This window comes from Alterileibacterium massiliense, from assembly GCF_900104645.1.
In the GTDB taxonomy this organism is placed as follows: Bacteria; Bacillota; Clostridia; order Peptostreptococcales; family Anaerovoracaceae; genus Alterileibacterium; species Alterileibacterium massiliense.
Genome location: NZ_FNWE01000002.1, coordinates 57,672 through 519,044 on the forward strand (window position 1 = coordinate 57,672; position 461,373 = coordinate 519,044).

Annotated in this window: 430 protein-coding genes, 6 tRNA genes and 2 pseudogenes (2 of these 438 running past the window's edge); 261 read left to right on the forward strand and 177 right to left on the reverse strand. The window is 38.1% G+C overall.

Features of this window, described 5'->3' with window-relative positions; all coding sequences use genetic code 11:
• The 11 genes and pseudogenes from rlmB to BQ5371_RS02150 all read right to left on the reverse strand — a co-directional run.
• A protein-coding gene (rlmB, locus tag BQ5371_RS02105; protein WP_071132305.1) for a 23S rRNA (guanosine(2251)-2'-O)-methyltransferase RlmB crosses the window boundary here: on the reverse strand, window positions 1-438 show its 5' portion. The gene continues 336 nt to the left of window position 1, outside the view; 438 of the gene's 774 nt are visible here — the first part of the coding sequence; it begins with the start codon at window positions 436-438; the stop codon falls past the left edge of the window.
• 96 nt (window positions 439-534) lie between these two features.
• On the reverse strand, window positions 535-1,044 hold the full coding sequence (locus BQ5371_RS02110; RefSeq protein WP_071132306.1) for a dihydrofolate reductase: 510 nt from the start codon (window positions 1,042-1,044) through the stop codon (window positions 535-537).
• A gap of 6 nt (window positions 1,045-1,050) precedes the next feature.
• Window positions 1,051-1,881 (reverse strand): thymidylate synthase, encoded by an 831-nt coding sequence (gene thyA / locus BQ5371_RS02115; RefSeq protein ID WP_071132307.1) that lies wholly within the window; start codon window positions 1,879-1,881, stop codon window positions 1,051-1,053.
• Window positions 1,882-1,883: 2 nt separating this feature from the next.
• Window positions 1,884-2,300: a Mini-ribonuclease 3 gene (locus BQ5371_RS02120; RefSeq protein WP_235821167.1), complete on the reverse strand. Its 417-nt coding sequence runs from the start codon at window positions 2,298-2,300 to the stop codon at window positions 1,884-1,886.
• Between the two features lie 2 nt (window positions 2,301-2,302).
• Window positions 2,303-3,706 (reverse strand): cysteine--tRNA ligase, encoded by a 1,404-nt coding sequence (gene cysS / locus BQ5371_RS02125; RefSeq protein ID WP_071132308.1) that lies wholly within the window; start codon window positions 3,704-3,706, stop codon window positions 2,303-2,305.
• Between the two features lie 20 nt (window positions 3,707-3,726).
• Window positions 3,727-4,305, reverse strand: a complete 579-nt coding sequence (locus tag BQ5371_RS02130; RefSeq protein ID WP_071132309.1) for a chromate transporter — start codon at window positions 4,303-4,305, stop codon at window positions 3,727-3,729.
• Window positions 4,302-4,847 carry a chromate transporter gene (locus BQ5371_RS02135; RefSeq protein WP_083377384.1) on the reverse strand — a complete coding sequence of 182 codons (546 nt, stop codon included), beginning with the start codon at window positions 4,845-4,847 and terminating at the stop codon, window positions 4,302-4,304. The genes BQ5371_RS02130 and BQ5371_RS02135 overlap by 4 nt, the downstream gene beginning before the upstream one ends.
• Window positions 4,848-6,584, reverse strand: a complete 1,737-nt coding sequence (locus BQ5371_RS02140; protein WP_071132310.1) for a proline--tRNA ligase — start codon at window positions 6,582-6,584, stop codon at window positions 4,848-4,850. It abuts the gene before it with no gap.
• A gap of 4 nt (window positions 6,585-6,588) precedes the next feature.
• A complete protein-coding gene (gene ispF, locus BQ5371_RS07160; RefSeq protein WP_135354804.1) occupies window positions 6,589-7,071 on the reverse strand; it encodes a 2-C-methyl-D-erythritol 2,4-cyclodiphosphate synthase in 483 nt (160 codons plus the stop codon).
• Between the two features lie 9 nt (window positions 7,072-7,080).
• Window positions 7,081-7,788 (reverse strand): annotated as a pseudogene (locus tag BQ5371_RS07165) (IspD/TarI family cytidylyltransferase); the annotation flags it as partial.
• 181 nt (window positions 7,789-7,969) lie between these two features.
• Window positions 7,970-8,470 (reverse strand): CarD family transcriptional regulator, encoded by a 501-nt coding sequence (locus BQ5371_RS02150; protein WP_328586034.1) that lies wholly within the window; start codon window positions 8,468-8,470, stop codon window positions 7,970-7,972.
• A 200-nt stretch (window positions 8,471-8,670) separates the two neighbouring features.
• Between BQ5371_RS02150 and BQ5371_RS02155 the strand changes: the two genes are divergently transcribed.
• The 3 genes from BQ5371_RS02155 to BQ5371_RS02165 all read left to right on the forward strand — a co-directional run bounded on the left by BQ5371_RS02155 (window position 8,671) and on the right by BQ5371_RS02165 (window position 11,484).
• Window positions 8,671-9,357 carry a response regulator transcription factor gene (locus BQ5371_RS02155; RefSeq protein ID WP_071132312.1) on the forward strand — a complete coding sequence of 229 codons (687 nt, stop codon included), beginning with the start codon at window positions 8,671-8,673 and terminating at the stop codon, window positions 9,355-9,357.
• The gene (locus tag BQ5371_RS02160) at window positions 9,338-10,771 is read left to right on the forward strand and encodes a sensor histidine kinase (RefSeq protein WP_083377386.1); all 1,434 of its coding nucleotides are present in this window, start codon (window positions 9,338-9,340) and stop codon (window positions 10,769-10,771) included. The genes BQ5371_RS02155 and BQ5371_RS02160 overlap by 20 nt, the downstream gene beginning before the upstream one ends.
• Window positions 10,772-11,073: 302 nt before the next feature.
• On the forward strand, window positions 11,074-11,484 hold the full coding sequence (locus BQ5371_RS02165) for a TOBE domain-containing protein (RefSeq protein ID WP_071132314.1): 411 nt from the start codon (window positions 11,074-11,076) through the stop codon (window positions 11,482-11,484).
• 151 nt (window positions 11,485-11,635) lie between these two features.
• On the opposite strand, the gene radA is transcribed toward BQ5371_RS02165, so the two are convergent.
• The 24 genes from radA to BQ5371_RS02285 all read right to left on the reverse strand — a co-directional run bounded on the left by radA (window position 11,636) and on the right by BQ5371_RS02285 (window position 39,028).
• The gene (gene radA, locus BQ5371_RS02170) at window positions 11,636-13,018 is read right to left on the reverse strand and encodes a DNA repair protein RadA (protein WP_071132315.1); all 1,383 of its coding nucleotides are present in this window, start codon (window positions 13,016-13,018) and stop codon (window positions 11,636-11,638) included.
• 84 nt (window positions 13,019-13,102) lie between these two features.
• Window positions 13,103-15,049, reverse strand: a complete 1,947-nt coding sequence (locus tag BQ5371_RS02175) for an elongation factor G (RefSeq protein WP_071132316.1) — start codon at window positions 15,047-15,049, stop codon at window positions 13,103-13,105.
• A 23-nt stretch (window positions 15,050-15,072) separates the two neighbouring features.
• Entirely contained in the window at window positions 15,073-16,467 is a 1,395-nt protein-coding gene (gene asnS / locus BQ5371_RS02180) for an asparagine--tRNA ligase (protein WP_071132317.1), read from the reverse strand.
• Between the two features lie 144 nt (window positions 16,468-16,611).
• Window positions 16,612-17,505 (reverse strand): cation diffusion facilitator family transporter, encoded by an 894-nt coding sequence (locus tag BQ5371_RS02185; protein WP_071132318.1) that lies wholly within the window; start codon window positions 17,503-17,505, stop codon window positions 16,612-16,614.
• Window positions 17,506-17,633: 128 nt separating this feature from the next.
• A complete protein-coding gene (locus BQ5371_RS02190; RefSeq protein WP_071132319.1) occupies window positions 17,634-17,843 on the reverse strand; it encodes a hypothetical protein in 210 nt (69 codons plus the stop codon).
• Window positions 17,844-17,909: 66 nt separating this feature from the next.
• On the reverse strand, window positions 17,910-19,181 hold the full coding sequence (locus tag BQ5371_RS02195; protein WP_071132320.1) for a Y-family DNA polymerase: 1,272 nt from the start codon (window positions 19,179-19,181) through the stop codon (window positions 17,910-17,912).
• A gap of 145 nt (window positions 19,182-19,326) precedes the next feature.
• On the reverse strand, window positions 19,327-22,284 hold the full coding sequence (locus BQ5371_RS02200; RefSeq protein WP_071132321.1) for a VaFE repeat-containing surface-anchored protein: 2,958 nt from the start codon (window positions 22,282-22,284) through the stop codon (window positions 19,327-19,329).
• Window positions 22,285-22,490: 206 nt separating this feature from the next.
• Window positions 22,491-23,279: a V-type ATP synthase subunit I domain-containing protein gene (locus tag BQ5371_RS02205; protein WP_135354781.1), complete on the reverse strand. Its 789-nt coding sequence runs from the start codon at window positions 23,277-23,279 to the stop codon at window positions 22,491-22,493.
• A gap of 14 nt (window positions 23,280-23,293) precedes the next feature.
• On the reverse strand, window positions 23,294-24,082 hold the full coding sequence (locus BQ5371_RS02210) for a Fic family protein (RefSeq protein ID WP_071132323.1): 789 nt from the start codon (window positions 24,080-24,082) through the stop codon (window positions 23,294-23,296).
• 520 nt (window positions 24,083-24,602) lie between these two features.
• Window positions 24,603-24,992, reverse strand: a complete 390-nt coding sequence (locus BQ5371_RS02215) for a hypothetical protein (protein WP_135354782.1) — start codon at window positions 24,990-24,992, stop codon at window positions 24,603-24,605.
• A gap of 155 nt (window positions 24,993-25,147) precedes the next feature.
• Entirely contained in the window at window positions 25,148-26,344 is a 1,197-nt protein-coding gene (locus BQ5371_RS02220; protein WP_083377387.1) for a DHHW family protein, read from the reverse strand.
• Window positions 26,345-26,375: 31 nt separating this feature from the next.
• Window positions 26,376-27,776: an MBOAT family O-acyltransferase gene (locus BQ5371_RS02225; protein WP_071132325.1), complete on the reverse strand. Its 1,401-nt coding sequence runs from the start codon at window positions 27,774-27,776 to the stop codon at window positions 26,376-26,378.
• Complete coding sequence (locus BQ5371_RS02230; RefSeq protein ID WP_071132326.1) at window positions 27,766-28,287, reverse strand: DUF4358 domain-containing protein; 522 nt, start codon at window positions 28,285-28,287, stop codon at window positions 27,766-27,768. Before BQ5371_RS02230 ends, BQ5371_RS02225 begins: the two co-directional genes overlap by 11 nt.
• A 9-nt stretch (window positions 28,288-28,296) precedes the next feature.
• Window positions 28,297-29,106 (reverse strand): GDSL-type esterase/lipase family protein, encoded by an 810-nt coding sequence (locus BQ5371_RS02235; RefSeq protein WP_071132327.1) that lies wholly within the window; start codon window positions 29,104-29,106, stop codon window positions 28,297-28,299.
• A gap of 101 nt (window positions 29,107-29,207) precedes the next feature.
• Window positions 29,208-30,428 (reverse strand): isocitrate/isopropylmalate family dehydrogenase, encoded by a 1,221-nt coding sequence (locus BQ5371_RS02240; protein WP_235821169.1) that lies wholly within the window; start codon window positions 30,426-30,428, stop codon window positions 29,208-29,210.
• 78 nt (window positions 30,429-30,506) lie between these two features.
• Window positions 30,507-32,450 carry an aconitate hydratase gene (locus tag BQ5371_RS02245; RefSeq protein WP_071132328.1) on the reverse strand — a complete coding sequence of 648 codons (1,944 nt, stop codon included), beginning with the start codon at window positions 32,448-32,450 and terminating at the stop codon, window positions 30,507-30,509.
• Window positions 32,451-32,574: 124 nt separating this feature from the next.
• Entirely contained in the window at window positions 32,575-33,966 is a 1,392-nt protein-coding gene (locus BQ5371_RS02250; protein WP_071132329.1) for a beta/alpha barrel domain-containing protein, read from the reverse strand.
• Between the two features lie 193 nt (window positions 33,967-34,159).
• Entirely contained in the window at window positions 34,160-34,975 is an 816-nt protein-coding gene (locus tag BQ5371_RS02255) for a 4Fe-4S binding protein (protein ID WP_071132330.1), read from the reverse strand.
• 82 nt (window positions 34,976-35,057) lie between these two features.
• The gene (locus tag BQ5371_RS02260; protein ID WP_083377390.1) at window positions 35,058-35,480 is read right to left on the reverse strand and encodes a DUF2752 domain-containing protein; all 423 of its coding nucleotides are present in this window, start codon (window positions 35,478-35,480) and stop codon (window positions 35,058-35,060) included.
• Between the two features lie 39 nt (window positions 35,481-35,519).
• Window positions 35,520-36,122, reverse strand: a complete 603-nt coding sequence (locus BQ5371_RS02265; protein WP_071132331.1) for a DUF4234 domain-containing protein — start codon at window positions 36,120-36,122, stop codon at window positions 35,520-35,522.
• A 4-nt stretch (window positions 36,123-36,126) separates the two neighbouring features.
• On the reverse strand, window positions 36,127-36,633 hold the full coding sequence (locus tag BQ5371_RS02270; RefSeq protein ID WP_071132332.1) for an Asp23/Gls24 family envelope stress response protein: 507 nt from the start codon (window positions 36,631-36,633) through the stop codon (window positions 36,127-36,129).
• Window positions 36,634-36,739: 106 nt separating this feature from the next.
• Window positions 36,740-37,084: a DUF2273 domain-containing protein gene (locus BQ5371_RS06820; protein WP_083377391.1), complete on the reverse strand. Its 345-nt coding sequence runs from the start codon at window positions 37,082-37,084 to the stop codon at window positions 36,740-36,742.
• Between the two features lie 11 nt (window positions 37,085-37,095).
• On the reverse strand, window positions 37,096-37,686 hold the full coding sequence (gene amaP, locus BQ5371_RS02280) for an alkaline shock response membrane anchor protein AmaP (RefSeq protein ID WP_071132333.1): 591 nt from the start codon (window positions 37,684-37,686) through the stop codon (window positions 37,096-37,098).
• Between the two features lie 229 nt (window positions 37,687-37,915).
• Window positions 37,916-39,028, reverse strand: coding sequence for a S1C family serine protease (locus tag BQ5371_RS02285; RefSeq protein WP_071132334.1), 1,113 nt, complete (start codon window positions 39,026-39,028; stop codon window positions 37,916-37,918).
• A 478-nt stretch (window positions 39,029-39,506) separates the two neighbouring features.
• Between BQ5371_RS02285 and BQ5371_RS02290 the strand changes: the two genes are divergently transcribed.
• Window positions 39,507-39,827 (forward strand): hypothetical protein, encoded by a 321-nt coding sequence (locus BQ5371_RS02290; RefSeq protein ID WP_071132335.1) that lies wholly within the window; start codon window positions 39,507-39,509, stop codon window positions 39,825-39,827.
• 50 nt (window positions 39,828-39,877) lie between these two features.
• On the opposite strand, the gene BQ5371_RS02295 is transcribed toward BQ5371_RS02290, so the two are convergent.
• The 5 genes from BQ5371_RS02295 to BQ5371_RS02315 form a co-directional block, all read right to left on the reverse strand.
• Window positions 39,878-40,495, reverse strand: coding sequence for a hypothetical protein (locus BQ5371_RS02295; protein WP_071132336.1), 618 nt, complete (start codon window positions 40,493-40,495; stop codon window positions 39,878-39,880).
• Between the two features lie 163 nt (window positions 40,496-40,658).
• Window positions 40,659-41,036, reverse strand: a complete 378-nt coding sequence (locus BQ5371_RS07130) for a recombinase family protein (RefSeq protein ID WP_071132337.1) — start codon at window positions 41,034-41,036, stop codon at window positions 40,659-40,661.
• Window positions 41,037-41,318: 282 nt separating this feature from the next.
• Window positions 41,319-42,146, reverse strand: a complete 828-nt coding sequence (locus tag BQ5371_RS02305; protein ID WP_071132338.1) for a MetQ/NlpA family ABC transporter substrate-binding protein — start codon at window positions 42,144-42,146, stop codon at window positions 41,319-41,321.
• 43 nt (window positions 42,147-42,189) lie between these two features.
• Window positions 42,190-42,834, reverse strand: a complete 645-nt coding sequence (locus tag BQ5371_RS02310; RefSeq protein WP_071132339.1) for a methionine ABC transporter permease — start codon at window positions 42,832-42,834, stop codon at window positions 42,190-42,192.
• Window positions 42,834-43,916, reverse strand: a complete 1,083-nt coding sequence (locus tag BQ5371_RS02315; RefSeq protein WP_071132340.1) for a methionine ABC transporter ATP-binding protein — start codon at window positions 43,914-43,916, stop codon at window positions 42,834-42,836. The genes BQ5371_RS02310 and BQ5371_RS02315 overlap by 1 nt, the downstream gene beginning before the upstream one ends.
• A 540-nt stretch (window positions 43,917-44,456) precedes the next feature.
• Between BQ5371_RS02315 and BQ5371_RS02320 the strand changes: the two genes are divergently transcribed.
• Window positions 44,457-44,532 (forward strand) — tRNA-Arg (locus BQ5371_RS02320).
• A gap of 28 nt (window positions 44,533-44,560) precedes the next feature.
• On the forward strand, window positions 44,561-45,475 hold the full coding sequence (locus BQ5371_RS02325) for a DMT family transporter (RefSeq protein WP_071132341.1): 915 nt from the start codon (window positions 44,561-44,563) through the stop codon (window positions 45,473-45,475).
• 183 nt (window positions 45,476-45,658) lie between these two features.
• Here the strand turns inward: BQ5371_RS02325 and BQ5371_RS02330 are convergent, their stop codons facing one another.
• Both BQ5371_RS02330 and BQ5371_RS02335 read right to left on the reverse strand, forming a co-directional pair.
• Window positions 45,659-46,636: a DMT family transporter gene (locus BQ5371_RS02330; RefSeq protein ID WP_071132342.1), complete on the reverse strand. Its 978-nt coding sequence runs from the start codon at window positions 46,634-46,636 to the stop codon at window positions 45,659-45,661.
• A 383-nt stretch (window positions 46,637-47,019) separates the two neighbouring features.
• On the reverse strand, window positions 47,020-48,396 hold the full coding sequence (locus BQ5371_RS02335) for an InlB B-repeat-containing protein (protein WP_071132343.1): 1,377 nt from the start codon (window positions 48,394-48,396) through the stop codon (window positions 47,020-47,022).
• 474 nt (window positions 48,397-48,870) lie between these two features.
• Here BQ5371_RS02335 and rplM point away from each other — a divergent pair, with 474 nt between their 5' ends.
• Window positions 48,871-49,299 carry a 50S ribosomal protein L13 gene (rplM, locus tag BQ5371_RS02340; protein WP_071132344.1) on the forward strand — a complete coding sequence of 143 codons (429 nt, stop codon included), beginning with the start codon at window positions 48,871-48,873 and terminating at the stop codon, window positions 49,297-49,299.
• A gap of 17 nt (window positions 49,300-49,316) precedes the next feature.
• Complete coding sequence (gene rpsI / locus BQ5371_RS02345; protein ID WP_071132345.1) at window positions 49,317-49,718, forward strand: 30S ribosomal protein S9; 402 nt, start codon at window positions 49,317-49,319, stop codon at window positions 49,716-49,718.
• Between the two features lie 73 nt (window positions 49,719-49,791).
• Here rpsI and BQ5371_RS02350 read toward each other — a convergent pair whose 3' ends face one another.
• The 9 genes from BQ5371_RS02350 to BQ5371_RS02385 form a co-directional block, all read right to left on the reverse strand.
• Window positions 49,792-51,372, reverse strand: a complete 1,581-nt coding sequence (locus tag BQ5371_RS02350; protein ID WP_071132346.1) for an immunoglobulin-like domain-containing protein — start codon at window positions 51,370-51,372, stop codon at window positions 49,792-49,794.
• A gap of 225 nt (window positions 51,373-51,597) precedes the next feature.
• Entirely contained in the window at window positions 51,598-51,774 is a 177-nt protein-coding gene (locus BQ5371_RS06825) for a FeoB-associated Cys-rich membrane protein (RefSeq protein WP_083377394.1), read from the reverse strand.
• An 87-nt stretch (window positions 51,775-51,861) separates the two neighbouring features.
• Window positions 51,862-54,375, reverse strand: coding sequence for a ferrous iron transport protein B (gene feoB / locus BQ5371_RS02355; protein WP_071132347.1), 2,514 nt, complete (start codon window positions 54,373-54,375; stop codon window positions 51,862-51,864).
• Between the two features lie 11 nt (window positions 54,376-54,386).
• Window positions 54,387-54,611: a FeoA family protein gene (locus tag BQ5371_RS02360; RefSeq protein ID WP_071132348.1), complete on the reverse strand. Its 225-nt coding sequence runs from the start codon at window positions 54,609-54,611 to the stop codon at window positions 54,387-54,389.
• Window positions 54,612-54,625: 14 nt separating this feature from the next.
• Complete coding sequence (locus BQ5371_RS02365; protein ID WP_328586036.1) at window positions 54,626-54,835, reverse strand: FeoA family protein; 210 nt, start codon at window positions 54,833-54,835, stop codon at window positions 54,626-54,628.
• Between the two features lie 99 nt (window positions 54,836-54,934).
• Complete coding sequence (locus tag BQ5371_RS02370) at window positions 54,935-56,416, reverse strand: TrkH family potassium uptake protein (protein ID WP_071132350.1); 1,482 nt, start codon at window positions 56,414-56,416, stop codon at window positions 54,935-54,937.
• 96 nt (window positions 56,417-56,512) lie between these two features.
• The gene (locus tag BQ5371_RS02375) at window positions 56,513-57,976 is read right to left on the reverse strand and encodes a TrkH family potassium uptake protein (RefSeq protein ID WP_071132351.1); all 1,464 of its coding nucleotides are present in this window, start codon (window positions 57,974-57,976) and stop codon (window positions 56,513-56,515) included.
• Between the two features lie 91 nt (window positions 57,977-58,067).
• Window positions 58,068-59,435, reverse strand: coding sequence for a Trk system potassium transporter TrkA (gene trkA / locus BQ5371_RS02380; RefSeq protein ID WP_071132352.1), 1,368 nt, complete (start codon window positions 59,433-59,435; stop codon window positions 58,068-58,070).
• A 214-nt stretch (window positions 59,436-59,649) separates the two neighbouring features.
• Complete coding sequence (locus BQ5371_RS02385; RefSeq protein WP_071132353.1) at window positions 59,650-61,890, reverse strand: heavy metal translocating P-type ATPase; 2,241 nt, start codon at window positions 61,888-61,890, stop codon at window positions 59,650-59,652.
• 163 nt (window positions 61,891-62,053) lie between these two features.
• On the opposite strand from BQ5371_RS02385, the gene cls reads away from it, so the two are divergent.
• Window positions 62,054-63,613, forward strand: coding sequence for a cardiolipin synthase (gene cls / locus BQ5371_RS02390; protein ID WP_071132354.1), 1,560 nt, complete (start codon window positions 62,054-62,056; stop codon window positions 63,611-63,613).
• A 27-nt stretch (window positions 63,614-63,640) separates the two neighbouring features.
• Complete coding sequence (locus tag BQ5371_RS02395) at window positions 63,641-64,762, forward strand: pyridoxal phosphate-dependent aminotransferase (RefSeq protein WP_071132355.1); 1,122 nt, start codon at window positions 63,641-63,643, stop codon at window positions 64,760-64,762.
• Window positions 64,763-64,787: 25 nt separating this feature from the next.
• On the opposite strand, the gene BQ5371_RS02400 is transcribed toward BQ5371_RS02395, so the two are convergent.
• The 9 genes from BQ5371_RS02400 to BQ5371_RS02440 all read right to left on the reverse strand — a co-directional run bounded on the left by BQ5371_RS02400 (window position 64,788) and on the right by BQ5371_RS02440 (window position 78,787).
• Window positions 64,788-68,009 (reverse strand): hypothetical protein, encoded by a 3,222-nt coding sequence (locus BQ5371_RS02400; protein ID WP_071132356.1) that lies wholly within the window; start codon window positions 68,007-68,009, stop codon window positions 64,788-64,790.
• A gap of 89 nt (window positions 68,010-68,098) precedes the next feature.
• On the reverse strand, window positions 68,099-69,436 hold the full coding sequence (locus BQ5371_RS02405; protein ID WP_071132357.1) for an acetyl-CoA hydrolase/transferase family protein: 1,338 nt from the start codon (window positions 69,434-69,436) through the stop codon (window positions 68,099-68,101).
• Between the two features lie 129 nt (window positions 69,437-69,565).
• Window positions 69,566-70,552, reverse strand: a complete 987-nt coding sequence (gene glsA, locus BQ5371_RS02410) for a glutaminase A (RefSeq protein WP_235821170.1) — start codon at window positions 70,550-70,552, stop codon at window positions 69,566-69,568.
• 188 nt (window positions 70,553-70,740) lie between these two features.
• The gene (gene folK / locus BQ5371_RS02415) at window positions 70,741-71,580 is read right to left on the reverse strand and encodes a 2-amino-4-hydroxy-6-hydroxymethyldihydropteridine diphosphokinase (protein WP_071133096.1); all 840 of its coding nucleotides are present in this window, start codon (window positions 71,578-71,580) and stop codon (window positions 70,741-70,743) included.
• Window positions 71,581-71,590: 10 nt separating this feature from the next.
• Window positions 71,591-72,469: a dihydropteroate synthase gene (folP, locus tag BQ5371_RS02420; RefSeq protein ID WP_071132358.1), complete on the reverse strand. Its 879-nt coding sequence runs from the start codon at window positions 72,467-72,469 to the stop codon at window positions 71,591-71,593.
• Window positions 72,470-72,623: 154 nt separating this feature from the next.
• Window positions 72,624-73,139: an HD domain-containing protein gene (locus BQ5371_RS02425; protein WP_071132359.1), complete on the reverse strand. Its 516-nt coding sequence runs from the start codon at window positions 73,137-73,139 to the stop codon at window positions 72,624-72,626.
• A 284-nt stretch (window positions 73,140-73,423) separates the two neighbouring features.
• Window positions 73,424-76,564, reverse strand: a complete 3,141-nt coding sequence (locus BQ5371_RS02430; RefSeq protein WP_071132360.1) for a leucine-rich repeat domain-containing protein — start codon at window positions 76,562-76,564, stop codon at window positions 73,424-73,426.
• A gap of 215 nt (window positions 76,565-76,779) precedes the next feature.
• Entirely contained in the window at window positions 76,780-77,334 is a 555-nt protein-coding gene (gene folE / locus BQ5371_RS02435) for a GTP cyclohydrolase I FolE (protein WP_071132361.1), read from the reverse strand.
• A gap of 133 nt (window positions 77,335-77,467) precedes the next feature.
• Window positions 77,468-78,787: a bifunctional folylpolyglutamate synthase/dihydrofolate synthase gene (locus BQ5371_RS02440; protein WP_071132362.1), complete on the reverse strand. Its 1,320-nt coding sequence runs from the start codon at window positions 78,785-78,787 to the stop codon at window positions 77,468-77,470.
• Window positions 78,788-78,979: 192 nt separating this feature from the next.
• Here BQ5371_RS02440 and BQ5371_RS02445 point away from each other — a divergent pair, with 192 nt between their 5' ends.
• Window positions 78,980-79,639, forward strand: coding sequence for a histidine phosphatase family protein (locus tag BQ5371_RS02445; protein ID WP_071132363.1), 660 nt, complete (start codon window positions 78,980-78,982; stop codon window positions 79,637-79,639).
• A 33-nt stretch (window positions 79,640-79,672) separates the two neighbouring features.
• Here BQ5371_RS02445 and BQ5371_RS02450 read toward each other — a convergent pair whose 3' ends face one another.
• Both BQ5371_RS02450 and BQ5371_RS02455 read right to left on the reverse strand, forming a co-directional pair.
• Entirely contained in the window at window positions 79,673-80,302 is a 630-nt protein-coding gene (locus tag BQ5371_RS02450; protein WP_071132364.1) for a hypothetical protein, read from the reverse strand.
• Between the two features lie 295 nt (window positions 80,303-80,597).
• Entirely contained in the window at window positions 80,598-80,810 is a 213-nt protein-coding gene (locus BQ5371_RS02455; RefSeq protein ID WP_071132365.1) for a DUF1858 domain-containing protein, read from the reverse strand.
• Window positions 80,811-81,026: 216 nt separating this feature from the next.
• Here BQ5371_RS02455 and BQ5371_RS02460 point away from each other — a divergent pair, with 216 nt between their 5' ends.
• Together BQ5371_RS02460 and BQ5371_RS02465 are read left to right on the forward strand one after the other, a co-directional pair.
• Window positions 81,027-81,911, forward strand: a complete 885-nt coding sequence (locus tag BQ5371_RS02460; protein ID WP_071132366.1) for a DUF2156 domain-containing protein — start codon at window positions 81,027-81,029, stop codon at window positions 81,909-81,911.
• 11 nt (window positions 81,912-81,922) lie between these two features.
• On the forward strand, window positions 81,923-82,942 hold the full coding sequence (locus BQ5371_RS02465; protein ID WP_071132367.1) for a hypothetical protein: 1,020 nt from the start codon (window positions 81,923-81,925) through the stop codon (window positions 82,940-82,942).
• Window positions 82,943-82,993: 51 nt separating this feature from the next.
• On the opposite strand, the gene BQ5371_RS02470 is transcribed toward BQ5371_RS02465, so the two are convergent.
• From BQ5371_RS02470 to dtd, 13 genes are all read right to left on the reverse strand, one after another.
• Window positions 82,994-83,725 (reverse strand): uracil-DNA glycosylase, encoded by a 732-nt coding sequence (locus BQ5371_RS02470; protein ID WP_071132368.1) that lies wholly within the window; start codon window positions 83,723-83,725, stop codon window positions 82,994-82,996.
• A gap of 52 nt (window positions 83,726-83,777) precedes the next feature.
• On the reverse strand, window positions 83,778-84,347 hold the full coding sequence (locus BQ5371_RS02475; RefSeq protein ID WP_071132369.1) for a phosphatase PAP2 family protein: 570 nt from the start codon (window positions 84,345-84,347) through the stop codon (window positions 83,778-83,780).
• 110 nt (window positions 84,348-84,457) lie between these two features.
• A complete protein-coding gene (locus tag BQ5371_RS02480; RefSeq protein WP_135354784.1) occupies window positions 84,458-85,327 on the reverse strand; it encodes a hypothetical protein in 870 nt (289 codons plus the stop codon).
• Window positions 85,328-85,588: 261 nt separating this feature from the next.
• Entirely contained in the window at window positions 85,589-86,959 is a 1,371-nt protein-coding gene (locus tag BQ5371_RS02485; protein ID WP_071132371.1) for a sodium-dependent transporter, read from the reverse strand.
• Window positions 86,960-87,005: 46 nt separating this feature from the next.
• Window positions 87,006-88,373 carry an acetyl-CoA hydrolase/transferase family protein gene (locus BQ5371_RS02490; RefSeq protein ID WP_071132372.1) on the reverse strand — a complete coding sequence of 456 codons (1,368 nt, stop codon included), beginning with the start codon at window positions 88,371-88,373 and terminating at the stop codon, window positions 87,006-87,008.
• A gap of 255 nt (window positions 88,374-88,628) precedes the next feature.
• Window positions 88,629-89,267 carry a C40 family peptidase gene (locus BQ5371_RS02495; RefSeq protein ID WP_071132373.1) on the reverse strand — a complete coding sequence of 213 codons (639 nt, stop codon included), beginning with the start codon at window positions 89,265-89,267 and terminating at the stop codon, window positions 88,629-88,631.
• Window positions 89,268-89,461: 194 nt separating this feature from the next.
• A tRNA-Arg gene (locus tag BQ5371_RS02500) sits at window positions 89,462-89,537 on the reverse strand.
• Window positions 89,538-89,642: 105 nt separating this feature from the next.
• Window positions 89,643-90,272: a cyclodeaminase/cyclohydrolase family protein gene (locus BQ5371_RS02505; protein ID WP_071132374.1), complete on the reverse strand. Its 630-nt coding sequence runs from the start codon at window positions 90,270-90,272 to the stop codon at window positions 89,643-89,645.
• Window positions 90,273-90,384: 112 nt separating this feature from the next.
• Window positions 90,385-90,621 carry a 30S ribosomal protein S18 gene (gene rpsR / locus BQ5371_RS02510; protein WP_071132375.1) on the reverse strand — a complete coding sequence of 79 codons (237 nt, stop codon included), beginning with the start codon at window positions 90,619-90,621 and terminating at the stop codon, window positions 90,385-90,387.
• A gap of 41 nt (window positions 90,622-90,662) precedes the next feature.
• Entirely contained in the window at window positions 90,663-91,106 is a 444-nt protein-coding gene (locus tag BQ5371_RS02515; protein WP_071132376.1) for a single-stranded DNA-binding protein, read from the reverse strand.
• 10 nt (window positions 91,107-91,116) lie between these two features.
• Window positions 91,117-91,404 (reverse strand): 30S ribosomal protein S6, encoded by a 288-nt coding sequence (gene rpsF, locus BQ5371_RS02520; RefSeq protein WP_071132377.1) that lies wholly within the window; start codon window positions 91,402-91,404, stop codon window positions 91,117-91,119.
• Window positions 91,405-91,542: 138 nt separating this feature from the next.
• Window positions 91,543-93,561: a Cna B-type domain-containing protein gene (locus tag BQ5371_RS02525; protein ID WP_071132378.1), complete on the reverse strand. Its 2,019-nt coding sequence runs from the start codon at window positions 93,559-93,561 to the stop codon at window positions 91,543-91,545.
• Window positions 93,562-93,708: 147 nt separating this feature from the next.
• Complete coding sequence (gene dtd, locus BQ5371_RS02530) at window positions 93,709-94,155, reverse strand: D-aminoacyl-tRNA deacylase (RefSeq protein WP_071132379.1); 447 nt, start codon at window positions 94,153-94,155, stop codon at window positions 93,709-93,711.
• Window positions 94,156-94,350: 195 nt separating this feature from the next.
• Here dtd and BQ5371_RS02535 point away from each other — a divergent pair, with 195 nt between their 5' ends.
• Both BQ5371_RS02535 and BQ5371_RS02540 read left to right on the forward strand, forming a co-directional pair.
• A complete protein-coding gene (locus BQ5371_RS02535; RefSeq protein WP_071132380.1) occupies window positions 94,351-95,079 on the forward strand; it encodes a lysophospholipid acyltransferase family protein in 729 nt (242 codons plus the stop codon).
• The gene (locus tag BQ5371_RS02540) at window positions 95,066-96,382 is read left to right on the forward strand and encodes an aminoacetone oxidase family FAD-binding enzyme (protein WP_071132381.1); all 1,317 of its coding nucleotides are present in this window, start codon (window positions 95,066-95,068) and stop codon (window positions 96,380-96,382) included. Before BQ5371_RS02535 ends, BQ5371_RS02540 begins: the two co-directional genes overlap by 14 nt.
• Here BQ5371_RS02540 and BQ5371_RS02545 read toward each other — a convergent pair.
• The 6 genes from BQ5371_RS02545 to dnaA all read right to left on the reverse strand — a co-directional run bounded on the left by BQ5371_RS02545 (window position 96,369) and on the right by dnaA (window position 105,335).
• On the reverse strand, window positions 96,369-96,953 hold the full coding sequence (locus BQ5371_RS02545) for a nitroreductase family protein (protein ID WP_071132382.1): 585 nt from the start codon (window positions 96,951-96,953) through the stop codon (window positions 96,369-96,371). The two genes, BQ5371_RS02540 and BQ5371_RS02545, sit on opposite strands and share 14 nt — an antisense overlap.
• Before the next feature lie 45 nt (window positions 96,954-96,998).
• On the reverse strand, window positions 96,999-99,500 hold the full coding sequence (gene gyrA, locus BQ5371_RS02550; protein ID WP_071132383.1) for a DNA gyrase subunit A: 2,502 nt from the start codon (window positions 99,498-99,500) through the stop codon (window positions 96,999-97,001).
• Between the two features lie 20 nt (window positions 99,501-99,520).
• On the reverse strand, window positions 99,521-101,458 hold the full coding sequence (gene gyrB / locus BQ5371_RS02555) for a DNA topoisomerase (ATP-hydrolyzing) subunit B (RefSeq protein ID WP_071132384.1): 1,938 nt from the start codon (window positions 101,456-101,458) through the stop codon (window positions 99,521-99,523).
• Window positions 101,459-101,654: 196 nt separating this feature from the next.
• Complete coding sequence (gene recF, locus BQ5371_RS02560) at window positions 101,655-102,734, reverse strand: DNA replication/repair protein RecF (RefSeq protein ID WP_071132385.1); 1,080 nt, start codon at window positions 102,732-102,734, stop codon at window positions 101,655-101,657.
• 27 nt (window positions 102,735-102,761) lie between these two features.
• The gene (gene dnaN / locus BQ5371_RS02565; protein ID WP_071132386.1) at window positions 102,762-103,865 is read right to left on the reverse strand and encodes a DNA polymerase III subunit beta; all 1,104 of its coding nucleotides are present in this window, start codon (window positions 103,863-103,865) and stop codon (window positions 102,762-102,764) included.
• Between the two features lie 135 nt (window positions 103,866-104,000).
• The gene (gene dnaA, locus BQ5371_RS02570) at window positions 104,001-105,335 is read right to left on the reverse strand and encodes a chromosomal replication initiator protein DnaA (RefSeq protein WP_083377398.1); all 1,335 of its coding nucleotides are present in this window, start codon (window positions 105,333-105,335) and stop codon (window positions 104,001-104,003) included.
• 414 nt (window positions 105,336-105,749) lie between these two features.
• On the opposite strand from dnaA, the gene rpmH reads away from it, so the two are divergent.
• From rpmH to BQ5371_RS02695, 26 genes are all read left to right on the forward strand, one after another.
• Complete coding sequence (gene rpmH / locus BQ5371_RS02575) at window positions 105,750-105,884, forward strand: 50S ribosomal protein L34 (protein ID WP_071132387.1); 135 nt, start codon at window positions 105,750-105,752, stop codon at window positions 105,882-105,884.
• Between the two features lie 16 nt (window positions 105,885-105,900).
• The gene (rnpA, locus tag BQ5371_RS02580) at window positions 105,901-106,245 is read left to right on the forward strand and encodes a ribonuclease P protein component (RefSeq protein WP_071132388.1); all 345 of its coding nucleotides are present in this window, start codon (window positions 105,901-105,903) and stop codon (window positions 106,243-106,245) included.
• Window positions 106,242-106,472, forward strand: coding sequence for a membrane protein insertion efficiency factor YidD (gene yidD, locus BQ5371_RS06830; protein WP_205408025.1), 231 nt, complete (start codon window positions 106,242-106,244; stop codon window positions 106,470-106,472). The genes rnpA and yidD overlap by 4 nt, the downstream gene beginning before the upstream one ends.
• A 23-nt stretch (window positions 106,473-106,495) precedes the next feature.
• Window positions 106,496-107,245, forward strand: a complete 750-nt coding sequence (locus BQ5371_RS02585; RefSeq protein ID WP_071132389.1) for a YidC/Oxa1 family membrane protein insertase — start codon at window positions 106,496-106,498, stop codon at window positions 107,243-107,245.
• A 4-nt stretch (window positions 107,246-107,249) separates the two neighbouring features.
• Complete coding sequence (gene jag / locus BQ5371_RS02590) at window positions 107,250-108,134, forward strand: RNA-binding cell elongation regulator Jag/EloR (protein ID WP_071132390.1); 885 nt, start codon at window positions 107,250-107,252, stop codon at window positions 108,132-108,134.
• 247 nt (window positions 108,135-108,381) lie between these two features.
• Entirely contained in the window at window positions 108,382-109,854 is a 1,473-nt protein-coding gene (gene mnmE, locus BQ5371_RS02595; RefSeq protein WP_071132391.1) for a tRNA uridine-5-carboxymethylaminomethyl(34) synthesis GTPase MnmE, read from the forward strand.
• The gene (mnmG, locus tag BQ5371_RS02600; RefSeq protein ID WP_071132392.1) at window positions 109,855-111,825 is read left to right on the forward strand and encodes a tRNA uridine-5-carboxymethylaminomethyl(34) synthesis enzyme MnmG; all 1,971 of its coding nucleotides are present in this window, start codon (window positions 109,855-109,857) and stop codon (window positions 111,823-111,825) included.
• Complete coding sequence (gene rsmG / locus BQ5371_RS02605) at window positions 111,812-112,492, forward strand: 16S rRNA (guanine(527)-N(7))-methyltransferase RsmG (RefSeq protein WP_071132393.1); 681 nt, start codon at window positions 111,812-111,814, stop codon at window positions 112,490-112,492. The genes mnmG and rsmG overlap by 14 nt, the downstream gene beginning before the upstream one ends.
• A gap of 184 nt (window positions 112,493-112,676) precedes the next feature.
• On the forward strand, window positions 112,677-113,462 hold the full coding sequence (locus BQ5371_RS02610) for a ParA family protein (protein WP_071132394.1): 786 nt from the start codon (window positions 112,677-112,679) through the stop codon (window positions 113,460-113,462).
• Complete coding sequence (locus BQ5371_RS02615; protein WP_071132395.1) at window positions 113,452-114,369, forward strand: ParB/RepB/Spo0J family partition protein; 918 nt, start codon at window positions 113,452-113,454, stop codon at window positions 114,367-114,369. Before BQ5371_RS02610 ends, BQ5371_RS02615 begins: the two co-directional genes overlap by 11 nt.
• A gap of 92 nt (window positions 114,370-114,461) precedes the next feature.
• The gene (locus BQ5371_RS02620) at window positions 114,462-116,306 is read left to right on the forward strand and encodes a DHH family phosphoesterase (protein ID WP_235821171.1); all 1,845 of its coding nucleotides are present in this window, start codon (window positions 114,462-114,464) and stop codon (window positions 116,304-116,306) included.
• Window positions 116,307-116,311: 5 nt separating this feature from the next.
• Window positions 116,312-116,761, forward strand: coding sequence for a 50S ribosomal protein L9 (gene rplI, locus BQ5371_RS02625; protein ID WP_071132396.1), 450 nt, complete (start codon window positions 116,312-116,314; stop codon window positions 116,759-116,761).
• On the forward strand, window positions 116,761-118,143 hold the full coding sequence (gene dnaB / locus BQ5371_RS02630) for a replicative DNA helicase (RefSeq protein WP_205408026.1): 1,383 nt from the start codon (window positions 116,761-116,763) through the stop codon (window positions 118,141-118,143). Before rplI ends, dnaB begins: the two co-directional genes overlap by 1 nt.
• A gap of 2 nt (window positions 118,144-118,145) precedes the next feature.
• The gene (locus BQ5371_RS02635; protein ID WP_071132397.1) at window positions 118,146-119,540 is read left to right on the forward strand and encodes a DnaD domain protein; all 1,395 of its coding nucleotides are present in this window, start codon (window positions 118,146-118,148) and stop codon (window positions 119,538-119,540) included.
• Window positions 119,513-121,018 carry a peptidoglycan DD-metalloendopeptidase family protein gene (locus tag BQ5371_RS02640; RefSeq protein ID WP_071132398.1) on the forward strand — a complete coding sequence of 502 codons (1,506 nt, stop codon included), beginning with the start codon at window positions 119,513-119,515 and terminating at the stop codon, window positions 121,016-121,018. Before BQ5371_RS02635 ends, BQ5371_RS02640 begins: the two co-directional genes overlap by 28 nt.
• 11 nt (window positions 121,019-121,029) lie before the next feature.
• A complete protein-coding gene (locus BQ5371_RS02645; RefSeq protein ID WP_071132399.1) occupies window positions 121,030-121,368 on the forward strand; it encodes an FtsB family cell division protein in 339 nt (112 codons plus the stop codon).
• Window positions 121,361-121,957, forward strand: a complete 597-nt coding sequence (gene rnmV / locus BQ5371_RS02650) for a ribonuclease M5 (RefSeq protein WP_083377399.1) — start codon at window positions 121,361-121,363, stop codon at window positions 121,955-121,957. The genes BQ5371_RS02645 and rnmV overlap by 8 nt, the downstream gene beginning before the upstream one ends.
• Window positions 121,950-122,831 (forward strand): 16S rRNA (adenine(1518)-N(6)/adenine(1519)-N(6))-dimethyltransferase RsmA, encoded by an 882-nt coding sequence (gene rsmA, locus BQ5371_RS02655; protein ID WP_071132400.1) that lies wholly within the window; start codon window positions 121,950-121,952, stop codon window positions 122,829-122,831. The genes rnmV and rsmA overlap by 8 nt, the downstream gene beginning before the upstream one ends.
• Entirely contained in the window at window positions 122,824-124,998 is a 2,175-nt protein-coding gene (locus BQ5371_RS02660) for an LTA synthase family protein (RefSeq protein WP_071132401.1), read from the forward strand. Before rsmA ends, BQ5371_RS02660 begins: the two co-directional genes overlap by 8 nt.
• Before the next feature lie 17 nt (window positions 124,999-125,015).
• Window positions 125,016-126,278, forward strand: a complete 1,263-nt coding sequence (gene rho, locus BQ5371_RS02665; protein ID WP_071132402.1) for a transcription termination factor Rho — start codon at window positions 125,016-125,018, stop codon at window positions 126,276-126,278.
• Window positions 126,279-126,306: 28 nt separating this feature from the next.
• Window positions 126,307-128,283, forward strand: coding sequence for a peptide chain release factor N(5)-glutamine methyltransferase (gene prmC / locus BQ5371_RS06995; protein WP_071132403.1), 1,977 nt, complete (start codon window positions 126,307-126,309; stop codon window positions 128,281-128,283).
• A gap of 122 nt (window positions 128,284-128,405) precedes the next feature.
• Window positions 128,406-129,485 carry a D-alanine--D-alanine ligase family protein gene (locus tag BQ5371_RS02675; RefSeq protein ID WP_071132404.1) on the forward strand — a complete coding sequence of 360 codons (1,080 nt, stop codon included), beginning with the start codon at window positions 128,406-128,408 and terminating at the stop codon, window positions 129,483-129,485.
• Window positions 129,486-129,488: 3 nt separating this feature from the next.
• Entirely contained in the window at window positions 129,489-130,916 is a 1,428-nt protein-coding gene (locus tag BQ5371_RS02680; protein WP_071132405.1) for a CCA tRNA nucleotidyltransferase, read from the forward strand.
• Window positions 130,917-130,939: 23 nt separating this feature from the next.
• Window positions 130,940-131,788: a sulfide/dihydroorotate dehydrogenase-like FAD/NAD-binding protein gene (locus tag BQ5371_RS02685; RefSeq protein ID WP_071132406.1), complete on the forward strand. Its 849-nt coding sequence runs from the start codon at window positions 130,940-130,942 to the stop codon at window positions 131,786-131,788.
• Window positions 131,781-133,178, forward strand: coding sequence for an NADPH-dependent glutamate synthase (gltA, locus tag BQ5371_RS02690; RefSeq protein ID WP_235821172.1), 1,398 nt, complete (start codon window positions 131,781-131,783; stop codon window positions 133,176-133,178). Before BQ5371_RS02685 ends, gltA begins: the two co-directional genes overlap by 8 nt.
• Window positions 133,175-133,891: an HAD family hydrolase gene (locus tag BQ5371_RS02695; protein ID WP_071132407.1), complete on the forward strand. Its 717-nt coding sequence runs from the start codon at window positions 133,175-133,177 to the stop codon at window positions 133,889-133,891. The genes gltA and BQ5371_RS02695 overlap by 4 nt, the downstream gene beginning before the upstream one ends.
• Window positions 133,892-134,154: 263 nt before the next feature.
• Here BQ5371_RS02695 and coaBC read toward each other — a convergent pair whose 3' ends face one another.
• On the reverse strand, window positions 134,155-135,363 hold the full coding sequence (gene coaBC, locus BQ5371_RS02700) for a bifunctional phosphopantothenoylcysteine decarboxylase/phosphopantothenate--cysteine ligase CoaBC (RefSeq protein WP_071132408.1): 1,209 nt from the start codon (window positions 135,361-135,363) through the stop codon (window positions 134,155-134,157).
• Between the two features lie 486 nt (window positions 135,364-135,849).
• Between coaBC and BQ5371_RS02705 the strand changes: the two genes are divergently transcribed.
• From BQ5371_RS02705 to BQ5371_RS02810, 23 genes are all read left to right on the forward strand, one after another.
• A complete protein-coding gene (locus BQ5371_RS02705; protein ID WP_071132409.1) occupies window positions 135,850-136,851 on the forward strand; it encodes an LPXTG cell wall anchor domain-containing protein in 1,002 nt (333 codons plus the stop codon).
• Window positions 136,852-136,919: 68 nt separating this feature from the next.
• Window positions 136,920-137,969: an LPXTG cell wall anchor domain-containing protein gene (locus BQ5371_RS02710; protein WP_071132410.1), complete on the forward strand. Its 1,050-nt coding sequence runs from the start codon at window positions 136,920-136,922 to the stop codon at window positions 137,967-137,969.
• A 135-nt stretch (window positions 137,970-138,104) separates the two neighbouring features.
• Window positions 138,105-138,302 carry a 50S ribosomal protein L31 gene (rpmE, locus tag BQ5371_RS06840; protein ID WP_083377400.1) on the forward strand — a complete coding sequence of 66 codons (198 nt, stop codon included), beginning with the start codon at window positions 138,105-138,107 and terminating at the stop codon, window positions 138,300-138,302.
• Complete coding sequence (locus tag BQ5371_RS06940; RefSeq protein WP_135354786.1) at window positions 138,271-138,477, forward strand: hypothetical protein; 207 nt, start codon at window positions 138,271-138,273, stop codon at window positions 138,475-138,477. Before rpmE ends, BQ5371_RS06940 begins: the two co-directional genes overlap by 32 nt.
• A 13-nt stretch (window positions 138,478-138,490) precedes the next feature.
• Window positions 138,491-140,014 (forward strand): MBOAT family O-acyltransferase, encoded by a 1,524-nt coding sequence (locus BQ5371_RS02720; RefSeq protein ID WP_071132412.1) that lies wholly within the window; start codon window positions 138,491-138,493, stop codon window positions 140,012-140,014.
• Between the two features lie 9 nt (window positions 140,015-140,023).
• Window positions 140,024-141,067, forward strand: a complete 1,044-nt coding sequence (locus BQ5371_RS02725) for a hypothetical protein (protein WP_071132413.1) — start codon at window positions 140,024-140,026, stop codon at window positions 141,065-141,067.
• Window positions 141,068-141,070: 3 nt separating this feature from the next.
• Window positions 141,071-142,582 carry a D-alanine--poly(phosphoribitol) ligase subunit DltA gene (gene dltA, locus BQ5371_RS02730; RefSeq protein WP_071132414.1) on the forward strand — a complete coding sequence of 504 codons (1,512 nt, stop codon included), beginning with the start codon at window positions 141,071-141,073 and terminating at the stop codon, window positions 142,580-142,582.
• Between the two features lie 11 nt (window positions 142,583-142,593).
• The gene (locus BQ5371_RS02735; RefSeq protein WP_071132415.1) at window positions 142,594-142,833 is read left to right on the forward strand and encodes a phosphopantetheine-binding protein; all 240 of its coding nucleotides are present in this window, start codon (window positions 142,594-142,596) and stop codon (window positions 142,831-142,833) included.
• Between the two features lie 390 nt (window positions 142,834-143,223).
• The gene (locus tag BQ5371_RS07190) at window positions 143,224-143,640 is read left to right on the forward strand and encodes a hypothetical protein (protein WP_456297579.1); all 417 of its coding nucleotides are present in this window, start codon (window positions 143,224-143,226) and stop codon (window positions 143,638-143,640) included.
• Entirely contained in the window at window positions 143,630-144,697 is a 1,068-nt protein-coding gene (locus BQ5371_RS02745) for an N-acetylmuramoyl-L-alanine amidase family protein (protein WP_071132417.1), read from the forward strand. The genes BQ5371_RS07190 and BQ5371_RS02745 overlap by 11 nt, the downstream gene beginning before the upstream one ends.
• A 36-nt stretch (window positions 144,698-144,733) precedes the next feature.
• Complete coding sequence (locus BQ5371_RS02750; protein WP_071132418.1) at window positions 144,734-145,306, forward strand: hypothetical protein; 573 nt, start codon at window positions 144,734-144,736, stop codon at window positions 145,304-145,306.
• Between the two features lie 98 nt (window positions 145,307-145,404).
• The gene (locus BQ5371_RS02755; RefSeq protein ID WP_071132419.1) at window positions 145,405-146,739 is read left to right on the forward strand and encodes a L,D-transpeptidase family protein; all 1,335 of its coding nucleotides are present in this window, start codon (window positions 145,405-145,407) and stop codon (window positions 146,737-146,739) included.
• A 287-nt stretch (window positions 146,740-147,026) separates the two neighbouring features.
• Entirely contained in the window at window positions 147,027-148,535 is a 1,509-nt protein-coding gene (locus BQ5371_RS02760) for an InlB B-repeat-containing protein (protein ID WP_071132420.1), read from the forward strand.
• A gap of 303 nt (window positions 148,536-148,838) precedes the next feature.
• Window positions 148,839-150,254, forward strand: a complete 1,416-nt coding sequence (locus BQ5371_RS02765; protein ID WP_071132421.1) for an InlB B-repeat-containing protein — start codon at window positions 148,839-148,841, stop codon at window positions 150,252-150,254.
• Between the two features lie 380 nt (window positions 150,255-150,634).
• Complete coding sequence (prfA, locus tag BQ5371_RS02770) at window positions 150,635-151,702, forward strand: peptide chain release factor 1 (protein WP_071132422.1); 1,068 nt, start codon at window positions 150,635-150,637, stop codon at window positions 151,700-151,702.
• Window positions 151,703-151,888: 186 nt separating this feature from the next.
• Entirely contained in the window at window positions 151,889-152,926 is a 1,038-nt protein-coding gene (locus BQ5371_RS02775; RefSeq protein WP_071132423.1) for an L-threonylcarbamoyladenylate synthase, read from the forward strand.
• A 53-nt stretch (window positions 152,927-152,979) separates the two neighbouring features.
• Complete coding sequence (gene rpiB, locus BQ5371_RS02780) at window positions 152,980-153,408, forward strand: ribose 5-phosphate isomerase B (RefSeq protein ID WP_071132424.1); 429 nt, start codon at window positions 152,980-152,982, stop codon at window positions 153,406-153,408.
• A 110-nt stretch (window positions 153,409-153,518) separates the two neighbouring features.
• Window positions 153,519-154,148 (forward strand): uracil phosphoribosyltransferase, encoded by a 630-nt coding sequence (gene upp, locus BQ5371_RS02785; protein WP_071132425.1) that lies wholly within the window; start codon window positions 153,519-153,521, stop codon window positions 154,146-154,148.
• Between the two features lie 31 nt (window positions 154,149-154,179).
• Window positions 154,180-155,523: a tyrosine--tRNA ligase gene (gene tyrS, locus BQ5371_RS02790; protein WP_071132426.1), complete on the forward strand. Its 1,344-nt coding sequence runs from the start codon at window positions 154,180-154,182 to the stop codon at window positions 155,521-155,523.
• 188 nt (window positions 155,524-155,711) lie between these two features.
• Window positions 155,712-156,767, forward strand: coding sequence for an NAD(P)H-dependent glycerol-3-phosphate dehydrogenase (locus BQ5371_RS02795; protein ID WP_071132427.1), 1,056 nt, complete (start codon window positions 155,712-155,714; stop codon window positions 156,765-156,767).
• Between the two features lie 16 nt (window positions 156,768-156,783).
• Window positions 156,784-157,881, forward strand: a complete 1,098-nt coding sequence (locus BQ5371_RS02800) for an endonuclease/exonuclease/phosphatase family protein (protein ID WP_071132428.1) — start codon at window positions 156,784-156,786, stop codon at window positions 157,879-157,881.
• A gap of 194 nt (window positions 157,882-158,075) precedes the next feature.
• Window positions 158,076-160,613 carry an FAD-dependent oxidoreductase gene (locus tag BQ5371_RS02805; protein WP_071132429.1) on the forward strand — a complete coding sequence of 846 codons (2,538 nt, stop codon included), beginning with the start codon at window positions 158,076-158,078 and terminating at the stop codon, window positions 160,611-160,613.
• 282 nt (window positions 160,614-160,895) lie between these two features.
• A complete protein-coding gene (locus BQ5371_RS02810) occupies window positions 160,896-162,242 on the forward strand; it encodes a replication-associated recombination protein A (RefSeq protein ID WP_071133102.1) in 1,347 nt (448 codons plus the stop codon).
• 73 nt (window positions 162,243-162,315) lie between these two features.
• Here the strand turns inward: BQ5371_RS02810 and BQ5371_RS02815 are convergent, their stop codons facing one another.
• On the reverse strand, window positions 162,316-163,707 hold the full coding sequence (locus tag BQ5371_RS02815) for a DUF2254 family protein (protein ID WP_071132430.1): 1,392 nt from the start codon (window positions 163,705-163,707) through the stop codon (window positions 162,316-162,318).
• 243 nt (window positions 163,708-163,950) lie between these two features.
• On the opposite strand from BQ5371_RS02815, the gene BQ5371_RS02820 reads away from it, so the two are divergent.
• A complete protein-coding gene (locus BQ5371_RS02820; protein WP_071132431.1) occupies window positions 163,951-164,337 on the forward strand; it encodes a metal-dependent transcriptional regulator in 387 nt (128 codons plus the stop codon).
• Between the two features lie 79 nt (window positions 164,338-164,416).
• Window positions 164,417-165,025, forward strand: coding sequence for a protein adenylyltransferase Fic (gene fic, locus BQ5371_RS02825; protein WP_071132432.1), 609 nt, complete (start codon window positions 164,417-164,419; stop codon window positions 165,023-165,025).
• 39 nt (window positions 165,026-165,064) lie between these two features.
• On the opposite strand, the gene BQ5371_RS02830 is transcribed toward fic, so the two are convergent.
• The 6 genes from BQ5371_RS02830 to BQ5371_RS06845 form a co-directional block, all read right to left on the reverse strand.
• On the reverse strand, window positions 165,065-166,471 hold the full coding sequence (locus BQ5371_RS02830) for an aldehyde dehydrogenase family protein (RefSeq protein ID WP_071132433.1): 1,407 nt from the start codon (window positions 166,469-166,471) through the stop codon (window positions 165,065-165,067).
• A 134-nt stretch (window positions 166,472-166,605) separates the two neighbouring features.
• The gene (locus BQ5371_RS02835) at window positions 166,606-167,247 is read right to left on the reverse strand and encodes a GntR family transcriptional regulator (protein ID WP_071132434.1); all 642 of its coding nucleotides are present in this window, start codon (window positions 167,245-167,247) and stop codon (window positions 166,606-166,608) included.
• An 83-nt stretch (window positions 167,248-167,330) separates the two neighbouring features.
• Entirely contained in the window at window positions 167,331-167,870 is a 540-nt protein-coding gene (locus BQ5371_RS02840) for a 2-oxoacid:acceptor oxidoreductase family protein (RefSeq protein WP_071132435.1), read from the reverse strand.
• Window positions 167,867-168,604 carry a thiamine pyrophosphate-dependent enzyme gene (locus tag BQ5371_RS02845; RefSeq protein ID WP_071132436.1) on the reverse strand — a complete coding sequence of 246 codons (738 nt, stop codon included), beginning with the start codon at window positions 168,602-168,604 and terminating at the stop codon, window positions 167,867-167,869. Before BQ5371_RS02845 ends, BQ5371_RS02840 begins: the two co-directional genes overlap by 4 nt.
• Window positions 168,594-169,697: a 3-methyl-2-oxobutanoate dehydrogenase subunit VorB gene (vorB, locus tag BQ5371_RS02850; RefSeq protein ID WP_071132437.1), complete on the reverse strand. Its 1,104-nt coding sequence runs from the start codon at window positions 169,695-169,697 to the stop codon at window positions 168,594-168,596. The genes BQ5371_RS02845 and vorB overlap by 11 nt, the downstream gene beginning before the upstream one ends.
• Window positions 169,698-169,713: 16 nt before the next feature.
• Window positions 169,714-169,929 carry a 4Fe-4S dicluster domain-containing protein gene (locus BQ5371_RS06845; RefSeq protein ID WP_083377402.1) on the reverse strand — a complete coding sequence of 72 codons (216 nt, stop codon included), beginning with the start codon at window positions 169,927-169,929 and terminating at the stop codon, window positions 169,714-169,716.
• A 230-nt stretch (window positions 169,930-170,159) separates the two neighbouring features.
• Between BQ5371_RS06845 and BQ5371_RS02855 the strand changes: the two genes are divergently transcribed.
• From BQ5371_RS02855 to BQ5371_RS02875, 5 genes are all read left to right on the forward strand, one after another.
• Window positions 170,160-171,308: a Glu/Leu/Phe/Val dehydrogenase dimerization domain-containing protein gene (locus BQ5371_RS02855; RefSeq protein WP_071132438.1), complete on the forward strand. Its 1,149-nt coding sequence runs from the start codon at window positions 170,160-170,162 to the stop codon at window positions 171,306-171,308.
• A 27-nt stretch (window positions 171,309-171,335) separates the two neighbouring features.
• Window positions 171,336-173,453 carry an acetate--CoA ligase family protein gene (locus tag BQ5371_RS02860; protein WP_071132439.1) on the forward strand — a complete coding sequence of 706 codons (2,118 nt, stop codon included), beginning with the start codon at window positions 171,336-171,338 and terminating at the stop codon, window positions 173,451-173,453.
• A gap of 57 nt (window positions 173,454-173,510) precedes the next feature.
• Window positions 173,511-174,767 (forward strand): MFS transporter, encoded by a 1,257-nt coding sequence (locus BQ5371_RS02865; protein WP_071132440.1) that lies wholly within the window; start codon window positions 173,511-173,513, stop codon window positions 174,765-174,767.
• Window positions 174,768-174,845: 78 nt separating this feature from the next.
• Entirely contained in the window at window positions 174,846-176,207 is a 1,362-nt protein-coding gene (locus BQ5371_RS02870) for an amino acid permease (RefSeq protein WP_071132441.1), read from the forward strand.
• A gap of 379 nt (window positions 176,208-176,586) precedes the next feature.
• Window positions 176,587-177,891, forward strand: coding sequence for an ATP-binding protein (locus BQ5371_RS02875; RefSeq protein ID WP_071132442.1), 1,305 nt, complete (start codon window positions 176,587-176,589; stop codon window positions 177,889-177,891).
• A 209-nt stretch (window positions 177,892-178,100) separates the two neighbouring features.
• Here the strand turns inward: BQ5371_RS02875 and BQ5371_RS02880 are convergent, their stop codons facing one another.
• Entirely contained in the window at window positions 178,101-178,682 is a 582-nt protein-coding gene (locus tag BQ5371_RS02880; RefSeq protein WP_071132443.1) for a PduL/EutD family phosphate acyltransferase, read from the reverse strand.
• Window positions 178,683-179,070: 388 nt separating this feature from the next.
• Between BQ5371_RS02880 and buk the strand changes: the two genes are divergently transcribed.
• The 3 genes from buk to BQ5371_RS02895 all read left to right on the forward strand — a co-directional run bounded on the left by buk (window position 179,071) and on the right by BQ5371_RS02895 (window position 182,814).
• Window positions 179,071-180,129, forward strand: coding sequence for a butyrate kinase (gene buk, locus BQ5371_RS02885; RefSeq protein ID WP_071132444.1), 1,059 nt, complete (start codon window positions 179,071-179,073; stop codon window positions 180,127-180,129).
• Window positions 180,130-180,180: 51 nt separating this feature from the next.
• A complete protein-coding gene (locus BQ5371_RS02890; RefSeq protein ID WP_071132445.1) occupies window positions 180,181-181,365 on the forward strand; it encodes an aminotransferase-like domain-containing protein in 1,185 nt (394 codons plus the stop codon).
• 126 nt (window positions 181,366-181,491) lie between these two features.
• On the forward strand, window positions 181,492-182,814 hold the full coding sequence (locus BQ5371_RS02895; RefSeq protein WP_071132446.1) for an MFS transporter: 1,323 nt from the start codon (window positions 181,492-181,494) through the stop codon (window positions 182,812-182,814).
• Between the two features lie 249 nt (window positions 182,815-183,063).
• Here the strand turns inward: BQ5371_RS02895 and nhaC are convergent, their stop codons facing one another.
• Window positions 183,064-184,503 carry a Na+/H+ antiporter NhaC gene (gene nhaC, locus BQ5371_RS02900; protein WP_071132447.1) on the reverse strand — a complete coding sequence of 480 codons (1,440 nt, stop codon included), beginning with the start codon at window positions 184,501-184,503 and terminating at the stop codon, window positions 183,064-183,066.
• A gap of 222 nt (window positions 184,504-184,725) precedes the next feature.
• Here nhaC and BQ5371_RS06850 point away from each other — a divergent pair, with 222 nt between their 5' ends.
• The 6 genes from BQ5371_RS06850 to BQ5371_RS02925 all read left to right on the forward strand — a co-directional run bounded on the left by BQ5371_RS06850 (window position 184,726) and on the right by BQ5371_RS02925 (window position 189,944).
• A complete protein-coding gene (locus BQ5371_RS06850; protein ID WP_083377403.1) occupies window positions 184,726-184,923 on the forward strand; it encodes a 4Fe-4S dicluster domain-containing protein in 198 nt (65 codons plus the stop codon).
• 29 nt (window positions 184,924-184,952) lie between these two features.
• Window positions 184,953-186,032, forward strand: coding sequence for a transketolase C-terminal domain-containing protein (locus BQ5371_RS02905; RefSeq protein ID WP_071132448.1), 1,080 nt, complete (start codon window positions 184,953-184,955; stop codon window positions 186,030-186,032).
• Entirely contained in the window at window positions 186,032-186,757 is a 726-nt protein-coding gene (locus BQ5371_RS02910) for a thiamine pyrophosphate-dependent enzyme (RefSeq protein WP_071132449.1), read from the forward strand. Before BQ5371_RS02905 ends, BQ5371_RS02910 begins: the two co-directional genes overlap by 1 nt.
• Before the next feature lie 22 nt (window positions 186,758-186,779).
• A complete protein-coding gene (locus BQ5371_RS02915; protein ID WP_071132450.1) occupies window positions 186,780-187,316 on the forward strand; it encodes a 2-oxoacid:acceptor oxidoreductase family protein in 537 nt (178 codons plus the stop codon).
• Between the two features lie 188 nt (window positions 187,317-187,504).
• Window positions 187,505-189,097, forward strand: coding sequence for an RNA-binding domain-containing protein (locus tag BQ5371_RS02920; protein WP_071132451.1), 1,593 nt, complete (start codon window positions 187,505-187,507; stop codon window positions 189,095-189,097).
• Window positions 189,098-189,149: 52 nt separating this feature from the next.
• Complete coding sequence (locus tag BQ5371_RS02925; RefSeq protein WP_083377404.1) at window positions 189,150-189,944, forward strand: IclR family transcriptional regulator; 795 nt, start codon at window positions 189,150-189,152, stop codon at window positions 189,942-189,944.
• 105 nt (window positions 189,945-190,049) lie between these two features.
• Here the strand turns inward: BQ5371_RS02925 and BQ5371_RS02930 are convergent, their stop codons facing one another.
• Window positions 190,050-190,775, reverse strand: coding sequence for a CvpA family protein (locus tag BQ5371_RS02930; protein ID WP_071132452.1), 726 nt, complete (start codon window positions 190,773-190,775; stop codon window positions 190,050-190,052).
• Window positions 190,776-190,927: 152 nt separating this feature from the next.
• Here BQ5371_RS02930 and msrA point away from each other — a divergent pair, with 152 nt between their 5' ends.
• From msrA to BQ5371_RS03060, 26 genes are all read left to right on the forward strand, one after another.
• The gene (gene msrA / locus BQ5371_RS02935) at window positions 190,928-191,413 is read left to right on the forward strand and encodes a peptide-methionine (S)-S-oxide reductase MsrA (protein WP_071132453.1); all 486 of its coding nucleotides are present in this window, start codon (window positions 190,928-190,930) and stop codon (window positions 191,411-191,413) included.
• Between the two features lie 246 nt (window positions 191,414-191,659).
• Window positions 191,660-192,202 (forward strand): glutathione peroxidase, encoded by a 543-nt coding sequence (locus BQ5371_RS02940; RefSeq protein ID WP_071132454.1) that lies wholly within the window; start codon window positions 191,660-191,662, stop codon window positions 192,200-192,202.
• A gap of 93 nt (window positions 192,203-192,295) precedes the next feature.
• Complete coding sequence (locus BQ5371_RS02945) at window positions 192,296-192,733, forward strand: MarR family winged helix-turn-helix transcriptional regulator (RefSeq protein WP_071132455.1); 438 nt, start codon at window positions 192,296-192,298, stop codon at window positions 192,731-192,733.
• Between the two features lie 182 nt (window positions 192,734-192,915).
• The gene (locus BQ5371_RS02950; protein WP_071132456.1) at window positions 192,916-193,872 is read left to right on the forward strand and encodes an NTP transferase domain-containing protein; all 957 of its coding nucleotides are present in this window, start codon (window positions 192,916-192,918) and stop codon (window positions 193,870-193,872) included.
• Between the two features lie 68 nt (window positions 193,873-193,940).
• The gene (locus tag BQ5371_RS02955) at window positions 193,941-194,546 is read left to right on the forward strand and encodes a histidine phosphatase family protein (protein ID WP_071132457.1); all 606 of its coding nucleotides are present in this window, start codon (window positions 193,941-193,943) and stop codon (window positions 194,544-194,546) included.
• Between the two features lie 23 nt (window positions 194,547-194,569).
• Window positions 194,570-195,592 carry an XdhC family protein gene (locus BQ5371_RS02960; protein WP_071132458.1) on the forward strand — a complete coding sequence of 341 codons (1,023 nt, stop codon included), beginning with the start codon at window positions 194,570-194,572 and terminating at the stop codon, window positions 195,590-195,592.
• Between the two features lie 131 nt (window positions 195,593-195,723).
• Complete coding sequence (locus BQ5371_RS02965; protein WP_071132459.1) at window positions 195,724-196,770, forward strand: molybdopterin-binding protein; 1,047 nt, start codon at window positions 195,724-195,726, stop codon at window positions 196,768-196,770.
• Between the two features lie 10 nt (window positions 196,771-196,780).
• Window positions 196,781-197,254: a cyclic pyranopterin monophosphate synthase MoaC gene (gene moaC / locus BQ5371_RS02970; protein ID WP_071132460.1), complete on the forward strand. Its 474-nt coding sequence runs from the start codon at window positions 196,781-196,783 to the stop codon at window positions 197,252-197,254.
• A 17-nt stretch (window positions 197,255-197,271) separates the two neighbouring features.
• Entirely contained in the window at window positions 197,272-198,237 is a 966-nt protein-coding gene (moaA, locus tag BQ5371_RS02975; RefSeq protein WP_071132461.1) for a GTP 3',8-cyclase MoaA, read from the forward strand.
• A 155-nt stretch (window positions 198,238-198,392) separates the two neighbouring features.
• Complete coding sequence (locus BQ5371_RS02980; protein WP_071132462.1) at window positions 198,393-199,328, forward strand: MOSC domain-containing protein; 936 nt, start codon at window positions 198,393-198,395, stop codon at window positions 199,326-199,328.
• A 51-nt stretch (window positions 199,329-199,379) separates the two neighbouring features.
• Window positions 199,380-200,258 (forward strand): molybdate ABC transporter substrate-binding protein, encoded by an 879-nt coding sequence (gene modA / locus BQ5371_RS02985; RefSeq protein WP_071132463.1) that lies wholly within the window; start codon window positions 199,380-199,382, stop codon window positions 200,256-200,258.
• Between the two features lie 31 nt (window positions 200,259-200,289).
• Window positions 200,290-200,976, forward strand: coding sequence for a molybdate ABC transporter permease subunit (modB, locus tag BQ5371_RS02990; RefSeq protein WP_071132464.1), 687 nt, complete (start codon window positions 200,290-200,292; stop codon window positions 200,974-200,976).
• A gap of 61 nt (window positions 200,977-201,037) precedes the next feature.
• A complete protein-coding gene (locus tag BQ5371_RS02995) occupies window positions 201,038-202,123 on the forward strand; it encodes a sulfate/molybdate ABC transporter ATP-binding protein (RefSeq protein ID WP_071132465.1) in 1,086 nt (361 codons plus the stop codon).
• A gap of 158 nt (window positions 202,124-202,281) precedes the next feature.
• Entirely contained in the window at window positions 202,282-203,163 is an 882-nt protein-coding gene (locus tag BQ5371_RS03000) for an FAD binding domain-containing protein (protein ID WP_071132466.1), read from the forward strand.
• Window position 203,164: 1 nt separating this feature from the next.
• Window positions 203,165-203,650: a (2Fe-2S)-binding protein gene (locus BQ5371_RS03005; protein WP_071132467.1), complete on the forward strand. Its 486-nt coding sequence runs from the start codon at window positions 203,165-203,167 to the stop codon at window positions 203,648-203,650.
• Between the two features lies 1 nt (window position 203,651).
• Window positions 203,652-205,997: a xanthine dehydrogenase family protein molybdopterin-binding subunit gene (locus tag BQ5371_RS03010; RefSeq protein WP_071132468.1), complete on the forward strand. Its 2,346-nt coding sequence runs from the start codon at window positions 203,652-203,654 to the stop codon at window positions 205,995-205,997.
• Window positions 205,998-206,347: 350 nt separating this feature from the next.
• Complete coding sequence (locus BQ5371_RS03015; protein WP_071132469.1) at window positions 206,348-206,794, forward strand: YopX family protein; 447 nt, start codon at window positions 206,348-206,350, stop codon at window positions 206,792-206,794.
• A 51-nt stretch (window positions 206,795-206,845) separates the two neighbouring features.
• Entirely contained in the window at window positions 206,846-207,391 is a 546-nt protein-coding gene (locus BQ5371_RS03020) for a hypothetical protein (RefSeq protein ID WP_071132470.1), read from the forward strand.
• Complete coding sequence (locus BQ5371_RS03025; protein WP_071132471.1) at window positions 207,384-207,821, forward strand: hypothetical protein; 438 nt, start codon at window positions 207,384-207,386, stop codon at window positions 207,819-207,821. Before BQ5371_RS03020 ends, BQ5371_RS03025 begins: the two co-directional genes overlap by 8 nt.
• Before the next feature lie 133 nt (window positions 207,822-207,954).
• Entirely contained in the window at window positions 207,955-208,533 is a 579-nt protein-coding gene (locus BQ5371_RS03030; RefSeq protein WP_083377405.1) for an HD domain-containing protein, read from the forward strand.
• Window positions 208,534-208,802: 269 nt separating this feature from the next.
• Window positions 208,803-209,060 (forward strand): hypothetical protein, encoded by a 258-nt coding sequence (locus tag BQ5371_RS03035; protein WP_071132472.1) that lies wholly within the window; start codon window positions 208,803-208,805, stop codon window positions 209,058-209,060.
• Window positions 209,053-209,325: a type II toxin-antitoxin system YafQ family toxin gene (locus BQ5371_RS03040; protein ID WP_071132473.1), complete on the forward strand. Its 273-nt coding sequence runs from the start codon at window positions 209,053-209,055 to the stop codon at window positions 209,323-209,325. The genes BQ5371_RS03035 and BQ5371_RS03040 overlap by 8 nt, the downstream gene beginning before the upstream one ends.
• A gap of 153 nt (window positions 209,326-209,478) precedes the next feature.
• A complete protein-coding gene (gene tadA / locus BQ5371_RS03045; RefSeq protein WP_071133105.1) occupies window positions 209,479-209,931 on the forward strand; it encodes a tRNA adenosine(34) deaminase TadA in 453 nt (150 codons plus the stop codon).
• On the forward strand, window positions 209,931-210,734 hold the full coding sequence (locus BQ5371_RS03050) for an Ig-like domain-containing protein (RefSeq protein ID WP_071132474.1): 804 nt from the start codon (window positions 209,931-209,933) through the stop codon (window positions 210,732-210,734). Before tadA ends, BQ5371_RS03050 begins: the two co-directional genes overlap by 1 nt.
• Before the next feature lie 143 nt (window positions 210,735-210,877).
• The gene (gene ispE, locus BQ5371_RS03055; protein ID WP_071132475.1) at window positions 210,878-211,867 is read left to right on the forward strand and encodes a 4-(cytidine 5'-diphospho)-2-C-methyl-D-erythritol kinase; all 990 of its coding nucleotides are present in this window, start codon (window positions 210,878-210,880) and stop codon (window positions 211,865-211,867) included.
• Between the two features lie 2 nt (window positions 211,868-211,869).
• Window positions 211,870-212,571 carry a GntR family transcriptional regulator gene (locus BQ5371_RS03060; RefSeq protein ID WP_159428253.1) on the forward strand — a complete coding sequence of 234 codons (702 nt, stop codon included), beginning with the start codon at window positions 211,870-211,872 and terminating at the stop codon, window positions 212,569-212,571.
• 70 nt (window positions 212,572-212,641) lie between these two features.
• Here the strand turns inward: BQ5371_RS03060 and BQ5371_RS03065 are convergent.
• A tRNA-Lys gene (locus BQ5371_RS03065) sits at window positions 212,642-212,717 on the reverse strand.
• A gap of 459 nt (window positions 212,718-213,176) precedes the next feature.
• Between BQ5371_RS03065 and thiT the strand changes: the two genes are divergently transcribed.
• From thiT to BQ5371_RS03140, 15 genes are all read left to right on the forward strand, one after another.
• Complete coding sequence (thiT, locus tag BQ5371_RS03070; RefSeq protein ID WP_071132477.1) at window positions 213,177-213,815, forward strand: energy-coupled thiamine transporter ThiT; 639 nt, start codon at window positions 213,177-213,179, stop codon at window positions 213,813-213,815.
• A gap of 247 nt (window positions 213,816-214,062) precedes the next feature.
• Window positions 214,063-216,507 carry a zinc ribbon domain-containing protein gene (locus BQ5371_RS03075; protein WP_071132478.1) on the forward strand — a complete coding sequence of 815 codons (2,445 nt, stop codon included), beginning with the start codon at window positions 214,063-214,065 and terminating at the stop codon, window positions 216,505-216,507.
• A gap of 151 nt (window positions 216,508-216,658) precedes the next feature.
• Window positions 216,659-219,562: a UPF0182 family membrane protein gene (locus BQ5371_RS03080; RefSeq protein WP_083377407.1), complete on the forward strand. Its 2,904-nt coding sequence runs from the start codon at window positions 216,659-216,661 to the stop codon at window positions 219,560-219,562.
• 48 nt (window positions 219,563-219,610) lie between these two features.
• On the forward strand, window positions 219,611-221,527 hold the full coding sequence (locus BQ5371_RS03085) for a type I glutamate--ammonia ligase (protein ID WP_071132479.1): 1,917 nt from the start codon (window positions 219,611-219,613) through the stop codon (window positions 221,525-221,527).
• An 81-nt stretch (window positions 221,528-221,608) separates the two neighbouring features.
• Complete coding sequence (serS, locus tag BQ5371_RS03090; protein ID WP_071132480.1) at window positions 221,609-222,880, forward strand: serine--tRNA ligase; 1,272 nt, start codon at window positions 221,609-221,611, stop codon at window positions 222,878-222,880.
• Window positions 222,881-222,890: 10 nt separating this feature from the next.
• Entirely contained in the window at window positions 222,891-224,381 is a 1,491-nt protein-coding gene (locus BQ5371_RS03095) for an aminotransferase class I/II-fold pyridoxal phosphate-dependent enzyme (RefSeq protein ID WP_071132481.1), read from the forward strand.
• A gap of 85 nt (window positions 224,382-224,466) precedes the next feature.
• On the forward strand, window positions 224,467-225,777 hold the full coding sequence (gene rsxC, locus BQ5371_RS03100) for an electron transport complex subunit RsxC (protein WP_071132482.1): 1,311 nt from the start codon (window positions 224,467-224,469) through the stop codon (window positions 225,775-225,777).
• On the forward strand, window positions 225,777-226,763 hold the full coding sequence (locus BQ5371_RS03105; protein WP_071132483.1) for an RnfABCDGE type electron transport complex subunit D: 987 nt from the start codon (window positions 225,777-225,779) through the stop codon (window positions 226,761-226,763). The genes rsxC and BQ5371_RS03105 overlap by 1 nt, the downstream gene beginning before the upstream one ends.
• Window positions 226,763-227,341, forward strand: coding sequence for an FMN-binding protein (locus tag BQ5371_RS03110; RefSeq protein WP_071132484.1), 579 nt, complete (start codon window positions 226,763-226,765; stop codon window positions 227,339-227,341). Before BQ5371_RS03105 ends, BQ5371_RS03110 begins: the two co-directional genes overlap by 1 nt.
• On the forward strand, window positions 227,341-228,063 hold the full coding sequence (gene rsxE, locus BQ5371_RS03115; protein ID WP_071132485.1) for an electron transport complex subunit RsxE: 723 nt from the start codon (window positions 227,341-227,343) through the stop codon (window positions 228,061-228,063). The genes BQ5371_RS03110 and rsxE overlap by 1 nt, the downstream gene beginning before the upstream one ends.
• 2 nt (window positions 228,064-228,065) lie before the next feature.
• Window positions 228,066-228,644: an electron transport complex protein RnfA gene (locus tag BQ5371_RS03120; protein WP_334292579.1), complete on the forward strand. Its 579-nt coding sequence runs from the start codon at window positions 228,066-228,068 to the stop codon at window positions 228,642-228,644.
• Window positions 228,645-228,659: 15 nt separating this feature from the next.
• Window positions 228,660-229,565: an RnfABCDGE type electron transport complex subunit B gene (locus BQ5371_RS03125; protein WP_071132487.1), complete on the forward strand. Its 906-nt coding sequence runs from the start codon at window positions 228,660-228,662 to the stop codon at window positions 229,563-229,565.
• A gap of 205 nt (window positions 229,566-229,770) precedes the next feature.
• A complete protein-coding gene (locus BQ5371_RS03130; protein WP_071132488.1) occupies window positions 229,771-230,571 on the forward strand; it encodes a putative ABC transporter permease in 801 nt (266 codons plus the stop codon).
• 108 nt (window positions 230,572-230,679) lie between these two features.
• A complete protein-coding gene (locus BQ5371_RS03135; RefSeq protein ID WP_071132489.1) occupies window positions 230,680-232,098 on the forward strand; it encodes an LPXTG cell wall anchor domain-containing protein in 1,419 nt (472 codons plus the stop codon).
• 285 nt (window positions 232,099-232,383) lie between these two features.
• Window positions 232,384-234,042, forward strand: a complete 1,659-nt coding sequence (locus BQ5371_RS03140; RefSeq protein WP_071132490.1) for a Cna B-type domain-containing protein — start codon at window positions 232,384-232,386, stop codon at window positions 234,040-234,042.
• Between the two features lie 408 nt (window positions 234,043-234,450).
• Here BQ5371_RS03140 and BQ5371_RS03150 read toward each other — a convergent pair whose 3' ends face one another.
• On the reverse strand, window positions 234,451-235,728 hold the full coding sequence (locus BQ5371_RS03150) for an IS110 family RNA-guided transposase (protein WP_071132107.1): 1,278 nt from the start codon (window positions 235,726-235,728) through the stop codon (window positions 234,451-234,453).
• 303 nt (window positions 235,729-236,031) lie between these two features.
• Here BQ5371_RS03150 and BQ5371_RS03155 point away from each other — a divergent pair, with 303 nt between their 5' ends.
• Window positions 236,032-239,799, forward strand: coding sequence for an SHIRT domain-containing protein (locus tag BQ5371_RS03155; protein ID WP_071132492.1), 3,768 nt, complete (start codon window positions 236,032-236,034; stop codon window positions 239,797-239,799).
• 191 nt (window positions 239,800-239,990) lie between these two features.
• Here BQ5371_RS03155 and BQ5371_RS03160 read toward each other — a convergent pair whose 3' ends face one another.
• The gene (locus BQ5371_RS03160; protein ID WP_071132493.1) at window positions 239,991-240,500 is read right to left on the reverse strand and encodes a Gx transporter family protein; all 510 of its coding nucleotides are present in this window, start codon (window positions 240,498-240,500) and stop codon (window positions 239,991-239,993) included.
• 3 nt (window positions 240,501-240,503) lie between these two features.
• On the reverse strand, window positions 240,504-240,881 hold the full coding sequence (locus tag BQ5371_RS03165; RefSeq protein WP_071132494.1) for a NusG domain II-containing protein: 378 nt from the start codon (window positions 240,879-240,881) through the stop codon (window positions 240,504-240,506).
• A gap of 68 nt (window positions 240,882-240,949) precedes the next feature.
• On the opposite strand from BQ5371_RS03165, the gene BQ5371_RS03170 reads away from it, so the two are divergent.
• The 4 genes from BQ5371_RS03170 (at window position 240,950) to BQ5371_RS03185 (ending at window position 245,941) form a co-directional block, all read left to right on the forward strand.
• The gene (locus BQ5371_RS03170; RefSeq protein WP_071132495.1) at window positions 240,950-241,963 is read left to right on the forward strand and encodes an FAD:protein FMN transferase; all 1,014 of its coding nucleotides are present in this window, start codon (window positions 240,950-240,952) and stop codon (window positions 241,961-241,963) included.
• Between the two features lie 296 nt (window positions 241,964-242,259).
• The gene (gene pdxR / locus BQ5371_RS03175; protein ID WP_071132496.1) at window positions 242,260-243,660 is read left to right on the forward strand and encodes a MocR-like pyridoxine biosynthesis transcription factor PdxR; all 1,401 of its coding nucleotides are present in this window, start codon (window positions 242,260-242,262) and stop codon (window positions 243,658-243,660) included.
• A complete protein-coding gene (thrS, locus tag BQ5371_RS03180; RefSeq protein ID WP_071132497.1) occupies window positions 243,661-245,481 on the forward strand; it encodes a threonine--tRNA ligase in 1,821 nt (606 codons plus the stop codon).
• A gap of 28 nt (window positions 245,482-245,509) precedes the next feature.
• Window positions 245,510-245,941 carry a DUF4854 domain-containing protein gene (locus tag BQ5371_RS03185; protein WP_071132498.1) on the forward strand — a complete coding sequence of 144 codons (432 nt, stop codon included), beginning with the start codon at window positions 245,510-245,512 and terminating at the stop codon, window positions 245,939-245,941.
• A gap of 77 nt (window positions 245,942-246,018) precedes the next feature.
• Here BQ5371_RS03185 and BQ5371_RS03190 read toward each other — a convergent pair whose 3' ends face one another.
• The gene (locus tag BQ5371_RS03190; RefSeq protein ID WP_071132499.1) at window positions 246,019-246,789 is read right to left on the reverse strand and encodes a biotin--[acetyl-CoA-carboxylase] ligase; all 771 of its coding nucleotides are present in this window, start codon (window positions 246,787-246,789) and stop codon (window positions 246,019-246,021) included.
• Between the two features lie 153 nt (window positions 246,790-246,942).
• On the opposite strand from BQ5371_RS03190, the gene surE reads away from it, so the two are divergent.
• The 10 genes from surE (at window position 246,943) to BQ5371_RS03240 (ending at window position 258,738) form a co-directional block, all read left to right on the forward strand.
• Window positions 246,943-248,481: a 5'/3'-nucleotidase SurE gene (surE, locus tag BQ5371_RS03195; protein ID WP_071132500.1), complete on the forward strand. Its 1,539-nt coding sequence runs from the start codon at window positions 246,943-246,945 to the stop codon at window positions 248,479-248,481.
• Window positions 248,482-248,608: 127 nt separating this feature from the next.
• Entirely contained in the window at window positions 248,609-249,847 is a 1,239-nt protein-coding gene (locus BQ5371_RS03200) for an MFS transporter (RefSeq protein WP_071132501.1), read from the forward strand.
• A 71-nt stretch (window positions 249,848-249,918) separates the two neighbouring features.
• Window positions 249,919-249,995, forward strand: a tRNA-Thr gene (locus BQ5371_RS03205).
• A gap of 37 nt (window positions 249,996-250,032) precedes the next feature.
• Window positions 250,033-251,226 carry an elongation factor Tu gene (tuf, locus tag BQ5371_RS03210; protein WP_071132502.1) on the forward strand — a complete coding sequence of 398 codons (1,194 nt, stop codon included), beginning with the start codon at window positions 250,033-250,035 and terminating at the stop codon, window positions 251,224-251,226.
• A 229-nt stretch (window positions 251,227-251,455) separates the two neighbouring features.
• The gene (locus BQ5371_RS03215; protein WP_071132503.1) at window positions 251,456-252,730 is read left to right on the forward strand and encodes an ABC transporter permease; all 1,275 of its coding nucleotides are present in this window, start codon (window positions 251,456-251,458) and stop codon (window positions 252,728-252,730) included.
• An 8-nt stretch (window positions 252,731-252,738) separates the two neighbouring features.
• Window positions 252,739-253,383, forward strand: a complete 645-nt coding sequence (locus BQ5371_RS03220; protein ID WP_071132504.1) for an ABC transporter ATP-binding protein — start codon at window positions 252,739-252,741, stop codon at window positions 253,381-253,383.
• A 10-nt stretch (window positions 253,384-253,393) separates the two neighbouring features.
• Complete coding sequence (locus BQ5371_RS03225; RefSeq protein WP_071132505.1) at window positions 253,394-254,770, forward strand: ABC transporter permease; 1,377 nt, start codon at window positions 253,394-253,396, stop codon at window positions 254,768-254,770.
• Between the two features lie 113 nt (window positions 254,771-254,883).
• Window positions 254,884-255,537 carry a response regulator transcription factor gene (locus BQ5371_RS03230; protein WP_071132506.1) on the forward strand — a complete coding sequence of 218 codons (654 nt, stop codon included), beginning with the start codon at window positions 254,884-254,886 and terminating at the stop codon, window positions 255,535-255,537.
• Complete coding sequence (locus tag BQ5371_RS03235) at window positions 255,534-256,859, forward strand: sensor histidine kinase (protein ID WP_071132507.1); 1,326 nt, start codon at window positions 255,534-255,536, stop codon at window positions 256,857-256,859. Before BQ5371_RS03230 ends, BQ5371_RS03235 begins: the two co-directional genes overlap by 4 nt.
• A 127-nt stretch (window positions 256,860-256,986) precedes the next feature.
• A complete protein-coding gene (locus BQ5371_RS03240; RefSeq protein ID WP_071132508.1) occupies window positions 256,987-258,738 on the forward strand; it encodes a Na/Pi cotransporter family protein in 1,752 nt (583 codons plus the stop codon).
• Window positions 258,739-258,749: 11 nt separating this feature from the next.
• Here BQ5371_RS03240 and BQ5371_RS03245 read toward each other — a convergent pair whose 3' ends face one another.
• The 8 genes from BQ5371_RS03245 to BQ5371_RS03280 all read right to left on the reverse strand — a co-directional run bounded on the left by BQ5371_RS03245 (window position 258,750) and on the right by BQ5371_RS03280 (window position 266,014).
• Window positions 258,750-259,520: an HAD-IIA family hydrolase gene (locus tag BQ5371_RS03245; protein WP_235821174.1), complete on the reverse strand. Its 771-nt coding sequence runs from the start codon at window positions 259,518-259,520 to the stop codon at window positions 258,750-258,752.
• Window positions 259,521-259,590: 70 nt separating this feature from the next.
• Window positions 259,591-261,342: a sensor histidine kinase gene (locus tag BQ5371_RS03250; protein WP_071132509.1), complete on the reverse strand. Its 1,752-nt coding sequence runs from the start codon at window positions 261,340-261,342 to the stop codon at window positions 259,591-259,593.
• Window positions 261,335-262,012 (reverse strand): response regulator, encoded by a 678-nt coding sequence (locus BQ5371_RS03255; RefSeq protein ID WP_071132510.1) that lies wholly within the window; start codon window positions 262,010-262,012, stop codon window positions 261,335-261,337. The genes BQ5371_RS03250 and BQ5371_RS03255 overlap by 8 nt, the downstream gene beginning before the upstream one ends.
• On the reverse strand, window positions 262,009-262,659 hold the full coding sequence (gene phoU, locus BQ5371_RS03260; protein ID WP_071132511.1) for a phosphate signaling complex protein PhoU: 651 nt from the start codon (window positions 262,657-262,659) through the stop codon (window positions 262,009-262,011). The genes BQ5371_RS03255 and phoU overlap by 4 nt, the downstream gene beginning before the upstream one ends.
• Window positions 262,659-263,411, reverse strand: a complete 753-nt coding sequence (pstB, locus tag BQ5371_RS03265) for a phosphate ABC transporter ATP-binding protein PstB (RefSeq protein WP_071132512.1) — start codon at window positions 263,409-263,411, stop codon at window positions 262,659-262,661. Before pstB ends, phoU begins: the two co-directional genes overlap by 1 nt.
• Window positions 263,411-264,274 carry a phosphate ABC transporter permease PstA gene (gene pstA / locus BQ5371_RS03270; RefSeq protein WP_071132513.1) on the reverse strand — a complete coding sequence of 288 codons (864 nt, stop codon included), beginning with the start codon at window positions 264,272-264,274 and terminating at the stop codon, window positions 263,411-263,413. The genes pstB and pstA overlap by 1 nt, the downstream gene beginning before the upstream one ends.
• A complete protein-coding gene (gene pstC, locus BQ5371_RS03275) occupies window positions 264,275-265,144 on the reverse strand; it encodes a phosphate ABC transporter permease subunit PstC (protein WP_071132514.1) in 870 nt (289 codons plus the stop codon).
• Window positions 265,145-265,204: 60 nt separating this feature from the next.
• Complete coding sequence (locus BQ5371_RS03280; protein WP_071132515.1) at window positions 265,205-266,014, reverse strand: phosphate ABC transporter substrate-binding protein; 810 nt, start codon at window positions 266,012-266,014, stop codon at window positions 265,205-265,207.
• A gap of 161 nt (window positions 266,015-266,175) precedes the next feature.
• On the opposite strand from BQ5371_RS03280, the gene BQ5371_RS03285 reads away from it, so the two are divergent.
• The 7 genes from BQ5371_RS03285 (at window position 266,176) to BQ5371_RS03315 (ending at window position 273,975) form a co-directional block, all read left to right on the forward strand.
• On the forward strand, window positions 266,176-266,805 hold the full coding sequence (locus BQ5371_RS03285; protein WP_071132516.1) for a THUMP domain-containing class I SAM-dependent RNA methyltransferase: 630 nt from the start codon (window positions 266,176-266,178) through the stop codon (window positions 266,803-266,805).
• A 247-nt stretch (window positions 266,806-267,052) separates the two neighbouring features.
• Window positions 267,053-267,646: a TetR/AcrR family transcriptional regulator gene (locus BQ5371_RS03290; protein ID WP_083377409.1), complete on the forward strand. Its 594-nt coding sequence runs from the start codon at window positions 267,053-267,055 to the stop codon at window positions 267,644-267,646.
• 73 nt (window positions 267,647-267,719) lie between these two features.
• Window positions 267,720-269,438 carry an ABC transporter ATP-binding protein gene (locus BQ5371_RS03295; RefSeq protein WP_019189329.1) on the forward strand — a complete coding sequence of 573 codons (1,719 nt, stop codon included), beginning with the start codon at window positions 267,720-267,722 and terminating at the stop codon, window positions 269,436-269,438.
• Window positions 269,431-271,167: an ABC transporter ATP-binding protein gene (locus BQ5371_RS03300; RefSeq protein ID WP_071132518.1), complete on the forward strand. Its 1,737-nt coding sequence runs from the start codon at window positions 269,431-269,433 to the stop codon at window positions 271,165-271,167. Before BQ5371_RS03295 ends, BQ5371_RS03300 begins: the two co-directional genes overlap by 8 nt.
• 87 nt (window positions 271,168-271,254) lie before the next feature.
• Window positions 271,255-271,839, forward strand: coding sequence for an MptD family putative ECF transporter S component (locus tag BQ5371_RS03305; RefSeq protein WP_040942885.1), 585 nt, complete (start codon window positions 271,255-271,257; stop codon window positions 271,837-271,839).
• 1 nt (window position 271,840) lies between these two features.
• Entirely contained in the window at window positions 271,841-272,539 is a 699-nt protein-coding gene (locus BQ5371_RS03310) for an energy-coupling factor transporter transmembrane component T family protein (protein ID WP_071132519.1), read from the forward strand.
• Complete coding sequence (locus tag BQ5371_RS03315; protein ID WP_071132520.1) at window positions 272,527-273,975, forward strand: ABC transporter ATP-binding protein; 1,449 nt, start codon at window positions 272,527-272,529, stop codon at window positions 273,973-273,975. The genes BQ5371_RS03310 and BQ5371_RS03315 overlap by 13 nt, the downstream gene beginning before the upstream one ends.
• Before the next feature lie 6 nt (window positions 273,976-273,981).
• Here the strand turns inward: BQ5371_RS03315 and BQ5371_RS03320 are convergent, their stop codons facing one another.
• From BQ5371_RS03320 to BQ5371_RS03565, 52 genes and pseudogenes are all read right to left on the reverse strand, one after another.
• Window positions 273,982-275,358 carry a recombinase family protein gene (locus BQ5371_RS03320; RefSeq protein WP_328586045.1) on the reverse strand — a complete coding sequence of 459 codons (1,377 nt, stop codon included), beginning with the start codon at window positions 275,356-275,358 and terminating at the stop codon, window positions 273,982-273,984.
• A gap of 146 nt (window positions 275,359-275,504) precedes the next feature.
• Window positions 275,505-276,311 carry a class I SAM-dependent methyltransferase gene (locus BQ5371_RS03325; protein ID WP_071132522.1) on the reverse strand — a complete coding sequence of 269 codons (807 nt, stop codon included), beginning with the start codon at window positions 276,309-276,311 and terminating at the stop codon, window positions 275,505-275,507.
• Entirely contained in the window at window positions 276,312-276,956 is a 645-nt protein-coding gene (locus BQ5371_RS03330; RefSeq protein ID WP_071132523.1) for a TetR/AcrR family transcriptional regulator, read from the reverse strand. It lies immediately after the preceding gene.
• Window positions 276,957-276,976: 20 nt separating this feature from the next.
• On the reverse strand, window positions 276,977-277,498 hold the full coding sequence (locus BQ5371_RS03335; protein ID WP_071132524.1) for an SRPBCC family protein: 522 nt from the start codon (window positions 277,496-277,498) through the stop codon (window positions 276,977-276,979).
• A gap of 124 nt (window positions 277,499-277,622) precedes the next feature.
• A complete protein-coding gene (locus BQ5371_RS03340; RefSeq protein WP_071132525.1) occupies window positions 277,623-279,203 on the reverse strand; it encodes a recombinase family protein in 1,581 nt (526 codons plus the stop codon).
• Window positions 279,188-280,954 (reverse strand): recombinase family protein, encoded by a 1,767-nt coding sequence (locus BQ5371_RS03345; RefSeq protein WP_071132526.1) that lies wholly within the window; start codon window positions 280,952-280,954, stop codon window positions 279,188-279,190. The genes BQ5371_RS03340 and BQ5371_RS03345 overlap by 16 nt, the downstream gene beginning before the upstream one ends.
• Before the next feature lie 28 nt (window positions 280,955-280,982).
• The gene (locus tag BQ5371_RS03350) at window positions 280,983-281,165 is read right to left on the reverse strand and encodes an SHOCT domain-containing protein (protein WP_053942760.1); all 183 of its coding nucleotides are present in this window, start codon (window positions 281,163-281,165) and stop codon (window positions 280,983-280,985) included.
• Window positions 281,155-281,562, reverse strand: a complete 408-nt coding sequence (locus tag BQ5371_RS03355; RefSeq protein WP_071132527.1) for a helix-turn-helix domain-containing protein — start codon at window positions 281,560-281,562, stop codon at window positions 281,155-281,157. Before BQ5371_RS03355 ends, BQ5371_RS03350 begins: the two co-directional genes overlap by 11 nt.
• Window positions 281,563-281,761: 199 nt before the next feature.
• The gene (locus tag BQ5371_RS03360) at window positions 281,762-282,682 is read right to left on the reverse strand and encodes a GH25 family lysozyme (protein WP_071132528.1); all 921 of its coding nucleotides are present in this window, start codon (window positions 282,680-282,682) and stop codon (window positions 281,762-281,764) included.
• A 2-nt stretch (window positions 282,683-282,684) separates the two neighbouring features.
• On the reverse strand, window positions 282,685-283,098 hold the full coding sequence (locus BQ5371_RS03365; protein ID WP_071132529.1) for a phage holin family protein: 414 nt from the start codon (window positions 283,096-283,098) through the stop codon (window positions 282,685-282,687).
• A 77-nt stretch (window positions 283,099-283,175) separates the two neighbouring features.
• Entirely contained in the window at window positions 283,176-284,084 is a 909-nt protein-coding gene (locus BQ5371_RS03370; protein WP_071132530.1) for a hypothetical protein, read from the reverse strand.
• Entirely contained in the window at window positions 284,056-284,295 is a 240-nt protein-coding gene (locus tag BQ5371_RS03375; RefSeq protein ID WP_022866282.1) for a hypothetical protein, read from the reverse strand. The genes BQ5371_RS03370 and BQ5371_RS03375 overlap by 29 nt, the downstream gene beginning before the upstream one ends.
• Complete coding sequence (locus BQ5371_RS03380) at window positions 284,292-284,525, reverse strand: hypothetical protein (protein ID WP_071132531.1); 234 nt, start codon at window positions 284,523-284,525, stop codon at window positions 284,292-284,294. Before BQ5371_RS03380 ends, BQ5371_RS03375 begins: the two co-directional genes overlap by 4 nt.
• 17 nt (window positions 284,526-284,542) lie before the next feature.
• A complete protein-coding gene (locus tag BQ5371_RS03385; protein WP_071132532.1) occupies window positions 284,543-286,540 on the reverse strand; it encodes a phage tail spike protein in 1,998 nt (665 codons plus the stop codon).
• Window positions 286,540-287,280 carry a hypothetical protein gene (locus BQ5371_RS03390; protein ID WP_071132533.1) on the reverse strand — a complete coding sequence of 247 codons (741 nt, stop codon included), beginning with the start codon at window positions 287,278-287,280 and terminating at the stop codon, window positions 286,540-286,542. The genes BQ5371_RS03385 and BQ5371_RS03390 overlap by 1 nt, the downstream gene beginning before the upstream one ends.
• Window positions 287,277-290,195 carry a phage tail tape measure protein gene (locus tag BQ5371_RS03395; RefSeq protein ID WP_071132534.1) on the reverse strand — a complete coding sequence of 973 codons (2,919 nt, stop codon included), beginning with the start codon at window positions 290,193-290,195 and terminating at the stop codon, window positions 287,277-287,279. Before BQ5371_RS03395 ends, BQ5371_RS03390 begins: the two co-directional genes overlap by 4 nt.
• A gap of 226 nt (window positions 290,196-290,421) precedes the next feature.
• Complete coding sequence (locus tag BQ5371_RS03405) at window positions 290,422-290,778, reverse strand: hypothetical protein (RefSeq protein ID WP_071132536.1); 357 nt, start codon at window positions 290,776-290,778, stop codon at window positions 290,422-290,424.
• 2 nt (window positions 290,779-290,780) lie between these two features.
• On the reverse strand, window positions 290,781-291,380 hold the full coding sequence (locus tag BQ5371_RS03410) for a major tail protein (RefSeq protein WP_071132537.1): 600 nt from the start codon (window positions 291,378-291,380) through the stop codon (window positions 290,781-290,783).
• A gap of 6 nt (window positions 291,381-291,386) precedes the next feature.
• The gene (locus BQ5371_RS03415) at window positions 291,387-291,704 is read right to left on the reverse strand and encodes a hypothetical protein (protein WP_022866289.1); all 318 of its coding nucleotides are present in this window, start codon (window positions 291,702-291,704) and stop codon (window positions 291,387-291,389) included.
• Window positions 291,697-292,080 carry an HK97 gp10 family phage protein gene (locus tag BQ5371_RS03420; RefSeq protein ID WP_071132538.1) on the reverse strand — a complete coding sequence of 128 codons (384 nt, stop codon included), beginning with the start codon at window positions 292,078-292,080 and terminating at the stop codon, window positions 291,697-291,699. The genes BQ5371_RS03415 and BQ5371_RS03420 overlap by 8 nt, the downstream gene beginning before the upstream one ends.
• On the reverse strand, window positions 292,080-292,412 hold the full coding sequence (locus BQ5371_RS03425) for a phage head closure protein (protein WP_071132539.1): 333 nt from the start codon (window positions 292,410-292,412) through the stop codon (window positions 292,080-292,082). The genes BQ5371_RS03420 and BQ5371_RS03425 overlap by 1 nt, the downstream gene beginning before the upstream one ends.
• Before the next feature lies 1 nt (window position 292,413).
• Window positions 292,414-292,677, reverse strand: a complete 264-nt coding sequence (locus tag BQ5371_RS03430; RefSeq protein ID WP_002563688.1) for a head-tail connector protein — start codon at window positions 292,675-292,677, stop codon at window positions 292,414-292,416.
• Between the two features lie 75 nt (window positions 292,678-292,752).
• Window positions 292,753-293,943, reverse strand: coding sequence for a phage major capsid protein (locus tag BQ5371_RS03435; protein WP_071132540.1), 1,191 nt, complete (start codon window positions 293,941-293,943; stop codon window positions 292,753-292,755).
• 14 nt (window positions 293,944-293,957) lie between these two features.
• Window positions 293,958-294,785 (reverse strand): head maturation protease, ClpP-related, encoded by an 828-nt coding sequence (locus BQ5371_RS03440; RefSeq protein ID WP_083377410.1) that lies wholly within the window; start codon window positions 294,783-294,785, stop codon window positions 293,958-293,960.
• Window positions 294,724-296,031, reverse strand: a complete 1,308-nt coding sequence (locus tag BQ5371_RS03445) for a phage portal protein (RefSeq protein ID WP_071132541.1) — start codon at window positions 296,029-296,031, stop codon at window positions 294,724-294,726. The genes BQ5371_RS03440 and BQ5371_RS03445 overlap by 62 nt, the downstream gene beginning before the upstream one ends.
• A gap of 14 nt (window positions 296,032-296,045) precedes the next feature.
• Window positions 296,046-297,647 carry a terminase large subunit gene (locus BQ5371_RS03450; protein ID WP_071132542.1) on the reverse strand — a complete coding sequence of 534 codons (1,602 nt, stop codon included), beginning with the start codon at window positions 297,645-297,647 and terminating at the stop codon, window positions 296,046-296,048.
• A 113-nt stretch (window positions 297,648-297,760) separates the two neighbouring features.
• Window positions 297,761-297,943 (reverse strand): DUF6900 domain-containing protein, encoded by a 183-nt coding sequence (locus tag BQ5371_RS03455; protein ID WP_071133109.1) that lies wholly within the window; start codon window positions 297,941-297,943, stop codon window positions 297,761-297,763.
• Between the two features lie 94 nt (window positions 297,944-298,037).
• On the reverse strand, window positions 298,038-298,298 hold the full coding sequence (locus tag BQ5371_RS03460) for a hypothetical protein (protein ID WP_071132543.1): 261 nt from the start codon (window positions 298,296-298,298) through the stop codon (window positions 298,038-298,040).
• A gap of 11 nt (window positions 298,299-298,309) precedes the next feature.
• Window positions 298,310-298,513, reverse strand: a complete 204-nt coding sequence (locus BQ5371_RS03465; protein ID WP_019133526.1) for a hypothetical protein — start codon at window positions 298,511-298,513, stop codon at window positions 298,310-298,312.
• Window positions 298,510-298,872, reverse strand: coding sequence for a DUF7698 family protein (locus BQ5371_RS03470; protein WP_071132544.1), 363 nt, complete (start codon window positions 298,870-298,872; stop codon window positions 298,510-298,512). Before BQ5371_RS03470 ends, BQ5371_RS03465 begins: the two co-directional genes overlap by 4 nt.
• A 108-nt stretch (window positions 298,873-298,980) precedes the next feature.
• On the reverse strand, window positions 298,981-299,154 hold the full coding sequence (locus tag BQ5371_RS03475) for a DUF5049 domain-containing protein (RefSeq protein WP_071132545.1): 174 nt from the start codon (window positions 299,152-299,154) through the stop codon (window positions 298,981-298,983).
• Entirely contained in the window at window positions 299,154-299,375 is a 222-nt protein-coding gene (locus BQ5371_RS03480; RefSeq protein WP_071132546.1) for a DUF4314 domain-containing protein, read from the reverse strand. Before BQ5371_RS03480 ends, BQ5371_RS03475 begins: the two co-directional genes overlap by 1 nt.
• Window positions 299,372-300,016, reverse strand: coding sequence for a hypothetical protein (locus tag BQ5371_RS03485; RefSeq protein WP_071132547.1), 645 nt, complete (start codon window positions 300,014-300,016; stop codon window positions 299,372-299,374). Before BQ5371_RS03485 ends, BQ5371_RS03480 begins: the two co-directional genes overlap by 4 nt.
• Window positions 300,017-300,086: 70 nt before the next feature.
• A complete protein-coding gene (locus BQ5371_RS07145; protein WP_331462929.1) occupies window positions 300,087-300,845 on the reverse strand; it encodes a DNA cytosine methyltransferase in 759 nt (252 codons plus the stop codon).
• Window positions 300,846-301,067: 222 nt separating this feature from the next.
• Window positions 301,068-301,585 (reverse strand): annotated as a pseudogene (locus BQ5371_RS07170) (DNA cytosine methyltransferase); the annotation flags it as partial.
• On the reverse strand, window positions 301,578-302,840 hold the full coding sequence (locus BQ5371_RS03495; RefSeq protein ID WP_071132548.1) for a site-specific DNA-methyltransferase: 1,263 nt from the start codon (window positions 302,838-302,840) through the stop codon (window positions 301,578-301,580). The gene BQ5371_RS03495 and the pseudogene BQ5371_RS07170, both read right to left, overlap by 8 nt.
• On the reverse strand, window positions 302,841-303,623 hold the full coding sequence (locus tag BQ5371_RS03500; RefSeq protein ID WP_071132549.1) for an S-adenosylmethionine synthetase N-terminal domain-containing protein: 783 nt from the start codon (window positions 303,621-303,623) through the stop codon (window positions 302,841-302,843).
• Between the two features lie 9 nt (window positions 303,624-303,632).
• A complete protein-coding gene (locus tag BQ5371_RS03505; protein ID WP_071132550.1) occupies window positions 303,633-304,208 on the reverse strand; it encodes a terminase in 576 nt (191 codons plus the stop codon).
• Between the two features lie 144 nt (window positions 304,209-304,352).
• Window positions 304,353-304,751, reverse strand: a complete 399-nt coding sequence (locus tag BQ5371_RS03510) for an HNH endonuclease signature motif containing protein (protein WP_331462931.1) — start codon at window positions 304,749-304,751, stop codon at window positions 304,353-304,355.
• A 116-nt stretch (window positions 304,752-304,867) separates the two neighbouring features.
• Complete coding sequence (locus BQ5371_RS03515) at window positions 304,868-305,302, reverse strand: DUF1492 domain-containing protein (RefSeq protein ID WP_071132552.1); 435 nt, start codon at window positions 305,300-305,302, stop codon at window positions 304,868-304,870.
• A 71-nt stretch (window positions 305,303-305,373) separates the two neighbouring features.
• Complete coding sequence (locus BQ5371_RS03520; protein ID WP_071132553.1) at window positions 305,374-306,744, reverse strand: DEAD/DEAH box helicase; 1,371 nt, start codon at window positions 306,742-306,744, stop codon at window positions 305,374-305,376.
• A complete protein-coding gene (locus tag BQ5371_RS03525; protein ID WP_331462932.1) occupies window positions 306,741-307,169 on the reverse strand; it encodes a PDDEXK family nuclease in 429 nt (142 codons plus the stop codon). Before BQ5371_RS03525 ends, BQ5371_RS03520 begins: the two co-directional genes overlap by 4 nt.
• A 121-nt stretch (window positions 307,170-307,290) precedes the next feature.
• Window positions 307,291-309,495, reverse strand: a complete 2,205-nt coding sequence (locus BQ5371_RS03530) for a phage/plasmid primase, P4 family (protein ID WP_071132554.1) — start codon at window positions 309,493-309,495, stop codon at window positions 307,291-307,293.
• Window positions 309,492-309,893, reverse strand: coding sequence for a DUF7768 domain-containing protein (locus tag BQ5371_RS03535; protein ID WP_019133512.1), 402 nt, complete (start codon window positions 309,891-309,893; stop codon window positions 309,492-309,494). The genes BQ5371_RS03530 and BQ5371_RS03535 overlap by 4 nt, the downstream gene beginning before the upstream one ends.
• On the reverse strand, window positions 309,893-310,681 hold the full coding sequence (locus BQ5371_RS03540; RefSeq protein ID WP_071132555.1) for a phage antirepressor: 789 nt from the start codon (window positions 310,679-310,681) through the stop codon (window positions 309,893-309,895). Before BQ5371_RS03540 ends, BQ5371_RS03535 begins: the two co-directional genes overlap by 1 nt.
• A gap of 270 nt (window positions 310,682-310,951) precedes the next feature.
• Complete coding sequence (locus BQ5371_RS03545) at window positions 310,952-312,925, reverse strand: DNA polymerase (RefSeq protein ID WP_071132556.1); 1,974 nt, start codon at window positions 312,923-312,925, stop codon at window positions 310,952-310,954.
• Window positions 312,926-312,993: 68 nt separating this feature from the next.
• Window positions 312,994-313,134, reverse strand: a complete 141-nt coding sequence (locus tag BQ5371_RS07005; protein WP_157885024.1) for a hypothetical protein — start codon at window positions 313,132-313,134, stop codon at window positions 312,994-312,996.
• 10 nt (window positions 313,135-313,144) lie between these two features.
• On the reverse strand, window positions 313,145-313,708 hold the full coding sequence (locus tag BQ5371_RS03550; RefSeq protein WP_071132557.1) for a DUF2815 family protein: 564 nt from the start codon (window positions 313,706-313,708) through the stop codon (window positions 313,145-313,147).
• A complete protein-coding gene (locus tag BQ5371_RS03555) occupies window positions 313,709-314,836 on the reverse strand; it encodes a DUF2800 domain-containing protein (RefSeq protein WP_071132558.1) in 1,128 nt (375 codons plus the stop codon). It abuts the gene before it with no gap.
• Window positions 314,826-315,140 (reverse strand): DNA ligase, encoded by a 315-nt coding sequence (locus BQ5371_RS03560; protein WP_071132559.1) that lies wholly within the window; start codon window positions 315,138-315,140, stop codon window positions 314,826-314,828. Before BQ5371_RS03560 ends, BQ5371_RS03555 begins: the two co-directional genes overlap by 11 nt.
• Window positions 315,088-315,267: a hypothetical protein gene (locus BQ5371_RS06945; RefSeq protein WP_135354787.1), complete on the reverse strand. Its 180-nt coding sequence runs from the start codon at window positions 315,265-315,267 to the stop codon at window positions 315,088-315,090. Before BQ5371_RS06945 ends, BQ5371_RS03560 begins: the two co-directional genes overlap by 53 nt.
• A gap of 87 nt (window positions 315,268-315,354) precedes the next feature.
• On the reverse strand, window positions 315,355-315,885 hold the full coding sequence (locus BQ5371_RS03565) for a LuxR C-terminal-related transcriptional regulator (RefSeq protein ID WP_071132560.1): 531 nt from the start codon (window positions 315,883-315,885) through the stop codon (window positions 315,355-315,357).
• Window positions 315,886-316,283: 398 nt separating this feature from the next.
• Here BQ5371_RS03565 and BQ5371_RS03570 point away from each other — a divergent pair, with 398 nt between their 5' ends.
• The 11 genes from BQ5371_RS03570 to BQ5371_RS03620 all read left to right on the forward strand — a co-directional run bounded on the left by BQ5371_RS03570 (window position 316,284) and on the right by BQ5371_RS03620 (window position 326,316).
• Window positions 316,284-317,447, forward strand: a complete 1,164-nt coding sequence (locus BQ5371_RS03570) for an ABC-three component system protein (protein WP_040430573.1) — start codon at window positions 316,284-316,286, stop codon at window positions 317,445-317,447.
• A gap of 34 nt (window positions 317,448-317,481) precedes the next feature.
• Window positions 317,482-317,658 carry an ABC-three component system middle component 7 gene (locus BQ5371_RS07175; protein WP_396334976.1) on the forward strand — a complete coding sequence of 59 codons (177 nt, stop codon included), beginning with the start codon at window positions 317,482-317,484 and terminating at the stop codon, window positions 317,656-317,658.
• On the forward strand, window positions 317,643-319,292 hold the full coding sequence (locus BQ5371_RS03580; protein ID WP_019133502.1) for a DUF2326 domain-containing protein: 1,650 nt from the start codon (window positions 317,643-317,645) through the stop codon (window positions 319,290-319,292). The genes BQ5371_RS07175 and BQ5371_RS03580 overlap by 16 nt, the downstream gene beginning before the upstream one ends.
• Window positions 319,268-319,504: a helix-turn-helix domain-containing protein gene (locus tag BQ5371_RS03585; RefSeq protein WP_317642047.1), complete on the forward strand. Its 237-nt coding sequence runs from the start codon at window positions 319,268-319,270 to the stop codon at window positions 319,502-319,504. The genes BQ5371_RS03580 and BQ5371_RS03585 overlap by 25 nt, the downstream gene beginning before the upstream one ends.
• Window positions 319,501-321,018 carry an RNA-binding domain-containing protein gene (locus BQ5371_RS03590; protein ID WP_022866312.1) on the forward strand — a complete coding sequence of 506 codons (1,518 nt, stop codon included), beginning with the start codon at window positions 319,501-319,503 and terminating at the stop codon, window positions 321,016-321,018. Before BQ5371_RS03585 ends, BQ5371_RS03590 begins: the two co-directional genes overlap by 4 nt.
• Window positions 321,019-321,045: 27 nt before the next feature.
• The gene (locus BQ5371_RS03595; protein WP_071132561.1) at window positions 321,046-322,947 is read left to right on the forward strand and encodes an HsdM family class I SAM-dependent methyltransferase; all 1,902 of its coding nucleotides are present in this window, start codon (window positions 321,046-321,048) and stop codon (window positions 322,945-322,947) included.
• Window positions 322,941-323,477 carry a restriction endonuclease subunit S gene (locus tag BQ5371_RS03600; protein WP_071132562.1) on the forward strand — a complete coding sequence of 179 codons (537 nt, stop codon included), beginning with the start codon at window positions 322,941-322,943 and terminating at the stop codon, window positions 323,475-323,477. Before BQ5371_RS03595 ends, BQ5371_RS03600 begins: the two co-directional genes overlap by 7 nt.
• Window positions 323,478-323,482: 5 nt before the next feature.
• Entirely contained in the window at window positions 323,483-324,043 is a 561-nt protein-coding gene (locus BQ5371_RS03605) for a restriction endonuclease subunit S (protein WP_071132563.1), read from the forward strand.
• The gene (locus BQ5371_RS03610) at window positions 324,033-324,524 is read left to right on the forward strand and encodes a restriction endonuclease subunit S (protein WP_083377411.1); all 492 of its coding nucleotides are present in this window, start codon (window positions 324,033-324,035) and stop codon (window positions 324,522-324,524) included. Before BQ5371_RS03605 ends, BQ5371_RS03610 begins: the two co-directional genes overlap by 11 nt.
• Window positions 324,525-324,741: 217 nt before the next feature.
• Entirely contained in the window at window positions 324,742-325,350 is a 609-nt protein-coding gene (locus BQ5371_RS03615; protein WP_071132564.1) for a THUMP domain-containing class I SAM-dependent RNA methyltransferase, read from the forward strand.
• 6 nt (window positions 325,351-325,356) lie between these two features.
• A complete protein-coding gene (locus BQ5371_RS03620) occupies window positions 325,357-326,316 on the forward strand; it encodes an alpha/beta fold hydrolase (protein ID WP_071132565.1) in 960 nt (319 codons plus the stop codon).
• Between the two features lie 184 nt (window positions 326,317-326,500).
• On the opposite strand, the gene BQ5371_RS03625 is transcribed toward BQ5371_RS03620, so the two are convergent.
• Complete coding sequence (locus tag BQ5371_RS03625) at window positions 326,501-327,547, reverse strand: DUF3048 domain-containing protein (protein WP_071132566.1); 1,047 nt, start codon at window positions 327,545-327,547, stop codon at window positions 326,501-326,503.
• A 158-nt stretch (window positions 327,548-327,705) separates the two neighbouring features.
• Between BQ5371_RS03625 and BQ5371_RS03630 the strand changes: the two genes are divergently transcribed.
• From BQ5371_RS03630 to BQ5371_RS03640, 3 genes are read left to right on the forward strand one after another with little or no spacing between them, the layout of a single operon-like run.
• Entirely contained in the window at window positions 327,706-328,086 is a 381-nt protein-coding gene (locus tag BQ5371_RS03630; protein ID WP_071132567.1) for a GntR family transcriptional regulator, read from the forward strand.
• Entirely contained in the window at window positions 328,079-328,921 is an 843-nt protein-coding gene (locus BQ5371_RS03635) for an ABC transporter ATP-binding protein (protein ID WP_071132568.1), read from the forward strand. Before BQ5371_RS03630 ends, BQ5371_RS03635 begins: the two co-directional genes overlap by 8 nt.
• Before the next feature lie 4 nt (window positions 328,922-328,925).
• Window positions 328,926-329,552 carry an ABC-2 transporter permease gene (locus tag BQ5371_RS03640; protein ID WP_071132569.1) on the forward strand — a complete coding sequence of 209 codons (627 nt, stop codon included), beginning with the start codon at window positions 328,926-328,928 and terminating at the stop codon, window positions 329,550-329,552.
• A 137-nt stretch (window positions 329,553-329,689) separates the two neighbouring features.
• Here the strand turns inward: BQ5371_RS03640 and BQ5371_RS03645 are convergent.
• Together BQ5371_RS03645 and BQ5371_RS03650 are read right to left on the reverse strand one after the other, a co-directional pair.
• Window positions 329,690-329,765 (reverse strand) — tRNA-Val (locus BQ5371_RS03645).
• A gap of 28 nt (window positions 329,766-329,793) precedes the next feature.
• Window positions 329,794-330,342, reverse strand: coding sequence for a biotin transporter BioY (locus tag BQ5371_RS03650; protein ID WP_071132570.1), 549 nt, complete (start codon window positions 330,340-330,342; stop codon window positions 329,794-329,796).
• Between the two features lie 180 nt (window positions 330,343-330,522).
• Here BQ5371_RS03650 and BQ5371_RS03655 point away from each other — a divergent pair, with 180 nt between their 5' ends.
• A complete protein-coding gene (locus BQ5371_RS03655) occupies window positions 330,523-331,224 on the forward strand; it encodes an ABC transporter ATP-binding protein (RefSeq protein WP_071132571.1) in 702 nt (233 codons plus the stop codon).
• 9 nt (window positions 331,225-331,233) lie between these two features.
• The gene (locus BQ5371_RS03660) at window positions 331,234-333,648 is read left to right on the forward strand and encodes an ABC transporter permease (RefSeq protein ID WP_071132572.1); all 2,415 of its coding nucleotides are present in this window, start codon (window positions 331,234-331,236) and stop codon (window positions 333,646-333,648) included.
• A gap of 6 nt (window positions 333,649-333,654) precedes the next feature.
• On the opposite strand, the gene BQ5371_RS03665 is transcribed toward BQ5371_RS03660, so the two are convergent.
• Entirely contained in the window at window positions 333,655-334,638 is a 984-nt protein-coding gene (locus BQ5371_RS03665) for a DMT family transporter (protein WP_135354788.1), read from the reverse strand.
• A gap of 147 nt (window positions 334,639-334,785) precedes the next feature.
• Between BQ5371_RS03665 and BQ5371_RS03670 the strand changes: the two genes are divergently transcribed.
• From BQ5371_RS03670 to BQ5371_RS03755, 18 genes are all read left to right on the forward strand, one after another.
• On the forward strand, window positions 334,786-336,045 hold the full coding sequence (locus tag BQ5371_RS03670; RefSeq protein WP_071132573.1) for a hemolysin family protein: 1,260 nt from the start codon (window positions 334,786-334,788) through the stop codon (window positions 336,043-336,045).
• Between the two features lie 2 nt (window positions 336,046-336,047).
• The gene (gene secA, locus BQ5371_RS03675; protein ID WP_328586038.1) at window positions 336,048-338,798 is read left to right on the forward strand and encodes a preprotein translocase subunit SecA; all 2,751 of its coding nucleotides are present in this window, start codon (window positions 336,048-336,050) and stop codon (window positions 338,796-338,798) included.
• Between the two features lie 20 nt (window positions 338,799-338,818).
• A protein-coding gene (prfB, locus tag BQ5371_RS03680; protein WP_235821175.1) for a peptide chain release factor 2 occupies window positions 338,819-339,959 on the forward strand; the annotation gives its coding sequence in 2 pieces (ribosomal slippage) (window positions 338,819-338,887 and window positions 338,889-339,959; 1,140 coding nt in all).
• 4 nt (window positions 339,960-339,963) lie between these two features.
• Complete coding sequence (locus tag BQ5371_RS03685; RefSeq protein WP_071132576.1) at window positions 339,964-340,599, forward strand: HAD family hydrolase; 636 nt, start codon at window positions 339,964-339,966, stop codon at window positions 340,597-340,599.
• 19 nt (window positions 340,600-340,618) lie between these two features.
• Window positions 340,619-343,945, forward strand: a complete 3,327-nt coding sequence (locus BQ5371_RS03690; RefSeq protein ID WP_071132577.1) for a PD-(D/E)XK nuclease family protein — start codon at window positions 340,619-340,621, stop codon at window positions 343,943-343,945.
• Between the two features lie 17 nt (window positions 343,946-343,962).
• A complete protein-coding gene (locus BQ5371_RS03695) occupies window positions 343,963-344,775 on the forward strand; it encodes an MBL fold metallo-hydrolase (protein ID WP_083377415.1) in 813 nt (270 codons plus the stop codon).
• 5 nt (window positions 344,776-344,780) lie between these two features.
• On the forward strand, window positions 344,781-345,260 hold the full coding sequence (gene rlmH, locus BQ5371_RS03700) for a 23S rRNA (pseudouridine(1915)-N(3))-methyltransferase RlmH (protein WP_071132578.1): 480 nt from the start codon (window positions 344,781-344,783) through the stop codon (window positions 345,258-345,260).
• 126 nt (window positions 345,261-345,386) lie between these two features.
• Entirely contained in the window at window positions 345,387-345,584 is a 198-nt protein-coding gene (locus BQ5371_RS03705; protein WP_071132579.1) for a hypothetical protein, read from the forward strand.
• 120 nt (window positions 345,585-345,704) lie between these two features.
• Window positions 345,705-346,031 carry a hypothetical protein gene (locus BQ5371_RS03710; RefSeq protein ID WP_071132580.1) on the forward strand — a complete coding sequence of 109 codons (327 nt, stop codon included), beginning with the start codon at window positions 345,705-345,707 and terminating at the stop codon, window positions 346,029-346,031.
• Window positions 346,018-348,000, forward strand: a complete 1,983-nt coding sequence (locus tag BQ5371_RS03715; protein WP_071132581.1) for a V-type ATP synthase subunit I — start codon at window positions 346,018-346,020, stop codon at window positions 347,998-348,000. The genes BQ5371_RS03710 and BQ5371_RS03715 overlap by 14 nt, the downstream gene beginning before the upstream one ends.
• A 1-nt stretch (window position 348,001) precedes the next feature.
• Window positions 348,002-348,475, forward strand: a complete 474-nt coding sequence (locus tag BQ5371_RS03720) for a V-type ATP synthase subunit K (RefSeq protein ID WP_071132582.1) — start codon at window positions 348,002-348,004, stop codon at window positions 348,473-348,475.
• 25 nt (window positions 348,476-348,500) lie between these two features.
• The gene (locus BQ5371_RS03725) at window positions 348,501-349,067 is read left to right on the forward strand and encodes a V-type ATP synthase subunit E (RefSeq protein ID WP_071132583.1); all 567 of its coding nucleotides are present in this window, start codon (window positions 348,501-348,503) and stop codon (window positions 349,065-349,067) included.
• A gap of 59 nt (window positions 349,068-349,126) precedes the next feature.
• On the forward strand, window positions 349,127-350,116 hold the full coding sequence (locus BQ5371_RS03730) for a V-type ATPase subunit (protein ID WP_071132584.1): 990 nt from the start codon (window positions 349,127-349,129) through the stop codon (window positions 350,114-350,116).
• Entirely contained in the window at window positions 350,109-350,429 is a 321-nt protein-coding gene (locus tag BQ5371_RS03735) for a V-type ATP synthase subunit F (protein WP_071132585.1), read from the forward strand. Before BQ5371_RS03730 ends, BQ5371_RS03735 begins: the two co-directional genes overlap by 8 nt.
• 12 nt (window positions 350,430-350,441) lie before the next feature.
• Entirely contained in the window at window positions 350,442-352,220 is a 1,779-nt protein-coding gene (locus BQ5371_RS03740; RefSeq protein ID WP_071132586.1) for a V-type ATP synthase subunit A, read from the forward strand.
• On the forward strand, window positions 352,213-353,607 hold the full coding sequence (locus BQ5371_RS03745) for a V-type ATP synthase subunit B (RefSeq protein WP_071132587.1): 1,395 nt from the start codon (window positions 352,213-352,215) through the stop codon (window positions 353,605-353,607). Before BQ5371_RS03740 ends, BQ5371_RS03745 begins: the two co-directional genes overlap by 8 nt.
• A 28-nt stretch (window positions 353,608-353,635) precedes the next feature.
• Window positions 353,636-354,337, forward strand: coding sequence for a V-type ATP synthase subunit D (locus BQ5371_RS03750; protein ID WP_071132588.1), 702 nt, complete (start codon window positions 353,636-353,638; stop codon window positions 354,335-354,337).
• Window positions 354,338-354,504: 167 nt separating this feature from the next.
• Window positions 354,505-355,593: an InlB B-repeat-containing protein gene (locus tag BQ5371_RS03755; RefSeq protein WP_071132589.1), complete on the forward strand. Its 1,089-nt coding sequence runs from the start codon at window positions 354,505-354,507 to the stop codon at window positions 355,591-355,593.
• Between the two features lie 197 nt (window positions 355,594-355,790).
• On the opposite strand, the gene BQ5371_RS03760 is transcribed toward BQ5371_RS03755, so the two are convergent.
• Window positions 355,791-356,213 carry a flavodoxin gene (locus BQ5371_RS03760; RefSeq protein ID WP_071132590.1) on the reverse strand — a complete coding sequence of 141 codons (423 nt, stop codon included), beginning with the start codon at window positions 356,211-356,213 and terminating at the stop codon, window positions 355,791-355,793.
• 177 nt (window positions 356,214-356,390) lie between these two features.
• Between BQ5371_RS03760 and BQ5371_RS03765 the strand changes: the two genes are divergently transcribed.
• The 6 genes from BQ5371_RS03765 (at window position 356,391) to BQ5371_RS03790 (ending at window position 361,543) form a co-directional block, all read left to right on the forward strand.
• Window positions 356,391-356,864 carry a DUF1934 domain-containing protein gene (locus BQ5371_RS03765; RefSeq protein WP_071132591.1) on the forward strand — a complete coding sequence of 158 codons (474 nt, stop codon included), beginning with the start codon at window positions 356,391-356,393 and terminating at the stop codon, window positions 356,862-356,864.
• A gap of 93 nt (window positions 356,865-356,957) precedes the next feature.
• The gene (locus BQ5371_RS03770; protein ID WP_331462933.1) at window positions 356,958-358,475 is read left to right on the forward strand and encodes a DUF1846 domain-containing protein; all 1,518 of its coding nucleotides are present in this window, start codon (window positions 356,958-356,960) and stop codon (window positions 358,473-358,475) included.
• Window positions 358,476-358,594: 119 nt separating this feature from the next.
• On the forward strand, window positions 358,595-359,257 hold the full coding sequence (sdaAB, locus tag BQ5371_RS03775) for an L-serine ammonia-lyase, iron-sulfur-dependent subunit beta (RefSeq protein WP_071132592.1): 663 nt from the start codon (window positions 358,595-358,597) through the stop codon (window positions 359,255-359,257).
• Entirely contained in the window at window positions 359,254-360,138 is an 885-nt protein-coding gene (gene sdaAA / locus BQ5371_RS03780) for an L-serine ammonia-lyase, iron-sulfur-dependent, subunit alpha (protein WP_071132593.1), read from the forward strand. Before sdaAB ends, sdaAA begins: the two co-directional genes overlap by 4 nt.
• Before the next feature lies 1 nt (window position 360,139).
• The gene (locus tag BQ5371_RS03785) at window positions 360,140-360,499 is read left to right on the forward strand and encodes a Lin0512 family protein (RefSeq protein ID WP_071132594.1); all 360 of its coding nucleotides are present in this window, start codon (window positions 360,140-360,142) and stop codon (window positions 360,497-360,499) included.
• A gap of 243 nt (window positions 360,500-360,742) precedes the next feature.
• A complete protein-coding gene (locus BQ5371_RS03790) occupies window positions 360,743-361,543 on the forward strand; it encodes an SDR family NAD(P)-dependent oxidoreductase (protein WP_071132595.1) in 801 nt (266 codons plus the stop codon).
• A 97-nt stretch (window positions 361,544-361,640) separates the two neighbouring features.
• Here the strand turns inward: BQ5371_RS03790 and BQ5371_RS03795 are convergent, their stop codons facing one another.
• Window positions 361,641-362,045: a DUF5684 domain-containing protein gene (locus tag BQ5371_RS03795; RefSeq protein ID WP_071132596.1), complete on the reverse strand. Its 405-nt coding sequence runs from the start codon at window positions 362,043-362,045 to the stop codon at window positions 361,641-361,643.
• 283 nt (window positions 362,046-362,328) lie between these two features.
• Here BQ5371_RS03795 and BQ5371_RS03800 point away from each other — a divergent pair, with 283 nt between their 5' ends.
• The 3 genes from BQ5371_RS03800 to BQ5371_RS03810 all read left to right on the forward strand — a co-directional run bounded on the left by BQ5371_RS03800 (window position 362,329) and on the right by BQ5371_RS03810 (window position 367,009).
• On the forward strand, window positions 362,329-363,864 hold the full coding sequence (locus tag BQ5371_RS03800) for a ClC family H(+)/Cl(-) exchange transporter (RefSeq protein WP_083377417.1): 1,536 nt from the start codon (window positions 362,329-362,331) through the stop codon (window positions 363,862-363,864).
• Between the two features lie 208 nt (window positions 363,865-364,072).
• Entirely contained in the window at window positions 364,073-364,531 is a 459-nt protein-coding gene (locus BQ5371_RS03805) for a hypothetical protein (protein WP_071132598.1), read from the forward strand.
• Between the two features lie 369 nt (window positions 364,532-364,900).
• Window positions 364,901-367,009 carry an InlB B-repeat-containing protein gene (locus BQ5371_RS03810; RefSeq protein WP_071132599.1) on the forward strand — a complete coding sequence of 703 codons (2,109 nt, stop codon included), beginning with the start codon at window positions 364,901-364,903 and terminating at the stop codon, window positions 367,007-367,009.
• Window positions 367,010-367,129: 120 nt separating this feature from the next.
• Here BQ5371_RS03810 and BQ5371_RS03815 read toward each other — a convergent pair whose 3' ends face one another.
• The 8 genes from BQ5371_RS03815 to BQ5371_RS03850 form a co-directional block, all read right to left on the reverse strand.
• Window positions 367,130-367,447, reverse strand: coding sequence for a type II toxin-antitoxin system RelE/ParE family toxin (locus tag BQ5371_RS03815; RefSeq protein ID WP_071132600.1), 318 nt, complete (start codon window positions 367,445-367,447; stop codon window positions 367,130-367,132).
• Window positions 367,428-367,700 (reverse strand): type II toxin-antitoxin system Phd/YefM family antitoxin, encoded by a 273-nt coding sequence (locus tag BQ5371_RS03820; RefSeq protein WP_071132601.1) that lies wholly within the window; start codon window positions 367,698-367,700, stop codon window positions 367,428-367,430. The genes BQ5371_RS03815 and BQ5371_RS03820 overlap by 20 nt, the downstream gene beginning before the upstream one ends.
• A 31-nt stretch (window positions 367,701-367,731) precedes the next feature.
• Complete coding sequence (locus BQ5371_RS03825; protein WP_071132602.1) at window positions 367,732-367,950, reverse strand: hypothetical protein; 219 nt, start codon at window positions 367,948-367,950, stop codon at window positions 367,732-367,734.
• Between the two features lie 108 nt (window positions 367,951-368,058).
• A complete protein-coding gene (locus tag BQ5371_RS03830) occupies window positions 368,059-368,676 on the reverse strand; it encodes a TetR/AcrR family transcriptional regulator (RefSeq protein WP_071132603.1) in 618 nt (205 codons plus the stop codon).
• 395 nt (window positions 368,677-369,071) lie between these two features.
• On the reverse strand, window positions 369,072-370,436 hold the full coding sequence (locus BQ5371_RS03835) for a PFL family protein (RefSeq protein WP_071132604.1): 1,365 nt from the start codon (window positions 370,434-370,436) through the stop codon (window positions 369,072-369,074).
• 11 nt (window positions 370,437-370,447) lie between these two features.
• Window positions 370,448-370,729, reverse strand: coding sequence for an ACT domain-containing protein (locus BQ5371_RS03840; RefSeq protein ID WP_071132605.1), 282 nt, complete (start codon window positions 370,727-370,729; stop codon window positions 370,448-370,450).
• Between the two features lie 70 nt (window positions 370,730-370,799).
• Window positions 370,800-371,963: an elongator complex protein 3 gene (locus BQ5371_RS03845; RefSeq protein ID WP_235821176.1), complete on the reverse strand. Its 1,164-nt coding sequence runs from the start codon at window positions 371,961-371,963 to the stop codon at window positions 370,800-370,802.
• Complete coding sequence (locus BQ5371_RS03850) at window positions 371,911-372,504, reverse strand: aggregation-promoting factor C-terminal-like domain-containing protein (RefSeq protein WP_071132606.1); 594 nt, start codon at window positions 372,502-372,504, stop codon at window positions 371,911-371,913. Before BQ5371_RS03850 ends, BQ5371_RS03845 begins: the two co-directional genes overlap by 53 nt.
• Before the next feature lie 150 nt (window positions 372,505-372,654).
• Between BQ5371_RS03850 and BQ5371_RS03855 the strand changes: the two genes are divergently transcribed.
• The 3 genes from BQ5371_RS03855 to BQ5371_RS03865 all read left to right on the forward strand — a co-directional run bounded on the left by BQ5371_RS03855 (window position 372,655) and on the right by BQ5371_RS03865 (window position 374,742).
• Window positions 372,655-372,729: transfer RNA gene (locus tag BQ5371_RS03855), tRNA-Thr, on the forward strand.
• 262 nt (window positions 372,730-372,991) lie between these two features.
• Complete coding sequence (locus tag BQ5371_RS03860; RefSeq protein WP_071132607.1) at window positions 372,992-373,840, forward strand: BRO family protein; 849 nt, start codon at window positions 372,992-372,994, stop codon at window positions 373,838-373,840.
• 311 nt (window positions 373,841-374,151) lie between these two features.
• Window positions 374,152-374,742, forward strand: a complete 591-nt coding sequence (locus BQ5371_RS03865) for a SanA/YdcF family protein (protein ID WP_159428254.1) — start codon at window positions 374,152-374,154, stop codon at window positions 374,740-374,742.
• Between the two features lie 114 nt (window positions 374,743-374,856).
• Here the strand turns inward: BQ5371_RS03865 and BQ5371_RS03870 are convergent, their stop codons facing one another.
• Window positions 374,857-376,305 (reverse strand): alanine/glycine:cation symporter family protein, encoded by a 1,449-nt coding sequence (locus BQ5371_RS03870; protein WP_071132609.1) that lies wholly within the window; start codon window positions 376,303-376,305, stop codon window positions 374,857-374,859.
• Between the two features lie 623 nt (window positions 376,306-376,928).
• Here BQ5371_RS03870 and BQ5371_RS03875 point away from each other — a divergent pair.
• The 16 genes from BQ5371_RS03875 (at window position 376,929) to BQ5371_RS03950 (ending at window position 394,662) form a co-directional block, all read left to right on the forward strand.
• Entirely contained in the window at window positions 376,929-379,706 is a 2,778-nt protein-coding gene (locus BQ5371_RS03875) for a cation-translocating P-type ATPase (protein ID WP_331462934.1), read from the forward strand.
• Window positions 379,707-379,884: 178 nt separating this feature from the next.
• Entirely contained in the window at window positions 379,885-381,264 is a 1,380-nt protein-coding gene (locus BQ5371_RS03880) for an MATE family efflux transporter (RefSeq protein WP_071132610.1), read from the forward strand.
• 6 nt (window positions 381,265-381,270) lie between these two features.
• Window positions 381,271-381,927, forward strand: coding sequence for a 5-formyltetrahydrofolate cyclo-ligase (locus BQ5371_RS03885; RefSeq protein WP_083377418.1), 657 nt, complete (start codon window positions 381,271-381,273; stop codon window positions 381,925-381,927).
• Window positions 381,914-383,056, forward strand: coding sequence for a tryptophan--tRNA ligase (trpS, locus tag BQ5371_RS03890; protein ID WP_083377419.1), 1,143 nt, complete (start codon window positions 381,914-381,916; stop codon window positions 383,054-383,056). Before BQ5371_RS03885 ends, trpS begins: the two co-directional genes overlap by 14 nt.
• Window positions 383,057-383,067: 11 nt before the next feature.
• Window positions 383,068-384,372: an AI-2E family transporter gene (locus BQ5371_RS03895; RefSeq protein WP_071132611.1), complete on the forward strand. Its 1,305-nt coding sequence runs from the start codon at window positions 383,068-383,070 to the stop codon at window positions 384,370-384,372.
• Window positions 384,362-385,288, forward strand: a complete 927-nt coding sequence (gene murB, locus BQ5371_RS03900; protein WP_235821177.1) for a UDP-N-acetylmuramate dehydrogenase — start codon at window positions 384,362-384,364, stop codon at window positions 385,286-385,288. The genes BQ5371_RS03895 and murB overlap by 11 nt, the downstream gene beginning before the upstream one ends.
• A 1-nt stretch (window position 385,289) precedes the next feature.
• Window positions 385,290-386,060, forward strand: a complete 771-nt coding sequence (locus BQ5371_RS03905) for a PHP domain-containing protein (protein ID WP_071132613.1) — start codon at window positions 385,290-385,292, stop codon at window positions 386,058-386,060.
• A gap of 1 nt (window position 386,061) precedes the next feature.
• On the forward strand, window positions 386,062-386,934 hold the full coding sequence (rapZ, locus tag BQ5371_RS03910; protein ID WP_071132614.1) for an RNase adapter RapZ: 873 nt from the start codon (window positions 386,062-386,064) through the stop codon (window positions 386,932-386,934).
• Window positions 386,934-387,905, forward strand: coding sequence for a DNA-binding protein WhiA (whiA, locus tag BQ5371_RS03915; RefSeq protein WP_071132615.1), 972 nt, complete (start codon window positions 386,934-386,936; stop codon window positions 387,903-387,905). The genes rapZ and whiA overlap by 1 nt, the downstream gene beginning before the upstream one ends.
• A 3-nt stretch (window positions 387,906-387,908) precedes the next feature.
• Entirely contained in the window at window positions 387,909-389,309 is a 1,401-nt protein-coding gene (gene rlmD, locus BQ5371_RS03920) for a 23S rRNA (uracil(1939)-C(5))-methyltransferase RlmD (protein WP_071132616.1), read from the forward strand.
• A 75-nt stretch (window positions 389,310-389,384) separates the two neighbouring features.
• On the forward strand, window positions 389,385-389,906 hold the full coding sequence (locus tag BQ5371_RS03925; RefSeq protein ID WP_071132617.1) for a ClbS/DfsB family four-helix bundle protein: 522 nt from the start codon (window positions 389,385-389,387) through the stop codon (window positions 389,904-389,906).
• A 162-nt stretch (window positions 389,907-390,068) separates the two neighbouring features.
• Window positions 390,069-391,994, forward strand: a complete 1,926-nt coding sequence (locus BQ5371_RS03930; RefSeq protein WP_071132618.1) for an OPT family oligopeptide transporter — start codon at window positions 390,069-390,071, stop codon at window positions 391,992-391,994.
• Window positions 391,984-392,334: a PqqD family protein gene (locus BQ5371_RS03935; RefSeq protein ID WP_071132619.1), complete on the forward strand. Its 351-nt coding sequence runs from the start codon at window positions 391,984-391,986 to the stop codon at window positions 392,332-392,334. The genes BQ5371_RS03930 and BQ5371_RS03935 overlap by 11 nt, the downstream gene beginning before the upstream one ends.
• A 12-nt stretch (window positions 392,335-392,346) precedes the next feature.
• Window positions 392,347-392,712: a hypothetical protein gene (locus BQ5371_RS03940; protein WP_071132620.1), complete on the forward strand. Its 366-nt coding sequence runs from the start codon at window positions 392,347-392,349 to the stop codon at window positions 392,710-392,712.
• A 1-nt stretch (window position 392,713) separates the two neighbouring features.
• A complete protein-coding gene (locus BQ5371_RS03945; RefSeq protein ID WP_071132621.1) occupies window positions 392,714-394,183 on the forward strand; it encodes an aminoacyl-histidine dipeptidase in 1,470 nt (489 codons plus the stop codon).
• A gap of 74 nt (window positions 394,184-394,257) precedes the next feature.
• Window positions 394,258-394,662: a thioesterase family protein gene (locus tag BQ5371_RS03950; RefSeq protein ID WP_071132622.1), complete on the forward strand. Its 405-nt coding sequence runs from the start codon at window positions 394,258-394,260 to the stop codon at window positions 394,660-394,662.
• A 49-nt stretch (window positions 394,663-394,711) separates the two neighbouring features.
• Here the strand turns inward: BQ5371_RS03950 and BQ5371_RS03955 are convergent, their stop codons facing one another.
• Entirely contained in the window at window positions 394,712-395,458 is a 747-nt protein-coding gene (locus tag BQ5371_RS03955; RefSeq protein WP_071132623.1) for a 16S rRNA (uracil(1498)-N(3))-methyltransferase, read from the reverse strand.
• 379 nt (window positions 395,459-395,837) lie between these two features.
• On the opposite strand from BQ5371_RS03955, the gene BQ5371_RS03960 reads away from it, so the two are divergent.
• Window positions 395,838-397,169, forward strand: coding sequence for an MATE family efflux transporter (locus BQ5371_RS03960; protein ID WP_071132624.1), 1,332 nt, complete (start codon window positions 395,838-395,840; stop codon window positions 397,167-397,169).
• Window positions 397,170-397,246: 77 nt separating this feature from the next.
• On the opposite strand, the gene BQ5371_RS03965 is transcribed toward BQ5371_RS03960, so the two are convergent.
• On the reverse strand, window positions 397,247-397,897 hold the full coding sequence (locus BQ5371_RS03965) for a hypothetical protein (RefSeq protein ID WP_071132625.1): 651 nt from the start codon (window positions 397,895-397,897) through the stop codon (window positions 397,247-397,249).
• 127 nt (window positions 397,898-398,024) lie between these two features.
• Here BQ5371_RS03965 and BQ5371_RS03970 point away from each other — a divergent pair, with 127 nt between their 5' ends.
• The 7 genes from BQ5371_RS03970 to BQ5371_RS03995 all read left to right on the forward strand — a co-directional run bounded on the left by BQ5371_RS03970 (window position 398,025) and on the right by BQ5371_RS03995 (window position 404,716).
• Window positions 398,025-399,209, forward strand: coding sequence for a CobW family GTP-binding protein (locus BQ5371_RS03970; protein WP_071132626.1), 1,185 nt, complete (start codon window positions 398,025-398,027; stop codon window positions 399,207-399,209).
• Complete coding sequence (locus tag BQ5371_RS03975; RefSeq protein WP_071132627.1) at window positions 399,202-400,158, forward strand: TIGR03943 family putative permease subunit; 957 nt, start codon at window positions 399,202-399,204, stop codon at window positions 400,156-400,158. Before BQ5371_RS03970 ends, BQ5371_RS03975 begins: the two co-directional genes overlap by 8 nt.
• Before the next feature lie 67 nt (window positions 400,159-400,225).
• Window positions 400,226-402,247 (forward strand): Cna B-type domain-containing protein, encoded by a 2,022-nt coding sequence (locus tag BQ5371_RS03980; RefSeq protein ID WP_071132628.1) that lies wholly within the window; start codon window positions 400,226-400,228, stop codon window positions 402,245-402,247.
• 259 nt (window positions 402,248-402,506) lie between these two features.
• Window positions 402,507-403,292, forward strand: coding sequence for a threonine/serine exporter family protein (locus BQ5371_RS06855; RefSeq protein WP_159428255.1), 786 nt, complete (start codon window positions 402,507-402,509; stop codon window positions 403,290-403,292).
• Window position 403,293: 1 nt separating this feature from the next.
• Window positions 403,294-403,773, forward strand: coding sequence for a threonine/serine exporter family protein (locus BQ5371_RS06860; RefSeq protein ID WP_083377421.1), 480 nt, complete (start codon window positions 403,294-403,296; stop codon window positions 403,771-403,773).
• Window positions 403,770-404,330: a manganese efflux pump MntP gene (locus BQ5371_RS03990; protein WP_071132629.1), complete on the forward strand. Its 561-nt coding sequence runs from the start codon at window positions 403,770-403,772 to the stop codon at window positions 404,328-404,330. The genes BQ5371_RS06860 and BQ5371_RS03990 overlap by 4 nt, the downstream gene beginning before the upstream one ends.
• A gap of 77 nt (window positions 404,331-404,407) precedes the next feature.
• Entirely contained in the window at window positions 404,408-404,716 is a 309-nt protein-coding gene (locus tag BQ5371_RS03995) for a YerC/YecD family TrpR-related protein (RefSeq protein ID WP_071132630.1), read from the forward strand.
• An 81-nt stretch (window positions 404,717-404,797) separates the two neighbouring features.
• Here BQ5371_RS03995 and nadE read toward each other — a convergent pair whose 3' ends face one another.
• Window positions 404,798-405,529: an NAD(+) synthase gene (gene nadE / locus BQ5371_RS04000; protein ID WP_071132631.1), complete on the reverse strand. Its 732-nt coding sequence runs from the start codon at window positions 405,527-405,529 to the stop codon at window positions 404,798-404,800.
• A gap of 288 nt (window positions 405,530-405,817) precedes the next feature.
• Between nadE and BQ5371_RS04005 the strand changes: the two genes are divergently transcribed.
• The 9 genes from BQ5371_RS04005 to BQ5371_RS04045 all read left to right on the forward strand — a co-directional run bounded on the left by BQ5371_RS04005 (window position 405,818) and on the right by BQ5371_RS04045 (window position 417,377).
• Entirely contained in the window at window positions 405,818-406,777 is a 960-nt protein-coding gene (locus BQ5371_RS04005; RefSeq protein WP_071132632.1) for a 3'-5' exoribonuclease YhaM family protein, read from the forward strand.
• 9 nt (window positions 406,778-406,786) lie between these two features.
• The gene (gene recD2, locus BQ5371_RS04010; RefSeq protein WP_071132633.1) at window positions 406,787-409,042 is read left to right on the forward strand and encodes an SF1B family DNA helicase RecD2; all 2,256 of its coding nucleotides are present in this window, start codon (window positions 406,787-406,789) and stop codon (window positions 409,040-409,042) included.
• Entirely contained in the window at window positions 409,024-409,833 is an 810-nt protein-coding gene (locus BQ5371_RS04015) for a ComF family protein (protein ID WP_071132634.1), read from the forward strand. The genes recD2 and BQ5371_RS04015 overlap by 19 nt, the downstream gene beginning before the upstream one ends.
• 255 nt (window positions 409,834-410,088) lie before the next feature.
• Window positions 410,089-410,619: a ribosome hibernation-promoting factor, HPF/YfiA family gene (gene hpf, locus BQ5371_RS04020; protein WP_071132635.1), complete on the forward strand. Its 531-nt coding sequence runs from the start codon at window positions 410,089-410,091 to the stop codon at window positions 410,617-410,619.
• Between the two features lie 75 nt (window positions 410,620-410,694).
• Window positions 410,695-411,999, forward strand: a complete 1,305-nt coding sequence (locus BQ5371_RS04025; RefSeq protein WP_071132636.1) for an LCP family protein — start codon at window positions 410,695-410,697, stop codon at window positions 411,997-411,999.
• 88 nt (window positions 412,000-412,087) lie between these two features.
• Window positions 412,088-413,932, forward strand: a complete 1,845-nt coding sequence (locus tag BQ5371_RS04030; RefSeq protein WP_071132637.1) for an SEL1-like repeat protein — start codon at window positions 412,088-412,090, stop codon at window positions 413,930-413,932.
• Window positions 413,925-414,968, forward strand: a complete 1,044-nt coding sequence (gene aroB / locus BQ5371_RS04035) for a 3-dehydroquinate synthase (protein ID WP_159428256.1) — start codon at window positions 413,925-413,927, stop codon at window positions 414,966-414,968. The genes BQ5371_RS04030 and aroB overlap by 8 nt, the downstream gene beginning before the upstream one ends.
• A 1-nt stretch (window position 414,969) precedes the next feature.
• Window positions 414,970-416,367, forward strand: a complete 1,398-nt coding sequence (locus tag BQ5371_RS04040) for a 3-phosphoshikimate 1-carboxyvinyltransferase (protein WP_071132639.1) — start codon at window positions 414,970-414,972, stop codon at window positions 416,365-416,367.
• A gap of 2 nt (window positions 416,368-416,369) precedes the next feature.
• Window positions 416,370-417,377, forward strand: a complete 1,008-nt coding sequence (locus BQ5371_RS04045) for a chorismate synthase (RefSeq protein WP_071132640.1) — start codon at window positions 416,370-416,372, stop codon at window positions 417,375-417,377.
• A gap of 75 nt (window positions 417,378-417,452) precedes the next feature.
• Here the strand turns inward: BQ5371_RS04045 and BQ5371_RS04050 are convergent, their stop codons facing one another.
• Window positions 417,453-418,673 carry an iron-containing alcohol dehydrogenase gene (locus BQ5371_RS04050; protein ID WP_331462935.1) on the reverse strand — a complete coding sequence of 407 codons (1,221 nt, stop codon included), beginning with the start codon at window positions 418,671-418,673 and terminating at the stop codon, window positions 417,453-417,455.
• 267 nt (window positions 418,674-418,940) lie between these two features.
• On the opposite strand from BQ5371_RS04050, the gene nrdD reads away from it, so the two are divergent.
• The 4 genes from nrdD (at window position 418,941) to BQ5371_RS04065 (ending at window position 423,690) form a co-directional block, all read left to right on the forward strand.
• Window positions 418,941-421,157, forward strand: coding sequence for an anaerobic ribonucleoside-triphosphate reductase (gene nrdD, locus BQ5371_RS04055; RefSeq protein WP_071132641.1), 2,217 nt, complete (start codon window positions 418,941-418,943; stop codon window positions 421,155-421,157).
• A gap of 155 nt (window positions 421,158-421,312) precedes the next feature.
• Complete coding sequence (gene nrdG, locus BQ5371_RS04060; RefSeq protein WP_071132642.1) at window positions 421,313-421,852, forward strand: anaerobic ribonucleoside-triphosphate reductase activating protein; 540 nt, start codon at window positions 421,313-421,315, stop codon at window positions 421,850-421,852.
• Between the two features lie 13 nt (window positions 421,853-421,865).
• Window positions 421,866-422,030 carry a hypothetical protein gene (locus BQ5371_RS07010; protein WP_159428257.1) on the forward strand — a complete coding sequence of 55 codons (165 nt, stop codon included), beginning with the start codon at window positions 421,866-421,868 and terminating at the stop codon, window positions 422,028-422,030.
• Entirely contained in the window at window positions 422,020-423,690 is a 1,671-nt protein-coding gene (locus BQ5371_RS04065) for a formate--tetrahydrofolate ligase (RefSeq protein ID WP_071132643.1), read from the forward strand. The genes BQ5371_RS07010 and BQ5371_RS04065 overlap by 11 nt, the downstream gene beginning before the upstream one ends.
• A 220-nt stretch (window positions 423,691-423,910) precedes the next feature.
• On the opposite strand, the gene BQ5371_RS04070 is transcribed toward BQ5371_RS04065, so the two are convergent.
• Window positions 423,911-424,306: a metal-dependent transcriptional regulator gene (locus tag BQ5371_RS04070; protein ID WP_071132644.1), complete on the reverse strand. Its 396-nt coding sequence runs from the start codon at window positions 424,304-424,306 to the stop codon at window positions 423,911-423,913.
• A gap of 326 nt (window positions 424,307-424,632) precedes the next feature.
• Here BQ5371_RS04070 and BQ5371_RS04075 point away from each other — a divergent pair, with 326 nt between their 5' ends.
• The 35 genes from BQ5371_RS04075 to BQ5371_RS04240 all read left to right on the forward strand — a co-directional run.
• Window positions 424,633-426,198: a class I adenylate-forming enzyme family protein gene (locus tag BQ5371_RS04075; RefSeq protein ID WP_071132645.1), complete on the forward strand. Its 1,566-nt coding sequence runs from the start codon at window positions 424,633-424,635 to the stop codon at window positions 426,196-426,198.
• 58 nt (window positions 426,199-426,256) lie between these two features.
• A complete protein-coding gene (locus BQ5371_RS04080) occupies window positions 426,257-427,501 on the forward strand; it encodes a CaiB/BaiF CoA transferase family protein (protein WP_071132646.1) in 1,245 nt (414 codons plus the stop codon).
• Between the two features lie 274 nt (window positions 427,502-427,775).
• Window positions 427,776-428,909, forward strand: a complete 1,134-nt coding sequence (locus tag BQ5371_RS04085) for an acyl-CoA dehydrogenase family protein (protein WP_071132647.1) — start codon at window positions 427,776-427,778, stop codon at window positions 428,907-428,909.
• 23 nt (window positions 428,910-428,932) lie between these two features.
• Complete coding sequence (locus BQ5371_RS04090; protein WP_071132648.1) at window positions 428,933-429,760, forward strand: electron transfer flavoprotein subunit beta/FixA family protein; 828 nt, start codon at window positions 428,933-428,935, stop codon at window positions 429,758-429,760.
• A gap of 2 nt (window positions 429,761-429,762) precedes the next feature.
• Complete coding sequence (locus BQ5371_RS04095) at window positions 429,763-430,770, forward strand: electron transfer flavoprotein subunit alpha/FixB family protein (protein WP_071132649.1); 1,008 nt, start codon at window positions 429,763-429,765, stop codon at window positions 430,768-430,770.
• Window positions 430,771-430,849: 79 nt separating this feature from the next.
• Window positions 430,850-431,845 (forward strand): 2-hydroxyacid dehydrogenase, encoded by a 996-nt coding sequence (locus BQ5371_RS04100; RefSeq protein WP_071132650.1) that lies wholly within the window; start codon window positions 430,850-430,852, stop codon window positions 431,843-431,845.
• Window positions 431,846-432,057: 212 nt separating this feature from the next.
• Window positions 432,058-432,870, forward strand: a complete 813-nt coding sequence (locus tag BQ5371_RS04105; protein WP_071132651.1) for an acyl-CoA dehydratase activase — start codon at window positions 432,058-432,060, stop codon at window positions 432,868-432,870.
• A gap of 84 nt (window positions 432,871-432,954) precedes the next feature.
• Window positions 432,955-434,190 carry a 2-hydroxyacyl-CoA dehydratase subunit D gene (locus BQ5371_RS04110; protein WP_071132652.1) on the forward strand — a complete coding sequence of 412 codons (1,236 nt, stop codon included), beginning with the start codon at window positions 432,955-432,957 and terminating at the stop codon, window positions 434,188-434,190.
• 16 nt (window positions 434,191-434,206) lie between these two features.
• Entirely contained in the window at window positions 434,207-435,322 is a 1,116-nt protein-coding gene (locus tag BQ5371_RS04115; RefSeq protein ID WP_071132653.1) for a 2-hydroxyacyl-CoA dehydratase subunit D, read from the forward strand.
• Window positions 435,323-435,387: 65 nt separating this feature from the next.
• Entirely contained in the window at window positions 435,388-436,530 is a 1,143-nt protein-coding gene (locus BQ5371_RS04120) for an acyl-CoA dehydrogenase family protein (protein ID WP_071132654.1), read from the forward strand.
• Between the two features lie 13 nt (window positions 436,531-436,543).
• Window positions 436,544-437,344 carry an acryloyl-CoA reductase electron transfer subunit gamma gene (acrB, locus tag BQ5371_RS04125; RefSeq protein WP_071132655.1) on the forward strand — a complete coding sequence of 267 codons (801 nt, stop codon included), beginning with the start codon at window positions 436,544-436,546 and terminating at the stop codon, window positions 437,342-437,344.
• Between the two features lie 16 nt (window positions 437,345-437,360).
• Window positions 437,361-438,476: an acryloyl-CoA reductase electron transfer subunit beta gene (gene acrA, locus BQ5371_RS04130; protein ID WP_071132656.1), complete on the forward strand. Its 1,116-nt coding sequence runs from the start codon at window positions 437,361-437,363 to the stop codon at window positions 438,474-438,476.
• A 311-nt stretch (window positions 438,477-438,787) separates the two neighbouring features.
• Window positions 438,788-439,177: an LPXTG cell wall anchor domain-containing protein gene (locus tag BQ5371_RS04135; RefSeq protein ID WP_135354789.1), complete on the forward strand. Its 390-nt coding sequence runs from the start codon at window positions 438,788-438,790 to the stop codon at window positions 439,175-439,177.
• A gap of 17 nt (window positions 439,178-439,194) precedes the next feature.
• Entirely contained in the window at window positions 439,195-440,124 is a 930-nt protein-coding gene (gene cysK, locus BQ5371_RS04140) for a cysteine synthase A (RefSeq protein WP_071132658.1), read from the forward strand.
• A gap of 248 nt (window positions 440,125-440,372) precedes the next feature.
• A complete protein-coding gene (gene purE / locus BQ5371_RS04145) occupies window positions 440,373-440,855 on the forward strand; it encodes a 5-(carboxyamino)imidazole ribonucleotide mutase (RefSeq protein WP_071132659.1) in 483 nt (160 codons plus the stop codon).
• A gap of 134 nt (window positions 440,856-440,989) precedes the next feature.
• On the forward strand, window positions 440,990-441,685 hold the full coding sequence (locus tag BQ5371_RS04150) for a phosphoribosylaminoimidazolesuccinocarboxamide synthase (RefSeq protein WP_071132660.1): 696 nt from the start codon (window positions 440,990-440,992) through the stop codon (window positions 441,683-441,685).
• 126 nt (window positions 441,686-441,811) lie between these two features.
• Window positions 441,812-443,236: an amidophosphoribosyltransferase gene (locus BQ5371_RS04155; protein ID WP_071132661.1), complete on the forward strand. Its 1,425-nt coding sequence runs from the start codon at window positions 441,812-441,814 to the stop codon at window positions 443,234-443,236.
• 52 nt (window positions 443,237-443,288) lie between these two features.
• The gene (purM, locus tag BQ5371_RS04160) at window positions 443,289-444,302 is read left to right on the forward strand and encodes a phosphoribosylformylglycinamidine cyclo-ligase (protein ID WP_071132662.1); all 1,014 of its coding nucleotides are present in this window, start codon (window positions 443,289-443,291) and stop codon (window positions 444,300-444,302) included.
• Window positions 444,296-444,946 (forward strand): phosphoribosylglycinamide formyltransferase, encoded by a 651-nt coding sequence (gene purN / locus BQ5371_RS04165; RefSeq protein ID WP_071132663.1) that lies wholly within the window; start codon window positions 444,296-444,298, stop codon window positions 444,944-444,946. The genes purM and purN overlap by 7 nt, the downstream gene beginning before the upstream one ends.
• Complete coding sequence (locus BQ5371_RS04170; RefSeq protein ID WP_071132664.1) at window positions 444,943-445,665, forward strand: IMP cyclohydrolase; 723 nt, start codon at window positions 444,943-444,945, stop codon at window positions 445,663-445,665. The genes purN and BQ5371_RS04170 overlap by 4 nt, the downstream gene beginning before the upstream one ends.
• 17 nt (window positions 445,666-445,682) lie before the next feature.
• A complete protein-coding gene (locus BQ5371_RS04175; protein ID WP_071132665.1) occupies window positions 445,683-446,867 on the forward strand; it encodes a phosphoribosylaminoimidazolecarboxamide formyltransferase in 1,185 nt (394 codons plus the stop codon).
• Between the two features lie 24 nt (window positions 446,868-446,891).
• A complete protein-coding gene (gene purD, locus BQ5371_RS04180; protein WP_071132666.1) occupies window positions 446,892-448,160 on the forward strand; it encodes a phosphoribosylamine--glycine ligase in 1,269 nt (422 codons plus the stop codon).
• 15 nt (window positions 448,161-448,175) lie between these two features.
• Entirely contained in the window at window positions 448,176-451,943 is a 3,768-nt protein-coding gene (locus BQ5371_RS04185) for a phosphoribosylformylglycinamidine synthase (RefSeq protein WP_071132667.1), read from the forward strand.
• Between the two features lie 176 nt (window positions 451,944-452,119).
• On the forward strand, window positions 452,120-452,821 hold the full coding sequence (locus BQ5371_RS04190) for a prepilin peptidase (RefSeq protein WP_135354790.1): 702 nt from the start codon (window positions 452,120-452,122) through the stop codon (window positions 452,819-452,821).
• 124 nt (window positions 452,822-452,945) lie between these two features.
• Complete coding sequence (truA, locus tag BQ5371_RS04195; RefSeq protein ID WP_071132669.1) at window positions 452,946-453,746, forward strand: tRNA pseudouridine(38-40) synthase TruA; 801 nt, start codon at window positions 452,946-452,948, stop codon at window positions 453,744-453,746.
• Window positions 453,739-454,482, forward strand: a complete 744-nt coding sequence (locus BQ5371_RS04200; RefSeq protein ID WP_071132670.1) for a segregation and condensation protein A — start codon at window positions 453,739-453,741, stop codon at window positions 454,480-454,482. The genes truA and BQ5371_RS04200 overlap by 8 nt, the downstream gene beginning before the upstream one ends.
• A complete protein-coding gene (gene scpB, locus BQ5371_RS04205) occupies window positions 454,482-455,090 on the forward strand; it encodes an SMC-Scp complex subunit ScpB (protein WP_071132671.1) in 609 nt (202 codons plus the stop codon). Before BQ5371_RS04200 ends, scpB begins: the two co-directional genes overlap by 1 nt.
• Window positions 455,077-455,784, forward strand: coding sequence for a pseudouridine synthase (locus BQ5371_RS04210; protein WP_071132672.1), 708 nt, complete (start codon window positions 455,077-455,079; stop codon window positions 455,782-455,784). The genes scpB and BQ5371_RS04210 overlap by 14 nt, the downstream gene beginning before the upstream one ends.
• 412 nt (window positions 455,785-456,196) lie before the next feature.
• On the forward strand, window positions 456,197-457,180 hold the full coding sequence (locus BQ5371_RS04215; protein ID WP_071132673.1) for a hypothetical protein: 984 nt from the start codon (window positions 456,197-456,199) through the stop codon (window positions 457,178-457,180).
• Entirely contained in the window at window positions 457,181-458,395 is a 1,215-nt protein-coding gene (locus tag BQ5371_RS04220) for a CpaF family protein (RefSeq protein ID WP_071132674.1), read from the forward strand.
• Window positions 458,395-459,138 (forward strand): type II secretion system F family protein, encoded by a 744-nt coding sequence (locus BQ5371_RS04225; RefSeq protein WP_071132675.1) that lies wholly within the window; start codon window positions 458,395-458,397, stop codon window positions 459,136-459,138. Before BQ5371_RS04220 ends, BQ5371_RS04225 begins: the two co-directional genes overlap by 1 nt.
• Window positions 459,138-460,142: a type II secretion system F family protein gene (locus BQ5371_RS04230; RefSeq protein ID WP_071132676.1), complete on the forward strand. Its 1,005-nt coding sequence runs from the start codon at window positions 459,138-459,140 to the stop codon at window positions 460,140-460,142. The genes BQ5371_RS04225 and BQ5371_RS04230 overlap by 1 nt, the downstream gene beginning before the upstream one ends.
• A 138-nt stretch (window positions 460,143-460,280) precedes the next feature.
• Window positions 460,281-460,433, forward strand: a complete 153-nt coding sequence (locus tag BQ5371_RS06865; RefSeq protein WP_083377423.1) for a Flp1 family type IVb pilin — start codon at window positions 460,281-460,283, stop codon at window positions 460,431-460,433.
• Window positions 460,434-460,439: 6 nt separating this feature from the next.
• Window positions 460,440-460,790, forward strand: a complete 351-nt coding sequence (locus tag BQ5371_RS04235; RefSeq protein WP_071132677.1) for a hypothetical protein — start codon at window positions 460,440-460,442, stop codon at window positions 460,788-460,790.
• On the forward strand, window positions 460,780-461,373 hold the 5' portion of the coding sequence (locus BQ5371_RS04240; protein WP_071132678.1) for a DUF5702 domain-containing protein. The gene runs 699 nt beyond the window's last position; 594 of the gene's 1,293 nt are visible here — the first part of the coding sequence; the start codon lies at window positions 460,780-460,782; its stop codon lies off the right edge, out of view. Before BQ5371_RS04235 ends, BQ5371_RS04240 begins: the two co-directional genes overlap by 11 nt.

A 461,373-nucleotide genomic window follows, 5' to 3' on the forward strand; every position in this document is an offset into this window, starting at 1 on the left:
AGGAGTAATGCCACAAGACCTATTTTTTGAAATAATAATTCCATCCGCACCGACGCATTCAGAAGTCCTAGCTATCGCACCAAAATTATGAGGGTCCTCAATGCCGTCAAGAATTATAATAAATGGTTCTTCGCCTTTTATTCTAGCTTCTTCTAAGATAGCTTGTACGCTAGAATACTCATACGGCTTCGTTACCGCAAAAACACCTTGGTGATTATCCTTTCCTATTCTTTCATCAATTTCTTCCTTTGAAATTGTATTTACCCTAATTCCTCTCCTGCCTGCCAAAATTCCAATTTCATTAGCTAGGTCACTTCTGCTGCTAGAGATATATACCTCTTTAACCTCTCTGTTGCCCTTTAGTAGCTCAATAACTGGATTTTTGCCAATAACAATTGAGTCATCTTGATATTTTTTTTGCTTATTATTCTTTTTCAAGCCCTGTCTACCTGCTAAGCCATCGCTCTTTCTATGCTCTTTTTATACTCTTTCTTTGTTTTTTATTTATGCCTTTTATATTTTTATTTTATTCTTTTATTTTATCTTTTTATTCTCATAGACAAGGAACTGGTATCTTATCCCATTTTCCTCGTGAATTTCGCTCTTTTCTGTAACTTTAAAGTCCTCATCTTCATCGAGGTTTACCATAAACCTATCAGCATTTAAGTCCTCGTAAATCTTAGTAACATAGCATTTACTGCATTTTTTATAAAATTTCTTGTATATGCTCTCTCCGCCTATAATAAAGATGTCATCTTCCTTAATATTTTTGAGCAAATTATCTAGCTCCTCATCTGTATGAATTATCTCACATCTTTCCGCTGAGAAATTCTCATTTCTGCTCAAAACATAATTTTTCCTATTCGGAAGCCCTCTACCATTAGGCATACTTTCAATAGTCTTTCTTCCCATCACTACCGTCTTACCGGTTGTTTTCTCCTTAAAATATGCTAGGTCGCCGGATATATGGGTGAGCAAATCTCCATCTCTTCCAATTCCCCATTTTTCATCGACTGCAACTATTAAATTCATATTTTCACCCATTCACTCTCATATAGCAATTGGAATATTCTTTATCTGCTTTCCATGCTCATAATTTTCTACAATCAAATCCTCTTTTTTAAAATCGTAAAAATTCTTAATGTCCTTGTTTAGGCTGACCTTTGGTGCCGGATAGCTTGGTCTTCTTATCAGTTCTTTTATAATATCTATATGTCTGTCATAGATGTGTGCATCTGATATAACATGGACAAGCTCGCCCGCCTTAAGTCCGCTAACCTGTGCAAACATCATCAAGAGGAGTGAATATTGAACCACATTCCAGTTGTTTGCCGCAAGAATATCCTGTGAACGCTGGTTTAAAATTCCATTCAGAGTATCCCCTTTTACATTAAATGTCATGCTGTAGGCACAAGGCTCTAAATTCATCTCGCTCAAGTCGTCAAAATTATATATATTTGTCATAATTCTCCTTGAATACCTGTCATTTTCAAGAAGCCATAGCACATTATCTACCTGATCCATCTCGCCTTGCTTGAATTTATATTTTTTCCCAAGCTGGTATCCATACGCCTTTCCTATTGAGCCTGTTTCATCCGCCCAAGAATCCCATATGTGACTTTCTAGGTCTTTTACATTGTTTGATTTTTTCTGCCAAATCCAAAGCAGTTCATCAAAGGCAAGCTTAATTGCCGTAGGTCTTAGCGTAAGTGCAGGAAATTCTTCTTCAAGATTATACCTATTTACGACGCCAAAATTCTTTATCGTATGTGCGGGCGTACCATCTTCCCAGTGCGGTCTAACCTTTTGTCCCTCTGTGCTAAACCCGTTATCTATAATGTCTTGACACATTTTTATAAAAAGTTCATCAGCTTTACTCATATCTACTCTCCATCAATTATATCAACTGCTATCTTAACGATTTCATCTATCCTATCCATCTCACCTTTGAGATAAAGCTCTCCTATGAGTGCTTCAAACCCTGTTGCAAGCTTATATTCCACGGGGTCTGCTCCTCTCGGGTGTGAACTGGTCTTGTGATTTCTCGCTCTTTTAACGAGGCTGAGTTCTTCATCAGATAAAAAATCCTTCATTAGGTTTTTAACCGCCGTCGCCTGTCCTCTCGCAGAAACATACCGCGTTGCCTTGCGGTGAAGATTATTAGCTCTTAGACTTTCTTCTCTATCTATTAGCATCTCCCTTATTTTTAATTCATATACTGCATCTCCGAGATATGCAAGCACGGTCGTATTTGTCGTGTTTGTCGTTTTTATATTATTTGTATCTACTATATCTGCCAATTTTAATCCTCATATATTATCTGCACACCTTGAGGCGTATCCTTGAGTGTTATTCCCATCTCAGCAAGCTCATCTCTTATCTCATCCGCCCTCGCATAATTCTTAGACTTTCTCGCTTCCTGTCTTTCGTCTACAAGCTTCTTAATTTTTTCATCTTCATGAGAACTATCTGACCTATTTTGCATTATTCCTATTATGTCACACAGATTTTGAATTTTCTCCTTTGCCTCTTTAGCATATTCCCTAGAAGCTCCAGCCTTAGAAATTATATTTGCGTGAGAAACCATTTCAAATATAGAAGCTATTGCGTCAGCTGTATTCAAATCATCACTCATCGCATCTTCAAATTTTTGCTCAAGATTTCCGAAGTCTTTTAGGTCATTTTTTTCTGCATCTGTCATCTCATCATCGCCATTTTTAGCAAGAAATTCTAAATTATCTATGGCATTTCTTATCCTGTCATATCCCTGCTTCACGCTATTCATTTCTGTGTCGCTGAAATTGATAGGATTTCTGTAGTGAACAGACAATAAGAAAAATCTTATAAAATCTCCATCAAATTCTTTTCTTATATCCCTTACCGTGAAAAAATTTCCTAATGACTTAGACATTTTTACACCGTCTACGGTAATATATCCGTTGTGCATCCAGTATTTTGCAAAAGGTTCGCCGTTGCAAGCTTCGGATTGAGCAATTTCATTCTCGTGATGCGGGAAAATCAAATCCTGCCCGCCACCATGAATATCTATCGTTGGCCCGAGATGTTTTCTCGACATGGTTGAACATTCTATATGCCAGCCCGGTCTTCCCTTCCCCCAAGGCGAATCCCACGCTATTTCACTCTCTTCCTTTTGTGCTTTCCAAAGTGCGAAATCAAGAGGATCTCTTTTTACTTCACCAATTGCTATACGGCTACCTGATTCCAAATCGTCAACTCTTTGATTAGAAAGCTTTCCATACTCTTTGAATTTTCTCGTAGCGTAGTAAACATCACCATCTGCCTCATAGGCATATCCCTTTGAAATAAGGGTTTTTATAAACTCGATGATGTCCTCGATATGCTCTGACACCTTAGGATGTATGTCCGCAGGAAGAACATTTAATGCCTCGGCATCGTCAAAATATTCTTTTATATATCTGCCAGATAGCTCCGTGGCAGAAACTCCTTCTTCCTTTGCCTTGTTGATTATCTTGTCGTCCACATCTGTAAAATTTTGGACAAATTTAACATCGTAACCAAGGTGGATTAAATATCTTCTAAGCGTGTCAAATACTACAAAGGGTCTCGCGTTACCTATGTGAAAATAATTGTAAACCGTAGGCCCGCAGGCATATATCTTAACTTTTCCATCTTCAAGAGGTGTAAACTCCTCTTTATTCCTAGTAAGCGTGTTGTAAATTTTCATTCTTTTCTCCTATACTTTTGTCAGACTCCTAACAATGCCCCTGCTATGCCCATAACTATCATAACCTTTATCGGGCTGATTTTAAATTTTCCTATCGCTATTATGGTCAGCAAAGCGATTATAATTGCTATCACATCTACCCCGCTTGCCCACGTAGAAATTGAACCTATTATATTTGAGCCGAGTGCCCTTTCCGTCAAAAATGCGGGCTTGCTCATCGTTATCGCAGCGAGAGCGACCATCGCAACCGTTGCAGGCTTTACCTCGTTAATCACACCCATGATATAATCGCTTTTCTTGTGCCTCTCCATTATAATTGCGACAACACATACTATCAAAAATGCCGGAATGGCGACACCTAGCGTCGCAACGATTGAGCCTCCAATCCCCGCTGATAGATAGCCTATATATGTAGCTGCATTTACCGCAACAGGTCCTGGGGTTGTCTGAGAAATTGCAACTATATCTGCGAATTGATATTGATTAATATGCGTAAAAATCTGTATATTCTCATAAATCAAACCTATGATTGCCATTCCTCCGCCAAATCCGAAAGTACCTATTTTGAAAAATGCCCAAAAAAGCTCGAGATATATCATAGGTCATCACCCATCTTCTTAATATTAAGATAAGTCTTTATAACTCCTAATATGATGAGCATCGATATTATAACCATAATGCTGATGTGCATAAATGCCATGAGTATAAATGCCAATACCGCAATATTTGCTGATTCAATATCTTTTATCGCAACCTTTCCTATGGTATAGGTTGCATATGCAACCATGCCTGTTGCAGCAGCTCTAAGCCCGCCCATAGCACCAAGCACATAGGGATTGTCTTTTATAAAATTAAGTCCCATGGCAATAAAAATTATTATAACAAATGATGGCAAAATTACCCCAAAAGTTGCAACAAGGGATCCAAGAAACTTACGCCTCTTAAACCCCACAAAAGTAGCCATATTGATCGCAATGACCCCCGGCAAGCTCTGGCACACCGTTATAATATCGAGCATTTCCTCGTCGTCGAACCATTTCTTGTCTTCTACCATGGCTTGCCTAAGGATAGGAATCATCGCAATTCCGCCTCCTATGGTAAAAAGTCCCATTTTAAAGAATACTAGAAATAGTTCTAACACTTATATACCAAATCTTTCTTTTTCTATCAATTTCTTAGCTGAAGAAATCGCTTCCTCTGCTGTAAGAACAGACATTTCGCTATCTCTCCTCAGCTTATATTCTACTTTTCCCTCACCAGCCATCTTTCCTATCGTTATTCTGATAGGGATTCCAATTAGGTCTGCATCGTTAAATTTAACTCCGGCTCTTTCTTTTCTATCATCTACAAGAACCTCTATATTGTTCTTCATAAGCTCAGACTCTATCCTGTCTGCAAGCTCTTTTTGTGCCTCGTCCTCAGGCTTGATAAGAGTTATGATGACATGATAAGGTGCGACCGAAATTGGCCAGATAATTCCCTTGTCATCGTGACACTGGTCTACTATGGCTTGAAGCGTTCTTGTAATGCCTATTCCATAACATCCCATCCAGTACACATTCTCATTGCCTTTTTCATCTTTATAATATGTCTTTAATGATTCAGAATACTTTGTTCCAAGCTTGAATATCTGTCCTACTTCAATTCCCCTCGTGTGCTTTACAGGCTTGCCACACTTAGGGCATGGTGCTCCTTCTTCTAGAACTTTAACATCGGTCAAAATGTCCGCCTTATAATCTCTGCCATAGCAAACTCCCGTGTAATGATAATCTTCTTCATTAGCACCCGTGCACATATTTACAGTGCCTTCCAGCTCGCTATCAACAACTACCTTGCAATTGTGCAATCCGACCGGACCCGTAAATCCTCCGACGATGCCCGTCGCAGGACCCATGTCATTTTCGTCAGCAAATTCTATAAAATGTTCAGGAATATCTAAGGCGTTTACAAGCTTTACCATGTTAAGTTCTCGATCTCCCCTTATGAATACCGCAACATATTCCGACGGATTGAGTTCTTCATCATAGGTAACAAACATGAGTGCCTTGATAGATTTCTTTTTATCTATACCTAGGTATTCGCACACCTCTTTAATAGTTTTTGTGCTAGGCGTATGAACCTTCTTTAATTCCTGAGGTTCTTCCACTATAGGTTTTTCGTCAACACAAGCCGCTCTTTCGACTGTAGCAGCCATATCGCAGCTCTCACAGTACACGAGCTCGCTTTCACCATTGCTTGATAAGGCAGAGAATTCGTGCGAATTGCTACCTCCTATTGCCCCATTGTCAGCCTCTACAACCCTGAAATTCAGTCCGCATCTTTTAAAAATTCTTTCATATGACTTATATTCTTCTTCATAAGAGGCATCGAGCTCCTCTTTATTTCTATCAAAGGTATAAGCATCTTTCATGAGAAATTCTCTAGACCTCATAAGCCCATATCTTGGGCGAGCTTCATCTCTATATTTGAGCTGAATCTGGTAAAAATTCATCGGAAGCTCTTTATACGACGAAACTTCGTTTTTAACTATATTTGTAATCATCTCTTCGCAGGTCGGTGCTAGGCAAAAATCTCTGTTATTTCTGTCCTGAATTCTCCATAATTCAGGTCCATACGCATACCATCTTCCAGATTCCTGCCATAGCTCTGCCGGCTGAGTTGCAGGCATATGAAGCTCCTCTGCTCCAATCCTGTCCTGCTCATATCTAACAATGTCCTCTATCTTTCTTACGACTTTCCAGCCAAGAGGCATAAAAGTATAGACTCCCGCAGCCTCTTTTCTAATCATATTTGCTCTGATAAGCAATTGGTGACTCTCAAGTTCAGCTTCTTTTGAGGCTTCTCTAAGAGTCCTCAGGTGCATCTTTGATAATTTCATATTGTTAAAATCTCCCCTCTATGGAACATATCGCCATTGCGGCAATTCCCTCTTTTCTTCCTGTAAATCCAAGCCCCTCGGTTGTAGTAGCTTTTACATTCACTGCATTGATGTCAACTTCTAGTGCAGATACAAGGCTTTTTCTCATATCTTCGATATATGGTGCAAGCTTTGGCTTTTCTGCGATTATGGTTAGGTCAACATTTACTATATTTGCTATATCAATTATCTCCATTGTTTCCTTGAGAAGCTCTATGCTTGACGCGTCTTTATATCTTTCATCTGTATCAGGAAAATGCTTGCCAATATCTCCCTTGCTTCCCGCTCCAAGCATTGCATCTATCAAAGCATGGGTTGCTACATCGGCATCAGAGTGTCCATCTAGTCCCATTTCGCTTTGAATCTCTACTCCACATAGTATGAGCCTTCTATCTCTATCAAATTTATGTACATCATATCCTATTCCAACCCTCGTTGTAACAGGTATATCCGTCTCGGTTGTAATTTTAATATTTGAATAACTACCGTCTACTATAGCAATCTCTGTGCCTGAGTATTCAACTATCGAAGCATCATCTGTTCCGCTGTATCCAATCCTTTCTGCAGCCTCATATGCTTGCTTAACAACGCTGAGCTTAAAACTCTGTGGAGTTTGAACATTGAATATCTTCTCTCTATCAATTTGTTCGGTAATTATTATAGGATAATCGATTTCGGAGTTCAAGGATTTAATACGCATAGAATCAATAGCTCTAACGGCTGTGCATACCGCATCTCGCTCTCTTAATCCTGCGATATTCCTCTCTATAATATCATCATTTATATTTGGTCTTGCACCATCGTGAATAAGGATGCGGACATCATCACTTTTTATGCCTTTTTCTGAATACAGGTCTTCTATGAAAATAAGCCCCTTATATACTGAGCTAGACCTCTCATCTCCTCCATGAATTAGAATTATGTCCTTTTCGAACTGCCTCTTAAGTCTTTTTGCAATATCTGTATATGGAGAATCTTCAAGATTAGTCCCCTCAGGCACTGCAACAACAACAATTTCTATTTTGTCGTTGCCGAGAAATGGTATTATAGCTGATTCCAAAACGCTCTTTCCCTTATACATTAGGAGTTGCTTTGGCTTTTTTGTCTTCATTCTCAAGCCTTTTCCTGCGGCAACAACAAGTGCACAATATTTTATTTCTTCCAAGTTTTCCTACCTCCAGAGCACAAATTAGAAATATTAATGGAATAATATTTCTATTTAATATATTGGTTTTTAGAAGGCGAATTCTGTTTAATCTAAATTATCATTTTTAATAAAATCGAGCACAAATTATAAAAAATACTGTTTAGAGCATAAAAATAGCCGAAACTCACATCTGCTTACGCTATATATGGGATTCGACCAATTCATCAGCTTCCGCCATCGTATATCCGCCCGCTAGAACGAGTTCGCTCTCAAGTATCTGCTTTGCAACACCCAAAAGCTTTCTCTCTCCGGTGGAAAGACGCTTTATCCTATCTCGCCGAACAAGATCTCTGACAACTCCTGCAGCGACATGAATATCTCCCGTCTGGAGCTTCTCTTTATTAGCTCGATCTCTCCTATTCCAGTTGGTAGGCATAGGTTCTGATTCAGCTTCAAGCACTTCTAACACCTTGCCAATATCCGCCGATTCGATTATTCGCCTAACGCCTACTATCTCGGAATTTTCTACAGGAACCATGACCTTTAAATCGCTGTGAGAAAGCTCCACATGATAATACTTATGAAGCTCTTCACCTGCTTTTTCTTCGCTAATATCTACAATGACGCCTGCTCCCTGCATAGGATATGCAATTTTATCTCCTATTTTAAACATTACGCATCGACTTTCTTTGCTAAACATGAATTTTCTGCACAATCTTACGGCTTTCATTATACATGAAATATAAAATATTTTCAAATTCAAAATTTTGTATTATATAATTTAATTCTCTATATGTCAATCATTATTTAGGATATACCTATGATTTTGAAATTTTATATGTTTTACAGGTTTTTTTAACTATGATATAATCTGTCTAACAAATTGAAAGGGGATTAGCAATGAAACAACTTCTTGTAGTAGATGACGAAGCGAAGATAAGAGAGGTTATTAAAGAATATGCCGAATTTAGCGGTTACGAGGTGACCGAAGCGGGAGATGGAATGAGTGCAATAGGATTATGTAAATTAAATGATTATGACCTTATAATCATGGATGTCATGATGCCTAAGCTCGACGGTTTTAGCTCTGTAAAAGAAATAAAAAAGATTAAAGACATTCCTGTAATCATGCTATCTGCACGAGGCGAGGAATATGACAAGCTCTTCGGATTTGAGCTTGGAATTGATGATTATGTTGTAAAACCTTTCAGCCCTAAGGAGCTTATGGCTAGGGTAAATGCAGTTCTTAATAGAAAAAATGGTTCTGACCAGATGTCTGCTTCAATTGCATCATTCGACGGACTCGAAGTCAATTTCGCCGCTAGAACTGTCACGGTTGATGGTCAAAAAGTCAACCTTACCCCAAAGGAATATGACCTATTATTCTACCTTATAAAGAATAAAAATATCGCATTATCTCGTGATAAATTACTTTCTGACATCTGGGGATATGATTTCTTTGGTGATGATAGGACGATAGACACTCACATCAAAAATCTTCGTAATAATCTCGGAGCATATAGGAAATTTATTGTCACTTTGAGGGGCGTAGGATATAAATTCGAATATGAAGACAAAGAAAAGTAGATTCGATTTCAGCAGCATACGAACGGTATCGCTGCTTTATTTTGTTATTTTTGCAGTTCTCTTGCTACTCTTGGTGTGGTTTCTTCAAAATTTTTTAATCAATAACTACTACGAGGAGATGAGAATTTCTGAAATCAGAACCTCTGCAAAGATGCTTGAAAATAAGTATCATTTTAACCGCAAGGCTTTTAACGATGCTGCCGTTGATGTGTCAAAAAATAGCGGTGTTTATATACTTGTAAGCTCATCTGACGGTACCATTTCATATAATTATGGTGCGGGTGTTCAGCCCGTATCACTCGGATATGACTACGAAATATCTGAAGCTAATACAAATCTAAGAAATAGCAATCTAAATAGCGTGTCTATAACTACAAAGGAAGATGACTCTGACCTTTATACCTTGGTATATGCTAGTTATCTAAATCCTGATTCAAAGGACGAGATACTGTATCTGGTAGCACCTCTTTATCCCGTCCGTTCAACGGTGCAAATCCTTAGATCGCAATTTCACCTTATAACGCTATTTTCACTTATTGTTGCTGTCGTCCTTGCACTATATCTATCACGCAGGTTATCTGGGCCGATCGACAATATCACAAAGTCTGCCGTTGAGCTTAGCAAAGGGAATTTTAATGTTAAATTTAACGGCGGTATGTTCACAGAGACAAACGAACTTGCAAGAACCTTAAATACGGCTTCTTATGAGATGCAACGCTCTGATTCATACCAAAGGGATTTGATTGCAAATGTAACTCACGATTTAAAAACCCCTCTGACAATGATTAAGTCATATGCCGAGATGATAAATGATATTTCTGGTGATAATCCGAAAAAGCGTAAAGAACACCTCAGGGTAATCATCTCCGAAGCTGATCGCCTCAATAAATTGGTAAGTGATATGCTCGCTATGTCACGACTTCAGTCCGGCAATATTATTCTAGACAAGACAAAGTTCAACATAGTTGAAGCTGCTGAAGAAGTATTTGAAACTTATAAATATTTAAGCGAGCAAGATGGATATACCATTAAATTCAATAAGCCAAAGGCAACATATGTCTACGGCGACCTCGACAAGATAAAACAGGTCATGATTAATTTTATATCAAATGCAATTAAGTATTCGGAGGACAATAAAAATATTGAGATTAATTTGAAAAAGGCTTTTTCCGGAAAAACTATAAGGTTCAGCGTTCTCGACCACGGCGTTGGAATCCCTGCCGACGAATTAAGTCATGTATGGGACAGATATTATAGGACGAGTGCAAATCACAAGCAGTCTGTAGATGGGAACGGTCTCGGTCTTTCAATCGTCAAGGGCATATTATCGCTTCATAATGCGAATTACGGAGTAACTAGTAAAGAGGGCGTTGGCAGTGAGTTTTGGTTTGAGATGGATGTAGTAAAAAAATAGACTGGTAAAATCCAACACAAACTGTTCAAAAATTTATCATATAAATAATTCAATATAAGCTTATTGATTTTGTACAATGTAATTAATATAATTAACGATTAAAAAACTTCTTTCTTTATTTTTATATATACTAAATATTTCATATTATTTATAATTATAAAGTTTAAAGCTTAATAAATATATCTATATGCGGTGCGTTTTAGACTATACCCACTTATATTATTTATTAAGATTTTTAGAAGTTTTATTAGGAATTATATAAATTAAATCATATAAGGAATTAAAAATTAGGAGGAAAAATCATGAAATTATCTGCTAGGAACCAGTTTGAAGGTAAGGTTAAGTCTGTTGAAGAAGGTGCTGTAAACTCAATCGTTAAGATTGATGTTAATGGAGCAATTGTTACTGCAACTATTTCAAAGGCTTCTGCTAATGAGCTAGAGCTAAAAGAGGGAGTTGCTGCTACAGCAGTTATTAAGGCTACAGAGGTAATGGTTGGAAAGGGAACACTTAAGCTATCAGCTAGAAACCAGTTCGAAGGTAAGGTTAAGTCTGTTGAAGAAGGTGCTGTAAATTCAATTGTTAAGATTGACGCACCTATCGGTCAGGTAACAGCTACAATTTCAAATGCTGCTGTAAAAGAACTTGAGCTAAAAGAAGGTGCTCCAGCTACAGCAGTCATCAAGGCTACTTCAGTAATGGTTGGTCGCTAATTTATAGAAATATAAATAGCCATAAGAAAAATTATAGGGAATAAAACCGCACCTATCAATAGGTGCGGTTTTTGAATGCGTTGGATTTAATACATTTGATTTATTGCGTTTGATTTGCCGGATTGGATTGACCATATTTGCTAAGCCTTCCCTAGAAATGCTTTATCGCATCTATAATGTTTTGGACTTTGCAAATTGTTATTTGCTCGTCCTTATAATCGCTCGACTTATTTTTACTTCTGGATTCAGGAAGTATGATAGCCTCATATCCAATTCTTTCAGCTTCTAATATTATCTTATCAGCATTTTTTACGCTTCTTAGATTGCCTGTAAGACCAACTTCTCCAATTGCTACAATCTCTTTTCTTGAACTTTTGTCGCAATATGAGCTATATATTGCTAGGGCAACTGCGAGGTCTGTGCTTGGATTCCCCGGTTTAACTCCTCCGACCACATTTACATATACATCGTGATTTATAAGATTAATACCTGCTTTTTTCTCTAGAACAGCAAGAATCATGTTTAATCTGTTATTATCTATTCCTACCGATGTTCGCCTTGCAAATCCAACATTTGCAGGTGTTACAAGTGCCTGTATTTCAAAGAAAATAGGTCTGCTTCCCTCATAGACTGCGGACGCAACTGATCCAATTTCCCTAATACCGGTATTTTCGAGGAGCTGAGTGCTTAAGTCCGTGACATCTTCCATTCCAATATTGCACATTCTAAAAGCTCCTATCTCATCTGTCGTACCAAACCTATTCTTCTTAGACCTTAATATCCTAAGGTCTTTATCCCTTTCTCCTTCAAAGCCCAAAACGCAGTCTACCATGTGTTCGATGGTCTTTGGTCCGGACAATTCTCCTGTTTTGGTGACATGGGCAACTATAAAAATTGGCACATTATTTGTCTTAGCATATTGCATGAGAGTAGAAGTGCAAGCTCTTATCTGTGATATTGAACCGGCAGCTGAGTCTATCTCTTCTAAAAACATAGTCTGAATGGAATCTATTATTAGTAAACTTGGAGAAATATCCTCGCATATGCCTATTATAGTATTAAGGTTGATTTCCGGCACAACAAGGAGGTCATTTGAAATTTTTTCGCAAACTCTATCTGCTCTAATCTTAACCTGTTCCTCTGACTCTTCTCCTGTAGCATATAAGACTTTGCCATTATTTTTTGCAATATCATTTGCACTCTGGAGTATTAGAGTGGATTTTCCTATCCCCGGTTCACCTGAAATAAGTATGAGCGAACCCAAAACAATTCCGCCTCCAAGCACCCTATCCAGCTCTTTTATGCCCGAACTAATCCTGTCATATTTATCCGTGCCAACCTCGCTCAGCCTAATCGGATTAACAGCCTTTGTATTCAAAATTTTATTTCCCTGCGAAGATGACTTAGGTGCCTCGCTTATCCTATGCTCTACTATTGTATTCCAAGAGCCACAATAATCGCACCTTCCCTGCCAAGCAGGATATTCATTTCCACATTCTTTGCATAGATATACCTTCTTTGCTTTTTTTGCCATAACAACCTGCCAAATCTCAAATTCTTCTTACAAATAAGGAGCCTCTCGTCTAAGCGATAGGCTCCTGCCATAATCTGCTAATTCTTATTTCTTTTCTTTATCATCTTGATATTCAGATATTACCTTCTGTGCTATATTAGATGGCACTTCATCATATCTATCAAATTCAAGTGTAAATTCTCCTCTAGCTTGTGTCATTGCCCTCAAAACTATGGAATAGTCGAAAAGTTCAGCCTGTGGAGCTTCTGCATGGAGCACGGTTGTGCCTCCGTCTTCTGCAGGATCCATTCCAAGTATTCTTCCTCTCCTCTTGTTCATATCGCCCATTACATCACCTGTGTATTTCTCAGGAACGATAATATCCATCTTCATAATCGGCTCAAGTAGGCAAGGCTTAGCTTCTTGAATACCCTTTTTGAATGCCAGAGAAGCTGCAATCTTAAATGCCATTTCGTTGGAATCAACATCGTGATATGAACCGTCATATAATACGGCTTTGATATTTACAACCTTGCATCCTGCAAGCGGTCCCTTTTCCATGCTCTCGATAAGTCCTTTTTCTACAGCTGGAACATAGTTCTTAGGTATCGAGCCACCGAAGAGTTCTTCGCTAAATTCAAATTCCTGTTGTGACGGAGAAAATCTTATATGTACATCTCCATACTGACCTGCTCCTCCCGTCTGCTTCTTATGTTTACCTTGAACATCAGAATTGCCCTTTATAGTTTCTCTATATGCAATCTTCTGAGGCACTGTCTGTATCTCAACTCCATATTTTGATTTTAATTTATCTCTAATTATACTTAGCTGAATGTCTCCCTGTCCGCCTAAGAGGCTCTGATGAGTTTCTGAATTTCTCTCAAGAACAAATGATGGATCTTCTTCCATCAGCTTGAAAAGTCCCTGTGCCATCTTTTCTTCATCATTCTTATCCTTAGCTTCAACAGCAACAAAGTAATTAGGTTTTGGAAATTCTATTCTAGGCATTTCAACTGCCTTATCCTTAAGGCATAGTGTGTCGCCCGTCTTAGTATTCTGCAGTTTAGCAAGTGCAACCATATCTCCCGCATTGACCTCAGTTGCTGCAACCTGCTCTTTTCCTCTTACAAAGAACATAGCTCCGAGCTTTTCAGATTTTTGCGTTCTAGGGTTATACATCTCAGTTCCCGATTTAATCTGTCCAGTCAAAACCTTTGCATAAGAAATCTTACCTAGGAATGGATCTGCTATAGTCTTAAATACGAATAAAATAGGATCTCCATCAACCTTTGTAGCTACCTCAACCTCATTGTCATTAAAGTCTTTTCCAATATATGGTGCGTGCTTTGTAGGCTCCGGAATATATCTATTAATTGAGCGAAGGACTTCATCAATTCCATCTTCAGTCATAGATGATGTCTTTATGACAGGAACGATTTCACCTGTACCAATTCCTCTGCGAAGTCCATTGTTAAATTCTTCTTCGGTAAATGCTTCGCCCTCAAAAAATTTCTCCATCAATTCTTCATCCGTAGCTGCAATTGCCTCATTGAGTGCATCTTCATCTTCATCAGTTACTACAGAATTTCCAAATTTTTCTCTAAGCTCTGCTATTACTGCATCGCAATCTACATTTTCCTTATCTATCTTGGTCATAACCATAAATACAGGTGTCTTTGCCTTTTTGCACTCTTTCCATGCTTTTTCAGTTCCAACCTGTATTCCTGCAGAAGCATCAACCATTATAATCGCAGCCGCAGCTGTGCTGAGTGCAGATCTAACCTCTCCTATGAAGTCAAAGAATCCCGGAGTATCGAGAAAATTATACTTAAATCCCTTATATTCAACCGGTACAAGGGTAGTATTTATAGAGTATCCCTTAGCAATTTCCATCTTGTCATAGTCAGAAACTGTGTTTCCGTCCTCAACTCGACCCATCCTATTAATTGCACCGGTATACTTTAGTGCAGCCTCCAAAAAAGTTGTCTTTCCGCAGTTTCCATGTCCAAGTAAAATGACATTTCTAATCTTCTCTGTCTTGTAACCTTTCATCAAAGTTCCTCCTTGATATTTTATTAAAATTCAGCTGTCTTAGGTGTTCTAGGAAATGGCAGGACATCTCTTATATTGCTCATGCCTGTAACATACATCAACATTCTCTCAAATCCGAGTCCAAAGCCTGAATGTTTTACCCCTCCATACTTTCTTAAATCTAAATACCATGAGTATGGCTCAATTGGCATTTCAAGCTCTTTCATCTTATCTACGAGAACATCATACCTCTCTTCTCTCTGGCTACCACCGATAATCTCGCCTACTCCCGGAACAAGCAGGTCACAAGCGGCAACCGTCTTATTATCTTCATTAACTCTCATATAAAATGCTTTGATGTCCTTAGGATAGTCTGTTACAAATATAGGCTTCTTATAAATTTCTTCTGTCAAATATCTCTCATGCTCTGTCTGAAGGTCAATCCCCCATTCAACAGGATATTCAAATTTCTTGTCCGCCTTGGTTAAAATCTCTATCGCCTTTGTATATGTAACCCTTTCAAAATCAGAGTTTACAACATGGATTAGCCTTTCAATTAATCCCTTGTCAATCCTCTTATTGAAAAATTCCATCTCTTCAGGAGCATTGTCAAGAAGATATTTGATGAGATATTTAATCATCTCCTCTGCAACTTCCATATTCTTATTTAAATCTGCAAAAGCCATCTCTGGCTCTATCATCCAAAACTCAGATGCGTGTCTTGCAGTATTTGAGTTTTCTGCTCTGAATGTAGGTCCAAATGTGTATACATCTCTAAATGCAAGTGCCATAATCTCTGCTTCAAGTTGCCCCGAAACGGTGAGATTTGTTTCCTTGCCGAAAAAATCCTTGCTATAATCTACTTCTCCGTCCTCCGTCCTTGGTATGCTTTCAAAGTCAAGCGTTGTTACCTTGAACATCTCTCCTGCACCCTCTGCATCACTTCCGGTTATTATTGGAGTGTGTGCATATATAAATCCTTTCTCTTGGAAAAATTTATGAACAGCATATGCAAGCATACTTCTTACTCTGAATACCGCTTGAAATGTATTGCTTCTAGGTCTTAGGTGTGCAATTTCTCTAAGAAATTCCATAGAATGTCTTTTATTTTGCAATGGATAATCTGAGTCTGAGTCAGCTTCAAGAACCACTTCTTCTGCTTGAATTTCAAATGGTTGCTGTGAATTAGGCGTCAGTTTTAAAACACCCCTTATCATCACTCCTGACGAGAGCTTAAATTTAGATATTTCTGCAAAATTATCGAGCTTGTCTGCCTCGCATATCACCTGCACCGGCGAAAAAAATGTACCATCATTTACATTAAGAAAACAATATTTGCTAGAGCCTCTATTATTTCTAACCCAGCCTCTAACACATACTTCCTTATCTGCATATGATTCAGCACTACGAAACAAATCCCTAATTCTTACACTTTCCATTCTTGCTCGGTTCCCTTTCTTTATACAAATTTATTCTATCACTCGTAGCGATATACAACAAACAAATTATAACATAGTGATGTTGCCTTTTCCATGCTTTAGATGTTAGTTAGTATAATATTAATATTATCTATTTTGGGATATTTACCTAGGGTTCACATGAATCATTATATGTTTTATATTATCAAAATTGTTTTCAACTTCGTTATGTACTCTCTCTGCTATGCTATGAGCTTCTCTCAACCTTAAATTTCCATCTACAGAGATTTCTGCGTCTACATATATTTTGTTACCAAAGGTTCTCGTCCTTAGCAAATCTACTCCGATGACTCCCTCTTGAGCTGAAATAAAATTGGTCATCTTATCTTCATATTCCTTGCCACATGATGTATCAAGCATTTTAGATATGGCAACCATTATTACATCAAAGGCTATTTTAAATATGAATATACAAATTATGAGCCCTGCAATGGGATCCATTATCTTAAACCCAAGCATGGCAGCTCCTATCCCTATGAGCGAGCCTATTGATGAAAAAGCATCAGAGCGATGATGCCAAGCGTCTGCCATAAAAGCATCTGAATTTAGCTTCTTCGCCACAGCTCTTGTATATCTAAACATTACCTCTTTAGTAACTATTGAAATTATCGCAGCTATAAGTGCGATCTCCTTAGGGCTTTCAATGCCATCTGATTGACCTAGGATGATTTTCTTTACTGAAGCTATTCCAATTCCTATTCCTGTCATAAATAAAATACTTCCGAGAATCAAAGAGGCAACGCATTCAATTCTCTCATGTCCATATGGGTGCTTAGAATCCGCTTCTTTTTTAGATGCTCTGACTCCGATAAATGCAACCAGCGTAGCTACGACATCGGAAGCTGAATGAATAGCATCTGATACCATCGCAGCTGAATTGCCTATTATTCCCGCAAAAAGCTTGAATATAACAAGCAAGACATTTCCGAAAATTCCTACAGCTGACACCTGTTTTATCATTTTTTGTTCATAATTATCGTCTATTTTTTTATTGTTCATCTTCCCTATTTTTCACTATTTTTTATCATTCTTTGCTCATTTTTAGTATTTTTCATTCTTTTTTCATTTTGGCAATAATATATAGGCTGAAACATCAGCTTTTTTAATATTGAAATATTATATATTCTCTAAAAAGGGTAGTCAATTTTATCATCTTCATCTTCCTTATATATGTCTTGTGTTTTTTCATATGTCTTTTCATACGCTTTTTCAATTTCTATTTCTTTTTCTGCCAAGGCTGCACTCAAACCTGAAAGTGCTGAAAAAGGCATGAACTGCTTTGCCCTTTTGGATATTGGCATCTTTGAGTTTGGTTTATTCATACTTTTACCTTTCATTTTTATATAGTTCTCTAAAACTCTATACATTTTATACAATTTTATATACAGTTTTTTATATGCAGTCTAATGCCCGCTCTTATGTCCGCCTATCTGCCCATTCCTTTCAAGTCCTGTTGCCTCTTCTTTGAGATCGATTGCCTTGAATACTGAATTAAGTCCGAATTTATCCTTGATGTCGATTACTATTTTCTGAGAATTTTTCTTTTTTCTCTCGTTTTTTTCATTAAAATTAATCTTAATCTGTCTATCGTCTTCTACGGAAAGAATTGCATTGCAAGAGATACTTATCTTCCTTATCGGTAATCCTGATGAATTTATTCTATTATATACTTTCATCACTTCTCCTATTATCTCCTCATACGAGTTGCTCATCTCTATAAGTCCTGCGGTTCCTCTGGCAGGTATTGCTCCTGAATGTCTTGAATATCCTATGTAAATACTTATGGATCTCGTCTTAATTTTCTCCCTCTCCATATCTAGGCAGATTTGATATATCATCTCTTTGATAATTACCTTTGCCTCTTCAAAGGAGTAGTCGCGGGAAAGAACTTGACCTGAAGAGATGCTCCTAGAACTAGGCTTATATCTTTTAATATCTGCGATTGTAACCGGCTCTCTTCCAAAGGCATGATCTATTAGTAGCTCTGCATCTACTCCAAACTTTTTATATAAAATTTCTTCATCTGTCCTCGCTATATCCCCCATGGTATATATTCCTATTTTGGATAAGGCTTTCTCCGTGGCAGGTCCTATACGCCAAAAATCTCTGAGCGGTCTATGCTCCCATAGAGTCTGTCTATAAATCCACTCATCAAGGCAACCTATGAAATTATCTTCGTGCTTGGCAATTATATCCATGGCTATCTTTGCAAGATAAAGGTTGGTCCCAATTCCCGCTGTTGCCTGAATACCGTATTTCTTTTTTATATCGCCTATTATCATAGAGGCAAATTCCTTTGCCGTCTTGTCGTATAACCTTAGATAATTTGTTACATCTATAAAAACTTCATCTATGGAATAAACATGAATATCATCTTTTGATACATAATTAAGGTATAACCCATATATATTCGCTGAGTATTCTATATACTTCTGCATTCGTGGCTCTGCCATTATATAATCTACGCCCCGTGGTATCTCAAATACCCTGCACCTATTTTTTATTCCGAGCTTTTTCATAGCCGGCGTAATTGCAAGGCAAATAGTCTTATCAGTCCTATCTGGATCTGCAACTACAAGGTTCGTATTCATAGGGTCGAGCCCTCTTTCCACGCACTCAACAGAAGCATAAAAAGATTTAAGATCTATACAAATATATGATTTTGTCGCACTCATATTCCCTTCCTCTTTTAAAAGATAACCGATTAAAAATTTATTGCCATTTATCGGAATTTGCATTTTATTGCGATTTACTGCAAGTCACTGCCGTTCAATGCAAAAATTTAGTTAAATAATTTAAGTGCGATTATTATACTACATTTCATCCCAAAAATCGAACATTAGTTCTATTTTTTATCGTGATAATTAAAATTAATTCTAGGCATCCCATTCCAAAGATTATAAAAAGCAATTTATTAGCTGATGAAATTTCTCCTGTTTTGGGAGGAGTGATAATCTTAACAGTCTGTTCTTCATTATTGATATCACTGTGGTTTACCACTTTTTCATCTCTTTCGTTATACACAGTTTCATAAGCTACAATTTCCTTATTATCAAGCCTAGTGGTATCCAAAGTAAATACAACATTGGCTGTTCCCTTTGTTGATTTCGCTGTAAACTTAGCTAATCCCTCTACATTTTTCCCGTCTTGAACTAAGGGCTTGCCACTTTCTTTTGCGATTAGCTCACCTCTTATTGTGTACTCCTTACCCGGTATAAGATTCTCGTATCTTATTACATCTACGAGCTTGGTGTTCTTCAATGCTATGACCGTCTTAGTGCCATCTTTTCCCGTAAGGGTTGTTCCTATCTTAGGATAAACTATAGTCTGGTCTTTATCATTGATGTCTGCATGGACTGCGACCTTTATCTTGTCATATTCAAGGTCTTCAAATACGACTGTTGCCTTACCCTGTCTTATGCTTGATTCATAGACAAATACCAGTTCAACAGAACCTTTAGACTTTTCAGGTGTAAATGTCTTTTCAGCAGTTATTTCTTTACCGTCCTTATCTTTTAAAGGTTTCTTCGTATCCTTATCCATCAATGTACCTTTAACGGTATATTCTTTACCCGGTATAAGGTTATCGTACTTAACAATATCAATGATGGTTTCCTCTTTTGATGGGCTTCCTATATTCGTTCCGCTTTCCTTTGATTTTGCTACTGTCTTTATGTCAGGAAAATGCACGCTCTGAGCCTCGTCATTTATATCTTCGTGAGTTGCTACTTCCTTATCATTATAGAAAAGCTTTTCAAATACGACTGTTGTCTTACCCTTTAGAAGAGTGCTGTCAACCTCATATGTTAGCTCTACTGTTCCGCTTGCTCCGTTACCGTCAACAGTGGAATTATCTTTTGTTACAGTAAAGGTCTTTTCAGCTGTAATTTCCTTTCCGTCCTTATCCTTTAGTGCCTTTCCTGTTGCCTTATCCATGAGCTTACCTTTAACGGTATATTTTTCACCCTCGCTAAGCTCCTTATATGAAACCTTATCGATTATCTTAATCTTCTTGCCATATTCGCCTACATTGTTCTTTGTGTTCTCGCTCATTGCGGTTGTCTTGATACTAGGTACTAACGGCTTATTTGGCTGCTCAGGGGTGTTACCAAGATTAAAAATGACGCTATTGTCTTCAGAATCAACATCTACCTTAAATTTGTAAATATTATTATCAATTTTAAATCCCTTAGGAGCTTTCGTTTCCTGCATAGTAACAGTTCCACGAGGTATTACAATTATCCCATTTTCATCCTTGTATAATTCATCACTACCTTCAAGGATATTTGCTTTTCTGAGCATCGCAAAATATTTGCCATTTTTAGCTTTGCTTGTTTTCAGCTTCCATACTCTTGTCGGAGTTTTTTCTGTAACATCATCTGTAATTTCATCATAATATGAGATTCTGAACTCTGCACCTGACATATCTGCATCGTTATTAAGATAACTTTTTCCATCTGCAACCTTCCTTAACACTATTGAAATAGGGTCAAATAATGGACTATCCTTAGACTCGATTGTTGCAGTTTCACCGGCAGTTATAGTTACTGTATATACTTTTTGATCAAGTGCAAATCCCTTAGGTGCTTTTGTTTCTTTGACATAATATGTTCCAGGTGTATGCTCAAGTATATTGGTACTTCCATCTTCCTTAGTTATTAGCTTACCTTGCGTTCTTGTTAGTGCAGCATCTTCATATACTGTATACTCTGCTCCTGCTAGTGAGTACATCTTCTTGCACTCTTCCGTTAGTGCTTTATTATCTGCTACACTCTTTAGAATCTTTACTTTACCTTTAGGCTTATCTCTCCAAAAGAGCATTGCCTGCTTGCTCCCTGCTGTACCTACATAGCACTCAAAGCTTGATGGACCTGCTGGAAGTGTTCCTGCTCTTGCTTCTCTTTCAATTCTCTGAGATAGAGGTCCATATTTTGTTCCTTGGTTTGCTCCTCTGATACAAGTTGCTGCTGCTGATGTTGCATATAAACTATCCTGATTTCCACGGTTCAGATAACCATAGTATGCTACTCTTCCTAATGCACTATTGTTATCTACCTTTGTTAGACTCATTACATTACCTTTATTTGGGGTATTTGTATTAGGTCTTTCACAACATACTCCAAACATATCACCGTCAGAAACAGATAAAACAGCTTGTAATACATTGCCATATCCATATCCAGTTACACTTGTTATAGTTCCTGATGTAGCTGCACTTCTTGCCATTCTAAGCATTTGAACGACTTTTGCACCATTAGAATCAAAACGTACTGACATTTTAGCAACTTCTTCAGTTAGTTTTATTTTATATAGGCTTGCTCTTTCAGGCAGTCCTGTCTTTTCTACAGTTTCTACTCCTTTAAGATTAACTTTAGGATTCTTTCCATATACTGCTATTTCAAGTGTATCTCCTACATTAGCTTTAACTGTATCGCTTTCACCTGAAGAAATGATGGTAGCCTTACCATTCTCATCTTTATTTACAATGGCAAGATATCCATATTTTCCAGATTTAAGGGTGAGCTTTGCTCCCTTAGTAACATCTTTTTTAGGTGATTCTGATTTATTGTTAGCCTCTTTATCAGTAGCTTTATCTTCAATCTTTGTTTCAGTTTTTGTTTCTACCTTTTTATCATTTTGCTCTACTGATACATTATTCTTATCTTCTCCGTTAGGATTATCAGTTGTTTCTGCAAATGACATAATAGGCGATAGTGTCATTGACATACTTAACATCATAGTTAAGCAAGCTAATAGCTTTTTATATCTTTTTTGCATTTTTATTTCCTTTCTTTAAATAAAAATAGAGAGGCGTCCCTCTCCTTATCGCATGTTAGGCCTGTGTTAGTCTTGCAAGATTAAATCTTTTCTATTTATGAGCTATCTAAATACTCTAGCATGTATATCACCACCTTTTATTTTTATATATAAAAAAAGGACAGATTTCTCTGTCCTTAGATTTAACTGTTTGTATTTTAAATTAATTATCTATATTCCCAATGCCCTTCCTCAGGATGGTTAATCGTTTCAGTATATGGAACTTGAACAGTTCTTGTTTTCGTTACTGGTCCTATATGACAAGGGATGCCCTCTTCGCTTAATTTTTCAAGATATGCATTTGCTGATGCATAATCATTGAATTCTGTTCCATCGTTTGCTCTATAAACCGTATACTGCTGTGTTTCAGTCCTGTATTTGGTTACTGTTTCAGTCCATGCTTCTTTATCTACAACCCATACTCTCTGTTTAGTATGTCCGCTAGTGCTTCTTCCTGTTGATGCCTGCTTTGTATATGCTTTGGCTGCTGGTGTAGATGTTTCAACCTCAGATGTCGTTACTGAAATAGCTTCCCCTGTCTTTTCCGTTAGCTTTTCATTAATTTCTTTAGTTAACTTGTCAAACTCTTTATTTGACTTAACATCATTAAGCTTCTTCTCATAGTCTTTAAGCACCTTTTCAGCTTCAGCCTTTTTATCCCCTGCCTCTTTTAGAACAAGTTCCTTATACGTCTTAATCTTATCTTTCTTAGTTGCAAAGGTCTTAAGGTCTTCCTTGAACTGTTTTAGAAGCTTCTCAGCCTCCTTATCGTTTTTAGCCTTCTCCATGTCTTTTATATATGCTTCCTTGAACTCTTTAAGGTCATTTTGGTCTTCCTGCATATATGCTTTTAGGTCTATTCCCTTTATCTCTTTTATCGCCTTATCTTTTACTCCGCAAGCAGTTAAGGAAAGAGCGAGGATTAATATGCTTGATATTAATAGGATTTTCTTCATTTTTTCTTCTCCCTTCAAATTTCAATCTCTATATCTTTTGATTTTCCGAGTGAAATTTCTTTATTTTTTGTAATTTGCTCTATCTTTTTTATGGATTTAAACTGCCCTTTATAAATAATATTTTCCATTAGCGATGTATCTTGATTATTGTTATATTCCTTAAATGCACTTCTATATTTTGATTTTGGTTCTATAACTATAGGTAACAGTCCTTCATTTATGAGAGATTGATTTAATATAATCCTGCCTGTCCTTCCATTACCATCTGTAAATGGATGTATTCTTTCAAACTCGATATGTTTTTTTGCAATATATTTTATCTTATCTCCTACGCTCAGTTTACTAAATGCCTTTATATTACTTACATATTCTGCCATTAATTCTTCTACCTTATCAAGGCTTGGCGGATAATATATCGCTTCTAAAAGAGTTCCTATATATACATTTTCTTTTCTATATCCTTTTTCCTTTCCAGTAGCTTCTTTGGCAATATCTTTTATCCAATTTTCTGTAATTTCTTTATATTCAAAACTAAGATATTTTTCAATGGCTGAATACAGCCTCTTTGCCTCATCGTATTCCCTGAAGCTATGTCCTGCTGACACCTCATCATATTCAAGCAAAGATATGGTTTCATCAAGAGATAAGGTGTTTCCTTCAATCGCATTAGAACTCCAACAAAATGAATACTTAAAGTCTTTATAAAATGGTTCTGATATTAAATTATCCTTTAATTTCTCCTTTATACCAGGTAAAACAAACTCAATTCTCTTTTGTTTTTCCTTTAAATCTATGCTTATCATAAATTCTCCTGTTTCTTATCAAAACGCTGTATGCATTGATTTTAATAGCTTATCTACTTTACCTCTTACATTTGTGAAATTTAAGGTACACGTTTCTATAATTTAAGTATAACATATGTAAATTTTCGCAAACTACTATCTTTTAATTTTTTATTTTATTTTTCTTGAATGCACCTGCATTTTCTGCTACCTCAATATATTCTATCTTCTAAAACTGCTATTTCTCTTATGCTTTATAAAAAATCAGCACTATCAACGTAGGCATAATTCCAATTACTAGTCCAACTATTGTGTGACCTATGTATATTAATGCTTGCATTTAAATCCTTCCATATCTTTTGTCAAATAGTTTTAATTACGCCCATACCTCTCATACCTCTTCTTTTATTAAAAAAGAGCGACTACTATCGCCCTTCCTAATATTCTGATTTAAATTCGATAATCTCCCTATGATATAACATTAACACATTAAATCAGTCGCATCTTAGGTTCTTTCTGAAATTAAATCACTAATCGCAAATTATAAATACAGATTTTCTCCCAGCTCGTGGCTCACCCCATACACATATTTTTGATAACATTCCCTAAGATATTCCTCGCTATAATTATATTTATCTGCAAGTTCCTTGAAGCTGATGTCCGCCGTAACGAACTCCCATATTATTTCCCTCTTGTCCTCACCTATCCAGTAAAGCCCATTTTCTATACATTTTACATAAAACTCAGCAGTGCTTTTATTTTCTATGTCTTTCTTCGTAATTATATTTACGCTCTTTTCTTTGATTTTATTTATAATATCCAAATATTCCTCGTAACTGCTTATCCTTGTTATAGTCACCTTGTATGCAGAACTTGGAAGTGCAAAGCTTGTCTTTGGTTGCTTATAACTTTTTCTATAAATGCCTTTCATCGCCATCTCCATTTTTAAGAAATTATTTGCCCAAAGCTTATCAAATATTATTTTTTCTCTCAAACAAAAAAAGCCCTTTATCCAGCAGGTAAAAGACTTTTGATTTCGTGAGCGAAATCCATATTTTTAATTATAAATTTTGTATCTCAATCCACCTATTTTGTAAGAGTGAGCGAAAGCGAATTATCTTCAAAGAATGTATTCGCATTGTATAAAAACATAACCTGAGTAATTCCCTCTGCCGATATTAAATCATCTATATCATCATAATAATACCTAGGGTCAACTACTACAATCTTCCTAAAATTCTGCGAAAGAAATGGTATCATGCTATTTGCATATGAATCCTTTATCAAGAGGAGATTTTCCGCCGGCGTAACAGGTGTTTCAATCTTATATACCGGATGATTGCTTCCTCCGAATACCGTATAAGCATCTTTCTTATTTAAATTATTAAGTCTATAAAAATTTGTCGTCTTTTCCTTGGTTTCCGGATAGTAGATGAGCGACGGTTTATATCCGCTGTTTTTCTCAGGCAAAAATACCTTTATGCTGTCATATTTACCGCCTGTAAAACCGCTTTTTGAGCTCAGCGTACCGATAAAATCATTTTTTACTATCACCGGCTTATACTTTACCTTATTATCCATTCCGAGGTCTGATGCAAGCTTGGAATATGCCACATAGGCACCATCACTTGTCCAGTGGTGATCCGTCCTATAGTAGATTTGCCTTTTTTTAGATGCCTCTATGAGAGGTTTTCTAACATCAACTGTCTTAACTCCGGTAGCACTTAGCTTCGAGAAAAAATCGTCCATGTATTTATTTTGATTGCTCAGTTTTACTGCATTCGGTAGCTTGTCAGAAAGAATATTTGCCGTATTCGGTGCCAGCATAAAGCTCATGCCGATATTATTATATCTCTCCTTAAATTCCTTTATCGCAGAGAGCGAATTATCAACATACTTTCTATTTGGCGAGCTTATATCTTCCATTAAATAATTATCTTTACACCTATAAACTCCATTTGCCTCGAGAACTCCCATGCTCACATCTGCCGATGTCTTTACCCTTACTGCCCCTTTTCTTGCAAAAAATTGGTCATTTGAATAAGCATCGATTTCGCTTTCAAGTCGTCCATCTAGATAATGCGATATTGTAAAATTCGGCTCAGTTTGAAGAACTCTATTTTCTTCAGGCGAAAATTTTCTATCCTTTACAATCAAATTGAGCATCAAAACGACACCTATTGTTATGCAAAATATAACTGCTATTATATTAGAATATTTTTCTCTATCTTTTATCAATATACTCGCTTTAGCCTTTCTATAACCTTTATATCGGTCACTCATTGATTTATCTAAAATATCGGTCGCTCACCGATTAAAATCTAAAATAAAGGAATGGATTGTATGAACTATAGACTAGGTATGCAACTGATAATAAGAAAAGAATCATCAGTATTCCCGCTCCTGCTATATATCTTTCGCGGGAAATTCTGTTGAACTCCTCAATAACCCTAGGCGTACTGCAAACTGCACTTATTATAATTATTATTATGCTTGTTCTTAAAAGGTACAGTGTTGTGCTATCAGCAAACCCATTAGCACCTATTCCAAACATAACCCCTAGATATTTTAGTGCCGATAAGCCCGGTCTCGAGAAGAATACCCAGCTTATAATTACTATCACAAGCGTATATATATGCCTCAGTCCATCGTTCCATTTCTCAATATATTCCCCAATCAAATACTTTTCTACTACTAGTATAATTCCGAAATAAGTACCCCAGAAAACAAAATTCCATGCCGCACCATGCCATAAGCCTGTTAGCGACCAGACTATGAGCAGATTCAAAATATGCCTTTTTTTGCTAACCCTATTACCTCCGAGGGGGATGTATACATATTCCCTAAACCAAGTGCTCAAGGACATATGCCAGCGACGCCAAAATTCCGTAACAGATTTTGATATGTATGGATAGTTAAAGTTTTCGAGAAATTCAAATCCAAACATTCTTCCAAGTCCAATAGCCATGTCTGAATATCCGCTGAAATCAAAATAAATCTGGAAGGTGTAGGCGATAATTCCAATCCAATATGTCATCACGGTAACCTTGCTATGTGGCATGGATGTTACGACATCATAAAGTGCCCCAAGATTATTGGCAAGGATTACCTTCTTAGACAAACCAAATATAAACCTGGAGGCCCCTTCTCCGAATTTCTGCTGGGTGCATTCCCTTGAATCAAGTTGCGTAGCTACATCTCTATATTTAACTATGGGTCCTGCTATAAGCTGTGGAAATAATGAAAGATATAAGCCGAACTTTAATACATTTTTCTGTGCTCCCACCGTTCCCTTGTAAACATCAAATACATATGAAAGTGCTTGGAATGTGTAAAAAGAAATTCCAATCGGAAGTGCAAGTGCCGTGTACTTTATATGCGTTCTAAATACAAAATTGATTGTCTCCATTAGGAAGCCAAAGTATTTGAAAAAGCCCATTATAAAGAGGTTTATGATTATGGTAAAAACGAGCTCCTTCTTTGCACTTAATTCCTTGCTTTTAGTCCTTTCAATCACAAGAGACATATACCAGTTAAACGCGATGCTGAAAATCATAAGAGCTACATAAACAGGCTCACCCCAGCTGTAAAAAATCAAGCTGGCTACGAGAAGAACCCCATTCCTTACCCTCATCTTTTTAGCAGGTATCATGAAATATATTGCGAGTAAAATAGGTAAAAAGGTAAATATAAAGAAGATAGTGCTAAATAGCATCCTTGAACACCTCCTCATACTTATCCTTATAAGCATTGGTGCAGTAGAATATGTACGAACCTTTTTTCATGACTATGGAGTCCTTCAAAAGCTTAACCTGCTTTGGTCCATAGCTATCAAATAAATCTATCTGCGACGACACTCTATTTTCTACCGCCGTCTGGACAGAGGTTAGCTTCCCTCGATTTTTGACCTTTACTATGAGCAATTCCTCAACGCCGAGTGCTTCCTTGCTTTTATAATATATGTACTCATCAACCATAGACTGCTCAATTCCCATGAATTGCTTAAGCTGCCTGGCGGTGCATTTTTCCATCTCCTGAATGTCGGTTTTTTTAATCAACTCTTCTTCTATATCATCAAGCGGAACATCTTTTGCACTAGCTCCTGCATATATAAATGCCATAAATGAGATGAGTAGCATGACAAAAAGCACCTCAATATATCTGGTGCTCTTCTCGCTTTCTATAATTTTTTTGAGTGAATTAATTAATTTATTAAATATTTCCATAAGTTTGAATTATAAACCTGCTGCCTCCGCCATCATATTTAGCCACAATGGATAGTAAGACGCATCTGCATGAATACCATCTGGAGCGTACTTTTCAGGATGCTCTGGCAAAATCTTAGATATGTCTATATATGTGAGCTTTTTATCCTTGCACATCTTGCTAATCGCCTCGTTAAACTCCGCATATTTGGCAATAGATGCGTTGTCCTTTATGGCATCCTCTCTTGGAGTAGAAATACTGCAAATATAAATCTTTGTCTTTGGCGAATCCTTGTGAAGCATATCTATTAGCTCGGAATATCTATTTATAAAAGCCTTTGCATCGCCCCTGTAATTACCCATGTCATTCATTCCAAACGCAAGGAAAACATTCTTAGGCCTTGCCGATGAAGCTTTTTTAAACATATCATCACCATATATGATCGAGGCTCCTATCTTGCTTACTACCTGATCCCCAGACAAATAGCCGTAGAGCGGTAGTCCCTCGGTCAGCGAATCTCCAACTACTATAGAATTTGCAAATTTTCTCTTAAATCTCGCCTTAACCGTTTCAGCGACTTTGGTATTATTTGATTGTTCCATAGCATCAAGCTGTGCCTGAACTGCATCAACTGTAGCTGATGCAACAATTCTATTTAATGATTTCGCATTTTCTTTCATATCAGCCTTGCTAAGGTCATCTGTTGCCTTATTGGTCTTAAAAAGATTAAATATAAAAACAAGTGCAATTAGGAGAATTGCTCCATAAAACCCCTTGCGAATTATCTCTTTCTTATTATCAATAAATGCCTTTTTATATTTTTCAAAAATTTCTGACAAGTCAATCTTCCTCTTCATTTTTGCTTTTTTACAATAAAAAATACACCCAATACTACAAGGGTGCATTTATTTTATATAATTTGAGCTAAAAAGTAAAGTTGTTAAATCCTCATAAGGAGATTATCTGCATATTCCTTGCAAGTCGCCCCATCTCTAAGCCCTGTCATCTTTTCACCCATCGCCTTATCTGTTTCATATATAGCATTTTCAAGCTCTTTTGCCTTTTCTCCATATCCAATATGTTCGAGCATCATGACGCTTGCCCTGAGTAGTGATGACGGATTAGCCTTATCCGAAAGCCCGTCAAGAACCATTCTAGGAGCACTTCCATGTATAGCTTCAAAAATAGCATAGCTAGTTCCTATGTTTGAACTTCCCGCTGTGCCAACGCCTCCCTGTATCTCTGCCGCCTCGTCAGTAATAATATCTCCATATAGATTAGGAAGAATAATAACTTCAAAGTTTTTCCTCATATCCTCATTTATAAGATTTGCTGCCATAATATCTACAAACCAGCTGTCCACCTGAATTTCTGGATATTCTGAAGCCACCTCTTTACAAATCCTAAGAAAATCTCCATCTGTTTTTTTCATTATATTCGCCTTGGTCACCACGGAGACCTTTTCCTTCCCATTTTTTCGTGCATATTCAAAGGCTGATCTTGCTATACGCCTCGTGCCCTCGTAGCTTGTAACTTTAAAATCGAGAGAAAACTTATCTCCTATCCTTATTCCACTGCTCCCTAGAGCATATTCGCCCTCGGTATTTTCTCTAAAAAAAGTCCAATCTATTCCAAGCGACGGAATTTTTACAGGTCTAATGTTAGCAAATAGGTCAAACTCTTTTCTGAGAAAAACATTTGCACTCTCAAGATTTGTCATCCTATTATCGCTAGACGGAGTTGTAGTAGGCCCCTTCAAAAGCACACCGCATTTTCTCATCTCACTTAAAACTTCAGGAGGAACCGTTTTGCCTTTGGACAATCTATTTTCAAGTGTTAGTCCCCGAATATCTTTAAGCTTGATTTTTCCCTCGCTTATTTCACCAGCGAGAAGCTTTCTAAGCACCCTACCTACCTCTGACATTATAACCGGCCCTATTCCGTCTCCAGCTATCAATCCTATCAGAATCTCCTTTCCCCTTTCAGAAATTCTCTCAGGCTTTTCGCTTATAGCTTTCATCTCCTCGCATCTTTCAATCTGTTCTCTTAGTATATCTTCAAACTGCCTAAGTGCTTCTTTTATATCTGTTTCGATATTTATATCTTTATTCATATCTTTTTCTATATCTTTTTCGATATCCTTTTCGATTTTCTCTTTCATATTTTTATCCGTTTTATATCCATATTTAAATTTATGTTTTTTATTAATATTTGCTTTTATTTGCTTTTATTTTTTCCTCTAGGCATCTTTATTAACAGTATACTTGAGCAGTCCTCCAGCGAGCAGTATCTCTTTCTGTCTTTTGCTAATTTCCATCCTAGTCAAAAGTTCCCATTCACTGCCATCATCGCTCACTACCTTTATAAATACTTTGTCATTTTCAAGAGAATTATGTATGCCATAAATTGCTAGGACATCTCCTTGTTTAACTCTATCGTAATCATCAGAATTATTAAAAATTAGCGGAAGTATGCCGGCATTTATGAGGTTTGCCATATGTATCCTCGCAAAGCTCTTTGCTATGACAGCCTTTATTCCAAGATAAAGTGGAACTAAAGCTGCGTGCTCTCTTGATGAGCCCTGCCCATAATTTGAGCCACCGACTATTATCCCTTTCCCTGCTTCTTTAGCTCTATTTGCAAAATTTTCATCTATGACCTCAAAGCAAAACTCAGACATTTTTGGAATGTTTGAGCGATAAGGAAGTACCTTCCCTCCCGCAGGCATTATATGGTCTGTCGTTATATTGTCACCAGTTTTTAAAATGACTTCTGCCTTGATTTCATCAGGAAGCGGATATGTGTTTGGAAATGGCTTTATATTTGGTCCCCTTATAACCTCAGCTTTTTCTGCCTCATCTAAAGATAGCGGTCTTATAATTCCATTATCATTTATTTTGTACTCCTTAGGCAGTTCTATCTTTGAAATATCAACATCAAGGCTTCTTGGATCTGTAATCTCTCCTCTAAGTGCTGACGCCGCTGCTGTTTCAGGGCTTACAAGGTATACCTCGGCATCTTTTGTTCCAGACCTTCCAAGAAAATTTCTATTAAATGTCCTCAAGCTCACACCCTTAGAATTAGGTGAAAATCCCATGCCAATACATGGCCCGCAAGCACATTCTAGAATCCTTGCACCAGCCTCAATTATATCTCCTAGTGCTCCGCTATCAGAAAGCATTGAAAGAACCTGCCTTGACCCCGGTGAAATTCCAAGGCTCACCGAATCTGATATTGTATTTCCTCTCAAGATAGCTGCCGTTTTCATCATGTCAAGTAGAGATGAGTTAGTGCATGAGCCGATTGAAATTTGGTCTACCTTTTTGCCCGCTAGCTCGCTGACTTTTTTTACATTATCTGGGCTGCTTGGACAAGCTAAGAGTGGTTCAAGTGTGCTTAAATTTATCTCATATACCTCATCATAGGTTGCATCATCGTCGCTATCTATATATCTATGAACTTCTTCTCGCTTTTGAGCTCTTAGAAATTCCTTTGTAATATCATCTGACGGAAAAATCGAAGTCGTTGCACCGAGTTCAGCTCCCATATTTGTTATTGTGCACCTTTCAGGGACGCTAAGCGTTTTGACTCCCTCCCCGCTGTATTCGAGTATGGAGCCGACCCCGCCTTTAACTCCTAAAATTCTTAGAACTTCCAATATAATATCCTTTGCTGTAACAAAGGGTCTTAGACTTCCTATCAGATTTATCTTTATAATCTTTGGCATCTTTATATAATATGCTCCTCCGCCCATGGCAACGGCAACATCCATGCCTCCTGCACCCATCGCAAGCATAGAAAGTCCTCCGCCTGTAGGTGTGTGCGAATCTGAGCCGATCAAAGTTTTACCGGGAGCTCCAAATCTCTCATAATGAACCTGATGACATATCCCATTGCCCGGCCTAGAATAATAAATTCCATGTTTTCTTGCGACTGTCTGTATATACCTGTGGTCATCGGAATTTCTAAAACCCGACTGGAGCATATTGTGGTCTATGTATGCAACAGATAATTCTGTCTTTACCCTTTTTATCCCCATGGACTCAAGTTCAAGATATGCCATTGTTCCTGTCGCGTCCTGAGTGAGAGTTTGGTCTATTCTTAGCCCTATCTCCTCTCCCCTTATCATCTCTCCAGATATGAGATGTTCTTTTATTATTTTCTCAGCAATCGTTTTTCCCATCTATTTTCACTCTTTCTATAATCTCTTTTTTACTTATTTACTTTTAGCTTTTGCAAGCTATTTTTAACTATTTTATAAGCTCTCAATAATTCCCATTTATAAGCCATTTTTCAAACTCTGTCGCCTATTCGCCTGTATATGTTTCAAAGAATGAATTGACCAGAAGATTTATCTCTTCACTTCCAATTCCAGATACTCTGCCATCTTCATATTCCTTATCTACCCAATCTTTTATATATTTGACAAGCGGGCTTGTTTTGCTAACCTTTCTTCCGTCTTTTAGCCCATATTTATTATTGATATAGACTGCTATTCCGGCATTGCCTGAATTTTGATTGATTGCGACCAGCGGAGGTCTATTTAGAAATTTATCTGTATCGAAGATATTGTATATCTCCTCATCTTTGAGCAATCCGTCTGCGTGAATACCAGCCCTTGTTACATTGAAATTTTCTCCAACAAAAGGCATATGCTCAGGAAGCTTATATCCAATCTTTTTTTCATAATAATCTTTAAGTTCCGTTATTACGGTAGTGTCCATTCCATCAAGAGTCCCTCTTAGCTGTGCATATTCAAACACCATGGCTTCAAGAGGAACATTCCCTGTCCTCTCTCCAATTCCAAAGACCGTCGTATTCACTGCCGAAGCACCATATAACCAAGCACTAGCAGCATTAGGAACGGCCTTATAAAAATCATTATGTCCATGCCACTCGAGCATCTCACTTGGTACCTCTGCATAATGCTGAAGTCCATATAAAATCCCCGGAACGCTCCTAGGCATCGCAACTCCATTATATGGAACGCCGTATCCGAGGGTATCGCAAGCTCTAAATTTTACAGGCATATTAGCCTCAACTGAGAGCTTACGAATTGCATTAACAAAAGGCACTACAAAACCATAAAAATCTGAGCGAGTTATGTCTTCCAGATGACATCTTGGAACAACTCCCGCTTCAAATGCACTATTTATCACAGATAGATAGTGATTCATAGCCTCTCTTCTGCTCATTCCGAGCTTATTAAAAATATGATAGTCAGAGCAACTTACTAAAATTCCCGTTTCCTTAATTCCTAGGTCAGCTACAAGCTTGAAATCTTCGGCTTTAGCTCTAATCCATGTCGTAATTTCAGGAAATTCATATCCAAGCTCCTTGCACCTTTCGATCGCTTCCCTGTCTCTCTTGCTATATGCAAAAAACTCAGTCTGTCTTATGAGCCCCTTAGGTCCGCCAAGCCTATTTAACATCTTATATATATCTACAATCTGCTCAACTGTATAAGGCTCTCTCGACTGCTGTCCATCTCTGAATGTCGTATCGGTTATCCATATCTCCTCTGGCATATTAATCGGAGTCCTTCTAAAGTTAAAACATACTTTTGGAATTTCGGTGTATTCAAAAAATTCTCTTAGAAGGTTAGGCTGCTTAACATCTTGCAGTTCATAATTATAAGGATCTTTTTCAAGCAGATTAGAATGTCTATTTATGCTAACTTCCGTCGGTGTATTACTCATAGCTCTTCCTCCTATTTTGTATACAAGTATTCTAATGTGCAACATTACTTATGTCAAGTTTTTTTTAGTATAAAAACTGCAAAATCTTAAAAAGCTTAATGAAAAATCACAAAATTAAAAAGAGCACTGGCAGGTATAAATATGCCAATGCTCCTCTTGATGCCAAGGCTCAAGCTATCAAAAAGACAGCTCTTTATATAAACCACTCCGGTTCTCTTTTTTTCTTTGTAAAAATCTCATATGCAAGCTTTGATGCTGAGTACATAGGACCGCTAAAACCTCTTGCGTCTTGTTCGCACGCATTAATGCAAGCCGTGCAAGCTATACATTTTTTTATATCGAGATTTGACGGGTCATTCTTATCTATCGCCTCCATCGGGCAAATCTCTATGCACTTACCGCAGCCAATACAAAGTGAGTTCGTCGATGGGTGAAGTGGAATTTTCACAGGCTTGCGATGAGGCTTTGACCCTTTGATATTAAGGGGTGCAGGCTTTGTCCTCATCTCATCAATAATTGTACCGGACAGTCTTTTTATCTTATTTGCACTAACCCTAGCAAATTCTATGATTTTCTCAATATCTTCTCTATATGGTTTGCCAATCCCAGGGGAACCGAATATGGCATTATCCATAGCAAATGCCGCAGCACTCATAACATTAAATCCGGCTTCCTCTGCAAGATTGTACATCTCAAAGAGCGAGTCTCCATATGTATTATTGCCATAAGTGACAAGTATTACCGCAAAAGCTCCATTTCCGCGAATTTTCTTAAGCGAATTTATGCAGGGAGCGAGAAGTCTGCCTGAAGCCGATGGCACGCCGATGACTACGACTGTTTCAGAATCAAACTCATTAGAATAATCCCCGAGCATATCTTCATAGTCACAATTAATCTCTTCTATTGAAATATCTTCTATATTATCTTTTATAACCTTGGATATTTTTTTTGTTAACTTTGCCGCTTCGCCAGACGGGCTGAAATACATACCGGCAACAGATTTAATCATGTCCTTGCCTCCTAAACATAAGTGCATTTTAGCACAGCCTTGACATGGATTATCGTATAATCTGTGAAGAAACAATGATAAATTAGATATTGATTATATTTCTTACTATTCCAAAAATTAGTAGAAGTGCCAGATAGAGGTAGAGCAATATCGTATTCCACCTTGGTAGATTTTCGCTTTTTTCTTTTTTTACATATGCGTATATTAGCTCAAGAGCAAGGAAGGGTGCTGTTATGAAAAGAAATGGGTTTGCTATAAATGCTCCCCTAAAATTTAACAATGAAAGCCTCATTATCATGGTGGTTATTCCGCAGCCTGGGCATTTTAGACCGGTAATGAGCCTAAATATACATGGTATGCAAAGTCCTGTAGTTCTAATCCAGACATAATAACAGAATCCAAAAAATAGCAACGCAAGAACTTTCCCTGCGTTGCTTGATTTTTCGTTGCTTATTTTTTTGTAAGCTATTTGATTTTCAACTTCATTAAATTTATCTTTTAGCAATTTTAATTATTGTTATTATAAATTTGTATTTTAGTAATTTTAGTTATTATTCCTGTTGCTACTTAATCCATTAAGTGCGTCCTGCATAAAACAGAAATTTACTATGTCCAGCCCAAATATGGATAGTATCAGATATAAAATATTTGAATTTCCATTTGATGTATCGTCGATAATGTCGATCTTTTCGCCCATCTTATATGACCAATACACTTGGTAAATCCCGCATGTAACAAGGCTAAGAAGAAATACTATACCGCCTGAAAATGCTTTATAATCTTCGGATGCCTGATTTACCTCATCATTTAACATTATCATCCAGTAAATGCCGTAGATTCCGCAGGTTACTATAGACAAAATGACACATAATGCGAGATTTCTATTTGGAATACCCTGAATATTTTTCTTACTCGCATTGCTATTTTCAGATTTTTCTGCGAGAAGCTCAAGCTCCCTTTTCGCTGATGCCTCCTTTTGCTCCGCCTCTTTTCTTTCTATTTCTTTTTGTTCAATGCTATCTTCTTTTTCCGCCTTAGCATTTTCTTCTAAGTCTTTTGCCTTGTCTTTATCAAGCAAAGCTCCGCATTTGTGGCAGAATATGGCATCATTTCTACACTCTGCACTGCATTTTGGGCATTTTTTCATATATTTATTCCTTTTCTTCCTTCATCTGTTTGTATTCTTTTTCGGTCATGATGTCGCTTACCTTCATATTGACAGATGTTACATTTAGGCCGGTCATCTCCTTAACCTTTTCTCTAATCGTATCCTTTACCTTTGAGAAAATTCGAGGTGCACTCTGTCCATATTCAAGGATAGCCTTAATGTCTACTATTACATTCTTTTCATCAATTTCTACGCTTACTCCCTGAGTGTTTGTATCAGTGCTTGATGAAAATGCTTCGGTAATTCCTGCAAAAATTCCGCCTTTAAGCTCTAGAACTCCTTTAATATCTCTTGCAGCGATTGCAGCAATCTTTTCAATTACATAGTCGTCAAAAGTGAGAGTATCCCTATGCTTTTCTGCTTCCTTTTCTTCCTTTATCTCCTCTACCTTTTCCTGAATTGAATCGGTCGCTTTTTCAATAATATTCTTTTCTTTTTCTTCAGTCTTCTTCTCTTCTACCTTCTTTTCCTCTGTCTTATTATTAGCCATCATTTTCCTCCTTTATAATCTAATATTATCCTTTTATAATTAATATAATTATAAAATAATTAAAAACATATTTTTATCGCCTGCTCATTTCCATCTTTAAGTTAAATCATTTAAGCGATTTTGAAATCTTCTTTAGCAATTTGTATACCCATAGTTTTTTGTCCTTATACTGCCCATATACAAAACCTATGCCTGTCAGCAGTATTATTAGTACTACAGGCCAAAATCCCAGATTTATAAAACAAATTGACAATACCAATCCTAAGGCTCCAAATTTAACAGTGTTTGGCTCTTTTTCATATATTTCTCTAAGAAAAGATTCCGCTTTTTCTGATTTTGATTCTATTCCATCTGATTTGCTTTCAGCTCTTTCTGATTTTTTTACTGTTTCCTTAGAGTCAATGGAAGCTTTCTTTTGCTTTGTTTTATTTGATGTTTCTTTGCTAGCCATATAAACCTCCCTTACTCAATTGATATTGAATTTGTTTTTGCATCTATGCTATTAGAATCTTTTTTCTTATTATCGATAGTTATATGCACATCTGCAATTTCTCTTCCGACAAAATTATTTATATCTTCTCTTAGCTTATCCTTGACCCTAGCTGAAAACTCAGATAGATCCATTTCTTCGTAAACCTCAGCACTGGCTTTTGCAGTAATTCTCTCATTATTACTTCCCAGAATTTTGCAAACTACATCAATATTTTTTAGCTCTTTAAAATTCATAAGCGATCTTTTCGCATAAGCCTCAATTGCATCATCTGTCAGGACTACCTTTCCGTCCTGATCTGCAATCGTCAGCGTAGCACGCGATGTTTTCCTTGCGAGGGTAGCTACAAATAAAATTATTGCTCCGATTATAAGTATTGCACTTGTTATAGATATTACATAAAAGCCATACTCATGGATAGAAAATTCAAGCAATTTCTCCTGTGCAGGTTTCATATCAAATCCCCAAGGAGCACCTCCCTCAAGAGCGAGGAATGTAAATATTGCCATTATTATTATGAGCAATGAAAAGATAATCCTTATTGTTTTTACGAATCTTGACAAGGCTGACACCTCCTAACAATCTCAAGAATCTTTAATTATTTCCATGAATATTATAGCATTTTTGTGAATTAATATCAATTTACGAGCTGTTTGTGAGCAATTTTCGAGCAGTTTACGAGCAATTACTAGCAGTTTCGAACAGTTTACGAATTTGTACATTTATATATATTCATGGATTTTTCAAGCTAATTTACCACGCTAAAATACCTGCTTCTAATTTGATTCTATTTTAATTATTTATCTCATTTGAATCCTCAAGCTTTACGCTTGCTACAATGTCCTTATTATTTCTCTTAACCTTTATTTTTACCGTGTCTCCGACCTTGTGTTCTTGTATCTTCATTATAAAAGTGTTTGCCGAAGTAATCTCTTCTCCGTCCAGTCCTACTATCTTATCGCCCGATTTAAGCCCTGATTTTTTCGCATTACTACCTATTACATCTTTGATATATACTCCTCCTGAATCGACTCCCGCCTTATCTATCTCTTCATCTGAAATGTCAAAGATGCTTATTCCAACAGCGGGCCTACCTGTCACATGACCGTGCTCAATCAGATCATCAATTATCTTACCCACCTTGTCGATAGGAAGGGCAAAGCCAAGTCCTTCTACACCTATTCCCGAAGCCTTAGAATCAACTATTCCAATTAGCTCACCTTTGCTATTAAAAAGTCCTCCGCCCGAATTGCCCGGATTTATCGCAGCATCTGTTTGAAGAAGCGAGAGCGACATACCCTCAACCTGAATTTTTCTATCTAAAGCACTTATTATACCTTGCGTAGCCGTGCCCCCTAGCTTTCCGAGAGGATTTCCAATCGCAACAGCCAAATCTCCTACCGACAGCTCCTTGCTCTTTCCAATCGTTACCGCTTTCAAATTTTTCGCATCGATTTTTAGAACTGCTATATCATTTCTCTCATCGCTTCCAATTAGCTCTGCCGGATAAGTTGAGCCATCGTGAAGTCTTACATTAATTGAGGTCGCCCCGTCAATTACATGATGATTTGTTGCGATATATCCATCCTTATTAACAATTACGCCACTACCTGCTCCCTCTGAATTGGTCGTCCCAAACAAGGAATGTGATTGCATCGATGTGTTTATCTCAACAACAGAGTTCTTATTCGCTTCAACTATCTTTGAGATGGTCAGCTTGCTTCCTGTCACCTTTTCGAGACTTGCATCGTTTAAATTCTTATAGCCCTTGCTATCATTTATACGGTAGGCAAAAGTCGCGACTACCGCTCCTATAATCGCAGCCAAAATTATCCCGAATATAAGCGTCGTCAAAAAAGCTCTCCTGCTAACGCCATTTGAATTGTTTTCGTTTTCGTAATTCATAAATACCTCTCATGCCTAAAATATTATTGTACCACTATTATTATGCAGAGAATTTAATCATTTTTTTGTATTATTTGTGTTTTTAATATGTTTCTTGGGACTATGAAATGGATACAATTACACGATACAAATAAAAATGCACCCACCTTTACATGTATATATAACTTGTAAAATATTACTCCTCTATTTTAAAGCAAAAAAATCTTAAAGAAAAGTGACTAAAACATTTAATCGTAAAAGCCAATATTATTTAATGGGTCATTAATTTGAGAATTTTGGCTAATGTAATCTATATTGTCTAGAGTGTAGTCTTCTAATTGCTAGTTGAAGGTAGTGAAATCTGGGTCAACTGTTCTCCTCCTGCATCAATAGACGGATTCCCGGTTGTTGGATGTAAACTTCAGTTGTTTTTGGTTCGCACTAGATGACATTTTTGACATTCTAGATAGTGGGGAAATGATTGTAGAAAAGGATTGGATTGGGGGCAGATGAAACGGCGCTGCAAAGATATCAAAAGAAACATCCCTTAAAAGGTACGCAAAATAGCGCCATTGCTAAGATGTCGGGCCTGTCTGATCAGCAAATTGAGGCGAGGATAGCTTTTGCGGAGGCGCTTGCGGAGATTGTGCAGTATCAAGACGAGATTATGACTAGAGAAGCTTTTCCGAAAAAAGAGCAGCGACTACCGGCAGCGCCGCTCTTAGCGGAGCTAGGCTTAAAATTAGAGCAGCGACGTAGTTTCGCTAATATGGCGAGGTGCATGGAGCTACCAGTGAAATATGAATACAGCTTAGCTTAGATTCTAGGTCCATGAAAAAGCCACCATTATATCATAATGGTGGCGAGACTTTAATGAGAAATCAGGTAGTCTATAATTCCCAATACGAATTCTTCATTTGAAGCTTCATATACAGAGAAATCTTCATTAATGCAGCCCGAGCCTGCTTCAGAATAATTATCTTCGGTCCCTAAGCTAATGCCGATATATCTACCGACAACTTTAATGGTTTTTTGGTCACGCGAAATAGCATCGTATGAAGCCTCATCTTTGAATATGTAAATTTGATCATATGAGTTGGCGTCGTCAATTTCGCCTTGTATTGCGCTAATAACGAAATATTTTAGCCCGTTTTCATCTAACTTTTGTGTGATTGTATCGGATAACTGAGGTTTGCTGGCTACGAAAGCTATAATATCGCCATCAGTTGAGGTACCTTGATAGCAGCCATAAATAGTGCCTGGTTCGGCGTCTGGATCGTCCACGGTGCTATTGTAGATAGACTGATAGAAGATGTCGCCATCCTCGTTAGTCTCAGGGAAAGTGAGCTCGCTAGGATTATCTGGGTCGGTGGAGATGCTAGCATGTGAACCGCCACCTGAACTGCCACTGCCGCAAGCAGTCATAACTACAACTAAACTAAAACAAGCAATAACTAACAGTACTTTCTTAAATCTATATTTCTTCATAATATCCCCTCCTTTGAAGCCGATTATGCTCAGAAATCTTGTAAGGTGCGCTATAATTAGTTGCTAATAATTATGTCACAATTATAGACTTATGGCAATCACAACCACCAGCTTAGTTGATGGTTTGTTTTGCCCCTATAAGGGGCTGTTACCTACAAGCATCTCAAGGTGCATGAAACGGTTCGCCTTCCGCTCCACTTATTTCACTTGTGCCGTTTTTCCTTCTTTCAATTTCAGCTTGTATATAATCAAACTGTTCTGGTTGGATAATAGCTTTATGATGCTCCTCAACATAATACTTTGGTATCTCGCCTTTGTTTTCTTTTACAGTCTTCTGCAGAAAATCTGATGTATATTGTTTTTGCCATATGGCATCACCTTTATATTTTTCGTTTGTTAGTATTGATCTAATAGTTGATATATGCCATTTATCCTTACCAAGAAAATGCTTAAATCCTACACTACCCTTTCCTTTAGCAAATTGTTTTCTTCTGCCCCATGTAGTGTTTTCTGATATGCTTCTACTTTCCTCTTTTAGCAAGTGAACTCATTATTGTTATAAGTAAGCTTTCTAACAGTCTGAAGAGAATCCACTGTGTTTCTTGCAAACCTACTGACTGGTTCTGTGATTCATAGCTTATTGCTTGTTCTTCTCTATCAGCAGATACTCTAGCATATCCAGCGGTTTTCCTTTTTTAGTATTTATTATAGGTTCAAGGCTTATTCTATTTATTGTAGCAGGTATTGTCGTCACTTTTCTTGATTTTATTATAAAAAACTGCCCTAATGCTTTTTACAAAAGAGCAGCCTTTTAATTTATATTTTATTTGCTGAACTTAGGTATTACCGTTCCCTGATACTTTTCTTCAATAAAGGTTTTTACCTTGTCACTGTGAAGTGCTTTTACTAGAACCTCTATTTTCTTTGCATCTTTATCGCCCTTGTTTACCGCAATTATATTGGCATATTTAAGAGCTGCTTCCGAATCGCTTGACTCACCTGCAATTCTATCATCTGCCTTGAGATTTGCTCCGAGTGCAAAATTGCCATTTATTACACCTAGTGCAACATCAGGAAGAGTTTTAGGAATTATCGCAGCATCTATCTCTTCTATTTCAATATTCTTTGGATTTGATACTATATCTTTCTTTGTTGCCTCAAGTCCAGCTCCCTCTTTAAGCTTAATTATTCCATTAGACTCAAGAAGAAGTAATGCTCTTGCTTCATTTGTAGTGTCATTAGGAACTGCAATCTTATCTCCGCTAGCGAGTTCATCAAAGGACTTTTTCTTTCCCTTGTATACTCCGAGTGATTCAAAATGTTCTAGCCCTGCAACTTCGATTTCTGTCTTATTCTTTTTATTGTAATCGATGAGATATGGCTCATGCTGGAAGAAATTCGCGTCGAGGTCCCCGTCAGCGAGTGCCTGATTTGGTTTTACATAATCTTCAAATTCCTTAATCTCGAGCATATATCCCTCTTTTTCAATTTCCTCCCTAGCTACTTCAAGGATTTCTGCGTGAGGCGTCGGCGATGCTCCGACTACTATTTTCTTATCATTTTTTTCAGTCTTTCCGCAACCTGTAAGTGCAAGAGCTCCGATTAGCAAAGCTCCTATTACAACAATTCCAGCTAAATTTCTCTTTTTCATTTTCTTTTCCCCCTTAAATGTTTTGTTAATTATCCTTTTGTCCTTAAATTCTATTGTCCAATTTTTTTGAGATATAATTTCCTATCGACTGCAAGAGCTGAACTAGCAAAATCAATATGACTACAGTTATCCACATTGTCTTTGAATCGTACCTATATAAGCCATATTTGATAGCTATATCGCCTAGTCCCCCGCCACCTACGACACCTGCCATCGCCGAATAGCCGAGAATGGTGATTGTAGATACCGCTGTTCCTATTAATAGCGACGGCCTTGCTTCTAGCAACATCACCTTGATTACTATCTGCATATTGCTCGCTCCCATTGACTGTGCAGCCTCGATTACGCCCTTATCCACTTCTCTCAGCTCCGATTCCACAAGCCTTGCGACGAACGGCACTGCTGAGGCAACGAGCACAGCTACAGTCGCCGAAGTTCCTATTCCCGTTCCTATTATTATTCTCACATAAGGCATTAGTGCTATCATGAGAATTAGGAATGGAACCGACCTTACTATATTTACAATAAAGCCCATAACCTTGTTATATGTATGGTGCGGGCTTATGCCGTCTGGTGCGGTTACTACCAGAGAAACGCCTATCGGAAGTCCGAAAAGATATGCTATCGCCGTCGCTCCAACTGTCATATAAAGCGTATCGAGTATCCCTTGAATTAGCATCTGTCCCATTATCTTCCCTCCTTTCCATACATATTTCTATCCTCATCTTCTTCCAAATCATTCGATTCTAAAGAGTTCGCTTCTCCCTCTTCAAGTTCTATAAATGTGACCTTATTTTCCCTGAGATATTCTTTCTGCTTTCTTGCAATCTCTTCATCTTCTGAAAGCCCTATAACCATCTGACCTTTTTGATTTTCTCCAACGCTCTCCATCCTCGCATATAAGATGTTAACAGGGGCCTTTAACTCTATAATCATATTCGCAATTACCGGCTCATAGGCTCTATTGTCATCAAATGCCAACCTAACTCGATTCTTCACCGATGTTCTCATATGTAAATCCGGCTCGTCTTCTTTTTGGAAAAATAGCCTTCTTCCGGCAGCTGACTTTGGCTTTTTAAAAACAGCTTCTACAGTTCCCGTCTCCGCAATTTCTCCTTTTTCTATTATTGCGACCTTATTGCAAATCTGCCTAACAACTTCCATCTCATGCGTTATAACTATTATAGTTATTTTATAATCTCTATTTATCTTTTTTAAAAGCCTTAGAATCGACTTCGTTGTATCTGGGTCAAGTGCCGATGTCGCCTCATCGCAGAGAAGAACTTTTGGATTTGTTGAAAGTGCTCTCGCTATTGCAACTCTTTGTTTCTGCCCGCCGGAGAGCTGTGATGGATAGGAGTAAATTCTGTCCTCAAGGTCTACCAGCTTTAATAATTCTTTTGCTTTTTCCTCTGCATTTTTCTTTGAAATGCCTGCTATTTCAAGCGGAAATGAAACATTCCTTAGAACATTTTTCTGCATAAGCAGGTTAAACTGCTGAAAAATCATGGCTATATTTCTTCTCTTTTTATTAAGCTCTTTCTTGTTCCTATCCGTTAACTCCTCTCCATCAAATACGACCTTTCCCTCAGTCGGTATCTCAAGCAAGTTCATACATCTTACAAGGGTGCTTTTGCCTGCTCCAGACAATCCTATAATTCCATAAATATCTCCCTCTTCAATTTCTAGGTTAATGTCAGTTATTGCGTTGACCTTTCCCGCTCTTGTATTAAATTCCTTGCTAACGCCCTTTAACGAAATAATGCTCAATGTTCTCCTCCTAATTGCAAATTATATGTTATTTATTTTGACTTCCCTTGCTTACTAAATTGTATTAAATATTTTGATTGGATATTTATATTTCGTTTTTGCTTTTATAATCTCTTATAATCTCTCATAATTCTTGTTCATAAGCCATTTTTGAAGTCATGCTCGATATGCCTTTATTAAAATAAAAAAGCGGGTCTCTAACGACCCGCTTCACATTTCTCTTACCATGCTATAAGCATAACACGATAATTTAATAGCTATTATCCACAGATTCTGTTAGATTAATTACCTATTTAAGTTGGCGGCTGCTCATGCACATACCCATCATATTCATTTCCATCATCTCGATGTTGATATTATATTTATTTAGCATGATAGCCTGCCTCCTTTCTTTGTAACTAATCTCTTTGTTTTAATTATCCTGTATGTGAAATATACCAATCTTTTTCATCTATGTCAATATGTTTTTGTAATTTTTTACAATATTTTTATTTATTTCTATTTGCTATAATATATGAGTGTAATTTCAAGCATAGACTTGCACCGGTAGCTCAGGGGATAGAGTAGCACACTCCGAATGTGTTGGTCGTGAGTTCAAATCTCACTCGGTGCACCACTAATTTTAAGCTTCTTGGAGGTAGTTAATGATCAAAGAAATAATAAATGGAGAAAAGACCCTTTCGGTTACAGCATCAGACCTGCTATTTGCACTTGCGATTGTCGTAAGATCCTCAGCTCTATTGTTCAGTTCGATAGCTATGAGAGGCCTTGAACCATTTAATATTCTTGCAGTAAGATTTCTTCTCGCCTTTGCCATACTTCTTATATTGTTTAGAAAACGCTTCCTGAATATAAATAAGAAAACTTTTTACCGCGGGCTTGCAGTCGGTCTTTCATTTTTCTCCTGCATGGCTTTTGAAATGTTTGCTCTTAAATACTCTCCATCATCAAAGGTTGCTTTTCTTGAAAATTTGGCGATGGTTTTTGTTCCTCTTATCGATGCTTTTTTGCTAAGATGTCTGCCAAAGGCTTCTGCCATACTAAGTGCAATCGTCGCTCTCTTTGGCGTTGCTCTTTTAACATTGGGTGAAAGCGGGCAGATGACTTTATCAAAGGGTGAAATACTTGCAATTCTTGCAGCCTTTGGTTTTGCAGTAACAATTATAATCACAGACCGAGTATCAAAGAATGGCGATAGTTTTATGATAGGTGTAATTCAGGTTGGCGTTATAGGTTTTGCAAGCTTAGCCTGCTCGCTAATATTTGAGTCCTCTAAGCTTCCTTCTTCAGGCAGCCAGTGGGGTGCGATTATCTATCTTGCTATAGTTGCGACCTGCGTAGGTTTCGTTATACAGCCCGTTGCTCAGAGTGGCACAACTTCTTCTCATACAGGCTTAATATCTTCATTAAATCCTGTGGTTGCGGCCCTGCTCGGTGCAATCTTCCTTGGGGAAAGATTTGGAACAAAGGGTATAATTGGGGCTTTTCTCATTCTATTTGCAATTTTAATGCAGAATTATCTTGAAAAAATTTCTCTAAAAAAATCATTATCTAAATAAATTAAATAATGATTTTAATTAACTATTTTAAATTGCGATTTTAGATTATAATCGTGGATTATGATTTTGGGTTGCGATTTTAGATTATGCTTTTAAATTGCGATTTATTATAATTTGCTAAATTATAATTACGCAATTTTGCACCCTTAATTTTCATTTTTTTAAATTATAATCTTAAACTTTTTAATCGGCATTAGTTCTTTTTTTCTTTTTAATTGGCACTTGAGCGAAGGCTGTAGCAATGAATATTATCGCACAACCTAGCAATTCTCTATTTGTCATATGCTCGCCTAGGAGCAATACTCCGAAAATCATTGAAAATATAGCCTCGGTACTCATTATGAGTGAAGCGATTGTCGGGTTTGTCCTCTTTTGACCGATTATTTGCAATGTAAAGCAGAGTGCTCCAGGAAATAGTGCTGAATACATCAGCGGTTTTATTCCATTAAAAATCTGAATTAGCGACGGATTTTCTGTAAAAATAGAAACTGCTATATTCGTTACCCCGCAGATAAACATCTGAATCATAGAAAGTAACAAGGGGTTCGTCCTAGGTGAATATATCCCGACCGCATTTATCTGTATTGCGAAAAAGAGTGCACTAAGGACTATGATTAAATCACCCAGCGATACTCCACCCGCGTCCTTGTTTAGACTTAATAGTGCAAATCCTATAAGTGCAACAATTACGCAGACCCAGAGTTTTAAATCGACCTTTCTTCCAAGTACAATTCCAATGACCGGAACTAGAATTACATATAGAGTGGTTAAAAATCCTGCTTTACCAACCGATACCATGTTTATTCCAATTTGCTGAACTCCCGCTCCAACCGCTGTAAAAAGTCCGCAGATAATTCCACCGATTAAAATATCTCTTCTTCTTTTCTTGATAATTCTTCCCGCTTCGTCCTCAATATTCCCATTGAATGAATTATCTATAGCTAAAACCGCCATAGTCCTTTCTCTTGAATAAAATCCCGAGCGAGCTGAGCTGATAAGTGCAGCGGGGAGAAGAACCATTGAAGCTATGAACATTCTGCTTCCATTAAAAAGCAGAGGTCCCATATGCACCATTCCAAGCTTTTGTGCAATCAAACCAGATCCCCATACACAGGCGGTTATTAGAAGGCATATTGTTCCACGCAGATTATTTTCTTTCATTATATTTAAACTCCGTATTTAACCTTTCTCGATAGTGCTAATCATTCTTTTTATGTGAATAAGTTGTTTTAATATTAGATTAATTTTATATTGATAAGTTATGGATAAGTTTATCTTGAAGTTTATTTTGAAATTTATCCAGCCTCTACAGTATACACTTTATTGCCATTTTGTTAAAGGTTCTAAGGAGTAAAGTAGAATAAACAAGTTAAGATTTTTCCTCTTTAATGTATTTTTCTAAATGTTAAGATTAAATTTCACATTTATTAAAAATAATTTAAACATTTTATTTTTCAAATATTAGTTATCACAAAAAATATCAAAGCAAATCCTATTCAGATTTGCTTTGATAAATAGTATTTAAATTTAGAATTTTTGTGATATTATTTATAATTTTTCTTTCTGAGAATGAATAAAATATTCATGCTCATAATAGCAAGTAGCCCGCCATAAAGTAATACATCAGAAGTATCGCCTGTCTTTGGAGCTGTATTTCCTCCATTATTCTTTCCTTTAACAGTAACTTTAATTGCAACTTCTTTAATATCTCCATTAGGATATTTAACAAGTAGCGTTACATCATATATTCCCGATTTACTCGTATCAACAATATCTTTAGTCTCTATTGTTGTGCCCTTAGGTAATTTATCCTTGTTTTTAATTCCATCTTCAGGTCTAAACTTATCACCTAGATTGATTTCTATATCCTTACCCTTAGGCATTGTATAGTTGTTCCACTTAGCTTTTAGAACCATGTTTTTAGTAACAGGTTTAGAAAAATCATAATCCTTTCCATCTTCCGTTGTCCAGCCTAAAAATTCAGCATATTTCTTAACCGGTGCCTCTGGTTCTATAAGTTTCTCGCCTTCCTTCACAACGGCTTTTTCTACTGGACTGCCTCCATTAGAATCAAATTCAACCTCTGCGTTCCAAAGAGCTCTTAAAAGAAAAATGCCGTCATACAAAGGATCATCATTCGGATCATTGAACAACTTCCAATCCCTATTGTAATCAGAAAATCTATCTTCTTCATTCCACAAATACATTTTCCCTGGCTCTGGCAGTGGATTGCCTTGGTAGGCTTCTGGCATTTTTGTGTACCAGCCTCCAAAGTTTAGATCTTTTTTCATCGGTTTGCTAGGAAAATCAACTGTGTTATCTTTTTTAATTTTATTTATTATCGCATCTGTGTTTCCTAAGACATTGCCACCTTGCAAATCAAATTTCACGGACATAGCACCCATAGGAATTCTGATGTGCATTTTATCATTAGAATTGTGTGTATATTTAATCTTAAATTTATAATAGCCACCTTCTATGACATACTTATGTTCTTTTTTATTAAATGGAGAATATGATATATGGTATCCCTCAGGTAAACCACTTGTATCAACAGTAATTGTCAGCTCTTCTCCTTCTTCATATAGTCCACCTAATCTGTTAACGAACATTTTGTTTTTAACGCCTTCATTATTATAAAATTCATTAGGGACATTGTAGACATTACCCTTTGAATCAGTAACTGTTATAGAAAGAGCCTTCCACATTTCATCAAATCCTTCTCCCATTTGTCCTGTTCCTCCTGGATGGGTATGCGCACCACCAGGCTTATCAGCAAAATCTGGATCAATAAGGAGAGGTGTTTCTTGTCCCTCAGCAAAAGCTTCTGTCATATAAGCACACATACTCAAAGATAACATGCATACGCATACGACAAAAGCAAGTACAAAACCTATTGTTCTTTTTACAATTTTATTCATCTTAATTTGCCTCCTTTTTTGCATTTTAGCACAACCCCCCCCTGTGTCTACTCTAAGGTTGTCTTTGCAATCACAAGGATAGACGCTTTACAAAGTAATATCTAGAATCAATAGTATGGGGCAAATATCTCAGAAAAAATTTTACTGTTCATCGCGATTGAATGCCCTTTTTTTGGTTTATTTTGTGGTAAAACAATTCCTATGGGCTCAGTCGCTTTTTGTATCCACAAGGGCTCATATCTATTGTAAAATTAGATAAAATTTGACTTTTTATGTTAACAACAGATTGACTTTTCACTTTATACATAATATAATCTTTTAGCTTGTCGCAGTGTTTTTTGCACAGGTAATCGGGGCAGGGTAATCCGAGCTCCGAAGCTATAGTTATAGTTAGCTGAAAAAGTTGGATTTTACAACCTAGTAAGCGATGCCGAAACAAATCCAAGGGATTTTAGTAGGTAGAAGGGAGTTTAAATGAAATCTTATATCGCAAAGCCTCAAGAAGTCGAGCATAAATGGTATGTTATCGACGCTGAGGGCAAGACACTTGGAAAGCTTGCTTCTGAAGCTGCCTCAATTCTAAGAGGAAAAAAGAAGCCGATTTACACACCTCATGTTGACTGCGGTGACTATGTAATCGTCGTTAATGCAGAAAAAGTTCATGTTACAGGTAAGAAAGAAACTGATAAAATCTATAAGAGCTACAGTGGCTATCCTGGTGGACTAAAGGAAATTACGCTTGGTGAGATGCGTGAGAAAAAGCCTGAGGAAATCATTCGCCATGCAATAAAGGGAATGATGCCTAAGGGAAAGCTCGGCAGACAGATGTATAAGAAGTTAAAGGTTTATGCAGGTTCTGAGCATCCGCACGCAGCACAGAATCCGGAAGAATACACATACTAGAAAGGAGGAGAAGATAGATGGCTAAATTACAATATCAGGCAACAGGAAGAAGAAAATCATCAGTTGCAAGAGTTAGACTCCTCCAAGGTACAGGAGTTGTAACAGTAAATGGCAAGGACCTAGACGAATACTTCGGCAAGGGAAATGAAATCGTTAAGCGTGAAGTTATGAGACCTTTTGCAATTGCATCAGCTGAAGGTAAATACGATGTAATTGCTACAGTTAAAGGCGGCGGCTTTACAGGTCAGGCGGGAGCACTCCGTCATGGCATTTCAAGAGCTCTTGTTGTTGCAAATAAAGAAGATTATCGTCCAGCCCTAAAGGCTGCAGGCTTCCTCACAAGAGACCCTCGTATGAAGGAAAGAAAGAAATACGGTCTCAAGAAAGCTCGTAGAGCAAGCCAGTTCAGCAAGAGATAATTTTCTCTTATTGTTTATGTTGAAATAAAAAAGTCTGCACAATTGTGCAGACTTTTTGTTTTTGATATATATTTTATCTAGCTTCTCTTATCTTTTTTACTATAGCAAGTCCAGCGATAGTAATGATTATAAATAGGCTTCCATAAATATTAGTTCTGTCTGCCGTCTTAATCTTGTTATCTTTCATATCGCCACTCATCGCTTTTTCAGCAACTATTACACTTGCTTTCTTCGTCATTGACGCTCCATCTTTATCGCTAACCTTGAATGTAATTATATATTTACCAACCTTACTTGCATCAAATCCGCCATCATCAAGAATTACGACCTTATCCATCAAATCACCGTCTTCTGCGTCTTTTGCAGATTTAACAAGTGACATTAAGTCTAATTTTTCTCCTTTGGTAATTGTCTTATTCTTTACCTTTAATACAGGTGCAGTATTCATAACTCCGGCTTCCTTTGCAAACTTAACCGTGAACACCTTGTCTTTCATTATCTTTGTATCAGGCTCGTCGAGTGCTGGCATTATTGATGAGAATTTATATCCCTTGTCAGCCTTAACTTCAGGTAAAGGAATTTCCTTAAATTTCGTTCCCTTCTTTACTAAATATGCGAGTGCCTGTTTCCCATCAAGATTTCCATGTCCATTTGTGTTGAATGCTATAATTGCATAATCAGCCCTATCTATAGGGTGATCTTTTTCCACTTCCTTGAAAACCTTATCAATATTAGGGTCCTGAGGATCTTCTGGCTTCTTTGGGTTTGTTGGCTCAAAAGGAATTATCTTAGGCACTGTCCTTATCTGGTATCTTCCTATAGCACTACCTTCCTTATCCTGTGCATTTAGACCTGCTACCATGACATCGTAAGGCTTCTGATTGTCAACCCTCTTATTATCCTTGTCATAAATTCCTGCAAAATCATATCCATCTTTTAAAGTATAGAAATCTTTTCCCATTTTGCCTGTTACAAAATCAATTTCCCTTTGCAAGTGTCCCCAAGTTGTATCCTTTGAAAGCCACCCCATTCTTGAGTAGTGATCTTTCAATCCAACTTCCTTAACTCCTTTGTCTCCTGTGAAAACATAATGCCTTGCAACAAAAGGCTCAGTAACAAACAACATTTCTGAATCACTGAGCACTTGGTGCATTGTGCTAGGTTCTGCAAATTTATCAAAATCAAATATTTCCTCAGGTTCTTGTACAAATAAGCTTAAGGATGCCTCGCCTTTTCTTGGGAATCTATACTTGTCTTTGTACTCATCTTTGATTCTAAGCTTCATATACCTAGTCATGGTCTGACTATCATCATAGTGGTTGCCTTCTTCAAGAGGCCATATGATAGTTGTATCTTTATCAAATTTAAGTTCATTTTTATTCCCTCCATAATAAAAATGAATCCATTCAGCGGTATCTGGAACTACTTCGATAATGTCAGCAATTCCCTCACCTTTTGAGTTTTTATCTGTGTAGATATTGAACTTCTCCCATGATAATGATGAGTCTGTAAGCTTCTTTCCTAGAATAGGATAGTAGTTTGGAATTTCTTCATTTGAGCTTATTACAGCTCTAATTCCGGTGATAACCTTTTGGTCACCAATTGGAGTAGTACCCCCCCCCCATTTCCTGCGAATGCAGGTGCACGGAAGCAAAATAATGCAATCATCGTGACTAAGGCAAGCACTAATCCGATAGATTTTTTCATCGTTTTAGTCATCTTTTCCTCCCAAATATTGTTTATGAATATCTAACAATTATTTTCTATATAGAATGTAACCTATATATAAAGTAAGTTTATTATAACATAAAAAATGTCTACCATGTACATTTTTTGCACATGGTAGACTGGTTAAATCTAGGATGTTTCCCTGTTTAAATCATTTTAAATCATCATTCGCTCTGGCATCTTTGCAGCCCGAGCAACCACTGCACCCACAGCCACAAGAACCGCCACTCTTCTTGTCTTTACGCATCTTCCTTATTATCAATGCTACAATTCCTATTATGACAAGCGATATTACAATTGTTCCTATATTATCTGTTATAAGGTTCATATTTTACCTCTATTTTGTTTTTGCTTTTTGCTTTTGCTTTTCGTTTTTTCGTTTATTTATCTTTCTTTGCCTGCTTCTTTTTTTCGCCTACTTAGCTTCTGCTCTTGCATTTATAGCAAAGTCATCTCCTAGTTCGTTTGCATCACTATACTTTTTGATGAAAAGCATATATATCATGTAAACGAGGGCTATAACAGCAGCTGCAAAACCTATGATATTTCCCTTTCCTGTAAAGAAGTTTCCGAACTGTGTAATCATAAATGCTATAACATATGCGAATCCGCACTGATAACCAATTGCGAACCATGTCCACTTAGCACTGTTCATCTCACGCTTAATTGCACCGATTGCAGCAAAGCAAGGAGCACATAGCAGGTTAAATGCTAGGAAGGAGTATCCGGTAACATGTGTGAATGCCTGTGAAATGCTGTGATATACACCGCCGTCCCCACCTCCATAGAGTATTCCCATCGTACCTACGATATTCTCTTTAGCTACAAGTCCTGTGATTGATGCAACTGTAGCCTGCCAATTCCCCCAGCCAAGTGGTGCAAATATCCATGCAATTAGTCCACCGAGTTTTGCAAGAAGCGACATATTAATCTCATCTTCTGCAAGCATTCTAAAGCTTCCGTCAACAACCCCAAAGAAAGATGTGAACCAAACAAATATAGTTGAAAGGAGAATAATGGTTCCCGCCTTTTTAATAAATGACCAGCCGCGCTCCCACATCGAACGAAGTACATTGCCAACTGTAGGCCAGTGATAAGGAGGAAGTTCCATTACAAAAGGTGCTGGCTTACCGGCAAACATCTTTGTCTTTTTGAGCATAACTCCTGATACAATAATCGCAGCCATTCCTAGGAAATATGCACTTGTTGCAATATGAGGACTTCCTCCAAATATTGCTCCTGCAACCATTGCTATGAACGGAACTTTTGCACCGCAAGGAATAAAGGTGGTTGTCATTATAGTCATTCTACGATCGCGCTCGTTCTCAATTGTTCGACAAGCCATTACTCCAGGGACTCCGCAACCGGTACCTACAAGTACCGGAATAAACGATTTACCTGAAAGTCCGAATTTACGGAATATTCTATCTAGTACAAAGGCTATTCTTGCCATGTAACCACATGCTTCCAAGAACGCAAGAAGCAGGAATAGTACGAGCATCTGAGGAACGAAGCCTAGAACCGCTCCGACTCCGGCAACTATACCATCAAGAATCAATCCTTTTAGCCAATCCGCTGCATGCAGCTTATCAAGTCCTGCCTCGACTATTGGTGGTACTCCAGGTACCCATGTTCCATAGTTTGCAGGATCAGGCTCTTCAAATCCATTTTTCTCAAAGTATTTGACCGCTTCCATATATGTCATTTGGATTGTGTTTTCGTCCTTCTTTGCAGAATCAGGAATTTTATCATAATAAACATTTTTCTTATCGACTGCGAGAGTTTCTTCATCTGTAACTCCTACTGTGGACTTAAGAGGTCCCTGAACTTTCTTCATATCTGAAATCGCAGTCTTGGCATCGAATTTTTCATCTTCAATATCAAAATCATAATATGCCATTGCTGCATTTGTAGCATTTCCATACTCTTCAGAGGCAGCCTCATAAGCCTTGCTTCCCATTCCAAATAAATGGTATCCGTCGCCGAACAAGCCGTCATTAGCCCAGTCCGTCGAAGCGGTTCCAACGCCGACCATCGCAATCCAGTACACTAGGTACATCACGAGTACAAAGATTGGGAGTCCGAGCCAGCGGTTCGTAACGACTTTGTCAATCTTATCTGAAGTCGATAAATTGTTAGTTCTCTTTCTCTTGTAACAACCTTTTATTATCGAAGCTATATAATTATATCTTTCATTTGTGATTATGCTTTCCGAATCGTCATCTAGCTCCTTTTCTGCCGCCTGAATATCCTTTTCGACATGGTTCAATTTTTCTTGTGAGATATTCAGCTGTTTCAAAACCTTTGAATCTCTCTCAAAGACCTTTATAGCATACCATCTCTGCTGTTCTTCAGGCATTTCGTGAACTATCGCTTCTTCAATATGTGCGATAGCGTGCTCAACTGGTCCTGAGAATGTGTGCTGTGGAACGGTTTTCATATTCTTTGCCGCATTGATTGCCTCTTCTGCAGCCTCTTTTATACCTGTTCCCTTTAGAGCTGATATTTCGACAACCTTACAACCCAGTGCACGAGAAAGCTCCTCTGTATTGATCTTATCCCCATTTTTTCTAATAATATCCATCATGTTGACAGCTACTACGACAGGAATACCCAGCTCTACAAGCTGAGTTGTTAAATATAAATTTCTCTCAAGGTTGGTTCCATCAACTATATTAAGAATTGCATCGGGTCTATCTTCGATAAGATAAGTCCTAGCTACCACCTCTTCAAGCGTGTATGGCGATAGCGAATAAATACCAGGCAAATCCTGAATTATTACATCTTTATGCCCCTTTAACTTACCGTCCTTTTTCTCAACGGTAACGCCAGGCCAGTTTCCAACAAATTGATTATTTCCTGTAAGTCCGTTAAAAAGCGTGGTTTTTCCGCTGTTTGGATTACCTGCTAGTGCTAACTTTATTGTCATAAATACCTCCTTTAGATTTCTTCAACTTCAATCATCTCTGCATCAGCTTTTCTTATAGAAAGCTCATACCCTCTGATTGTTAGTTCAATAGGATCGCCAAGAGGTGCAACTTTTCTGACATAGACCTCTGTTCCTTTCGTAATGCCCATGTCCATTATCCTTCTCTTAACCGGTCCCTGACCAGTAATTTTCTTTACAATTACCGTCTGCCCTATCTTTACATCTTTGAGAACCATTCCTTACTCCTTCCTTATATAAGTATTCGTCGTGCCATGCTTTCGCTCAAGGCTACTCTGCTCTCATGAACTTGCAAGATAACACTCTCGCCGAGTTTATTAATTATCGTAACTGTTGAACCAACGACAAAGCCTAAATCTGCAAGGTGAGATTTTGCCTCATCATTTCCGGCGATTCTCTTGATTGTAACTACAGCTCCGACTTCTTCCAAGGTAATTGGCATTATAACCTCCTTAAAATATTATGCACGCAAAACAGTTAGTGGTTTTTAACAACTGCATAGAGCTTAACACCTTTAACTACCTTCGTCAATAGTAATTATTTATATTTTCTTTTCTGTCTTGTGGAATCCTAGTGAGAAAATTATTAGGACGGGATAAATTTCAAGTCTACCCGCTATCATGAGAATTGACATAATGAATTTTGAAAAACCATTATATCCTGAATAGAGGAAGTCGCCTGCGAGCTTTCCGGCAGGTGTTCCAGTGTTTGTAAGCATTGCCACGGAAAAATCCAAGGAGTCTCCAAGGCTAAGTCCCGCTAGAGAAAGCATGAACGAACCAAAGACAAGCGTTATGAAGAATAGATATACATAGATGAGTGCCTTTAAAATGAGATTATTGCTTACAGGGTAGCCGTTGTATTTTTGATTTTTTACGCTATGTGGGTGAATTGACTTATATATTCCATATTTTATGGATTTCATTGCACATATAAATCTCGCAATCTTGATTCCTCCACCTGTCGAAAAAGCTGAAGCACCAACAATCGAAGTGAGCACGAGTATTGTAACAGCAAGTACATTCCAATTTGAGGCATCGGTAATTATATATCCAGATGTGGAAGAAAATGAAACGACTTGCATAAATGAATCTAGAATGAGCTTTTCGATGTTTTTCACCGGTTCAGACGCCATTCTAATAAAACAGATGATTCCGCTAACTACAAATAGAGAAGAAATCAGGTATCTAAACTCTGTAGCCTTAATAAGCCTTTCTCCCTTGCGAGATATGGCGAGAACAAATATTGCAAAGTTAATTGATGCGAAAAATGTAAATATGGTGATTATTATCTTTATAGCAGGCGAAAATGCTAAGACTGTTGCAAGATCAAAATGCTGAAGTCCTGAAGTGCTTGCAACGCTTAATGCTGTTTTTAGGGCGTGAAAAGGTGGAAGCCCGAATAGACAAAGCAGTATAAACTGCAAAATTGTGAGCAATGAATATATCAGTAGAATTCTCCTATATGACGCTCTAAATGTCATGGTCGATTTCATAAATAGAGGGCCTGGAACCTCTGTAAATACCAAGGTCTGAGCTGTAAACTGCCAAGATTTTAAGAAGGTTACAGAAAGGACTATAATTCCAATTCCGCCCATCCAGTTGCAAGTACATTTCCAAAGCTGTAAACATGGAGGAAGTGTGTTCATCTTAATTGCTGAAGCCGCCGTCGTTGACCAGCCTGAGCAAGCCTCGAATATAGAATCTATCAGAGAATATCCATTGCCTGAGAAGTAGAAAGGAAGAACACTCAAAGCAATCATAAGTATCCATGTCAGCGAAGTCGCAATATAGCAGACATCTAGCCTTATGTATGTTATGTCATCTGTTAAATACCTGCTACCTATGAAACCTATTATGATTGATAGTGACGAAATAATAAGCATGGTAAATACCGAGGTCATATCCTTGTATCTGATTGCCATCAAAAGCGATGGAATCATGGATATACCCAGAATCATTATTGCCGTAAAAACAATATTGCCTATGAAGTTGGTGTTTCTTCCAATATTTCTTGCTTTCAATCTATTCCCTCGTTAGCATCAATATATTTTTATGTTCACTCTTTCTATTTATATTTGTTTTTATATATTTATGTTTGTATTTTTTATTTTAATAAATTACGCCCTATCCGGATTCCAGAAATGCCTTGAAAAAATTATAAAGAATGTCGTTAATTCAAGGCGGCCCGCTATCATCGTAAGTGCAAGAACCATGGTGCTGAAATTAGAATATATGCCAAAATTCTGCGTTGGGCCTACATCTGCCAGACCCGGTCCCACATTGCTTAAGCACGACAAGCTGGCTGTGAAATTAGTTACGAAGCTGTGCCCGTCAACGGATATGACAAGTGTAGAAGCCAAGAGTGTGAATATGAAAAATGCCATAAATATTATTATATAAGTTAGTGTTTCTGATGAAACTTTTCTTCCATTATATTTAATATTATAAACCGCTCTATCGTGAGTTTTCAGTCTAACCTCTCTTTTAATTATTTTTAATGTAGTAAGGACTCTGACTAATTTCATTCCGCCGGCAGTCGATGAACTACACGCCCCTGTAAGCATCAAGATTATGATAACCATTTTACAGACTGATGGCCATAGGTCGAAATCCGCTGTGCTAAATCCGGTGGTCGATACTATTGTAACCACTTGAAAAGCTCCCTCTGTTAAAGCCTTGCCAAAGCTTGAGTAATAATTTTTTATCATCAATACTGCTGTTATAATCGCCGTAGCGAGAGCCAAGTATTTGATATAAAATTTTAACTCGTCATCTTTAAACATCTTCCCGATACCTTCCCTTATTCCCACAAAGAACAAATTGAAATTCATTCCTGCAAGAATTGTGAAGAATGTTATTACCCAGTATACATAGTAGCTGTTAAAATGTGCAATGCTATCGCTATAGCAGGAAAAGCCTCCTGTCGCCATAGTGCTAAGCGAGTGAAGGATTGCATCATATAGATTAAGCCCTCCAAAGAGTAAAAAAATCACCTCTAAAAAGGTCAGTATTATGTATGCAAAGTAAAGCTGTTTTGCTGTATCTGAAAATCTTGCTCCGAGCTTACTCACCGTTGGTCCCGGCGTTTCTGCACTAGCTATATTCATTGCCCTTGCTCCAAACCCTGGAATTATAGCCATAACAAGGACGATAACTCCCATTCCTCCGAGCCACTGAGTTATAGAACGCCACATAAGAAGGCTCCTTGGAAGTTTTTCTACATCTGGTATTATGCTCGCTCCTGTTGTCGAAAATCCTGAGCACATTTCAAAGAAGGCATCAATCGGATTAGGTATAGTGGATGTCAAAACAAATGGGATTGCTGCAATTATAGACGCCAAAATCCAGCTTATGGCAACCAATAGGAACCTCTCCCTAGGTTGCATCTTTTCTTCATCATTATTTAGTTTTCCTGCCACCTTTAGACTGATTCCAATCGCTTCTGCAATAAAAATAGCAAGAAGAAAAGCCTTGACACAGGAAAACTCCCTGTAAATCAAAGCCGGAATCATGGGGAAGATCATCATTGCCCCTATAAATATTAAAAAGATACCAAAGAAATTAAGTGCTCTTCTTATCATTTTCTCGTCATTAAGTTATTTATTATTGATTAAAAAATAAGTATTGCTTGCTATTTAGTTGCTTGGCTATCAAAATTCACTTCAATAAAAACTATTTTAAAATGTTAAATAAGACATTCGGCTTAAATAGCTTTTCTACATAACCTATGCCTGATAAACTGCACACAATTATCACCCTGTCGCCAGGCAAAATTCTAGTGTCTCCGTCAGGGATAATGGTGTTCCCCTTTCTTATAATAGTTGCGATTATAATATAATCTGGAAGGTCAAAATCCTTAAGCGGAACATTTATCATACGCATTCCTTCTTGAGCATAGACCTCCATAAGCTCAGCTTGCCCTTGAAGAATAACCGAAGAAAGAACTCTCTTTGTTCCTCTTATTCTTCTTAAGATTGCACTTGCTGTAATATCGAGCGGATTTAGTACAACATCAATTCCAAGTTTTTCAATGAGAACCTTGTAGCTCTCATGGCTAACCTTAGAAATTACATCTTCAATTCCCCTTGTCTTAGCAGAAAGTGCAAGGAGCAGGTTTTCCTCATCATATCCTGTAGCAGTAACAAAGGCATCCATCTCATCTATATTTTCTTCTTCGAGAAGTGATATATCTGCACCATTGCCATTTATCACCATGACATTGTTAAGCTTGTCTGTAAGATAATTGCAACGCTTTTTGTCAATCTCAACTATCTTTACATAAGCACCGAACTCCGAAAGCTTCTTGGCTAGATAAAAGCCCGTCTTTCCGCCACCTATTATCATAACTTTTTTAATGCGATTTTTACGCCTTGTAAGCGGTGTTTTCTTGTTTAAGGCCTTCATTCTAGATGTTTCTCCAACTATGTAGAGCAAATCATCTTGCATGATTTCATCATTACCATGAGGAATAATCATCTTACCATTCCTTGAAATTCCAACCATTATAAGGTCTTCCATGGTCTTTCTGAAATCTATCAAACTCTTTCCTACAAGCTTTGTATGCTTGCTCGCTTCAAGTTCAACAAGCGAAATATTTTTAAAGCTGTAGATGCCGTCGCTGATAGAATATTTTTCGATTAGATACCTGTAGATTTCAGCTGTTATAAGCAAATCCGGATTAACTACCAAATCTATGTCGAAGTGCTCGCGGAGTAGCTCTGTCTGATTCATATGCTCAGGATCTCTAACCCTTGCGGCTACGCTCTTACACCCTAGCTTTTTAGCAAATGATGCTGAAATTATGTTTACCTCGTCAGAAGTAGTGCAGCTGAAAAGGAAATCATAGTTCTCTATTTCCATCTCTTTAAGCGTATCTATGCTCTTTGCATCTCCTGTGATAGGAAGAAAATCATACATCTGCGAGAGTTGATTTAGCTTTTCTTCCTTTGTATCAACAATTGTAATATCATAATCTCCATCAAGGAGAGCCTTTGCAATTCTTATTCCGAGCTTTCCTGCACCTAGTATGGCTATTCTCATTTATATCTTCTCCCAAATAAAAATATACCTTTACCTTTTGAATATCCTATGAATTATAAATCATCAATATGCCTTTTGCAACTTTAGGACAACTCAATACTTCCTTTTGCAACTTTAGGACAACTCAATACTTCCTTTTGCAATTTTTGAGCAATGCAATCTTTCCTCGCTTACCTCGATTACTTTAAAGCATTACATTAGGGCTTAATTCTATTTAAAGCTTAACACGGTTAAGTCTAAGAGCATTCATGCAGACGCAAAAACTTGATAAGCTCATAGCAAGTGCTCCCCACATAGGATTCATCGTCCAGCCAAATAAGTTAATAAATGCCCCTCCTGCAAGTGGAATCATTAGAATATTGTAGAAAAAAGCCCAGAAAAGATTTTCTTTTATATTTTTGAGCGTAGCCCTGCTCAGCTTAATGGCTTTTGTAACATCGGTTAGATTGTTATTTACGAGCACGATGTCAGCGGAATCTATTGCTATATCCGTACCGCTTCCTATTGCAATTCCTATGTCAGCCCTTGTCAATGCCGGTGCATCATTTATTCCGTCGCCTACCATTCCTACCTTTTCATCTTGTGAAATCTCCCTTATAACCTTTTCCTTATCTTCCGGAAGAAGTTCAAAGAATACCTCGTCTACTCCGACCGTTTTTGCAATATATTTTGCAGTCTTTTCATTATCCCCCGTGAGCATTACAGCCTTTATTCCCATATCATGCAATTCTTTAATAGCTTTTATGCTGTCTTCCCTCAAACTGTCTGCCAGTCCGATAACACCTATGACCTTATCATCTCTAGCAAAAAATATCGGCGTCTTACCGTCCTCTGCAAGCTTTTCAGCCTCATTAATTATCTCTTCAGGAATTTTAGCATTTTCTTCAATAAATCCCTTTTTACCTGCGATAATTCTATTTTTACCCGCTTTATCTTTGCAAGCTTTACCTCCTCTATCTTCATTACCTTCTGAATTAATATCGGAAATAATTGCACTTACTCCGCTCCCTGTCAAAGAAATAAATTCCTCTGTATTTACAGGGCTAATTCCCATTTCAGTGCAGTAACTGCATATCGCCTTTGCGAATGGGTGCTCGCTTTTCTCCTCAAGCGATATTGCATACCTTAACAATTCTTGTTTTTCCACTCCATTTGCTAAGATTATATCTGTAACCTCGGGTATTCCCATGGTTATCGTGCCGGTCTTATCTATCGCAATTTTCTCTATTTTTCCAGCTTCTTCAAGCACCTCTGCGGTTTTAAATAAAATTCCATTCTTCGCTCCCCTGCCATTTCCAACCATTATAGCAACAGGTGTCGCAAGACCTAGTGCACATGGACAGCTTATGACGAGAACCGTGATTCCCCTTGCGAGCGAATACGATAGATTTTCTCCAGCGAAAAGCCAAATAATTGTAACAATGATTGAAATAAGTATGACGGCAGGAACAAATATCCCCGAAACCTTGTCTGCAATCTTTCCTGCCCTTGTTTTGCTAGATGACGCGTCACTTACAAGTTGGATTATCTGAGCTAGAGTTGTATCGCTTCCTACCTTTTCTGCCCTAGCTTTTATATATCCTGTTTTATTCGTTGTTCCAGCAGATATATTATCTCCTAAAGCCTTGTCTACTGGAATGCTTTCACCTGTAAGGGCAGATTCATCTATTGTGGAAGCTCCTGAAATTACAATCCCGTCCACAGGCACTCTCGCTCCCGGCTTTAATATGAATTCTTCTCCCGCCTTAATTTCATTTGCTTTGACTTCGACCTCTACGCCATCCCTTATAACTATTGCCATTTCAGGGATAAGATTCATAAGCCCTTTAATAGCATCTGTCGTTTTCCCCTTTGAAATTGATTCAAGCAATTTACCCACGGTTATAAGCGTGACTATCATAGCCGCCGATTCAAAATATAGGGCATCTCCATTATTAGAAAAAAGCAAAATACTGCTCCAGATAAATGAGACTCCAGATCCCATTGCAACTAAGGTATCCATATTTGGAGCTAGGTGAAAAAGCCCCTTAATACCATTTATAAAAAAATCCTTGTTTATTATCATTATCACAAGCGATAAAACCATCTGCACCAAGCCGTTTCCCATGTAATTATTATCAAGGATTTTGGGGAGTGGTAGCCCTAACATTCCATGCCCCATAGTAAAGTACATCAGGAATAGCAAGAGTATCACTGAATATATTAACCTTTTCTTTATCTTTTCCCTATCATCTTCATAAATCTTAATACTATCTTCCGGAGCAAGCGAAGCGTCATAACCAGCATTTCTGACTGCCTCTATTATGTCTTCACTATCTGCCGTTCCCGCTACAAGCATTGAGTTTGTAAGCAGGTTAACCGAACATTCAGAAACACCTTTAACCTCTGAAACAACCTTTTGCACTCTCGCTTGGCAGGCCGCACAGCCCATTCCCTTAACTTCATATTTTTGCATATTTATATTTTTCCTCTCTATTTATTGCCTCTCTTTTTTGCTTCTCTATTTATTAGAAAAGCTTTTTATATATTGCCTTGCTTTTTTAGTAAGATTATACCTCATATGCTTATATGTCAATCTGAATGACTTTGCTTTTTTTGTGTGCTATAATGACAGCGATATGAGTAATTCACATAGGACAATTGAACAAAAAACATATTTTAAAAATAATATTTGGAGACTGATAATAGCTTTCATAGCTTTTTTGCTTGAAATCTTTATCATCGTTTATCTTGCAAATAAAGTGTCCGTGGGTAAATCCATTAAGTTCGTAGAGCATACCGTAGGCATTCTTCTTGCACTCTATATTTTTAACAAGAATAAAACATCTTCAATAAAGGTGCCTTGGATAATACTAATTCTCATATTTCCTATCATCGGCGGTATCCTCTATTTGATAGCAGGAACTTCTGCAACAACAAAGCGTATGAGGAGAAGATATGAAGAAATAGATGAGATGCTCTATCCACTTCTGCCTCCTCAGCTAACCCTTTATGATGAAGATTTGTGCATAAATCGCTCAATAGCAAATCTGTCAAAATATCTATATGATTATTCGCACTATCCAATTTATAATAATAGCGATGTAAAATTTTACGCCTATGCCACCGATGCCTTTGATGAGTTAAAAAAAGAACTTTCCAAGGCGGAGAAATTTATTTTTATGGAATATCACGCAATTGAAGATGCCGAAGCTTTTGCAATGATCGAAGAAATTCTAATCGATAGGGTTAAGCATGGCGTTGAGGTAAGGCTCTTTTACGATGATATGGGAAGCATTGTATTTATGAACAAAGATTTCAACAGGAGAATGGAAGAAAATGGTATCCAGTGCCGTGTGTTCAATCCTGTTACTCCTTTTATAAATTTATTTTTAAATAATAGAGATCACAGAAAAATTACAGTTATAGATGGAAAAATTGCCTTTACCGGTGGTTACAATCTGGCGAATGAATATTTTAATATCACACACCCATATGGCTTTTGGAAAGATTCTGGAATAAAGATTGAAGGCCCTGCTACGAAAAGCTTTACCATAATGTTCCTTGAGATGTGGAATGCTATAAATGCAACAGATGAAGATGATATAGATGTCGAAAAGTATCTTCCTGATTTCCATTATGAGGCAAAAGAAAATTGTTTTATCCAGCCATATGCTGACAATCCAATAGATGATGAGCAGGTTGGCGAAAATGTATATCTCAATCTCGTAGAGCGTGCAGAAAAATACATCTATATCTCAACTCCATATCTAATTCTAACAGAGGAGATGACTCACGCCCTATGTCTTGCTGCAAAGCGTGGGGTTAATGTTGTAATCCTTACCCCGGGAATACCGGACAAGAAAACTGTATATCTGATGACTCGTGCGAACTACCGCGAGCTTGTCCGCTCTGGAGTTAGAATTTTTGAATTTACCCCCGGTTTTTGCCACGCCAAGCAGTGCGTATCTGATGATATTGTCGCAACCTGCGGAACGATTAACCTCGATTTCAGAAGCCTATATCATCACTTTGAAAATGGATGCCTTATCTACGATTCAAAAGCTGTTCTTGATATAAAAGAGGACTTTGAAAATTCCTTTGATATTTCTAAAGAGGTTACAAATGACTATATGCGTCGCTCATTTAAGTTCAGCCTGTGGTATCTTTTCATGAAGATTTTTGCACCTTTATTATAAGTTTGAAATAAGTATAGGGAGGTAAATATGAAAAATCTGAATAAACCGCTCAAGATTAGAGAAGAACTTCAAAATCAGGAGAAAATCAGTTATGCGTCCGATATTATCGCTCTTCCTCGTGGTGGCATAGATTGCAGTGAGGGTTGCAATCCCTATGGATTTCCCCCTAGCCTTGAGATGGCAATGCACAATTTTGATATTCACCGTTTTGGACCATATCCTCACAGTCAGGCAATATACGAAGGTCTTACGGAATACTGGAAAGGTTATTCAAATATAGAAAGGGATAATGTCTTACTTTCAGACGGTAGCATCAACGCACTTTATACTGTTTTTAATGTCTTTAATTCTAAGGGTGCTGTAGTTCTTGGAATTTCTCCTCAGTTCACCGATGCGGAGATGTTCATAAAGATTTCAGGCATGGAATATAGGTCTGTTCCTCTCAGAAAAGAAAGAAATTACAGATTTGACCCAGATGAGTTTATAGAAAATATAGACGAAAGCGTTTCTCTTATTTATATCGACAATCCGAACAACCCAACCGGTCAGGTGATAAGCCTATATGCTATAGAAAAAATCTTAAACAGGGCTATAGAGGTCGGTGCCGCTGTTATTGTCGACGAAGCATATGGCGATTTTATGCCTAATCAAAACTCGTCGATGCAGTTAACTGAGGAATACCCTAATTTGATAATGATAAGAAGCTTGTCCAAGGCCTTTGGTCTTGCAGGGCTTAGAATTGGATATGTTATCGCACCAAAACAGCTCATTTCCTATATGAGAAAGATTACAAATCCTTATCAAGTTAGTGAGTTTGCTCGTGAAATGGGCGGAGAAGCTCTAAAGCACAGCGAAAATATTTGGAAGAATATAGTTGATTTTTCAACAATGAAAAGAGAGATTCGAGATGTCCTAAAGGAATCCGGGAATCTTTTTATGCCGGAAAGCTCAGATACCGTTTCAATTTTTCTCCTAATACATAAAGATGAAACAGTTGATCTATATAAAGAATTTTTGGATAAAAAAATTCTCTCTGTACCTGGAGTTGACTTCAATACACTCGGCAAAAATTCTGTTAGAATAAGGCTTCCTCGCATAGAGGATTTTGATCTTCTTCTAAATGCAATAAAGGCTATCCACCTAGGATAGCCTTTTGCCTTCGTTTTTCGTTCTTCTAATTTTGGCTTTCGCCCTTTCTTTTCCTAAGTGCAGTCGATATTGCAATCGTTCCCATAATCACAAGTAAAATTGCAAATCCATCTATGCCACTATCTCCTGTGCCTATGGACTTATCATTCTTATCAGGCTTAGGTTTTTCAGGTGTATCAGGCGTAACAGGTGCGTCAGGTATCACACTTCCCCTTATACCTAAAAGGTCAATCACTGCTCCATCCTTTGTAATCAGACCCGCATGGCGATTAAAGTAATTGTCCAAAGAAGCCTTGCTTCCTCCATCTTTTATAATAGAAGCGTCAACTCCAATAAAATCTATATCTCCAAATGTAGATGAGTTTAGATATTGGAAATTTTTCTCCTCGCCCGTGGTATTATACCTGCCAACCTTGTCATTCCAGTACTTGTCTTGGAATGAACGCTTTGCAATAAGAGCTTTACCTTTCGAATCTCCAGTCTTTGACACTACCTTAACCTTTTTGCCATTTTCTGTTATTTCATTTTCTCCTGTTGCAAAGACCTCTCGATTTGTCTTTTCATCTGTTTTTCCTACGACTGTTACATAATTATCCTTGCTCTCCTCTGACACATTGCCCGTTCTATATAACCATGTGTCCTCATTCTCCTTTTCTACTAGGAGGGTTGAATTGGTTATTATAGGTTTATTATTGTTTCTATCTGCTCCTAGGATTGCTGACCAGAATTTAGGATTTGGCTTATTTATATAATGTGCAACGCCTGTAATCTTTCCACCATCTGCAAATCCTGTGAATACTGCCCAGTCATTTAATATAAGGCTTCTGGAATTTGATATTGTCGTATTTTTAATCCATCCTGCAAAGCCTGCAAATATACCTTTTCCATTTTGAGCGACTTCACTCTTTCCATTTATCTGATAATCGCAGTTATCAATCGTCATATTGTTTGCATATCCTGCAAATCCACCCGCATATTTAGTTCCTGCCGTATCTAATTTAAAATCCTTGTCGACAAATACTGCGGAACCCTCAATTTTGCTATTTTTTGAGAAAGCAGTTCCAAGCCCCATATATAAAGGCTTTTGTGTTTGATTTTTGATGTCAACATCGCCTACATAAACTCTGCATCCCTTGATAGGTGCTTGTTGAAATGTCGCTATTCCTGCAATTGATGTGCTACCACCTTTTACATTTTCATCTGTAAGGTTTACATTGAGAGCCTTTGCTTTAACCGTGCAATTTTCAATAGGCTGATTTTCGCCTTGAGTTCCTGCCATTAGTGAAATTGTAATTCCTGAATTGCCTTCAAGATTAATCGTGCCGAACTCGAGTATGTTCCCCTTAGTGAGACAAGGATGTGGGGTGTTTATAGGCTCTTTTGCTTCTACATTGCCCATTCCAGTGAAGTTAATTACATCGGTCTTGCAATTTATATCTCCATAGCTTACAGTGTTATCCTTTGAATTTGTAGCTTGCATCATGAAAGGATATATCATGCCATACGCCTTAGGTGTATCTATGTCTACTTTCCCAACTTTAAGGCTGTTATTCTTTAAGCTTGCCTCAGGAAGTTCAGGTCTTCCCTCTTTAGATTGCTTTCCTGCATATACTTTCTGTGACAATCCTACAAATGCAGTCTGCGAGCTTTCAGCATTTTTTATCTCCACTGCACCAACTTGCATCTCGTTATTTTCAAAAGTCTGCAAGAAATCCACACCATATTCGTTAGAACTGTTCCAGCCATTTCCAAATCCTAGACCCATAGTATTTCTAAATGGTGCATTATTGCTCATCTTGCCACGAACATTAAACTTATTATTTGATAGATTTTCAGCCCATCCATGGCTATTCGTCGATGCGACGAGGTACATCTGAGTAAAGGCATTGCTCTTTGCCATTCCATCCTCAGCATCTATGACAATATTATTTACATCTAGGCTAGAATTGATAAATGTTCCAATTTCGTCGCTTATACCATGAGCATATGTGGACTCTCCTCCAGACTGATTGATTCCGCCCTTATGTAACTTCGTTAATATATCTCCCTTGATATTTACATGAAGATTGTCAACCCATGCTTCTCCAAGATCATTTGAAACACCTGCTGAATATCCTTGTGAATAAGCATATGCCTGAACATTTCCACCGATATTTACATTTACATTAACAATCTGTCCCGCTTTCTTTAGCATCGCAGTATTTTGCTTCATATATATTTCATCGCCTGAAGGTGTATTTGGGGCAGGCATCTTTTTATCCCAATGGAAGGTGAGTCCGGTAGCTCCTGATCTGAAATTTTTATCAGCTGGAGCTTTATCAGAACCTATATTACCGGTTACTTCTAGGTCTATATCTTCAAGAGAGGTCTTGCTCAAAAACCATGATAGTCCACTTGCTATCTGTCCCTTTCCAAATTGGTCTGAGAAATGGTTGTCTATTATAACATTTCCCCAAACTTCTTTGGATTCAATATTTCCATTTACCTTTACCTTAATATTTTTAATAATTGAGTTGTTAATATCAAAGCCATTCGCATCAACAGGGGTGCCAAAAGAAATTAGCTCCCCGATAAAACCATATCCGCTTACGCTAACTGGATATTCAACGCTCATATTTGAAATATTTACATTTTTAGCCCTAATTCCAGCGAACAAAGGAGCTACTTTCTTACCCTTAAATGTTATCTTGTGATTTCCACCATCAATACTTAGGATGCCATCTTTGTTGTCATGAGAAATAATACCTCTCTCAATCTCCACCCTCTTATCGTCGAAATATGAATCATTTAGATCGATTTCTATATCTTTGGTAAATACATAATTACCCGACTTTAACAAAAGAGCAGAGTAATCTCTGTTCGTCAAAAATGTGTAATTACCTTTCTCGAGATAAGGTTTTAGATCATCAAATGAACTTATCTCAACTACCCCGCCTGCAGGAGGCACTCTTAGCGGAGATTTTTTTATCTGATTTTTCTTTGCCTCTTTTACTTGATTTCCCGCCTTTTCGGATTTATCAGATTTATCTGATTTTTCTGCTATTTCAGTTTTTTCTGATTTTTCCTCCTTAGGTGAAATTGTATCTTCTATGTTTTTTTCATTCACCTTAGGTTCAGACATCGTCTTGGTTTCTTTTTCACCCAGTGTCTCCGCACTTACACTAAATTTTGAAAAAGAAATAACCAACAAAAGCGAAAATGCAATTGCCAGCATCTGTTTTCCTCTGGTATAAATTTGTTTCTTCACATCTGCCTCCCACCCCCCCCCATGCAAAATATGGGGGTATTTAAAATAAATATTAAAAATAAATTGTTTAAAAAATATAAAATATTATATCACATTTTTTTATTCGTTTTTCTCCATATTTTTTGATTCTCAGCAGCTCTGATGAGTTCATCTCTAAATTCAGGATCTGCAATGCTAATAAGTGCCTCAGCTCTTTCCCAGACGGTTTTTCCCGTCAGATTTATAAGCCCGTGCTCGGTTACGATTGTTCCCGCCTGACTTCTAGGGTCTGTGATAATATCTCCATTAAAATGAGGAACTATCCTAGAATGTTTAATCCCCTTCTTGTCGGTAAATGTCGATGTGAGTGCGATAAAACTCTTTCCTGTAGGATTGTCATATGCACCTGTTATAAAATCAAGCTGTCCACCTGTACCACTGATTTGTCTAAGCCCTGAACTTTCAGATGAGATTTGTCCATATAAATCGACATTAATTGCATTATTAATAGATACGAATTTGTCTATACTCTTAACAACATCGACTCCGTTGATGAAGTCAATCGGACAGATGAACATACTAGGATTATCCGCTGCCCAGTCCATAAGCTCTTTAGTTCCATAAACTGCAGCAAAGGTGCTTTTGCCCGGCATAACAGTTTTATACTTATTTGTTACCTTTCCTGTCTTATACATATCAAGGTATGAATTTACCAATAATTCACTATGTATTCCAAGGTCTTTAAGGTCTGATTCCTCTGCAATAACCTTTCCGATAGCATCTGGAAGCCCGCCGACCCCTAGCTGGATAACTGAACCGTCGCTCATCTGTTCTACAATCCTCTTAGCGATTTCCATTTCAAGTTCGCCAGGGACAGATGGCTGAAATTCGTTAAGCGGTGGGTGCTCCCCCTCGACTACTGCATCAATTTCAGATATGTGAATACATTCTTCCATTCCCCTTATATATGGAAGATGCTCATTAACTTCAAGAATTATGTAGTCGGCTGCGTCCATTGTAGCCCTTGCACAAGCGTTATTAGATGAGAAGCCGAAAAAGCCATGCTCGTCCATTGGTGTAACCTGCATCATTGCTACATTTACTTCAAGATATTCTCTATAGTAAGAAGGAAGATTCCTATATATCATGGGAGAAAAACTGCAGAGTCCTCTGTCAGAGAGCTTTCTTTCATAGGCAATCATGTGCCACGAATTATAAGAAAAATGCTCCCTCGTAGGATCTTGCTCGATGCACTGAATAGGTCCATACATCATGTGTCCCCTTATTTTTACATCTTCTAGCTCGTCCTTCCTTTTGGCAAGTGCAATATCGAGAAGATATGGACAACCCAGATTGGCACTGAAATCAATCCAGTCGCCACTTTTTACAATTTTTACAGCTTCGTCTGGAGTCTTTAACTTTTTTCTATATTCATCGGTAAAATTCATTTCCATCCTCCATATTCTTGATTTTTGATTATTTGCCTTTATGCTTTTGTGCTTTTGCCTCTCCCCTTGTTTACCCTTTTTCTTTTGCGGGTTTGGCTTTTATTTGTTTAGCTTTTCAACCTAACTTTTTTATATTAGCTTTGCCTTCAGCTTTAATGTAATCAATCTGTCAAGCAATGAATCCTTTCTGAAAAGGTGAAGTTGCAATTCTCTAGAAAGATACATAAGTGCCGGCGTGCCTGCTATACAATTACCCTTGTCATCAAGTGCCGGTCCATAGATGCCAATGCCAGCTAAGTTATCAGCAACAGAGATAAGACCTCCGCCGACTCCACTCTTTGTAGGTATTCCAACATCAACAGCGAATCTTCCTGAGCGGTCGTACATTCCGCAGGTCAGCATTATGGTCTTGACTATTTCTGTAGTTCTCTTGCTAAAAATTCTATCATCGCTCTTCCTTGAAATTTTCCCGTCATTAGCAAAAATCATTCCCATATTGGCAAGAGACTCTGCGGTTACTTCAAGTGAACATATTGCGGTATAAAGCTCAAGGGTTTCTTCAACATTGGTTATCAGACCCTTGCTCTCAAGAAGATATGCAATCGATCTATTTCTAGAAAGATGATTCATCTCAGACTCGAAAATCTGTCTATTCATGAATATTTCATCGTCCATACATATTTTTCTTATTACATCGGTAGCTTCTTCGAGTGATACATGACCAAGGAGCATACTTGCAACCGTAATCGCTCCTGAATTTATCATCGGATTCATAGGTTTATTACTCTTTGTATCAAGGTCAACAAAGGAATTAAACGCTTCGCCCGATGGCTCCATGTCAACCCTTTCAAATACCTTGTCAGGACCAAACATATCGAGGGCTATTGCGAGTGAAATTATCTTAGATATACTCTGTATCGTAAATCTCTTGTCAGTAGCACCTATATTAAAGTGGTCAAATTCCCTAGTGCATATGCTAATTCCTAGATCCATTGGATTTGCCTTGCCTAACTCCGGTATGTATGTTGCAACATGACCGCTTGGAATAGCTTCCTTTCCTCTCTTATACGCTTCTTCCAGTAATTCGTTAATTTTTTCTTCCATTCTTGGTGTCATATAAATTCCTGCTTTCTATTTTTAATTCTTAATTTCTCAATTTCTTATTTTCTTTTTTACTTTTTTATTTCTTTTTTAGTTGTTTCGCTTAATATTCCGTAATTCCTTGGCTTCTTTAGTTTATAAATCTTAACTTTTTTATTTCTTGCTTACTTGCTTTTTAGCTTCTAAATTTCATGATTTTTATTTCAACAGGTTCGATAATAGGTTTCTTCAGCTCTCAGCTTTTCTAACAAATCCATAACTCTCATTCTGTATACCGGATGAACGAAGTTCGGATTGAGTTCGCAGATTGGTTCAAGTACAAAATCTCTCCTGTGCATTTCTGGATGCGGAATAACCAATTTTTCAGTGTTTATAATTTCATCATCGAAGAATATTATATCAAGGTCTATTGTCCTTGGTCCCCAGTGGATTTCCCTTGTCCTTTTTAAATCAATCTCTACCCTAGATGTGAGCCTTAGCAATTCTTCTGGTGTTAAAATCGTTTCTAGATAAATTGCTCCATTAACAAAGTCAGGCTGATTTGTAACCCCATAAGCCCTCGTCTTTATGAGCTTTGACTCTTTAATATTTTTTATGTGCTCGCTTTTCCTTAGAACTGTCAGAGCTTCAGCAATATTTGCTTTTGGATTTCCCATATTTGCTCCAAGGGCGATATATGCCTTATGCCATTCCCTTTCGGTCGATACCGCCACGCTCTTAAATGAATAATTTATTGGTGCATTTGGTTTATCTACTCTTATTTCTATTTTTACTATTCTATTATATTTGAGAATAATGGTTTCTGCAATTTTGCTAGCTAAGGTTTCTATTAAATTAAAAGTTTTTCCAGATACAATTTCCTCTATATCTTGGCAAACCAAAGCATAATTGACCGTAAAATCGCAATCATCTTCGTTCTTTGCTTCGCTTGTATCAAGATAGAGTGTCGCTGAAATGATAAACTTTTGCCCTAGCTTTTTTTCTTCTGCAAGTACTCCGTGATACCCAAAACACTCAAGTTCTTCAATGTAGATTTTATCCATAATAGAATTTTCACCTTTCATCGTTTAAAATTACATCGCACATATCAAGTGCTCTTCTATTAGCCTTAACATCATGTACTCTGAAAATATGATGCCCTTTCATTCTACCAATTATATTGAGTGCGATAGTCGCTTCCTCTCTTTCATCTATGGACAAAGCTAGGCTCTTTCCTATTATGGATTTCCTTGATATTCCTAGAAGAACAGGATAACCGAGGCTTGTGAAATGCTCAGCATTATTCATAGCATGGATATTTCCATCAAGGCTTTTTGCAAATCCAATTCCTGGGTCGATTATTATCTTATCATCTTCTACTCCCGCTTCTTTTGCAATATCTATTGAAAATTTTTGCTCATCTATAATCTTTTCAATGTAAGCCGATGGATACTTGCTGAGAGCTCCCTTTTCTGCTTTTTTTTCAATTAGCTCATCGGGGATTATGCTTATTCGATTGTGCATTATTATAATAGGACATCTTTCTTTTGATATTATCCTTGCCATTTCATGATTTTTATCATCTGGATGATTAAGACCCCACACATCATTTATGAGGTCGGCTCCTCTAGCCAAAGCTTGCTCTGCTGTCTTTGCCCTGTATGTGTCAACAGAAATTGGAATATCAAATCTTTTCTTTAATTCTGAAATAGCAGGAAGCACCCTTTCTCTTTCCTCTTCCCCTGAAACAGGTGCTCCTCCAGGTCTTGTAGATTCTCCACCTACATCAAATATATCAACTCCGTCTTTTGCCATCTGCTCCGCCTGCCTCAGCATATCATCGATATTGAAGAATTTCCCTCCGTCAGAAAAAGAATCCGGAGTTACATTTAAAATTCCCATAACTACCGATTTGCCGGAATTAAAATTAAAATTTTTATTACCAATTTGCATTTTTCCCTCTTACTTTTTATAATTTTTAAATTTTTTTATATTATTTTATATTTTGCTAATTTTTTGATATTTTATTTTGCTTTATTATTTTAATTTTTTATTTTTGTTTAATTAATTTGCGTTTTATTTTTGCTTTATTAATTATTATTTAAGCTTAATATTCAAGGCTTTTATTCTTTTTTTCTTTGCTCCATTTGCACATATCGCTTGCACTGCAAGCAAAACATTCTCTCGATAGTTTATCTGCCTTTGAAATTATTTGCCCAAGATAATCAATATCATTATCATCTTTTATTCTGTGAGCACTGATTGCACGGGTTATCATTTCTATTTCTTTATCTTCATAACCTGAGCTCTGAAGAATCTCTCCTGCAATTATTGCTCCAGCTTCTTCGTGGGGCGTTCCTTTCGTATATTCTTCAGCCCTTCCAATATCGTGCAAAAGACCGGCAGCATAGATAATATCTCTCTTTAAACTATTTCTTCCGCCTTCTTCCTGCCAGATTATGGTTGCAATTCTAGCAACATTTATAAAATGCGATAAATTGTGCTTGCAAAAAATCCTGTTTTTCTCTAATTCTTCAATATCAGATAGGCATTTAAGATACCTCTTATCTTCAAGAATCCGTTTATGTCTATTTAAATTTTTTTGAGTATTGACTTTTTTCATAATGCTTGCCAGATATTATTTATTATAGATATTTTAGATATTTCTATAAAATAAAGCTTTTATTTTATTTCAATTATCTGTGTTTGGTTAATTTTATAATAAATATATTGATATTTCAAACAAGAACAAACAAATTGCATTTCTTCCAATTTAATCTATATTTACTTTTACAACTTATTTGCAAAGTAAAACCGTAGCAATTTCCGCTACAATAATTGCAATAATAATGAAGCAATATAATTACTACGGTTTACAAAATTATATTATCTATAAACTTGTAATATCTATTCGTTTTTTATCAATTTTAGCTTTATTATTACTAGTGTAAGACTTGCCATTAAAATTGAATAAATGATTATAATCCTTTTCATATCAATAGAATCTCCTGTTCTAGGGGATGCCAGATTTGATACTGATGTTTGATTTTCTGCATAAGGCTTTTTGCCTTTTTCTGTCAAAATCAAAGTACCAAACTCCTTAAATTCAACTCTAATAAAACGGTCTACTCTATTAGTATCCAGCTTTGTATATTTTCCATTTTTAAATATATACGCATCATATTCTATTTTTTCTTCCGTCGGAAGAAGTTCTATAACTGCTTTTAGATTGCCCTTAAGCCTAATTTCTTCGCTATCTTCCTTGCCTTCAATATTGCAACTAAATATGTCTGTCCCTTTAGATTTATTCTCTTTTACAGTCAAGGTAAATTTAGATTTGTGATTTGTTTCTGACAACATATTTTCCAGTTGCTGAATTTCAATTTTTCTATTATTCTTAGTTCTTTTATCGTAATCAAGCGATATAACCTCTATATTACGCTTCTTAGATAGGTTGCGAATAGATTCACTAATTTTATCCGTAAAAACATAAAGCTTCTTATCTTCACTTCCTTGTGTAATTTTAAAAATATCATCTGAAAACTTTATATTGCTAGGTATAAAAACGGATTTCAATGAGTCTGAAAGTGCAAATCCCTCTCCTCCTACTGATTTTAACCCTCTAGGTAATTCTAAATGACTTATGCTAGACCATCTTGAAAATCCTTGAAATCCTACGCTTTCTAGCTTTTCGGGAAGATATAGTTCCTCTGCTTTCGGAGCCCAAACTGCTCCCGTATTAGCGACTTTTTTGAGATTACGAGATAATATAAAATGTTTTATATTATCAAGTCCTGCTACTGAATATTCATTCAATTCTGTAACTTTATCTGGAATGACTAACTGTTCTATATTTTCTAATTCGTAAAAAGCTAGTTTACCAATATGCCTCAAATTCTCCGGCATTTTGAAATCCTTCAATTCTTCACAGCCAAGGAAGGCCGCCTCGCCAACTTCTTCTACGCTGTCAGGCAAAATTACCGTTTCTAATCCAAAGCAGTTAAGAAATGCACCATTCCCTATTCTCTTTAATCCCTTTTTCGCTATAACTTTTTTTAATCCCATATGTGCATTTGCTACATAATTTTCTATCACTTCAGTGCCCGCCTCAATGTTTGCTTCCTCTATTCCCATTGGAATATAGACTAAAGATTTTTTCTTATAAACGCTACCTTTATAAGAGTGATAAATAGGGTTGCCCTTATCTATGTTTATAGAACGCAGATTGCCTATGTTTTCTGCGTCAGCAATATCGAAGAGAGCAGGGAAATCTTTCCCATTTTTTACTCCTGTAAAACTTGCAGGAAATCTAATTTCCTCTAGTTTTTTCATTGAAACAAAAGCCTTTTCTCCTACAATTTTTAATCCATCAGGTAAATTTAAATTCTTTAAATTGCTTGCTTTTTCAAAAGCACGCTCTCCGATTTCTGTAATCTTATTTCCACTAAAAACAAATTTATTCATTGCAGTAGTGTTAGCAAAGGCACTATTACCAATATATGTACAGTTTTGGGGCACTTCAAATTCTTGCATCGACACACAACCATTAAATGTGTTTTCATTTATTTTATTTAATTTGCTACTTGAGTCTATACTGACCTTTTTTAATTTTTTGCAATTTTGAAAAGCGGAAGACCCAAGCTTTTCAACAGATTTAGGAATTGTAATATATTCTAGATTTTCGCATTTTTTAAACGCATTATCACCAATCAATTGTAAACTTTGCGTATGCTTCATATCTACTTCGCTTAAATTTTTGCAATTACTAAATGCGTCATCGTGAATTTTCTTAACATTTTTACCTATAATTACTTTTGTGATTTTTAAATCTTCCTTAAATGCTTGTGATGAAATTTCCTTGACCTTATCAGGTATATTAATTATCGTATCATGTCCGTAATACCCTATTAATACACCATTCTCATCTATTTTATAAATTTCATCTTCCGATAATTCAACAATTACCTTTAAAGTTGCTTTATGTCCAAATAAATCCATAGCATAAATAAGAGCTTCGCCACTTTTATTAGCTTTGATTTCTCCCTTGCTATTTACTGATACAATATCTTTATTGCTTGATAAATAGTGCACTCTATTATCAATTGCCTCTTTCGGCACAATGTTTAGTTCTAATTTCTTTTCTTCACCTGCCCTAAGTACAATTTCTTTTTCTTTAAACTCAAAAGTGGTAATATTATTAAATTCAACCTTATTTTTAAATATCACTTTAGAGCTCGCAGTTTTATTTTTGTCATAAATTGTTTTTAATGTTGACGGTTCTCCACCGTAGTATGTTATTTGTGCCCATTGCTCCGTAAGTAATTTAGGATAGCTATCCATGCCAGCAATTTCAATATCGTCATTTTCCACTAAAAGCCACTTCCAATCAGAACCCATATCTGTCGTAAGAGGACCCTCTATCTTTTTTACACTGGAAGGAATACGCAAGCCTTGAATTTTATAACAGGTTGTCAAAATTTCTTTTCCTATTCTTTCCAAGCCATCATTAAGTTCTAAAATTTTTAGATTTCCAGAATACTTAAAAGCCCCCTCGCCCAATGTTTTTAAGGTAGACGGCATTTTTACAACTTCTAATCCTGAATCTTCAAAAGCTCCCTTGGATATTTCCTTAAGTCCTACGGGAAGCTCAATATTATTTAAAAGCTTGCATTTACGGAAAGCATTTATGCCAATTTCTTTTGTCTTATTGCTCATTTTGACATATCCAAGTTGCTTGCAATCTTCAAATGCACTTTCCCCAATCTCCTCTACCGTATCAGGAATAACAACTTTTGTAATCCTGCCATTTGATTTAAAGGCACCTGAACCAATTTTTTTAACTGTATTTGGAATAACAACTTCCCTATCTTCTCCTTTATATGCGATAAGAGTTCCGTCTTTAATAATAAACATATCTTCCTTTGTTTCTGTTGGACTAGGTACTGAAGATTCTGCTTCTAAAGCGAAAATCGTTGGTATACTAACGATTTGTAAAGCCATAAGTAAGCAGAAGAATATAGTAATAATTCGTTTAAAAGTTACCCTCATTTTTCTTCCTCTTTTCTCTATATTTTTAGTCTTTAATAACGAAAAATATGTTAGCATAAACTAACTTAATGTGTCAACTTATTAAAATTATTTACCCTTAATTTTTTGTTTATCAACTGCAATAATATATTAAAAATATAAATAGAAAATAGAAAAAAGGACGATATTTTTGCTATCGCCCTTTTATCACCTTATGTATTATTGCTTTTTATTATCTAAATCCCCATCATCCTCATTGCCTGCTCTCTTAGTTTGTCGTCCGTCTTAAATTTTCCTCGAGATGCAAGGCAGATTGTCTTAGATCCTCTTGCTTTTATTCCCCTCATCTCCATGCAAAGGTGCTCTGCTTCAGTTATTACAAGCACACCGTCATTATCAATATTCTCATCTATAGCCTCTGCTATTTGCTCCGTCATATTCTCCTGTATCTGAAGCCTTCTCGCAAAAGTTTGTACGAGCCTAGCAAGCTTAGATAGTCCGAATACTCTCTCGTGCGGAAGATAAGCAATGTAAGCATTCCCAAAGAATGGAAGCATATGGTGTTCGCAGAGGGAATAGAAGTGTATGTCTTTTTCTATTACCATTTCACTTTTCTCTACCTTAAAGGTCTTTGCCAAATGTTCGCTTCCGTCGGAATTCATTTCTCCGAGGATTTCCTCATACATTCTGCTGACCCTTTGTGGTGTTTCCTTTAACCCCTCTCTATCGGGGTCTTCTCCTATTGCTTCAAGTAGCATTTTTACCGCTTTTTCCATTTTATCTTTGTTCATCTTTTCTTATCCACCTTTTTATCGTCTGCCATTGCTCATCAGGCTTTTTCTATATGCTTTTATCAAGCCTTTGCTCATCAATCTTCTCTATCTCTTTTGTCTATCTTTGTTATTTAATATATCTCATATCGCGTTATGCTTTCCCCGATATTATCAATTCCCTAATTCTTCCTGCAAAATATAGCGAGCCAAATATACAGATTGGCTTTCCATTAGCCTTTGAAATCGCACTATCAATTGCTTCTTCATATGATTCGCAAGCCACTGCTTTTATTCCAATTTCTAAAGCTTTTTCTGCAAGTTTTTCTGCCTCAAGTGCCCTTTCCGATTCCGGCTTAACAGCATATAAAAATTGGGCATATGGCAAAATTGTTTTAAGCATCTTCATATATTCCTTGTCTCGAAGTATCCCCGAAATAAATATAAGTTTTTCACCAGAAAAAATCGATCCAAGACTCTTTGTCAGCTCTTTTACCCCGCCTAAATTATGTGCTCCGTCTATTATTATATATGGATTTTTAGAAATAAGCTCGAACCTACAAGGATTTATTGCCTTTGATATTCCGCATTTTATGTCGTCGTCACTAAGTTCAAATCCATTTTTTACGAGCTCTTTTGATGCCCTTATTGCAAGTCCAGCATTTCTTATCTGGTATCCGCCGAGCATCTTAGTATAAATTCTCCCATCTATGTCCTTAACTTCAAAGCTCTGCCCACTCATATTTTTTTCTCTTTTTATACTAGAGCAGTATGAACTTATATCCACAAATTCAAGCTCGGCATCTACCTCTTTAGCTCTTTTTCTTAAAACTTCTTCAACTTCATTTGAACCAGCTATCGCCAAAGCCTTGCCTTTGCTTTTTATTATTCCGGCCTTATGACCTGCTATTTCTCTAAGTGTATTTCCAAGCAGGGCTGTATGGTCAAAATCAATATCCGTTATAAGTGAAAGCATCGGGGTGCCTATAGCATTTGTCGCATCATTTGTCCCGCCAAGTCCGCACTCCAGTATGACAGCTTCGCATTTTTCTTCCTTAAAATATTGAAGTGCTGTAGCAAAGATTATTTCAAACTTTGATAGGCAAGGCAAATTCTCCTTTGCCATTTCTAAAGAAATTTCTTTAATCTGGCTTATTATTCTAGCTGTGTCTCCATTTGGAATAATCTCGCCATTAATTTTTATTTGCTCATCAAAGCTTACCAATTCAGGAGATGAGAAAACTCCTATCCTATATCCTCCCGCTTCAAGAATATTAGAGAGATATATTGCGGTAGAACCTTTGCCATTCGTTCCAGCAATGTGAACTATCTTCATTCCATGACTAGGATTTCCAAGCCTTTTCAGAAGTTCTCTTATCGCAAGGAGATTATAAGAGATTTTGCCGTCCCTAACACCCTTCGCTGTAAACGAAGGTAAGTTATCAAGATATTTAGATGCCTCTAAAAAATTCATCTTGCTTGGCTTACTCCTTTTTATATACCAAAATAATCTTAAATCTTCTTATTAACGCTAGCCTCTTGAAATCTGATTTGGGACTTAATTATATATTTTATATCTATTTTTTTCAATTCTTCTGGCTTTATGTTATAATTACACGATTTGTTAATTTTTGTTAATTTCAGTTAATTTTTGTGAGGTTGGTTTTTGAAAGTATATATACTAAGGCACGCACAGACGGATATGAACAAGGCAAAGCTTATTCAGGGTAGGCTTGATATTCCAATAAATGAAGAGGGGGTAGCTCAGGCTGAGAATAGAAGAGATTCTGTAATTAAAAGCGGTCTCTCTTTTGATGTAATTTTTACAAGCCCTCTAGAGCGTGCAATCCAAACAACAGAGATAGTAAGTGGCGTAAATCGTTCTGAATTTATAATAGACGAAAGGCTTGCCGAACTCTGTTTTGGCGAAATCGAAGGACTTAATTATAGGTCTCTTCCATTTCCTCAGTCGAATTTCTTTGACTCTCCTAAAGACTATATCCCAGCAAAAGGCGGAGAAACTTTTGAAGAACTTGAAAGCAGGCTGACATCTTTTTTTACCGATTTAACTTCCGATGATTTTAATAAATTCAAATATTCCGCTAAAGATGATAATGATTTTTCTATTCTGATTACAAGTCACGGCACCGTTATGCACTCGATTCTTAAAAAACTGCTTGAGCTTGACTATGATGATTTCTGGACTCCTCCAGCTTCAAATTGCAGTCTTTTTGAAGTACAGCTTTCAAATCAAGAATACAAACTGATTGGAGCATATGATTTGGACGGTAACCTCGAGGCTGATATGCACAAATGGACTAAATAACGATTTTTATTAAATCTCTAGATTATGTCTTTCTTATGTCTCTCTTATGTCAACGAGAACAAGTCCGCCTCTCTTTTCATTTCCTGTGTTCCAAAGTTTTTCAAAATCAAGCCATTCATACTCACTATATGTCACTGCCTTTACGAATATCTTTTCATTTCCATTTTTGTCATCTTCTATCTTATACCCATTGATTAGAAACCAGTGCCAATTGTACTCGTCAAATACTTTATCTCTATGTCTTAAGGTTAGATTAGGGATTGGAAAACCTCTATCTATTTGATTCTTTAATACATGACTCGCATCTTTATATGCTTCTTCTCCCGAAAACTCTCTCATCTTTATGGAATTGACGCCTTTATTCTCAAGATAATTAGCATATCCCTCAATCCAAATGCTTGCCTTGTCAATCCCTGTCAGCCTAGGCCATAGATATTTTTTCATCTCATGAGCGAAATCTACATAATCTTGGCGAGTTATATTATCTATGAAAAGCTCGCAGGCTTTCTCTATTCCCTTGTATTTTTTCAGGTAAATACTTAGATCGCAAGCAGTTTCGGCTCCGCAGCCACCTAGTCTCATCATATATGAGCGAAACCAATCTTGATTTCCCCCATACGATTCTCCTATATTAAAATGTTTTAGCTCTTTAATTTTTATCATCTGCAAGTTCGTTATCCATTTATAAAAAATATCTTTAATATATTGCTATTTGTTCGCTTTTGTGTACTTCTGTTTGTTATAGTTCGCTGTTATGTTTTAGAGACTTATAGGTCTTTCAGGTTATATAGCTTTATAGTTTATAGCTTTTTAAAGTATTTCAATAGTACCCAATATCAATAAATATAAAGCGATGCACACGGCATCGCTTTCAAGGCTTATTAAGCTCTCTTTTCCTTTATATTTTAATTTATAAATATTTTTTAGCTTTCGTAACTACAATTTTTAAAACTTGCCACTAAGCCTTTAGTGCTTCATTGAGAGCCTTAATCAAATCGTCCGTATCAATTCCATGAACCGATGAGGCCTGCTCAATTGACTCTCCCTGTGATGCAGGGCAACCGATGCACATCATTCCATGCTCAAAAAATGTCCTTATCAGTTCAGGATTAGCATTGATTACATCGCTTATAATCATATCCTTGGTAATTTCTTTTACTCCTTCTGCCATTTTAATCCTCCTTATCTTATAATGCCCAAAGTCTGAACATTCGTATATCTCTACTCGTTTTTAATTTATCATTAGCATTATATAAAATCAATACCTTTTTACCTATCTTCACCTAATCCCTATCTCTCAACTTTTAATTAACACATTGCTTTGTTTACAAGAACTTATAAGATGTTATAATAAATATAGATTAATTATCTAAGAAAGGAATATTTAATGATAGATTTTAGAGAAGTAAAGCTCGAAGACAAGCCGTTGGTCGATTCTCTCATCTGTGCAAGCGGGTGTCATGGTGCAGACTATTCTTTTGCCAACCTTTATATTTGGCGTCATACATATAAGCCACTGATAAATTTTATAAATAATAGAATTGTAATATATATGCCCCATTCAGGCGGACTATATGCCTTCCCAAAGGGCGATGGACCTTTAAAAGAAACCATTGAGCTTATGAGGGAAGATGCACACGAGAGAGGACACAAATTTGAAATGCGTGGACTTACTCCTATGATTTTGGATGAGCTTAAAGAGATATATGGAGACTCTTTTTCTATAAAGGAAGATAGAGATAATGCCGATTATGTATATAAGACAGAAAAATTATGCGAGCTAAGAGGTAGACATCTCAGCTCGAAAAGAAATCATATAAAGCACTTTGAAAGAAATGGTGATTGGTATTTTAAAAGGATAACTTCTGATAATCTAAAAGAGGCTAGGGATTTTGTAAATACTTTTTATAATGAAAAAGATGACCCTGAACTTGAAGATGAATCCGTTGCAATAAATGAAATGTTTGACAATTTTGACGCTCTTGAGTTTTATGCGGGGATTCTTTATCAATCTGATAAGCCTGTTGCCTTTTCTGCAGGCACTCGCCTTGATGAAATCACCTTTGATACGCATTTTGAAAAAGCCCTTCCAACTGTTGAGGCCGCCTATACTATGATAAATCGTGAATTTGCAAGAATGATAAGAGAGCTTTTGCCTGACATTCAATATTTCAATCGTGAAGAGGACATGGGAATAGAGGGGCTCCGTCGTGCAAAGGAAAGCTACCGCCCGGATATTTTGCTGATGAAATATACAGTAACAGAAAAATAATGGAGATATAGATGATAGATATTCACGAATTAAAGCCTTCCGAAAATAATTCATTTCTAATGCTTTGGAGTAAAACTTTTGGAGATAGCAAAGAGGAAATCTTAGAATTTATGACTGCGTTTTCCGATGATATAAAATGCTTTACTCTTACCGATTCTGATAATAAATCTGATAATAAAAATGATGTTCTTTCAGCCTTAACACTTTTCAAAATGGGTAATTTGCACATACCTTGCAAAAAAAAATCTCCAGAGGTTTTCGTGAGTTATGCAATCTGCACCGATGAAAAATGTCGCGGCAAAGGTTATGGTGCTTCTATAACCAATTTTGCCTCAGATTATGTGACTAATTATAATAATAAAATTAATAAAAACTCCAGTGATAGTTCTGATGATTGTGATGCTATTTCAATTCTTTCTCCCGCGAGCAAAAGCCTCGTGAATTTTTATAAACCACTAGGATATGAGCCATTCTTTTTTTCAAAATATCACTCTCTAGGAGAAATAAGTGACAAAAGCATGGATTTAAGGCTATCGGAAATTTCTCATTCTGAATATGATAAAAAAAGAGAGCATTACTTAGAACCATTCGTTCATGTATCGCTCTCCGCCAAGTCCTTAATTTATTTATCGGGATATAGCAAATTCCTTTATTTTGAAATTGTAGAAAAAAGCATAAAGGGTATCGCTGTATATTCTGAATCTTCTATAGAAGATGAAATCCTTATCTCTGAGCTTTTGGCTGTACGCATATCAAGCTCCAGTGCAAGAGAGATTGATGAAAATTCAGGATTCTTAGAAAATTTTCACCTCATATCAGAAAAAGAAATTGCAGATGTTGCAAATGCAATTACGAAAACCTTAGGGTTTAAACGCTGTGAATATAGAACGCCTGCATATTGTGGAAATAATTTTTCAGATGAAATCGTTCAAGGTATGATCTTTGGCGATTTTGATTTTATTCCTAATGATGGCGATGAGGCTGAAAACAATTTATCATATTTGCCATACCTCGGATTTCCATTTGACTAATTTTAAGTCCGACACTTTAACTCTATCTTCCTACTTTTGACCAATCTTAGGCTAAATTTTCCAGTCTATCTCCTTGAGTGCGTTTTTTGTTAAAAATTCATTCGTTCTCGTGAAATAAGCTCCGTTCCAAAATCCTCTGTATGCAGAAAGTGGGCTTGGGTGTGCTCCCTCAATTATCAAATGATGGCCCGATTTTATAAGAGATTTTTTCTCTCTAGCATTTTTCCCCCAAAGAATAAATACTGTTGGTGTGTCTTTCCTATCTAGGCTTTTGATTATAAAATCCGTAAATTCTTCCCAGCCATGTCCTCTGTGCGAGCCTGCATTCCCATCTCTAACTGTAAGCGTTGTATTTAAAAGCAAGACCCCCTGCTCTGCCCATCTCGTTAGGCATCCAAAGGTTCCTAAATTGTTCTCACCCGTATGAGCCTTTTCTTTACCCGAAAATCTTTTTTTATTCTCGTCTGTAAAAATCGAAATCCCTGTTTCAAGCTCTAGTTCTTTAAATATATTGACAAGCGATGGAGGCCATTTAATGCCCTTTTGAACGGAAAAAGCAAGTCCATGTGCCTGCCCCTCTTCATGATATGGATCTTGACCAAGTATAACAACCTTAGTATCTTTATAGGAAGACGCTTTTAGTGCATTAAATATATCGTGCTTATCAGGATAAATCGTCTTTGTATTATATTCCTCAATTAAAAACTTCCTAAGATTCTTATAATAATCTTTTTTAACTTCTTCCTCTAATATTTCGTCCCAATCATTACCTATCTCTATCATCGATATGCCTCTTTAACGCTTTTCTTATTCTCATCTTATTTGTAAACTTTTCTTATTCTAACCTTATCTTTATGCTTTTCTTATTTTCAAAGTGTTCATAAATTTTGCTAACTAAAAACGCGAGTAGGATCCCGTCAGCTATTCCTACGAAAACATCGAGCGGATAATGCACTCCTACATAGAGCCTAGAAAATGAAATTAATGTCGCAAGAACAATCAGTGCAATACCAATTTTTTTCTTTAAGTCTTTTGTCAATCCTAGATAGATTGCGACTGCTGATGCAAAAGAGCTTGCACTGTGACCCGAAGGAAATGAAAAATCCCTTTGTATTTCTATAAGCCTTTGCACTTCTGTAAATATCTCATATGGTCTTGTCCTCGCAATTAAATTCTTTAAAATTATATTGTTTATTAAAAGACTAGAAAGGAGTGCAAGTGCAGAATATATGCCTGCTCTCCTTGTCTTTTTAAACAAAAGTAGCAATATGGTGATGATTATCCATATTGCCCCATTGTCACCTAGGTGTGTTATAAATTTTATTACCGGCGTTATCAGATCATACACAATTGTCTTTTGAATCCAAATGAGCAATGACCCGTCAACTACTCTTATTTTTTCCAATACTTGCTCCCTGCTACTTCCTATTTATTTCTAATTCTTTTCGATTTTTTATATTGGCTCTATTTATATTTGTATATAAGCTCTATTTTTCTTCATATTTTATATATTGTCTATTTTGTGAGCTTTTTTATCGCTTCTTCATAAGACATTGAAATAGCATCGTCTGGCTTAAACTTTAACCATATTGAGCAGTCTTTATCCTCTCCTTCTCTTCCGCTATATATAAGACTTTTCTCTAGTTCATCAAAGCTATCTTTAAACGCTTTAGCTCCCTCCGATACGGAAACATCTTTACCATCTATCTTATATTCGTCTATGCTTTTGCCATAGTCTCCTATGAAACGGTCTTTAATTACCTTAGAAAGCTTCATTTCACTTCCATTTATATTGAATTTATATATTTTATACTGCCAATTTATGTCTCCTATTGAGTTAAATGCGTACAGCGTGTTTTTCTCTTTTCCCTTATATATTACATAAGAAGTTCCTGCTGCAACTTGAGCATCTTGAAATTTCATTTCGCCAGATTCGTCTGGAATTGAATATTTTATCTCCTTCGCCTTGCCGTCCTCATATGTATAAATTGAAAGCTCTGCAACATATTGATTGTCCGTCTTTTTCATGAACAAAAGTTCAGGGATTTCATCTCCATTAATATCCGAAATAGCTACCTGCCTATCAATGCCTCCATGGCCCTCTCCGTCTGGCAAATAATTTAGTCTTGAGCCATTTATTTCCTGTTGCCAGTCATATCCTTTTATATCTTTTTCATTCTCTTTAAGGACATCAATATATGCCGAGTATGCTTTTTTTAGCTCATTTTTATTTTTTTCATCTGTGCTCTCTTGCTTTTTATCCGCCTTATTTGCACAAGCTGTGAGTGAAATAATCATCGCTGAAATAAGGGTTATTATAAATATTTTTTTGCTAAGCTTGTTCATCATCATTCCTCCTCGTATCTTCTTTATTTTTCTATTCATGTCTATTCTTGTCTGCTCTTATTTGCTCTTGTCTGTTTTTCTCTTTTCTTTTCTATTCTTGCTGACTTTGCATTGCCTTATCTGTCATTTTATCAATGATATGTTAAATGTTATCATATGTCCTTTTTTAATGCCAGCTTGATATTTTTATTTTTAATATGTTATCTTATATGCTCTATATGTGCAAATCAAAAGGACTGAGCCTGGTGCAATGCAGGATTCAGTCCTAAAGATACGCTTAGTTATGCCTTTAATCTGCTCTTAAATCGAAATGATTCCAAAGAATGACAATATCGAGCTAAGCAATATGAGTAGTAAAAAAACTGGTGCAACATAATGTAGAACCGTTTCGTAGACTCCCTTCCACTTGAAATCTGAGCTTAGCGATATTTCTTTTTCGATATTTTCTCTGCCAATTACCCTTAGTACGAGAATACAGGTTGCAAATGCTGCTATAGGCATCATTATCGAATTAGAAATAAAGTCAAAGAAGTCAAGGAATTGCAAGCCCAAAATCGTTACCTTGCCTAGTACATTATATCCTAGCGAAGATAGTGAGCCTAGGACAAGCATTATAACTAGAACAAATCCAACAGACTTTTTTCTATCCCAGCCAAACTCATCTACAAAGGTCGCTGCACTTGTTTCTGCTAAAGAAATCGAGCTTGTAAGTGCTGCAAATAGAACCAGCAAGAAGAAAAGTACTCCTGTTATCTGTCCAAGTCCCATGCTTTCAAAGACCTTTGGTATCATGACAAACATGAGAGAAGGTCCTGCCTGAAGCTGTTCTGGGGCTCCACCGGAAAATGCAAATACTGCCGGAATTATCATCAGTGCGGCTAGAATTGCTATTCCTGAATCAAATATTATTACTCTCTTTGTTGATTTATCTACATCAACATCTTTTTTCATATAAGATCCGTAAGTAATAAGGATACCCATGGCTACAGAAAGTGAATAAAACATCTGTCCCATAGCTGCAACTATCGTCATAATTGAGAAGTTTTTAAAATTAGGTATGAAGAAATACTTAATTCCCTCAGCTGCTCCAGGTCGTGTACATGAATAAATAGCAACAATAATTGCGAGGACAACCAAAGCCGGCATCATTATCTTTGAAACTCTTTCGACCCCGCTCTCAACACCAAAGAGTATTACTATCAATGTAAGTGCTGCAAATACTATGAACCAGCCCTCTGACTGTGTCGCAGTGCCAATGAAAGAACCGAAGAATCCGTCCTTTGCCGGAGCCTTAACATTGCCCGTAACATAGGTTACGAGATATTTTATAACCCAGCCACCTATTACTGAATAATAAGGAAGAATAATCATTGGAACAATAGCATTTATCCAGCCTCCTGCCTTTGACCAGCCTGACTTACTATATGTCTTATATGCACTGACAGGGCTTTTGCCTGTTATTCTACCAAGCACTGTTTCGGATGTCATAAGAGTATATCCGAAGGTAAAGGCAAGTATGATATATACAAGCACAAATGCTCCGCCTCCATATTTTGCAGCTAGATATGGAAATCTCCAAATATTACCAAGACCGACTGCAGAACCTGCTGTGGCTAGGACATATCCTAGCGAGCCGGAAAACTTGCTTCTGTTATCGTTTGTCTTTGTCATTTTGTTCTACCTCATAAATTTTCGTTAATTGATTTCTTAAATGTAATTAATATGTAATTTTACTTGTGTTTCTCCAGATTCCCATCTTTTCCGCTTCTTTTATCAGCTCAGCTCTGAAGTCGGGATGAGCTATACTTATGAGCATTTCCGCTCTTTGCCAAGTTGATTTTCCCTTGAGATTTACCGCACCATATTCTGTGACCACATAATTAACCGCAGCCCTTGGCGTGGTAACAATTGAACCTGGTGGAAGCGTTGGGTGAATTAGGGATACTTTTTGTCCATTTTTTAGCTTCCTCGTTGAGTGACAACAAATGAAGCTCTTTCCTCCTTTAGACCTGAACGCACCTTGAACAAAATCGAGCTGTCCTCCCGTTCCGCTAACATTGCGAAATCCTACGCTTTCTGAACAAACCTGTCCGTATAAGTCTATTCCGATGCAACCGTTAATTGACATGAAATTATCTATTTTCGCTATGTTTGCAGGGTTATTAACATAATCCACCGGTGCAGAGCAACAAATTGGATTGTCATCTATAAAGTCATATAATTCCTTTGACCCTCCTGCGAAGGTATAGACAGAAAGTCCCTTATCTGTTCTTTTATTATTGGTGAGAATTCCGGCATTATATAAATCCATATATGCATCAACAAGCATCTCGCTGTGAGCACCTATTTCCTTTATATCCGAATCGGCAAGCATTCTTCCAACGCAGTTAGGAAGTGCTCCAACTCCCAGCTGAACAGTTGCATTGTTTCCTATCTGCGAAACTATGAACTCCGAAATTCGTTTATCGTCTTCGGTTGCAGATTTATGCTCTATTGTCGCAAGATCAGGATTCTCTCCCTCAATTATGTAATTGATGTCCGAAATATTAATATGCGATTCATATCCGAGTGCGATAGGCATTTTTTCATTAACTTCGACTATAACTATCTTGGAGTTTTTAATTATTCCATGAAGGTCTGCATTTATTGGTCCAAAATTGAAGTTTCCATACTTATCCATTGGTGCTACCTGAAAAGCACAAATATCAAAGGTATTTCCCTCAAGACCCCAGTAAAGATTTTCCTCATTGAATAGGATTGGCACATACCAGCAATTACCATTCTGTTGCATTACCCTGTCTTGATTAAAAAAATGAGATGAGTAAAATCTAACTCTGTCAACAGGGGCATTTATCTTATATGTTTCAAGATAATCATTTCTAATTGCTATCTCTGTCTGGATTTCAAGCCCTCTAAGTAATTCGTCCTGCTGAATCCTCTTAGCAAGAGCTCTATCGAGATAAACAGAGCAACCCGTTCCAAGCCCAAAGTTCATTCTGTAGTTACTCTTGACGAGATTTGCAGCAAAATCCTCCGTAATTAGTTTGTCCTTGTACTCACTATGAATCAAGCTAATATCGTACATCAATACCTCCTTCTTGACCTTCTGATTACTTGCAAGTTTTTCAGAATGTCGACATTCTACAATAAATTTGTTTAATAATCAAGTTTTTTTAATATTTTTTGTGAAAAAAATTAATTTTTGTGTTTTGCACACTAATTCTTTGTTATTTTTTTACAGGCGTTTGTTTTGTATAAATTAATAGCCGGCGGCAAATGATAAACCGCAGGCTAATTATCAACCGTTTTTCTTAATTAACAATCCTCGCTTTTTTATCTATTACTCAAAGATTCTTCTTATCGTATTGATTCCTTTACCCGAATATGTATGAGTGCCTCCTGATGGGAATAGCTTAGTTTCCCTTATTCCATGTTGTTCATCCATAGCATGAACAATCATCCCATTTCCTGAGTAAATTGCGACATGGTCCAGATTTCCGAAAAAGATAATATCTCCCTCTTTAAGCTCTGAAATGCTAACTTCTCTTCCTCCGCAATTTTTTAAAAGAGTAGATACAGATCCAAACTGCCAGTTGTATCCGAAATTCCTATAAATAAGCGTCACATATGAAGCACAATCACAGCCATTTGTCAGACTTCTTCCTCCAAGCACATATGGATTACCTATGAACTGTTTTGCATAGGTTACAAGTTCTTCTCTTTTTAACTGCGTTTCTCTTTCTTTTTTCTCTATAGCTTCCTTAATTTTAATTTCTCGAGCTACTATCTTCTTGTCAAGGCTATCCACTTCTCTTTGCATAAGCGACTGAATTTGAACCGAAGTGCCATTCTTGCTACCCTTAACCTCTTTCGCTGAAGCAATATCTGTGCTGACAAATAATGCACTAAAAAGAATTATTAAAAGCGTTATTTCTAATAAAATTACATTCTTTAAACCTAGTTTTTTCATTGAATCCATATATTAATCTCTGTCTGTCAAAATGACTAGCTATGTCTGTCAAAATAAAAAATATCTTAGTGTGCCTATTTGCCTTTTTTATGTGTTAGATTATCTCAAAAAATAAATATTTCCATGTGAAGATTTTCTAAAAAATAATTAGGCAACAAAAATAATATGGCAACTGATAGATTATATCAATTGCCATATCTTCTTGGTGTCCCAGAGAGGATTCGAACCTCCGGCACCTGCTTTAGGAGAGCAGTGCTCTATCCCCTGAGCTACTGAGACAAATATTTATAAAAAATTCTTTATGATAATACCATGAGTTCGCCTATCTTTCAAGTGTGAAGCTAATTTGCGATACTCATTTGCAATGTTTGAAATTTATTTCTACTATGCCATTATATCTTTAGAGAGCATTTCCGCTTCATCTTTATACTTTTTACACTTTTCTTTTATTTCTTCCGCTTTATTTTCATCATCTATAAATGGAATATTGGCATCGACATTTCGCCCGGCTCCATCAATAGAAGCCTTTAGGTGAATCGCCCCTACATATACATCATCAATAAGATTAGGATTTGAATTTTTAATCAAACCTTTTGCTATCTTTAAGCCATTAACTCCAATTTCCATAATTCGAAGTGGGGCTAGTCCGGCACTTATTGCTTCTTTTGAGATTTCATTTCTTCTTAATTTCTTTTCTTCTTCTGTATTCTTTGGCAATTTAAAAGCCTCAGAAAGTTTGTAATATGCTTCCTTATCTTTATCAATTCCAAGTAAAAACTCTGACAAAATTTCATTCGCCTTTTCTCTCATCATTAAATTATCTTCTTCAAACTCTCTATATCTGTCCCTGCCAATGGTGAAATTTGTGACCATGATGAGAAGTGCTACGCCCTCTGCTCCTGTTAAAGCACTCGCAGCACCTCCACCGGGAGCAGGCGAGCCACTAGCAAGTTTTTTTATAAAATCTTTTATTTTTTCATCTGTTAAAAATTCTTTTTTTTCATCAATTTTCATTTGTTCTATATACCTTTTTAATAACGCTCCATGATAATGCTTAAAAATTCCTATAAAGCACTTAAGTAATGCTTGCTAAATAAAAGCCGGCTCTTTGCCGGCTTCATATCTATTATTCTGCGTCAAATGGCATAAGTGCTACCGTGCGTGCTCTCTTTATAGCCTTTGTAACAGCTCTCTGGTGCATTGCACAAGTTCCAGTAACTCTTCTAGGAAGAATTTTTCCTCTTTCTGTTACATACTTCTGCAAAGTTTCTACATCTTTATAATCTATTTTCTTGTCCTTGTCTGCACAGAATTGGCATACTTTGCGTCTTCTCATGCCTACACGCTTCTTGCTATTGTCCATTTATCTCTCCTCTCTGGCTGATATTCTTCAGTATTTTTTGGTTAAAATGGAATATCGTCTTCAGTTGTTTCAAATTCTTCAGGTAAATCCATGTCATCAGGCATTGAGTAACCAAAACCGTCATTTGAGCCGGCAAAATTTGACTTGTCGCCATCTCTACCTGCTCCATTTTGTCCTCCGCCTAGAAATTCCACGCTGTTAGCTATAACATCTGTCGTGTAAACCGTCTGACCGTCACGATTCTTATAGCTACCGGTCTGAATTCTTCCCTGAACGCCTACCTGTCTTCCCTTTGCAAGGTAACGACCGCAGTTCTCTGCTTGTTTACCAAATACCGTTATTCTTAGGAAGTCTGCTGATTGATCCCTATTTTGGGACCTTGGGCGATCAACTGCAATGGTAAAATGGCACACTGCCATCTGTGACGAAGTATACCTTACCTCTGGATCCCTTGTTAATCTTCCTATTAGTATTACGCTATTCATCACAAATCTCCTATTGTTCGTCCTTGCAAACGATAATATGTCTCATAATGCTGTCAGAAATTCTAAGTCTTCTATCAAGCTCCTTAGGCATATCTGCATTTGCTTTAAACTGAATAAGCACATAGAAACCATCTTTTTTCTTGTTGATTTCATAAGCAAGCTTTCTATTTCCCCAAATATCAACTTCGCCTGCTTCTCCACCATCGTTAATGATTTCCTTAACTCTTTCAATCATGGCATTCTTCTCTGAATCGTCCATAACTGGGTCGAGAATAAATAAGACTTCATAATTTTTCATTTGTTTCACCTCCTATGGCCTTATGACACCTCTCGGTGTAGGATTCCACTCTCATATTAGAATGGCTATTATGTCACGGAATAAAACCGTGCTTTTCTATTATATACAAATGTTTGCCAAAATCAAGCTTTTGATTTTTTAATTCTCTTTCCTTTTTTTAATTATAATTCCTGTCAGTCCTAGAATAGATAAACAGCCTAACCCTATAATTCCAGAAATATCATTGCTATCGCCAGTTTTTGGCTTGTCTGGCTTAGGTGGCTCATCAGGTTTTGGTGGTTCATCAGGCTTTTCCTTGTTTTCAATAACAAATTCTTGCTTAATATCCTCTGATGCCTTGACTTCATTAACCACGCACTGATATCCCTTTGGAACATTTATCTCCTTTACTTCATAAGTAAACTTGAGCTTTACACCCTCTACTATTCCCTCTGAAGGTAAATTCCTGAAAACATAAGTCCAATCATTTGTTGCATTTAGTTTTATATCTTCAAGATTATATTGACCGCCTTTATCATCCTTCCTAATTAATCTTACCGTTACTTCTTTTGGATGCTTTTTCTTCTTTGTTGCTCCTGCTTTGCGTTTCCATACCTTGCTTACTTTCACATTTACATCAAGATTTTCCTGCCCAAAATCTATATCGGTGTTAGTAGCTATTCCGCCACCTCTTTCTTTTGCTATATTTCCAACAATTATTATCTTTGCAGATTTTTCATGAGTTTTATACCAATCTCCATCTGACTTTATCTTTCCAAGTATTCCAAACGAAGTTGTTCTATTAGTATATTTATCAGGAGTTAATACTGGATCACCCTCTTTATAAGGAGCGTCCGGCTCATCAGCATACCAATTTACTCTATTCCCCAAAAATGTTCTATCTTGTATGGTAATTTTATGATAATCAGGTTTATTGCCCTCTAATATGCTCTTATAAATTGTGTCTTTGCCCTCGAACCTCACATCTGTTCCACTAACGAGATATGCCGTTTTTTCTCTATGGTCAAGCTCATTATCTAAAATTGCTGCTCCATATGTCGTATGATTCCTTACCCTTGATGTAGGACAGCACCACACTCCAGCACCTGTAGGAGCCTTATTGCCTGATATAATTACATTGTCCATTACAACAAATGGCTGATTGTGAATAGAAAGGTCAATTCCACCGCCCGAATATTCAGACTCATTATACGATATAACACCTGACTTAATAGTTACCTTATCATTCTTTTTCTCCATCTGGAATGATATTCCGCCACCTAGGAATTGAGCTTTGTTTTTTGATATGATATTTCCTTCCAAAATAACATCTTCGCATCCACCTCTATTTACAGTTCCTCCAAAGGAGATTCCGCCGCCGCAGGAATAGTGTATGCCGTAGTCGTAATATTCATTCTTTGCCCATGCTTCATTTCCTATAATCTGGTTGTTTTTTATTAAAAATTTCCCAGGACCACTTAGTGACATTGCACCGCCAAAAGCACTTCTTATCACTGTTCCTAAGGCTTCTGCTCGATTATTTATAACCTTGTTATTTACAATATTAATATTAGAATTTTTTGCATTCCTTTCAGTAGTTATTCTCAGTGCCCCCCCATTTTCATTCGAAATGTTGTCGTGGAAATTGCAATTTTTTATTTCTATATCCACATCATTTCTTGCGTCGATGCTAATTACTGCTCCCGATAAATATGCCTTAAGATTATAAACTTCTAAATTTTCCATATTGATATTAGAATCTTGAGAATCCATAAACCCAGATGTATATCCATCGCCATCTACATCTTTCGCTGTAACCTTTCCATTTTTAATTGTAAATGACCCCTTGCCTTTTACCGGAAATGTCCTCCTAGTAGACTTTTCTGTAGCAATTACTATAGTATTTCCCTTTAAATCCAAAGTTAAATGCTTGCTTGCCGGCACTTCCGAATAATCTGTAACTTCAATATCTTCTTCAAGCGTTAATATATCGCCGTCCTTTGCTGCCTCAAATGCCGATATAAAATTTGAATATCCTTTATCGCCAATCTTAATTGCACTTTTGTCAGCACTGGATAGGAAGCTATTTACTACAATTCCGTTGATCGATAGAAAATTGTAAATCCCAAAAAATGCACAAAAGATAATTATAATTGATACTATTGATTTCTTTTTCATAATATCTCCCTCTTTGTCATTCTTTAAATAATTAAAAAAGATTCTCTTTACTAGATTATATGCGGATAAATAATTAATGCAATGGAAACCCTAACTTTTTTGGTCAAGTATTTTATGTTTACTTGCTGTATTTACATCTATTGCATTTTAAAGCTCTGCTGAGTCAAGAATTATTGTAAATGGTCCATCATTTAGTAGTTCCACCTTCATGTCTCCACCAAATACCCCTTTTTCGACATGATAACCTTGGCTCTCGCACCTTGCCATTATATATTCGTAGAGCTTTTCCGCTTTTTCAGGCTTTCCTGCTGATGTAAAGGATGGCCTATTTCCCCTTTTGCAGTTTGCATAAAGCGTAAATTGAGAAATCATAAGAAGTTCCCCGCCTACATCATTAAGGGAAAGATTGGTTTTCCCATCTTCATCTTCAAAAATCCTTAGCTTTAGCATCTTATCAGTCATCTTTTCTGCTATTTTTTCATCGTCATCTTCAGAAATTCCTACCAAAACTACGAATCCCTTATCTATTTCTCCCGTAATTTTTCCATTTACTTTAACGCTTGCTCGCGTTGTCCTCTGAATTACAAATTTCAATTTTTCCTCCTATCTCATTATCTTATTTCATTATTAATTAGCTTATATTTTTATTAATTAGTTCGTAAATTATTTCGTATTAATTCTATCCTAAATTCTACTCCAAAAATTTTATTTATAAAGTATTTTAAACTATCTTTGCACTATTTTATTAACAGTGTATAATATTAAAAATTAATTTAACAGGAGAATATTATGAATCCTTTTACAACAATTCCTGCGGCTTTTAAAGCATATGATGAAATTAAAAGATATAACAGGCTTGCTCCCAAGATTGATGAAGCCTTTGCTTCAGGCGATGTCCAAGGTGCAAGAGAGATAATGCGAGTTGGAATGAACGCCTTTGCGGATAATTTAGTTGAGCGACTTGACCTTGATTATACAATTATGGGAAAAGAAAATATTCCGGAAAATGGGCCGGTGCTCATCATGGCAAATCATCAGGGATATTTTGATTTGGTTGGATTATATCATGCAATTCAAAAATTTCATTTTGGAATGGTAGCCAAAGAAGAACTTGCAAAGTTTAAATTTCTAAGAACAGCAATCGAGCACACTGGTTCAGTCTTCATAAATAGAGGTAATTCAAGAGAAGCCTTAAAGACAATGAATGAGGCGACGAAATTGCTAAAAGCAGGAGATTCTCTAGGAATATTTCCTGAAGGCACCAGAAGCAGAAAATTTGAACCAGGAGAGTTTAAATTGGCAAGCTTTAAATTTGCAGAAAAAGCCGGCGTGCCTATTCTTCCTGTATCAATTAGCGGTTCATATCGGCTCTACGAAGAAACTGGCTCATTTAAAAGAAGTCCCCAGCTTATAAAGATTCATCCTCTGGTAGATTATGGCTCGCTCGAAAGAAAGGATAGAACTTCTTGTCAACTTGATATTATTGAAACGATAAAAGGTGGGATTGAAGATATATAATACTAAAAATGTAAGTGAATATGATGTAATTGTTCTCGGCGGAGGTGCTTCGGGTCTTTTTCTCGGTGCATCTCTTAATTTGAATGGTAAAGCCGGTCTTATAATTGAGGCAAGTCCCATCTTAGGTAAAAAAATCCTCGCAAGTGGCGGGGGAAGATGTAATTTTACCCATGCAGGTTCTATCAAGGATTTTATCCACTGCTATCATTCTCTTTCTTCTAAGGCAGAAAGTTTTGTCCGCTCTCCTCTATATAAATTTAACAACCTAAAAACGAGGAATTTCTTTGAAAGCATAGGTGTTCTTTCCTATTCTCAAGATGATGGCAGAATTTTTCCATCTTCAAATAAATCAATCAGCGTAAGAAATGCCTTGATAAAAAAATGTGAGCTGAATTCTTGGACATTTTCTCTTAACACAAGAATCGTAAAAATAGAAAATAATAAAAATAATAATTATAGCTGGCTTCTTAAAAGTGATGATGGTGGTTATTTCGCTACAAAAAACCTTGTGATTTCTGCCGGAAGCCCTGCATGGAAGTATGATGACTATTCAAATCAAATATTTGATGATTTGAAAAATCTCGGTGTTAAGATAGTTAATCCGCTCCCTGCACTAACACCTATAAATATCAAAAGTTTTAATCTCAAAAGTCTTTCAGGAATTTCATTTGAAAATGCCAGCCTCAGCCTCATTAATTCTGATACAAAAAAGTCTATTTATAAAAATAGCGGAGATATTCTAATTACAGAAACCGGCTTCAGCGGTCCTCTTGCCTTGAACTCCTCTTGGTTTATTAATAAATTAAAATCTGAATATTTTTTAAAACAGGAATGTAAGGATTTTGAGCTCATTATAGAGCTAACCGAGGATAGTTTTTTACATGAATTTGATTTTCATGGTGTGAATTTGAGCCTTTCAAATGCGATAAAATTTTATTCCAGTTTACCAGAAAGATATATCAGATTTATCTGTGGAGATTTTTCTGATCAAAAAGCCTCATCTGTTCCTCTCAAAAAAATACATACTATCATAAACAATATGTACAAAGCGTCATATTCTTCATCTTTGATAAATAATTCTTCTTTTGAAAATGCGATGTCTGCCCTTGGCGGTGTATCCCTAGAAGAAATAAATAATAAAACCTTCCAATGTAAATCATTGAAAGGTTTATATGTAATAGGTGAAGCTCTCGATATAAGCGGTGACAGCGGTGGTTACAACTTTCAATTCATGTGGTCATCTGCAATGAGTGCCTCCTTATGCCTCGCTCAAGACTTTGCTCGCATACTTATTCGCGATTAATAATTATATCCTCGAGCTTTCTCTTTGGGACAATCTGAACTCCGTCATTATCTCTGTAGTATTTTACGCCTTCCCCTGATTCAACTTCTTTTATCTCGGCTTTTTCAAGCGATTTTCCAACCGCTATTATGAGCTTTACTTCCATCTCGTCAGGTAAAAACAATTCTTCTTTAACCTTTTTCGGGTCAATTCCTCCCATTATGCAGATTGCAAGTCCCATCTCCGTAGCTTTAAGACCGATAGTCTGTGCTGAAATACCTGCTTCATACATGAATATAGGCTGCTCTTCGACAATTGATTTGTCATGACAGATAACTATATAAGCAGGTGGCTCCTCTCCCTTATAAGGTAGATTTAAGTCCTTGAGAAGTCCGCCAAAGCTGACCAAATCCGTAATCTTATCTGTAATTATATCTTTATTACTTATAAAATATTTTAGTGGCTGTTTATTAATGGCAGATGCTGTAACTCTAGCTAAATCAACCATTTCAAGAAGTTCTTCTCTTTTTATCTTTCTGCTTCGATCGAACCCCCTACAACTTCTGTTAGCTGTCACCAAATCTCTTAACATTGAGGTCTCCTCTCTTGTTAATTTATTTTTATTTATTTTTATTAATTAAATTAGTCTAATCTGCTTATCTTCGCTTTTCTTCGGTGCTTTTTCTCTAACCCTTTTTGCCTGCTCAATATTTTCAAGTACCTTTGCAAAAGCCACTATTTCCTGACCCTTGTTTACTTTCATAATCTTAACTCCTTGGGTCGTTCTTCCGGACCTAGATACATCTTTTGCCCTTATCCTTATTATTACATTGTCAGAGTTTATTAACATTATCTCGTCACTCGTATCCACTAGGACTGCACCTAGAAGTGGACCAGTTTTTTCTATCTTATTCTTGTCAAAGGTGTAGATTCCCTTTCCTCCTCTTGACTGAATCCTATAATCTGAAAGCTTAGTTCTCTTTCCATATCCTCTCGTCGTCATAACAAGTACGGTCTGATCTTCATTTTGCAGCAGCACGAGTGATACAACTTCGTCGTCTTTGTCTAAGTTTATTCCCCTAACTCCGACTGCAGTTCTTCCCATTCCTCTTATATCATCCTCATGGAAAATAATTGCTTTACCGAGTTTTGATATGAGCATTACATAGTCTTCACTGCTAGACTGGGCAACGCCTATAAGCTTATCATCATCTTTGAGCTTTATTGCATTTAATCCTGTTTTTCTCACAGTGCTGAACTGAGATACCGAAGTCTTTTTAATAGTTCCATTCTTCGTTACCATGATGAGATAATCATCTTCAGTATATTCGCTGACAGGTATTACAGCCGCAATTCTTTCCTCTTGGTCTAGATTTAAGAAGTTGATAACCGGAGTTCCCTTTGCCGTCCTTGAAGCCTCAGGAATTTCATAAGCCTTTATCTTGAACATTCTTCCCCTGTCTGTAAAGAAGAGTAGATAGTCGTGAGTTGAAGTTATTATTAGGTCTTTTACAAAATCTGAATCTCTCGTAGTAAGACCAACTATTCCCTTGCCTCCTCGTTTCTGCGTCTTGAATGTGTTCTCTGGTATTCTCTTAATATATCCAAGGTTTGTAAGCGTTATTGCAACATTCTTTTCTTCAATAAGAGCTTCATCTTCAATTTCACCTGTCGCAGATACGATTGTTGTTCTTCTCTCGTCTCCCCACTTATTTTTGATTTCGAGAAGCTCGTCCTTAATAACTCCCATGAGCTTTCTTTCGTCTGCAAGGATTTCTTTGTAATAAGCAATTTTTTTCATAAGTTCTTCAAGCTCATTTTCTATCTTTTCCCTCTCAAGACCTTGAAGCCTTGCAAGCCTCATGTCCAAAATAGCTTGAGCTTGAATCTCTGATAGAGCAAATGTTATCATCAATTTTTCTTTTGCATCATTATAAGATGAGCGAATAACCTTGATAACTTCGTCTATGTTGTCAAGGGCAATTATCAGTCCCTCTAAGATATGTGCCCTGTCCTCAGCTTTTCTTAAATCATATCTCGTTCTTCTAGTTACTACATTTTTCTGGTGCTTAAGATATTCATCTAATATCTCATAGAGGTTGAGAATCTTAGGTTCACCATTTACAAGTGCCAGCATAATCATGCTATAACTTGTCTGAAGCTGTGTGTGCTTATAAAGCCTATTTAGAACTAAATTAGGATTTGCATCTTTCTTAAGCTCTATTACAATCCTCATTCCCTCTCTTGAGCTTTCATCTCTTATCGCTGTTATTCCGTCAATTCTCTTGTCTTTGACTAATTCAGCAATTGATTCTATCAATCTAGCCTTGTTGACCTGATAAGGAATGGAGTGAACTACAATCCTCATCTTTCCACGAGAGCTTTCTTCGATAGTACATTCCGACCTTATGGTTACCTTTCCCTGACCAGTTCTATATGCTTCTTTCGCACCATCTTTACCAAGGAGCAGTGCCCCTGTTGGAAAATCAGGTCCCTTAACTATATCGATAAGGTCTTCGACGGTGCTCTCCTTGTCATCAATCATCTTAACGCAGGCATCGATGACATCGCTTAAATTATGCGGAGGTATTGATGTAGCCATTCCAACTGCTATACCATTTCCACCATTTACAAGAATATTAGGTACTCTTGATGGCAAAATTGTCGGCTCTTTTTCCTCTCCATCAAAATTATCAACAAAGTCAACAGTTTCCTTGTCAATATCTCTTAGCATCTGAAGTGAAAATGGGCTCATTCTCGCTTCTGTATACCTCATGGCAGCAGCTCCGTCACCATCGACCGAACCGAAGTTACCATGCCCATCTACAAGAGGATACCTCGTTGAAAAGTCCTGTGCGAGCTTTACCATGGCATCATATATCGATCTGTCACCATGTGGGTGATATTTACCCATTACCTCTCCGACTATACGAGCACTTTTTTTGTGAGGCTTATCCGGACTTACTCCAAGTGCGTGCATTCCATATAAAATTCTTCTGTGAACCGGCTTTAGTCCATCTCTAACATCGGGAAGTGCCCTAGCAACGATGACGCTCATGGCATATTCAATATATGATTTTTTCATCTCATCATATATTTCATGATTTATTATTCTGCTGTTATCAACTATATCAGACATAACTCTCCTTTACCTCTGTCTTAAATATCTAAGTTCTGAACATACTTAGCGTTCTGCTCTATAAATTTTCTTCTTGGCGGAACTTTGTCACCCATAAGAGTCGTAAAAATTTCATCTGCTGCTGTTGCATCATCAATTGTAATCTTTACCAAAGTTCTGTTGTTATAATCCATTGTCGTTTCCCAAAGCTGATTATAGTCCATCTCTCCAAGACCCTTATATCTTTGAATATCTATCTTGGCCTTTGGATTAGCCTCTTTCATCTCAGCCAGTGCCCTTGCCTGCTCCTCATCTGAATATGTATATCTAATATCTTTTCCGCATTTAATTCTGAAAAGCGGTGGCTGTGCAGCATATACATATCCTCCCTCAATTAGAGGTGTCATATATCTAAATAAGAATGTTAAGAGCAAGGTCCTGATATGAGCACCGTCTACATCGGCATCGGTCATTATTATTATCTTATGGTACCTTAATTTGCTAATATCAAAGTCATCTCTAATTCCGCAGCCGAAGGCAGTAATCATATTCTTTATTTCTTCCGAATTTAGAATTTTGTCATATCTAGCTTTTTCAACATTTAGTATCTTTCCTCTTAGAGGTAGGATCGCCTGCCTTGCTCTATCCCTTCCCGACTTTGCACTGCCTCCTGCTGAATCTCCCTCAACTATGAAGATTTCAGAAAGTGCCGGATCTTTTTCTGAGCAGTCTGCTAGTTTTCCTGGAAGTGATGTAGACTCGAGTACACTGGTTTTTCTTGTAATATCCCTTGCCTTTCTAGCCGCCTCCCTCGCTCTTTGAGCAGCACTTACCTTATCGCATATCTTCTTTGCTTCCTTAGGGTGTTCTTCTAAATATGCACCTAGATTCTCTGTCATATTTGATTCTACAAAGCCTCTTATATCTGAGTTTCCGAGCTTTGCCTTTGTCTGACCTTCGAACTGTGGATTTGTCAGCTTTACGCTCACTATTGCAGTGAGTCCCTCTCTTACATCTTCACCCTGAAATGCACTATCTTTTTCCTTTAAAATATTATTTTTTCTAGCATAGTCATTTATCGTCTTTGTCAAAGACGCCTTTAAACCTGATAGATGATAGCCACCCTCAACTGTATTGATATTATTTGCATAGGAATAAATAAGTTCGCTATATCTATCCGTATATTGCATAGCAACCTCTACTTCCCTACCTTCTTCCTTATATTCAAAATAGAAAATATCAGTTGTTATTGGATCTTTTTGTCTATTTAGATATTTAATAAACTCCTTTATTCCGCCCTCATAATAGAAGCTCTCCTTGCGTTCTTTTTCTTTTCTCTTATCCTCTATAGAAATTCTAAGACCTTTATTGAGAAAAGCCATCTCTCTCATTCTTCTTTGCAAGGTATCATAATCATATTCTGTTTCATCAAAAATTTTAGGGTCAGGCCAAAATCTCGTCTTTGAACCGCTTTCTTTAGAATTGCCCTTTATTACTAAATCAGTAACCTCTTTTCCACTGAAATATTCCTGCTCATATATCTTTCCATTTCTTCTTACTTCAACAATCATATGAGTAGAAAGTGCATTTACAACAGACGCACCTACTCCGTGAAGTCCTCCTGAAACCTTATATCCTCCACCACCAAATTTTCCACCTGCGTGAAGCTGTGTATGAATAACCTGGACAGCAGGAATTTTAAGCTTTGGATGCTCATCTACCGGCATTCCTCTACCATTATCCTTTACAGTTATGGAATTATCTTCTTCAATTATCACTTCTATATGAGAGCAATAACCTGCGAGTGCTTCATCAACACTATTATCAACTATCTCATATACGAGATGATGCAATCCCTGAGGTCCTGTGCTTCCAATGTACATTCCCGGTCTAAGTCTTACCGGTTCAAGACCCTCAAGAACTTGTATTTGCGAAGCATCATATTCTTGATTTTTATTTTGTTTTTTTGATGTAGTCATTGTCTTTCCTTTTCATACAATTTTCTTATAAATATAGAGGAATTTTATCATGTTTTAATAAAAATTACAATAATATCGTTTTTCTTTTCTAAAACGAGCTAAAAACAACATTATCGCATTAAAAAAACACACTATTCCATCCTATGTATACTCGTGTGTTTTTATTTATCCAAATTTTTATTGTTTTTTTGCTATTTTATATCATTTTTATCTCTCCGCTATGAACACAATATATAGTTTTTTCTTTTAATTTTTCTAAAACTTCATCATTTACCTCTGTTGCCGTCATTAAAAGCTGAATATCATTGATTGCTTCCATTAAATAATTCTGTCTATCTAAATCGAGTTCAGATAAAACATCATCTAATATCAGAATAGGATTTTCTCCTATTATTTCTTTTGTAAGTTTAACTTCTGCTAGCTTTAATGAAAGAGCTACAGTCCTTTGCTGTCCCTGAGATGCGTACTTATGAGCGTCTTTACCATTTATATAAAATTCAATATCGTCTCTATGAGGTCCAACGCTCGCATATCCTCTTATCTTATCTTTTTTTCTAGCTTCTTTAATTCTATCTCTAAGATATATTTTTTCTGATGAAGGCTTATATTTTATTTCTAATTTTTCTTTGCCATTAGAAATTTTATTCTGAATTTCCCAGCTTCTATCTGCAAGCATATCTATAAATGCACTTCTATAATCTATAATTTGCGAACCATATTTAACTATCTGCTCATCATACACATCTAAAAGCCCATCAATATCCTTTATTTCTTTGTTTTTTAGCAGTATATTTTTATTTTTTAATGCTTCCTTATAATTTTTAAGACATTCATAATAACCTGTTCTTATCTGACAAAGTTCCTTATCTATAAATATTCTCCTCTTATCAGGACTGTCTTTAATTATTCCAATATCTTCAGGAGAAAAAATAACAACTACTATATTATTAAGTAAATCTGCTGTTTTTTTGATAGGTTTTCCATCTATTTTTACCATCTTCTTACCATTTTTTAAGATAGTAAAATCAATTACTCTTTCTATGTCATCGCTAATTGACTTAATCCTTATTATTGCATAATCTTTTCCAAATTCAACAAATTCTGTTGCATTACTGGTTCTAAAAGAACGAGAAAATGCACAAAGATAGGCAGCCTCAACTAGGTTTGTCTTTCCTTGTGCATTTTCCCCTATGATTAAATTCTTATTTTTATTAAATTTAATATCTGCTTTCTCATAATTTCTAAAATTTATGAGCTCAATTTCTTTTAGATACATGAATTTTTTTCTCCAATATAGAGTAATTTAATTAATCCTTACAGGAAGAATTAAATATAGATACTCTTCACCTTTTAGCGGTGTAATAATACAAGGGTCTGTCGATGAATTCATATGTAGCTTAATTTCCTCTTCATCTATAACCTTTAATATCTCTTTCATATAAGTTGAATTAAATCCAATTTTTAGGTCAGGACCTTCTTTGATTATCTCAATATTTTCTTCCATATTTCCTTCCTCGGAAAGAGAAGTTATTTTTAGATTATCCTCACTTATATTCATTTTTATTAAATTATTGTCTAAGAACGATGATAATATTGAAGCTCTTTCGATACTATTAATTAGATCATCTTTTTTTATCCTTATCTCTATAGAACTCTCTCTATTTATAATTCTCTCATAATCTATAAACTTACCATTTAAAGTGTTTATTACAACTTTATTATTATCAAACTTCATAACAATTTTATTATCGACAACATCTATCTTTATCTCATTATCATCTTCACCATCTCCAATAATTCTAGATGCTTCAATTAATAATTTTGCAGGGACAACTACTTCAAAATCCTTACCAATATCCGTATCACTCTTATTTATTGCCATTCTAAATGTATCTACAGCAACCATTTTTATATTATTTTTATCATTTTTTATCAAAACTCCAGTTATTATTCCATTAATATCATCTGAATTTGCAGAAAAAGCAGTTTTTTGAATCATTTTCTTAAACTTATTTTTTTCAAAGCTTATATAATCACTGCTCTCTTTTATCATAACTCTTGGGTATTCGTCACTTGCCATACATAGAAGCTCTGATGAATATTTACCACTCTTTATTGTTAATTTGCTATTATCATAAATTAGCAATATTTCTTCTTCTGGGAGTTTACTAATCGTTCTCTGAAATATTGAAAAAGGTATTGCAATCTCTAAATCTTCTGTAGTATCAACATCTATTACCGTTTCTATCATAATATTTGTATCAGTAGTAGAAAGATACATTTTCCTATCCTTTATTCTAACGAGAACTGAACCAAGAATTGGAGAAGTTGTTCTCTTTGGAATGGAATGTGATAAATTTGAAAGTGCTATATTTAAATCATTTTTTTTGCAATAAATTTTAGTCATTTTATTCCCCTTTATTTATATATTATTTTAGTAATAGTAATAGAGAAGGTTGATAATGTTGAAAAGATATTAAAAGTCTTTATTTCCAATAATTTCTTAATGAAAAAAGGTGTTTATAAAAATGTTAATTTCATGTTAATTATCATTTATTTTTTCAACAAGAATTTTTAAATCCTCTTTAAATGAATTGTCTTTATATTCTAATTTTTGAATTCTATCGCATGAATGAACAACTGTTGAGTGATCTCTACCACCGAATATCATTCCGATTTTTGATAGTGAAAGACTTGTGTACTGCCTGCATAGATATATAGCAACCTGCCTAGGAAAAGCAATATTTGCATTTCGCTTCTTTGAATCCATATCAGCTACTCGTATTCCATAATAGGATGCAACGATATTCTTTATCCTCTCAGGCTCGAGGCCATTTTCATCTGAATTTACAAGTTCCTGCAAGGCTCTCCTTGCCAAATCAAGGTCTATTTTTTCATGAAGAAGATTAGAAGCACCTATTACCCTATTCAAGGTTCCTTCAAGCTCTCTAATATTATCAGTTATCTTGCTTGCTATAAAAGTGCATACATCTCTAACATCATCAGTATAATCTAATCCCGCATTTTCAGCCTTCTTCTGAAGAATTGCCATTCTGGTCTCAAAATCAGCTGGCTGTAAATCCGCAGACATATTCCAAAGAAATCTAGAAGTAAGCCTGTCATCTAGGGTCTTTAATTTTTTTGCAGGACGATCGCTTGAAATAACAATTTGTTTGTTATTTTCATATAGAGAATTAAATGTATGAAAAAATTCTTCCTGCGTTTCTGTTTTATTTTCAAGAAATTGTATGTCATCAATTAAAAGAATATCAACTTTTCTATACTTATTCTTGAATTTACTCATCTTATTTTCTTTCAAAGCATTGATAAATTCATTGGTAAACATCTCTGAAGAAACATATAAGATGTTAATCTCAGGATGATTAAGAGTCGCGTGAATACCTATTGCCTGCATGAGATGAGTTTTACCAAGACCTGACCCTCCATATAGAAATAGAGGATTATATGCTTCAGATGGAGATTCAGCCACGGCTAAAGAAGCAGCGAAAGCAAGCTTATTATTATTACCAACAACAAAATTGCTAAAATTCATTCTTGGATTGAAAATATTTTCATCACCAAAAGTCTTTCTAACACTTATCTTTCTAGCACTTTCACGATTTTCATATTCATTTTCGAGCTTTGCAATTACCTTATATTTTTTATTTAAAATTTTTTCAAATGTTTCTTCGCACATACTCAAATAACGAGGAATAAAATTGATAACAACAGTATCCTTCGTCGAAAGGTAAATAATACTCGAATCTTCATCAATTTCGTGAATATAGAAAGGAGTAAACCATGTCTGATAAGCTACTTCCGAGACATTATTTTTTATTATTTTTAAAAATTCTGACCAAATCTTATTTTTATCCACTTTAATTAATATCTCCCTCGTGTATTCTACATAAAAGCTAATTTTTTTACAAGGAGAGCAAAAAATATGTAAATTCAAAATGTTGTAAATTTATTTAATAAAAATTTTCTTAAAAAATGAAATATCAAAAGAATTATCTTCATATATAAAAGACTTGTAATATATGAAATATAAATAATATGAGAAATTTTTATAAAGTTATCAACAGTCTGTTAATAACTTTGTTAATAATTATCTACAAACACTAAATATTGTGTTATCAGCAAAAAAATATTTTTTTATTTTTATTGATATATTTATTTAAATTTGACATTAAAAATTATAAAAAGTATAATATCATGTCAATGTGGCTTTGAAATTCAGAAGCTACCAATACCTAATTATTTAGAAAAGGTGAAAGGAGAAATTTTAATAATGAAGAGAACTTATCAACCAAAGAAAAGACAGAGGCTTAAGGAACATGGTTTCAGAAAAAGAATGTCTACTGCAAATGGCAGAAAATTACTTAAGAGAAGAAGAGACAGAGGCAGAAAGAAACTCACAGCATAATCACATCAGAAGATAAATGCTTGATAGAGAAACCTTAAGAAAACAAAGGGATTTTGTATCCGTATATAGCAGAGGAGAATCAACCGGGAGTAAGTATATTGTAATATTATATAAAAATAATAGATTTGATTATTCTCGTACTTCTTTTGTTGCAAGCAAAAAGGTGGGAAACAGCGTTGCAAGAAATCGTGCCAGAAGATTAATGAGAGAGTCATATCGTGCTATTAATTGCGAAAACAATTTAAAAAAAGGCATTGATATAATATTTGTAGCTAGGAATACAATAAAACCGGAAGTAAAGATGGATGATGTAAAAAAATCAATGATTAAAGGATTAAATAATCTAGGATTGATTAAATGAAGTACATATCAAATATTATAAGAAAATTTTTAATATTAATCATAAGATTTTATCAGGTTTGTATTTCTCCGATTTTTCCTCCTCATTGTAGATTTACACCCACCTGCAGTACATATTTTATTCAGGCCCTTCAAAAGTATGGAGTTTTAAAAGGTTCATATCTAGGAGTTAAGAGAATTTTGAGGTGTCACCCCGGAAATCCCGGAGGATATGATCCCTTGAAATAAAGTATATTTCGTAAGGAGTAATAATGGGAATAATAGCTAAACCGCTTGGAGTATTACTAACTTTAATTTACAAGCTTGTAGGAAATTACGGTATTTCATTGATAATACTCACTGCAATAGTTAGATGCGCACTTTATCCGCTTTATGTAAAGCAAATTAAGGCAACATCTGGTATGTCTACTATGCAGCCTCGTGTTCAGGAAATTCAAAGAAAATATGCTAATGACAAGCAAAAGATGAATGAAGAGCTAAATAAGCTCTATAGGGAGAGCAATTTCAACCCACTTGGAGGTTGTTTACCACTTGTTATTCAAATGCCTATCATATTTGGATTGTTTGCACTTTTAAGAAATCCGATGAAGTATTTGGACGATAATATGGTAACGGCAGCACATGAGTCATTTCTTTGGATAAAAGATTTGGCACAGCCAGATCTTTGGATTCTTCCTATCCTCGCAGGAGTTGGAACATTTTTTGCATTTACAATGACACAACAACTTACAATGGCTGGCAACCAGCAAGCAGCTACAATGAATAGAATTATGAAATTTATTTTCCCAATATCTATTTTGTGGCTTGCAAGAGCATATCCGGCAGGACTTGCTATCTACTGGGCTGGCGGTCAATTCTTGCAAATTTTCTTTAACTGGAGAATGAATAAGATTAGAAAAGAAATCAATGACAAGACCGAAAAAGAAAAGCTTGTTATTGAGGCAGAGAAGATTCTCGAAAAAAAGAGGCGTGCAAGATTGTCAAAGGTGAAAGGAAAGTAGTTTAATGAAAACTGTAGAAAAATGGGGTGCTAGCGTTGATGATGCAGTAAAACAGGCACTTAAAGAACTCAAGCTTCCTGAGGAAGATGTTGAGATTGAAATACTTGAAGAGAGTTCAAACGGTTTTCTTGGAATTGGGTCTAAACTCGCTAAGGTGAGAGTAACTCCAAAGTCCGGCATCGATAATAAATCAAATTCTGAGAAAGCTTCATTTGATGATATAGATAAAATTCTTTCAGAACTTCCTGAAAATAGAGTAACAGAGATACCGGAAGAAATTAGGCAAAACTATGATAAATATGCCAAAGAAGAACTGGAAGATATTAAGACAAAGGAAACCGCTAAGGCAAAGGAAAAGGATAAAAAGAGAAAGAGAAATAGAAAAAGTTCAAATCGTTCAGATGACAGCATAATTTTAAGCGATATTAAAAATTTAGAAGTTGTGGTTGATCATCCTATAAAGGATTTTCTAAGCGAACTTTCTGATAAAATGGGTCTAAAGCTCAGTTTCACAGTTAGAGCAAATGATGAACTCATGTATATAGACATTACAGGTGAAGATACAGGAACGATAATAGGTAAAAGAGGAACAACCCTTGATGCTGTTCAATATCTTTCTAGTCTGGTGGTTAACAAGGATAAAGATAGCTACATAAGGGTTGTAATGGACGCTGAAAATTATAGAGCAAAGAGAGAAAATACTCTAAAAAATCTCGCAAATAGACTTGCAGGAAAGGTTGAAAGAACAGGAAGAAGTATTACGCTTGAACCTATGAATCCATATGAAAGAAAGGTCATTCATTCTGAACTTCAATCAAATCCTAAGGTAATGACAAGAAGCGAGGGAAGAGATCCATATAGAAGAGTGGTAATTGATGTAAAAGAGTAATTATAAAAGCTAGCATAGAAAAGTCCAATAGAAAAGTCCATCAGATGATGGGCTTTTATTTAAATAAGAATTGAAAATTGGAAAAGATTTTTAGAATAAATAAAAGATTATATAATAATCAAAAAATGATAATAAAAAATTAAATAAGTAACATTAAATAAGAAGCTAAGAATTATTAATTATTAATAATGAAATATGAGCAATGAATTAAAAAATCAAGGAATTATTAATTTTAAAATAGTGAAATATGAGTAAAGAGCTAAAAAAAAGAGATGATAAAAAAGATAAATATAAGGATACAATAGCTGCTATTTCAACGCCTGCAGGAGAGGGAGGTATTGGAATTGTCAGAATGAGCGGGCCTCTTTCTCTAAGTATTATGAAGAAATTATTTGCCCCTTTTTCAAAAGGTAGAAAAAGCAATATAAAAGAAAGATTAGCAGAAGATTTTATTCCAAAGCCTCGCTATGCTTATTTTGGAACATTTAGTGATAGCAACGGGGATATTATAGATGATGTAATATGTATTTATTTTAAAGAGCCAAGCTCATATACAAGAGAGGATATTGTTGAAATTCAGGCTCACGGAAGTCCGGTATCTCTAAGAAAAATTCTTAATTCGCTAGTTAGCGAGGGAGCTAGAATTGCAGAAGCAGGGGAATTTACAAAGCTTGCTTTTATGAATGGGAGAATTGACCTATCTCAGGCAGAAGCTGTAATGGATCTTATAAGTGCTAAGACAGATGCCCCTCATGGAATTGCCATAAAACAGCTTTCGGGACTTCTTAAACTCGAGATTGAGGAAATTAGAGAAAATCTAAGAGATATTTTAGCGAGAATAACGGTTAATATAGATTTCCCTGATGAGGATATTGAGCAGGAAGAATATAGAGATTTAATTGATGAACTTAAAATAATTAAATTAAAAGTTGATAAGATTGCATCTTCTGCAAACTCGGGAAAGATAGCGAAAGAAGGTATAAAAACTTCGATAATAGGCAGACCTAATGTAGGTAAATCCTCGCTCATGAATTTAATCTTGGGTGAAGACCGTGCTATCGTTACAAATATTCCTGGTACGACAAGGGATTTTATAGAAGAGCAGGTTAATTATAAGGGGATACCGATAGTTCTAACAGATACAGCAGGAATCAGAAATCCGGCAGATGAAGTCGAAAAGATAGGAATTGACAGAGCAAAGAATTATATAGAATCTTCAGATGTTCTAATTCTTCTAGTGGATGGTAGCGAAGAGCTTAGGGAAGAAGATTACAAAATTATAGATATGGTAAAAAAAGCCGAAGAACTATCACAGCAAGACTTGCATATAATTGTATCTATAAATAAGATTGACATAGGAAAAATAATTAAGAAAGAAAAAATAAAACAATTACTTCCAAAAGCAATCGTTTTAGAATCTTCATTAATTGAATACGATGGTGCAGAGAATATACTTGATGAGATAGAAAAAATGGTTTCAGCTGGAACTGTTACTTCCGAAATGGGGAATATTATAACAAACGAAAGGCACAAAACGGCTTTAATTCATTCTTCTTTAGAATTATCCAATGCTATAAATGCGTTAAAAGCAAAAGAGCCACTAGAAATGGTAGAAATAACAACCCATATGGCTTATGATTTTTTAGGAGAAATAATTGGTGAAACAGCCGGAGAAGAAATTCTAGATGCTGTATTTGAAAAATTCTGTTTGGGTAAATAAATGAAGCGAGAAGATATTAATAATAATTCAATAGTAATGGGGAAATACGATGTCATAGTAATTGGAGCAGGTCACGCAGGCTGTGAGGCAGGTCTTGCATCTGCAAGAATGGGAATGAAAACTCTATTGTTAGCTACAGACCTAGGTACAGTGGCTATGATGCCGTGCAATCCGTCAATTGGCGGAACAGGAAAAGGACATCTTGTAAAGGAGATTGATGCCCTTGGAGGAGAAATGGGTATCAATATAGATAAAACTTTTATCCAAAGCAAGACACTTAATACTGCAAAAGGGGTTGCTGTTCACTCCACAAGAGCACAGGCTGATAAGAATAAGTACCACCTTGAAATGAAAAAAACAATTGAAAGACAAGCTAATTTATTTTTAAAACAGGCAGAAGTTATTGATTTAATTTATGACCATGATGCTGGAATAAATGCTGGAAAAGATGAAAATAAAAAAGAAAAGAATAAAAAAATAGCCGGAGTAGTAACAAAAACAAGATCCTGCTATTTTGCAAAGGCTGTAATTATATGTACAGGAACTTTTTTAGGAGGCAAAATTTTTATAGGAGAAGCTTCATATTCATCAGGACCGTCTGGTATGTCACCAGCCATTGAGCTTTCAAAAAACCTTGTAAATGAAGGTATTGAGCTTAGAAGATTTAAAACAGGAACTCCTGCGAGAGTTCTTGGCTCGACACTACACTATGATCTAATGCAGGAACAAAATGGCGATGAAAGAGTCACACCTTTTTCCTTTTTAAACGAGGGAAAGTCACTTATAGATAAACAGGAAAAGTGTTGGCTTACATATACAAATAAGAATACACATAAGATAGTTTTAGATAATATAGAAAAATCAGCTATGTATTCGGGAAATATCGTAGGGGTTGGGCCTAGATACTGTCCATCTATAGAAGATAAGGTAGCTAGATTTAAGGATAGAGAAAGGCATCAGCTTTTCGTTGAACCAGAGGGACTTGATACTGAGGAGATGTATATTCAAGGGATGTCAACGAGCCTTCCCGAGGATATTCAAGAAAAATTCTATAGAAGCATAGAGGGACTTGAGAATGCCGAGATAGTAAGACCAGCTTATGCGATTGAATATGACTGCATCAACCCTTTGCAATTAAAGCCAAGCTTAGAGATTAAAAATATAGAAAACCTATTTTCTGCGGGGCAGTTTAATGGCTCATCAGGATATGAGGAAGCAGCGTCGCAGGGACTTTTAGCAGGAATAAATGCCGTCTTAAAATTAAGAGGAGAAGAACCGCTCATCTTGGGTAGAGATCAGGCGTATATAGGAGTTCTAATTGATGACCTTGTTACAAAGGGAACTAACGAGCCATATAGAATTATGACTTCAAGGGCGGAATATAGGCTTCTTTTAAGGCAAAGCAATGCTGACGCAAGGTTAACTCACATAAGCTATAATATTGGGCTTGCAACAGAGAATAGATATAAAAAGGCAGAAATAAAAAATGCAAATATAAATAATGAGGTTGAAAGATTAAGAAAGGTAAGACTTAAAAGAGAGGCTATTAACAATCTTTTAAATAAGAAAAACTTACAAAATATAGGCGATAATATACCTTCTTTATATGAGCTTATCAAAAGGCCTGAAATTCACTATTCTGATATAACTAAAATTGATAAAAATTCACCGGAGCTCTCATACACAGAAAAGCTTGAGGTAGAGGCTAGAATTAAATATTCAGGATATATAGAAAAACAAATGACTCAGGTAGCAAAGATGAATAAGCTTGAGAATAAAAAGATAAGAAAAAACATTGATTATAATAGTATAAAAGGACTTAGACTTGAAGCCAGACAAAAACTTATGGATATTGAGCCAATGACACTAGGTCAGGCAAGCAGAATATCCGGTGTATCTCCGTCAGATATAAATGTGCTTTTGGTATACCTTGAGAAAGAAAAGAGATTAAATAAAAATGTTGAATCTTAATAAAGAACAGCAAGAGAAGATAAGCATTTACTGCGAAAAAATCCTAGAATGGAATGAGAAAATTAATTTAACAGCGATAAAAGATAAAGAAATGTTTCGCGTGAAACATATAGAGGATTCCCTTTCCTGCATACAGTTGCCAGAATATGCTAATGCAAAGAGGGTAGCCGACTTAGGAACAGGAGGAGGGTTCCCAGGAATTCCGCTGGCGATTGCTTCTCCGGAGAAAGACTTTGTATTAATTGATTCGCTTAGGAAAAGATTAAAAATAATTGATGAGCTTTGTGAAGAACTTGATATTAAAAATGTAATGACAGTTCATGCAAGAGCTGAAGAACTTGGAAATGATAAAGAGCATAGAGAGAAATATGATGCCTGTGTATCAAGAGCAGTCGCAAGGCTTAATATACTTGTGGAGTGGGGGCTTCCATTAGTTAAACTAAATGGTGCAATGATTGCATTTAAGGGATTGAAAGCTGAACAAGAAGCTGATGAAGCAAAAGAAGGTATAAAAATTCTTGGAGGAAGACTAGACAGGATCTATAAGTACAGCCTTGAAAGTGAAGAAATGCACTCACGATCCCTTGTTATAATAAAAAAAGAAAAAAACACGCCAAAAAAATATCCTAGAAAGCCGGGAAAAGCAAAAGAGGCTCCTATCATATAAAAATGTTTCTCGTGAAACATTTTTATAAAACATATATAAAGCACAACATCTTGTGCAATTTCAGACAAAGAAAAAATCAATGTGAAAAATGAGTGATGATTTAATAATAATAGGTCTCAAAAATGGAAATGAAAGAAAAACTATTATATAATATCAAAGTTATATAAATAGGAGGTATTCTATTATGGGCAAGGCAATTGCTATCTTTAATCAAAAGGGCGGAGTAGGAAAAACCACTACAAATATTAATTTAAGTGCCTGCTTAGCGATGAAAGGCAAAAAAGTTCTTGTTGTTGATATTGACCCACAGGGAAATACAACAAGTGGAATTGGTCTAGTTAAAAGAAAATTGCAGTATACGATTTATGATGTAATAGTAAACAAGGACTTTGATATATCTAAAGCCATCTTACATACAAAGACAGAGGGACTTGATATATTGCCTGCGAGCGTTGACCTAGCTGGAGCAGAGATAGAGCTTGTTAACTTAGAGGGCAGGGAAAGACGACTTAAGAAAGCAATTGACAAGGTAAAACCTTTATATGACTTTGTATTTATAGATTGTCCACCATCGCTAGGACTCTTAACAATCAACTCTCTGACCGCTGTTGACAGCGTACTTATACCTATTCAATGCGAGTTTTATGCACTTGAGGGAGTTAGCCAGCTTATGAGCACGGTTGAAATGGTTAGAAAAAATATGAACCCTAATATCGAAATAGAGGGTGTAATACTCAGTATGTTCGACGGAAGAACTAACCTTTCACTGCAAGTAGTGCAGGAGGTAAAAAAATATTTTGGAAGCAAGGTGTTCAGCACTATAATTCCTAGGAATGTAAGACTGGCAGAAGCACCAAGCTATGGACTTCCAATCGTTAAATATGATCCTAAATCAAAGGGAGCGAAGGCATATCAGCAATTTGCTACAGAACTGCTAAGGCGAGAGAGGCAGAAAAAAGATGACAAATAGAAAAAAAGGTGGACTTGGAAGGGGACTAGAGGCTTTATTTGCGGACTCGGCACCTATTTATGAGGAAAGCACAAAATACGAAGATATTAAAAACAATGATAAGGACAGGATTCTTTATATAAATATTGATGATATAAAGCCAAACAAGGCACAACCGAGGCAAACATTTCACAAGGAAAAGCTTGAGGAGCTTGCAAAATCAATAAAAAGCAATGGCATAATTCAGCCAGTGGTAGTTAGAGAATCTAATAAGGAAGGCATTTATGAGCTTGTTGCAGGAGAAAGAAGATGGAGAGCAGCAAGAATTGCTGGATTAACGAAAATACCAGCAGTTGTAAGGGATATTGATGAAAAGCAAAATGTAATTCTTGCAATTCTTGAGAATATGCAAAGAGAAGACCTTAGCCCGATAGAAGAGGCAATGGGGATCAACAAGATGATTTCTGCCTACCAATTTACACAGCAGGAAGCTGCTGATGTGCTTGGAAAGAGCAGGGTCTATATTACCAATTCATTAAGGCTTTTAAAGCTCCCAGATGAAATACAAAATCACCTTTCAAATGGAAAGATTTCATCTGCCCATGCAAGAGCACTTATAAATGTTGAAGGGAAAAATAGGCAGATTGAACTTTGCGAAAAAATTATCAATCAAGGGTTATCTGTTAGAGAAGCAGAGGTTCTTGCAAATAAAAATAAAAAACTTGTTAAAAATTTAAATAAAAAGAAAAGAAAAGTAGCGGAAGTAAATGCGGACATTAAAGCAGTAGAAGACGAGCTGATAGCAAAGATTGGAACAAAGGTGAGTATAAATGGCACCGAAAATCAAGGAAAAATAGAGATTGATTATTATAATACCAGCGAGCTAAATAGAATTATAGATGCTTTAAGGAAAATAAAGGATAAATAAGCAGACAGAGGCAAATAGAAACAGAGGCAAATAGAAATAGAGGACAATGGAGATAGAGGACAACAGATAGTCAAAAGAAAATGGATAATATTATGGATACGATCGAAAGAAAAGAAAATATCTCAAGCACAAATACGAATATTATAGCAAGCAATAACAATAATAAGATGAACAATCTGCCATTCGCAGCGTGCAAGGTAGATGAGGATGGCATTATAGAAAGTGCAAATCCTATGATGACGCAGGTTTTCGCATACGAGGGAATTACAGGTGCAAATTTTTTCGCACTGACCGGAGTAAAATTATCAGAATTGCTAAATCTAAATAAAGAGGAAACTTCAGAAAAAAAAGAGAAGGTCATCCAAAGAAATGAACGGTATTTTTCACTAAATATAGAAATTGTTTCGTGCAAAAAAAATGCTGAAAACTCTAAAACCATAGTTTATTTCATAGATGTAACCGAAAGAGAAGAGCTAAGAAAACTTAATCAGGACAAACAGCTCTGCCTAATGTATGTAAGCATTGATAACTATGATGAATTACTTTCTAGCAATAGCGAAGATGGGCGAATGGCACTTCCTGTAAAGGTAGGGAAGGTCGTAAGAAAGTGGGCAGAAAAATATAGGGCATCTATCGAGAATGTAAATGAATACACATATCAGCTTGCAATATATAGAAAAAATGTAGAAGAGATAATAGAGACTAAGTTTAAAATACTTGATGAAGTCAGAGAGATAGAAACTAATTCAGATTTCCCAATAAGTCTTAGCATAGGAGTTGGCATGGGGGCGGAAAACCCAAATGATATATTGGAACTTGCCTCAGCCGCAAAGGATTTAGCTATGGGCAGAGGAGGAGATCAGGCCGTAGTAAAAAATGGAGATAGGACGGTATACTATGGCGGGACTCTCCAGTCGGTAGAAAAAAATAATAAGGGAAAATCAAGGGTTATAGCTCACGCACTTAAAAATTTGATAAGCGAGGCGGAGTCCGTATTTATTATGGGACATAAGTGGCCTGACATGGATAGCTTTGGCTCGGCAATTGGTGCATATAAGCTCGTGAGATACCTCGGAAAAGATGCAAGACTTGTTGTTGAAGAATATAATGAGGCACTTCAGGTAGTATACGATCAAGCTGTTAATTCCGAAGACTATAAGATAATTGGTAGGGAAAAAGCCAAGGAGCTATGCACGGGAAGCGACCTCGTAATAGTCGTAGATACGAGCAGACCTAGCCTAATTGAATGCCCTGAATTAATTGACATAGCGGGTAAAGTTGTTGTTATCGATCATCACAGGCTTTCTGATGATGCTCTTAGAGACACGACGCTTTCATATATAGAATCATATGCGTCGTCGGCATCAGAGCTTATGACGGAGATAATTCAATATTCCGCACCAAAACGAATTATAAATAAATTTGAAGCTGAAGCCCTGCTCGCAGGAATGACGGTTGACACTAACAGCTTTTCTATAAAAACGGGAGTAAGGACTTTTGAGGCGGCCTCATGGTTAAAAAGAGTTGGAGCAGACACCACCGAGGTAAAAAGATTTTTCCAAACGGATGTAACTGCATTTCAGGTAAAATCAGAAGCCTTGGCGAATGCAGAATATCTTGGAAATGGCATTGCAATATCGATTTCTGAAGGGTTTTCTACAGAAGCACAGATTATCAATGCACAGGTTGCAGATGCACTTCTTTCAGTCAAGGGTGTAAAAGCTGCTTTTGCCCTTGGTAAGAATGACAGACATAAGACGGTCATAAGCGGTAGATCGCTGGGAGAGATTAATGTTCAGGTGATACTCGAAAAATTTGGAGGAGGCGGTCACCTAACATCGGCAGGTGCTCAAGTCGATGACGCACCAGAAGAAGTGGTAAAGCAATTAAAAGAATATTTTGAGAGCGATAGCAAGCTAAAAATTAAGGAGGATTAATTAATATGAAGGTTATATTAAAAGAGGATATAAAAGGAACTGGAAAGGCAGGGGATATTGTCAAGGTCAGCGATGGCTTTGCGAGGAACCAGCTTTTACCAAAGAATTTAGCAGTTGAGGCAACTAAGGCAAATATAAAGGCGATAGAAAGGCAAAAAGCTGCAAATGAAGAAAAGGTTGCTCTAGAAAAAGAAGAAGCAAATAGACAGAAAAAAGAATTAGAGGGCAAGAAATTTGTAATTAAGACAAAGACCGGTGGTGGAGATAAATTGTTTGGCTCGATTACCTCGATGAATGTTGCGGAAGCCATAACAAAAGAAACCGGTAAAGAGATCGACAAGAAAAAAATAGTGCTCGATAAGCCCATTAAAAACACTGGAATAACTGAGGTTCAGATAAAATTATATCCTGAAATTTCAGCGAATGTAAAAATCGAGGTTATAGGGGAAGAATAATGATTCAAGAGGATAGCTACAGCAGAGAAACAGCATATATGGCAGAGCCACCTAAGGACATTGAGGCAGAAAAAGCGGTCTTGGGCTCGATGATTATAAGCGAGGAAGCGGTATCCGATGTAATTGACAAACTTAAATTTGATGATTTCTATATAAAGGAACATCAAGAGATATTTAAGACAATGGTTGATATGTATAGGAGAAGTGTCAAGATAGATACGCTAACCTTGAGGACGGAGCTCGATAAAAATAAGGTTCTTCAACTTGTAGGCGGGCTTGCTTACCTTACAAATTTAAGCGATTTCGCCATAGTGCCATCAAATGCCTACCACTATGCTGAAGCTGTTATTGCAAAATCACATATGAGAAAGCTCATAAAAGAAGCTGAAATGATAAGAAGCAGTGCATATGACGGAAGAAGGGCACCGGAGGAGATTCTGGATCAGGCGGAGCAGAGGATATTTGAGATTGCTCATCGCACTCAAAGCAGAGATTATGAGGATATAAATGATATTTTCATAGAGAATATAAAAGATATTCAGGAGCTGGAGAAGAACAAGGGAGAGCTACCAGGGATTACAACAGGATTTAAAGACCTAGATAAATTGCTCGGCGGATTACATAAAACTGACCTCATTATCTTAGCGGCAAGACCGGGAATGGGAAAGACAGCCTTCGCACTTAATGTTGCTCAAAATGCGGCATTCGCAGGAAATTCTGTAATAATATTCAGCTTGGAAATGGCAAATAAACAGCTCGGGCAGAGGATGCTAGCAATGGCTGCCAGCGTTGACATGGAGAATATAAAAAGAGGAAATCTCACCATGAACGACTGGGAGAGCCTGAGCATGACGCAAGATGAGTTCGAGGGCAAGAAGATAGTGATAGACGAGGCAGTAAACCTATCGATTCTTGAGATGAAAAACAAGTGCCGTAGGCTTAAAGCTGAGCGTGGACTGGACTTAGTAATCATAGACTATCTCCAGCTCATGAGCATGAGCGGTGCAGAAAATAGAGAAAAAGAGGTAAGTGCTCTTAGCAGGAATATAAAGCTTATGGCAAAAGAACTCGACTGTGCAATCATTCTTTTGTCCCAGCTTTCTAGAGCACCTGAGAGCAGAAAAGACCATAGACCACAGCTTTCAGATTTGAGGGAATCCGGAGCTATTGAGCAGGACGCAGACATAGTAATCTTCCTACGAAGAGAGGACTATTATGCAGATGAGGACGAAGAAGGTAATAGCGAGATAAGTAGCAACCGAAGTGTTTGTGAGGTAAATATTGCAAAGCATAGAAATGGACCAACGGGAACAGTTGAACTGGCATGGATTGCAAGGCATACCAAGTTTGGGAATCTTGAAAAGGTGGCAAATAATTATTAGAAATGATTAAATTACAAAAAAAGAAAAAAAACAATATCTACCTTTATCAGACTAGCGTAGACAATATGTTCATAAATGACCTACTCCCAATGGCACCAGGCGATTATGTCAAGGTATATATGTTCGGGCTTATGTATGCAGAGAATGGGATTGAGATAAAACAGAGCAAGCTCGCAGCAATACTTCGTGTTCCTGAAGATGAGATTGATAAGGCATGGCGGTACTGGGAAAAACAGGGCGTTATTGAGATTAGCGAAATTGATGATGAAGAGGGAAAAAACAATTACGGAGTAAAATTTATAAGCCAGATTGAAACTTTCTTTAATGCCGGTGTAAATAATAATTATCAATATAAAAATAGCGGGGAGAAAAGATATTCCGGAGATAATGGAGATAAAGATGATAGCGACGAAAAAATATATGCTGGAAATAAAGAGAGTAAGGCTTGCAATCTAGGAGGCATGGCTCAAGCTGAAAATATCATTAATAAAGATATGGCGAACATCTTGAAAAATATATATGAGGAGCTTGAAGAAAGTTCAGGGCAGCTCCTTTCGCCAAAAGCCATGGATACAGTTGCTGAGGCAATAAGCATATACGAGGTTGATCCTAAGGTCTTTTCTTATGCTATAAAATATTGTGCAGACAGAAGTCAGTATAGCATTTCATACATAACAAAGGTTGCAATTGAGTGGAAGAAAAAAGGATTTGAAAGTCCTAGCGAAGTTAAAGAATATAATGCAAGAAATGACGAGAGATTTTCAAATTATAAGAGAATTTTCAAGGAAATTGGCTTTAATAGGCCCGTATCTAATGCAGATAAGGAGCTTATGGCACCGTGGTTTGACAGATACAATTTTTCATTAAAAGAGATATTAGATGCTTGCAGAAAGGCGGCAGGACTAAGAGAGCCAAACTTAAGATACATCGATAAGGTGCTCATGAATAAGTACGAAAGTCAAGGTGGTAAGATAGAGCATGGAGCTAATGGAGGTGTGAAAATTTCAAGGAAAGTTCTCGAAGAATATCTATCCATGCTTAGAAATAAGGAAATTGATGAATATAACTTGCGTTGCAAGGAAGTCGAAAAAAGAATTCCAATATGGAAGGATGTCGAGAGAATAGAGAGAGATATAAGAGAAAATATAGTGAATTTTGATTTTACTAAAGATGGAAAAATCAAGAGAAAGCAGGCTCTCGCAAGGCAGAAAGAGCTTGATAAGAAAAAGAAGAAGATTTTGACGGAAAGCGGATATGATGAGAACTATCTAGAAATTCAATATAGATGCAAGAAATGTAATGACACAGGAGTTACAAATCAAGGAAAGGTATGCTCCTGCATAGAAGATAGAACAAAAGAGGCTTATGAATGGAATCAAAAAAGGGACAAGAGATAAAAACAATTAATAAGATACAAAATGGATTTGCAAAGGTGGTTGAAGCCCACGACCATGTTCAAGCGATTGTAGATAAAGAAGCCTATAAGTCATTTGTGGAGTTCAGAAGATGGCTACATAGACACAGAATGAAGCCGGGCAGGGCACATAAATTATCGCTAACAATAATGGCACTTTTTCTTGCGAGTTGCATGGTCTTTATTGTAATGAACCATTTTACAATATATGAATACGCATATAATGGCAGGGTGATCGGCTATGTTCACAATCAGGAAACGGTCTATGATGTTTTAGATGTTGCGAGCGAGGGGCTTTCTGATACAAATAAGGATTCACGAATTAAATTTGTAGCAAATGACAACATCACATTTAAAAAGACTACATCAAAGAACAAGGACCTCGATGATAATGACATGGTTCTTAACAAGCTCACATATATGACGAATATAGAAACGGAAGCGATTGGTATTTATCAAGATGGACTTTTGCTTTCAGTTGTGGAAAATGAAACAATAGCAAATAGAGTGACCGAAAGGCTCCTTAAAAAAAATAGAGTACCCGATAAGGGCATGAAGATAAAAAAGATTGGATTTAAAGGAAAGATCGAGTTTAAACCGCTCAAGGTAATGATAAATGGAGTTCAGGGAAGCAAGAAATCTGAAGAAACTCTAAGCCAAGGAGGGACATATACTCTAAGGCATATTGTAGAGAATGAAGAAACGATAAAGGATATAGAGAAAAAATTTGGCGTCAAGGCGGACGATATTGCTGATAAAACAGGCGAAAAAGCAAATAAGGTAAAAAGCGGAGATATTTTAACCATAACAAAGACGGTTACTCCTGCAAAGATAGAACTTGTAGAAACTGGAACGATGTCAGAGATTATCAAATATAAAACAGTTAAAAAGGACAGCAAGGATTATTACAAGGGAGACACCTATGTAGAGCAAGCAGGTGTTGACGGCAAACAGGTTATCACAGGAACTGTCACAAAGATAAATGGAAATATAGTTCATAGAGATATTAAGCACAAGGAAGTTTTAATAGAATCAGTGGACGAGATTATATTGGTCGGAATTACGGATAGACCAAAGACCGCACCAACAGGTGTGTTTATGCTTCCAACGAGAAATTACATTCTATCATCGCCATTTGGACCAAGATGGGGAAGATTCCATACGGGAGTTGACCTTGCAGGTCCTACGGGAACGCCAATATTTGCAGCAGATGGTGGAACGGTCATACGAGCTGGATATTTCGGCGGATATGGTAACTGCATAGACATCGACCATGGCAATGGAGTGGTAACGAGGTATGGTCATAATAGTGCACTTCATGTAGGCGTCGGAGCAAAGGTATATAAGGGGCAGGAAATTGCTAGCATGGGAAGCTCAGGAAATAGCACGGGACCACACCTGCACTTTGAGATTATAGTCAATGGAAGCCCGATTGACCCTGCTAGCAAGCTATCATTTTAATTGGATAAGAGATGACTGATAGAAAAAAAGAAAGAGAGATAATAAGAAAAAAGAAGAAAAGAGCTTCGAGGCGAAAAATCATTATCCTTATGATAATGATTATTTCCCTTGTAATAGGCAATCCTCTCAGAAATTACATTTCTCTAAGAATTGAAAATCACAGGTTAAGGGAAAGAAATGAACAACTTATCCTCCAGCGGTCAAAGCTAAAAGAAGAATATAAAAATATCGACAATAGGGAATATGTTGAAAAATTGGCGAGAGAGCAGTTAAGGCTGGCAAATCCCGAAGAGATAATCTTTATTTTCCCTGAGGGGGAGAACAAGATAAATATTACGACAGATGATTAAAGATAATATCAATGAAAAAATTAAAATAAAAGAAGCGATTATTGTCGAGGGCAGAGATGACGAAGCCAGAGTAAAGCAGTCAATTGATGCTATGATAATAGTTACCCACGGCTTTGGAATAAAAGAGGAAACATGGAAGCTTATAGATAAAGCTTATAGAGAAAAGGGTGTAATAATATTTACTGACCCAGACCATGCAGGCGAAATGATAAGAAGAAAGATTGAGAAAAGATGTCCTAAAGCTTTGCACGCAAATTTATCTAGAGAAAAAGCGAGAAAAAATAAGGATATAGGCGTAGAAAATGCAAGTTCAGAAGACATTTTGACAGCAATTTTGTCTGCAAAAAGCAAGAAGAGCGAGACGCAAGGCAAAAGCCTACTTGCCAATAAATCGCAAAGCGAAAGCCCATTAAGCCCAGAGGATATTTATGCCCTTGGAATTTGCGGAGGAGAAGGAGCAAAGATTAGGAGAGAGAGGCTCTGTGATAAGCTCGGTATAGGCTATACAAATGCAAAAGGTTTTATAAAAAGAGCGAATGATTTTGGGATAAGCAAAAAAGACATAATGGAGGCACTTTTAGTTGAATAATATCTATCCTACGCCTTTAGATGAAATAAAATATATCAAGAAAAAATACGGATTTGAAACAGCTAAGAAATTAGGTCAAAATTTCATAACAAATAGAGAAGTTGCTAAGGATATTGTTAGCGGGTCAGAAGCTATAAATAGCATAGTTATAGAGATAGGCCCCGGAATAGGGACGCTCACAGCTCTCCTTGCGAAAGAAGCAAGAGCAGTCATTGCAATTGAGCTTGACGACAGATTGATTCCGATTCTTGAAGATAGATTCAGCCCATATGAAAATGTAAAAATTATCCATAGTGATGTGCTTGAAATAGACCTTAATAAGGTAATAGAGGAAGCGACCAAAGAGTTTGGTAAATCAGAAGTCAAGATAATTGGCAACCTGCCATATTATATTACAACCCCAATAATTGTAAGCCTGCTTAAAGGAAAAATTCCTGCACGAAGCATTACAATAATGATTCAAAAAGAGGTGGCAGACAGGATAATCGCTGAACCGGGCTCAAAGAAATGCGGGGCAATAACCTACTTAGCTCATTATTATTCAAAGCCAAGATTGATATGCGAAGTGGATAAGGAAAATTTTTATCCTATGCCAAAGGTCGATTCGGCAGTTATAAAACTGGATATAAGAGAAAAGCCGGCAATTTCGGTAGCGAATGAAGAATTATTTTTCAAAATAATTAAAGCTGGATTTATGCAGAGAAGAAAAACCCTAGTTAACTCAATCTCTCACGGAGGGCAGTTTGACAAGGGAGAAATCATCAAGGCTCTTGATGCACTCGGCATTGATTTAAGGCGAAGAGCAGAAACTCTCTCGCTCCTTGAATTTGCAAGACTTTCGGCGATACTAGCCGAGGAGAAGCATAATGGATAATGAAATAAAGAACGAAAAAATAATGAATGATAAAACAAATAGCAAAGAAGCAATGAGCGATAAGGCAAAAAAAGATAAAAAAGAGAAAAAAAAGGTATTCTTGTCGATTAAGAGCGGAATAAATAGAATATATGCCAAAATTCCGAAAAGGGAATCAAAGCTTTACGATGGAAAAATTCATCAGGAATATTTTGTCCTAAAGCTTGCTGCCTTCTCGCTTTTGATTTACCTATATATAGAAGAATTTGCAAGAATTACGACCAGCACTCTTGGCGGTTTTCTAATGATAGTTAACCAGCCTTTGGTTTTCTTATACAATTGGCTTATAATCTTCACTACGCTTTCAATATCGCTATTGTTTAAGAGAAGAAACTTCGTAGCAACTGTTGCAGGATTATTTTGGATTACTCTTGGGACTGGCAATGGCATAATTTTGACTAAGAGAATGACTCCTTTTACAGTCTACGATATGCAGAATTTAAAAGACGGCCTAACTCTCGTTACACAGTATTTCAAAATCTGGCAGCTAATCATGCTGATTATCGTAATAGCTTTTGCAGTAGTATTTCTAATTATATTTTTCTTTGCATCGAAGAAGTGGTGTAATCTAAATTGGAAGAAGAATATCATAACACTTGTATTGCTCGTTGCTTTACTCGCAGGCTCAACGGCTGGGCTTCTAAAGATAGGCAAGCTTTCAACATATTTCGGTAACCTCAACTACGCATACAAAGACTTTGGTTTTCCATACGGATTTATAAATACGACAGCAAATACGGGAATTAACAAGCCTTTTGGATATTCCGAAGCGAGCATAAATGAGATATTGAAAAATGACACATATACCGGAGGCAAATTCAATCCTGATGAATATAGCGAAAAGACATGGCAGGGTGCATACAAAAGTCCTAATATAATAGTTCTTCAGCTGGAATCATTTTCGCTTGCACAGGATTATAATCACATAAGCACATCGAATGACCCTACACCTGTATTTAACAAGCTTAGAGAGGAGTATTCGACAGGCTGGTTTAAGGTGCCTGCCTGCGGTGCGGGTACTGCGAATACAGAATTTGAAGTTTTGACTGGAATAAGCTCAAGATTTTTTGGACCGGGAGAATATCCATACAAGGGAAAGCTGAGAGAGCAGACACAGGAGAGCCTAGCCAGCGTGCTCAAAAAAAATGGATATTATACTGCAGCAATGCACAACCATAGAGCCCTCTTTTACAATCGAAATGAGGTATATCCTAATCTAGGCTTTGACTCTTATACATCAGTTGAATACATGAACGATGTCGAAAGAACGCCGGTCGGCTGGGCAAAGGATTCGACGATGACAGATGACATCATGGAAATAATGAAGAGTACAAAGGAGAGCGATTTCATGCACATCGTATCGGTTCAGGGGCATGGAGCATATCCTAAGGATCAAATTTTTTCCTCACCATATACGAGTGTAACAGCAAATAATAATACTACAAAATATAAGTATGAATACTATGTTAACGAGTGTTATGAGATGGATAAATTCTTAGGTGATTTAATTGAAGAGATAAATAAGGCTGGCGAGCCGACAATCATGCTGGTATACGGTGACCACATACCCGCACTCGATATTAAGGAAAGCGAATATGCCAATGGTGACTTATATAAGACGAGATATGTGATATGGGATAATATCGGGCTTCCAAAGGTTGATGGAAATCTCAAAGCATATGAGGCTGGAGCAAGACTTCTCGAAGATGCAGGGATAGTAGCACAGGGAGCAATCTTTGACTATCAACAGACGGCGGATAGGGTTAATAAAAAGGACTACCTTAGGAAATTGAAGGCAATTTCATATGACGAAATGTATGGCAATAATTTTGTCTTTGGCGGTAAAAGACCTTATAAAAAAACCAATATGAAGATGGGATTTAAGGATATTAAGGCTGAAAAAATAGTAAAAATTGGCGGTAGTTATTATATTACCGGACAAAATTTTACGGAGTCCAGCAGTTTTAGCATGAATGGAAAAATTTTAAATACTATATATCTAAGCCCTGAACTTATAGGACTAAAGGAAAAACTGGATCCAAAGGATATTAAAAAGCTTAAGGTAAGCCAGATTGATAGAAAAGAAAATTCAATACTTACGACAATAAATACACTTGAAGAGTTATAAAGACAAGGAAAAAACACATGGAAAAAGAAGAAATCAAAGAAAAAATCACGGCGGAAAAAATGGAAAATATGGAAAACAAAGAAGAGACGACGGAAAAAATAGAGGCGAAAAAAGAAGATTGCCAAGAAGATGGCAAAGAGAAAAGCAAGCAGAATAAGGAAGAAGAACTTGAAAAGGTTGTAGGGATTCTCGAAATTGCAGACGGCGGGTTTGGATTTCTTAGATTTAACAATTTCTTAACCTCGGACGCTGATGTATATGTATCAAATTCCCAGATAAGAAGATTTGATTTAAGGACGGGAGATAAGGTCGAGGGCATCAAGAGAGAGGCAAATTCGAGAGAGAGGTTCGGAGCCTTGCTAAAAGTAATATCTGTAAATGGCAGGACTCCTGAGCAGGCGAAGAAAAGACCGAGATTTGATGATTTGACGCCGATTTTTCCACGCGAAAGATTTACATTAGAAAGCACGCCTATTGAACTCAGCACGAGAATGATCGATTTAATCGCTCCTATAGGCAGGGGGCAAAGAGGTTTAATCGTAGCTCAGCCTAAGGCGGGAAAGACGGTTTTGTTAAAGAAGATAGCAAGCAGTATCGAAGAAAAATATAAGGACACGGAGTTAATTGTGCTCCTAGTTGATGAAAGACCTGAAGAAGTAACCGATATGAAAAGGTCTCTAAAAAGGGCGGAAGTCATATATTCTACCTTTGATGAAAAGCCCGCACACCATGTTAAAGTTGCAGAGATGGTAAATGCGAGGGCAAAGCGTCTTGCTGAAGAGGGTAAAGATGTAGTTATCCTCTTAGATAGCATAACGAGGCTTGCAAGGGCATATAATATGGAAGTTCCTTCGACAGGAAGAACTCTTTCAGGTGGACTTGACCCAGGGGCCTTGCACCCACCAAAGAAATTCTTCGGTACAGCGAGAAATATCGAAGAAGGCGGAAGTGTTACAATACTAGCAACAGCCTTAGTTGACACGGGAAGCCGAATGGACGATGTAATATATGAAGAATTTAAGGGAACGGGAAATATGGAGCTTCACCTAGATAGAAAGATGAGCGAGAGGAGAATTTTCCCTGCGATAGATCTTGCCAAATCAGGAACAAGGAGAGAGGACCTGCTATTGACGCAGGAAGAATATCAAGTCATGTTCTTCCTAAGAAGGCAGATGTCCGATGGCAATCCGTCTGAAGTAACAGAGGAAATTCTAGATAATATGACCCACACAAAGACAAATAATGACTTTATAAACATAATGAGAAAAATTAATTATTAAACAGGATAACAGGATAAGAGGCGAATAATTGGACTACTCAAAAATTTTCTTAAAAGAGGCGGTGCCGACTTCTATAGGCGGGCAGGCCATTATGGAAGGCGTTATGATGCGAAGCGAGCCATGGACAGCGATAGCATTAAGACTTCCTGATGATAGAATATATTTAAAAAGAGAGAAGAACAAGCCAAAGTCAAGGGCATATAAAATTCCATTTATAAGGGGAGTATTCTCATTTTTCGATTCTTTTGTTAGCGGAATGAAAACTCTTATGGATTCAGCTGATGTCCTTGAACAATTTATGGAAGAAGATGAGGAGGAAGAACCTTCAAAAGAAAGCTTTATAGAAAAGCATTTCGGAGAGAGAGCAGCATGGAATTTCGCCATGTTCATATCATTAATATTTGCCTTTGTAATTTCTATAGCAGTATTTGTGATTTTTCCTACATGGGCAGGAGGCTTTCTCGAAAAACACATTGAAAATTCAGTCCTTCTAAATCTTGCAGAGGGTTTAATAAGGATTCTATTATTTGTCCTATACATTCTCTTAATATCTAAGATGAAAGATATTAAAAAATTATTTCAATATCATGGTGCGGAGCACAAGACGATTCATACCTTTGAGAATGGGCTTGAGCTCGTGCCAGATAACGCAAGGCAGTTTGAAACGCTTCACCCAAGATGTGGGACGAGCTTTGTAATGTTCGTTTTTATAATAAGTTTATTGCTATTTTCCTTCCTCGGCTGGCCTAACCTTACGCTTAGAATAGCATCGAGGATAGCACTTCTTCCTGTAATTGCAGGGATAAGCTACGAGTTATTAAAATGGGCGGGAAGAAGCGACAATATTTTAGTAAAAATTCTGAGCACGCCCGGTCTTATGCTTCAGAAAATTACTACAAATGAACCTACGGATAAACAACTTGAAATAGCTATGGTATCACTCAAGGCTGTACTTGGCATGCCTGATGAGCCGGAAATGGAGGCGATTGTGGATAAGGATATGAACATAATCAAAAAGATTTCGCTAAAACTAGCTGGAAGAAAAAAAGAGGATAAAATCAAGGTGAATGCGGGAGGTGTGGCTAATCCCGCTGCAAGCAGAGAAGAAGAAAGCGATAAGCTTGAGTTCGAGCTTTATATTGACCCACGCTCAGTTGCAGGAGTGATTGCACATGGAGCAGAAGTTCTTGCGGCTGCAAGAAAACCAAATGCAAAGCATGATGCTACAGAGATTTTCTGCTATGCGATGGGATATTCTCATGCTGATATAATAACAAGAAGCACAGAGGTCATCTTTGCAGATGATATTAAAGAATATGACAAGCTCATTGAAAAGAGAGCTTCTGGCGTGCCACTTCAGTACATAATAAAGGTGCAAGGCTTTATGGGACATCTGATTAGGGTAAATAGCGATGTTCTAATTCCAAGGCTTGATACAGAGATTTTGGTAGAGCAGACCATAGGCCTAATCAAGGGGAAAAATATCAAGGCTCCTGTAATTGCGGATGTATGCACAGGTAGCGGTGCTATTGGAATATCTCTAGCACATGAATTTCCGAATGCGGAAGTCACGATGACGGACATCAGCGACAAGGCAATAAGCACGGCAATAAGCAATGCACAGATCAACTCCGTCTATTCGAGATGTATGTTCCTGACGGGCGATATGTTCGACGCACTATATGAGGGCAAATTATATGACATTATAACTTGCAATCCCCCATATATTAGAGAGGATATTATAGATACCTTGGATGAAGAGGTCAAAAACTACGAGCCTTTGATTGCCTTAAATGGCGGTGAGGACGGACTTAAATTCTATAGGATTATTGCTTCAAAGGCATCAAGTCATTTAAAGAGCGGTGGAAACTTAGTTTTGGAAATAGGTTCAGAGCAGGCAGAAGAGGTAACAAGACTTCTTGCCTTCACCGGTGATTACGAGAGAATATCAACGGTTAAAGATCTTGCCGGCTTAGATAGGGTTATAGTAGCCGAAAAAAAATAAAATACTGATTAACGGGGCAAATGAAAAATAAAAATGAGATTGATAATTAGATTTGCAAGTTAAAGGAAAAAACATATTGATAAATTGTACTGAAAATTAGACTGATAGAGAGGACCGAAAAGATGAATATTGCACTTATCTTTGGTGGAAAATCTTCTGAGCATGAGATTTCAAGAATGTCTGCTTCAGCTGTATTAAAATGGCTTGTAAAGGGAAGCAACGATGATTCAGAAAAAAATGAAATATTAAAGCTAGGCATTGATAAAGAGGGAAGATGGTTCCTTACAGAAGCATCACCTGAAGAAATCTTTGATGGTAGATGGGAAGACAAAAATAACAATAGACCGGCATATATCACGCCAGACCCCCTTGCCCACGGCATGGTGATTTTGGATGAGGATAGGTTTATTTATAAGAAAATTGATGTTGTAATTCCGGTTTTACATGGTGATCATGGAGAAGATGGCGATATTCAAGGCTTGCTTAATATGGCAGAAATTCCTTATGTCGGCTGCGGAGTTGCCACTTCTGCAAATAGTATGGATAAGTCACTTACGAAGAAGCTTGTCGGATATACAAAGGTAAGGCAGGCGGAATATATAGAAATAAGAAAAAAGGAATATCTAGAGGACAAAGATGGAGAGCTTTTAAGGATAAAAAATAAATTTAAGGGCAATTATAATCTCTTTGTAAAACCTTCTTCCGCAGGCTCATCAATAGGTGCGTCAGGAATTAAAAGCGAAGCAGAGCTTCCTCGTGCGATAGAGCTCGCATTAAAGGAGGATAAGAAAGTTCTTATTGAAGAAAAAATAGTAGGTAGAGAGATAGAAGTTGCAATACTTGGTAATGATGAACCTAAAGCGAGTGAGGTTGGAGAAATTCTATCAGCTGGAGAATTTTACGACTACGATTCCAAATATAAAAATCCAAAATCAAGGACGAGAATTGTGAGCGACCTTCCTAGGGCTACCATTGACGAGATTAGGTCTAAGGCGATAGAGATTTATAAGGCTCTTGAGTGCAGAGGACTTTCCAGAGTGGATTTTTTCTACACAGAAGATGGGGAGATAGTATTTAATGAAATCAATACCTTCCCAGGATTTACGAGCATAAGTATGTATCCGCTCCTCTGGCAGGATAGAGGAATTTCGGGAGAAGAACTTATCAAAGATCTAATAGAACTTGCAATTAATCAAGAGTGACCAATGAATACTATTCCAAGAAAAATAATATCCATAATTGAAACAATTGAGAATGAGGGGTTTAGTGCATATATCGTTGGAGGCTCTGTTAGAGACTTAATTCTTGGGATTGAACCAAATGACTGGGATATAGCAACAAATGGGACGCCAGATGAAATCGAAGGAATTTTTGGCAAGCTTGAAGACTATAGAATAAAAACCTTAGGTAAAAAGCATGGCACAATAACGCTATTTGAGAGCGATAATAGCAGAACTGCACTTTCTGAAATAACGACTTTTAGAATAGATGGAAGGTACAGCGATGCCAGACATCCCGATTCTGTAAAATTTTCAAGCAGTCTTAGCGAGGATTTGCGAAGAAGAGATTTTACAATTAATGCATTAGCCATGGATAAAAATGGCAAAATCATAGATCCACTTATGGGGCTTAAAGATATTGAAGAAAGAATTATTAAAGCTGTCGGAGATCCGGCAGCTCGTTTTAATGAGGACGCACTTAGAATATTAAGAGGAATAAGATTTGAGGGGGAGCTTGCAGAATATGATTTTTTAATGGATAAAAAAACCGAAGAAATGATGCTATCCTGTAAGAAGCTTCTATCTAAAATTTCAAAAGAAAGAATCCAAGCCGAGTTTAATAAAATTCTTATTTCGCGAGGAGCATCTTTCGTACTTAGAAAATATCAAGAGATAATAGAATTTATAATTGGATTTTCGTATCAAGATAATCTTAATTTAATCGGTGCTATAAATCCCGCAAATAAAGAATTGGGAAATAATAATTCGGCAAATAAAAAATTAGGAAATAATAATTTGATAACAAAAACTAAGGTGCTTAAAATAAACCTAGCAATTTTGATGTGCAAAGTGCCGGAAAATAAAATCAATGAAATACTAAAGGGTCTAAAATATAGCAAGGAAATAATCAAAGATGTAATTTTTTTAATCTCAAACAAAGATGAAAAACTTCTCATAAATGAAATTTACGCGAGAAAAATGCTCCAAAAAATGGGAGAAGACAGGCTCAATATGCTGATTGAATTTAAAAAATATTATATTTCAGCAGAGATGGGTTTTATAAATGAAGAACTAGACAAAGAAGGACTAGACAAAGAAGAACTGGATAATGAAGAGCTGGAGAAAAAAGAAATAAAAAACGAAGAAAAAGAAGAAACATATAAAAAAGAGATAGAAAAAATAGCAGAATTTAAAAAGCTTGTTAAAAAGCAGATAGATGAGGGTGCCTGCATAAACGGGGATATGCTAGAGGTTGACGGAAATGATATTATCAAACTTAGAGTAAAAGAAGGGCCTATAGTTGGCAAGGCTCTTGATTTCGCACTTGAGGAGATAATTGAGGGGAAAATTTCAAATGATAGAGAAGCAATCATTCATTGTATTAAGGATTTTCTAATGGTATATTTAGATTAAGGTAATAGAAAGGAGCAGAATTAATGCACAAGATAGTGAATAAAAAACAACTCAATCACGATATGTTTTGGCTGGAATTTGAAGCACCATATGTTGCAAAAAAGGCTAAGCCAGGGCAGTTTATAATCTTTAGAGTTGATGAGTATGGTGAAAGAGTACCGCTTACGATGGCAGGAAGCGATAAAGATAAAGGAACGGTAACTATAATTTTTCAAAGCGTTGGCAGGTCGACAAAACTCCTGTCACAGCTTGAGGTTGGTGATTCAATCCTAGATGTGTCTGGACCTCTTGGAAAACCGACGAAGATAGATGGACTTAAACGAGTTTGCGTCGTGGGAGGAGGCACGGGAAATGCACTAGCCTATCCGGTCGCAAAGGGGCTCGCTGATTCTGGAGTTAAGGTCGATATGGTATCAGGATTTAAAACTGAGGAGCTTGTCGTATTAGAAGATGAGTTTAAGTCGGCAGTAGATAATTTTTACCTTTTAACTGATGACGGCTCTAAGGGTGAAAAAGGCTTTACGACGGATAAATTGAAAAAGCTTATCGAAAAAGGGAATATCTACGATGAAGTGATAACCGTAGGACCGCCTATAATGATGAAATTCGTCTGTGAGGTTACAAAACCATATAATATTCCGACAGTTGCTTCACTTACGGCACTGATGATTGACGGAACGGGAATGTGCGGAGGCTGCAGAGTGAGCATTGATGGAGAAAAGAAATATGTGTGCGTCGACGGCCCTGAATTTGACGGACAGAAAGTTGACTGGGATAAATTAATCGCAAGAAACGCATATTATAAAGATGAAGAAACCGAAGAGATTGACCATGTTTGCAATATCACAGGAGGAGTCCGCCATTATGAATAAACAAAATACCAAGACACCAATGCCGTCGCAGGAACCTAATATAAGAAATTCAAATTTTGACGAGGTAGCTCTCGGATATGATGAGGAGATGGCAGTAAATGAGGCGGAGAGGTGCATTAATTGTAAAAACAAGCCTTGCGTTGATGGATGCCCTGTCAATGTAAGAATACCAGAGTTTATCGGTAAAATTGCAGAGAGAAAATTTGACGAAGCATACGAGATACTGACTTCAACAAACTCATTGCCTGCTGTATGCGGAAGAGTATGCCCTCAGGAGAACCAGTGCGAGGGTAAATGCACAAGAGGTAGAAATGGTGAGCCTGTGGCAGTCGGAAGACTTGAAAGATTTACAGCGGATTGGCATAAAGAGCATAGAGGAAATAAAGAAGTGCATAAGCCTGAAAGCAATGGTCACAAGGTGGCTATTATTGGAGCGGGTCCAGCCGGATTAACCTGTGCAGGTGATTTAGTGAACAAGGGGTATGAGGTCACTGTTTTTGAAGGACTTCACAAAGAGGGAGGAGTTCTCGTATATGGAATCCCTGAGTTCAGACTTCCTAAAGACATAGTCGCATATGAGATAGATACGCTCAAGAAAAAAGGAGTTAAGTTCATAAATAATGTCGTAGTTGGCAAGGCGATATATATTGACGACCTCTTTGACGACGGATTTGAAAGCGTGTTCATAGGAACGGGAGCGGGACTTCCTAAGTTCATGAATATACCGGGTGAGGACTTGGTAGGCGTTTATTCTGCAAATGAATATTTGACAAGAATAAATCTCATGAAAGCATATAGACCCGACTATGACACTCCAATCAAAAAGAACAAGGTCGTCGCTGTTGTTGGCGGAGGAAATGTAGCGATGGATGCCTGCCGTTGTGCGAAAAGAATGGGAGCCGATGTGCACTTGATATATAGAAGATCGAGAGAGGAAATGCCTGCTCGTAATGAAGAAATAGAGCACGCTGAAGAAGAGGGCATTAAATTTCACCTCTTAAACAATCCGGTTGAGATTATGGGTGATGAAAAAAAATATGTAAGAAGCATTAAGGTTATCAAAATGGAACTCGGTAAACCAGACGAAAGCGGAAGAAGAAGACCTGTCCCTGTTGAAGGCTCAGAATTTGAAATTGAATGTGATGCGGTAATAATGGCTATAGGCACTAGACTAAATGCACTTATTCACGATACAACACCAGGGCTTGATTTGACAGACAAAGGTGGAATTGAAGCAGATGAGGAGACCGGAGCAACGACAAAGAGAGGCGTTTATGCGGGAGGAGATGCTGTTACAGGTGCTGCTACGGTAATTAAGGCCATGGGAGCAGGCAAAAAAGCAGCATCATCAATAGATGAATATATAGTAGGAAAAGGTAAGAAAAATTGAAGCTTGATATAGAGAGAGTCAGGGGAGCAATTTTCGATGTTGATGGAACGCTCCTTGATAGCATGAACACATGGTTCACCGTCGGAGTGAGATACCTTGAGACTCTAGGAATTTATGAAGATGAAAGCCTGGGTCTGACGCTCTTTAGCATGACAATGACGGAAGCTGCCGAATACATGATTGACAAATTTAGCCTTCTAGGCAATAAGCCTTTTCAAGAAAAAATTGTATCAAAGGTAGGAAGTGATAGAGATACCATTGAGATTGCAGAATTTTTCGGAAAAGAAATGGCAAGGGGTATGAAGGATTTTTATGTAAATGATGTAATGCCTAGAAAAGGAGCCATTCAGCTTTTAGAGTATTTTGATAGAAAAAATATACCTATGTCGGTTGCGACATCTACCCATATCGACCTGCTAAAACCTGCCCTTGACAGACTCGGCATGACAAAATATTTTAAAGCGATAATAAGTGCCAGTGCTTTAAATATAAGCAAGGGGACACCTGAACCATTTAACCTATGTCTTAATTCTATGAATCTCAAAGCAGATAAAGGCGTGTGGGTATTTGAGGACGGGCTATATGCGATAAAGACGGCAAAAAAAATGGGATTGAGCACAGTTGCCATATTTGATGAAATAAGTGAGGGCGACTGGGAAGAAGCCGTAAAGCTAGCAGACATCAATATAAAAGAATTAGATGAGCTGATTTGATAATTAAACGGAATGAACATATTTAATAGATTAGCAGTTTTAATAATTAAAAAAGAGCGTAGGACTTTTTATTTTTAAATTACCCCACGCTCTTTTAATTATCTCACTCACTATTTATTTATCTCTCACTTTTTCGCCCTTTCGCTCGTTTACTTATCTCTCACTCTTTTAATTATCCCACTTTCGTCAAACATCTCACGCTCATCAAATAACCCACGCTTGCTTATATGATCTTGAAGAATCTTATCAGGAAGTTACAAGATTTATTTGAGCAAGATTAAAGCCTCACTCGCAATTTTCATAGCGGTATCAAATTTAGAGAGTTTTCCAAGCTCCCTAGACTTATCGCTCGTAATTAAGGTTACAACATTTGTATCCACCTCAAAGCCTGCACCCTCAGTCCTAAGGCTATTTGCAGCGATCATATCAATATTTTTCTTTTTCAATTTTTCTCTTGAATTTTCTATGAGATTTTCAGTTTCCATAGAAAAACCGCAGATAACTTGCTTACCCGAACCTTTACCCTCACCGCGAGATTTAGCAATTTCAGACAGAATATCCTTTGTTCGTTTAAGTTTTATGGAAAGGTCGCCGTCTTTTTTCTTGATCTTATTTTCAGCCCGAGTAAGTGGAGTGTAATCGGCTACAGCAGCCGCCATGAATATAAGATCTGAATCTTTCGCTTCAGAGGTTATGACATCGTGCATTTCACTTGCATTTTTTACCTTAATTAAATCTATAAAAGTTGGAGGAGTTAAGCTTACAGGCCCTGAAACAAGGCATACGCTTGCACCTCTCATCATGCAGGCTCTGGCAAGGGCATATCCCATTTTACCGCTTGAGTGATTTGTGATGTATCGAACAGGGTCTATTTCTTCCTGCGTTGGACCTGCACTTATTAGAACCTTAAGCCCTGTCATATCCTTTTCAAAAGCAATCTGCCTATAAATATGCTCGGCTAAAATCTCAGGCTCAGGCATCTTTCCTGCACCGATGTCACCGCAGGCAAGGAAGCCCTCATCAGGCTCAATAACCTCGAAGTCATAATGCTTTAATCTTTTTATGTTATCAAGAGTAATTGGATTGAGCAACATTCCGGTATTCATCGCAGGAGCAACTATTTTTTTGCACTTGGCTGCCAAAAGCACAGTGGTTAGCATATCATCTGCTATTCCATGTGAAGCTTTTGCAATGAAATCAGCTGAAGCAGGTGCCACAATAATCAAATCCGCAGACTTTGCAAGAGAAATATGCCTAGCATCGAATTGAAAATTACGATCAAAGGTATCTATATGACATTTGTTTCCAGTCAGCGTTTCAAATGTCAGCGGAGAAATAAATTTCGCTCCATTTTCAGTCATTATTACATGAACATTCGCATTTTGATTCTTTAATATTCTGACAAGATAGGCAGCTTTATAAGCAGCGATGCTACCAGTCACCCCAACAATTACAGTCTTGCCGGTAAGCATAGAAATACTCCTTTCAATTAAGGTCTTTATTTAATCATTAAATCATTGTTATTTTAACATGAAAAAACTTATATATTCAATCTTTATAAATCGAAATAAAGCAAATAAAAATATCTGATACAGTATGCTCGGAATTAAGAAGAAATTTGTTGGTTTAAACAGGGATAGGAAGCTTATATTTCAAATATTAAAAGAAGAACTTAGCAACTCCCATAAAATATTTTATAAAAATATACTTAAAAAGTAGAATTTATAGATATTGCACTAAAAAATGTGGTATAATTACATAACTTAAAACAAAAGTCTTGACAATAATTGATAAGGAAGTCAAAATTATGAGACAGACATACAGACAGACAGAATATATTGTGACACACGCATCGGTATATTAGATGCTTTAATTTTGATTTGAAATCTCCTATGTAAATGGGAGATTTTTATTTTGAAAATATTTTAAAGAAAAATTATCAAAGGGGGAGGATAAATATGAAAAAGAACAAACTTAAGTTGCTACTTTCTATTATCATCTGTTTTTCTCTTATCAACATAGGGGGAGTTTTCTCCTATGCTGGAGGAAGTAGCGGAGGCGGTGGCTTTGGCTTCGCAAGTGAACCTGCAAGACCTCTTATAGTTAAGAAAGTATGGCAGCCAGACAAAACAGGGAATTATGGACCTGATAAAGATAAGCCGGTTATTATTAATGCAGATTTAAGTTTTCAAGTAAAGCATGAGGGACAGGTACTAAATTTTAAAATTAGTAGGCATAATGCGACGCAAAGAATAGAAAACTATCTAAGGATGCCTGGACAGAGTAATCAGTTAGCATCTATAGATTTTTTCACAGGAATGAGAATTGAAGAGGTGCAAAGTAGCATGTATTACTCAGCACCTGTAATTACATTAAAAGATATAGATGGAAAGGGATATACTGCACAATTTTATACAAGAGATTTAATGGTTAATGAAAAAACTCAAGAGACAATAATAAGGGAGATTCTTGTATATAAAACACCGAAAACACCTATTAAACCACCGATGCCTCCTATTGCAATGCATTTTGAAGAAGAAAGGTATAAAAATATAGAGCAACCAGATCCTAATGCTACTAAATATTCAGAAGTTAAGGCGAAGTTATCAATAACTGAAATAGGTAATTACAATAATTATGATAAAAAGGTTGAGATAAGAGCATTACCATATTCGCCGGCAGAGCCAATAAAGATGAGGGAAGTTCCACCTCCACCACATCCTGAAGGTTATGCTCTCTTTAACTCACTAGACATAACAGTAACAAACACATACAATCCACCAGTACCTGAGGAAGAAAAGCCACTGGTTCCACCTGAGGAAAATACTCCACCAAAGGAAAAGACTAAAAAACCGTCAGTTCCTAACACAGGTGATAGCGAGGCATTTATGGTATTAATTTCATTGCTTGCCATAGGTACGGCTGGAGCTGTAATGGTAGTTAAAAGGAAGAATTCGTAAGTTATCTAAAAAAGAGTTTAAATATGATAAAAATAAACGACATTTTTAATGATTAAGGAGGGATAAATATGAAAAAGAACAAACTTAAGTTGCTACTCTCTATTATCATCTGTCTTTCTTTTATCAATATAGGGGGAGTTTTCTCCTATGCAGGAGGAAGTAGCGGAGGCGGAGGCAGCGGATATGTCGGACCTGCCCCACCTGTCGTTTTTGATGATGAAATAATGCCTATCGCAATTTTTAAAAAGTGGCAGCCGGACAAAACAGGCAATTATGGACCTGATAAAGATAAACCTGTTATTATAAATGCAGAATTAAGTTTTCAAATAAGGCATGAGGGACAGTTACTAAATTTTGAAATTAGCAGGCATAGTGCGACTCAAAGAATAGAAAACTACCCAGGGGAGCCTGGACAGAGTGATCAGATAGCACTTATAGATTTTGTCACAGGGCAAAGAATAGTTGAGAAAAACAATGGGAGACGCCAGCAGTATGTAACGACTATAAAAGATAAAGATGGCAAAGGGTATGTAGCCCAATTCATGTCGAGAGATATATTTATAAAGGCTAGTACACATGAGGCAAGAATAGGCTATATTAGTGTTTACAAAGAACCTAAGATTCCAATACCACAACCACCACTAGACATTGCTCCTCAAGGAAGCGTATATAAAAAATTTGAGCAACCAGGTCCTAATGCAATCGTTTATAATGATGTAAATGCAAAACTAACAATTTCAGAGATAGAGAAGTATAAGGGCTATGATGAAAATCTTGAAATTGAAGTAAGAGGATGGCCGCCAGCGCCTGTAGATGGCTTGGTTCCAAGGAATCCAATGCCAGATTTTGGAAGCGATAATGATCCTAGAAATCACTATTTACCTTATCCTACACTAGATATAACAGTAACAAACACATATAATCCACCAGTACCTGAGGAAGAAAAGCCACCAGTTCCACCTGAGGAAAATACTCCACCAAAAGATCCACCAAAGGAAAAGACTAAAAAACCGTCAGTTCCTAACACGGGTGATGGCGAGGCATTTATGGTATTAATTTCATTACTTGCCATAGGTACAGCAGGAGCTGTAATTACAGTTAAAAGGAAGAATTCGTAAATTGATTTTACTTTTTCAAATAATCCTTGCATGATTAAGAACCATTTGTTATAATCATGACGCTGTGATAGCAGCTGGGCACTCGGTGCAGGTTCGGACTGTGAAGCAGACAATTATAGAAAGAAGGTAAATCGCATGAAGGAAGGAATCCATCCGGAATTTAAGGAATGTAAAGTAACTTGCGCATGTGGTAATACATTTACAGTTCTCTCTGAGAAGCCGGAGATGAGAGTAGATGTGTGCTCAGAATGTCATCCATTCTTTACAGGAACACAGAAATTCTCTAACCGTGGCGGACGAGTTGAGAAATTCAAAAATAAGTACGGACTATAAGATGAACGATGAGGAGAGCCGAAAGGCTCTTCTTTTTATTTACATAAATATTGGAGTTATTGAAACAAGTGCAAATCACACCTTTACTCATCAACAAATAAAATCCTATCAAAGCCTTCTTGCTCTCTCAGAAAAATCCCACAAAACCCTTGAAATTTCACGGGGGGAGGGGTGATACAATCGAACAAATGGATATAGTGACATTAGAGTATTTTATATTTATATTTTTTACGGCATTAATATACTGGAGCTTAAAGGGGAAAAACAAATGGATTGTTCTTCTGTTTTCGAGCTTGATTTTTTTCTTTGCAAATTCCAAACCAAGCACAGTTTTATATATGCTGTATAGCACGACAAGTGTATATTTTGGCACTATTTTATTAGAAAAAAGAGATGAAAGAAAAAAGCAAATAATTGCAGGTGCTGTGATAATTTCAAACTTGGCAATTCTTGCCGTTCTAAAATATAGCAATTTATTTATAGATGCCGTAAATTTTGTAGGTATACTATTTGATAATTCAGAACCTATTTTGCATAGAGTAAGCTTAATTGCTCCTCTTGCCATAAGTTTTTATACACTACAAATCATAGGATATTTTATTGACTGCTATAGAGGCGAAATAAAACCCGAGCAAAACATTTTTAAACTACTACTATTCACCTGCTATTTTCCAATGATGGTGTCAGGACCTATATGTCGCTTCAGCGATGTTCAAAACTCATTATTCAATAATAATAGTTTTGACTATCAAAGAGTATCTCTCGGCATAAAAAGAATCGCATTAGGACTAATTAAAAAAATTGCTATTGGGAATAGACTCTTTTCAGTTGTAAGCATTATTGATGCTGATATATCGACATATAGTGGATATTATATATGGATTTCAGCTTTATTATATTCGCTATATCTTTATATGGATTTCTCAGGATGCATGGACATAATATCGGGTGTTTCAAATATTTTAGGAGTTAAACTGCCAGATAATTTCAAGGCACCATTTTTTTCAAGATCTACAAGAGAATTTTGGAGAAGATGGCATATTACACTTGGAGCATGGCTAAGAGATTATGTGCTTGATTCTTTATTAAAATCAAGAATTTATATCAACATCACGAAAATATCGATAAAAAAATTGGATAAAAAGCGTGGGAGAAATTTATCAGTTTATATATCAATGCTGTCGGTATGGATATGTATGGGAATCTGGCATGGCAATGGATGGAAATATGTATTGGGAGAAGGTCTATGGTATTGGATGGTGATTGTCTTGGGGATGATGCTTGAATCAAAATTTAATAATTTGAGAAACAGCCTTAAAATAGATGCTAACTCAAATTGCTGGCACATTTTTCAATCAATAAGGACACTTATTATATTTTCTGTAGGCAATCTATTTTTTAAAGCGACAAATTTAAATAGTGCATTTAATCAGATTATTAAATCTTTTTCTGTTAGGGGCGATATAGGTGTATTTAGCAATTTAATATCTGACAATTCAAATATCAGGGGGCTAACTAATGTTAGCGTTTTATTAGTAGCCATTTTGTTAGTTTTAATCGTTGATATTTTGATTTATAAAGATAAAGATGTGTTCAAGATAATTGCAAAAAAAGGTTTCCTTGCTAGATGGACTGTATATACGCTTATGATTGCACTTATTGTGCTATCACTGGGAACACATTCGGTTCCTTTTGCATATGCAATGTTTTAAGAGGGCTAAATGAGTGATAAATTAAGATTGACAACTAAAATATTAATGGCGTGTCTAATAGCACTTGTTTTTAATTGGACTGCGTTCGACAGTGTTCAATCATACACAAGAATTATGTTGCATGAAATGTATAAATATGACGGCAACATAGATGCCGTTATTGTCGGAGGATCTGAGGTATTAAAGGGCTATGATTCAAATATAGCATCTAAAATAATGAATCAAAATGTTTTTAACCTCGGCTCAGCGAGCCAACAATTAGGTGGCTCATATGCAATAATAAAAGAGGCTAATAAGAATCATAAAATAGAAACAGTTTTTTTAGATGTTGGTTTTCAAAGAAATCAAGCAGATAAGGAAGGAGAATTACAGACATATATTTTAACGGACTTCTTTCACTTTGGAATAAACAAATATTCATATTTGTATCAAACAGCAGGATTTAAAGGAATAGAAAATGACATAATGCCTTGTATACATAGACACGGCGAACCAATTCATGTTATCAAGGGTAAGTTAACAGAGGATTACCGCAAATATGGATATAAAAATGTTACCCATGATACTGAAAAATATATGGGAAGTGGATTTGTATATTCTTATAAAAATGCAAAACATGGGGATTATTTTGAAATAGAGGAAAACATTGTTTCTAATAATGTTATGTCAGATTTTGCAAAAAGAAAATTAAAGGAAATAACAAATTATTGCTATCAGAATGATATAAAACTTGTATTAATTGAAACACCACTCCCCGATGCAACGCTTTCAAAAGAAAACTATCAACCATATGTTGACTATATGAGGGAATACGCAAATAAAAATGGGCTTCAATATTTAAATTTTAATTTATTAAAGAAAGGATATTTAGAATTAACTTTTGACGATTTTTCAGATGCAGTTCATTTGAGTGGTAAAGGTGCCCAAAAATTTACGGGAGTTTTTTCTGATGTCTCAGCCAAGGCAACAAATAACAGCGAAGAAGTAAAAAAATATTTTTACGATACTTATTTAAAAAAAATAAACGAAAATCCTGATGAAACTATGAGGTAAAATATGTGGATATTAGATGAACTTAAGGGCATGAGGGAAAGTGATAGAATAGCAATCATCCATCGAAATAAAACAATTACTTTTAAGGAACTATGGTTATTATCAGAAAAAATTGCGATATATCATAATGAAGAACTAAAAACAAAAAATCCAATTATTATATATGCCAACAAGGAAATTGAAGCTACGGCTATAATGCTTGGAACACTAAAGAGTGGAAGAGCATATGTATTTGTGGATACAACATTTCCACAAGAACGCGTTGGAAAAATTGCGAAAAAAACTAAAGCGGAAATAATTTATAATTTTTCAGGAACTGATTTATCTGAAGATGCTTTTAATGAATATATAAAAATAATAAAACCATCTGAATTTGAGGATATTAAATTTAGTGAAAATAAAAATATAAGTGAAAGTGAATGGGTTAAAGGAGATGACCTATCATACATACTGTTTACTTCGGGAAGCACTGGAGAGCCAAAAGGCGTTGGTATTACGAAGAATAATATAATTAATTTTATAGAAGGCTTCAAAGACATACTTGAAATTGATTTAGAAAAAGTTTCATTAAATCAAGTATCATATTCTTTTGATATATCAGGTATACAGTTTTATTACTATTTAGCTTGTGGTGAAACTCTATTCAATATTGATTCACAAATGACAGCAAACATTTCTGAATTGTTTGCATATCTTAATAAGAGCAAGGCTTCGTCATGGGTTTCAACACCTTCGTTTATTGAGATGTGCGTCATATATGATGAATTTAATTCTGATTTGTTACCTAATTTATCAAAAATAATACTTGCAGGAGAAGTGTTAACAAAGAAACTTGCCCGAGAATTATTTCACAGATTTCCAAAAGCAAAAATATATAATGGCTATGGTCCATCAGAGGTTACTATTTTTACATCAGCATGTGAAATTAAGCCGGAAATGTTAGAAGAAGATGACAATTTACCTATAGGAAAGGTTATAAAAGAGGCGACATATTGGTTGGAAAAAAACGAGAATTGCTTAACACCTAATTCTGAAGAGGGAGAGCTGATAGTTGCAAGCAACAGTGTTTGCGAAGGCTATTATATGCAACCTGAATTAACTATGAAAAGTTTTTTTGAATATAAAGGGAAAAAAGCATTCAGAACAAAAGACCTAGTTTATAAAAAAGGAGATATGCTTTATTTCAAAGGAAGGACAGATTTTCAAATTAAATTAAATGGCTATAGAATTGAACTTGAAGATATAGAATGTAATATGAATAAAATTGATATTGTTGCCAAAAATATTGTTTTACCAATATATAAAGGAGAAAAAATTTCCTATCTTCATGCGTTTGTTTTAATAGATAAAAAAGTCAAGCAAAACTCGCTCGAGACTAAATTGTATATAAAAAATGAGTTAAAGAAGAAAATTCCAAGTTATATGGTGCCTAGAAAAATAACCATATTGGATAAGTTCCCGATTAACAGCAATGGTAAAGTTGATAGAAAAAAGATTATTATGGAGAATACATAGAAAGGTGAAAAATGGATAAGATTGAAATTATGGCAAGGGAAATATTAAAAACAGTATGCGAGAGTGATGAGATATTAAAGAATCCGGATATGGACTTGTTCGAGACCAATTATCTAGACTCATTCGCAATACTGGATATCGTAGTAGAAATTGAAGAAAGACTTAATATTAAAGTAAAAGCCAATAGTATAAATAAAAGTAAAGTTAGAACGGTTAATGAATTTACAAAGTTTTTAAGAGAGAATATTTAATAAACATCTTATACATTAGAGGAAGGAGAATATAAGGATATGAAAAAATCAGGAATAAGCTTAATAAAAATGTCCATTTATAATATATGTATAGTTGTTTTTCTAGCGATATTAATGATTTTAGGTTTTTATCTATCAGCAAATGGAGCAACACCAGCAGAGAATCAAGAAATAAAAGCTGAAACAATATCAAGCAAAGAATTAGAAGAATTAGAAGAACCAATCGAAGATAAAGATATTGAAAATACAAATATAGATAAGCCTAATGAGGCTATAGAAAATCAAATACCTAGTGAAAACGAAGATGATAATATTGATATTCAAGAAGATGTGAATGGTTACTGGGAAAAAGATAGCCAAGGCTGGCATTTTTATAATTCTGAAGGAATAATGCAAAAGGGATTTTGTATTATTAATAGCAAACAATATTATTTCAGTAGCGACGGAGTAATGAGAAGCGGATGGCAGTACATAGAAGGGAGCTGGTATTACTTCGGAGAAGCAAATGACGGGTCAGCAAAGAAAGACTGGGAGTACATAGGAGGAAGCTGGTACTATTTTGAACCTAGCTATGTAATGGTAAGCGACACCATAAAGGAGATAAGGAGAAGCAAATACGCATTTAGTGCAAGCGGAGCAATGCTGCTAGGAACATTTAAATTCAAAGACGATATCTATACTACAGAGCCTACAGGAGAAATAAAGGATAGTGGCTGGATTTTATATAACAAGAAGTGGTATTACAAAGAAGAGAATGGCGAGATAATAAAAAACACAATGCACNGATATCGGTGGATTGAAATATAGCTTTGATAAAGACGGAGTAATGAGAAGCGGATGGCAGTACATAGAAGGGAGCTGGTATTACTTCGGAGAAGCAAATGACGGGTCAGCAAAGAAAGACTGGGAGTACATAGGAGGAAGCTGGTACTATTTTGAACCTAGCTATGTAATGGTAAGCGATGCCATAAAGGAGATATCGGGAAGCAAATACGCGTTTAGTGCAAGTGGTGCAATGCTACTAGGAACATTCAAGTTTAAAGACGATATCTATGCTACAGAACCTACGGGAGAAATAAAGGATAGTGGCTGGATTTTATATAAAAAGAAATGGTATTACAAAGAAAGTAATGGCAAGATAATAAAAAATTCAATGCACAATATCGGTGGATTGAAATATAGCTTTGATGAAGACGGAGTAATGAGAAGCGGGTGGCAGTACATAGGCGGGAGCTGGTATTACTTCGGAGAAACAAATGACGGGTCAGCAAAGAAAGACTGGCAGTACATAGGAGGAAGCTGGTACTATTTTGAACCTAGCTATGTAATGGTAAGCGACACCATAAAGGAGATAAGGGGAAGCAAATACGCGTTTAGTGCAAGCGGAGCAATGCTACTAGGGAAATTTACCTTTAATAGAAAAACATATGTTACAGATGTAAATGGGAGTTTAATACCATATGATGATTCAGTAGAAGCAAAAGCTAGAGAAATTGCATCTGAGTTAGGCTACAACATTTATAGAGCATTGAATTATTGTGCAGGAATGTCTCGATATTATCTTACAAGTAATGGCAGAACTTCTTATCCAATTATGAGTTCTTCAGAATATGCAATATACGGATATAAGAACTATGGCGGTGATTGCTTGGTTATGGCAAGTGCATTCAAGTATCTAGCACAGGCTTGCGGATATTATTGCACACAATGGTTTGGCTGGGTAGGTAGTTCAACGCATTCTTGGTGCGAAATAGATGGTTATGTTTATGATCCTAATTTTGTTAACGCAACAAATAGAGGCAAATATGGATTTGCATATGGAACAAGAGGAACATGGAGATATAGCAAATCATATACTATGTAATGGCTAATACAATATATCTAAACAGGAGGAGCGAGTATGAAAAATAGAAATAAAAGTATTTTGATACTAATGATGCTGATGCTAACATTAACTATTGTTGGATTATCAGGTTGTGCAAATAAAGAGAAAGAGGAAACGATTAAAATATGGAATAAGACTGGATACGAAATCAATATAAATGATAATAAAATAAAGAAAGATGAAGCTTTTGAACTAAAAAAACGAGAAAAAAAAGCGGACAAATATGATATAAACATTTCTTATAATGATGGAAGCAAATATGCCTTAGGAAGTATAAAAATAAGCGATATTAATAGTAAAATAGAGATAAGATATGAAGATGGCATTACATATCTTTTGTATGAAACCAAAAATGGAAAGATAGTAAATACAAAAAAAGAAGAATTAAATAAACAAAATGAGCAAAAAACAAAACAAGACTCTACTGAAAACAATGACCAGAGTCAAAAAGAACAAGTTGGCTCTAACAAAAATCAAAATAATGGAGCAACTGAAAATGAGGAACCTAGTTCTAATGACACAGGTACGCATGAAAGTTCAAACAATAACAACTGCGTAGATGTAGACGATCCAAATAATTATTACTAACAAAATGGTAAAAGTTATTTGCTGAAGAAAAAAACAACAAAAATCTACAAAATATGTTATGATGGCAGATAAGCGAGCGAGGGGGAGGGAGAAAGAAAGTGAATTTAAAAAATAAATTAATAGGCATAGTGACGATGATATTTATAGTTGCTATGGCAATGACATTCACCTATGGAGAAGAAGCGGAAAAAACAGAACACTGGAAATGGGTAACAGATGCGAATGGAACAAGATATGAGAGTGAGAATGATTACGCGAAGAGCAAATGGCTAAAAATAGAAGGAGAATACTACTATTTTAACGAAGAAGGATATATAGAAAAAGATTGTTATATCCAAGGGTATTGGTTAAATGAAGAAGGAAAATGGGTAAAAGCGTACTCAGGAGGAAAGTGGTATAAGGACAGCACAGGATGGTGGTATCAAGACAACGGTTGGTATCCTGTTGACAGCTGGCAAAAAATAGATGGCAACTATTATCATTTTGATGAGCGAGGATATATGGAGGCCAGCTGCTATACCGATGGATATTGGATTAATTCTGAAGGAATAAGGAATAAGACACCATATACAGAAAACTGGACAGATGATGAAAATGGCAGGAAATGGGGCGATAACAACCTAAATACAAGGAATAGATGGCTAAAAATAGAAGGAGAATACTATTATTTTAACAAAGAAGGATATATAGAAAAGAATTGTTATATCCAAGGATGTTGGTTAAATGAAGAAGGTAAATGGGTAAAAGCGTATTCAAGAGGAAAGTGGTATAAGGACAGCACAGGATGGTGGTATCAAGATAACGGATGGTACCCTGTTAGCAGCTGGCAAAAAATAGATGGCAATCACTACTACTTTAATTCATATGGATACATGGAGTCATCAGCATATGTCAAAGGTCGTTGGTTAAATTCAAGTGGAGCATGGGATAAGAATTATTCAGATGGACACTGGGTTCAAAATGAAACAGGCTGGTGGTATGAGGATAACGGATGGTATCCGGCTAATCAAAAGCTTAGAATAGATTGTGCAACCTATTACTTCGATAGCAATGGATATATGGCAACAGACTATATTATTGTTTCAATAATGGAGCAAATGCTATATTACTATAATGAAGGTTCACTAAAATTAAAAACACCAATAGTGACTGGAAACTATGGAGATTATAATACACCGAAGGGAATGTATAGAATTGGAAATAAAGCAAGGAATATTTATCTAACAGGTCCTGGATACAGATCATATGTAAACTACTGGATGCCATTTATAGGAAATAGCTACGGATTTCATGATGCACAGTGGAGAAGTTCATTTGGCGGACGGATATATCTAACCAACGGTTCTCATGGGTGTGTAAATATGCCATATACCAATGCGATGGCTTTGTTTAATATGATAACATCAAATAAGACACTTGTTATTATAGAGTAAAGATAATTATTTAGAAAATTTGAATAAAGACTGAAGAAAGACAAATAATATATTTAGAGATAAAAATAGTTGAGATATAAGCTCAGCTATTTTTTATTTTGTTTTATCTTACCTATCCACAAATAAAATCCTATCAAAGCCTTCTTGCTCTCTCAGAAAAATCCCACAAAACCCTTGAAAACTCACGGGGGGGGGGTAGTATAATTAGCACTATCAAACAAAATATTTTTAGTAATTTTTGTAATTTATAACTTTTAAATTTTAACAATTTAAAGAAAGGAAGAGCGATGAAGAATAGTTTTTTAAAGAAGCTGACCGTGCTTATACTTACCCTTATGATGGTAATCCCTGCGGCAGCCTTTGGATTTGCCGAAACAAATCCGGCAGAGACAACTGCAAAAGGTCCTTCGAAGACACCTGTTAACGATGATATGGTTACGATAACAGCGACCTTACATTTTGAATATCAGAGTGTGAAAGCAGAAAAAAATGGAAAGAAAGTTAGCGTATGTAAGTTGGTTGATCCTAATAGCACTTTGTTAAATGCCTATGTAGATTTTGTAGGTTCGTGGAGTCCATACACACAGAAAGAATATAACGAGCAAAGAGAGTATTTAGGCGAAAAATCCGCACTTGATTACTGGAGAGATGTTGAATTCCTATTTACAGACATGGAAACTAAAGAGACAAAGACTGTAAAGGGACATTTTTTGAATAATGAAGAAGGAAAAGACAAGTCAGCAAGACTTATACTTGGTGAATTTCCTAAGAATAAAAAATATTTAATAAAGGTAAATCCCAAATCACTTCCAGCAGGCTACCATAACGAATTTATATATAATGGACCTGCAGAAAATCTTAACTTAGCCGGACAAAAGGAAGTTGATTACAGAACTGGAATAATTCTTGACACATCGGCTAAAAGAAATCAAAGTTCTGAGGACCAAAAGTTCGGGAAAAATGTTATGAATATTGGGGCTAATTGGACTTTTAAAAATATAATATTTGCAAAGGACGAAGAAAGTGCTAAAAACTTCTATATTATCAATCAAGATGGCACATACTCACACAATCCTGCAAATAAGGTTGTTCGCATTGGACCGGACGGCAGTGTTAACAAACCGGCAGATCCAGTTAAAGATGGATATAAATTTGAAGGCTGGTCATTTAAGCAAGCATATACGAAAGAAGGGAAAAGAGTTGACCCTTGGGCTTCAAAATCCGGCTTCCCAGAAGGCAGCTATGACAAGGAATATGTTACAGATTTTTCTGGTATATGGTGTCACTCAAGAACATTCGGTATTGTGGATACAGAGGGTATAAACTCCTTTAAGCTTGAAAATCCTAAAGATCCTGCAAGCAATGAACACAAATTACTAAGGATTTATAGCTTAATTGTACTACCTAAGTTCAGTAGACCTGAGGTAACCTTTGACACTCAAGGCGGAATGCCGGAAGTGAAAAATCCGATGATTGTAGGATACAAAAAGAGCATTAAAAACGATGGGTTAAAGTCATCAAAGATGCCAAAGAATCCTGTTAAAGACGGATATGTATTTACAGGCTGGAATACAGCAAAAGACGGAAGCGGACAGGAATTCACAGCAGATACGATTGTAACAGAAAATATAACAGTATATGCACAGTACAAAAAGGCAGGCACTGGTAACGCAGGAGGAGACAACGCTGGAAAAATAAAGACAGGTGACAATACAGACCTTGGATTTATCGCATTAGCTTCAATCCTATCAATCGCTGGAATTGCATTTATTCTTAGAAGAAGGGCAGTTAAATAAAAGATAGCTTTAATATAGAAAAAATAAAAAAGCTATATCACCAAATTAATAATATTAAAGGCGATTAAAAAATTAAAATAGCGACCATGCTATAGCAAAAAGCTGTAGATGGTCGTTTTTTAACATAAAAAATACAACGGAGGGTTATTAAATATAAAATTGGAAATCACGCAAAAGCTCATAAAGTGGTTGAAAACTCACGGGGGGGGGTAGTATAATTAGCACTATCAAACAAAATATTTTTAGCAATTTTTGTAAATTATAACTTTTTATACTTTAAAAATGTTAAAGAAAGGAAGAGCGATGAAGAATAGTTTTTTTAAGAAGCTGACCGTGCTTATGCTTACCCTTATGATGGTAATTCCTGCGGCGGCCTTTGGTTTTGCAGAAACAAAACCTGCGTCAGGTCCTGCAAAAGCACCTCAAAATGATAAAGTTACTATTACAGCAATTCTTTGTAGGCAAATGAACAAAGGTGAAAGCAGAGTTGGTAGAAATCATCTAATTAAGCCTGAAGATAATTTATCCAACATAGATGGCGGATGCACAACAACAAATAGTAGAGAAGCATCAAAAATAGGCGAATTTAAATCTTTCTGGGAGAATGTCGAATTTTTCCTAACAGATATGGAGACAAATGAAAAAACAAAGGTCAAAGGGCGTTTTGCCAATGATACAAGTGCAAGATTAATCCTTGGAGAATTTCCAAAGAATAAAAAGTACTTAGTCGAGATTAATCCAGATAGCCTACCAATGGGATACCATAATTATTTTGACGAAGGAGATACCCTTAATGCACAAGGAGAGAATCCTTGGATAGTTTTTGAAAAAAAATATGTACAAACAAAAATAATAATTGATACTTCTAAAGAAGGAAAAAAGAATTTTCCTATCGATAATAAAGTAAAATTCGATGAGATGATGGATTTTTCATGTTACTGGTCAGTATTTAATGTAGCGTTCGCAAAAGATGAAGAATCAGCGAAAACTATGTATATCAAAGATGGCAATGGAAATTATCAATATAACCCAGACAACACAGTTGTCAGAGTAGGAAGAGATAACACGATAAAAGCACCAGCTGACCCAGTGAAAGATGGTTATAAATTTGCCGGCTGGGCAGTAAAACAAGCATATGGAGCTGACGGCAAAAGGATACAGCCTCATGGCGGACCTGAGAAGTTCCCTGAAGGAACAATCGATCGTGAGTTTGTATTTAAGAACTTTAATGGCAACACATGGGGATATGAAAGACTTTGGGGTTTCTGTGATACAAAGCGAATCAATATGTTCAAAATGCCTATGAATAGAACTCTTATGCTTACACCTAAGTTCGTAAGACCTGAGGTAACTTTCGACACTCAAGGCGGAATGCCTGAAGTGAAAGATCCGATGATCGTAGGATACAAAAAGAGCATTAATAATGATGGACTTGAAACCTCTAAAATGCCAAAGAATCCTGCTAAGGACGGATATGTATTTACAGGTTGGAATACAGCAAAGGACGGAAGCGGACAGGAATTCACAGCAGATACGATTGTTACAGAAAATATAACAGTATATGCACAGTACAAAAAGGCAGGTACTGGTAACGCAGGCGGAGATAACGCTGGAAAAATAAAGACGGGGGACAACACAGACCTTGGATTTATCGCATTAGCGTCAATCCTATCAATTGCAGGGATTGCATTTATTCTAAGAAAAAAGATAGCAAAATAAAAAGATAGCTAAACAAGGCTAAATAGTAAGATAACTAAAAACAACAAAGAGGAGAGCCGAAAGGATCTTCTTTTTGTTTGCATAAATATTGAAGTCAATGAATCAAGTCTAAATTCCGCCTTTGCCCATCCATGAAAAATCAAAAATACAATCAAAGATAAAATAATCAAAATAACGACCATGGCTTGGTGTAGAAACTGTGCGTGGTCGTTTTTTTACTTGAACATTTTGTGCGATGAGGGAGATTGACGAGAAATAAATTTTTATAAGAGCAGGTTAATAGAATTTTCTCCTAAGAAAAAAGCATATTTAACTTAAATAGATAAAAAGCCTATGATATAATAACCAGTTAAGAAATACTGATAAAAAGGAAGATAGAGATGTTTGAAAAATTAGATTTTACGATTGATAAATATGAAGAATTGTCAGGGCTTGTTTCTAATCCGGATATTATTTCAAATCAGCCTAAGTGGCAGAAGCTCATGAAAGAGATGAGCGAACTTGAGCCAGTTGTAAAGGCATATAAGGAGTATAAGAATGCGAATAAGGAGCTCGAGGATTCAAAGGAACTTCTCGAGATGGAATCCGACGATGAGATGAGGGAGCTTGCAAAAGAAGATATAAAAGAGCAGGAAACAAAGATTGAAGCACTCAGCGAGGAACTCAAGGTTCTCATGATTCCAAAGGACCCTAATGACGAAAAGAATGTAATTGTTGAAATAAGAGCGGGAACCGGCGGAGATGAGGCTGCTCTTTTTGGTGGGGATTTGCTTAGAATGTATCTCAAGTATGCTGAGAATAGACGCTGGAAGACTGAGATTATAGACTACAACGAAACAGGAACGGGCGGAGTTAAAGAAGCCGTGGTCATGATAAAGGGTAAGGGTGCATATTCGAGGCTCAAATATGAGAGCGGAACGCATAGAGTGCAGAGAGTGCCGGAGACGGAGTCACAGGGGAGAGTGCATACATCGGCAGCTACAGTTGCAGTGCTTCCTGAAGTTGATGATGTAGAAGTCGATCTCGACCCTAATGATGTTAGAGTCGATGTGTATAGAGCGAGTGGTAACGGAGGTCAGTGCGTAAATACTACTGATTCAGCTGTTAGGCTAACCCATATACCTACGGGGCTTGTCGTAACCTGTCAAGATGAAAAATCTCAGATAAAGAACAAGGATAAGGCGTTCAAGGTCCTTCGCTCAAGGCTATATGATTTAAAATTAAAAGAACAGCAGGATAAGATAAGCTCTGAGAGAAAAAGCCAAATTGGTTCAGGAGATAGGTCTGAAAAGATTAGGACATATAATTTTCCGCAGAGCAGAATTACAGACCACAGGATTAACCTCAGCCTATATAAGCTTGAGCAGGCTTTAAATGGTGAGCTCGATGAGATAATTGATGCACTAACAACGCACGATCAAGCGGAGAAAATGAAGAATTTTAATTAATATTTCATCTGATATTTGAACTAATGTTAAACTGAAAACTAAGGAAGTGTTCAGTCAATTTAATGAGAGTTAATGATAGTCCAAAAATCATGAAAGCCAAGAAAGTCATGAAATCAAGTAAAACAATGTAAGATAAGAAAGCCACAAAACAAAGAAAGCCATGAAATTCAAGAAAGCCATAAAACCATGAAAACCAAAAACACGCTAAAGCTTGAAATAAATAATGAGAATCTTGACCGTGCGGGAGAAATTATAAGAGCTGGCGGACTTGTTTCTTTTCCTACAGAAACAGTTTACGGTCTTGGGGCAGATGCTCTAAATGAGGAAGCGGTAGCCTCAATATATGAGGCAAAGGGAAGACCTAGTGATAATCCTTTGATTATTCATATATCAAGTGTTGAGAGTGTTGAAGAAATTGCATATTTAGATGATATAAATGATACAGATAAAATAGCGAAAAGAGATAAAAATAATAAACCATCTATAAGCAGGGAGACAAAACTCAAGCTGATGAAAAAATTTTGGCCGGGACCTATTACATTTATTTTGAAAAAAAAGGACATTGTGCCTGACATAACATCTGGAGGTTTGTCCACTGTTGGAGTTAGACTGCCGAGCAGTAAGGTTGCGAGAGATTTTATAACAGCAGCGAAAAGACCTATAGCAGCACCAAGTGCAAATATTTCAGGAAAGCCAAGCCCTACAAGATGGCAAGATGTAATAGAAGATATGGACGGTAGAATAGATGCCATTCTAAAGGGAAATGATTGCGAGGTAGGAATTGAATCGACGGTGCTTGACTTGACAGGAGAGATAGCGACGATAGTAAGACCGGGATATATAACACCGAAGATGATTGAGGAGGTAACGCCGGTAAAATATGATAAATCATTAAATATAAATCCGTCGCAAAGCGATTTCAAACCTATAGCACCCGGAATGAAGTACAAGCATTATGCTCCAAAGGCAAGGGTTAGGATTGTAAAGTCGCAGGATTTAGCCATAAGATTGGCTTCAGAAGCAAAAAATCAAGGGAAAAAGATTCAAATACTCGATTATCAAAACAACTCTGAGAGGGCAGCGAGGGATTTTTTTGCAAGGCTTAGGCAAATGGATAGGCAGGAAGTTGAGATAATATATGTAGTTGCACTTGATGATGAGGAGCTGGGGTATAGCGTTATGAATAGAATGCTTAAATCAGCAGGATATGATGTTGTAGAATAAAAATAAGCAAAGAAAAATCAGAAAGCAAATTATACTTAGCATAGGAGGGAGCAATGAAGATAGCAATAGGATGCGACCACGCAGGTTATGAACTTAAAGAGATTGTTAAGGATAAACTCACTAGCGAGGGATACGAGCTTATAGACCTCGGCACAAACTCAAGCGAGTCGGTTGATTATCCCATATATGGAAAAGCTGTAGGAGAAAAAGTTGCAAGCGGAGAATGCGATAAGGGCATAGCTATATGCGGTACAGGAATAGGAATTTCAATATCTTGCAATAAGGTAAAAGGAGTTAGAGCAGCACTCTGCAATACAGAGCACCTTGCAGAGATGTCGCGAGAGCATAATGATGCAAATGTCCTATGCCTTGGAGCAAGAGAGATAGATAAAGAGCTTGCACTCAAGATAGTTGACAAGTGGCTCAGCACAGATTTTCTTGGAGGAAAGCACCTAAGAAGAATCAAAATGCTGGAAGAGTAATTGTAAAATAGTAACAAAAGCGAAAAAGCAATTATAAAACAATATTAAGCGAAACAAATAACAAAAATAATATTGATTTCAATGTAAATGGACGAAATTAGGAGGAGTCTATGGGTAAAGTATATGTATTTGATCATCCGTTAATTCAACATAAGACAGCCTTGATGAGAATGAAAGAAACCACGGTTAAGGATTTCAGAGAGCTTGCTAAAGAAGTTGCAATGCTAATGGGATTTGAAGCGACAAGGCACCTCGAGTTAAAAGATGTTGAAATAACGACGCCAATGGAGAAAACCACGGTAAAAATGCTCGATGGAGAGGACATCGCAATCGTACCAATACTTAGAGCAGGGCTTGGATTTGTAGATGGATTTTTAGCTCTAGTACCTAATGCAAAGGTTGGTCATGTTGGACTTTATCGAGACCCAGATACTCATAAACCAGTGGAATACTATTGCAAACTTCCAGTTGATATAGATAAAAGAGAAGTTTTCGTAGTTGACCCTATGCTTGCGACAGGCGGAAGTGCAATAGATGCGATAGATTCTGTCAAAAGAAGAGGAGCGAAGAAAATTTCTTTCTTATGTATCATTGCAGCACCTGAGGGAATTGAAGCTTTGCAGAAAGCTCATCCTGATGTTGACATTTATATTGCAGCAAAGGATGAAGTGCTTAACGACAATGCCTATATTTTGCCTGGACTCGGCGATGCGGGAGACAGGCTTTATGGAACGAAGTAATTTTTTCTAAGAATAGGCGAAAGGAAATAAAATGGATACTATTATCAGAATACCGGACAGCGTAAGCAAGTTTGACAATGTATACGATGTCCTAAATGAAAGAGGAATGATAGACGGAGTTACCGACGAAGCGGGCGTGAGGGACTTGCTCGGCAGGGAGAAAATCAAGTTTTATATTGGATTTGATCCTACAGCAGACTGCCTTCATGTCGGACATCTCATTCAGATAATAGCGATGAGCTATATGCTTAAATACGGACACACTCCGGTTGCATTAGTCGGCGGTGGCACAGGTATGATAGGTGATCCGTCCGGAAGAACAGATATGCGTAAGGTGATGAGTGTAGAAGAAATCGACCACAATTGCAGACAATTCAAAAAACTATTTGACAAATATCTGCCTTTCGATGATGAGTGGAAATACTTTGGAAATGAGGGGGTTTATTCTCCGGGGAAACAAAACCGCGAGCCTTTAGATGGAAAAGCTATAAGCGTTAACAATGCGGAATGGATAAGACCTCTCAATTATGTTGAGTTTTCTTATGAGATTGGGAAGCTCTTTAATGTAAGACAGATGCTAAGGTCAGACGCATTTAAGACGAGAATGGAAAGGGAGATGGGACTGTCTTTCTATGAATTTGGGTATATGCTTCTGCAAGGTTACGATTTCATGGTTATGGCAAGAGATTTCGGGCTCAAAATGGAGATGGGCGGAGCAGACCAGTGGACAAATATAATTGCAGGAGTTGATCTCGCAAGAAAAGCCTGCGACTTAAATGTATTCGGTATGACTTTCGGATTGCTAACAACAAGTGATGGCAAAAAGATGGGAAAGACCGCAAAGGGAGCACTTTGGCTTGATGCGGACAGGGTTTCGCCTTATGAGTTTTTCCAGTACTGGAGGAATGTGGCCGATGCAGATGTTGATAAATGCCTTAGAATGTTGACATTCCTACCTATGGACGAGGTAAGAAAACTATCAAGCCTTGAGGGATCTGAGATAAATAAGGCAAAGGAAGTCCTCGCCTATGAGATTACAAAGACCGTACATGGAAAAGAGGAGGCAGAAAAAGCACTTACAGCATCGATGAAAATCTTTGTAGACGGGAGCGGGAGCTCCGAAAATATGCCTACAACCGAGATGAATGAAAGTGAGTTCAAAGGTGACGGAGCTGGACTTATCAATCTTCTTAAAAATCTAAAACTTGTTACAAGCACAAGCGATGGATTTAGGACAGTTGAACAGGGCGGAATAAAAATAAATGGAGATAAGGTTACTGATAAAAAATGTGTAATAAAGCTCGATGATTTTAAGGATGGTGAGCTTATAATTCAAAAAGGCAAGAAAAAATTCCACAGGATTATATTGAAGTAAGCCTAAGGTGCTAGATATATGAATATAGCGAGACATATGACTATACATATAAATAGACTGGAATATGTGAGTATAGCTAAAGATATATGAAGATAGCTAGAGTTATGTGTATATAATCAAGAGTTTACAACTTTAGTAAACAGATGGATTTAGAGCATAGGTATACATAGGTATAGAGGAGGATATAGATGAGCAAGGTCGGAGTTCTCGGAGCAGGAACAATTGGTATGTCGCTTGCGAAGATGCTCTCTTCTGCAGGACATGAGGTCATGGTGTGGTCTGCAATTGAAGAGGAAATTGAAGAATGTAGCAAGACTAGAAGGCATCACAATCTGCCGGGTATGATAATTCCCGATGATATAGTATTCACAAAAGACATTTCCGAAGTTTGCAGGGATAAATGCGTAATTATGGCCGCTATTCCATCAATTTTTATTAGAGGCACGATGGCAAAAGCCAGAGATTATATCAAAGACGGTCAGCTTATTGCAGATGTGGGCAAAGGCATTGAAATGGGAACGCATTTTACCATGTCGCAGATTATAGCTGACGAACTTAAAAAAGATGGAAAACACGATTCAGTTAGAATTGTTGCACTGTCAGGGCCAACTCATGCAGAGGAAATTGCCTTAGATATGCCCACAACCATAGTTTCTGCCTGCGAAGATTTAAGTGCTGCAGAGGAAGTTCAGGACATATTTATGAATTCCTGCATGAGGGTATATACAAATGCTGATATTATTGGAGTAGAACTCTGCGGGGCATTAAAAAATGTTATTGCACTAGCCTGCGGAATTGCGACAGGAATCGGCTGCGGTGATAATGCGAAGGCGGCACTGATTACCAGAGGTATTGCAGAAATAACGAGAATGGGCAAAAAGATGGGCTGTATGGAGCAGACTTTTAGCGGACTTGCAGGAATCGGAGATCTTATCGTAACTGCAACGAGTATGCATAGCAGAAATAATAGGTGCGGAATCCTCATAGGACAGGGTAAAAGTATTGATGAAGCTGTAAAGGAAGTCGGACAGGTAGTTGAGGGGCTGAATGCCTTACCTGCAGCCGTTGAGCTGGCAAAAGAGTATGATGTCGATATGCCTATAGTTATGACGCTTGATAAGGTCGTCAAGGGGGAACTTGATCCGGTTACTGCTGTTGAAACTCTGATGTCAAGAACCAAGAAAGCAGAAGTATCAAAGGAAGCCCATGACCGCTTTTTTGAAGAAAAGAAAATAAAGAGATAAGTAGAGATGTAGAAAAATGGTTAAACAAAATAAAAAAAAGAAAAATATTTTTCTTAGGATAATTAAAGCCTTAATAATCATAATAATTTGCCTTGCACTGCTTTTTGCTTGCCTGCTTGCATATCTGAGCATTACGGAGTACAAGCCTGATGATGTGGTAAAGCTCAAGGTGGACAGAAATTCGTCAGAGGAAATTTCAAGGGGTAAAGAGATAAGCATGATGACATGGAACATCGGTTATGGTTCTCTTGGAGATAATGCAGACTTCTTTATGGACGGCGGAAAGATGGTAAATACTGCGACAAAAGAAAGGCTCGCCGAAAATCTTAAAGATATTAAAGATAATATAAAAAATGAGGACGCAGACATAACATTTTTGCAGGAAATCGATGTCAATTCGTATAGATCGCATCATACTGATGAATATAGCTTGATTAAGAAAACGCTTGATGATAGAGCGTCATCTCTAGCTTACAATTTTAAGGTAAAATTTATCCCATATCCACTTCCTCCGATAGGTAAGGTTGAGAGCGGAATATCGACTTTTTCTAGGTATAAGGTGGATAGTGCTGAGAGAGTTAAACTTCCTACGCCTTTTAAATGGCCTGTCAGAGTAGCAAATCTAAAGAGATGCCTACTGGTTAATAGGTTGCCTGTCGCAGGCACCGATAAGGAGCTTGTATTGATAAATCTTCATCTAGAAGCCTTTGACGACGGAAGTGGGAAAGCGGAGCAGACGAAAAAGCTCAAAGAGTACATGGATAGAGAAGTCGAAAAAGGAAATTATGTAATAGCTTCCGGTGATTTTAATCAGACTTTTAGCAATGTTGATACAAGCATGTATCCAGTAATATGGGATTCTTGGGTTGCCGGCACTATCGATGAGAAAGATATTGGAGATGATTACCAGCTTTTGATGGATAATAGTGCACCGAGCTGTCGCTCAAATCACAAGGTGTATAGGGATTATAGAGGAAAGGAACCTTATCAATTCTTCTTAATCGATGGATACATAGTTTCAAACAATATTAAGGTATCGAGTTTAAAGACAAAGGATCTAGATTTCAAGGCTTCTGACCACAATCCGGTTTTGCTCAAATTTACCTTAGAATAGAATTTTGACAAGACTGAAGCGAAATGTAGAAGAAACGAAATGCAAATAAAAGCCGAAGCGAAATGCAAATAAAAAGTGAGCGAAAAAAAGGAATGTGCATTTTTTAACACAATTAAAATATAAATTGTACAAAATTAATTAAAAATATATGTTATTATCATATCAAGATATATTTAGAAAAGGGAGGTTTCGAGATGTATGAAAGTTTTAAGCTGACTGACAGTCTTAGCTGGACCGGTGTCCTTGACAAGAACTTGAGGGTATTTGACATCATAATGTATACGGAGTTTGGTTCCACATATAACTCCTATGTTCTCAAGGGCAGTGAAAAGACTGCGATTTTTGAGACGGCTAAGCTGAAGTTTTATGATGAATTTAAGGAAAGGGCAGAATCTCAGGTTAAATTTGAGGATCTGGACTATATTATTGTTAATCACACAGAACCGGATCATGCCGGCTCAATTGAAAAAATTCTTGACATCAATCCGAAGGTTCAGCTCGTAGGAACATCTACGGCACTCGGTTTTCTCAAGGAAATTACCAATAGAGATTTTTACAGCATAACAGTAAAGGACGGAGATACGCTTTCACTGGGCGATAAGACGCTAAGGTTTTTAGCTCTACCTAATCTGCACTGGCCTGATACAATGTATAGCTATATTGAAGAAGACAAGGTGCTGATAACTTGCGATAGTTTCGGTTCTCATTACTGCCACGAGGATATTCTTCATAGCACAATTACAGATAAAGAGGGATATAAGCGTGCAACGAAATACTATTTTGACAATATCATAGGACCATTCGTACATCCATTTATGGTAAAGGCTCTCGAAAGAATTGAATCGCTTGAAATCAATATGATTTGCCCAGGACATGGACCGGTTCACGACGGAAAAGAGAGTATAGATGAAATTATGTCTTGGTATAACGAGTGGTGCAAGAAGCCAGAAAAGACATGGAATAAACTCGTTGTAATTCCTTATGTAAGTGCTTATGGATATACAAAGGAGCTTTCGGAGCAGATAATTGCAGGAATTAAGGAAGCTGGAGATATTGAAGTTCGTGCATATGATATGGTTGAGGCTGATCAAGAAAAGGTACTGGCGGAAATCGCAATTGCAGACGGACTATTATTCGGTACGCCTACAATCGTCGGTGAAGCATTACTACCTATTTGGGAGCTTGTAGTCAGAATGTTCCCACCTGTTCATTCTAAAAAGCTTGCTTCAGCATTCGGAAGCTATGGCTGGTCAGGAGAGGCGGTACCTCATATCATAGAGCGACTAAAACAGCTAAGGTGTAAGGTGCCTGATGAGGGATTTAGAATTAGACTAAAACCAAGCGAAAAGAATCTGATAGATGCTCGCGACTATGGATATAATTTCGGTTGCCTACTTCTTAAGAAAGAAAATGAGAGAAAGACAAAGAAAAGCGGAAGGAACATGGTTAAGTGCATAGTCTGCGGTGAGGTGTTTGATGCAGATGAGTATGAAGTATGTCCAGTATGCAGTGCGGGACCTGACAAATTCGTTGAAGCGGTAGATACAACACCTGAATTTAGAAAAGATACAGATGAGAAATTTGTAATCATCGGTGGTGGCTCAGCAGCACTATATGCGGCAAGGGCAATTCGTGAAAGAAATGCGACAGCGAAGATCACTATGGTATCGGAAGAAGAGGTAATTCCTTATAACAGACCAATGTTAACAAAAGAATTACTTGCAGATATAAGCGAGGGAACTTTTGCAATTACTGACAAAAACTGGTTTGAAGAAAATAAGGTTGATCTCATGCTTGGCACAAGAGTTGAGAGCATAGATGTTAAGGCTAAGACAGTAAAGTGCAAAGGTGAGGATTTGTCATATGATAAGCTCATATACGCACTCGGAGCTCACTGCTTCATGGCACCAATAAAAGGAAAAGATCAGGATCATGTACTATCAATCAGATCGGTTGCAGATGTTAAGTACTTACAGGGATTGATTGGAGAAGAACTTAAGAAAGTTGTAATCATCGGTGGTGGTGTAATGGGTCTTGAATCTGCTTGGGAGCTTAAGAAGGCAGGACATGAGGTTACAGTTCTTGAGGGTGCACCAAGACTTCTTCCAAAACAGCTCGATACCAAGGCATCTGAGCTTCTCGCTGAGATTTTAACCAAGGAAGAAATTAATTTCGTGGTTGGTGCAAAGATAGCTGAGATTAAGAAGAAGAGCGTAGCACTCGAAGATGGAACAGAATACGATGCTGATATTGTAATCATGTCAACTGGTATGAGAGGAAATATCGAAATCGCTAAGGAAGCAGGACTTGAAATTGATAAGCTGATAAAGGTAGATGAAACAATGCTTACAAGTGCTCCTGATGTTTATGCAGCAGGTGACTGTGCAGAATTTGAGGACGTTCCGGCAGCATTCTGGAGCCAGTCAATAGAGATGGGAAGAATTGCAGGAGCTAATGCGGCAGGCGACGAGGAAGCATATTCACTTATTCCGTCAAGCATGAATATTGCAGCTATGAACACAGAGATATTCTCAATGGGAGATGTAGGTGGCGACGAGAATAAGGAATATAGGACAATAGAGCTTGCAGATGCTAATAGAGGAGAGTATGAGAAATATTACTTCGAGCACAATAGGCTTGTTGGAGTTATATTGATTGGAGATATTTCAAAACAGCTTGATCTTATGAAAGCCCTAGAAGAAAATCGTAAATTCTCAGAATTTATGAAATAGATTATAGATTATAATTATAATCGCTAAAAATGATAATGGTTAATAATGAAGAAATTATAATTATTTAACTGATGAGCCGGTGATATTATGACAATCATCGGCTTTTTAATATTAGCATATTAGGAGTGCGAGCATTTTTATGTATATTTATGTATAATATAAGCATATGTATTTAACAAATATTATACAGATGACAACTTCGCAAGAACATTTTCGGATTTTTAAGATATATACACCTTGTTACTAGCAGTATGAGAATTTCGCAAAGGAATGGTTAGGGAGATGAGTGAGCAATTTTCAATTTTTCAAAATAGCATAAAAGAGCCTCTCGCAGAAAGAATGAGACCATATGATATTGATGATATTGTTGGACAGGATCATCTGCTTGGAAAGGGCAAGGTTCTTCGTAATGCGATAGAAAAAGACCAGATTACATCAATGATTTTCTGGGGCCCACCGGGAGTTGGTAAGACAACACTTGCAAATGCTATAGCAAGCAAGACGAGGGCTAAGCTTATAACCTTTTCCGCTGTAAATAGCGGAGTGAAGGAAATTCGCAAGGTTATGGAAGAAGCCGAGAGAGGGAAAGCTTATGGAATAAGAACAATAGTTTTTATAGATGAAATTCACAGATTTAACAAGGCACAGCAAGATGCTTTTCTTCCATATGTAGAAAAAGGTAGCATAATCTTAATCGGTGCAACTACAGAAAATCCCTCTTTTGAAATAAATGGAGCTTTGCTTTCACGCTCAAGGGTTTATATTCTCCATAAATTAGAGAAAGATGACATAATCAAATTGCTGAAAAGAGCAATAAAGAGCAAAAAAGGCTTTGGCGACATGAGCATAATGATTAGCGACGAAGTTCTAGAGATGATAGCCTTATTTACAGGTGGAGATGCTAGATCTGCCTTGCTACTTCTTGAAATGGCTGTTTTGAACGGGGAGGTTATAGAAAAAGAAGATGGAACTATGGTTACCTCTGTTACAAAAGAAATAGTAGAATTATGCACATCGAAAAAGACGCTCATATATGATAAAAATGGAGAGGAACACTACAATCTTATCTCAGCTCTACATAAGTCTATGAGAAATTCAGACCCCGATGCTTCAGTATACTGGCTAGCAAGAATGCTCGAAGCAGGAGAGGACCCCTTATATATTGCAAGGAGAGTAGTTAGATTTGCAAGTGAGGACATAGGACTTGCAGACCCTGGGGCACTTAGGCTTGCAATTTCAGCATATCAAGGCTGCCATTTTATTGGAATGCCTGAATGCAATGTTATTTTAACAGAGGCTGTTATTTATATGGCGATGTCACCTAAATCGAACGCAATGGAAGTAGCCTATCTTAGTGCAAGAGATGATGCGTTAAATGAGATAAATGAACCCGTGCCTATGCACATAAGAAATGCACCTACTAAGCTCATGAAAGAAGCTGGATATGGCAAGGGATATAAATATGCACATGATTATGAGGACAAGATAACAGATATGAGGTGCCTACCTGATTCACTAGCTGGTAAAGAATACTATATGCCGACAGATGAAGGATTTGAAGAGAGATATAAGAAAAGGCTTATTGAAATAAAAAATAAGCGAAAAAAGCATACGGAGAAAAATAAATAGAATTATGAAAATATAAGGCAATTAAATAAATAAAATCTAAAAATCGTATAAAAATGAATAAATTAGTGCACGGCTAGTCGTTATAAAAATTATCCCTGACGACCTCGAGCCTTTCTTTGTACATTTCATTATCCATAGCAGAAGAACATAAGTCGTAGCAATAGTCGAAAAAATCTCTGATTTGAGAGTGCATTGACTCACCAGCTACCAGATATATCATGCGAATACTCTTAAGTATTGCTTCAGATACGAGCGGGTCATTTTTGCCATAGTAGAGAATTTGATTAAAGGATAGATGAAGCTCCTCTTTTGCAGTATATCCAGTGTAGATAATTCTTGTATCCTCAGTTTTATTTAAAATCCTGTAAAAATGTTTTGCAGAAAATAGCTTACCTAGAAGTATGCCTATCTTTCGTACGGATTCAATTGCTGTATTAGGGTCGTTAATTCCAGGGCTAAGACCTTTCATTGCAATTTCAACAAGATTTGTTATCTCGTGGTGGTAATCCTCCGTATCATTTTTTCTAACATTGATTAAAAGGCAGTCAGAAACCTTGTCAAGTATTTCATCAAAAGAGCTTATGTCGTTATTTGAATTAGCATCGACATATGAACTAGCAATATGCTCATCTTTTGAAGTGGGCTCAACATATAAACTGGCGATATGCTCATCTTTTAATAGAAATTCTCCAATCCTGCATCTAATTACCAAATCGCTGTCAATACCGTCAAGCACCTTGATTATTTCATCAGAACTTATGGAGTAAAAGTAGCCCGATTTAGAGGCAAAAATCTTATGCTCTTTTTTGCTTGAATCATCGTCCGATTTGCTTGAACTATTATCCGATTTGAGTGAACTGTCACTTGAGGTCTCACACGATAGCTCAGCGTATAGGTCATCAGGAAATTCTGCATCTAGTTCAGTTTCAATCAGTTTTAATGCGTGAGCGTAGGTATTTTCGATGACATTAGAAACCTTGATGTCGTTAAGTACTCTTTTTACAAAGAGAACAAAAGAAATCATGGCTATGACTGCATAAAAAATTGCAATTGTTCCTGAAATGAATGTATCATCAGAAGAAGCATTTTCTACGAGAAAAAGGGATAAAACCGTGTAAAAAAATCCCCCGATAAATACGCCAAAGAGACTTAAAACATGAGGCTTATCGATAAAATCTTGAACTATTCTCGGCGTAAAAGAGTCAGAGTACTTATTTAAAACGGTAAGGATTGTTGTAAAAGTAAAGGTCGTTACGGTTAAAAAAGTTCCTGCTAATGTTGAGAGAAAAGAGCTTGTCACCCCTGAAGAAAGCAGGAGAAAATTAGGCAGACCATCTTTAAACCCAGGGCATTTATAGTCGAGGAGCCATGTTAAAAAAAGAAGAACTAATGAAACAAGAGTCCAACCAGTTATGCGAATTATATTTCTGTTGTTTTCATATACTAGTTTTAAATTTTTAATCATTTACAATCTCCTAAATCGACGCTTAAAAAGAAATTTATTTCGTTTTAGTTTTTGCAAAAATAAAAGCTAAAAATATAATTTATTTAAATCCTAATATATTATATATGAAAATGTATAAATCTTCATCAATATTTAACAGTATATTTTCATAGCTTGTCGATAAACGATATGTAATGTTGTATAATGCTATGGAGGATAATGTGATTAAGAAAAGCATCTTAATATATGGAGGAATGCTGAAAAATGGGTAATAAAGCAGGAAAGATTAAGAACACTGAGCAGTCGAGAGAAGATTATCTCGAGGCGGTATATAGAATTACAAAGGAAAATGGATATTGCAAATCAATTGATGTTGCAGAGCTCCTCTCGGTTAGCAGACCATCTGTTAGCGTTGCATTGCACAAGCTTGCAGAGGAGGGATATGTTCAATTTGATGAGCATAAGGATGTTAAATTGACAGAAAAGGGAAGAAGAATTGCCAGAGATATTTTTAATAGGCATCAATTCTTCAAGGCGTTATTGATAGATGCGGGAGTTAAGGAAGATAAAGCTGAGCAAGAAGCTTGCGAAATAGAGCACTGCGTAAGTAATGACACATTTAAGAAATTAAAAGATTTTTATGTAAAATAATTCATAAAAATAATATCGATAGATTGTCGATAGATTAACATAGGAGTAATAGAAGCTTAGTGGAAGATGGAGAGATGACATGGTCCTTGAGAATAAATTAGGTATTACAAATTCTGCGGAGCTTGCAAGAGAAGAAGAAAGGATAAGCAAGAAAAAAGCGGTATCGCTATTCAAAAATCCTGAATTTGACAACTTAGAGGTTGGTACTACTGACGCATTAATGGCGATTCACAAGCATCTATTTGAGGATATTTATGATTTTGCTGGAAAGCTTAGGACTGTAAATTTAGCGAAAGGCAATTTTAGATTTGCTCCGCTTATGTACTTAGAAAACTTGCTTGCAAATATAGATAAAATGCCTCAATCTACTTATGATGAGATTGTAGAAAAATATGTTGAAATGAATATTGCACACCCTTTTCGTGAAGGAAATGGGCGAAGCATGAGGATTTGGCTCGATTTAATCTTAAAAAAAGAACTCGGGCAGGTTGTAGATTGGAGCAAGGTTAATAAGGAAGATTATTTGCTTGCTATGGAACGAAGCCCTATTAAGGACACAGAGATAAAAGTTCTTCTAAAATCTGCATTAACGAATGAGGTGGATAGCAGAGAAGTATATGTCAAGGGAATAGACCATAGCTATTTTTACGAAGGATATACATCATTCAACGCAGAAGATTTATGCTAGTGGTATGGAATTGATATATATTAAATAAAAATCTTAAATTTAGTGGAAGATGGCTTTGACTTCGGTAAATTCAAGAATTCCAAGTTCTCCGCCTTCTCGCCCTAGGCCACTTTGCTTATAACCTCCGAATGGAGCACCCGTTATAAAAGGGCTGGCATTTATGTGAACATTGCCTGCCTTTAATTTTTTTGCAATTGAAAGAGCTTCTGTTTCATCGCCAAAGATACAAGAAGATAGCCCATATGGAGAGTCATTACATTTTTTTATTGCATATTCCAAATCGTCATATGTTATAACGGAGAGCACTGGACCAAAAATTTCTGCCTTTGCAATTTCCATATCATCGCTAACATCAAATAAAACGCATGGATTTATAAATGTATCTGAAAGAGAGAAATCGTTTGATTTGCAAGTTATCATCTTTGCCCCCTCAGATAGGGCAGAATTAACATATGAGCGAACAATTTTGGACTGTTCTAAGGAACTCATAGAGCCAAGTTTAAAATTTGGGTCAAGCGGATTCCCAGAGACATATTTATCTATTCTATCTCTAATTAAATCAAGAATCTTTTCTTTTGAAGAAATCGGCACATACATCCTTGTAAAAGCAGAGCAGGTTTGCCCTGAATTTAAAAAACAGGAATCAAGCACGGTATCTACAGCGAGAGAGTAGTCTGCATTTTCAAGCACTAGGCATGGAGATTTACCGCCAAGCTCAAGAGAAACCTTTTTCACTGTGCTTGCAGAATGGATAATAATATCTTTTCCCACGGCAGTTGAGCCGGTAAAAGAGACCATATCTATCTTCTCGTGTTCAGCCATTCTTTTTCCTATGAGCGAGCCACTACCTGTAATTAAATTAAAAACTCCTTTAGGTAGATTTGCCAAACGGACAGCTTCAGCAAAGTAAAAGGCTGACATTGGAGTGATAGACGCGGGCTTTAGTATTACAGTATTTCCACAAATTAGAGCGGGTATAACTTTAAGGACTAATTGATATAAAGGGTAGTTCCAAGGGCAGATACACGCGACGATCCCAAAAGGCTCCCTTCTTAAAGTGTATCCATCATATCTTTTTTCAAAATCTATTTTTTTTGCGAAATCAAGTAGAGAACTAAACTCGTCAATAGATGATATTACCTGAGATTCATAGGAAAAGGAAACTGGGCAGCCTAGCTCTTTTACTATCACACTGGTAAGTTCTTGCGAAAACTTAGTTAATTCATGAAGTAGACTATCCAAATAATCAAGTCTATCTGTAAGAGATAAACCGCTCCATGTGGCAAAAGCTTTGTCTGCAGAGGAGATGGCAAAATTTAAATCGTTTATGTTCGCTGATGGAACATGGGCAATAAAGGAATTATCTGCAGGATTCGTAACTTCAATAAAAGTATCAGAAGATGAATTAACCCATTTTCCATCTATAAAAAGCTTTTTATAATCCATTTTACCCTCTCTTTCATATTTAAATCATATTTAAATTTCAAATACTAAAAAACAAGAATAAGATTTAAAAAATTAGATTTAGAAAAAACGAGCACTAATTAAATGCTCGTTTTAGAATTATTAATTATGAAAAATTAAATCATATCCATGTGAGCCGTCTGCCAGTGATTATTTATCAAGAAATTTCTTAATTCCATAGATTTTTTATCTTTTATTAAGTTTAAAATTTCTCGGTGTTCCTCATTCAATTTCGCTAATACAGGGAATAATCTATCAGCTTCAGATGAATGATAAAGATATGTTGGTATACTAGCCTTTACCTGTTCAAGAATCCTAATAAGAGCATCATTGCCGCATTTATTAACATAGACGCCATGAAAAGCTTCTTGATGATGATTATACTTATCAAATTTTTTGTATTTGATGTCAATATCCATCAAGTCTATATATTCACTCATGGCGAGATAATCGTCTTTATTCAATAAATCTATTGCCAGTAAAGCTGCATTTGCATCTAGGATTGCTATTACATAGTAAGTATCAAGCTTTGTCTTTAAATCAAATTCTCTAATTTTGTATCCCTTTTGAGGAACCTTCTCTAGCAAATCTGTCGCAGATAGATGAATCAAAGCTTCTCTCACAGGAGTTCTGCTTACATTTAACTCTTCGCACAATTTTGCTTCTGAAATAATGGAGTCTTTATCATAAAGATTATATCGAATTCGTCTAAGAAGCTCATTTTCTATTTGCTCTTTTGTAGAACTGGAAACACCCACGATGTCATACCTCCAAATAAAATGTTATTTCTTAGACCTAATTTATCACATATTCCATCTTATATCAATTTATATCAATCGTGTTAAATACTATCATAGCCTGCTTTTAAGGCAGCTGTGTTTAAAGAGTTAAATTTCTCCTTACCCTTATCTGTAAAATACTTAGTCATTGCATCATTATATTCATCAAAGGTAAGGACAGCAGTTTTTTTGAGGACGGCACCGATCATTGCTATATTTGCCCCTTTAGAATTTCCGGCTTGCTCAGCAAGTTTTTCCGTATCGACTTTTACCACAGTGATGTCATCCCGATAGCATCTTTTTTCATCAACCAAAGAGGAATTGACAAATAAAAAACCTCCAGGAACAACTTGCTTTTCAAATTTTGCTATTGCAGGCTCATTTAAAGTTACCAAAATGTCTATTTTTTTTACATATGGGCTCGCAATATCGGTATCACTAGCCTTAACCATGCAGTTAGCAGTTCCGCCACGCATTTCCGAACCATATGATGGATACCAAGTTATATTTTTCCCGTTGTGATGAAAAGCATAAGCCATCAATAGGCCTGTAGTAAGTACACCTTGACCACCAAAACCTGAACAAATTATTCCTATATTCATAATACTACACCATCCTTTATAAATTCTCCAAGAGCGAATACATTTTTAACGGTTTCATTCATGTGCTTTATAGCATCTAGTGGTGTGACATTCCAGTTTGTAGGACATGGAGATAAAACTTCTATCAGAGAAAATCCCTTGCCTTCCATTTGATTTTTTATGCCATTAGCAATATATTTTTTAGTCTTGCTTATTTCTGCAGGGCTGTCCACGCTTCCCCTTGCTAGATAAGCTATATCAAAGCTCTTTAATACCTTTGTTACATCGAATGGAGAGCCACTGAGATTTATATCTCTTCCAAGCGGAGTTGAGGTGGTTTTTTGCCCATTTAAGGTTGTAGGTGCCATTTGACCTCCTGTCATGCCGAAAACTTGATTGTTTACAACGATAACAGTTATATTTTCATTTCTTATTGCACTCCACATTGTATGTGCCATGCCGATAGAGTAAGCAGCACCGTCACCGTGGTAAGCAACTACGAGGTTATCTTTTCTTGATCTTTTTACACCGATTGCAGTAGGAAGAACGCGACCATGTGCAGCACCTACAAAATCACAATCCGTTGAATACATAAAAAGAGAACAACAAGCTACATCAACTACTGTAATCAATTTTTCTTCATATCCCATTTCTACAGCATTTTCAAACAAAGTTCTTCCTATAATTCCGTGACCGCAGCCGGGGCAAAAGGAAGTTTTGCCATTCATCATAAATTCAGGTGCTTTAAGGTTCATATACCAATTCCTCCTTTGCTTCGTCTAGTATTATTTTGTTTGCTATTTCCACTACCTTTTCACTTTCAGGTACATCTACAGAGCTTAGATAAGCATATATAGGAAGTTTGCCTTTAGAAGCAACAACAACATCTGATTTAAGCTGAGCGGATATACTCATTTCTACGAGAAGTAGGGCTTTGCAGTCCTTAGAAATTTCATCAAAAGCTTTTACAGGGAAAGGGGTAGCGGTTTTAAGCCTTATAAGGCCTAATTTAAGTCCGGATTCACGGGCGAGCTCTGTAGCTTCTTTACAAATCCTTGAGCTTATACCATAAGCAACTGTTACGATTTCAGCATCTTCTACATTGATTGATTCCCAGCGTTGCTCATTTTCTGCAATTTTCTTAATCTTATCGGCATATATAGCTTCGTATCCGTAATACCCGCCTTCACAGAAATACGATACATTAGTTATTTTTCTAGGCTCAGAACCTTTTTTTCTGCCTTTTACGCTCCAATCATATTTATTTATATCGTGTTCACTTAACTCAGGGAAAGTAACGCCTTCCATCATCTGACCTATAGCTGCATCGGAAAGAATTAAAACAGGATGACGATATTTCTCAGAAAGCTCATATGCTAAATACACAAATTCTACAGTTTCTTGCACTGAAGCAGGCGTTAAAGTTATTACCATCGTATCTCCGTGACCATTTCCCTTTGTAGCAAGTTCATAATCACTTTGGCTTTGGAAAATATCACCAAGACCGCTTCCAAGTCTTGCGACATCTATAATAACTGCGGGCAAATCTGCAGCAACCAAATATGAGATGCCTTCTTGAAGAAGAGAAAAGCCAGGGCCTGCCGAACTTGTTAGAACCCTTTCTCCAGCAGCACTTGCACCGTAAATCATATTTATCCCTGCAAGCTCATCTTCTGTCTGTATAAATTCTCCTCCTACTTCGGGCATTCGCCATGATAAATATTCAAGGACTTCTGTCTGAGGTGTAATTGGATACCCGCTATAGAATCTACAACCGGCACGAATAGCAGCTTCTGCGAGTGCTTCATTTCCTTTCATAATTACAGAATCATTGCTTTTTTTGTTCATATAGCATTTCCCCCTTCTAATTCTTGTCACGAATAACTGTTAACGCGTAATCAGGACACATGGTATAGCAGATTCCGCAAGCTATGCACTCGTCATCATTAATAACTATTGTTTCATAACCACTTTCATTAGTGTGTCCGCTTTTGCTTATGGCATTTTTCGGGCAGTAATAAAAACAATAATGGCAACCCTTGCAACGAGACGAATCATACAACACTTTTTTATTGCTCATAGACAGCACCTCCCAACAGAGTCAAGTTGTATACAAGTATTATTTAATTTAAATACAATACAATAAAACTCTAAAACCTTTAAAAATCAACGATAGTATAAACAAATATAAGTATAATTAAAAATTAATAAATATACATATATAATCTTGACTATAGTTTAATACAAGGATACAATAATAACAAGTACTTTATTAAAATAAAATGAACATAGATTTAAGGAGGTAAACAAATGAGTCACAAACCTTATATAACAGTAGAATGGAATGATACAGAAACAGATGCCAAGGGATGGCTTTGTGCATACAACTTTGTTAATCATTATTGTGGAGGTGGAACAAGAATGCACCCTACAGTAACAAAAGAAGAGGTAGAAAGACTTGCAATGACCATGGGATATAAGTATAAGGCTTGTGAGTCTAAGACTACAGGTGGCTGTAAGGGTGGTGTTGCGTATGACTATAAAAAGCCTGATGCTAAAGATGTATTAAGAAGATATTTAATCGCTATGGCACCATATATAAAAGCGGGGGTATCTATCGGCGGAGACCTTGGCGTAGATTATTCAGATGTTCTTGATATTTTGGAGGAAATAGGAATTGGACTTCCTGCAACAAAGGAAATGAAAACAGATCCTGTAATTATTCAGGGAATTAAAGACCATGACGCATTATGTGGAATGAAATATGATGGATTTTTAATGTATGACATGATAACGGGTTATGGCTGTGCGGCAGGACTTGATGAAGCTTGGAAAGCTATGGGAAATAAAGAGCCGGGCAAAGTTGTAGTGCAGGGATTTGGCTGCGTTGGAGCATCAATGTGCAATTCTCTTGACAAGATGGGATATAAAGTAGTTGGAATCGCAGATGCTAATGGACTTGTTGAATGTCAAGACGGGCTGGATGTGAAAAAACTAATTGCAGGAAGAAAACCTAAGGGTGAACTTAACCCAGATGACTTTGAAGAGAAATATATCTGGAGAAAGAATTCTGAATGGCTTGATGTAGACTGCGATATTATTGTACCGGCAGCACTTGAAGATGTAATAAATAAGGACAACGCAAATGATGTAAAAGCAAAGCTAATAGTCGAAGCGGCAAATATTCCTGTAACAGAAGAAGCAGATAAAATTCTAAAGGATAAAGGGGTTAAGATAGCTGTAGATTTCACAACAAATTTAGGTGGAATTAGAATTTATGAAGTATCGGTATTTGGCATAGTTCCTTGCGATCCTGCTTTGATTGTAAAAGATACGGAAGATCTCGTTAGAAAAAATACTAAGTTAGTATTCGAGAAAGCAGAAAAAGAGGGCAAAACAAACAGGGAAGTAGCTAGAGAGTTATTTACACCTGATGTGTTCGATACTCCTGATTTTTAAATGTGTGTTTGCTGAAAGGAGAGCAAAGTGAGCATTAATAAATTATTAAAGCCTGAGAAAATAGTTGTAATCGGAGCCAGCGAAAAAGAGGGCTTTGGTGGCGATACTTGCCGAAATACAATAGAAATCATGGATAAAGGCAGATATTATTTTGTAAATCCTAAAAGAGACGAAGTTTTCGGTGAGAAATGTTATCATTCCGTTCTTGATTTACCTGAAAAAATTGATTTAGCTGTAATTTGCACTCCCATGAAGACGGTCGAAGGGCTTATAGAGGACTCGGCAAAAATGGGGGCAAAGGGAGCAGTCGTCTTTGCGAGCGGTTATGGAGAAGTTGGAACAAAAGAGGGTAAAGATAGAGAAGCCAGTTTGAAAAAACTATGTGAAAAACATGGCGTTTCGCTCATGGGTCCGAACTGTGCAGGTTTTATAAATTATATTGATAAGGTTTCATCTTTTGCATTTATTTCAAATAAAAGGGATAGAAGTGGAAAAGTTGGCTTCGTGTCCCAAAGCGGACAGCTGGTTTTAAGCATGATGGATAGACCGGGAACAGGATTTTCATATGTAATATCATCAGGAAATAGCAAAATTGTTACGATGGAAGATTATCTGAACTTCCTAGTTGATGACGAAGATACGAAGGTAATAGCAATGTATCTTGAGGGAGTTAAGAATCACGGAGAATTTATAAAAGCACTCGATAAGGCAAATAGGATAAAAAAGCCTATAGTCATACTTAAAAGCGGTAAATCTGAGAAAGCTCAGCAGATTGCAGCTTCACATACAGGCAGCTTATCCGGAAGTGACAAAATATTTGATGCACTATTCGAAAAATATGGCGTTATAAGAGTTGATGATTTAGAGGAGCTAATATCCACATCGCAGGCTATAGCTACGCTAGGGGAGATGCCTAGGGGAAGCAAGCTTGCATCTATAAGTTTATCCGGAGGAGAAACAGGTATTTGTGCTGACCTTGGAGAGATTAATGGAATAGAATATGGGACACTTTCAGCAGAAACAATGAGAGCTCTTAAAAATACGATTCCCCCATATGCAAGTCCGAATAATCCATTAGACATTACTGCATCACTTTCATATGACATAGATAAGTTCGCTACAGTCCTTGAAATATTGATGGAAGATTCAAATGTAGACATGGTATCGGTTGGATATACGCTTTTAGACGAAATTGCAGATAATGCAATCTATTATATGTATGAAGCTATGAAGCGTATTTCAAAAGAGGAGTGGGCAAAGCCAATGGTCATGGTACCTTTTGCTGAAATGTCAAGGAATGTAGATTATGTTGACAAGTTAAAGGCAATCAATGTTCCCGTCCTTCCGTCAGCACAATATGCTTTTAAAATCATATCTAATTTACTTAAGACATCTGCCTATAGCTATAGTGATAATGAATTTATAAATTTAAATTCTAAGGCATTTGATTTTGGCAAAACAGGAGAAAAAATATCACTTTCTGAATATGAAAGCAAGAATTTCCTAAGCGAAAGGGGAATTAAAATTGACCCTTGCCGTCTTGCTAAAAGTGAAGAAGAAGCGGTGCAGATTTTTAATGAAATCAAGAAAAAATCCGGTAATAATAATGCAAAGGTTGTTGCTAAAGTAGATAGCAAAGATATTTTGCACAAATCGGATATAGGCGGAGTTATCTTAAATCTAAAGACAGAAGATGAGGTAAGAAATGCTTATAATACCATAATTATGAGAGCAAGAGAAAAATGTCCAGATGCAAAGATAAATGGTGTTCAAATCGCGATGATGTCAAAGGGCGGAGTTGAAATAATTATAGGCGTAAAGAATGACAGACAGTTTGGTCCTTCAATTTTATGCGGACTTGGAGGCGTATTTGTAGAAATCTTCAAAGATGTTTCATTAAAGATTGCACCTATATCTAAAAGAGAAGCAGTTGGAATGATCAAATCACTTAAAGCCTTTAAGTTGCTAAATGGATATAGAGGTTCAAAGGCTTGCAATATAGATTCTCTTGCAGATTTGCTTGTAAAAATTTCTGAAATTGCAATTCAAGAAAAAGATAAACTTTTGGAGCTTGATATTAATCCTGTGTTTGTAAATGAGGAGGGGGTATCTGTTGCAGATGCACTTGTTGTACTCAATAGATAATTTCAGAATATTAAAGCTTACCGATGGAAAGGAGAGTGGCTTAGCCACGAGAAAAATATGAGCGATACAAAAAGATCAAAGGTAATGAAGTATTTGAGCATCATGTCGCTTGGTGTTGCTGGTGGAAGCATATATCTAATCCCATTTATAAGATATGTTTTCTACACATGGCAAGCAGATGCAATGATGATGACAAATGAACAGCTAGGCATATTGACCACTATGTACGCGATAGGCAATACAATTTTATATGTTCCGGGAGGAATTGTATCAGATAAATTTTCTACAAAAAAATGTATGCTTTTTTCGCTTATGTCTACAACGATATTGACATTTTTATTCGCAATGAAAGTTAACTCATATGCACTTGCCTTACTTATTTGGTTCTTATTTGCCTTTACAACAACATTCTTATTCTGGTGTTCACTTATGAAGAGTATAAGAATGATAGGTGATGAGAGTGAACAGGGGTTTTTATTCGGACTTTATTACATGGGTAACGGTCTTACAGGGGCCGCTGTAAATGCTATAGGCCTTAAATTTACATCAGATACTGCAAGTGCCGTTAGCAATTTCAAGGCAGGTGTTTACGCATATGGCTTTGCAACCTTGCTTGGATTTATACTCGTTTGGCTGTTTGTTAAAGACTCAAAGGGTAAAGATATAAGCTTAGATGAAAATGAAAAATTTGAATTTAAGCAGGTCGGTGGCTTGCTTAAGAATCCATCACTATGGGTGTTTTCATTAATAGTATTTACGGGATATGCTATTTATTCATCGGCAAGTTATTTTACACCATATATGACAGATGTTATTGGAATTTCTCCAACGCAGTCTGGCTATCTCTCAATTATTAGACAGTTTGTATTTTATATTTTGGCACCGGTGAGCGGAATTATTGCAGATAAAGTTTTCAAATCGACAAGCAAATGGTTTATGTTCTTATATGTTGTTTTGACCTTACTATACATTGGAGTAATGTTAATTCCAAGTGGTGCAAGCGTGGGACTTGTCGGAATCTATTCACTTCTTCCTGGGCTTTTTGGCTTGGCTCTATATGGAATAATATTTTCTGTCGCAAATGAGGCAAATATTCCTGCGACAGTAATGGGTACTGCAGTAGGAATAGTATCAATAATAGGATATTCTTCGGACTTCTTTATGCCGGCGTTGTTTGGAAGATGGATAGATAAAGCAACAAAAATAAATGATGTTGCCTCAGGATATGACAAAATATTCATATTCTTAGCAATATGTTGTTTCGTTGGATTTTTGGCATCTATTTATATTAATAGAAAATCAAAAGAAAAATAGGTATTGATATTAAGGAAGAGCACTGGATATACCGGTGCTCTTATTTGAAACAATATTGATTAACACGAGGATATAAAAATGAATAATGAAGGTGACGGACTTAGAAGAGAATTAGGAACATTTGCTGTTATAGCAATAATTATAGGACAGATGATAGGCTCAGGGATATATATGACGCCTCAAGGGTTAGCTGAAATATCAGGCCCAATTGTTTCATCTTTTGCTATGTTTATAACGGGAATTGGAACAATATTTATGGCAATAAGCTATTCAAGGCTCAACAAAAGAGGAGCTGTAACAGGCTCAATTATTATATATACAAGAGAGGCATTCGGAGAGATGCCAGCTTTCTGGGTTGGTTGGTGCTACTGGTGTGGTTGCTGGATTGCAAATGGAGCTATAGCTGTTGCGGCAGTAAGTTATTTTTCTTATTTTGTTCCTGCATTTTCAAGCAATCATATTCTTCAATTCGCATTGGTAATTGTAATAATATGGTTTTATACGATATTAAATATTAAAGGTGTAAAAGAAGCGGGTTATTTTAATCTCATCATAACGATTTTGAAATTATTACCTCTTGCGATATTCATAATAATAGCCATTAAAGGATTTGATGCCAGCAATCTTTCAACAATTTCATCTAACGATATAAAAGGTTTTGGAACACTGCCGGTAGCAGTTGCATATTGCCTGTGGTGTTATATTGGATTTGAGGGAGCTACGCTGACCGCAGGAGAAGCAAAAGATGAGAAAAGAATAGGTAGAGCAACGATTGCAAGTTCGATTATAGTCATGATGCTTTACATAGTAATTATAATATTATCTGCAGGAGCTATGAGCCAAGGAGAACTAGTGAAATCAACTTCTCCATTAGCAGATATTATGCACAAGGTTACTGGAGGATATTGGACTGGAGCTATCGTTTCAATAGGAGGTTCTTTATCTGCATTTGGCTGCGTTGGAGCTTGGATACTTTCAGCAGGTAGAGCATCATACTCTCTTGCTTCAATTGATCTTTTGCCAAAAGTATTTATGAAAACAGATCCAAAGAATGGTTCGCCAAGAGCGGCACTTATAATAAATGGAATACTGATGAGCATAGTAATGGCAATTGCGTATTTTGGAAAAGATGGAACGGTATATAATTTTCTTGTAATGCTTTCAGTCACCTCATTCCTAGTTTTTTATCTATTCGGTGTTTCTGCTGAGATATATCTGACAGGAAAGGACATAAGAGGTACAGGAGCTGGAAATTATTTTAAAAAATTAATATTTAGTATTCTAGGTTTTATATATGCTATGTATACGATTTATGGTTCTGGTGCGGAATATGTATTTGCAGGGTTCTTGTTATTGCTCTCGGGAATACCATTCTTTATTGCAATAAAATTAAGAGGAAATGATGATAAATCAAAGGAAAAAATGGCTGAATTAGATTAGAGTTTAGGTAATACAATTGCATTGTGTTTTTGTTAATGGACTATGATTTCAAAATAGTCCATTATATTTTTGAAAACAAACTAAGTGTGAAAAAAACTTATTTTAGCACTATTATAAATTTTGCCGTTTGATTTATTTTAGTAATTAAATCAGATGCGTTAGACAAAAGAGTTACAAGTGCCGAGGTAAGCCTTTTTTGTTTATATAATTTTACAAAATTACAAAACATTTTAAGTTTTAATTAAAGTTTAATAAAAGTAGTAAATACGCATTTATTTTAAAAGTATTCCTTGAAAACATTTAATTATAATGGTATTATACTTTAAGATTATTTAATAAAAATGCGTATTTACGAGATTTTATTAAATGGAGGTACAAAATGGAGGTACAAAGACCAAGATATTTAAATCAACTAATAGATAAAAAAGACAATGGAAGGGTGAAAATTATCACAGGTATTAGAAGATGTGGCAAATCATATCTTTTATTTGAATTATATAAGAAATATTTAATTTCTAGTGGCGTAAGTGAAAATCAAATTATTATGATTGCCCTTGATAGTCTGAAGAATATAAAATATAGAAATCCAATAGAGCTAGATGTATTTTTAAGAGAAAAAATTCAAAATAACGGACTTAAGCATTATTTATTAATTGACGAAATTCAATTTGTAGAAGAAATTCCCAATCCTTATTTAGAAGAAGGAACTGATTCAAAGGTGACCTTTGTTGATTTAATATTAGGACTAATTAAGATTCCGAATGTAGATGTATATATTACAGGCAGTAATTCAAAAATGCTTTCGTCAGATGTGCTAACGCAGTTCAGAGATCGCGGTGATGAAATAAAAGTATACCCGTTTTCATTTGAAGAATTTTATTCGTGTTATGAAGGAGATAGAGGAAGGGCTTTTGATGAATACTGCCTATATGGTGGAATGCCTATGTCTGTGCAACTTAAAAGTCATGAAAAGAAGAGCGAATATTTAAAAAATATTTTTACGAGTACTTATATTAAAGATGTAATAGAGCGTAATAAAATTCTTAAAGACGCATCTATAATTGAGGATTTGTTGGATATTATTTCTTCATCTATTGGTTCTTTATCGAATCCAAGCAAACTTGCTAATACTTTTATGTCGGAGAAAAACATAAAGATTTCTCAATTTACAGTAAGCAATTATTTGGACTACTTAATAGATGCCTTTTTAATTGAAAAAGCTAGAAGATATGATGTAAAAGGAAGGAAATATATTTCATCTCCATACAAGTATTATTTTTCCGACATTGGTCTTAGAAATGCAAGATTAAATTTTAGACAAAATGAACAGTCGCATATTATGGAAAATGTAATATATAATGAACTCCGAATGAGAGGATTAAATGTAGATGTAGGTATTGTAGAATACAACTATAAGGATAAGAATAAAAAAACAAGAAAAAAGAATTTGGAAGTTGATTTCGTAATAAATAGAGGGAGTAACAGGTATTATATTCAATCAGCACTAAATGTTTATACAAAAGAAAAGCAAATACAAGAGACAGAATCTTTGAGAAGAACGGGAGATTCATTCAAGAAAATTGTTATAGTTAGGGATAATATTACACCGAGATATGACGATAATGGCATTTTATATATTGGAGTAGAGGAGTTTTTGCTAGATGAAACTGCTATAGATTTGTAGAGGCATCGATATTAGATTTAATAAAAATGCGTATTTACGGGGTTGTTTTAAATAAACTCAGAGCCTGCTTGCATTTGGCAGGTTTATCATACAGAATTACAAAATGAATAAGCAAAGGCAAAAACGAAGGCACGGCTTCACGACAGAAAAAAGGCTTTGACTATTATAGTCAAAGCCTTTTCAACTCTTAATAATGCTCTATAAAGTTCTTATTCTTTTATAAAGCAAGTGCCCTTGCAGTCAGGGCCAACGCAAGCTGCATTTCCCTCATCTGTATCAAGGTGAACTACACTTGCAGGTCCACCGATTCTTACAACTACATCAGAGAATGTAAGAGCTCTCTTTAATCCTGTATCAATAGATAAATCAACTACCTGATTCTGCTCAAAACCGTACTTAGCAGCATCTTCCTCTGTGAGGTGTAGATGTCTTTGGGCAACAATGCAGCCGTGGTCAATCTCTACCTCATTACCGTTAGGAGCAACGATTTTTATTCCAGGTGTGCCTGCAAGGTCACCTGACATTCTAATAGGTGCGTTTACTCCTAGTGAGCGAGCATCAGTTGCTGATAGCTCAACCTGAGTTTCTTTTCTTGCAGGTCCTAGGATACCAACTCTTTCCATTGAACGCTTAGGACCAACGAGTGTAACTCTCTCCTCGGCTACAAATCCACCAACGATTTCCTTTTTTACCTTTAGCTCGTAACCCTTACCGAAAAGCTTCTCAATATCATCTTTTGATAGGTGAACATGACGAGCACTAACTTCAACATTTACATCAATAACTGCCATTTTTTCCTCCTAATATATGTAATAAATTTTTAAAATCAAATCTCTATATAAGGATACAATATTATTCGAAATTATTCAATATCAGAGTTACCTCGCTTATTATGAATAAATATTGATTTTGAAATCAAAGATAGTAGTGTCCGCAGATAGATATATCGAAAATCTATTTGTAAAAGCGATTGACTTTTTTGAATGAAAAACATAAAATACAATAAATAGAACATAGTTCCGCTTAATAGAACACATCGCTACAACTCTATTAAAATTTATAAGTATTTAAATTATGAATTTTTAAAAAGCAATGATGAGTGTAAAAAACAATTAAAAGTAATTAAAAATGATTAAATAAAATTAAAAGTAGTAAAAGGCAATATAAGGGGTAGTAAATATGAAATTACTGATTATTAATCCGGGTGGCACCAGTACTAAGATTGCAGTCTTTGAAAATGAAGAGGAGATTTTTAAAAAATCAATTCCTCATACGGCCGAGGAGCTTGAACCCTTTGCTCATGTTTTCGACGAATATGAATATAGAAAGGATTTAATTTTAAAGACAATCGAAGAAGCTGGATTTAAAATTGAAGAATTTGACTGTATCGCTGGAAGAGGCGGGCTTATGCACCCAATTACAGGGGGAACATATAGGGTAAATGACAAGATGGTTGATGATCTAAAAAAAGCTGTTGAAGGAGAGCACGCATCTAACCTAGGAGCTGTTCTTGCAAAATCCATAGGAGATATGATTGGGGTTCCATCTTTTGTCGTAGATCCCGTTTCTGTAGACGAGATGATGCCAAAGGCTAGGATTTCAGGGATAAAAGATCTTGAAAGACCAAGCTGGTTCCATGCTTTAAATCACAAGGCTGTGTCAAGGTTTGTTGCCAAGAAATTAGGCAAGAAATATGAGGAGTGTAATTTTATAGTTGCCCACCTTGGCTCTGGAATTTCCATCGTAGCTCACAACAAGGGCAAGATGGTTGACGGCAGCGGAGGAAGAACGAATGGACCATTTTCGCCGGAAAGAAGCGGTGGACTTCCAACATATCCATTGATAGAGCTGTGTTATTCGGGGAAATATTCTCATGAAGAAATGGTATCGAAGGTAAGCAGTATTGGTGGTATGTATGATTATCTTGGAACTAAAGACCTAATAGAAATTGAGAAAAGGATTGAAGATGGTGATAAAAAAGCAAAGCTTATCTACGATGCCTTTGTTTATTTTGTCGCTAGGGAGATAGCCTCTTATGTTCCAGCTCTTGATGGCAAGATAGATAGGATAATTATCACAGGAGGCATTGCTCATTCAGAATATGTTACAAGTGAAATATCGAGAATGAATAGCATAATAGCACCTACAGAAGTTGTAGCAGGAGAATTTGAAATGGTAGCACTGACCCTTGGATCTTTAAGAGTTCTGAGAGGCGAAGAAGAAGCAAAAGTGTATTAGAAAAAGTATATTAGCAAAAGTGTATTAGAAATAAAAATAAGGAGGTATGAGATGGTTTTTTCTATTCGTATGAGCAGAATCAAAGAATCTGGAATTCGAGCAGTCCAAAAGCGTATTGTGGGAAAGTCGGACATAATTTCTTTTGCGGCAGGACTTCCTGATCCAAATCTATATCCTATGGAGGATCTTAGAAAAGCGACAGAGGAGATGTTTGATAAAGAAGGACAGAAGGCATTTTCTTACGGACTTACAAAGGGGTATGAGCCTCTTATCCAGCTTCTAGTCAAGAGAATGATTGAAAAAGAAGGCGTCAAGGATTGCACGAGAGACAACATTTGCATTTTAAGCGGGTCACAGCAAGGACTTGGACTCGCAGGACTTATGTTTATCGATGAGGGCGATGTAGTTATCACAGAAAACCCTAGTTACCTTGGGGCTATCAATGCCTTTAGACCGTATGGGGCTGAATTTGCAGGAGTAGACACTGATGATGACGGAATTGTAATTGAAGATCTAGAAAAGGTACTAAAGGAAAATCCTCGTGCAAAATTGCTATATGTGATTCCAAACTTCCAAAACCCTACTGGCAAGGCGTGGACGCTCGAAAGAAGAAAGCGTTTTATGGAAGTTGTATCTAAGTATGATGTTGTTGTACTTGAGGACAATCCTTATGGAGAAATTCGTTTTAGGAATGAGCCTTTGCCGGATTTGATTTCACTCGATAAGAAAGCACAGGTTGTATATTTGGGTTCCCTTTCAAAGGTTTTAAGCCCCGGTATGCGTATCGCATGGGTATGTGCTTCGCCGGAAGTTGCAAAAATGGTTGAGGCATTGAAAGAAACAAACGACTTGCAAAGTCCTGAATTAACACAGATGGTTGCTACATATTATATGAATATGTTCGATATGGAAGCACATATAAAGCACATTCAACAGACATATAAAAAGAGAGCAGATCTAATGGTTAAGATGATAGAAGAACATTTTCCAAAGGAAATTAAATTCACAAGACCTGAGGGTGGAATGTTCCTATGGTTAGAGCTACCAAAAGAGCTTGACAGCGACAAGATATTAGATGATGCGGTTGAGGCAGGAGTAGCATATATACCGGGAGAATCATTCTTTGCACACGAGGGAATAAAAAATACAATCAGAATGAATTTTACTCTGGTTACAGAAGAACAGATTGAAAAAGGAATAAAGATTCTAGGAGATGTATTCAAAAAATATATTTAAAAACATTTAAAAATTAATTTAAGGGCAGTTTAAATTTAATTAAAAATGAGTGCCTAATTAAAATAAAACAGTATTAAAATAAAAAAGTTTAAAGATTAAGATATTTAAAATATCAAGGAGAATTCTATGAAACAAAAGATTAAACTGGTAATTACCATGCTTGTACTTGGAGCCTGCTGGGCAGTTGTATATCTAGTTCCATTCTTGCAATACACATGGTATGACCCTTTCAAGGAATTTATAGGTGGAACTAATACACAACTCGGACTGCTTCTCACAATCTACGGGTTTGGTAATGTTTTCGGAGCACCTATAGGTGGCTGGATGGCAGACCGTTTTAATTACAAAATCATATATGTTTTGTCAGTATTCCTTAATGGGGTTTTTGCAATTTTATTCCTAGTTCATCCTACATATGGATTTGCGGTAGTAATGTGGATAGGCTTTGCTATAGCAAGCCTGTTCTTCAATTATCCTGCACATATCAAGATTGTTCGTGAGCTTGCAAGCGATGAAAATCAAGGTAAAATATTTGGATTTAATGAAACATCAATTGGTTTGTTCAATGTGATAATTAGCTCTGCAATGATGTTTGCATTCACTAAATTTGCGACAAATGTAGGAGGAATAAGGGCTGCTGTTATATGCAATGCAATCATATCATTCGCTCTTACTATACTCGCAATAATAGTTCTTGAGAATCCGGCTAAAAAGAAAGCTGAAAATGCTCCGGAAGCAATTAAATATGAAAGTCCTGTAGCATCGGAAGAAGCGGTATTAAAAGATAATAAGGAGAAAAAGAACTTCTTTGCGGATTTTAAAGAAATAGCAAAACAACCTGCAACATGGTTGGTAGCTGTTAGCATTTTTGCTGTCTATTCATTTATGACAACACTAACATATTTTACACCATATTTTACTCAGGTTATGGGGATTACTGTTACTTTTACTGGCTGGGCAGCAATAGCAAGGCAGTATGGAATGCAGATAGTTGGAGCACCAATTGGAGGGGTTATAACGGATAGACTTAAATCACCTTCTAAAGTTTTGATAGTTGTATATATTATCGGTCTTGCTGGACTTATATATATGCTGGTACCAAAGGCTAGCATTACTGTTCCGACAGTTATCATTATCACGCTTGCACTATCTTTCTTCGTATATATAGGTAGAGGAGCGTATTACGCAACGCTTACCGAAGCAGGAGTGCCTAGAGAACTCAGTGCTTCTACAATAGGCATAGCAGCAGCAGTAGGTTTTTCTCCAGATTTATTCCAATTTACTCTATTTGGCTACTGGCTGGATACACAGGGGAACAAGGCGTTTAACTATATATTTATATATCAGATAATAGTCTTGGGGATTGGAATACTGGCGGCACTTGCTATAATAAAGATGAGCAAGAAAAATAAAGAGCTTGAGTCAAAGGTTCAGCTAGAAACTAAATAAGAATTTAACTGAAATATTACTAATCATCAATTTATCTCTATTAAAAAAGTGGGTCTTTTGCAAATATGCAAGGCCCGCTTTTGTTTTAAACAATTTTAGAAATTATGATTTGCTTTTACAGATTTACAGAATTACAGATTTTCAGATTTCAAGATTTCGATATTTAGATACTTAGATACTCAAATACTTATATATATGAACATTCCCCGTATGCACATGAGGGAAGGATTTTTGATATATACTTGACCTTTACACGATACTTTCGATTATATCTTCTGGCGACACTTCTTTAATCTTCTTGATTGTAAATCCCGTGACAGCAAATATTATAGCTACAATAGGATTTATAAGGTTAAAGAAAGCATAAGGCAGATAGCTTAGCGTTGATACACCAAGGTATGAACTAATCGCTACAGCACAGGTTGTCCATGGTATCAAGGACGATGAAATCGTTCCAAAATCTTCTAAGGTCCTAGAAAGGTTCTGAGGTGCAAGCTCACGCTTTTTATATTCATCCTTATACATATTTCCTGTAATAAGCAGTGAGAGATATTGTTCACCACAGATTAAATTGACAAAAATTGCTGTAAAACCTGTGGCACATATTAGTGAACTGTCTTTTTTAGCTATTTTTAATATACTCTCTGCTATAGTTTGGAGCATTCCTGATTGATGCATTATTCCTCCAAAGACGAGAGAACAAAGTATTAGAGAAACGGTCCACATCATGTTTTGCAAGCCACCCTTTGTTAAAAGCTCATTGAGCATTTTACTAGAGCTTTCCATGCTATATCCGTAGCTTAGATAGGTTCCAATCTCAACTATTGAATGACCCTGAACTACAACTGAACAAAAGATACCAAACAAGATAGAGCATATAAGACCCGGAATTGCAGGTAATTTAAAATATATAATCAAGAACATGAATAAGACAGGAAGGAGGAGGAACGGAGATATTTTAAAATTGTCTTTGAGAGCACTTGATACGGCGGAAATGTTCTGATTATCAACACCATCAGGCGAAATATATTTAAAATTAAGGAAAAAGTAAGCGACGCAGGCAAATATATAGCTGACACCTGTGGTGTAAATCATGTGCCTAATGTGTGCGAATAAGGTTGTTCCCGAAACAGCAGGAGCGAGATTTGTTGTATCTGAGAAAGGCGACATCTTATCTCCAAATACAGCACCTGACACCACGGCACCAGCTGTCACAGCGGGAGGTATTCCAATACTTATACCTATTCCTACCATTGCTACACCAAGAGTACCTGCTGTTGTCCAAGAACTTCCTGTAGAAATACCGACAAGTGAACAGATAATAAGGCATGAAACGAGAAAAAATCTTGGAGATAAAATCTTAAGCCCATAATAAATAAGGCTTGGAACAATTCCTCCGGCAATCCATGAACCAATGATAAGTCCTATAAGACAGGCGATTAGAATTGCCTGCATGGCATTTGTTATTGAGGCAATCATTCCCTTTTCAATATCTTCCCATTTATTCTTTAATACAAGAGATGAAATTAAGGCTGCAACAATTGAGGCAGCAATTAGAGGTATTTGAATATCTATGTCATACTTGATTAGAGCGAGCAGTAAAAAAACGAAGACTGAAACTATTGGAATTAAAGAAATACCAATGCTTGGCTTCCTTGGGGTGTAATTTTTTGATTTATCTAATTTCATCGGTGCTACTCCTTCTTTAACATAGTAAAAATAGAACGCTGTTCTATTTACAAAAATAACATAAAGGCATTGATTTGTAAATAATCATTAATGACAATTGACGAATTAGAGAATAGATGATACAATTCTATTAAGCGGAACAAAGTTCTAACAAATAGAACAAAATTTAATATGATTTAGGTTATTTTTAGATGTTGATAGTTTTTGAAAGGACGAATGCTTATGGATAAGGTAAGAGTTAGAGAGGAGCGTTGTAAGGGTTGTTATCTTTGCATCGCTAATTGCAAACAGGGAGCACTTAGTTTGTCCGGAAGAACCAATGACAGAGGAGTTATTACTGTTACTGTCGATCAGGATAAATGCATCCAATGCGGTTGTTGCTATGCTATGTGCCCAGATCTAGTGTATGAAATTTTGTAATTGTTTGTTGATGTAAGGAGCGTATAAGTATGGAAAAAAGAATTATGAAAGGTAATGAAGCACTTGCAGAGGGAGCTATCAGAGGTGGGTGCAGATTCTATGCCGGCTATCCAATTACGCCTCAGTCGGAAATCCTTGAATGGATGTCATGGAGGCAGAAAGAGGTTGGAGGCACTTTTGTTCAGGGAGAATCTGAAATTGCCAGTGTAAATATGACATTTGCCGCAAGAGCACTCGGTGTTCGTTCACTCACATCGACATCGGGACCGGGATTTTCTCTTTATCAAGAGGGAATAGCATACTGGGTATCGGCAGGAGTTCCTGCAGTTTGTGCCTGTGTTCAAAGGTTCGGTATAGGTGACGGATTTATATCTGCAGGTCAAGATAATTATTGGCAGGCTGTTAAAGGTGGCGGAAATGGAGATTATCACCTAATTGTTCTTGCACCTAATTCAGTTCAGGAAAATGTTGATATGGCCTATGAGTCCTTCGCTCTTGCTGAAAAATGGAGTCATCCTGTTCTTATCCTTTCTGATGGAACGATAGGGCAGATGATGGAACCATGTGTTTTGCCAAAGATGGTAGAGTATGACATCGATCAGGAACAGCCTTGGGCGGTAAAAGGTGTTGAAGCTGGACAAAAGAACAAGGTCATAACAGATATTACATATTTTGAAGATATTGATGAATGGAATGACGGATATTTGAAGAAGATGCGTGAAATTAGCGAAACGGAGCAACGCTGGGAAAGCCTATGTGTATCCGATGCTGATGTTGTGCTGGTAGCATATGGAATATCGTCAAGAGTTGCAGAGGGTGCAGTTCAAAAGGCAAGAAGCAATGGATTTAAACTTGGACTTATAAGACCTATTACACTTTGGCCTTACCCAAGAAAAGCGTTTGATGAAATCCCTGAAACCTGTCGAGGTATTGTAACAGTGGAAGTTAATATGATGGGCCAGATGAGAGATGATGTAATAATCACAGTTAAGGGCAAATATCCTACCTATGCACTTGCAACAAGACAGCGTATTGCAAAGGTAGATCAGGTGATTGATTTTGCTAAGGCTGTTTATGAAGGAAAGATTAAGGAAGAGGAGGTATACTAATGGTATCAAGGAAAGCTCCTGAATTAATGTATGCCGAGAATAGATTCTGTGCTGGATGTGGGCATGGAATATTTGATAGGATTCTCGGAGAAGTTCTTACTGAGATGGATATTGTGAGCGATACAATTATCTGTTCTGATATTGGTTGCAATCATCAATTTCAATTTTGCATGAGAGTAGATGCAATTGTTCCCCCTCATGGGAAAATGGGTGCGGCATTAACTGCACAAAAGCGTGTTAGACCTGACAAATATGCACTGACTATTTGTGGCGATGGGGGAGCATATGCTATTGGTCTTGGTGAAACGATGGCTGCTGCAACTAGGAATGAAAATGTTACATTTTTCGTAATGAATAATACCGTATATGGAATGACAGGTGGACAGATGGCACCGACATCTATGATAGGACAGACTACTTCGTCATCAAAGAGCGGAAGAAGTGTAGAAGACAGCGGAGAGAACTTCGATGTTGTGAAAGTTATGGGAGGGCTTAACATTGCCTACCTAGCTAGAACATCGGTAACAAATCCTGCAAATGTAGCAAAGACCAAAAAGCTCGTAAGAAAAGCTCTTGAGAAGCAGAGAGATAACAAGGGATTTTCACTGGTTGAAGTTTTGGTGCCATGTCCTACAAATTGGGGAATGTCTGCACCGCAATCAATGAAGCATATAGATGAAGTTGTATCAAAACAATACGAGCTAGGCGAATTTATTGACAGATAATTGATTGATAGTGGAGGGATTTATGATAAAGAGCATTATTTGTGCAGGACTTGGAGGACAAGGCGTTTTGACAGCAGGCAAATTGCTAATGCACGCTGCACACGAAAAGGACTTGAATGTTACATGGTTCCCATCCTATGGAAATGAGATGAGGGGCGGAAACGCGAATTGCAATGTAATAATAAGTGATAAGAAGATAGCGAGCCCATACGCTGACACACCTGATATTGTTATGGCCATGAGCAGTTCTGCGGTTGATATTTATGAAGAAACAATGGCACCTGGCGGGGTTTTATATGTTAACAGTTCTTTGGTTGATGAAAATAGAAAGTATCGCGACGATATAAGAGTTGTGAAATTTCCGGCAACTGAAATTGCTTTAAAGATGAAGCGTGAAGTAAATGCAAATTTATGTATGCTTGGCAAAATAATTGCTGATTCCGGATTGTTTACAATTGAAGAATTTGAGAAAGCAATGTGCAATTACTTTGATGAGGCTGGCAAGGGCAAATTTAATGAAAGCAATAAGGAAGTTGTAAGAGCAGGGTATGAGAACTAATTAAGTACAAAACAATTATAAACACAAAAAATAAAAATTCTCACGAGTGCAGTAAGCATTTGTGAGAATTTTTAGAGGTAAAAAATTGCAAGGTTATATTGCACTCATGATTAAGGGATTTTTCAGAGTAGAAAAATATGCTTAAAGATATTATAATAACTCTGATGAATGTACAAAGGGGGGGTAAAATGCAGATTTCTCACATAAGGAATATGGCTCGCAATATCCTTAAGCATCAAAAAATAGAAAATAGTTTTATCGAATATAAAAAGTCTGCAAATTTTAAAGATAAAATTTTAAAAACTGCCTGTGCCTTTGCGAACAACTACATGAATAATGAAATTGCCCTATTGTTTATTGGCGTTGAAGAGGTTGATGACAAAGATACCAAAGAAAAAGCAATTCCTAAAAGACCAATAACAGGAATAAAAGAATCGAGAGTAGAGGTAATTGAAAACGAATTAAAATCTCTTCTTTCAAACATTCACCCTAAAATTAATTATCAAATAATTAATGATATGATTGATGATAAATATTATATTATTATAGCCATTGAAAACTGTGTTAATGGACCTTTTCAAACAAGTGAGAGGGCGGAAAAAGATAAAAATATTAGGTTAAAGGCGGGAAGATATATCAGAGTTGGCAGAGATTCAAGGCTTCCAAATCCAACCGAAGAATTTGAACTTTTGAAGAAGTTTGCAAACTTTTCTTTTAGCTCAAACTTGAACGATACAGCAACCATAGATGATTTAAGCTATGAATATATGAAAGAATATTTGCTTCAGACAGGAGCGAAGGAAGATATTAGAAAAATGTCTAAGTTAGATATGGCAAAGAGTATGGGGCTTGTTAGTGAAAGTGAGTATGGTGGTTATAGAGTTAAAAATTTTGCTGTTCTTATGTTTGCAGAAAAACCGAACAAATTTATTTCAAATGCCCATGTTGAAATCATAAGAGAAATTGACGGAACGGATAAAATGGAATCAAAGAAATTCGATGGTCCGGTTTGGATACAGGCAAAACAAGTTAGCAAATATTTTGAAGATAATATTATGGCTTCATATACCATAAGGGAAGCGGATAAAATCGAGCATAGGATTGTCTATAACTATCCTCTTACAGCATTTGAGGAACTTGCTACAAATGCGATTTTGCATAAGGAATATGATACGCCTGAATATGTCGGCATATACATTTACAAGGACAGAATTTCTTTTGTGAATCATAATAGACCGATCCCGCCTGTAACCATTGAGGCTCTTAACAGGGACAGAAGTTTTGATAGAAGGCAGTACCTTAACAAAGAACTTAAAGATATGTTCTTTTCCCTTAACTTAATAGAGTCTTATGGTTCAGGTATAAGGCGTACAAAGGATGCACTATTAGAAAATGGTTCTCCTGAGCTTAAGTTTTATCCAGATAATGAGGTTGACAATTATACAAATGCTGTTATGTATATAAACGAAGAATTTTTGTATATAAATAAAGAATTTATGAAAAGATTTAATGGTAGTACTACCAAAGAAACTACCAAAGAAACTACCAAAGAAACTACTAAAGAAACTACTAAAGAAACTACCAAAGAAATTAACGACATTCAAGATAAAATACTATTTATCATGAAAAGCAATCCAAGCATTACTGCGGAGCAGATAGCTACGGAAATTAAAGAAATAACAGTAGATGGAGTATGGTACCATATAAGACAGCTTAAAGATAGGGGTATTATTACAAGAGAGGGGTCCACAAAAAAAGGCAAATGGATTGTTAAGAAATGAAATTAGATTTTCAAATTTGTAAATCTATCATTGCACTGGGAGGGCATGAGAATTGAAGACAAATCAGGATAAGAAAATGAATCAATCGGTCATAATTAATGCGGTTGATAGAACCTTAGATATTATTGAATATATACATAAGTATGATGGCGGGGTATCTATTTCACAGATAAGTAAAGATCTTAACCTCTACAAAAGCACCGTATATAGAACTCTAGCAACATTAGAAAACAGAGGATATATAGAGCAGGATCAAAGAAGCGAGCTCTATTCACTTGGCTCAAAATTTTATGTGTTAAGCGGTATTGCGGGTGAAAACAAAAAATTATCATCACTTATCCTGCCATATATGAAAAGATTAAATGATAAATATGGCGAATCTGTAAACCTGGGCAGGATTGAAAGAGACGAAGATGGGATTTATAGACTTATAATTATAGGAGAATGTGAAAGCAAGCACTCTTTAATTGCAAAGGTAAATATTGGTGCTATGCACGAATGTTACTGTGCTTCTTTAGGAAAATGTTTACTCGCTTTTTCAAAGGACATAGATTTATCTCCATATAAAAATAGAAAACTTGAGAAATTTACAGATACAACGATAACGACTTTTAGCGGCTTAAAGAAAGAACTGGAAAAAATCAAAGAAAATGGTTATTCGATAGATAATGAAGAGAGAGAAGTAGGCTTATACTGTGTGGGTGTTCCTATCATGTGCGGAGGATATTCAATTGCTGCAATGAGCATTTCAGGCCCTACGAGCAGAATAAAAGATAAAGATTTTGAAGAAAAAATAGAATATATGAAGTCATTAAGTGCTGAAATAGAAAAAGAAGTTTTTAGCTAGGCTAATCTCAACCAGTTTAACTTGATGAACCTTTTAACTTGATAAGCTGGACTAAAAATCTAAAAATATATTAATCAAACGAATTAAATTTTAATAAAATAAATTCTAAAACCTCATTAGGGCTAAGAGTTCATAAATCGGATTGTTGTCATAAAGCCATAGGGTGAAGATGGACTCGCCAAGCTGGTTTGTTAGAACTGTAGAAAATTCTGGCGAAAAAAGATGGGTGACTGGAAATATCAATGCGAGCAGGACAAAGACTACGATTGCACCTTTTATAAAACCGAATATCATTCCAAAAATCTTATCTACTCCGCCTACTATTGTGCCATTCTTGCGAGCAGATGAGAATTTTTTTCTAAAAAATCTTCTGAGAAAAGAAGCGATAATCCAAACGATAAGAAATGTTATTGAAAAAGAAATTACAGTCTCTGTTGCTCCTCCAAGCTTTTGAAAGAACGGACTATTTTGCGAAATATCAGGAGAGTGGAGAGGATTTAGGAAGCTTTTATCGCTTATTCCGCTGACAAAAGAACTTATCTTGCTAGGAATAGCCGTGGCAATATCAAAATCTGCATTTTCGAGATTTATTGATAGGCGGGAGTTAATTAGTTTATCCAGATGAACAAATTTAAGTAGCCGGTTAAAATTACCTGTAAAAAATGCACCTGCAAAGATGGCAACAGCAAGCAGGATAACCTTAACAAAGGTATCAGAAAACCCCTTCCTTTTGCCTCTCGAAATTGAGAAAATCATTATAATTCCTATAATTCCATCCATTATCATAACAATTAAATTATAACCATTTCTTAAGAATAATTCAATTAACAAACAATCAACAAATGTTCAACAATCTTCCAATACCTTTGCGCTATATGATTTATGTATAAGCATATAAAAATTGTATTTAAATTGAAATTTTTTTACAATTGAGATTTTACAAAAAACAAATACTTAAATGAAGACATAATTATGGAGGCTTTATGGAGACCATTTATTTGGCAGGTGGCTGTTTCTGGGGAGTTGAGAAATTTTTTAAGCAGTTCAGGGGCGTTCTTTTTACAGAAGTAGGATATGCTAATGGCGACGGAGAAGAAGCTAATTATGAAGATTTGTGGAAAAGCGGTCATGCGGAAACCGTCAAGATCGAGTACGACCCTAGCATAATAGATTTGGAAAAACTTCTTGAATATTATTTTATGATAATTGATCCGCTTTCAGTTAATAAACAGGGACCTGATGCGGGAAGGCAGTATAGGACTGGCATTTACTATATCTCAAATGAGCAAGTAAACTCGATTGATAAGATGGTAAAGAAGGTAGAAGATGAGCTAGGAAGCAAACTTGCTGTCGAAGTCGAGCCAATTAGAAATTATAAAAGAGCAGAGGAATATCACCAGAAGTATTTAGATAAGCATCCTACAGGATATTGTCACATCAGGAATAATATGTTCCATTTAGAAGATTAGAAGAAATATTGGTTAAAAGCCTTGACTTTTGAAGATATGCTTTATACAATTCGTTATAATCAATTGGATACAATTTAAATTGACGCAGGCAAGTATAAGGGTACATGTAATTGTATGGAACTATACGGGTAGTTATGCAGGCGGTTTAAAAACGAATTCAAAATGAATATATAAAAACATTAAAATTGATCAAATTAATCATTGTATAAAATATTGTTAAGTTTATATAAATAGGAGGAGTTAGACATGAACATTTATGATTTTTCAGTAGAAAGACCGGACGGAAGCAAACTGGAGTTAAAGGATTTAAAGGACAAGGTAATTTTAATAGTTAACACTGCTACAGGCTGTGGATTTACACCTCATTACGAGCCTATGCAGAAGATGTATGACAGATATCACAATAAAGGCTTTGAAATAATTGATATTCCTTGCAACCAGTTTGCAGGTCAGGCACCTGGGACAGACAAGGAAATCCACGAGTTCTGCACACTAAATTACAACACGAAGTTCCCTCAGATGAAGAAGTCTGAAGTTAATGGAGATAATGCACTTGATCTATATAAATTCCTAAAGAAAGAAAAAGGTTTCACTGGTCTTGGAAAAGGTCCTGAAGCAGAGGGAATGGCAGAGTTTTTAGAGGGAATTGATAAGGATTATGCTAAGAATGATGACATTAAGTGGAATTTTACAAAATTCGTCATTGATAGGCAGGGTCATGTTGTTAAGAGATTTGAGCCTACTATTCCGATGGAAAAGGTTGAAAAATTTGTAGCTTCATTGCTATAAAAAATTTGGCAAGCTTGGCAATCATGTTAAATGCTTGATAGTGAATTAAAACATTTAACTACTTAGAACAAGATATAAAGGGGTGAGCTAGGAATGAGTGATAAGTACGATGCACTGAAGCTGGAAAACCAGTTATGCTTTCCATTATATGTGGCATCAAAGGAAGTTGTTAGAAGGTATAAGCCACTTCTTGATGAACTCAATCTAACATACACACAATATATTACCTTGCTCGTTTTGTGGGAACAAAAAAAGCTAAGTGTTAAAGAACTTGGAGAGTTTTTATTTCTAGACTCAGGGACGCTCACGCCGGTTCTTAAGTCGCTTGAGAAAAAAGGATATATATCTCGTAAGAAGTCAAAAGATGATGAAAGAGTTCTCATTGTAGAATTGACGGATGGGGGCAAGGAGCTTAGGGAAAAGGCTGTAAGCGTACCTAGCGGAATTGCTGAGTGTATAGATATTGATAAAAAAGATGCAGAAAAGCTCTTAAAGATTTTACACAATATGCTGAGTGGATTTAAGGAATAAAGCTTGCATGACAAGGAAAAGTAAAGAATAAGATTTTGATAAAAAATGATAAATTAATTTCTTAAAGTGACATGGGATTATTCTCATGTCACTTGTTCTTTGCTCAATATTAATGTATAATCATCTAGCGTTAGATATTAAAAAGACGAACGATATTTTTTAAAACAAAAGGGGCTAGTACAGTGAAAAAAACAGGAGCAGTAATTGTCGCTGCCGGAACCTCATCGAGAATGAGGGCATTTAAACCGGCACTTCCATTTGGAGATTCAACAGTTGCAAATCATACGATAAGCAAGCTAAAAAAACTAAATATAGACCCTATAACAATAGTAGTCGGACACAAGTCAAAGGAGCTAAAAGACAGCATTTACACAGAAGATATTCGCTATGTTATGAATGAGAATTATAACGATACAGAGATGTTTGATTCAGTAATTCTCGGAGTAGAGGATATAGCTCCAATGTGCGAGAGGATTTTAATTATGCCTATGGATCTTCCTGCAATCCTTGAATCCACCATTGAAAAGGTTTTAAGCATTGACGCAGGAATGGTAAGGACGACTTTTAAAGGTGAGCCGGGGCATCCGATAATTATTACAAGTGAATTTGCTAAGACGCTGAAGGAATACAAGGGAGATGGCGGACTTAGAGGTGCAATGGAAAGTAGCAATATTCCAATAACAAGCCTCGATGTAGACGATGCCGCCGTTAAATTTGATATAGATACTCCAGAAGAATACCAAAGGCTTATTGAGTGGAACTACGAGCGGGGAAAAGGTTATCCTATTAGCCCTGAAGTTGAAGTTAAACTAAAGGCAAAGGAGATATTCTTTGACAAGCAGGCGTTCAAACTTCTTAGAAATATTAAGGAATTTAATAGTCTTCAAAAGGCGTGCACTGCGACGGATATATCCTATTCAAAGGGAAGTAGAATGATTAAGGATATTGAGTGGGAGCTTGGTTTTCCTATTGTTGAGAAGTGGACAGGCGGTAGCAGTGGAGGTGGAACATCGATTACCGAAGAAGGAGAAGAACTTCTTAATACATATGAGAAATTTATCGACGAGGTAATTTCAGCAACTGATAAGGCATATAAGAAATACTTTTCTAAAGGAATAAGAAAGTACGAAGCAAAATAAATAATCTTTGGAATCATTGCGATTTCAAAGGAAGTTTATAGCTTTGGGGAATTTGAGGAATCCTTATAATGAAGAATCTTTACTTAGTAAGGCACGGCACTCCGGATTTTAAAGACGGGATTAAACTCTGCATTGGCAGAACCGATATTGACATAGGAGAGCAGGGAATATTAGAAGCGATAAATCTAAGAGAATTTTTCAAGGATAAGCTTAGGAATGGAGAGATTGATAAAATCTATTCAAGTCCCCTCACCAGATGCCTTCATACAGCCGAGTTAATCGCAGGAGAAAATTCAGCAGGTAATTCAGTAGGCAATAAAGAGGTTATTACCGATGACGGTCTTATGGAAATTTACATGGGGTGCTGGGAAGGCGTTCCTCTAAAGGATATTAAAAAAGAACTTGGCGATGAGCCTTATGATGGAGAAAAAAGGGTTGATGCCCTAAAAAGATTTGAAAAAAGCCTCAGGGAAATAATGAATAAAACAGATGGCGATGCAATCTGCGTTGCTCATGCAGGAGTCAACTGCGTTTTCCTTGCGAGCATAATGGGTGAAAACCTGAGAACATCTAGGTCGTTAAAACAGCCTTATGGAGGATATAGCCATTTGAAATATGACGGAGAAAAATTTTCTGTCGTTGACATAGGGCTTTTACCAAATAAAGAGACATAGAGAAGAAGAAAGGGATAAAATTTATGAGAAAGCTATTTGAAGTTCTTAATGAAGAACTTGAAGCGGGAAGAGATGTCGTAATGGTGAGTGTTACAGCTTCTTCCGGTTCTACCCCAAGAGGTGCTGGGGCAAGAATGATAATTGGAGAAAGTGGCAGGCTTTATGGCACAATTGGTGGCGGTGCTGTCGAGTATAGATGCGAACAGAGAGCTAGCGAAGTCCTTAAGACGAAGAAATCATATAACCAAAGTTATATGCTAAGAAAAAATCAGGTTGAAGATTTGGGCATGATATGTGGAGGTGATGTAGAAGTATTCTTCCAATTCATATCTGGCTCTGATGAAAAGATAAAAGAAATGGTTAAATTCGCTATTGATGAATTTGAAAAAAGAAGCGACATCTGGATTATAACCGACATTACAGATGGCTCAGAAGCGGGCATTGCCATATATACCAAGGAAGATTGCCGTGGCATGGAGGTAACAGATGAAGTTATTGAGCTTTTAAAAGAAGCACCTTTCAAAAAAGAGATAGATGGCAAAATGATCTGTGCAGAGATGATTAATCAGAGCGAGCTTGTATATATTTTTGGCGGTGGCCATGTAGCACAACAGCTTGTACCAACTCTTTCTAGAGTAAATTTTAACTGCATTGTCATTGAGGATAGAGAAGAGTTTGCGAGGAGAGAGCTATTTGAAGGGGTCTTTGATACAAGACTTATCGATATGAAAAAATTGGACGAGGTCTGTAAGGAGATAAGGGAGAATGATTACATATGCGTAATGACAAGAGGCCATGTTAACGACTACGAGGTCGAAAAAGCGGCATTGAAAACTCCTGCAAAATATATTGGCGTAATAGGGAGCAGGAGAAAGGTAGCCGGCGTAAATCAAAAACTTCGTGCGGACGGATATAAAGATGAGGACCTCAAGAGGATAACGACCCCGATTGGTCTTGAAATACTCGCAGAGACTCCGGCAGAAATTGCGGTAAGCATTGCTGGGCAGATGATTTATGAGAGAGCTAAGAATAGCAAAAAGAAATAAAGCATTGTTAAAGACAAAGCACAGCACAGCACAGCAAAAGCATATAGCAAAAGTGTATAAAAGATATAAAGATAAGTGCAAGAAAAGACAAGGATAATAAAAGGTTAATAAAAAGGTAAGGTTAATAAAAAATGAAATTAGTAAAGACGGTTGATGCTGAGGGCATGGTCCTCTGCCATGATATAACTCAGATTATAAAGGGCGTTGTAAAAGACACGGTTTTTAGAAAAGGGCATGTTGTAACAAAAGAGGATATTCCAGTTCTCCTCAGTGTTGGAAAAGACCATCTATATATATGGGAAAATGATGGAAAGATGATGCACGAAAATGAGGGAGCAGAAATTCTTTGCGAACTCTGCCTTGGTGAAAACATGAATAGGTCTAAACCAAAGGAAGGAAAGATTACAATTTCCGCTGACTGCCACGGACTGCTCAAGATAAATGATGAAGCACTAAGGGCGGTAAATAGTTTTGGACAGCTTATGATTGCGAGCAGACATGGAAATTTTCCAGTTGATAAGGGAGACAAGATTGCAGGAACAAGGATAATTCCACTTGTAATAGAAAAAGACAAGATGGAGAAAGTTAGAGCTGAGGTTAAAGAAATCACGGGCGGGAAGCCTATATTTGAAATAAAGGAATTTAAGGGTAAGAAAGTAGGAATTGTCACAACGGGCAACGAGGTATTTTATGGAAGGATTAAGGATACCTTTACTCCTGTTGTTGTGGATAAGGTAAAAGAATTTGGCGGAGAGTTGTTTGGCCATGTAATTCTTGATGATGATGACACTAAGGTAACAAAGGCGATTTTGGACTTTATAGAAAATGGTGCAGACATGGTAATCTGCACAGGTGGAATGAGCGTAGATCCTGATGACAAGACTCCTCTAGCTATTAGGAATACTGGTGCAAATATCATTTCTTATGGTTCGCCGGTTCTCCCTGGAGCAATGTTCCTTCTATCATATTATGACAGAGCCAATGGAGAAGCCAAGGTTCCTGTCCTAGGACTTCCGGGTTGCGTTATGTATTCAAAGCGAACTATTTTCGACTTGATTTTACCTAGGGTCATGGCAGATGACCCTGTAACAGCAGAAGATATATCTATATTAGGGCAGGGCGGACTTTGCCTTGAGTGTGACATTTGCACCTTCCCTAATTGTGGTTTTGGAAAATAAAGGAGTAAAGATGAGCGAATTTACACATTTTGATGATAGCGGAAATGCAATCATGGTAGATGTGAGCGAAAAAAAGGACACCGTAAGAGAAGCAGTGGCAAGAGGAAGCATAAGCTTATCTGAGGAATGCTACGAAAAGGTAAAAGCAGGGGAGATGAGCAAGGGTGATGTCCTTGGAGTTGCTAGGATAGCAGGAATTATGGGTGCTAAAAAAACATCTGAACTTATTCCCCTTTGTCACATATTAAATATAAGCAAGGTCACGATTGACTTTGAGATGAATGACGAAAAAAGAATGATTTTTTCAACTTGCACTGCAAAGACTACGGGAAAGACCGGAGTTGAAATGGAAGCCCTAACAGGAGTAAATATAAGCCTGCTTACCATATATGATATGTGCAAGGCAATTGACAAGGGAATGATAATAAGCGATATTAAGCTCCTTAAAAAGAGTGGGGGCAAGAGCGGAACATGGGAAAGATGAGAAAGGTAGAATAAAAATTGAACGATTCTTTTGGCAGGCAAATAGATTATATGCGAATTTCGATAACTGATAGGTGCAATCTTAGATGTAGATATTGTATGCCTGATGGAATAATTCAATGTGACCACGATGAGATACTAACCTTCGATGAGATAGTTATGATATGCAAAGAGGCTGTAAAGCTCGGAATAGTCAAATTTAAGATTACCGGTGGCGAACCGCTTGTAAGAAAAGACTGTGCAGACCTCATAAAGATGATTTATCAGATAGAGGGAGTAGAGCAGGTTACATTGACTACAAATGGAGTTCTTTTGAAAGATTATCTCGAGGATTTGATTGAGGCAGGGCTTAGGTCTGTAAATATTAGCCTTGATACTTTAAACAGGGATAAGTACAGGGAGATCACAGGTTTTGATGAGATTGATATGGTAATGGACTCTATAAGCTTAGCAGTTGAAGCAGGATTAAAAGTCAAGATAAATGCTGTAATGCACGATAAAAATTACAAAGAGGACTTTGAAAATCTCATATCAATAGCTAGGGAACACCCCATAGATGTCAGATTTATTGAAATGATGCCTATAGGACTTGGAGCAAGTTCGCACCTAGTTTCCAACGAAGAACTTTTGAATGAACTGGGAAAGAGGTATGGAGAAATAGAATTTGACAAGGTAAAAAGGGGAAATGGGCCTGCAATATATTATAAGATACCTAAATTCAAAGGAGATATAGGATTTATAAGTGCAATACATGGGAAATTTTGCAAGGACTGTAACAGGATAAGGCTCACATCGAGAGGAGAGCTAAAGTCCTGCCTTTGCTACGGGAATGAGATTTCTCTAAAAGATGCACTAAAGGCAGGAGATAGCGTAAAAGTCGGAAGGCTTATAAAAGAAAGCATAGCAAAAAAACCGGAGCAACACTGTTTTGAAGAAATTGAAAATATCACAGAAAAAAAGAAGATGGCACAGATAGGTGGCTAAAATAAGCTAAAAAAAGACAGAGATTTTGTGAAATTTAGGGGAAATTTACAGAGATTTTAAGATTTTTAGCTAGGATCCAAGGGAAATATTTAAGGAAAAATTAGGGATATTAGAAAAAATTAGGAAAATTAAGGATAATAAAGAAGAGGTAAGAGATGGCGAAGATTGCAGGAATCTGTATTAGCGAGAAAAAAGGAACGCAGAAACACGAAGTAAAAAAGGCTAGGTTGATACCGAATCACGGAATTGAAAATGATGCTCATGCAGGAAAGTGGCATAGACAGGTCAGTCTGCTCAACCTAGAGAAGATAGAAGAATTTAGAGCAAAGGGAGTTGATGTTGACTTCGGAGCTTTCGGAGAAAATCTAATAATAGACGAGTTCGATTTTAGGAAGCTACCAGTAGGCACTAGGTTTAAAATTGGAGATGTACTGCTTGAAATGACTCAAATTGGGAAAGAATGTCATTCGCACTGTGCCATTTATCATGCAGTTGGCGATTGCATAATGCCTAGAGAGGGCGTTTTCACAGAGGTTATTATAGGTGGAGAAATTGAGGTTGGAGATGAGGTCGTAATGCTTCCTCTGGAAAAAGATAGACCTTTTACCGCTGCCATAATAACTGTAAGCGACAAGGGCTCAGCTGGAGAAAGAGTTGATGAGAGCGGACCTATTATCAAGGAAATGCTTGAAAAAGCAGGTTACGATGTGAAAGAAATGCTTATAGTGCCGGACGAAAAAAATGTAATAGCAACACAGCTTATAAGATTATCAGATCAAAGGCAGATTAACCTTATACTGACAACTGGTGGCACCGGATTTTCACATCGTGATGTTACTCCTGAAGCGACCATTTCGGTGTGCGATAGAATGGCGAGGGGAATATCCGAAGCGATAAGGGCGAACTCAATGAAATATACTAATAGGGCTATGCTTAGCAGGGCAGAATCCGGAATAAGGGGAGGAAGTCTGATAGTCAATTTACCGGGAAGTCCTAAGGCAGTTCGTGAAACACTTGAATTTCTTTTGCCAAATGTAAAACATGGCATTGAAATTCTAGCAGGAAAAGCATCTGAATGTGCGAGAGCATAAGATGATATATTAAGTTATTTCTTTATTTTAAATTTAAAAGGAGAGGTAGAAATGAGCAAGAGTATGAAGAAGTGGTTATCCATTTCAGTAGTTATGATTATGTGCGTTACAACTGCAGTACTTCTTTCGTCATGTGGAAAAGACGAGGCAAAAAAAGATGAGCCTAAGGAAGAAGTAGAGGTAAATTTATTTATTGCTGCAAGTCTAACTGATGCAGTTGGTGACATCGTAAAGGATTTTGAGAAAGAAAACCCTAAGATTAAGGTTAAGATTAATCCTGACAGCTCAGGAAAGCTAAAGACTCAAATTATTGAGGGATTTGATTGCGATCTATTCTTCAGTGCAGGAGAAAAGGAAATCGATGAACTTGAAGACAAAGGCTTGATTAAAGATGATGATGAGATAGATTTGCTAGAAAATCAGCTTGCTATCGTTGGTGTTAAGGGATACAAGGGCAAGGTTAAGGACTTAGATAGTCTAAAGAACGCAGACAGCATCGCACTCGCATATGGAAGCGTTCCTGTAGGATTCTATGCAAGAAAAGCTCTTATCGAATCGGATATAATTGATGGCGACGATGACGATACAGAGGCAATAAAGGCAATCACAGGAGACCAGATTTCAAGAGCTCTCGGCGGAGTTACAATCAGCGAAAAAGACAATGTAAGCACAGCACTTGCAGCAGTAGCAGAAGAGTCAACTGAGGTTGGTTTTGCATACACAAGTGATGTAAAGAGAAATGCAAATACTGAGATTATCAAGAAGATTGATAAAGATCTCACTGGCGACATCGTATATCCACTAGCAAAGATTAAGTCTAAGGAAAAGATGTCTGACGACAAGAAGAAGAGCGTTGAGCTTCTTTACAAATATCTACAGAATGATAATTCAAAGAAGATTTACAAGAAATACGGTTTCATAGCTAAATAAGTAAGAAATAAGTAAAAGGAAGGCTGGTTAAGTGAGCAATTTGTTAGAAATATTGAAGGACTTAGACTGGAGCCCATTATACATTTCCATAAAGACAGCCATAGTAGCAACAATTATATCGTTTGCCATTGGGATACATCTGGCAAAAAAAGCCACATTCTATGGTGACAAGAGAAAGGCATTTGTCGACGGCATACTTTCGCTTCCGATAGTTTTGCCACCGACAGTTGCGGGTTTTATTCTCCTGATTATTTTCAGCAAGAGAAGACCGCTCGGCTCATTTCTCTTTGAAAAATTCGATATTTCGGTAGTGCAGACATGGCTAGGATGTATACTTGCTGCAACAATAATCAGCCTTCCTCTCATGTATCAGAATGCGAGAGCCGCATTTGAGCAGGTGGATAAAAATATAATCTATTCTGCAAGGACGCTAGGAATGAGCGAAAGAAAAATTTTCTATAGGGTCTTAGTCCCAGCAGCAAGACCGGGACTTGTAGCCGGAATAATTCTTTGCTTTGCAAGAGCCATGGGCGAGTATGGTGCGACATCAATGGTCGCAGGAAATATCCCAGGCAGGACAGGAACTATTTCACAGACCATAGGAATGGTAATAAGCGACGGAAATTATTTAAAGGCAGGAATATGGGTGGTAATTGTGCTTCTCATCTCGTTCGTAATAATTTTCGGAGTAAATATTTTTTCAAATAAGGCCAAATAAAAATAAAAAAGGCTAAATAATAATGCTAAATAAATAGGAATAAATAATAAGATTAAATAAAATGACAATAAAAGTTTCATTGAAATCAAAGCTGGATAATTTTTCGCTTAATATTAACTTTGAAGGAAATTCAAAAAGGATAGGTATTCTTGGAGAATCTGGAGCTGGAAAAAGCATGCTCCTTAAATATCTTGCTGGAATATATAAACCTGATAGCGGAACGATTTATTTAGATGATGACTGCCTGCTCGACACAGATAAAAAGATAAATGTAAGACCGCAGGAGAGGAATATTGCTTATATGTTCCAAAATTACGCACTTTTTCCAACTATGACGGTTAGAAATAATATCGAAATCATTGTTAAAGGCAGTAAGCAGGAGAAAAAAGAAAAGGCAGATTACCTGCTAAAAAAATTCCACATTGAAGAAATTGCGGATAAAAAACCACCTGAGCTATCAGGAGGACAGCAACAGAGGGTAGCACTTGCAAGAGTGCTCGCATACGAACCCAAGCTGATTTTGCTGGATGAACCTTTTTCTGCAATTGACCAGCTTTTAAAAGAGAGACTTCAGATTGAGCTTGAAGCTATGATTTCAGACTACGACGGAACCGTAATAATGGTATCCCACAGCAGGGAAGAATTATACAAATTCAGCGAAGAGCTAATAGTAATAAGCAAGGGCGAGGTAATAGATTCCGGAAAAACAAAGGAAGTGTTTAAGATACCCGGAGTTTCAAGAAGTGCAAGGTTAATTGGTATTAACAACATCATGCCCGTTAATATAGAAGAAGATGGGAAGATTTCGATACCTGAATGGGGTATTAAGCTTGACTGCGAGAAATTGCTTCCTAAAGATAGATTAAAGAAGATAAAATATATTGGAATAAGAGATGAGGACCTAGTTCCAGTTTATGGTGAAATAGACAGTGATGAACATTGCATTGAAATTTCCAATGTGAACATTTATGAGTCGATTCGTGATAGAAAAGTATTTTTTTCAATAAAAAATAAAAAAAAGAAAAGCTCTGATTTTGGGAATTATTCATTTATAATGAAAAATAAAATTGATGGGGACTCTATATATGGGGCTGTTCCTAAGAAGTTAAAAATAGATATAGATAAACTTATCTTTTTTGATAAATAAAAACCAAATAATTTATATGATAAACTAAAGCGAAACGATAGTGAGATAGATATTTTGTCTAGTCATATTTGTTTGCTTTTTTTGTTTTTGTATTGTAGAATTATAACCACTAGGAAAAAAATTAAATTAAGGATAAATGTTTAAAGGAGGAGTTATCTATGAACATTTTGTGCAATTACGAATATCATGCACCTAAAACTAAGGCTGAAGTCTTGGATTTACTTGCTGATATTGGAGACAAGGCTAAAATCCTTGCTGGAGGAACAGACCTTGTTATCATGCTTAAAGAGAAGATGATAGCACCAGAGCATGTTATCAATGTCGCTGAAATCGAAGAACTCGCAGGAATTAATTTCACTGCAGATGGAGTTGAAATCGGTGCAGGCACAAAGATTTCTGATATTGGAGCATCAAAAGAGCTTGATAAGGAATATCATGCACTATGCTACGCAGCAGATCAGCTCGGTTCATATCAGGTAAGAACAATGGCTACAATAGGTGGTAACATTGCACACTCACTTCCTGCTGGTGAAACACATACACCACTTGCAGCACTTCATGCTGAGGTAGTAATCGAGAGCAAGAAAGGTGAGAGAAGAGTTAAGCTTGAGGACTTTATTCTAGGTAACCGTAAGAATGTTATGGAGTCTGATGAAATGATTACAAAGGTATTCATTCCTAAGCCTGCTCCACATTCAAGATCAGAATATGGTCACATCGGTCTTAGAAGAGCTATGGAAATCGACTGTGCTAACATGACTGTTAATATCACACTTGAGGACGACAAAAAGACAATCAAGGATGTTAAGATGGTTATGGGTTCAGTAGCACCAAAGCCACTTGTATCTGAGAAAGCACCACAAATTCTCATTGGCAAGGCATTAGACGAAGAGTTAATTCAGAAAGTTGGCGAGGCAGCACAGAGTGAGGCAAAGCCTATTTCAGACATCAGAGCATCAGCTGAATACAGAAGAGATGTTATAGGTGCTTTAGCAAGAAGATTAACTAAAGAAGCATATGATTTGGCAATGGAGGCATAAAATGAAACAGGTAATTACTTTAAATATTAATAACCAGGATTATGAAGTGCTGGTTACACCTATGGATCTTCTGGTTGATGTTATCAGAAAGACTGTAGGTCTTACAGGAACAAAGAAAGGTTGCGGACAGGGAGACTGCGGTGCTTGTACAGTTCTTATTGATGGACATCCAGAGCTATCATGTATCAAGCTTGCTGTTTCAGCTGTAGGCAAGAAGATTACAACAATTGAAGGTATTGCTAATGAAGATGGATCACTTCATCCACTTCAGGAAGCTTTCTTGGACGAAGGTGCAGTACAGTGCGGATTCTGTACACCGGGAATGATTCTTTCATCTAAGGCTTTAATCGATAGAAATCCTAATCCAACAAGACATGAGATTAAGACAGCTATCTCAGGTAACACTTGCAGATGCACAGGATATATCAACATCATAGCCGCTGTAGAATCATATGCAAAAGCAGTTGCAGAAAAGGAGGCTAAGTAAAATGGGAAAAATGTATGAAGTATCAAATAGATACAATAACTATAAAGACTACACCAAGGAATTTACCGAAGTAGGTCGTAGCATTCGTAGAATTGACGGACCTGATAAGGTAAAGGGTAAGGTTCAGTATACAGACGACCTAACTCTTCCAAGAATGGTATATGGTAAGCTTTTAAGAAGTAAGCACGCGCACGCAAAGATTATCAATATAGACTATAGCAAGGCTCTTGAGCTTGACGGAGTTCTTGGAGTTATAACAGGTGAGGATTGCCCTATCCCATACGGAATTGTACCTCACAATGCTAATGAGCACGCTCTTGCAGTTGATAAGGTAAGAAACTGGGGAGAGCCAGTAGCAGCAGTAGCAGCTCTAACAGAGGAAATTGCAGAGAAGGCTCTTGAACTTATCGAAGTAGAATATGAAGTTCTTGAAGCAATCGTAGACCCTAGAGAAGCTGTAAAGAGAGATGATGTAAGAATTCATGAGGACTGCCCTAACAATATTTGTTACGAGGGTGTTCAGGTATATGGAGATCCAGACAAGGCTCTTGCTGAATCAGATTTCGTACTTGAGCAGGATTACTACTCATCATATGTAAACCATGGATTTATTGAGCCACAGTCAGCACTTGCAGACTTTGACTCAGCAACAGGCAAGCTGCATCTATATGCAACTTGTCAGGTACCTCACTATACACACCAGCAGTTAGCTAAGGTAATGGAAATGCCACTAAGCAAGGTTAGAATTACAGTTCCTCTCATCGGAGGAGGATTCGGTGGTAAGGGTGTTGCTTCACAGGCTGACTTCTGTGCTTCACTTCTATCAAGAAAAGTTGGTAGACCAGTTAAGATTACATACGAAAGAAGTGATGTATTCGCAACAAACAATGGTAGACACCCATGCTACATGAAGATGAAGCTTGGATTTGACAAGAATGGTAAGATTACAGCTTGTGATTTCACTAACCTAATGGACGGTGGTGCATATGCAGGTTGGGGTATCGTAGTACTATTCTATACAGCATCAATGGTACATATTCCATACAAGGTACCTAATGTAAGATTTGATGGTAAGAGAATTTATACTAACAAGCCTACTTGCGGAGCTTTCAGAGGACTTGGAGGCGTACAGCCTAGATTCGCTATGGAGCAGATGCTAGACCAGGCAGCAGCACATTTCGGTATGGACCCATACGAAATCAGAATGCTTAATGCAGTTGAGTCAGGATATACAGCTATGAGTAAGATGTATGTTCCTCATACTGAGTACAAGAAGTGCCTGACTGAGTGTGTTGAGAAATCAGGATACCAGGAGAAACATGGTAAGCTACCTTTCGGTAAGGGTATTGGTCTATCAGGTGGTTACTATATTTCAGGTACATCATATACACTATATCTATCATATAAGCCACACACAGTAGCAACAATCAAGGTAGATGAAGAAAATGATGTAACAGTATACTGCGGAGCTACAGATATTGGACAGGGTGTAGATATGGTTATGGCTCAGATGGCAGCTGAAACACTTGGTGTACACACTGAAGATGTTACAGTTATACCTAGAGACACAAAAGTATCAACATTCGACCTCGGTACATTTGCAAGCCGTCTAACATTTGCTACAGGATGGGCTATCAGACAGGCTGCAGAAAAGATTAATGCAGAGTTAAAACCTGTTGCAGCTGGAAAGCTCAATATCAGAGGTGATGAAGTTGAAGTTCAGGGTGGAGAGTTCTACAACATCTATAAGCCATGGCAGAGAGTTCCTTGGAGAGAAGTTGTATCAGCTTATATCCAGACTAATGGACCTCTTTCAAAATCAGGTCAGTTCACACCACCTAGAAGAAAGGGTATCCAGCAGGGTGGTAATATCGGACACTCACCTACATTCGGATTCAGCGCACAGATTGCTGAAGTTGACATTGACCTAGAGACAGGTAAGGTAAATGTAGTTAATATTACAGAAGCAGGTGACTGCGGAGTAGCTATTAACCCTCAGAGCGTAGAAGGACAGGTACACGGTTCTATCGGAATGGGAATGGGACAGGCTCTATATGAAGAGATGAAGATTGCTCCAGACGGCAGATTCATGAACCCATCACTTCACGATTACAAGCTACCTACAGCGCTAGATATGCCTGAAATCGATGCTAACATCGTTGAAGCTTATGACCCATCAGCACCATACGGAGCTAAGGAGTCAGGAGAGGGTCCAATTCAGCCTACAATTCCTGCTATCTTCAATGCTGTATATGATGCAATCGGCGTAAGATTTACAGAAATGCCACTCACACCTGAGAAGGTGCTAAATGCTATAAAAGAGCAGAAGGCAAAGGGCGTATTCTAAAAAACCATAAAGGTTAATTATTAGATATTGCAAAAATTGTTATAGGTGCTGTCACTAAAGATAGCACCTATAACACTGTAAGATTGTAAGATATTGTAAGGAATATAAAAACCTATAAAATATTGCAAAGAATGTTAAGGCAATATATTGTTGCGAAGAATGTAAAGACCATAAAATATTAAAAATAAAAAGACCGCATAATAAAGACCGTATAATATCGAAAAGTATTAAAACTAAAAAACGAAAACACCTAAAGATATAGCGATAATAGCGATATTTATAGATAATATATAAAATTAAAAATTATAAACAAATAGGCACTGTACAGGGTAAAAGCAGGAGGAGAATTAATGCGAGATTTAAGATTTAGAGCTTGGGACGAAGGAAATAATAAAATGTATTCACCTGAGGAGCTTGAACAGGAAAATGCAAGTGATGTTGAAAAAACCATTTATGGCTATCTTTCTTTTGGAAGTCTTATGATTTTCGATTTTAAAAATCCCGAAGAGCCTGCAGAACTTTTTCCATTGCAGAGCACAGGCTGGTATGATAACGAGCAAAAAGAAATTTTCGAGGGAGACATTGTCGAAAGTGACACTGGATTATATCAGATTATGTGGAGTGAAGAGATTGCCGGATTTATTCTTTTAGGAAATGACGGTTCAATGGCGATGGGCGGACCTTATATGTCTGATGTGTTCAAGCTAAAGGGAAATATTTATCAAAATCCTGAATTGCTTAAGTTTGACATGAACAACATGGAAAACATGGGAAAAGCAGATAATATGAATAAATAATAAAAATAAAAATAATATAGAAAAAGGATAATCAAAACAAAGAGAATTAAAATGCTAGATATTAAAGAAAAAGATTTTTTTGAAAAAGCTGATGGCAAATCTGTAGATTTTTATATAGAAGACGATATGTTTGAACTTGAGGGCAGATTTGATATAAGAGATGGCGAAGTATATATATGCGTAGTAGATGCGGTTGAACATATGCTTAAGATTTCGGGAAATGAGCTTATTGTAAAGCCTAATTATGACAGATTTACTGCGACAAGACCGGATACCGGTAAGACATTTGACCTTGAAATAAATAGAGTGTTTATCCCGCTCATAGATCCATCTGCCTCTGATTTTAAAGAGGAATTTAACAAGGGGATCACTCAATTTTTTAATAAACCGGATGATACTCTTGTTTGGTATGATGAAGATAAGAAGAAATGGTTTATGGAGGTAAACAAAATCAATATGTACTCGACAGGAGATGTGCATGAATTTGATACCTTGGATGAATTATTTGAAAAATCACAGCAATATACAAAGGGAAAATGGCAATGTATCTATTTCTCTGCAGAGGTTGAAGAAGAAGGAGGTTATTTTTATGGGTAAGCACATAATAGAAAAAAACTATCATCGACTTGATCCTGTGGGGCAAGATGAACAGTGTAAAAATTGTCAGACGACTTGCAAGACCAGTTGTAGCAGGCATCCGGCACATAATATGGGATATGAAGTTCCATATTTCATAGATGAAAAAGAAGAAGTCGTTGTAAAGAGGTTCTACGATGTAACGATAAAGAGTGTAGACGGAATCCCATGTGATCTAAAAGAGCAGAAGCTTAAATATAATGTAGCAGGCAATAGGATTGAGGGAGAACTTGAGGTGCCTTGGAATATGGACTGGATATACAGGGTGATTGAAGACTATTTGGAAAATGATTCACATATTTCAGGAACAAAGGTTAAAGAGTTCTGCAATCCTGAAGAAGAAGACCAAATCATAGTGTGCGAGATTGAAAGCTACATAGAAAGACAATAAAAGAGATATTTTAGACCTTGAAATCACTTTTAATCAAGGTCTATTTTATATTTTAAATAAACTCAAAATTAATTTGGATTAAATGTAATTAATACGCTACAAAACCCAAATATCACAAATAGAAAAAGTTCAGATGAAAGAAATAGAGAAAATAGCACAAATGGGAGAAATAAAAACAAAATATCCTAATAGAGAAGAATGTAAAAAAATAATGGAAGATTATGGAACTCCAGAGCGAGTGATAAAGCACACTGAGACGGTAGCATTAATCGCTCAAAAGATTGCAGAAAGATTGAAAGATAAGGGAATAAAACTTAATATCCCGCTTATAGTATCATCTGCTTATCTTCATGACATTGCAAGAAGTGAAAGCAAGCATGATATAAAGGGAGCAGAGTATTTAAAAAAAATTGGTCTTTATGAAGTCGCTGAGGTAATAAGGGATCACACATTTCATAAGATTACTGATAATATAAGCGAGATTGATGAAATAGATGTTCTCTGCCTTGCAGACCGAATGACGATCGAAGATAGGTTCGTAGGACCCGAGAGGAGAATGGAATATATAATTAACAAGGCGATTCTTAAATTTGGTGAAGATAAAAGAGATGAATTAGAAGAAAAGGCTAAGTCATTCGTTAGATATGTACATGAACTTGAGATTTTTATGGGGAAAAAGATTGAAGATTTGATCCCAAATAATATTAAATAGAATCATTAAAATATATCGCATTTACTAACAAAACATACATGAAATATGCTACTTGGAAGCAAGTTCATGCTTTGCCTAGCATGGCTTACAACAATCATAATTAAGAAAAAGAAAGAGAATAACTAATCTTTCAACTAAAAGCATAAGGAGATAACTCCTCATGCTTTTTTAATAATAAAAAATAGGATTTGACATTTTTTGCATAATGAGTATACTTTATTTACTAAGTAATAATACTTAGTAAGCTCAGTAAATAAAGGAGGGAAATTATGAGTAATAAGACAGTAACCTGTTCCTTTTCAATGGATAGAGATACATATAATGCGTATAAAAGCATTATTTCTGGTTATGGCGAAAATGTAAAAGGGAATCTTGTCAGATACATGAAGTCTGTCATTGAGTATGAAACCCCTAATGCAGAAACAATACAGGCGATTAAGGAAGTAGCCAGAATGAAAGAAAATCCTAGTATAGGCAAAGAATACAATAATGCTGATGATATGATGAAGGAGCTACTTGATGTATAAAATAAAGCCAACATCAAAATTTCAAAAGGATTTAAAGAAAATAAGGAAAAGAGGATATGATTTATCTTTATTAAAGGAAGCGATTATTATTTTGGCAAAAGGAGAAGAATTGCCAGAAAAATACAAAGATCATCCACTAAAGGGGAATTTTGTAAATTGCAGAGAATGTCATATAACTCCTGATTGGCTATTAATTTATGAAAAAACAGAAGATGAATTATATTTATATCTAACAAGGACAGGAACACATAGTGATTTGTATTAAGCTTTTATAAATGCGATTTATAAGTGGATTAGAAATAGGAATACTCTTGAATTTACAGATTTATGGGAGATTAATATATTGCAACAAATGAAAGATTGTTTGACAGGTCGTAAGCCTTGATATTTAATATTTATCATGGTAAAATATTCCGATATGTTTACAGATATAGAGTTCATGCGTGAGGCGATTAAAGAAGCTCAAATTGCAGGCGAAAAAGGCGAAGTCCCTGTTGGGGCGGTCATTGTTAAAGATGGCATGATTATTGCAAGAGCACATAATATGGTTGAAGAGTTAGCGGATTCCTCAGCTCATGCAGAAATGCTTGCGATAAGAGAAGCGGAGAAAAAATTAGGAAAGTGGCTCTTTGATTGCTCTATCTATGTCACGCTAGAACCATGCTCTATGTGTGCTGGAGCCCTAGTCCTATCTCGTATTGACAAACTCTATATCGGAGCTGATGATCCAAAGACAGGTGCCTGCGGTTCACTATTAAATATTGTTAAAGATGAGAGGCTTAATCATAGGATTGAAGTTATAAGAGGCATCGAGTCCGAGCTTTGCTCAAGGATATTAAAAGATTTTTTCAGAAAACGGAGGATTGGTTAATGAAGAAAAGAGCGTGCATTGCTTTTCTGACAATGGTTATAATGATTTTAAGTGCTATCTTTGTATCGGCGGACGAGGGTTCGCTGAAATTGCTTAGCACCTACCCTAAAAATGGACAGAAGAATACATCTGTTGAGAATGTCGGCGTAAAATTGAAATTTAATAACTCTGTATCCAGTGATTCAGTTAGGGACAATAATATAAAGGCACTGAAGATTGTAAATAAAGAAACGGGAGAAAAATTACCAGTAAAAATTATTTTCAGTAAGAATAAGAAGGGCTTGGTTCTGGTATTAGGTGATAATTCAGATGGAAAGCTAAAAGTTTCTAATAATTCAGAGTATAAACTAATAATTGACGAGAGTTTTTCTGACGACGATGGAAATATACTCGGAGAAAAGAAAGAACTGAATTTTACGACTTTTAACCAAAAGCTTAACAACACAATCAACATGGCAATGATGTTTGTTATGTTTGGAGGAATTGCATTCTTTACAATCCGTCAGCAAAAAAAGGCAGGGGCTGAGGATAAAGAAGAAGAAAAGACAAAGAAAGAATCTATCAATCCATATAAAGAAGCTAAGCGTACAGGCAAGACCGTTGAAGAAATAGTCGCTAACGAAAAGAAAAAAGAGAAAAAGAAAGAAAAAAAGAAAAAGAAAGGCAAACCGGAAGAAATTCATAATAAGAAAGAAATAAATCTGTCTGAAATTCTTCCATATGTACATCATGTAAAAGAGCCTAGACCAATTTCGGCTGCAGGCGGGAAATACAAAAGGGCAGAGATTAAATCAGGTAAATAATTGACAGAGGGGATATTAAGTCCCCTCTTTATATATGTGTAGAATATATGTGAAGAAAAATATTATATTTTGTAAATTTAGATGTGGCATAATAAATTAAACATAATATAAGAAAATAAAAATAGACGGAGACATATAAATCCATGAAAAGTAAAAGCTTAGAAATACTGGAATTAAAGGCATATGGAAAGATTAATTTATTTTTAGATGTAGTGGGAAGAAGGGTTGATGGCTATCATTTTATTCGCTCAAAAATGCAAGATATTGAGATATATGATGAGATAATTTTTAAAAGAGGGATCAAATCATCAAATAACCATTGCAATTTTTTTGATATTGAGTTAGAATTTTGTATGAAAAATAGTACAATCCCATGTGACGATGACAATCTTGCGATTAAGGGAGCAAAAAAGGTACTGGAAAAAATTAGCTTAAAGGGTGTTGAATTACCAAAAGATGTTTTAGGCAGTGCTATAAATATTGAGATTAATAAAAAAATTCCAATTTCTGCAGGGCTTGCTGGTGGGAGTGCAGATGCCGGAGTATGTATGCTTGGAATTAATGAGCTTTTAGGCAATCCTTTAAGCCTTGAAGAACTTATGAGTGCAGGCATTGAAGTTGGTTCAGATGTCCCATTCTCTATAATGATGAATTTTGAAGCGAATAAGGACAGATTGACGATGACAGGGGAGGCGAGCAAGGCTGGAATCATATCCGGAGTAGGAGAAATAGTAAGCCCCATAAATACAGAAAAATACGAACTAATCCTTATAAATCCAGGGATTTCGGTATCTACAAGAAGAATATATGATGAGGTTGATAAACGCTTTTCATTTAAAAAAGAAGATTACGATTCAGAAAAAACAAGTGCAGATATTTTTTTAGCCCAAAAGAATAATAAATACAATATTATGCAGGCTCTAACCCTAGATTTGTATGACGAAGCGAAAGAGATATATGATTATATGAAGCGGAATTTAAATGCGGACATGGTCATGATGAGTGGCAGCGGTCCAACCATGGTTGCCTATTATTCGGACAAAGAAATCGCTGATAAAGATTTTATAAAGGCAAAAATAGAAGCATCTGGGCACGAGGGCTGGAAAGTTTTTAGAACCGTAAGCGGGAGATAATGATGTCATTAGATTTACAAATTCAAAAACCTCTAAGAGAGCTGGTTTATCTGGAATTAAAAAGAAAAATTTTGACAGGTGAAATTACAGCAGATACGAGGCTGATGGAGATAAATCTGTCAGAGAGGATGAATGTTAGCAGAACTCCAATAAGAGATGCAATAAGACAGCTTGCTAAGGACGGGCTTGTTACAATCGAGCCGAGGAGAGGTGCATATGTATCGAAAATTTCTATCAAAGACATGGTAGATGTTTTTGAAGTGAGAGAGGATCTCGAGGGACTTGCAGCCTACCTCGCCGCTCAGAGAATTACAGAAGAGGGGAAAATTGAATTAAGAGAGCTTACCAAGCAATATGAGCGTGCAGTTTTGAATGAGGATAAAGAGGCACTTGTACATTATGATGAAAAATTCCACAGCTCTATAGTGGGCTCTTGCGACAATGAAGTTCTAAAGGAAATGCTTGAGCACATAAGAGAGCTTTCGATGAGATTTAGATATATATATTATGGAGATTTTTCTCACTATGAAAAAATGCCGGCTGAGCATACGAGGATAATGAATGCAATTTGCTCGGGAGATGCAAAAAAAGCTCGAGAAGAAGCAGATTCTCATGTAAAAGCTCTTAAAGAATTCGTAATGGAAATCGAGCAAAGGCAAAAAGCTAAAAATAGCTCGCTTGATACTATGCAAAATGCGTTATAAAAATCCCGCTAACATTATCAAAAAATACAATAAAAAACACTGCAACCGTTGAAACTGCAGTGTTTTTAAGTGGTGCGCCATCAGGGGTTCGAACCCTGGACACCCTGATTAAGAGTCAGGTGCTCTGCCAGCTGAGCTAATGGCACAAAATTCTGGCGACATAACATCGCCCAGTTATATTAACACTACAAGCATTTTAAGTCAAGAATTATTTTCAGCTCTTTAATGCAAGTTAAAAAACAAATAATATTTAAACTTATTTATATGATTGAATAAGTAAAACAAAATTATCAACTGAAAAATGCAAATGTATAAATATTTTAAGCACAACAAAGGAGGATAATAGATTTGTAAAAACATGGGCAAAATATTCTTTACTCAATGATTTGTTGACAAAATATTGGCAAGACTTATAATTAAATTAAATTAACAATTTATTTATTTAATATTATAATCATGCTAGTGACTCGAGCCGCTATAATTTCATTTTGAATGACACTAAGATGGCAAGTTATTGTATTAGTTGTTGAGGCTCTAAAAAGCACAAATAAAAAAGACAAAGATAGCAGTAATAGGAATAGTAAAATTATTAGGAGGCTAATGAAATGGGTGAACAATTGCAGACTTTTTTCAGCTCTACAGCAGGAAAAGTTTTAGTTATAGCTGTTATTATCGTGGTTTTAGCATTTATACTAAAAGGAAATAAAAAAGAGGAAAAACCGGTTGATGTAAAGGCACTGACAATATCTTCACTGCTAATAGCTCTATCGGTAATCTTAGGAAATATCAAAATCTTTGAGATGCCTCAGGGTGGCTCAATAACATTGATGAGCATTTTGCCAATAGTATTATGCGGATATTTGCTTGGAACAAAGAGAGGTGTGCTTGCAGGAATTTGCGTTGGCTTGCTCAATCTCATATTTGGGCCATACATAATTCATCCGGTTCAGCTCTTTCTAGATTATCCAATCGCTTATGGAGCACTTGGGTTGTCAGGGCTTGTATCAAATAGCAAAAATGGTCTTACAAAGGGTTATTTAATTGGACTTGCTGGAAGATACATATGTGCATTTTTGTCCGGTTGGATATTCTTCGGGGCATATGCACCTGAATCATTCAACGCTGTGACTTGGTCGCTATGGTATAATTTCACATATCTTGCTGCAGAGGGAATATTGACAATTATAATAATAAATATTCCGTCAGTGAAAAAAGCTTTTCAATCTCTAAAGACTCAGATATAGATGCAGCTATAGAAAAGGTAGATAATTTAGCAAATTGAATAGGCTTAAGCAAGTCTAAATTAGCTATATATTTTAGGAAATATAATTAAAAAATATAAACCATCATTTTAAAATATGGGCTGTAAAATTGCATATGAATCAAAAAATAAGCCCTAAGCATTGAAATGGCAAGATTCATCATGTATAATTTATGATGTATATTAGTAAAAATATTTTGAAGTAAAGCAATTAACTAGGAGGTAGCATAGTGTTCTGTAGTAATTGTGGCAAGGAATTGTCCGAGAAAGATAAGTTCTGCGCCGAATGTGGGACTCCTGTAGCACCTATTAAAAAGGAAGCTAATGAGGAAGTAGCACAGAAACATAATACCGGTGATATTGCAAGTGATTATAAAGTGAATGATTTTCCTGAACAAAAAGTTCAAGAGAAGGAACAAAAAGAGGATTTTCATAGTGTTTGGGACGAAGAAGATTCGTTCAAGCAAGAAGATAAGCCAAAATCACTTTCTTTTGACTGGAGTTCTGTAATCGATGAACCTCGCAAGAAGAAAGCTCCTGAGATTAAATCTCCTTGGAATGAGCCTTTGGAGGATGAATATGCTCCACCTGAAGCACCAAAGATACCGGAGCTCAATGTTGACTTTGGAGATCCATCGAATGACCGTGGAAGAACGCTCACATTTATTGACATTTTGAAACAAGAGAAAGAAGAACGCAAGAGGAATGAAGATGCAAAGACTTTCTCTGATTTGATTGCCATGGAAAAAGAAAATGCAATGGCAGAGGGTATGTCAAGAGAAGAAACAGAAGATGTTTTACCTTCTAATGAGCTTGAAAAAACTCAAGGGTATACAGATCTCAAGCAGGATATAATAGCTGAATTATCTAAAGAAGAAGATAAGGAAAAAGAAACTCCTGATTTTGAAAGCCAATTTGACTATATAAAGAAAGAAAGTGCATTTACAGACATAGACAATACAGATACAGATAATGAAGACAATGATTTGGCTAAAGACATTGATTTGTTTGATGATTTTGCCGACTTTGATGAATTTGATAATATTGAATTAAACGATGCATCAGATGACAGCACTTTAGATGAAACACCTGAAGAGTCGTATAGCAAGTATGAAGATTCTTATGCTCCAAAGAGAAGGGGCAGAACATCAAGACTTCAGGATTTCAATGAAGCGGAAGAAATAGAAGAATCTGCAGAAACTGATGCAGCAGACGACTCCGATGTTGTTGAAAGCTCATCTGATATTGATGTGCAGGATGAAATATTTGAATCAGATGACGAGCTAAAGGTTGAACAATTTGAATTAGATGAGCCTGCAGAGGCTGAGCCAAGTCTAGATGATGAAATTGCAGAACTTGAAAGACAGCTTGCGATTTTGACTGGAATGAAAAATCAGGCTGAAACGCAGGATAGCGAAAAATCAGAAGAAAAGCTAATCGAAGAAAATGAGGAGTTAGGCTTAGAGGGTGCTGATTTAGATGACGAAGCATATGAATCCTTAGAATATGAAGAATCAGGAGAGTCTAAGGAGTTTGAAGGAATCGATGAAGCCGAGGGAGCTAAAGCCGAAGAAGCCGAAGAATCTCAAGAAGCACAAGGAGTTGAAGAAGCTCAAGAAATTGCAGATTTAAAAGAGCCTGCATATGAGCAGGAAGATAAGATTGAATCATTATTTAGCTCACTTGATGACTTTGATTTAGAAAATATTGAAGATTTAAGCAATTTTGAAAATGTCGAACAAGATGATTATGATATAGATCAGGTCATTGAGGAACTGGGCGGTCTTGAAATGGACGAGCAGGAAACATATGGTGAATCTTCATATGGACCTAGCGAAAAATCAGAAGAAGAGCTAATCGAAGAAAGCGAAGCTAAGGTCGAGGAATTTGACGAGTTATTGAAAGAAAATCCTAAGGCGGATATTTCACAGCTTGTCGCTCCCCCTAAGGAAAAAGAAACAGAAACAGAAGCATATGAACAAGTTCCAATTGAGGAAGATAAGACAGAGTCTGATAAAGAAATTGAAGAATATGTATTCGGTGAAGATAGCTTGCTAGATGAGAGCTCTGACACACTTGAAGATGATTTGCTTGCAGACGGACTATTTGCTGATGAAGAAGAAGCTGAAGCTACTAAGAAAATAGAGAAATTCTACACCTTATATAGAAAGAATGAAGAATTTCAAAAACTTCTTGATGAAGAATATAGAAAGCTTCAAGGCGGATTAGCACAGGAAGAACTAGATGAGCTCGCAGACACAGATGACAGATTTGATGTATATGCAGACACTTCTTCTGTAGCTGCTTTAGAAACTGAAACTCATAAAAATTCAGCAGATAAAACTCCTGCTCTTAATAAAGAAGATGAAAAAGCTTATGCAAAAGAGCCTGAAATTTCAAAAGAAGATATAAAGGTTGATAAAAAGGAAGAAAAAAAGACAAAAGAAGATAAATCACCTAAGGTTGCTGAAGCTGAAGAAGAACAGGAACAAGGGAGCAACGCTCTTACAGTAATAGCAATCGTCATAGCGGTACTGCTTGTTCTTTTGCTGGTCATGATTTTGATAATGAATTTCGCTCCTAATAGTGGAATTGGTAAGGGATTAAGCAATATGCTCGGTAATTTTACAAATTTATTCGGTGATGCAAATAGCACCAATGGTAGATTGCTATAAGGAGATACTTAGATTTAATGATGCGGCAGCTTCACTCGTGATGCTGCCGCATTCTGCATATAATCATGAACTTTTAATGTGCCAGAGCAGAGGTATATTCAAGCAGATAATATCACAAGTGAGATAACAAAATATAACGGAGGAGGCAATATTGAAGCCGATAAATTTCAAACTAAAGAGAAAAGAAAAGGAATCAAATAATGATTCAAATGATAATTCAAATTATGATAAGAAGAAAAAGCTGAAAAAGCTTATAAAGTTTTTAATAATATTTAGTATTCTTGGAATAATATTAAGCCTTGTAGGATTTATTACTAATTGCCTGTGGTTTAACGACCTAGGTTATTCTTCGGTATTTTGGAAAAAAATAATTACAGAGCTTGAGATAGGCTCGCTGATTTTTATAGTGACAGCACTTCTTACCCGCCTCTATCTAAAAAGCTTGAAAAAGGGTTATTTCAATCAAATAGAATCAAATGAAATACCTAATTTAAGAAAGCTTAATATTATATCTTGGATTCTCGCTTCTGTATTTGGACTTTTCGTATCAAGACCAATGGCTAAGTCAATATGGTTTGAATGGCTTAAATTCTCAAAAGCTGAATCATTTGGACTAAATGACCCAATATTTAAGCTTGATATTGGATTTTACATATTTAAACTCGACTTTCTTGAGGCTCTAAATTCAATAGTTATAGGTATAATTTTTGGGCTAGTAATTGTTACACTTATCTATTATGCAATACTTTTGACGGTCAGGACACCCGAGTTTATTGAGAATGTAGAGCCGGATTTTGATGAGGGACAAAATTACACAGCAGATGAGGTAAATAAAGCATCAGATGTAATCAGAAAGTTTATTAATAAGGATAGAAGAAATAGCAAGCGTTTAAATAAAGAAAATATCAGGCATCTTTTCGACATAGCGTCATTTAAAATCACCATTTTGGGAGTGCTTGCGTACCTCATGCTTGCGGTGCATTTTATCCTTGAACAATTCAATCTCTTGCACGCACATACGGGCACAGTTTATGGGGCAGGATTTACAGATGTAAACATCACACTTAATATTTATAGAGCTATTATTGTACTTTCCATAGCAGGAATCATAACCTTTGTTATTCACATGAGAAAAAAAGAGTATAAGAAGCTCATGAAGATGCCCGCAATAATAATGGGAATTTTGGCAATAGGAACTTTCGTTCAGATGGGAGTTCAGTCGTTAATAGTTAGTCCTGACGAAATAAATAAAGAGAGCAAATATTTAGAAAATAATATAGAATTTACAGGTCACGCATATGGCATTGATTCGATTGATGTAAAACCATTTAAGGCAGAAAGCGAACTTGACGCTGAGGCTATCAGAAATAACACTCCTACGATTGGTAATATCAGAATAAATGACTATGAACCGGTAAAAGACTTTTACAATCAGACACAGAGCATAAGGCAGTATTACGATTTCAATGATGTAGATATAGATAGATATACGATAAATGGTGCTTTGACACAGACTTTCCTCGCAGCCAGAGAAATTAACGAGGAAAAAATTAGCGATACATGGATTAATAAACATCTAAAATATACGCATGGATATGGGCTTACGCTGTCACAGGTTGATGCGGTAACGGCTAGTGGACAGCCCGATGTTTTGGTGAAAAATATACCGTCTAAATCATCTGTTAAGGAGATAGATATTAAGAGACCGGAAATATACTTCGGAGAAAGTACGAACAATTATATTGTGGTAAATACTGATGAGCAGGAATTTGACTATCCTGACGGAAATGAGAATAAGTATACAAAGTACGAAGCAAAATCCGGAATAAAGATGAATATTATAAATAGGATACTTTTCTCAATAAGGGAACGCAGTCCGCAGTTACTCGTATCATCAAATGTAAATTCTGATTCAAGAATTATTATAAATAGAAATGTTGAGAAACGGGTCAAGCAAATAATGCCATATTTAAAATATGAAAAAGACCCATACATGGTTACCGTTGATGGGAAGCTATACTGGATTATTGATGCCTATACTACAAGCTCGAATTACCCATATTCTGAGCCATATTCAGGGGATATTAATACGGCAAATTACATAAGAAATTCTATAAAGGTCGTAATTGATGCGTACACGGGAGAGCTAACATATTATGTCGTCGATGATAATGATCCTATTGCAAGGACCTATCAAAGAATTTATCCTAAACTATTTAAAAATATGTCGAAGATGCCGGAAAGCCTAAAGTCGCATCTAAGATACCCTAATTCGCTTTTTGAAATTCAGGCGAGCGTTTATACCAAATATCACATGAAAGAGCCTAAGGTTTTCTATCAAAAAGAGGACCTTTGGGATATTTCCAACCAGATTTATGGCACAAGCGAGAAAAAAATGGAGCCTAGCTATTACATATTCCGCCTGCCTGGAGAGGAGGAAGCTGAATTTATAAATATGGTCCCATTTACGCCTAAGTCAAAACAAAATATGACCGCGATAATGATGGCGAGGAATGATGGTAAAAACTATGGACAACTCGTTGTATACAAATTGCCTAAGAATAAGACGGTATATGGACCTATGCAGATAGAGGCTCAAATTGACCAGAACACTGAGATTTCTAAGGAGTTTTCGCTATGGAACTCATCGGGTTCAAAATATAGAAGGGGGGATATTTTCGTAATTCCAATCGATGAGTCCCTGCTCTATGTCGAACCTGTCTACCTAGAGGCTTCAAATCAGGCAATACCTGAGGTAAAGAGGGTCATAGTTGCATATGAAGATAGAATTGCATATCAGCCGACATTAGCTGGAGCACTAGAGGAATTGTTTGGAGAGGGTGCAAGCAAAGGAGCGTCCGGCTCTGATAATGGCTCGTCAAAAAATGATGGCGATGCTTTGGGGAAAACTTCTCTAAAGGATCTTGCGAAGAAGGCAGGACAGGCGTATGAAAAGGCGATAAATGCTCAGAAGCAGGGTGACTGGAAATCCTACGGAGAATATTTGAAAGAAGTTCAAAAATATTTAAACCTATTGACCAATGCCTCTGAATAATTTTAGGGCTTAAATATTTTAAAAATCAATAATAAATGGAGACAATCGATGATAGATTTTGATTTAGACGAGATGCTATTCACAATAAAGGGTGATACCAAAGATGAAGACATAATAAAAACACTTAGAAGGCATCCCGAGGTTAAATTTGTATCTTTTAGAGGGGTAGATCTTGCAGGTCATGTAATTGACGAAAATATACCAATAAAGGCTTTCATAAAAGATTTTTCTAAGCTAATGGAAAGCGGTGTTCAGACCGACGGTTCAAGCGTTGCCCTACCTTTGATTGCTGAACTATCTAATGCAAGGGTTGATATTCTTCCCGATAGAGCGGTTAATTGGTATGTTGAATACAATTATTACAACATGGATTACAAGACAAATCTTCCAGTAGGAACTCTAAGGATTCCATCTTTTCTTAGACATAATGGGGATATGCTGGTTGGACCTAGAATTTTCCTAAAAAGACAGATAGAAAGATTCAAAGAGGGATTGATAGATATTCTTCAAAAAAATCCATATGTATTTGAACACCTTGATGGTATAAGCAATGCGAGCGAGATAGAAGAACTTAATCTTACGAGTGCGACGGAGCTTGAGTTTTGGGTAAAAACACCGAGCGACAAGGCTGACAGGGCACAGTTATCAGCGTCACAGGAGCTTAAAGAGCAATATTGGAAGAGGACGATTGGACCAGTTGGAACAGCACTTGAGCAATCTATAGAAATTCTTGAGCGTTATGGCTTTGAAGTTGAGATGGGACATAAGGAGACCGGAGGAGTCAAGGCGAAGATGGGACAATCCGGAAGTTATGACCATATTATGGAACAGCTCGAAATAGACTGGAAGTACGCAGACCCTATGCAGGCGGCTGATAATGAAATTCAGGTTAAGAATATCGTAAAAGATGTGTTTAGAAAACACAGACTTGAAGTCACATTTTATGCGAAGCCGATAATTGGAGTTGCCGGAAATGGTGAACATACACATCTTGGAATGACGGCTAAGCTAAAAAATGGCAAGGTAATCAATCTTTTCGAAGCAAAGGATAGAGAAAATGAGTTCATGAGCCCTATCGGATTCGGAGCTTTAATGGGAATTTTGAAAAATTATGACATAATAAACCCATTTGTAAGTGCCACAAATGATAGCTTTAATAGAATGAAGCCGGATTTTGAAGCACCTGTCTGCACAGTAACTTCCCTTGGGCTGGATTGCAAAACGCCATCAAGGAACAGGACGGTGCTTATTGGACTTATCAGAGATTTGGATAATCCGCTTGCAACGAGATTTGAGCTCAGGTCACCTAACCCGCATAGCAATACATTTATGGTAATAGGAGCTGGATATGCCTCTATGCTCGATGGAATAAGGGCGGTGCTTATAGCGAAAAAGACAGCTAAGGAGCTTGAAGAATCAATATCAAAAGAAGCAGGCGAAGACGATTTTTACCTATTAAAAGATAGAAAATATAGAAGCGAGGAAAATGCCTTTGATTATTACACGCCGGCTGAGAGAGAAAAGCTCTTTGGGAAAATTCCGCTGACGGTCTGGGAAAATTTTAAAGCATTTGATGATTTTGAAGATAGAATGTCCATTATCCATGGAGGAGATGAGGTTTTGAAGCTTATAATATCCTCGTATAGGGCACAGATGATTGGCAAGTGGAGCACGGAGATATATGAGAGAATTATTCCTAATACAAGGGAATATGTGAGGGAGTGCGTTAAGAGGCACGACGATGAATGTGTATCCGCTTATGACCTTTCGAATTGGAACAAGGTAAGCGAACTAAGGTATAATCTCGCAAAGGACACCGAAAGTCATAAATCCCTTTTGACAAAGGAAGCGTCGGCACTTGAACGGCGAGATTTTGAAGAGGCATCGAGAATTGAGATTGAAATTTTGAGCGAGGCTGAGAAGCTGAGAGAAGCGTATAATAGATATATTAAAAACTTATTTTAAGGGAATTTAACAATTTAGTAATTTTAGCGATTATAGTCAATTTAATATTTTGGAATTTGAAGTAATTTAGGAGGTAGGACAATGCTCGATATAAAAAGGGTCAGAGAGAATTTTGAAGAGGTAAAAAATGCAGTTGAAAGAAGGGGCAAGGGTGATTATGGAATAAGTTCTTTGCTCGATTTCGATAAAAAGAGAAGAGAGCTACTAGCTGAAATGGAAGAGCTTAGACATACACAAAAAGAGGCATCGGCAGAGGTTCCTAAGCTAAAAAAAGAGGGTAAGGATACAAAAGAACTGTTTGCAAAGATGAAAGAACTTAGCAATAGGGTTAAGGAACTCGATAAAGAAGTAGCAGAGGCAGAGATTAAGCAGAGGGAAATTCTACTCAATATTCCTAATACACCAAATGAGTCGGTTCCTACAGGTAAAGACGATAGTGAAAATGTTGAGATGTGGAAGTTCGGCGAGCCTACAAAATTTGATTTTGAGCCAAAAGCACACTGGGATATAGGAGAAAATCTAGGAATCCTTGATTTTGAAAGAGGTGCAAAATTGTCAGGGGCAAGGTTTACAGTATATAGAAAACTTGCAGCGAGGCTTGAGCGTTCGGTAGTTAATTTTATGCTTGACCTTCACACCATAGACCAAGACTACGATGAGATACTTCCTCCTTTTATGGTAAATAGGGAAGCCATGATTGGAACCGGTCAGCTACCTAAGTTTGAAGAGGATATGTATCATATTGAAGAAACAGATCAATTTTTAATTCCAACGGCGGAGGTTCCTGTTACAAATTTATATGACGATGAGATATTGAGCGGTGATATGCTTCCAATCTATCACACTGCATACACGCCATGTTTTAGAAAGGAAGCAGGCTCTGCAGGAAGGGATACAAGAGGGCTAATAAGACAGCACCAGTTTAACAAGGTTGAACTCGTTAAATTTGTAAAACCTGAGACATCATATGATGAGCTAGAAAAACTCACAAAAGATGCTGAAGAAGTTTTAAAACAGCTTAAAATTCCATATAGGGTTGTGAAGCTTTCAAGCGGTGACCTCGGTTTTTCTTCGGCAATGACATATGACATCGAAGTCTGGATGCCAAGTTATGGCAGATATGTTGAAATATCAAGCTGTTCAAATTTTGAAGATTATCAAGCTAGAAGGGCAAATATCAGATTTAAGAGGAGCAAGGAAGAAAAGCCGGAGTTTGTACATACGCTCAATGGCTCAGGCCTTGCGGTAGGAAGAACTGTTGCGGCAATTCTCGAGAACTATCAGCAAAGAGATGGAACGGTAGTTGTTCCTGAGGTTTTGAGAAAATACATGGGAGTAGACCTTATAAAATAGGCAAAATATTATGTCAATTATAAAAGAGGAAAAAAAAGAGACCGTATCGGACTTTACAATTGAACACGCAAAGAAAAGACCTATTTCATTCCATATGCCTGGACATAAGGGGAGATTTAGGACATTTGACAATTTAGGATATAGGGATTTTGCACTTAGCTTAATAAATCAGGATATAACCGAGATAAGGGGAGCAGATGTCCTGAGCAAGCCGAGCGAGGTAATTCTAAATGTCATGAAAAATTACAAGGAGCTCTATGGCGTTAAGGACACAGAGCTCCTTATCAATGGAAGCAGTGTGGGCATAATCGCTTCCATTCTCGCTCATGTCCCTAGGGGTGGCAGTATAATAATTGACAGACTTTCTCATAAGAGCGTGTATAGTGCAATTAGGCTTGGAGGAATAAAACCGGTATACACAGACGGTTCGGTTGACTCAATAAGGGACGCACTAATTAAAGCACCTGAAGCATCTACCGTTCTCATAACCACGCCGGATTACATGGGAAATATTTCAAACATAAGAAGAATTGCGAACGCCGTACACACTCTGGATAAAATTCTGATTGTAGATCAGGCACATGGGGCTCATCTCAAATTTTTCGATGAAGCCTTTGGTACTAGGATGTCAGCAGAAAATCAAGGTGCGGACATTGTCATAGAGAGCACCCATAAGACATTATTTTCATTTACGGGGACAGGGATACTGAACATCTGCTCAGATAAAGTGAAAACTGATGAAATAAGAGAAAATCTTGCGATGCTAGAGACCACAAGCCCATCTTATATACTAATGGATAGTCTCGATATAAATGAAAAGATAATGAGAGAGCATGGCGAGAAAATCGTTAAAGATTGGAGAAATAATATAATCAATTTTTATAAAAAAGCTTCAAATATTGAGGGCTTAAACCTTCCGTATAAGGAAATGATATTAGGCAAAAATTATCAAAGTGATATAGATATTACAAAGATAAGAATTGATATGAGCGGTTACGGGCTTAGTGGCGTGGAACTTGAAACTAGGCTAATTCAGCACAGGATATTCGTTGAGATGGCATATGAAAATGAAGTGCTATTGTACACGGGAGCAGGTAATACGAAAGAGGACTTTGACGAACTTATAAAAGCGTTAAAATATATCGCGGATTCAGAGATAAGGGTTAATAAAAATGATAGATTCGGCGATAAAATGATTTATAAAAAAAATTATAATCCATATATAATTCAGCTTGAGCTAGAAGATATTCCAAGTGAATATGAATATATATCAATAAGATATGCAGAGGGAAGAATTTTATATGAACCGATAATACCTTTTCCTCCGGGTAGACCCATAGCTTGCCCGGGCGAAGTCGTAAGTAGAGAGCTTATAAATGAGATTATGAAGCTGATGATGGCTGAAAAAAAGATTCTTGGAATTAATGATGATGCAGAAATTAAGGTTGGCAAACTACATCACTGTGAAGACAAAGTGAAAATATGTGATTTTTTGGGGTGATTTTTGAATATCAATGATATATAATATGTAGATGCAAGAAAAGATGTAAATATAATTATGTGTAGAAAGGAAGGATTTCTAAAGCATGAGCCAAGGAAAACATTTGCCAAGTATTCATGTGAAGCACCACAAGAATACAGCCAATGTAGAGACGGCTATTATGCCTATTCCTGATGTTGTCAAGATTGATATGTCACAGAGCATCGGAGCACCTTGCAAACCTCTCGTGCAAAAGGGAGATAAGGTCAAGGTTGGACAGAAGATTGGTGATACCGATGCTTTTGTTAGTGCACCTGTACATTCGAGTGTAAGTGGCACGGTAAAAGACATCATTCAGGTTACGGGCAACATGGGTCGTCCGGAGACATTGGTAGTCATTGAGACTGACAAGAATCAAGAGGTTAGTGAAGAGGTAAAGCCACCTAAGGCTGATACATTCGAAGAATTTATCGCAGGTGTCAGAGCTTCAGGTGTTGTAGGTTTGGGAGGAGCTTCATTCCCAACTCATATCAAGCTTAACCCTAAGAACCTCGAAGAGTGTGACACTCTTATCGTAAATGGAGCTGAATGTGAGCCATTTATCACGGCTGACAACAGAATCATGGTGGAAGACGGACAGATAGTAGCTTCCGGCATGAGACTAATAATGGACCATCTTAATTTAAAGCATGGTTATATAGGTATTGAAGATAACAAACCTGACGCAATAGAGAATATGAAGAAGATATTTGAGAATAATGGATATACAGATATGTCCGTATTCCCACTTCCATCAAGCTACCCTAAGGGAGCTGAGCGTGTTCTTCTATATGAGATTACAGGTAAGACAATGGATGCAGGCGTACTTCCTGCAGATCTTGGCGTTATTCTCGACAATGTAACGACAGTTGCAGCAATTGCAGAATACTTCAATACGGGTATGCCTCTTGTAAGAAGAAGGGTTACCGTAGATGGAGATGCAGTTAAGGAGCCTAAGAATGTATTTGTGCCTGTTGGAACGCAGGTTGCAGATGTCGCAGAATTTTGTGGTGGATATAAGCGTGAGCCTAAGAAGATAATACTCGGTGGACCAATGATGGGTCGTGCAATCAATTCTGACTCAGTACCAACGATGAAAAATACTGGTTCTATCCTGCTCTTTGGTAATGAAGCAGCACAGGTTAAGGAAGAAACTGCTTGTATCAACTGCGGTCGTTGCCATACAGCTTGCCCATTCGGACTTATGCCGATGATATTTGCTGAGGCTTATGAGAGAAAAGACGCTGATAGGCTTAATGATTTCAGAATTATGCAGTGCATGAGCTGTGGAAGCTGTTCATATGTTTGCCCTGCAAGAAGACCGCTAAGCTTTACGAATACGCTAGCGAAGAGTTTTGTAAAGGGGGCAGCGAAGTAATGGATAATAAGAATAAATTTCATGATAATTTAATCGTATCATCTGCACCTCATATTGTGTCAGATACGGATACCACGAGGGTTATGGCTACTGTAATTGTCGCACTTCTACCAGCACTCTGCGTAGGAATCTATGTATTCGGTATCAGAGTACTTGCACTTGCGATTGCTTGTATGCTAAGTAGTTCATTCTTCGAGTGGGGATATAATAGATTGCTCAAAAGACCTCAGACTGTAGGAGATTTGAGTGCTGCACTTACAGGACTTCTTATTGCGATGAATGTTCCTTCAACTCTTCCAATATGGATGGGAGTTGTTGGCTCTTTTGTTGCAATCGTAATTGTTAAACAGCTCTACGGAGGAATAGGTAGGAACTTCGTTAACCCTGCAATAACAGGAAGAATTGTACTATTTATCTCTTTCGCTTCAGAGATGTCTACATGGCCTGTACCTAAGATGGCAGATACAGATGCTCTAACAGGGCCTACACCTCTTGGACACCTTGCTGCAAAGGAATTCGAGAAGCTTCCATCTAACCTAGATATGTTCCTCGGATTTATAGGAGGTTCTGTTGGTGAAGTTAGTGCTATAGCACTTATAATAGGCGGACTTTTCCTAGTATGGAAGAAGATAATTTCACCGGTAATTCCATGTGCATTCATCGGTACAGTATTTGTTTTGACTCTGATTTACTACTCAGCAAATCCTGCTTCTGGACATAATGCGTTCAGCATGGCATTGTTCCATATTCTAGCCGGTGGTGTTATGCTCGGTGCAATTTTCATGGCTACAGATTATGTAACAACACCTAAGCTGACATCAGGACAGATAATCTTCGGTATCGGCTGCGGACTTATAACAGTTGTAATCAGATTATGGGCATCATATCCAGAAGGTGTATCCTTCTCAATCCTGCTCATGAACATCTGCACACCGCTTATTAACAGAGTTACCTTCAAGAGATATATTAAGGGAGGTGCTAAGTAATGAAAAAAGAATCAACATTTCAGAGCACAGCCGCTCCAATAATCGTACTATCGATAATATGCCTAGTTGTTACATTTGCAGTTGCTTTTGTATATGGAATAACGAAGCCAATTATAGAGAACAATACGATTAAGGCTGCAAATGAAGCAAGAGCTGAACTTCTTCCAGAAGCTAAGGGAGATTTCAAAGAGTATAAGGGAGATCTTAAGGTTCTAAAGAAGGATCAGGTATTCGTTACTGAAGCTTATGAAGCAACAAATGGCACGGGAGTTGTTATCACAGTTAAGTCAAAGAGCTACGGCGGGCTTCTCACAGCAATGGTGGGAATTGATAAGGACGGAGCTATTACAAAGGTAAAGGTAACAGAGCACTCTGATACACCGGGAGTAGGAACAAAACCTGATGAAGGCCCTGACTTCCTACCTCAATACAAAGGACTTAAAGAGCTCAAGAATGAGAATGTAAAAAATGACGATAGCGTAAAGCATATAACAGGTGCTTCGGTATCATCGTCAGCAATTCACGAAGCTGTATGGAATGCGATGCAGCAGTATAAAATGATGGGAGGTGCAAAGTAATGAAAAATAAAACTGGCAAACTTTCCATATTATTAAATGGTATTATCAAAGAAAATCCAGTACTCGTACTTCTTATAGGTACTTGCCCGGCTCTAGCTACATCATCATCAGCTACGAATGGACTTGGAATGGGATTATCTGCAACAGTTGTACTCATCTGTTCAAACATCGTTATTTCACTTCTTCGTAAGGTTATTCCTGATAAGGTAAGAATACCTTGCTATATAGTAGTAATTGCCGGATTTGTAACAGTTGTTCAGTTCCTACTTCAGGGTTATGTTCCATCTCTATATAAGAGCCTTGGACTATTTATCCCTCTAATCGTAGTTAACTGCATTATTCTAGGAAGAGCGGAAGCTTTTGCTAACAAGCATAATGTGCTTGACTCTGCTATGGACGGAATTGGAATGGGACTTGGATTCACAGTTACACTCGTATGTATGGGAGCAATAAGAGAACTTCTTGGAACAGGAGCTATCTTCGGAGTTACAATTCTAGGAAGCTGGTTTACTCCTGTAGGAATTATGAACCTCGCACCAGGAGCATTCTTCGTATATGGATTGCTTGTAGCTATATTAAACAAGGCAACAAAGGGCAAGGCTTTGAAGAAAAAGTCTTTCAGCTGCGGTGGATGTCCAATGTACAATTCCTGCAATTCTCAGGAAGAGGGCTGTGAGCTCCAAACAGAGCCTAAGATGGCACAGAAAGGAGCTGAAGCATAATGATTAAGATTATAATAATTTTCATGTCAATGATTTTGGTTAACAACTTCCTACTACAGCAGTTCCTAGGAATTTGTTCATTCCTTGGTGTATCTAATAAGATGGATTCAGCAGTTGGAATGAGTGGAGCCGTAATCTTTGTAATGGTGCTTGCTGAAGCTGTAACATGGCCTATTCAGCAGGTATTAAATTCATTTGACATTGGATATTTACAGACAATCGTATTTATCCTAGTAATCGCATCTCTTGTACAATTCGTAGAGATGTTTATGAAGAAATATATGCCAGCACTTCAGAAAGCACTTGGTATATATCTTCCACTAATTACAACTAACTGTGCAGTTTTGGGAGCTACAATACTCAGTATAAGCAATAATTACACATTAGCACAGTCAATTGCCAATGCAGCAGGTGCAGGTTTTGGTTACCTAGTTGCTATGGTAATGTTCGCAGGCGTTCGTGAAGAGAAGCTCTGGGACGAGAGCGGTGTACCTGCCGCATGGAAGGGAATTCCTCTCATCCTTGTAAGTGCAACAATTCTTTCGTTGTCATTCATGGGTTTCTCAGGCTTGTTTTCGTAGAAAGGAGGAATAGCTATGGGTAATGTTGTAACACCGGTTATACTGGTAGTAGTAATTGGAATAATAGCAGCTGTTCTTCTTGTAATCGCTTCTAAGGTATTCTTCGTTAAGGTAGATGAAAGAGTTGCAGCAGTAAGGTCTGCTCTACCGGGAGCTAACTGCGGTGCCTGTGGATTTGCGGGTTGCGATGACTATGCGGCAGCAGTTACAGAAGATGAAAGCGTTCCTTGCACAAAATGCTCTGTAGGCGGTGAGTCTGCAGCAGCTGAGATTTCGCAAATTCTCGGTAGAGATGCAAGCGGTGCAGAAAAGGAAGTTGCATTTGTAAGATGTAATGGAGATAATGACGCTTCAAAGAAAACACTTGAGTGGCAAGGTCTTATGAGCTGTGCCGCAGCAAAGACATTCTATAACGGAGTTTCGGCTTGTTCACACGGCTGTATTGGACTTGGCGACTGCGTAAGTGTCTGTGAATTTGATTCAATCGGCGTAGTTAATGGAGTTGCTAAGGTAAATCGTGATACCTGCGTTGCGTGTGGAAAATGTATTAAGGAATGTCCACAGGGACTTATCGCACTCTTCCCATATAAGCAAGATGTTCATGTTGTATGTCAGAACACAGAAAAGGGTGGAGTTACAAGAAAGCAGTGCGACAATGGTTGCATCGGCTGCGGTAAGTGTGTAAAGGTATGCCGTAAAGAAGCAATCGTAGTTGAAGACAATCTAGCAAGGATTGATCCTGAGAAATGCGTCAACTGCGGAATGTGCGTAACGGTATGTCCTACAGGAGCTATAAATAGCTTTAATCCAAGGCACGCAAAGATGGTTATAAATGCAAAGAAAAAAGCTGAAGCAGAGAAAAAGGCAAAGCTCGAAGCTGCTAAAGCTGCCAAGGCTGCTAAGGAAGAAAAAGAAGCATAGAAACTTAATTTCAATCACATAATCTAATATATAACTTGTGAATTTGCATGAAAAGAGGTGGTTCTAAAACCACCTCTTTTCATATATAATATGCTCACGATTATATAAAAAATGTCAAAAAGATTTACATAAAAGACTTACAAAATACTTAAAAAATTGATTTACATAGAAGATTGAATTTAAAGATTATAAAAAGGTTATCGAAATGGAAAATTACTTATTATATTTTTTTATATATGGAACGCTAGGCTGGATGCTGGAAGTAAGTTTTCAGAGCATAAAGACGGGCAAATTTATAAATAGAGGATTTTTGAATGGACCAATATGTCCAATCTACGGTGTTGGAGCAGCTATAGTAATATTCTTCCTATCGGGTATTGCTGACAGTAACAAGCTAATGCTTTTTCTGGGTTCCATATTTATAACAACAGTTATTGAACTTATAACCGGATTTTTGTTAGATAAGATTTTTCACAAGCATTGGTGGGATTATTCCGATAGAAGATTTAATATTGGTGGATATGTATGCCTTGAATTTTCAATAGCATGGGGATTCCTCTGCCTATTTTTATATGATATAAACCACCCGCTTGTTCAAAAAATGGTAGATATAATCCCATACAAAGCGAAAATTTATATTTTAATAATATTATCCATAATCATTTGTATAGATTTCATAAGCACGCTCAACACCTTGATAGGTCTAAATAAGAGATTTAAGATAATAGACAAGGTTAATAGCGAACTTAGAGTGGTATCAGATGATATTGGAGAAAAGATTTATGAGGGAACTATCAGGCTTGAAGATATCGAAAAGGATATTAAGAGCAGGGGAAAAGATGTAGATGTAAAAGGCAGATTTTCAAAGAATTGGGATAGGTTCAATGATTTTCAAGAGAGAAGGTTGCTAAAAGCCTTCCCTAACCTACGAAAGGAAATCGACAGGATAGAAGAATTATATATTAGCAAAATAGATGAAAATTTGAGGAAAACATATAAAAAATAATAGAATAAATAGAAATTTATAGTGTGAATATGATATAATTTCTCAACCTAAGTTATTATATTTAACAAATTTGCAATTTTAGAATCAATTAGTCGAGGTGGAAACATCATGAAATTTAAGAAATTATCCATATTATTATTTTCATTAATCTTGTTAATTCCAGCTATGAAGGTTGACGCAAGCATTGGGAAGGGCAATGTTTACTGCTCAGAGACTATAGCACAGCAAGCATGGTTCACCAAGCTTATCAAATTTGATAATTTTAAGGGTAAGGATATTAGCGGAACTCTTAATTTTGAACTAGTGCCGGATAAGACCGCAGGCAAAAAATATTTAAAGAATGATGATCCAAATAACGACGGATTTGATAGAATATGCGAAGTCGTTCCGGGGCTTATTAACCATACATATAAAGTTCCTTTCAGCTCAAATGATTATGTTGATAAGAAATTTAATGACTTAGCATGGCAATCAGGAGCCTTTAATGGTAGCACAGAGGATCTATTTAATCATTCCTTCATCCATGAATGGGGAAGAATTGAAACATCAGATCATCAACAAACTTATAGAGTTGGCAAGCTATATCCTGAGCAATTTAGAAATGAGGATTTACAGCTTAGCGAAGAAGAAGCCAAAGAGATGTATGATAGTCAAAAAGAGGAGCTTGCATCAGATGAAGAAGTCATTCGTTGTAACTGGGCAGGGGATCCTGATTCAGCGGGGGGGGTTATAGGCTGGAAGAGTTACTTTGGGGAGCTTGGATATAATGGAGAAGATCATCTCTATGACTTCCTTGGTGCTTATGACTTTGGCTCGCAGTGTTTAAATTTTGAAGATGATTTTCGCGATGGCACAATGAAGGTAATTGATAAATTCAATTTTTATAATAATATAGCAGTTAATTACCTTTTAAAAATGACAACAAGACCGATTGCGATAGATAAGAAATTCGATGCAAATGGTAATATCGAGTCCATAGAAAAGCCTTTAATTCCATCTAAAGACGCAAATGATTTTATAGGACAGCACAATCAGTATTTAAATGATAATTATGACAATCCTCACGACTATGCTTATAATAAGATATTTAGATATAAGCTTAAAGAAAAAGAGGCAGATGGCGTTGAAATTAAATTGCCTAGCAAAGAACTAATAGTCGATGTCATAGCATTTGGCGACCCAGTATTGACCGACACAGATTGTGGAATATATGTATTTGAAGATGAGAAATCCGCTGACGCATTCTACCAGAGATTTTTTAAAGGATTGGCTGAAAATGAATCGAACGATGTGAGCCTACTTGAGACAAGGGGCAAGGTTGAGAAAAGCGATAAGGTTCAGCTGATAAACGAATCAAAGAATAATGAAGATCCTAAGCCGGAGAAGCCAAATACTAATACAGAAGAAAAGCCTAAGAAAGATTCCCCTAAGACGGGAGATAGCGATATGGGATTGTTATTCATGGGAATAGCAGGCTTAGGCATAGCAGGGCTAGCCATAAGTATTAAAAAGAAAAAATCAAATTAGAAGAATTGATAAAATGCAACATTATTTAATTATTTTGTGATATAATTCTGAATAGAAGAAATTAAACTATTTGCAAAAATAACTTGACAAAAGAAAAGGCAAAAGCAAAATTATGAGACAGACAGACAGACAGACAGACAGACAGACAGACAGACAGACAGACAGACAGACAAGCGTTAAATAATAAGAACGCATCATTTAATATGTTATTAAATCTCCGAACCGATATGGTGCGGAGATTTTTTGTGCAAAAATATTTTTATTAATTTATAGGGGTGAGGAATTATGAAACTTAAAAGATTATCATTGCTTCTGCTGATTTTCATTTTTGTAATATCAGTAGTACCATCAAGTGCATTACTTAGTGATAATGTGCATGTACATGAATTTGTAGCACAGCAAGCGTGGTTTACTAAACTTATTAAGTTTGACAATTTTAGGGGAAAGGACATAAGCGGAACTTTAAACTTTGAGCTTGTGTCTGATAAAACTGCAAATGCAAAATATTATGAGTATGGCAATAAACCAAATGATGAAGGAGATAACCAATTGGTACAAGTTGTACCAGGTGTTGTCAATCATGCGTATAAGACTTCCTTTAGTTCAAATGATTATGTGGATAAAGAATTTGTCAAATTAGCATGGGACTCTGGAGACAGATGCGGAGATTCAACTGAACTAATGGACCATGCTTTTCTTCATGAATGGGGAAGAATAGTGTCATCAGACCATTGCTTTACCTGCAGGGTAGGCAAAATAAATCCTGAACAATTTGAAACTGCTATACCTTATATTTATGCAAATAAGGAAGAAGCAAAAACGGCATATGAAAAACAGAAAGAATTGCTTAGAGAAGAAGATAAAGCCGGAAGAGGATTAAAATGGGACGGTGATGACGATACGGAAGATGTAATAGGATGGAAAACAGGTATAGAATATCCAAGTAACCCGAACAATCCGCAGTACGATTTTCTCGGAGATTTTCAGGATAATTATGGTGGTAGACCGGAGTGTTTAAATAGAAATGAAAAATTTAGGGATGGTACTTTTAAGGTAACACAAGAGTATACACTTTTTGCAAATCCTGCTGTAACATATTTTATGCCTCTAACAACTAGACATATTGCATTAGATAAGACTTATGATAAAGATGGGAATATTAAATCCATAGAAGTACCTTTGCTCCCAGCTATTGAAGCTCACAATTTTAGCAAAAATCACTGCAATGCCTTAAATGAAAAATATGGTGATGAAGCTTATGAGAAAAGTGAATATAAGATATTCAGATATAGATTAAAAGAAAAGCAAGCCGAGGGTATAAATCTATCAATTGCAGACAAGGATATTATAGTCGATATTATTGGCTATGGTGATAATGCAACAACTATCTTTATGTTTAACAATGAGAAATCTGCTGATGAATTTTATAAAAATTATTTTAGCAAAGAAATGAGCAGTTTATCAGGAATAAAAGAGAAAGAAGATGGAGTAGATATTAAAAAGAGCGATAAGGTTCAGCTTGTAAATCAGCTTGAAAATACAGAAGTACCTATCAAAAAGGTATGGAAAGATGAAAATAACAAATATGGTGATAGACCTGATAGCATAAGTATTAAACTATATGCAAATGATAAAGATACAGGTAAGACACTTGTGTTAAATAAAGATAATAATTGGAACGATGTATTTACAAATCTTCCATTGAAGGAGAATGGAAATACAATTAAATACACGATAAAAGAAGAAAAAACTGCAAAATATAGAACGCAAATAACTGGAAATGCGAAAGATGGATTCGTTATAACAAATACCCATAAGAATATTAAGCCTAAGAAAGATTCCCCTAAGACGGGAGATAGCGATATGGGATTGTTATTCATGGGAATAGCAGGCTTAGGCATAGCAGGGCTAGCAATAAGCATGAAAAAGAAAAAATCAAATTAGAGGAATTGATAAAATGCAAAAATGAATCAAGACTTTAGTGGAGCATGGGAAGATCCCTGCTCCATTTTTATTTGGAATTTTAAGTATCGAAAATTTTTGCAATAAAGTCCTAAAGTGACAGAAATTAAACGATATTTGCCCTTGATTATACGGGGGGGGGGTGGAGCATAATACAATTAAGCAAAATATAAAATATTTATCTAGAATTAAATGTCTAAGGAGAAGAAAATTGAAAAGAGCAAATAAAATTTTAGCATTAGTACTTAGCTATGCACTAATAGACCAACTAAGGAAGTCAATAGTTATTTTAAAAATTTTTTTAAAAATTTTTAAGTCACAAAACTTAAAAATGTGCATAGCAAACAAGCCTCATACACTTTCATTTTTTGAGGCAACACTTTTAATAGTTTATGCGACTAACTTACTCTTTTCTCGAATTAGTTTTTGATGCTCTTCGGGTGTTCTTAACTCAAATGATTTTTGATTTCTGAGGACAGCAAAAATAATTTGAACCATCTTTCGCATAATTGCACACATTACAACTTTGTATGGTTTTTCAGCTATCTTCTTTTCAAAATAAGCTCGCATAACAGGATTTAAATACTCTCTGTTGCGATTTGGATACACATTAGATTTAGCCAGCATATGGAGAATTGAGCGAACATGAGGTGATCCTCTTTTAGAGATTTTATTGTTTTTCCTATTGTATGTTCCACTTTGGGTTACTCCTGGATCCAAGCCAAAGAAGGCAACTAATTCTTTCGGTTTCGAGAAATTGGATATATCTCCAAGCTCTGATAAAACAACACATGCTGTATACTCTCCAACTCCTGGAATACTTTGTAAAAGCACTATTTCTTTATGAAACTTTTCATCTAAAAGTGATAGCCTTTTGATTTCATTATCGATTGCTTTCAAAGCTTCCTGTAAACTAAAAATAACCCTCACAGTTGTTTGAATAAGTACTGCTGAACTAAGGCTTACTATACAAACTTCAATAGATTTTTCAGCAGCTTTCAATAGTTTTTCATATTTTACTTCGGCATAGGAGCTGCTTTTATGTGAATTTTCTTTTATCAGTTGAATAATATCTTGCTTATTTTCAGGAGATAAGACTTCCTGTATAGTAGGATATTTTTCAAGCAAAGACAAAGGTGTTTTCCCTTGCAAATCCGCAAATACTTTCTTGAAATCTGGAAAGGAAATATCTAAAAAAGCGATTAATCGGTTGATGTGTTCCACAATTTCATCCGTCAATTCTTTATGCTGTCTGCAAAGCTTTTTGATACTGTTAACGGTATCTGAATGTGTAATTGTTTCGTTGTAATTCTTAATACGATATAGCAACGCTATATTATATGCATCTGTTCTATCTGATTTAATTTTTCGGATATTGATATTTTTCAATGCTCCACTTTGAATCGGATTAATTACAATGACTTCGTAATTATGCTTACGGAAAAAATTAGCTAAAATTTGATGATAGTGTGCAGTAGCTTCCATGATAATTACTGCTCTGTCCTCGTACTCATCTTCTACCTTTTCAAGTACATAGATGAGCGACTTCATACCATTAATATCATTAGAAATTTTAAGTCTTTTGATGATGTCATTATTAGGTGATAGAATACAGATATCACTGAAAGCTTTACTCACATCAATTCCTACAACAATTTTTTCTGACATAATATACCTCCTATAATTTGGGATGCCCTGTTAATCCAAAACCACAACAGGCTCACGAGTTATACAGGTAATCAATGAATGAACCTAACCAACCGAAAAGATGAAAGGCAATGGAATGAGGGTGGAGTCTACCAAATGAGTAATTCCTAAGTTGGAAACCCAGCAAGCACATAAAACAATCCCATTTCATCCCTAATATCTATAATTTTATCATAGATGATTAGGTTCATTTTTAAGAACTATGCTTAAAGCTGTTCTTATACTATTAGTATATGAGCAAGCACGATATTTGTTTCTTTACCTGTGGCAGTAAACGCTGCACCTGTCACAACGACGCAAACAGTTTTGAAAGATGGCGAATCAAAGATTGTAAAAACTGCAGAGCCAGTAAAGGGTGAGGTCAACAAATGGAAGGTTACAGTAAGAGCCGAGTATAATCCGGTTCGAAAACCTACAGATGTACTGATTGTGCTTGACAGATCTGGTTCAATGGCAGACGGAGAAAGAGATGCGAATGGTACAGTTAGAGAAAATGTACCCGTTGATGAGCAACGAATGACAAATGCCAAGATTGGTATACAGGAACTCACCAATAGAGTTTTAGAGCAAAATAAAGAAAACAAAGTAGCTCTTTATTCATACTCATATGGATATGCTAATTACAATTTTTACGAATCACTAACTAAGCATACAGGCTTTACACAAAATCCTGAAGATATAAAGAATTCTTTAACCACAATAAAGCCACAAGGAGGAACATTCACTCAAATGGCTCTTCATGAAGCTGACAAGGCAATGAGTGAGTTAAAGAAGCAAGATACTGATGGCAAGAGGAATAGAGTTGTAGTATTGGTAACTGATGGTAAGCCAACAGTAGGGTACAAGGTAGATATTGCGAAATTATCTAAGGAAGAGGGTGGTCTTGGGAACTTCTTTGAATGGAGAACCAATATACAATCAACAAGCGATTACCCACAATACTATAATGATGCTGTACAAAATGCCTCTAATGGAAGTACAACAACGGCTACAAATTATATACAGAATGGGCGATATTACACCGTTGGTTATGGAACTCGTAAATTAGGTTCTAATTTTGCGGCAAGGGATGCATGGGTATCCAATGGTAAGATACCAGCATCTACATTTATTTATTCTGACGGAAATCCTAATACCCAAGAAGGACGAAGCAATATTTTAAATAGAATTGGCTGGGGCTGTGATATTCAATATGCTATGTATGGCATAGATAATAATGGAAGCTATATGTATTGGGATATTCCAGAGAATACAGTAGTAGAAGCCAATGCTATAAAAGAAGCAGGTAATATTAACGACTTATATGTAGTTGGATTAGTTACCAATGACGAGACAAATGGCTATCTTAAGAGAATGGCAAGCCCTAATAAGTTCTACCCAAGTTCATCAAAGAATTTCCAAAAAACTATAGATAGTATTTTACAACAAATAAAAGGTGAAGAAAGTATAGATGAAAGCCTAAAAGATATTATCGGGGAAGGTTTTGCAGAGCCTACAGAAATAAAGACAACTAAGGGCGAAGCAAAATATATAAAATCAGCGGACGGTACAGATAATGGACATATTGATTGGAAGATAGGCCAGCCAACTCAGATAAAAGACGAGAATGCTCCTGAGTCTGATAAGGTTTATTATGAAGAATTAAGCTATGTCCTAACAATGAAGGACGGCTGGGAAAAAGGTGGAGATAAGACACTTAATACAAATGGCAAAACAGAAGTTACAGTAGTAGAAAAGTTCAAGGAAGAAGAAATAAATAATACTACTGCGGAAGCTATTTCTCCTGAAGTTGACCCAATTAAATTAACTATAGAAAAAGACCTAAAAGGAGTTGATGGAGCAAATCCCGCATTCCCAGATGAAACATTTAATATTGAACTGAAAGGACCAGATGGCTCTAATTATGTAAAAAAAGCAAGTATAAAAAATGGTGAATCATTAGCAATTGGAGATCTTAAAACGGCAGGAACATATAAAATAACTGAAGCAGGTAATTATGGTAAGGTATTTAAGATTACCGCTATTGACCCTGCAACTAAAAAAGAGAAAACAATCGAAACATCTTCTTTCACATTGAGCGAAGATGGAAGCGTTAAAATTTCTGGTGGGGAAAATCTAGCAACATATTTAGAAAATGATATTAAAATTGTCATAACAAATACCGAAAAGAAAGTAAAAATCGGTGACTATGTATGGAATGATGCTAACAATGATGGAGTTCAAGATGCTACAGAAAATCCTATAAAAGATGTAACAGTAAAACTTCTTGATAAAGATGGTAGACCTGTAAAAGATAAGGACGGTAAAGAGATTAAAACCACTACAGATGCGAGTGGAAAATACCTATTTGAAGTGGCTCCTGGGGAATATAAAGTTGAAATTGTAGCTCCAGACGGATATGGAATGAGCAATAATCAACCTAAAACAACTGATAATTTTGTAATGAAATCAGGAGAAAAAGATTTAACAAAAGACTTTGGACTTGTTAAAGCAAAGACCTACAAGGTAACACATGAGTTTAAGGTAGCAAATGATTCAAGCATTAAGGAATTTCCAGCTCGAGTAAAGACAGAGGTAGAAAAACAGCTACCAGAAGAGCAGACAGGAAAGAAGAACGGCGAAGTAGTAGAACCTGGTGCATTAAAGAATCCAGGAGAAGTAGAGGACAAGGCAAACGACGGAAAGTGGAAATTCAAGGCGTTTATAGACCAAGACCCTGCTACAGAAAAAGTTGATGCAAAGATAAATAACGCGGATGTAAACTTTGTAGGCGAATGGACATTTGTACCAAACAAGCACAAGGTAACATACGAGTACAAGAGTGCAACACCGGGAAAGGAATTACCTGATGAACTAAAGAAAAAAGCACCTGAAGCTGTACCAGATAAAGTAAAGGGCGACAAGGTAACATCACCAGTTCCACAAGGAAAAGAAGCAACATTCAGAGATGAAAAAAACAAGGGAACATGGAAGTTCAAGAGCTACGACAAGAGCGATGTAACGATAGTAGACAAGGACGAACATGTAGTTGGAACATGGGTATTTGAAAAAGACCCAGAACCAAAGACCTACAAGGTAACGCATAAGTTTGAGAGCGAAGATCCAAATGTAGAGCTACCGGAAGCAGTAAAGAAACTAACACCAAGCGACCAGACAGGAAAGAAAGACGCAAGCAAGGTAAATCCAACAACACCTGCAAAGACAACCGTAGAAACAACTGAGGGAACATGGACATTTACTGGCTACGACAAGGGAGAAAAGACGGTAGAGGGAAAAGATGTAGAGTTTATCGGTAAGTGGAAATTCACACCAAAGACCTACAAGGTAACACACGAGTTTAAGGTAGCAAAGGATTCAAGCATTAAGGAGTTCCCAGCAGGAATAAAAGCTGAGGTAGAAAAACAGCTACCTGAAACCGAGACAGGAAAGAAGAACAGAGCAGTAGTAGAACCTGGTGCATTAAAGAATCCAGGAGAAGTAGAGGACAAGGCAAACGACGGAAAGTGGAAATTCACGAAGTTTATAGACCAAGACCCTACTACAGAAAAAGTTGATGCAAAGATAGATAACGCGGATGTAAACTTTGTAGGAGAATGGACATTTGTACCAAACAAGCACAATGTAACATATGAGTACAAGAGCGGAACTGCAGGAATGGAGATACCTGATGCACTTAAAGGAAAGGCACCGAAACCTGTGACAGGAAAGGTAAAAGGCGACAAGGTAACATCACCAGTTCCAACAGGAGCAGATGCAACATTCAGAGATGAAACAAACAAGGGAACATGGAAGTTCAAGAGCTACGACAAGAGCGATGTAACGATAGTAGACAAGGACGAACATGTAGTTGGAACATGGGTATTTGAAAAAGATTCTAAGCCTGCAGTAGATGGCAAAGATAATCCAAGTTCTAAGGACAAGCCAACTACCGGAGACAAAGGTCTCGAGCTACTCTTTATGTCAATAGTGCTTATGATGTCTGCTGGAGCTACAGTAAGCTTCAAAAAAAGGAAATCAAATCAAGATAGGTAATAAGATTTGAGGCTAAAATAAATACAAGCCAAAATAGCAAGGTATAAAAATACCAAAGTAGCAAGAGAGACAAAGAGCGTAGGATTTAATTTCTACGCTCTTTTCTAATCTCTGTTATTATATAATTTAATTGATAATTGTCAGATTTAAAATTAAATAAAAATAGTATATTACAAGAGGATTTTAGAGCATTAAAAATGTAAATTTTTTGGAAGAACTCTCATTATAAGCGTGGCTGCTATTCCGATTGCTATTCCTGAGGCAAGCCCTGAAAAAAGAAGGATAGGAAAATAAAAGAAAATCCTGAGGTCTTTTATTAGAAAGCTTGCGACGAGTAGCTGACCCAGATTGTGGAGAACTCCGCCTGCCATGCTAACCCCTGCAATGCTGAACTTGCCCGTTTTCTTTAAAAATATCATACCAATCAAGCTAACGGTAGCACCTGCAAGCGAATAAATCGCACCGAAGAGTCCGCTAAAGAGAAAACCTGCTACCATAATTCTTATAAAGCTTACTATGCCAGCGTGTTTTATTGAAAGCTTATATAAGGCGATTACTGTGACAATATTGGCTATGCCGAGTTTTACACCGGGTATACCTGCGTTAAATGGAATGATGGCTTCGACATATGAAAATATTAATGCCAATGATGACATAAGAGCAGTTATTGTGATATTATATGAATTATTTTTACTCTGCATAATTTAATTGGAGACCGCGTCTACGCCGTCTTTTGATACTCCCTTAACTTTGATAATAACCTTGTTAGGCAAGCAGATTATGCTTTCGCCTACCTTGGAAATAGATGAATGGTGAACACAGACCTGATTTTTGCAGGAAGCATAGCTCATCTTTGCGTGACCGTCCTCGATTTTAACTATGTTTTTGTTCCCATTTTCATTTACAACAATTGACCTATTTTTATTTAGCGAATAGACGCCGTAAATGTGATTATCAACCTTAATCTCGATGCTATCACCGGAAGTCTTGCCGAGCGATATATATATGCTTGAGACAATTCCGACGATAATGATTGAAATCATCAATATAATATCAGATTTTTTGAAAAATTCTTTAAACATAGGTTTTATACTTAGTATATACTAATAATACATTCATTTTATATTTTTAATTTAGGGGTAGATGATTTATGAAAAAAAAGCTTGCTCTTTTGTTAATTTTAACGTTCATAATTATAACACAGACGAGTTGTAATAGTAATAAAATAGAACCGATTTCAGATGAGGGATATTATCTGGATACAGTTTGCCAAATTTCAATCTACGATATGGAGGGCGGACTTGACAATAAAAAAGCTAAATCTGCAATTGATGATGCCTTTGATCTCTGTAGAAAACTAGATAAGACTTTGAGCAATACAGTTGATGCGAGCGACATTAGCAAGATTAATAATTCCAAAGGAGCTTGGGTGGAAGTTTCAGAAGATGCTATTAATGTCATAGAAGCAGGAATAGAATATGGCAAACTCTCAGATGGAGCATTTGACATAAGCATAGGGACGGTAACCTCATTATGGAATTTTCATTCAGATAATCCCACCCTGCCAAAAGAAAATGAGCTTGAGGAAGCACTCACCCATGTAGACTATAGAAATATAGAAATCGAGGGTAAGATGGTGAGGATAAAGGACCCAGATGCAAAGCTTGATTTGGGCGGAATAGCAAAGGGATATATAGGTGATAGGCTGGCTGACAGGCTCAAAAAGAATGGAGTAAAATCGGGGATTGTTAACCTTGGCGGAAATATAATTACAATAGGACAAAAGCCTGATGGAAAAAATTTCGTTATAGGCGTTGAAAAACCTTTTAGCGACCGAAGTGAAACTGTTGGAAGGGTCGAGGTTAGCGATAAGACTGTTGTAACTTCCGGAGTATATGAGAGGCAATTTGAAAAAGACGGAGTTTTATACTACCATGTCTTAGATGCAAGGACGGGTTATCCTGTTAAGACAGATTTGGATTCAGCGAGCCTCGTGATGGACTATGGACATTCAATGGACGCAGACGCACTTAGCACAATTTGCCTGATGAAGGGTTCAGAATCTGCACTCGAGTTTTTGGACAGCAGGGAAGATGTGAAAGGAGTTCTCTGCTTGCATAACAAGGAGATAAAGAAATCAAAGGGCATGAAGATAGACAATTGACTTGAGATTGATGCCTGTATATCTTATAATTATTAGAAAATCTTATTAATATAGTAACAGATTAGAGATTTTTAGAGCTTTTTAGAGAAAATCAGAGAAATTTAGAGTTTTTCAGAGTAATTTCGAAAAAATTAGAGAAATTTCGAGATTTTAGAGAAAATTAGAGAAAATTAGAGAAACTAAATGTAGGAAGTATAAAAATCTAGATAAATAATTAAAAAACATATATAAATAAAATAAAGACATAAACAACGGTATAAACAAAGAATAAAAACAAAGGTATAAAATAGGGATAGATGGAAAAGGTAGTTATTAATTTAAGTTCTGACTCAGATAAGAAATTGTATGAGCAGGTCTATGATAAATTTAGAAATGATATAGAGTCTGGAGTGATGAATTCCGGCGATAAGATGCCTTCGCTCAGGACACTTGCGAGGGATAATGATATAAGCATAACGACGGTGGAATCTGCATATAACCAGCTCCTAGTTGAGGGATATATAGAGAGCAGGCCAAAGTCGGGATATTATGTAAATTCAGGAATTTCAACCATAGACAAAATAAAAAAAGACGATTCTTCTGACAATGAAGATTTTACTCTTTTAGATAAGAATTCCGATCAGATGCTACTATATGATGAGGAGAGTTTTGACTTTTACAAGTGGAAGAAGTCGATGAATAAGGTGTTTAGCAAGTACTCTCATCTTCTAAGATTTGAGGCTGAGCCTGCAGGAGAGCAAATTTTAAGGGAAGAAATTGCAAGCTACCTAAATGAGAGCAGGGGAATGTCATGCTTGCCAAGCGACATTGTGATCGGTGCAGGGACGCAGAATCTTACCAATTATATAATTAAAATCCTAAGTGACAGGGGCATAAGAAGAGCGTCAATGGAATATCCGGGATATGACAAGATTAAGGAGATTTTTGAAAATTCTAATCTTGAACTGACAAAGATTGGAATAAGTGGTGAGATAAATGCGTCAGACCTAGGAATTGACAGGAGAATACTATATGTCAATCCCTCCAACCACTTCCCGACAGGAACTGTAATGCCCGTTTCAACAAGAATTGAATTAATAAAATGGGCAAAAATGACAGATTCATATATAATAGAGGACGACTACGACAGTGAACTAAGGTATTTTGGAAAACCTGTCCCCCCGATGAAAACGATTGGTGATGGAGAGAGGGTAATATATTTCGGCTCCTTTTCGACAACGCTTTTCGCCGGAATTAATATAAGCTATATGGTTCTTCCTAGGAATTTAATGGAAGACTTTAACAGATTAAAGGATCGCTTTACTCAGACCTGCTCAAAAACCGAACAGCTCTGCCTAGCCATATATATGCAGGCTGGATATTACACTAGGACTATAAAAAAATGCAGGAAGATATACGCATCTAAGTTAAAGACGGCAATGAAATTATTTAATGAATATGGCGACGGCATATTTTCGCCAATAGATTCAAAGTCAGGAATTTCTTTGATGCTTAGAGTTAAGACTAAGATTAAAGCAGAAGATTTGGCAGAGATTGCGAATAGAAATGGAATGTTAATGGAGCCCGTCAAGGAGCTTTGCACGCCTGATACAAAAGTTCTTTGCTTCTACTTTTACAGGGTTTCTGAAACGATGCTAAAAATACTCATTAGACAATATATACATACAACTAAGAGAAAAATGGAAGAGGTGAAATAGATGGATAAATTAAATAGAGAAGATTTTTTGGAAATTTACCGCCACTCGGCATCGCATATTTTGGCGAAAGCGGTAATGGAGATTTTTGGAAAAGATAAGGTTCAAATTGCAATAGGACCACAGATTGCAGATGGTTTTTATTATGACTTCGAGCTTCCAAGGGCTTTGACTGAAGATGATTTTAAGAGCATCGAAGATAAGATGAGAGAGATAATGCTAAGAAAAGAGGACTGGACTAGGATTATCGTGACTAAGGAAGAAGCCTTAGAGATGTTCAAAGACCAGAAATTTAAGGTTGAGCTTACTAATGATTTGCCTGACGATGAGACGATTACTATATACAAGACGGGCGATGATTTCATGGATCTATGCTCAGGGCCTCATATAAACAATTCTGCAGAACTTCTCTCGATAGCATATAAGATAAAATCGGTATCCGGAGCATACTGGAGAGGAGATGAAAATAGAGAACAACTGCAGAGGGTATATGTATATGCTTTTCCTGACAAAAAACAGCTTAAAGACCACCTTAATCTAATAAAAGAAGCTAAGGAGAGAGACCATAAGAAAATAGGACCAAAACTCGGATTATTCATGTTCCACCCATCAGCTCCCGGAATGCCATACTGGCTTCCTAATGGCTGGAAAGTTTTCAATGCACTCCTTACATATTGGAGAAATGTGCACGACAGACATGGTTATCAAGAAATATCAGGACCGGTGCTAAGCAATAAGGTATTATGGGAAACATCAGGACACTGGGGACATTATAAGGAGAATATGTTCCTCGTTCCGGAAGCTAGAGAGAATGAAGATGATCCAAATGCGGTAAGCTTTGAAGAAGAGGACATGAGCAAACTCTATGCGATGAAGCCTATGAACTGCCCTAACGCTATCAATGTGTACAAACACGAGCTCAGAAGTTATAAGGATTTACCTATTAGGATAAGCCAGACAGATGTAATACATAGGAGAGAAAAGAGCGGGGAGCTCAATGGTCTGTTCAGAGTTCAGCAGTTCAGACAGGATGACGCTCATATTTTAACAACGGAAGATAAGATTGCAGAAGAAATTAAGGACATCATGTCTATCTGCGATGAGTTATATAGCACCTTCGGTCTTTCATATAGGGTGGAGCTTTCTACAATGCCAGAAGACCATATGGGAGATTTGGCGACATGGGAGAGAGCAGAAAACGACCTAAGAGCAATCCTCGATAAGACATATGGAGAGGGAAATTATGAGATTAACGAAGGAGATGGAGCTTTCTACGGTCCAAAGATTGACCTTCAGATGAAAGACGCACTTGGCAGAGAATGGCAGATGGGAACAATTCAGCTCGACTTCCTCCTTCCGCATAGCTTCGATTGCAAATACACTGATTCCGACGGAAAGTATAAAGAGCCGGTAATGATACATAGAGCGATATTCGGTTCTTTTGAGAGATTTATCGGTATACTTACAGAGAATTTTAAGGGAGCTTTTCCTTTCTGGCTTTCCCCTGTTCAGGTTGGAATTGTTCCTATAAGAGAATCACATAATGAGTATGCGAAAAAAATTCAGGATATACTAATGGAACATGGCATAAGGGTCAAAGCTGATTATAGCGATAGCAATATGAGAGATAAGATTAAGCATTTCAAACACGCTTTAACTCCATATGTTGCAGTTCTAGGTGACAAAGAGGCAGGAGAGGGTACTATATCTCTAAATATGCGAGGCGGAAATAAACAGATTCAAAATATTCCACTTGAGAAATTCATAGAAATGTGCATAAAGATGAATAAGGAACACGCTTTAGAGCTGATTGACGAAGCTTAAAATAAAACCTTAGCTGTGAGGAAAAGATATGCAGATTAATGAGAAGATAAAAAATTTTAATAAGTATCAAAAAATACTCTGCGTGCTTCTTTTTATAATACTAATCTTGGCGGTAATATCCATTATTTCCATGAATAAGAAGCCAAAGTCGCTTGAAAAATATATTAAATCTCATCCATCAACGCAAAGGGAAATTGAGAATCTCAACAAGGGCGATGTTCAGATGACGGTTGAAAAGAATACAATAATATATAAATATGATACTAAAAAGGTCTTAGGAGATAAGAATTTCGATGATTTTGCAAAAAATAGCTTGCAAGAATCTCTCGAAAGCAAGGAAGCTGAGAAAAATTGCAAGCTACAGATTTCAAATATCGAAGATAAGACAGGGATAAAGGGAATAAAAGTCAAGATGATCTATATGTATGACGGAAATGAAGTAGCGTCAAAAACATATTAAAAAGGTATCATATAAAAAAGGCATCATATAATAATATAATACCTTAAAATAATTCTTTAAATAATACCTTAAAAATCTTAATCGATTTTATCCAGTGTTGTTATCGAAGCTTCTACAGATGAAAGAGGTGTCAATTCATTGCTATCTTCATCTTTGATAATTAGCCTGAAATCGTCATCAATATCCGATGCTATTCCACGCTGTGTGGTGCCACTGCGGTACTCCACAGCTATTTTTTTGCCCAAGGTAGTGCAGTTCTCTCTATACTCATCAAGATAAATTTTGTGGTCAAAATTCTCTTTGAATGGGAAGACCTCATAAAGGGCATTTGCGATTTCATCTCTAAGGCCATCTAAATCATAAATATGGAGAAAACCGATCTCATCTTTTAACTCGTCAGGCAAAGGCAGGTCACGCTCGCTTATATTGCAATTTAGCCCAATTCCTATTATCACATATGAAGTTCCAATATTGGTCTGCTCAAATTCAGTCAAAATTCCGCCTACCTTTTTACCATTTGAGTAGATGTCATTTACCCATTTTATTGAAATTTCTTCTTTAGTAAATTTTTCTACAGCACGCTTTACCAAAAGTGCAGTAATCGGAGTTATATAATTAATATAATCTAGGTCTTCCTCGCTGGTAATTTCAAATAGGTAGGACATATATAATCCACCCTCCGGAGAAAAGAACTTTTTGCCATATCGACCTTTGCCATCAGTCTGCCTTTTAGAAGTGAGAATTAAAGGCTTGTCGATAGAGAGATTTCGTTCAATAAAAAATTTTGCATAATTATTTGTAGAATCAATCGACGGCATAGTGACATAATTAAATTTGCTATTTTCCATTATATTAATATCCTCCAATAATTTTTATATGTAATATGCCTATTATTATAACCCATAGATATGATAAAATACAAAGAATATTATCATGCCTCATAATGACAAAATCACAATTGATAATATATTTAACTAGCTTTGCAGGAGGTATTTTAACATATGAATAAATTTCTTGTAGCTAATGACGACGGAATTAATGCTTTAGGCATACAATCCCTCATCAAGAGGCTTTCGCTTTATGGCGAGGTATATGTGTGTGCTCCGTCAGACCAGAGGAGTTGCATGAGCCAGTCTATGACCCTTAGAAAACCTATAAGTGTAGAGCCGGTAGAAATAGATGGTACGGTTGCTTCTTTCAGTTGCAGTGGAACGCCTGCAGATTGCATAAAATTTGGGATTCAGTGGACAAAAGATCACAATATTGATATAGATTATGTGTTCAGCGGTGTTAACCACGGTGCGAACGGCGGAACGGACATAAGGTATTCAGGCACAATGGGGGCAGCTATGGAAGGAGCTATGAGCGGTATAAGGTCGGTAGCGATGTCCGTATTCAGTCATGAGGCAACGGAATTTGAATTTATACTTGATATGATTCCTGAAATACTTGAAATTTCAAAAGAGCTTCCCAAGGATGTCGTTTTAAATGTAAACTCGCCAAATCTCCCTAAGTGGAAGATAAAAGGAGTGAAGATGGTTTCATCGGGACCTAGGAGTTTCCTTGATAGATTTATAATATCTTCACCAAGCAATCCTGAGAACGGCGAAAGCATTTATCCGGATAGAAAGGCAGAATACAAATACGAGGGTAAACTCATGGATTTCAGCGGGACAGATGAGGAGATTGACCTAGGTGCAATCGCGGGAGGATATGCGACAATTACACCGATAAAGGTAGATGCAACAGATTACGAATCGCTGATAAAGATAAATAAATTAAATGAAAAAAATGCAATCTGTCTATTCATGAATTATCAGGAGAAATTGATTGACAGAATTAAAAATAGCAATGAGATTATTGATAGGACGAAAAGGCTTGCAAAATGTGCGGATATTTTGAATTTAAAAATCATCTATTCAAAGCATTTTGCGGGCGACCTAGGTGATATTCCTGATGAACTTAGCAAGTTATTTTCCAAGGGAAAGAAGGTAGATACAGTTAATTTTGACCTCTTTGACATTGACGGTTTTTATCAAGATTTAATCCCAAGAGCGGGAAGTAAGATTGTAATATCGGGACTTGAAGCCCATGTTTCCCTTTTACAGACAGCCTTAGGCTTTATCAAAAGAGGGTTTGAGGTAATAGTTCTAAGCGATTGCTCTTCATCAAGAAGTGAGGAAGATTTCAAAGTTGCTATGGATTTTCTGTCTAAGGCTGGTTGCATGATAATGACCTATGAAGCATTTATCTATAGCATAATTGGTACAACAAATCATGAAAATATAGAGGAACTTCTAAAGATAATAAATGCGGAGTATGATAAAGAGCCTTCAGATGATATAATCGCAAAAGAGGATAGCGATGAAAATATATTTGAGATTAAGCAAAAAAATATGGAATATAAGGAAGATGAATATATAAAACATATAGAAGGTAGAGATGAAGAATTTGTAAATATATCTCGAAAAAAAGACAATACTTATGGATATATGCCTGAACCAGCGGAGCGTATCATTCCAGACTCATTTGAAGAATAATATATTGTAATATCGAATATCGAGATAATTAACATTTATAAATTTCATGAAGAATTTTAATAAATATTTTTAATAAATAATTTTAATCAAGGAATAATTTTTAAAGTGTAAAACTAGGAGGGGTTTAATGAAAAAAGAAGCAAATAGTGGAAACAGGTGGTTATATCTAGCTGTAGGAACAGTGATGCTATTGTTCCTAGGACTGATTTACGCGTGGTCAATCTTCAAGGTTCCACTAAGCGAAATATATACAGACTGGACGGTGGCACAGATTTCGCTGACATTTACAATTTCAATGATAATGTTTTGTATCGGTGGGTTTATCGGCGGAATTTTGACAAAGAAGCTTAGCGTAAAAATTAGATTGATTATTGCGGCGATTCTTCTCTTTGTTGGATTTTTTGGAGCATCGAGATTACAGCCTGACAATCAGGAGCTAAGCCTCAAGATGATATATATTTTCTATGGAGTGTTTGGTGGTGCAGGAGTTGGCCTTGGATACAATGCTGTAATAGTTACAGTAACTCAGTGGTTCAGCGATAAGGTTGGACTAGCATCTGGAATAATGCTCATGGGATTTGGCCTTGGCGGATTAGCACTGGGAAGCGTTGTAAGCAAGCTTATTGAAATAGATGGAATAGCTAATACATTCGGAATATTAGCAATTGCAATTGCAATTTGCATGGTCGTAGGAGCTATCATAATCAAGTCGCCTGCACCTAGAGAGAATATCGAGAATAAGGAGAGCGAAAAGAGCAAAGCGACAGATGAAGCTGTTAATAATTATTCTCCAACCGAGATGATAAAAACAGGAAAATTCTGGTATTTTATGATTTGGGCAATTCTTCTAAATTCTGCAGCACTTCTCGTAATAAATAGTGCGGCAAACATTTCTCTTGCTTTCGGAGGCCCAGCGGTGCTTGGACTCATAATATCACTTTTCAACGGAGCAGGAAGAATATTTGCAGGTTCTAATTTTGACAGAAATGGTACCAAGCTAACTTCGTTATGCAATATGGTTCTGATGCTCGCTGCAGGAGTACTGTTATCTGTTGCTGCCTTAGCGGATTCTCTTATAATAGTGGTATTTGGGCTAATATGTGCAGGCCTTGCATATGGAGGAATGCCAACTATTACGGCGGCTTATACTAATAAGACATTTGGACCAAGGGATTACTCAACTAATTTTTCGATAGCTAATTTCGCAATAATTCCAGCAGCCATAATAGGACCGATGGTTTCATCAAAACTCCTAGATGCTGCAGCTGGAAAATATGACACGAATTTCTACTCGATTATCGCGTTTTCAGTAGTGTCAATTGTATTCTGCGTGCTTTTCTTAAAAGCAAGCAATAAGAAAAAGTAGGATAGCTGGATTTCTTGACATTAAAGGGTATTTATTGTATCATCGGTCTGTGCGTAAGTTCGATGATATATGCTGTTGTAGCTCAGTCGGTAGAGCACTTCCTTGGTAAGGAAGAGGTTCGGCAGTTCGAGTCTGCTCAACAGCTCCAGCTTTATTAAGAGATTTTATAATCTAGGAGGGAAAAAATGGCAAAGGAGAAATTTGAAAGGACCAAACCGCATATTAATATCGGTACAATAGGACATGTAGACCACGGAAAGACAACGCTAACAGCGGCAATCACAAAGGTACTACACAATAGATATGGAATGGGAACAGATGTAGCCTTCGACCAGATAGACAAGGCACCAGAAGAGAAGGCAAGAGGAATCACGATTTCATCATCCCATGTAGAGTATGAAACACCAAATAGACACTATGCACATGTAGACTGCCCAGGACACGCAGACTATGTAAAGAACATGATAACAGGAGCAGCACAGATGGACGGAGCAATCCTAGTATGTGCAGCAACAGATGGACCAATGCCACAGACAAGAGAGCATATCCTGCTATCAAGACAGGTAGGAGTACCATATATAATCGTATTCCTAAATAAGTGCGACATGGTAGATGACGAGGAGCTACTAGACCTAGTAGAGATGGAAGTAAGAGAGCTACTAGACGAGTACGAGTTCCCAGGAGATGATACACCAATCATCAGAGGATCAGCCCTAAAGGCACTAGAAGATCCAGCAGGCGAGTGGGGAGACAAGGTAGTAGAGCTAATGGAAGCAGTAGACTCATACATACCAGAGCCAGAAAGAGATAATGACAAGCCATTCCTAATGCCGGTAGAGGATGTATTCTCAATAACAGGAAGAGGAACAGTAGCAACAGGAAGAGTAGAGAGAGGAACACTCGAAGTAGGCGAAGAGGTAGAACTAGTCGGACTCACAGAAGAAAAGAGGAAGGTAGTAGTAACCGGAGTAGAGATGTTCAAGAAGACATTGGACAAGGCAGAGACAGGAGATAACATCGGAGCACTACTAAGAGGAGTGCAGAGAGATGAGATCGAAAGAGGACAGGTACTTGCAGCAAAGGGAACAATCCAGCCACATACAAAGTTCAAGGGACAGGTATATGTACTAAAGAAGGAAGAAGGCGGAAGACACACACCATTCTTCAATGGATATAGACCACAGTTCTACTTCAGGACAACAGATGTAACAGGAGATCTAAAGTTACCAGAAGGAACAGAGATGTGCATGCCAGGAGATAATGTAGTAATGGACATCAGACTGATAACTCCAATAGCAATAGAAGAAGGACTAAGATTTGCTATAAGAGAGGGAGGAAGAACAGTAGGATCAGGAGTAGTAACAGAGATTATCGAATAATCTTATAGGAACCATTAGATACAATAAATACATTAAATACAAAAGATTTATACGAATAGAGTCATAAATGAAGTGCACCCCAAAAGTTAGAAAGCAAGCTAACTTTTGGAGGTGTATTTTTTATTTTAAGGTGAATTTTTTAATTTGTAAAATCCATTTCATAAGCATTTCATAAATATGATGTAATATTTTTATATAGACAAAGTTAAAGAAAGGAGAATGGTGAAAATTGATTAAAAATGCTCTGGCATATGTCTCGAGAAAAAAGAATAGAACTTTAATCATATTTATTATCTTAACAATAGTTCTATCTTTTTTATACTCGTGTTTAAGCATAATGAAATCAAACGAAGGCTTGGAAAAATCCTTATATAAGTATTCAAATTCTTCTCTTTCCATAACGAAAAAAGATAATGGATATTTTGAAACGGAGAAATTTAAGGAAGTAAAGAGGATAAAAGAGGTTAAGGAACTTACATATGAGTACAATGGACTTGCTAAACCTGTAAATGCCAAGGTTGTTACGGGGAAGCAAAAAATTGAAAGAGATAATCTTCCAGATGAGTTCAATAATATTTTATCCTTAGAGGCGACAAATAATACAAAGAGGAATGTGTTGTTTACAAGCGGAGTTTTCACAATAAAAAAGGGAAGAGGGATTAATGAAAATGATATGAACAAAATCCTGGTACATGAAGACTTTGCCAAGAAGAACAATTTGAAATTAAATGACAAGATCGGACTTAACTTGTTAGATAACGATAATATGGCACAGGACAAGGAAGAAAAATATGAAATCATAGGAATTTTTTCAGGTAAAAAGCAGGAAAAATATACAGGGCTATCTTCTGATTTCAGCGAAAATTCAGTATTCATAGATTACAAATCTCTTGAAAAGACCTTGTTTGACGGTAAAGCAGGTCTTTCAAACAAGATAAATGTGTATACGGATAATCCCGAAAATATAAAAACAGCTTTTGAAAAGATTAAAAATATAAATATAGACTGGTCAAAATATAATCTTGAAAAAGACACGGGAGCTTTTGAAGAAATAATAAATTCCCTGAGTGGCATAAAACACTTAATAAAGATTATCGCATACTCAATTGCTATAGGAGGGCTGGTAGTAATTTCACTGATATTGATACTTTGGTTAAGGGAGAGAATATATGAAATAGGCATTTTGCTTTCGATTGGGATAAGCAAGGCAAAGATAATATCACAATTTATTATCGAGCTAATCATAATATCCATACCTGCTTTTCTAAGCTCTCTAATACTTGGCAATCTCATACTTAAACAACTTACAGGTAGGCTAGTAGAAAGCGGGAGCGGAGGAGATTTAAATATAGACATAATTAAAAATCAAAGTCTTTTGGATAGCATCACTACTTTTTTACAAAGCTACGGAATCTTAATAAGCATAATCATCATTTCTGTAGCACTGGCATCTTCAATGATTTTAATAAAGAAACCTAAGGATATATTGTCAAAAATTAGTTAGGAGGAAAAATGGACATATTGGAAATTAAGAACGCATCTTATTATTATGGAGATTCAAAGGACAAGATATTGTCATCTGTAAATCAGAAATTTGAACTTGGTAAATTTTATGCAATAATTGGAAAATCAGGAGCAGGAAAGTCCACCCTATTATCTTTACTTGCAGGTCTTGATAAACCTAAAAGCGGTGAAATTGTATTTAAGGGAGAAAATATAGAAGATAAGGGTTATAACAACCATAGAAAGAATAATATATCTCTCGTTTTTCAAAATTACAACCTAATAGATTATCTCTCGCCTCTTGAAAACATAAGGCTTGTAAATACCAAGGCAGATGAATCAATCCTTCTTGAGCTTGGGCTTGATAAGACACAGACTAAGAGAAATGTAATGAAATTATCGGGTGGAGAGCAGCAGAGAGTTGCAATAGCAAGGGCACTCGTGTCAGAGGCACCTATAATTTTAGCAGATGAGCCTACAGGAAATCTCGACAGCGTTACTGCGGGTGAAATAATAAAATTATTAAAAAAATTAGCAAAGGAAAGAGATAAGTGCGTAATTGTTGTAACACACAGCAATGAGGTTGCAAGTGCTGCGGACATAGTCCTAGAGCTAAGTGGGAAGAAATTAAAAAAGGTTAATAAGATTAGCTAGGAGGTATATAATGATAAAAAATGCTTTTGCATATGTAACAAGAAAAAGTCTAAAATCATTGATTCTGATATTGGTTATATTGGTAATGTCAGCTCTATGCCTCATAAGCTTGTCAATTAAGGATAGCACCAATAAGGCATCTAAGAAAACATTAAGCAATATAACAAATAGCTTTTCGATTGAAATTAATAGGCAGGTAAATCCCGGAACTCCTAGGGGAGGCGGAAATGTAAAAGGTCAGGATATAAAAAAAATATCTGAATCAGGGGACATAGAGAGCTATGTTAAGAGGATAAATAGCGTTGCAGACTTGGTTGGCCTTGACATAATTGAAACTGATGAAACGCTTGCTAATCAGTCGGAGGAGAGAGCAAAGAATTTCAAGAGCACTGTTATGCTAACAGGTGTAAATGATTCATCAAAAGAAACAAAATTTGTGTCAGGTGCGTACAAACTAACTTCCGGCGAGCATTTGAACAATGATGATAAAAACAAAGTTCTAATTCATAAGGATTTAGCGAAAAAGAACAATTTAAATATAGGTGATAAGATAAAATTAAAATCGAACCTATTTGACGCTGATAATGAAAAGGGTGCAGATGAAACCGTAGAAGCCGAGATAAAAGGTATTTTTGATGGACATAATAATGGCGGTGTAAGTGCTGCACAGGAATTATATGAGAACACTCTGATTACAGACCTTGATACAGCGGCAAAGGTCTATGGAAATACTGAAGATACTGCGGTATACCAAGATGCGACCTTCTTTGTAAAAGGCGATAAGAACCTAGATAAGGTTATGAAAAATCTAGGGAAGCTTGACATCAACTGGAGAGAGTATAATTTAATTAAGAGCTCATCGAATTATCCGGCACTTCAGCAGTCGATTTCAGGAATTTATGGAATTGCAAATAGGTTGTTTGCAGGTTCGCTAATCTTCGCTGGAATTGTAGTTTCGCTCTTGCTCTTCCTCTGGATGAATGCTAGAAGAAAGGAAATAGGAGTGCTACTTTCAATCGGAAAATCCAAGTTTGAAATTTTCGGGCAATTTATAATTGAGCTATTATTTGTATCAATCCCTGCATTTGTCCTCGCATTCTTTCTTGCGGATTACACAGGGAAAATCCTAGGGAATAAGATATTGAACAAGGTTACAGGCGATATTGCAAAACAGATTGCAAGGCAGTCTGCATCAAGTCAGCTCGGAGGAGGAGCAGAGGTTGATGGTTTCAATAAAACTTTAACAGGGCTTGACATCAATGTACTTCCAAAATCAATGGTATATGTAGCCCTATTTATGGGAATTGTCTTAATTATTTCGCTCGTTATTTCATCATCAGGTATTTTGAAAAAGAATCCAAAAGAGCTTTTGATTGATAATAAGTAGATTGATTATAAATAAATAGATAATAAATAAATGATAATAAGTAAGAAAATTATCGGTGCAAGTAGCACCGATTTTTTATATAATATAAATATTAAATTAGATGAGGCAGATATATGAAAATACTTGTTGTTGAAGATGATAATATGATTAGAGAGGGTATTATAGAATACCTTAGAGAGCATGAGTACCAAGTCTTTGAAGCAAAAGATGGGAAAGAGGCATTGTCAAAATTTTCTAATGAAATAAACCTTGTCATATTAGATATTCAAATTCCATTTATAAATGGGTTAGAAGTTTTAAAGGAGATAAGAAAGACGAGCAAATTGCCAATACTCATACTTACAGCATTTAGCGATGAGGAGTATAAGATTGACGCATTTACAAATTTAGCAGATGGATATATTGAAAAGCCATTTTCTCTCTCAGTCTTAAAAGCTAGAATTGATGCTCTGATAAAGAAGTATTATGGCGAGATAGAAAAGTTTGAATACAAGAATGTGGAGATCAATTTCACCAGTTATACGGCAAAGGTAGATGGTGAAGATGTAGAAATTAATGCAAAAGAATTAGAGGTTCTAAAGTTCTTGCTTAATAACGAGGGCCGTGCAATGTCGAGAGATAAGATAATTGACAATGTATGGAAAGAAACGGACGAAATTCCATATGACAGGGTTATCGATGTATATATAAAGGAACTGAGGAAAAAGCTTGGCTTAGACTGCATAGTAACTGTTAGGAATGTAGGATATAAATTGGAGAGAAGATGAAGAATTTAAAGATATTTCCCAAGATGTTCATACAGATTTTTTCTATTCTCGGAGTGATAGTTTTATTGGTTCACCTGCTTATATTTTTGATTTTCCCAAAGACATATCTAAGCACGAGAAAAGAGGAGATAAGGACAAAGGCAAATGAGATTTCTAGAAATATCGAGGGGAAGGATATAAAAAGTATCGAAGAAACACTTAGCGTTTTTTCCAAAAGTAGTGACATAAAGGGCTTTATCAAGGGTAAAAATAATAATAACGAAGTTAAAATAGGAGATGATGATAATCTAGGTATAGATTTAGGAAGCGACAATAACTCCCTTATAATTGAAGAGAGAGAGATTTCACTAAATAATGGAGAAAAAATATCGATTCAGTTCGTTTCGACTGCTGATATGAAAAAAGATGCAAAAGACCTAAGCCTGAGATTTCTTCCATACACCTTGTCAATATCATTAATTTTATCGATTCTTGTTTCGCTCATCTATGCAAGGTCAATAAAAAATAATATTGAGGAAATAAAAGCTGTAACAGACAAAATGATGGAGCTCGACAAAAATGCTCATCTTGAGGTTAATTCAAAGAATGAGGTAGATCAGTTAAAAAGTCAGATAAATGACCTATATTTTACATTGCTTAAATCAATAGATGATTTAGAACTTAAGAATAGAGAGATTGTAAGATTAGAAAAGCTTAAATATGATTTTTTCAGAGGAGCATCGCATGAACTAAAAACGCCACTTGCTAGTTTAAAGATAATTCTTGAAAACATGAAATATAATATTGGGAAATATAAGAATAGAGATGTCTACATATCTGACTGTATAGATATAGTAGATCATCTAAGCCAGAATATTTCTCAAATACTTTCGATTTCATCATTAGAGCGATTTAAAGATGATGAAGAATTATTTGAGATAAAGGACGAACTAAATGAGATATTAAAAAATTATTTACTTCTTATCGGTCAGAGAAATCTAGAAATCAATAATAAAATATCCGATGAAAAGATTTACATAGGGAGGTCAGCCTTCAAAATCATCTTATCTAATTTGATAAGCAATGCGGTGAAATATGCTGATGAGTCCGGCTTTATAAATATTGGAATAAAAGACGGCTGGCTTTATATCGAAAGCTCATATAAGGATAAAAAGCCTCTTGATATGGATAGAATATTCGATATTAATTTTAATCTCAGCAAGGAGATGAATAGCGGACTGGGCTTATATGTAGTCAGCAACCTGCTCAAAAATTATAATAAGAGATATAAAGCAGAGCAGGATAAGAATGTCTTTGTATTTAAAATAGAACTATCAAATTAAATTATTTTTTTATAATATAAAAGCGAGAGTAAAAGATAAAGGCAAAGGCAAAAGTAAAAGCAAAGGCAAATTAATAACAAAATATAAAATGAAAGCAAATATTAAATAGGAGTATTGGGATTATAAAATGGACATTTTTTCTATAATAACATTGTTTGGCGGACTTGCTCTATTCCTCTATGGAATGTCAGTGATGTCATCGGGTCTAGAGAAGCTTGCCAGCGGGAAGCTGGAAACTATTCTCTACGATATGACTTCAAGCAAGGTTAAGTCTTTACTTCTAGGAGCAGGAGTTACAGCGGTAATACAGAGCTCGTCAGCTGTAACAGTAATGCTTGTGGGACTCGTTAATTCAGGAATAATGTCAACTGAGCAGACTGTTGGGGCAATAATGGGCTCAAATATTGGAACGACGATTACAGCATGGCTACTCAGCTTGGTAGGCGTAAGCAGTGACAATATAGTACTTAATCTGCTTAAGCCTCAGTCATTTTCTCCTATCATGGCATTAGTCGGCGTCATATTATTTATGGCAGCAAAATCCAATAAGAAAAAGGATTCAGGACTTGTCATGATTGGATTTGCAATTCTAATGTATGGAATGAGCTTCATGAGCGAGTCTATGGAGCCTCTCCAGCATAGCGAAAAATTCACAGGTATTCTCACCGCTTTAAACAATCCAATTCTCGGTGTACTTGCAGGATTATTGATAACTGCTATAATTCAGAGCTCATCTGCTTCTGTTGGAATATTACAGGCAATCTCAATGACCGGCGGGTTAAGCTACGGCATGGCGATACCTATAATAATGGGCCAAAACATAGGTACCTGCGTCACTTCGCTTATTTCAAGTATTGGCGTTAATAGAAATGCAAAGAGAGTAGCGGCAATTCATATTTCATTTAATATAATTGGAACGATTATATTTATGGGCATTTTTTACCTTGCTCACTACATTGTAGATTTCTCATTTATAAATAATAGTGTTTCGCCGGTCAACATAGCTATACTTCATTCGCTTTTTAATATTTTAACTACGATAATTCTATATCCATTTAGCAATAAGCTCGTAAATATAAGCAATAAAATCGTTCACTTTGACAAAGATGAAGAAGAAAATACAGAATTTCTCGATGATCTTTTACTTAAGACACCAGCAATAGCAGTTGATGAGGCTAGGAAAAAGATGAAAGAAATGCTCATCATGGCATTTGACAATTTCGAGAGGGCACTTAAGCTTTCAGACCAATGGGACGAAAAGATTTTCAAAAAACTCGTAAAGACCGAAAGCAAGCTTGATTATTACGAGGACCAGCTTAGCGGGTTTAATATCAAGATAGCAGGAGAAGAGCTTTCTGATGAAAACTCTAGGGCGGTCTCCATGATGCTACATACTATTACAGATGCGGAGAGAATAGGCGACAGGTCATTAAATATAGCTGAAAGTGTAAAGGAATTGATAGACAAGGGAATTGTTTTTTCAGATGATGCGAGAAAAGAACTTAATATAATTGCAGAGGCACTTAGGGAAATTGTCTATAATACAAAGAAATGCTTTATAGAAGGAGATATAGAATCAGCTTACATGGTAGAACCGATTGAAGAAGTTATTGATGACTTGGTTGAAAAGAGCAAAGACAACCATGTTGCAAGATTAAAAAATGGAAGCTGTACACTTGAGCTGGGACTTATATTAAATGATATTTTGATTAATTTAGAGAGGATTTCTGATCACTGCTCAAATATTGCGGCAGATAAGATAGAGATGGAGGGAGGAAATCTTCATCTTCATGAATATAAGAAGAAGATTAAAGAGCAAAAAGATGATAAATTTGCCCACCTCTATAGCGAGTACTCAAATAAATATAATATCGAATAAAAACAATTGTATTAGAATACATCTTTGATTGAATCGAAGATGTATTTTGGTCTATATGGGAAATTATCTATATCATTTCTGCTTGTCACGCCTGAGAGAACAAGAATAGTATCAATTCCTGATTCAATGCCTGCGATAATATCAGTATCCATTCTATCGCCAATTATTACAGCATCTTCAGAGTGAACACCGAGCATTTTTAACCCCGTCCTCATCATTAGAGGGTTGGGTTTACCAACAAAGTATGCAGGCTTACCTGTAGCAAGCTCAATTGGAGAAATCATAGCCCTGCAAGCGGGGATTATCCCATTCTCTGATGGACCCGTCAAATCGCTATTTGTTCCAATAAGCTTTGCTCCATTTCTGACAAGATTTACTGCTTTTAACATATTTTCATAATTTAATGTGTTACCCTCTCCAACAATTACATATTCAGGGTCTACATCATTCATAACTATACCTGCATCGTGTAGAGCGGTAATAAGACCGGCTTCTCCCATTACGAAAGCTGAAGAAGCAGGTGACTGACTGCTGACAAATTTTGCTGTTGCAAGAGCACTGGTATAAAAGTGGTCAGCTGCACAGTCTATTCCCATCCTAAGCAATTTCTGCCTTAACTCCTCAGGAGATCGGTCAGATGAATTAGTTAGGAAAAGAAATGGCTTATTATTATCCTGAAGAGTTTTGACAAAATCCTTTGCTCCAGAAAGCAATCTATTTCCATGATAGATTACACCGTCCATATCTATTATAAAGCCTTTTTTATCTAGTAACTTATCCAATTTAATCTCCTCGCTTATCTCTTAATTAATATTTAGTAACCTTTTATATATAATTTTAAATATGTTTATTTTATAAATTTTCTATAAGATTTGGTAGAGAAATAATTATTTCAGTACCTTTTCCCTCATCACTATTTATTTTTATATTACCATTATGATATGCTACTGCGTGTTTTACAATTGAAAGTCCAAGTCCCGTACCTTTGCTCGAGCGAGAGTGACTTTTATCTGAGCGGTAGAAGCGTTCAAAGATCCTATCCTGCTCATTTTTAGCAATCCCCATGCCCGTATCCCTAACGGATATAATGGCCATATTATTTGATTCTGAAATATTAATATGCACTTCTCCGCCGTCAACATTATACTTAATAGCATTATCTGCGAGATTATAAATAGCCTCTTTCAAGAGAGTTGGTATCGCATTATTGAGAATTATATTATCGCCATCAACATATAAATTTATTTTTTTTGATTTCGCGGGGTCTTCTAAAGAGCGTGAAACTTCTAAGGATATATCGAGCAAATTGACGGATGTTCTATTTGGCTCAATACCCTCATCAAGCTGAGCTAGACCGATTATTTCATTTATTAAGCTGACAAGCCTTGAAGCTTCAAATCTGATTTTTTTAGTAAACTTCTTCGTATCTTCAGGTTTTACCAAGTCATTTTCTATTAATTCTGCACTTCCAATAATCGACTGAAGTGGGGTTTTTAATTCATGAGAAACATTGGCTGTAAATTCACGGCGTCTTTTTTCTGAATTTGACTGCTCTGTAATATCGAATGCTAAAATTATGATGCCATATTTTTCACCGCTATTATCTTTAGTGGAAATTTCATATTCATTATCAACTTTGTTATTATGACTTAGAGATATGTCATTATTTACCATATTTTTCTTTGCAATTTTGCTTACATTGAACTGGTAGATGCGATCATCAACATTTATGCGTAGCTCAGTATATTCATTTTTATTATCAGGTGAAATTGCCTTTGAGAGCTCCTTATTGCGAAATATAGTTATAAAGCTCTTTCCAATAGAATAAGAATCTGTTTTAAATAGAGAATAAGCTGAATTGTTCATGCTTAATATTTTTTCGTCATCATCAAGAAGGACAAGAGCTTCTCTCATCTGACTTGTAATCTGATTAAATTCATTTTTTCTATCTTCGAGCATCTTTAGCTGGGAGCGAATTTCAATATGCTGACTGTTTATCTTCCTAAGGAGGGGAGACAGCTCCTCATAATTATTATTTTCAAGCGGGTGATCCAAATCGAGGTTGTTGAGTGGATCAACGATACGGCTTGAGAGCTTGTGAGCCAAAAGACCTGAAATAATAAGGGATATTAAAATTACAACGAGAGTAGGTTGAACCATTCCGGCTGCAATAACTCCGGCTGTTGCACGGTTTGAAGATATTCTAAGGACAGAGCCGTCATTTAACTTGCTCGCCCTATATATGGTTTTTTCTAGAAGGGTGCTTGAATATCTCGAGCTAGCACCGTAATTTTCCTTTAATGCCTGCTTGAACTCCTCGCGATTGCCATGATTTTCCATTTTAAGAGAGTCCTTTTTTGTATCATAGATAACAGTACCATCTTCGGAAATCCATGTCAGACGAAAATCACTCTTATTAAATCTGTAAAGATAATCCTTGCCTTCAAGTTCAACAGCTCGTGAAGCAAGATTAAGCTCATCTGTCAGGTGTTTATCTTGAACATCAATAAAATATTTATATAAAATCCCTGTTGTGATAAGCAGGCTTGCCATAATCGCGATGGCTGCAACCAAAAAGATAGATTTAAAAATTTTCTTAGTCATGGCTTCCCTCCAAGCGATAGCCTACATTTCGCACCGTTTTTATAAGCTGTCCGTATTTTCCTAGCTTTTGCCTTAGCGTTCCAATGTGAATATCAATAGTCCTAGATTCAACGCAAAAATCGCTTTCCCATACCATTCTAAAAAGCTGGTCCCTTGTAAAAGCGATGCCCTGATTTTCAAGAAATAATTTTAAGAGCTCAAACTCTTTATATGTAAGCTCTATTTCTTTTCCGTCAATAGTGACCCTGTGCTCATTTGGAGAAAGGCTAAGCCCTCCGATGCTAAGTGTAACCTCTGGCTCATTTTTTACATATCTTCTTAGAACGGCTTTAACCCTTGAAATCATCTCCATCACACCAAAAGGTTTGACGAGGTAATCATCAGCTCCAAGATCTAAGCCTTGAATCTTATCATATTCCATTCCCTTTGCAGTCGCCATTATAATAGGTATTTCCTTTGTTTCAGGCGACGATTTAAGTTTTTTTAGCAAGCTAATTCCGTCAATCTCAGGCAGCATTATATCTAGTATGATTAAATCGGGAAGTTCAGTCTTTAGTGCTTCTAAAAGAGATTTGCCATTGTCAAAACCCCTAGCTTTAAAGCCGGTAGATTTAAGTGCATATAATTCTATCTCCCTTATGTTTGAATCATCTTCAACGCACCAAATCATAAATCTTCTCCTTTGTGTTCACCTGTTATATAAAATTCAATCCATCTTGCTATATTTTCAGCATGATCGCCTATCTTTTCAAGATATTTGCATATCATCAAAAGGTCAATTGCATTTTCGGCCTGATTCGGCTCTTTAGATATGAAATTTATCAAATCACTTTTAATTTCTATAAAAAGCTTGTCAACAATATCATCAGAAGCTATAACCGACTCAGCTAGTTTTAGATTTTTAGATATATAAGAATCTATGCTGGTCTTTAACATTTCTGAAACTGCAAGAACCATGTTCTGAATCTTCTTGCATCTATTATAATCGAAATCATTTAAAGAGGATGAAATATCAGAAATATTTGTCGCTTGATTTCCTATCCTTTTCATATCGGTGATTATCTTAAGCGTTGCAGAAATTTGACGAAGGTCTCTAGCCACCGGTTGTTGCTCAATAAATAATTTCAGGCAGAGCGACTCTATCTCCCTTTCTTTTTGATATATTTCTGATTCGAGCGATGTAACAGAAACTTGAGCACCAAAATCTTTCTTAAATAGAGATAAAGATGCTATTGAAATCGCTTCTTCACACATAGTTCCCATTTCAATTAAACTGTCATTTAGCATATCAAGCTGTTTATCAAATCTATTTCTCATTATCCAAACCTCCCAGTAATATAATCTTCTGTTCTCTTGTCGCTCGGCTTGGAGAATAGAAGGTCTGTATTGCTCATTTCAATAAGTTCTCCGAGGAAGAAAAATGCAGTATAATCAGAAATTCTTGCAGCTTGTTGCATATTGTGTGTCACCATGATTATACTATAATTATTTTTTAGCTCAACAGCAAGCTCCTCAACTTTTGCTGTTGAAATGGGGTCGAGAGCACTGGTCGGCTCGTCCATAAGAAGAACCCGAGGTTCAACTGCAAGAGCCCTTGCTATGCAAAGCCTTTGCTGCTGACCTCCGGATAATCCGAGGGCAGATTTTTTTAGCCTGTCTTTAACCTCGTCCCAGATTGCAGCATTTTGCAAGGATTTTTCGACTATTTCATCTAGCATTGCCTTGCTTCTTATCCCATGAGTCCTAGGTCCATATGCAACATTGTCATATATGCTCATTGGGAAGGGGTTTGGTTTTTGAAATACCATGCCTATTTCTCGCCTAAGCTCGTTCACATCTACATCAGGAGAATAAATATCATGCCCCTTGTATTTAATATTACCCTCAATTTTTACATTTGGAATTAGGTCATTCATGCGATTTAGACTTTTTATAAAGGTGGATTTACCGCAGCCTGATGGACCTATAAGAGCTGTTATTGATTTTTCTTCAATATCCAGATTTATGTCTTTTAATGCATGAGACTCTCCATACCAAAGATTCATATTTTCAATGGAAAAAACATTCATTAATTACTACCTCGATTCTTAAAATAATTGCCCAAGGCTCTAGCTATAAAGTTGATGATCAGAGTTAAGATAATGAGTATCGCAGCTATTGCAAAAGCAACCTCAAATTCACCCTGTTCTTTAGCATATACATATAGTGCTACAGTTAGACTTGCACCTGAGCTTTGAAGTCCCTTGACTAAGCCATTTAATTCGTGAGCAAAGCCGGCTGTGAAAAGCAGGGCTGCAGATTCTCCAAGTATCCTGCCAATTGTAAGAATACAGCCTGTTATTATGCCATCAATGGAGCAGGGTAGGACGACAGTTCTGATTACTCTCCATTTGCCTGCACCAAGTCCGAAAGCACCCTCCCTATAGCTCATAGGAACCGTTCTAAGACTTTCTTGTGTTGTCCTCATTATTGTCGGTAAGTTCATCATAGCAAGGGTCATAGAACCTGCTATAAGAGATGTTTTCATTCCTAGGAACTGGCAGAAAATCAACATTCCTACCAAGCCATATAAGATTGACGGTATTCCAGATAGAGTTTCTGCCGCATATTCGATTATAGAAGTAAGTCTTTTGCTTTTCGCATATTCCGTCAGATATATTGCAGCTCCAACGCCAAGAGGGATAACGATGATAAGTGTTGCAAGAACAATATATAAGGTGTTTACTATGTCAGGAAGAATACCAATTTTTTCAGATATATAGCTAGGCTTGCTTGATAAAAGTTCCCATGAGATATTAGGCAAACCTTTGAAAAGGACATATATGATTATTGAAAATGAAATTACGCAAGTTATCACCGATGAGGCAATCATAAGAAAACGCATTGTATAAATATAAGCTTTTCTTCTTGCTGAAAAATCTGAATTACCCATTTAATCCACCTTATCTTTTTTCATAAAATAATTTAAAATCGCATTTATCATCATTATGAATAGGAAGAGGACTAGGGCTATTGAAAAGAGTGCCTGCCTCTGTAAACCTGATGAATAAGACATTTCGCTTGCAACTGCTGTTGTAAGGAAGCGGACACTTCTAAATAATGCAGGCATATTTGGAGCGTTGCCTGATACCATCATGACTGCCATAGCCTCTCCTATACCTCTACCAACGCCTAGGACGATAGATGCTGTAATACCGCTTTTCGCTGCAGGAACAGAAATGCGAAAGTATGTTTCTGTAGGGCTTGCTCCAAGAGCGAGGGAACCATCTTCATATTCTTTTGGCACTGCTTCAAGAGAGGTGAGAGATACCTTTATAATTGACGGAAGGATCATCACCGTCAGAACGAGAATTGCAGCGAGCAATCCGGCTCCATCCGGAATACCAAAGGCTTTTCTTATTGCAGGAACGAGAACGAGCATTCCCACAAGGCCATATACAACAGAGGGTATTCCGGCAAGCAAGTTTACTGCAGATATGGTTACCCTTTTAACGGCTGGTCTTGCTTCCTTAGCTAGGTAAACAGCGGTAAAAAAACCTATTGGAACACCTATGACTATCGCACCTGAGGTACCATAAACACTTGTGAGTATGAATGGCAATATTCCAAACTTCGGATCTTCTCTTGTAGATGCCCATTCACTTCCAAATAGAAATTCTTTTAATCCAATCTTTGAAATAGCGGGAAGGCCTGCAAATATGAGATATAAAGATATTAGGATAACCGATGCTACGGTTATAAGCCCTAGTATTAGGAATATAGCGTGTATTGAATTTTCAAATAAATTTTTTTTATTTTTCATGATTATTTATTAAAGCGGGGAGGCTCATAAGAACCTCCCAGAGCAAGATTTAGATTCTAATTATTTTACAGGTACTGCACCAGCTTTTGAGATAATCTCACTTGCGTCTTTTGAAGTTATATAATCGAAGAATGCCTGTGCTGCCTTGGACAATTTCTTATCTGTTTTTGTTACTATAACGAAAGGTCTTTGTATTACATAACTTCCGTCCTTTACGGTCTTTTCTGAAGGATTTACACCATTTACCTTAAGGGTTTTTACATTCTTATTTACAGAGGCGAGTGAGGCATAACCGATTGCGTCAGGGTTTCCTGCAACAGTTGTTATAACATCACCTGTCGATGTAAGTTCCTGTCTATACTTGCAAGAATTTTCCGTCTTTGTGATGCTTTCAAATCCATCTCTTGTACCGCTTCCTGCCTCACGACCGATTACAACGATTTCTGCATCTTTTCCGCCTACATCCTTCCAATTTGTGATTTCACCCTTGTAGATTTTTGCAATATCTTCAGTTGAAAGGTCCTTAACATCGTTGTCAGGACTAACAATTATTGCGATACCATCAAGAGCTAGAACGGTCTCTTCAAGTCCTTTGTTCTTTTCTTCGTCTTTGAGATTTCTGCTCGATAGCCCGATGTCGCATCTGTCCTCGGATACAGCGGTTATTCCTGAGCCTGAGCCTGTAGGATTATATGTGAACTTTACATCTTTATTCTCGCCTGTAAATGATTCTCCAAGAGAACCGATAACTTTTTCCATCGAAGTTGAACCGTCAGTAGCAACGCTTCCCTCTACGCCTTTTTTACCGCAGCCTGTTAGAAGCGTTAGAGCTAATATTCCGGAAAGTGTTAATAATAATATTTTTTTCATTTTTCTCCTCATTTCTCTTTACAAAAATTATGAAATATTAATTTATATAAGGAGTATATTTTCCAAATGTAAAATTTAAAATCAGAGATATGTAAAATAAATGTAAAATAAGGAAAGGTCAAATAATTTCTGATATAATGCTTTTCATGGAGAGAATGAATATGAAATATGAGCTAATTGCAACAACAGCCTTTGGACTTGAAGCTGTGGTGAGAAGAGAGATTGAAGCACTCGGATATGAGATCGTTAAGACAGAGGACGGAAGAATTACATTTCTTTCTGATAAGCTTGGCATAGCAAGAGCAAATATTTGGCTTAGAAGTGCGGATAGAGTTTATTTAAAAATGGCGGAATTTAAGGCAACCACCTTTGAAGAACTTTTTAATGAGGTGAAGAAGGTAGAGTGGGGGAAGATTATACCTATTAGTGGAGCTTTTCCTGTAATAGGAAATTCTGTCAAGTCGAAGCTTCACAATACGCCAAGCTGTCAGAGCATTATAAAAAAAGCTGTCGCTACCTCGATGAGTGGTAGTTATGGTGAGCATGAATTTAAGGAGGACGGGTCCGAATATAAAATCAGATTCAGTGCTCTTAAAGATGTATTTGTAATTGGAATTGACACGAGTGGAATAGGACTTCATAAAAGAGGATACAGGGTTAAAGAAACGAGTGCACCGATGAAAGAAACTCTGGCTTCGGCACTTGTTCAGCTTAGCTTTTGGAATAAGGATAAGACCTTGATTGAGAACAAAACGCCATATTTGATACATTTTAACGGCACAGCCGCTTAGGGTACGAAACTCATACTCAGGGGTACGAAAATTTAGATGTGGTACGAAAATCAATAAGCTCACAGCGATGTTCATCCTAAAATTAAACTAAGAAGCATTACGCGTTACAAGAATCTTGTTCTATCTGGCAGGGTTCTTTTTTATGCAACATTAGGCGAATTGCCATTACCGCATAAAATTCTTGACAAACAAGTTAGTCTATGATAACTTGTTATTTACCGAGATTAATCTCGGTAAGGGGAGGAAAATGATGGTCAGAGAACGATTAGATCCGGAAATGCGTAAAGAAGACATTCAAAAGGCTGCTATGGCACTCTTTTCTTCTAAGGGCTTTAACAATACGACGATGGATGATGTTCGTGAAAAATCCGGTTTATCAGCCGGCGGATTATACTACTACTACAAAAATACGGCAGAAATCCTCTACGACATTATGGACAGAGGAAGCAGGATGCGTGAAGCGACGGTAACAAACACGGTTCAACATATGGGGAACAAGCTTTCACCACATATCTTGGCTGAAGTTGTCGTCGATAAAATGTTGGCGAATAATCCTTTTACGCCTATCTATGTCATGTTTCTTGGTGAGATTAAGAAAAATGAACAGCTTAACGCATTATATGAAAAACTCAAGAGGGATTCGATTACTTACTTTAAGCATTTTATGAATGGGTACGACTGCGGATTGCTTACTGATGATGACTATGAATTTGTAACGAATCTCATCAATGCAAGCTTGTTATCCTGTGAAATTTTAGATACGCGTGAAAATTTTCTAAAGAACAGACAGCACTTGGTATCCATGCTTGAAGGTTATTTTACTCGTTCGACTTCTCAGTAAGCGGAAGTTTCCGGACTCTAAAATCTTCCATCAATTTCAGCATTTCATTCATTTACTAAGGAGGTTTTTTGATATGAACTTATTGAAAAAGTACATCGCCAAAAATAAGACCGGCTACTTTTTCTCGGTTCTTTTTGCCATTTTGGGTGTACTGGCAGGACTTTTTACCTATGTGCTCTTGAGCAAAATGATCATTGCCCTCATTGCAGGGAATGCAGATTTTGCTTTTTATACTAAAGGAGTCCTCAGTATTCTCGCGCTGCTGTGCGCAAAAGAAGTTTTTATGGGTATTTCCACCACGATTTCTCATACGGCGACCTATGGTGCTTTGTGTGAAATCAGGCGAGATATCATGGACAAACTTTTCAAAATGCCGTTAGGAAACATTTTGAATTTAAGCACAGGAAAGCTAAAAGATGTCATCGTGAATCAAGTTGACAGCATGGAGACAACCCTGGCTCACCTGATTCCTGAAATGACCGCTAATATTGTTGGCCCGGTTTTACTTCTTGTTTACATGTTTGTTCTCGATTGGCGCGTTTCGCTCTTGGCGCTGGTTCCTCTTGTGATCGGCATGTTTTTTATGGCCGGCCCGATGAAGCGCATGCCTAAAATGTTTCCCAAAGCAGTCAAAATTGGTCAAGACATGAACAACTCGATTGTGGAATATATCAACGGCATCGAAGTCATTAAGTCTTTTAATCAAGGCGATACATCCTATAAAAAATACAGCGATAATGTTTATGCCAAAGCAGATTATTACTGCAAGTGGATGGGCTTGAACAACAACGATTATGCGGTGAGCATGTCGCTTGCACCGATGGGTATTTTAACCATCATTCCGTTTGGCCTTTTCTTCTGTATGCAAGGTAGCCTAAGCGGCGCTCATCTTTTGATGTTGATTATTTTATCGTTTGGCACAATCTCAAATATCATGCAGGTGATGTCTTATGAGGACGATATGGGTCGCATCAAAACCATTGCCGGTGAGATTGAAAAAGTTCTCAACTCAAAAGAGTTATCCCACGCAACCGGTACACAAAACATTTCACGCTATGACATCACTTTCGATCACGTGAATTTCTCTTACGATGACAACAAACAGGTTATCAAGGATGTCAATCTGCACATCAATGAAGGTAGTGTCAATGCACTCGTCGGGTATTCTGGCTCAGGGAAATCGACCGTTGCAAAGCTCCTCGCCGGATTTTGGGATACCGATAGTGGCACCATAACAATTGGTGGCATAGCTCTCAAGGATATGCCTTTAGAACAGCTTTCGGATGCTATTTCTTATGTATCTCAAGACAATTATTTGTTTGATATTTCCATCAAAGATAATATTCGCATCGGCAAAAAAAATGCAACGGATGAGGAAATTATAGAAATCGCTAAAAAATCGGGCTGCCACGATTTCATTATGAAGCTCTCACAAGGCTATGAAACGGTTGCCGGAGAAGGTGGCGGGCATCTCTCCGGCGGTGAGCGCCAACGCATCTCTATTGCACGCGCCATGCTCAAAGATGCACCGATTGTCATTTTGGATGAAGCCACTTCCTATATCGATCCAGAAAATGAAGCTATTTTGCAAGATGCCATCGCCGCATTGGTAAAAGGCAAAACGCTCATTATTATCGCCCATCGACTGAAAACCATTGCAGATGTGGATCAAATATTTGTAATCCATGATGGATATGTTGAAAATCACGGAACACACGATGAACTATTAAAAGATTCTCCGGTTTACCAAGAATTGTGGAGTGCGGCCATGCGAGGTGAAGAAAATGATTAATACATTTAAGAAGTTATGGAAATTTGCAGAGCGTGAGCAAGGAATGATTCGCTCCTCTGTGATCTGGAGTTTTTTGGGCGCGATTTTTAACGTTTTTCAATTTATGGCCATCTATTTGGTCATTGCGGCGATTATAAAGCAGGAAATTACGTGGCAGACGATTGGTATGTGCAGCGCATTCTTATTGCTTTCCTTACTGGGCATCATTATTTCTAAGAAAAATTCCATGCTTAAGCAAACGCATGCCGGCTATTTTACAGCCGCAAATAAACGTATCGCTATGGGAGAAAAAATCAAAAAAGTGCCAATGGGCTTTTTCAATGATTTTAGCTTAGGAAATTTAACGGCCATTGCGACGACAAAGTTGGACAGTCTCGAAACTTGGGTGCCCACACTTTTTATTATGGTATTCGGCGGTCTGCTTGTAACCGTGGTATTTATCCTGTCCCTTTTTATGCTGCATTGGAAAATTGCACTCATTGCTATCGCTGGGTCTTTGATTTTCTTGGCGGCGGCCGCTTTAATGCAGCAAAGATCTAAAAAGAGTTCGGATCGAGTTTCTGTTGTACAAAACGATCTCACGAAAGAAGTGCTGGCAACCTTGCAAGGTATGCAGATCATCAAGTCCTATAACTTGGGAGGACAAAATAACAACAAGCTGGATCAAAGTTTTGAAGAAACAAAAAAATCGACGTTGAGCCTTGAAAAGGCTGTTACGCCTTACACGGTACTGCTGAAAATCATCATTGCGATCACGATTTCGGTTATGATTGCCACAGCACTTTCATGCTACTTTTCGGGAGAGCTTTCTTTGGACTATACCATCATGACGCTGGTTGCCAGTTTTGTGATTTTTAACAGTTTATTGGCTTCTGGTAGTGCTATGGCCATACTTAGAACCATTGACAACGCGATGGATTCTTATGATTACGTCAATCAAATGCAAGATATGCCGGAAGGTCATATCAATGATGCACTTCAGCAACACGATATTGAATTTAAAAATGTTTCCTTTGCCTATGGCGAAAAGCCAATCTTAAATAATGTGTCTTGCTATATCCCCGAAAGATCAATGACGGCTATCGTAGGGCCGTCTGGTTCAGGGAAAACAACTTTTTGCAATTTGATCTCTCGCTTTTGGGATGTCAATTCAGGAGAGATTCGCCTTGGAGGAAAGAACATAAAAGATTACTCCCTTGAAAATCTCATGAATCATATTTCGATGGTCTTCCAAGATGTCTATCTTTTTGCCGATACGATTGAAAACAACATTAAATTCGGATGCCCAAATGCCAGCCGCGATGATGTGATTGCGGCGGCAAAAAAGGCCCAGTGCCATGACTTTATTTCCGCCTTGCCCGATGGCTATCAGAGCATGATCGGAGAAGGTGGAACAAGTCTTTCCGGCGGTGAAAAACAGCGCATCTCCATTGCCAGAGCAATGCTGAAAGATGCACCGATTATCATCTTTGATGAAGCTACTGCAAATGTTGATCCGGAAAACGAAGACAAGCTGAAAGCAGCCATTGAAGCCCTTACTCAAAACAAAACCGTCATCATGATCGCGCACCGCTTGAAGACGATCCGTAATGCAAACCGGATTTTGGTACTGAACAAAGCAGGGATTGAGCAGTGCGGTACACATGATGAATTGATGCTGCAAGGAGGTCTTTATCGAGCTCTTATCGAATCGAGAAGCAAGGCGGAAAGCTGGAGATTCGCAAATTAAAGTTTGGAACTAACAACAACATCTTAGACATAAAAATGATTGTGCCTGATGTTGTCGAAAATTAAATGTTCAGAAAGGAATTTTATGATGAAACTAAAAAATGTTGTACAGATTGCCGTATTGGCAGTAATTGGCTGTGTTGTAGCCTTTGGAATCAGTATGCTGACGGGACTTTTAGGCATGGCTTCCCTCTACATTTCAGCCGGGTTTGCCGCTTTTGTGATCGGACCGACCTTTGTGATTGCGGCTCGAAAAGTACAAAAGCGTGGCACAGCGCTTCTCTTTTGGGCTGTGCTTGGGTTGGTATATGCAATTTTAGGTTATGGGATCATGATTCCGATTACTCTGATTGCAGGGATTGTCTGCGAGCTGATTATCGGAAAGTACGATAATAGCAAACGCATCGCCATTGCTTTTAGTGTTGCCATGTTTATCGATTCGATGCACAGCATTCTTTTAACAAAAATTTTAGGCGTCGAAGGTTTAGTAAAATACATGTCATCTACCTTTTCTCCAGAACAAGCAGCACAAATGGTTGCCGCCTATACAAATGAAGTGATTTTGATAGCTGTTGCCGTTAATGTTGTGCTGTGCTTGTTAGCCGGATTTTTCGGAGCATTCATCAACAATAAGTTCTTTGAGAAAAGCACTCAGCAGAGCAAGCTCAAATAAGATGAGCCGATCATTTTCCCGCAGAAAAGACCAAGAGGGATATCTTCATCCGCTTACGCTATTTGCCTTAACGATCCTGTTTACCTTCTTGGTCTTTACTCGCAATCCATGGTTATATGGAATCACCTGTGCGGCAAGCTTTTTAATCTTGCTGTCTCGTTCCGCTCGAACCTGCATAAAAAATCTCGTTTTTTATGCAGGTATATTCGGTGTGGCAGTGCTTCTGGCTCATATCTCGTCAGGTTTTACAACAGGAGCTTTTTTAGGACTTGCTATTTTAATTCTTCAGTTGTTTCCGATCATGAATATTGGTCGTGCACTGGTCATGACAAGTTCGACTAAAATTTTTACGGCTATGCGCCAGTTGCATTTACCCATAAGTCTATCGGTCGGTCTTGTTACCGCGCTGCGCTTTCTTGACGAAATACTGCTTAGACTTAAGGAAATTAAAGCCGGAATGAAAATCCGCGGCTTTCATGCTTCCCTTTTGCATCCCGTCCGCACTTTTGAGCTGTACTTTGTTCCTTTGGTATATAAGTGTCTGCATGTCAGCGAAACGCTTGTCTCTTCAATTATTGCCAAAGGTATCGAGTATGAAGGAGAAAAAACCAGTTATTATGATATGCGCTTTAAATTCGCAGATGGCATCAGCCTGTTTGCCGGCGTGGCGCTTTTGGGAGTTGCACTATGGACATCATGAAAGTCAATATTGAGCGCTTCACCTATCAAGGAGCAGAAAAGTCATCTTTGCATGCTATTCATTTTGCGATCGCACCGGGAAAACTGGTCGTACTCACCGGTAATTCCGGCTGCGGAAAAACAACGCTTACCAGAGTGATGAACGGACTCATACCGGATCAGTATGAAGGCACACTGGATGGCAAAGTCACATTATTGGATCAAAATCTGCATGATTTTAAGACGGGTACCTTGGCTAAGGTCATCGGCAACGTATTTCAAAATCCATCCGATCAATTCTTTACCCGCAAGGCAGAAGATGAGGTCGCCCTTGTCGGAGAGAACCTCGGCATGCCGCAGGCGGAACTGAGAAAACGGGTGAAGAAAGCTTTTGAGTACATGAGCATTGCTCACTTAATGGATAAAAATTTGAATGAACTTTCCGGCGGAGAAAAACAGCGGGTAGCTATTGCCTCTACCTTAGTTTATGACACAAAGATTATTTTCTTTGATGAGCCTTCAGCTTCCCTTGATCAAGAAGGTATCCGAGATTTGCAAGGCATCCTGAAATTGCTCAAAGCATCGGGTAGAACCATCATCATCGCCGAACACCGACTATATTTTTTGGAGGATCTCTACGATAAGCTCTATGTCATGAAAGACGGAACTTTTATCAAAGAATTTGATGCGGGCGAACTGAAATCATCCGATTGTAAAGACTTGGGACTTCGAGCGATAGATTTTTCCGCACTTGTTCCGCACAACACGACAAAGACAGGTGAGCGTGTTTTTTCTGCGAAGGATGTTCATGTCTCTGTAGGCAAAAAAGAACTTATCTCGAATTTATCCTTTGACTTACATTCCGATGAAATCATGGGGATTGTCGGCACAAATGGTATCGGAAAAAGCAGTTTAGGTCGTGTTCTCTGCGGACTTGCCGGCAAGAAGCAAGATATTTCATGGGGAAAAACTCAGCGAGAACGACTGAAAAATTCCTACTACATGATGCAGGATGTAGACTACCAGCTGTTTTTTGATACCGTAGAAAACGAGGCGCTCGCAAACGGCAAAAAAATAAGCGATGCTTATTTGGCGGAGGTTTCTTGGATCATTAAGCATATTGATCTTTGGAATAAACGCAGCGAGCATCCGCAAAACTTATCCGGCGGGCAAAAGCAAAGGCTGGCTCTCGCCAATGCTTTTTTGAGTGAAAAGCAAATTCTTATTTTGGATGAGCCGACCAGCGGTTTGGATTACATGCACATGGATAAAATCGCCGAGCTTATCTTTGAACTTGCCAAAGGTCGCCCGACACTTATTATTACGCATGACATCGAACTATTACTGAAAGTCTGCCAGACGGTCCTTCTGATCAAACAAGATGGATATGAGAAACTTGATTTACAGACGGCAGAATATCATAAGCTCATTTCTTATTTTGAGCAGATGATGAAATAACGGCGGCTAAGAGCAAATCTCGCTGCCATTTCTGAAAGTTATGCGGATATCTTCTTTGCTGAATACCGTGATATGATCTACAAGAGCACAGAAGCTCTGTTCGTCGAATGTTTGCAGAAGCCTGTCTTGTTTTTGTAGCTGCTTCAGGCAGAACTTGATATCGGCTTTGGTCGCCTGCATCTTTTTGAGCTTTCCTTCTACCTTCGATAAGGCCGCCTTTTTTTCATTGTAGAAGCGTTCCAGATCTTCGTACTTTGCTTGGTACTCGCTCTGGTCTTGCGGGATGGCAGCATTTTGGCGGATAAGGTCTTCGATCATCTTGGCACAGACATCCATCTCACTTTCCAGCTTTGCTTTTTCGCCTTCCAAGGTATGAGTATCATAAACGCCTCCGACAATCTCTTGAAAGCTATTAAGAATCTCATCTTTATTCTCTATGAGCTTGTTGGTCGCAGAAAGGACGGCAGCTTTTAGCTCTTCATCGCTGAGATGCATTCCGTTTTTGCAGGGAGAGTTTTTCTTGCAGTGCTTGTTGCATTGCCAAATGACCTGCTTGTATTTGTCTGTGGAATGCCAGACTTTTGAACCGAGCCTTGTACCGCATTCTCCGCAGTAGACCTTGCCAGAGAATAGTCTCACACCGCTGTGCCTTCCTTTTTCACTTTTGCGCCTTTCCATCTCGCGTTGTACGAGTTCCCAGACCTCCGGTTCAATGATGGCTTCATGGTTTCCCGTCACATAGTACTGCGGGATTTCGCCTTCATTTACCTTGTGCTCTTTGGTAAGAAAGTTTGTGGTGAACGACTTTTGCAAGAGTGCGTCACCTTTATATTTTTCATTGGTAAGGATGGATTTTATGTTGCTTGGGTTCCAGCGAGGTTTTCCTGCAGGTGACGGGATACCGTCTTCGGTCAGCGCCTTTGCAATGAGGTGGTAGGTTTTTCCTTGAAGATACATCGCATAGATACGTTTGACGATTTTTGCTTGTTCGAGGTTGACGACGAGGTTTCCATCCTTTCCGCGGTCATAGCCTAAGAAGCGTTTGAAGGGCACGGTCACTTTGCCGTCAGCAAAGCGCTTTCTTTGTCCCCAGGTGCAGTTTTCGGATATTGAGCGAGACTCTTCCTGAGCAAGGCTGCTCATGATGGTAATCAAAAGCTCGCCTTTGGAGTCAAAGGTCCATATATTCTCTTTTTCAAAGAAGCACTCGGTGCCGTGCTCTTTAAGCTTTCGGATGGTGGTTAAGCTGTCCACGGTATTTCTGGCAAAACGCGAGACCGATTTGGTGATGATAAGATCTATTTTTCCGTCAAGGGCATCTTTGACCATGCGTTTGAAGCCCTCTCGCTTTTTGGTATTGGTACCGGTGATCCCTTCGTCTATCTAAAAGCCGTCTTTGATACAATTTTATTTTTACATTCTTACGGGTTCAAATTCGCTCGGACGGGTTCAAATCCACTTTTTCTTGTTTGAACGAAACAGAAAAAGCACCTCCGAAGAGGCGCATGGCAAAGTCCGGTTTAGCAGGCTTATAATTTCAAATGAACCATCTTGACCATATTCAGCATATCCGAAACGATCATGCTGATTTTTGTGGCAAATGCAAGACCTTTCTTGTTTATATATCTGTAATACTTTTCTTCAGCAAGGACGCGTGCATTACCGCCAATCTTTGATACCAGAGTCTCGGCTGAGTCTAAATAGAAGAACATTTTCGCATCTTCATGTCCGACCTTCTTCATCCATTTTTTTCGCATCATTTTCATACCACTTTTATTGACCGTATCAAAAACAACCTCAATATCGCCGTAAGATAAAAATCTCTTAAGCAGATCAAGAACCTTATTCTCTTCAAAATAATAAAACAGCCCGCTTGCCGTCACCAGAACAGGTGCATTGCCGATTTCTTCACGAATATGAGTAAGCCATAGTTCTGAGAACGCGTCGGCAGCTATATACCGTTCCCTTTTCGATTCAGTCAAAAGTGTTTTTCTATATTCAATCACATCCGGCAGATCAACATCATACCATTTCGTTCTGTCGTTATCGTTTCTGCTGAATGCTGTCTCAAGACCACATCCCAGCTGAATAATAACTCCCTCCGGCTTACGCTCTAAGAAGTTCCTGATATAACGGTCCATATTTGCACTGCGCGATGCTGAAGCCAGATAGGTATACTGGTTTTGTGTGTCATGGCCTGCAACATCCTTCGGGAGTTTTTCTTTAAGTTCAAGAGCTTTCTCATCATAAAGTATCTTCGGAAAGTTCTCACTTGCATAAATTCTGCCGAGCATCGGCACAAACAGGGTACTTTCTACGGTTCCTAATCTTTCCATTTATTCCGCCTTTCCATGTTCAATGCTTTGAATTAACATCTCTTTCTCAGTGTCATGAAATCCGAGTATAGATGCTGAAAAAATGATGATCTCCTTTACAAGTGTTATTTCTGTTTGTTCGTTACGGACGCCTTGCATCATATACTCCATTATCATTGCTGAAATGCCCCCTGATATGAACAGTGCCGGCCTCCTTGGCTCCTGATTTCTTAAAAAGCCGAATCGCAAAATAAATTGCTCCCACATTTCTGTAAAAGAGGCTGTCACTTGCTCTTTCATATCAAGAATAAAAGACCTGTTTTTATCGGAGATATCTGTGGAAATAAGCATTCTGTTCGCAATGAGACTTTTATGCATTACCTCAACAAGCTTCAGAAACTGTTCATAGAGAGAAAGGCTATCATTAGCAAACACTTTTTTAAAGTCATCAACATAAGAATTGGCGATGCCTTCCACAGCAGCTCGATATAATTCATCCTTACTGGCAAAATAATAGTAGAACACACTGGGAGATATAGATCTGTCTCCGACTGCATTCAATACGGACTTGATGGAAACGCCCTCGTATCCATGCTGTAAAAACAACCCTGTAGCAGCATCAATAAACTGCTCTCTTCGTATCCCCGGATCTTTTTTTGGTCTCATTTCCCTCACTCTCTTAAAACTTAATTAACACCTTTGAGCAACTCTTCCATGGGGATCCTTTCCGGATATCGACTTTCTGTAAGAATCTCAGCCAGATATTGATTATCCAGAATCATGTCATCCCTTATGACCTGCCAATTTGCCTTTCGTTTGAAAAATACTTTGAAAACCAAAAAGTTCAAGATGGGTCCGATTACCGGGGTACTCATTCCAAAAGCTTCCGTGTGTGAAAAGTGGCAGCCCTCCGTAGTTCGTTTCCCCTCAAATGTGATAAAAGCTGTTTTTTTGTCACTTTGGAACACAATACGGAAATGGTCCTCATCCTGTATGCTTTCCGTAATCGTGCCGGTTACATTGTAGTCCAGATTCATGACGATCTCACGAAAGCGAACCTTGTCTCCGACGTTGCATCCGCCGTTCAAAAGCTCGCATTCAATGTGGTAGGGACTCCACCGGACAAACTCCTCCTCAAAATTTGCCAGCCATGCAGCAAGTTTCTCGTATGGCGCCCGAATATCTATCTGCTCATTCAAAATAATCATGGTATCCACCTCTGCATATCATTTATAGAATGCTGTTCTATAAATGATACCATGTATGTATTTGTAAATCAAGATTTTCGTTGTTTTGTTTGTGGAAGCCGAATGAATGCCGGTATATATCCGTTTATAGACGGATTTCCGTGCTGTTCCGGAAAGTGACCCTAATATCATTCTTACTGTAGACCGTGATGTGATCTACAAGAGCACAGAAGCTCTGTTCGTCGAATGTTTGCAGAAGCCTGTCTTGTTTTTGTAGCTGCTTCAGGCAGAACTTGATATCGGCTTTGGTCGCCTGCATCTTTTTGAGCTTTCCTTCGACCTTCGCTAAGGCCGCCTTTTTTTCATTGTAGAAGCGTTCCAGATCTTCGTACTTTGCTTGGTGCTCGCTCTGGTCTTGCGGGATGGCAGCATTTTGGCGGATAAGGTCTTCGATCATCTTGGCACAGACATCCATCTCACTTTCCAGCTTTGCTTTTTCGCCTTCCAAGGTATGAGTATCATAAACGCCTCCGACAATCTTTTGAAAGCTATTAAGAATCTCATCTTTATTCTCTATGAGCTTGTTGGTCGCAGAAAGGACGGCGGCTTTTAGCTCCTTATCGGTAAGATGCATTCCGTTTTTGCAGGGGGAGTTTTTCTTGCAGTGCCTGTTGCATTGCCAGATGACCTGCTTGTATTTGTCGTTGGAATGCCAGACTTTTGAACCGAGCCTTGTTCCGCATTCACCACAGTAGACCTTGCCGGAGAAAAGTCTCACGCCACTGTGTCTTCCTTTTTCGTTTTTGCGTCTTTCCATCTCGCGTTGTACGAGTTCCCACACCTCCGGTTCAATGATGGCTTCATGGTTTCCCGTCACATAGTACTGCGGGATTTCGCCTTCGTTTATCTTGTGCTCTTTGGTGAGAAAGTTTGTGGTGAACGACTTTTGCAAGAGCGCATCGCCTTTATATTTTTCATTGGTAAGGATGGATTTGATGTTGCTTGGGTTCCAGCGAGGTTTTCCTGCAGGTGACGGGATACCGTCTTCGGTCAGCGCCTTTGCAATGAGGTGGTAGGTTTTTCCCTGCAGGTACATCGCATAGATGCGTTTGACGATTTTTGCCTCTTTGGGATTGACGACGAGGTTTCCGTCTTTTCCGCGGTCATAGCCTAAGAAACGTTTGAAGGGCACGGTCACTTTGCCGTCAGCAAAGCGCTTTCTTTGTCCCCAGGTGCAGTTTTCGGATATTGAGCGAGACTCTTCCTGAGCAAGGCTGCTCATGATGGTAATCAAAAGCTCGCCTTTGGAGTCAAAGGTCCATATATTCTCTTTTTCAAAGAAGCACTCGGTGCCGTGCTCTTTAAGCTTTCGGATGGTGGTTAAGCTGTCCACGGTATTTCTGGCAAAACGCGAGACCGATTTGGTGACGATAAGATCTATTTTTCCGTCAAGGGCATCTTTGACCATGCGTTTGAAGCCCTCTCGCTTTTTGGTATTGGTACCGGTGATCCCTTCGTCGGTGTAGACACCCGCAAATTGCCAGTCATTTCTGGCTTTAATGTAATTTGTGTAGTAGTCTACCTGTGCCTCGTAGCTGGTAAACTGCTCATCGGAGTCCGTTGAGACGCGGGCATAGGCTGCCACGCGGCGTTTGCGCGAAGTGGTGAGCGGTGTTTTGGAGAAGGGTTTGATGCTGGCGGGTATCGTGGTTACTTGTTTGGCCATAGCTTCTCCTTTCGTATCGGTTTGTGCCGCTCTGATGCGTAGCATTCTTTGATGGATGCTTTAAATTTCGCATGCTGTTCCTCTGTCCACTTGTGTCCTTCGTGCGTAGGTTGGATCAGCTTGCGAGCAATTTCCTTTCCGTCATAAAAATGAAAGATAAGGTCTTCTCGGCTAAGGACGCTTATATGGTCGATCTTCGAAAGAAAACTAGCGTCATCGAATGCATCAAGACCTAAGACCTCTGCGGTAAGTGAGCGCAAGAGGTCATCTCTGAGTCCTCTGGTGTTACAGCCGTTATGCTCGGCGCATCGCCAGTATCTGCGTTTTCCGCTGGGAGATGTTGAACAGTTTTGTGTTTGTGCGCGAAAATTGCATCCGCAATGTTCGCATCGGATTTTTGTTGAAAAGCAGGTGACGTCCGAGCGTTTCATGGCATGAGTGCGCCTATATTCTGAGGCGCGTTTGCGCGCCGCATCATCCCACGATTCTTTTTTGGCGTTATTTTCCCAAGTTTCGGTGACGCTGTGTCCGTCTTTGAAATGGAAAATGAGAACCCCTTGTTTGGGTACCGTGATTTTATCGATTTGCTCGTTAAAAACAGCATCATCAAAATCCTCAAGACCGAGCACTTTGGCACAGCAAGTTTTAAGGATTCGATCCGGAATGGCTTTTGCCGAGCATGTACTGTACTTTTTCTTGCTGGAACCGCATACCCAGCTGATGACTTTATTCCCAAGATTGGAGTGCTTGGCACGGTTGTTTCGGACGTTTCGCATATAGCTTTTCCCGCACAGCTCACATTTGATTTTTCCGGTAAAGCAGTAGATGTTCAGGCTCTTGTTTGCCCGAGGTCCCAGTGCACGTCTTCTTGCCATCTCTTCTTGCACATAGTCGAAAGTTTCCTTGTCGATAATCGCTTCATGGGTGTTTGCGATAAAATACTGAGGAAGCTCACCGCGGTTTTTCTTGCGCTTTTTGGTAATGGGATCTTCGACAAACTCTTTTTGACAGAGCAAATTTCCCGTATAAGTGACATTGGTCAGAACAACCTTAATATTGGAGTCCGTCCAGCGGTTGCCCTTTCTGGTTGTAATTCCTTCCTCTGCAAATTCACGCTCGGTTTCAAGGCGGGATTTTCCATCAAGAAAGTTTTGAAAGATGCGCCGCACGATCTTTGCCTCTTCGGGAACAACAATCAGGGTGTCATCCTTCCAGCGGTAGCCATAGACGTTATTTCGCATATTCGGGTTTCCTTCGGACATGCGTTTTCGGATGGTCCATTTAACGTTGTTGGAGATGCTGATGGTCTCTTCCTGTGCGAAAGAGGCAAGGAGCGTGAGCATCAGCTCACCGTCATCCGAAAGTGAGTTGATTTTTTCCTTTTCAAATCGGACCTCGATGTTGAGGTCTTTTAACTGTCTTACGACTTTTAGGAGGTCGACCGTATTACGCGCGAATCGGGAGATGGATTTCGTTAAGATGAGGTCTATTTTTCCGGCCTTGCAGTCTTTCATCAGGCGCATAAACTCGGGACGTTTTTCCACTGATGTGCCGCTGATGCCTTCATCGGCATAGACACCGGCATAATCCCACTCGGGGTTCTTCTGTATTAAATCAGAATAAAAACTGATCTGTGTCGCCAATGAGTGGTGCAGCCTTTGCGTTTCCATAGAGACACGGGCATAGGCGGCGACTTTTTTGCGGTTTGGCAGCGGTGATTTCTTTGCTTCGATTTTTATGATTTCAGCCATAGAATCGTCTCCTTTCCGTGTCTATACATCACTCTAAAGAGCTGAAATAGCAAGTAAATAACGCACCTAAGCCGGGATGGTATCGCTTTAGGAGTGCGTGGTCGAGACGAATGAATTCCTCTTTATCGATGATGTTTTGCTTGAGCAAAGAAAAGAGGATGGAGCGGGATACTTCATAGGCAAGCTCGGATGCGAAGGCTTCAGTCTTCATGAGAGCCTCCGAATCGGTCTTGGATATAGCAAGCATGACTGCAATACTTTCTGTGCGCATTGCCATAGGAAGTGAAAGTTTTTCCGCAGCATGGGCAGGTGAATATATAGATTGCCTTTTTATTCAGATCTTCCGGATGCTCTTTCCACCAGCTCATCCGGCAGTGCTCTGAGCAGAATTTTTGCTTTTTTCCTTTTTCCTTGACGGGCAGTGGCTTTCCGCAATATTTGCAGTAGCGTAGTGCTGTTAAAGCTTTTGAGGAACCTGTTCTCAGGCCTTCTTTTTGGCAAAAGGAAGCCACGGTGCTTTTCGATAAATTTAAGGTGGCAGCAATTACGGCATAACTTGCACCGTTTCGTCTCATGTTGTAAATGCTTTGTTTTTCATCATTTGTCATATCATCCCTCCAGACAGAGGACAGGTCTTGCTGTCCCTCTAACACCCCCTGAAGAGACGAGGGCGTTATGGACGAATTTTTTTCTGCCTTCTACTGTTTCACTGGAGGTTTTTGAAGAAGTTGAGCGGACAAAATAAAAAAGCCCGCAAGGGAGTGAAGATTTCTCCTCACGCCTTGCGGGCATATCAATGCATTCAGCTTAGAGCAGTTCGTTTACTCGTTTTTGTACAGCTTCGTAATCGTAGCCTGCTTTCGTCAGGCGGTTTACACGGTCCTTACCGTTTCCCCAGTCGCCGCGGATGACCTCTCGGGCAAGTGTGTCGATGGACTTTTTCGGCTTTATGCCTAAAAGCTCATTTACGCGTGCCTGCACCGCGTCGTAGTCGTAGCCTGTTTTGGTAAGACGATTTACTCTGTCCTCTCCGTTTCCCCAAGCACCTGCGATGACTTCATGGGCCAGCGTATCGACAGACTTTCTTGCGGGGGCGGAGCTTGTGCCTTTGCCATAGCCGTTAAAGCCGCCTTTCCTGATGATGGAGGGATAGTCCACATAGGCAAGATCCATATCGCATCTGCCTGCGATGCCCGGCACCGAGCCGCTCGAGGAATACTGCCAAAGACCGTACTGTCCCTGATAGGTGCAGCGACTGTTCCACTGCGCTACCCAGAAGGCGTAGCGGTTTCTCACATCAGCGGAAACGTTGTTCACTGCTGCTGAGAGCGATGTGTAGAATCCGGCAAAATAGCCGCCAGCTTCCATCTCATTGCAAAAGGCTCGAATGAGCGAGTCGCAAAAAGCCCGTCCGCGGGCAAGCTGTGACTTTTCTTCCAAATCAAAGTAGATGGGATAGTCAAACTGCTTGCCGGAGAGCACCTGTTTGCAGACACGTGCTTCTTCGCGTGCCTCTGCGGCGCTTCCCGCATAGGAGTACCAATAGGCTCCCACGTGAAGACCTGCCGCTTTGGCGCGGGCGTAGTTCGTCTCAAACCACTTGTCCTTTTGAGAAAGTGCCGAGCCGTAGCCTGCACGAATAATGACAAAGTTGATCCCGCTTTGTTTTACACGGTTAAAATCAATCGATCCCTGCCAGGTTGATACATCAATTCCTTTTATAGTCATAGTTATTTTTCCTCCTTTTCTGCGCGGTCATGAAGCTGTGCCAAGACTGCCTTGAGCTTGTCCGGGACAGGAAGTCCCAGATGAGTCGCGTTTTCCACAAGCGACAGCCCTTCGTTTGAGAGATAGAAGAAGATGACGGCCGTGCGAAGAATCGCGCCCTGTGTGATGACGTTAGTGTCGATGATGTTGGCAACGGCGACCAGAATGAAGATCACGACTTTTTTGGCGATGCCTTTAAAGCCGACTTCGCTTGAGAGCTTTTTGTCGGAGACTGCGCACATAATGCCTGTCACGTAATCGCAGATGACAAAGGCGATCAGCGCATAGAGAAGTCCGTCAAAGCCTCCTAAGTAATAGCCGAGCCAGCCTCCGATGGCAGCAAAGATAAGCTGCAAGGTGTTCCAGAATTCTTTCATAATAGATTCCTCCTTTGATTTTGAACATGGAAAAAACCGTCAGTACGGCTTTATGCGAACAAATAGTGGATAGGTGCTTATTCTTGGGTTTCTGTGGCGAGATAGATTATACTTCCTGTTAGTGTATATGTTTTGTTTGGGTCCGGCTTAGGTGGCGTATCTGAAACCGGGGTGTCCTGGGTATTCAGATTCTCAAACTCCTTAAGAGCAGGTGCATTGGTTGCAGTGGCAGATGATTGGTTAGGATTTATCATCAGGCAAAGAGCGCCTGTTTCAAGCATGATAAGAGGACGACTATATTCCTCCTCCATGATAAATGCTGTTCCAACGATTGCAGAAGCAGGCTTAATTGGTGAAACGCATAAAGCCAACAGTGGTCCGAAGGAATTATCTGTAAGGGAGCGAATAGAAGCCGTGAAATAAAGGGTAGCGAAAGGCCCCTCAACGATCAGATAACTTTCTTTTTCGAATGCTACAGCTGGATTGCTACTTGTCAGAGGAAAAATTTTTCGCTCTTTTCCTTTTCTTAGTACTGCGATCGCATCGCCCGTTGTTTTGGCATCCGCCGCATAGCCTTCTTTGGAAAGCGTTGCATCAAGTGTGAGAACAGATTTAGGAACAGCGTCAATAGCTTCTTGCACTCGATTTTGCATTTCGCTGATCTTCTGGTCAACCGTGTTCAGTTTTTCATTCATACGGCTTTTCAACTCATTGGTAGAGTTTTCGCGCTTTTTTTCATCTTCATTTCGTGAACTTTCTGCATTTTGCCGTAATGCCTCGGCATTCGTTCTTTCTGTTTCAGCATTTTTGCGGGATGTTTCAGCGGATGCTCTTTCTTTTTCCGCCTGAACACGGTTAGCTTCGCCAGATGTTGTGGTTTCCACCTGCGTGTTGATGGCGGCAATCGAGTCGTGGATGGCTCCGCGCACGTCTTTGCCGTAGACGGCCGATAAAATTTTACTGAGATAGGTCTTCACGTTGGCCATGTTCTTTTTCCTCCTTCCCGTCCGCTGCGCTGATCTGCTCGCTCATAAGGGCTATGCGCTGACCTTTTTCTTCTGAGAGCAAGGCTTCTATGATGAGGTCAAGTAAAAAGCCGGGAAGCTCATACTTTCCGGCAGTTTGGTTGAGTGCGTATCTCAGTTCGTTTCTCGCTTTTTCAAGGCGCAGGATGAGGGGCAGTTCGTTTTCTTTCATAGCGCACCTCCGAAGAGTTTCACGAAGAAGTCGATGATCTTTCTGAAATTGCGGGCAGCCGCAATGAGCTCAGAGGCATCCTTATCTGAGATTTCTTTGTGCTTGTCGGTGCCTAAGATGATTTCGATGGCTTTCTGCCACTCATCGTCTTTGATTGGAAAGACCGTATCATCCGGCTTTGTTGCTTCTTTTTCGTTTGACTTTTGTTCGATCAGTTCATGTTCTTCCATTGCTGTATCCTCCATGTTTAAAATGTTGCTTCAATCAAAATTCCATTTTTAAACCGCATGCGGCATCCGTTTGACCAGCTGGCGACCGTACCGTCGCTGCTCATGGCATTGATCTTTACAAAATGAAAGGCTCCGTTGATGGCTCCGTCAGGCCAGCTGACATTTCTCAGTCGGTTATAGTGCATGTCGATGTCACATCCGGCATTTAACATCCCGCCGGAGAAGTTTCCGAAAGATGATCTGGCATAGGTCCAGACCATCTCATAGCTGCCGCCACCCGCAGGTTGTGCCGCCCATGTCATATAATCTCCGGTTCGCTCGAGGTCAAAGTTGAGGCCTGCAATGGTGTTGGAGCCGGCAAAGCCGTTTCCGCCGACAAGACCGAGTTCTTTGTCCTGGTAGTAGATGGAGAGCTTGCCATAGCCCACACGGACTTTGGTATCCCCGGAAGAAGCAACGATACTGCCGTCAATATCGGCTCCTTTGGCGGTGAGATGGCCATAAGTCGTGAGCTTAAAGTTCGGAGAATCCACCGAGAGCCTTTTGGCACTTAAAGCACCTGTGCTCATGCTCCAGCTGATGTTCCCGGCTCTGTCCTTTAAAGTTCCGGCACGAATCAGATCGGCATTTAGCGTGCCGGTCGTGATGTAATCGGCCACAATCGCACCGTTCATCGTGATGGCGGTGCCGTAATAGCCGTTGTAGCCGGTCTTGGAATAGCCGAGGCCGCCTGCGTTCCAGCGCCACACCTTTTTGGCTGTATTCTTATCCGCTGTGTCCATGATGAGAATCTCGTTTTTGCGGGTCACGACGTGTCCGGTCGTAGCTGCTGTGATAAGAGCGGTGGCGTTATCCTTGGCAAGGCGAAGCGTGTCGGACTGTGTGGGAAGCCGCTCAATGCGCTCGACCAGTTCTTTGTTCTCGCTGATGCTTCGCTCAGAAAGGCCTGCCTTGACTTCGGTTCCAAGCGTTACGCTCGAGGACTCTGGGCGATCGAGGGCAAGGGAAAGGCGTGTCAGCGGAAAGAACCTGTCCATGCCGTGAGGCGGCGAGATGACACGGATACGATCTCCAATCTTCATCGCTTCCATATCGGCATGCACAAGATGCAGATCGACAGCGGTGAGCGTCAGGGTGACATCGGCAAACTGACTGTCTTTAAGATAGTTTTCCGCCTTCTTCTTTAAGTTGGCAGGTACAGAGACATTTTCGAAGCTCACGGTTTTGGTGACGATACCGAAGTTTTGAATGGCGGAAGCCGACTCCACGTAAGTCTTGCCGCTGTTGACGCTCTTAATGGTGGTGTATTCCTCAAGTGCAGCAATGCTTGATGTCTCAAGCCTTTTGCCAAGCGGAATCACACGGGTAGCGATGTCTTCTGCCAAAAGCGTGTCGGTGTAGTCAAGGAGGTTTTCTCCGAACTCAATCACCTGTTTGTTGGTGTTATCGGATTCTGCAAGATAGTCCAGATAGCGAACCTCTCCCACATGGCGCACACGAAGAAAGCCGCCCAAGCGTTTGACGAGTTTGTCGGTGATGGCATCCAAGGTGGTCTCCCAGTTGGTGTAGCGGTAAAGCGAGTCGTTGGGGTCGGTAACGGTGACCTGCCCGACCCTGAAGCGCTTATTGTGCGCGCCGTCTTTTGCCATCTGATTGTTGTGCTTGGCAATAAGCGTCTCAAGAAAAGCGCGGGGCGAGATGTCATGAAATTCGGAAGGCTCCTGCACGGAGTCCAAAAGAAAGGCCAGTTCTCCTTCGCAGGTGATGCTCTTGGTGCCGTAAAAGTCCCGCTCGACCGATAAAATGCGGCCGTAAAAGAGTGCCACACCGTCACGCTGCACACGGACGGTGGAATCCAGCGCTTTGAGCTTTTCGTAGAGCGGATTGATCTTCGGTACGCGGGCAGAAAATGTGCCGGATTTTCCAAGCGCCAGCTCCAGCACCGGATCAATAAGAACAGCCTCATCATCGCCCGGTATATAGAGCACGTGCTCATCTAAAAACACTTGGTACATTAAAGGCTTCCTCCTCTCACAGATACGGTGACGGTGTAAGTTCCAAAAAAGCGCAGCGTATCGCCGGATTCAGGAATGACAAGGTCGGCGAAACGATTTGTGCCGGCATGAAGCGTCCACGACTTTCTCAGCTTGATGGAGTAGACGTAGTTTTTCCTGCCTTCGGTTTCTTGATAGTTTCTGACATGAAACGTCGGCACCATCGGAACGTGCGATCCGGGAACAAGAAGGTCGGTATAAGAGCTTACGCTCACATCCCGATAGTCTCGGATGATGCCGCTTTCAAAGTTAAACGAGTCCCAAAGCCAATCCTCATCGCTTGCGGCAAGCTCCCATTTATAGGGATCGCATTCGATCTCCAGTTCAATTTGTCCCAAAGCGCGAGTGCGCTCAAAGTTTTTTACTTCGGCTCGGCCTTCAAAGTAGTATTCCGGCTCGGAGTCCAAGATGACCTTGACATGCTTTCCATGTATTTCATTGAGGAAGGATCGGAGCCTTCCTGCCCAGCTTTCGATCTTTCCGATGCCGCCAAGCGTAAAGGAGAGCGTGCGTCCTTCGTATTCGCATCGTCCCGTCAGAGCCTCTGTGAGATCGAGGCGCTTGGATGATCCGGGAATCTCAACGATGAGTGTTTTAGGCTTTGGCATACCGACCACGTCGGTGTTGGATACGACAAGCCCGTAATTCTTCCATGTGTGTTTGCCGTTTAGAGTGGCTCCAAAGCCTATGTTTTGGTTCATTTCATCCTCCTTCCTACGTAAGCGGCGCGTCTTCCCAAGGCTCCATCCAGTTTTGGTGTGAGTGCTCCGACCAGCGCACCGGAGTCCAGTACGATGTCTTTTTCCGAATTTCCGGCGATGATGGCGAGGTACTTTTCCATGAGTGTTGTGTCCCGGGCGGCAAGCATGCCTTCGAGCTTGTCGTAGAAAGACTTGAGCGGCAAAATCGCCTCCGATCCCGCTTCGCCTCCCGCCATAAGGGCACTTCCGTTCATGCCGAAAAGCGTCGGTCTCGTCATGATGCCGCCTTCCTTGTACCAGTCAATGGAAAGGTGCGGCACTCTGGGCGGCACGATGGAAAAGCCGCCGGAGATCGAAAAATGCGGCAGCTTGATATGCGGAAGCTCGATGTGAAGGCCGGAGAAGAAGCCTTTGATCTTATCGATAATGCCTTTGATGGTGTTTTTGGCCGCTTCGATCGGTGCGGTGATAGCGGACTTGATGCCGTTCCACACGGAGGTGGCCGTGCTCTTGATTCCGTTAAAGATGTTTGTCACGGTAGACTTCACGCCGTTAAACACATTTGAGACGGTTGACTTAATCCCACCTACCACACCGGAAATCATGTTTTTGATGCCGTTCCAAATACTGGATGCCGTGGTGCTGATGGCCGTGAAGACCGAGGAGACCGTGTTGGACACAGCACTTAAGGCTCCCGTGACAACAGACTTGATTCCTTCCCAGATGCCGGTGAAAAAGGAGACGATCCCGTTCCAGATGTTCTCAAAGAAGGTCTTGATCGCCGTCCAAACCTCGCTCCAGTTCGTGCCAAACCAGCCTAAAACGGTGTTGGTGACACCGACCAGCGTCTCCCACGCGGCCGTAAAGATGCCCGAAATTGCTGTCCAGATACCGGAGAAGACTTCCTTGATGCCGTTCCACAGCTGACTCCAGTTGCCTGTGAAAAGCCCTGCGAAGATGTCAAAGATGCCCGTCAGGATATCCAGTGCGCTCTGTAAAATTGCGGCAATCGCCGAAAAGGCATTCTCAAACACCGGCGCCAAAAGCTCGGTGAAACCGTTCCAAATGGTAGATACCAGCTCGCCGAAGGACTGAAAGTCAAAACCTAAGGCGTTGATGCGCTCGGTGATGCCGGATGCGAAGTTTGAAAAAGCCTCCTTGATGCTGTTCCACGTGCCGATAATGGAATCCCTGAAACCTTCTGAGGTGTTCCACAGATGCACAAAAGCGGCAACCAGTGTGCCGATGATGGCAACGACTGCCACCACGGGAGCGGAGATGCCGCCGATGGCAGCTCCAATTTTGCTCATGAGACCGGACATGCCGCCCATCTTGACCATGAAGCCGGTGACCGCTTTTCCTACGCTTGAAAAGGTCGTGATAAGCGATCCGATCGATGAGGTCAGCTTGCCGATCACAATCAGTGCAGGCCCCAAGGCGGCGATAAAAAGTCCGATTTTGATGATGGTGTTACGCGTTCCTTCGTCCATGCCGTTTAACTTGTCAACGAAGTTTTGAAGCCAGGTGACGAGTTTTCGGATCGTAGGCATTAAGGCATCACCGATGGAGATGGCAAGTTCCTGCAGCTGACTTTTTAAGATGGTGAGCTGTCCGGGAAGGTTGTCCTGCATGGTTTCTGCCATCTTTTCTGCCGAGCCGTCACAGTTGTCGATGGCGGAAGACAGCTTTTCGATGTCGGCAGGGGCGGCGTTCATGAGGGCCAGAAAGCCGCTCATGGCGTGCTTTCCCACCAAAGATTCTGCTGCCTGTGCCTTTTCGGACTCAGAAAGTCCCGAGAAGGCCTCCCGGCAGTCACCTAAGATGTCAGAAAGCGAGCGCATGGAACCATCCGCATTGGTGGTGGCCACCGTGACCTCACCGATGGATTTTCCTGAAATGGTGAAGTCCTTACTGAGGTTGGTCATGACGGTACGAAGGGCGGTGCCCGCCTGTGTGGATTTGATCCCGGAGTTTGCCATAAGGCCGATGGCCTCTGCGGTATCTTCAGCGCTGAAGCCCAAGGCGCCTGCAATCGGGGCGCAGTACTTAAAGGTTTCACCCATCATGGAGACGTTGGTGTTCGCATTGGAAGATGCGGCGGCGAGGATATCGGCAAAATGTCCGGAGTCTTTCGCGGAAAGTCCAAAGGCGGTTAAGGCATCGGTCACGATATCGGAAGTGAGGGCTAAATCTTCACCGGATGCGGCGGCAAGGTTCATGATGCCGTCAATACCGGAGATCATGTCTTTCGATTTCCAGCCGGCCATCGCCATGTAGTTCATGGCGTTAGCCGCATCGGTGGCGGAGAACTTCGTCTTTTCGCCCATCTCACGTGCTTTGTCCCGAAGTGCCTGAAAGTCCTCTCCGGTAGCTCCGGATATTGCAGAGACCTTAGACATCGCTTCATCAAAGTCACCTGCGGTCTTGACGGCAAGCACACCGAGGCCCCCTACGGCAAGAGAAACCGGCATGATCTTTTGCCCCGCGCCCGTGATAGCGTCACCCGCTTTGGTGAAAGCGGCTCCTGCCGCATCCATCTTGGAAAAGACTGCGTTGGTGTTGATTGCTTCCTGCTGCAGGCCTTTAAGCTTTTGTTCGGTCTCGACAATCTCACGCTGCAGTGCGTCGTATTTGTCCTGGCCGAGGTCTCCCGATTCCAGCTGTGCCTTGGCTTGTTCTTGGGCTGTCTTTAAGGTATCGAGCTTTTCTTTGGTTGCTGTGATAGCGTTTTTCAGCATTTTTTGCTTTTGCGCCAAAAGCTCCGTGTTTTTCGGATCGAGTTTTAAGAGGCGGTTGACATCTCTTAAGGAGGACTGCGTTGTGTGGATGGTGGAGTTCACTTGTTTTAAGGCTTTATCCAGTCCCGTAGTATCTCCGCCGATTTCCACGGTGATGCCTTTAATGCGTGATGCCATGCGTCCCCCTTTCTTGAACAATAAAGAAGCACCTCATCCATCGGGTGCTAAAAGCGGTCAAAATCTTCTTGTGTGGCAAGCCGCCTGTAACTTGCACTGTCGTTTGCTTTTTCCGTCCACATATCGAGAAGCAACCCGATGGAGATGAGATCCATGTCCGCAATGGGAATGCCAATCTGACAGGCGCGAAGTAAGAGAAGCGGCGTGGTCATTTCCCGCTCGCTTCTCATTTGCCTTTTTTTGGTGAAACCTCCGTTTTTAAGTTCTCACCCCAAAGCGAGAGGATTTCAGGCAGTACCTGATAGATGGAAAACATCTCAAAGCCGTCGAGCCACTCTTCAATGGAAGCGGGCACGCTTTTATCCGCGTGCAGCGCCATGATGTAGGCGACGTTTTCAAAGATTTCCAAGTCTTCAATGGGAAAGCCCCCGTCCTCATCTTTCTTGCTCTGATAGCTTTTTTCGAGCTTGGCTAAGTCTTTAAAAATATCCCGTCCGAACTTCGCACGGTAAAGGCGCGGGATAGCCGCCGACGAGCGAAACTTTACGGGTACACCCGAAACGTCAATGGTCTTTTCAATCATGGTTATTTTCCTCCTGCTGGTGTGCCTACCTGCGGCACGTAGACCGCCTTATACCAATTCGCATAGGTTGCGGCATCAGTGGAATCTCCGGTCTTGGCTTTGACAAGGCCGTCCGATCTTGGATCTGCGGTAAGAGACAGGGTTTCCGTTCCCGGCTCAATGGTATCTTCTTTGGTTTCCGACTCGATGGAAGGACGCGATGCCGTGCAGTTATATAAGGCATGGCGGATCGCTTTGATGTCGCCGTCAAACTCAAAAAGCAAAGCGAACTTCACAGACTCTGCTGTGTTGGAGTTTTCCACCAGCACCCCTTTGACATCGAGTGTCTCCTGCAGAATCTCGGTGCGAAACCACTCAGGGATGAGAGCAATCTCGAGATCCCCGGAGTAGCCGTTGTTGGTGACGGTTCTAAAGTAGACAATGCCGTCGGCATAAAAGGGAGAAGATTCGCCTTCCGCGTCAAGCGACAGCGAAACCGCGCCAGGGATGGGTTTTGGTGTTTCGTACGTAAAGGTGGATACGCCGTTCGAGACGGTTTCTGCCATCTTGGCGGCATAGACGTTTTTAATGTTGTATTTGACTTTGTTGTTTTTATTTGCCATGTTTCATCATCCTTTCAGCTCAAATGAATAGGAAACCTCGTAGAGGTCTTCTGCGTTGATATAGACTTCGGCCTTGTCGAAAAACTGATCGTGGCGGATAAGAAGGTCTTCGATTCTTTTTTCGAGCGCACGGTCTTTTTTGTCGGTGTAAAGCTCCAGATAAAATCGGTTCACGGGAAAATACACCTGACCGTCTGCCGCAAAGTTATGCGACTCCGGCGTTACGTAGCAGATAAAGGGCGGATCAGGTGCCTGGCCTTCTTCAAAATGGTCGTAAGCAAAGGGAAGTGCGACCTCTTTCAATATTTCTATGATTTCATCCATCTTTGATCATCCTTTCGATCTCTTTCATAAGCTGCTCTTCACCGATTGTCTCGGCAGGCGCGATATGAGGAATTGCCCTCGTCCTGCCGCCATTCCTTTTGGCGTGGCCGTTTTCCAAGAGGTGTGCCAGCTGGTAGCGGTTACGAGAGTAGACCGTCACCTGCAGGGCATGGGAGGACTCGGAGGTTTTCTTTTGTGTCCAGCTTTTTTGATAGTCGCCGTGCTTCTTTGGCGCATGCGCCTTGATTTCTTTTTTGGTAGTCGTTGCCGCTTTGATAACGGCTTCTTTCATGCCCTCACTCGTTGTTTTGGCATAGGTGTTGAGTTCCTCCATCACGGCATCAGCAAGGCCGGAGATTTTGACTTTTCGGCTCATCAGGTTCTCTCCTTTACGCAGAAAAACTTGATCGCCCGCTTCCTGAAAGATAGGTGGTCAATTTTTTCGATGTCGTAGGCGCAGCCCTGAAAGACGATGCGAAAGTCTGTCGTGTTCATCGCTGCCGTTTTCGTACACCACCTGACCGTCACCGCCATGTCCGCCTTATCCACTTCAGAAGCTGCGATAAAAACCTCACGTCCGCCTTCTCCTGAGATGGTGGCGGCACAGGTGTAGTCGTCTTTCCACGTTTCGATTTGGTTTCCGATGGCATCACTTTCCACGGTTCTTTTTTGGAAGGTGACGGTGACATTGAGAAGAGCGATATCCATATCAGAAGCTCACCTGCCTTTCTCCGAAAAGAAGAGCGCGAAGCGTCAAGGTGAGCGCATGGTGATCGGCTTCTTCTCGGTGTTCGTAGAGATAGGCCACCGTAAAAAGCACGGCAATGCGCCCGTTTTCAAAAGAAGAGAGGTCTTCGGTGCGTGCCACGTTTTTGACCAGCTCGGTGGCAGAGGGTATGAGCGACTCGATGAGTGCGTCATCGTCGTCAAAATCCACGCGGAGATAGTTTTTCACGTCTTCAAGGCTCAGCATGCTTCCTCCTTTCCTGCAAGGAAAAGGCGGCTCCCTCGTATAAAGAGAGCCGCCGTATGGCTAAGACGTTTATTTTTACGCACCGGCTTTGAGAATCTGCACGGCCTCGGGCAAGATCAGTTTTCCGTCCACACGTTCTTTGGCAACGTAGCCCACCATGCCGTTTCCGGCAAAAAGCTCACGAAGTTCCTGAAAACTCCTGGTTCCGCGGTCTCCGATGTTGTAATAGGAGAAATCCCCGAAAGCCACGCCGGCTTTTCCTGTCTCCAAAACAGGGCAGAAGGCAGAGGTCTTAACCGGATAGCCGCAAAGACGGTCCGGTTCTCCTGCCTGATAGCTCGGCTGCCAGATGTAGGCCTGATTGTTATCCTTGAGCTTTCGAAGTGCGGCAAGCGTTGCGTCATTTAAGATAAACGCGGCGTTTTTGCGGTATGGGCGCTTCAAAGAGTAGATGAGCGTCAGGATATCGTCAGTTTTAAGCGCGGTACCCGTGAGTGTGACGGAAACCTCTCCTCCGCCGGTTGCGGCAAAGATGCCAAGCGGCTTGTTTTTGCCGTCGCCGTTTAAGAAGGCATCTTCTTCCGCGTTACCGAGTGCTTTGCCGAACTGGTCGATGATGTAGCTTTCCAAATTGAAAGCATTGTCGTAGAGCAGTTCTTCGGTAACCTTGATCGCTACATGAAGCTTATGGGCATCAAGCACCACCTGATCAAAGGTCGCCTCACCGAAACTTAAGGCCTGACCTTCCTCGATCCATGCCGCGGCAGGCTTGGTAGCCGCGATATTGATCTTGTGTTCGCCGGACGTGGTGATGGTCGTGGCGAGGCTTCGGAAGATATTTTCTTCGGTCAGCTTGTCAATGAGGCGGCTGTCCCATTCTTCAGGTACCAGATAGCCGCCGTTTTCGTCTTTGCCTTCTTCCAAGATGTTCGAGACGCGCTTAAAGCCGCTTCGCAGGGCAACGAGCATATCCTTGGCATAGGAAGAGGAGGCACGTCCGTGCTTTTTTTCCGTCTCTGTGGAAAGCACGGCCGGTTTTGCCGTAAGCGGCGTACCGAGCGGCTTGCTCATCTTGTCTTCGATGTCCTTTTGACGGCACATGCGCTCAATTTCTGTGCTGTAGGCTGCGATCTCGGCTTCCAGCTTGTCGTAAGCCGCTCCGTCTTCGGCGCTAAGCAGTCCGTCTTTGTCTCGGTGGGATTCCAGAAAAGCCTTTGCGGCCTCCCAGGTCTTGGCACGTTTGTTCAAAAGTTCAGTGATAGTCATGGTAGGTGTCCTCCTTAAATAAAGTGTTTGATAAGATCAAGGCGTGTTTCCAAGTCCTTGACTTTGTAGCGGTGGGTAATCGGTTCTGCCGTTTGGGCAGGCGTTTTTGCCTCACAGGCCGCCGCATAGTCACAGAGCTTTTTGTTGATGGCGGCTGCGACCTTGCGGCGTGAAAAGAGCATCGGTGTCTCCGTGAGGTTTTCAGATTCTTTTCCGTTTAGCTCGGCACTCTCACCATTTGTAGGATCTTCGTTCTCGCCTTGAGGATAGAGATCCTGCCTTGATGTGATGCGGTCGGCAAAGTGCAGCTCTACTGCCTTTTCTGCGTTCATCCAGGTCTCTTCATCCATGAGTGAAGCGAGCTTTGCATGAGAAAGACCGCTTTTTTGCTTGTAGGCACCGATGATGGATTCTTTGACCTCGGATAACATCCCGATGGCACGCTGCATGTCCTGTGTATCTCCGATGGCCACGGTGGATGGGTTATGGATCATGAGCATGGAAACAGGACTCATGAGAATCTCATCTCCCGCCATTGCGATCACCGAGGCGGCAGATGCCGCAAGACCGTCAATTTTGACCGTCACCTTGCCTTGATAGTTCAAAAGCAGGTTATAGATCTGAGCGGCCGCAAAGCAGTCGCCTCCCGGTGAGTTGATCCAGACGGTGATGTTGCCTGTGCCGTCATCAAGTTCGGATTTAAAAAGAGCCGGTGTGACTTCATCGTCAAACCAGCTCTCCTCGGCAATCACGCCGTCCAGGTATAAAGTTCGTGTTTCATTATCGTTTGGATCGGGACTTTTGTTTTTCGTCCATCTCCAAAATTTCTTCTGTCGGTTCATCGGTATCCTCCTTGTTTTTCGTATAAGCCGATCCCGCATCGGCAAGCTTCACGACATTGCCGTTTAAGACATGCAAATCGCCGCCATCTTCTTTTGAGAGCAGATCCATATCTTCTAAGCGCCTCACATCGTTGACCGAGAAGATGCCGTTTTGTATGCCGGTGGCATAACCTCGCATGCGGCTCTCATAATCGCCTCGCAAAATCCCGTCCACGTTAAAGCGAATGAGATAGTCTTTCTTTTGTTCGGGCAAAAGAAGCGAACGCTGCATGGACTCCTCAAAGCGCACGAGCCACGGACGCAGGGTGTAGGTCATAAACTCCAAAGATTGGTGCTCGATATTGGAAAAGGTCGCATGTTCGAGATCTCCGATCATATGGGGCGGCACGCGGAAGATGCGGGCAATCTCATCGATTTGAAACTTCCGCGTCTCAAGAAACTGCGCGGCTTCCGGTGAGATGGAAATCGGCGTATAGGTCATGCCTTCTTCTAAAATGGCGACCTTGTTGGAGTTCTGCGATCCGCCAAAGCCCTGCTCCCAAGACTGTCGGATCTTTTCCGGGTCTTTCACCACGCCTGGCATCGACAAAATACCGGAGGGGTTGGCACCGTTTTTAAAGAATGCCGCACCGTATTCTTCGGTGGCCATTGCCATGCCGAGAGCGTTTTTCGCCATCGCAATCGGGCTGTAGCCGACAAGACCGTCAAAGCCCAAGCCTGGGATATGGAGTACCTCAGAAGGAAAAAGCCTTACCCGTCCGTTTTTAAGCGTAGGAGCATCGCTTTTACTGACCTGATATTCGTAGTAAAGAGTGCCATTTTCATCCCGGTCAACCGTCATTTTGTTGGCCATGAGCGGGTATAGGGCGACAACTTCACCTTTGCCGTTTCGGATAATCTGTGCGTAGGCGTTGCCCCACAAGAGCAGATGGCACATGAGAGTTTCTCGGAAGATAAATGAGGTCATCTCCGGATTCGGCTCATCGTGCAGCAAAAAGTAAAGGGAGCTGTCCGTCGCTTTCTCTTTGCCGGCATTTCCTTTGAGGCGAAAGAGATGAAGCGGAAGACCGGCGACCGCCTCAGCTAAAACTCTTACACAGGCATAGACGGCAGTAATCTGCATGGCAGAGCGCTCCGTCACCGCTTTTCCCGATGTGGTGTGCCCGAAGTAAAAGCGAAAGGCAGAGCCGGCGGTTTGATCTTTCGGCTTATCTCTTGAATGAAAAAGTGATTGTAAAAATCCCATAGGCAAAATCTCCTTTACAAAAATAAAATGCCGCGCTCGTCATAGACTGACTCGCTCGTGTCGCATCCCATGCGGATCGCTCGGTCAAGTGCCATTACAAGCGCAACGGCACCGTCGACTTTCTCGGTGGATTTGGCTTTGTCGATTTTGATATTTCCAGCAGGATCGGTTCGGATGAAGATGTTATCCATCATCCAGCGAAGGACGGGTTGTCCGCCGTGTGCGAGGCGCTTGGAAAGCACGAGGTTCATCAGTTCCTTGGTGGGAGGCGACATCGAAGCAAAGCCCTGACCGAAAGGAACGACCGTAAAGCCGATGTTCTCTAAGTTCTGCACCATCTGAACGGCTCCCCAGCGGTCAAAGGCGATCTCCCGGATGTTGAAACGCTCGCCTAAGCGCTCGATGAATTTTTCGATAAAGCCGTAGTGGATGACGTTTCCTTCCGTAGTCTGCATCACACCTTCTTTGATCCAGATGTCATAGGGCACATGGTCACGGCGCACTCTTTGTTCTGCATTTTCTTCGGGAATCCAAAAGTACGGAAGGACGAGGTATTTCTCGTCCTCACCACGAGGCGGAAAGACCAGCACAAAGGCGGTGATGTCGGTGGTGGATGAAAGGTCAAGGCCTCCGTAGCAGATTCTGTCTTCGAGTGCCTTTTCATCCACATCAAAGGCACAGGCGTCCCATTTGTCCATCGGCATCCAGCGGATTGATTGCTTTACCCACTGGTTCAGGCGAAGCTGACGAAACAGGTTCTCCTCGGCAGGGTTTTCTTTAGCCTGCAGGAAGGCGGCTTTCACCTTATCCAGTCCCACCGTGATGCCAAGGGAGGGATTGGCTTTCTTCCAAACCTCAATATCTGACCAGTCATCGCTTTCTTTAGCACCGTAGATTACGGGATAAAAGGTTGGGTCATGCTTTTTGCCGCGCAGGATATCCAGTGCTTTTTGATGCTGCTCATAGCAGATGGAATGGGTATCGGTTCCTGCGGTAGTAATCAGAAAGTAGAGCGGCTGCATGCGGGCATCGCCCGAGCCTTTGGTCATGACATCGAAAAGCCTTCTGTCGGGAGCGGCGTGAAGCTCGTCGTAGACCACCCCGTGAATGTTTAAGCCGTGCTTGGTATAGGCCTCAGAAGACAGAACCTGATAGAAGCTGTTGGTCGGCTTATAGATGAGCCGCTTTTGTGAGGCTAAAATCTTCACGCGCTTGGCAAGAGCCGGCGACATCTTCACCATGTCTTCTGCCACGTTAAAAACAATCGATGCCTGCTGACGGTCGGAGGCACAGCCGTAGACTTCTGCACGCTGTTCACCGTCCCCGCAGCATAAAAGAAGTGCCACGGCAGCAGCAAGCTCGGATTTTCCCATCTTTTTGGGGATTTCGATGTAAGCGGTGTTGAACTGGCGGTAGCCGTTTTCCTTCACGATGCCGAAGAGATCCCTTATGATGCGTTCCTGCCAGTCAATCAGCTCAAAGGGTTTACCCGCCCAGGTTCCTTTGGTGTGCGAGAGGCACTCGATAAAGGAGACGGCATATTCGGCTTTTCTCCTGTCATAGTGAGAAGTCTCTGCCATGAACTTGGTCGGCTTATAGTTTTTCAGTTTTCGCATGCCATCCTCCTTTCTGTGGCATAAAAAAAGACCGCTTCTGCGATCTTGCCATCAATCTATTTCTACGAGCAAAAGAGCCTAATCAGCTCTTTTGTCGGAACGTTCGTTCTTTGTTATTTCGTTGCCGTTTTTCCCGCAGCGTAGGCTTCTTCGAGCATCGCTTTCAGTCCCCAGACCGAAACTTCGATGAAGTCGTCCTGGTCGCTGTGCCTTGTTTCAAGGTCGCCGCGTTCTTCGACTTCCCAGTTGTTTTTCTTTGCGATCGCGAGCAGTGTTTTTTCAATCTTCTTTGTCATGGCTTTTTCCTCCTTTGCCTGTGTTCCTTTTGGCATGTACATATATCACTCTGTTTGGAAGTAATAGCAAGTCATTTATCGAGGTTTTTTTACCTTATTTTTCCGTGTTTCTGAGAAGAAATTCATCGTAAGTGATCAGGCCGTTATCGTAGTCTTCATAGGCTTTGTTGCCTTTGAAATTCTCACGTTCCTTTTGCTTTCGCTCTTTGTATCGCTTCAGGTATTCGCTGTAGCCGATCTTTCCTTCGTCGTAGAGCTTCTGTTCCGGCTCTCGTTCGTAGAGCAGGCGCTTCTTTTCCTTTAACTTGGCGGTGGCTTCTAAAAAGCTCTGTCTTTTGGATTCTTTGTTTGTCATGGCTTGCCTCCTTAGCCTAAAAGCTCATCCAGTTTGCGGTATTCTGCAGCGCGCCGTGCATATTCCTGTTCGAGGCACTGTCTTCTGAATCCGTTTTTGCAGGCTCTGCCTTCACGCTCGATGCGCTGAAGTTCTGCTTTGCGTGCCTTTAGGATGTCGTAGGCATTTGCTGCATCTTCTTGAATGGCGGCTTTATCTTTTTCAAAGGTTGTCATTTTGTCACCTCCATTTTGAAAGCTGGAATCAAGGCGTGCTCATCGCTTCCGAAGTGCGTATAACGTTCTTTTACTTTTACAATGCCGTCCAGTTTGCAGCCGAGTTCCTCGAATTTCGCAATGGTTTCAATCAGGCTTGAAAAAGTGCTGGAAATCGTAAACTCCTTAATTCCAAACTTTTTTAAGTCCCGGATGATTTCTTCAATATCGTGTTCCCAGATAACATCGGCAAAGTTTGGCAGTTCATTTCCAGCTTCCTTGCTGTAAAGGTAGGCCTGAGCAAGTGTGGGATGGCAGCCGACATCGCTCCATTTCATTCCTGTTTTTGCGTTTTCAATAGTCTTTACTTCGTACTTCATCTTGTTTTCCTCCTTTGGCTTTCTGTGCTTCTTGCATGTACATATATCACTCTGTTTGGGAGGAATAGCAAGTTATTTATCGATATAAAAGCGCATTTTTTGAAAGAATTATTCGCCCGTCAAGATGAAACGGATGTAGGCTTTCTTATCTTCTTCGATGAAGTTTACAAGCTCGTAGAAGTCCCGCTCAAAAGCAAGCCGCTGCACAGTATTGACGTCAAACATGTTCGTAAGGCCTGTGTCCCTTATGGCAAGGATCTGTTCTTTTACTTTTTCGTCCATTACTGAATCCTCCTGACTTCGTCAATCCCAAAGATGACGTTTAGACCGGAGCCGTTGTCCCAATCCACCAGAAGCGAACCGGTATCATCGACTTCGGTGACGGTGCCGTATGTTCCCACGGGCGGTGCCTGTACGTCGTCCATGTGAAGAAGCTCCACGCGGCAGCCTCGTGGATAGGTTGCTTTCAAATGCTCCAGCGTTTCTTTCGTTGGCATTCTCATTTTTCCACCTCCTTCTGGTATTTGAAAGCGGAGGAGCCTTGAAGATTCTTAAGCAAAATCTTTCTTGCTTCCTTGTAGGAATCACCGATCATGCCGAGACGCAACAGAAAGCAGCGAAAGTAGTATTTTTCGTTTTCGACTGCGTGGTCTTTGCCTGTGATGCGCTTGGATTCCTTTGCCGCCTTGCCCAAAAGGGAGATAAAGGCGGTATAGGCGGAAAGCTCTGCAGAACTTGGCATCTCGGAAAACCACGGGAAGCTGATCTTTTCTTCGTCCACCTCAAAGGCGACGCTTTCAATGCCGAGTGCATGTTTGATGATACCTTCCTTGGACAAAAGAAGCTCGGAGAGCCTTTCGAGGTCCTCATCGGTGAATTTGTTTCTTGGAAGTGAGATCGTCACCGCCATGTTTTCCTGTTCCTCCGGCACAAAGCCGTGTTCCGATAAAGTCAGCAGGATGCTGTTTTCTTTTTCCGTATCATTGATGCTGAGCACGCCACGATTGTCCAGTGTGATGTGCTCGCCAATGTGGTAGCAGAAGGTCGGCGCTTTGGTGCAGGTGGCTTTCTCTTTTGTGAAGTCTTCCAAGGCTTTCACCAGCGGCCGCCTTGCCGAGCCTGTTAAATTGAAGTGGTAATTCATGTCTTTATCCTCCTTTGCAGGTGTTTTCTTGGTATGTCTATACATCACTCTTACCGGGAGGAATAGCAAGTTATTTTTGCAGGTAAATACCACTATTCTTTTTGATTGCGGCAAGTACGAAGATGGCGCACGGAAGCGCGATGCCATTTCCCCAGAGCTTGTAGGCGGCACTGTGCGAGTAGGGATTTTTAAGCCACTTTTTGATCTGCTTGTCGCTTTTTCTCTGGATGGACATCATATCGGTGTAGCGGTCAAAAATCTCACGCCAGAAGGTAAACTGAGCCTTGCTCGGATTTTCTTCTGCAAGACCATCGCACCAGCCGTCCGGAAAGCCCTGAAGCCGGGCACACTCGGTCGGAGTGAGCCTTCTTACGATATAGCCGCTCTCGTTTTCGGTGGCAACGGCACCCGGACCTTTGGCAACCATTGTCGGCTGGCATTCTTTTTCCACGGCAAAGTCGTAGGCGGCGTTTTGCCCCTGATTAAAGGAAGCCCGGTCAAGCCCGTAGGAAAGAACAGCCATGCCGCCTTGATTGCAGACGGGATCGGAGCCTCTCGTATCCAGCGTGCGGGAGGTCTCGGTTATCTGGCTGTTGTCTTTGATGTCCGAAAACATCGCCTTGTTCTTCTTGGAGCAAAGCGAATAGGCGCACGGCAGATCAACAACAAGCGGCTGATTGTTTCCACCTGTACCGAAGCGGGAGACGATGGTCTGCGCCGTATCATTGGGGCCTGTGTATCTTGCGTCCTGTCCGTGGTTTTCAAAGATCAGCGGAGGATGGCTTGACTGAGCACGCAGGGTTCCCGTGACATCTTCTGAGATGTCCATGCGCGATCCTCCCTGATCGTTTAGAACAAGCCTGCCTGTTTCATAAGCGCCTCTCTTAGGATTTCCGGCAGGTCTTTTCCTTTCGTCTTGGCACGCCTCAAGATCCCCAAGCACGCTCTCGGACTCAAATAATATTTTTCCGGCACGTGTGTCTCCAAAATCTGCGACAAGAAAGATTCTCTTGCGTCTTTGGGGGACTCCGAAGTGCTGAGCATCAAGTACCCGCCAGCTGAGAGAAAAATGATCTGCCACGATCTCTCCGACGGCATGCCACTTTTGAGGTCGAGGCGCATCAAGCGTATATCCTTTGACGGAGAGGAAGGCTTCAAGGACTTTTTCGAAGTCCGCTCCTTTGTGGGAGGAGAAAGCGCCCGGGACATTTTCCCAGAGCGCGTATTTTGGGTAGTTCCCATTGGTTTTCCACCTCATTTCTTTGATGATTCGTATCGCCTCATAGAAAAGCGACGAGCGGGAACCTTCAATCCCGCTTCGTTTTCGGCGATGGATAAGTCCTGACAGGGACTGCCGAAGGTGATGATGTCAACCGGCGGCAAATTTGCTCCGTTAAGGTTTCGCACATCTCCCATGTGAGCCACGAAAGGCAGTCGTTTGGATGTCACCCGTATGGCAAAAGGCTCGACTTCCGATGCCCAGAGCGGTTTCATCCCGACGGTAAGTCCGGCAAGCTCAAAACCTCCCGATCCGGAAAAGAGGGAGCCGAGCGTTAAGACGTTACTCATCAGTTGCCTCCCGTTCTTTCAGAAGATCGGCATAAGGGGTGTCTTTGCCATCTCTGTGACAGATGATGCCGTCCGTTGTTCCTTTCAGCTCGGCATAACGAGCACAGGCCACATCGACGTATTTCGGTTCCAGCTCAATTCCATAGCAGATGCGGCCAAGCTCCTCGCAGGCGATGAGCGTCGATGCGCTGCCTAAAAAGCCGTCCAAAACAAGAGCGTTGGTTTGTGTGGACTGCTTGATGAGGTGCGCGATCAGCGGGACCGGCTTGGAAGAGGGATGCCCGAATCCTTCGGTTTTGGAGTTTTTCACCGAGTCAAAATCAAAGCAGGCTTTCTGCTTCTGGTCACCGTACCATTTGTGTTTTCCGTCTTTTCTCCAGCCGTACAGGATCGGCTCAAAGTTAAACTTCCAATCGGTACGCATGAGAGGGGCCCGCTCTTTTCGCCAGATAAGGCCGGCTCCGAGCTTAAAGCCCGCATCATCAAAAGCATCGTAAAAAATACGAGATTTGGATGTGGCATAAAACTCATAGATCGAGGCGTCTTTTGCCATGGCTTCTTTGAAACAGGTAAAAGCCTTCATGAGGAAGTCGTAAGCTTCTTTATCGGTGAGATCATCGTTTTTGATCTTTCCGGACGCGGATTCGAGGTTCACAAAATACGGTGCATCCGTGCAGACGAGATTCACCTTGGTATCGCCGAGCAGTGCCTTGTATGTCTTGGGATCGGTTGAGTCTCCGCAGATGACGGTGTGCCTCCCGATCGTCCAGATGTCGCCGGGTTTTGTAATGGCAGGCTTTTGAAGCTCTGCGTCTACATCAAAGTCATCTTCGGTGATTTCATCTTCGGAAATGTCCATCAAAGCAGAGAGTTCCTCGTCATCAAAACCTAAAAGGGAGAGGTCAAAGGCATCTCCTGCAAGATCAGATAATTCTACAGAGAGCATTTCCTCATCCCAGCCGGCATTTAAGGCTAAGCGGTTGTCTGCCAAGATGTAGGCGCGCTTTTGTGCATCGGTTAAGTTTTCGGCAAAGACGCACGGGACGGTTTTGTAGCCTTCCTCGCGGGCTGCCGCGATACGTCCGTGTCCGACTAAGATGTTAAACTTGCTGTCGATCACGGCCGGCGAAATAAATCCGAATTCCCGAAGCGAGGCGCGAAGCTGTGCGATCTGCTCCGATGAGTGTGTTCTGGCATTTCTCGCATAGGGAATGAGCTTATCGATTGGAACTTGAGCAAATTTTGTCGTATCCATCTAAATCAGCCCCCATTCCGCAAATTTCTCAAAACCGCCGACTGCGCGAATGTAGTCTCGGGCAATTTCCACAAGCTCCGCGTACGGCTTGCCGTCAACAAATGCGTCTCCGATGGCGCAGGAAAGATGAACAGGTTTTCCGCTTTTCTGTGCCAGAAGATGGGCGTAAATATTAAGCGTCACATCGGCTTTCGAGAGATCTTTTCCGTGAAGACCGCCGCCCGTGACGGAAGATCCCATGTCACTTCCGAGTTTCCGGTTGGTCGCTCCGGTATCCACGTCCGTACCGCCCGTCCAGTCGCCTAAAGGATTGACGATGGCATTTGGATAGGCCGCTTGGAGCTTTTTCGTTTCAACATGAGACTGGCAGATGACGAGTTTTTCGCCGTCTAATATATATTTGCCGTCCGTCTGATAGATGGCATAGATACTTTTGGCAATCTCGGAGAGTTTCTTTTCTTCCTCCGAGACAGGCATACCGCAGAAGACGCCGTTATCCCCGCAACGAAGATGCTCTTTCTGGTTTTCGGAAAGGTGTGCATCTTGAGCTGCAAGCCGGATATCTACAGAAACATCTCCTGCAAGGCGGCGAGCAGCCGCTTCAATATCTGATGTGGAAAGATGTGTATTTGTTTCCGCAATGATATGGCAGATGCCGTGACCGATAAGAACTTCGACGGCAATCTTGGGGTTTGTCTCGCTTGCATAAGCAAGGTCAACAATGGCTCCCGCGATGCGGTCTGCAACTTTATCGGGATGTGCAGGATTTACTTTTTCAAACATTTCTTCACCTCATTTCTTTTCTCGGAGCAGACGCTCCATCAGGTCATCCTGAGGATCGCCGTCGAAGGCTTCCGTGCAGTTTTGCTTGATGATGTCGTAGATTTCATACCAGAGAAGGTTTGCCTGCTTCTGAAAGTTGAGCGAGAGCTGCACGAACGGACTGGCAATGGCAGCACCGGTCGTTGGATGTTTGCCTAAGAGCCCGTATTTGCTGATAGCAAGCTCGCACTGGATAAAGCGGGCAAAGGCTGTCGAGTAACTTTCAAGAAGACGGCGGTTAATGAGCTTTTCGCAGCCGCGTGCCTGAAGCCACTCCCACGTCTCTTTATAGATTAGGTCAGCGCCTAAAGGCTCCCCGTCCCTTTGTTGAGCAGAAAGGTAGGAAGATGGCTCAGGCATATCCGCTCCTTCAAGTTCCACACCGTCTGTCATGTCTTCGCTGTAGAGATCTGCGATCGGATATTCCGCACGCGGGAACTCAATGCGTGTCGCTTTTTGTCCTTTGCTGATTTTGTCGGCAAGTGCATCCGGCTTATGACCCGCTTTGATGCGTCTTCCGCCTCGGTTGGTTCCATCTTTTGCCACGAGGTATTCCTCCTTTCGGTTCGTAAAAATCATCTTTGGGTTTAATAGGGCGTTTGAATTAAAAGTTCTTTACACGACCCTGCCGCACCGTTCCCGACCGGAAGCCCTGTAGAGATTCGACCCGCCCCCGGGTCACAGAATTTTTTATTTATATTTCGTCGGTTTTTTGTTATGCCAGCGGTCTCCCATAAGTGCCGTAATTCTTGAATGGCATTCATGACAGAGTGCTTCAAGGTTATCTTCTCTGTGTGTTCCTCCCCAAGAGAGTGGCGTGCGGTGATGCACCTCTGTTGCTTTGGTATAACGTCCTTCTTTTAAGCACTCCTCACACAAGGGGTGCGCTGCAATGTAGCGGTTCCGGATACGCTTCCAAGCATGACCGTACTTTCGCTTTGCGTTTTTATCGCGGTTATATTTTTCGTAGTCACGGTTATATTTCTTTTCGTGTTCTTCGCAGAACCGGCCGTCCGTGAGATTCGGACAGCCGGGATAAGAACACGGTTTTTTTGGTTTTCTTGGCAATCCGCACCTCCTTTTTGGCATGAAAAAAGCTCCTCGGGGATTTCTCCCTTTGGAGCTTTCGTTTTATATTTTTCCTGACTATATATTACCACGTCAGGGCATGTGGCATGTTGTTGCAAAGTGTTGTAAAACGTGCGTTATTCCAGCTCAATCGGACATTTGGGCATCTTAAAGTGCTGCAGGGCACGTCCATGCCATCTCCAGACTGTTGTGCGGTCAGCATGCAGTGTTTCGCCGATTGCTTCCCATGTCATACCATCCATGTAGCGGTACTTAAGCACGAGTCTCTCGTCGATATTTTTCACCGTTGCAATCGCATCTTTGATCTGTTCTTTAAGGTCATAAAGTATCGACAGCTCATCAGCAATGCGTTCTTCGATCTCCCACGCTTTTTCCAGCACGCGGATAAATGGTGCATCGATAGAATGAGTGGTTTGAATGGGATCCTCCCGGTAGCGAAGTCCTGAGACGCTTTCGGACATCTCCCGCAGATTTTTGACTTCCTCAATGTTTGCATTAATTCTCTGGTCAAGGCGGTAGGCTTGGCGCAGATATTCTTTTGGTGTCAGCATTTTTATTCCTCCGTGAAAACAAGTGATGGTTTCCCTCGGATTGACGGAGGTTGACTCTGATTGTCTTAGATTTACTTGGATTGTCCTAAGGTTGCCTTGACCGCATCAATTAAGGCTGCCTGCGTTTTGTCTTTGTTTTTCAGTACCGTGAGGATATGTTCATCAATGGTGTTCTTACATACGATATGAGAAATCACTACGGTGGCAGATGTTTGCCCTTGCCGCCAGAGCCTTGCGTTGGTTTGACTGTATTGTTCCAAGCTCCAAGGAAGCGAAAACCATACAAGCGTTGAGCCGCCGGCTTGAAGGTTAAGCCCGTGTCCTGCTGATGCGGGGTGAATCAGCCCGACAGCGACCTTGCCTTCATTCCATGCTTGGATGGAGTCTGCCTTATCGAGCTTTCGGTAGTTCACCTTGAGCTTCTTGAGCCTATCTTCGATACGCGTTAGGTCGTGCTTGAAGTTATAGGCGACAAGAAGTGGCTTGCCGTTTGCCGCTTCAACCATGTCTTCCAAAGCGTCGAGCTTATGATCATGGAGATGAACGACTTTCCCATCATCGGCATAGATCGCACCGTTTGCCATCTGAGTGAGCTTTCCGGTGAGAACGGCGGCATTGGCGGCCGTGATTTCATCTTCTTTGACTGACAGCACCAGTTCCTTTTTCAGCTTCTCATAGTCAGCGTATTCACAGTCGGTCATTTCGACTTCGTGCGTGACGCTGATAAGCTCGGGCATCTTCAGGAAGTCTTTTGCCTTCATGGAAATGGTGATATCTGATATTGCTCGATAGATGGCCGCCTCTGCTTCCGGCTTTGGCTTGTAGGAAAAGATGACCTGCCCGTTTCGAGCGTCCGGGACAAAGTAACGCTCCCGGTAGTGAGAGATGAAGCGTCCGAGCCGTTTTCCCATATCGAGGAGCTTGAACTCCGCCCAAAGATCCATGAGCCCGTTTGCCGCAGGCGTACCTGTAAGTCCCACGATGCGTTTTATCTTGGGACGAACTTTCATGAGAGCCTTGAAGCGTTTGGCCTTATGATTCTTGAAAGAAGAGAGTTCATCGACCACAACCGTGTCAAAGGAAAAAGGAAGTCCGGATTCTTCAATGAGCCAGGAGAGGTTCTCCCGGTTGATGATGGTGATGTCTGCGCCCTGAAGAAGCGCGGCTTTTCTCTCTGTTGGCGTTCCGACGGCGACCGCATAAGTCAGCATGGAGAGGTGATCCCATTTCTTGATCTCGGATGGCCACGTTTCTCTTGCGACTCGAAGTGGGGCTACGATTAAAATGCGGTGAGCCTCAAAGCGGTCAAAGAGAAGGTCAAGAATGGCACTAAGGCTGATGACCGTCTTGCCTAAGCCCATATCCAAAAGGACGGCAGAAACATCGTGCTCTTCAATATAGCGGGTGGCGTATTTCTGGTAGTCGTGGGCTATGAACTTCATCTGGCATCACCTCCAATCTGTATGAGTATTTCCTCGATTTGTTCTTTGTTGTCTAAGACGAAAACCTGAAAGCCTAAATTTCTTAGTTGCCTGTGCCTTGCCAGCTGTAGAGCTCGTGGCTTTTTGCCGGGAGCTTTTACCTCGACAAAACCGATATGGCCGTTAGGTAGAAGCACGAGCCGATCCGGCATGCCGTCAAAGCCGGGACAAACAAGTTTTAAACACAATCCACCTCTGGATTTAGCGGCTTTGACAAGTTTTTGTTCGATTGATTTTTCATTCATCACTTTCTCCGTTTCGTTAAACACGTAAGCCGTCAGGCGATAAATCTGATATTTCAAGGCAAGGAGCGATTTTTCCTGCTGCTTCATCAGGGATGGGTATGGAGGGCGATGGAGGCCACGTAACATATTTATATTTTTCAAAATCATCACTACATATAGATGAGTTGATTTTTATTTGTGCGATAGATATAAATGGCTTCCATTGCCTTCCATAAAACCACGAAACTTATTGATATAACTGGGTTTTCTCGTGTTTTTGAATTTAGAATCGTCCTCCATTAAGAACACCGTTTTGTTTCAGGTGAAGCCCTATCCATATGTTGCCTTCAGCGGTTTTTTGCCAAGTAAAACCTTGTGCTATCAGAACTCGCTTAAAATCAGCAGAGCTTCTTTTGTATTCACCGATCTCATCACAGTGCTCACGGTACTTCTCATAAAGCTCACCCGCTTTTTGGGTAGCTGTTTTTTCTTCCTCGCAGCAATCACTTAAGAAATGGCTGATCCAGTTGTTTTCTTCACGGTAAGCATTCATGGCATCTTTGACGCATTTTGGTGGGACAAGTTTGTAGTCGGCATCAATGTATTTCTTTGCTCCCGCAATCATCCACGAGAGGATTGCCCCGCCGCATCGCTCGGACAGCACCTTGGCATAGTTCTTAATTTCTCCCTTGGCACCCCTGAAATTTGCCTTTAGAGGAATAACGATCAGGCGGTCCCAGGTGCCTTTGTCGATGGTCCCGACTTTGGGCAGATGGTTGGTATAAAGCACCGTCGTATGCGTCGGGATAAAGTTAAAAGGTGCTTCAAATTTTTTCTCAGCATGGATGGGATCTGTGCTGGAGAGATTTTTCAAAGAGCCTGAGTCGAGCCTTTTCCCTTCGGGTAGCTCGGCTGCGAGAATAAGCCTCTTGTTGTGTGTCTCGGCAAGCTCCGCACCTTTGTTCTTGGTCGGCTTTACGGTTAACAGCTCGGCGGAGATGGTACCGGCGTAGTCTCCTAAAACATAGAACTTGGCGTTATTGAAGGTGGATTTACCGTTTCCGCCCTCACCGTACTGGATCACAAGGTTCTCATTTAAGACTTCTCCGATGCACTCTACACCGGATTCCAGCTGCAGGTAATCTTCGAGAGCCTTGTCTTTGCAGGTGAAGTCACGAAGGAACCGGAGCCATTCGTCCATACCTTTGTCATTTGGTGATACAGCACAAATTTTGGTGCAATAGTCCTTCGGATCATGCGTCCGCAGTTTTCCTGTGCGAAGATCCACTGTCCCGTCCGGTGTATTTAAGAGAAAACCGTCTTGATCAAGCCTTTTCACATCGACTTGCACCATCGGTTTCAGTTCGGTGATGGTTGCCTTGATGTTGGAGGATTTCCTGCGGCTTAAGACAAACTTGTAGAAGGCTTCCGCTTTTTCCTGTGCCTCTTCGCTTTCCGCTTCGTTCACCATTTTCCACGCAAGGCAGAGCTGCTTATGGGTAAATCCCTGCAGCGCTTTCTGCACTAAGAGGTCATCGTCTTTCCAGACCTTTCCCGTGAAATAATAGAGACCGAGACCTTTGACATAGATGACCTTGTCAGTAGCCGCTTCGAGAAAGGCTTTTGCCTGTCCGACATCAGTAAAGTCAGACGGAATGAGACTTTCTTCGAATTCCATGCTGTTGTATTCGGCAGGCGAGATATAGTTTTTATCCGCTTTGATGGTGCTGTTGTAAAAACCGACTGCGCTGTTCCAGATGCTGGCGAGCTCTTCTTCGGAAAGGGGCGGTGTGCATTTTTTTGCTTCCTCAAGATAGGCTTCATGCGCTTTATTGTCATCGGTGCCATATTTCTTGAGCACCAGCCCGGCAAAATGGGACATGGTAGTGTTTCGCGCGCCTTCTGTGATCTTGGCATTGGCACGGCTCATAAATTCATCAATGCAAAAAGTACCATCGAAATATTCAACCTGTGGATTCTCAACACCAAAGAAGAAACGTGCTGCATCGAGAGCACCATCATCGAAGGCGGGAAACCTTGCCCGCACTTTTTTCTTAAGGCGGTTATATAGCTTCGCATCGCTTATGGAAGTTTTCAAAGGAAAGTAGATGTGAAACTTGGGACGCGCGGCTTTTCCGTCCTTTTCCTTCATGTTATTTCGGGAATAAACCACAAAAAAGCGCACGTCAGGATATGCTGTTTGAACGTCTTTCGGAGTCTTCCACTCAGCAGGCGGAATATCTGAAGCTAATGGATCGGATGAAACATTGTCGCAGTCCAGCGGCAGGCAGTCGGATTCTTGAAACGTTTTATTGCTCCGGTAACCTTTGATAAACTTCTTGCGCTGGTTATAGCCGTCCTTGTAAATCGCACAGACATGATCAAAGGCAGCGACCTTTTTCAGGTCGTCTGCCGTATTGATCTCTGCAGTAAAGGGATAGCTGGTATTTGTTTTCTTGCCGCGAACATTCGAATAGCTGATTCTCATTCTTCAACCTCCTTCAAGTCCTCGGTGAAACAGCGAACGTTTCGCCTGTGGTATTTGGCATATCCGATCTCTTTGGTCATGCCGAGAGAGGGTTTTCCAAATGCCCAAAGCTCGGTGCATTTGTCGATCAGGATTTGTCCGAAGAAAAGAGCCAGCTCACGTTCGCTTTTCTCATCCATAAACTGCGGATACATGAGATGAGGCACGATCGGGATAAAGCCCTGATCAACGGCAAAGCGGGCATAGCGCTTGGCGGCTTCGGTGTTTTTCTCAACATCTCCAGCATAAGGAGAGGCGATATAGACAAGGGGCATATAGGGATAGCGATGCGTCTTAAAGATTGCTTCATAGGCGGTAGGATCCGCGTAGCCTTCTGCGTTTTGATATAGGTTTTCCATCAGCGCACCTCCTGTTCAATCTGCGGATAAATGCCGTTATCTTTCAAAAGTTCGTAGAGGAACAGACGACCTTTTTGTGTCCACTTGGTATGAACCGAGGTATGCTCCTCATTTTTTGAATCCAGGTAGGGATAGGTCTGTGTTTTCGTATAACCACAGTCCGCATAGTCTTGGTAAAGAAGCCAGATGTTTCCCTGCTTAAACTGCACGCCCAGCTCGTGGAGAAGCTTGTTCATCCGTTTGGCGCTCATGCCGTAGTCTTTGGCAATGACCGATATGTTGACCGCATCCTTGCACCGAAGGACGATGTCACAGTAGCTTGCCTTTGGCTGAAGTTCTGCGATCTGCTGCTTCTGAATCGCTGTGGTTACTTCCAATGTTTTGGACTTTTCACGCTCTGCTTTAAGCTCAAGCAAAGCCGAGATGAGCATGTCTGGATCTTTGAGCAGTTCCTTGGTGGCATAAACACCATGCTTTCTGATAGCGGGAAGAACCTCGGCGGTTACCCAGCGTTTGAACTTTTTTGCCTTGGGCATGTGGCTTGAAAGAATAAGAGAGTAAAGACCGGACTCGTTGATGAGTTTTGTGTCTTGCTCCCCGCCTAAGGGGTGAACGATTCGTTCAGTCCTTGCGTCCTCATCATCGACATGGTCACGCAGTGCCTTTTGCGGATTGCTGTAACCTAAGATCTCAGCGACATCTTTGCCGACAAAATAGGGCACACCATCAATGGTGGTTGTTCGGATTTCACCGAACTCGTTGTTTTGAAATACCTGTAACTCGTTCATATAAAAACCTCCGTTTCTACAGCTGGAGGGAGCACCATTGCTGCCCTCATCTCTTCCTGAAGAAACGGAGATGGTTTGGACGAACTTTTTAGAGAAAATAAAAAGCATGCCACTGCTCAGATTGCTAAAACCGCAAAAGGGGATAGCGAAAAGTGACACCCTTGAAAACTCAATAACAAAGTGTTATTGAGCAGCATCGCTCTCATAGAGTGAACGAAAAGTTCACTCCCTTAAAACAATCTCGACTACCGTTTTGGTAGCCGAGACTTTTTAATCTTTCTTGTAAAACTCGCACTCATAGCCATCGGCATTGAGCGGCAAGCCTTCAGCCCACGGCGGCGTGCGGCTCATCTGTTCACAGACTGCATCAAGGGACATACGAGGATCGGCTTCAATCACGATCTCATCATGGATATGCATAACAATCGAGCAGTTATGAAGTGTCTGCATGGCATAAGCCAAGATGTCACGAGCGGTTGCCTGCACGATGTTTTCCACGAACTTTGGACCGTAGGAGTCAATGCGATCCCATTTCTTTCCGGTGATGACACCCTCATAGGTGACGCAGGGAGATCCGAAGCGGTTCTCACCGAGCTTTGGTTTTACGTAAGCTAAGGCTCTTCCGGAGGGCAGCATGATGAAGAGCATGCCGGAACGGCAGCGAAAGGTAAGACCGTGTGTTTTGGTGACTTTCTTATGGCGGACAGCTTCAAGGACGGCACGATCCACGTCCCACCAGAATTTGACGATGTTCGGATTGGCAGATCTCCACGCATCAACGATGGGTTTTAATTCTTCTTCGGAAAGTCCCATCTCAAGCGCGCCCATTGCCTTCAGTGCGCCGACCGAGCCGCCATAGCCACAGGCCAGTGTTGCTATTTTCCCTTTTTGGCGTAGTTCTCCATTGATACCGTGTTTAACGACGGGTACTCCGAACATGCGGGATGCCGTCTCACAGTAGAGGTCTTTGCCTTCGCGGAAAGCATCAAGCGTGTCGGTTTGCCCGGCATACCATGCGATGACTCTCGCTTCAATGGCGGAATAGTCAGAAACGATGAACTTATGATTTGTCCTTGGGATAAAGGCGGTGCGCACCAGCTGGGATAAGGTATCCGGCACATCGTCATAGAGGAGTTTCACGGCTTCAAAGTCGCCGAACTTTACCAAAGTACGCGCCGCATCCAAGTCGGGCAGGTGGTTTCTGGGGAGATTTTGCATTTGCACGAGTCTTCCTGCCCAGCGCCCTGTGCGGTTGGCCCCGTAAAACTGAAACATGCCACGAACTCTGCCATCTTTACAGGCGGCATTGTGCATCGTCTGATATTTCTTAACAGAGGATTTGGCCATCTGGCTGCGAAGCACAAGAGCATCCCGCAGCTTAGGCGGTGCGGTTTGAATCAGTTCTGCGACTTGCTTTTTGCCGAGCGACTCCGTGGGCATACCGTTTTGGGCAAGCCAGTCTTTCATCTGAACGACCGAATTCGGATTCTCCAAGTTGGTGATGGCTTTCATCTTGGTGATGAGCTCATCCTTTGAGCGCCTGTCCATCTCAACGGCTGCATTCGCTAAAGTAAGATCTACTTTCACGCCGCGGTCGTTAATCTCCTGATCAATGGCGTATTCGTCCCAGAGAAAATCCGGCACAGGGTAATTTTTGAGCCTCTCTTTGATGGAAAGTTCCACCTCGACATCGCGCTTGTTGTAGGCCTTGAAGGTTTTCCACTTGTCCGGTGCATCAGAGGGAAGATGTCGTTTTTCAGTTTGCCTGTCCGGCATGCAGAAATAGCGGATGAGGTCTTTACCTTCTTTCATCTTTTGATTTTGAAGGCCGAGTACTGCACCGACACCTTCCAGTGATAGTGGAAGACCCAAAGTTGCTGCCCAGACCATCGAACAGCGCCAAGAGGCGGGATTAAGAAATCTTGCCATCTCTGTTGAAAGCGGATGATGGTCATGAAAGGGATCAAGGCTTATGCCGATATACGATAGATAGCGAGATAAACAGACTCGTTCAAAGTTTGCGTTATATGCCCATTTGATGATGCGATTATCTGTTAGTGCATCGAGGATTTTATCCGGGATTTCTTCTCCCTGAGCAAGGTCGACGACCTGAACTTCATCGCCATCGATCGAGCAGCCGAAGAGCAGAATGTTAAAATCAGGCGACTGCACATACTTATATACGCCTGATTTTGCGAGGTCAACGGACGAAAATGACTCTATATCAATGCTAAGTGTTTTCAAAATTTCACCTCCTAAATAGGCAGAAAGGCAGACTGCATCTCCAGTCTGCCTCTCCGCATCATTTGCTTTTAACGGGTTGTGGTGTCGTTTTTTTTCTTCTCGCGCTTTTCAAGCCTTGCAATGAGCACGTTGGCAAAGGCGGCACCGAAGGTGAATCCGACAGCCATCGATAAGATGAGCTGGCACATGAAATCAAGTAGATTTGTCATGGCGCACCTCTTAGCTCAAGAAGTCATCGTCATCATCGGTTGCAAAGTCATCTGCGGCAGAAGCATGACCGCCGAGCGGCTCGCCGTCACGGATTTTCTGCAGGTTGTTGAGACCACAGGCGATGCCGCGGTTTCCGTTGGAGTTGAACGCATAAAAATTGATAGATGCTCGGCCGTAAACGCCTGAGTAGACCTCTGAGCTGTCGATGATTTCGTTTCGGTCGGCATCGACGATGCCCGGCTTGGTGGTGGAGTTGGCGTTTACAAAGTAGCTGTTTGCATAGGCTTCATCGTCCGGACGTTCAGCATCTCCATCACGAAGCGGCGTTTTGATTGCCGCAAGTGCGGGTACCGAGCGGCCGTTTCCTTTGAGTTTGGCTTCACCTTCCTTGTAGGCGGCTTCGATGGCAGCTTTGATTTTCCCTAAAGTGACGGTATCGGACTTGGGGATAATGAGCGAAACGCTGTACTTCGGTGTGCCGCCGTTGATGGATTTTGGCTGCCACACGTTGGCATAACTCCAACGAGTGTCTTTTCCTGTGATAACCTTCATCGGGTTTGTAAATTTTGACATTTAATTTTCCTCCTTAAAATCTTCTTTTGCTGAATTCATGGCCGGACGTTTATCGGACTCCGGCACGAGGGTTGGTTTTCCTTGCGGCTTTTCAATTAAGCCTTCAAGCAGCTCCTCAAAGCGGTTTTTGCCTAAGAGCTTGGTCATAGCGGTGATGCCGAGGAGCTTTTCCTCATAAGGATTAAAGCCTGCATCGGATACCTTCTTTGCGACGGCATCTTCGTTTACGTATTTACGGTTGCTTCTTCCTGCGACGAGCTTATATCCGTGCCACTCTTTTCCTGCCACTGCACGTGTCAGGGCATAGGCCTTGATGTCTTCCGCCCAGCTTGTAAGTTCATCAAGAAGAGGCAAAATCGCTTCAATGTCCGCATCCGTTAGAGTCGGCGGAAGGGCAAAGTCATATCTCGCCAGTGCAAGATTGGCTTCCGCTCTGGCTCGGCAGTCGGCCTTTGCCTTGCAGAAGCGGCAATGTTCGCCGGCTGTAAAGTCGCCTTTACCTTCGGCGGCAAGTTCCGCCTTTGGTTTGAGTGTGTTCTCTGCCCAGTCCAGCAGATCCGATGCTTTCATCTCAAAGACGGATACGTTGTCACGCCGTGGCTGAAAGATCGTCATCGATACGGTCTCAATGTCATAGAGCGCAGAAAACATCTCATAGGCCCCGAGGGCATAGCACATGAGCTGCGGATTATGATCGGCTTCAACGAGCACGCCCTGTCCATATTTGAGATCTGTGATGGAAAGCTTGCCGTCGGCGATGATGAGGGCATCGGCAGTACCAAAACCATCCGGTACATAGGTGGAAAAGTCCACACGCTGTTCCACCAGAACGATTGGATCAATCGTTGCCTTTTTAGCTTCGGCGACTTGCTCCAGCACGTAGCCGGCATAGGCATCGGTCGCTTCATCCATTTCCTCGTTAAAATAATCAAGATGCTCCGTCGGATCATCGGCTTTCCTGCCTAACGCTTTCAGCACCTTGTACTCGGCAAGAGCGTGCGCCGCGGTGCCTTCTTGTGCATAAGAGCTTGACGTGTCCTCATACTTTCCCGAAAGCAGAGCCGAGGGCGGACAGGCAAGCCAGCGATAGGCACTCGATGCGGAAAGCAGCGCATGTTTATTTGGCATGGAGCACCTCCGCATCACGAAGCAGTGCTTCGTAATTTTTCGGATCAACTTTAGAGAGCCTGTCCGCGCCGTACTTTTCGATCAGGGCGCGCACTTCTGCGGTGTGACCCGCACGGGAGATGTCCGCCAAGACGGCCCGCACGTCTTCAAGCTTCAGCTCCGGCTTTGGCGTTTCTGCAGGAACCGTCACTTCTTCCGGTGCCGTGCTGAACATCGCTTCCAGCTCGGCAGCGATATCGCTTAGCTGTTCGCTACAGGAATGTAGGTCGTCTATAACAGCTTTCATCTTTTTCATCTGTCCCATAGGGATTGCCTCCTTTCTTTGTCTGAATCAGTTTTCTTGTCAGGTCTTTGGTGATAATTGATATGGCAGAGAGCACTTCGATGAGTTCTTCTCTTGTCACACCCGGCACATTGCTTTGTGGTCTCATGGCTACCTCCTTTCCTTCGGGGCCTGCCGTTTTGCCCCTCTGTCCCTCCCTGAAGAAAGGGAGGGACGTTGGACGAAGGTTTAAGGTTTAGGAATAAGAGATGAGATCCAAAAGAAGGTCACGAAGCTCCGGATGCCGGCTTTTCAGCCGAGCAAAAAGCTGACGTTTTCGGTAGTTCAGTGTGGTGCGTTTGATGCCGAGGATTTCTGCCATGTCGCGCTCGGATTGACCGGCGACAACAAGACGGATGATTTGGCGCTCCTCGTCCGTGAGACCTGCGAAAATACGGCTGAGTTCTTCGTGCAAAGTTTTACGCGCAAGGACGCCTTCCGGTGAATACGCTTCCGATGCAGGAAGCACATCGGCGTAGGTAAGTGCGCTGTCTATTTGTACGGTGTCATGGATGGAGACAAACTTCCCGGCAGAACGAAATGGACAGCCGACGCATATGCCATCGCAGCGGTTGATGTTTGCCTTGGTGACGTGGCATTCGCCGTGATACTGCATCTTCATGCGGATACGGGCGCATTCGTTCTCGTAGTCTTTCTTGTGTTCAGGGCTTGTCTCGACCAGACCGAGACCGCGAATATAAATCTTTGATACATTTTGAGCTGCCATTTACAGACCTCCTTCATCTCGAATCCGAGACGGAGAAGGGCAAGGCAAAATGGGCGCAGTAAACAGACCACAAGCCCCGCGGAAATCTCCGCTCGGGGTTGTGACTGCGCTTGCGCATAACGAAGTCAGAAATATTTACTTGCCGGATGAGAACCGTGCGCCACCGTTGATCAGACGATGCAGCCACCCATCAGGACTCGGATGTTCCAAGAAGGAAGCATCCAAGATTTGCCAAATTGAGATTTGCAAATGCCAATATTCTGTTGTTTAATATGAAGATTTTTGGTATAATTTGCTTGTCTCTCAGTGGTCATACTCAATATACGAAATGGTTCATCTCGTATTTGGACACTCTTGGACAACGTTGGACAGTTTGGACAAAATCGGAAAGAGGGGTGATGAAGATGCTGTTCACAGAACTTTTGCATGCCATTCATCCGCACCTCATGAAAGATGCTGAGGTTCCGGACTTTATGAGAGATTTAATTCAAAGGTTTTGCGATATACCAGAGGAAGAATGGAGCACAAAAAAGGATCCATCTTCAGACTCACGGTATAAAGATGCATCCCTATATAAGTTTTATAAGCGTGGTATTTCAAAGAAACTTGCCAAAGCCATGCTCGGTAGGATGACAAAAGATAATTTTGTAAACTCTTTGGCGTATATCAACGAATATGATGAGGACGAGTCCTTACTCAATGCTTTAGCCGAGGACGTCCAGCCATTCACTGACAAAAAAGTCACAAGGGCTAACGTGGCAGAGGTGATCTTTGACCTCATCAAGGAGTCTTTGGAATTTATCGTTAATCCTGAGCTTGAAAATGACCGCAAGATGGCAAAGGCTAATATGACATCCGAGCGGGCAAAGAAAAAATACGGTGCCACGCTCTTGGAAGACTGCAAGCACACTTGCTCAAAGCCTGGTTGTTCCAAACATCTTCAAACAGTGGCGGATGATCATCAAAGCAAAGATGACTACTGCGTTGCTCATATTTCCGGCAATAAAAACTGCTATGAAAACCTGATTCCGCTTTGCCATGACTGCTTTCAGTCTTACAGTCTAAAACATACTCAAGCCGACGAAAAAGAGCTGCAAAAGATAAAACAGCTGCAGGTCCAGACAAATAATGCCCGCACCACGCTTCGCGGAACGGACATAGAAAAAGGCATCAGGCGTGTATTGGAAAACCTTAGTCGAGCCAAAGTCTCCGATTTTGCGGATTTAAACTATAACGCCATTACGGTGACAAAAAAGATAGATCAGGATGCGGATTATTTTCTTTTAGATGAGGTAATGCGAAATGTCACGCGTTACTACCTTTTCATAGAAAAGAACATGAAACAACTGGTCAAGCAGGAAGTCTTCAGCGACGAGCTACTTAGGGCACAAATCAAAGTGTCCTACCAAAAGCTCGCGAAAAAGAATCTGCCGGCGGAGCTGATTTATCAGTTGTTGGCAGAACGCCTGCAAAGCATTACGAAACAGGATGTTCGCTATTGCTACATCGTGATTTCGTATTTTATACAGTCTTGTGAGGTATTCGATGCTCTTACCAAATAAATTATTTTCATACGAAGAGAGTGCATTGCCACTCATGCCTGAGATTTTGAGGATGCTGGATCATCCGAAATCTCCTCGCGAAATCTATCAAAAGCTTTCGCATAAGCATCAGGACACTGTGCGTCTCATCGAAGCTCTCGACTGCCTTTATGCCATGCAAAAGGTAGAGCTTGATGACGAAGGGAGGATCTTTCTGTGCTCCGAGAAATAAGCTGCGAACTGTTCAAAGAAAATAAAAGACAAAGACCACCTGTTATCTTTCATAAAGGACTGAACGTGGTGCTTGGAAGCATTCCCGGAAAAGCCGCATCCATCGGCAAATCCACCATGCTCCTTATTATTGACTTTGTTTTTGGCGGGAATACCTATCTTAAAAGCGAGCCGGTGAGAGAGCTGGGCAACCACACGATTTACTTTGTCTTTTCATTTGCCGGTAAAGATTATCGCTTTGCCAGAAATACAGCAGACGCAAAGCGAGTTTTCAAGGTAGATGAGAATAACGACCCCATTGATTCGATGGAAATCAAAGAATTCACGGACTGGCTTGCGAAAAAATATGACATGGATTTACCCGGTCTTTCCTTCAGAAATACGGTAAGTCGCTTTTTTAGGATCTATGGCAAGAACAACCTCAATGAGTTCAGACCGCTTCAAATGCGCGGTGGAAATGAATCACAAAAAGATGCCATCCATGTTTTGGTGGCACTCTACAACATGTATTCTTCCATTCTGGCTTTTGAAGAACAGCTTCATCTGGTGGAAGATAAGATTGATGCATTCAAAGCAGCCAGAAAATATGAGTTCATACCCTCTGCCGTAGACGGAATGGGAAAGTATCAAGAAAACATCGTAGCCATTCGTGAACTGGAAGAAAAAAGAGATGAGCTTTGTAATTCAGGGAGTCGTCCCATCAACGAGGCGGAAGTGGAAGAAGCAAATCGTGCCAACGAAATAGAACGTGCATATACCGATATCCGGCGCGTCGTCAAAGGCAAACAAGACGATCTGCATTTGCTTGAACTAAATCTACAGCGCGGTATTTATCCGACAGAAGCGGATCTGAAAAGTCTTGCCGAGTTCTTCCCGGAAGCAAATTTTAATAAGCTCATGGATATCGAGTCTTTCCATAGCAAGATCCAAGGCATTCTTCAAGAGGAATTGGAAAGTGCAAAACAAAAGATTACGGTCGAACTTGCCTCTTTGCAGGAACAGGAAGAAAGCATTCGAAATGCAATGTCTGAAATTCGGCCATCCATGACTTTTACTCAGGAATTCCTGACAGCCTACAGTGTATTGGAACAAAGAATCAATAAACTGCAGGACGAAAATAATGCCTTTGATCAGCGGAACAAACTCCAAGAAGAGAAGAAACAGGCAAATAACCGCTACCAAGAACAAATGAAATTCGTCCTTAAAGAAATTGAAGCCACAATTAACCGGAAGATGGAAGAAATCAATGACTACATAACAGATGATCAGTACAATGCTCCACATCTGACAATCTCAAAGTTTGACAGCTATGACTTTGAGACGCCAAAGGACAGTGGCACAAGTACAAATTATCGCGGGATGATGATCTATGACCTCGCCGTTTTAGATACGACAGTGCTGCCGGCGATTGCGCATGACTCCATCCTCTTTGATCCTATGCCACGTCCTGACATGAGCCGGATGATTGAAATCTATAACAAAGAAAAAGAGAAACAAATCTTTATAGCTATCGATAAGACGTTGAACTGCTCCGAAGAAGCACAAAGCATCATTGCAAAACAGACGGTCATCAAACTTGAGAACAATGAGCAGGCTCTCTTCGGAGACAAATGGAGCAGAAAGGCAAATCGATGAAAATCATATACAACAAGCTGTGGAAACTTTTAATCGATAAGAACATGAACAAAGTCCAGTTAAGAGATGCCGCAGATATCAGTAGTAATTCGGTAGCCAAACTCGGGAAAAACGAGCATGTACGCATGGATGTGCTGCTGAAAATCGCTGAGGCACTGGACTGCAAGGTGGAAGACCTGTTTGAGACCATACGAGAGGAGGATGAACGGTGAGACTGCCTGAAACATTACAAAAACTCATTCGCGCAGGAGAAAACATCAGCGTTGAGTTTAAACGCTCAAGAACGGATATTACAAAAGATGTTTACGAAACCGTCTGCGCTTTTTCCAACCGTGATGGCGGACATATTTTTCTCGGAGTAAAAGACGATGGAACAGTCGCAGGTGTTGAGCCGGATCGTATTATGCAAATCAAAAAAGATTTTGTGACGACGATTAACAATGAGTCGAAAATGTTTCCGCCGCTTTATCTCACGCCGGAAGAGTATGAAGAGGATGGCAAAACGATCCTTTATATTTACGTTCCTTCTGGAAAGACGGTTTATCGCAGTGCCGGGCGTATTTACGACCGCAATAACGACTCCGATATCGATATCACCGACAACGCTGATTTGGTTTTTAAGCTTTATGCGAGAAAGCAAAACACTTATTTCGTGAACAAGGTGTATCCGGCGATTCCTATTACTGCTTTGCGCAAGGATCTTTTGGAGCGAGCAAGACGAATGACTCGTGTTAATACTGAGCATCACGCATGGCTGGATATGAGTGATGAAGAGATGCTTCGAAGCTGCGGACTCATCTTGAAAGATCCGGATACCAATCAAGAAGGTCTGACGCTTGCTGCAATTTTGCTCTTTGGCAGCGATAACCGCATTATGTCGGTGCTCCCCCAGCACAAGACCGACGCTATCTTTCGCGTCTTTAATGTCGATCGCTACGATGACCGCGATGTCGTGATTACAAACCTCATTGAAAGCTATGACCGGCTCATTGCTTTTGGACAGAAACACTTAAACGATCTCTTTGTCATGGAAGGAATTCAGCGTATCAGCGCCAGAGATAAGATTTTACGTGAGATTGTCTCCAACCTCCTCATGCATCGAGATTTTTCCAGCGGCTATGTGGCGAAGCTCGTGATTGAGGCAGATAAGATCACGACGGAAAACGCCAATCTGGCACATGGCCACGGCAACCTCAACCTGAAGACGTTTAAGCCTTTTGCTAAAAACCCGCCGATTGCGAAAGTCTTCCGCGAGATCGGGCTTGCCGACGAATTGGGCAGTGGTATGCGCAATACTTATAAATACACTAAGCTCTATTCCGGCGGGCAGCCTACCTTCACGGAAAGCGATGTCTTTACCATCACCATTCCGCTTTCTGAGGCAGCGACGGCAAGTGTGGGACCGACTTCCAACAAATCAACTACGCAAGTCAGTACGGAAGTTGGTACGCAAGTCAGTACGGAAGTCTATTCTCAGGTGAAACTATCAACAGAAGAAATCCAAAAACTACTGGACTATTGCAAAGAGCCACGCAGCCGGCAAGAAATGCAGACATTCTGCGGTATTAAAACAGCAGAGTACTTTAGAAAAAACATCATTCGACCGCTGGTAGATATCGGGTTATTGCGCTTGACCATTCCGGATAAGCCGACCAGCAGCAAACAGAGATATGCAACAACAGCTAACGGATTACTGTTTGCAAAGTCTGAAAACAGATCCATCTAAGTGCCCGAGAGGAGGAAATAAAAGTCCATGCCAAGAGAAAAGAACACAGATATTTATGTGGCTGAACTTCTGCGTGAAGCAGAGATCAAAGCGACTGCAGAAATCAGCGGCATTAAAGATATTGATGAAGCGTTAAAAACAGCGTCCAAACGTGGCACGGGAAAACTCGGTAGCCCGGAGTTTATTGCGCAAGTGAAAGACTTTGTGCTGATTATCGAAGATAAACGAGATACCAATTTTCATATCAAATGGAATGAGGATCAGAGTACTTTGGATCGCTCGGTGGATGCGACGGTAAATTACGCTGTCAATGGGGCAGTTCACTATGGCGAACACGTTGCCAAACATACACCTTTTAAGAAGATTTTTGCCGTCGGGGTTTCCGGTGATGAGGTTCACCACCTGATCCAGCCGGTTTTTTATGATGGAAAAACCATCTCGATTCTCGATCCAGTTGAAACTTTCATCAATTTCAATGAGCAAAACATCGACGCTTATTATAACGAGCAGGTGAAAGGTATTCGTGCCGATGAGGAACTGGAACTGGAAGAGATCGTCAAACTCGCTGCCGAGCTGCATGAATATCTGCGCGACTATGCACAGCTTGGCGAAACCGAAAAGCCCCTGGTAGTCTCGGCGCTTCTTTTGGCATTGCAAGATCCCAGCTTCAAATTGGATGATCTGATCGGCGATGAGGTCAAAACGGATGGAGATATTGTCTGGGAAGCTCTCTCAAACCACTTAAAACGTATCCGGGTAAAACCCGATGTAAAACGTGAGATGATTCTGGATCAATTCACCATTATCAAGAACAGACAGTCACTCAATAAAAAGCGCGATGACTTGGGTATGACACCGCTTAAGTACTTTGGCATTTACCTACAGAAAAATATCCTGCAAGCGCTGCGTGCGAATGTAAAAGAAGATATCCTCGGACGCTTCTATTCTGAGTTTATGAGTTACTCCGGCGGTGACGGGCAGTCTCTCGGCGTTGTACTCACACCGAGCCATATTTGCGAACTCTTTTGTGACTTGCTGGATGTGAAACCGACCGACACTCTATTCGATCCCTGTACGGGAACGTCCAGCTTCCTCATCGCTGGAATGCACAGGATGCTCAAAAACGCGAAGGACGAACACCAGCGAAGCGAAATCAAGGAAAAGCAAATCCACGGCATCGAGTTGCGTGAAGACATGTTCACCATCGCTACAACTAACATGATTTTACGTGGAGACGGCAGATCAAACTTGGAATGCGACGACTTCTTTAATCGCTCCGCAGAAGAAATCCAGCGAACCATTGCGCCCAGCGTCGGCATGATGAATCCGCCGTACTCGCAAGGGAAAAATGATGCCACATCCAAGTTGCGAGAGATCTCCTTTGTGGAACACCTTTTAGATTGCATGGCCGAAGGCGGACGGGTGGCGGTCATCGTTCCGCAATCCACCATGATTGGCAAAAACGGTGAAGATAAAAAGACGAAGCGGCGCATCTTAAAAAATCACACGCTGGAAGCCGTGATTACCTTGAATAAAAACACCTTTTACCGCGTCGGTGTAAATCCCAGTATTGCTGTCTTTACGGCTCATAAACCACAGCCCAAAGATCGGTTGGTGAAGTTTTTTAATTTTGAAGATGACGGTTTCGTGGTACGAAAACACGTCGGACTGGTGGAGACAGAGACCGCCAAGGATAAAAAACAGCGCCTGCTGGATTGCTTCCGGGGAAAACGGGAAGCTCCGACCAAGTTCATGGTGGAAACCACTATTGAAGCGGATGATGAATGGCTGCACTCTTTCTACTACTTTAATGACGAGATCCCGACGGAGAAAGATTTTCAGAAAACCATCGCAGATTACCTGACCTTCGAGTTCGACATGATCACTCACGGAAGAGGCTACCTCTTCGAGGAGGTGAGCACATGCTGAGCTTGCAGGATAGAGAATGGAAGAACTTTTTTATCGAAGATGAGCTTACAATTAAGTCTGGGAAGCGACTCACAAAAGCTGATATGAAACCAGGCAAGATACCGTTTGTTGGCGCGTCTGATTCCAATAATGGAATTACGGCGTTTGTATCTAATGAAAACGAGAGCACTGATCAGAACATCCTTGGCGTTAATTATAACGGCAGTGTTGTAGAAACTTTTTATCATCCTTATAAAGCCACTTTTTCTGATGACGTGAAGCGTATTGGTATCAAAAAAACTGATTCGAACGACAAATATACACTTCTTTTTCTTAAGCAGTGCATTTTGCAACAAAAATCAAAATATGCATACGGATACAAATTCAATGCTGAACGAATGAAAAGACAAAAAATCCTTCTCCCCATCACTCTCGATGGTGTACCCGATTGGCAATTCATGTCTGACTACATGAAGGAGCAGGAAAAACGCATGCTGGAGAAAGTCCTGCCCTACTTCAAGGATCGACTACTGGATGACTGCTTGCTTTAGGCGCCATGCCTGACACCACATGGGGAGGCGTTAGACTGGGCGATCTTTTTAACATCACTATTGGGAAGACGCTGGACGGCAACAAAATTGACAAAGAGAATGGTCGCATTCCTTATGTCACGCGCAAAGAGACGAACAACGGTGTTGACGGATTTACCGAAGGACATGATGAGGCTTATCTTTGGGATAAAGTACCTGTCATTACCATCGGCAATGAGACGGCAAAACCCTTTGTGCAGACCACACCATTTTATACGGGAACAAAGGTCAACATCTTGTCGCCGAAGCGAGCACTTTCCGCCGGAGCTTTAAAATTTATTGCCCGCTGCTTTGAATCGAATCGCGAGAGGTATTCCTACTCCTATACGGCAAACTCCACGCGTCTTGCCGAACAGCGCATCATGCTTCCTCTTACGGACAGCGGAGCGCTGAACCATGCTTACATGGAGCAGACCATCGCAAAACTTGAATCAGATTCCTTGTCATATGTTACAGAAATTATGCAAAATCGGTATGAAAAACTGGTATCGTGCATAAACATTCAGGGGGGGGGTACTGACCGATAGAGATTGGAAGGCTTTCGGGTACGAAGAGATATTCAAAAACATAGGTCGCGGAAAGCGATTAAAGAAAGACGATCATATAATAGGAAAGATGCCTTACGTTTCCTCTACTGCTCAGAACAACGGTGTTGATGGTTTCGTCGGCAACGATGAAAAAGTGCGTGTGTATCAGAACTGCTTAACAGTAGCAAATAGTGGATCTGTAGGAACAGCTTTTTATCAGCCATTTGAATTTGTAGCAAGTGATCACGTGACAGCATTAGGAAATAGCAAATTGAATGAATATAGCTATCAATTTTTAGCAACATTAGTTTCTCGTTTGCAAGAAAAATACAGCTTTAATCGGGAAATTAATGACGAACGAATTCGTAGAGAGCAAATACTTCTCCCGGTTTCCTTGGACGGTGATCCAGACTGGCAATTTATGTCAGATTATATGCGGGCACAGGAGGCTTTGCAGATTTTGAATGCACTGAAACGATGAGCAATCTGAACCTTTTAACGATTCCTCAAACAATTTAACGATTTCCTAAACCTTTTAACGATTACTCGCTCAGGGGTACGAAAATCGGAAACAGGCACACCAACATGAGGCACAGAAAAACTCTAAAATCATACAAAAACTGCCACGAAAAGCAGCAGAGGAAGTTCTGCAGAAAGGCGAAAATCCCTGTAAATCAAGGGATTTCGAGGATAAACACATGACTTACGCACCAGCGTTAAATTGTATCAAATACAGTGTCGGAATAGACACCTGCTCAGGCTCAGGCACAATCTTGATAGAGGCGGCTATGATTGGAAGAAATATTGCACCTGGGATTTCGAGAAAATTCGTATCCGAGGAATGGGAGATATTTAAAGATGATGAGTGGAAAAATGCTAGAAAAGAGGCATATGAAGCTATTGATTATGAAAGCCCGCTTTCAATCTATGGATATGATATAGATAAAGAAGCTATAAAAGCATCGCTCATGAATGCAGAGGAAGCAGGCGTTTTAGAGGACATAATTTTCATAAATAAAGACCTAAAGGAAATTAATATTGAAGGCTTCGGTGATTTCGGAGTTATCATAACAAATCCGCCATATGGAGAAAGAATAGGTAATAGAAAAGAGATAGAAAAAATATATAAAGCTCTTAAGCATATTTCAGAAAAAAACCACACTTGGTCGATTTTTATGATTACTATAGATAGAGAAGTCGAAAGCTATCTCGGTAGAAAAGCAGATAGGAGAAGAAAATTATACAATGGCAGGCTTGAGACGCAATATTATCAATTTCATGGGACAAAGCCTAAGAGAGGGAAGTAGAGGAAAATGAGAAAAGATTTTAAATATCCATCTTCAAATAATTATTCAAATATTCATGGAATAGTATGGAAAAACGAGAATAACTCAAAGCCGGTTGGCATCGTGCAAATTATTCATGGAATGTCAGAGTACATAGGTAGATATGAGGAGTTTGCAGAATTTCTGGTAAGCAAAGGATATATCGTGCTTGGGAATGACCATCTAGGGCATGGAGCGTCTGTAAAGGACAGAACAGAGTATGGATATTTTGGAAAAGATGGAAATAAAAATGTAATAGCAGATATTCACAATTTAAGGAAGAAAACAATGCTCGAATATCCGAATGTTCCATATTATTTTCTTGGGCATAGCATGGGCTCTTTTTTGCTAAGGCAGTATCTTTCGACAGTTGATGAGGAATTTTCGGGAGAAGATATTAGAACATATTCTCATGGAATATCGGGTGCGATTGTTATGGGAACTGGCTGGCAACCTAATTTTCTTCTCGGGTTTGGAAAAGGCTTGTGCAAGCTCTTATCAGTTTTTAAGAAATGGAAGGGCAGAAGCAAATTGCTTGATACACTTGCCTTTGGCTCATATTATAAGAGGATTCCCGAGGTCAGAACGCCTAACGACTGGCTCTCAGTTAATCAGGACAATGTAGATAATTATATTAATGACCCGATGTGCGGTTTTACATTCACAATCAATGGGTATTATAATTTGTTCAAAGCAATAGGATTTGCACAGGATAAAAGCCTAATGCAAAATATTGATGATAATATGCCGATCTTATTTATTGCAGGAGCTGAAGACCCTGTAGGTGCTTATGGAGAAGGAGTGAGAAAAGCCTTTATTGCCTATAAGGAAAATACGGGCTGTCAATGCGACATAAAGCTTTATGAAGAGGATCGCCACGAAATATTAAATGAAAACAATCGAAAGGAGATATTTGAAGATATTCTCGCTTGGTTAAGAAAAGAATAAATAAAAAAGAGATAAAATAGATAATTATAAAGATAAAATTAGGGAAAGTAAAAAATAATCCATAAATCGAATAATAAAATAAAAAAGAATCTCAGAAATTATATAGAAATAAACATGAGATTCTTTTTTTAATTAAATTTAATTTTATAAATAATATTAAAAGGACATTTTAAGGAAACCTAAATTAAATATTAAGACTTCCTCCGTTATTTGCAGAAATCCAGCCAATCCAAGTTTTACCAGGGTTAAGCTTTACTATCTTTTCATTTCCGTCCTTGTCCGTCGTAAAGAGCTTCAATTTTCCATCTTCATTTATCCACTTTAGGTCTATAATGGAATTTTTGCTTATGAGCTTTGCACTGCCTTCTTTAAGTGCATATTCGCAATATGTTACAGCATTATTCTTTGTTACATATTCGGTATTATCATATAGGATAAGAAGATTTGTCCTTGATACATCTGTTCCAAAATGAGAGGTGTGATATAGCTCATCCTCATCTGAATAAGTCCAGTCAACCGTATCTATAGAGTTGCTCGAAAAGCTTACCGAAGCTTTATTGCATTCGCTATCGCTAAGAGATTTAACTGACCTGTTGAATTTTAAGAAGGTTGTAAAATCCTTATTCATCTTCGTGTCAATCGAATTCTTTGATAATGCGTCCGCTAAAGCCTTGCCATGCAATATACCTCGATGCTCTATCGAGCGAGCTGAATCAGAGTCTCTTCCGAAAAGCTCACTATCTGCTCCATAAGACATTGCGTCAATATGCTCGACTACTTCATTATTAAAATAATAATCTGCTCCAGTGTAATTGCCACCACTACTGCTCATTCCCCAGTGCACAAAGACCGCATCAAATAGAGAGGCAAATTTTATAAATGGAGGTCTTGCACTTCTCATCGGGCCGACAGTATCAGGAAGTTTGTCATAGTCAGCATATAGCCATAGCGTTCTTGAGATTCCACCTTCAACCTCACCTTGCAAGATGATGTCAGGCGAATAATTTTCGTCATCAATTCCCCACTGAGGTCTTGCCTCAGGATGATTTTCAACTACCAAAGAAACAATTCTCTTATCTAAAACATCTGACTTCTTTCCAAGCTCGCCTGTCAGCGAGTTAATTACGACCTTTTTACTAGGCATATTTTTCTTACAAGCTGTAGTTAAGGAAAGAGCAGAAATTAGAATAAGTATCATAAATACTGTTGCAATCTTTTTTTGTCTATTCATATCTGGAACTCCTTTTGTCATTTCACGCTTTTCACGATTAATTTTACCTATTTTTAAAAAAAATTCAAGAAAATAGGCTAAAAGTGTTGCAAGAGCTAAACTGTTATACTATAATAATAACAGCTAAAACACAGCTGAGGAATTAACGGGAAATTTATATGAATATACAGATTAACAATTCAAGTGACGAGCCTATATATTTACAGATTAAGAATCAGATTAAAGCAGAGATTATTTCAGGTGAGCTCAAAGCTTTAGAAAAATTGCCATCTATAAGATTTGTGGCTAAAGAGCTTAGAATTAGTATGCTCACTGCTAAGCGTGCCTTCGATGAACTTGAGAAAGAGGGTTTTATAAATTCAGTTCAAGGCAAGGGCAATTTTGTCGCTCAGAGAAATAATGAGCTAATAAGAGAAGAGTATTTAAAGCAAATTGAAGCTAAGATGCAGGAGATGATTGAATTATCTAAGATTGCTGACATCAGAGCTGATGAATTAAAAGATATGCTAAGTGATTATCTGGAGGGAAGATATGAGTAATTACGCTGTTGAGATAGAAAATCTAAATAAGAAATTTGACGGCTTTAAATTAGGACCGCTAAATTTTAATATTCCAAAGGGAACAGTTGTGGGGTTCATAGGTCAAAATGGTGCAGGAAAAAGCACAACTATCAAATTGATTCTAGGACTACTCAATAAGGATTCCGGCAAAATTGAGGTATTAGGAGAGCAAGATACGAGGAGCATCAAACATAAGGATAAAATAGGGGTGGTATTTGATGATTTATTTTTCCCTGAGGAGATGGACCTTAGAAGCATAGAGAGATTGTGCTCAAGTATTTATTCAAACTGGGAGAGCGAGAGATTTTCTGACTTTAAGAATAAATTTAATTTGCCAGAAAAACAGGTTATAAAGAATTATTCTCGTGGAATGAAGATGAAGCTTTCGATTGCAATTGCCTTATCTCACAATGCCGAATTATTAATACTTGATGAAGCTACAAGCGGACTCGATCCTGTGGTAAGAGAAGAAATTTTAGAGATATTATATGATTTTATGCAAAAAGAGGAACATACAATTTTAATATCATCACACATATTGTCTGATTTAGAAAAGATAGCGGATTATATAGCATTTATCAATGAGGGGAAGATTCTTTTCTTTGAATCTAAAGAGGATTTAAAAGAGGAATATGCAATATGCACGCTTTCAAATGAAGATGCTGATAAGCTCGATGAATCAATAGTTGTAGGGAGAAGAAAACATTCATTTGGTCAAGAAATACTGATAAAGAGAAAATTTGCACCAAGGGATTTAAAAACACAAAGACCATCAATTGAGGATATTATGATTTATTTTGTGAAAGGAGCATAAGAAAATGTCAGGACTTATTTTAAAAGATATTGTTGTTACTAATAAATCTCTAATTTGGAATCTGATTTTCATTATTATCTTTAATATTTATGCAATATACCAAGATTATTTGATTTTAATACCTTTTATCTCAATCTTTCTTTCAATCATACTCTCGCAAATTTCAATAGGATATGATATGAAATCCGAATTTGAGAAGATGCTATTTTCGATGCCTGCAAAGAGAAGTACATATGTGATAGCAAAACTCTTTTTTCCATTGATATTTGGAATTATTTCGTCGATTATTTTATTTTGCCTGCTTATGATAAGGAACAATATGCCTATTGCAAAAAGTTTATTAATCTCAATTATAGCACTGGTTATCAGCATTTTATTACCCGCAATTCAGCAACCTTTTATTTATAAATTTGGTGAGCATAGAGGAAGGCTTATAATGTTTATAACCTATTTTTTAGTATTTTTTTCGGCAAATATTTTTAAAGACGCTGAGATTGTGAGCAAATTTGCCCTGATTTATAATAGGCATTCATTCGGACTGATTTCACTGGGAATTATAGCAGTAGGCATTCTGTGCATAATGATTTCAATTTTAATATCCATAAAGATACTTGACAAAAAAGAATATTAGTAACAATAAAGTGAAGAATTGCACACCTGTATGTACCAACATATCCCTGTTTTGCCATTTTTATTAAAATAATAAAATCCTTAAAAAACAAAAACCTTGCGAACCGCTCTAGTCAAGCGATTGCAAGGCTATTTTATTGGTGGCCCGTATTGGACTTGAACCAATGACCTTCTGGTTGTCACCCAGATGCTCTCCCAGCTGAGCTAACGGACCGAGGCTCAAAGATAATAACATAAATAAATTATTTTGTACAGCCAAGTTGCTCAGATCTTAAAACTCTTGCAGAAACCACATATGCAAAGAACATCTTAACCCCATCGCCTATTAAAAATGGTAGTACGCAGGCCAAAAGTGCAGTAGCAAGAGATGCCTTTGTTAAGGTCATAAAATACATGACACCTGCAGAGTATAGGATTATCTCGCCTAAGAGAACGCATAGAATGTAAGAGACAGGTTTGTTTATTGATGACTTAGCATTCAAATCATTAGCCATTCCGGAGCAAAAAGCGAGAGCTATATACCCTATAAGGAATCCCCCTGTTGGTCCCGTTAAAATGCCAAGTCCGCCGGTAAAGCCATGAAAGACTGGAAGCCCTATCGCACCTAGCAGTAAAAAAATCAAAACTGAAATAACACCATTCTTTTTTCCAAGGACATAACCCGTCATTATGACGCCAAAGGTACCGAGATTAATTGGAACCATAGTGCCCGGAATTGGAATTGAAATCCATGAGCATATCGCCATTACTGCAACAAAAAGAGCTGATGTTGTTATAGTTTTAGTTTTCATTCATACACCTCGATAATAATTTCATAAAAATTAAAATATTTAAATATTTTCCGCCCATTATATCACTATTTATTAAAAAATTAAATTTATTTCACACATGATTTCCTTGATATAGCATGGACCATAAAACTGTGATAAAATTCATATGAATATTTAGATAAAACATCTAGGAGGCTCTTCATGAACTATGTTGAATTTAAAGATGTAACAAAGATTTATCACTCGGGAGAAGTTGAGATAACAGCTCTAAATGGTATATCTTTCAGTGCAAACAAGGGAGAGGTAACTATTATAGTTGGTGAATCTGGTGCAGGAAAGACAACACTGCTTAATATTTTGGGTGGAATGGATAAGCCGACAACGGGAATAGTATCTCTCGACGGCAAAATAATTTCAAATATGAGCAAGAAAGAGCTTATAGAATATCGAAGAAAAGATATAGGATTTGTCTTTCAATTTTACAATCTTCTTCCCAACCTTACTGCGGAAGAAAATGTTCATATAGCGACTCAAATATCAGAAGATCCGCTTGACCCAAAGAAAACACTGAGAGAGGTAGGACTTGAAGGAAGAATGAACAATTTTCCTGCTCAGCTTTCGGGCGGAGAACAGCAGAGAGTAGCGATAGCGAGAGCACTTGCAAAAAATCCTAAGCTTCTTCTATGCGATGAGCCTACGGGTGCACTTGACTACCATACTGGCAAACAAATATTAAGGCTTCTTCAGGATAAGAGCAGAAAGGACGGAATGACCGTCATAATCATCACCCATAATAAGGCCTTAACAGCAATGGCAGACAGGGTAATAAAGGTGAGAAGCGGACAGATTTATGCAGAAGAAAAGATAGAAAATCCTACACCTATAGATAAGATAGAATGGTAGAGAAAACCTATGTTATTTACAAATATTGCTAGAGAAATAAAGAAAACATTCAGCAGATTTATAGCGATTGCCTTAATCGGAGCACTTGGAGTGGGCTTTTTTGGAGGACTTAGGACGACCAACGAATCAATGCTACATACGGCTGATAAATATTATAAAAACCAAAAGATTTATGATTTTAAGCTTCAGTCACAATATGGCATAAAGGAAGATGATATAAAAAATGCAAGAGAGCTTGAGAAGATTAAAGTAGCAGAGGGAGCCTATGAGGTAGATGCTTTTATAAAAAATGGAACATCAGAAGATAGCAAAGATAAAGAATATGTATTTCATATAATTTCTCTAACAGATAATATCAATATTCCTGATTTAAAATATGGAAGAATGCCAGAGAATAAGTATGAATGTGTAGCAGACTATAAGAATTATACAAAAAAAGACATAGGTAAAAAAATTAGAATATCAGAGGATAATGACCAAGGTACAAAGGCGATTTTAGATGTAAAAGAATATGAAATCGTCGGAATTGCAACATCGCCAATCTATTTAGACTTTGAGAGAGGTAATACGAATCTAGGGCTTGGCAAGGTTGATAATTTCATGTACACCATGTCATCAGCTTTTAACTCTCCAGTATATACGACGCTATATATGAAAATGGATAAGCATCCGAGGTCTTACTCCGATGAGTACAATAGAAATTTAAAAGAAGTGAAAAAAGAAATAAAAGAATGGAAGCCTGAGGGCTCATATCTAACGGATAGAAAAGACAATAGCGGATATTCGACATACAAAGAAAATGCGGATATTTTAAATGGAGTAGCTAAGATATTCCCGCTCTTTTTCCTCATGGTTGCAGTGCTTGTGTGCATGACTACGATGGCTAGAATGATTGATGACCATAGAATTCAGATTGGAAGCCTTAGAGCTCTTGGGTATAGCAGTTCATCGATTTTGGTGCAATACCTATTTTATTCAGTTACTGCAACGCTCATAGGTTCGGTTATAGGATATATTGCAGGAACCCATATTTTTCAAAGCACAATATGGAATGCTTATAAAACCATGTACGATTTTGCGGGCAAGTCTGTTTATGTAAGAGACCTGAATTTCGGACTTATCTGCATAGGAATATCAATAGCATCAGCGGTGGCTGCCACAGTTTTTTCGTGTGCGAGTGAATTAAAAGAAGTACCAGCTAAGCTAGTCAGACCTAGAGCTCCTAAAAGCGGAAAGAGGATATTACTCGAAAGAATTAAGCCGGTGTGGGATAAGCTCGGATTTCTTCACAAGGTGCCGATTAGAAATGTTTTTAGATATAAAAAGAGATTGATAATGATGGTTATAGGCATAGGAGGTTGCACAGCTTTACTCGTCGCAGGATTTGGTATAAAGACAACTATAAAGAACTCAGTTTCCTATCAATATGACAATATTACAAAATATGATTACCGTATCTTTTTTAAAGAAGATATGAACGAGGCAAGGCAGGCTGAATTTGAGAAAAATGCCATCAATAATGATAAAAAATTTAAAGACAACGATCTAAAATATATTTATATGGGAAATGGTGAGCTTGCAATCGGTGGTAAAAAGCACGATGTAGATGTAAGTGTTACAGATGAAAAAGATATTCGCAATTTCATCAATCTCGAGAATGGAAGTCAAAGTCTAAAATTTCCTAAAAAAGGCGAAATTGCGGTGTGCAGAAAGCTAGGAGATAAATACGACATCAAGGCTGGGGATAGGCTTAAAATAAAGGTAAATTCAAATGAGTTAGAGGTTAAGGTAAGTGGAATATTTGATAATCACATAAATAGACCTGTGATATTGAATAGGGATACTTTTGAAAATACTGATGGCGAAAAGATTGAGTACAATGCTGCCTATGTGAAAAAACCTAGCGGGCTAAGCGTTAAAGAGATGAGAAAGCAAATTACCGAAATTTCAAAGACCAATCTTGCAAGCGGTGCGGTAATAAATGTAGACCTCATAGAGAAGTTCGATGATATGATGAGCAGCTTAAATGGAGTTGTTTTCCTAGCAATTTTTTCAGCGGGACTGCTAGCCTTTATAGTGCTTTATAATTTAACCAATATAAATATTATAGAGAGAATAAGGGAGATTGCGACAATAAAGGTTCTTGGGTTTAGGAATAAAGAAGTTTCAGCATACATGTATCGTGAAAATTTCATTTTGACACTGATTGGAATTATAGTGGGACTTCCGCTTGGCAAATTGCTACTTAAATTTATAATTTTGCAAATTGATGTTAATTCGATATATTTTGTGCCAAAACTCATGCCTAGAGATTATGTCATATCCGCTCTATTGACGATTTTATTTACGATAATTGTGAGCCTAGCCATGTATAGGAAATTGCTAAGAGTTGATATGGTGGAATCTCTGAAATCAGCGGAATAAGCCTTATTATTTTTCTCTTATCCTAGATGAGAGGTAACCGCAGATTATGATAAGAACCATTCCGATGATTATACGCACTGATATGGATTCATTGAATATAAGTAAACCGAGGAGCGGAGAGATAACCACGCCAGTGTAATCAAAGAAGGCAACGGTTGAAGCCCTTCCACTCGTATATGCTTTTGTAATAAAATACTGACCTCCCGCAGCGAAAACACCGATAAGAATCAAATATATCCATTCGAGAGCAGTTGGCATAACATACGATTTTACCATTGGAATAACTGAGGCAAGGCTTGAAAATAGCGAAAAATAGAATATTATCACCATCTTGTCAACTCTCCCCGACATTTTTCCAACCATTGTATAAGCGATAGCTCCAAACAATGCAGAAGATAATCCGATAATAGAAGCCTTGATATTATGAAAATCTCCTGTTGGATTTATTATTATGAAAGCACCGACAAAACCGCCGATAAGCAGGAGAGAACGCTTAAGCGTAGGAGCTTCTCCTAGGATAAAGATAGCAAGTATTGCAACGAATAGGGGATTTGTCTTTTGAAGTATCTGTGCATTTGCGAGAAGTAGGTGGTTGTTCGCATAAAAAAGTGCAATAACTCCAAGAAAACCAAAGACGCATCTAAGGCTGAGCCTAACGATATTTTCCTTTTTAACTTTAATACTTATATTTTTTGCATAAAGAGTAATGATAGCAAAAAATATCATGACTATGTTACGGAAGAATACCTGCTGAAATAATGGTATCCTGCCACCTGAGAGTTTTACCATGACAGACATCATAGCAAAACAGACAGAGGCTATAATCATTGACGCTATCCCATTTCTGCTATTTATATTACCTATATTATCTATATCATTCATATTATTTTTATTATTCACATTATTTTTATTATTCATATTATTCGTTTTATCTATACTAATCTTGTCATTCTTATCATTAATTTCATTCCCATAATTAATATCACGCATATCATTCACAATCCCAATTATAACAGACTATTTCTTTAAAGCATATTCTTTAATTTAACACAACAATATAGTATAATTCACAATGGATTATAATTTGTTTTTATAGACATTCAATAGATATTATATAGATATTTGAAAGGGGTATATTTGGCTAAATACATTATAAGCATAATAGCCTTAATAGTACTGTCTGCGACTTTTTCTGCAACTGAAACGGCTTTTACTTCGCTTAACACTGCTAAGATAAAGAAGCAGGCAAATGAAGATGTTAAGAATGCGAAGCTTGTCCTGTCCTTAGTATCAAAATATGACAAGCTTCTTTCGACGATTCTCATAGGAAATAACATTGCAAACATCACCTGTACGACAATTGCGACCATACTTTTTATAAGCCTACTCGGGCCTATAGGAGCTACCGTAGCAACAGTCGTAATAACCTTGCTTGTACTAATATTTGGTGAGATTACGCCAAAGAATTTTGCAAAGGATAAGGACGAGGAGTTTGCACTTTTCATATCACCTTTTATAAATGTGTTAATGTATATTTTCGCCCCTCTCAACCTGCTCTTTTCACTATGGAAAAAACTCATAAGTAAAATTTCTAATTCAAAAACTGAGCCAGAGTACACACAGGACGATTTAATAAATATCGTTGATGAAGCTGTCTGCGAGGGAGGAATTGATGAAGAGCAGAGCCGGCTTATTAAAAATTCGATTGAATTTGCAGAGCTAGAGGCGATAGATATTATTACGCCAAGGACAGACATAATTGCAACCCAGCTCGGTGCATCATTTGAAGAAATAAGCAGAGAATTTAAGGAGAGCGGATTATCCAGAATGCCGGTATATGAAGACGACCTAGATGATATTATCGGCGTTCTCAACCAAAAAGATTATCATAACTATGTAATTGCAGAAAATAAACCTTTGGAAGATTATATAAAGCCTGTAGCCTATGTTGCAGAGACGATGAGAGCGTCCTCACTTCTTAGAAGAATGCAAGAGAAAAAAACGCATATAGCGATTGTTGTAGACGAATATGGCGGTACAACAGGGCTTGTCACCATGGAAGACATAATCGAGGAGCTTGTAGGAAAGATATATGATGAACATGATTCTATAGAATATAGGCAGATAACAGAGCAAAGAGATGGAAGCTATAAGGTGGCAGGAGGAACGAATGTTGAAAAATTCTTTGAGATGACAGGAGAGGACTATGAACTCGAAGATGCTACCACGGTAAATGGCTGGGTTATGATAGAACTCGATAGATTGCCAAAGGTCGGCGACACCTTTGATTTTGAAACAAGACACAAGATTTACCATGTAAGAGTAACAAAGGCGGACAGCAGGAGAGCACTGATGACCCGCATCTATGTTGAAGATAAACCTGAAGAGGAGGAATAATAGTGGGATTATTAAGCAAGGTATTTGGAGATTTAAATGCCAAAGAAGTTAAGAAGATTGAAACAATCGTAGATAGGATTGAAGAACTTGACGAAGATATGAAAAAGCTCACCGATGATGAGCTTAGAAATAAGACTGAAGAATTTAAAAAGAGAATTAGGGAAAACGGAGAAAGCCTAGACGATTTACTACCTGAAGCTTTTGCGGTTTGCCGTGAAGGTGCATGGAGAAGTCTTGGAATGAAGCATTTCCGAGTTCAATTAATCGGCGGAGTTGTTCTTCATCAAGGCAGGATTGCTGAGATGAAGACAGGAGAAGGTAAAACCTTAGTTGCTACGCTCGCAGCATATCTAAATGCTCTTGAGGGCAAGGGAGTTCATGTTGTTACAGTCAACGACTACCTTGCAAAGCGAGATGCTGAATGGATGGGCAGGTTATACAATTTCCTTGGTCTAAGCGTTGGATGCGTTATTCACGAAGTTGAGGGTGAAGATCGTAAAGAGGCATATAAAGCAGACATCACATATGGAACGAATAATGAGTTTGGATTTGACTATCTTAGAGATAATATGGTCATTTACAAGGAAGAATTAACGCAAAGACCTCTTAACTACGCCATCGTGGACGAGGTTGACTCAATCCTAGTTGATGAAGCGAGAACTCCTCTAATTATCTCAGGTAGAGGCGTTGATTCAAGCACCATGTATAGGTCGGCGAACAGCTTTGTTAGGAATCTAAGACTTGACCAAGATTATAAGATTGAGGAAAAAGACGAGCAAATTTCTTTAACAGACGAGGGAGTAAAAAAGAGCGAGGAGCATTTCAAGGTAGAAAATCTTTCAGACCCTGACAATATGGAATTAAATCATTATATAAATCAAGCACTCAGAGCTAATTATATGATGAAGAAAGATGTAGATTACATAGTTAAGGACGGAGAAATTCTGATAGTAGACGAGTTTACAGGAAGACTTATGTATGGTCGTAGGTTTTCCAATGGACTTCATCAGGCAATCGAGGCAAAAGAAGGCGTAAATGTTCGCTCGGAGTCAAAGACCCTTGCTACAATAACCTTGCAGAACTATTTTAGAATGTACAATAAACTAGCTGGTATGACGGGTACAGCAAAGACAGAGGAAGATGAATTTAGAGAAATCTACAATATGGATGTAGTTGTAATACCAACTAATAAGGAGATTCAGCGTATAGATAATCAGGATTCAGTCTATGCCAGCGAAAAAGGCAAGTTTAAGGCGATAATAGACAGAGTTTGCGAGCTTAATAAGACCGGTCAGCCAATACTCGTAGGTACGATTTCAATTGAAGTATCTGAATATATCAGCTCGATGCTCAAGAAAAGAGGCATAAAGCATGAGGTTTTAAATGCCAAGAATCACGAGAGAGAGGCGGAGATAGTTGCACAGGCAGGTAGACTCGGTGCAGTAACGATTGCTACGAATATGGCAGGAAGAGGAACCGACATCATACTCGGCGGAAATCCTGATTTTGTCGCAAGAAAAGAAATGAAGAAAGAAGGATTTACTCCTGAACAAATCCTATTTGCAGTGGGCTTTGAACCGACCAGCGATGAGAAGCTTGAAATGGCGAGAAATAGATATAAGGAGCTGATGGAAACTGTTTCTAAGGATAAAGAGGAGGAACAAAAGAGGGTAGTCGAGCTCGGTGGACTGTGCATTATAGGTACTGAAAGGCATGAGTCTAGGAGAATTGACAATCAGCTAAGAGGTAGATCCGGTCGTCAAGGTGACCCTGGGCTAACACAGTTTTTCATAAGTCTTGAAGATGACCTGATGAGGCTTTTCGGCGGCGAAAGAATGCAGAAATATGTTGAAAAATTTGGACTAGCTGAAGATGAGGCTATAGAAGCAGGAGTTTTAACAAGACAGATTGAAGCGGCACAGAAAAAGGTCGAGGGCAAGAACTTCGGTATTCGTAAATATGTTCTCCAATATGACGATGTAATGAATAAGCAGAGAGAGACAATCTATGAGCAAAGAAAATCCGTGCTAGATGGGGAAGATGTCAATGGATATATCAAAAATATGCTCTATGAACTCATAGATGGCATAATAGACCCTGTCACAATGGTGTCCAAATATCCTGAGGAATGGAACTTCGACGATATAAATGACGGCTTAAATCAGATTACAAGCAAGTATCATAATAATTTGAAATATAGCGAGGAGGAGTTGCAAAACCTCGATGAGGAAAAGCTCAAAGAAGATGTAAGAAAAATCTTCGATGAGTTATATAGAGAAAAAGAGCAAGAAATTGGCACGGAGCAGATGAGGGAAGTTGAGAGAATGATCCTACTTAGAGTTGTTGACAACAGGTGGATGGATCACATAGATGCCATGGAACAGCTCAAGAATGGAATTGGACTTAGAGCACTCGGACAGCAGGACCCTGCCGTAGCATATGCAAAAGAGGGCTTCGATATGTTCGACGAGATGATTTCAGATATTCGTGAGGAAACTGTAAAGTACTGCTTCAATGTAACGCTTGAAACAAAGACCGAAAGACATAAGGTTGTAAAATCAGAGAATGCTTCAAAGGAAGAATTTTCGGGAGAACAATCAGGAATGGGAAATATGGCAGGCGAGGCACCTAGCGAAGAAAAAGCCCCAAAGAGGGAGCCTGTAAAAAGAAAGGAACCTAAGATAGGCAGAAATGATCCATGCCCATGTGGCTCAGGCTTAAAGTACAAAAATTGCTGTGGAAAAGGCAAATAAGTTAAATTTGGAGAACTAAGATGATTACACTGGCTGAAATAAGGCAAAAAATTGAGGTCTTGCAGGATGAGCTTAGCGAGATCGGGAGGTCTCTTTGACCTTGATGAAATAGATAGAGAGATAACAGAGCTAGAGGAAAATGTAGCTCAGGACGGATTCTGGAATGATAGGGAAAAAGCCACGGCTGTCTTAAAGAAGAAGAAAATATTAGAAGATAAGGCAAGCGAATATAAAGCTCTAAAGCAAGGAATTAAAGACTCTCACGATGAAGCAGATATAATTGATGAGCTTGCGGGAGAGGGAACTGAAAAAGAGGAGCTTGAAATTGAATTAAGCAATCTAGATGATGAGATTTCTAAGCTTGAGGAGAAGGCTTCCGATATAAAACTTAAAGTCCTTTTGTCCGGAGAATATGATTCAAATGATGCGATAATCAGTATCCATGCAGGAACTGGCGGAGTTGATGCCATGGACTGGGCGGAGATGATGCTAAGAATGTATATGAGATATTGCGAAAAAAAAGGATTTAAGGTCGATATAATAAATATTCAAAATGATACAGAGGCAGGTATAAAGAGTGCAACCCTTTTTGTGAAGGGAGAAAATGCCTATGGGCTTCTCAAATGCGAACAGGGAGTGCATAGACTGGTTAGAATTTCGCCATTTAATGCAGCAGGAAAAAGACAGACCTCATTTTCCGCATTAGAAGTTACTCCGGATTTGGGAGATGATATAAGCGTAGATATTGACCAGTCAGATTTAAAGATTGATACATATAGATCTAGCGGTGCTGGAGGTCAGCATGTAAATACGACCGACTCAGCGATAAGGATAACTCATATCCCGACAGGAATAGTTGTAACATGTCAGAATGAGAGGTCACAGCTTAGGAATAAAGAAGTTGCGATGAAAATTCTCGCATCTAAGTTATACAAGCTTGCTCTTGAGGAGCACAAGAAAAACATAAATGAGCTAAAAGGCGATATGAGTATGTTCACATGGGGAAGTCAGATAAGGTCATATGTTTTTCAGCCATATACTATGGTTAAGGACCATAGAACGGGAGCAGAGGTCGGAAATGTCTCTAGCGTAATAGATGGAGAACTCGATATATTTGTCAAGGCTAAGCTGATTCAAGATGCGAAAGAGGCAAAGGAGTAGTAGGTTGAAAAAGAAATATATTATCTTCGATTTTGATGGCACAATTGCAGATACGAATGAGCTTATCATAGATGCTTGGCAACATATTTTCACGCATTACAGAGGTGAAAAAGAAGAGGAATCAAAGCTCTATCATACATTTGGAGAAACTCTCGAGTATTCTATAAAAAATATGATACCAGAAGCCGATACCGAGGAAGCCATCTCGATGTATAGAGAATATCAAAGGACTAACAATCATAGGAAGCATCTTTTCCCTGAGATTAGAGAGCTTATGGAATATTTAAAAGATAGGGCTTATGTTCAAGCGGTCGTGACATCTAGGACTGCTAAGACAACAGAGGCATATATGAAAGACCTTGGAATAGAGGATTATTTTGACCTAGTTATAACCTGTGACGATGTAAAAGCACATAAGCCAGACCCACTTCCACTCATAATAGCACTTGAAAAACTAGGTGCAGAAAGAGAAGAAGCCATAATGATAGGAGATACGAGGTTTGATATTGGCTGTGCAAATAATGCGGGCGTAGATTCTGCTTTGGCTGGCTGGAGCAAGGCATTTAGCGAAGATGACCTTTTGAAATATACCCCAACTCACAGGCTTGAAAATCCTATGGACCTAATAAAAATCATATAAATCTTTAATAGAGGAAGCGATGATAAGACTTTTCGCCGGAAGAGAAAATCTAGACAAGGAAAAATTCGTTTATGAAAATATTGAAGGAGAAGCGGTAGTTATTGTCCCTGATCAGTATACTGTTGTTTCGGAAGAACAGGCAATTAAGTATACGGGAGATACCTGCCTTTTTGATATTGAAATTTTCGGAATGAATAGGCTCGGGCTTAGAATACTAAGAGAAAAGGGAATGGAAAACATGGATGCTCTAGACAAGTATGGACGGCATCTTATCTTGACACGCATAATAAATGAGAAATCAGGCGAGCTTGATATATTCAAAAAAAGTGCAAAAATGCCAGCATTTATACAGATGATAAATGATTTTATATCTGACTGTAAAAGGCAAAATATTAGCCCGAGTGACTTGAAAGAAACATTCAGAGATGAAGAAATTGACAATCTTTTAAAAGGAAAGTTAGGAGAGATAATCAATATCTACGAAGAATATGAAAAAGAAATTTCAGGTAAATATAATGACAATGAGGATTACATATCGAAATATGTTGAGAGCATTTCAGAATCGAAATTTATAAAGAATAAGGCGGCCTGGATATATGGATTTGACAGCATAACGCCGAAATTTCTATCGGCGATTATAGAACTTGCGAAGTATTCTAGGGGAGTTAACATAATAATAAATGAAAGCAATTTCGGGCTTGATGGCATTATGACCGGCATGATAATGAAATCTGCGGATATGAATGGTGTACCTTATGAATATCAAAAAATTGGAAGCGAGTATCTGCTCGAAAAATCCTTTGATATATCGAAAATTGAAGAAGTTCTTTTTTCAAAAAATGCCCTTTACGATGGTATAAAAATTGGTACCAAAGGAGGCATTAAAATAGTCGAATCGGCAAATCCATATTATGAAGCGGAAAACGCAGCCGCATACATTGTAAAGCTGATAAGAGATGAGGGATACAGGCTTAAAGACATTGCTATCATAGCTAATGAAGAAAAGGAGATGCAATCCATAATCAAGAGGACATTTAGCGAATATGGGCTCGATGTATTCTCCGATTCTAGGGATAAGATAACAGGAAATCCCGCAGTAATCTTTGTAATAAGCTTATTAAAAAGCGTCAAGAGTGGAATTAATACTGCCGAAATAATTAATATTTTAAAGTCAGGAATTAGCGGATTTTCAGAAGATGAAGTCCTCTTAATGGATTCATATCTTCATAAGTATAGGATAAGGGGAAATGCTTGGAGGAAACCTTTTAAATATGGAGATTTTGAATATGGAGATGAGTTTAAAATCATAATTGACATCGAAAGACGCATATATGAAAAACTTGAAAAGCTGGAGAATATCATAGAAAATGCTCAAAATGTCGAAAGTTTCATCTCTGATTTTTCAACATATCTCGATGAAGAATGGAATTATACGGATAATGTTAAGGATATGATTAAAAATCTCGAAGATTCAAGCAACAATTCTGGAGCTCAAATTGTCGGAGGAAGTTACGAGGCAATTTATAAGGTTTTAGATCAAATTAAGGTGATAATGAGAGATGATGAGTTTGACATCAAATCATTTATAGAGCTTTATGAAACTGGTATAGTCGAAGTTGAGATTGCGAATATTCCGCCTGCAAGAGATCAGCTGCCGGTAGGAACTCTTATAAGGACAAGGCCTGCCAATATAAAGGCTGTCGTAATGCTAGGAGCTAATGAGGGAATACTACCTTTATCTAAAGAGCCGGAAGGACTGTTTTCGATAGATGAAAAAAAATATTTCAAAAAAAAGGAAATAAAGCTTGGGACATTAGATGACATCAAGGAACTTGAAGAAAAGGTCGCACTTTATAGAATCCTATCTAAGCCGTCGGAAAGATTATATATAAGCTATTCGCTATCAAGCATATCAGGCGAGGATAGAAAAGCGTCGTCATTTGTTAACGAGATATGCGATTTGTTTGATATAGAAATTGAGAAAGACATCGTTACCAGAGGATTTGGCCTTGATTTAGTTCAGGGAAGACAGGAATCCCTTAGGCATATGATGAACTATTTAAATAATAGAGCGATGCCTGATAAGAATAAGGAAGAAGAAAGGGATATGATAAGCTCTTCCCTTTTAGCGTGGTATGAGAAAAATGAACCAAGCACTGCAAAAACCCTTAGAGCTGTAGCTTCTAGTGACAATAAAATGAAGAATCTAAATTCTTCCCTAATAACATCTCTATATGGAAGAAAAAATAAGGACATAGTATTAAGTGCGAGCAAGATGGAGAGATTTAAATATTGCCCATTTAGATATTTTATTTCATATGGAATTAAGCCAAAGGAAGATAGGGAATTTTGTAGCGACTCAAGGGATATTGGAAATGTATTTCATGAGTGTATTATGCAGGTCAGCAGGAAACTCATGGACGAGAGAGAGAAGTTTGGTGAAAAAATGTGCGTGCCTCCAAATAAAATGAACGAGTTAAAAATTATTAATGAAGAAATTCCTGAAAACGGGAGAGCTAATGAAAATGAGAGAGCTAATGAAAATAAGGAAATTAATGAAATAGATACAAGAGAGCTTGTGCATAAGGAGCTTATAAATATTTCAGAAAGCCACAGAGGAGGAATATTCTCAAGCGATAAGTCAGAGGAGTACAGGCTTAGCAGGATTGAGGATCTATGCACAAAAGCGGTAAAAGAACTCATGAAACAGCTCTTAGATGATGAACTTATGGAGGCATTTTTTGAAGAACCTTTTTCAAATAGAGAAGGAGCTAGGTATAAACCGATAGAACTCGAGGTCGATGATAGAAAGGTCTATGTCGAGGGTAAGATAGACAGGGTAGATTATCTGAAAGAAGATGGAGTGCGTGTCGTCGATTATAAAACGGGCAAGGAAAAGGTATCCATTGATAAGATGAAAGGTGGATACAAGATTCAGCTAATGGTATACCTTGAGAGCGTTATAGATGAAAAGCACACGCCTGATGGAATTTTTTACTTCAATATTTCGGACGAATTAACGGAGCTTACGGATATTTCAAAAGATAAAGAGCAAGATACAATACAAAAAAATAAAGATAAAATTATGCTTGACGGTCTATATGTAGATGGCGAAAATGGAGGAAAATCCTATGCCTCATCTAAGGGGATTTCAGAGGAGGAATTTAAGGAAATAAGGGAGAGCGTAAAAATAGCAATGAGAGATATTGCAAAGAAAATAATAGATGGGGATATAAGCATAACTCCGGTAAAGACGACAAATAGCACAGAATGTACATACTGCGACTACAAAGCAATATGTAAATTTGATATATCAAATGATGGAAATGAATATAATTATATTTAGGAAAGAGATGGATATAGGTGAAGCTGGGAATATCTTCAATTGCAAGCAGTAGCTCGGGAAACTCATATTTAATATCAGATGGAAAGACGCACCTAATACTTGATGCGGGGGTTAGTTGCAAAAAAATATTGGGAACGATTGAATCTTACGGAATTGACAAAAGCTCGGTTAGCGGAATTTTTGTTACGCACGAGCATCTTGACCATGTCAAAAGCATTTCAACTCTGTCTGGGAAACTGGAAAATTCAAAAGTTTTCACATCAAAGGGAACTGCGTTTAGCTGCGAAAAATTTGAGAAGATACCCGAAAGAAAAATTGAATATTTGAAATCTCAGGATAGATTGATGAGCGGAGGAATTAGCATTAAAGCCTTTTCACTTTCCCATGATGCAAGTGAGCCTCTAGGATTTTCTTTTGCTTCAGAAGATACAAAGATTACAGTTGTGACCGATACTGGAATTGTTACAGATGAGATATTTGAGGAAATTAAGACCTCAGATGTGGTGGTTATGGAAGCAAATCACGAGGTAAATATTTTGCAATATGGACCATATCCATACCAGCTAAAGAGAAGAATTCTTAGCGACAAGGGACATCTGTCAAATGTATCAGCGGGTGAGATTATAACGAATGCGATAGAAGCGAGAAAATCTAGCGGAATGGGAAAGATGAAAATCCTGCTCGCTCACTTAAGTACGACAAATAATACTCCGGATCAGGCAAGGCTTACTGTATCAAATATACTTGAGGAAAATGGAATACACGAGGGAAAAGATTTTGCACTTGGAGTGGCACTAAAGGATAGAATTTCAGCTATGATTTATGGTTAGGTGATATGAATATAAGGATTATTTGCATAGGAAAACTAAAGGAGAAATATTGGCAAGATGCGAGCAATGAATATATCAAACGCCTTAAACCATTTTGTAATATTGAGATAGTGGAGTTAAAAGAATATAAAATTACGAAGAACCCGTCGCCCAAAGACGAAGAGATTGTTAAGATAAAAGAGGGCGAAGCAATTCTTTCAAAGATTAAAGATGGAGATTATGTTATCTCACTTGAAATATTAGGGAAGCAGATTTCATCAGAGATGATGGCTGAAAAGCTGATAGGAATAACGAATCAAGGATATAGCGATTTTGACTTCGTGATAGGCGGGAACTTAGGGCTCTCAGATGAGGTTAGCAAAAGAGCAAATTTCAAGTTGTCATTTTCACTTATGACATTTCCGCATCAGATGATGAGGATAATACTGCTTGAGCAGATATATAGAAGCTTTATGATTAACAAGGGAACTTCGTACCACAAATAATTTTAATATGAGAATATTAGATTTAGGAGAATATTGAATTTTAACTAGAGTGTACTAGAGAATAAGTAATCATATAACGATTGTATATAAGTAATTAGCATTTTTTAGCTCAGGAAAGGAGACAAGGTGGCAACTTACGATAGTAATAAAAGGCAAAAGGAAGAGAAAATAAAAAAGAGAAAGAATGATAATAAAGAAATGGAGGCAGAAAATGGTAAAACCAAAGGCAGAGGGAGCTTGGCTGCTAAAATCGTTGTAATAGCCTTAATTGTTATGATGGGCACCTTTTTCTTGCTCAGCAATTTAGCCTATTTATTGAATTAATGAAGAATAAGTGTAAATATAAACAAGAAGATTTCAATTGTACGCGATAAATTGTGTTATAATATTTAGAATTAATATGGTAAACTGAGGTTCTATTTCATATAGAAAAGGAGATGACCCATGTCGATAGAAAGTGTTGAGAGGGTAAAAGAAGCTGAGCTAAAGGCAGAAGAGATTAAAAAAAATGCTGAGGAAAAGGCTAAGGAGATAATTTCTGATGCAAGAAAAGAAGCAAGGCAGATAATTGAAAAAGCTGGAATCGATGCTGATATTAAGCATAAAGAGATAATAGAGGAAGCAGAGAAAAGAGCAGAAGTGCTCTATAAGGAAAAAATAGATAATGAGCGTGAGAAATGCTTGAAGATTAAGGCAGATGGTAGAGAACATATTGGTCAAGCGATTGATGTCATAGTAAGAAAGGTAGTGAATCCGGATGGCAATTGTTAAGATGCACAAGGTGTCTGTCATTGGAATGATCGATGAAAGACAATCCATACTTGACGATTTAATGGATCTCGGAGTTGTCGAAATATCAAATGGAACTCTTAAGCTCCAAAATAAAGAGTGGAGCAGGCTTGTTACGCAAGACGGTGACGAGGGTGTATCGAGAGAACTTGAGAGAAGGCAATCCGATGCCGATTTTGCAATAGAAGTACTGCAAAAGCACGCAAAACTAAAGGCACCGCTATTCTCGGTAAGAGAGAAGATAAGTAGAAAAGTTGAAAAGGACAAATATGCTTTTGAGCAAGAATATCAAGAGGAAGTAGAGAAAATACTTGGACTTGATTTAAAATTGCAAGAAGCTCATGCAGAGGTGAACGAGGCAAATGCGAAGATAATGGGACTTAGACCTTGGGAGGAATATGACCTACCTCTTGAGATGAGAGAAACAAAGAATCTGAGCATAAAGCTTGGAACTCTGCCACCCCTAGGAGACCCTTCTGATATTGAAGGTGAACTTGATTCTCAGGGATTTAGTGCAAAGATAACCGAAATAGCAAGGGATAAACAGCAGACATATGTCTATATTCTATATTTCAAGGCAGATGAAGATGGAGTATGGGATATAATTAGAAAAAATGGTTTTTCTGAACACAGCTTTGATAATTATGAGGGAACTCCCGCAGAAAACATTGAAAGCCTGAAGAATCAGATTGAAAAGGCTCGTGAAAAGCAGGAGGGAATTTCCTTAGAGATAGCTGATGAAGCAAGCCGTATTGATGACATAAAGCTATATCGCGATCTGCTTCAGATAAGGATAGACAAATCAAAGGTTAGGAGCAATTTACTAAATACCGAAAGAGCCTTTCACTTTGACGGCTGGGTTCCTGTGGTTGCTGAAAAAGAGGTGTCTTTGCTTCTTGATAAATACACCTGTGCATATGAGTTTGAAGAACCTAGAGAAGATGATAATGATATACCTGTACAATTTAAAAATAAGGGAATCTTCTCATCGGCGGAGTTCATAACAAGACTCTATTCACTTCCAAATCCCCACGAGGTTGACCCTACATCGATCTTTACATTCTTCTACATATTATTCTTCGGAATGATGTTCGGAGATGTGGGGTATGGACTAATAATAATGATTGCAACAGCGATTTTGCTCAAAAAAGGCAAGGTCGAGGGATCAGCCAAAAAGCTCATGCACATACTATTTTACAGTGGTATATCGAGCGTTTTCTGGGGAGTAATGTTCGGAAGTTATTTCGGAGATGCGATTCCTGTAGTCGCTAAGACTTTCTTTAACAAGACGATTATAATAAAACCTCTCTGGCTTGACCCTGGTAAATCTGCGATGCTATTTCTCATGGTATCCTGCGGACTTGGAATTTTACATTTATTCGTAGGAATGGGAATAGATGCATATGAGAAGATTAGGTCAGGAAAGGTTCTATCTGCAATCAATGATGATTTCGCTTGGTACTTGATTGTACTAGGTGCGGTCGGAACGCTTTTCGGAAAGATGCTTAATCCATCGGTTCCTAAGGCAGGGAAGGTGATGCTAATAGCCGGATTAATAATGGCAATCATACTTCCATTCTTTATCAACAAAGGAATTGGTAAGGCAATAGGCTTATGGAATATATACAGCGGTCTGACAGGAAATCTTTCAGATATACTATCATATTCGAGATTGCTAGGACTTGGACTTGCATCAACATCAATAGCTCAGGTATTCAATTTCCTCGCCTCCATGGGAGGAAAGAGCGTGGTCGGAGTGATAATGTTCATCTTGATATTTACATTAGGACATACGCTTAACTTTGCGATTAACGCACTTGGAGCCTTTGTTCACAGTTGCAGGCTTCAGTTTGTAGAATTCTTTGGTAAATTTTATGAAGGTGGAGGAAGAGAATTTACACCTTTTGAAAAAAATACAAAATATATTAAAGTGGTTGAGGAGGAAAAGTAATATGGAATTAGGAGTAGCATTGGCTATATTAGGAGCCGCAATTGCAACATGTGCAGGAGTTGGAAGTGCTATCGGAGTAGGAATTGCAGGTGAGGCTGCTGACGGAGTTATGTCTACGGACAAGGTGAGCTTCGGTTCAACCCTCGTACTACAGGCATTGCCTGGTACTCAGGGAATTTACGGAATGGTTATTGCAATAATGATTTTGGTAAAAATTGGAGTTCTAAGTGGAAATATTCTTGATGTAACTACAAGTCAGGGTCTTTCACTTTTCTTCGCAGGACTTCCTATTGGAATAGTAGGAATTTTATCTGGAATTTTCCAAGGTAGAGCTGCAGCGTCGGGAATTATGCTCCTTTCTAAAAAGGAAGGAAGACTTGGTAATGCAATTATTTACGCAGTAATGGTAGAAACATATGCAATTCTAGCATTTATCATCTCTTTCCTTATGTACAACGGAATTAAGATAGGCTAAGAGTGTTGCAGAAAGGAACTTATAGATGAGTATTAACTCCATTTTAAAAAGAATAGAAGACGAGGCGAGTGCGTACTCTGAACAAAGCCTTAAAGATGCAGAGGAAGAAAGAAATAAGATTCTCGATGAGGCAAATAGAGAGGCTGGAAGAATTAAGGATAAGAGAAGGGTAGCTTCAAAAAAAGAAGCTGAACAGATAATTCTCAGAAATAATTCCGTTGCAGGACTTGATTCCAGGCAGATGGCTCTTCAAGCAAAGCAGGAACTCATCAAAGAAAGCTTCGACGGTGCGGTAGAATACATAAGAAATCTAGATGCAGATGATTATGTGAATTTTATAGAAAAGCAGGTAGAACCTTTCAAGAATCAGACAGGAGAAGTTCTCATTTCCTCTCATGACAGGCATAGATATGGTGCCAGAGTTATGGAAAAGCTTGAGGGTACAAAGCTCAAATTAAGCGATGATGTGGCTGATATAAAAGGTGGCTGCATAATTAAATGTGGAAATATTTCTTATAACGCCTCGATAGAAGAAATCATAGAAAGCGATAAGACCAATATTATGAGAGAGATCTCAGACTTATTATTTTAGCTCGCTATTCTAAAGATTATTCTAATGCTTGCAAATAAATTGAAAGGAGGCGTGCATAATTGACTGATTATATATATGCGACCGCTTGCATCAGGAGCATGGAAGACAAGCTAATCAAAGAAGAGCAATTTGATCAGCTTGTAGAGATGAACAATGCAGATGACATATTTAAGATTCTTGAGAATGCAGGTTATGGTGGAGAAGATGGGCATTTTGATATAGATAATTATGAAAAAAAGCTTGGCGAAAAATCAAAATACCTTGTTAATTACATAAAAGAACTTTCAGATGATGAAGTATTTGATATATTTTCTATTCCATCTGACTACCATAATATAAAAGTCATCTTAAAAGGTGAAGCACTGGGACTTAAAAGACCTGATATATTGCTTAATACAGGAACTGTCCCACCTAGCGACATGGTTAGATATGTCAACGAGAGAGATGAGATCAATCTAACAGAGAATATGCTAAAGGCTGTAAATGATGCAATCGATAATCATGCAAGGACCAAAGATCCTCAGATTATAGACCTTGTGTGCGATAAATATTGTTATATAGAAATAAGCGAAATTGCTAAGAGAAGTGGCAATGATTTTATTGAGGGATACATATCCCTTTTGATAGACACCCTCAACTTTAAGACCTGCATGAGAGCTAGAATGATGGGTAAGGAGTGGCCATTTTTCTCAGAGCTTTATATTCCGAATGGAAATATTGATGAGAAGGTATTTATAGATAGCTTTGATGACGATTTGACGCAGATAGCAGAACGCTTTTCACCATATGAGATTTATGAGGTAGCTCTTAAGGGGCTTGCTCGCCTTGATAACACGGGCAGTTTCACACTTCTCGAAAAGCTTTGCGATGATGTTTTAATAAAATACATAAGAAAAGCCGGTTTTAAGACCTTTGGCATTGAAGCATTATTTGCTTACATGGTATCAGCACAGATGGAGATAAAGAGCGTAAGAATTCTCATCACGGGAAAACTCGCCGGAATGGAGCCGGCACTTATTAAAGAGAGGCTTAGGTTGGCTTATGAATAAAATCGGTATAATTGGAGATGCCGACAGCGTAATAGGATTCAAGGCTTTCGGACTCGACGCATTTACTTGCAGAACAGGAAATGAAGCTTCCGAAATACTTCACAGTATAATAAAGGAAGACTATGGAATTATCTTCATTACGGAAAAACTTTATAAGGAAATAGAGGATGAAGTAGGAAGATATGAGGATTTAATGATTCCGGCAATTGTTTCAATTCCAGGTAGAGAGGGAAGTCAAGGAACAGGACTTTCAAATATTAAGAGAGCCGTGGAAAAAGCAGTTGGCGTAGATATATTATTTGGTGATAAATAGGGGGTAATGAGTATGGAACAAGGCACAATTGTTAAGATTTCCGGACCTCTCGTAGCGGCTACAGGAATGAGCCGTGCAAATATGGGTGATGTTGTAAGGGTTGGTGAACTCGGGCTGACCGGAGAAATACTTGAGATGCGTGATGGTAGAGCATCAATACAGGTATATGAGGAAACTGCGGGGTTAAAAGTAGGAGAACCCGTTCATACAACGGGACTTCCATTATCTGTAGAGCTAGGGCCCGGATTGGTTGAAACTATATATGATGGAATTCAGCGTCCACTTTTTAAACTGATAGAAAAAACCGGATCTAATATCACAAGAGGTGTTACAGAATCGGCACTCGATCATAGCAAGGAATGGGATTTTGTCGCTACTGCTAAAGAGGGAGATGAGGTTAGCATGGGCGATATTATCGGTACTGTTCAGGAAACAAATGCAGTTCTTCACAAAATAATGATTCCTAAGGGCATAGAGGGAACCATTAAAGAGATAAAAAGTGGAACTTATACAATAGATGAAGTGGTAGCCATTGTAACCGATGATAATGGAGATGATCACGATGTTACCATGCTTCAGAGATGGCCGGTTAGAGTTCAAAGACCATATGTTGAAAAACTTCCTCCGAATGAACCATTAATAACAGGTCAGAGAGTAATTGACACGATGTTCCCTCTAGCAAAGGGTGGTACTGCAGCAGTTCCAGGACCATTCGGTTCGGGTAAGACGGTTGTACAGCACCAGCTTGCAAAATGGGCAGAGGTTGACATAGTTGTATATATAGGCTGCGGTGAGCGTGGTAATGAGATGACAGATGTACTAAATGAGTTCCCTGAGCTTGAAGACCCTAAAACGGGAGAGCCACTCATGAAAAGGACAATCCTCATAGCGAATACCTCAGATATGCCAGTTGCAGCTAGAGAGGCATCTGTATATACAGGAATAACAATCGCAGAATATTTTAGAGATATGGGATATTCAGTAGCACTCATGGCTGACTCGACATCAAGGTGGGCGGAAGCTCTCCGTGAAATGTCAGGACGACTTGAAGAGATGCCAGGTGAAGAAGGTTACCCAGCATATCTTTCATCAAGACTTGCACAATTCTACGAAAGAGCAGGAAAGATAATATGTATGGGAAAAGACAGAAGGCAGGGTTCATTGTCTGCTATAGGAGCTGTATCACCTCCTGGAGGAGATATTTCAGAGCCTGTATCTCAGGCAACGCTCAGAATTGTTAAAGTTTTCTGGGGACTTGATGCAAACCTTGCACACGCTAGGCACTTCCCTGCAATCAACTGGCTAACCTCATATTCACTTTACGAGGATAGGCTAGGTCCATGGCTAAATGAGAAGATAGACAAAGAGTTTACAAGTCATAGAGCAAGAATGATGAGACTTTTGCAGGAAGAGAGCGAGCTAAATGAAGTAGTTCAGCTCGTAGGAATGGACGGTCTATCCAAGAAAGATCAGATGAAGCTTGAAATATGCAAGGTAATAAGAGAGGATTACCTTCACCAAAACGCTTTCCATGAGGTAGATACATACGCCTCAATGCATAAACAATTCAAACTGATGGATATTATTCTCTACTATTATGACAGGTGTAATGAAGCGATTGACAAGGAAATAAATCTTGACGACCTATTCTTTATGCCATCGAGAGAAGATATTGGTAGATATAAATACCTAGAAGAAAGTATTGCAGACCAAGGATATGACAAAATAAAACAAGATATAGATGCACATATTGCAAATCTAATCAGAAAAGCAGGTGAAGCCGATGATTAAAGAATATCAGACAATATCAGAAGTATCAGGTCCATTGATGCTCGTAAAGGGTGTTCAAGATGTTGGATACGATGAGCTTGGACAGATTGAGCTTGGCAATGGAGAAACAAGACACTGCAGAGTTCTTGAAATAAATGGAGATGATGTTCTAGTTCAGCTGTTTGAATCATCAGCAGGAATGAACCTCGATGATAGTAAGGTTAGATTTTTGGGACACGGTGCTCAGTTAGGCGTGTCTTTAGATATGCTAGGTAGAGTATTTGACGGAATGGGACATTCCATAGACGGTGGTGCTGAGATAATTCCAGAAAAGATGATGGATATTAATGGTGAACCTATGAATCCGGCAGCTAGGGAATATCCGTCCGAATTTATACAGACAGGCGTATCGGCTATAGACGGTCTTAATACCCTAGTTAGAGGGCAGAAACTACCGATTTTCTCAGGCTCTGGACTTCCCCATGCGGATTTTGCAGCTCAGATTGCAAGGCAGGCAAGGGTAAGAGGAACTGACTCGAATTTTGCTGTAGTATTCGCTGCAGTTGGTATTACATATGAAGAGGCTGATTTCTTTATCAATGACTTTAGAAAATCTGGCTCAATAGATAGAACTGTAATGTTCTTAAATCTTGCAAATGACCCTGCTGTAGAGAGAATTTCTACACCTAGAATGGCACTCACGGCTGCTGAATACTTAGCTTTTGAAAAGAATATGCATGTTCTTGTAATAATTACAGATATTACGAATTACTGCGAATCTCTTCGTGAAATATCTGCAGCAAGAAAAGAGGTCCCTGGAAGAAGAGGTTATCCAGGTTATCTATATACTGACCTTGCTACTATGTATGAAAGAGCGGGAAAGAAAAAGGGAGTTGACGGCTCTATTACGATGATTCCTATCGTATCAATGCCTGAGGATGACATAACTCACCCAATCCCTGACCTAACAGGATATATAACCGAGGGGCAGATTATTCTTTCTAGAGAGCTATATAGAAAGGGGATTAAGCCACCTGTAAATGTATCGCCATCTCTATCCAGATTAAAAGATAAGGGAATAGGAGAGGGCAAGACGAGAGAAGACCATGCGGATACCATGAACCAGCTCTTTGCAGCTTATTCGAGAGGAAAGGACGCAAAGGAGCTCATGTCAATTCTGGGTGAAGCGGCATTGTCAGAAACAGACAAGATATATGCAAGATTTGCTGATCATTTTGAGAAGAGATATGTAAATCAAGGATATTATACAAATCGTTCAATAGAAGACACATTGAACATTGGCTGGGAACTCTTAAAAGATCTTCCAAGACAAGAACTAAAGCGTATTCACGATGAATATGTTGACAAATACTATTATGGTAAAAATACAGCTGATGAAGAAGAATAGTATTTTAATTTGCACAGGGGGTTAGTACATGGCAAGACTTAATGTGAACCCGACAAGAATGGTTATGACGACATTAAAAGGTCGTCTAAAGGTTGCGGTAAAGGGGCATAAGCTTCTCAAGGATAAGAGAGATGAGCTTATGAAGAATTTCATAGATTTGGCTAAGGAGATAAAGATACTCCGTGAAGAAGTTGAACCGATGCTCGAAGATGTATATGGAAGCTTTTCCGTTGCAAGAGCGGTGATACAGCCCGAAATTCTTGAAGAAGCACTTATGTATCCTAAGCAAAGCGTTAACCTTATTGCCGGTGAAAAAAATGTAATGAGCGTCATAGTTCCTGAGTTTGATTATGAACTAAATTCAAATGATTCATCAGATGTATATCCTTACGGCTTTGCTACAACATCAGGAGAGCTTGACAAGTCGATAGAAAAATTGTCAGATCTTTTTCCTAAATTGCTCAAGCTATCGTCAATGGAAAAAGAGGCATTTCTCCTCGCAGATGAGATTGAAAAGACTAGGAGGAGGGTTAATGCTCTCGAATATGTTAAGATTCCTGATTATCAGGAAACCATAAAATATATCAGAATGAAACTTGATGAAAATGATAGGGACAGTCAGACAAGACTTATGAAGGTCAAGGATATGATGCTTGAAGAAGAAAGGCAGAAAGAGATAAAGCAGAACAGAGAAAAGATGGAAGAATTTGAAAAACGGATGAAAAGTTAGGTAAAATAAACATATTTAAAAAAACATCTGCAATATGCAGATGTTTTTTTAAACAAATTTTTGTATACATATTCCAATTTAAATTAAATTATGAGAAAATGTATAACAAATTCAAATTAAATTAATAATAGTTAACTAGAGCTAAATAAAAAATGAGGAGATTTTATATGAAAGAAAATAAATGGCTTAGATTACTTGCAAGTCTTGTTATGGCATTACTATTAGTCCTGCCTACCGTATTTGCAGGTGCCTCCTATGCAGAGCCACAGGGAGGAGAAATAAATCACATTACAAAGGTAGATTTCAATCTTTATTTTTATAAGATTGGCGGCAATACAAATGGAATAAATGTTGGTTGTCAGACTGATGGAATAAGAGTCACAAATTTTGAGGTTTTTAGATTTGATGAGGCAGCGGATGATTGGGTTTATGCAAAGGGTGTATTTAAAGCTGATGAAAGCTACCGCTTAAGAGTAAGCTTTAAGCCAAAAGACGGCTATGATTTGGCAGGTCTTACCAAAGAGAATATAAATCTTGGAGCAATAGGAAATCCAATTAAGGACACCACTGACGCAGGTTCTATGGAAAGAAAAGTAATATTTAGTTTACCAATTTTGACAGAGCCAGTTCAAAGCACGCTAACATTTGATACAAACGGTGGAAGCAATATTGGACCTCTAATTGAGATGAAAGGAACTAAAATTGACCTTACAAAATATATGCCGGTAAAAGAAGGATTCGATTTTGACGGCTGGTATGAGGATATGCAGTTAACAAATAAGATTACAGAGGTCACCTTGACAAAGGATATGACAGTATATGCAAAGTGGAATGCAAAGCCTAATCCGCCTGCACATAACGAAGAATTTGCTATCACGGTCAATCCAAAAGGAGGCAACTGGAATGGCGATACATCTATAAAGACTTTTATGGTTAAAAAAGGTGAATATTTCACTCTTCCTGATGCACCTACGAGAGACGGATATACTTTCAAATACTGGAAAGGTTCAATGCTTCAGCCAGGCGATAAGTATATGGTCGATGGAGAGCATGAGTTTGTAGCGGTATGGGAGAAGAATAAGGTTACAAATGATAATAATAATAAAGATAAAGACGCGAAAGATATGAATTCAAAAAATATGAAGAACTCACCACAAACCGGTGACAATACTTCGCTCTTTTCTCTTATGTTCATTCTTCTTCTGTCAGGCATATCGATGATTGCTATAAGCAGAAAATATAATGAAGAAAAATAAACAAGTTAAAAATAAGTAAATAAATAAGTTAATAAATAGGTAAATAAGTAAAAAAATAAGAGGGGGTTTTTGATAACTCCCTCTTTTAAATAAATATAATTTAAGATAGAAAATCTAGTTTTAATAATAATCCTAATAAAAAAACTTTATATTAGTAATTTAATTAATCATTTTTTTAAAATAATAACGGCTACCGATTAAGCTAGCGTTCCGCCAGCAATCTTACAATCGCTAATTCCCTCTGAATCAGGGGTTAGATGTAACATTAGAGGCGGAGAAACGAGGTCGATATTATGATCTATGCATCTCTTTTCCCATTCTCTCATCCATTCTCCGTCACCCCAGTCATAAGAACCGAAGATTACGACCTTTTTGCCGTCAAGCTTAGTCTCGCAATCTTCAAATAAAGGTTCGAAAATTTCTTCTTCAAGTTGCTCAGAACCCATTGCAGGGCAGCCGAAAGCTATGCTGTCATAATCTTTAATCATTTCTGAATTAAAATCCGATGCGTCAAAAATTGTAACTTCTGCACCATTTTCCTTTGCACCATCTTTAATAGCATTAGCCATTGCTTCGGTATTTCCTGTTGCACTCCAGTAAACTACTGCGACCTTACTCATTTTAATCCTCCTATATTTCTATAAAAAAATGTAATAAATAATATTAAAAATTATCAGATTCAATTGAGTTAGATTAATCTAACTCACTAATATAATAATACTCAGATAATGATTTGTCAACAAAATAATGCTATAATTAATCGACTAAGTTAATGCTATATGCTATGGAGATAACATATGGATAAGAAAAAGGTAAATTTAAGAATATTGAGCAAGCAATTTACTGAAAGCCTTGAACCAAAGGGTGAAGCCTTTGAAAAAAAACTAAAACTAGACGACTCTATTGAGATTTTTACAGAGGGCATGATGGATTTTGGTAAAGATTATACACATATTAATTACGAGGAGTCAGAAGCAACCGGACTTAGCGGAGTGAGAACAGAAATTACATTCAAAGACGGGGTATTAAATGTCGAGCACCACGGAGAAAATAGCGACGAACAGCTGGATCTTCATCTGGAAACGGGGATAGTACATCTGACCAGATATGTATTGCCTATGGCAACTCTTGATGTCGAGGTATATGCACATTCGGTTAAAGGCACCCTAGATAAACAGGGATATGGTGTAATAATGGCAGATTATAATATAAAATTTGACGAGATGATAAATAGGAGAAATAAATTAGAGATAGAGGTATTGCCAAGCTAGCAAGATTGGATATTATTAATAAGTTAAGGCAATTTTATAATAAAATTTTTTAAACAAAATAATAAGAGAAAGATAAGGAACGCGGGGAATACTATGACAAATATGACGGCTTTTAATGCAGAAAAATATATTGAAGAACAGTCAAAATACATACTCCATAGAATAAAAAAGGGAGAGGGCAGGCTATATCTTGAATTTGGAGGGAAGCTGGTTGAGGATAAGCACGCAATGAGGGTGCTGCCGGGCTTTGACGAAAATGCTAAGATAAAATTGCTAGAGAAGATGAAGGAGCACGCAGAAATTATTATCTGCATATATGCTGGAGATATTATTTCTAATAAGACGAGGCAGGACTTTGGAATTACTTATGATTTAGAAGTTATGAGATTGATAGATCAGTTCCGAAAGTATGATCTCAGCATCAATTCTGTAGTTGTGACAAGATATATTGAATCGCCATCGATAACTAATTTTATAAATCGACTTGAGAGAAGTGGAATTAAGACATATAAGCACTATTTTACAAAGGGCTATCCTACGGACATAGACACAATCGTTAGCGATGAAGGATATGGAATGAATCCATATATAGAAGTAAAAAAACCTTTGGTTGTAATTACAGGACCCGGCGGTGGCTCGGGGAAGCTCGCAACATCTCTTTCGCAGGTATATCATGAGTATAGGCGTGGAGAAAAGGCGAGATATGCTAAGTTTGAAACTTTTCCTGTGTGGAATTTGCCTCTTAAACATCCTGTAAACATTGCTTATGAGGCGGCTACTGTGGATTTAAAGGATACAAATATGATAGATCCATTTCACCTTGAAGCATATAATGAGACTGCAATTAATTACAACAGAGATATAGAAGCTTTTCCTGTCGTTAAAAGAATTTTGGATAAGATAACAGGCAACGAGCTCGATTATAAAAGCCCTACAGATATGGGAGTAAATAGGGTTGGATTCAGCATTGAAAATGACGATGAGTGTAGAAAAGCAGCTAGTCAGGAAATCGTTAGAAGATACCTGCTCGCAGAAGTAGCTTATAAGAAAGGCTTAATAGATGAAAACATACTTGAGAGAATGAAACTCATCATGGAAGAAGTGCAGATGAATAGATATGATAGAAAAGTCGTAAGTTCTGCCGAGGAATATGCTGAGAAAAAAAGGAAGCAAAATCCAGAGCGTTATGAGAATATAATTGTAACAGCCATAGAGCTTCCAAATGGAAAGATAATAACAGGAAGAAGTTCTAGGAGAATGGTTGCGAGTGCTGCAATGATTCTAAATGCAGCAAAATACATGGCGGGCATTGAAGATGAAGCCCTAATTATATCTCCGGAAATTCTTAATAATATGAGGAATATGAATGTTGAAACCCTCCATAGGGATAGGTCAGCACTTAACTGCGAGGAAGTTCTTTTAGCACTTGCAATCACGAGCATGACGAGAGAAGATGCGAGAAATGCCTATGACCATCTAAAGGATTTAAAGGGATTAAAAGCACATTGCACAGCGATATTATCTGAAAGAGATGAGCAGACGCTTAAGCAACTTGGCATTGACATTACATCAAACCCTGAGTTTTCAACTAACAACCTATATCCACGCTAAGGATAGGAATCTAAGCTAAATTCTTAAAGAATAGTAATCGCGTGTGCTTAAAGAATAGTAATCGCATATGATAATTACATAGAATACGAATATTTTTTAAGAATAAAAGAGGTATTATAATGAAAAAAGCAAGACTTTTTGACATCATAGGTCCGAGAATGATAGGACCGTCAAGCTCTCATACAGCAGGAGCTGCAAGGCTGGGGAAAATTTCGCTTCTCCTCCTTGGTGAAGAAGTAAAAAAAGCAAGGGTTACACTATACGAATCTTTTGCAAAAACAGGAAGAGGTCATGGAACAGATAGGGCGATTGCAGGCGGTTTGCTCGGTTTTTCTCCAGAAGATGAGAGACTTAGAAATTCATTTGAAATTGCAAAAGAAAGAGGCATTGACATAGATTTTGAGTTTTCAGAAGAAGATTCTATCCATCCAAACACTGCCAGAATAAAGGTATATGGCGAGTCTGGGGAAATAGTTGAAGTCCTCGGCGTGTCAGTCGGCGGAGGTAATATCGAGGTCAGGGAGGTAAATGGTATGGAAGTGTCATTTACCTGCGAATATCCAACTCTCCTAGTTTTTCACACAGATATGCCAGGGGTTATAAGCAAGATAACTGCAAGCCTCGCAGATGAGGGAATAAATATTGCATTCATGAAGGTGTTTAGAACATCTAGAAATAATGATGCAAGCATGGTAATTGAAACAGATGAAGAGGTGCCAAAGGAATTGCTAGGAAAAATTTTAGAATGTGCACCAGGGATAAAGAGAGTAAGCACTATATGAGATACGAATTTCACAGCGGTAAAGACATATGCAAAATATGTAAAGAAGAGAAGATAAGCATATCAGAACTCATGCTAAGGTCGGAGATGGAAGAGAGCATGAGAAGTGAAAAAGATATTAGAGATGAGCTAAGGAACAATCTGTCCATAATGAGAAGCTCCATAAATTCTGGCTTGGATGAAAATAATCATCAGCATGGAATGTTTACAGGTGGTGACGCGATAAAGATTGCAAGATTCGCAGGTAGAACTAATATGGGAAAGGGAATGGCAAAAATTATTGCCTCATCTATGGCTGTAGCGGAAACCAATGCTTCCATGGGTAAGATTGTCGCAGCTCCAACTGCTGGAGCAAGCGGAATATTGCCCGCAGTCCTTATTGAATGTGGCGAAAACCAAAGGGGATTCGATGAGGAAACTTTAATTAATGGACTATTAACGGCTGGAGCAATCGGATGTATAATAGCTGAGAATGCCTCTATTGCCGGAGCTTCCGGAGGATGCCAGGCAGAGACGGGAACAGCAGCGGCAATGGGAGCGGCAGCACTGGCTGAGATGTGCAAGGCAACACCTGAAGAAGCTTTTTCTGCTGCTGCAATAGCGATTAAAAACTGCCTTGGTCTTGTGTGTGATCCAGTAGCAGGACTTGTTGAATGTCCATGTATAAAGAGGAATGCGATTGCAAGTGCTAATGCAATACTTTCGGCGGATTTGGTGCTTTCAGGAATATCAAGTCTTATACCTTTTGATGAAGTAGTTCAAGCGATGGCAAATGTAGGAAAATCAATGCACCAAGACCTTAGAGAAACAGCCAGAGGAGGACTTGCTGCAACTAATACGGCAAAAGAACTTACAAAGAGTTTAAACAAGAGGAGAGGATAATATGGCATTTAAAAGACTTATTATTGAAATAGGGCAGGGAGTTGATATGCACGGCGGTGACCAGAACAACGCAGTTTTAAAGGCGACTAAAGATGCAATTCATCACTGCTGTATGGCTGGGATTTCTGAAATTTTTGAAATTGAAGATAGGAAGAAAGAAGCACGCATTAGGGCGGATATATATGCACCACACCCTGAAGAAGTTGATGCTGATGTTGTTACTAAATACCTAGATATGTGGGAGGTAGAAGCCTTTGTCCATAAAGGAGGAGCAAATCCAGAAGGCATTGCCTTAAATGGAAAACCAAAGACTGAGATAACAGTGGCATTGGTAGTCCTGACTGTATATGTCAATGTTTAAATATCTTTAATAAATAATATATACAGAATATATACATAAAAATATTACGAATGTAATTTGCATTGAAAAGATAAAGCAAAAAGCAATTAATTAATATAGCAAAGATAAGATAAAAGGCATTAATTAATATAATAAAGATAAGGCTTAATGTAATTAATTAATATAACTAAGATAAAATATAATACTAATCAAAAGGAATTTGATTAATACAATGTAATTAGCGAAAAAAGAGAGGTGAAAAAAATGGGCTTTTTAAAAGGTAAGACTGCGATAATAACAGGCGGAGGAAAGGCTGTTTTAAAGGATGGAACAGCAGGAGCTATTGGATATGGCATTGCCCTTGCATATGCAAAGGAGGGAGCAAACCTAGTTATAACAGGCAGAAATGTGAGTAAACTCTCAAAAGCAAAAGAAGAACTTGAAAGAGAATATGGAATTGAAGTACTTCCTATTTCAGCAGATGTGTCATATGGAAGTGACAATGAAAAAATAGTCAAAGATGTCATAGATAAAACCATAGAAAAGTTTTCAAGGATTGATGTATTGATTAACCTTGCTCAAGCTTCTGCATCGGGAGTGAGCATAGCAGATCATACAACGGAGCAGTTCAACCTAGCTATATATTCAGGACTTTATGGAACATTTTATTATATGAAAACTTGCTATCCATATCTGAAAGAAACCAAGGGAACTGTTATCAACTTTGCATCTGGTGCAGGACTTTTCGGTAATTATGGACAGGGAGCATATGCGGCATCAAAAGAGGGAATAAGAGGAATCTCAAGAGTTGCTGCAACAGAGTGGGCAAAGGACGGAATAAATGTAAATATCATATGTCCTCTTGCTTATACTTCAGCTTTAGAAAGATTTAAAGAGGAATATCCAGAGGCTTATGAAGCAAATGTTAAGATTCCTCCAATAGGTTATCTCGGAAGACCTGAAGAGGACATAGGTAGAGCCTGCGTACAGCTTGCTTCACCAGATTTTAAATATATGACGGGTGAAACCTTGACCCTTGAAGGTGGAATGGGACTTAGACCGTAGTTTGCAAGATATTTACCCTCCTTACCGGATAATCCAGTAGGGAGGGTATTTTTATGAAATAAACTTAAAAACATAAAAAATCTAAATGTTTATGTTTCTATTCTTTATTATAAATAGGTATTCCATCAGGACCGATATAGGAAGCATCTCCGAAGGCAAGGATAGGCATAAATACAATGTTAAGTAATATCAAACCCACTGCGAAGCCACCGCCTTTTCCAAAAGACTTTGCCATCTTTGAGTAGAGCATTATACTTATAATTATATTTGCTATTGGGATAAAAAGTAATATGAACATAAAGCCTTTTCCTTTTGCCCAATACAATTCAAACATCTTATACCAATTTGCAAAAGGGATTATTGACCACCATCCAGGAATACCTGATTTAACAAATACCTTCCAAAGGACGATGATTGAAAAAATAGCATATACAAATAAGAAAATAAGAAAACCTGTACTTTCAAATAATGAATTAGAATAATAAGTTTGACTATAATCCATATTTCCTCCATTAATTAATAATTAAAATAAGCCTTTTAATAAATTTAACAATAAAATTTTAGGGGGGGGGTAGAGCAAAAATCAATATATAATATAAAAAAACATATGGATCAGCATATACTAAGTGAATTGGCACAAAACACAGTTTATAGTATAATTAGCCTAAATTGTTTTATCACTCATCAATGAGAATTTAGAAATAGATTTTAATTAGGAGGTAGGAATAATTAATCGTGGGTCGATAGTAAAAAATATTCGTGTTAAAACGAGTTTTAAATATAGATTGGTCTTAGAGGGAATAGCAGTTGGAATAATAGCAGGCATAGTCGTGGGGACATTTAGATGGCTTCTTACTATTGCAGAGCAGATGAGAAGAAGGCTCGTAATTTATGCAGGCTCAGGAATAGAGGGAGTTATGGTAACTTTCTTGCTCCTAATGATTATCGCAGTCTTGGTCGCACTTCTTCTAAGATTTGAGCCGGAGATTGGAGGTTCTGGAATCCCACAGATAGAAGGTGAGATGAAGGGTCAGATTGACCAGAACTGGGCAAGGGTTCTAATTGGCAAGCTCGCGGGCTGCGTTCTTGCAATAAGCGGCGGCCTCGCACTGGGTCGCGAGGGGCCGAGCATCCAGATCGGAGCCATGCTCGGCAAAGGCTTTGCTCGCACCCGCCACACCGTGCTGACCGAGGAGCGAATGTTGATAACCGCGGGTGCCGGAGCAGGCCTTTCCGCCGCTTTCGGAGCACCCCTCGCGGGAGCCTTGTTCGGGCTTGAAGAACTGCACAAAAATTTCAGTGCCGGAGTTCTTATAACAACACTATCCGCTTCAGTAGCATCAGACTTCGTCACAGCCAATATTTTGGGCGTAGTTCCTGTATTTAATTTCGACATCGAATATAGGATACCTTTAAAGTTATATTGGGCAGTGCTTACCCTTGGCATAATCTTGGGCTTGCTAGGAGCCTTATATAATAAGACAATTGATTTTATGCAAAATCTTTTTCAAAAGATTAAAATTCCTGAAATGAGGATAGGAATAATGTTCTTAACAAGTTTTGCTCTTATCTTCATTTTTCCATTAGCACTTGGTAGTGGAAGCAATCTTGTCACCGAGGTTAGTGCAGGCAGAATGACACTTATCGGAATACTGATTTTATTCCTAGTTAAATATCTTTTTTCAACAGCAAGCTTTGGCTCAGGTGCACCTGGCGGCATATTCTTGCCACTTTTAGTGCTTGGTGCCTTAATCGGAGGAATGTACTGCCGTATACTTGGAGTAACTTTCGGACTTGACCAAAAATATATCACAGCCTTTGTACTTATGGCGATGACGGGATATTTCTCAGCTATAGTTAGAGCCCCTGTAACGGGTATAATTCTTCTGACTGAGATGACAGGAAATTTCTACAGCTTGCTTGCCATGTCTTTGACATCGCTTATCGCCTATGTTATAGCAGACCTTCTAGGAGCACAGCCAATATATGATCAGCTTTTACGAAAGAGAATGGGTAAATCTCAATCGGTTGAAAATATAAGCATTGATGAATCAGGTAAAAGAAGAGCTGATGAGGATAAAAAGGTAATAATAACGACAGATGTAATTTTAGGCTCTTATATGGCTGGAAAGACTATAAGCAAGATTAATCTACCGCACGGATGCTTAGTGGTTAGCATAAATAGAGGTGGTGAAGAGATAATACCGGGAGGAATGACCGTTATTGAAGCAGGTGATGTGCTTGAAATCCTCTGTAAAAATTCCGATATAGCGGAAGCAGATAGAAGAATGCTTGTTAGGTGCAGGACACTTATGAAATAAAAAATAAGCTTAAAAGTTTAAGCTTATTTTTTTATGTTTAAATATTATTCTATTTAAATTATATATGTCTTTTTGACTATCTTTTTATATATTCTTAAATGTACACAAAGCCTTATTTTGTAGGCACTACGGGCATTTTGCTTTTAAGTATAAGAATAAAGGTAAACCTTGCAGATCTCCAAATTTTACTGAAGATGAAATAAAGGATATGTTTATAAGAGCATTAAATAAACTTACAAAAGTAAAGAAGGCAGTTACTAAAGAAATGAATAGCCTTATAGGTGATATATGCTCAGCTACTGATTTCGAAAAGGAATCTAGTAAACTTGAGCGAGAAATTGAAGTTATAGTATCTGAGATGAATAGCCTTATAAAAGCAAATGCGAACACTGCTCAAAATCAGGAAGAATATTTAAAAAGAGAAAATCAAATAAGATTAAAATACCAAGAAACAAGAGACAGGTTAACAGACATAAATAATAAAATCGAACTGAAGCAAAATAAGAAAACAATTTTGCTAAACTTTTTGAAGAACCTAGACGGGATTGATGGCGAAATTACTGAATTTGACGAGGACTTATGGTCAGGATTACTGGACTATATTTTAATAAAAGATAAGGGGGAGTATACCGCAGTGTTTAAGAATGGAACGGAAATAGATATATAATATAGAAGAAAATAGAACTGTCAAGGAAGTAAAAATTAGTAGAGTGTAAAAAATGTAATATATTTATATAAAAACAACAAATAATTTAATTAAAATTATTGCAAATATAGCAAGGTGTGATATCCTTAAGAAGAATATATACAAAAAGGAATTTACATGTTTAATCTTAATACGCTAGTGTTGTTAGATAGACAAGATAGTTCTGCCTATTTTGCAATTTCAAATAAGTTTAATAGAGGATCCTATGCATTTATTTTGATGCGTGGGATTTTTGATTGTTTATCTTGCTTAAAATAGATAGAGCAACTTAAATCGTCATCTATAATTTTGATTTTTTTATTTAGCATAAAAATATAAGGAGGTAAAATTATGAAAATAAAGGAAGGGAGAAGCATCACATTATTACTTGCACTGATGCTTGTCTTAATGAACCTGTTTGCCGTGCCTGCATGGGCAGCACCGGTAGGTGTTGCGATTGATGCCACAAACTTCCCGGATGCGAACTTCAGGAACTATGTTTCGGAGAATTTTGACAAGGATAATAACCATACATTATCCCAGGATGAACTTAATGCAGTGACAAAGATAGATGTTAACACAAAAAATATTACGTCACTTAGGGGGGTAGAGCATTTTACGGGATTAACAAAACTTGTTTGCAAACATAACCAACTGACTACCTTAGATCTAACGAAGAACACAACACTAGTGTATCTTGATTGCAGCTATAACCAACTGGCTACCTTAGATGTAACGAAGAACCCGGCACTTGAAAGCCTTAAATGCTTCGAAAACCAACTGACTACCTTAGATCTAACGAAGAACACAACACTAGTGTATCTTGATTGCAGCTATAACCAACTGGCTACCTTAGATGTAACGAAAAACCCGGCACTTGAAAGCCTTAAATGCTTCGAAAACCAACTGACTACCTTAGATGTAACGAAGAACCCGGCTCTAAAGGATTTTTCTTGCTACAATAACCAGCTGAAAGCCTTAGATGTAACGAAGAACCCGGCACTAGCGTATCTTAATTGCTCTCAAAACCAGCTGAAAGACTTAAATGTAATGAAGAACACGGCTCTAAAGGATCTTTCTTGCTTCGACAACCAACTGACTACCTTAGATCTAACGAAGAACACAACACTAGTGTATCTTGATTGCAGCTATAACCAACTGGCTACCTTAGATGTAACGAAAAACCCGGCACTTGAAAGCCTTAAATGCTTCGAAAACCAACTGACTACCTTAGATGTAACGAAGAACCCGGCACTAGCGTATCTTAATTGCTCTCAAAACCAGCTGAAAGCCTTAGATGTAACGAAGAACCCGGCACTAGCGTATCTTAATTGCTCTCAAAACCAGCTGAAAGACTTAAATGTAATGAAGAACACGGCTCTAAAGGTTCTTTCTTGCTTCGACAACAAACTGACTACCTTAGATGTAAAGAAAAACCTGGCACTTGAAGGACTTTTTTGCTCTCAAAACCAGCTGAAAGACTTAAATGTAATGAGGAACACGGCACTTGAAACACTTATTTGCTTCAATAACCAACTGACTACCTTAGATGTAACGAAAAACCTGGCACTAGAGTCTCTTGATTGCGGCAGTAACAAACTGACAAGCCTTGATCTTAAAGAAAACCAGCTGATCAGCGGCTTCAATGGAAATAATCAAGAATACGACATCGCAGTAGGTAAAAAGACTATGACTTTTGACCTTACGTCATTACCAGGAAACTTTGACCCGTTAAAGGCGAGCAGATGGGCAGGTGCAAGCGTCTCGAAAAGCACCCTCAATCTTAATAACACAAAGCCATCTGAGGTGACCTATACCTATAAAGCTAAGGACAATTATAACCTGTCGGTTACCTTAAATGTAACCTACAAGGAAGAGTTTACTATAACCTTTGACAAAAACGGTGGAACAGGAACGATGGCAGACGCTAATGTTGATATAGGTTCATCTTACACATTACCTGCTTGTGCCTTTACTGCTCCTGCAGGAAAAGAGTTCAAAGCATGGAGCATAAATGGCATCGAAAAGGCAGTCGGGGACAGCATTACAGTTAATGCTAATATCACGGTTAAAGCAATCTGGAAAGACAAGCCTGCAGTAGCTAATGAATCAGTCATTACCATTAACCCTAATGGTGGTAAATGGGCAGATGGAACAACAACACCTAAAACTTATACTGTAAAAGAAGGTACGTATTTCACACTACCTGAAGCACCGATAAGGGACGGATATACCTTCCGTTACTGGAAAGGAAGCAGATACAATCCGGGAGATAAATATAAAGTAACAGCTGCTGACCATACATTTACTGCAGTATGGGAGAAAAACGCTGTTAGTGATAAAACATCACCAAAAACTGGCGATAATGGAATGATGTATGTTTATGTTTTAGGATTGCTAGCAGCAACAAGTGGAATGCTTATTCTAAATGCTAGAAGAAATAAGAAAAATCTAAAGTAAGATTATAAAAAATCAAAAATGTGGCTTACATGTGAAATCGCATGTGAGCCATTTTTTATGTTTTCAAATAGAGAATTGATTTTTAATATATCATAGATACATGTAAAGGTGGGTGCATTATTATTTCAGTAGTTCATCAATATTTCGTTTTGAATATAAAAGTCTACGAACTTCCATAGTGTCATCAATGACTACATAAAAAATAGAAAAATTTCGAACATTAATCCTGTAGTAAGGATGTCTTCTTAATTTTGATGATTGATAAGGTACATAACTGCGAGGCATTTTAAGCCTTTTGATAATTGCTAGCTCTATATCATCAACCAGTCTATGAGCAGCACTAGGGTTTTTTAATGTGTTAGTTATATAGTTAGTAATATCGAGTAAGTCTTCTTCAAATAACGGAAGAAAAGTTAATTTATAATTTTGTTTGTTCATCTATTCTGCTTCTCACTTTACCAAAGATATCAGATTTAGAAAGACGAATAGAAGATTTTGCTGCCAAGGCATCGGCTTCATCAAGCTTTCTTTCAACATCATCTGTAAGAGCAGAGTATTGTTCAACGCTCATAAGTACCATTGTTCCATAACCATTTTTAGTGAGGAATACAGGAGCATTTGAACCTATAACAGTTTCTTCAATTTCTGGGAATTTGTTCCTTAAATCAGAAACCGGACGAATATTAATCATAGTATAGACCTCCTTTGCTATCAAGATAATATCATAATTTTATCTTAATTACAATAGGGGGGGGATAGAAATCTCCACTGATAATTAGTGGGGAAACTTCCAGTATATCGTGAATAATACGCCATATATACCAAAAAGGCACAAGTGCTAACAAAGCACTCATTGCAGACAATGCCCATGAAAGATAGGTCAATATCTTATACCCTCCGGCATAACTCATGAATCTTGATAGAGTAGAGTGTTTTTTCATATCAAAACCTCCTTAAATTTTTATTTTGTTTTAAACCACGCAAAGTTAGAATTAAATAACTTATGTGTAAAAATTTTAGGGCAAATCGCCCTAAAGAATAATTCTTTTTTATTGTCCCATAATTTTCATCCACCCAGCAGAATAAAAAGCCCTCATTTCTTGCAGATAATGTTTTGCTTCTACAAGTGGCATTTCATGCACAATCAGTTCAAAAAAGGTATTAAACATTCCCGTTATTAAGATATGATCTAAGCGTTCATCTATAGGCGGTGCAGGTCTGCCTAACTTTTCAAGAACCGCTAAATAATCATGTGTGCCCTGTGTTTCAATTTCCACCATTTCATCAATCAGTTTTGAAAAACGCGTTCCCTCTGAGCAGCAGAGTATGAGCTTAAATTCGTTCAAGTGTTCATAGGCGTACAAAAGCATTTCATACATACATTCACCAGAAGTAGAAGTAAGATTGTCAGGCTGTTCCTCTTGTGGAATTTCTGTAAAATCTTTCTGTGCCTTACAAAAACGATTCAATAAAAAATTATAATGTTCACCTACCAGTGCTTCAAATAAATCCTCTTTGCTGTCATAGTAGCCATAGAATGCACCTGTTGTCACACCTGCTGTTTTGGCAATATTCCGCAAAGAAGCAGATTTATAGCCCTTTTCAAGGAATTCCTGCATTGCCGCTGAATGAATTAAGGATAGTGTTGTCTGTTCTTCTTCACTCACTATCGCACCTCCTTATTTATATAACAGTGCTACATAACACTGTTATATCCTACAGCAATTTTAATATTTGTCAATATTTCTATTCCAAAAACAATAATAGAACTGCATTAGAAGTAAACGATTAATTTATCTAATATATAAAAATGGGAGATACACAGATATGATATCTCCCTTAGTTATTTTATTGTAATATCATGGCTCATTCAATCGTGGTAAATTCGTGGTAAAATGAATGTTCTTCTATACCTTAAAATACTTGAATGTATAGTGTTTATACGGATAATTGAAAAATAGATATAAAATTTATATTAACTATTATATTTTTTATTATCTTGTTATTTATTATTTATTATTTATCTAAAGACTAAGATAGTTTAATTTTGTTTTATAAAATCTTAATTTTTCAAGCTCTGTATAGGTGCTGGAATCCTTCCGCCACGATTAATCATCTTTGCAGGGGACTTTGTTTTAAGAGGCATTACCGGTCCATATCCTAGAAGTCCTCCGAAATTGAGTTCTTCACCACTTTTTAAGCCTATTGCCGGAATTAACCTTACAGCCGTCGTCTTTGAATTTATCATTCCTATAGCTGCTTCATCTGCAATTATTGCAGATATGACCTCAGGAGTCGTATCTCCCTGAACGACTATCATATCAAGACCTACAGAGCATACCGAAGTCATGGCCTCAAGTTTTTCTATTGATAGAGAACCTGAGCGGGCAGCTTCAATCATTCCTGCGTCCTCAGAGACCGGTATGAAAGCTCCAGATAGACCTCCGACAGAAGATGATGCCATAACCCCGCCCTTCTTTACTGCATCATTAAGCATGGCAAGGGCAGCAGTTGTGCCATGAGCACCGCACTCTTCAAGACCGATTTCTTCTAAAATGTGTGCTACGGAATCTCCGACGGCAGGGGTTGGAGCAAGGGATAAATCTACAATTCCAAAAGGAAGATTTAATGATTTAGCAACCTTTGTTCCAACAAGCTGACCTACCCTAGTTATCTTAAAAGCTGTTTTTTTGATAGCTTCAGCAACCTCATCAAGAGGAGCATCGCTAGGCATTGAACTTAGAACAGACCTTACAACCCCAGGTCCCGATACTCCTACGCTTAAAACTGAATCGGCTTCACCTGTTCCATGAAAAGCTCCTGCCATAAATGGATTATCTTCGACTGCATTGCAAAAGACAACTAATTTTGCAGCACCAATGCACTGATTATCCTTTGTGAGCTCAGCGGATTTTTTAATCTGAAAACCCATCTTAGCCACCGCGTCCATATTGATGCCTGCCTTTGTTGAACCGATATTAACTGATGAGCAGACCAGATTTGTTCTTGCAAGTGCCTCAGGAATGGATTCGATTAACTCTCCATCACCTGCACTTAGACCTTTCTGAACCAAGGCACTATAACCGCCGATAAAATTTATTCCGACGCTATTTGCAGCTTTATCAAGTGTAAGTGCATATTTTACTGGATCTCCTCCCGATACGCCAAGCAGTATGGAAATCGGTGTGACAGATACCCTCTTATTTACAATTGGGATACCGAGCTCATTGCTTATCTCATCAGCTTTTGCAACTAGGTTTTCAGCACGGCGACATATCTTATCATAAATTTTATTGCATGATTTATCTATGTCACTATCGGCACAATCTATGAGAGAGATTCCCATTGTTGTAGTGCGAATATCTAAATTTTCTTCTTGAATCATGGAAATTGTTTCCATGACATCATCGTAATTTACTAAAGACATTAATCTTCCTCCTAGATAGTGTGCATGGAATTGAAAATTTCTGAATTCATGACAGAGACCTTCATATCCTTTAATCTGCTAGATATATTTTTGGATAAGTCATCGCATGAACCCGTCATATTCTCTATATCTATTTCCATCATCATAGTGAAAAGACTTGAATTGACATTTTGACTAACGGTTATTACATTTGCACCCATTTTTGCAATTTCTACGGCTGCGGCTGCAAGTATACCGACCCTGTCTTTACCTATTATGGTTACAATTGCTCTTGCTTCATTATTATTTTTCATCTTTTTCTCCTTTACCTAGAGTTAATTGATGTATTAAATCCTTTGCTAAAAAATTACTGAGAAGATTGTGCTAATCTTTTATTACAATTTTAAAATCACCATCACCAATCGAGCGGTCAATCTGATATTTTAAATCAAGATTTGAAAATTTATTTTTAAAATACTCCTTATTTTCACTTTTATTACCTAACATATTTGAAAACCACTTAGGCGAAGAACAAATATCAACCTTTATTTTAGGCTCATCACTTTTTTTAGACTTATCACTTAAAATATCTCGATTGGCATTTATCAAATTTTCTATCCTATCTCTTGCAATTTCAGATTCGACAAGCTGTCTAAATGCAGGATGATAAGCAGGGGAGTCAATAACAGAATTATCAATTATATCGCCACTCTTTAATCCGACCCTCATTATTGTGATTCCCGCCTTTTCAAGTATCAAATATATGGCTTTGGCTCTTTTTACAGCCTCATCTCTCGTTAACGGTTTATATTCTCCATTCCTATACATATTTAATAATTCAGTATCCTCAAGCATGACTGTAGGATATATTCTAGCAAGAGAAGGAGAAAGCCTAACTACTTCATGTGCAGAATGAACTGAGGATTTCAAGGTATCCTTAGGAAGCCCGACCATGAGTTGCAAGCCGAGCTCAAATCCATAATCTTTAATAAGCTTGGCAGATTTTTCAGTGCATTTTGAATCATGTCCCCTTTTAGATGCCATAAGGACTTCATCATCAAAACTCTGAGCTCCAAGTTCTATGGTATCAACGCTGTGCCTTTTAAGATTTTCTAAAATATTTTCGTCGATATAATCGGGCCTTGTTGATAAGTGAATTTTGTCTATTCTTCCTAGCTCTTTATATCTCTTTGCAATATCAAGGTAAGAGGACTGAACCTCCATGGGTATGCCTGTAAAACTTCCGCCATAGAAAGCTAATTCAACGGTTTTAGCATAATTATCAGATTTAGCATAATTGAAAGAATCCTCTGAAAGAGGTCTTAGCGTCGATAGCCATTTATCAATTTTAGATTCAACTTCTTCATAACTTGGAATTGATTTTACACCAGTAATCTTATTCTGATTGCAAAAGACGCAATCGTATCCACAGCCATAGTGAGGAATAAATATAGGAATTATTGCGTGCTTTTTTTGGCTTCTAAAATTACCCATCTTAGTACCAGCCATTACTGTTGAAAAATTGCTCTGCTCCCGATATTGAGCCATACCTACCTATCATATATGAATACATCCAGTTAAGCTGAGTTCTAGGATTTGTTTCCCAGTCCGAGCCATAGCCCGCCATTTTATTACCTGGGAGTGCTTGCCCTAGTCCATATGCACCGGTGCTACTATTTCTTGCATTAACTCTCCAATTTGACTCATGGCTAATTATATTTGCCCAGCCGGAAGCCTCGGCACTTGACAATCCCTTTTCGAGAACAAGCTGTAAAAACACATCTTTTACATTGCCACTAGGAATACTCGCTGACATCTGCCTTGCTATTTCTGCCTCTTTTTCTTTCTTTTTTTGCTCCTCGAGCTCCTTTGCCTTTCGTTCTTCTTCAAGCTTTTTTTCAATAGCTTCATTTACGGCATTTGAATTATCTTTCATTAGTTCAGATATTTGAATGGCAGATTTTGAAACAGATTTGCTCTGCTCCACTGCCATAGAGTATACGGTTTGCATAAAGATGAAAATTAAAACGAAAAGAATACAAATTTCCACAATCAATATTTTTTTTAATCTGGATATAAATAATTGCATACTTATAAAAACTCCTTAATTTTGTGTAATAATTTATCATAAATATAGATTGCTTTTGTGAATAATAGAAAAAATAATCAAAAAGAGCTTGGGCTATTTTAATTATAGGAAAAATAATATATAATATTCATCGTAAATTTTTTAATATTTGCTGCCGTGGCTCAATGGTAGAGCACTTCACTCGTAATGAAGTGGTTGCGAGTTCGATTCTCGCCGGCAGCTCCACACAGAAAAGCCCTCAAACTGCTTGATTTAATAGCATTGAGGGCTTTTTATTGATTCAGAATATGTGAATACAATGAAGCTGTAATATTTTGCTCTGCAGTATTAATAAACATATACACGATAGAAAAATGTATTATAATATAAATGAATGAAAGTAAGCTAATAAAGAAGAAGCATATTGGGTAAAGTTTTTGCTTGGCGAAAGTAAGAGATTTAAACCGAACACTTAATGATATATTGGAATTTATGCTGGAGGATAGTAATGGACAATGATATAAAATTGTTTGAAGGGAATAAGATTCGTTCTTCTTGGGATAGAGAAAAGGAAGAGTGGTATTTTAGTATTGTTGATATTATTGGGATTCTTACAGAAAGTGAAAATCCAAGAAAATATTGGAGCGTTCTAAAAACACGACTAAAAAAAGAAGGAAATGAACTGGCTACAATTTGTAGCCAGTTGAAAATGAAAGCATCGGACGGAAAAATGAGAAATACAGATGTTGCAGATATTCAAGGGATATTTCGTATTATTCAGTCAGTTCCGTCCCCAAAAGCTGAACCTTTTAAGATGTGGTTAGCTGAAGTCGGAAAAGAAAGGATTGACGAAACAATTGACCCCGAGATTACAATAGATAGGGCTTTAGTAACTTATCTCAAAAAAGGTTACACTAGAGAATGGATCAATCAAAGATTACAAGCTATTCAGGTAAGAAAAGAACTTACGGACTCGTGGCAAGACCATGGAGTAACGCAGGGAAAAGAATATGCAATTCTTACCAATGAAATATCAAAGGCTTGGTCCGGTATGACAACAAGGCAGCATAAAGAATTGAAAGGTCTAAAAAAGGAAAATCTTAGGGACAATATGTCCACTACTGAACTTATATTAAATATGCTTGCAGAAACTGCGACAAAGGATATTGCAGAATCTACCAATCCACAGGGCTTGGAAGAAAATAAAAAAGTAGCAAAGCGTGGCGGTAGTATTGCCGGAAATGCAAGAAAAGAAATAGAATCAGAAACAGGTAAACCTGTAATTACATCAAAAAATGCAATTGACTTTGGCAAGCTGATTGATGATGTTACAAAGACTATAGATATGGAGAAATAGGCAATGGTAAGAAAACAAGAGCTTTATGTATTACAAAGCCAATTAAACAAAACTGTAAACCTTTAGCATATAGGTAAATTAAAATATTTGGGGTAAATATTTAGCATAGAAGGTTTAACAAACAGATATTAATTATAATATTGTCATAATTAATATGGAAGTCTGCACTGCACTTTGGTGCAGATTTTGCATAATTATCATACTTCATCTTTTAAATGTGCTAAAATATCGTGGTTATGATAAAGAGGATAAAAGTTTTATTTACACTACTTATAATTTTCATTTTAACTATAATGGCGATCAATTTGTATATGCTAAATTATTCAAAGGCATATATATTAGATGACAAAGAGGCAGATATTGAGTTTAAAAAGAAGCCACAAGACTGTGCCATTATACTTGGAGCATCGGTAAGAGCAGACGGAATGCCTAGCGAGATTTTAAGACTTAGGCTCGACAAGGGAATAGATTTATATAATAAAGGGTTTGTAAAAAAGCTACTTTTGACAGGCGACAATGGAAAGGTCGAATATAACGAAGTTGAAGTTATGAAAGATTATATCCTAGGCAAGGGTATATCAGGAGAAGATATTTTCTTAGACCATGCGGGGTTTTCAACATACGAATCTATGTATAGAGCAAAAAAGGTGTTCAATGTAAAAAAAGCGATAGTAATAACGCAGGATTTTCATCAACCTAGGGCAGTTTACATAGGTAGGAAATTGGGTTTATCAATCAAAGGAGTTCCATGCGAAGATGTTAATAGGGATAAGAATAATAAGGATTTAATGAGGGAAGTCTTTGCAAGAACCAAGGACTTTATGAAGATGATTGTTAAACCAAAGCCGACATATCTCGGAGAAACAATAGATATTAAAGGAAAGGGATACCCATCTTGGTAAAATAAAAATTTAATATTGATAAGTAAATCCAATAAAAAATGTGGAGGCTTATAATTAATAAGCACTGCCACATTTTTTACTTTATGTAAATATAACTTGAGTATTATTAAGAATTTATGCTTTCTTTTTCTTCTTGAAGGCAGGGCCCTCGTCAATAAGACCTGCATCAAGTCGCTTGAAGTAATCTCTAGTTGTAGATACAACAACTCCATTTAATGCAATAAGTGCAATTAGGTTAGGTATTGCCATAAGAGCGTTGAATATGTCTGCAGCTGTCCAAATAAATTCGAGAGTGAGGAATGGAGCAAAGAAGACAGCTAATATATATACATATCTATATATCATTACTGATTTCTGACTTCCGCCTGTAAGATATTCCATACTTCTTTCTCCGTAGTAGTTCCAGCCAAGAATAGTAGTGAAAGCGAAAATTGTCAGGCATGTCATTAGAACTACTGCACCGAACTGCTGACTCCAAGGTAAAGCTTTTCCAAAGGCTCTTATAGTTACATCAGCACCGTCAAGACCAACATTATATGAACCTGTGAGGACTATGCTTAGCCCTGTCATAGTACATATAACTATTGTATCTAAGAATGTACCAGTCATTGAAACAAGTCCTTGACGAGCAGGCTCTCTAGTCTGTGCAGCAGCTGCTGCGATAGGAGCACTACCTAGACCGGATTCGTTAGAGAAGATACCTCTTGCAACTCCCTTTTGCATTGCAGCCATCATAGCACCAAGAGCTCCTCCACCTACAGCCTTAATTCCGAAAGCACTCTTGAATATAGTTACGAAAGCGGCAGGAACAGCATTTATATTATAAATAATCATCGCAGTTACTGTGACCACATATATTACCATCATCGATGGTACGAGGAATGAAGCAACAGATGCGATTCTCTGTATTCCACCGATAAGAATTAGAGCAACCAAGGTCGTAATAACGACGGCACATATAGCTGTAGTCCATGTGTACTGATTTTCACCAATTGAGAATGCGATATTGCTAGCCTTAGGGTCAAATACATTATTTATAGCTTGAGTGATACTATTTACCTGAGTTATAGTACCAGGACCAAAAGCTGCAGCAATCGCGGCAAAGAGTGCAAAAGCCTTAGCTAGAGGAATCCATTTTTTACCAAGACCATTTTCAATATAATAGAATGGACCACCTATCGCATGACCGTTGTCGTCCATAACACGGTATTTAACTGCCAAAAGACCTTCAGCATACTTTGTTGCCATTCCGAATAGAGCGGCTATTTCCATCCAAAATAGTGCACCAGGTCCACCAGCAACTATAGCAGTAGCAACTCCTACGATATTACCTGTACCTACTGTAGCAGCTAGTGCAGTCGTAAGTGCGGCAAAGCTGGATACTTCACCCTCTCCACCAACTTCGTTATGTGTCATGTACTTTAAGGCTTTGCCTAGTCTTCTAAACTGAAGAAAACCAAGCCTTACGGTGAGGAGTAAACCAACGCCGAGTATTGCTACGATAAGCGGGGTACCCCAGACATATCCGTCGATAGTTATAATTGCTTGTGTAAATGCTTTCATAAATTCAACCTCCAAGTTATCTTTGGATTTTAGCCAACACCAGTACGCCTTTTGAAAATTCATATTAGTCATACTAAGCGTAAGTAAATCGGAGCTTTAATCTCAAGCTTATTGCTAAAAATGAATAAATTAAATGACCGACTTCAGGTTACTTAAGTCTAGTAACATCGGTCTTAATTCAAAAATTGTACTGTTTCTAGTACAATTTTACCTATTGAATTTAGTTTGTCAACAATAAAATATGATAAAACATTGTAAAAATTGTACAAAATATCCTAAAAGCTAGATTTTTCAAGGGAAAAAATTGTACTAAAATTAAGACAAAAATATAAAAAATACAAAAAAGAAGACTGTAGGGCTTTGTTAAGTCAAACGGGGAGGCAGACCCTAAGTCAAATTATGATTCAAATTTAGAAATGGAAAAATCTAATTTGTGAGCCTGAATTCTTGTTATATATTCTCAAATTTTATATAATTATATGATTATTAATAATATAATTTGAAAAGAGTTATTATTAAATAAATGTAAATAGATGTAAAGAAATATTAAAGAAATATTTTTAAGATATAAGATAGATAAAAGCTAGTATTAAAAATAGAAATGATATAAGGATAATAGAAAAATGGAAGAAAAAATGGCTGGCAACGAAAAAATGGAAAATACAATTATAAATAATAAAGAAAAATATGAAGATTATTATCCATATCTTGAGCCTGCAAGTGAGGTTTTGGAAAAAGAGGAGAGCAGAAAAAATGGGCTTAAATCTTCAGAAGCTGATGAGAGGCTTAAGAAATTTGGGAAAAACAAATTGATTGAGCAAAAGAAGAGAAGCACTATACTGAGGTTTCTCGATCAGATTAAAGACCCGATGATATTAGTTCTCCTAGCTGCAGCCCTCTTATCTTTTGCAACAGCAATATATCAAAAGGAATCTCCAGCAGATGTATTCATAATTTTATTTGTTGTAATTTTAAATTCTGTACTTGGTGTTATTCAGGAAAACAAGGCGGAGGAAGCAATTGATGCACTCAAGAAGATGACGGCTGCAACCTCTAAGGTTAAGAGAGATGGTAAGATTATTAACATAAAAAGCGAAGACCTTGTGAGGGGAGATATTATAATTTTAGAAGCAGGAGATGCTGTGCCTGCCGATGGAAGAATTATCGAATGTGCATCTCTTAAGATTGAAGAAAGTGCTCTTACAGGAGAATCCGTTCCAGTTACAAAAGAGGAAGAAATGCTTGAAATTCCAGATGGAGAAAAGGGAATCTCTCTAGGCGACAGAAAGAACATGATTTATATGGGAAGCACTGTCGTATATGGAAGAGGCAAGGCTGTTATAACTGGCACAGGAATGGATACTGAGATGGGAAAGATAGCCGATGCAATATCGCAGGCGAAAGAAGAACTGACCCCACTTCAGAAAAAATTAGCTCAGCTCAGCAAGATACTTACAATTGCCATAGGTGCTATATGCGTTCTCGTATTTCTACTTGGAATAATCGAAGCAAAGAGCGTGAACATAGATGTCATGATAGATACATTCATGCTCGCTATTTCACTTGCGGTTGCTGCCATTCCGGAGGGACTAGTCGCGGTTGTGACAATTGTTTTATCCATAGGTGTGACCAAGATGTCCAAAAGGAATGCTGTCATAAGGAAGATTACAGCGGTCGAAACTCTTGGATGTGCACAGGTGATTTGCTCCGATAAGACGGGAACACTCACGCAAAATAAGATGACTGTAGTGGACTATAGCTCGCCATATGAGAAATTGCTTGCAACAGGAATGGCACTCGCTTCAGATGCAGAGGAAGTAAACGCGGGAAATGAGGTTGAAATAATTGGAGAACCGACCGAGGCTGCTCTTGTAAAATATGCGAGCGAAAAGGGGATAAAAAAAGCTGAGATCATTAAAGATTATCCAAGAATTGGGGAAGCACCATTTGATTCAGGTAGAAAAATGATGTCGACAGTACATCATAATCGATTAAGCATGGCTATTTCAGAAGGAGATGACTTCATTTCCGACCTGATTTCAAAGTCAAATTATGTGCAGTTTACAAAGGGAGCTCCCGATGTCGTTTTGAAAAAATGCACACATATTTTAGAAAATGGTGAGATTGTCAATTTAGATGAAGAAAAGAAGAAAAAGGTAAATGAGAGAAACCTAGAAATGGCAAGCAAGGCACTCAGGGTGCTATCACTTGCAATTAGACTCTATGATGATAAGCCAAATAGCTTCGATAGCAAGGAACTCGAAAAAGATATGGTATTTGTAGGACTTACGGGAATGATAGATCCTGTTAGACCAGAAGCAAAAGAGGCAGTTCAGGAATGCAGGCAGGCTGGAATCAGACCTATAATGATAACAGGAGATCAGCTTGATACTGCGGTCGCTATAGCTAAGGAGCTTGAGATAATAGAGAGCGAAGATGAGGCTATCCTTGGAGCAAGGCTAGATGATATGACAGATGAGGAGCTCACAGCTAATATAGGAACATATTCAGTATATGCGAGGGTTCAGCCTGAGCATAAGGTTAGAATAGTTAAGGCTTGGCAAGCTAATAAGATGATAACGGCTATGACGGGTGACGGAGTTAATGACGCACCTGCGATTAAGACGGCAGACATTGGCGTAGGCATGGGAATTACTGGAACTGATGTTACAAAGAATGTTGCCGATATGATACTTGCAGATGATAATTTTGCAACCATAGTGTCAGCTGTTGAAGAGGGAAGAAGGGTATATGCGAATATAAGAAAGGCGATACAATTCCTGCTCGCTTCAAATATTAGCGAGGTTCTAGCAATTCTTACTGCAACGCTTCTGAGTTTCACAATACTTGAGCCGGCACATATACTCTGGATAAATCTAATAACCGATTCACTTCCTGCACTTGCACTAGGACTTGAGATTGGCGAAAAAGATGCGATGAGGAGAAAACCTCGCCGTTCAAATGAAGGAGTATTTTCTGGAGGACTTGGAACAGATACCCTTTATCAAGGCGTGTTAATAACAATACTAATCTTAACAGCATACTTCCTAGGGCATTATATGGAGACTGGAGTGTTTGAAATAACGGAGAGCAAGCACGGGATAACGATGGCATTTTTGACCATGTCCATGTGTGAGATCTTCCATTCATTTAATATGAGATCACGAGTTAACTCCATTTTTACGATAAAAAATCAAAACAAGTGGCTGTGGTTATCAGCAGGAGCTGCACTCCTCTTGACGACAGTTGTGATTTCGGTAGAACCGATTGCGAATCTCTTTGAGTTTACAGAGATCTCTATAAGAGAGTATTCGGCAGCAATGGTGCTTGCATTCATGATTATTCCTCTTGTTGAAATAGCTAAATTGATAAAGCGAAAACTTGGTCATGAGGAGCAATAGAAAGCTGGATAGCTCTATATAATATAATTTGGTTTTTTGTTTAACTGAAATAGTTTTATAGGATTTTAGCTTAATAGAAATTTTAGTTGAATTTTGTATTAATTTTGCATAAAAATTTGCGATATATTCTGCGTGCGATATATCTTGCATTTGAAATATTTTGATTGGGTCAGAATAGATGAAAGAAGAATTGAAAGAAAATAAAATGGGAAGAGAGCCCGTGCACGGTCTCCTTATAAAAATGGCACTGCCTATGATGATTTCGATGTTCGTACAATCATTATATAATGTGGTTGACAGCATTTTTGTAGCAAGAATTGGAGAAGATGCACTTTCTGCAGTTTCAATAACATTTCCAATTCAGATGCTCATGATTTCAGTTGCCATAGGTACGGGCATCGGTATGAGTGCTCTCCTATCTAGATTCCTTGGAGCAAAGGATTATAAGAGGGTAAATAGCGTTGCACAGAATGGGCTTTTTCTAGCCTTGATGAGTTATATATTTTTCTTCATGGTCAGCTTTGGAGCGAGGAGCTTCATGGCTTTTCAGATAGATGACAAAAATATCATTGAGCTTGGCACGACATATCTTACAATAGTAACAAGATTTTCGATATTCATCTTTATTCAGATAATGCTCGAGAGATTTCTTCAGGGAACAGGAAAAACGCTTTACATACTATTCACTCAGGCTTCCGGTGCAGTTACAAATATAATACTCGACCCAATACTAATCTTCGGACTTCTGGGAGCTCCTAAGCTAGGTGTTGCAGGTGCTGCCTATGCGACGGTAATTGGACAGCTGGTGGCGGTAATAATAGGTTTCTTTATAAATTTTCATAAGAATAAAGATGTTAATTTTACCCAGAGAGGGTTTAGACCTAATTTAGCAGATATAAAGGAGATATATAAGATAGGAGCACCGAGCATAATCATGCAGTCGGTAAGCTCAGTTATGATATTATTCATAAACATTATACTTGCAGGATTTGGATCAACTGCGGTCGCTACATTCGGAATCTATTTTAAATTGCAGAGCTTCATATTCATGCCTGTATTTGGATTAAACAATGCCATAGTTCCACTTATCGCTTATAATTATGGTGCTTATAAGCCTCAGCGAATGAGAGAGGTAATGAAGATAGGAAAGAGGTATGGAATAGGAATGATGCTCGCTGGTTCAATAATTTTCTGGGCAATTCCTGATATTCTTCTAAGCTTGTTTGACCCGTCAGAACAGATGATTCATATTGGAGTATCAATGCTTAGAATTATCGCAATTAATTTTCCTTTTGCGGGCTATGCCATTACTATGGGAGCGGTATTTCAAGCACTTGGAAAGAGCATTTACAGTATGTATATATCGATTTCTAGGCAGCTGCTCGTTATTATTCCAGTTACATATCTGCTATCCCTTGCCGGAGATGTTACCGCTATTTGGTGGGCGTTCCCAATATCGGAGATAGTTGGTTTTACGATGTCAGTATGGTTTGCTAGGAAAATCAAGAGAGATATAATAGGGCCGATGGATATTAAAGCAGATTTAAATAATTTATAAGATGAAATGGATATAAAAGTTAAAAGAACGAAAGATAAGAAAATAAAAGACAAATATATAAACAATAAACAAATAAATAATATGCAAATAAAAAATATGCAAAGAGAAGAAGCACGGGATAGATATAAAAAACTCGAAAGAGAGTATATAGACCTTGCGAGCCTCGAGATAGCAAAGGCATTATTTGATATGCGATGGTATAAGGAAGCGAGGACAATTTTTTGCTATATGAGCACTGAAAGAGAAGTGCAGACTGATAAGATAATAAATCAAGCTATTTCGGACGGAAAAAGAATTGCTATTCCAAGATGCCTAGGAAATGGTATTATGGAAAGCAGGATATATTTTGAAGATGGTAGGACATATCCTTTAGAAAGTGGAACTCTTGGGATAAGAGAACCTAAGATTGAAAATCCATTAGTAGATGTTAGCGAGATAGACTTGGCAATAATTCCTTGCCTATCCTGTGATAAGGAGGGTAATAGACTAGGACATGGAGCCGGATATTACGACAGATTTTTATCTGGGAAAGCAGGGAATAAAATTCGAAAAGTGTGCCTTTGCTTTTCAGAGCTTTTGGCAGATTACATATATACAGAAAGTAACGATATTAAGATGAACAGAGTGATAACAGAGGAGAATACATATTATGAATGTGAATAATATTGAGAATATAAATAAAGAAAATAGCAATAATTGCAAAAGCGACAAAAGCAACAAAAACAATAAAAACAATAAAAAAATAATGCTGACTGGGGATAGACCTACAGGAAAGCTTCACCTTGGACACTATGTGGGTTCAATCCGTCAGCGACTTGAGATACAAAATTCAGGTGAAATGGACGAGGTTTTCATAATGCTCGCTGATGCACAGGCACTTACAGATAATTTTGACAATCCTGAAAAAGTGGCTTCAAGTGTAATAGAGTGCACCCTTGATTATCTCGCTTGCGGAATAGACCCTGATAAGGCACACATTTTCATACAGTCACAGATAAGAGAGCTTCACGAGCTGACAATCTATTATATGAATTTGGTAACAGTATCAAGAGTTCAGAGAAATCCAACCGTAAAGACGGAGATAAAACTCAGAGGGTTTAATAACAATATACCTGTTGGATTTTTTACCTATCCGATAAGTCAGGCATCTGATATTACAGCATTCAAGGCAACAATTGTTCCAGTTGGAGAAGATCAGGAGCCTATGATTGAACAGACTAGAGAGATAGTAAGGAGCTTCAATAGAACATATAATTGCGATGTGCTTGTTGAACCAGAGATATATCTGCCTCCTAATGGAGCCTGCCTAAGGCTACCAGGAATAGATGGACAGGCTAAGATGAGTAAGTCGCTTGGAAATGCAATATATCTAAGTGATACGGAAGAAGAGTTAAAGAAAAAGGTCATGAGCATGTATACTGACCCTGAGCACATCAGAGTCGAGGACCCTGGGAAAATTGAGGGAAACATGGTTTTCACCTATCTTGAAGCTTTCAGTAACGATGAAGATTTTGAGAAATTCCTACCAGAATATAAGAATTTAGATGAACTAAAGGAACATTATCAAAGAGGAGGGCTCGGAGATGTAAAGGTCAAGAAATTCCTGCTCAAGGTTTTGAATCAGATGCTCGACCCTATCAGAGAGAGGCGTTCATATTATGAAAATCATTTAGATGAGGTTATAAAGATACTTGAGGATGGAACAAGGGCTGCCCAAAAAGTTGCAGGCGAAACATTAAAAGAAGTAAAAAGAGCTATGAAAATTAATTATTTTGAAGAGTGGAACAAATAAACGGGTGATATATGATTAAAAAAATTTATAAAAGTCCATATTTTAAAGCTATGCTAGTTTTTATCATAGGTGGGTTTATGCTCATGCTTTTGAACAACCTGATAAGGACTGCAGATGCGGGAGATTTGATTAAGAAGATAAATTCAGCACTCATGCCACTTTACATCGGCATAGTAATAGCCTTCTTGCTCTGCCCTATTTACAATAGGATAGTGGGCAAGACATTCAAATTAATAAATAGAAAGGCATACTCTGCTAGCAGTGGAACTGAGGCGGCTAGTGAGGTGAAAAAGGCTCTAAAAAAAGGGAATAGGATATTGATAGTTTCTAGGGTAATAGGAACAATTATCTGCCTTGCAATACTTGTGCTCTTTGTTACCCTTATCGCTTATCTTGTTATTCCTGAGCTTTTTAACAGCATCGTGAATGTCATGTATAAGATACCGGCAGGAATGACGAATTTAAGAGAGTGGTCACACGCACATCTATCAAAATATCCTCCGTTGATTAAGCAGATAGATACGATTACAAATACAGGAACTACAGACATTATAGCTTGGATTCAGGCAAATATATTAAATGTAAGAGATGCAGGAAACCTCGCCACGCAAATATCTAACGGATTATTCCATGCTATGAAAACAATTATTAATATAGTTGTTGGAATGCTCATAGCTATATATCTATTGAATTTCAAGGATAGGATATTTGCTATAAGCAGAAAAATAGTTGCTGCAACTTGCTCTGAAAAGAGGGCAAGCGGATTATTCCAGTTCGCATATATAATAAATACGACATTTATAGGGTACATCGTTGGAAGAATTATAGACGGTATAATAATAGGCGTAATAACATTTATAGTGATGTCCGTATTCGGTATTCCGCTTCCAATACTATGCAGTGTAATAGTTGGTATAACTAATATCATACCTTTCTTTGGACCTTTTATAGGTGCAATACCAGCAGCACTTCTTATAACACTTGAAAGCCCAATACACGCAGTTTATTTTCTAATATTTGATTTGATTATCCAGCAAATTGATGGAAATATTATAGGGCCTAAGGTGGTTGGAACAGCTATAGGAATGAGCAGTTTCTGGGTTCTAATTGCTGTAATTGTAGGCGGAGGGCTCTTCGGCTTCCTCGGAATGGCTCTTGGAGTGCCGGTGTTTGCAGTGATATATAGATATGTAAATATGGCGGTAACAAAAAAGCTTGAGAACAAAGAAAAAGCCTTGTTCTCAGATGATTATTACTACCTTGAAGCATATAAGCTTGATGCAGGCAAGGTCATGGAGAAAAAAAGTGACAAATAAAGAAGTAGAATTGATATATGAAAAAATTCTAAATCTCGGAATTAAAAAAGAAAATCTCATAAAGGGTGAGCCGATGAAAAACCATACATCTTTTAGGATTGGCGGCCCTGCAGACATCTTTATTGTGTGCGAAAATGAGAAAGAACTTAGCAGGATATTATCATTTGTTCAAAATGAAAATATCAAACATTTGCTTATAGGTAATGGCTCAAATTTATTATTTAAAGATAGTGGATATGACGGCATTATAATAAAACTCGCAGGAGATTTTGAAAAAATTGAAAAAAGGGGAGAAGATGAAATCTACGCCGGATCGGCAGCCTTGCTTTCAAAAGTTAGCAACTTTGCTTCTATAAATTCTCTTTCTGGCATGGAATTTGCGAGCGGTATTCCAGGAAGCCTCGGTGGTGCAATATTCATGAATGCTGGGGCATATGGAGGAGAGATGAAAGATGTCATTTGTGAAGTCGATATCATGAGCAAAGATGGTAAAAACATTCGCAAAGTCAGCGGTGAAGACATGGGATTTTCATATAGACACAGTGCAGTTGAAGGTAGCAATGATATAGTTATATCAGCCTTGCTTAAGTTAATTCCAAGTGAAGCAAATATTATTAAATCAAAGATTGACGAACTTGGAGAAAGTAGAAGATCTAAGCAACCGACCAATCTTCCGAGTGCGGGAAGCTTTTTTAAAAGACCTCAGAATGGATATGCAGCCGCATTAATTGAAGAAGCGGGGCTAAAGGGATATTCAGTTGGTGGAGCAAGTGTATCAGAAAAGCACTCAGGCTTTGTTGTTAACAATGGTGGGGCTAGTTATTTTGATGTAATAGAACTTATGAATCATGTGCAGGAAGAAGTTAATAAGAAATTCGGCATCATGCTAGAACCTGAAGTCAGAATAATAGATTAAAATGGCTAATCTTGATATTGTCAATAATTTAAAACTGATTGGAGATTACCACACTCATACGATATATTCATCTTCAAAGATATATAAGCATGGTAAGGGCAGAATAATTGAAAATGCAAAAAGAGCAAGAGAGCTTGGAATAAGTGAAATAGCAATCACAGACCATGGACCGGCACATAGGTTTTATGGAATAAAAATTTCAGAATTGCCTAAAATTAGAAAAGATATTGAAGAAGCAAATAAAATAATTCAGGATATTAAAATCCATTTAAGCGTAGAAGCAAATATTATCGATACCCCTAGTGGAATAGACATCGAAGAAAAAGACATTGATAAGTTTGATTATCTTACAGCCGGTTATCATCTGGGCTGTGAAAGCGGACAGACGATGAAAAATATAATTTCATATGGAAGATTTATGCCAAGGGGAAGATATGAAAGGCTTCGCTCAAATAATACGAATATGGTAATAAGAGCCTTATATCAAAATGATATAAGGGTGTTAACCCACCCATTTGATAAGGCACCATTTTATAAGGATGAAATAGTCAAGGCCTGCGAAGAAAATCATACGCTGATTGAAATAAATAATAGACATAATAATTTGACAGTAGATGATATTTATGAAATTGCTAAATACAATATTAAATTTATTATTAGTAGCGATGCACATAGACCTCGCGAAGTCGGTAAAGTTGGCCTCGCAATAGATAAGGTACTAAAATCGGGATTAGAGATAAGTAGAGTTGTCAATTTGGAAAGGAGGAGCTAGTATGGAAGTAATGATAATAACTGGAATGTCAGGTGCAGGTAAAACTAATGCAGTTGACTGGTTTGAGGAACACAAGTATTACTGTATAGATAATATGCCACCTATGCTTATGAAAAATTTCATAGAGCTCTCCATTTCAAATAAAAAAGTTAAAAAGGCAGCCTTTGTTGCCGATGTGAGGTCTGGGGCTTTTTTTTCGGAACTTGAAAATATCGTAGATGAGCTTAAAAAGATGAAGGATTTGACAGTAAAAGTGCTCTTCCTTGAAGCTGCCATTCCTACGATTGTTAGAAGATATAATGAAACGAGAAGAAGCCACCCATTAACCGGTGGTAGAGCGACGGCAGATGTTATAAGACTTGAAAAAGAAAAGCTCGACGGAATGAAAAAGAGAGCGGATTTTGTAATAGATACTACAGGATTAAAGGTATCAGATTTTCATGCGGAGATGGAGAGCGTTATTATAGGTCAAAAGGGCTCAAGCCCATTTCATATAAATATAAGTTCCTTTGGATATAAATATGGCATTCCAATGGAAACAGATATTACATTTGATGTTAGATTTATCCCAAACCCTTATTATGTAAAGAGCTTAAAGAAGCTGACAGGAAATAATAAAAAGGTCTCATCTTATGTATTTAGACATGAGATAGCGGAGGAATTTGTAAAACAATTTATAGAGCTAATAAATATGCTGATACCTGGATATATTAAAGAGGGAAAGCATCATATCAATATAGCCTTTGGCTGCACTGGAGGACATCATCGCTCGGTTGCTGTAGCTAACAGGGTTGCAGAAATTTTTCGTGAGGATGGAAAGCTCGTGACCATAAATCATAGGGATCTCGATTTTTTGAATAGGAATAAGGGATAATGAGTTTTTCTTCTGATGTAAAAGGAGAGCTTGCTAGGCTCGAAATAAAGAAAAAAGAGGATATGTTAGCTGAAATTTCAGGATTTCTAAGGGTTTCGGGAAGCATAAGGCTTAATGGAAGCGGGAAGATGAGCATAGTGGCATCCACTGAAAATCCCGCTATAGCAAGGCATTTTAAAAAGCTAATAAGGGATTATTTTGGTTCTTCTGCTGACCTTGAAATAGGCGAATCTGAAGCTCCCGGTAGTGGAAAACATTATAGCAGTGGTTATAGGTACTCATTAAAAATAGGTCATGAGGGTAAAAGCGATAGAATACTTAGAGAGACGGGAATACTCATGATTAAAGAGGGTGATGACTATCTTTCAGATGGAATCTATCAGCCGATAATATCTAAAAAAAGTGCGAAAAAAGCTTATCTTAGAGGCTTATTCTTAGGTTGCGGTACTATCTCCGATCCGAAGAAAAGCTATCATCTCGAATTTGTTATAAAAAGAGATGGACTTGCACAGGATTTAAAAAAATTGATAGATTCTTTTGTTGAAATGAGAGCAAATATTTCAAAGAGGAAGAATCAAAATATAGTATATATAAAAAAAGCAGATTATATCAGTGATATGCTCGGAATAATGGGAGCTGATTTTGCAGTTATGAATTTTGAAAATATCAGGCTTGAAAGAAAAATCAAGGGTGAAGCTATGAGGCTTTCAAATTGTGATAATGCTAATGTAGATAGGCTCATAACTGCGGCTGAAAGACAGCTTAAAGATATAGAACTTATAGATAAATACATGGGAGTGGATAATCTTCCGCTTCGCTTAAATGAGATTGCAAATGCAAGATTAAAAAATCCGTCTGCAAGCCTGACTGAAATTGGAAATTCCTTAGCCGAGCCGGTAGGAAAATCAGCAGTTACCAAGAGGTTTGCGAAGCTTAAGGAAATTGCTGAAAAGCTTAAGGAGAGTATTTAATATATGAATAAGGGTGATGTAATCGAACTAAAGATTGAAGATATGACGGAAGACGGCAAGGGCATAGGAAAATTTAACTCCCTTGCCATCTTTGTCTCTAATGCAGTTATAGGAGATTTTGTCAAAGCCGAGATAATTAAATTAAAAAAGAGATATGCTATTGCAAGGCTAATAGAGGTTTTAAAGCCGTCGAGCGACAGGATTAATCCTAGCTGTGAATACTTTGGGATATGTGGTGGCTGCTCGCTTCTCAATCTTAGATATGAGAAGCAGGTCGAGCTAAAGCGTAATACGGTTAAGGAGAAGCTTGCTCGACTCGCAGGAATCACCGGTCCGGTTGTCAGGGAGGTGATTGCTGCGGAGCAGCCTACCGGATATAGGAACAAGGCTAGATACTCCATAGGTTCAAATGGAGAGGTAGGATTTTATAAAAGAAAGAGCAGTGAAGTAATAGACTGTAAGACCTGCCAGCTTCAGAATGAGGCATCTATTAAGGTTGCAAATTGCATAAGAGGACTGATTAAAGAGGGAATAATAAATTACAAAAAAGGCGAGGCATCATCTTTAAGAGCATTTACCGTCAAGGCTTGTAAAGGCTCAGGTGAAGTCATGCTTATCCTTGAAATAATAGGAAAAGAGCTTGATAATGCGGAGGAAATAGTATATGCGATCGAAGATTCTTTAATTGATTCGGCTGGGTACAAGCTTAAAAGCGTTGCCCTAGCTTTAGTAAGTAAGAATGGAAAACATTCTGAAATTGATAAGTTAAAGATTGTTGCAGGAAGAGATACGATAACCGATGAAGTCACATTCAAAGATGAGAAAAGTCTTAAATTTGAGATTTCACCAGCATCTTTTTATCAGATAAATACTGAGCAAATGGTAGCCTTATATGAGAAAGCAGAAGAATATGCAAATCTTAGAGGTGACGAAATTTTGCTTGATATTTACTGTGGCACTGGAACGATAGGTCTTAGCATGGCAGACAAAGCAGGATTTGTACTGGGTATCGAAAGTGTAAAAGATGCAATACTTAATGCTAATAGAAATGCGAGCATAAATGGTATTGTAAATGCAATATATTATCATGGAAAAGCAGAGGACTGCCTTGATAAAGCCATTGAAAAATTGGAGCAAATCTTAAATAAGGATGTAAGCAATATCCCTAAGGTAGCTATAATAGACCCACCGAGGGCTGGTGCAGATGAAAAATTGCTTGAAATTCTCGCTAAAATTAAACCTGATAGAATAGTATATATATCATGTGATGCGGGAACACTTGCAAGGGACATTAAATATCTTGAGCTCAATGGGTATGATTTTATAGAGGCGACGCCTGTTGAAATGTTTCCAAATACCATGTCAATAGAAAGCGTTTCTCTATTATCATTATCGCAGAGATAAGCTTAAATCTGTGCGTTTAAATACCTATCTATTAATATAAATTTCTTTGCAAATAAATCGTAAGGGGAGAAAGTTTTGAAAACATATCAAGATAAAGAAGAATTGAAAGCAGAAATTGAAAAGAGCTTTAAAAAATATATTTCAGAATTTCAAAATATTCCAGAGGAATTAAAAGACATTAGAGCTAGTGAAGTTGATAGAACTCCAGCGGAAAATCTAGCTTATCAAGTTGGCTGGACGACGCTTCTTCTAAAATGGGAAGAAGATGAGAGAAATGGAGCAGAGGTGAAAACGCCATCAGCAGATTTTAAGTGGAATGAGCTTGGTAAATTATATAAACATTTTACAGATACCTATGCCCATTTAACTTTAAAGGAGCTGGAAGAGATATTAAGAGAAAATATAAGCTCCATATATGAGATGATAGACTCGCTTAGCGAAGACGAATTATTTAAACCTCATATGAGAAAATGGGCAGACGAAGCGACCAAAACAGCTACATGGGAAGTATATAAATTTATACATATAAATACTGTGGCACCTTTTGGAACTTTTAGAACGAAGATAAGGAAGTGGAAAAAACTTATGCAAGTCTAGGAATTTGTGTATTTTAACAAAGTTTTAGCCTTTGCTTTTTATATAAAAATAAGTTATAATGGCAGGGTGTTGTGAATAATAATCATTTTTAATGAATATTAATCATAATCTAGTTGCGACCGAAAGATAAAGCATAGTAAAAGTTATCAGAAAGGAATTAAAATGAACGAAGAAAAAGAATTTAAGCCCTTTGTTCCTGCGGACAAGGTAATGCCTGAATTTACGGTTACTTCGATAATTCTAGGTATAATTCTAGCTATAGTATTTGGTGCAGCGAACGCATATCTTGGGCTAAGGGTTGGTATGACAGTTTCGGCATCAATTCCTGCAGCGGTAATTTCGATGGGAGTTATCCGTGTTATCTTGAAGAAAGACTCAATTTTGGAAAATAACATGGTTCAGACTATCGGTTCTGCTGGAGAATCTCTTGCAGCAGGTGCAATTTTCACACTTCCTGCAGTATTCATGTGGGCTGCGGAAGGAGCAGGTACTCCTCCGGGATATTTAACAATAGCTCTCGTATGTATAAGTGGCGGACTTCTTGGAATAGTATTCATGGTACCGCTAAGAAGTGCATTGATAGTTAAAGAGCATGGTACTTTACCTTATCCAGAGGGAATGGCTTGTGCAGAAGTTCTTGTTGCCGGAGAAGAGGGCGGAGCTGATGCAGCTACAGTATTCAAAGGACTTGGTATTGCAGCACTTTACAAGTTCATAGCAGACGGAATTAAACTATTCCCAAGTGAAGCTGACTGGGCATTCAAGAAATATGATGGCTCCGGAATAGGTGTCGATGTTCTTCCTGCACTTGCCGGCGTAGGATATATATGCGGACCTATAATTTCTTCATATATGATTGCAGGTGCTACCATGGCTTGGTTCATCATCATGCCTACAATTAAGGCTTTTGGTGGAGATATGGTTATGTTCCCTTCAACTGAACCAATTAGCAGTATGGACACATGGGGTCTATGGGGAAATTATGTAAGATATATCGGAGCAGGAGCAGTTGCTGCCGGAGGAATAATGTCACTTATTGGCTCTCTACCATTGATAATCCGTACATTCAGGGATAGCATGAAGAGCATCAAAGATAAGGACAGCGTTGTTTCTATAAATCGTCAGAATAAAGACCTAAGTGCTAAATATCTCTTATTGATGCTTGCGATCGTAGTAGCGATACTCGTTGCAACACCAGGTATTCCAATTGGATTTGGTAGTGCACTTATAATCATTCTATTCGGTTTCTTCTTTGCTACAGTATCTTCTAGAATGGTAGGTATCGTAGGTAGCTCTAACAACCCTGTATCAGGAATGGCAATAGCTACGCTCATAATATCTACTCTATTACTTAAGATTTCTGGCTCTACCGGAACATCTGGAATGGTTTCAGCAATTATGATAGGTACAGTTATCTGTATCGTAGCAGCTATGGCTGGTGATATGTCACAAGACCTTAAGACTGGATACATCGTTGGAGCTAGTCCATACAAACAGCAGATAGGTGAAATAATTGGTACGCTTGCATCAGGACTTGCTATCGCTGGCGTTCTATATCTTCTAAATGCTGCATGGGGATATGGTGGTAAAGAACTTCCAGCTCCACAGGCAACTCTAATGAAGATGGTAATCGAGGGAGTAATGAATGCAAATCTACCATGGGTACTTGTATTCATCGGAGTATTCTTTGCAATCATCATGAAGATTTTGAGAATACCTGTTCTACCTGTAGCAATTGGTCTATATCTTCCAATTCACTTATCGGTACCTCTAATGATAGGCGGATTTGTAAAACTCTTTGTACAGAAGAGAAAATTCAAGTCAGAGGAAGAAAGAGAGATGGCTATAAGCAATGGAGTGCTTTATTCATCTGGAATGATTGCCGGTGAGGGAATCGTCGGTATATTGCTTGCTGTATTTGCAATAATCAAGATGTCAGGTGGAAAAACTCTTGGAGAAGCAATTGATATTTCAGGAAACTTCAGCCTAGGTAATATAGGTTCATTGATTTTCTTTGCACTATTAGTTGCAACGCTTCTAAAGGTATGTCTAAAGAAGAAAACAAAGACAGCAAAATATGATGACTAGAAAAAAAGAAATAAAAATGGAAAACTATCTGGAAAAGGTCCCTGCAATTCGCAGGGACCTTGACTGGAATGAAAGTAATGGTCTTGTAACAGTAGTGCAGAAGAATAGCGGATTTTATAATAAGATTGCACAGAAATTCTTTGGCACCCCTAAGGAGAGCAATATTGACCTTGATGAACTAGGTAGTTTTATATGGCTTTCTATAGATGGTAAGCGTAATCTAATTGAAATCGGAGAGATGCTTAAAGAGGAATTTGGAGAAGATGCAGAGCCACTTTATCCAAGACTTGTTAAGTTCATGCAAGTTCTCGTAGATGTTAAATACATAGACTTAATTTAAGCGAGGAGATATATGAATCACACTCTGATCCTAATAATTGCAATTCTAATGTTTGCGGTAATCACTGCAATCCTATACATGATAGGTTTGAGAAAAAAAGTGACAGAGAATGAAAGGCTCACAGAGATGCTTCTAAATAATGCAGCATTGATAGTCGTAAAATATCTAAAAGATCATGATACTGTTACTGAAGATGGCATTGGATACCTCATTAAAGAGGTTAAAGCTAGGGAGTTTTATTCAAAAAAGACTGCCGTAATTACGAATGGCAAAAATTTTCAAAAAGAACTTATCGACTACATGATAAGGAGAAATCATATATCAAAGGTTAAAATTAAAGGGAAGACATGCTATAAGCTTCCCGAAAAGGAGAAGTAAGATGGAAAAATTACAAATAGAGCCTCGTGAAGTTTTTGATTTTTTTCAAAAAATTGCATCAATTCCGCATGGCTCATTTAATACAAAGGAATTAAGCGATTATCTGGTAGACTTTGCAAAAGAGAGAAATTTAGAATACTACCAAGATGAAGTAGGAAATGTAATAATAAGCAAGCCTGCTACGGCTGGCTATGAAGATAGTGAACCCGTCATGATTCAAGGACATATCGATATGGTGTGCGAGCAGACGCCTGATAGCAAGATAGACATGACAAAGGACGGACTTGAGCTATATATTGACGGTGATATGCTCCGTGCAAAGGACACGACTCTAGGCGGAGATGATGGAATTGCTGTAGCAATGGCACTGGCAATTTTGGACAAAGATTGCTACAAACATCCTAAGCTCGACTGTGTATTTACTGTAGATGAAGAAGTAGGGCTAATAGGAGCAGCAGCTATAGATGTTTCTAAAATTGAAGCTAGGAAGATGATAAATATAGACTCCGAGGAAGAGGGAGTTATAACTGTAAGCTGTGCAGGTGGAGTATCTGCGACGGCAATTATTCCTATTAAGAGAGAAGAAAAAGAAGGATTGATTTATAAGATAGGAATAGATGGTCTGCTCGGTGGACATTCAGGAATTGAAATTGGCAAAGAACATGGAAATGCAAATATCCTTATGGGCAGGGTTTTATATGAGCTCGCCGAGAAGGTTGATTATAAATTGATTGAGGTTAATGGTGGAAATAAGGACAATGCAATTTGCAAAAAAGCGGATGCAAAGATTTTAATTTCAAATGACTGTGAGAATGAGCTAAAAAAGGAAATCTCAAGAATATCAGAAGAAATCTCACACGAATTAAGGGTGCCTGATCCGTCATTTAATTTAAAGCTCGAAAAGGATTCTTGGGCAGCTGAAAAAGCTTTGAAAAAAGTAAAGGTGTTTGATGAGGAGAGCAAGGGAAAGCTCTTAACATGGCTGATGAACACGCCTTATGGTATACAGCACATGAGCAAGGAAATTGAAGGATTGGTAGAAACCAGCCTAAACCTCGGCGCATTAAAAACTATTGAAGATAAATTTACAGCACTCTATTCGGTTAGAAGTTCAATAGATACAAGAAGAGATAATATATGCCATAAGCTTGATAATCTTGCAAAAATAATGGGCGGAAAAGTTGAATATAGCGGTGCATATCCTGGCTGGGAATATCGGGCAGATTCTTCGCTTAGAGAAATATGTGTGAATGTATATAAGGAGCAATATAAGAAAGAACCTAGAGTTGAGGCAATCCACGCAGGACTTGAATGTGGGCTCTTTGCAGGCAAGATGGACGATGGTAATTTCGACGCAGTATCCATAGGACCTCATATGGAAGGAGTACATACATCGGACGAAAGTCTTTCAATTTCTTCTGTAGAGAGGACTTGGAAATATTTACTGGGAATACTTGAGGCTTGCAAATAAAAATTTATATAGTAATAAAATCATAAAAAATTAATCATAAAAATAAAAATCATAATAATTAAAAAGGAGTATAGATGCTAAAAATAGGATTAAAAAACGAAGAAAAGATAACAGTTGATAAAACTAATACAGCGGCTGCAGTTGGTAGCGGTGGGCTTGAGGTGTTTTCCACTCCTGATATGATTGCTCTAATGGAGGGGACTTGCAAGGCTCTTGCTGACGAGCATCTAGAAGATGGACAAGGAACTGTTGGTATTTCAATTTCTACTGACCACAAGGCAGCAACACCTATAGGAATGGAAGTTACCTGCGAGGCAGAGCTTGTCGAAATTGACAGGTCGAGGCTTGTATTTAAAGTAAGATGCAAAGATGAGCTGGACGATATATCAGAGGGTGAACATCAGAGGTTCATTGTAGACAATGAAAAATTCCTTGCTAATGTAAATGCAAAGGTTGAAAAAGCTAAAAATAACAAATAAATATAATAAATAAAAGGGTCAAAGACTCATCGCAAGCACAGTGAAAACCTTAGGAATTTAGCTCGAGAGCGTAGCTCACAGCGGATAGGGCGTAGATAGGAGCTGTTTCCGCACGCATTATTCTAGGCCCAAGGCCGGCACAGATTCCGCCTTTTGAAGTAAAAAGGTCTATTTCGCTTCCGCTTAGACCACCCTCTGGACCAAAGACAAATAGTATTTTTTGACTTGGCTCGATATGATTAAGCACATTTGAAAGAACGAAGCTTTCACCGTCCATGGCAGATTCTTCATATGCAATTATGACTTTGTCGAATTTTTCAAAGATTTCAACAAGGTCATTTTTTCTTTTGAAAAGTTTAAGCTCGGGTACATGATTTCTCTTGCTTTGCTCCGCAGCACCCTTGACAATTTTCTGTAATTTGGCCATTAATTTATCGAGCTTCGCATCATTCCATTTAACAACTGAGCGGTCAGCAGGAAAGCCAAATATCTCATAAACACCAAGCTCCGTTGCCTTCTGAGAAATAAAAGACATCTTATCACCCTTTGGAAAACCGGAGGCAATGGAAACTCTTATAGGAAGCTCTAGATTTTCATCTATGGCCTTTTTTATTCTGAAAATATGGGATTTTGCATCACTAAGCTCGGCCAGATATTTTATTCCATTTTGGTCAACCAAAACAACTTCATCTCCTGTAGAAAGACGCATAACATTAAACATATGATTAACCATATCCTTATCGCTTATGACAATTTTATCTTCGCCGATTAAATCATTAAAAAAATATTGTTGCATTTTTATTCACCCAAATTATTCGCCCAAAATAAATTAATTTGCAAATTGCATTGACAGGTTTTTTAGAATATACTTTTAGCACATATTATTGAGATATGCTATTTAAGCAATACAATTAAAGCATACTATTTAAAACATATTGCTTAAAACATACTATATAAGATTTAGTATAAAAGCAATTAAATTTTGTATAATTATATTTGCATCTAATTTTAGCATCTATTTTAAAATTTGGGATAAAAAGAGTTTATCAATTGAGGTATATTGAGGCATAAAGATTGCAAAATAAATACTATCTAAATTTGGAATAAAGACCATCTAAATATCGAATACAAACATAGAATATAGAACATGGAATATAGAATATAGAATATAGAATATGAAGATTGAATTAAATGAACATTTTACATATAAGAAGCTTATCAGGTTTACTCTACCGTCGATTTTGATGATGATTTTCACATCGATTTACGGGGTCGTAGACGGATTTTTTGTGTCAAATTATGTTGGAGCAGAAGCCTTTGCCTCTGTAAATCTTATAATGCCGGTAATAATTATTTTAAGTGCTGTGGGATTCATGATCGGTACTGGTGGCAATGCTTTAGTTGCAATGACCCTAGGTCAGCATGATGAAAAAAGAGCAAATGAGATTTTTTCTATGCTAATTTATATTCTTATATTTCTTGGAATATGCCTATCTATAGCTATGGCGGTTTTTATGCCTAAGATGGCTAGAATCCTCGGTGCAACGGATATAATGATTGATGACTGCGTAATTTATGGAAGAATTTCTATGGTTTCGCTAACATTTTTTATGCTACAGACCTCATTTCAAAGCTTCATGGTGACCGCTGCAAGACCACATTTTGGTTTGTATATCACAATAGCTGCTGGGGTGACAAATATGGTCCTCGACCTTGTGTTCGTTGGAATTTTGGGCTTCGGAGTCGCGGGTGCTGCGTGGGCTACTGTTGCAAGCGAAATCGTCGGGGGAAGCATACCACTAATCTATTTCATCATTCCTAACAAGAGCAAACTAAACTTGGTAAAAGCAGGATTCAAATTTAGACCTCTCATAAAGGTGCTAAGCAATGGAGCGTCAGAATTTATGACGATAATCTCATCTTCATTTGTAAATATGCTATACAATTTACAGCTTATGAAAATTGCAGGCGAAAAAGGTGTTGCATCATTTGGCGTTATAATGTATATCAATTTCATATTTACGGGAGTATTATTTGGGTACGCATTTGGAAGTTCTTCTATCGTAAGCTATCACTATGGCTCGGAAAATTATAAAGAACTTAGAAGTCTATTTTCAAAGAGCATTAAAATAATAGGAATTGCTTCTCTAATATCCTTTGCCTCCGCACAGCTATTTGCAATCCCTCTAGTAAAAATATTTTTTAGTTATAGTGACGAGCTGATTCATATGACTACACACGGTTTTAGAATTTATTCTATAGCATATCTTTTGATTGGATTTAATGGATATGCCTCATCACTATTTACAGCACTTAACAATGGAAAGGTTTCAGCAACAATTGCTTTTGGAAGAACCTTGGTATTTCAGGTAGCATCAATTCTCATCTTGCCTAGGATATTTGGACTAGCCGGAATATTTTCTTCTATAATTGTCGCAGAATTTCTCGCAATTATGGTATCCATGTTTTTCATCAATAAGTATAAAAGCGAGTATCATTATTTGTAAATCGCACTAGGCATATTTGCACCCAATGCACATTATGAAAAAATTCTGCCCTTAATATTCTTGCATCTAAAAATTGCTCATTTCCTTTTTTCTAAAAATCTTCTTCTGAGCTCTGCTATATCTTTTGGAGCATTGCCGTCCATAGATTTTATTACGGTTTCTTTTGAGAAATCTATCATATTTTTCGCAGGTGAGGTTCTAAGATAGGATGGATCGAGCCCGTCAGCAAGTCCAAGTCTCCACCTGTCAAGAGCGTCAGAATCTTTGAAAATATTATATATTAGAATCGCATCTTCTCTTTCTTTTTCATTTTTAAAATAATCGCTAATCTGTTTTATCCCAAGCACATCATTTCTGTCGTGATAAGCGATTGCAAAAAATGTACGAATATCAAATGGAAGGGGAAGCATACCGACCTTGCTTTCGCAAAACTCCTTGTAATATCTGGCTGCTCTACCACCATGGCCAACATCAGGACCATCCTCAAGGCGTCTTGAATCATGAAATATTGAAGCCATAGCAAGGGCATCTCTTATGTCATCATCTAGGTTTAACTCCTCACAAATGAGTTCTGCGAAAAGAAGAACCCGTCCGCAGTGTCTGTTAGTATGAATTTCACTCCCAAACTCAGAGAAAACAACTCTTTTATTCATATAATTTTCCCACATGAGAATATATGACTTTAAATCTTCGCTCACTCTTTTTGGAATTAAATATTCTAAATCCATTATCTATTCTCCTTTTTATACTTCTAATATTTTAGCACCAATAAAGTTTTTTTCAAATCTTCACTCATAAAAAATTTATTGATGTATATTATAGAACAAAGAAGAATGAAATTTACAGGAGGAAGAGATGACAGAAAAAAGAACAAAGGTAGATATAATTTCGGGCTTTCTTGGTGCAGGAAAGACGACGCTCATAAGGAAGCTCATAAAAGAAGCATATGGAGATAAGAAGATAATAATAATTGAGAATGAATTTGGGGAAATTGGTGTTGATACAGGATTTCTAAAGGACACAGGTGTTACGATAAATGAAATAACGGCGGGCTGTATTTGCTGTACTCTTGCAGGTGATTTTGCAAAAGCCTTAGATGAGGTAATGAGAGAATATAAGCCGGACATAATAGTGATCGAACCGTCCGGTGTTGGAAAACTTTCAGATGTTATTCTTGCTGTAAAAAGCCTTGGAAATGATGATATTTTATTAAATAGTTTTGCCTGCGTTGTAGATGCGAAAAAAGCTAGGAAATATCTAAAGAACTTCGGTGAGTTTTTTGAAAATCAGGTTGAGAATGCCGGTGCAATTATTCTTTCTCATACATCTGAACTTTCAGCAGAAAAGATTGACGATGTAGTCGATATGCTTAGGGAGCTTAACAAAGAAGCTTCCATAATAACTACAGATTGGGAAGACCTTGATGGGAAAGATATTTTGGAAGCCATGGAGCAGAAAAAGAGCTTAGACTTTATAATTAATAAGCTTAGAGAAGAACCTCTCGTTCACCATCACGAGCACGACCATGACCATCATCACGGTGAGCACGACCATGAAAATGAGGATCAACATGACCACGACCATGGACATCATCACGAGCACGGTGAACATGACCACGACCACGAACATAATCACCAGCACCACGACCATCACCATGAGCACGAGCACGAACATCACCACGACCATCACCATCATGACGACAATTGTGGCTGCGGGCATGACCACAATCACGAACATGGACATGATGCCGATGAAGTATTTAGCACTGTAGGAATTGAAACTGCAAAAGCATTTACTTTAGAGCAAATTAAAAAAGCCCTTGACGAGATAGAGGACGATTCTAAGTACGGAATGGTAATAAGGGCTAAAGGCATAGTAAAAGGTGAAGATGGAAGATGGCTACATTTTGACTATGTTCCGGGAGAGGCAGATATTAGAGATGGATCTGCAGAGGTTACGGGAATGATATGCGTTATTGGAGTTGACCTTAAAGAAAAGGAGACAAGACAATTGTTCAGTCTGGAGGGCTGTGATGAATAACGAACTTAGAGAAATACCGGTTTATTTATTTACAGGATTTCTGGATTCGGGAAAGACGACATTCATTCAGAGCGTGCTGGAAAGTCCTGAGGATAATTCGGATAAAAGGACACTGCTTTTGGTGTGCGAGGACGGAGATATAGAATATGCCCCAGCTAAGTTCACAAGTGATAATGTTATCATCGAAATGATTGAAGATGAGAAAGAGTTAAGCAAGGCACTTCTTTCAAGTCTTGCAGTTAGGCATAATATAGACGATGTAATTATTGAATACAACGGTATGTGGCTACTTGAGTCGCTCTTTAGAGTTCTTCCACCCAACTGGATAATTGCACAGGAACTCTGTTTTATCGATGCTACGACCTTTGAAATCTTCAATAAAAACATGAGGCAACAGACCTTTGATAAGATGAAGACACCGGACTTACTTGTTTTTAACAGATGTGTCCGTGGAGAATTTGATAAAAATGCTTTTCATAAGGAGGTCAGAATTGCCAGCCGTAAAGTTCAAATTGTTTATGAATATGGACCTGACGATGTAGAGCCGGATATAATAGAAGATCCTCTTCCATTTGATAAAAATGCTCAGATTATAGAGATTAAACCTGAATATTATGCGGAATGGTACAGGGATATTAATGAGAATCCTCTTGATTATGAGGGAAAGAAAGTGATAGTTACAGGTAGGGTAGCACTTGTCGAGCAGATGCCTCGCGGAGAATTTGCCTTCGGTCGCCATGTAATGACCTGCTGTATTGAGGATATTCAATTTGCGGGGCTCGCAGCATATTGGAAAGAAGATTATAAGTATAAGGTTGGTGATTGGGTTGAAATTAAGGCTAAGATAAAAAATGAATTTAGCGATGCCTATCGTGAAAAAGGACCGGTTTTTCACTGCACCCATGTAAAAAAAGTTGACCCGCTCGAGCCTGAGGTTGCGACTTTTTAGTAAAAAATGCGATTGACAAAATTGGGGGGGGGTTATATATAATTAACAAAAATTCAAGGAGGAATTTATGAAAAGCATAAAAAATAGATTGCCGGCAATCCTCGTAACATTTTTGTTAATGATTACAATGACCCTATTATTTAATCTGACAAAAACCTTTGCCGGCGAGGGAATAGTTAAAATAGGTAATAATTCGTATAATACGCTTGAAGAAGCATTTCAAGCTGCGGGAGCAGGAGATATTCTTGAACTAAAGGAAAGTATAGAAATTAAAAATCAGATTAGGGTTCCTGCAGAAAAAAATCTTACTCTAAATTTAAATGGAAATACCATAACTTCCGCCTTGTCAGATGAAAAAGACTACGCATTTTTAATAGATACAAAAGGAAATTTTACTATAAAAAATGGTAAGCTTACCGCAAAAGATTTAGACGGAAACGGTTTTACCTCAGCAGGGATTAAGGTTACCAAGGCTAATTTGGTTATGGACGGCATTGAAGCTTTCGATATTAAGGCTGAAAACAAAGGCTCTGTCCTGAGAAAACAGAATGTTAATAATGAAACACTAAAGATAGTTGGCTGTTATTTCCACGATAATAGAGCTCTAAAAAGTGGTGGTGCGGTAGATATTTTCCACCTAGGTAAAGATGCAAAATGCGAGATAATAAATAGCAGGTTTATAAATAATAAAGCGGAGATACTTAAAAATTCCAACATAACTGAGACTTATAATGTATGGGGTGGAGCTATAAATTATTATGGGCTTGGAGAGCTTATAATAAGAGGAAATGAAGTCACGAGCAACGAAGTTAAGTCAGAAAAATTATATCAAAATAGGAATTGGTCCGTAGGAGGCGGAATACAGATTAAGGGGTATGATGTAAATCCAAGATTGAATAATAATTTAAGAGTAACCCTTGAGGACAATATTATTTCAAAAAATAAGGCACAGCTCTACGGAGGAGGACTTGCCCTAGACTTAAATAAATTTCTACGAAATGACCAGATTAATTTGGTGTCAGGGCTATTTTCCGAAAACAAAGCAGGAGTTGCTGGTGGTGGACTTGACTACATAGGGGAATATATGCCACTGTTAAAATTAAAGAATGTTCTTATGAAAGACAATAAGGCAATTCAAGCAGGAGGCTTATACCTTGGTGAAAATGGTAAAATAAGAAATCATTCTACATTCGGAGTTGCAATTTCGGATAATTCAATTTATAAGGATGGAGCATCAGCAAATTCAAGCGATATAAGACTTGCAAAATTTAAATTTGATGATAATCAGGGCGAACAGACACCTCTATATGATAAGTTCACACTTCCTGAGAGAACTTTTATGGGTAATAAGCTGAGCTGGTATAATGATAAAAGAGGAGCCTTGTATAAGGAGGGAGATACTCCATTAGAGCGTGATGCTTATAGCAATAGAAAAAATGAGCTGATGTTAAAGGGAAGCTTGCTTTCTGATAAGGACTGGTATGAGCTTCATAAAGATTCAGCGGATCTGATATTTATCGGTAATATTGCGGGCACTGGTGGAGCGATTGTCAGCGGTTCAGATATAGACTTTGGAGAAGACCTTGATATAAAATGCAAGGTAGACAAGAAATGGATTGACGAGAATGGCAAGGAAATTACCAAGAAATTGCCTAAAGAAGTAGAAGTTCAGCTTATAAGAAAAGATGAAAAAGGCGGAATTTATGAGCTTGAAAAGGTAAAACTTAATAAAAAGGGTAATTGGTCATACGATTTTACAGATTTACCATCAATGGGAATAGTCAATGGTGAAACTTTGAAATTTAGCTATGAAGTTAAGGAGATTAGCAATTTAAAAGGATTTAAATCAAATATTGAGCAACTTCCGGCAACCGATGATGTAGAATACAATTATCTAATTACCAATACCAAGGAGAAAATAACGGAAAATCCGGATAAGCAAAATAAACCGGATGTATCTAATAAGAAAGACAATGCTAATTCAATCAAGACGGGAGATATGGATAGCATAATGCAATTTGCACTAATTGGCATTTTATCGCTCGTAGCATTTATTGCACTTATTATTAAAAAATTAAAGACAAAATAAATTTAAAATAAAATTTATAAGTCATATTGGTTAATTTAAAATTAAAATAACAATCATTTTACCCACTTTGCTAATTTTTAGTAGAGTGGGATTTTTATATTTGATTGAGTACGCTAATTAGGTATGTTACTATATTAATGAATTTTTTAGACAAGTTTATGTAAGCACGATGCGATTAAGATATATCAGATTAAGATATATCAATACATAATATAATTTAGGATATATTAATGCATAATAAAAAATGGAAGAAAAGATAATGGCTGAGGCAAATAATAAAGAAGTAAATATAGATAAAAAATTAGTGCAGACAATCTTGGATATAGGTGCTGAAATGATGAAATGCGGTGCCGAGTGCTCTAGGGTTGAGGATAGCTTGTTTCGTATGTGCAAAAGCTATGGCTTTATAAGATATGATATTTTTGCCTTACCTTCCAATATTCAGGTCACAATAGAACTTACTGAGGGCAATATTCATACACAGATAAGAAATATAGAGCACATCAGCAACGATTTTACAATGCTTGATAAATTGAATAATTTATCGAGGTATGCTTGTAATAATATACCGAGTGGAGCTGAACTTAGAAAGAGATATGATGATATTGTCAAAGAAGCTGACGGAAATAAGATATATAGGTATATAGGAGGAATATTAGGAGGCACGGCTTTTGCTATCTTCTTTGGAGGAGGAATTTTTGATGCCTTTTCTGCTGCAATCGTTTCCCTCGCAATAATTTTTCTAAGCAATAAGATTTCTGAAGAAAAAAGCAATCCTATGCTATATAATTTTGGGCTGGCATTTATTGCAGAACTTGTCATAATCTTTTTATATAAAATTGGCATTGCCAAAAATATAGATGCTATAACAATTGGAGTCGTTATGCTCATGGTATCCGGAATTGGCGTAGTGAATGGAATGAGGGACATGATTAACAAGGATATTATGTCAGGAATGATAAATGTTGTTAATGCAGTCCTCGGTGCAATAGGAATAGCAACAGGAATAGCGATTCCTATATTATTAGCTAAGGGGGTGCTATAGCATGGCAACACTTGCATCAAACATATGGCTACAGCTTATAACGGCAACCATAGGCACACTTGGCTTCGGCATCTTATTTAAACTTAGGGGCAAAAATTTATTTTTTTCCGCATTAGGAGCATTTATTACATGGGGAATATATGTTTTAGTATTTAACAATTTAGAAATTGAAAATTATAATAGGGCGAAATTTATAGCTGCCATATCAGCATCACTATCAGTGGCCATATATGCTCAGATTATGGCGAGAGTTAACAAAGCTCCTGCGACCGTATTTCTTGCAACATCTGCATTTCCACTAATTCCGGGAGCTAATCTATATTACATGATGTATGATATTGTAATTGGTGACATCGCGGGATTTAAGAATAATGCCATAATTTTGATTATAACCTGCCTTGCTATGGCATTTGGCTTTACAATAGTTGAGGCTTTTAATAAATATATTTTCATATTTTCGTGGGGAAATAGAAAGAAATGAGCATTGTCGAAATAGTATTACTTGCAACTGTCCTAGCAATGGATGCCTTTGCAGTTTCTGTTTGTAAGGGAATATCGGTAAAAGAGTTAAAGATTGGACATGGAATTACCTGCGGTCTATATTTTGGTATATTTCAGGCACTTATGCCAATTATAGGATATTTTGCGGGCAAGAGTTTTACTGATTTAATTTCTGATTATGACCACTGGATTGCCTTTGCATTGCTCGCTTTTATTGGAATTTCCATGATAAGGGAATCTAGAGATGAAAAGGAAGTATCGGCAGATTTCGGTTTCAAAGGAATGATAATAATGGCACTTGCAACATCAATAGATGCACTTGCAGTTGGAGTAACCCTTGCCTTTTTAGATGTTAATATAGCTCTCGCATCATCGATTATAGGAATTATTACAGCCATAATATCGTGCGTAGGTGTTATGCTGGGCAATCTAATTGGAAAAAGATATGGAAAGGTCTCGGAGATGATAGGTGGAATAATTCTAATAGTTCTCGGGCTTAAGATTTTACTGGAACACCTTGGCATAATTGCTTTTTAAAAAAATTTGCAGGCAAGAATGAAATTGACTTTAGCACGATAAATCGTTAGAATATGGTAAAAAACTGAGAGGTGAATATGGATAATAACATCGATAAGAAAAAACAGTTTAAGGAATATAAAAAAGATTTGTGCAAGGCATTTCTTACTCTAAAGACGGAAAAAGAGGTTGAAATCTTCCTTGATGATGTTTGCACAATAAAGGAAATTCAAGATATGTCACAGAGGCTTCATGTTGCAAAGATGCTCAGCGATGGCAAGGTGTTTAATGAGATTTGCGGCACGACAGGTTCCAGTTCCGCAACTATAAGCAGAGTAAACAAATGCCTCATGTATGGAGATGGGGGATATAACTTGGTTCTCGATAGAATGAAAGATAACCAGTAGCTTGGCTACTGGTTATTCGTTTATCTGTTTATCTGTTTATCTGTTAATTTGACTTTTTAATCACTTCTTGGTTGTTTGTTTTTAATATACATAGTGATCCATATAACGAAGCTTGAATAGATTTTTCTCGTGGAGGAAGTCTATTCTTTCTTTTGTTTTTAAATCTTCAATCTCGCCGGTTCTTATGTATTTGTCTAGGACTTCATAGGTAAACCCGAGTTTATCCTCATCTGTTTTACCTGATAGACCATCTGAAGGAACCTTGTCAATGAGAACCGCTGGAAGGTTTAAGAATCTTCCAATTGCCCTTATTTCTGCCGTTGTAAATGAAGAAAGAGGACTGAAATCCCCAACTGAATCACCATATCTTGTCGAATAACCGACCCAGTCCTCAGAGAGATTACAGGTATTTACAACTCTCCCATTGTTACTCTGTGCTATAGCATATAGAGTTGACATTCTAAGCCTTGGAGGGAGATTGATTATTGAATCATTGCTTAACTTACCATGAGCATCTTCAATTTCTTTGACAAGTGCATCAAAAGTTTTCCCGATATTAACCGTATAACTCTTGATTCCTAGGTGATTTATCAAAAGTCTTGCCATATCAATGTCGGATTGCTCGCCATTTGGCATCATTACTCCGATGACTCTTTCTTTACCAAGAGCATGAGCACAGATTGCAGCAGCTATAGAGCTGTCTTTACCTCCGCTTATACCAACAATAGCATTACAGCCCTTGCCATTCTTATCAAACCAATTTCTAATCCATTCCACAGTCTTAACTGTTGCGTCCTTTGCATCAAAATTCATAAGTCCCTCCACCAGTATCTTAAGATTTTTATTTAAACAATAAACTAAATGTTCATCCCAACCAAACATTAGTTTTGATTAAGGATTTATCTTAAATTTATATTTAGATTTTAATTGTGCAACAAGTTTAATATTTTCACCAATTTAGGTTTAGTATATACACCAAAATTCTATCACAGCCTAGGGAATCTCGCAACGAGCATGAGGGCAATTATTTACCGCAAAGCTTTATATATGCTATAATCAAAGGAAGAAAAGCGTCGCTTATTTATATAAAAAGGATTGGTTATGAAAAAATTATTTGTAAAAGATTTGGAAGTTTCTTCTGAGATAACAGACTTCTTTATGATAAAGAGTTTTGACATAAAGCAAGACAGAAATGGCAAGAGGTATCTCGATATTACCTTATCTGATATGACAGGTGAGGTAAATGGTAAGAAATGGGATATTGAGCAGATGGGTAGCGATGAAATATCAAAGCTTGTTGCCGGAAAAATTATGAAGATAAAAGCAGAGGTTACCGAGTGGCGTGATACCAAACAGCTTAAGATAATGAAGATTAGATTTGCAAATGAATCTGATGAGATTAATAAGCGAGATTTTATAAAGGCTGCACCCGAAAATCCTAAAGACATGTATGAATTTATTCTTAGCACAATAGACGATTTTGAAGATGAGGAGTTAAAAAAGCTTTGCAAGTCTATTTATGAAGATAATAGGGAGAAAATTATGTATTATCCCGCTGCTATGAGCAACCACCATGCTGAATACGCTGGACTTCTTTGGCATATCAAGAGAATGTTAAAGGCGGGAATTAAGATGTGCGAAGTTTATACAAATCTTAATAGAGATTTACTGCTCGCAGGCATAGCAATTCATGATATAGAAAAATTAAATGAGATTGAGTCAGATGAGAATGGGATTTCGCCCGGCTACAGCTTTGAGGGGCAGATGATAGGGCATATAGTTCAAGGAGTTAGAATGGTTCACAATCGTTCTATGGAGCTTGGCATTGGTTATGAGAAGATGATACTTCTTGAGCATATGATTTTATCTCACCACTACGAACCAGAATTTGGAAGTCCCAAAAGACCGCTTTTCCCAGAGGCTGAAATGCTCCATCACTTAGATAATATAGATGCAAAGATGTTCGATATGGAAGAAAGCCTTATGATGACTGAAGAAGGTAAGTTTGGTGAGAAGATATGGACGCTCGACAATAGAAGGATTTATAAGAAAAAGTTTTAAGATTAGAAAATGCAAATAAAAGAAGGCGAACTGACTAGAATAATTTTCAATAATAAGGATAATGGATATACCGTTGCGGGATTTGAGACCAATGATGAGGAATTTACCATTACCGGTAATTTTCATGCACCTGCCGAGGGTCTTAGATACCGGATTACAGGGTCTTTTAAGGTTCATTCTAAATATGGCGAGCAATTTGTAGTAAGCGAATATGAGGAAATTTTACCGTCCGACAGCGATGGCATAAGGGCTTTTTTGTCATCAGGAACTATTAAGGGAATTGGATATAAGACAGCTGATTTGATAGTTGATAAATTTGGCATAAGCTCACTAGAAATACTCGAAAATGAACCGGAGCGTTTTCTTGAAATACATGGCATTGGGGAGAAAACATTAGAGAAGATATTAAATTCTTATAACGAAGGAAGAGAGTTTGCACAGATTTCATTTTCACTTAGGGAATATGGTATTACAACAAGTCAGGCGGTCAGAATTTATTCAGAATATGGGAATGACGCACTTGACATAATTGAAGAAAATCCATATGCCTTGGCGGAAGACATCAGAGGAATAAGCTTTAGAGGTGCAGACGCAATTGCTGAAAAAATTGGAATTGATAAAAATAGTGAGTTTAGAGTATCGAGCGGAATCAAATATGTTCTAATAAATTTTGCAGCTAGTGGTAGCACCTTTGTTCCAAGGGATATTGTGATAGAAAAAGCTTGCTCACTTCTTGAGGTAAGCAGTGAAAATATTGAAGATGTGCTTATTAGCATGGCTTTTTGCGGAGAGATAAAGACTGCAGAGGTGGGCGGAATAAAAGCAATATATCTATATGGATATTACGCTTCAGAAGCTAGGGTTGCCTTTGATATAAATAGAATTCTCTCAGCGAAAGCTAAGGAACTACCGATTCGAGATTTAGATGTTTACATCAATGAAATGGAGAGGAAGAAAAATTCATATAGAAGCCGAGATGAGCAGATTGAACTTTCTAAAGAGCAACATAGAGCGATCTACGATGCTTTGACAAATAATATATGTATTATAACGGGAGGCCCCGGCACAGGAAAGACGACGATAATTAATTTCATTGCCTCTATTTTTAAAGAGATAGGAATAAAGACCGCAATATCAGCTCCAACAGGAAGGGCAGCCAAGAGAATAACCGAAACATCGGGATTTTCAGCTATGACAGTTCATAGAATGCTCGGATATGTTTTTACCGACGACAATAGCGTAAGATTTACTAGGAATGAAGATAACCCGCTTGATGAAGAAGCGATTATTGTCGATGAAGCCTCGATGATAGATATTCTCTTAATGGAAGGCTTATTGAAAGCAATAAAGGACGGAGCTAGGGTAATCTTTGTAGGCGATTCAGATCAGCTTCCTAGCGTTGGTGCAGGAAATGTTCTCAGGGATATGATAAAAAGCGAAGCGGTTCATACAACAAAGCTAAAAGAGATTTTTAGGCAGGCAAAGGAGAGCAATATCATAGTAAATGCACATATGATAAATGATGGTGAATATCCGGAATATGCTTCAAGAGATAGTGACTTTTTCATGATAAATGACAGGTCAAAAGAGAGCATCGTTAAACTCATATCAGAGTTAAATAGCAAGAGACTTGAGAGATATTATGATTTTATCGAGTCGTGGAGGGATATTCAGGTACTCACACCGACGAAAAAGGGCGTTCTTGGAACGCACAACCTTAATCTTGTTCTTCAAAATGTGTTAAATCCAAGGGATGAGAATAAAAATGAGAAGAAGTATGGCAACAAGGTCTTTCGTGAGGGAGATAGGGTCATGCAGATTGTAAATGACTACGATATTGAGTGGAAAGAAAGAGGAGGTTTGAAATCTGGTGAGCTTGGCGAGGGAAGCGGAATATTCAATGGAGATATGGGAGTAATAGTTTCCATTGATAACACATATGATGAGTTTACCGTTGATTACGATGGCAAGATAGTTACATATACAAATGAAAACCTTGACGAAATAGAGCACGCATATGCAATTACTGTGCATAAAAGTCAGGGTAGTGAATTTAAGGCAATAATTATGCCTATAGCAAATACTGCCCCAATGCTCATGACTAGAAACCTCTTATATACAGGAGTAACAAGGGGAAAAAATCTTGTAATACTCATTGGAAGCGAATACATATTGAGAGGAATGATCGATAATAATAGGGTTGATGAAAGATATACAGGACTTGCTGAAAGGCTTGGTGATTCGGTATGGGATTTCTTGAGCTAGGAAAAGAATTGCTCGATCTAGCATATCCAAGCTCTTTATATTGCATTTGTTGTAATAAGATTATAGATGAATCCAGGGTATACCGGCTCTGTGATAAATGTAATGAAGAGATAAAATGGTCAAATGGAAGAACTTGCAAAAAATGCGGAAAATTGCTTTCTAGCATTAATCCCTCTGAAATCTGTTTTAATTGCAGGGAAAATGAACATGAATTTGACAGAGGCTTTACTATCTGCGAGTATAACGAGCACGCAAGAAGCATTGTCTTATCACTTAAATATGGAGGAAGAACGGATATTGCAAAATCAATTGCAGAGATGATGAGCGATAAGATGCTTATGATAAAAGAGAGCAAATCCCATGTGATAAAAGAGAGGAAGTTGCAAGGGGATTCTAAGGATGGATATAGTGATTACGATATTGCCTTGCCGGTGCCTATGTTTAAAGATAAGAGGAAGAAGCGAGGATTTAATCAGGCGACTCTGATAGCAAGAGAATTTGCAAAACATCAAAATATAAGATGCCGAGAATATTATATTCAAAGGGTAAAAGACTCAGCTCCGATGAGAGGCCTTAAACCCGTGGAGAGAAAAGAAAATATTAATGGAGCATTTAGACTGACTAGATATGCAGAGGAACTTAGAGGAAAAAGAATTCTGTTGATAGATGATATTTATACGACAGGAGCAACCTTGGACGAAATTTCTAGATTGCTAAGGAATGTGAAGCCATCAAAAGTAGACATTTTGACCTTTGCGTCAGGTGCAGATGTTTTAAAAGAAGAAGAATAAGCTTTAAAGAAGAATAAGCTTTATAAAACAGATCATTTTAAATGAGTTATTGAAATTGAGTTATCGAAATTGATTTATAGTAAGCGAGTTATTGCAAAGAGGTTATAAGAATAGGTTGCATAAGAATGACAAATATGGATGAAAAAATTAAAAGATATAATTAGATACAGTTTTATATTTTTGATATAAAAAAATATTACTTATGGTATAATATGTAAAACTTAGTCGATTATTTCGGCGGAGGGAGGCTTAAAGATGAAGATAAATATTTTAGCTAAGAATTATAAGGTGAGTGATAGACTCGAAGAAAATATCGAGAAAAAATTTGGCAAGCTCGGCAAGTTTTTTCAAGATGAAGAAATAAGGACAAATGTTGTAATTTCTAAGTTCAAGGATCAGACAAAACTTGAGGCAACAATTAATGGCAAAAATATGCTCTTTAGGGCAGAAGATATTAATGACAATGTCTATGATGCTATAGATGTTGTGCTTGATAAGTTAAGCAATCAAATGTCTAAATTTAAGGGCAAGCTTGAGACTAGATATAAAGGCAATAAGGCACTTAAGTTTGAATTTATTCCGGATGATAGCGAAGAAGATGAAGAGATAGTAATTGCTAAGAGGAAGGTTTTCGACCTTCAGCCAATGGATGAAGAGGAAGCAATACTTCAAATGGAGATGTTAGGACATAATTTTTTCGTATATCATGATATGGATACAGATAATGTCAATGTCGTATATAAGAGAAAAAATAATGAATATGGCATAATTGAAACAAGAAGATAGGTTTTGTTAGTGATGCAATAATTTAGGGTCTATTATTAGACCCTTTATTAATTTTCGAGGAGAGTTATTAAATAGATGGGTAGTAAGCTAAAAAAAAATAAAGATATTAATAAGGATAAAGAGTTGGCATCTAAAATAAAAAATAAAAAAAATGGTAAAAAAAAGTTTGGATTTAAAAATTTTACAAGAATTTGGGCAATTGTATACTTACTAGTACTTATGATATTTGAAATTTGCCTAGTAATTGTCAATGTTCTGCCGGCGAAAATATTATTATTAACAGTTGTAATATTGGGACTGATAAGCATAATAGTTTTTGCCCAGCTTTTCTTTATGAATATAAATAAGAAGTCTAAAATATTTGCTACCGTTTTGAGTTCAATTTTAATCATTTTATTTTCTCTTGGCTCTGTTTATTCTATGGGAACAAACCGTTTTATAGATAAGCTATCCGAGGGTAAAAGCGAATATTCGGTAAATGTAACAGATAAACCGTTTAACATATATATTTCAGGCATGGACTTTGATGGAACCATTGACAGCGAAAAAGGTCGTTCAGATGTTAACATGGTTGTTACAGTAAACCCTAGAAACCACAGAGTTTTGATGACTTCTATTCCTAGAGATTATGAAATAAGTCTAGTTGAATATGATAATGCGAAGGATAAACTGACGCATACAGGAATGTACGGGGTTGACACAGGTATTTCTTCTATAGAGAATTTGCTTGATATAAAGATTAACTACTATCTAAAATTGAATTTTTCAACTGTCCAGGTGTTAATAGATGCAATTGGAGGGATAGATGTTAATTCAGAGGTTGAATTTGAAACTCTATATGAACACGATCCGACCGGACGACATCATTTTAATAAAGGAATTAACCATCTTGATGGCGGACTTGCACTTGCTTTTGCAAGAGAAAGGCAGTCTTTTGAAAAAGGAGATAATCAGAGGATTAGAAATCAGCAGCTTGTTCTTGATGCGGTAATAGAGAAGATGACAAGTAGCAGGACTCTTCTTGGGAGATATAACAAAATTTTATCAGTCCTAGGTGATTATATGCGAACTAATATGAGCGAGGATGAGATAAAATCAATTGCAAAGAAACAACTTGATGAAATGCCAAAATGGACAATAGAAAAGTATGGTCTTACTGGTCATGATAGTAATAAGGCGACATATACTTCGGGATCGCAGGAGTTATATGTAATGGCTCCGGATGAAAAGAGCGTAAAGACGGCAAATGCCAATATTAGGACGGTCATGTACGACGCCTTTGATGAAAAGGCAAAGGAAAAGATTGAAGGCGAGATTACAGTAACCGACCATGTGATGACACCTAAGGAAAAAGCTAAGGCTAACAAGAAGAAAAAATAAATAGAAAAAATAATAAGATAAGAAATAAAGATAATAAGTGACACTGCTAGACGATATAAGTTAAAAGCTTGCAGGGAGGTTTAAAAAAGTGTTCGGATTTTCAAAGAAAGAAAAGCTGATTAAGCTGATAATGGATTGCTCACAAGCAAATATAGATCAGTATAAGGCAGATGCAAGAGAATGGATGGAAAAAAGCCGTAGAGGTATATATAACGAACAGGAAAGAGAGCTTTTATATAGAGAGATAAGGGAGAACTACTGCCTAACTGTTGAAGAAGATGTAGTAGCTGCAATTTCTGATGAAGATGAAACAATCACGGAAAAAATTGAAAAGATAATAATGGATCCACCTATTTGCGGATATAATATCAACCTCAAAGAGGGTTCATTTATGGCGGGCAGGGTATATGCTATTTGCTACTATGCTATAAAAGGTCAGAAAGCCGATCCTGATGACTGCGTTGAGCTAAATAATAAGCAAAATGATTTGATGAACCGTGCGATGGGAGAGATAACAGAAGAATATCTAAGAAATATCAGCGAGGAATATATCGCCTATGATCATTTAGATGAAATAGCTAAGGAAGGAGTTGGAGCTTCTCCGGAATTTCTGAAAATGGTTATGGATATGAAGACGATGGCAGAAAGCTTCAAGAAAAAAGCTGAGAATGATGTTATTTCGCAGTGCGACATGGGGCTTTGCTATTATTACGGCTTTGGACTTCCCAAAGATGCAGGAGTTGCCTACGACTGGTTCAGAAAAAGTGCAGAGGGCGGTAATAAGGTAGCAGCGACATTTATGAAGTATATTGAAGATGAAAGAGAGCTTGCAAATATCCACGATGCTGATAAGCAATTTGAACTTGGCTGGAGCTATTACACGGGTGAAGGTTACGAAAGGGATTATGACAAGGCATTTTCATATTTTAGAAGGGCTGCCCTAATGAATCAGGTGAATGCACAGTTTAACCTCGCTCTGATGTATTATAAGGGAGAGAGCGTAAAGCCAGATATAGAAAAAGCCCTTAGTTGGTATGAAAAAGCTGCAAATCAGGGAAGCGTCAATGCTGCGTACAACCTAGGCACAATATATCTCCTAGGAAAGGGAATTGATAAAGATTATGCAAAGGCTAGAGAATGGCTGATGTATGCGGCTGAAAGAGGAAATATAGATGCAGAATACAATATAGGTCTGATGTATGACAGAGGTGATGGAGTCGAGCAGAATTATGAGGAGGCTGCGAGGTGGTATGAGAAGGCTTCATCTCAGGGATATGCAAAGGCACAATATAACCTCGGTTTGATGTTCCACGAGGGTAGAGGAGTTCCAAAAGATGGAGAAAGTGCATTGAAATTGTACAAGCTCGCTGCTGAGCAAGGCTATGTTCACGCTTGGTTTGCACTTGGACTCATTTATGATGAAGGCGTTATAGTGCCACATGATTCAGCTAAGGCGATCAGCTGGTATGAGAAAGCTGCTGAGGCAAAGGACCCAAGAGCTTTATACAATTTGGCTGTAATCTATGATATAGGTGACGGGGTTGATGTTGACTTAAATAAGGCAAAAGAGCTATATCTCGCTTCGTCAAAGCTAGGATACCTAAAGGCAGTGGAAGTGGTTAGAAAGCTTGGTATTACTTCGATGCTTAATATTGGAAATGAGCAGGGAGAGCCTAGGGCAAGGGTCGAAGCAAAAGAAAAGGACAGCGAAGAAATAAAAGCCGATGAGGCAAGCGTAGAAATAAAGTCTGAAGATAAAAGAGATACAGAAGAAGGAAAATTTGAAATTTCAAATAATAATGAAAACAATAATTTAAACAATAATGAAAACAAAAACGAAAATAATAATGAGATAAATTTTGAAGAAAAGGAAGAAATACAATCCGAAGATGAAGCGGAAATAAAATTAGGAAATAATGAAGAAGATGAGTAATATATTATTAAGCTCGTCATTAGATGAAATAGGTAGTATAGTTTCACGCTTTCAAACTGGCGGTAAGGTTGCTATTATAAGCGATGAAAATGTATATGATTTATATTATGAAAGGTGCCGGCAAAGTCTTGATACTGCCGGCTTTAGCATAATTGGATATAAATTTAAGGTGGGTGAAAAATCAAAGTCCGTAGATACCTATATTAAAATCCTCGAATTTTTAGCACAAAATAAGCTAGGAAGAAGCGATTCGATAATCGCTCTAGGTGGTGGAGTCACTGGAGATCTAGCAGGCTTTGTTTCGGCAACCTATCTCAGGGGAGTAAAATTATTTCAAATACCTACGACGGTGCTTTCCATGGTCGATTCTTCGGTAGGAGGAAAAACGGGGATTAACCTTGAGAGCGGAAAAAATCTTGCAGGAGCATTTTATATGCCGGAAATCATCTTGCAAGATGCAAACTTCCTAAGCACGCTTCCTATGAAAGAATTGCACAATGGTCATGCTGAAATGATAAAGATGGGAATTATATCAGGAGAGGAACTTTTTAAAAAAGTGTCGGAGCCCCTTTACAATATGGATTTAAACCATATTTCAACTCTGATTAAGACCTGCTCTGAACTAAAGATGGAGATAATTTCTACAGATTTTCATGATGAAGGACGGCGTCAAATTCTTAATTTAGGGCACACAATAGGTCATGCTATAGAAAAATTAAGCGGTTATAAGATAAGTCATGGAGAGGCAGTAGCCAAGGGACTATCTGTTATTTCAGACATATCAGAAATGATGAATTATTGCATTAAAGATACAAGTGATGCTATCAAAAACACCTTAAAGAAATGTAAATTCAATCAGGAAATGCCTTTTTCTGCTGAGGAAATATCAAAGGCTGTTAGAAATGATAAAAAGGTCAGAAATGATGAAATCTCACTGATTCTTATAGAAGAGATAGGAAGATGCAAGATCGTAAGCATGCCGCTCGAAGAATTTGATAATTGCCTAAGAGAAGCGATGAATAGGAGGGAGATATAAATTGCAGGATAATAAAAGCATAAATATTTGCCCATCAAAGTCAGACGGAGAAAGAGCATTGATATGCTCATATCTATCGGAAATACAAGATATTAATAATAAAGCTCAAGCATTAATTGATGAAAACGAATTTAGACTAAAAAATAAATCCGGATTAAAAAATGAATTTAGACTAAAATATGAAGCCGGAGTTAAAAAAGCTGAAGAAAGAATTTTAAATCTCGGAAGCTCGGAAGATGTACTAGCACTGAGGGGATGCCTTAGAGAGTGCCTTAAAAAGTGCATCGCAGAAAGCCTAGGTATATGCCTTGAGAAAGACTTCAATGAGAGTGATTTTAGAGAAGCTCCAATAATTTTAAATTGCAAAAAAAGTGGTGCTAACCTGAGATTTCTAATTCCAATCGTATCTGCCCTCGGCTTAGATGCTGTCATAAGATATGAAGGAAGGAAAAGACCGATAGAACCTCTCATAGAAACGCTTGAAGAAAAAGGAATAAGATTTGCTATAAGAGAGGGCGAGGTAAAAACACAGGGCAGACTCAAAGGTGGGAATTTTGAAATTGATGGAAATATCAGCTCGCAATTTATAAGTGGTCTCTTATTTGCTCTGCCCCTAACAGAAAATGGTGGAAATATAATAATAAAGGGTCATTTAGAATCTTCAGGATATGTAGAAATGACGATTTCAGCTCTAGAAAAATCCGGCATTCATGTGAAAAAGAATAAATCTGGATATGAGGTGAGAGGTGGAGAGAGATATGCTTTCCCTAATCAGTATGCTGTTGAGGGCGACTGGTCAAATGGAAGCATTTGGATTGCTATCAACCTCTTACTAAGCATTGAGAGGGGTGCTGGCAGAGATTTTTCAATTTATGACCTTCTAAAATTTCCAATTAAAATCAATGGACTTGATTTTAAATCCAATCAGCCTGATAAAAAAATAATGAATTTACTAGAGAAATTTGTGAAGATAGGTGAAGATGGAAAGATATATCTTGGTGGTGACAGCGTTATAGATGCAAGAGACAATCCTGATATAATTCCGATTTTATCAGGGATAGCAAGTCTTAACGACGGAACGACCTTGATTACAAATGCTTCAAGACTTAGATTAAAGGAAAGCGACAGGATAGAAACAATTTGCGATATTTTATTCAAGCTCGGCATTGATATAGAAGAAACAAGCGACGGGCTTATTATCTATGGAGCGAAAAGGCTTAGGGGAGCTAGTGTTAAATCATATGATGACCACAGGATTGTTATGCTTGCTGCTCTCATGTCACTTGTTTGTAAAGGCAAGGTCATAATTGAAAATTCTGAAGCAATAAATAAGTCGTATCCTGAGTTTAAATCTGAATTAAAAAGGCTAAGCTTGGATACCAATATAGAGTGGAGGTAAAAATGTCATCAATAATAGGAAAGAATATTATCATTTCAATATTTGGAGAGTCACATTCCTCTGCTATAGGAGTTACAATTGACGGAATACCTGCTGGAATATCTATTGATATGGCTGAGCTTATTGAATTTCTTGGGAGAAGAGCACCGGGAAAGACTAGTCTCACATCGAGCAGAAAGGAAGCCGATATTCCCTCGTTTATATCTGGAATAAAGGATGGAATAACTTGCGGAACACCTATCACAGCAATTATCTATAATCAGGATATAAATAGGGCTGACTACAATATAGTTTCTGATAGACCTCGCCCCGGTCATGCTGATTATACTTCGCATATCAAACACAAGGGGTTTGAGGACTTTAGCGGAGGTGGTCATAACTCTGGAAGATTGACAGCACCACTATGCGTTGCAGGAGGCATCTTAATACAGGCACTTAGCAAAATAGGAATAGAAATTTTTACAGAGATAGTTGAAATTGGCGGTAAAAATAATAAATTCGACGAAGTAATTGAAAAAGCGGTAAAAAGCAAGGATTCGGTGGGCGGAATAGTTAGGTGCGTTGTCAAAGGCGTTCCCGCAGGATATGGCGATCCAATCTTTGACGGGATTGAAAACCAAATATCTAAGATTATTTTCGGCATTCCTGCAGTCAAAGGCATAGAGTTCGGTGCAGGATTTGAATCAGCTAGGCTAAAAGGTAGCGAGATGAATGACGAATTTTATTATGATGAGAATGATGAAGTCAGGACAAAGACAAATAATGCCGGCGGAATCCTCGGGGGAATAACGACCGGCATGGATATTATTTTTCAAGTGGCAATAAAGCCAACTCCGTCTATTGCTCTTAGGCAAAATACCATTGAATATAAGAGCAAAGAAAATACAATTATCGAAATAAAAGGAAGACATGATCCCTGCATAGTACCAAGGGTACTACCTTGCATTGAAGCAGGAGTTGCAATTGTTATCGCAGATTTCATGAGAGAAAAAATTGCCAATCACAGCTAGACTCTTATAGTCAATAACAGGCTCTAATAGGCTCTCGATAGGTTCTAATGTGCTATCAAATAGGCGTCAAGGAACCTATCTATCAAAAGCCATTTTATATATGGAAAGCATATCCTCTCTACCTAGAATTTTGCAGGAGCCAATATGACCTCCTGAGATATTAGAACATCTGTCTGCCATATCTTCGAGGTCGCCTATCTTTATTGATGGAACAAGCTCTTTTAACGATGTAGGCATATCGATGCTTTTGAAAAAATCTTCCGTAGCCTCTATGCCGAGGAGCCCAAGCTTTTTCATTTCTTCCTTGCTAATATCTTCTTTGCTAATATCCCCATTATATGAAGATATATTCATAACCTTAGTCGCAAACCTATAGAATCTTTCAGGACATATGTCAATGACATATCTTGCCCAGCTTCCCCAAAGTGCTGCTAGACCCGCACCGTGAGTCACATCAAATTTTGCTGAAAGCTCATGCTCAAGCTTGTGAGTAGCAAAATCATTTCCTGCATTTCCGCAGCCGGTAAGACCGTTGTGTGAAAGACTTCCTGCCCAAAGGATTTCTCCTCTTGCGTCAAGGTCCTTAGGATTTTCTTTAAGCTTTATACTGCAATCTATGACTGTTCGCATAAGACCTTCTGCAATCTCATCGGTGAGAAGCATATTGCCCTTCGAGGTAAAATATCTTTCAAAGGTGTGCATCAGTATATCTACACAACCGGCAGCAGTTTGATATGCGGGAAGAGTAAGAGTGAGTGACGGGTCAAGAATACTGAAAGCGGGTCTTGATATGTCGCTATTACATCCGAGCTTTTCCTTTGTTTCGTCATTAGATATTACAGATGAATTACTCATTTCACTTCCGGTAGCTGCCATTGTAAGAATTACTCCAACTGGTAGAGCCTCCTTTGGCGAAGATTTTTTCAAATAAAAATCCCACACATCTCCATCATACTTTGCTCCATAGGCGATCGCCTTGGCAGAATCAATGACGCTTCCACCGCCGACGGCAATTATCATATCTACATTTTCTTTTTTCGCTATATCTATTCCCTGATAAACCAACTCAAGTCTTGGATTTGGAACAACTCCGCCAAGCAAAACATAATTTATGTTAAAATCTTCGAGGCTATTTTTTACAGAGTCCATAAGACCGCTTTTGATAGCCCTAGGACTTCCATAGTGAATAAGAACTTTCTTTGCACCAAATGAACTTGCAAGGCTTCCGATTTTACACACAGTATTATCACCGAAAACGATTTTTGTAGGGGTATAATAATTGAAGTTATTAATCATATTTTGCTCCTTTTTTAAACAAAATTTAAATAAAATTCGTAGCTTTATGTCTATTTTACATCTAATTTATATATAGTTTATATATAATTTATATCTATTTAAATCTATGCTATATCTAATTTATATCTAAGCTACATTTAAATTCTAATTAAGAAAAAATATTTTGTCAAATGCTCAATTTTGAATTGACAAACACAATATATATGGGTATAATTGCCAGTACCGAATACAAGATATTGTATTAAATGCTAGAGAGGTAAGAATATCATGAATGTAATAAAGAGGAATGGTTCTGAGGTTGAATTTAATCTTCAGAAGATAATAGATGCTATCACAAAGGCAAATGAATCCGTTGCGGAAAATGTGAGAATGACGAAGGTTCAGATTCAGAGAATTTCTGACAGCGTTAGGCTCGCTTGTGATGAGCTGGGCAGATCTCCAGCGGTTGAAGAAATACAGGATATGGTTGAGCAACAGATTATGGCTCATGGAGCGTTTGAAGTTGCAAAGGCATATATAACATATAGATATACGAGGTCACTTGTTCGTCAGGCTAATACTACTGATGACAAGATTTTGTCGCTTATTAATGATGATAATGAGGAAGCAAAGCAGGAAAATTCCAACAAGAATCCGGTTATAAATTCAACTCAGAGAGATTATATGGCTGGAGAGGTCAGCAGGGACTTGACAAGAAGACTTCTACTGCCTGAGGAGGTTATAAATGCTCATGAGCAGGGAATTATCCACTTCCACGATGCAGATTATTTTGCACAGAGGGAGCACAACTGTGATTTAATTAATTTAGAGGATATGCTCCAGAATGGCACCGTTATAAGCGAGACGATGATAGAGAAGCCTCACAGCTTTTACACAGCTTGTAATATAACGACTCAGATTATCGCACAGGTTGCATCTAACCAGTATGGCGGTCAGAGCTTTTCTCTTGCTCACCTCGCTCCATTCGTAGATGTAAGCAGAAAAAAGATAAAAGGACTTGTAATCGAGGAAAGAAAGGCTCTTTGTGAGTCTCTTGAAGAAAAAATCATAGATGAGATAACCGAAAGACGCCTTATGGAGGAGATTAAGAGCGGAATACAGACTATTCAGTACCAGCTTATAACTCTCATGACTTGTAATGGACAGGCACCTTTTGTAACTATGTTTATGTATCTAGATGAGGCACCGGAGGGAAGGACGAGAGAGGACCTTGCAATCTGCATTGAAGAAGTTCTAAGGCAGAGAATGCGTGGAGTGAAAAATGAAAAAGGAGTCTGGATAACACCGGCATTTCCAAAGCTCATATATGTACTAGATGAAGATAATATAAGCGAAACATCAAAATATTGGCATGTTACCGAGCTGGCTGCAATGTGCACAGCAAAGAGAATGGTGCCGGATTATATAAGTGCAAAGGTGATGAAAGAGCTAAAAGGCGGAGATGTCTATACCTGCATGGGTTGTCGCTCATTTTTAACACCTGACAGTGCGGATAATGCAGAGGGTCTTTGTAACGATGGAAATATCTCTAATGCAGGAAACTATCAAGAGGGAAAGCACACATATTATGGAAGATTTAATCAGGGGGTTGTTACAATAAATCTTGTAGATGTTGCCTGCTCATCAGATGGAAATATGGATAGGTTCTGGAGACTTCTAGATGATAGGCTTGAGCTTTGTCATAGAGCACTCAGGGTAAGACATGAAAGACTTCTTGGAACAAGAAGTGATGTTGCTCCTGTGCTATGGCAATATGGAGCTCTCGCTCGCCTCAAGAAAGGTGAGGTCATTGACAAGCTTCTCTACGGAAATTACTCGACGATTTCTCTAGGATATGCAGGCCTCTGTGAGATGTGCTGGCGTATGCTTGGAAAGAGCCATACTACCGAAGAGGGTAGAGAATTTTCAATCAAGGTTATGCAGAGGTTAAATGATAAGTGCAAGGAATGGAGAAATGCTGAGAATATAAGCTACTCAGTTTATGGAACTCCTATGGAAAGCACAACATATAAATTTGCAAAATCCTTACAGAGAAGGTTCGGAATTATTCCTCATGTAACAGATAAGAGTTATATCACAAATAGCTATCATGTTCATGTTGAGGAAGAGATAGATGCCTTTGACAAGCTCAAATTTGAGGCGGATTTTCAGGCACTTAGCCCGGGCGGTGCAATAAGTTATGTAGAAGTTCCGGATATGCAGGACAATACTGCAGCCGTTCTCAATGTCATGAAATACATATATAATAATATCATGTATGCGGAGTTAAATACCAAGAGCGATTACTGTGCTGCCTGCGGGTATGACGGAGAGCTCAAGATTGTTGAGGATAAAGATGGAAAACTTGTATGGGAATGTCCACATTGCGGTAACCGTGATCAAAACCAAATGTCTGTAGCTAGAAGAACTTGCGGATATATAGGTACGCAATTCTGGAATCAGGGAAGAACACAAGAAATAAAGGACAGAGTAATGCACTTATAGTATTCAAATTTGAATAAAGATTTAGACCATTTCCGAATATCGGAGATGGTCTTTTGCATAGAGAGTGCGGGAATGATAAATAGTTGCAGAAAAACTTAAGCAATAAAGAATTTAGAAAATAAAGAAATATAGAAATATAATAAAACAATAGAAAGATGAATTATTGCAATATAAAAAATTTTGATATAGCAAATGGATATGGGGTTAGAGTGTCACTTTTCGTATCAGGTTGCACAAATGCCTGCAAGGGGTGTTTTCAACCTGAAACTTGGGATTTTGAATATGGCAATCCTTTTACAAAAAATACAGAAGATGAAATTTTAAAGATAATGGACGAGGATTTCATAGACGGGCTAACCCTGCTAGGAGGAGACCCTTTTGAGCCAGCGAACCAAAAGGCTCTCATAGGTTTTTTAAAGAGAGTAAGGAAGGAAAGACCAAGCAAAAATATATGGGCATTTACAGGCTTTACCTATGAGGAGCTAAAGACGGACGGGAGCTACGCAAGGACCGAGGTGACTGATGAAATGCTGGACTTGATAAATGTATTAATAGACGGGCGTTTTGAAGAAGATAAAAAAGATATAAGACTTCAATTTAGAGGTTCATCAAATCAAAGATTGATAGACATGAATCTGACAAGAGATAGTGGAGAAATAATTCTCTGGGAAGATCCGATTAAATCAATATTGTAGGGGGGATTTTAGTATGAAAAAACGACAAAATATTAAATTTGCGATTACATTGGTTAAGATGGCAGCAACAGGAATTGCAGGCGGGCTTGCACTTATAAATTCTGCAAAAAAAATAGGTGAGATGATAGAAAGAAATGAGAAAGAAAAAATCTCTGAGGGGGAAAGGTATGAAGACTGATGTTCAAATTGCACAGGAAGCTAAACTAAAGCCTATCACAGAAATTGCAAAAGAGCTTGGGATTTCCGAGGAAGAACTTGAGCAATATGGAAGATATAAGGCTAAAATTAATAACAGCCTAATGGACAGGCTAAAGGATAAGCCAGATGGGAAGCTCGTGCTCGTCACAGCGATCAATCCTACTCCTGCAGGGGAGGGCAAAACAACTACAAATGTTGGCTTGTCTATGGCACTTGATAGGATAGGAAAGAAGGTTATGACCACCTTAAGAGAGCCATCGCTAGGACCTTGCTTTGGAATAAAAGGTGGTGCTGCCGGAGGAGGATATTCTCAGGTAGTTCCTATGGAGGATATAAATCTTCATTTTACAGGAGATTTTCATGCTATAACTTCAGCACATAATTTGCTTGCGGCAATGCTTGATAATCACATACATCAAGGCAATAAGCTAAGAATTGTAACGAAAAACATCGTCTGGGATAGGGCAGTTGACATGAACGATAGAGCCCTAAGGCACATAGTAATTGGAATGGGTGCAAAGGGCGACGGAGTTACAAGGGAGAGCAGTTTTAAAATAACAGTTGCAAGTGAAATCATGGCAATTCTCTGCCTAGCCGAGGGAATTACAGATCTAAAAGAAAGACTTGGCAGAATGATCGTGGCATATGATGAGGATAAAAAGCCGGTAACGGCAAAAGATTTGAATGCTGTTGGTGCCATGGCACTCCTTTTAAAAGATGCGATTAAACCAAATCTCGTTCAAACCATTGGAAACACCCCTGCCATAGTTCATGGAGGACCATTTGCAAATATTGCCCATGGCTGTAATTCGGTTGTGGCAACGAAAACAGCATTAAAGCTTGCAGATTATGTAATAACTGAAGCAGGATTCGGTGCAGACCTCGGAGCAGAAAAATTCTTAGATATTAAGTGCAGATATGCCGGATTAAAACCAGATGCAGTTGTAATAGTAGCGACTATAAGAGCACTTAAATACAATGGTGAAAAGCCATTAAAAGAGCTTTCAGAAGAAGATTTAGTCGCACTCAGGAATGGAGCAAAAAATCTCGAAAGACATATAGATAATATTTCAAAATATGGTATTCCTTCTGTGGTTGCGATAAATAGATTTCCTACTGATACTGATAATGAAATAGAGCTACTCAAGGAAATATGCGAAGAAAAAGGGGTATCGGTAGTTCTTTCTGAAGTATTCACAAAAGGCGGAGAGGGCGGAATAGAACTTGCAGAAAAGGTTGTTAATATATGTGAAAATGAGGAAAGCAATTTCAAGCCTATTTACTCACTCGATATGTCTATAAAAGAAAAGATTGAAAAAGTCGCTAGAGAAATATATGGTGCGGACGGCGTTAACTACGAGGGGAATGCCGAAAAGCAGATAAGGAATTTGACAGAACTCGGATTTGATAAATTACCGGTCTGCATTGCAAAGACTCAATATTCTTTCTCAGATGATCCAAACGCACTCGGAGCACCAAGTGGATTTAAAATAAATGTAAGAGATGTTAAGGTTTCTGCAGGAGCTGGATTTATTGTCATTTTAACCGGACAGATAATGACGATGCCGGGGCTTCCTAGAGTTCCACACGCAGAAGGCATGGACATATGTGAAGACGGAACTATAATAGGGCTTTCATAAAAGGGGTCTCATAAAAATAGTACTTCAAAATACGATTTTCATTGAAAAGCAATAATTGAAGTCAATATCAGAGTAATAAATAGAATAATCGTTGCAGATAAAAGAAAAAAAGAGAAATAAAAATAGCCACAGGTACTGAATTGAACTTCAAAAGCTAGATAAGCAAACTAGTTTTTCAAGGGTTGCTTCACACCAGTGGCTATTTATATATCCAAAATTATTAATTCTTTAAATTAAGCGAAGAAAGCTTTTCGATATGCTTACATAGTGCTTTGTATGTTTCACTGCTTATGTCATGCTCTATCCTGCAAGCATCTTGCTGAGCAATCTTAGGTTCAACACCGATCGATTTAAAAAAATTAGAAAGGGTCTTATGCTTATCATATGTCTTTTGAGCAAGCTCAAGACCGGTGCTCGTAAAATTAATCAGGCCGTCATTATCCATAGTTATATATCCTTGCTCACGCAGTTTTCTCGTCGCATAAGATACGCTTGGTTTAGTAACGCCTAATAATCTGGATATATCAACAGACCTTATAAATCCCTTTTGCTCCTTTAGCATTAGCATACTTTCCAGATAATCTTCTAGTGATTCCTGCCTTTTCTCCTTAGCCATAAAAACCTCCATGGTTAACCATCTCTAACTAAATGTGATAATAACATTTTTTATTTAATATGGCAAGTAATTCATAAAAAAATACATATATATAGACAAGAATATAGAAAAAATACAACAAGTTGATATTTTTGTATCAATATTTTAAACAAGGCTAGACACCTTGAAATTATTGGACTGCAAGCATATCCAAATATTGTTATAAGGTTGACAATTCTGCCTTTATGTGTATAATTAGGGTGAGAACGATAAATTTATCTCAAACATTTGATTTTTATTTATCGAAGGCAGAAAATTGAAAAGAAAGGATTACCACGGATAATAGAATGCAGCTCGTTAAAACGACGATATATGAATGTTTAGCACGAAGAATAGCAAAGGAGCCGGATAAGCTTTTTCTTAAATATGGAGATAGCGGATTTACCGGTAGCGAAATTGGTAATATTGTAGATAAGGTCGCAAAACTTCTTTACACAGACGGAGTTAGAGCGGGAGACAAGATAGGCATATATGGAGTTAACAGTGCAAGCTGGGTAATTTTATTTTTTGCTATACAGAGGCTTGGAGCGGTTTCGGTTTTAGTCAATTCGTATTTCAAAGAGGGAGAAGTTGTTGACTGCATACTGATGTCCGACATGAAATACCTTTTATATACAGATATTCAGGAAGATGATGACCACGGCGAGGTAGCGAAAAAACTGAGCATCAATGAAAAGACAAAGAATGTTAAGTGCTTCGATATTGAGGGAACATATGACTACTGGAAGAACCTAGTCATAAGAAAGACGGAGTGCGAATCTTTAGAGCTTCCGCCTCAGCCTGACCCTATGGATACGGCGTGCATATTATTTACATCTGGCACTACAAATATGTGTAAAGGTGTTAAGCTATCGCATTTTTCCCTAATCAATAACGCTATGCAGATGGTAAATATTATGGGCTGGAATGAGAGCGATGTCATGTGCGTGACAGTACCACTTTTTCACTGCTTTGGAATGACTGTTGGAATAATCGGCAGCATGATAGCGGGAAGCTCAATAGTGCTTCTACAGAAATACCATTCTATAAGCGTATTTGAAGCAATCCAGAACAATAAATGCACGATATTAAATGGTGTTCCTAGTATGTTCCTTGCTATGGTTAGGAATGATAGATTTAAGGACTTTGACCTTTCTAGCCTTAGGAGTGGAATAATTGCCGGATCACCAATACTTAAAGAAGAATACTTGTCAGTGTGCGAGCAATTAAAAGGCATAAAACTTCAGCCATCATATGGTTTGACAGAGACTTCCCCATGTGTTGCCATGTGCGACCTCGATGTCAGTCTTGAGAAAAAGGCTGTGTCAGCGGGAAAGATTATAGAAAATGTCAGCGTCAAGATAATTGATAATGACACGGGGCTTGAGTGCAAGGCGGGAGAATCAGGCGAGATTTTTGTCAAGGGATATAATGTTACACAGGGTTATCTCTCAACAGACCCTGTTTTATGCGATGCACTTAGACCTGACGGCTGGTTTATGACCGGCGATATAGGATATTTAGATGAAGATGGATACCTATATATTGTCGGAAGAAGAAAGAATTTAATCATAAGAGGCGGAGAAAATATTTCGCCGACAGAGATAGAGAGATATATAAAGCAGGTAAAAAAGGATATTGAGGTTTTCGTCTACGGAATGAAGACAGATGTTCTTCAAGAGGAGATCGTCGCTTGCATTGAATGCGAGGAAGATGAGAATCTTGAGAAGGAAATAAGAGAATATCTTAAAGAAAATATAAGTAAGTATAAGATTCCTAGATTTATAGTTTTTGTCAAAGAGTTCCCAAGAAGTCCAACTGGCAAAATCGATGAAAAGAATCTTAAAAAAAGTGTTAATGAAATGTTGAAATAGACATCATTAAATATTAAAAACAATTATTGGATTTTATTTAAATGGGAGGGAATTAGAAATGAGCACGAGAAAGAGACCGCTTGAAGGTGTCAAGGTAGTAGAACTTGCTAACTTCATTGCAGCTGCAACAACAGGTAGATTTCTAGCTGACCTTGGAGCAGATGTAATTAAGATTGAGAGTGCAAAGGGAGATCCTTTGAGATATACAGCACCTACAGAGGGTAGACCACTTGATATGTATGAGAATACAACATGGGAGCTTCAGAATGCTAACAAGAGATGTATTTCTCTTAACATGAAAGACCCTGTAGGTAAGGAAGCTTTTTTCAAATTATTAGATGATGCTGATATTCTCATTACAAACTGGAGAGGACAGGCACTCGAGAGAGCGGGACTCGACTATGAAACACTAAAGGTTAAATATCCAAGCCTAGTATATGCTGTTATTACAGGATATGGTGAATATGGTCCTGACAAGGATTTACCTGGATTTGACTTCACTGCATATTTTGCAAGAGGTGGATATTTTGAAACACTAAGACAGAAGGGTGCTGTACCTATGAATGCGGTTCCTGGCATTGGAGATCACAATGTAGGTATCAACCTTGCTGCAGGAATACTTGGAGCATTATACCATGCTAAGCTAACAGGCGAGGGCGAGAAAGTTGAAACAAGCTTGTTTGAAACTGCTATATTCAACATGGGAATGATGGTTCAGGCTGCTCAGTATCCTGAAATAGGAGCACATTATCCAATCGCAGCTAGAGAAGCTAATAACCCAATCTTGAACTGCTGGTTAACTAAAGATGGCAGATATGTTCAGACTTGCATGCCAGACTACAACCACTATTTCAAGACATTCGTAACTGCACTTGGACTAACAGATCTAGTAGAAGATGAGAAGTATTTCCCTGTACAGAACCTACATAAAAATGATCTTTCAACAACTCTATATGACATGGTTATGGCTAAATTCGGCGAAAAGACATACGAGGAGTGGGTGCCAATTCTAACAGAGGCTGATATTCCATTCTCAAAATGTCAGAACTGGGAAGAAATTCTTGAAGATGAGCAGGCTTGGGCAAACGACTGTTTCTACAAGATGCAGTATCCTAAGGGAGAGAGAGTTCTCGTTAAACAGCCGGTTAGATATAGAGAGATGGGACCTACACCATACGAGCGTGGACCACTTATTGGTGAGCACGGCGTAGAGGTTATGAAAGAGCTTGGTTACTCAGATGATGAGATAAACAAGATGATTGAAAATAAGACTCTATACATCTGGGAAGATGAGAATAAATAAGAAATAAAAATCTATGATTGCTTAATATTAAGGACTCGGCTGCGACTCACCGTCGCAGCCGTCCGAGCATATCACTTGTATATAGGCAATATAAATGAACGAACTAATATCTAAATATTAAAATATAAAGATAAAAAAGTACGAATATAGAAAAATCGTAACATAAAAAAGCGAAACATAAAAACAGCAAAATATTAAAGTATTAAATTATTAAAGTAGCAAAACATAGAAATACAATAGCTAAATTCAGGTGGGTTTAGGAGGTAGCAGATTCGTGATTTTTAACGAAAAACACGAGCTTATCAGACAATTAGCAAGGGAATTTGCAGAAAAAGAGCTTGGCCCTATTGCCGAAGAAATTGATCAGACCGGAATTTTCCCAATGGAATTATATAGGAAGATGGGCGAGATAGGTTTTCTTGGGGTATTTGTACCAAGAGAATATGGCGGTGCTGGGGCAGACCACAGGTCTTATGCGATAATAATGGAAGAACTCGCTAAGGTTTCCGGAGTATCAACGATATGGATGTCCTCTCCTAATTCACTACATTCAACTTCTATTCTTAGATTTGGAACGGAAGAACAAAAAGAAAAATATTTAAAACCGATGGTATCCGGAGAAAAGGTTTTCAACTTTTCACTAACGGAGCCGGGAGCAGGCTCGGACGCAGCTTCAATTATGTCGACCGCTGAAGCTGATGGGGATACATATGTAATAAATGGAAGAAAGACCTTTATAACGGCAGCCCCTGTGTCCGATTATGCAATATTATATGCTAAGACGAATCCAGAAAAAGGCGTAAAAGGCATTTCGTGTTTTATATTTGACATGAATTTACCGGGTGTATCAGTGGGAAAGCCAGAAAGAAAAATGGGCATGATAGGTTGCCCCACCAGCGATTTGGTCCTCGACAATGTAAGAGTACATAAAAGTGCAATGATTGGAAAAGAGGGAGAGGGATTTATAAATGCCATGAAATCGCTCAGCATCGGAAGGCTCGGAGTAGCTTGCCAAGCACTAGGCTTATCGGAAGCTGCGATGAAAGAAGCGGTAAAATATTCTAAGCAGAGGGTGCAATTTGGAAAACCGCTATCGTCATTTCAACACACCAGATTTACCTTAGCAGAAATGGAAACGAAGATAACAGCCATGAAACATCTTGTAAATGATGCTGCATATAAGATGGATCAAGGGCTTGATACTAATAAAGAATCATCTATGGCTAAGCTTTTCAATTCCGAAGAAGCAAAATGGGTTGTAGATAAGGCATTACAAATCCATGGAGGTTATGGATATACAAAGGATTATCCTATCGAAAGGATATATCGAGATGTGAGAGCCGCTTCCATATATGAAGGCACATCCGAGGTTCAGAGGATGGTCATCGCATCAAAAATTTTAAACTAAGGCTTATTAAGGGAGAATAAATTATGAAAATACTTGTTTGTATAAAACAGGTGCCGGAAACGACTAATATAAAAATAAATCCCTTAGATAATACCCTTATGAGAGAGGGCATTTCTGCGATAATAAATCCAGACGATAAGGCAGGAATAGAGCTTGCACTTAGAATTAAAGACAAGAGAGAAGATGCTGATGTCACAGTGATTACCATGGGTCCTAGTGAAGGCATAAAAGCTCTAAGAGAAGCCATTGCCATGGGAGCTGATGATGGGATTTTGATAACTGATGAGGTGTTTAGCGGAGGTGATACCTATGCCACCTCCCTAGCCATTTCTGAATTTATAAAGACGCTTGAATACGACCTGATAATAACAGGAAGGCGTGCAATAGATGGAGAAACAGGACAGACCGGTCCCGAAATTGCAGAAAATCTGGGTATACCGCAGATAACGCATTGCACGGAGTTTGAGATAGAAGGCAACAAGCTTATAGCGAAAAGACAGTTTGACGACAGGTATCACATCATAGAAGCTAAGATGCCTTGCCTTATTTCGATAATAGGAGAAAAAATCAACCCTAGGTATATGACGGTTAGAGGCATTTTTGACAGTGCTAAAAGCAATTCTTCATGCGAAAAAAAGGATAAGAAAAAAGACAGGATAAGGGTTTTAAACTACGATTATATCAAAGAAAAAATAGAAGCTTCTAAGCTAGGTCTAAAGGGTTCACCTACTTTTGTAAAGGAAATGGTTCAAGGAATTTCAGGGAAAAATGGCGATAAACTTACGGGACTAACCGAGGAAGAAGCAGCTGAAGCAATTTTTCAAAAAATAATTGAGAGAGGTTTCATATAATCTTGAATAAAGACATATATGTAATAATAGAGCAATTAGATGGAATAATTAAAAGGGTCAGCTTAGAGCTTATTGGAGAAGCAAATAGGCTCTCAAAAAAGCTTGGAGAAAAGGTTATTGCTGTCCTTTTGGGGAATGATATTGAAGATAAGGCAGAGCTTTTGATTAAGTATGGAGCGGACGAAGTGCTTGTAATCGATGATCCTATGCTTGAGCCTTATATGACAAGTCCATATACAAAGGCAGTATCTTCTATTATAGAAAAGAGGAAGCCGAGCATTGTCCTTTTTCCTGCTACTTCTATAGGCAGAGATTTGGCTCCAAGGGTAGCGGCAAGGATAGGCACGGGACTTTCAGCAGATGTTACAGACTTTGATATTGATAAGGATGATAAGTCACTTCTCATGATGATGCCGGCGTTTGGTGGAAATATTATGGCGACCATCGTAAGCAAGGTCAAAAGACCGGAGATGGCAACTGTAAGAGCGGGGGTAATGCTTCCCCTCGAAAAGGACATGAATCGCAGTGGCAAAATTGAAAGATTTGAAATTGAATTTGACGATTCAGACAGAGATGTTTTAATCAGAGAAGTTGTAATAGAGGCGGAAGAAAAGGACGACATATCAAATGCAGAAATAATAGTTGCCGGCGGAATTGGCATGGGTGCTGCTCATCACTTTGATGAACTAAAAGTGCTTGCTGATGAACTAAATGGAAAGCTGGGAGCTACTAGGCCTACGGTAGATGCAGGATGGATTGATAAGTCGAGGCAGATAGGTCAGACGGGAAAGACCGTTAGACCTGAGTTATTTATAGGATTTGGAATATCGGGAGCAATTCAGCTTGTAAGCGGAATGAAAAAGTCAAAATATGTGATAGCTGTCAATAAGGACCCTAAGGCACTCATATTTGATATTTCAGATTTCGGTATAGTGGGAGATGCGAACAAGATAATACCGCTTTTGATAAAAAAGATTCAATCATATAAAGCAAGCAAAATACATAAATAATGGTCATCTAAACTAGGTGGTCGTTAAAATAAAATTTTTATTTCATACTTAATACTTATATTTACAAGGAGGTATAGCTATGGCTAATCCAAAAGTTAGAGTTACTTTGAGAAAATCGGTAGTTGAAAGATTCGGTGTTGAAAGACCTGCTGAATGGGACTGGGAATATGTAAATTATCCATGTTCGGATGAAGAACTTATCGAACAGTGTAAGGATGCAGATATTCTTTATGTAGGACCAGTTGATCCAATTAGCAGAAATGTAATTGAACATCTCGACAATTGCAAGATGATTCACTCACATGGCGTAGGATTTGATAAGATTGACCTTGAAGCAGCAAGAGAAAAAGGTATCTATGTATGTAATAATAGAAGTGTAAATGCAGTTCCTGTAGCTGAGCTTGCAATAACACATATGCTTAACTGTCTAAGAAGAGTTCCATCAACAGATGCAAAGATAAAAGCAGGCGGATTAGATGGATTTAAGCAGTGCTTCGAAGATTATAATATCAATGGACATAAAGAGCTTAGCGGAAGAACTGTAGGTCTTGTAGGACTTGGAGCAATAGGTAAGGCTGCAGTTAAGATTCTAAAAGCTTTCAACTGTGAAATCCTTTACTACGATGTATTCAGAGCGGAAGAGTTTGAAATTGAAAACAATGTCAAATACTGCACATATGATGAAATCCTTGAGAAATGCGATATTATCTCATACCATGTTCCTGTACTCGATTCAACAATCAACATGGTTCGCAAGGAAACAATCGATAAGATGAAGCAGGACGCAATCATCATCAATGTAGCTAGAGGAGAAATCGTAAACGACCAGGATCTCGTAGATGCACTGGAAGCTGGTAAGGTTTATGCAGGTATAGATGTAATCTCTCCAGAGCCACCATCAGCAGATCACCCAATGTTCCACATCAACGACGCTGGCAAGGCAAGACTATCATGGACTCCTCACATTGCTGGTACAACAAATGAGGCGTTCACAAGAATGGTAGAGTGGACATATAATGACATTAAGAAGGTTATGGCTGGAGAAAGACCTAACAATATTGTTAACAAGCTATAAGTAAACATATTCATACATGGGTGCTGACTGATTCTTTTGCAGATTAAATTTGCAAGACGGATAGTGCCCATGTATGCTCGAAATTTAAGCTTAAGAGAGCATCACACAAGGATAAAAATAGGCCTCTCTCAGCTTGACATTTTGATAACAACAGGTATAATTTAAATTGTGTAATTGTGTGATATTAAGGACTATTTGAGAATGGAGATATAATGTACACCTTAGGGATTGATATAGGTTCTACAACATCTAAATGCGTGTTATTAAAGGACGGAAGTGAAATAATTGCAAAGAGTCTGAGAGTTGGAGGACTAGGCACAAAGGGACCTGACTCATCGGTAAATGACATCTGGGAAAGCGAAGAAGTAAAGAAAGCAGGCATTACTAAAAAAGATTTGGATCGTGCCATCGTCACAGGATATGGCAGGAGAAATTATGAGGGCGGAGATGGTGAAGTCAGCGAGCTGACTTGTCACGCACTTGGTGCCCGTTTTGTCTTTGATGGACTTAGGACTGTAATAGATATTGGCGGTCAGGACGCAAAGATAATTCGCCTGTCTGAGGACGGCAGAATGACAAATTTTGTAATGAATGATAAATGTGCAGCAGGCACAGGAAGATTTCTCGATGTAATGGCAAATATTTTAACAGTAGATGTCGATGATTTTACGAAAATCGCTGAAGAGTCTACCGATGCTTCTCCAATCTCTAGCACCTGCACGGTTTTCGCAGAATCAGAGGTAATAAGCCAGCTTGCCAATGGTGCAAAGATGCCCGATTTAATCAAGGGAATATGTTCAAGCGTTGCGTCAAGAGTAGCAGGACTAGCAAGGCGAGTAGGGGTTCAAGAGGTTTGCTGTATGTCCGGCGGAGTAGCTAAGAATGGTGCGGTAAGGAAGGCTCTCGAAGAGGAATTAAAGGTTAATATTGCCTTTGACCCGCTTGCCCAGCATTTTGGTGCTATAGGAGCAGCTCTTTGGGCATATAATGAGCATATGAGAAAGAGTAAATCTGCGAATAAATAAAAAAATAGATTTCTACAATTAAATTTAGACAATTAAATATTTAATATATAATAATTCAGTAAATTGATGTGAAGGAGGGCTATTATGGCTGAAGAGGTCAAAAAAAAGAAACCGGTAGACACAAATTCTGCTAAATATAAGCTTGGAAAGATAGCTGGAGATGCTTATGCTGATGCTATTGAGCTTAAAAAGCAGGGAGTGCCTATTGCTTGGGTAGCAAGTAACTTCCCAGTAGAAATTCCGGAAACGCTCGGTATTGCTACAGTATATCCTGAGAACCAAGCAGCAGGAATTGCAGCTAGAGGTGCAGGAGAGAGAATGTGCGTTGAAGCCGAATCAGATGGATATTCAAATGATATTTGTGCTTATGCTCGTGTAAGCTTAGCATATGCAAAATTAAAGAGCTGTCCTGAGCAAGATGTTGCGATGCCTGATGTTTTGCTTTGCTGTAACAATATCTGTAACTGTATGATTAAGTGGTATGAGAACCTATCACAGGAACTCAACATACCTATGATTATGCTTGACATTCCTTTCAACCCTGATTATGAGGTATCTGATGCAGAGGTTGAATATGTAGCTGCACAGTTCTGGGATGCAGTTCGTCAGCTTGAGGACCTTTTCGGTCTAAAATGGGACGAAAAGAAGGCTGCTAAGACAACAGAGTACAGCTGTAGATCAAGTAAGGCTTGGCTCGCTGCTACAGGAACAGCTAGATATACACCTAACCCATTTAATGGATTTGACCTTCTTAACCACATGGCAGTAATGGTTACTGCTAGAGGTAAGCAGGAAGCTGCTGAAGCTATGGAACTTCTCAACAAGGAATATGAGGAGAATCATAAGGAAGGCAAGAGCACATTCAGAGGCGAAGAGAAATATAGGGTAATGTTCGAGGGTATCGCTTGCTGGCCATATCTAAGAGCTACATCAAAGGGATTGAAAGACCGTGGAATTAACATGGTAACTACAATATACGCAGACGCATTCGGATTTGATTATGACAATTTCGAAGAGATGATTAAGCGTTACTGCAGTGTACCTAACGCAATCTGCCTTGAAAAAGCTAGAGACAAGAGAATAAAACTCTGTAAGGACTACGGAGTTGAAGGATTGCTCGTACATACAAATAGATCATGCAAGCTCTGGAGCGGATTCATGTATGAGATGAGCCGTCAGATTGGTGAAGCTTGTGACATTCCTGTAGTTAGCTTCGACGGTGACCAAGCTGACCCAAGAAACTTCTCTGAAGCTCAGTATGATACAAGAGTTCAGGGTCTAATGGAAATAATGGGACAGAAGAAAATGATGGCTTTATAAGAGAGGAGATATTAAAATGCTAGATGAAATGTTGAAAAAATTTCACGAGGTAGCCACCTCTCCTCGTGCACAGATGGATAAGTATATGAAAGAGGGAAAGGAAATTGTCCTGACCGCTCCTGTATACACACCTGAGGAAATTGTTCACTCAATGGGATTTGTTCCTATGGGAGCATGGGGTGCTGATATTAAAATCAATAGGGCAAAAGAATATTGTCCTGCATTCCTCTGCTCGGTAGTTCAGTCAATACTTGAACTTGGCATCAATGGAACATATAAGGGTGCGAAGGCAATCATAATTCCTTCATTATGCGATACACTAAAGAGCCTTGGCGAAAACTGGAAATATGCTGTAGATGGAATTTTATTTATCCCTATGACATATCCACAGAATAGAAAACCTGATTTCGGTATCAGATATACTAAGGCTGGTTATGAGAGAGTAATTAGAGATCTCGAAAAAGTTGGCGGAAAGTTTGATGAGGCGAAGCTTGCTAAATCAAACAAGATATACAATGAGCACAATCAGGCTATGAGAAAGGTTGACGCATTAATTGCAAAGCATCCTGAGATCACAGCGGCACAGAGAAGCGACATCTTCAAGAGTGCATACTTCATGTTAAAAGAGGAGCACACAAAGATGGTTAACGATTTCATTGCAGAGCTTGAAAAAGAGACTCCTGAAGCTGATAAATTAAATATTATCACATCAGGTATCTTGACAGATGCTCCTCAGCTAAATGAAATCATCGATGATCTTGGACTGCATATTGTTGCAGACGATGTAGCTGCTCAGTCAAGGCAGTATAGGACAGATGTTCCTGAGGATTCAGATGCACTAGAAGCTTTGGCTCGTAAGTTTGCAAACATGGACAACTGCTCAGTTCTTTACAATGTTGAGAAGCCTAGAGTACAATGGATTGTCGACACTGCAAAGGAAAGAGGTGCAAAGGGTGTCATTGTAGTTATGACAAAGTTCTGCGACCCTGAAGAATTTGACTATGTACCAATTAAGAAAGCTTGTGAAGGTGCAGGTCTAGCTGTTGCACTTGTTGAAGTTGACAGACAGATGGATAGATTCGAGCAGGTTAGAACTAATATAGAAACATTCCGCGATATGTTGATGATGTAATATCATAGATAATAGGTATCATAAGTAAGGGTAGTTTTTTTCACGAGAGGAGGAAATAATATAATATGATTCTTGACAAGAAACACGCCTTGCAGCAGAAGCTTTTCCGTGAGTTCGCTGAGACAGAATTCACTAAAGAGCTGCAAGACAGACTTGACCAAAGTGGCGAGTTTGAATGGGACATCTTTAAAAAGATGGCTAGCTATGGTTTCACCGGTGTTAAAATTCCTAGAAAATACGGTGGAACAGGTTCTGACAGTCTAACATATGTTTTAATGGTAGAGGAATTTGCTCGCCAAGACGCAGTACTGTCAATTTATGTTAACACTTCCAATTCACTTGGTGGTGGACCTATCATGCTTGCAGGTAGCGAAGAGCAGAAGATGAAATATCTTCCAAAGATTGCAAGCGGTGAAGAGGTAATCGCTTTCGGACTTACAGAGCCTGGAGCAGGTTCAGACGCAGGAGGTACAGCGACAACTGCAGTTAAGGATGGTGACGATTACATAATTAACGGACGTAAGACATTTATATCAGGAGCTCCTGTTGCAGACTGGATTATCTGCTTTGCTAAGACAGATCCATCTCAGAAGGGTTCTAAGGGAATATCGATGTTCATCGTAGATATGAAAGCTAAGGGCATCTCACTTGGAGCTAATGAGCATAAGATGGGTATCGGCGGTTATCCAACTTGCGATGTAGTATTTGAAGATGTAAGAGTTCCTAAGGAAAATCTTCTTGGACCTCTACACAAGGGCTTCCAGTATGCTATGAAGACTCTAAACAGTGGCCGTCTAGGTATTGCTGCACAGGCAGTAGGTATCGCTCAGTCAGCACTAGATGAAGCTGTTAAATATGCTAAGGAGCGTAAGCAGTTCGGTCACGCACTTGCTGATTTCCAAGGCATCAAGTTCATGCTGGCTGATATGGCTACAGATGTAGAAGCTGCTCGTCAGCTTGTACACTATGCAGCAACTATGATGGATACAGATAAGGATAACGCAACAAGAGCTTGCTCAATTGCTAAATACTTTGCTGCAGAAGCTGCTAACAGATGTGCTTACAAGGCTGTTCAGATCCACGGTGGATATGGATATATCAAGGAGTACAAAGTAGAAAGAATCTACAGAGATGCTCGTATCACAAGCATTTATGAAGGTACTAGCCAGATTCAGCAGGTAGTTATTGCATCTGATTTGCTAAAGTAGAGGAGGTATTTAAATGAAAATTCTGGTAACAGTTAAACAGGTTCCTGATACCTCCGGTAAGGTAGCAGTGAATGAAGATGGAACACTTAACCGTGCTTCCATGCAGACAATCATCAATCCTGATGACTTAAACGCAGTAGAAGCAGCATTGGAGCTAAGAGATAAGCTAGGCTGTAAGGTTGTAGCTTTCACAATGGGTCCAGGACCTGCAGAATCAATGCTTAGAGAAATCGAAGCTATGGGAGTTGACGAGGCAGTTCTAGTATCTGCTCGTGAATTTGGTGGTTCTGATACATATGCTACTTCACAGATTATCGCAGCAGCTCTTGATACATATGGTATCGAAGATGATGACATCATCATGGCAGGTCGTCAGGCTATCGACGGAGACACAGCTCAGGTTGGTCCACAGATTGCTGAAAAACTAAATCTGCCACAGGTTACATATGCTGGCGATATTGAGGTTAATGGCAAAGAAATCACAGTTAAGCGTATGCTTGAAGATGGTTATATGACAATCAAACTCAAGACACCTTGCATGATTACTTGTATCAAGGAGCTAAATGAGCCAAGATACATGACAGTAGTAGGTACTGAGGAATGTTTCGACATGCCACTAACAGTTATGGATTATCCTGCATTAAAGGATCACGAATTGATCGATGCATCAACAATTGGTCTGAAAGGATCACCAACGAACATCTATAAGTCATTCACACCTCCACAGAAGGGTGCAGGAATGATTCTTGATGGTTCTGGTAAGGAAACAACAGACAAGCTCATCGGTATTCTTAATGAGAAGCACATTATATAGGAAGGAGAACGAAAATATGGCTTATGACAGTTCTGATATAGCTGCTTTCAAGAATGTATGGGTTTTCTGTGAGCAGCGTCAAGGCGAAATGATGCCAACGACATTTGAATTGATTTCTGAGGGTCGCAAGCTGGCAGATGAACTTGGAGTAGAACTCTGGGGAATTCTTCTCGGCGATAACATTGAAGGAATCGCATCCGAATTAGGCGGATACGGTGCTGACAAGGTTCTTGTTTGTGATGATCCTCTACTAAAGAATTATACAACAGACGGATATACAAAGGTTATCTGTGACATGGTTAAAGAGTACAAGCCTGAGGTTATGATCTACGGTGCATCAAACATCGGTAGAGACCTAGCACCAAGATGTGCAGCTAGATTGCATACAGGTCTATGTGCTGACTGTACTCACCTCGATGTAGATCTTGATGGATATATTAACTTCCTAAAGACAGGATCTTCACTCGATGTTGACAATGTAAACTTTGAGAGCAAGCTCTTCGATGTAAAGAAAAACCTAAAGATGACAAGACCTGCTTTCGGCGGACACCTCATGGCAACAATCGTATGTCCTAGATTCCGTCCTGCAATGGCTACAGTAAGACCTGGAGTTATGCAGAGAAGACCTTTTGATGAAGAAGGTGCAAAGAAGGTAGAACTAATTCATCCTAAGTTTGAGATTTCAGCTGACGACATCAAGGCTGAGGTTATCGATATTCAGAAGGCTGGAAGAAAACTTGTTGACCTAATCGGAGCAGATGTAATCGTATCTGTAGGTCGCGGAATATCTAAGGATGTTGAAGGTGGAGTAAAGCTTGCAGAAGAGCTAGCAGAAGTACTTGGCGGAGTAGTAGGAGCTTCCCGTGCAGTTGTAGACTCAGGATGGATGCCTAATGATCATCAGGTAGGACAGACAGGAAAGACTGTACACCCTAGGATTTACATCGCTTGCGGTATCTCAGGTGCTATTCAGCACAAGGCTGGTATGCAGGATTCAGAGTGCATTATTGCAATCAACAAGAATGAAGCTGCTCCAATCTTTGAAATCGCTGATTACGGTATCGTAGGAGACCTATTCAAGGTTATTCCTCTCTTAATTGATTCATATAAGGAAGCTAAGGCTGAAGCATAGAATTAATTAAAAAAATATCTATAAGTATGATATTAACCCTCTCTGCTGTTAGAATGGCAGGGAGGGTATTTTTAATACTTTATATGACTTTTATAAATGAGAAATTATATAAATTACAAATTATACAAATGGTAAAATACATAAATTACAAATTATACAAATGCCAAAATATCAATATATTTTGCATATATCTTGTGGTTATAGGAATTAGGTTATACTAAATACTATATAATATACTGAAAAAGTATATTTTTTATGTTATAATATTAAAACAATTAAGAAAGACATCTTCTAATCAGATTTAAACTCAGATGGAAGATTTTTATTATGTGCAATTAGCATTTTACTTACGAACACTTTACTTAACTGGAGGAAGATATGAAATTAAAAAGATTTTCATTAATTTTGCTTATATTGATGATGATGCTATCAATAATTCCTGTAAAGATAGGAAATGGTTTGCTGGTATAAATAGCATAAATTACAAATTAAAATATGCAAATGATATTGACCTTGTGAATAAGATTGTAAATATTTATGAACCAAAGGATAAAACACCAAAGAAGAATAATAATCATAAAAAAATAAAAAATCCAAGAACAGGAGATCAATCTCAGCCACTGGTGCTAACTTCTGCTATAATATTAGCGGTGATACTTATAACCTTGCTACTAATAATAAATAAAAGAAGAAATAAATAATTAAGAAGGGAGATTATATGTCAAAGATTTATACATCAGTTGAAGAATTGATAGGAAAGACGCCCCTTATGGAGCTTAAAAATATAGAAAAGGAGCTCGGACTTGAGGCAAAAATACTTGCAAAACTTGAATCATTCAATCCTGCGGGCTCGGTTAAAGATAGAGTAGCACTTATGATGATAGAAGAAGCAGAAAAAAAAGGAGAGTTAAAGAAGGGGTCGGTAATAATAGAGCCAACTTCAGGAAATACAGGAATAGGGATATGCTCCGTTGCTTCTGCTAAAGGATATAAGGTAATAATTGTTATGCCGGAGACCATGTCTATTGAGAGGCGTAAACTCATAAAAGCCTATGGCGCAGAGGTTGTTCTATCAGATGGGAAAAAGGGAATGAAAGGTGCGATTGAATTGGCTGATAAGCTAGCATCTGAAACACCTAGTAGTTTTATCCCGGGGCAATTTGTGAATAGGGACAATCCTAAATCTCATATGATGACAACGGGACCTGAGATTTATGAGGATACAGATGGGGAAATAGACTATTTTATCTCAGGAATAGGCACGGGTGGAACGATAACAGGAACAGGCGAATATCTTAAATCAAAGAATAAGGCACTTAAGGTTATTGCCGTTGAACCTGCCGGCTCGGCGTTTTTATCGACAGGAAAAGCAGGTGCACATCGAATTGAGGGGATAGGTGCGGGCTTTGCTCCGGATATATTAAATAGAGAAATTTACGATGAGATTATAACTGTAAGCAATGAGGACAGTTTTAAATATGGAAAGATGGTCGGTCAAAAAGAGGGAGTGCTCGTTGGAATTTCGTCAGGGGCTGCACTATCTGCTGCAATTGAGATAGCTAAGAGGAAAGAAGCCAAGGGTAAGACAATAGTTGTTATTTTCCCAGACGGAGGGGATAGATACCTTTCTACCGAATTATTTGCATAAATACATACAAATTTATATAAAACAAGTTTTGTAATGAATAAGTGGACGAACCATTTTAATTAACCGAACAAATAATATAATATAATACTAATAGTTAAGATTTTTATAAATGATGAGTGAAAAAGTTAGCTTTTTTGCTCATTATTTATTTTATATTAAGGTATTAAATGATTATCTTGCCCGTCACACTGTATAATCTATCTATAATCATCATATTACTATTTAAGACAATTTTGGAGGAATATAAATTGAAAAAAGTAGGAATAATTATGGGCAGTGATAGCGATATGCCTATTGCTGAAAAAGTTAGAGGTCAGCTTGATAAATATGGTGTCCCTTACGAGATGCACATTTATTCTGCACATAGAACACCAAAGGAAGCAAAAGAATTTTCTGAGAATGCCATATCAAATGGCTTTGGCGTTATTATAGGGATTGCAGGAAAAGCAGCACATCTGGCAGGTGCTATAGCTGCAAATACGACGCTCCCTGTTATTGGAGTTCCTTGCAAATCATCGGAATTAGATGGTCTCGATGCACTTCTTTCAACAGTTCAAATGCCTAGCGGAATGCCTGTTGCAACTGTTGCAATTAACGGTGGAAAGAACGCTGCAATACTTGCTTCTCAAATTATTGCTATTAACGACGAGGAGCTTGCTCGTAAAATCAGAGATGAGAGAAAGAAAAATGCAGAGGCAATTTTGGAAAAAGATGCAAAGCTAAATCAATAATAATTTTAAATAGTTTTATTAAAAATAATGCAAACAATAAAAGTATTACAAATAATAAAAATAATTCAAAAACTTAAATAATAAAAATAATAAAAAAATTGCTAAATTAAGCAGAGGAAAGGGAAGGTAGATTTATGTCAAAGGAATTAGTTTACACAGGAAAGACAAAGGATGTTTATGCTCTTGATAATGGTAATTATGAGCTTGTATTTAAAGATGATGTGACCGGAGCGGACGGAGTTTTTGACCCTGGAATGAATCAAGTTGGTCTTACAATTGACGGTGTTGGCGATATTAATTTGAGAATGTCTAAGTATTTTTTTGAAAAAATCAATGCACTTGGAATAAAAACCCACTATGTAAATTGTGACCTCGAAAAGACAACTATGGAAGTTAAGCCTGCAAAGGTATTTGGTAACGGACTTGAGGTTATTTGTAGATATAAGGCAGTAGGATCTTTTATCAGAAGATATGGAGAATATATCGAGGAGGGAACAGATCTACCAGCTTATGTTGAGATGACATTTAAGAATGATGAGAAAGGCGATCCCCTCGTAACAAAGGATGCTTTGATTGCTCTTGGCGTAATGACTGACGAACAATATGAAGCTGTAAAAAAGGAAACACAGCAGGTTACAAAGGTTGTTTATGACGATATGAAAGAAAAAGGACTTGATTTATATGATATTAAATTCGAGTTTGGATTTGATAAAAATGGAGATGTATTGCTTATAGATGAAATAGCTTCAGGAAATATGAGAGTATATAAAGATGGTAAATATATAGAGCCACTCGAATTATCAAAATTATTCTTTGATGCGATGAAGTAAAAACAAGCGAAAAGAAAAACTAAAGAAGAATTAAAGACGAATAAAAAAATTAAAGAAAAATAAGGATTCTAAGGATAAAGATTCGATGAATAATGATTCTAAGGATAAAGAAAGGAAATTTTGATAATGGGAGGCTATTACGGAGCTGTATCTTCAAAAGATGTCGTAGCTGATGTATTTTATGGAACTGATTACCATTCTCACCTAGGCACCAGAAGGGGTGGAATGGCATTTTGGGATAAAGAAAAGGGTTTTAAGCGAGATATACATAATATTGAAAATGGTCCATTTAGGACAAAATTTGAGGGAGCTCTTGACGAGTACACGGGCACGGCAGGACTTGGCTGTATAAGTGATACCGACGCACAGCCTCTCCTTATCTTCTCTAAGCTTGGAAGATATGCGATAGCTTATACCGGTGCAGTGCAAAACCAAGATGAGCTAATTGAAGAAGCGTTGAGCAAACCGGGCACGCATTTTGAAGCACTAAAAGGCGGAAGGGTTAATTCACTTGAGGTAATTGCTACTTTAATAAATTCAAAGCCATCTTTTGTAGAGGGACTTAAATTTATGCAGGAAAAGGTGAAAGGCTCTGCATCTGTACTAATTCTAACGGAAAGAGGAACTATAATAGCTTCCCGTGATAAATATGGAAGAACTCCGATTGTCATAGGAAGAGATGATTACGGTTTTAGCGTATCATTCGAGAGCTTTGCTTTTCAAAAGATGGGATATGAAACTTATAGAGAGCTCGGACCGGGTGAAATCGTAGAGATTAAAAGCGATGGAATAAAGACGCTAAAAGAGGCAGGAAAAGAGATGAAAATCTGCGGTTTTCTCTGGACCTACTATGGATATGCGAACTCGACATATGAGGGAAGAAATGTTGAACTCATGAGAAATAGGAATGGTAAATTGTTAGCTCAATTTGATGAGAAAAATGGCAAAAAATTTGACTATGACTATGTCTGCGGAGTTCCTGATTCAGGAATAGCCCATGCGATAGGTTATGCAAATCAGAGCGGAAATGAGTATGGAAGACCTTTTATCAAATACACTCCGACATGGCCTAGAAGTTTTATGCCTACCAATCAAAAGGAGAGAAATCATGTAGCCTCCATGAAGCTTGTACCTGTACCGGAGCTTATCCGCGGGAATAAGTTGTTATTTGTAGACGATTCGATAGTCAGGGGTACCCAGCTTAAATCCACAGTTGAGCATGTTTATGAATGGGGAGCAAGAGAAGTTCATATGAGGTCAGCTTGTCCGCCAATAATGTATGGCTGTCCATATCTAACCTTTTCACGCCAGCACGATTCTATGGAACTGATTGCAAGAAGAAAGATTTATGAGCTTGAGGGCGATGAAGGCTCAAATTATATAGAAGAATATAGCGACGGAAGCACAGAAAGAGGCAAAAAGCTTAGAGAGGCGATATGCAGTGAATTAAACTTCGATTCACTCGAATATCAGACAGTTGAAAATACGATTAAGGCAATTGGACTAGACAGATGCAAGGTCTGCACATATTGCTGGGATGGTAAAAAATAAAAGGAAATAGATTAAGTAGATACAAAGTATATGGAGTAGAAAGGAGTAGTAAATGAGCAAGTCAAGGTCGGATGCGTATGCAGCATCGGGGGTTGATATTACTGCGGGTTACGAATCCGTTCAGCTTATGAAAAAATATGTTGATAAGACAATCACCGACGGTGTCTTATCAGATGTTGGTGGATTTGGAGGCCTTTTCATGCCTAATATTTCGGGTATGGAAGAACCAATTCTTGTGAGCGGAACTGATGGAGTAGGAACAAAGCTAAAGCTTGCATTTATTTCAGATAAGCACGATACAATCGGTATTGATGCAGTTGCAATGTGCGTGAATGATATTATTTGCTCAGGTGCTAAACCTATATTTTTTCTTGATTATATAGCCTGCGGGAAGAACTTCCCTGAGAAAATTGCAGAGATAGTAAAAGGAGTTTCTGAAGGATGCAGGCAGTCTGGAGCCGCACTTATAGGCGGTGAAACAGCTGAGATGCCAGGATTTTATCCAGAAGACGAATACGATTTGGCAGGATTTGCTGTCGGCATAGTGGATAGAAAAAAAATTATCGATAAGAGCAGTGTTAAAGATGGAGACATAATAATAGCACTCCCATCTAGTGGTATACACTCAAATGGTTTTTCACTCATAAGAAAGATATATGGAGAAAAGCTTTTAAGTGATGAAAATCTTAGGAATAAGCTTCTAACTCCTACAAAGATATATGTAAAGCCAATCCTTTCTCTCATAGAAAATGTAGCTGTTAAGGGAATTGCCCATATCACAGGAGGCGGATTTTATGAGAACATACCTAGAGCCTTGCCTAAAGGTCTCTCTGCAAAAATATCATATGAAGATGTTAAAAAGTTACCTATTTTTGATGAAATAATGAGTGCGGGAGAAATAAGCAGGCACGATATGTTCAATACCTTTAATATGGGAGTTGGAATGATTGCGATTGTTTCAAGAGAAGAAGTGGATAAATCTCTTGAAATCTTAAAAGAGGCGGGAGAAGACGCCTATGTTCTGGGTGAAGTTATTAAATCCGATGAAGGAGTGATTTTGTGCTAGAGCAAAATAAAAAAATAAAGATTGCAGTTCTCATCTCAGGAGGGGGAACAAATTTACAGGCATTGATCGATGCAGAAAAGTCCGGGATTATAAAGAGTGGAGAAATTTCTCTAGTTATTTCATCAAAAGAAGATGCCTATGGACTTAAAAGAGCTGAAAATGCTGGAATTAGAGGCATATATTTGCCCTCATCTAAGGAGAGAATGCCTAAAGAATTTAAAGGCTTTAAGGGATTTAAGGGCTTTGAAGATGAACTAAGTAATTTAATAAAAGAAAATAATATAGAATTAATAGTTTTGGCTGGATTTATGAAAATTCTATCAGAAGAATTTGTAAAAAAATATCCTAATAGAATTATCAATGTTCACCCGTCGCTCATTCCTTCTTTTTGCGGAAAGGGTGCATATGGACTTAAAGTACATGAGATGGCTTTAAACTACGGAGTTAAGGTGACAGGAGCAACTGTTCACTTTGTAAATGAAATACCTGACGGAGGAGAAATACTTCTTCAAAAGGCTGTATATGTAGAAGATGATGATACACCGGAAATTTTGCAGAAAAGAGTAATGCAGGAAGCGGAGTGGATACTTCTTCCGAAAGCTGTGGAGATGGTTTCTAAGAAGATAATGGAGGGCGAAATATGAATCCTTACAAGATTAATACAATTGAAGAACTTTTGGCGGGAAATTCTTATGTTGGAAGAGGCATAATCGTTGGCAAAACTGAGAGTACGAATAATGCTGTAATAGTTTATTTTATAATGGGCAGAAGCGATAATAGCAGAAATAGAATTTTTCATATTCAGGATGCAGAAGTTTATACGAAGCCTTTTGATGAGGAAAAGGTGGAAGATCCAAGGCTCATAATCTATCCGGCGGTAAAAAATCTTGATAATAAGATAATAGTTACAAATGGAGATCACACAGAAACAATCTGGAATGGAATAAAGACGGGAAAGAGCTTCGAGGAATCGCTTGAAACTAGGGAATTTGAGCCTGATGCACCTAATCTCACGCCTAGAATAAGTGCAATAGTCAATCTTGGCGATGGGATTTTTGACTATAAGATGAGCATTCTGAAAAGCGAAGATGAAAAGGGAACTGAATGTGCAAGATATACTTTTGCATACAAACCTCTTCCGGGCCTAGGTCACTTCATTCATACTTATCAGCAAGATGGTAATCCGCTTCCAACCTATGTCGGAGAGCCTGATAGAGTTGCAATTCCTGACGATATAGATGTGTTTACGAATACAATTTGGGAGAATTTGGACGATGACAATAGAATTTCATTATATGTAAGATATATTTGCCTTGAAAGCGGTGTGTTCAAGGATAGGGTTATTAACGATTTGGCAAGATAAGAGCGGAGGTATTATTCATGAATGAGATAAAACTCAAGTATGGTTGCAATCCAAATCAAAAGATTGCAAAGGTATATATGAATGACGGAGGCAAGCTTCCATTTACTGTGCTTAATGGCAGAGCGGGATATATAAATCTGATGGACGCACTCAATGCTTGGCAGCTTGTAAAAGAGCTTAAGATAGCAACCAATATGCCGGCAGCTACATCTTTTAAGCATGTGAGCCCTACCTCGGCAGCAATTGGTAGAATTTTACCTGAAAAATTAAAAAAAGCCTGTTTTGTAGATGATGTAAAAGATCTCGACAAATCTCCTCTAGCCTGTGCTTATGCGAGGGCAAGGGGAACTGACAGGCTGTGTTCATTTGGAGATTTCGTTGCTCTTTCTGATGAATGTGATGAATTAACTGCAAAACTTCTTGCGAGGGAGGTTTCTGACGGGGTTATAGCTCCTGCATATTCTGAAAAAGCAATGGAAATACTAAGGAAGAAAAAGAATGGCAATTATGTAATTATTAAAATTGATGAAAATTATGAGCCAAAGGAGCAAGAAAAGCGTGAAATCTTCGGAATTACGCTAGAGCAAAGCCATAATAATTTACAGATAAGAAGAGAGGATTTGAAAAATATCGTAAGCGAAAATAAAGATTTACCAGATGATGTTATCGAGGATATGATAGTTGGAATGATAACGCTTAAGTATACACAGTCAAACTCGGTACTGCTTGCAGAGGATGGGCAGTGCACAGGCATAGGAGCTGGTCAGCAGTCAAGAGTCCACTGCACAAGACTTGCAGCAGGTAAGGCTGATACATGGCATCTTCGCCAGTGCGATAAGGTTCTTGAGCTTCCATGGAAAGAGGGAATAAAGAGAGCGGAAAGGGATAATGCTATAGACGCATATATAAACGAGTGTGAGATAGATGTCTGCGAGGACGGCGTTTGGGAAAACTATTTCACATCAAAACCTATGCCTCTAACAGATGAATATAAGAGAGAATATCTAAAATCGCTTTCAGGAGGAGTAATTGCATCTGATGCCTTCTTCCCTTTTGGCGACAGCGTTGAAAGAGCATATAAGAGCGGAGTTAGCTATGTAGTTGAACCGGGAGGTTCTATAAGAGACGATGATGTGCTAAGGGTAGTTAATAAATATAAGATGACAATGGTATTTACGGGAATTAGACTTTTTCACCACTAATAGGAACACCAATAGGAGATAAAGATGAAAATAATGGTTATAGGCGGCGGTGGAAGGGAAGACGCCATAATAAAAAAAATATCAGAGAATAAAAACATAGAAAAGATATATGCCTTGCCAGGTAATGGCGGAATTATGGGAGAGGCAACCTGCGTAGATATTGGAGCGGAAGAAATATATAAGGCAAGGGATTTTGCAGTAAAAGAAAAAATCGATTTTGCCATAGTTGCTCCTGACGACCCACTTGCCATGGGTGCAGTTGATATACTTGAAGAGGCAGGGATAAAATGCTTCGGGCCTGATAAATCTGCGGCTGAGATTGAGAGCAGTAAGGTCTTTGCAAAGAATCTTATGAAAAAATACAATATACCAACAGCAGAATATGAGGTTTTTAGCGAGATAGACTCTGCTATGGAATATGTTAAGACTTGCAAGATTCCCATTGTTATAAAAGCGGACGGATTGGCAAAGGGAAAAGGTGTAATTATCGCCATGGATAGAGATAGTGCGATAAGTGCAATTAAAGAAATAATGCAGGATAAGAAATTCGGCGACAGCGGAAATGAAATTGTAGTCGAAGAATTTCTTGAGGGCCCCGAGGTGAGCGTTCTCTCGTTTACAGACGGTAAGACCATAGTTCCGATGATTTCTTCCATGGACCATAAGAGGGCAAATGATGGTGACAAGGGTCCTAACACAGGCGGAATGGGATGTATCGCACCTAATCCATTTTATACAGAAGAAATTGCTAAAAGATGCCATGACGAGATTTTTGTTCCAACGATAGATGCTATGAATAAAGAGGGTAGAATATTTAAAGGCTGTCTATATTTCGGACTTATGATAACAGAAGATGGACCTAAGGTTATAGAATATAATTGCAGATTCGGTGACCCAGAGACTCAGGTGGTCTTACCTCTACTTGAAAGCGATCTTCTTGAAATAATGATTGCTGTGAGAGAGGGAAAGCTGAGCGAAGATATTGTCAAATTCTCAAAAAAATCTGCCTGCTGCGTTGTTATGGCGTCCGGCGGATACCCAAATGAATATGAAAAAGGATATGAGATAAAAATAGGTGAAATATCTGATAATTCGATAGTATATATTGCAGGAGCGAAAAGAAAATATGATAAATTAATTACAAATGGCGGAAGAGTTTTGGGTTTGACTGCAATAGATGATACACTCGAGGGAGCTGTGAGCGATGCTTATGACAATATTGAGAAGATAAGCTTTAAAAAAGCATATTATAGAAAGGATATTGGTTCAAAGGCACTTATTGAGGCCCTTTAGAAAGGAGTTTTTAAGATGGTGTACAGAATATATGTCGAGAAAAAAGAGTCGGTTGAGGTAGAATCTAAAGACCTATATAAATATTTTAAAGAAGATTTGAAATTAGATAAGATAGATGAAATTCGTATACTAAATAGGTATGACGCAGAGGGAATGGACAAAGAACTATTTGATAAATGCGTTAAAACAGTATTTTCAGAGCCTCAAGTTGACATGGTATATGAAGAAATTGAAAGTCAGATTAATGATGGAGATTTCGTATTTGCCATCTCATCTCTCCCAGGTCAATTTGACCAAAGAGCTGATTCTGCCGCGCAGTGTATTCAGATTGTTTCCCAGCAGGAAAGACCTCTTATTAAATATGCAAAAGTATATATTTTTGAGGGAAAACTCGATAAAAAGGAAAGAGAACTTATAAAAAGCCAGCTTATAAACGAGGTAGAGTCAGAGGAAGTTCCACTTGAGTTACCAGAAAAGCTTTCTATAGAACATAGGAGCCCAAGCGATGTTATGATTATTGATGGATTTACCGAGTTTTCAGATGACGAGCTTATAAAATTTATTGGTGACTTAGGTCTTGCAATGGATCTAAATGATATAAAGACGGTAAGAGAATACTTTGCCAAAGAGATGAGAAATCCAAGCATAACTGAGATTCGAGTTCTCGATACATATTGGTCTGACCATTGCAGGCATACAACATTTAATACAATCCTAGAAAATATTGAGTTTGAAGACGAAACGATTAAAAAAACCTTCGATAATTATATTAAAGTGAGGGAAGAAATTGGTAGAAAAAAGCCGGTAACTTTAATGGACCTAGCTACGATTGTTGCAAAAGACCTTATAAGAAAGGGAAAACTAAATAATTTAGATGCCTCTGAAGAGATAAATGCCTGCACGGTTAAAATCAAGGCAAGAGTTGATGGAAAAGACGAAGATTATCTTCTTTTATTTAAGAATGAAACGCATAACCACCCGACCGAGATAGAACCTTTTGGCGGTGCTGCTACCTGCATTGGTGGAGCAATCAGGGACCCTCTATCAGGGAGAGCGTATGTATATAATGCGATGAGGATCACAGGTGCGGCAAATCCACTAAAGCCAATATCAGAAACAATGGAAGGCAAATTGCCACAGAGGACTATTGTAACAAAGGCTGCACAGGGGTATTCCTCATATGGCAACCAAATAGGTGTGTCCACAGGGCTTGTTGATGAAATATATCATGATGGCTTCGTAGCAAAACACATGGAGCTAGGTGCAGTAGTAGGTGCAACGCCTAAGGAAGATGTAATTCGCAAAAGACCAGCTGAGGGAGATGTGGTAATACTTCTAGGTGGTAAAACGGGTAGAGATGGCTGCGGTGGAGCTACGGGTTCTTCTAAATCACATGACTCATCATCTCTCACCACGGCAGGGGCTGAAGTGCAAAAAGGCAATGCTCCTGAAGAAAGAAAAATTCAGAGATTATTTAGAAATGCTGAAGCATCTAAAATGATAAAACGCTGTAATGACTTTGGAGCAGGCGGAGTCTCTGTTGCCATAGGCGAACTTGCAAGCGGACTTGATATTGATCTAGATAAGGTGCCAAAGAAATATGAGGGTCTTGACGGCACAGAGCTTGCGATAAGTGAATCTCAAGAAAGAATGGCTGTTGTCATCAGCAAAACCGACGCAGAAAGGTTTATTGAGCTTGCAAATAGTGAAAATATTGAAGCTACCGTAGTTGCTAAGGTTACAGCAGATGAAAGACTTGTGATGAGATGGAGGGGCAAAAAGATTGTGGACATATCAAGGGAATTTCTTGATACAGACGGTGCTCCAAAATATGCTTCAGCAAGAATTAAAAAAGCCACATATAATGATAATAAAAAATATATAGACAAAGATATAAATAAAGATATAAAATTTAAAAACTCATATATAAAGCTTTCGGAAGATTTAAATATATGCTCAAAAAGAGGTCTTTCTGAGAGGTTCGATTCAACAATCGGAGCAGGTGCGGTATTGATGCCTTGGGGAGGTAAATATCAACTAACGCCTGAGCAGGTTATGGCTTGCAAGATTTCAACAGAAAAAGGCGATAGCGATACCTGCTCAGTTATGGCATATGGCTTTAATCCATTTATTTCAGAAGAAAGTCCATATCATGGAGCATATTTAGCAGTCTTAGATTCAGTAACTAAGCTTGTAGCCTCAGGCGTATATAATGATAATATATACCTGAGTTTTCAGGAATTTTTTGGAAAGCTTGGAGATAATCCTGATAAATGGGGATTGCCAATCTCTGCACTGCTAGGTGCTTTTAGAGCACAGGAGGAGCTCGGATTTGCTGCAATAGGTGGTAAGGATTCGATGAGCGGTTCTTATGAGGATATAGATGTTCCACCATCACTCATATCATTTGCGATAACATCGGCGGATGTGAATGATGTAATTTCTTCAGAATTTAAGGCAAAAGATCACGATGTATATATCATTTCGCCTAAATATGGAGAGGATAAGCTTCCGATTGCATCTTCGATAAAAGATTGTTTTGAACTAGTAAAAAATATTCAAGGCAAGGGACTTATAGAGTCTATGTACGCAGCCGGCTTTGGCGGAATTGCAGAGGCGGTTATGAAGATGTCTTTCGGAAATAAGATAGGATTTAGATATGATGAAGCTCTTAAATTAGAGGAATTATTTTCTTGGAATTATGGCTCTATTATTCTCGAGGCAAATGAGGACATTTCTAATCTGGAATTTATAAAAGACATAAGCAAAAATGTAATATTTAAAAAGCTCGGTAAAACTTTGAATGAAAAAATTATTTCATATGATAAAGAAGAAGTTTCAATTGAAGATTTAATTTCCCATTCAGAAGAAAAGCTAGAACCTATATATAGCACAAAGATAGACAAGGCTTATGATAAAATCTCAAAGATTACATATGAATTAAAAGAAAGACATGAATATAATAAAGCTCTTTCTGATGCTTCAAAACCACAGGTTCTTATTCCGGTATTCCCAGGTACGAATTGTGAATATGACTCTGCAAAGGCAATTGCTAGAGCAGGAGGTATTCCTAAGATTATGATAATTCGCAATCTAACCGCTGATGACATTGAGAGATCAATTGAAGAATTTGCAAAACAGATTGAATTATCTCAGATGATTTTTATACCTGGAGGATTTTCAGGTGGAGATGAGCCGGACGGTTCAGGTAAATTCATAACATCATTTTTCAGAAATGATCTTATAAGAGAAAAGACCATGGAGTTGCTCAATGCTAGAGATGGTCTCATGTGCGGGATATGCAACGGATTTCAGGCATTGATTAAGCTTGGACTTGTCCCATTTGGAGAGATAAGGGATATGGACGAAGAATGTCCTACACTCACCTTAAATGAGATAGGTCGTCACCAGTCAAAACTCGTTAGAATAAGAATTGCATCAAACAAGTCACCTTGGCTTGCGATGACCGATGTTGACGATGTTTATACGATACCTATTTCCCATGGAGAAGGCAGGCTTATTGCAAGCGATAAATTGCTTTTGGAACTAGCAAAGAATGGGCAGATTGCAACGCAATATGTAGATTTAGATGGCAATCCTAGCATGGATATTAAGTATAATCCAAATGGCTCAGTGCTTGCTATTGAGGGTCTAACATCACCCGATGGAAGGGTTTTCGGCAAGATGGGACATGCAGAGAGGATTAGCCGAGGAGTATATAAGAATGTCAAGGGAAATTATGATATGAAGATGTTCGAATCGGCTGTAAAATATTTTAAATAATTAAAATTAGAGAAAGCTCAAAAGTGAGAATTATCGAGAATTATCGAGAATTAAGGTGTACCTCAGGAATTAATCAAAAATCAAAATTTCAAGGTACACTTTTTTATTACTTTAATTGAAGGATAAAGATTTTAAATTTGTCGCACTTTATTCTTTATTATGGTAAAATCAAGAAAATGAGGGAATATTATATTTTATTATTTGTAAAAATATTGATTGCAATTATAACGGCAATTGTTCTAGGCAATGGCTCAGTCGTATGGTTTAATCATATGCCCGCTAGGTGGTTCGATGACGATGGACTTCCTGAAGATATAGAGCAAAGGCAGAGGATAAAAAGCACGCCGTGGAAATACATTTTTATATCTTATTTCCTCGCGACGGGAATTTTCCTTGCAATAAGAGAAAGCTTGCAATTTGAGATTGGAGCTTTGATAGCATTGTTTATAATTACCGAAATGGCAATATCTGATATAAAATATAGGATAATTCCTGACCAGCTTAATTTACTTCTCGCTATATCCTCGATTGGATTTGTTTCAATCCATGAAAGGTGGTATGACACGATCATAGGAGCAGTAGTAGGATTTTTATTAGCTATTATTACCTACGGGCTGGGAAGACTTTTATATAAAAGGGAAGTAATAGGCGGTGCTGATATAAAATTTTATACTGCAATAGGGCTTGCCTTGGGATATGTGGGTGTTATTATAATTTTCATGATGACAAGTTTAACTATGGGAGTGTATGATTTTTATCTAAATTTTACCAAACAGACAGAAAAATCAGCAGAAATTCCTATGTTACCATTTGCACTTTTTTCGGTCACCATATATATGCTATTTATTTGGAATAAGATAGGCTTACTTGGAATTTAGCTTATTTTTAGTTTTTGGCTCATTTTTAAATTTTAGCTCTTTTTTAAAATTATTTTTAAATTATATGATGGAACTTTTAAAATAATATAGAATGAAAAATAATATAGAATGAAAAAAATATAGAATGAAAAAAAACATTTTGCTTAAAATTAAATATGATGGCAAAGATTTTCACGGCTGGCAGGTGCAAGATGATGTCAGAACAGTCCAAGGTGAGATAGAACACATATTAAAGTTCATAGCGGGCGAAGATGTATTTATAAATGGAACGAGCCGGACTGACAGCGGAGTTCATGCACTTGGACAGTGTGCAAATTTTTTTTGGGATAATAATCTTCCTACAGAAAAATTGGCGGATATAATGAATAAGCGACTTGGTTCAAGGGGTTTAGGCAGAAGTGGTGCGAGGGGTGATATTGAAATCTTGAGTGCAACAGAAGTCCCGATGGATTTTCATGCCAGATTTGATTGCAAGGGAAAGACTTATAAATATGTGATAGATGCGATGGGAGATGTTTTTCAGAGAAATTATTGCTGGCAATTACCACAATTTTTGAATATTGAAAAGATGAAAGAGGCGTCAGAATATATTATTGGAACACATGATTTTAAATGCTTTGAATCCTCTGGAGCAAATCCAAGAGAAACTACAGTGCGAACGATAGAAAAGATTTTAATTGAACCAGAAAAAGGATATGGAAAAAGCTCTGGGAAATTAAATATTGAAGTTACAGGCGACGGTTTTTTATATAATATGGTTAGAATAATTGTGGGAACGCTTGTGGAAGTAGGAATTGGTAAAAGAGAGCCATCTTCGATTCCCGAGATAATAATGAGCAAGGACAGGTCTAAGGCGGGGATGACCGCTCCTCCACAGGGATTATATCTTAAAGAAATATACTTCGGAGGTAAGCTAAATGTATAAGGTGAAGATTGATTCCTTTGAGGGACCATTTGATTTGCTAATTTATCTTCTTCAAACTGCCAAGATGGATATATATAATATCCGGATTTCTGAGATTACAAATCAATATATTAGATACTTAGATGAGATGGAAGAACTCGATATTGAGGTTGGAACTGAGTTTATTTTACTCGCAGCTATCTTAATTAAATTGAAGGCGAGAATGCTTCTTCCTCGCGAGTCATACGATGATGAGATTAGCACAGAGGAAGACCCTGAAAGGGAGCTTGTTAGCAGGCTCTCTGAATATATGAAGGTCAAAAGGATTGCGGAGTTTTTACAAGAGGGTGAAAAAGCAGGGCTTGGAATATTTGAAAAAGCGGGAGAAGATATTTCAATTTACCTTGACAATCCAGAGGAAGTTTTAAAGACGAGCGAGGAAAAGTTTATAGAGGCATTTTTTGCTTTTCTTGAGAGGAAGAGAAGGCTTGCTGATGTCAAAAAAAGATATGTAAAAGTTCATAGAGAAAGAGCCTCGGTTGAGGAAAGAATTAGTTATATGATAAAAGCTATTGACGAAAATTCAAAGAAGAACGGCTTTGTAATCTTCAAGGATCTCATACCGGCCGGCTCAGATAAATATGATATGGCGCTTTCCTTCGTTTCCCTCCTTGAGATGGTTAGGACGCAGGACATTGATGTCAATCAGGACGAATTATATGGAGATATTCAGATAAAAAGAAAGAGAAATAAATAATGAAAATCTATGGGGAAAAAACTATGAAATCCGCTCTAGAAGCGATGATGTTTGTATCTGGAGATTTGCTTTCTGCAAAAGACGCTTCAGAAGTTCTTGGGATCGGCAAAAATGAAGCGATTGAACTTTTTCATGAATTAAAAAAAGAATATGATGAAGATGAAAGAGGAATTAGAATAAGAGAGGTAAATAATTCTTTTCAATTTGTTACCGATGAGAGTCAAGAAGTATATATTAGAAAGCTGTGCACGCCTGTTAAGGTAAAGCGATTGTCGCAGGCAGCCCTTGAGGTACTAGCAATAGTCGCTTACAAACAGCCTGTTACAAGAGGTGAGATAGATTCAATAAGAGGAATCAAATGCGAGCGTGTTTTAGATGGATTGATTAGCAAGGGACTTATAAATATAACAGGTAGGTCTGACGGAGTTGGAAGACCTTTGCTATATGGCACAACAGATGAGTTTTTGAAAAAGTTCGGGCTGGAAACACTTTCAGATCTCCCAGATTTTGATGATTATAGCGAGGATATACAGATTAGGGATAGAGAGGATTCGTATGCACAGCTAAATATGAATTTTTATGAGGAAAATGTAGATGAGGATAAATAAGTATATCGCTAAATCAGGAATTACAAGCAGAAGAAAAGCTGATGAACTTGTTGAAAATGGCAGGGTAAAGGTTAATGGAGAAATCATTAAAAAGCTGGGGTATGATGTACAAGAAGATGATTTAGTAGAGGTAGATGAAGAGAAAATATCTCTACAAAAAAAATATATATATTTGATAATGAATAAGCCCACGGGTTTTGTTACGACGATGAGCGATGAGTATGAGAGACCAACCGTTATGGACTTAATTCCAGATGTAGAAGAACGGGTTTATCCTGTAGGACGACTTGATATGAATACATCTGGACTTTTAATTTTTACAAATGACGGGGAGCTTGCAAACAATCTAACACACCCGAGTACCCATGTAAATAAAAAATATAAGCTTTTATGCAATGGAATTTTAAATAGAAACGAAGTAAAAATTTTGGAAAAAGGCGTGAATATCGATGGATATAAAACATCGCCATGTGATATAAAGATAATCAAGCATTTCAAAGCATCCACGATGGCAGAAATAATTATTCACGAGGGTAAAAAAAGACAGATAAGGAGAATGTTTGAAACGATAGGTCACCCTGTGCAAAAACTTGAAAGGATTGCCATTGGTGATATTAAGATTGGGCATATGAAGCAAGGTTTAGTGAGAAAGCTCTCGGACGAGGAAGTGAGAAAACTTAAGGAAAATGCTTGAAGCAATCGATTAAACAAAAAAACAATAAAAACTCGATTAAAAAAATAGTAAAAAAATAAAGAAATAGTAAAAATTTGATTAAAAAATTGATTTAACAAATAAATAAATAGCAAAAAAATGATTAAAGAAATCGATTTGTCAAATAAAAACAAATGATTTTGATGTGACTGCATGGATTTGCAGTCATTTTTTATTTGGTTGATATTTTTTGAATTTTCATATCAAGTATTTTCAAAATTGCAAAGCTTTAAATATCGCTGAAATACCAAGCCTTTTAAAGGCTAAATTTTGTTCTATTAAATAAAAATAAACTAAAAATGCCAGATATGTTACCCAAAGCAGAAAAAATGTGTACGGAAATTTAGGAATATAACTGCTATATTTTTCTTGAAAGGAGGTCAAAGAAGGTCATATGAGAATAAAACTTGTTATGAAAGACATGGAGTATTCCAAGGCACTGATAAAAGCTCTTAGGCAATATAAGCAAAATATATTTGTCGAAATCGGTGAGTTTAAAGGGTATAAAAAGGACTGCCTTATTGTCACAGATTATAGCCCTAGAAATTTTAGCAGGAGCATTTTGAACTCATATAAAGGCGGAATTGTATTTTTACTAGATAAAGAAGTTCCTGAAAGATTAAAAGCAAGGGAGAGAGGACCTTATTTCATATTTAAATATGCAGGAGCTTGCAAAATAATTTATGAACTTAATCTCGCATATAGTCTTTGGAGTGGAGATAAAAGCTTTAAGAGAAAGGAGTATGACTTAATAAGCATATTTTCGGATTTTGGAGATGAAAGGAGCGAATATACAAGCAATATGCTAGGAAGGCAATTGGCATATAGATATGGAGTAAAGGTTCTTATTTTACCAATGAGTTTTTTAAATAATTATTCAAATAGTATGGTGACATCAAGAAATGACTTCTTAAGGCTTGTTTATTATATAGAAGAAAGGAGAGTTTTCTCAAGAGAAGTATATTTTGAAAAAGACAATTATGATGTTGAATTTCTGAGATTACCTAGAGGAATAAATTATTTGGCAAACCTAGATGAGAAAGTAGCTAATAGATTGCTGGAATTTTTGGGCAATAATTATTTTGATTATATTATTTTGGATTTTGCCACAGCATATACAGAACTTGCAATAGACTTGATAAATGAATCGAAATACAAAATTTATGTGGAAAGCGGAAAAAACAAATTGAATATAGATGGTCTTTTAAATGATAAAGCAAATGAAATAATCAAAATAAATTGGGATACTGGAAAGGATAGTATTGCAATAAAATCAGAAGACCTCGCCATAAAAATTTTTGATGAAAAAAATGATAAAAGAATTGACGGAAAAATTAATGAAAGAGTTGACGAAAGAATTGACGAAAGAGTTGCCTAGATGATAAGAGAGCTGACAATAAAATATGGGAATATCATTGATAAGCTAGCATGCGAGATAAAAAAGGACTTAAGCGAATCAGGATATGGTAGGGACGATAAGGATTTGCTTTTAGTGGTTGAAGATAAATTTTTTAGCTCCTCTCAAATTTCTAATATAGATTTTGATGAAGTTAAGCCCTTAATAAATTGCATTTTTAAAAGGGTGAGAGACAGATATGGGATACTGACAGAACTTCTTAGGAATGAAGACATCAATGAAATAATGGTAAATGGGTATAAGGAAATCTATGTAGAAAAGAAAAAGAAAATACTAAAAATAGATGATTCGTTTACTTCTGAGATAGAACTTGAAAACTTAATAAGAATGTTCGCATCTTCAGTGCATCGTGAAATAAATGAGGCAAATCCAATTGTAGATGCAAGGCTTGAAAATGGATATAGGGTTAATGGAGTATTAAAAGTTATAGCATTAAATGGGCCAATACTTACGATAAGAAAGTTCAACAAGGAAGCGATTACCATGGATAAGCTCATCGAATTAAAAAGCTTAACAAGAGAATGTAGCGACTTTCTATCTGAGTTTGTCAAATGCGGGTATAACATTTTTATAAGCGGAGGAACATCGTCGGGCAAGACCACCTTTTTAAATGCACTAAGTGAATCGATTTTACCAGATGAGAGGGTAATAATAATCGAGGATTCGGCGGAGCTTAAGATAGAACATATTAAAAATATTGTTCACATGGAATGTAGAGGAGCAAATTCGATAGGTAGAGGTGAGGTGAACATGGCAAGTTTAATAAGAACTAGCCTAAGAATGAGGCCGGATAGAATAATAGTCGGCGAAGTAAGGGGCAAAGAGGTCGTGGATATGATTCAAGCAATGAACACAGGTCACTCTGGGAGTATGTCAACGGGTCATGGTAATTCCGTTAAAGGTATGCTTGGCAGGCTCGAAACGATGTATCTTATGGATTCACAGATACCTATGAAATCAATCAAAGGTCAAATATCAAATGCTGTAGAAATCTATGTGCACCTTATGAGGGATAAAAATGGGAATAGAAAGGTGGTGGAAATAGCGGAAATGATTGGTATTAAAGATGATGACTATGAACTAAACTATCTTTTTGTCAGAAATGGGGAAGATGAGCTTGTTCGTACTAAAAATAAATTAATAAATAATGAAAAGCTCATTAGGGGGTCAAGCTGATGTATGAATATGATGTGTTTAAGTTTTCTAAAAGGCAAGATTACTTGCTAGATGTAACGATTTTGATAATAGGAATTGCCATATCATTTTTCTTCTACCGTAGCATTATCTTCGGCATTATAATTCTTCCATTTGTTAAAAGGATTAAAGAATGGGTAGGAGAAATCCTGGTAGACAAGAGGCGTAGAGAGCTTATATTGCAATTCAAAGATTTTCTCTTTGTTGCATCTACGGCTTTAGGCTCAGGATATTCCATGAGAGAGGTGGTAAGAGAGTCTATACCTAGGATAGCATCGGTATATGGACGAGAAGCAGTTCTTGTAAAAGAGCTTCAAATTATGGATAAGAGGATGAACGAAGGTGGCGAGAGCGATTTAGATGTTTTAAGCGAGTTTGCTAAGAGGACAGGGCAGGAGGACATAATTGATTTTGTTACAATATATTCAATATGCAAATCAACGGGGGCAAGTCTTATCATTGCACTTAACCAAGCGACTTCAATTATCATGGATAAGATGACGATAGATAAGGAGATAAGGGAGATGTCAAGAACAAAAAAGAATGAGGGATTAGTTATATTTGCAATGCCCTTTTTAATAATAATATTCCTGAACATTTTTTCACCGGATTATATTTTGCCTCTTTATGCTACATGGATTGGGAGAATCATTATGACAGCGGTTGCACTTTCCAATATTTTAATTTATTCAGTCATAAGAAAAATCACTAGGATAGAAATTTAATGAAATTAAAAGAGATATATTTTTTGTTAATAAATTCAAAGGATTTATGGAAGAAAATCAGCACAATTTCCATTTCATTTGTTCTTCTACTGTCCATTGCCTTGATAAAAGATGCTTTTAAAGAGCCAGACATTTTTGTTAATAAAAAAGGCGAAGCAGTTGCAATTCAAAGAAAAAATCTAGATAAGATTTATGAATATCCCCTTAGGATTGAGATAGAAAGAAAAGGCAAAATCAAATCTGAAAATGTCAATATTTCTACAAAATTAATTAAAAAGAAGAATAAGAAAAGACTAGGTGATAAAGATAGAAAAGAAGATGAGATAAAAAAAGATATTGAGATAAACAAAATTATTTCAGAAATAGAAAATTCAAAGAGCAAAAAAATAATTTTGCCAAAGGAACTTGATTCTGGAGAGAAGATTAGCTGGTATTCGAGGAAAAGGCATGATAGCAATATCTATGTAATCCCAATAATCTATATTTTCATCTTAATTTTTCTAATATTAGAACCTATAAAAAAGAAAAAAGATGAGTCATCAGAATTAAGAAAAGAGATAGTAAGAGGACTTCCTCGTTTTACAAATCAGATGCTTTTGATGTTAAATTCCGGAATGATTTTGAGCGACGCCATCAACAAAATATGTGAAACTTATGAGCTCATTCCTAAAGAGAGCAGAACCTTTTTTGAAAAAGCTTTATTAAAAACTAGAGAAAAGAATACAGATTCAAGAGTTAGCACAGCAATGATGATGAACGAATTTGCGTCCGAATATAGAATTAAAGAGCTTATAAGACTTTCGAGCATAATTTCAGAAAATGAGAAGAGAGGAAGCGACATAATAAAAAAATTATCAGATGAAAGCCACTTTTTATGGGAAGAAAGAAAAATTATAGCAAAGGAAAAAGGAAAAATGATAGATACAAAGATGGCAATGCCACTCGGTTTACTTCTTATTTTACTAATCGTTATAACCATGGCACCGGCACTTATTTCAATTTAATTTAAAATAAAAATAGTAAAAAATAATAAAAAAGAATAAAAAAATAATAATAAGAAAAAAATATAAGATAATAACAAGAAAGCAAAAATAAAATAAAAAAATAATAAAGATATAAAAGCGAAAAAGGGAGGTTTAATTATGTTTAAGTTTATTAGAAATAAAAGGGGAATGGAGATGGTTCAAGTAGCCATTTTGGTAGCAATTGCTGTAGCACTTGGAATAATTTTTAAAACTGAGATTACATCATTTGTAAATAAGACTTTTTCGAGCTTAAATTCAGGAAATTTTTGATAATTGATGATTATAGATATGATTAAGCAGATGAGAATTTTAAGGGATAAAAGGGGGCATGAGATGGTTGAGGCATCTATGACGCTACCGATAATAATACTCACAACAGTTCTCCTTGTAAGAATTTTTACATTCTACCTTGAAATATTAGATACTCAAGTTAAAACTCATGAAGATGCTTTAAATAAAAACAATTCATATGAAAGATTGACATTTACTTCATATAAGAAAAATGACTCGGTTAAGATGATGAAATTTGGAATTTTAAAATTTGACTTAGAAAAAAAGATAAATACAAAATTATATTTGTATAACGAGGATAAGATAATTAGAGCAGGTGAGCTACTTGAAAAATAATAAAAAAGGTTCTAGCACAATTCTTTTGTCAATGATTTTTGTAGCCTTTGTTTTTATGATTATATCTTCAATCGCTATCTCAAGAAGAATGGTTTTAAAAAGTCAAGTCAAATCATTCGGCAAGGTTTGGTCGAAGGCAGTTTTATCTGAATATGATATTCATCTATTTCAAGATTATGGCTTGCTCGCTTTTAAAGGTAATGACGGAGAAATCTCAGATAAGATAAATAGATATGTCGATTTTTCATTCGATGGAAGAATGAAATCATCGCTTGAAAAATCTGGGGTATGTCTTTTTGGATACGAAATGAGAGATCCTAAGAATTTTAAAAACTCAATGAAGAATGGAATAAAGGAAAAAGCCATTAGTTCAATAATTAAAGATGAGCATAGAATCGGTAGGGAAGAAAAAGACATCTCAAGCGAAGATATAAGAAAGATAAAAAATCCTGTAGTTTTAGAAACATTGCCATCTAAGGGGAGCGGAGGAGCACCTGATATATCTGGCATTGTAAATATTCTAAAACAAAATAATAAAATTGAAAAGGTTAAGAATGAGGGAGTAAATACTGCGGTAGAGGTT

Bases quoted from the DNA above. Each gene is read 5' to 3' on its own strand.
- BQ5371_RS02110 (WP_071132306.1), bottom strand. From the start codon at position 1,044: ATGGGTGAAAATATGAATTTAATAGTTGCAGTCGATGAAAAATGGGGA.
- thyA (WP_071132307.1), bottom strand. From the start codon at position 1,881: ATGAGTAAAGCTGATGAACTTTTTATAAAAATGTGTCAAGACATTATA.
- cysS (WP_071132308.1), bottom strand. From the start codon at position 3,706: ATGAAAATTTACAACACGCTTACTAGGAATAAAGAGGAGTTTACACCT.
- BQ5371_RS02130 (WP_071132309.1), bottom strand. From the start codon at position 4,305: ATGATATATCTCGAGCTTTTTTGGGCATTTTTCAAAATAGGTACTTTC.
- BQ5371_RS02140 (WP_071132310.1), bottom strand. From the start codon at position 6,584: ATGAAATTATCAAAGATGCACCTGAGGACTCTTAGAGAAGCCTCAAAA.
- BQ5371_RS02150 (WP_328586034.1), bottom strand. From the start codon at position 8,470: ATGTTTAGCAAAGAAAGTCGATGCGTAATGTTTAAAATAGGAGATAAA.
- BQ5371_RS02155 (WP_071132312.1), top strand. From the start codon at position 8,671: ATGAAACAACTTCTTGTAGTAGATGACGAAGCGAAGATAAGAGAGGTT.
- BQ5371_RS02160 (WP_083377386.1), top strand. From the start codon at position 9,338: ATGAAGACAAAGAAAAGTAGATTCGATTTCAGCAGCATACGAACGGTA.
- BQ5371_RS02165 (WP_071132314.1), top strand. From the start codon at position 11,074: ATGAAATTATCTGCTAGGAACCAGTTTGAAGGTAAGGTTAAGTCTGTT.
- radA (WP_071132315.1), bottom strand. From the start codon at position 13,018: ATGGCAAAAAAAGCAAAGAAGGTATATCTATGCAAAGAATGTGGAAAT.
- BQ5371_RS02175 (WP_071132316.1), bottom strand. From the start codon at position 15,049: ATGAAAGGTTACAAGACAGAGAAGATTAGAAATGTCATTTTACTTGGA.
- asnS (WP_071132317.1), bottom strand. From the start codon at position 16,467: ATGGAAAGTGTAAGAATTAGGGATTTGTTTCGTAGTGCTGAATCATAT.
- BQ5371_RS02185 (WP_071132318.1), bottom strand. From the start codon at position 17,505: ATGAACAATAAAAAAATAGACGATAATTATGAACAAAAAATGATAAAA.
- BQ5371_RS02190 (WP_071132319.1), bottom strand. From the start codon at position 17,843: ATGAAAGGTAAAAGTATGAATAAACCAAACTCAAAGATGCCAATATCC.
- BQ5371_RS02195 (WP_071132320.1), bottom strand. From the start codon at position 19,181: ATGAGTGCGACAAAATCATATATTTGTATAGATCTTAAATCTTTTTAT.
- BQ5371_RS02200 (WP_071132321.1), bottom strand. From the start codon at position 22,284: ATGCAAAAAAGATATAAAAAGCTATTAGCTTGCTTAACTATGATGTTA.
- BQ5371_RS02205 (WP_135354781.1), bottom strand. From the start codon at position 23,279: ATGAAGAAAATCCTATTAATATCAAGCATATTAATCCTCGCTCTTTCC.
- BQ5371_RS02210 (WP_071132323.1), bottom strand. From the start codon at position 24,082: ATGATAAGCATAGATTTAAAGGAAAAACAAAAGAGAATTGAGTTTGTT.
- BQ5371_RS02215 (WP_135354782.1), bottom strand. From the start codon at position 24,992: ATGAAAGGCATTTATAGAAAAAGTTATAAGCAACCAAAGACAAGCTTT.
- BQ5371_RS02220 (WP_083377387.1), bottom strand. From the start codon at position 26,344: ATGAGTGACCGATATAAAGGTTATAGAAAGGCTAAAGCGAGTATATTG.
- BQ5371_RS02225 (WP_071132325.1), bottom strand. From the start codon at position 27,776: ATGCTATTTAGCACTATCTTCTTTATATTTACCTTTTTACCTATTTTA.
- BQ5371_RS02230 (WP_071132326.1), bottom strand. From the start codon at position 28,287: ATGGAAATATTTAATAAATTAATTAATTCACTCAAAAAAATTATAGAA.
- BQ5371_RS02240 (WP_235821169.1), bottom strand. From the start codon at position 30,428: ATGAAAGAGAAAATCGAAAAGGATATCGAAAAAGATATAGAAAAAGAT.
- BQ5371_RS02245 (WP_071132328.1), bottom strand. From the start codon at position 32,450: ATGGGAAAAACGATTGCTGAGAAAATAATAAAAGAACATCTCATATCT.
- BQ5371_RS02250 (WP_071132329.1), bottom strand. From the start codon at position 33,966: ATGAGTAATACACCGACGGAAGTTAGCATAAATAGACATTCTAATCTG.
- BQ5371_RS02255 (WP_071132330.1), bottom strand. From the start codon at position 34,975: ATGATTAAATCTGTTGCCGGTATGTATTTCAGCCCGTCTGGCGAAGCG.
- BQ5371_RS02265 (WP_071132331.1), bottom strand. From the start codon at position 36,122: ATGAAAAAATGCCCAAAATGCAGTGCAGAGTGTAGAAATGATGCCATA.
- BQ5371_RS02270 (WP_071132332.1), bottom strand. From the start codon at position 36,633: ATGGCTAATAATAAGACAGAGGAAAAGAAGGTAGAAGAGAAGAAGACT.
- BQ5371_RS06820 (WP_083377391.1), bottom strand. From the start codon at position 37,084: ATGGCTAGCAAAGAAACATCAAATAAAACAAAGCAAAAGAAAGCTTCC.
- BQ5371_RS02285 (WP_071132334.1), bottom strand. From the start codon at position 39,028: ATGAATTACGAAAACGAAAACAATTCAAATGGCGTTAGCAGGAGAGCT.
- BQ5371_RS02295 (WP_071132336.1), bottom strand. From the start codon at position 40,495: ATGAAGAAATATAGATTTAAGAAAGTACTGTTAGTTATTGCTTGTTTT.
- BQ5371_RS02305 (WP_071132338.1), bottom strand. From the start codon at position 42,146: ATGAAAAAGAGAAATTTAGCTGGAATTGTTGTAATAGGAGCTTTGCTA.
- BQ5371_RS02310 (WP_071132339.1), bottom strand. From the start codon at position 42,834: ATGGGACAGATGCTAATTCAAGGGATACTCGATACGCTTTATATGACA.
- BQ5371_RS02325 (WP_071132341.1), top strand. From the start codon at position 44,561: ATGATCAAAGAAATAATAAATGGAGAAAAGACCCTTTCGGTTACAGCA.
- BQ5371_RS02330 (WP_071132342.1), bottom strand. From the start codon at position 46,636: ATGAAAGAAAATAATCTGCGTGGAACAATATGCCTTCTAATAACCGCC.
- BQ5371_RS02335 (WP_071132343.1), bottom strand. From the start codon at position 48,396: ATGAATAAAATTGTAAAAAGAACAATAGGTTTTGTACTTGCTTTTGTC.
- rplM (WP_071132344.1), top strand. From the start codon at position 48,871: ATGAAATCTTATATCGCAAAGCCTCAAGAAGTCGAGCATAAATGGTAT.
- rpsI (WP_071132345.1), top strand. From the start codon at position 49,317: ATGGCTAAATTACAATATCAGGCAACAGGAAGAAGAAAATCATCAGTT.
- BQ5371_RS06825 (WP_083377394.1), bottom strand. From the start codon at position 51,774: ATGAACCTTATAACAGATAATATAGGAACAATTGTAATATCGCTTGTC.
- feoB (WP_071132347.1), bottom strand. From the start codon at position 54,375: ATGACAATAAAGTTAGCACTAGCAGGTAATCCAAACAGCGGAAAAACC.
- BQ5371_RS02360 (WP_071132348.1), bottom strand. From the start codon at position 54,611: ATGGTTCTCAAAGATGTAAAGATAGGGCAGACGGTAATTGTAAAGAAA.
- BQ5371_RS02365 (WP_328586036.1), bottom strand. From the start codon at position 54,835: ATGCCAATTACCTTGGAAGAAGTCGGAGCTGTAGTTACAATCAAGAGA.
- BQ5371_RS02375 (WP_071132351.1), bottom strand. From the start codon at position 57,976: ATGATAAGAAGAGCACTTAATTTCTTTGGTATCTTTTTAATATTTATA.
- trkA (WP_071132352.1), bottom strand. From the start codon at position 59,435: ATGAGAATAGCCATACTAGGTGCAGGAAAGCTCGGAATAAGAATTGCA.
- BQ5371_RS02385 (WP_071132353.1), bottom strand. From the start codon at position 61,890: ATGCAAAAATATGAAGTTAAGGGAATGGGCTGTGCGGCCTGCCAAGCG.
- cls (WP_071132354.1), top strand. From the start codon at position 62,054: ATGAGTAATTCACATAGGACAATTGAACAAAAAACATATTTTAAAAAT.
- BQ5371_RS02395 (WP_071132355.1), top strand. From the start codon at position 63,641: ATGAAAAATCTGAATAAACCGCTCAAGATTAGAGAAGAACTTCAAAAT.
- BQ5371_RS02405 (WP_071132357.1), bottom strand. From the start codon at position 69,436: ATGAATTTTACCGATGAATATAGAAAAAAGTTAAAGACTCCAGACGAA.
- glsA (WP_235821170.1), bottom strand. From the start codon at position 70,552: ATGACACCAAGAATGGAAGAAAAAATTAACGAATTACTGGAAGAAGCG.
- folK (WP_071133096.1), bottom strand. From the start codon at position 71,580: ATGGATAAAATCTACATTGAAGAACTTGAGTGTTTTGGGTATCACGGA.
- folP (WP_071132358.1), bottom strand. From the start codon at position 72,469: ATGCAAATTGGTAATAAAAATTTTAATTTTAATTCCGGCAAATCGGTA.
- BQ5371_RS02425 (WP_071132359.1), bottom strand. From the start codon at position 73,139: ATGAAAAAAGTCAATACTCAAAAAAATTTAAATAGACATAAACGGATT.
- BQ5371_RS02430 (WP_071132360.1), bottom strand. From the start codon at position 76,564: ATGAGGGTAACTTTTAAACGAATTATTACTATATTCTTCTGCTTACTT.
- folE (WP_071132361.1), bottom strand. From the start codon at position 77,334: ATGAACAAAGATAAAATGGAAAAAGCGGTAAAAATGCTACTTGAAGCA.
- BQ5371_RS02440 (WP_071132362.1), bottom strand. From the start codon at position 78,787: ATGAATTTTTTAGAGGCATCTAAATATCTTGATAACTTACCTTCGTTT.
- BQ5371_RS02450 (WP_071132364.1), bottom strand. From the start codon at position 80,302: ATGATAAAAATTAAAGAGCTAAAACATTTTAATATAGGAGAATCGTAT.
- BQ5371_RS02455 (WP_071132365.1), bottom strand. From the start codon at position 80,810: ATGGCAGAAGGAGTAAAAGAAATTACCAAGGATATGATTATAAGCGAT.
- BQ5371_RS02460 (WP_071132366.1), top strand. From the start codon at position 81,027: ATGATAGATTTTAGAGAAGTAAAGCTCGAAGACAAGCCGTTGGTCGAT.
- BQ5371_RS02465 (WP_071132367.1), top strand. From the start codon at position 81,923: ATGATAGATATTCACGAATTAAAGCCTTCCGAAAATAATTCATTTCTA.
- BQ5371_RS02470 (WP_071132368.1), bottom strand. From the start codon at position 83,725: ATGATAGAGATAGGTAATGATTGGGACGAAATATTAGAGGAAGAAGTT.
- BQ5371_RS02480 (WP_135354784.1), bottom strand. From the start codon at position 85,327: ATGAATAGAAAAATAAAGAAGATACGAGGAGGAATGATGATGAACAAG.
- BQ5371_RS02485 (WP_071132371.1), bottom strand. From the start codon at position 86,959: ATGACAAAGACAAACGATAACAGAAGCAAGTTTTCCGGCTCGCTAGGA.
- BQ5371_RS02490 (WP_071132372.1), bottom strand. From the start codon at position 88,373: ATGTACGATATTAGCTTGATTCATAGTGAGTACAAGGACAAACTAATT.
- BQ5371_RS02495 (WP_071132373.1), bottom strand. From the start codon at position 89,267: ATGGATTCAATGAAAAAACTAGGTTTAAAGAATGTAATTTTATTAGAA.
- BQ5371_RS02505 (WP_071132374.1), bottom strand. From the start codon at position 90,272: ATGAAAATTGATGAAAAAAAAGAATTTTTAACAGATGAAAAAATAAAA.
- rpsR (WP_071132375.1), bottom strand. From the start codon at position 90,621: ATGGACAATAGCAAGAAGCGTGTAGGCATGAGAAGACGCAAAGTATGC.
- BQ5371_RS02515 (WP_071132376.1), bottom strand. From the start codon at position 91,106: ATGAATAGCGTAATACTAATAGGAAGATTAACAAGGGATCCAGAGGTA.
- rpsF (WP_071132377.1), bottom strand. From the start codon at position 91,404: ATGAAAAATTATGAAGTCTTATTTATTCTCGACCCAGTTATGGACGAT.
- BQ5371_RS02525 (WP_071132378.1), bottom strand. From the start codon at position 93,561: ATGAAAAAGAAATCAATAGTATCAATTATAATTATCTTTTGTGCATTT.
- BQ5371_RS02535 (WP_071132380.1), top strand. From the start codon at position 94,351: ATGAATCCTTTTACAACAATTCCTGCGGCTTTTAAAGCATATGATGAA.
- BQ5371_RS02545 (WP_071132382.1), bottom strand. From the start codon at position 96,953: ATGTTAAGAGATTTGGTGACAGCTAACAGAAGTTGTAGGGGGTTCGAT.
- gyrA (WP_071132383.1), bottom strand. From the start codon at position 99,500: ATGTCTGATATAGTTGATAACAGCAGAATAATAAATCATGAAATATAT.
- gyrB (WP_071132384.1), bottom strand. From the start codon at position 101,458: ATGACTACATCAAAAAAACAAAATAAAAATCAAGAATATGATGCTTCG.
- recF (WP_071132385.1), bottom strand. From the start codon at position 102,734: ATGTATCTAAAAGAAATTGAGCTCATAAATTTTAGAAATTATGAGAAA.
- dnaN (WP_071132386.1), bottom strand. From the start codon at position 103,865: ATGACTAAAATTTATTGCAAAAAAAATGATTTAAATATAGCACTTTCA.
- rpmH (WP_071132387.1), top strand. From the start codon at position 105,750: ATGAAGAGAACTTATCAACCAAAGAAAAGACAGAGGCTTAAGGAACAT.
- rnpA (WP_071132388.1), top strand. From the start codon at position 105,901: ATGCTTGATAGAGAAACCTTAAGAAAACAAAGGGATTTTGTATCCGTA.
- yidD (WP_205408025.1), top strand. From the start codon at position 106,242: ATGAAGTACATATCAAATATTATAAGAAAATTTTTAATATTAATCATA.
- BQ5371_RS02585 (WP_071132389.1), top strand. From the start codon at position 106,496: ATGGGAATAATAGCTAAACCGCTTGGAGTATTACTAACTTTAATTTAC.
- jag (WP_071132390.1), top strand. From the start codon at position 107,250: ATGAAAACTGTAGAAAAATGGGGTGCTAGCGTTGATGATGCAGTAAAA.
- mnmE (WP_071132391.1), top strand. From the start codon at position 108,382: ATGAGTAAAGAGCTAAAAAAAAGAGATGATAAAAAAGATAAATATAAG.
- mnmG (WP_071132392.1), top strand. From the start codon at position 109,855: ATGAAGCGAGAAGATATTAATAATAATTCAATAGTAATGGGGAAATAC.
- rsmG (WP_071132393.1), top strand. From the start codon at position 111,812: ATGTTGAATCTTAATAAAGAACAGCAAGAGAAGATAAGCATTTACTGC.
- BQ5371_RS02610 (WP_071132394.1), top strand. From the start codon at position 112,677: ATGGGCAAGGCAATTGCTATCTTTAATCAAAAGGGCGGAGTAGGAAAA.
- BQ5371_RS02615 (WP_071132395.1), top strand. From the start codon at position 113,452: ATGACAAATAGAAAAAAAGGTGGACTTGGAAGGGGACTAGAGGCTTTA.
- BQ5371_RS02620 (WP_235821171.1), top strand. From the start codon at position 114,462: ATGGATACGATCGAAAGAAAAGAAAATATCTCAAGCACAAATACGAAT.
- rplI (WP_071132396.1), top strand. From the start codon at position 116,312: ATGAAGGTTATATTAAAAGAGGATATAAAAGGAACTGGAAAGGCAGGG.
- dnaB (WP_205408026.1), top strand. From the start codon at position 116,761: ATGATTCAAGAGGATAGCTACAGCAGAGAAACAGCATATATGGCAGAG.
- BQ5371_RS02635 (WP_071132397.1), top strand. From the start codon at position 118,146: ATGATTAAATTACAAAAAAAGAAAAAAAACAATATCTACCTTTATCAG.
- BQ5371_RS02640 (WP_071132398.1), top strand. From the start codon at position 119,513: ATGGAATCAAAAAAGGGACAAGAGATAAAAACAATTAATAAGATACAA.
- BQ5371_RS02645 (WP_071132399.1), top strand. From the start codon at position 121,030: ATGACTGATAGAAAAAAAGAAAGAGAGATAATAAGAAAAAAGAAGAAA.
- rnmV (WP_083377399.1), top strand. From the start codon at position 121,361: ATGATTAAAGATAATATCAATGAAAAAATTAAAATAAAAGAAGCGATT.
- BQ5371_RS02660 (WP_071132401.1), top strand. From the start codon at position 122,824: ATGGATAATGAAATAAAGAACGAAAAAATAATGAATGATAAAACAAAT.
- rho (WP_071132402.1), top strand. From the start codon at position 125,016: ATGGAAAAAGAAGAAATCAAAGAAAAAATCACGGCGGAAAAAATGGAA.
- BQ5371_RS02675 (WP_071132404.1), top strand. From the start codon at position 128,406: ATGAATATTGCACTTATCTTTGGTGGAAAATCTTCTGAGCATGAGATT.
- BQ5371_RS02680 (WP_071132405.1), top strand. From the start codon at position 129,489: ATGAATACTATTCCAAGAAAAATAATATCCATAATTGAAACAATTGAG.
- BQ5371_RS02685 (WP_071132406.1), top strand. From the start codon at position 130,940: ATGCACAAGATAGTGAATAAAAAACAACTCAATCACGATATGTTTTGG.
- gltA (WP_235821172.1), top strand. From the start codon at position 131,781: ATGAATAAACAAAATACCAAGACACCAATGCCGTCGCAGGAACCTAAT.
- coaBC (WP_071132408.1), bottom strand. From the start codon at position 135,363: ATGCTTACCGGCAAGACTGTAATTGTTGGGGTGACTGGTAGCATCGCT.
- BQ5371_RS02705 (WP_071132409.1), top strand. From the start codon at position 135,850: ATGAAAAAGAACAAACTTAAGTTGCTACTTTCTATTATCATCTGTTTT.
- BQ5371_RS02710 (WP_071132410.1), top strand. From the start codon at position 136,920: ATGAAAAAGAACAAACTTAAGTTGCTACTCTCTATTATCATCTGTCTT.
- rpmE (WP_083377400.1), top strand. From the start codon at position 138,105: ATGAAGGAAGGAATCCATCCGGAATTTAAGGAATGTAAAGTAACTTGC.
- BQ5371_RS02720 (WP_071132412.1), top strand. From the start codon at position 138,491: ATGGATATAGTGACATTAGAGTATTTTATATTTATATTTTTTACGGCA.
- BQ5371_RS02725 (WP_071132413.1), top strand. From the start codon at position 140,024: ATGAGTGATAAATTAAGATTGACAACTAAAATATTAATGGCGTGTCTA.
- dltA (WP_071132414.1), top strand. From the start codon at position 141,071: ATGTGGATATTAGATGAACTTAAGGGCATGAGGGAAAGTGATAGAATA.
- BQ5371_RS02735 (WP_071132415.1), top strand. From the start codon at position 142,594: ATGGATAAGATTGAAATTATGGCAAGGGAAATATTAAAAACAGTATGC.
- BQ5371_RS02750 (WP_071132418.1), top strand. From the start codon at position 144,734: ATGAAAAATAGAAATAAAAGTATTTTGATACTAATGATGCTGATGCTA.
- BQ5371_RS02760 (WP_071132420.1), top strand. From the start codon at position 147,027: ATGAAGAATAGTTTTTTAAAGAAGCTGACCGTGCTTATACTTACCCTT.
- BQ5371_RS02765 (WP_071132421.1), top strand. From the start codon at position 148,839: ATGAAGAATAGTTTTTTTAAGAAGCTGACCGTGCTTATGCTTACCCTT.
- prfA (WP_071132422.1), top strand. From the start codon at position 150,635: ATGTTTGAAAAATTAGATTTTACGATTGATAAATATGAAGAATTGTCA.
- BQ5371_RS02775 (WP_071132423.1), top strand. From the start codon at position 151,889: ATGAAAACCAAAAACACGCTAAAGCTTGAAATAAATAATGAGAATCTT.
- rpiB (WP_071132424.1), top strand. From the start codon at position 152,980: ATGAAGATAGCAATAGGATGCGACCACGCAGGTTATGAACTTAAAGAG.
- upp (WP_071132425.1), top strand. From the start codon at position 153,519: ATGGGTAAAGTATATGTATTTGATCATCCGTTAATTCAACATAAGACA.
- tyrS (WP_071132426.1), top strand. From the start codon at position 154,180: ATGGATACTATTATCAGAATACCGGACAGCGTAAGCAAGTTTGACAAT.
- BQ5371_RS02795 (WP_071132427.1), top strand. From the start codon at position 155,712: ATGAGCAAGGTCGGAGTTCTCGGAGCAGGAACAATTGGTATGTCGCTT.
- BQ5371_RS02800 (WP_071132428.1), top strand. From the start codon at position 156,784: ATGGTTAAACAAAATAAAAAAAAGAAAAATATTTTTCTTAGGATAATT.
- BQ5371_RS02805 (WP_071132429.1), top strand. From the start codon at position 158,076: ATGTATGAAAGTTTTAAGCTGACTGACAGTCTTAGCTGGACCGGTGTC.
- BQ5371_RS02810 (WP_071133102.1), top strand. From the start codon at position 160,896: ATGAGTGAGCAATTTTCAATTTTTCAAAATAGCATAAAAGAGCCTCTC.
- BQ5371_RS02815 (WP_071132430.1), bottom strand. From the start codon at position 163,707: ATGATTAAAAATTTAAAACTAGTATATGAAAACAACAGAAATATAATT.
- BQ5371_RS02820 (WP_071132431.1), top strand. From the start codon at position 163,951: ATGGGTAATAAAGCAGGAAAGATTAAGAACACTGAGCAGTCGAGAGAA.
- fic (WP_071132432.1), top strand. From the start codon at position 164,417: ATGGTCCTTGAGAATAAATTAGGTATTACAAATTCTGCGGAGCTTGCA.
- BQ5371_RS02830 (WP_071132433.1), bottom strand. From the start codon at position 166,471: ATGGATTATAAAAAGCTTTTTATAGATGGAAAATGGGTTAATTCATCT.
- BQ5371_RS02840 (WP_071132435.1), bottom strand. From the start codon at position 167,870: ATGAATATAGGAATAATTTGTTCAGGTTTTGGTGGTCAAGGTGTACTT.
- BQ5371_RS02845 (WP_071132436.1), bottom strand. From the start codon at position 168,604: ATGAACCTTAAAGCACCTGAATTTATGATGAATGGCAAAACTTCCTTT.
- vorB (WP_071132437.1), bottom strand. From the start codon at position 169,697: ATGAACAAAAAAAGCAATGATTCTGTAATTATGAAAGGAAATGAAGCA.
- BQ5371_RS06845 (WP_083377402.1), bottom strand. From the start codon at position 169,929: ATGAGCAATAAAAAAGTGTTGTATGATTCGTCTCGTTGCAAGGGTTGC.
- BQ5371_RS02855 (WP_071132438.1), top strand. From the start codon at position 170,160: ATGAGTCACAAACCTTATATAACAGTAGAATGGAATGATACAGAAACA.
- BQ5371_RS02865 (WP_071132440.1), top strand. From the start codon at position 173,511: ATGAGCGATACAAAAAGATCAAAGGTAATGAAGTATTTGAGCATCATG.
- BQ5371_RS02870 (WP_071132441.1), top strand. From the start codon at position 174,846: ATGAATAATGAAGGTGACGGACTTAGAAGAGAATTAGGAACATTTGCT.
- BQ5371_RS02875 (WP_071132442.1), top strand. From the start codon at position 176,587: ATGGAGGTACAAAGACCAAGATATTTAAATCAACTAATAGATAAAAAA.
- BQ5371_RS02880 (WP_071132443.1), bottom strand. From the start codon at position 178,682: ATGGCAGTTATTGATGTAAATGTTGAAGTTAGTGCTCGTCATGTTCAC.
- buk (WP_071132444.1), top strand. From the start codon at position 179,071: ATGAAATTACTGATTATTAATCCGGGTGGCACCAGTACTAAGATTGCA.
- BQ5371_RS02890 (WP_071132445.1), top strand. From the start codon at position 180,181: ATGGTTTTTTCTATTCGTATGAGCAGAATCAAAGAATCTGGAATTCGA.
- BQ5371_RS02895 (WP_071132446.1), top strand. From the start codon at position 181,492: ATGAAACAAAAGATTAAACTGGTAATTACCATGCTTGTACTTGGAGCC.
- nhaC (WP_071132447.1), bottom strand. From the start codon at position 184,503: ATGAAATTAGATAAATCAAAAAATTACACCCCAAGGAAGCCAAGCATT.
- BQ5371_RS06850 (WP_083377403.1), top strand. From the start codon at position 184,726: ATGGATAAGGTAAGAGTTAGAGAGGAGCGTTGTAAGGGTTGTTATCTT.
- BQ5371_RS02905 (WP_071132448.1), top strand. From the start codon at position 184,953: ATGGAAAAAAGAATTATGAAAGGTAATGAAGCACTTGCAGAGGGAGCT.
- BQ5371_RS02910 (WP_071132449.1), top strand. From the start codon at position 186,032: ATGGTATCAAGGAAAGCTCCTGAATTAATGTATGCCGAGAATAGATTC.
- BQ5371_RS02915 (WP_071132450.1), top strand. From the start codon at position 186,780: ATGATAAAGAGCATTATTTGTGCAGGACTTGGAGGACAAGGCGTTTTG.
- BQ5371_RS02920 (WP_071132451.1), top strand. From the start codon at position 187,505: ATGCAGATTTCTCACATAAGGAATATGGCTCGCAATATCCTTAAGCAT.
- msrA (WP_071132453.1), top strand. From the start codon at position 190,928: ATGGAGACCATTTATTTGGCAGGTGGCTGTTTCTGGGGAGTTGAGAAA.
- BQ5371_RS02940 (WP_071132454.1), top strand. From the start codon at position 191,660: ATGAACATTTATGATTTTTCAGTAGAAAGACCGGACGGAAGCAAACTG.
- BQ5371_RS02945 (WP_071132455.1), top strand. From the start codon at position 192,296: ATGAGTGATAAGTACGATGCACTGAAGCTGGAAAACCAGTTATGCTTT.
- BQ5371_RS02955 (WP_071132457.1), top strand. From the start codon at position 193,941: ATGAAGAATCTTTACTTAGTAAGGCACGGCACTCCGGATTTTAAAGAC.
- BQ5371_RS02960 (WP_071132458.1), top strand. From the start codon at position 194,570: ATGAGAAAGCTATTTGAAGTTCTTAATGAAGAACTTGAAGCGGGAAGA.
- BQ5371_RS02965 (WP_071132459.1), top strand. From the start codon at position 195,724: ATGAAATTAGTAAAGACGGTTGATGCTGAGGGCATGGTCCTCTGCCAT.
- moaC (WP_071132460.1), top strand. From the start codon at position 196,781: ATGAGCGAATTTACACATTTTGATGATAGCGGAAATGCAATCATGGTA.
- BQ5371_RS02980 (WP_071132462.1), top strand. From the start codon at position 198,393: ATGGCGAAGATTGCAGGAATCTGTATTAGCGAGAAAAAAGGAACGCAG.
- modA (WP_071132463.1), top strand. From the start codon at position 199,380: ATGAGCAAGAGTATGAAGAAGTGGTTATCCATTTCAGTAGTTATGATT.
- BQ5371_RS02995 (WP_071132465.1), top strand. From the start codon at position 201,038: ATGACAATAAAAGTTTCATTGAAATCAAAGCTGGATAATTTTTCGCTT.
- BQ5371_RS03000 (WP_071132466.1), top strand. From the start codon at position 202,282: ATGAACATTTTGTGCAATTACGAATATCATGCACCTAAAACTAAGGCT.
- BQ5371_RS03005 (WP_071132467.1), top strand. From the start codon at position 203,165: ATGAAACAGGTAATTACTTTAAATATTAATAACCAGGATTATGAAGTG.
- BQ5371_RS03010 (WP_071132468.1), top strand. From the start codon at position 203,652: ATGGGAAAAATGTATGAAGTATCAAATAGATACAATAACTATAAAGAC.
- BQ5371_RS03015 (WP_071132469.1), top strand. From the start codon at position 206,348: ATGCGAGATTTAAGATTTAGAGCTTGGGACGAAGGAAATAATAAAATG.
- BQ5371_RS03020 (WP_071132470.1), top strand. From the start codon at position 206,846: ATGCTAGATATTAAAGAAAAAGATTTTTTTGAAAAAGCTGATGGCAAA.
- BQ5371_RS03025 (WP_071132471.1), top strand. From the start codon at position 207,384: ATGGGTAAGCACATAATAGAAAAAAACTATCATCGACTTGATCCTGTG.
- BQ5371_RS03030 (WP_083377405.1), top strand. From the start codon at position 207,955: ATGAAAGAAATAGAGAAAATAGCACAAATGGGAGAAATAAAAACAAAA.
- BQ5371_RS03035 (WP_071132472.1), top strand. From the start codon at position 208,803: ATGAGTAATAAGACAGTAACCTGTTCCTTTTCAATGGATAGAGATACA.
- BQ5371_RS03040 (WP_071132473.1), top strand. From the start codon at position 209,053: ATGTATAAAATAAAGCCAACATCAAAATTTCAAAAGGATTTAAAGAAA.
- tadA (WP_071133105.1), top strand. From the start codon at position 209,479: ATGTTTACAGATATAGAGTTCATGCGTGAGGCGATTAAAGAAGCTCAA.
- BQ5371_RS03050 (WP_071132474.1), top strand. From the start codon at position 209,931: ATGAAGAAAAGAGCGTGCATTGCTTTTCTGACAATGGTTATAATGATT.
- ispE (WP_071132475.1), top strand. From the start codon at position 210,878: ATGAAAAGTAAAAGCTTAGAAATACTGGAATTAAAGGCATATGGAAAG.
- BQ5371_RS03060 (WP_159428253.1), top strand. From the start codon at position 211,870: ATGTCATTAGATTTACAAATTCAAAAACCTCTAAGAGAGCTGGTTTAT.
- thiT (WP_071132477.1), top strand. From the start codon at position 213,177: ATGGGTGAACAATTGCAGACTTTTTTCAGCTCTACAGCAGGAAAAGTT.
- BQ5371_RS03085 (WP_071132479.1), top strand. From the start codon at position 219,611: ATGATAGATTTTGATTTAGACGAGATGCTATTCACAATAAAGGGTGAT.
- serS (WP_071132480.1), top strand. From the start codon at position 221,609: ATGCTCGATATAAAAAGGGTCAGAGAGAATTTTGAAGAGGTAAAAAAT.
- BQ5371_RS03095 (WP_071132481.1), top strand. From the start codon at position 222,891: ATGTCAATTATAAAAGAGGAAAAAAAAGAGACCGTATCGGACTTTACA.
- rsxC (WP_071132482.1), top strand. From the start codon at position 224,467: ATGAGCCAAGGAAAACATTTGCCAAGTATTCATGTGAAGCACCACAAG.
- BQ5371_RS03105 (WP_071132483.1), top strand. From the start codon at position 225,777: ATGGATAATAAGAATAAATTTCATGATAATTTAATCGTATCATCTGCA.
- BQ5371_RS03110 (WP_071132484.1), top strand. From the start codon at position 226,763: ATGAAAAAAGAATCAACATTTCAGAGCACAGCCGCTCCAATAATCGTA.
- rsxE (WP_071132485.1), top strand. From the start codon at position 227,341: ATGAAAAATAAAACTGGCAAACTTTCCATATTATTAAATGGTATTATC.
- BQ5371_RS03125 (WP_071132487.1), top strand. From the start codon at position 228,660: ATGGGTAATGTTGTAACACCGGTTATACTGGTAGTAGTAATTGGAATA.
- BQ5371_RS03130 (WP_071132488.1), top strand. From the start codon at position 229,771: ATGGAAAATTACTTATTATATTTTTTTATATATGGAACGCTAGGCTGG.
- BQ5371_RS03135 (WP_071132489.1), top strand. From the start codon at position 230,680: ATGAAATTTAAGAAATTATCCATATTATTATTTTCATTAATCTTGTTA.
- BQ5371_RS03140 (WP_071132490.1), top strand. From the start codon at position 232,384: ATGAAACTTAAAAGATTATCATTGCTTCTGCTGATTTTCATTTTTGTA.
- BQ5371_RS03150 (WP_071132107.1), bottom strand. From the start codon at position 235,728: ATGTCAGAAAAAATTGTTGTAGGAATTGATGTGAGTAAAGCTTTCAGT.
- BQ5371_RS03160 (WP_071132493.1), bottom strand. From the start codon at position 240,500: ATGCAGAGTAAAAATAATTCATATAATATCACAATAACTGCTCTTATG.
- BQ5371_RS03165 (WP_071132494.1), bottom strand. From the start codon at position 240,881: ATGTTTAAAGAATTTTTCAAAAAATCTGATATTATATTGATGATTTCA.
- BQ5371_RS03170 (WP_071132495.1), top strand. From the start codon at position 240,950: ATGAAAAAAAAGCTTGCTCTTTTGTTAATTTTAACGTTCATAATTATA.
- pdxR (WP_071132496.1), top strand. From the start codon at position 242,260: ATGGAAAAGGTAGTTATTAATTTAAGTTCTGACTCAGATAAGAAATTG.
- thrS (WP_071132497.1), top strand. From the start codon at position 243,661: ATGGATAAATTAAATAGAGAAGATTTTTTGGAAATTTACCGCCACTCG.
- BQ5371_RS03185 (WP_071132498.1), top strand. From the start codon at position 245,510: ATGCAGATTAATGAGAAGATAAAAAATTTTAATAAGTATCAAAAAATA.
- BQ5371_RS03190 (WP_071132499.1), bottom strand. From the start codon at position 246,789: ATGGAAAATAGCAAATTTAATTATGTCACTATGCCGTCGATTGATTCT.
- surE (WP_071132500.1), top strand. From the start codon at position 246,943: ATGAATAAATTTCTTGTAGCTAATGACGACGGAATTAATGCTTTAGGC.
- BQ5371_RS03200 (WP_071132501.1), top strand. From the start codon at position 248,609: ATGAAAAAAGAAGCAAATAGTGGAAACAGGTGGTTATATCTAGCTGTA.
- tuf (WP_071132502.1), top strand. From the start codon at position 250,033: ATGGCAAAGGAGAAATTTGAAAGGACCAAACCGCATATTAATATCGGT.
- BQ5371_RS03220 (WP_071132504.1), top strand. From the start codon at position 252,739: ATGGACATATTGGAAATTAAGAACGCATCTTATTATTATGGAGATTCA.
- BQ5371_RS03225 (WP_071132505.1), top strand. From the start codon at position 253,394: ATGATAAAAAATGCTTTTGCATATGTAACAAGAAAAAGTCTAAAATCA.
- BQ5371_RS03230 (WP_071132506.1), top strand. From the start codon at position 254,884: ATGAAAATACTTGTTGTTGAAGATGATAATATGATTAGAGAGGGTATT.
- BQ5371_RS03235 (WP_071132507.1), top strand. From the start codon at position 255,534: ATGAAGAATTTAAAGATATTTCCCAAGATGTTCATACAGATTTTTTCT.
- BQ5371_RS03240 (WP_071132508.1), top strand. From the start codon at position 256,987: ATGGACATTTTTTCTATAATAACATTGTTTGGCGGACTTGCTCTATTC.
- BQ5371_RS03250 (WP_071132509.1), bottom strand. From the start codon at position 261,342: ATGACTAAGAAAATTTTTAAATCTATCTTTTTGGTTGCAGCCATCGCG.
- BQ5371_RS03255 (WP_071132510.1), bottom strand. From the start codon at position 262,012: ATGATTTGGTGCGTTGAAGATGATTCAAACATAAGGGAGATAGAATTA.
- phoU (WP_071132511.1), bottom strand. From the start codon at position 262,659: ATGAGAAATAGATTTGATAAACAGCTTGATATGCTAAATGACAGTTTA.
- pstB (WP_071132512.1), bottom strand. From the start codon at position 263,411: ATGAATGTTTTTTCCATTGAAAATATGAATCTTTGGTATGGAGAGTCT.
- pstA (WP_071132513.1), bottom strand. From the start codon at position 264,274: ATGGGTAATTCAGATTTTTCAGCAAGAAGAAAAGCTTATATTTATACA.
- pstC (WP_071132514.1), bottom strand. From the start codon at position 265,144: ATGAAAAATAAAAAAAATTTATTTGAAAATTCAATACACGCTATATTC.
- BQ5371_RS03280 (WP_071132515.1), bottom strand. From the start codon at position 266,014: ATGAAAAAAATATTATTATTAACACTTTCCGGAATATTAGCTCTAACG.
- BQ5371_RS03285 (WP_071132516.1), top strand. From the start codon at position 266,176: ATGAAATATGAGCTAATTGCAACAACAGCCTTTGGACTTGAAGCTGTG.
- BQ5371_RS03290 (WP_083377409.1), top strand. From the start codon at position 267,053: ATGATGGTCAGAGAACGATTAGATCCGGAAATGCGTAAAGAAGACATT.
- BQ5371_RS03295 (WP_019189329.1), top strand. From the start codon at position 267,720: ATGAACTTATTGAAAAAGTACATCGCCAAAAATAAGACCGGCTACTTT.
- BQ5371_RS03300 (WP_071132518.1), top strand. From the start codon at position 269,431: ATGATTAATACATTTAAGAAGTTATGGAAATTTGCAGAGCGTGAGCAA.
- BQ5371_RS03305 (WP_040942885.1), top strand. From the start codon at position 271,255: ATGAAACTAAAAAATGTTGTACAGATTGCCGTATTGGCAGTAATTGGC.
- BQ5371_RS03310 (WP_071132519.1), top strand. From the start codon at position 271,841: ATGAGCCGATCATTTTCCCGCAGAAAAGACCAAGAGGGATATCTTCAT.
- BQ5371_RS03315 (WP_071132520.1), top strand. From the start codon at position 272,527: ATGGACATCATGAAAGTCAATATTGAGCGCTTCACCTATCAAGGAGCA.
- BQ5371_RS03325 (WP_071132522.1), bottom strand. From the start codon at position 276,311: ATGGAAAGATTAGGAACCGTAGAAAGTACCCTGTTTGTGCCGATGCTC.
- BQ5371_RS03330 (WP_071132523.1), bottom strand. From the start codon at position 276,956: ATGAGACCAAAAAAAGATCCGGGGATACGAAGAGAGCAGTTTATTGAT.
- BQ5371_RS03335 (WP_071132524.1), bottom strand. From the start codon at position 277,498: ATGATTATTTTGAATGAGCAGATAGATATTCGGGCGCCATACGAGAAA.
- BQ5371_RS03340 (WP_071132525.1), bottom strand. From the start codon at position 279,203: ATGGCCAAACAAGTAACCACGATACCCGCCAGCATCAAACCCTTCTCC.
- BQ5371_RS03345 (WP_071132526.1), bottom strand. From the start codon at position 280,954: ATGGCTGAAATCATAAAAATCGAAGCAAAGAAATCACCGCTGCCAAAC.
- BQ5371_RS03350 (WP_053942760.1), bottom strand. From the start codon at position 281,165: ATGAAGACTGAAGCCTTCGCATCCGAGCTTGCCTATGAAGTATCCCGC.
- BQ5371_RS03355 (WP_071132527.1), bottom strand. From the start codon at position 281,562: ATGACAAATGATGAAAAACAAAGCATTTACAACATGAGACGAAACGGT.
- BQ5371_RS03360 (WP_071132528.1), bottom strand. From the start codon at position 282,682: ATGACTATAAAAGGAATTGATGTATCAACCTGGCAGGGATCGATTGAT.
- BQ5371_RS03365 (WP_071132529.1), bottom strand. From the start codon at position 283,098: ATGAAAGAATTCTGGAACACCTTGCAGCTTATCTTTGCTGCCATCGGA.
- BQ5371_RS03370 (WP_071132530.1), bottom strand. From the start codon at position 284,084: ATGGCCAACGTGAAGACCTATCTCAGTAAAATTTTATCGGCCGTCTAC.
- BQ5371_RS03375 (WP_022866282.1), bottom strand. From the start codon at position 284,295: ATGAAAGAAAACGAACTGCCCCTCATCCTGCGCCTTGAAAAAGCGAGA.
- BQ5371_RS03380 (WP_071132531.1), bottom strand. From the start codon at position 284,525: ATGGAAGAACATGAACTGATCGAACAAAAGTCAAACGAAAAAGAAGCA.
- BQ5371_RS03385 (WP_071132532.1), bottom strand. From the start codon at position 286,540: ATGTACCAAGTGTTTTTAGATGAGCACGTGCTCTATATACCGGGCGAT.
- BQ5371_RS03390 (WP_071132533.1), bottom strand. From the start codon at position 287,280: ATGAACCAAAACATAGGCTTTGGAGCCACTCTAAACGGCAAACACACA.
- BQ5371_RS03395 (WP_071132534.1), bottom strand. From the start codon at position 290,195: ATGGCATCACGCATTAAAGGCATCACCGTGGAAATCGGCGGAGATACT.
- BQ5371_RS03405 (WP_071132536.1), bottom strand. From the start codon at position 290,778: ATGATTGAAAAGACCATTGACGTTTCGGGTGTACCCGTAAAGTTTCGC.
- BQ5371_RS03410 (WP_071132537.1), bottom strand. From the start codon at position 291,380: ATGGCAAATAAAAACAACAAAGTCAAATACAACATTAAAAACGTCTAT.
- BQ5371_RS03415 (WP_022866289.1), bottom strand. From the start codon at position 291,704: ATGGATGAAATCATAGAAATATTGAAAGAGGTCGCACTTCCCTTTGCT.
- BQ5371_RS03420 (WP_071132538.1), bottom strand. From the start codon at position 292,080: ATGAGCCGAAAAGTCAAAATCTCCGGCCTTGCTGATGCCGTGATGGAG.
- BQ5371_RS03425 (WP_071132539.1), bottom strand. From the start codon at position 292,412: ATGGATATCGCTCTTCTCAATGTCACCGTCACCTTCCAAAAAAGAACC.
- BQ5371_RS03430 (WP_002563688.1), bottom strand. From the start codon at position 292,677: ATGCTGAGCCTTGAAGACGTGAAAAACTATCTCCGCGTGGATTTTGAC.
- BQ5371_RS03435 (WP_071132540.1), bottom strand. From the start codon at position 293,943: ATGACTATCACTGAACTTTTGAACAAACGTGCCAAGACCTGGGAGGCC.
- BQ5371_RS03440 (WP_083377410.1), bottom strand. From the start codon at position 294,785: ATGAACCGACAGAAGAAATTTTGGAGATGGACGAAAAACAAAAGTCCC.
- BQ5371_RS03445 (WP_071132541.1), bottom strand. From the start codon at position 296,031: ATGGGATTTTTACAATCACTTTTTCATTCAAGAGATAAGCCGAAAGAT.
- BQ5371_RS03450 (WP_071132542.1), bottom strand. From the start codon at position 297,647: ATGCGAAAACTGAAAAACTATAAGCCGACCAAGTTCATGGCAGAGACT.
- BQ5371_RS03455 (WP_071133109.1), bottom strand. From the start codon at position 297,943: ATGACAAAGAAGATTGAAAAAACACTGCTCGCGATCGCAAAGAAAAAC.
- BQ5371_RS03460 (WP_071132543.1), bottom strand. From the start codon at position 298,298: ATGACAAACAAAGAATCCAAAAGACAGAGCTTTTTAGAAGCCACCGCC.
- BQ5371_RS03465 (WP_019133526.1), bottom strand. From the start codon at position 298,513: ATGACAACCTTTGAAAAAGATAAAGCCGCCATTCAAGAAGATGCAGCA.
- BQ5371_RS03470 (WP_071132544.1), bottom strand. From the start codon at position 298,872: ATGAAGTACGAAGTAAAGACTATTGAAAACGCAAAAACAGGAATGAAA.
- BQ5371_RS03475 (WP_071132545.1), bottom strand. From the start codon at position 299,154: ATGGACGAAAAAGTAAAAGAACAGATCCTTGCCATAAGGGACACAGGC.
- BQ5371_RS03480 (WP_071132546.1), bottom strand. From the start codon at position 299,375: ATGAGAATGCCAACGAAAGAAACGCTGGAGCATTTGAAAGCAACCTAT.
- BQ5371_RS03485 (WP_071132547.1), bottom strand. From the start codon at position 300,016: ATGAATTACCACTTCAATTTAACAGGCTCGGCAAGGCGGCCGCTGGTG.
- BQ5371_RS07145 (WP_331462929.1), bottom strand. From the start codon at position 300,845: ATGGACATCTCAGAAGATGTCACGGGAACCCTGCGTGCTCAGTCAAGC.
- BQ5371_RS03495 (WP_071132548.1), bottom strand. From the start codon at position 302,840: ATGGATACGACAAAATTTGCTCAAGTTCCAATCGATAAGCTCATTCCC.
- BQ5371_RS03500 (WP_071132549.1), bottom strand. From the start codon at position 303,623: ATGTTTGAAAAAGTAAATCCTGCACATCCCGATAAAGTTGCAGACCGC.
- BQ5371_RS03510 (WP_331462931.1), bottom strand. From the start codon at position 304,751: ATGCCAAAAAGGAGGTGCGGATTGCCAAGAAAACCAAAAAAACCGTGT.
- BQ5371_RS03515 (WP_071132552.1), bottom strand. From the start codon at position 305,302: ATGCTGACACCAAAAGAATATCTGCGCCAAGCCTACCGCCTTGACCAG.
- BQ5371_RS03520 (WP_071132553.1), bottom strand. From the start codon at position 306,744: ATGAAGTTCATAGCCCACGACTACCAGAAATACGCCACCCGCTATATT.
- BQ5371_RS03530 (WP_071132554.1), bottom strand. From the start codon at position 309,495: ATGAGAATCAGCTATTCGAATGTTCGCGGCAAGAAAACAAATACCAGC.
- BQ5371_RS03535 (WP_019133512.1), bottom strand. From the start codon at position 309,893: ATGGAAAACCTATATCAAAACGCAGAAGGCTACGCGGATCCTACCGCC.
- BQ5371_RS03540 (WP_071132555.1), bottom strand. From the start codon at position 310,681: ATGAACGAGTTACAGGTATTTCAAAACAACGAGTTCGGTGAAATCCGA.
- BQ5371_RS07005 (WP_157885024.1), bottom strand. From the start codon at position 313,134: ATGACAAATCTACTTGATTTCATGTGCCAGCTCATCTTATCGATGGCT.
- BQ5371_RS03550 (WP_071132557.1), bottom strand. From the start codon at position 313,708: ATGTCAAAATTTACAAACCCGATGAAGGTTATCACAGGAAAAGACACT.
- BQ5371_RS03555 (WP_071132558.1), bottom strand. From the start codon at position 314,836: ATGCCAAATAAACATGCGCTGCTTTCCGCATCGAGTGCCTATCGCTGG.
- BQ5371_RS03560 (WP_071132559.1), bottom strand. From the start codon at position 315,140: ATGGGACAGATGAAAAAGATGAAAGCTGTTATAGACGACCTACATTCC.
- BQ5371_RS06945 (WP_135354787.1), bottom strand. From the start codon at position 315,267: ATGAGACCACAAAGCAATGTGCCGGGTGTGACAAGAGAAGAACTCATC.
- BQ5371_RS03565 (WP_071132560.1), bottom strand. From the start codon at position 315,885: ATGGCAGCTCAAAATGTATCAAAGATTTATATTCGCGGTCTCGGTCTG.
- BQ5371_RS03570 (WP_040430573.1), top strand. From the start codon at position 316,284: ATGAAGATGCTGTTCACAGAACTTTTGCATGCCATTCATCCGCACCTC.
- BQ5371_RS07175 (WP_396334976.1), top strand. From the start codon at position 317,482: ATGCCTGAGATTTTGAGGATGCTGGATCATCCGAAATCTCCTCGCGAA.
- BQ5371_RS03585 (WP_317642047.1), top strand. From the start codon at position 319,268: ATGGAGCAGAAAGGCAAATCGATGAAAATCATATACAACAAGCTGTGG.
- BQ5371_RS03595 (WP_071132561.1), top strand. From the start codon at position 321,046: ATGCCAAGAGAAAAGAACACAGATATTTATGTGGCTGAACTTCTGCGT.
- BQ5371_RS03600 (WP_071132562.1), top strand. From the start codon at position 322,941: ATGCTGAGCTTGCAGGATAGAGAATGGAAGAACTTTTTTATCGAAGAT.
- BQ5371_RS03605 (WP_071132563.1), top strand. From the start codon at position 323,483: ATGCCTGACACCACATGGGGAGGCGTTAGACTGGGCGATCTTTTTAAC.
- BQ5371_RS03615 (WP_071132564.1), top strand. From the start codon at position 324,742: ATGACTTACGCACCAGCGTTAAATTGTATCAAATACAGTGTCGGAATA.
- BQ5371_RS03620 (WP_071132565.1), top strand. From the start codon at position 325,357: ATGAGAAAAGATTTTAAATATCCATCTTCAAATAATTATTCAAATATT.
- BQ5371_RS03625 (WP_071132566.1), bottom strand. From the start codon at position 327,547: ATGAATAGACAAAAAAAGATTGCAACAGTATTTATGATACTTATTCTA.
- BQ5371_RS03630 (WP_071132567.1), top strand. From the start codon at position 327,706: ATGAATATACAGATTAACAATTCAAGTGACGAGCCTATATATTTACAG.
- BQ5371_RS03635 (WP_071132568.1), top strand. From the start codon at position 328,079: ATGAGTAATTACGCTGTTGAGATAGAAAATCTAAATAAGAAATTTGAC.
- BQ5371_RS03640 (WP_071132569.1), top strand. From the start codon at position 328,926: ATGTCAGGACTTATTTTAAAAGATATTGTTGTTACTAATAAATCTCTA.
- BQ5371_RS03650 (WP_071132570.1), bottom strand. From the start codon at position 330,342: ATGAAAACTAAAACTATAACAACATCAGCTCTTTTTGTTGCAGTAATG.
- BQ5371_RS03655 (WP_071132571.1), top strand. From the start codon at position 330,523: ATGAACTATGTTGAATTTAAAGATGTAACAAAGATTTATCACTCGGGA.
- BQ5371_RS03660 (WP_071132572.1), top strand. From the start codon at position 331,234: ATGTTATTTACAAATATTGCTAGAGAAATAAAGAAAACATTCAGCAGA.
- BQ5371_RS03665 (WP_135354788.1), bottom strand. From the start codon at position 334,638: ATGCGTGATATTAATTATGGGAATGAAATTAATGATAAGAATGACAAG.
- BQ5371_RS03690 (WP_071132577.1), top strand. From the start codon at position 340,619: ATGATAAGACTTTTCGCCGGAAGAGAAAATCTAGACAAGGAAAAATTC.
- rlmH (WP_071132578.1), top strand. From the start codon at position 344,781: ATGAATATAAGGATTATTTGCATAGGAAAACTAAAGGAGAAATATTGG.
- BQ5371_RS03710 (WP_071132580.1), top strand. From the start codon at position 345,705: ATGTCGATAGAAAGTGTTGAGAGGGTAAAAGAAGCTGAGCTAAAGGCA.
- BQ5371_RS03715 (WP_071132581.1), top strand. From the start codon at position 346,018: ATGGCAATTGTTAAGATGCACAAGGTGTCTGTCATTGGAATGATCGAT.
- BQ5371_RS03720 (WP_071132582.1), top strand. From the start codon at position 348,002: ATGGAATTAGGAGTAGCATTGGCTATATTAGGAGCCGCAATTGCAACA.
- BQ5371_RS03725 (WP_071132583.1), top strand. From the start codon at position 348,501: ATGAGTATTAACTCCATTTTAAAAAGAATAGAAGACGAGGCGAGTGCG.
- BQ5371_RS03735 (WP_071132585.1), top strand. From the start codon at position 350,109: ATGAATAAAATCGGTATAATTGGAGATGCCGACAGCGTAATAGGATTC.
- BQ5371_RS03740 (WP_071132586.1), top strand. From the start codon at position 350,442: ATGGAACAAGGCACAATTGTTAAGATTTCCGGACCTCTCGTAGCGGCT.
- BQ5371_RS03745 (WP_071132587.1), top strand. From the start codon at position 352,213: ATGATTAAAGAATATCAGACAATATCAGAAGTATCAGGTCCATTGATG.
- BQ5371_RS03750 (WP_071132588.1), top strand. From the start codon at position 353,636: ATGGCAAGACTTAATGTGAACCCGACAAGAATGGTTATGACGACATTA.
- BQ5371_RS03755 (WP_071132589.1), top strand. From the start codon at position 354,505: ATGAAAGAAAATAAATGGCTTAGATTACTTGCAAGTCTTGTTATGGCA.
- BQ5371_RS03760 (WP_071132590.1), bottom strand. From the start codon at position 356,213: ATGAGTAAGGTCGCAGTAGTTTACTGGAGTGCAACAGGAAATACCGAA.
- BQ5371_RS03765 (WP_071132591.1), top strand. From the start codon at position 356,391: ATGGATAAGAAAAAGGTAAATTTAAGAATATTGAGCAAGCAATTTACT.
- BQ5371_RS03770 (WP_331462933.1), top strand. From the start codon at position 356,958: ATGACAAATATGACGGCTTTTAATGCAGAAAAATATATTGAAGAACAG.
- sdaAB (WP_071132592.1), top strand. From the start codon at position 358,595: ATGAAAAAAGCAAGACTTTTTGACATCATAGGTCCGAGAATGATAGGA.
- sdaAA (WP_071132593.1), top strand. From the start codon at position 359,254: ATGAGATACGAATTTCACAGCGGTAAAGACATATGCAAAATATGTAAA.
- BQ5371_RS03785 (WP_071132594.1), top strand. From the start codon at position 360,140: ATGGCATTTAAAAGACTTATTATTGAAATAGGGCAGGGAGTTGATATG.
- BQ5371_RS03790 (WP_071132595.1), top strand. From the start codon at position 360,743: ATGGGCTTTTTAAAAGGTAAGACTGCGATAATAACAGGCGGAGGAAAG.
- BQ5371_RS03795 (WP_071132596.1), bottom strand. From the start codon at position 362,045: ATGGATTATAGTCAAACTTATTATTCTAATTCATTATTTGAAAGTACA.
- BQ5371_RS03805 (WP_071132598.1), top strand. From the start codon at position 364,073: ATGTTTATAAGAGCATTAAATAAACTTACAAAAGTAAAGAAGGCAGTT.
- BQ5371_RS03810 (WP_071132599.1), top strand. From the start codon at position 364,901: ATGAAAATAAAGGAAGGGAGAAGCATCACATTATTACTTGCACTGATG.
- BQ5371_RS03815 (WP_071132600.1), bottom strand. From the start codon at position 367,447: ATGAACAAACAAAATTATAAATTAACTTTTCTTCCGTTATTTGAAGAA.
- BQ5371_RS03820 (WP_071132601.1), bottom strand. From the start codon at position 367,700: ATGATTAATATTCGTCCGGTTTCTGATTTAAGGAACAAATTCCCAGAA.
- BQ5371_RS03825 (WP_071132602.1), bottom strand. From the start codon at position 367,950: ATGAAAAAACACTCTACTCTATCAAGATTCATGAGTTATGCCGGAGGG.
- BQ5371_RS03835 (WP_071132604.1), bottom strand. From the start codon at position 370,436: ATGTCTTTAGTAAATTACGATGATGTCATGGAAACAATTTCCATGATT.
- BQ5371_RS03840 (WP_071132605.1), bottom strand. From the start codon at position 370,729: ATGAAAAATAATAATGAAGCAAGAGCAATTGTAACCATAATAGGTAAA.
- BQ5371_RS03845 (WP_235821176.1), bottom strand. From the start codon at position 371,963: ATGGCTCAATATCGGGAGCAGAGCAATTTTTCAACAGTAATGGCTGGT.
- BQ5371_RS03850 (WP_071132606.1), bottom strand. From the start codon at position 372,504: ATGCAATTATTTATATCCAGATTAAAAAAAATATTGATTGTGGAAATT.
- BQ5371_RS03860 (WP_071132607.1), top strand. From the start codon at position 372,992: ATGGACAATGATATAAAATTGTTTGAAGGGAATAAGATTCGTTCTTCT.
- BQ5371_RS03865 (WP_159428254.1), top strand. From the start codon at position 374,152: ATGCTAAATTATTCAAAGGCATATATATTAGATGACAAAGAGGCAGAT.
- BQ5371_RS03870 (WP_071132609.1), bottom strand. From the start codon at position 376,305: ATGAAAGCATTTACACAAGCAATTATAACTATCGACGGATATGTCTGG.
- BQ5371_RS03875 (WP_331462934.1), top strand. From the start codon at position 376,929: ATGGAAGAAAAAATGGCTGGCAACGAAAAAATGGAAAATACAATTATA.
- BQ5371_RS03880 (WP_071132610.1), top strand. From the start codon at position 379,885: ATGAAAGAAGAATTGAAAGAAAATAAAATGGGAAGAGAGCCCGTGCAC.
- BQ5371_RS03885 (WP_083377418.1), top strand. From the start codon at position 381,271: ATGGATATAAAAGTTAAAAGAACGAAAGATAAGAAAATAAAAGACAAA.
- trpS (WP_083377419.1), top strand. From the start codon at position 381,914: ATGAATGTGAATAATATTGAGAATATAAATAAAGAAAATAGCAATAAT.
- BQ5371_RS03895 (WP_071132611.1), top strand. From the start codon at position 383,068: ATGATTAAAAAAATTTATAAAAGTCCATATTTTAAAGCTATGCTAGTT.
- BQ5371_RS03905 (WP_071132613.1), top strand. From the start codon at position 385,290: ATGGCTAATCTTGATATTGTCAATAATTTAAAACTGATTGGAGATTAC.
- rapZ (WP_071132614.1), top strand. From the start codon at position 386,062: ATGGAAGTAATGATAATAACTGGAATGTCAGGTGCAGGTAAAACTAAT.
- whiA (WP_071132615.1), top strand. From the start codon at position 386,934: ATGAGTTTTTCTTCTGATGTAAAAGGAGAGCTTGCTAGGCTCGAAATA.
- rlmD (WP_071132616.1), top strand. From the start codon at position 387,909: ATGAATAAGGGTGATGTAATCGAACTAAAGATTGAAGATATGACGGAA.
- BQ5371_RS03930 (WP_071132618.1), top strand. From the start codon at position 390,069: ATGAACGAAGAAAAAGAATTTAAGCCCTTTGTTCCTGCGGACAAGGTA.
- BQ5371_RS03935 (WP_071132619.1), top strand. From the start codon at position 391,984: ATGATGACTAGAAAAAAAGAAATAAAAATGGAAAACTATCTGGAAAAG.
- BQ5371_RS03940 (WP_071132620.1), top strand. From the start codon at position 392,347: ATGAATCACACTCTGATCCTAATAATTGCAATTCTAATGTTTGCGGTA.
- BQ5371_RS03945 (WP_071132621.1), top strand. From the start codon at position 392,714: ATGGAAAAATTACAAATAGAGCCTCGTGAAGTTTTTGATTTTTTTCAA.
- BQ5371_RS03950 (WP_071132622.1), top strand. From the start codon at position 394,258: ATGCTAAAAATAGGATTAAAAAACGAAGAAAAGATAACAGTTGATAAA.
- BQ5371_RS03955 (WP_071132623.1), bottom strand. From the start codon at position 395,458: ATGCAACAATATTTTTTTAATGATTTAATCGGCGAAGATAAAATTGTC.
- BQ5371_RS03960 (WP_071132624.1), top strand. From the start codon at position 395,838: ATGAAGATTGAATTAAATGAACATTTTACATATAAGAAGCTTATCAGG.
- BQ5371_RS03965 (WP_071132625.1), bottom strand. From the start codon at position 397,897: ATGGATTTAGAATATTTAATTCCAAAAAGAGTGAGCGAAGATTTAAAG.
- BQ5371_RS03970 (WP_071132626.1), top strand. From the start codon at position 398,025: ATGACAGAAAAAAGAACAAAGGTAGATATAATTTCGGGCTTTCTTGGT.
- BQ5371_RS03975 (WP_071132627.1), top strand. From the start codon at position 399,202: ATGAATAACGAACTTAGAGAAATACCGGTTTATTTATTTACAGGATTT.
- BQ5371_RS03980 (WP_071132628.1), top strand. From the start codon at position 400,226: ATGAAAAGCATAAAAAATAGATTGCCGGCAATCCTCGTAACATTTTTG.
- BQ5371_RS06855 (WP_159428255.1), top strand. From the start codon at position 402,507: ATGGCTGAGGCAAATAATAAAGAAGTAAATATAGATAAAAAATTAGTG.
- BQ5371_RS06860 (WP_083377421.1), top strand. From the start codon at position 403,294: ATGGCAACACTTGCATCAAACATATGGCTACAGCTTATAACGGCAACC.
- BQ5371_RS03990 (WP_071132629.1), top strand. From the start codon at position 403,770: ATGAGCATTGTCGAAATAGTATTACTTGCAACTGTCCTAGCAATGGAT.
- BQ5371_RS03995 (WP_071132630.1), top strand. From the start codon at position 404,408: ATGGATAATAACATCGATAAGAAAAAACAGTTTAAGGAATATAAAAAA.
- nadE (WP_071132631.1), bottom strand. From the start codon at position 405,529: ATGAATTTTGATGCAAAGGACGCAACAGTTAAGACTGTGGAATGGATT.
- BQ5371_RS04005 (WP_071132632.1), top strand. From the start codon at position 405,818: ATGAAAAAATTATTTGTAAAAGATTTGGAAGTTTCTTCTGAGATAACA.
- recD2 (WP_071132633.1), top strand. From the start codon at position 406,787: ATGCAAATAAAAGAAGGCGAACTGACTAGAATAATTTTCAATAATAAG.
- BQ5371_RS04015 (WP_071132634.1), top strand. From the start codon at position 409,024: ATGGGATTTCTTGAGCTAGGAAAAGAATTGCTCGATCTAGCATATCCA.
- hpf (WP_071132635.1), top strand. From the start codon at position 410,089: ATGAAGATAAATATTTTAGCTAAGAATTATAAGGTGAGTGATAGACTC.
- BQ5371_RS04025 (WP_071132636.1), top strand. From the start codon at position 410,695: ATGGGTAGTAAGCTAAAAAAAAATAAAGATATTAATAAGGATAAAGAG.
- aroB (WP_159428256.1), top strand. From the start codon at position 413,925: ATGAGTAATATATTATTAAGCTCGTCATTAGATGAAATAGGTAGTATA.
- BQ5371_RS04045 (WP_071132640.1), top strand. From the start codon at position 416,370: ATGTCATCAATAATAGGAAAGAATATTATCATTTCAATATTTGGAGAG.
- BQ5371_RS04050 (WP_331462935.1), bottom strand. From the start codon at position 418,673: ATGATTAATAACTTCAATTATTATACCCCTACAAAAATCGTTTTCGGT.
- nrdD (WP_071132641.1), top strand. From the start codon at position 418,941: ATGAATGTAATAAAGAGGAATGGTTCTGAGGTTGAATTTAATCTTCAG.
- nrdG (WP_071132642.1), top strand. From the start codon at position 421,313: ATGAATTATTGCAATATAAAAAATTTTGATATAGCAAATGGATATGGG.
- BQ5371_RS07010 (WP_159428257.1), top strand. From the start codon at position 421,866: ATGAAAAAACGACAAAATATTAAATTTGCGATTACATTGGTTAAGATG.
- BQ5371_RS04065 (WP_071132643.1), top strand. From the start codon at position 422,020: ATGAAGACTGATGTTCAAATTGCACAGGAAGCTAAACTAAAGCCTATC.
- BQ5371_RS04070 (WP_071132644.1), bottom strand. From the start codon at position 424,306: ATGGCTAAGGAGAAAAGGCAGGAATCACTAGAAGATTATCTGGAAAGT.
- BQ5371_RS04075 (WP_071132645.1), top strand. From the start codon at position 424,633: ATGCAGCTCGTTAAAACGACGATATATGAATGTTTAGCACGAAGAATA.
- BQ5371_RS04080 (WP_071132646.1), top strand. From the start codon at position 426,257: ATGAGCACGAGAAAGAGACCGCTTGAAGGTGTCAAGGTAGTAGAACTT.
- BQ5371_RS04090 (WP_071132648.1), top strand. From the start codon at position 428,933: ATGAAAATACTTGTTTGTATAAAACAGGTGCCGGAAACGACTAATATA.
- BQ5371_RS04100 (WP_071132650.1), top strand. From the start codon at position 430,850: ATGGCTAATCCAAAAGTTAGAGTTACTTTGAGAAAATCGGTAGTTGAA.
- BQ5371_RS04105 (WP_071132651.1), top strand. From the start codon at position 432,058: ATGTACACCTTAGGGATTGATATAGGTTCTACAACATCTAAATGCGTG.
- BQ5371_RS04110 (WP_071132652.1), top strand. From the start codon at position 432,955: ATGGCTGAAGAGGTCAAAAAAAAGAAACCGGTAGACACAAATTCTGCT.
- BQ5371_RS04115 (WP_071132653.1), top strand. From the start codon at position 434,207: ATGCTAGATGAAATGTTGAAAAAATTTCACGAGGTAGCCACCTCTCCT.
- BQ5371_RS04120 (WP_071132654.1), top strand. From the start codon at position 435,388: ATGATTCTTGACAAGAAACACGCCTTGCAGCAGAAGCTTTTCCGTGAG.
- acrB (WP_071132655.1), top strand. From the start codon at position 436,544: ATGAAAATTCTGGTAACAGTTAAACAGGTTCCTGATACCTCCGGTAAG.
- acrA (WP_071132656.1), top strand. From the start codon at position 437,361: ATGGCTTATGACAGTTCTGATATAGCTGCTTTCAAGAATGTATGGGTT.
- BQ5371_RS04135 (WP_135354789.1), top strand. From the start codon at position 438,788: ATGGAAGATTTTTATTATGTGCAATTAGCATTTTACTTACGAACACTT.
- cysK (WP_071132658.1), top strand. From the start codon at position 439,195: ATGTCAAAGATTTATACATCAGTTGAAGAATTGATAGGAAAGACGCCC.
- BQ5371_RS04150 (WP_071132660.1), top strand. From the start codon at position 440,990: ATGTCAAAGGAATTAGTTTACACAGGAAAGACAAAGGATGTTTATGCT.
- BQ5371_RS04155 (WP_071132661.1), top strand. From the start codon at position 441,812: ATGGGAGGCTATTACGGAGCTGTATCTTCAAAAGATGTCGTAGCTGAT.
- purM (WP_071132662.1), top strand. From the start codon at position 443,289: ATGAGCAAGTCAAGGTCGGATGCGTATGCAGCATCGGGGGTTGATATT.
- BQ5371_RS04170 (WP_071132664.1), top strand. From the start codon at position 444,943: ATGAATCCTTACAAGATTAATACAATTGAAGAACTTTTGGCGGGAAAT.
- BQ5371_RS04175 (WP_071132665.1), top strand. From the start codon at position 445,683: ATGAATGAGATAAAACTCAAGTATGGTTGCAATCCAAATCAAAAGATT.
- purD (WP_071132666.1), top strand. From the start codon at position 446,892: ATGAAAATAATGGTTATAGGCGGCGGTGGAAGGGAAGACGCCATAATA.
- BQ5371_RS04185 (WP_071132667.1), top strand. From the start codon at position 448,176: ATGGTGTACAGAATATATGTCGAGAAAAAAGAGTCGGTTGAGGTAGAA.
- BQ5371_RS04190 (WP_135354790.1), top strand. From the start codon at position 452,120: ATGAGGGAATATTATATTTTATTATTTGTAAAAATATTGATTGCAATT.
- truA (WP_071132669.1), top strand. From the start codon at position 452,946: ATGAAAAAAAACATTTTGCTTAAAATTAAATATGATGGCAAAGATTTT.
- BQ5371_RS04200 (WP_071132670.1), top strand. From the start codon at position 453,739: ATGTATAAGGTGAAGATTGATTCCTTTGAGGGACCATTTGATTTGCTA.
- scpB (WP_071132671.1), top strand. From the start codon at position 454,482: ATGAAAATCTATGGGGAAAAAACTATGAAATCCGCTCTAGAAGCGATG.
- BQ5371_RS04210 (WP_071132672.1), top strand. From the start codon at position 455,077: ATGAGGATAAATAAGTATATCGCTAAATCAGGAATTACAAGCAGAAGA.
- BQ5371_RS04215 (WP_071132673.1), top strand. From the start codon at position 456,197: ATGAGAATAAAACTTGTTATGAAAGACATGGAGTATTCCAAGGCACTG.
- BQ5371_RS04220 (WP_071132674.1), top strand. From the start codon at position 457,181: ATGATAAGAGAGCTGACAATAAAATATGGGAATATCATTGATAAGCTA.
- BQ5371_RS04225 (WP_071132675.1), top strand. From the start codon at position 458,395: ATGTATGAATATGATGTGTTTAAGTTTTCTAAAAGGCAAGATTACTTG.
- BQ5371_RS04230 (WP_071132676.1), top strand. From the start codon at position 459,138: ATGAAATTAAAAGAGATATATTTTTTGTTAATAAATTCAAAGGATTTA.
- BQ5371_RS06865 (WP_083377423.1), top strand. From the start codon at position 460,281: ATGTTTAAGTTTATTAGAAATAAAAGGGGAATGGAGATGGTTCAAGTA.
- BQ5371_RS04235 (WP_071132677.1), top strand. From the start codon at position 460,440: ATGATTATAGATATGATTAAGCAGATGAGAATTTTAAGGGATAAAAGG.